Source organism: Stenotrophomonas sp. 220_Sma (assembly GCF_056487375.1).
On sequence record NZ_CM151348.1, the window covers coordinates 1,111,446 to 1,566,345 of the forward strand.

General features: G+C 66.3%; 397 protein-coding genes, 4 tRNA genes, 1 other RNA gene and 7 pseudogenes (2 of these 409 only partly in view). 194 read left to right on the forward strand and 215 right to left on the reverse strand.

All coding sequences use genetic code 11. The features are described from left to right. The 3 genes in view from ACZLIB_RS05350 to ACZLIB_RS05360 are tightly spaced (at most 15 nt apart) and all read left to right on the forward strand, a layout consistent with a single transcriptional unit that may run on beyond the window. Positions 1 to 78, forward strand: partial view of a YqgE/AlgH family protein gene (locus ACZLIB_RS05350; protein ID WP_478469300.1) — the 3' portion only. The gene continues 489 nt to the left of window position 1, outside the view; only the last 78 of its 567 coding nucleotides appear in the window; the start codon falls outside the window, past its left edge; its stop codon occupies positions 76 to 78. After that, positions 71 to 565, forward strand: coding sequence for a Holliday junction resolvase RuvX (gene ruvX, locus ACZLIB_RS05355; protein WP_121504005.1), 495 nt, complete (start codon positions 71 to 73; stop codon positions 563 to 565). The genes ACZLIB_RS05350 and ruvX overlap by 8 nt, the downstream gene beginning before the upstream one ends. A gap of 15 nt (positions 566 to 580) precedes the next feature. After that, positions 581 to 1,531, forward strand: coding sequence for an aspartate carbamoyltransferase catalytic subunit (locus tag ACZLIB_RS05360; RefSeq protein WP_032130186.1), 951 nt, complete (start codon positions 581 to 583; stop codon positions 1,529 to 1,531). A 122-nt stretch (positions 1,532 to 1,653) separates the two neighbouring features. Here ACZLIB_RS05360 and ACZLIB_RS05365 read toward each other — a convergent pair whose 3' ends face one another. The 17 genes from ACZLIB_RS05365 to ACZLIB_RS05445 all read right to left on the reverse strand — a co-directional run bounded on the left by ACZLIB_RS05365 (position 1,654) and on the right by ACZLIB_RS05445 (position 15,753). Further along, positions 1,654 to 2,145 carry an REP-associated tyrosine transposase gene (locus ACZLIB_RS05365; RefSeq protein ID WP_032130187.1) on the reverse strand — a complete coding sequence of 164 codons (492 nt, stop codon included), beginning with the start codon at positions 2,143 to 2,145 and terminating at the stop codon, positions 1,654 to 1,656. A 277-nt stretch (positions 2,146 to 2,422) separates the two neighbouring features. Then, positions 2,423 to 3,241 carry a carboxylesterase family protein gene (locus ACZLIB_RS05370; protein WP_478469301.1) on the reverse strand — a complete coding sequence of 273 codons (819 nt, stop codon included), beginning with the start codon at positions 3,239 to 3,241 and terminating at the stop codon, positions 2,423 to 2,425. A gap of 70 nt (positions 3,242 to 3,311) precedes the next feature. Next, on the reverse strand, positions 3,312 to 3,578 hold the full coding sequence (locus tag ACZLIB_RS05375; protein WP_010483664.1) for a hypothetical protein: 267 nt from the start codon (positions 3,576 to 3,578) through the stop codon (positions 3,312 to 3,314). 61 nt (positions 3,579 to 3,639) lie between these two features. Then, entirely contained in the window at positions 3,640 to 5,001 is a 1,362-nt protein-coding gene (gene mgtE, locus ACZLIB_RS05380) for a magnesium transporter (RefSeq protein WP_010483662.1), read from the reverse strand. Positions 5,002 to 5,195: 194 nt separating this feature from the next. Continuing rightward, on the reverse strand, positions 5,196 to 6,965 hold the full coding sequence (ptsP, locus tag ACZLIB_RS05385; RefSeq protein ID WP_478469302.1) for a phosphoenolpyruvate--protein phosphotransferase: 1,770 nt from the start codon (positions 6,963 to 6,965) through the stop codon (positions 5,196 to 5,198). Positions 6,966 to 6,967: 2 nt separating this feature from the next. Continuing rightward, the gene (locus ACZLIB_RS05390) at positions 6,968 to 7,237 is read right to left on the reverse strand and encodes an HPr family phosphocarrier protein (protein WP_005408385.1); all 270 of its coding nucleotides are present in this window, start codon (positions 7,235 to 7,237) and stop codon (positions 6,968 to 6,970) included. Continuing rightward, positions 7,230 to 7,622: a PTS sugar transporter subunit IIA gene (locus ACZLIB_RS05395; RefSeq protein ID WP_049462131.1), complete on the reverse strand. Its 393-nt coding sequence runs from the start codon at positions 7,620 to 7,622 to the stop codon at positions 7,230 to 7,232. Before ACZLIB_RS05395 ends, ACZLIB_RS05390 begins: the two co-directional genes overlap by 8 nt. A 393-nt stretch (positions 7,623 to 8,015) precedes the next feature. After that, positions 8,016 to 8,900, reverse strand: coding sequence for an RNase adapter RapZ (rapZ, locus tag ACZLIB_RS05400; RefSeq protein WP_049400686.1), 885 nt, complete (start codon positions 8,898 to 8,900; stop codon positions 8,016 to 8,018). Between the two features lie 27 nt (positions 8,901 to 8,927). Then, positions 8,928 to 9,878, reverse strand: coding sequence for an HPr(Ser) kinase/phosphatase (gene hprK / locus ACZLIB_RS05405; RefSeq protein ID WP_005408388.1), 951 nt, complete (start codon positions 9,876 to 9,878; stop codon positions 8,928 to 8,930). After that, on the reverse strand, positions 9,875 to 10,327 hold the full coding sequence (locus ACZLIB_RS05410) for a PTS sugar transporter subunit IIA (protein WP_032130191.1): 453 nt from the start codon (positions 10,325 to 10,327) through the stop codon (positions 9,875 to 9,877). The genes hprK and ACZLIB_RS05410 overlap by 4 nt, the downstream gene beginning before the upstream one ends. 21 nt (positions 10,328 to 10,348) lie before the next feature. Further along, positions 10,349 to 10,666, reverse strand: coding sequence for a ribosome hibernation-promoting factor, HPF/YfiA family (gene hpf, locus ACZLIB_RS05415; protein WP_004147311.1), 318 nt, complete (start codon positions 10,664 to 10,666; stop codon positions 10,349 to 10,351). A 58-nt stretch (positions 10,667 to 10,724) separates the two neighbouring features. Then, positions 10,725 to 12,149 (reverse strand): RNA polymerase factor sigma-54, encoded by a 1,425-nt coding sequence (locus ACZLIB_RS05420; RefSeq protein ID WP_478469303.1) that lies wholly within the window; start codon positions 12,147 to 12,149, stop codon positions 10,725 to 10,727. 40 nt (positions 12,150 to 12,189) lie between these two features. Continuing rightward, the gene (gene lptB, locus ACZLIB_RS05425) at positions 12,190 to 12,909 is read right to left on the reverse strand and encodes an LPS export ABC transporter ATP-binding protein (RefSeq protein ID WP_049400688.1); all 720 of its coding nucleotides are present in this window, start codon (positions 12,907 to 12,909) and stop codon (positions 12,190 to 12,192) included. Next, positions 12,909 to 13,460, reverse strand: a complete 552-nt coding sequence (lptA, locus tag ACZLIB_RS05430; protein WP_032130194.1) for a lipopolysaccharide transport periplasmic protein LptA — start codon at positions 13,458 to 13,460, stop codon at positions 12,909 to 12,911. The genes lptB and lptA overlap by 1 nt, the downstream gene beginning before the upstream one ends. 104 nt (positions 13,461 to 13,564) lie before the next feature. Further along, positions 13,565 to 14,140, reverse strand: a complete 576-nt coding sequence (gene lptC / locus ACZLIB_RS05435; RefSeq protein ID WP_049462883.1) for an LPS export ABC transporter periplasmic protein LptC — start codon at positions 14,138 to 14,140, stop codon at positions 13,565 to 13,567. Further along, positions 14,137 to 14,685, reverse strand: coding sequence for a KdsC family phosphatase (locus tag ACZLIB_RS05440; protein WP_049398160.1), 549 nt, complete (start codon positions 14,683 to 14,685; stop codon positions 14,137 to 14,139). The genes lptC and ACZLIB_RS05440 overlap by 4 nt, the downstream gene beginning before the upstream one ends. A 66-nt stretch (positions 14,686 to 14,751) precedes the next feature. Then, positions 14,752 to 15,753, reverse strand: coding sequence for a KpsF/GutQ family sugar-phosphate isomerase (locus ACZLIB_RS05445; RefSeq protein WP_032130370.1), 1,002 nt, complete (start codon positions 15,751 to 15,753; stop codon positions 14,752 to 14,754). Positions 15,754 to 15,807: 54 nt separating this feature from the next. On the opposite strand from ACZLIB_RS05445, the gene ACZLIB_RS05450 reads away from it, so the two are divergent. From ACZLIB_RS05450 to ACZLIB_RS05460, 3 genes are read left to right on the forward strand one after another with little or no spacing between them, the layout of a single operon-like run. Next, a complete protein-coding gene (locus tag ACZLIB_RS05450; RefSeq protein ID WP_005408396.1) occupies positions 15,808 to 16,038 on the forward strand; it encodes a BolA family protein in 231 nt (76 codons plus the stop codon). A gap of 21 nt (positions 16,039 to 16,059) precedes the next feature. After that, entirely contained in the window at positions 16,060 to 17,331 is a 1,272-nt protein-coding gene (murA, locus tag ACZLIB_RS05455) for a UDP-N-acetylglucosamine 1-carboxyvinyltransferase (protein ID WP_049462885.1), read from the forward strand. Then, positions 17,328 to 17,657: a hypothetical protein gene (locus ACZLIB_RS05460; RefSeq protein ID WP_032130368.1), complete on the forward strand. Its 330-nt coding sequence runs from the start codon at positions 17,328 to 17,330 to the stop codon at positions 17,655 to 17,657. The genes murA and ACZLIB_RS05460 overlap by 4 nt, the downstream gene beginning before the upstream one ends. 113 nt (positions 17,658 to 17,770) lie before the next feature. On the opposite strand, the gene ACZLIB_RS05465 is transcribed toward ACZLIB_RS05460, so the two are convergent. The 7 genes from ACZLIB_RS05465 to purM all read right to left on the reverse strand — a co-directional run bounded on the left by ACZLIB_RS05465 (position 17,771) and on the right by purM (position 22,697). Beyond that, complete coding sequence (locus ACZLIB_RS05465; RefSeq protein ID WP_010483632.1) at positions 17,771 to 18,454, reverse strand: DUF3108 domain-containing protein; 684 nt, start codon at positions 18,452 to 18,454, stop codon at positions 17,771 to 17,773. Positions 18,455 to 18,456: 2 nt separating this feature from the next. Continuing rightward, the gene (locus tag ACZLIB_RS05470; RefSeq protein ID WP_049398164.1) at positions 18,457 to 19,281 is read right to left on the reverse strand and encodes a DUF3108 domain-containing protein; all 825 of its coding nucleotides are present in this window, start codon (positions 19,279 to 19,281) and stop codon (positions 18,457 to 18,459) included. Between the two features lie 67 nt (positions 19,282 to 19,348). Then, complete coding sequence (gene purN, locus ACZLIB_RS05475; protein WP_049398165.1) at positions 19,349 to 20,008, reverse strand: phosphoribosylglycinamide formyltransferase; 660 nt, start codon at positions 20,006 to 20,008, stop codon at positions 19,349 to 19,351. Further along, positions 20,005 to 20,667: a DUF2238 domain-containing protein gene (locus ACZLIB_RS05480; RefSeq protein ID WP_049398166.1), complete on the reverse strand. Its 663-nt coding sequence runs from the start codon at positions 20,665 to 20,667 to the stop codon at positions 20,005 to 20,007. Before ACZLIB_RS05480 ends, purN begins: the two co-directional genes overlap by 4 nt. A gap of 41 nt (positions 20,668 to 20,708) precedes the next feature. Further along, complete coding sequence (locus tag ACZLIB_RS05485) at positions 20,709 to 21,131, reverse strand: hypothetical protein (protein WP_032130364.1); 423 nt, start codon at positions 21,129 to 21,131, stop codon at positions 20,709 to 20,711. Next, complete coding sequence (locus tag ACZLIB_RS05490; RefSeq protein ID WP_478469304.1) at positions 21,128 to 21,616, reverse strand: hypothetical protein; 489 nt, start codon at positions 21,614 to 21,616, stop codon at positions 21,128 to 21,130. Before ACZLIB_RS05490 ends, ACZLIB_RS05485 begins: the two co-directional genes overlap by 4 nt. A gap of 22 nt (positions 21,617 to 21,638) precedes the next feature. Then, complete coding sequence (gene purM, locus ACZLIB_RS05495) at positions 21,639 to 22,697, reverse strand: phosphoribosylformylglycinamidine cyclo-ligase (protein ID WP_100437458.1); 1,059 nt, start codon at positions 22,695 to 22,697, stop codon at positions 21,639 to 21,641. Between the two features lie 99 nt (positions 22,698 to 22,796). Between purM and ACZLIB_RS05500 the strand changes: the two genes are divergently transcribed. From ACZLIB_RS05500 to hda, 3 genes are read left to right on the forward strand one after another with little or no spacing between them, the layout of a single operon-like run. Then, entirely contained in the window at positions 22,797 to 23,936 is a 1,140-nt protein-coding gene (locus ACZLIB_RS05500) for a DUF2066 domain-containing protein (protein WP_329891433.1), read from the forward strand. Beyond that, a complete protein-coding gene (locus tag ACZLIB_RS05505; protein ID WP_032130360.1) occupies positions 23,933 to 25,102 on the forward strand; it encodes an AI-2E family transporter in 1,170 nt (389 codons plus the stop codon). Before ACZLIB_RS05500 ends, ACZLIB_RS05505 begins: the two co-directional genes overlap by 4 nt. Continuing rightward, complete coding sequence (gene hda, locus ACZLIB_RS05510) at positions 25,102 to 25,809, forward strand: DnaA regulatory inactivator Hda (protein WP_032130359.1); 708 nt, start codon at positions 25,102 to 25,104, stop codon at positions 25,807 to 25,809. The genes ACZLIB_RS05505 and hda overlap by 1 nt, the downstream gene beginning before the upstream one ends. A gap of 482 nt (positions 25,810 to 26,291) precedes the next feature. Here the strand turns inward: hda and ACZLIB_RS05515 are convergent. The 5 genes from ACZLIB_RS05515 to ACZLIB_RS05535 form a co-directional block, all read right to left on the reverse strand. Beyond that, positions 26,292 to 27,643 (reverse strand): IS3-like element ISStma2 family transposase gene (locus ACZLIB_RS05515; protein ID WP_132810585.1). Its coding sequence is split into 2 segments (ribosomal slippage): positions 26,292 to 27,196 and positions 27,196 to 27,643, totalling 1,353 coding nucleotides; the frame shifts between segments, so codons are not numbered across the junction. Between the two features lie 131 nt (positions 27,644 to 27,774). Then, on the reverse strand, positions 27,775 to 28,485 hold the full coding sequence (murU, locus tag ACZLIB_RS05520; RefSeq protein ID WP_478469306.1) for an N-acetylmuramate alpha-1-phosphate uridylyltransferase MurU: 711 nt from the start codon (positions 28,483 to 28,485) through the stop codon (positions 27,775 to 27,777). Next, complete coding sequence (locus ACZLIB_RS05525; protein WP_478469307.1) at positions 28,482 to 29,507, reverse strand: aminoglycoside phosphotransferase family protein; 1,026 nt, start codon at positions 29,505 to 29,507, stop codon at positions 28,482 to 28,484. The genes murU and ACZLIB_RS05525 overlap by 4 nt, the downstream gene beginning before the upstream one ends. 64 nt (positions 29,508 to 29,571) lie before the next feature. Beyond that, positions 29,572 to 29,841, reverse strand: a complete 270-nt coding sequence (locus ACZLIB_RS05530; RefSeq protein ID WP_049398791.1) for a GlsB/YeaQ/YmgE family stress response membrane protein — start codon at positions 29,839 to 29,841, stop codon at positions 29,572 to 29,574. Between the two features lie 70 nt (positions 29,842 to 29,911). After that, the gene (locus tag ACZLIB_RS05535; RefSeq protein ID WP_010483606.1) at positions 29,912 to 31,405 is read right to left on the reverse strand and encodes a M20 family metallopeptidase; all 1,494 of its coding nucleotides are present in this window, start codon (positions 31,403 to 31,405) and stop codon (positions 29,912 to 29,914) included. A 199-nt stretch (positions 31,406 to 31,604) separates the two neighbouring features. Between ACZLIB_RS05535 and ACZLIB_RS05540 the strand changes: the two genes are divergently transcribed. The 4 genes from ACZLIB_RS05540 to ACZLIB_RS05555 all read left to right on the forward strand — a co-directional run bounded on the left by ACZLIB_RS05540 (position 31,605) and on the right by ACZLIB_RS05555 (position 34,755). Then, positions 31,605 to 31,931: a ComEA family DNA-binding protein gene (locus tag ACZLIB_RS05540; protein WP_012510302.1), complete on the forward strand. Its 327-nt coding sequence runs from the start codon at positions 31,605 to 31,607 to the stop codon at positions 31,929 to 31,931. A 352-nt stretch (positions 31,932 to 32,283) separates the two neighbouring features. Beyond that, entirely contained in the window at positions 32,284 to 33,369 is a 1,086-nt protein-coding gene (locus tag ACZLIB_RS05545; protein ID WP_478469308.1) for a L,D-transpeptidase, read from the forward strand. Between the two features lie 17 nt (positions 33,370 to 33,386). Beyond that, the gene (locus ACZLIB_RS05550) at positions 33,387 to 34,112 is read left to right on the forward strand and encodes a murein L,D-transpeptidase catalytic domain family protein (protein ID WP_004147404.1); all 726 of its coding nucleotides are present in this window, start codon (positions 33,387 to 33,389) and stop codon (positions 34,110 to 34,112) included. Between the two features lie 34 nt (positions 34,113 to 34,146). After that, positions 34,147 to 34,755, forward strand: a complete 609-nt coding sequence (locus ACZLIB_RS05555; protein ID WP_478469309.1) for a HutD/Ves family protein — start codon at positions 34,147 to 34,149, stop codon at positions 34,753 to 34,755. Positions 34,756 to 34,944: 189 nt separating this feature from the next. Here ACZLIB_RS05555 and ACZLIB_RS05560 read toward each other — a convergent pair whose 3' ends face one another. From ACZLIB_RS05560 to ACZLIB_RS05620, 13 genes are all read right to left on the reverse strand, one after another. After that, a complete protein-coding gene (locus tag ACZLIB_RS05560) occupies positions 34,945 to 36,549 on the reverse strand; it encodes a sulfite reductase subunit alpha (RefSeq protein ID WP_478469311.1) in 1,605 nt (534 codons plus the stop codon). Next, entirely contained in the window at positions 36,546 to 37,517 is a 972-nt protein-coding gene (locus tag ACZLIB_RS05565; protein ID WP_478469312.1) for an FAD:protein FMN transferase, read from the reverse strand. The genes ACZLIB_RS05560 and ACZLIB_RS05565 overlap by 4 nt, the downstream gene beginning before the upstream one ends. Positions 37,518 to 37,572: 55 nt before the next feature. Further along, positions 37,573 to 38,376, reverse strand: a complete 804-nt coding sequence (locus tag ACZLIB_RS05570) for a DUF4198 domain-containing protein (RefSeq protein WP_478469314.1) — start codon at positions 38,374 to 38,376, stop codon at positions 37,573 to 37,575. Between the two features lie 76 nt (positions 38,377 to 38,452). After that, a complete protein-coding gene (locus tag ACZLIB_RS05575) occupies positions 38,453 to 38,971 on the reverse strand; it encodes a DUF2271 domain-containing protein (protein WP_478469316.1) in 519 nt (172 codons plus the stop codon). A 26-nt stretch (positions 38,972 to 38,997) separates the two neighbouring features. Beyond that, positions 38,998 to 39,636: a PepSY-associated TM helix domain-containing protein gene (locus ACZLIB_RS05580; RefSeq protein WP_071228079.1), complete on the reverse strand. Its 639-nt coding sequence runs from the start codon at positions 39,634 to 39,636 to the stop codon at positions 38,998 to 39,000. Positions 39,637 to 39,809: 173 nt separating this feature from the next. Further along, a complete protein-coding gene (locus tag ACZLIB_RS05585; RefSeq protein ID WP_478469318.1) occupies positions 39,810 to 42,236 on the reverse strand; it encodes a TonB-dependent receptor domain-containing protein in 2,427 nt (808 codons plus the stop codon). Positions 42,237 to 42,382: 146 nt separating this feature from the next. Then, complete coding sequence (locus ACZLIB_RS05590; protein ID WP_049398800.1) at positions 42,383 to 42,784, reverse strand: hypothetical protein; 402 nt, start codon at positions 42,782 to 42,784, stop codon at positions 42,383 to 42,385. A gap of 164 nt (positions 42,785 to 42,948) precedes the next feature. After that, complete coding sequence (locus tag ACZLIB_RS05595; RefSeq protein WP_478469319.1) at positions 42,949 to 43,626, reverse strand: Fe2+-dependent dioxygenase; 678 nt, start codon at positions 43,624 to 43,626, stop codon at positions 42,949 to 42,951. 10 nt (positions 43,627 to 43,636) lie between these two features. After that, on the reverse strand, positions 43,637 to 44,356 hold the full coding sequence (locus ACZLIB_RS05600; protein WP_478469321.1) for a tetratricopeptide repeat protein: 720 nt from the start codon (positions 44,354 to 44,356) through the stop codon (positions 43,637 to 43,639). 68 nt (positions 44,357 to 44,424) lie between these two features. Continuing rightward, positions 44,425 to 46,725 carry a TonB-dependent receptor gene (locus ACZLIB_RS05605; protein ID WP_478469323.1) on the reverse strand — a complete coding sequence of 767 codons (2,301 nt, stop codon included), beginning with the start codon at positions 46,723 to 46,725 and terminating at the stop codon, positions 44,425 to 44,427. A 154-nt stretch (positions 46,726 to 46,879) separates the two neighbouring features. After that, positions 46,880 to 47,284: a hypothetical protein gene (locus tag ACZLIB_RS05610; protein ID WP_100437469.1), complete on the reverse strand. Its 405-nt coding sequence runs from the start codon at positions 47,282 to 47,284 to the stop codon at positions 46,880 to 46,882. 202 nt (positions 47,285 to 47,486) lie between these two features. Then, positions 47,487 to 47,819 carry a non-heme iron oxygenase ferredoxin subunit gene (locus ACZLIB_RS05615; protein ID WP_100437470.1) on the reverse strand — a complete coding sequence of 111 codons (333 nt, stop codon included), beginning with the start codon at positions 47,817 to 47,819 and terminating at the stop codon, positions 47,487 to 47,489. Further along, on the reverse strand, positions 47,816 to 48,355 hold the full coding sequence (locus tag ACZLIB_RS05620; protein WP_478469325.1) for a GNAT family N-acetyltransferase: 540 nt from the start codon (positions 48,353 to 48,355) through the stop codon (positions 47,816 to 47,818). Before ACZLIB_RS05620 ends, ACZLIB_RS05615 begins: the two co-directional genes overlap by 4 nt. 241 nt (positions 48,356 to 48,596) lie before the next feature. Between ACZLIB_RS05620 and ACZLIB_RS05625 the strand changes: the two genes are divergently transcribed. The 6 genes from ACZLIB_RS05625 to ACZLIB_RS05650 all read left to right on the forward strand — a co-directional run bounded on the left by ACZLIB_RS05625 (position 48,597) and on the right by ACZLIB_RS05650 (position 59,027). After that, positions 48,597 to 53,915 carry a wall-associated protein gene (locus ACZLIB_RS05625; RefSeq protein ID WP_478469327.1) on the forward strand — a complete coding sequence of 1,773 codons (5,319 nt, stop codon included), beginning with the start codon at positions 48,597 to 48,599 and terminating at the stop codon, positions 53,913 to 53,915. Positions 53,916 to 53,918: 3 nt separating this feature from the next. Further along, entirely contained in the window at positions 53,919 to 54,932 is a 1,014-nt protein-coding gene (locus ACZLIB_RS05630) for an RHS repeat domain-containing protein (RefSeq protein WP_478469329.1), read from the forward strand. Positions 54,933 to 55,075: 143 nt separating this feature from the next. Then, positions 55,076 to 55,411 carry a hypothetical protein gene (locus ACZLIB_RS05635; RefSeq protein ID WP_197616834.1) on the forward strand — a complete coding sequence of 112 codons (336 nt, stop codon included), beginning with the start codon at positions 55,076 to 55,078 and terminating at the stop codon, positions 55,409 to 55,411. A gap of 607 nt (positions 55,412 to 56,018) precedes the next feature. Beyond that, positions 56,019 to 56,579, forward strand: a complete 561-nt coding sequence (locus ACZLIB_RS05640; protein WP_478469331.1) for a hypothetical protein — start codon at positions 56,019 to 56,021, stop codon at positions 56,577 to 56,579. Between the two features lie 3 nt (positions 56,580 to 56,582). Beyond that, complete coding sequence (locus ACZLIB_RS05645) at positions 56,583 to 57,098, forward strand: RHS repeat domain-containing protein (RefSeq protein WP_478469332.1); 516 nt, start codon at positions 56,583 to 56,585, stop codon at positions 57,096 to 57,098. Between the two features lie 1,395 nt (positions 57,099 to 58,493). Next, positions 58,494 to 59,027: a hypothetical protein gene (locus ACZLIB_RS05650; RefSeq protein ID WP_232528267.1), complete on the forward strand. Its 534-nt coding sequence runs from the start codon at positions 58,494 to 58,496 to the stop codon at positions 59,025 to 59,027. Between the two features lie 549 nt (positions 59,028 to 59,576). Here ACZLIB_RS05650 and ACZLIB_RS05655 read toward each other — a convergent pair. The 5 genes from ACZLIB_RS05655 to ACZLIB_RS05675 all read right to left on the reverse strand — a co-directional run bounded on the left by ACZLIB_RS05655 (position 59,577) and on the right by ACZLIB_RS05675 (position 64,879). After that, a complete protein-coding gene (locus ACZLIB_RS05655; protein WP_005408431.1) occupies positions 59,577 to 60,833 on the reverse strand; it encodes a cysteine desulfurase in 1,257 nt (418 codons plus the stop codon). Beyond that, positions 60,830 to 62,092, reverse strand: a complete 1,263-nt coding sequence (gene sufD / locus ACZLIB_RS05660; protein ID WP_478469334.1) for a Fe-S cluster assembly protein SufD — start codon at positions 62,090 to 62,092, stop codon at positions 60,830 to 60,832. The genes ACZLIB_RS05655 and sufD overlap by 4 nt, the downstream gene beginning before the upstream one ends. Continuing rightward, positions 62,092 to 62,856 (reverse strand): Fe-S cluster assembly ATPase SufC, encoded by a 765-nt coding sequence (gene sufC, locus ACZLIB_RS05665; RefSeq protein ID WP_110711472.1) that lies wholly within the window; start codon positions 62,854 to 62,856, stop codon positions 62,092 to 62,094. The genes sufD and sufC overlap by 1 nt, the downstream gene beginning before the upstream one ends. A 74-nt stretch (positions 62,857 to 62,930) precedes the next feature. Then, on the reverse strand, positions 62,931 to 64,406 hold the full coding sequence (gene sufB, locus ACZLIB_RS05670; RefSeq protein WP_043396952.1) for a Fe-S cluster assembly protein SufB: 1,476 nt from the start codon (positions 64,404 to 64,406) through the stop codon (positions 62,931 to 62,933). 17 nt (positions 64,407 to 64,423) lie between these two features. Continuing rightward, the gene (locus ACZLIB_RS05675) at positions 64,424 to 64,879 is read right to left on the reverse strand and encodes an SUF system Fe-S cluster assembly regulator (RefSeq protein WP_005408436.1); all 456 of its coding nucleotides are present in this window, start codon (positions 64,877 to 64,879) and stop codon (positions 64,424 to 64,426) included. 209 nt (positions 64,880 to 65,088) lie between these two features. On the opposite strand from ACZLIB_RS05675, the gene ACZLIB_RS05680 reads away from it, so the two are divergent. Continuing rightward, positions 65,089 to 65,556: an SET domain-containing protein gene (locus ACZLIB_RS05680; RefSeq protein WP_012479369.1), complete on the forward strand. Its 468-nt coding sequence runs from the start codon at positions 65,089 to 65,091 to the stop codon at positions 65,554 to 65,556. A gap of 72 nt (positions 65,557 to 65,628) precedes the next feature. On the opposite strand, the gene ACZLIB_RS05685 is transcribed toward ACZLIB_RS05680, so the two are convergent. The 4 genes from ACZLIB_RS05685 to ACZLIB_RS05700 form a co-directional block, all read right to left on the reverse strand. Further along, positions 65,629 to 66,225, reverse strand: coding sequence for a YceB family lipoprotein (locus ACZLIB_RS05685; protein WP_012510326.1), 597 nt, complete (start codon positions 66,223 to 66,225; stop codon positions 65,629 to 65,631). Between the two features lie 81 nt (positions 66,226 to 66,306). Beyond that, the gene (locus ACZLIB_RS05690) at positions 66,307 to 66,855 is read right to left on the reverse strand and encodes a hypothetical protein (protein ID WP_049398821.1); all 549 of its coding nucleotides are present in this window, start codon (positions 66,853 to 66,855) and stop codon (positions 66,307 to 66,309) included. 55 nt (positions 66,856 to 66,910) lie between these two features. Beyond that, positions 66,911 to 67,219: a DUF3861 family protein gene (locus ACZLIB_RS05695; protein ID WP_049398822.1), complete on the reverse strand. Its 309-nt coding sequence runs from the start codon at positions 67,217 to 67,219 to the stop codon at positions 66,911 to 66,913. 254 nt (positions 67,220 to 67,473) lie between these two features. Beyond that, a complete protein-coding gene (locus ACZLIB_RS05700; RefSeq protein WP_010483539.1) occupies positions 67,474 to 67,872 on the reverse strand; it encodes an HU family DNA-binding protein in 399 nt (132 codons plus the stop codon). 371 nt (positions 67,873 to 68,243) lie between these two features. On the opposite strand from ACZLIB_RS05700, the gene ACZLIB_RS05705 reads away from it, so the two are divergent. Next, a complete protein-coding gene (locus tag ACZLIB_RS05705) occupies positions 68,244 to 68,675 on the forward strand; it encodes an OsmC family protein (RefSeq protein ID WP_005408443.1) in 432 nt (143 codons plus the stop codon). A 158-nt stretch (positions 68,676 to 68,833) separates the two neighbouring features. On the opposite strand, the gene ACZLIB_RS05710 is transcribed toward ACZLIB_RS05705, so the two are convergent. Further along, positions 68,834 to 69,712 carry a PhzF family phenazine biosynthesis protein gene (locus ACZLIB_RS05710; protein WP_478469336.1) on the reverse strand — a complete coding sequence of 293 codons (879 nt, stop codon included), beginning with the start codon at positions 69,710 to 69,712 and terminating at the stop codon, positions 68,834 to 68,836. Between the two features lie 131 nt (positions 69,713 to 69,843). Next, entirely contained in the window at positions 69,844 to 70,716 is an 873-nt protein-coding gene (locus ACZLIB_RS05715; protein ID WP_478469337.1) for a PhzF family phenazine biosynthesis protein, read from the reverse strand. A gap of 75 nt (positions 70,717 to 70,791) precedes the next feature. On the opposite strand from ACZLIB_RS05715, the gene ACZLIB_RS05720 reads away from it, so the two are divergent. The 3 genes from ACZLIB_RS05720 to murD all read left to right on the forward strand — a co-directional run bounded on the left by ACZLIB_RS05720 (position 70,792) and on the right by murD (position 76,205). Next, entirely contained in the window at positions 70,792 to 73,386 is a 2,595-nt protein-coding gene (locus ACZLIB_RS05720) for a bifunctional aspartate kinase/diaminopimelate decarboxylase (RefSeq protein ID WP_414576646.1), read from the forward strand. Positions 73,387 to 73,462: 76 nt separating this feature from the next. Then, positions 73,463 to 74,815: a UDP-N-acetyl-alpha-D-muramoyl-L-alanyl-L-glutamate epimerase gene (murL, locus tag ACZLIB_RS05725; RefSeq protein ID WP_049398826.1), complete on the forward strand. Its 1,353-nt coding sequence runs from the start codon at positions 73,463 to 73,465 to the stop codon at positions 74,813 to 74,815. Further along, positions 74,796 to 76,205 carry a UDP-N-acetylmuramoyl-L-alanine--D-glutamate ligase gene (gene murD / locus ACZLIB_RS05730; RefSeq protein WP_478469338.1) on the forward strand — a complete coding sequence of 470 codons (1,410 nt, stop codon included), beginning with the start codon at positions 74,796 to 74,798 and terminating at the stop codon, positions 76,203 to 76,205. Before murL ends, murD begins: the two co-directional genes overlap by 20 nt. A 123-nt stretch (positions 76,206 to 76,328) precedes the next feature. Here the strand turns inward: murD and ACZLIB_RS05735 are convergent, their stop codons facing one another. Next, positions 76,329 to 76,922 carry an SMI1/KNR4 family protein gene (locus ACZLIB_RS05735; RefSeq protein ID WP_164079605.1) on the reverse strand — a complete coding sequence of 198 codons (594 nt, stop codon included), beginning with the start codon at positions 76,920 to 76,922 and terminating at the stop codon, positions 76,329 to 76,331. A 129-nt stretch (positions 76,923 to 77,051) separates the two neighbouring features. Between ACZLIB_RS05735 and ACZLIB_RS05740 the strand changes: the two genes are divergently transcribed. Further along, positions 77,052 to 77,843, forward strand: coding sequence for a dienelactone hydrolase family protein (locus ACZLIB_RS05740; RefSeq protein WP_478469340.1), 792 nt, complete (start codon positions 77,052 to 77,054; stop codon positions 77,841 to 77,843). 96 nt (positions 77,844 to 77,939) lie between these two features. Here ACZLIB_RS05740 and ACZLIB_RS05745 read toward each other — a convergent pair whose 3' ends face one another. Continuing rightward, positions 77,940 to 78,938, reverse strand: a complete 999-nt coding sequence (locus tag ACZLIB_RS05745) for a polyprenyl synthetase family protein (protein WP_336685023.1) — start codon at positions 78,936 to 78,938, stop codon at positions 77,940 to 77,942. Positions 78,939 to 79,152: 214 nt separating this feature from the next. On the opposite strand from ACZLIB_RS05745, the gene ACZLIB_RS05750 reads away from it, so the two are divergent. Beyond that, on the forward strand, positions 79,153 to 80,766 hold the full coding sequence (locus ACZLIB_RS05750; RefSeq protein ID WP_478469342.1) for an alpha-glucosidase family protein: 1,614 nt from the start codon (positions 79,153 to 79,155) through the stop codon (positions 80,764 to 80,766). A 257-nt stretch (positions 80,767 to 81,023) separates the two neighbouring features. On the opposite strand, the gene ACZLIB_RS05755 is transcribed toward ACZLIB_RS05750, so the two are convergent. Next, entirely contained in the window at positions 81,024 to 83,792 is a 2,769-nt protein-coding gene (locus tag ACZLIB_RS05755; RefSeq protein WP_478469343.1) for a TonB-dependent receptor, read from the reverse strand. A 251-nt stretch (positions 83,793 to 84,043) separates the two neighbouring features. Then, a complete protein-coding gene (locus tag ACZLIB_RS05760; RefSeq protein WP_478469344.1) occupies positions 84,044 to 86,095 on the reverse strand; it encodes a glycoside hydrolase family 97 protein in 2,052 nt (683 codons plus the stop codon). A 237-nt stretch (positions 86,096 to 86,332) separates the two neighbouring features. On the opposite strand from ACZLIB_RS05760, the gene ACZLIB_RS05765 reads away from it, so the two are divergent. The 5 genes from ACZLIB_RS05765 (at position 86,333) to ACZLIB_RS05785 (ending at position 92,826) form a co-directional block, all read left to right on the forward strand. Next, complete coding sequence (locus ACZLIB_RS05765) at positions 86,333 to 88,525, forward strand: glucosidase family protein (protein ID WP_478469345.1); 2,193 nt, start codon at positions 86,333 to 86,335, stop codon at positions 88,523 to 88,525. Beyond that, positions 88,522 to 90,009, forward strand: a complete 1,488-nt coding sequence (locus ACZLIB_RS05770; protein WP_478469346.1) for an MFS transporter — start codon at positions 88,522 to 88,524, stop codon at positions 90,007 to 90,009. Before ACZLIB_RS05765 ends, ACZLIB_RS05770 begins: the two co-directional genes overlap by 4 nt. After that, positions 90,009 to 91,724 carry an alpha-amylase family glycosyl hydrolase gene (locus ACZLIB_RS05775; protein ID WP_478469347.1) on the forward strand — a complete coding sequence of 572 codons (1,716 nt, stop codon included), beginning with the start codon at positions 90,009 to 90,011 and terminating at the stop codon, positions 91,722 to 91,724. Before ACZLIB_RS05770 ends, ACZLIB_RS05775 begins: the two co-directional genes overlap by 1 nt. Before the next feature lie 141 nt (positions 91,725 to 91,865). Further along, positions 91,866 to 92,252: an SseB family protein gene (locus ACZLIB_RS05780; RefSeq protein WP_071227802.1), complete on the forward strand. Its 387-nt coding sequence runs from the start codon at positions 91,866 to 91,868 to the stop codon at positions 92,250 to 92,252. A 115-nt stretch (positions 92,253 to 92,367) separates the two neighbouring features. Beyond that, positions 92,368 to 92,826, forward strand: a complete 459-nt coding sequence (locus ACZLIB_RS05785; RefSeq protein WP_478469349.1) for a GNAT family N-acetyltransferase — start codon at positions 92,368 to 92,370, stop codon at positions 92,824 to 92,826. Between the two features lie 128 nt (positions 92,827 to 92,954). Here the strand turns inward: ACZLIB_RS05785 and ACZLIB_RS05790 are convergent, their stop codons facing one another. Both ACZLIB_RS05790 and ACZLIB_RS05795 read right to left on the reverse strand, forming a co-directional pair. Continuing rightward, entirely contained in the window at positions 92,955 to 93,329 is a 375-nt protein-coding gene (locus tag ACZLIB_RS05790; RefSeq protein WP_049422733.1) for a hypothetical protein, read from the reverse strand. Positions 93,330 to 93,339: 10 nt separating this feature from the next. Next, positions 93,340 to 94,239 carry a hypothetical protein gene (locus ACZLIB_RS05795; RefSeq protein ID WP_152905240.1) on the reverse strand — a complete coding sequence of 300 codons (900 nt, stop codon included), beginning with the start codon at positions 94,237 to 94,239 and terminating at the stop codon, positions 93,340 to 93,342. A gap of 236 nt (positions 94,240 to 94,475) precedes the next feature. Here ACZLIB_RS05795 and ACZLIB_RS05800 point away from each other — a divergent pair, with 236 nt between their 5' ends. Continuing rightward, positions 94,476 to 94,763, forward strand: coding sequence for a hypothetical protein (locus tag ACZLIB_RS05800; protein WP_197615753.1), 288 nt, complete (start codon positions 94,476 to 94,478; stop codon positions 94,761 to 94,763). A gap of 115 nt (positions 94,764 to 94,878) precedes the next feature. Here the strand turns inward: ACZLIB_RS05800 and ACZLIB_RS05805 are convergent, their stop codons facing one another. From ACZLIB_RS05805 to ACZLIB_RS05815, 3 genes are all read right to left on the reverse strand, one after another. Continuing rightward, positions 94,879 to 98,463, reverse strand: a complete 3,585-nt coding sequence (locus ACZLIB_RS05805; RefSeq protein ID WP_478469351.1) for an ABC transporter permease/M1 family aminopeptidase — start codon at positions 98,461 to 98,463, stop codon at positions 94,879 to 94,881. Positions 98,464 to 98,475: 12 nt separating this feature from the next. Next, the gene (locus ACZLIB_RS05810; protein WP_057499784.1) at positions 98,476 to 99,378 is read right to left on the reverse strand and encodes an ABC transporter ATP-binding protein; all 903 of its coding nucleotides are present in this window, start codon (positions 99,376 to 99,378) and stop codon (positions 98,476 to 98,478) included. Positions 99,379 to 99,510: 132 nt separating this feature from the next. After that, entirely contained in the window at positions 99,511 to 100,542 is a 1,032-nt protein-coding gene (locus tag ACZLIB_RS05815) for a LacI family DNA-binding transcriptional regulator (RefSeq protein WP_478469352.1), read from the reverse strand. 258 nt (positions 100,543 to 100,800) lie between these two features. Here ACZLIB_RS05815 and ACZLIB_RS05820 point away from each other — a divergent pair, with 258 nt between their 5' ends. The 10 genes from ACZLIB_RS05820 (at position 100,801) to ACZLIB_RS05865 (ending at position 124,275) form a co-directional block, all read left to right on the forward strand. Beyond that, the gene (locus ACZLIB_RS05820) at positions 100,801 to 102,939 is read left to right on the forward strand and encodes a type I secretion system permease/ATPase (RefSeq protein ID WP_235202901.1); all 2,139 of its coding nucleotides are present in this window, start codon (positions 100,801 to 100,803) and stop codon (positions 102,937 to 102,939) included. Between the two features lie 30 nt (positions 102,940 to 102,969). After that, positions 102,970 to 104,364, forward strand: a complete 1,395-nt coding sequence (locus ACZLIB_RS05825) for an HlyD family type I secretion periplasmic adaptor subunit (protein WP_049422738.1) — start codon at positions 102,970 to 102,972, stop codon at positions 104,362 to 104,364. Between the two features lie 119 nt (positions 104,365 to 104,483). Next, positions 104,484 to 104,933 carry a hypothetical protein gene (locus ACZLIB_RS05830; protein ID WP_138927384.1) on the forward strand — a complete coding sequence of 150 codons (450 nt, stop codon included), beginning with the start codon at positions 104,484 to 104,486 and terminating at the stop codon, positions 104,931 to 104,933. A gap of 2 nt (positions 104,934 to 104,935) precedes the next feature. Next, complete coding sequence (locus ACZLIB_RS05835; protein WP_478469353.1) at positions 104,936 to 117,472, forward strand: cadherin domain-containing protein; 12,537 nt, start codon at positions 104,936 to 104,938, stop codon at positions 117,470 to 117,472. Further along, positions 117,469 to 118,023 (forward strand): toxin-activating lysine-acyltransferase, encoded by a 555-nt coding sequence (locus ACZLIB_RS05840; protein WP_132809494.1) that lies wholly within the window; start codon positions 117,469 to 117,471, stop codon positions 118,021 to 118,023. Before ACZLIB_RS05835 ends, ACZLIB_RS05840 begins: the two co-directional genes overlap by 4 nt. Positions 118,024 to 118,215: 192 nt before the next feature. Beyond that, on the forward strand, positions 118,216 to 118,785 hold the full coding sequence (locus ACZLIB_RS05845; RefSeq protein ID WP_369353423.1) for a single-stranded DNA-binding protein: 570 nt from the start codon (positions 118,216 to 118,218) through the stop codon (positions 118,783 to 118,785). Positions 118,786 to 118,923: 138 nt separating this feature from the next. After that, positions 118,924 to 120,237 (forward strand): site-specific integrase, encoded by a 1,314-nt coding sequence (locus ACZLIB_RS05850; protein ID WP_149500782.1) that lies wholly within the window; start codon positions 118,924 to 118,926, stop codon positions 120,235 to 120,237. Next, the gene (locus tag ACZLIB_RS05855; protein ID WP_232092444.1) at positions 120,221 to 121,810 is read left to right on the forward strand and encodes a site-specific integrase; all 1,590 of its coding nucleotides are present in this window, start codon (positions 120,221 to 120,223) and stop codon (positions 121,808 to 121,810) included. Before ACZLIB_RS05850 ends, ACZLIB_RS05855 begins: the two co-directional genes overlap by 17 nt. Then, positions 121,803 to 123,836 (forward strand): hypothetical protein, encoded by a 2,034-nt coding sequence (locus tag ACZLIB_RS05860; RefSeq protein ID WP_232092445.1) that lies wholly within the window; start codon positions 121,803 to 121,805, stop codon positions 123,834 to 123,836. The genes ACZLIB_RS05855 and ACZLIB_RS05860 overlap by 8 nt, the downstream gene beginning before the upstream one ends. A gap of 4 nt (positions 123,837 to 123,840) precedes the next feature. Next, positions 123,841 to 124,275: a hypothetical protein gene (locus ACZLIB_RS05865; protein ID WP_080114903.1), complete on the forward strand. Its 435-nt coding sequence runs from the start codon at positions 123,841 to 123,843 to the stop codon at positions 124,273 to 124,275. A 344-nt stretch (positions 124,276 to 124,619) separates the two neighbouring features. On the opposite strand, the gene istB is transcribed toward ACZLIB_RS05865, so the two are convergent. Further along, a complete protein-coding gene (istB, locus tag ACZLIB_RS05870) occupies positions 124,620 to 125,411 on the reverse strand; it encodes an IS21-like element ISPa36 family helper ATPase IstB (protein ID WP_003097544.1) in 792 nt (263 codons plus the stop codon). Beyond that, on the reverse strand, positions 125,398 to 126,897 hold the full coding sequence (gene istA / locus ACZLIB_RS05875; RefSeq protein WP_003097546.1) for an IS21-like element ISPa36 family transposase: 1,500 nt from the start codon (positions 126,895 to 126,897) through the stop codon (positions 125,398 to 125,400). The genes istB and istA overlap by 14 nt, the downstream gene beginning before the upstream one ends. Here istA and ACZLIB_RS05880 point away from each other — a divergent pair. Beyond that, positions 126,890 to 127,678 carry an IS1595 family transposase gene (locus ACZLIB_RS05880; protein ID WP_164145999.1) on the forward strand — a complete coding sequence of 263 codons (789 nt, stop codon included), beginning with the start codon at positions 126,890 to 126,892 and terminating at the stop codon, positions 127,676 to 127,678. The two genes, istA and ACZLIB_RS05880, sit on opposite strands and share 8 nt — an antisense overlap. Before the next feature lie 49 nt (positions 127,679 to 127,727). Here the strand turns inward: ACZLIB_RS05880 and ACZLIB_RS05885 are convergent, their stop codons facing one another. Beyond that, positions 127,728 to 129,551, reverse strand: coding sequence for an SLC13 family permease (locus ACZLIB_RS05885; protein WP_478469355.1), 1,824 nt, complete (start codon positions 129,549 to 129,551; stop codon positions 127,728 to 127,730). Between the two features lie 86 nt (positions 129,552 to 129,637). Continuing rightward, positions 129,638 to 129,952, reverse strand: a complete 315-nt coding sequence (locus ACZLIB_RS05890; RefSeq protein WP_478469357.1) for a PilZ domain-containing protein — start codon at positions 129,950 to 129,952, stop codon at positions 129,638 to 129,640. On the opposite strand from ACZLIB_RS05890, the gene ACZLIB_RS05895 reads away from it, so the two are divergent. Further along, a complete protein-coding gene (locus tag ACZLIB_RS05895) occupies positions 129,855 to 131,384 on the forward strand; it encodes an ISCR element clade Ia family transposase (protein WP_478469358.1) in 1,530 nt (509 codons plus the stop codon). The two genes, ACZLIB_RS05890 and ACZLIB_RS05895, sit on opposite strands and share 98 nt — an antisense overlap. 518 nt (positions 131,385 to 131,902) lie before the next feature. Continuing rightward, positions 131,903 to 133,096, forward strand: coding sequence for a CmlA/FloR family chloramphenicol efflux MFS transporter (gene cml / locus ACZLIB_RS05900; RefSeq protein WP_478469360.1), 1,194 nt, complete (start codon positions 131,903 to 131,905; stop codon positions 133,094 to 133,096). 92 nt (positions 133,097 to 133,188) lie between these two features. On the opposite strand, the gene ACZLIB_RS05905 is transcribed toward cml, so the two are convergent. Further along, complete coding sequence (locus tag ACZLIB_RS05905; protein ID WP_478469907.1) at positions 133,189 to 133,848, reverse strand: hypothetical protein; 660 nt, start codon at positions 133,846 to 133,848, stop codon at positions 133,189 to 133,191. Between the two features lie 146 nt (positions 133,849 to 133,994). Continuing rightward, on the reverse strand, positions 133,995 to 134,189 hold the full coding sequence (locus tag ACZLIB_RS05910) for a hypothetical protein (protein ID WP_052156759.1): 195 nt from the start codon (positions 134,187 to 134,189) through the stop codon (positions 133,995 to 133,997). Positions 134,190 to 134,250: 61 nt separating this feature from the next. On the opposite strand from ACZLIB_RS05910, the gene ACZLIB_RS05915 reads away from it, so the two are divergent. The 3 genes and pseudogenes from ACZLIB_RS05915 (at position 134,251) to ACZLIB_RS05925 (ending at position 136,921) form a co-directional block, all read left to right on the forward strand. Continuing rightward, positions 134,251 to 135,774 carry an IS91-like element ISCR5 family transposase gene (locus tag ACZLIB_RS05915; protein WP_478469362.1) on the forward strand — a complete coding sequence of 508 codons (1,524 nt, stop codon included), beginning with the start codon at positions 134,251 to 134,253 and terminating at the stop codon, positions 135,772 to 135,774. A 260-nt stretch (positions 135,775 to 136,034) separates the two neighbouring features. Further along, a pseudogene (locus tag ACZLIB_RS05920) lies at positions 136,035 to 136,388 on the forward strand (DM13 domain-containing protein); the annotation flags it as partial. 53 nt (positions 136,389 to 136,441) lie between these two features. Further along, on the forward strand, positions 136,442 to 136,921 hold the full coding sequence (locus ACZLIB_RS05925) for a DM13 domain-containing protein (RefSeq protein WP_478469363.1): 480 nt from the start codon (positions 136,442 to 136,444) through the stop codon (positions 136,919 to 136,921). Positions 136,922 to 136,999: 78 nt separating this feature from the next. Here ACZLIB_RS05925 and rnpB read toward each other — a convergent pair. Together rnpB and ACZLIB_RS05935 are read right to left on the reverse strand one after the other, a co-directional pair. Next, positions 137,000 to 137,351: RNase P RNA component class A (gene rnpB, locus ACZLIB_RS05930), an RNA gene on the reverse strand. 115 nt (positions 137,352 to 137,466) lie between these two features. Then, positions 137,467 to 138,096, reverse strand: a complete 630-nt coding sequence (locus tag ACZLIB_RS05935; protein ID WP_478469364.1) for a PDZ domain-containing protein — start codon at positions 138,094 to 138,096, stop codon at positions 137,467 to 137,469. A 95-nt stretch (positions 138,097 to 138,191) separates the two neighbouring features. Here ACZLIB_RS05935 and ACZLIB_RS05940 point away from each other — a divergent pair, with 95 nt between their 5' ends. The 6 genes from ACZLIB_RS05940 (at position 138,192) to ACZLIB_RS05965 (ending at position 144,044) form a co-directional block, all read left to right on the forward strand. Next, the gene (locus ACZLIB_RS05940) at positions 138,192 to 139,058 is read left to right on the forward strand and encodes a UDP-N-acetylmuramate--L-alanine ligase (RefSeq protein ID WP_478469909.1); all 867 of its coding nucleotides are present in this window, start codon (positions 138,192 to 138,194) and stop codon (positions 139,056 to 139,058) included. A 150-nt stretch (positions 139,059 to 139,208) separates the two neighbouring features. Further along, positions 139,209 to 140,129: a UDP-N-acetylmuramate dehydrogenase gene (murB, locus tag ACZLIB_RS05945; RefSeq protein WP_128115330.1), complete on the forward strand. Its 921-nt coding sequence runs from the start codon at positions 139,209 to 139,211 to the stop codon at positions 140,127 to 140,129. Between the two features lie 249 nt (positions 140,130 to 140,378). Continuing rightward, positions 140,379 to 141,317 carry a D-alanine--D-alanine ligase gene (locus ACZLIB_RS05950; protein WP_128115331.1) on the forward strand — a complete coding sequence of 313 codons (939 nt, stop codon included), beginning with the start codon at positions 140,379 to 140,381 and terminating at the stop codon, positions 141,315 to 141,317. An 82-nt stretch (positions 141,318 to 141,399) separates the two neighbouring features. Next, complete coding sequence (locus ACZLIB_RS05955) at positions 141,400 to 141,573, forward strand: hypothetical protein (protein ID WP_478469366.1); 174 nt, start codon at positions 141,400 to 141,402, stop codon at positions 141,571 to 141,573. Between the two features lie 235 nt (positions 141,574 to 141,808). Continuing rightward, positions 141,809 to 143,344 carry an ISCR element clade Ia family transposase gene (locus ACZLIB_RS05960; RefSeq protein WP_478469368.1) on the forward strand — a complete coding sequence of 512 codons (1,536 nt, stop codon included), beginning with the start codon at positions 141,809 to 141,811 and terminating at the stop codon, positions 143,342 to 143,344. 310 nt (positions 143,345 to 143,654) lie between these two features. Continuing rightward, positions 143,655 to 144,044, forward strand: coding sequence for a hypothetical protein (locus tag ACZLIB_RS05965; protein WP_478469369.1), 390 nt, complete (start codon positions 143,655 to 143,657; stop codon positions 144,042 to 144,044). An 11-nt stretch (positions 144,045 to 144,055) separates the two neighbouring features. On the opposite strand, the gene ACZLIB_RS05970 is transcribed toward ACZLIB_RS05965, so the two are convergent. Further along, positions 144,056 to 144,889: an aminoglycoside phosphotransferase family protein gene (locus tag ACZLIB_RS05970; protein WP_478469371.1), complete on the reverse strand. Its 834-nt coding sequence runs from the start codon at positions 144,887 to 144,889 to the stop codon at positions 144,056 to 144,058. A 90-nt stretch (positions 144,890 to 144,979) separates the two neighbouring features. Between ACZLIB_RS05970 and ACZLIB_RS05975 the strand changes: the two genes are divergently transcribed. From ACZLIB_RS05975 to ACZLIB_RS06005, 7 genes and pseudogenes are all read left to right on the forward strand, one after another. Next, a complete protein-coding gene (locus tag ACZLIB_RS05975) occupies positions 144,980 to 145,543 on the forward strand; it encodes an NADPH-dependent FMN reductase (RefSeq protein ID WP_478469373.1) in 564 nt (187 codons plus the stop codon). Between the two features lie 87 nt (positions 145,544 to 145,630). Beyond that, positions 145,631 to 146,086, forward strand: coding sequence for a RidA family protein (locus ACZLIB_RS05980; RefSeq protein ID WP_478469375.1), 456 nt, complete (start codon positions 145,631 to 145,633; stop codon positions 146,084 to 146,086). Continuing rightward, positions 146,086 to 146,832, forward strand: a complete 747-nt coding sequence (locus ACZLIB_RS05985; protein ID WP_478469376.1) for a glycerophosphodiester phosphodiesterase family protein — start codon at positions 146,086 to 146,088, stop codon at positions 146,830 to 146,832. The genes ACZLIB_RS05980 and ACZLIB_RS05985 overlap by 1 nt, the downstream gene beginning before the upstream one ends. Continuing rightward, a pseudogene (gene zapE, locus ACZLIB_RS05990) lies at positions 146,832 to 147,089 on the forward strand (AFG1/ZapE family ATPase); the annotation flags it as partial. The gene ACZLIB_RS05985 and the pseudogene zapE, both read left to right, overlap by 1 nt. A gap of 188 nt (positions 147,090 to 147,277) precedes the next feature. Then, positions 147,278 to 148,819 carry an ISCR element clade Ia family transposase gene (locus tag ACZLIB_RS05995; RefSeq protein ID WP_478469377.1) on the forward strand — a complete coding sequence of 514 codons (1,542 nt, stop codon included), beginning with the start codon at positions 147,278 to 147,280 and terminating at the stop codon, positions 148,817 to 148,819. 239 nt (positions 148,820 to 149,058) lie between these two features. Then, positions 149,059 to 149,286: an SDR family NAD(P)-dependent oxidoreductase gene (locus tag ACZLIB_RS06000; protein WP_478469378.1), complete on the forward strand. Its 228-nt coding sequence runs from the start codon at positions 149,059 to 149,061 to the stop codon at positions 149,284 to 149,286. Positions 149,287 to 149,385: 99 nt separating this feature from the next. Continuing rightward, positions 149,386 to 149,562, forward strand: coding sequence for a hypothetical protein (locus ACZLIB_RS06005; protein ID WP_478469379.1), 177 nt, complete (start codon positions 149,386 to 149,388; stop codon positions 149,560 to 149,562). Between the two features lie 7 nt (positions 149,563 to 149,569). On the opposite strand, the pseudogene ACZLIB_RS06010 reads toward ACZLIB_RS06005, so the two are convergent. Continuing rightward, a pseudogene (locus ACZLIB_RS06010) lies at positions 149,570 to 150,100 on the reverse strand (3'-5' exonuclease); the annotation flags it as partial. Positions 150,101 to 150,181: 81 nt separating this feature from the next. Between ACZLIB_RS06010 and ACZLIB_RS06015 the strand changes: the two are divergent. From ACZLIB_RS06015 to ACZLIB_RS06025, 3 genes and pseudogenes are all read left to right on the forward strand, one after another. Continuing rightward, a pseudogene (locus ACZLIB_RS06015) lies at positions 150,182 to 150,766 on the forward strand (phosphoribosylanthranilate isomerase); the annotation flags it as partial. 65 nt (positions 150,767 to 150,831) lie between these two features. Continuing rightward, positions 150,832 to 151,941: a patatin-like phospholipase family protein gene (locus tag ACZLIB_RS06020; protein ID WP_478469380.1), complete on the forward strand. Its 1,110-nt coding sequence runs from the start codon at positions 150,832 to 150,834 to the stop codon at positions 151,939 to 151,941. 2 nt (positions 151,942 to 151,943) lie between these two features. Continuing rightward, a complete protein-coding gene (locus ACZLIB_RS06025) occupies positions 151,944 to 153,398 on the forward strand; it encodes a GntP family permease (RefSeq protein ID WP_019186275.1) in 1,455 nt (484 codons plus the stop codon). Between the two features lie 40 nt (positions 153,399 to 153,438). Here the strand turns inward: ACZLIB_RS06025 and ACZLIB_RS06030 are convergent, their stop codons facing one another. Together ACZLIB_RS06030 and ACZLIB_RS06035 are read right to left on the reverse strand one after the other, a co-directional pair. Then, positions 153,439 to 153,648: a hypothetical protein gene (locus ACZLIB_RS06030; protein ID WP_019186274.1), complete on the reverse strand. Its 210-nt coding sequence runs from the start codon at positions 153,646 to 153,648 to the stop codon at positions 153,439 to 153,441. A gap of 23 nt (positions 153,649 to 153,671) precedes the next feature. Further along, positions 153,672 to 155,153 (reverse strand): annotated as a pseudogene (locus ACZLIB_RS06035) (ISCR element clade Ia family transposase); the annotation flags it as partial. A gap of 70 nt (positions 155,154 to 155,223) precedes the next feature. Here ACZLIB_RS06035 and ACZLIB_RS06040 point away from each other — a divergent pair. The 3 genes and pseudogenes from ACZLIB_RS06040 to ACZLIB_RS06050 form a co-directional block, all read left to right on the forward strand. Further along, positions 155,224 to 155,787 (forward strand): annotated as a pseudogene (locus ACZLIB_RS06040) (transposase); the annotation flags it as partial. Between the two features lie 431 nt (positions 155,788 to 156,218). Next, positions 156,219 to 156,677: pseudogene (locus tag ACZLIB_RS06045) on the forward strand (alpha/beta-hydrolase N-terminal domain-containing protein); the annotation flags it as partial. Between the two features lie 85 nt (positions 156,678 to 156,762). Continuing rightward, entirely contained in the window at positions 156,763 to 157,779 is a 1,017-nt protein-coding gene (locus tag ACZLIB_RS06050) for an alpha/beta-hydrolase family protein (RefSeq protein ID WP_478469381.1), read from the forward strand. A 30-nt stretch (positions 157,780 to 157,809) separates the two neighbouring features. On the opposite strand, the gene ACZLIB_RS06055 is transcribed toward ACZLIB_RS06050, so the two are convergent. After that, the gene (locus ACZLIB_RS06055; protein ID WP_047290313.1) at positions 157,810 to 158,253 is read right to left on the reverse strand and encodes a hypothetical protein; all 444 of its coding nucleotides are present in this window, start codon (positions 158,251 to 158,253) and stop codon (positions 157,810 to 157,812) included. A gap of 605 nt (positions 158,254 to 158,858) precedes the next feature. On the opposite strand from ACZLIB_RS06055, the gene ACZLIB_RS06060 reads away from it, so the two are divergent. The 5 genes from ACZLIB_RS06060 to ACZLIB_RS06080 all read left to right on the forward strand — a co-directional run bounded on the left by ACZLIB_RS06060 (position 158,859) and on the right by ACZLIB_RS06080 (position 164,595). Further along, positions 158,859 to 159,949 (forward strand): IS3 family transposase gene (locus ACZLIB_RS06060; RefSeq protein WP_149500787.1). Its coding sequence is split into 2 segments (ribosomal slippage): positions 158,859 to 159,117 and positions 159,117 to 159,949, totalling 1,092 coding nucleotides; the frame shifts between segments, so codons are not numbered across the junction. 703 nt (positions 159,950 to 160,652) lie between these two features. Then, entirely contained in the window at positions 160,653 to 161,549 is an 897-nt protein-coding gene (locus ACZLIB_RS06065) for a hydroxypyruvate isomerase family protein (protein ID WP_478469382.1), read from the forward strand. 27 nt (positions 161,550 to 161,576) lie between these two features. Continuing rightward, entirely contained in the window at positions 161,577 to 163,262 is a 1,686-nt protein-coding gene (locus ACZLIB_RS06070; RefSeq protein WP_368851219.1) for a GMC oxidoreductase, read from the forward strand. Continuing rightward, a complete protein-coding gene (locus ACZLIB_RS06075; protein WP_032127647.1) occupies positions 163,262 to 163,837 on the forward strand; it encodes a gluconate 2-dehydrogenase subunit 3 family protein in 576 nt (191 codons plus the stop codon). The genes ACZLIB_RS06070 and ACZLIB_RS06075 overlap by 1 nt, the downstream gene beginning before the upstream one ends. Positions 163,838 to 163,851: 14 nt before the next feature. Beyond that, positions 163,852 to 164,595, forward strand: a complete 744-nt coding sequence (locus tag ACZLIB_RS06080) for a 3-keto-disaccharide hydrolase (protein WP_478469384.1) — start codon at positions 163,852 to 163,854, stop codon at positions 164,593 to 164,595. A 30-nt stretch (positions 164,596 to 164,625) separates the two neighbouring features. On the opposite strand, the gene ACZLIB_RS06085 is transcribed toward ACZLIB_RS06080, so the two are convergent. Genes ACZLIB_RS06085 through ACZLIB_RS06105 form a run of 5 tightly spaced genes read right to left on the reverse strand, consistent with a single transcriptional unit; the run spans position 164,626 to position 169,258 of the window. Next, the gene (locus ACZLIB_RS06085) at positions 164,626 to 164,922 is read right to left on the reverse strand and encodes a c-type cytochrome (RefSeq protein WP_478469386.1); all 297 of its coding nucleotides are present in this window, start codon (positions 164,920 to 164,922) and stop codon (positions 164,626 to 164,628) included. A gap of 18 nt (positions 164,923 to 164,940) precedes the next feature. Further along, positions 164,941 to 165,804, reverse strand: a complete 864-nt coding sequence (locus tag ACZLIB_RS06090; protein ID WP_478469387.1) for a sugar phosphate isomerase/epimerase family protein — start codon at positions 165,802 to 165,804, stop codon at positions 164,941 to 164,943. Between the two features lie 19 nt (positions 165,805 to 165,823). After that, positions 165,824 to 166,948 (reverse strand): Gfo/Idh/MocA family protein, encoded by a 1,125-nt coding sequence (locus ACZLIB_RS06095; protein WP_478469389.1) that lies wholly within the window; start codon positions 166,946 to 166,948, stop codon positions 165,824 to 165,826. Positions 166,949 to 166,960: 12 nt separating this feature from the next. Next, the gene (locus ACZLIB_RS06100) at positions 166,961 to 168,178 is read right to left on the reverse strand and encodes a nucleoside permease (protein WP_478469390.1); all 1,218 of its coding nucleotides are present in this window, start codon (positions 168,176 to 168,178) and stop codon (positions 166,961 to 166,963) included. Between the two features lie 27 nt (positions 168,179 to 168,205). Beyond that, positions 168,206 to 169,258, reverse strand: coding sequence for a sugar phosphate isomerase/epimerase family protein (locus ACZLIB_RS06105; protein ID WP_049422750.1), 1,053 nt, complete (start codon positions 169,256 to 169,258; stop codon positions 168,206 to 168,208). A gap of 95 nt (positions 169,259 to 169,353) precedes the next feature. On the opposite strand from ACZLIB_RS06105, the gene ACZLIB_RS06110 reads away from it, so the two are divergent. After that, complete coding sequence (locus tag ACZLIB_RS06110) at positions 169,354 to 170,361, forward strand: LacI family DNA-binding transcriptional regulator (protein WP_478469911.1); 1,008 nt, start codon at positions 169,354 to 169,356, stop codon at positions 170,359 to 170,361. A gap of 104 nt (positions 170,362 to 170,465) precedes the next feature. Next, positions 170,466 to 171,518, forward strand: a complete 1,053-nt coding sequence (locus ACZLIB_RS06115; RefSeq protein WP_478469391.1) for a sensor domain-containing diguanylate cyclase — start codon at positions 170,466 to 170,468, stop codon at positions 171,516 to 171,518. Here the strand turns inward: ACZLIB_RS06115 and ACZLIB_RS06120 are convergent. Then, positions 171,506 to 172,402, reverse strand: a complete 897-nt coding sequence (locus ACZLIB_RS06120; protein ID WP_478469392.1) for a LysR family transcriptional regulator — start codon at positions 172,400 to 172,402, stop codon at positions 171,506 to 171,508. The two genes, ACZLIB_RS06115 and ACZLIB_RS06120, sit on opposite strands and share 13 nt — an antisense overlap. 108 nt (positions 172,403 to 172,510) lie before the next feature. On the opposite strand from ACZLIB_RS06120, the gene ACZLIB_RS06125 reads away from it, so the two are divergent. The 13 genes from ACZLIB_RS06125 (at position 172,511) to ACZLIB_RS06185 (ending at position 184,776) form a co-directional block, all read left to right on the forward strand. Next, positions 172,511 to 173,359, forward strand: coding sequence for an isocitrate lyase/PEP mutase family protein (locus ACZLIB_RS06125; RefSeq protein ID WP_478469393.1), 849 nt, complete (start codon positions 172,511 to 172,513; stop codon positions 173,357 to 173,359). 135 nt (positions 173,360 to 173,494) lie between these two features. Then, entirely contained in the window at positions 173,495 to 174,520 is a 1,026-nt protein-coding gene (locus tag ACZLIB_RS06130) for an AI-2E family transporter (RefSeq protein ID WP_012510371.1), read from the forward strand. Between the two features lie 162 nt (positions 174,521 to 174,682). After that, entirely contained in the window at positions 174,683 to 176,425 is a 1,743-nt protein-coding gene (locus ACZLIB_RS06135; RefSeq protein ID WP_032127635.1) for a GGDEF domain-containing protein, read from the forward strand. A 72-nt stretch (positions 176,426 to 176,497) separates the two neighbouring features. Next, positions 176,498 to 176,935 carry a hypothetical protein gene (locus ACZLIB_RS06140; protein WP_125893731.1) on the forward strand — a complete coding sequence of 146 codons (438 nt, stop codon included), beginning with the start codon at positions 176,498 to 176,500 and terminating at the stop codon, positions 176,933 to 176,935. A 14-nt stretch (positions 176,936 to 176,949) separates the two neighbouring features. Beyond that, on the forward strand, positions 176,950 to 177,453 hold the full coding sequence (locus ACZLIB_RS06145; protein WP_478450564.1) for a GNAT family N-acetyltransferase: 504 nt from the start codon (positions 176,950 to 176,952) through the stop codon (positions 177,451 to 177,453). A gap of 128 nt (positions 177,454 to 177,581) precedes the next feature. Further along, positions 177,582 to 178,163 (forward strand): NMCC_0638 family (lipo)protein, encoded by a 582-nt coding sequence (locus tag ACZLIB_RS06150; RefSeq protein ID WP_478469394.1) that lies wholly within the window; start codon positions 177,582 to 177,584, stop codon positions 178,161 to 178,163. Positions 178,164 to 178,345: 182 nt separating this feature from the next. Continuing rightward, entirely contained in the window at positions 178,346 to 178,813 is a 468-nt protein-coding gene (locus ACZLIB_RS06155) for a DUF2975 domain-containing protein (protein ID WP_032127655.1), read from the forward strand. Next, positions 178,813 to 179,037, forward strand: coding sequence for a helix-turn-helix domain-containing protein (locus ACZLIB_RS06160; RefSeq protein WP_032127628.1), 225 nt, complete (start codon positions 178,813 to 178,815; stop codon positions 179,035 to 179,037). Before ACZLIB_RS06155 ends, ACZLIB_RS06160 begins: the two co-directional genes overlap by 1 nt. A 43-nt stretch (positions 179,038 to 179,080) precedes the next feature. Further along, the gene (locus tag ACZLIB_RS06165) at positions 179,081 to 180,619 is read left to right on the forward strand and encodes a TerC family protein (protein WP_478469395.1); all 1,539 of its coding nucleotides are present in this window, start codon (positions 179,081 to 179,083) and stop codon (positions 180,617 to 180,619) included. Positions 180,620 to 180,753: 134 nt separating this feature from the next. Then, positions 180,754 to 181,890, forward strand: coding sequence for a metallophosphoesterase (locus tag ACZLIB_RS06170; protein WP_478469396.1), 1,137 nt, complete (start codon positions 180,754 to 180,756; stop codon positions 181,888 to 181,890). A 27-nt stretch (positions 181,891 to 181,917) separates the two neighbouring features. Then, on the forward strand, positions 181,918 to 182,328 hold the full coding sequence (locus tag ACZLIB_RS06175) for a hypothetical protein (RefSeq protein WP_478469398.1): 411 nt from the start codon (positions 181,918 to 181,920) through the stop codon (positions 182,326 to 182,328). A gap of 97 nt (positions 182,329 to 182,425) precedes the next feature. Then, on the forward strand, positions 182,426 to 183,439 hold the full coding sequence (locus tag ACZLIB_RS06180; protein WP_478469399.1) for a hypothetical protein: 1,014 nt from the start codon (positions 182,426 to 182,428) through the stop codon (positions 183,437 to 183,439). 77 nt (positions 183,440 to 183,516) lie between these two features. Continuing rightward, on the forward strand, positions 183,517 to 184,776 hold the full coding sequence (locus ACZLIB_RS06185) for an MFS transporter (RefSeq protein WP_478469400.1): 1,260 nt from the start codon (positions 183,517 to 183,519) through the stop codon (positions 184,774 to 184,776). 4 nt (positions 184,777 to 184,780) lie between these two features. On the opposite strand, the gene ACZLIB_RS06190 is transcribed toward ACZLIB_RS06185, so the two are convergent. Then, positions 184,781 to 185,728, reverse strand: a complete 948-nt coding sequence (locus ACZLIB_RS06190; protein WP_478469401.1) for a nucleoside hydrolase — start codon at positions 185,726 to 185,728, stop codon at positions 184,781 to 184,783. 151 nt (positions 185,729 to 185,879) lie between these two features. Here ACZLIB_RS06190 and ACZLIB_RS06195 point away from each other — a divergent pair, with 151 nt between their 5' ends. Beyond that, complete coding sequence (locus tag ACZLIB_RS06195) at positions 185,880 to 186,212, forward strand: hypothetical protein (RefSeq protein WP_478469402.1); 333 nt, start codon at positions 185,880 to 185,882, stop codon at positions 186,210 to 186,212. A 148-nt stretch (positions 186,213 to 186,360) separates the two neighbouring features. Here ACZLIB_RS06195 and ACZLIB_RS06200 read toward each other — a convergent pair whose 3' ends face one another. The 13 genes from ACZLIB_RS06200 to ACZLIB_RS06260 all read right to left on the reverse strand — a co-directional run bounded on the left by ACZLIB_RS06200 (position 186,361) and on the right by ACZLIB_RS06260 (position 200,766). After that, on the reverse strand, positions 186,361 to 187,080 hold the full coding sequence (locus ACZLIB_RS06200) for a GntR family transcriptional regulator (protein WP_012510388.1): 720 nt from the start codon (positions 187,078 to 187,080) through the stop codon (positions 186,361 to 186,363). A gap of 105 nt (positions 187,081 to 187,185) precedes the next feature. After that, positions 187,186 to 188,553 carry an SLC13 family permease gene (locus tag ACZLIB_RS06205; RefSeq protein ID WP_032127621.1) on the reverse strand — a complete coding sequence of 456 codons (1,368 nt, stop codon included), beginning with the start codon at positions 188,551 to 188,553 and terminating at the stop codon, positions 187,186 to 187,188. 104 nt (positions 188,554 to 188,657) lie between these two features. Next, on the reverse strand, positions 188,658 to 189,578 hold the full coding sequence (gene mdcH, locus ACZLIB_RS06210; RefSeq protein WP_125893749.1) for a malonate decarboxylase subunit epsilon: 921 nt from the start codon (positions 189,576 to 189,578) through the stop codon (positions 188,658 to 188,660). Next, complete coding sequence (gene mdcB, locus ACZLIB_RS06215; protein ID WP_049422771.1) at positions 189,575 to 190,432, reverse strand: triphosphoribosyl-dephospho-CoA synthase MdcB; 858 nt, start codon at positions 190,430 to 190,432, stop codon at positions 189,575 to 189,577. The genes mdcH and mdcB overlap by 4 nt, the downstream gene beginning before the upstream one ends. Next, the gene (mdcG, locus tag ACZLIB_RS06220) at positions 190,429 to 191,070 is read right to left on the reverse strand and encodes a malonate decarboxylase holo-[acyl-carrier-protein] synthase (RefSeq protein WP_049398881.1); all 642 of its coding nucleotides are present in this window, start codon (positions 191,068 to 191,070) and stop codon (positions 190,429 to 190,431) included. The genes mdcB and mdcG overlap by 4 nt, the downstream gene beginning before the upstream one ends. After that, the gene (gene mdcE / locus ACZLIB_RS06225; protein WP_478469912.1) at positions 191,063 to 191,767 is read right to left on the reverse strand and encodes a biotin-independent malonate decarboxylase subunit gamma; all 705 of its coding nucleotides are present in this window, start codon (positions 191,765 to 191,767) and stop codon (positions 191,063 to 191,065) included. Before mdcE ends, mdcG begins: the two co-directional genes overlap by 8 nt. A 2-nt stretch (positions 191,768 to 191,769) precedes the next feature. Continuing rightward, positions 191,770 to 192,678, reverse strand: a complete 909-nt coding sequence (locus ACZLIB_RS06230; protein ID WP_121503934.1) for a biotin-independent malonate decarboxylase subunit beta — start codon at positions 192,676 to 192,678, stop codon at positions 191,770 to 191,772. Next, complete coding sequence (mdcC, locus tag ACZLIB_RS06235; protein ID WP_049398883.1) at positions 192,675 to 192,995, reverse strand: malonate decarboxylase acyl carrier protein; 321 nt, start codon at positions 192,993 to 192,995, stop codon at positions 192,675 to 192,677. Before mdcC ends, ACZLIB_RS06230 begins: the two co-directional genes overlap by 4 nt. 10 nt (positions 192,996 to 193,005) lie before the next feature. Then, positions 193,006 to 194,649: a malonate decarboxylase subunit alpha gene (mdcA, locus tag ACZLIB_RS06240; RefSeq protein WP_478469404.1), complete on the reverse strand. Its 1,644-nt coding sequence runs from the start codon at positions 194,647 to 194,649 to the stop codon at positions 193,006 to 193,008. Between the two features lie 190 nt (positions 194,650 to 194,839). After that, positions 194,840 to 197,032, reverse strand: coding sequence for a TonB-dependent siderophore receptor (locus ACZLIB_RS06245; RefSeq protein WP_478469406.1), 2,193 nt, complete (start codon positions 197,030 to 197,032; stop codon positions 194,840 to 194,842). A gap of 268 nt (positions 197,033 to 197,300) precedes the next feature. After that, positions 197,301 to 199,001: a malate dehydrogenase (quinone) gene (gene mqo / locus ACZLIB_RS06250; RefSeq protein WP_121503932.1), complete on the reverse strand. Its 1,701-nt coding sequence runs from the start codon at positions 198,999 to 199,001 to the stop codon at positions 197,301 to 197,303. Positions 199,002 to 199,229: 228 nt separating this feature from the next. Then, the gene (locus tag ACZLIB_RS06255; protein WP_049398889.1) at positions 199,230 to 199,676 is read right to left on the reverse strand and encodes a GNAT family N-acetyltransferase; all 447 of its coding nucleotides are present in this window, start codon (positions 199,674 to 199,676) and stop codon (positions 199,230 to 199,232) included. A gap of 184 nt (positions 199,677 to 199,860) precedes the next feature. After that, positions 199,861 to 200,766 (reverse strand): LysR family transcriptional regulator ArgP, encoded by a 906-nt coding sequence (locus ACZLIB_RS06260; RefSeq protein WP_478469408.1) that lies wholly within the window; start codon positions 200,764 to 200,766, stop codon positions 199,861 to 199,863. 138 nt (positions 200,767 to 200,904) lie between these two features. Here ACZLIB_RS06260 and ACZLIB_RS06265 point away from each other — a divergent pair, with 138 nt between their 5' ends. Next, positions 200,905 to 201,540 carry a LysE/ArgO family amino acid transporter gene (locus ACZLIB_RS06265; protein ID WP_005408523.1) on the forward strand — a complete coding sequence of 212 codons (636 nt, stop codon included), beginning with the start codon at positions 200,905 to 200,907 and terminating at the stop codon, positions 201,538 to 201,540. 167 nt (positions 201,541 to 201,707) lie between these two features. Beyond that, a complete protein-coding gene (locus ACZLIB_RS06270; protein WP_478469409.1) occupies positions 201,708 to 203,690 on the forward strand; it encodes an alpha/beta hydrolase family protein in 1,983 nt (660 codons plus the stop codon). A 58-nt stretch (positions 203,691 to 203,748) separates the two neighbouring features. Here the strand turns inward: ACZLIB_RS06270 and ACZLIB_RS06275 are convergent, their stop codons facing one another. The 3 genes from ACZLIB_RS06275 to ACZLIB_RS06285 all read right to left on the reverse strand — a co-directional run bounded on the left by ACZLIB_RS06275 (position 203,749) and on the right by ACZLIB_RS06285 (position 207,300). Continuing rightward, complete coding sequence (locus tag ACZLIB_RS06275) at positions 203,749 to 205,503, reverse strand: peptide MFS transporter (RefSeq protein WP_049398893.1); 1,755 nt, start codon at positions 205,501 to 205,503, stop codon at positions 203,749 to 203,751. Between the two features lie 79 nt (positions 205,504 to 205,582). Continuing rightward, positions 205,583 to 206,674, reverse strand: coding sequence for an acetyltransferase domain-containing protein (locus ACZLIB_RS06280; RefSeq protein WP_478469913.1), 1,092 nt, complete (start codon positions 206,672 to 206,674; stop codon positions 205,583 to 205,585). Between the two features lie 110 nt (positions 206,675 to 206,784). Continuing rightward, positions 206,785 to 207,300 (reverse strand): hypothetical protein, encoded by a 516-nt coding sequence (locus ACZLIB_RS06285; protein ID WP_478465658.1) that lies wholly within the window; start codon positions 207,298 to 207,300, stop codon positions 206,785 to 206,787. Between the two features lie 308 nt (positions 207,301 to 207,608). Between ACZLIB_RS06285 and ACZLIB_RS06290 the strand changes: the two genes are divergently transcribed. The 3 genes from ACZLIB_RS06290 (at position 207,609) to ACZLIB_RS06300 (ending at position 213,252) form a co-directional block, all read left to right on the forward strand. Then, positions 207,609 to 209,573 carry an OPT family oligopeptide transporter gene (locus tag ACZLIB_RS06290; protein WP_032127608.1) on the forward strand — a complete coding sequence of 655 codons (1,965 nt, stop codon included), beginning with the start codon at positions 207,609 to 207,611 and terminating at the stop codon, positions 209,571 to 209,573. A 214-nt stretch (positions 209,574 to 209,787) separates the two neighbouring features. After that, positions 209,788 to 211,866: a S9 family peptidase gene (locus ACZLIB_RS06295; protein ID WP_478469411.1), complete on the forward strand. Its 2,079-nt coding sequence runs from the start codon at positions 209,788 to 209,790 to the stop codon at positions 211,864 to 211,866. Positions 211,867 to 212,007: 141 nt separating this feature from the next. Next, a complete protein-coding gene (locus ACZLIB_RS06300) occupies positions 212,008 to 213,252 on the forward strand; it encodes a DUF819 family protein (RefSeq protein WP_049461777.1) in 1,245 nt (414 codons plus the stop codon). Between the two features lie 226 nt (positions 213,253 to 213,478). On the opposite strand, the gene ACZLIB_RS06305 is transcribed toward ACZLIB_RS06300, so the two are convergent. Genes ACZLIB_RS06305 through ACZLIB_RS06325 form a run of 5 tightly spaced genes read right to left on the reverse strand, consistent with a single transcriptional unit; the run spans position 213,479 to position 216,503 of the window. Further along, complete coding sequence (locus ACZLIB_RS06305; protein WP_049398895.1) at positions 213,479 to 213,958, reverse strand: hypothetical protein; 480 nt, start codon at positions 213,956 to 213,958, stop codon at positions 213,479 to 213,481. Positions 213,959 to 214,004: 46 nt separating this feature from the next. Beyond that, positions 214,005 to 214,265, reverse strand: coding sequence for a cell division topological specificity factor MinE (gene minE, locus ACZLIB_RS06310; protein WP_004148073.1), 261 nt, complete (start codon positions 214,263 to 214,265; stop codon positions 214,005 to 214,007). A gap of 2 nt (positions 214,266 to 214,267) precedes the next feature. Then, positions 214,268 to 215,077: a septum site-determining protein MinD gene (gene minD, locus ACZLIB_RS06315; RefSeq protein WP_010483375.1), complete on the reverse strand. Its 810-nt coding sequence runs from the start codon at positions 215,075 to 215,077 to the stop codon at positions 214,268 to 214,270. A 35-nt stretch (positions 215,078 to 215,112) separates the two neighbouring features. Then, positions 215,113 to 215,961: a septum site-determining protein MinC gene (gene minC / locus ACZLIB_RS06320; RefSeq protein WP_050509775.1), complete on the reverse strand. Its 849-nt coding sequence runs from the start codon at positions 215,959 to 215,961 to the stop codon at positions 215,113 to 215,115. Next, positions 215,907 to 216,503 (reverse strand): GNAT family N-acetyltransferase, encoded by a 597-nt coding sequence (locus tag ACZLIB_RS06325; RefSeq protein WP_032127604.1) that lies wholly within the window; start codon positions 216,501 to 216,503, stop codon positions 215,907 to 215,909. The genes minC and ACZLIB_RS06325 overlap by 55 nt, the downstream gene beginning before the upstream one ends. A 151-nt stretch (positions 216,504 to 216,654) precedes the next feature. Here ACZLIB_RS06325 and ACZLIB_RS06330 point away from each other — a divergent pair, with 151 nt between their 5' ends. The 4 genes from ACZLIB_RS06330 to ACZLIB_RS06345 all read left to right on the forward strand — a co-directional run bounded on the left by ACZLIB_RS06330 (position 216,655) and on the right by ACZLIB_RS06345 (position 220,287). After that, a complete protein-coding gene (locus ACZLIB_RS06330; protein WP_132809551.1) occupies positions 216,655 to 217,863 on the forward strand; it encodes a sensor histidine kinase in 1,209 nt (402 codons plus the stop codon). After that, positions 217,863 to 218,504: a response regulator gene (locus tag ACZLIB_RS06335; protein ID WP_006424175.1), complete on the forward strand. Its 642-nt coding sequence runs from the start codon at positions 217,863 to 217,865 to the stop codon at positions 218,502 to 218,504. Before ACZLIB_RS06330 ends, ACZLIB_RS06335 begins: the two co-directional genes overlap by 1 nt. A 234-nt stretch (positions 218,505 to 218,738) precedes the next feature. Next, positions 218,739 to 219,812, forward strand: a complete 1,074-nt coding sequence (locus ACZLIB_RS06340; protein WP_032127602.1) for a polyketide cyclase — start codon at positions 218,739 to 218,741, stop codon at positions 219,810 to 219,812. 103 nt (positions 219,813 to 219,915) lie between these two features. Continuing rightward, the gene (locus ACZLIB_RS06345) at positions 219,916 to 220,287 is read left to right on the forward strand and encodes a DUF423 domain-containing protein (protein WP_019659313.1); all 372 of its coding nucleotides are present in this window, start codon (positions 219,916 to 219,918) and stop codon (positions 220,285 to 220,287) included. 57 nt (positions 220,288 to 220,344) lie between these two features. Here ACZLIB_RS06345 and ACZLIB_RS06350 read toward each other — a convergent pair whose 3' ends face one another. Genes ACZLIB_RS06350 through ACZLIB_RS06375 form a run of 6 tightly spaced genes read right to left on the reverse strand, consistent with a single transcriptional unit; the run spans position 220,345 to position 223,367 of the window. Beyond that, entirely contained in the window at positions 220,345 to 220,638 is a 294-nt protein-coding gene (locus ACZLIB_RS06350) for a hypothetical protein (protein WP_132809553.1), read from the reverse strand. Between the two features lie 30 nt (positions 220,639 to 220,668). Further along, positions 220,669 to 221,478: a M15 family metallopeptidase gene (locus ACZLIB_RS06355; RefSeq protein WP_032127600.1), complete on the reverse strand. Its 810-nt coding sequence runs from the start codon at positions 221,476 to 221,478 to the stop codon at positions 220,669 to 220,671. A 9-nt stretch (positions 221,479 to 221,487) separates the two neighbouring features. Next, the gene (locus tag ACZLIB_RS06360; protein WP_032127599.1) at positions 221,488 to 222,081 is read right to left on the reverse strand and encodes a PH domain-containing protein; all 594 of its coding nucleotides are present in this window, start codon (positions 222,079 to 222,081) and stop codon (positions 221,488 to 221,490) included. A gap of 3 nt (positions 222,082 to 222,084) precedes the next feature. Further along, a complete protein-coding gene (locus ACZLIB_RS06365) occupies positions 222,085 to 222,264 on the reverse strand; it encodes a DUF4177 domain-containing protein (RefSeq protein WP_032127598.1) in 180 nt (59 codons plus the stop codon). Then, positions 222,261 to 222,440 carry a type II toxin-antitoxin system antitoxin gene (locus ACZLIB_RS06370; protein ID WP_049398902.1) on the reverse strand — a complete coding sequence of 60 codons (180 nt, stop codon included), beginning with the start codon at positions 222,438 to 222,440 and terminating at the stop codon, positions 222,261 to 222,263. The genes ACZLIB_RS06365 and ACZLIB_RS06370 overlap by 4 nt, the downstream gene beginning before the upstream one ends. Before the next feature lie 45 nt (positions 222,441 to 222,485). Further along, a complete protein-coding gene (locus tag ACZLIB_RS06375; RefSeq protein ID WP_478469413.1) occupies positions 222,486 to 223,367 on the reverse strand; it encodes an SPFH domain-containing protein in 882 nt (293 codons plus the stop codon). Positions 223,368 to 223,504: 137 nt separating this feature from the next. On the opposite strand from ACZLIB_RS06375, the gene purT reads away from it, so the two are divergent. Then, the gene (purT, locus tag ACZLIB_RS06380) at positions 223,505 to 224,692 is read left to right on the forward strand and encodes a formate-dependent phosphoribosylglycinamide formyltransferase (protein WP_032127596.1); all 1,188 of its coding nucleotides are present in this window, start codon (positions 223,505 to 223,507) and stop codon (positions 224,690 to 224,692) included. Positions 224,693 to 224,763: 71 nt separating this feature from the next. Here the strand turns inward: purT and ACZLIB_RS06385 are convergent, their stop codons facing one another. Beyond that, positions 224,764 to 225,969 carry an endonuclease/exonuclease/phosphatase family protein gene (locus ACZLIB_RS06385; protein WP_164081499.1) on the reverse strand — a complete coding sequence of 402 codons (1,206 nt, stop codon included), beginning with the start codon at positions 225,967 to 225,969 and terminating at the stop codon, positions 224,764 to 224,766. A gap of 38 nt (positions 225,970 to 226,007) precedes the next feature. Beyond that, on the reverse strand, positions 226,008 to 226,763 hold the full coding sequence (locus tag ACZLIB_RS06390) for an arginyltransferase (protein ID WP_032127594.1): 756 nt from the start codon (positions 226,761 to 226,763) through the stop codon (positions 226,008 to 226,010). Between the two features lie 156 nt (positions 226,764 to 226,919). Here ACZLIB_RS06390 and ACZLIB_RS06395 point away from each other — a divergent pair, with 156 nt between their 5' ends. Continuing rightward, entirely contained in the window at positions 226,920 to 227,498 is a 579-nt protein-coding gene (locus tag ACZLIB_RS06395) for an EF-hand domain-containing protein (RefSeq protein WP_478469414.1), read from the forward strand. A 36-nt stretch (positions 227,499 to 227,534) separates the two neighbouring features. Here ACZLIB_RS06395 and ACZLIB_RS06400 read toward each other — a convergent pair whose 3' ends face one another. The 4 genes from ACZLIB_RS06400 to ACZLIB_RS06415 all read right to left on the reverse strand — a co-directional run bounded on the left by ACZLIB_RS06400 (position 227,535) and on the right by ACZLIB_RS06415 (position 231,299). Next, positions 227,535 to 228,752, reverse strand: coding sequence for an RNA polymerase sigma factor (locus tag ACZLIB_RS06400; protein ID WP_478469415.1), 1,218 nt, complete (start codon positions 228,750 to 228,752; stop codon positions 227,535 to 227,537). A gap of 208 nt (positions 228,753 to 228,960) precedes the next feature. Further along, entirely contained in the window at positions 228,961 to 229,470 is a 510-nt protein-coding gene (locus ACZLIB_RS06405; RefSeq protein ID WP_478469416.1) for a pathogenicity-like protein, read from the reverse strand. Positions 229,471 to 229,474: 4 nt separating this feature from the next. Then, a complete protein-coding gene (gene tesB, locus ACZLIB_RS06410) occupies positions 229,475 to 230,395 on the reverse strand; it encodes an acyl-CoA thioesterase II (RefSeq protein ID WP_478469418.1) in 921 nt (306 codons plus the stop codon). Positions 230,396 to 230,522: 127 nt separating this feature from the next. Next, positions 230,523 to 231,299, reverse strand: coding sequence for an enoyl-CoA hydratase/isomerase family protein (locus tag ACZLIB_RS06415; protein ID WP_032127589.1), 777 nt, complete (start codon positions 231,297 to 231,299; stop codon positions 230,523 to 230,525). Positions 231,300 to 231,333: 34 nt separating this feature from the next. Between ACZLIB_RS06415 and ACZLIB_RS06420 the strand changes: the two genes are divergently transcribed. Beyond that, positions 231,334 to 231,780 (forward strand): copper chaperone PCu(A)C, encoded by a 447-nt coding sequence (locus tag ACZLIB_RS06420; RefSeq protein ID WP_478469419.1) that lies wholly within the window; start codon positions 231,334 to 231,336, stop codon positions 231,778 to 231,780. Positions 231,781 to 232,021: 241 nt separating this feature from the next. Here ACZLIB_RS06420 and ACZLIB_RS06425 read toward each other — a convergent pair whose 3' ends face one another. From ACZLIB_RS06425 to uvrA, 3 genes are all read right to left on the reverse strand, one after another. Continuing rightward, positions 232,022 to 232,747 (reverse strand): enolase, encoded by a 726-nt coding sequence (locus ACZLIB_RS06425; RefSeq protein WP_478469420.1) that lies wholly within the window; start codon positions 232,745 to 232,747, stop codon positions 232,022 to 232,024. Positions 232,748 to 232,880: 133 nt separating this feature from the next. Beyond that, positions 232,881 to 233,288 carry an acyl-CoA thioesterase gene (locus ACZLIB_RS06430; RefSeq protein ID WP_032127586.1) on the reverse strand — a complete coding sequence of 136 codons (408 nt, stop codon included), beginning with the start codon at positions 233,286 to 233,288 and terminating at the stop codon, positions 232,881 to 232,883. Then, positions 233,288 to 236,290, reverse strand: coding sequence for an excinuclease ABC subunit UvrA (gene uvrA, locus ACZLIB_RS06435; protein WP_478469421.1), 3,003 nt, complete (start codon positions 236,288 to 236,290; stop codon positions 233,288 to 233,290). Before uvrA ends, ACZLIB_RS06430 begins: the two co-directional genes overlap by 1 nt. Before the next feature lie 316 nt (positions 236,291 to 236,606). Here uvrA and rplU point away from each other — a divergent pair, with 316 nt between their 5' ends. From rplU to cgtA, 3 genes are all read left to right on the forward strand, one after another. After that, positions 236,607 to 236,915, forward strand: coding sequence for a 50S ribosomal protein L21 (rplU, locus tag ACZLIB_RS06440; protein WP_005408557.1), 309 nt, complete (start codon positions 236,607 to 236,609; stop codon positions 236,913 to 236,915). Between the two features lie 18 nt (positions 236,916 to 236,933). After that, on the forward strand, positions 236,934 to 237,197 hold the full coding sequence (gene rpmA, locus ACZLIB_RS06445) for a 50S ribosomal protein L27 (RefSeq protein WP_005415704.1): 264 nt from the start codon (positions 236,934 to 236,936) through the stop codon (positions 237,195 to 237,197). Between the two features lie 177 nt (positions 237,198 to 237,374). Continuing rightward, positions 237,375 to 238,427, forward strand: coding sequence for an Obg family GTPase CgtA (gene cgtA, locus ACZLIB_RS06450; protein ID WP_049398916.1), 1,053 nt, complete (start codon positions 237,375 to 237,377; stop codon positions 238,425 to 238,427). 206 nt (positions 238,428 to 238,633) lie between these two features. Here cgtA and rpsT read toward each other — a convergent pair whose 3' ends face one another. Then, positions 238,634 to 238,903, reverse strand: a complete 270-nt coding sequence (rpsT, locus tag ACZLIB_RS06455; protein ID WP_005408560.1) for a 30S ribosomal protein S20 — start codon at positions 238,901 to 238,903, stop codon at positions 238,634 to 238,636. A gap of 117 nt (positions 238,904 to 239,020) precedes the next feature. Between rpsT and murJ the strand changes: the two genes are divergently transcribed. The 7 genes from murJ (at position 239,021) to ACZLIB_RS06490 (ending at position 248,746) form a co-directional block, all read left to right on the forward strand. Then, on the forward strand, positions 239,021 to 240,625 hold the full coding sequence (gene murJ / locus ACZLIB_RS06460; protein ID WP_125895443.1) for a murein biosynthesis integral membrane protein MurJ: 1,605 nt from the start codon (positions 239,021 to 239,023) through the stop codon (positions 240,623 to 240,625). A gap of 75 nt (positions 240,626 to 240,700) precedes the next feature. Continuing rightward, positions 240,701 to 241,648: a bifunctional riboflavin kinase/FAD synthetase gene (locus tag ACZLIB_RS06465; protein WP_032127582.1), complete on the forward strand. Its 948-nt coding sequence runs from the start codon at positions 240,701 to 240,703 to the stop codon at positions 241,646 to 241,648. Next, complete coding sequence (gene ileS / locus ACZLIB_RS06470) at positions 241,645 to 244,476, forward strand: isoleucine--tRNA ligase (RefSeq protein WP_197610257.1); 2,832 nt, start codon at positions 241,645 to 241,647, stop codon at positions 244,474 to 244,476. The genes ACZLIB_RS06465 and ileS overlap by 4 nt, the downstream gene beginning before the upstream one ends. Next, the gene (gene lspA / locus ACZLIB_RS06475) at positions 244,476 to 245,000 is read left to right on the forward strand and encodes a signal peptidase II (protein WP_153856385.1); all 525 of its coding nucleotides are present in this window, start codon (positions 244,476 to 244,478) and stop codon (positions 244,998 to 245,000) included. Before ileS ends, lspA begins: the two co-directional genes overlap by 1 nt. A 27-nt stretch (positions 245,001 to 245,027) precedes the next feature. After that, positions 245,028 to 245,978, forward strand: a complete 951-nt coding sequence (gene ispH, locus ACZLIB_RS06480) for a 4-hydroxy-3-methylbut-2-enyl diphosphate reductase (protein ID WP_019337505.1) — start codon at positions 245,028 to 245,030, stop codon at positions 245,976 to 245,978. Positions 245,979 to 246,200: 222 nt separating this feature from the next. Then, positions 246,201 to 248,084: a M61 family metallopeptidase gene (locus tag ACZLIB_RS06485; RefSeq protein WP_478469422.1), complete on the forward strand. Its 1,884-nt coding sequence runs from the start codon at positions 246,201 to 246,203 to the stop codon at positions 248,082 to 248,084. Further along, the gene (locus tag ACZLIB_RS06490) at positions 248,081 to 248,746 is read left to right on the forward strand and encodes a lysoplasmalogenase (RefSeq protein WP_478469424.1); all 666 of its coding nucleotides are present in this window, start codon (positions 248,081 to 248,083) and stop codon (positions 248,744 to 248,746) included. Before ACZLIB_RS06485 ends, ACZLIB_RS06490 begins: the two co-directional genes overlap by 4 nt. A gap of 83 nt (positions 248,747 to 248,829) precedes the next feature. On the opposite strand, the gene ACZLIB_RS06495 is transcribed toward ACZLIB_RS06490, so the two are convergent. Genes ACZLIB_RS06495 through ACZLIB_RS06515 form a run of 5 tightly spaced genes read right to left on the reverse strand, consistent with a single transcriptional unit; the run spans position 248,830 to position 254,803 of the window. Further along, on the reverse strand, positions 248,830 to 249,549 hold the full coding sequence (locus tag ACZLIB_RS06495) for a hypothetical protein (protein WP_032127576.1): 720 nt from the start codon (positions 249,547 to 249,549) through the stop codon (positions 248,830 to 248,832). Beyond that, positions 249,546 to 250,502 carry a hypothetical protein gene (locus ACZLIB_RS06500; RefSeq protein WP_478469425.1) on the reverse strand — a complete coding sequence of 319 codons (957 nt, stop codon included), beginning with the start codon at positions 250,500 to 250,502 and terminating at the stop codon, positions 249,546 to 249,548. Before ACZLIB_RS06500 ends, ACZLIB_RS06495 begins: the two co-directional genes overlap by 4 nt. Before the next feature lie 46 nt (positions 250,503 to 250,548). Next, positions 250,549 to 253,347 (reverse strand): TonB-dependent receptor plug domain-containing protein, encoded by a 2,799-nt coding sequence (locus tag ACZLIB_RS06505; protein ID WP_071227738.1) that lies wholly within the window; start codon positions 253,345 to 253,347, stop codon positions 250,549 to 250,551. Positions 253,348 to 253,358: 11 nt separating this feature from the next. After that, complete coding sequence (locus ACZLIB_RS06510; protein ID WP_032127573.1) at positions 253,359 to 254,327, reverse strand: FecR family protein; 969 nt, start codon at positions 254,325 to 254,327, stop codon at positions 253,359 to 253,361. Further along, complete coding sequence (locus tag ACZLIB_RS06515) at positions 254,324 to 254,803, reverse strand: RNA polymerase sigma factor (protein ID WP_229301228.1); 480 nt, start codon at positions 254,801 to 254,803, stop codon at positions 254,324 to 254,326. Before ACZLIB_RS06515 ends, ACZLIB_RS06510 begins: the two co-directional genes overlap by 4 nt. A 286-nt stretch (positions 254,804 to 255,089) precedes the next feature. Between ACZLIB_RS06515 and ACZLIB_RS06520 the strand changes: the two genes are divergently transcribed. The 6 genes from ACZLIB_RS06520 to ACZLIB_RS06545 all read left to right on the forward strand — a co-directional run bounded on the left by ACZLIB_RS06520 (position 255,090) and on the right by ACZLIB_RS06545 (position 266,079). Next, positions 255,090 to 257,963, forward strand: a complete 2,874-nt coding sequence (locus ACZLIB_RS06520) for an autotransporter domain-containing protein (protein ID WP_182267445.1) — start codon at positions 255,090 to 255,092, stop codon at positions 257,961 to 257,963. A gap of 97 nt (positions 257,964 to 258,060) precedes the next feature. Next, complete coding sequence (locus ACZLIB_RS06525) at positions 258,061 to 259,065, forward strand: 2-hydroxyacid dehydrogenase (RefSeq protein ID WP_478469427.1); 1,005 nt, start codon at positions 258,061 to 258,063, stop codon at positions 259,063 to 259,065. Between the two features lie 50 nt (positions 259,066 to 259,115). After that, positions 259,116 to 259,191 (forward strand) — tRNA-Thr (locus ACZLIB_RS06530). Positions 259,192 to 260,144: 953 nt separating this feature from the next. Beyond that, positions 260,145 to 264,803 (forward strand): RHS repeat protein, encoded by a 4,659-nt coding sequence (locus ACZLIB_RS06535; protein ID WP_182267447.1) that lies wholly within the window; start codon positions 260,145 to 260,147, stop codon positions 264,801 to 264,803. Position 264,804: 1 nt separating this feature from the next. Continuing rightward, positions 264,805 to 265,698 carry an RHS repeat-associated core domain-containing protein gene (locus ACZLIB_RS06540; RefSeq protein ID WP_478469428.1) on the forward strand — a complete coding sequence of 298 codons (894 nt, stop codon included), beginning with the start codon at positions 264,805 to 264,807 and terminating at the stop codon, positions 265,696 to 265,698. 18 nt (positions 265,699 to 265,716) lie between these two features. After that, the gene (locus ACZLIB_RS06545; RefSeq protein ID WP_197616661.1) at positions 265,717 to 266,079 is read left to right on the forward strand and encodes a hypothetical protein; all 363 of its coding nucleotides are present in this window, start codon (positions 265,717 to 265,719) and stop codon (positions 266,077 to 266,079) included. Positions 266,080 to 266,083: 4 nt separating this feature from the next. Here the strand turns inward: ACZLIB_RS06545 and ACZLIB_RS06550 are convergent, their stop codons facing one another. Together ACZLIB_RS06550 and ACZLIB_RS06555 are read right to left on the reverse strand one after the other, a co-directional pair. Beyond that, positions 266,084 to 266,233 carry a hypothetical protein gene (locus ACZLIB_RS06550; protein WP_478469430.1) on the reverse strand — a complete coding sequence of 50 codons (150 nt, stop codon included), beginning with the start codon at positions 266,231 to 266,233 and terminating at the stop codon, positions 266,084 to 266,086. A 627-nt stretch (positions 266,234 to 266,860) separates the two neighbouring features. Further along, complete coding sequence (locus tag ACZLIB_RS06555) at positions 266,861 to 267,496, reverse strand: GyrI-like domain-containing protein (protein ID WP_478469431.1); 636 nt, start codon at positions 267,494 to 267,496, stop codon at positions 266,861 to 266,863. A 350-nt stretch (positions 267,497 to 267,846) separates the two neighbouring features. On the opposite strand from ACZLIB_RS06555, the gene cyoA reads away from it, so the two are divergent. From cyoA to cyoD, 4 genes are read left to right on the forward strand one after another with little or no spacing between them, the layout of a single operon-like run. Further along, complete coding sequence (gene cyoA, locus ACZLIB_RS06560; RefSeq protein ID WP_478469432.1) at positions 267,847 to 268,887, forward strand: ubiquinol oxidase subunit II; 1,041 nt, start codon at positions 267,847 to 267,849, stop codon at positions 268,885 to 268,887. Positions 268,888 to 268,889: 2 nt separating this feature from the next. Continuing rightward, complete coding sequence (cyoB, locus tag ACZLIB_RS06565) at positions 268,890 to 270,887, forward strand: cytochrome o ubiquinol oxidase subunit I (RefSeq protein WP_049462341.1); 1,998 nt, start codon at positions 268,890 to 268,892, stop codon at positions 270,885 to 270,887. Further along, entirely contained in the window at positions 270,884 to 271,522 is a 639-nt protein-coding gene (gene cyoC / locus ACZLIB_RS06570) for a cytochrome o ubiquinol oxidase subunit III (protein WP_005408583.1), read from the forward strand. Before cyoB ends, cyoC begins: the two co-directional genes overlap by 4 nt. Further along, entirely contained in the window at positions 271,522 to 271,863 is a 342-nt protein-coding gene (gene cyoD / locus ACZLIB_RS06575; protein ID WP_005408584.1) for a cytochrome o ubiquinol oxidase subunit IV, read from the forward strand. The genes cyoC and cyoD overlap by 1 nt, the downstream gene beginning before the upstream one ends. Before the next feature lie 112 nt (positions 271,864 to 271,975). Here the strand turns inward: cyoD and ACZLIB_RS06580 are convergent, their stop codons facing one another. Further along, positions 271,976 to 274,036 (reverse strand): putative bifunctional diguanylate cyclase/phosphodiesterase, encoded by a 2,061-nt coding sequence (locus ACZLIB_RS06580; protein ID WP_478469433.1) that lies wholly within the window; start codon positions 274,034 to 274,036, stop codon positions 271,976 to 271,978. 149 nt (positions 274,037 to 274,185) lie between these two features. On the opposite strand from ACZLIB_RS06580, the gene radA reads away from it, so the two are divergent. From radA to ACZLIB_RS06600, 4 genes are all read left to right on the forward strand, one after another. Beyond that, complete coding sequence (gene radA, locus ACZLIB_RS06585) at positions 274,186 to 275,562, forward strand: DNA repair protein RadA (RefSeq protein ID WP_149909388.1); 1,377 nt, start codon at positions 274,186 to 274,188, stop codon at positions 275,560 to 275,562. 244 nt (positions 275,563 to 275,806) lie between these two features. Next, positions 275,807 to 277,663 (forward strand): ATP-binding protein, encoded by a 1,857-nt coding sequence (locus tag ACZLIB_RS06590; RefSeq protein ID WP_478469434.1) that lies wholly within the window; start codon positions 275,807 to 275,809, stop codon positions 277,661 to 277,663. Positions 277,664 to 277,711: 48 nt separating this feature from the next. Further along, complete coding sequence (locus ACZLIB_RS06595; protein ID WP_478469435.1) at positions 277,712 to 280,018, forward strand: tetratricopeptide repeat protein; 2,307 nt, start codon at positions 277,712 to 277,714, stop codon at positions 280,016 to 280,018. A 92-nt stretch (positions 280,019 to 280,110) separates the two neighbouring features. Then, positions 280,111 to 280,575: a YqhG/Tai3 family protein gene (locus ACZLIB_RS06600; RefSeq protein ID WP_121503901.1), complete on the forward strand. Its 465-nt coding sequence runs from the start codon at positions 280,111 to 280,113 to the stop codon at positions 280,573 to 280,575. Positions 280,576 to 280,665: 90 nt separating this feature from the next. On the opposite strand, the gene ACZLIB_RS06605 is transcribed toward ACZLIB_RS06600, so the two are convergent. Then, positions 280,666 to 281,460: a cytochrome C assembly family protein gene (locus ACZLIB_RS06605; RefSeq protein ID WP_032127560.1), complete on the reverse strand. Its 795-nt coding sequence runs from the start codon at positions 281,458 to 281,460 to the stop codon at positions 280,666 to 280,668. Between the two features lie 122 nt (positions 281,461 to 281,582). Between ACZLIB_RS06605 and ffh the strand changes: the two genes are divergently transcribed. The 10 genes from ffh (at position 281,583) to ACZLIB_RS06655 (ending at position 288,660) form a co-directional block, all read left to right on the forward strand. After that, positions 281,583 to 282,959 carry a signal recognition particle protein gene (gene ffh, locus ACZLIB_RS06610; RefSeq protein ID WP_478469436.1) on the forward strand — a complete coding sequence of 459 codons (1,377 nt, stop codon included), beginning with the start codon at positions 281,583 to 281,585 and terminating at the stop codon, positions 282,957 to 282,959. 147 nt (positions 282,960 to 283,106) lie between these two features. Next, a complete protein-coding gene (locus ACZLIB_RS06615; protein ID WP_478469438.1) occupies positions 283,107 to 284,183 on the forward strand; it encodes an NAD(P)H-dependent flavin oxidoreductase in 1,077 nt (358 codons plus the stop codon). Continuing rightward, on the forward strand, positions 284,180 to 284,962 hold the full coding sequence (locus ACZLIB_RS06620; protein WP_478469440.1) for an aminotransferase class IV family protein: 783 nt from the start codon (positions 284,180 to 284,182) through the stop codon (positions 284,960 to 284,962). Before ACZLIB_RS06615 ends, ACZLIB_RS06620 begins: the two co-directional genes overlap by 4 nt. 131 nt (positions 284,963 to 285,093) lie before the next feature. After that, positions 285,094 to 285,354: a 30S ribosomal protein S16 gene (gene rpsP / locus ACZLIB_RS06625; RefSeq protein ID WP_005415733.1), complete on the forward strand. Its 261-nt coding sequence runs from the start codon at positions 285,094 to 285,096 to the stop codon at positions 285,352 to 285,354. 44 nt (positions 285,355 to 285,398) lie between these two features. Continuing rightward, a complete protein-coding gene (gene rimM / locus ACZLIB_RS06630; RefSeq protein ID WP_010483256.1) occupies positions 285,399 to 285,911 on the forward strand; it encodes a ribosome maturation factor RimM in 513 nt (170 codons plus the stop codon). Positions 285,912 to 285,919: 8 nt separating this feature from the next. Then, positions 285,920 to 286,678 (forward strand): tRNA (guanosine(37)-N1)-methyltransferase TrmD, encoded by a 759-nt coding sequence (gene trmD / locus ACZLIB_RS06635; protein WP_125894523.1) that lies wholly within the window; start codon positions 285,920 to 285,922, stop codon positions 286,676 to 286,678. A gap of 154 nt (positions 286,679 to 286,832) precedes the next feature. Then, a complete protein-coding gene (gene rplS, locus ACZLIB_RS06640) occupies positions 286,833 to 287,234 on the forward strand; it encodes a 50S ribosomal protein L19 (RefSeq protein WP_005408597.1) in 402 nt (133 codons plus the stop codon). An 82-nt stretch (positions 287,235 to 287,316) separates the two neighbouring features. After that, positions 287,317 to 287,697, forward strand: coding sequence for a DUF6404 family protein (locus tag ACZLIB_RS06645; RefSeq protein ID WP_032127554.1), 381 nt, complete (start codon positions 287,317 to 287,319; stop codon positions 287,695 to 287,697). 79 nt (positions 287,698 to 287,776) lie between these two features. After that, entirely contained in the window at positions 287,777 to 288,211 is a 435-nt protein-coding gene (locus tag ACZLIB_RS06650) for a DUF1801 domain-containing protein (protein ID WP_478469442.1), read from the forward strand. 38 nt (positions 288,212 to 288,249) lie between these two features. Further along, positions 288,250 to 288,660, forward strand: a complete 411-nt coding sequence (locus tag ACZLIB_RS06655; protein WP_154352128.1) for a DUF1801 domain-containing protein — start codon at positions 288,250 to 288,252, stop codon at positions 288,658 to 288,660. A 177-nt stretch (positions 288,661 to 288,837) separates the two neighbouring features. Here ACZLIB_RS06655 and ACZLIB_RS06660 read toward each other — a convergent pair whose 3' ends face one another. Further along, positions 288,838 to 290,298, reverse strand: a complete 1,461-nt coding sequence (locus tag ACZLIB_RS06660) for an MATE family efflux transporter (protein WP_478469444.1) — start codon at positions 290,296 to 290,298, stop codon at positions 288,838 to 288,840. Positions 290,299 to 290,360: 62 nt separating this feature from the next. On the opposite strand from ACZLIB_RS06660, the gene ACZLIB_RS06665 reads away from it, so the two are divergent. The 3 genes from ACZLIB_RS06665 to ACZLIB_RS06675 all read left to right on the forward strand — a co-directional run bounded on the left by ACZLIB_RS06665 (position 290,361) and on the right by ACZLIB_RS06675 (position 292,318). Then, positions 290,361 to 290,600, forward strand: coding sequence for a hypothetical protein (locus ACZLIB_RS06665; protein WP_032127550.1), 240 nt, complete (start codon positions 290,361 to 290,363; stop codon positions 290,598 to 290,600). Positions 290,601 to 290,609: 9 nt separating this feature from the next. Beyond that, positions 290,610 to 291,017 (forward strand): RNA-binding S4 domain-containing protein, encoded by a 408-nt coding sequence (locus ACZLIB_RS06670; RefSeq protein WP_121503894.1) that lies wholly within the window; start codon positions 290,610 to 290,612, stop codon positions 291,015 to 291,017. Positions 291,018 to 291,130: 113 nt separating this feature from the next. Further along, the gene (locus ACZLIB_RS06675; RefSeq protein ID WP_032127549.1) at positions 291,131 to 292,318 is read left to right on the forward strand and encodes a glycoside hydrolase family 5 protein; all 1,188 of its coding nucleotides are present in this window, start codon (positions 291,131 to 291,133) and stop codon (positions 292,316 to 292,318) included. 72 nt (positions 292,319 to 292,390) lie between these two features. On the opposite strand, the gene ACZLIB_RS06680 is transcribed toward ACZLIB_RS06675, so the two are convergent. The 3 genes from ACZLIB_RS06680 to mutS all read right to left on the reverse strand — a co-directional run bounded on the left by ACZLIB_RS06680 (position 292,391) and on the right by mutS (position 297,502). Beyond that, the gene (locus tag ACZLIB_RS06680) at positions 292,391 to 292,999 is read right to left on the reverse strand and encodes a DUF937 domain-containing protein (protein ID WP_478469445.1); all 609 of its coding nucleotides are present in this window, start codon (positions 292,997 to 292,999) and stop codon (positions 292,391 to 292,393) included. 108 nt (positions 293,000 to 293,107) lie between these two features. Next, positions 293,108 to 294,751 (reverse strand): catalase, encoded by a 1,644-nt coding sequence (locus tag ACZLIB_RS06685; RefSeq protein ID WP_049399631.1) that lies wholly within the window; start codon positions 294,749 to 294,751, stop codon positions 293,108 to 293,110. Positions 294,752 to 294,946: 195 nt separating this feature from the next. Next, on the reverse strand, positions 294,947 to 297,502 hold the full coding sequence (gene mutS, locus ACZLIB_RS06690) for a DNA mismatch repair protein MutS (RefSeq protein ID WP_049399630.1): 2,556 nt from the start codon (positions 297,500 to 297,502) through the stop codon (positions 294,947 to 294,949). Positions 297,503 to 297,842: 340 nt separating this feature from the next. Here mutS and ACZLIB_RS06695 point away from each other — a divergent pair, with 340 nt between their 5' ends. Further along, on the forward strand, positions 297,843 to 299,120 hold the full coding sequence (locus ACZLIB_RS06695; RefSeq protein ID WP_032127545.1) for an O-antigen ligase family protein: 1,278 nt from the start codon (positions 297,843 to 297,845) through the stop codon (positions 299,118 to 299,120). After that, entirely contained in the window at positions 299,120 to 300,112 is a 993-nt protein-coding gene (locus ACZLIB_RS06700) for a glycosyltransferase (protein ID WP_049424491.1), read from the forward strand. Before ACZLIB_RS06695 ends, ACZLIB_RS06700 begins: the two co-directional genes overlap by 1 nt. Before the next feature lie 28 nt (positions 300,113 to 300,140). Here the strand turns inward: ACZLIB_RS06700 and ACZLIB_RS06705 are convergent, their stop codons facing one another. After that, complete coding sequence (locus ACZLIB_RS06705; protein ID WP_049462356.1) at positions 300,141 to 300,533, reverse strand: barstar family protein; 393 nt, start codon at positions 300,531 to 300,533, stop codon at positions 300,141 to 300,143. Between the two features lie 279 nt (positions 300,534 to 300,812). On the opposite strand from ACZLIB_RS06705, the gene ACZLIB_RS06710 reads away from it, so the two are divergent. Next, the gene (locus ACZLIB_RS06710) at positions 300,813 to 303,035 is read left to right on the forward strand and encodes a methyl-accepting chemotaxis protein (RefSeq protein WP_478469447.1); all 2,223 of its coding nucleotides are present in this window, start codon (positions 300,813 to 300,815) and stop codon (positions 303,033 to 303,035) included. 166 nt (positions 303,036 to 303,201) lie between these two features. Beyond that, positions 303,202 to 303,570 (forward strand): glycine zipper 2TM domain-containing protein, encoded by a 369-nt coding sequence (locus ACZLIB_RS06715; RefSeq protein ID WP_032127541.1) that lies wholly within the window; start codon positions 303,202 to 303,204, stop codon positions 303,568 to 303,570. A 102-nt stretch (positions 303,571 to 303,672) separates the two neighbouring features. Here ACZLIB_RS06715 and ACZLIB_RS06720 read toward each other — a convergent pair whose 3' ends face one another. From ACZLIB_RS06720 to ACZLIB_RS06740, 5 genes are all read right to left on the reverse strand, one after another. Continuing rightward, the gene (locus tag ACZLIB_RS06720; protein WP_478469448.1) at positions 303,673 to 304,800 is read right to left on the reverse strand and encodes an ABC transporter permease; all 1,128 of its coding nucleotides are present in this window, start codon (positions 304,798 to 304,800) and stop codon (positions 303,673 to 303,675) included. Then, positions 304,797 to 305,984 carry an ABC transporter permease gene (locus ACZLIB_RS06725; RefSeq protein ID WP_478469449.1) on the reverse strand — a complete coding sequence of 396 codons (1,188 nt, stop codon included), beginning with the start codon at positions 305,982 to 305,984 and terminating at the stop codon, positions 304,797 to 304,799. Before ACZLIB_RS06725 ends, ACZLIB_RS06720 begins: the two co-directional genes overlap by 4 nt. Next, positions 305,969 to 306,982 (reverse strand): HlyD family secretion protein, encoded by a 1,014-nt coding sequence (locus ACZLIB_RS06730; protein WP_032127538.1) that lies wholly within the window; start codon positions 306,980 to 306,982, stop codon positions 305,969 to 305,971. Before ACZLIB_RS06730 ends, ACZLIB_RS06725 begins: the two co-directional genes overlap by 16 nt. Next, positions 306,975 to 308,375 carry a TolC family protein gene (locus ACZLIB_RS06735; protein WP_189720740.1) on the reverse strand — a complete coding sequence of 467 codons (1,401 nt, stop codon included), beginning with the start codon at positions 308,373 to 308,375 and terminating at the stop codon, positions 306,975 to 306,977. Before ACZLIB_RS06735 ends, ACZLIB_RS06730 begins: the two co-directional genes overlap by 8 nt. A 78-nt stretch (positions 308,376 to 308,453) precedes the next feature. Then, positions 308,454 to 309,347 (reverse strand): LysR family transcriptional regulator ArgP, encoded by an 894-nt coding sequence (locus ACZLIB_RS06740; protein WP_164079487.1) that lies wholly within the window; start codon positions 309,345 to 309,347, stop codon positions 308,454 to 308,456. Between the two features lie 106 nt (positions 309,348 to 309,453). On the opposite strand from ACZLIB_RS06740, the gene ACZLIB_RS06745 reads away from it, so the two are divergent. Next, on the forward strand, positions 309,454 to 310,074 hold the full coding sequence (locus tag ACZLIB_RS06745) for a LysE/ArgO family amino acid transporter (protein ID WP_032127535.1): 621 nt from the start codon (positions 309,454 to 309,456) through the stop codon (positions 310,072 to 310,074). Between the two features lie 175 nt (positions 310,075 to 310,249). Further along, a complete protein-coding gene (locus tag ACZLIB_RS06750) occupies positions 310,250 to 310,918 on the forward strand; it encodes a hypothetical protein (RefSeq protein WP_032127534.1) in 669 nt (222 codons plus the stop codon). Here ACZLIB_RS06750 and map (ACZLIB_RS06755) read toward each other — a convergent pair. The 15 genes from map (ACZLIB_RS06755) to ACZLIB_RS06825 all read right to left on the reverse strand — a co-directional run bounded on the left by map (ACZLIB_RS06755) (position 310,915) and on the right by ACZLIB_RS06825 (position 323,620). Then, the gene (map, locus tag ACZLIB_RS06755) at positions 310,915 to 311,697 is read right to left on the reverse strand and encodes a type I methionyl aminopeptidase (RefSeq protein ID WP_180837980.1); all 783 of its coding nucleotides are present in this window, start codon (positions 311,695 to 311,697) and stop codon (positions 310,915 to 310,917) included. The genes ACZLIB_RS06750 and map (ACZLIB_RS06755) overlap by 4 nt on opposite strands. A gap of 10 nt (positions 311,698 to 311,707) precedes the next feature. Next, positions 311,708 to 311,920, reverse strand: a complete 213-nt coding sequence (locus ACZLIB_RS06760; protein ID WP_005412680.1) for a ParD-like family protein — start codon at positions 311,918 to 311,920, stop codon at positions 311,708 to 311,710. Between the two features lie 68 nt (positions 311,921 to 311,988). Beyond that, positions 311,989 to 312,348 (reverse strand): bleomycin resistance protein, encoded by a 360-nt coding sequence (locus ACZLIB_RS06765; protein ID WP_049462370.1) that lies wholly within the window; start codon positions 312,346 to 312,348, stop codon positions 311,989 to 311,991. A 206-nt stretch (positions 312,349 to 312,554) separates the two neighbouring features. Further along, positions 312,555 to 313,439, reverse strand: a complete 885-nt coding sequence (locus ACZLIB_RS06770; protein ID WP_478469451.1) for an arginase family protein — start codon at positions 313,437 to 313,439, stop codon at positions 312,555 to 312,557. A gap of 3 nt (positions 313,440 to 313,442) precedes the next feature. Then, entirely contained in the window at positions 313,443 to 314,507 is a 1,065-nt protein-coding gene (locus tag ACZLIB_RS06775) for a GNAT family N-acetyltransferase (protein WP_478469452.1), read from the reverse strand. Positions 314,508 to 314,536: 29 nt separating this feature from the next. Then, positions 314,537 to 315,937, reverse strand: coding sequence for an aspartate aminotransferase family protein (locus tag ACZLIB_RS06780; RefSeq protein WP_478469453.1), 1,401 nt, complete (start codon positions 315,935 to 315,937; stop codon positions 314,537 to 314,539). 62 nt (positions 315,938 to 315,999) lie between these two features. Next, a complete protein-coding gene (locus tag ACZLIB_RS06785) occupies positions 316,000 to 316,716 on the reverse strand; it encodes an MtnX-like HAD-IB family phosphatase (RefSeq protein ID WP_478469455.1) in 717 nt (238 codons plus the stop codon). A gap of 174 nt (positions 316,717 to 316,890) precedes the next feature. Continuing rightward, on the reverse strand, positions 316,891 to 318,093 hold the full coding sequence (locus tag ACZLIB_RS06790) for a DegT/DnrJ/EryC1/StrS family aminotransferase (RefSeq protein ID WP_032127527.1): 1,203 nt from the start codon (positions 318,091 to 318,093) through the stop codon (positions 316,891 to 316,893). Between the two features lie 10 nt (positions 318,094 to 318,103). Then, on the reverse strand, positions 318,104 to 318,502 hold the full coding sequence (locus tag ACZLIB_RS06795; RefSeq protein WP_478469457.1) for a DMT family transporter: 399 nt from the start codon (positions 318,500 to 318,502) through the stop codon (positions 318,104 to 318,106). After that, positions 318,499 to 318,858, reverse strand: a complete 360-nt coding sequence (locus ACZLIB_RS06800; protein WP_478469458.1) for an EamA family transporter — start codon at positions 318,856 to 318,858, stop codon at positions 318,499 to 318,501. The genes ACZLIB_RS06795 and ACZLIB_RS06800 overlap by 4 nt, the downstream gene beginning before the upstream one ends. 1 nt (position 318,859) lies before the next feature. Next, positions 318,860 to 319,696: an alpha/beta hydrolase gene (locus tag ACZLIB_RS06805; RefSeq protein ID WP_010483180.1), complete on the reverse strand. Its 837-nt coding sequence runs from the start codon at positions 319,694 to 319,696 to the stop codon at positions 318,860 to 318,862. 79 nt (positions 319,697 to 319,775) lie between these two features. After that, positions 319,776 to 321,155 (reverse strand): sensor histidine kinase, encoded by a 1,380-nt coding sequence (locus ACZLIB_RS06810; protein WP_478469459.1) that lies wholly within the window; start codon positions 321,153 to 321,155, stop codon positions 319,776 to 319,778. After that, the gene (locus ACZLIB_RS06815; protein WP_014646433.1) at positions 321,152 to 321,835 is read right to left on the reverse strand and encodes a response regulator; all 684 of its coding nucleotides are present in this window, start codon (positions 321,833 to 321,835) and stop codon (positions 321,152 to 321,154) included. The genes ACZLIB_RS06810 and ACZLIB_RS06815 overlap by 4 nt, the downstream gene beginning before the upstream one ends. A gap of 134 nt (positions 321,836 to 321,969) precedes the next feature. Next, positions 321,970 to 323,097, reverse strand: coding sequence for a metallophosphoesterase (locus tag ACZLIB_RS06820; protein WP_329810591.1), 1,128 nt, complete (start codon positions 323,095 to 323,097; stop codon positions 321,970 to 321,972). A 73-nt stretch (positions 323,098 to 323,170) separates the two neighbouring features. Then, entirely contained in the window at positions 323,171 to 323,620 is a 450-nt protein-coding gene (locus ACZLIB_RS06825) for a winged helix-turn-helix transcriptional regulator (protein WP_478469461.1), read from the reverse strand. A 77-nt stretch (positions 323,621 to 323,697) separates the two neighbouring features. Between ACZLIB_RS06825 and ACZLIB_RS06830 the strand changes: the two genes are divergently transcribed. Continuing rightward, positions 323,698 to 324,915: an MFS transporter gene (locus tag ACZLIB_RS06830; protein ID WP_049399610.1), complete on the forward strand. Its 1,218-nt coding sequence runs from the start codon at positions 323,698 to 323,700 to the stop codon at positions 324,913 to 324,915. Between the two features lie 95 nt (positions 324,916 to 325,010). Here ACZLIB_RS06830 and ACZLIB_RS06835 read toward each other — a convergent pair whose 3' ends face one another. Then, positions 325,011 to 326,426, reverse strand: coding sequence for a GGDEF domain-containing protein (locus tag ACZLIB_RS06835; RefSeq protein WP_049399641.1), 1,416 nt, complete (start codon positions 326,424 to 326,426; stop codon positions 325,011 to 325,013). Positions 326,427 to 326,715: 289 nt separating this feature from the next. On the opposite strand from ACZLIB_RS06835, the gene ACZLIB_RS06840 reads away from it, so the two are divergent. Together ACZLIB_RS06840 and ACZLIB_RS06845 are read left to right on the forward strand one after the other, a co-directional pair. Then, a complete protein-coding gene (locus tag ACZLIB_RS06840; RefSeq protein WP_121503876.1) occupies positions 326,716 to 328,965 on the forward strand; it encodes a TonB-dependent siderophore receptor in 2,250 nt (749 codons plus the stop codon). 180 nt (positions 328,966 to 329,145) lie between these two features. After that, complete coding sequence (locus tag ACZLIB_RS06845) at positions 329,146 to 330,126, forward strand: cation diffusion facilitator family transporter (protein ID WP_107432646.1); 981 nt, start codon at positions 329,146 to 329,148, stop codon at positions 330,124 to 330,126. A gap of 38 nt (positions 330,127 to 330,164) precedes the next feature. Here the strand turns inward: ACZLIB_RS06845 and nfi are convergent, their stop codons facing one another. Then, positions 330,165 to 330,839 carry a deoxyribonuclease V gene (gene nfi / locus ACZLIB_RS06850; RefSeq protein WP_189720748.1) on the reverse strand — a complete coding sequence of 225 codons (675 nt, stop codon included), beginning with the start codon at positions 330,837 to 330,839 and terminating at the stop codon, positions 330,165 to 330,167. 94 nt (positions 330,840 to 330,933) lie between these two features. On the opposite strand from nfi, the gene gpmA reads away from it, so the two are divergent. Together gpmA and ACZLIB_RS06860 are read left to right on the forward strand one after the other, a co-directional pair. Further along, positions 330,934 to 331,683: a 2,3-diphosphoglycerate-dependent phosphoglycerate mutase gene (gpmA, locus tag ACZLIB_RS06855; protein WP_478469462.1), complete on the forward strand. Its 750-nt coding sequence runs from the start codon at positions 330,934 to 330,936 to the stop codon at positions 331,681 to 331,683. Positions 331,684 to 331,891: 208 nt separating this feature from the next. Continuing rightward, positions 331,892 to 333,985, forward strand: a complete 2,094-nt coding sequence (locus ACZLIB_RS06860) for a M13 family metallopeptidase (protein WP_478469463.1) — start codon at positions 331,892 to 331,894, stop codon at positions 333,983 to 333,985. Positions 333,986 to 334,077: 92 nt separating this feature from the next. Here the strand turns inward: ACZLIB_RS06860 and ACZLIB_RS06865 are convergent, their stop codons facing one another. From ACZLIB_RS06865 to ACZLIB_RS06880, 4 genes are all read right to left on the reverse strand, one after another. Beyond that, positions 334,078 to 334,695 (reverse strand): HD-GYP domain-containing protein, encoded by a 618-nt coding sequence (locus tag ACZLIB_RS06865; RefSeq protein ID WP_032127517.1) that lies wholly within the window; start codon positions 334,693 to 334,695, stop codon positions 334,078 to 334,080. 44 nt (positions 334,696 to 334,739) lie between these two features. Further along, positions 334,740 to 338,204 carry a transcription-repair coupling factor gene (mfd, locus tag ACZLIB_RS06870; RefSeq protein ID WP_478469464.1) on the reverse strand — a complete coding sequence of 1,155 codons (3,465 nt, stop codon included), beginning with the start codon at positions 338,202 to 338,204 and terminating at the stop codon, positions 334,740 to 334,742. A gap of 209 nt (positions 338,205 to 338,413) precedes the next feature. Beyond that, complete coding sequence (locus ACZLIB_RS06875) at positions 338,414 to 338,959, reverse strand: GNAT family N-acetyltransferase (RefSeq protein WP_004150340.1); 546 nt, start codon at positions 338,957 to 338,959, stop codon at positions 338,414 to 338,416. 95 nt (positions 338,960 to 339,054) lie between these two features. After that, positions 339,055 to 339,912: a 23S rRNA (adenine(2030)-N(6))-methyltransferase RlmJ gene (locus tag ACZLIB_RS06880; RefSeq protein WP_024958156.1), complete on the reverse strand. Its 858-nt coding sequence runs from the start codon at positions 339,910 to 339,912 to the stop codon at positions 339,055 to 339,057. A gap of 35 nt (positions 339,913 to 339,947) precedes the next feature. Between ACZLIB_RS06880 and creB the strand changes: the two genes are divergently transcribed. The 7 genes from creB (at position 339,948) to ACZLIB_RS06915 (ending at position 347,790) form a co-directional block, all read left to right on the forward strand. Beyond that, complete coding sequence (gene creB / locus ACZLIB_RS06885; protein ID WP_478469465.1) at positions 339,948 to 340,673, forward strand: two-component system response regulator CreB; 726 nt, start codon at positions 339,948 to 339,950, stop codon at positions 340,671 to 340,673. 3 nt (positions 340,674 to 340,676) lie between these two features. Further along, positions 340,677 to 342,137 (forward strand): two-component system sensor histidine kinase CreC, encoded by a 1,461-nt coding sequence (creC, locus tag ACZLIB_RS06890; RefSeq protein WP_423174412.1) that lies wholly within the window; start codon positions 340,677 to 340,679, stop codon positions 342,135 to 342,137. A gap of 81 nt (positions 342,138 to 342,218) precedes the next feature. Continuing rightward, complete coding sequence (gene creD / locus ACZLIB_RS06895) at positions 342,219 to 343,538, forward strand: cell envelope integrity protein CreD (RefSeq protein ID WP_478469466.1); 1,320 nt, start codon at positions 342,219 to 342,221, stop codon at positions 343,536 to 343,538. A 10-nt stretch (positions 343,539 to 343,548) separates the two neighbouring features. Next, positions 343,549 to 343,959 (forward strand): hypothetical protein, encoded by a 411-nt coding sequence (locus ACZLIB_RS06900; RefSeq protein ID WP_049399601.1) that lies wholly within the window; start codon positions 343,549 to 343,551, stop codon positions 343,957 to 343,959. 170 nt (positions 343,960 to 344,129) lie between these two features. Further along, positions 344,130 to 345,707 (forward strand): M20/M25/M40 family metallo-hydrolase, encoded by a 1,578-nt coding sequence (locus ACZLIB_RS06905; RefSeq protein ID WP_049399600.1) that lies wholly within the window; start codon positions 344,130 to 344,132, stop codon positions 345,705 to 345,707. A gap of 153 nt (positions 345,708 to 345,860) precedes the next feature. Further along, positions 345,861 to 347,264, forward strand: a complete 1,404-nt coding sequence (gene gltX / locus ACZLIB_RS06910; protein ID WP_125895779.1) for a glutamate--tRNA ligase — start codon at positions 345,861 to 345,863, stop codon at positions 347,262 to 347,264. Positions 347,265 to 347,298: 34 nt separating this feature from the next. Continuing rightward, positions 347,299 to 347,790 carry a Fur family transcriptional regulator gene (locus ACZLIB_RS06915; RefSeq protein ID WP_004150412.1) on the forward strand — a complete coding sequence of 164 codons (492 nt, stop codon included), beginning with the start codon at positions 347,299 to 347,301 and terminating at the stop codon, positions 347,788 to 347,790. A gap of 32 nt (positions 347,791 to 347,822) precedes the next feature. On the opposite strand, the gene ACZLIB_RS06920 is transcribed toward ACZLIB_RS06915, so the two are convergent. The 5 genes from ACZLIB_RS06920 to ACZLIB_RS06940 form a co-directional block, all read right to left on the reverse strand. Continuing rightward, positions 347,823 to 348,476 carry a hypothetical protein gene (locus tag ACZLIB_RS06920; RefSeq protein WP_478469468.1) on the reverse strand — a complete coding sequence of 218 codons (654 nt, stop codon included), beginning with the start codon at positions 348,474 to 348,476 and terminating at the stop codon, positions 347,823 to 347,825. A 75-nt stretch (positions 348,477 to 348,551) separates the two neighbouring features. After that, a complete protein-coding gene (locus ACZLIB_RS06925) occupies positions 348,552 to 349,712 on the reverse strand; it encodes an HlyD family secretion protein (RefSeq protein WP_180854201.1) in 1,161 nt (386 codons plus the stop codon). Positions 349,713 to 349,722: 10 nt separating this feature from the next. Then, positions 349,723 to 351,396 (reverse strand): MFS transporter, encoded by a 1,674-nt coding sequence (locus ACZLIB_RS06930; protein WP_478469470.1) that lies wholly within the window; start codon positions 351,394 to 351,396, stop codon positions 349,723 to 349,725. Continuing rightward, positions 351,396 to 351,962 carry a TetR/AcrR family transcriptional regulator gene (locus ACZLIB_RS06935; protein ID WP_010483118.1) on the reverse strand — a complete coding sequence of 189 codons (567 nt, stop codon included), beginning with the start codon at positions 351,960 to 351,962 and terminating at the stop codon, positions 351,396 to 351,398. Before ACZLIB_RS06935 ends, ACZLIB_RS06930 begins: the two co-directional genes overlap by 1 nt. 229 nt (positions 351,963 to 352,191) lie before the next feature. After that, entirely contained in the window at positions 352,192 to 354,396 is a 2,205-nt protein-coding gene (locus ACZLIB_RS06940; protein ID WP_478469471.1) for a TonB-dependent receptor, read from the reverse strand. Between the two features lie 136 nt (positions 354,397 to 354,532). Between ACZLIB_RS06940 and ACZLIB_RS06945 the strand changes: the two genes are divergently transcribed. After that, the gene (locus tag ACZLIB_RS06945) at positions 354,533 to 354,946 is read left to right on the forward strand and encodes a MerC domain-containing protein (protein ID WP_008264835.1); all 414 of its coding nucleotides are present in this window, start codon (positions 354,533 to 354,535) and stop codon (positions 354,944 to 354,946) included. Between the two features lie 110 nt (positions 354,947 to 355,056). Then, positions 355,057 to 355,236, forward strand: a complete 180-nt coding sequence (locus tag ACZLIB_RS06950; protein ID WP_004150462.1) for a 30S ribosomal protein THX — start codon at positions 355,057 to 355,059, stop codon at positions 355,234 to 355,236. A 98-nt stretch (positions 355,237 to 355,334) separates the two neighbouring features. On the opposite strand, the gene ACZLIB_RS06955 is transcribed toward ACZLIB_RS06950, so the two are convergent. From ACZLIB_RS06955 to ACZLIB_RS06965, 3 genes are all read right to left on the reverse strand, one after another. Then, positions 355,335 to 356,585, reverse strand: coding sequence for an alkaline phosphatase family protein (locus tag ACZLIB_RS06955; RefSeq protein ID WP_478469472.1), 1,251 nt, complete (start codon positions 356,583 to 356,585; stop codon positions 355,335 to 355,337). Between the two features lie 422 nt (positions 356,586 to 357,007). After that, the gene (locus tag ACZLIB_RS06960) at positions 357,008 to 357,499 is read right to left on the reverse strand and encodes a methylated-DNA--[protein]-cysteine S-methyltransferase (RefSeq protein WP_012510484.1); all 492 of its coding nucleotides are present in this window, start codon (positions 357,497 to 357,499) and stop codon (positions 357,008 to 357,010) included. Beyond that, complete coding sequence (locus ACZLIB_RS06965; protein ID WP_478469474.1) at positions 357,496 to 358,974, reverse strand: AlkA N-terminal domain-containing protein; 1,479 nt, start codon at positions 358,972 to 358,974, stop codon at positions 357,496 to 357,498. Before ACZLIB_RS06965 ends, ACZLIB_RS06960 begins: the two co-directional genes overlap by 4 nt. A 431-nt stretch (positions 358,975 to 359,405) precedes the next feature. Here ACZLIB_RS06965 and ACZLIB_RS06970 point away from each other — a divergent pair, with 431 nt between their 5' ends. From ACZLIB_RS06970 to ACZLIB_RS06980, 3 genes are read left to right on the forward strand one after another with little or no spacing between them, the layout of a single operon-like run. Next, positions 359,406 to 360,569 carry a COG3904 family protein gene (locus ACZLIB_RS06970; protein WP_478469476.1) on the forward strand — a complete coding sequence of 388 codons (1,164 nt, stop codon included), beginning with the start codon at positions 359,406 to 359,408 and terminating at the stop codon, positions 360,567 to 360,569. A 58-nt stretch (positions 360,570 to 360,627) separates the two neighbouring features. After that, positions 360,628 to 361,173, forward strand: coding sequence for a DUF4019 domain-containing protein (locus ACZLIB_RS06975; RefSeq protein ID WP_032128358.1), 546 nt, complete (start codon positions 360,628 to 360,630; stop codon positions 361,171 to 361,173). A gap of 11 nt (positions 361,174 to 361,184) precedes the next feature. After that, positions 361,185 to 361,574, forward strand: coding sequence for an MAPEG family protein (locus ACZLIB_RS06980; RefSeq protein ID WP_478469477.1), 390 nt, complete (start codon positions 361,185 to 361,187; stop codon positions 361,572 to 361,574). A 243-nt stretch (positions 361,575 to 361,817) separates the two neighbouring features. On the opposite strand, the gene ACZLIB_RS06985 is transcribed toward ACZLIB_RS06980, so the two are convergent. Then, positions 361,818 to 362,318, reverse strand: a complete 501-nt coding sequence (locus ACZLIB_RS06985; RefSeq protein WP_141137962.1) for a DUF1436 domain-containing protein — start codon at positions 362,316 to 362,318, stop codon at positions 361,818 to 361,820. Between the two features lie 277 nt (positions 362,319 to 362,595). Here ACZLIB_RS06985 and ubiM point away from each other — a divergent pair, with 277 nt between their 5' ends. Continuing rightward, on the forward strand, positions 362,596 to 363,774 hold the full coding sequence (gene ubiM, locus ACZLIB_RS06990; protein ID WP_180860181.1) for a 5-demethoxyubiquinol-8 5-hydroxylase UbiM: 1,179 nt from the start codon (positions 362,596 to 362,598) through the stop codon (positions 363,772 to 363,774). 25 nt (positions 363,775 to 363,799) lie between these two features. Here ubiM and ACZLIB_RS06995 read toward each other — a convergent pair whose 3' ends face one another. Beyond that, positions 363,800 to 364,021 carry an RNA-binding S4 domain-containing protein gene (locus ACZLIB_RS06995; protein WP_010486399.1) on the reverse strand — a complete coding sequence of 74 codons (222 nt, stop codon included), beginning with the start codon at positions 364,019 to 364,021 and terminating at the stop codon, positions 363,800 to 363,802. A 267-nt stretch (positions 364,022 to 364,288) separates the two neighbouring features. On the opposite strand from ACZLIB_RS06995, the gene ACZLIB_RS07000 reads away from it, so the two are divergent. The 6 genes from ACZLIB_RS07000 (at position 364,289) to ACZLIB_RS07025 (ending at position 373,931) form a co-directional block, all read left to right on the forward strand. Continuing rightward, complete coding sequence (locus ACZLIB_RS07000; protein ID WP_032128355.1) at positions 364,289 to 366,235, forward strand: DEAD/DEAH box helicase; 1,947 nt, start codon at positions 364,289 to 364,291, stop codon at positions 366,233 to 366,235. A gap of 227 nt (positions 366,236 to 366,462) precedes the next feature. Continuing rightward, positions 366,463 to 368,886 (forward strand): putative bifunctional diguanylate cyclase/phosphodiesterase, encoded by a 2,424-nt coding sequence (locus ACZLIB_RS07005; protein WP_478469478.1) that lies wholly within the window; start codon positions 366,463 to 366,465, stop codon positions 368,884 to 368,886. A gap of 110 nt (positions 368,887 to 368,996) precedes the next feature. Then, positions 368,997 to 370,661 carry a sensor domain-containing diguanylate cyclase gene (locus ACZLIB_RS07010; RefSeq protein ID WP_164162537.1) on the forward strand — a complete coding sequence of 555 codons (1,665 nt, stop codon included), beginning with the start codon at positions 368,997 to 368,999 and terminating at the stop codon, positions 370,659 to 370,661. A 34-nt stretch (positions 370,662 to 370,695) separates the two neighbouring features. Beyond that, positions 370,696 to 371,418 (forward strand): pseudouridine synthase, encoded by a 723-nt coding sequence (locus tag ACZLIB_RS07015; protein ID WP_049424580.1) that lies wholly within the window; start codon positions 370,696 to 370,698, stop codon positions 371,416 to 371,418. Between the two features lie 117 nt (positions 371,419 to 371,535). Beyond that, positions 371,536 to 372,606 (forward strand): sensor domain-containing diguanylate cyclase, encoded by a 1,071-nt coding sequence (locus tag ACZLIB_RS07020; RefSeq protein ID WP_110711684.1) that lies wholly within the window; start codon positions 371,536 to 371,538, stop codon positions 372,604 to 372,606. Positions 372,607 to 372,770: 164 nt separating this feature from the next. Continuing rightward, positions 372,771 to 373,931: an AAA family ATPase gene (locus tag ACZLIB_RS07025; RefSeq protein ID WP_478469480.1), complete on the forward strand. Its 1,161-nt coding sequence runs from the start codon at positions 372,771 to 372,773 to the stop codon at positions 373,929 to 373,931. A 30-nt stretch (positions 373,932 to 373,961) separates the two neighbouring features. Here the strand turns inward: ACZLIB_RS07025 and ACZLIB_RS07030 are convergent, their stop codons facing one another. From ACZLIB_RS07030 to ACZLIB_RS07040, 3 genes are read right to left on the reverse strand one after another with little or no spacing between them, the layout of a single operon-like run. Further along, complete coding sequence (locus ACZLIB_RS07030) at positions 373,962 to 374,909, reverse strand: DMT family transporter (protein WP_032128349.1); 948 nt, start codon at positions 374,907 to 374,909, stop codon at positions 373,962 to 373,964. A gap of 34 nt (positions 374,910 to 374,943) precedes the next feature. After that, a complete protein-coding gene (locus ACZLIB_RS07035) occupies positions 374,944 to 375,774 on the reverse strand; it encodes a DUF72 domain-containing protein (RefSeq protein WP_478469481.1) in 831 nt (276 codons plus the stop codon). Continuing rightward, positions 375,771 to 376,214 carry a VOC family protein gene (locus tag ACZLIB_RS07040; protein WP_180854207.1) on the reverse strand — a complete coding sequence of 148 codons (444 nt, stop codon included), beginning with the start codon at positions 376,212 to 376,214 and terminating at the stop codon, positions 375,771 to 375,773. The genes ACZLIB_RS07035 and ACZLIB_RS07040 overlap by 4 nt, the downstream gene beginning before the upstream one ends. Positions 376,215 to 376,324: 110 nt before the next feature. On the opposite strand from ACZLIB_RS07040, the gene ACZLIB_RS07045 reads away from it, so the two are divergent. From ACZLIB_RS07045 to agp, 3 genes are all read left to right on the forward strand, one after another. Then, entirely contained in the window at positions 376,325 to 377,884 is a 1,560-nt protein-coding gene (locus ACZLIB_RS07045; RefSeq protein WP_478469483.1) for a serine hydrolase, read from the forward strand. A 199-nt stretch (positions 377,885 to 378,083) separates the two neighbouring features. Continuing rightward, positions 378,084 to 379,916 carry a multidrug efflux ABC transporter SmrA gene (smrA, locus tag ACZLIB_RS07050; RefSeq protein WP_110711689.1) on the forward strand — a complete coding sequence of 611 codons (1,833 nt, stop codon included), beginning with the start codon at positions 378,084 to 378,086 and terminating at the stop codon, positions 379,914 to 379,916. Between the two features lie 67 nt (positions 379,917 to 379,983). After that, a complete protein-coding gene (agp, locus tag ACZLIB_RS07055; protein ID WP_478469485.1) occupies positions 379,984 to 381,225 on the forward strand; it encodes a bifunctional glucose-1-phosphatase/inositol phosphatase in 1,242 nt (413 codons plus the stop codon). Between the two features lie 9 nt (positions 381,226 to 381,234). On the opposite strand, the gene ACZLIB_RS07060 is transcribed toward agp, so the two are convergent. Then, positions 381,235 to 382,233, reverse strand: a complete 999-nt coding sequence (locus tag ACZLIB_RS07060; RefSeq protein ID WP_153856882.1) for a polysaccharide lyase — start codon at positions 382,231 to 382,233, stop codon at positions 381,235 to 381,237. Positions 382,234 to 382,397: 164 nt separating this feature from the next. Between ACZLIB_RS07060 and ACZLIB_RS07065 the strand changes: the two genes are divergently transcribed. After that, on the forward strand, positions 382,398 to 382,634 hold the full coding sequence (locus tag ACZLIB_RS07065) for a hypothetical protein (RefSeq protein WP_049399572.1): 237 nt from the start codon (positions 382,398 to 382,400) through the stop codon (positions 382,632 to 382,634). Positions 382,635 to 382,718: 84 nt separating this feature from the next. On the opposite strand, the gene ACZLIB_RS07070 is transcribed toward ACZLIB_RS07065, so the two are convergent. Further along, on the reverse strand, positions 382,719 to 384,527 hold the full coding sequence (locus tag ACZLIB_RS07070) for a DUF885 domain-containing protein (RefSeq protein WP_014036483.1): 1,809 nt from the start codon (positions 384,525 to 384,527) through the stop codon (positions 382,719 to 382,721). Between the two features lie 112 nt (positions 384,528 to 384,639). Between ACZLIB_RS07070 and ACZLIB_RS07075 the strand changes: the two genes are divergently transcribed. Together ACZLIB_RS07075 and ACZLIB_RS07080 are read left to right on the forward strand one after the other, a co-directional pair. After that, complete coding sequence (locus ACZLIB_RS07075; protein ID WP_110711692.1) at positions 384,640 to 384,996, forward strand: GFA family protein; 357 nt, start codon at positions 384,640 to 384,642, stop codon at positions 384,994 to 384,996. A 32-nt stretch (positions 384,997 to 385,028) separates the two neighbouring features. Then, positions 385,029 to 385,808 (forward strand): DUF4349 domain-containing protein, encoded by a 780-nt coding sequence (locus ACZLIB_RS07080; RefSeq protein WP_153856900.1) that lies wholly within the window; start codon positions 385,029 to 385,031, stop codon positions 385,806 to 385,808. A gap of 31 nt (positions 385,809 to 385,839) precedes the next feature. On the opposite strand, the gene ACZLIB_RS07085 is transcribed toward ACZLIB_RS07080, so the two are convergent. Both ACZLIB_RS07085 and ACZLIB_RS07090 read right to left on the reverse strand, forming a co-directional pair. Next, positions 385,840 to 386,133: a hypothetical protein gene (locus tag ACZLIB_RS07085; protein WP_005408721.1), complete on the reverse strand. Its 294-nt coding sequence runs from the start codon at positions 386,131 to 386,133 to the stop codon at positions 385,840 to 385,842. A gap of 68 nt (positions 386,134 to 386,201) precedes the next feature. After that, on the reverse strand, positions 386,202 to 387,146 hold the full coding sequence (locus tag ACZLIB_RS07090) for a LysR substrate-binding domain-containing protein (RefSeq protein ID WP_110711693.1): 945 nt from the start codon (positions 387,144 to 387,146) through the stop codon (positions 386,202 to 386,204). Positions 387,147 to 387,261: 115 nt separating this feature from the next. Here ACZLIB_RS07090 and ACZLIB_RS07095 point away from each other — a divergent pair, with 115 nt between their 5' ends. Further along, complete coding sequence (locus tag ACZLIB_RS07095; protein WP_049461770.1) at positions 387,262 to 388,134, forward strand: DMT family transporter; 873 nt, start codon at positions 387,262 to 387,264, stop codon at positions 388,132 to 388,134. Here ACZLIB_RS07095 and ACZLIB_RS07100 read toward each other — a convergent pair. From ACZLIB_RS07100 to ACZLIB_RS07110, 3 genes are all read right to left on the reverse strand, one after another. Then, positions 388,122 to 388,412 (reverse strand): hypothetical protein, encoded by a 291-nt coding sequence (locus ACZLIB_RS07100; RefSeq protein WP_153856883.1) that lies wholly within the window; start codon positions 388,410 to 388,412, stop codon positions 388,122 to 388,124. The two genes, ACZLIB_RS07095 and ACZLIB_RS07100, sit on opposite strands and share 13 nt — an antisense overlap. A 277-nt stretch (positions 388,413 to 388,689) precedes the next feature. Beyond that, positions 388,690 to 389,592 (reverse strand): peptidylprolyl isomerase, encoded by a 903-nt coding sequence (locus ACZLIB_RS07105; RefSeq protein WP_478469487.1) that lies wholly within the window; start codon positions 389,590 to 389,592, stop codon positions 388,690 to 388,692. 130 nt (positions 389,593 to 389,722) lie between these two features. Beyond that, the gene (locus ACZLIB_RS07110; protein WP_478469489.1) at positions 389,723 to 390,190 is read right to left on the reverse strand and encodes a hypothetical protein; all 468 of its coding nucleotides are present in this window, start codon (positions 390,188 to 390,190) and stop codon (positions 389,723 to 389,725) included. Between the two features lie 220 nt (positions 390,191 to 390,410). On the opposite strand from ACZLIB_RS07110, the gene ACZLIB_RS07115 reads away from it, so the two are divergent. Beyond that, a complete protein-coding gene (locus ACZLIB_RS07115; RefSeq protein WP_032128337.1) occupies positions 390,411 to 390,776 on the forward strand; it encodes a PadR family transcriptional regulator in 366 nt (121 codons plus the stop codon). Then, positions 390,773 to 391,762, forward strand: a complete 990-nt coding sequence (locus tag ACZLIB_RS07120; protein WP_478469490.1) for a sensor domain-containing protein — start codon at positions 390,773 to 390,775, stop codon at positions 391,760 to 391,762. The genes ACZLIB_RS07115 and ACZLIB_RS07120 overlap by 4 nt, the downstream gene beginning before the upstream one ends. 136 nt (positions 391,763 to 391,898) lie before the next feature. Here the strand turns inward: ACZLIB_RS07120 and ACZLIB_RS07125 are convergent, their stop codons facing one another. Continuing rightward, on the reverse strand, positions 391,899 to 393,206 hold the full coding sequence (locus tag ACZLIB_RS07125; protein ID WP_478469491.1) for a polyhydroxyalkanoate depolymerase: 1,308 nt from the start codon (positions 393,204 to 393,206) through the stop codon (positions 391,899 to 391,901). A gap of 93 nt (positions 393,207 to 393,299) precedes the next feature. Continuing rightward, a complete protein-coding gene (locus ACZLIB_RS07130; protein ID WP_032128334.1) occupies positions 393,300 to 393,890 on the reverse strand; it encodes a class I SAM-dependent DNA methyltransferase in 591 nt (196 codons plus the stop codon). A gap of 149 nt (positions 393,891 to 394,039) precedes the next feature. Between ACZLIB_RS07130 and ACZLIB_RS07135 the strand changes: the two genes are divergently transcribed. Then, positions 394,040 to 394,495, forward strand: coding sequence for a CopD family protein (locus ACZLIB_RS07135; protein WP_032128333.1), 456 nt, complete (start codon positions 394,040 to 394,042; stop codon positions 394,493 to 394,495). A gap of 140 nt (positions 394,496 to 394,635) precedes the next feature. On the opposite strand, the gene ACZLIB_RS07140 is transcribed toward ACZLIB_RS07135, so the two are convergent. The 24 genes from ACZLIB_RS07140 to ACZLIB_RS07255 all read right to left on the reverse strand — a co-directional run bounded on the left by ACZLIB_RS07140 (position 394,636) and on the right by ACZLIB_RS07255 (position 422,980). Then, positions 394,636 to 395,595 (reverse strand): acetyl-CoA carboxylase carboxyltransferase subunit alpha, encoded by a 960-nt coding sequence (locus ACZLIB_RS07140; protein ID WP_032128332.1) that lies wholly within the window; start codon positions 395,593 to 395,595, stop codon positions 394,636 to 394,638. 113 nt (positions 395,596 to 395,708) lie between these two features. Then, the gene (locus tag ACZLIB_RS07145; protein WP_478469492.1) at positions 395,709 to 396,578 is read right to left on the reverse strand and encodes a hypothetical protein; all 870 of its coding nucleotides are present in this window, start codon (positions 396,576 to 396,578) and stop codon (positions 395,709 to 395,711) included. Between the two features lie 64 nt (positions 396,579 to 396,642). After that, positions 396,643 to 400,233 carry a DNA polymerase III subunit alpha gene (gene dnaE / locus ACZLIB_RS07150; protein ID WP_478469493.1) on the reverse strand — a complete coding sequence of 1,197 codons (3,591 nt, stop codon included), beginning with the start codon at positions 400,231 to 400,233 and terminating at the stop codon, positions 396,643 to 396,645. A gap of 218 nt (positions 400,234 to 400,451) precedes the next feature. After that, the gene (locus ACZLIB_RS07155) at positions 400,452 to 401,120 is read right to left on the reverse strand and encodes a ribonuclease HII (RefSeq protein ID WP_032128329.1); all 669 of its coding nucleotides are present in this window, start codon (positions 401,118 to 401,120) and stop codon (positions 400,452 to 400,454) included. Next, a complete protein-coding gene (gene lpxB, locus ACZLIB_RS07160) occupies positions 401,117 to 402,319 on the reverse strand; it encodes a lipid-A-disaccharide synthase (protein ID WP_100437555.1) in 1,203 nt (400 codons plus the stop codon). The genes ACZLIB_RS07155 and lpxB overlap by 4 nt, the downstream gene beginning before the upstream one ends. A 53-nt stretch (positions 402,320 to 402,372) precedes the next feature. Next, entirely contained in the window at positions 402,373 to 403,164 is a 792-nt protein-coding gene (gene lpxA, locus ACZLIB_RS07165; RefSeq protein WP_032128327.1) for an acyl-ACP--UDP-N-acetylglucosamine O-acyltransferase, read from the reverse strand. A 16-nt stretch (positions 403,165 to 403,180) separates the two neighbouring features. Next, positions 403,181 to 403,639 carry a 3-hydroxyacyl-ACP dehydratase FabZ gene (gene fabZ / locus ACZLIB_RS07170; protein ID WP_005408737.1) on the reverse strand — a complete coding sequence of 153 codons (459 nt, stop codon included), beginning with the start codon at positions 403,637 to 403,639 and terminating at the stop codon, positions 403,181 to 403,183. Then, positions 403,636 to 404,658 carry a UDP-3-O-(3-hydroxymyristoyl)glucosamine N-acyltransferase gene (lpxD, locus tag ACZLIB_RS07175; protein ID WP_010486339.1) on the reverse strand — a complete coding sequence of 341 codons (1,023 nt, stop codon included), beginning with the start codon at positions 404,656 to 404,658 and terminating at the stop codon, positions 403,636 to 403,638. The genes fabZ and lpxD overlap by 4 nt, the downstream gene beginning before the upstream one ends. Before the next feature lie 433 nt (positions 404,659 to 405,091). After that, entirely contained in the window at positions 405,092 to 407,455 is a 2,364-nt protein-coding gene (gene bamA, locus ACZLIB_RS07180; protein WP_049399545.1) for an outer membrane protein assembly factor BamA, read from the reverse strand. Positions 407,456 to 407,529: 74 nt separating this feature from the next. Continuing rightward, positions 407,530 to 408,888: an RIP metalloprotease RseP gene (gene rseP / locus ACZLIB_RS07185; RefSeq protein WP_032127946.1), complete on the reverse strand. Its 1,359-nt coding sequence runs from the start codon at positions 408,886 to 408,888 to the stop codon at positions 407,530 to 407,532. A gap of 55 nt (positions 408,889 to 408,943) precedes the next feature. Beyond that, positions 408,944 to 410,134 carry a 1-deoxy-D-xylulose-5-phosphate reductoisomerase gene (locus tag ACZLIB_RS07190; RefSeq protein WP_049399539.1) on the reverse strand — a complete coding sequence of 397 codons (1,191 nt, stop codon included), beginning with the start codon at positions 410,132 to 410,134 and terminating at the stop codon, positions 408,944 to 408,946. Positions 410,135 to 410,136: 2 nt separating this feature from the next. Further along, entirely contained in the window at positions 410,137 to 410,973 is an 837-nt protein-coding gene (locus tag ACZLIB_RS07195) for a phosphatidate cytidylyltransferase (protein ID WP_478469495.1), read from the reverse strand. Beyond that, entirely contained in the window at positions 410,970 to 411,737 is a 768-nt protein-coding gene (gene uppS / locus ACZLIB_RS07200) for a polyprenyl diphosphate synthase (protein WP_032127943.1), read from the reverse strand. Before uppS ends, ACZLIB_RS07195 begins: the two co-directional genes overlap by 4 nt. 5 nt (positions 411,738 to 411,742) lie before the next feature. Further along, positions 411,743 to 412,297 (reverse strand): ribosome recycling factor, encoded by a 555-nt coding sequence (frr, locus tag ACZLIB_RS07205; RefSeq protein WP_032127942.1) that lies wholly within the window; start codon positions 412,295 to 412,297, stop codon positions 411,743 to 411,745. A 96-nt stretch (positions 412,298 to 412,393) separates the two neighbouring features. Continuing rightward, entirely contained in the window at positions 412,394 to 413,122 is a 729-nt protein-coding gene (gene pyrH, locus ACZLIB_RS07210; RefSeq protein WP_010486325.1) for a UMP kinase, read from the reverse strand. Positions 413,123 to 413,243: 121 nt separating this feature from the next. Next, on the reverse strand, positions 413,244 to 414,782 hold the full coding sequence (locus ACZLIB_RS07215; protein WP_049399536.1) for a GGDEF domain-containing protein: 1,539 nt from the start codon (positions 414,780 to 414,782) through the stop codon (positions 413,244 to 413,246). Positions 414,783 to 415,040: 258 nt separating this feature from the next. After that, complete coding sequence (gene tsf / locus ACZLIB_RS07220) at positions 415,041 to 415,916, reverse strand: translation elongation factor Ts (protein WP_032127939.1); 876 nt, start codon at positions 415,914 to 415,916, stop codon at positions 415,041 to 415,043. Positions 415,917 to 416,042: 126 nt separating this feature from the next. After that, positions 416,043 to 416,849 (reverse strand): 30S ribosomal protein S2, encoded by an 807-nt coding sequence (gene rpsB, locus ACZLIB_RS07225; protein WP_005408748.1) that lies wholly within the window; start codon positions 416,847 to 416,849, stop codon positions 416,043 to 416,045. A 219-nt stretch (positions 416,850 to 417,068) separates the two neighbouring features. Then, positions 417,069 to 417,767 (reverse strand): fimbrial biogenesis chaperone, encoded by a 699-nt coding sequence (locus ACZLIB_RS07230; RefSeq protein ID WP_180844858.1) that lies wholly within the window; start codon positions 417,765 to 417,767, stop codon positions 417,069 to 417,071. After that, positions 417,767 to 417,985, reverse strand: a complete 219-nt coding sequence (locus ACZLIB_RS07235; protein ID WP_049399532.1) for a hypothetical protein — start codon at positions 417,983 to 417,985, stop codon at positions 417,767 to 417,769. Before ACZLIB_RS07235 ends, ACZLIB_RS07230 begins: the two co-directional genes overlap by 1 nt. Positions 417,986 to 418,274: 289 nt before the next feature. Beyond that, positions 418,275 to 419,312, reverse strand: a complete 1,038-nt coding sequence (locus ACZLIB_RS07240) for a Csu type fimbrial protein (protein WP_478469496.1) — start codon at positions 419,310 to 419,312, stop codon at positions 418,275 to 418,277. Next, complete coding sequence (locus ACZLIB_RS07245; RefSeq protein WP_478469497.1) at positions 419,309 to 421,687, reverse strand: fimbria/pilus outer membrane usher protein; 2,379 nt, start codon at positions 421,685 to 421,687, stop codon at positions 419,309 to 419,311. Before ACZLIB_RS07245 ends, ACZLIB_RS07240 begins: the two co-directional genes overlap by 4 nt. A 7-nt stretch (positions 421,688 to 421,694) precedes the next feature. Continuing rightward, a complete protein-coding gene (locus tag ACZLIB_RS07250) occupies positions 421,695 to 422,444 on the reverse strand; it encodes a fimbrial biogenesis chaperone (protein ID WP_110711715.1) in 750 nt (249 codons plus the stop codon). Beyond that, a complete protein-coding gene (locus tag ACZLIB_RS07255) occupies positions 422,444 to 422,980 on the reverse strand; it encodes a Csu type fimbrial protein (protein ID WP_110711716.1) in 537 nt (178 codons plus the stop codon). The genes ACZLIB_RS07250 and ACZLIB_RS07255 overlap by 1 nt, the downstream gene beginning before the upstream one ends. 172 nt (positions 422,981 to 423,152) lie before the next feature. On the opposite strand from ACZLIB_RS07255, the gene map (ACZLIB_RS07260) reads away from it, so the two are divergent. From map (ACZLIB_RS07260) to dapE, 6 genes are read left to right on the forward strand one after another with little or no spacing between them, the layout of a single operon-like run. After that, a complete protein-coding gene (gene map / locus ACZLIB_RS07260; protein WP_107433358.1) occupies positions 423,153 to 423,995 on the forward strand; it encodes a type I methionyl aminopeptidase in 843 nt (280 codons plus the stop codon). A gap of 20 nt (positions 423,996 to 424,015) precedes the next feature. Continuing rightward, entirely contained in the window at positions 424,016 to 426,625 is a 2,610-nt protein-coding gene (locus ACZLIB_RS07265) for a [protein-PII] uridylyltransferase (RefSeq protein WP_478469914.1), read from the forward strand. Beyond that, positions 426,625 to 427,713 carry a 2,3,4,5-tetrahydropyridine-2,6-dicarboxylate N-succinyltransferase gene (gene dapD / locus ACZLIB_RS07270; protein ID WP_478469499.1) on the forward strand — a complete coding sequence of 363 codons (1,089 nt, stop codon included), beginning with the start codon at positions 426,625 to 426,627 and terminating at the stop codon, positions 427,711 to 427,713. The genes ACZLIB_RS07265 and dapD overlap by 1 nt, the downstream gene beginning before the upstream one ends. Positions 427,714 to 427,715: 2 nt before the next feature. Continuing rightward, positions 427,716 to 428,585, forward strand: coding sequence for a hypothetical protein (locus ACZLIB_RS07275; protein WP_248859843.1), 870 nt, complete (start codon positions 427,716 to 427,718; stop codon positions 428,583 to 428,585). 31 nt (positions 428,586 to 428,616) lie between these two features. Then, positions 428,617 to 428,988 carry an arsenate reductase gene (locus tag ACZLIB_RS07280; protein ID WP_180847611.1) on the forward strand — a complete coding sequence of 124 codons (372 nt, stop codon included), beginning with the start codon at positions 428,617 to 428,619 and terminating at the stop codon, positions 428,986 to 428,988. Next, a complete protein-coding gene (dapE, locus tag ACZLIB_RS07285) occupies positions 428,985 to 430,121 on the forward strand; it encodes a succinyl-diaminopimelate desuccinylase (RefSeq protein WP_478469501.1) in 1,137 nt (378 codons plus the stop codon). The genes ACZLIB_RS07280 and dapE overlap by 4 nt, the downstream gene beginning before the upstream one ends. Before the next feature lie 66 nt (positions 430,122 to 430,187). Here the strand turns inward: dapE and ACZLIB_RS07290 are convergent, their stop codons facing one another. After that, complete coding sequence (locus ACZLIB_RS07290) at positions 430,188 to 431,066, reverse strand: tetratricopeptide repeat protein (RefSeq protein ID WP_180838125.1); 879 nt, start codon at positions 431,064 to 431,066, stop codon at positions 430,188 to 430,190. Between the two features lie 339 nt (positions 431,067 to 431,405). On the opposite strand from ACZLIB_RS07290, the gene asnB reads away from it, so the two are divergent. Further along, positions 431,406 to 433,097 carry an asparagine synthase B gene (gene asnB, locus ACZLIB_RS07295; RefSeq protein ID WP_049399515.1) on the forward strand — a complete coding sequence of 564 codons (1,692 nt, stop codon included), beginning with the start codon at positions 431,406 to 431,408 and terminating at the stop codon, positions 433,095 to 433,097. A 101-nt stretch (positions 433,098 to 433,198) separates the two neighbouring features. Beyond that, entirely contained in the window at positions 433,199 to 434,584 is a 1,386-nt protein-coding gene (locus tag ACZLIB_RS07300; protein ID WP_478469502.1) for a cation:proton antiporter domain-containing protein, read from the forward strand. A 39-nt stretch (positions 434,585 to 434,623) separates the two neighbouring features. Here the strand turns inward: ACZLIB_RS07300 and ACZLIB_RS07305 are convergent, their stop codons facing one another. Continuing rightward, positions 434,624 to 436,951: a penicillin acylase family protein gene (locus ACZLIB_RS07305; protein ID WP_478469503.1), complete on the reverse strand. Its 2,328-nt coding sequence runs from the start codon at positions 436,949 to 436,951 to the stop codon at positions 434,624 to 434,626. Between the two features lie 124 nt (positions 436,952 to 437,075). Between ACZLIB_RS07305 and bfr the strand changes: the two genes are divergently transcribed. Next, positions 437,076 to 437,564 (forward strand): bacterioferritin, encoded by a 489-nt coding sequence (bfr, locus tag ACZLIB_RS07310; protein ID WP_004151115.1) that lies wholly within the window; start codon positions 437,076 to 437,078, stop codon positions 437,562 to 437,564. Between the two features lie 267 nt (positions 437,565 to 437,831). Here bfr and parC read toward each other — a convergent pair whose 3' ends face one another. Next, positions 437,832 to 440,075 (reverse strand): DNA topoisomerase IV subunit A, encoded by a 2,244-nt coding sequence (parC, locus tag ACZLIB_RS07315; protein ID WP_182267510.1) that lies wholly within the window; start codon positions 440,073 to 440,075, stop codon positions 437,832 to 437,834. 60 nt (positions 440,076 to 440,135) lie between these two features. Then, entirely contained in the window at positions 440,136 to 441,017 is an 882-nt protein-coding gene (locus ACZLIB_RS07320) for a helix-turn-helix domain-containing protein (RefSeq protein WP_049399506.1), read from the reverse strand. Between the two features lie 171 nt (positions 441,018 to 441,188). Between ACZLIB_RS07320 and emrR the strand changes: the two genes are divergently transcribed. From emrR to emrB, 4 genes are read left to right on the forward strand one after another with little or no spacing between them, the layout of a single operon-like run. Beyond that, positions 441,189 to 441,632, forward strand: coding sequence for a multidrug efflux system transcriptional regulator EmrR (emrR, locus tag ACZLIB_RS07325; RefSeq protein WP_032127923.1), 444 nt, complete (start codon positions 441,189 to 441,191; stop codon positions 441,630 to 441,632). Further along, positions 441,629 to 443,122, forward strand: coding sequence for a multidrug efflux transporter outer membrane subunit EmrC (gene emrC / locus ACZLIB_RS07330; RefSeq protein WP_478469504.1), 1,494 nt, complete (start codon positions 441,629 to 441,631; stop codon positions 443,120 to 443,122). Before emrR ends, emrC begins: the two co-directional genes overlap by 4 nt. A gap of 11 nt (positions 443,123 to 443,133) precedes the next feature. Further along, positions 443,134 to 444,312 carry a multidrug efflux MFS transporter periplasmic adaptor subunit EmrA gene (gene emrA, locus ACZLIB_RS07335; protein ID WP_049399501.1) on the forward strand — a complete coding sequence of 393 codons (1,179 nt, stop codon included), beginning with the start codon at positions 443,134 to 443,136 and terminating at the stop codon, positions 444,310 to 444,312. Between the two features lie 7 nt (positions 444,313 to 444,319). Then, positions 444,320 to 445,906, forward strand: coding sequence for a multidrug efflux MFS transporter permease subunit EmrB (gene emrB, locus ACZLIB_RS07340; protein ID WP_032127920.1), 1,587 nt, complete (start codon positions 444,320 to 444,322; stop codon positions 445,904 to 445,906). Positions 445,907 to 446,080: 174 nt separating this feature from the next. On the opposite strand, the gene ACZLIB_RS07345 is transcribed toward emrB, so the two are convergent. Beyond that, a tRNA-Leu gene (locus ACZLIB_RS07345) sits at positions 446,081 to 446,165 on the reverse strand. A 50-nt stretch (positions 446,166 to 446,215) separates the two neighbouring features. Next, entirely contained in the window at positions 446,216 to 447,115 is a 900-nt protein-coding gene (locus ACZLIB_RS07350) for a LysR family transcriptional regulator (protein ID WP_478469506.1), read from the reverse strand. A 99-nt stretch (positions 447,116 to 447,214) separates the two neighbouring features. On the opposite strand from ACZLIB_RS07350, the gene ACZLIB_RS07355 reads away from it, so the two are divergent. Continuing rightward, a complete protein-coding gene (locus tag ACZLIB_RS07355) occupies positions 447,215 to 447,961 on the forward strand; it encodes a sulfite exporter TauE/SafE family protein (protein WP_107433349.1) in 747 nt (248 codons plus the stop codon). A 78-nt stretch (positions 447,962 to 448,039) separates the two neighbouring features. Here the strand turns inward: ACZLIB_RS07355 and ACZLIB_RS07360 are convergent. From ACZLIB_RS07360 to ACZLIB_RS07370, 3 genes are all read right to left on the reverse strand, one after another. Further along, positions 448,040 to 448,124 (reverse strand) — tRNA-Leu (locus ACZLIB_RS07360). 112 nt (positions 448,125 to 448,236) lie between these two features. Beyond that, on the reverse strand, positions 448,237 to 449,484 hold the full coding sequence (locus ACZLIB_RS07365) for a hypothetical protein (RefSeq protein WP_478469507.1): 1,248 nt from the start codon (positions 449,482 to 449,484) through the stop codon (positions 448,237 to 448,239). Positions 449,485 to 449,764: 280 nt separating this feature from the next. Next, a tRNA-Leu gene (locus ACZLIB_RS07370) sits at positions 449,765 to 449,849 on the reverse strand. Positions 449,850 to 449,977: 128 nt separating this feature from the next. Between ACZLIB_RS07370 and rnr the strand changes: the two genes are divergently transcribed. The 3 genes from rnr (at position 449,978) to rlmB (ending at position 453,899) form a co-directional block, all read left to right on the forward strand. Beyond that, positions 449,978 to 452,443, forward strand: a complete 2,466-nt coding sequence (gene rnr / locus ACZLIB_RS07375; protein ID WP_032127913.1) for a ribonuclease R — start codon at positions 449,978 to 449,980, stop codon at positions 452,441 to 452,443. Positions 452,444 to 452,567: 124 nt separating this feature from the next. Then, positions 452,568 to 453,062: a GFA family protein gene (locus ACZLIB_RS07380; RefSeq protein WP_478469508.1), complete on the forward strand. Its 495-nt coding sequence runs from the start codon at positions 452,568 to 452,570 to the stop codon at positions 453,060 to 453,062. Positions 453,063 to 453,155: 93 nt separating this feature from the next. After that, the gene (gene rlmB, locus ACZLIB_RS07385; RefSeq protein WP_005408775.1) at positions 453,156 to 453,899 is read left to right on the forward strand and encodes a 23S rRNA (guanosine(2251)-2'-O)-methyltransferase RlmB; all 744 of its coding nucleotides are present in this window, start codon (positions 453,156 to 453,158) and stop codon (positions 453,897 to 453,899) included. A gap of 75 nt (positions 453,900 to 453,974) precedes the next feature. Here the strand turns inward: rlmB and ACZLIB_RS07390 are convergent, their stop codons facing one another. Next, positions 453,975 to 454,900: the 3' portion of an efflux transporter outer membrane subunit gene (locus ACZLIB_RS07390; protein WP_414577574.1), read on the reverse strand. The gene runs 514 nt beyond the window's last position; the window shows 926 of its 1,440 coding nt (coding positions 515–1,440); its start codon lies beyond the right edge, outside the window — the gene reads right to left on this strand; its stop codon occupies positions 453,975 to 453,977.

Sequence of the window (454,900 nt, forward strand, 5' to 3'; positions counted from 1 at the left end):
GAGCAGCGTTGGCAGGGCGCGGCTTCGCGCATCGGCGTGGACCTGTTCCGGCTGACCGACTACAGCGGCCATGTCTGAGCCCATCACGCCCGCGCCGGATTCTGCTGCCCCGGCCATCCGCCGTGATGGCACCGTTCTGGGGTTCGATGTCGGCTCGCGCCGCATCGGCGTGGCCATCGGCAGTGCCTTCGCTGCGCATGCGCGCGCGGTGGCGGTGGTCGATGTGCACGGCAACGGCCCGGACTGGACCGCGATCGAACGCCTGATCAAGGAATGGAAGCCCGATGGCCTGGTGGTCGGCGACCCGCTGACCCTGGACGGCCAGGACCAGCCCAACCGCAAGCGCGCGCAGGGCTTTGCCCGCCAGCTGCGGGAACGTTTCAAGCTGCCGGTGGTGATGATCGACGAGCGTTCCAGCTCGGTCGAGGCCGCCCGCCGCTTCGCTGTCGAGCGCGCCGAAGGGCGCAAGCGCCGCCGTGATGCGGCCGCCCTCGATGCCGTTGCCGCGGCGGTGATCATCGACCGTTGGCTGTCGTCGCCGGACGACGCCACCCCCATTCCCTGACTGCCCGACACCGCCATGACCGCCCAGCAACTCGATGCCTCCGGCCGCCTGCGCCACCTGCTGACCCTCGAAGGCCTTCCGCGCGACACCCTGCTGCAGCTGCTTGACCGGGCAGGGCAGATTCGCGACGCCGCGGTCGGTCGTGTCGGCAACAAGCGCCACGTGCTGGCCGGTTCGGCGGTGTGCACGCTGTTCTTCGAACCGTCCACGCGCACCCGCAGCTCGTTCCAGCTGGCCGCGCAGCGCCTGGGCGCCGACGTACTGAACTTCGATGCATCGACCTCGTCCACGCGCAAGGGCGAAACCGCCTGCGACACGCTGCGCAACCTGGAGGCGATGGGCGTGCGCGGCTTCGTGGTGCGCCACCCGGATGATGGCGCCGTGGCCGCACTGGCCGAGGCAGCGGGTGAGGGCACTGCACTGATCAACGCCGGTGACGGGCGCAGCGCGCACCCGACCCAGGGCCTGCTGGACATGCTGACCCTGCGCCAGGCCAAGGGCCCGGATTTCTCGAAGATGAAAGTGGTGATCGTCGGCGACGTGAAGCACTCGCGCGTGGCCCGCACCGACCTGCATGCGCTGCGTACGCTCGGCGTGGGCGAGATCCGCGTGTGCGGCCCGCAGTCGCTGCTGCCCGACGACGAGACCCTGAAGGGCTGCGTGGTCGGTGATGATTTCGACGCGATGCTGGAAGGCGTCGACGCGCTGATGATGCTGCGCCTGCAGCGCGAGCGCATGGAAGAAGGCCTGGTGCCGTCGCTGGAGCAGTACCACGCGCAGTACGGCCTGACCAACGAACGCCTGGCCCGCGCCGGCAAGGATGCCGCGGTGCTGCATCCAGGCCCGATCAACCGCGGCGTGGAAGTGACCGACGAGGTGGCCGACGGCCCGCAGTCGTGGGTGCTGCGCCAGGTCGCCAACGGCGTCGCCGTGCGCATGGCCGTGCTGGAAACGCTGCTGGGCTGACCACTTTGGTGGGTGCCAACCTTGGTTGGTACTGCTGTTGTGGTGGGTGCCAACCTTGGTTGGCACACTCACCGCTCCGCTTGTCCGCGCACCGCTTTGGTAGATGCCAACCTTGGTTGGCACTATCCACCGGAGCTCATGTCATCGGGTAGATCACATGATGCCCCAAGCTCCCATTCGCACCATGCATGGGGATATTGCCCCAACCGCGACGTCAGCCCGGCCCTGATCGGATTTCCCATCAGGTACATCGCATGTCGGTGCAACGATTCGTCCGAGCGGATCGCATGATCGTGATAGCAGGCCTGCCAGAAGCGCCCGACTCGCCCCAGCAGCCGGTTTGCCTGCTGGGCTGTGCGCGACTTGAAACGCTTCATGACGGTTTCCAGTGACCCGGCGCGCAGTTCGACCAGCCAGTGAATGTGGTCGGGCATGACCACGTAGGCAATCGAGCGGGTGAAGCCTTCCTGATCAAGTCGCTGGAATTCGCGCACTGCCAAGGCGGCCACTGCGGCGTTGGTGAAGAGCGGTGCGCGGTCATGGACGACTGTGGTGAGGATATAGCTGAGGCCGACGCTGGAGCGACGACCGAGCAGGAGACGTGTGTTCTGCATGGAGCAAGCATGGATGGGCCTGCTTCCAGTGAACATCGGGGAATGGCTTGGTTTCAGGTAGGCCAGTGCCAACCAAGGTTGGCAACTACCAGAGCAGTCAATGCCAACCAAGGTTGGCAACTACCGGAGCAGTCAATGCCAACCAAGGTTGGCAACTACCGGAGCAGTCAATGCCAACCAAGGTTGGCAACTACCGGAGCAGTCAATGCCAACCAAGGTTGGCAACTACCAGAGCAGTCAGTGCCAACCAAGGTTGGCAGCTACGAGAAACTGCGGTTCAGCGCTTCTGCGCGAATAGCCACGCCCACATGGCCGGGTCGGCGTAGGTAGCGTCCCAGGCATTGTGATTGCCTTCCGGGTACTCGGTGTAGCGCACATCGCGTGCGTTGGCGCTCTGGAATGCGGCATGCAGCCTGCGGTCGTCATCCGGAGGCACCACGTCGTCCAGCGCGCCGTGGAAGATCCAGATCGGCGTGTGCCGCAGGCGCTGCGCGATCACGGCATACGGATCGGTTTCCTGGACGACCTGCTCGACGAACAGGGTCGGACGCTTTGCGCGTGGTGCAAGTACTGCGCCGCACACGGGGACGATCGCAGCAAAACGGCGCGGGTCGTCCAGGGCGATGTTCCAGCTGCCGTAGCCGCCCATCGACATGCCGGTCAGGTACTGCCGTGCCGGGTCGGCGCCGAATTCGGCGATCGTCGCGTCCAGCGCGGCAACGGCCGCACGGTTGTTGCGGCCGCTCCATTCCTCATGGCCCGGTACCTGTGGGAACACCACCAGGGCAGGGAAGTCGGGATGCTCGCGCAGATAAGGCCCCAGCCCGGCGTGGGTCTGCTTGATGCCATCGGCGCCGCGCTCGCCCGAACCGTGCAGGAACAGGATGACCGGGACGTTGGAGGTTGCGGGCGTCTGCCCACCAGGGCTGTGGGCCTGCAGGCCCGCGGGAATGAACACCTGGTAGTAAGCCGTGTGTCCATCCACCTTCACCGCACGTGCTTCGAAGCGACCGCGCGCGCTGTCCGGCAGCGAAGTGCAACCGCTCATCATCAGAAGGGCCAGCAGTGGCAGCCAGCGCGACAGCAGACGGACCATGGGGTTTTCCGAAGCGGCGAGAACGCCTGCATCGTAGTCCGCCAACGTCGGCCCGGCATCGTGCGCCGCGTCACTGCGGGCGCGGGAAGCTGGCGATGATGTCCAGCTGCTCCTGTGCCTCGGCATTGCCTTCGGCGGCCGCAGCCTGCACCTGCGCCATATCCGGGTGCAGCACCACCAGCAGCGGGTTCTCGCAGACCGGGCAGTCGTACTCGGTGGCGTCCTCGTCCAGCTCCATCTCCATGGCACGCGAGCTGCCCTTCCATTCGCAGGCCGGGCAGGTGTGCTGCTGGTCGCGCCAGCCGGGCTGGAAGTAATTTTCGATCGTCGTTGCCATGGGTGTTCCAGTTGGGATCGGGTCAGCGCCCCGCGCGGTGCGGATCCGACCCTTGATACGGTCAGTGCAGCAGCACCAGGGTGGCCAGGCCGAGGAAGGTGAAGAAGCCCATCGAGTCGGTCACGGCCGTCAGGAAGATGCCACTGGCCAACGCCGGATCGAAGCCGAAGCGTTTCAGGGTGAGTGGCACCAGCACGCCGGCCAGCGCGGCGAACAGCAGGTTGCAGGTCAGCGCGATGGCGATCACCGCCGACAGTCCGGGTGAATGGAACCAAGCGAGTACGATCAGGCCCAGCACCGAACCCAGCATCACGCCGTTCAACAAGGCGACCCGCACTTCCTTCCACAGCAGCGTGCGCGCGTTGGAGGCGCCCACCTGGCCCAGCGCCAGGCCGCGCACCATCAGCGCCAGCACCTGGGTGCCGGCATTGCCTCCGAGGCCGGCGACGATCGGCATCAGCACCGCCAGCGCTACCAGCTTGTCGATGGTGCCCTCGAAGTGGCCGACCACGCTGGACGCCAGGAATGCCGTGCACAGATTGACCGACAGCCACATCAGGCGGCGGCGCATGGCGCGCCAGACCGGGCTGAACAGATCCTCGTCCTCGTCCAGGCCGGCGGCGCCAAGCGCCTGGTGCTCGGCCTGTCCACGGATGATGTCGACCACGTCATCGATGGTGATGCGGCCGACCAGGATGTTGTTGTCGTCCACCACCGGCGCGGAGATCCAGTCATGGTCGGAGAACTGGCGGGCGACTTCCTGGTCGCTTTCGCCGACATCGATCGCCGGTTGCTCGTCGTCGATCAGGCGGTTGATCGGGGTGGTGTCCTCGTGGGTCACCAGTGCCGCCAGCGACACCCGGCCGAGGTATTGATGGCGACGGCTGACCACGAACAGATGATCGGTGTGGTCGGGCAGTTCGCCACGCAGGCGCAGGTAGCGCAGCACCACGTCAACGTTGACGTCGGCGCGCACGGTCACCACGTCCGGGTTCATCAGGCGGCCGGCGCTGTCCTCGGGGTAGGACAGCACCTGCTCCAGGCGCTCGCGGTTCTCGCGGTCCATCGACTTGAGGACTTCGTCGATGACCGTGTCCGGCAGATCTTCGACCAGGTCGGCCAGATCGTCGATGTCCAGGTCTTCGACCGCGGCGATGATCTCGTCCGGGTCCATGTCGGCGAGCAGGCTCTCGCGCACGTCGTCGCCGACGTGGACCAGCACCTCACCGTCATCTTCCGGATCGACCAGGCCCCAGACCACCTCGCGCTTGCCCGGCGGCAGCGATTCGAGCAGGTTGCCGATCTCGGCCGGGGCCAGGGTGTTGACCAGGCGGCGCACCGGGCCCAGCCGACCGCTGTCCAGTGCGTCGGACAGCATCCGCAGTTGGCGCGCAGTCTTGTCGTGGCGTACAGCTTCAGCCATCGCAGCTCCCGCGGGATAAGAAAAGCCGCGATCCCGGCAAGGATGCGGCAACAGGGGTGTTCAGCGCGTCATTATCGCAAGGGGATGTTTCAACGCATAGCCGCCGGGCGGTGGTAGTGCCGGCCGCTGGCCGGCAAGCGGCCCCATCGAAGGCCATGAGGTTGCCGGCCAGCGGCCGGCACTACCCTTGGCGCTCAGGGCGTATCCGCCACCAGCGCCAGCCAGCGTTCGATGGCGCGGCGGTCGCGCGCGGACAGCAGCTTCGGCGCACGGGCGCGCAGTGTCCCCAGGTCGGCTTCGCGGATCGCACGGCGTACCTCCAGCAGTGTGCCGGGGTGCAGGCTGAATTCGCTCAGGCCCAGCGCCAGCAGCAGCGGAGTCATCCGTGCATCACCGGCCATCTCACCGCAGACCGCCACCGGAATGCGATGCCGCGCGCCGGTCTCGATCACCATCTGCAGCAACCGCAGCACGGCCGGATGCAGCGGCGAATACAGCTCGCCCAGTGCCTCGTTGTTGCGGTCGGCGGCCAGCAGGTACTGCACCAGGTCGTTGGTGCCGATCGACAGGAAGTCGACCAGGTCGATGAAGCTCTCCAGCGCCAACGCCGCAGCGGGCACCTCGATCATCGCCCCCAGCGGCACATGGTCGGACACCATGTGGCCTTCGCTGCGCAGCTGTTCGGTCAGCTTGAGCATGCGCCGGCGCACCGCCAGCAGTTCCTCGCGGGTACTGACCATCGGCACCAGCACGCGCAGCTTGCCGTAGGCCGAGGCGCGCAGGATCGCGCGCAGCTGGGTGTCGGCCACCTTGGGCCGTGCCAGCGACAGGCGTACGCCGCGCAGTCCCAGGGCCGGGTTTTCTTCGTTGCTCAGGGTCAGGCCGGTGCGGTCGGCCTTGTCCGCGCCCAGATCGAGCGTGCGGATGGTGACCGGTCGCCCGCTCATGCCCAACGCGGCATCGCGGTAGGTCTGGAACTGTTCTTCTTCGTCCGGCAGCTCGTTGCGCTGCAGGAACAGGAATTCGGTGCGGTACAGGCCCAGCCCCTGCGCGCCCAGCGCATGCGCCTGGGTGACGTCCTCCAGCGATTCGGCATTGGCCAGCAGGGCGATGTCGACCTGGTCGCGGGTACGGCTGGGTTTGCTGCGCAGGCGGCCGAGCTCGCGCTGCTCGCGCGCATGTTCTTTCAGGCGCGCGCGGTAGTCGCGCAGGTTGTCGGCCTGCGGGTTGGCGGTGATGCTGCCGTCGGCGCCATCGATGATCAGCACGTCGCCATCGGCGATGCGGCTGAGCAGCTGCGGCACGTTGACGATCAAGGGCAGGTGCAGGCTGCGCGCCAGGATCGCACTGTGCGACAGCGCGCTGCCGGCGGCGGTGACGATGCCGACCACCCCCTGCGCCTGCAACTGGGCAAGCTCGGAGGGCGCGATGTTGTCGCAGACCAGGATTTCACCGGCCAGGCCTTTCATCACCGGCGGCCGTTCGGGCTGCAGGAAGGCGTGGATGCGGCCGATCACATGGTCGAGGTCGTCCATGCGGCTCTTCAGATAGGCATCGTCCATGCCATCGAAGACCTTGGCCAGGCGGTCACGCTGCAGGCGCAACGCATAGCCGGCGCTGTAGGGGCCGCTGCGGATCAGTTCGTCCAGCCCGAACAACAGCTCGGGGTCGTCCAGCAGCAGGGCATGCAGGTCGAGGAACTCGCCCACCTCCTGGTTCAGGGCGCCATGCAGGCGCTGCCGCAGTTCGTGCATTTCCGTGCGCGCGGCATCCACCGCGCGGTGCAGGCGGGCCAGCTCGGCCTCGACCTGATGGGCGGCGACGCGCTGCTCGGCCACTTCCAGCGCATGTGGCAGGCGCACCCGCGCCCGGCCCATCGCCGCGCCACGGGCAGCACCGTGCCCGGCCAGCAGCTGTACCGGCCGCTGGCCGGAGGGGACCTGGCCGGCGCGCGCGCGTGGCACGCTCAGCTGTCCTCGTCGAAGCGGCGTTCGAACAGGCCGACCACCGCTTCCATCGCGGCGGCTTCGTCCTCGCCGTTGATGCGCACTGTGACCGGGGTGCCCTGGCCGGCGGCCAGCAGCATCACGCCCATGATGCTCTTGGCGTTGATCTCACGGCCCTTGGCGGCCATGGTCACGTTGCAGCGGAACGGCGCCAGGGTCTGCACCAGCTTGGCGGTGGCCCGGGCATGCAGGCCCAGGCGGTTGCTGACGGTGAGTTCTCGTTCAAGCATCGTCGACTATCGCTCCATTACGGGTACCCGCCGCGGCTGTGGCGGGCAGTTGATCCAGTCCCTGTTCCGGATAATTCATCACCCGCAGCAACATCGGCAGGCTCAGCGCCGACACCCGGCGAACCGGGGTCCCCAGCCGGGCCAGCTGCCCGGCAAGGTTGGCGGGGCTGGCGCCGTACAGGTCGGTCAGGATCAGCACGCCTTCACCATTGTCGACCCGCCGCAGAGCGGCCGAGGCGAGCGGGAGCAGGGCGTCCAGGTCTGCGTCGAACGGTACTTCGAAAGCTTCGGTTTTCAGCGGCAATTGCCGCAGGAGCCGGGTCGCCACGTCTAGCAGGGCGGTCCCGACCCCGGGATGTGTTACGAGGAGAATGCCACAGGTCATTACTGCACGTTAACAGGTCAAGGTGAATTGGCGATAGCAGCAGATGAGGGGCACTGTGTCCCGTATTCAGCGTTACCGGGGTCAGAGCCCTTTTCCCCTGGAAAAGGGATCCGACCCCATGCGTTTTTCGATGCCTGACCGGGATTCATCCACGCATGGCGTGGATCTACTGTGTCGACCAAGGTCGACACCTACCAACAGCACACGGAATCTGTCAGAGGTGGGGCGGTGTGGGTCTGCAGGACCGTTGGCGCCATGGATGGCGCCATCGAGCCCCCATGGACGGGTTTACGGCGTGTCCTGCAGACCCACACCGCCCCGCCATCCCACGTAATCCCGCTCTTGCCGTTGACGTGGCCTCTGCGGGTGCCGGGCGCAGCCCGGCCGACCCCCTCAATCCTGTTCGCGGTGGTAGGTCGCCACGTCTTCCCAGCCCATCTCGCGGGCATGCCGCGCCATGCGCTCGGCCAGGAACACCGAACGGTGCTTGCCGCCGGTGCAGCCGAAGGCCACGGTCACATAGCTGCGGGTGCCATCCCCCAGCTTCGGCAGCCAGGTATCGAGGAAATCCATCAGCTGGGTCAGGTAGCGCTGCACGTCCGGCTGCGCTTCCAGGTAGTCGCGCACGCCCGGTTCGCGGCCACTCAGCGCACGCAGATCCGGGTCCCAGTGTGGATTGGGCAGCACCCGCGCATCGAACACGAAGTCAGCCTCGGCCGGCACGCCGCGCTTGTAGGCGAACGATTCGAACAGCAGCGACAGGCCGGTGGCATGGTCCATCGTGAACTCGGTGATGATCCGCCGCCGCAGCTGATGCACGTTGAGATTGCTGGTATCGATCACCGCATCGGCCTCGCGGCGCAGCGGCGCGGTCAATTCACGCTCACGCGCGATCGCTTCGGGCAGCGACAGGCCCAGCTGGCTCAGTGGATGGCGGCGGCGGGTGTCGGCGTAGCGTTTGAGCACGGCCTCGTCGCTGGCCTCGAAGAACAGCACCTTCACTTCCACGCCGGCATCGGTGGCCAGCTGCCGCCAGTCGCCCAGCTGGCTCAGGTCGGCCTGGCCGCGCACGTCGATGCCTACGGCCAGGCGGCGTGGTGCGCTGCCGTCGTGGTTGGCCAGCAGGCTGCGCACGAAGTCGGGCAGCAGATTGATCGGCAGGTTGTCCGAGCAGTAGTAGTCCTGGTCCTCGAAGGTCTTCAGGGCGACGGATTTACCCGAGCCGGACAGGCCGCTGACGATGATCAGGGTCGGGGCGGAGGGGGTGACGGTGCTCATGGACAGGCTCTTCGAAGGACAGGGGAATCAGGGTGTTCGCCGTTCCAGCAGGTTGCTGTGGCGGGCGATGAACATGGCCGCCGGGTCGATGCCCTTGGTGCGCAGGATGTGCAGGCGGGTCGCGGCCTCGGTCAGCACGGCCAGGTTGCGGCCGGGCATCACCGGCAGGGTGATCAGCGGTACATCCAGGTCCAGCACATGGCGGGTGCCCGAGTCGCCGGTCAGGCGCTCGTAGCCATGCGGGGTGGGTTCGGTCATCGGCTTGGTCAGGTGGACGATCAGCCGAAGGTACTTGTTCTTCTTTACAGCCGTGTCGCCGAACATCTCGCGCACGTTCAGCACGCCCAGGCCGCGCACTTCCAGCAGGTCCTGCAGCAGTTCGGGGCAGGTGCCATCGAGCACGTCGGGCGCGATCTGGGTGAATTCGGGCGCATCATCGGCGACCAGGCGGTGGCCGCGGCTGAGCAGTTCCAGCGCCAGCTCGCTCTTGCCCGATCCGGCCTCTCCGGTGATCAGCACGCCGATGGAGTAGATCTCCATGAACACGCCATGCAGGATCACCCGCGGCGCCAGCGTGCGGGCCAAGTGGTAGGACAGGTGGTTGAGCAGTTCGTGGCCGCGCTTGGGTGACAGCCACAGCGGCGTGCCGGATTCATCAGCGGCGGCACGCAGGTCTTCCGGGCAGGCCTGGTTGCGGGTCAGCACCAGCGCCAGCGGGTGCGACTGCATGATCTTTTCGATGGTCTCCCAACGCTGGCGCGGTTCCAGTGCATCCAGCCAGGACAGTTCCTCGGTACCCAGGATCTGCACCTTGTTGGGGTAGATCGCATTGAGATAACCAGCCAGCGATGGACGCCGCGAGACCGTGTTGCCGGCCTCCAGCTCGCGCTTCTCGCCGGACTTGCCGGCAGCCCAGCGCAGCCCCAGCCGCTCGCGCTGCTGTTCGAACAGTTCACGGGCGGTGATGCTGGTATTCATGCGGCACTCGCAGGTGGGGTCATGTCCAGCGCCTCGCGCAGCGCCCGGGCATCGCCCGCTTCGCGCAGGGCCTGGCGGATGTCGGGCGCCGAAAACAGCTCGGCCAGCTCGGACAGCAGCATCAGGTGCTGGTGGGTGTAGTGGGCGGGGACGGCCATGGCGAACACCAGGTCCACCGGCTCGTCGCCACCGAAGTCGACCGGGGTGGCCAACCGCAGCAGGGCGCCGCGGGGGCGGTCCAGGGTTGGCGCGCGGCCGTGGGGAATGGCGATGCCGTGACCGATCGCGGTGCTGCCCAGCGCTTCGCGCTGGCACAGGTTCAGATAGATCTGTTCGGCGTTGGCCTGGCGGCAGGCCAGCAACCCGGCGGCGGCCTGCAGGACGCTGTCGCGGTCGGTGGCCGTGCAGAGCTGGGTCTGCACGGCCGCCAGGAGGTCAGTCAGGGGCATGTCTGCGGGGAACGGTGGCGATCAGCCACCATTGTCGCCCACCGGCAGCGGTGCGTGCTGCTGTTTTTTCTCCTTGTGCTTGATCACCAGACGGTCAAGCTTGTCCGCAAGCAGGTCGATCGCGGCATACATGGTCTGGGCATTGGCCTCGGCGTGCAGGGTCTGGCCGGGAATGTTGAGGCTGGCGTCGACGTGGTGTTCGGTCTTCTGCAGCTTGAGGGTCACCCGCGCTTCGCAGTGCTGGTCGAAGTGTTTGCCGATCCGGGCCAGCTTCTCCTCTACATAGGACTGCAGGGCCGGGGTGACTTCGACATCTTTGCCAAACGTTTCGATGCGCATCGGGTTTCTCCTGTGTTCGGATGTGCCAATGAACCTCTCCGCCGGGCGCGGCGGCGCGTCAAGCGATTCTGACCCTTTCGTGCGAGGCGGAAATGTTCATGGCTTCACGATACTTCGCCACGGTGCGTCGCGCTACTGGAATTCCCGACGATTTGAGCAGGTCAGCCAGCTTGGCGTCAGAAAGCGGCTTGCGCGGGTTCTCGTCGTCGATCAGGCGCCGGATCATCGCCTGGATGGCCGTGCTGGACGCCTCGCCACCGCCCTCGGTATCGATGCCCGAGGCGAAGAAGGCGCGCAGCGGCAGGGTGCCGCGCGGGGTACGCACGTGCTTGCGGGCGATCGCACGCGAGACCGTGGATTCGTGCAGGCCGAGCTCGGTGGCGATCTCGCGCAGGGTCAGTGGACGCAGCGCCTGCTCGCCGAATTCGAGGAAGCCGGCCTGCTGCAGGATCAGGCTGCGTACCACCCGCAGCAGGGTTTCGCCACGCTGCTGCAGCCCTTTCAGCAGCCAGCGCGCTTCCTGCAGCTGGGCACGCAGGTAGCCGGCATCGGCGTCGCCACAACGTCGGATCAGCTGTTCGTAGCCGCGGTGGATCACCACCTTCGGCCCGGCATGCGCGGCCAGCGCTGCGCGCCATACGCCGTTCTGCCGCCACACCACCACATCCGGCACTACGTAGGTGTCCTGCGACAGCGGTGCGATCTGCGTGCCCGGGCGCGGGTCCAGCGAGCGCAGCAGGGTGACTGCCGTCTCGACCTCGTCCAGGGGCTGTTTCAGTTCATGGGCCAGCCCGGCGACGCCGCTGCGCGGCAGCCGTTCCAGCGGGCCTGCGGCAATCTGTCGCGCCAGCACCAGGCCGGGCGTGTCACCGGCCAGCACATCCAGCTGCAGCAGCAGGCATTCGCCCAGCGTGCGTGCAGCCACACCGACCGGATCGAAACGCTGGATGCGATGCAGCACGGCGAGGATCTCGTCCTCGTCGGCGTGGATCGCCGGCAACAGGGTTTCGGCGATGGTGGCCAGCGGCTCGCGCAGGTAACCGTCGTCGTCCAGCGCATCGATCAGTGCGGCACCGATACTGCGATCACGCGAGGACAGATGCGACAGATGCAGCTGCCACAGCAGATGGTCGGCCAGTGTTTCGGTTTCGGCTACGCGCTCGGCGGCGCTGCCGGTGTCGTCGTCATCGTCGAAGCTGCCGCCGCTGCCGGCCGCGCTCCAGTCCAGTTCGGCCGGTGCCCAGTCGTCGCCGCTGTCGGCACGTTCGGCCGCTGCATCGCCGTCGGGGTTGTCACTGGTTTCGTTGGCGGCGCTGCTGCTGTCACTGCTGTCGGCCCAGTCCAGCAGCGGATTGCTTTCCACCGCCTGGGCGATCTCCAGCTCCAGCTCGGTGGTGGACATCTGCAGCAGCTTGATCGCCTGCTGCAACTGGGGCGTGAGCACCAGCTGCTGTCCCAACGATGTCTGCAGCCGAGTCTTCATGCCTGTGCCGAAAGGAAGGAGAGGGACCCGGCGCTTGCCGTCACAGCTTGAAGGAATCCCCAAGGTAGACGCGACGCACGTCGGCATTGTCCAGGATCGCTTCCGGCGAGCCCTGGGCCAGCACGCTGCCCTCAGCGAGAATATACGCGCGGTCGCAGATACCCAAGGTCTCGCGCACGTTGTGGTCGGTGATCAGCACGCCGATGCCACGCTGCTTGAGATGGGTGACGATGCGCTGGATCTCGCCGACGGAAATCGGGTCGACGCCGGCGAACGGTTCGTCGAGCAGGATCAGGCGCGGCTGCGCGGCCAGGGCACGGGCGATCTCGCAGCGGCGACGTTCGCCACCGGACAGGCTGGCGCCGAGCTGGTCGGCGACGTGGCCCAGCTGCAGTTCGTCGAGCAGGCTGTTCAATTCACGCTCGCGGCCAGCCGAATCCAGGCCCTCGCGCAGCTCCAGCACCAGGCGGATGTTGTCGGCCACGGTCAGCTTGCGGAACACCGACGGCTCCTGCGGCAGGTAACCCACGCCCTGCTTGGCCCGGGTATACATCGGGTCGCCGGTGATGTCCTTGCCGTCGAGCACGATGCTGCCAGCATCGGCGGCAACCAGGCCGACGATCATGTAGAAGCAGGTGGTCTTGCCGGCGCCGTTGGGGCCGAGCAGGCCGACCACTTCACCGGCGTCGAGGGTCAGCCCGAAGTCCTTGACGACTTCGCGTTGCTTGTACTTCTTGCGCAGGCCCTTGGCGACGAGCATTACTTCCTGCTCCCGGCCGGCTGTGCCGGCGTGGTGGCCTTGGGCTGTGCCGCAGGTGCGGCCGGGGTCTTGTTCTTCGGCGGGATGACAGTGCGCACGCGGCTGCCGTCGCCACCGGAGTTCATTTCGCCGGTGCGGGTGTTGTAGACCATGCGCTGGCCGGCATTGGTGCCGCGCGCGCTGGTGACCTTGTAGTTGCCGGTCAGGGTGATGATCTCGGTCTTGATGTCGTAGTCGATGCGGTCGGCCAGCGCGTCCATCCAGGTGCCATCATCGAGCTGCTGCTTCATCTTGGCCTGCTTGCCGGTGAACACCGCACGTACGGGCTCGCCGTCCTTGAGGTAGATCTCGGCCTCGGACGAGCGCAGGTCCAGCGTGCCCTGGGTGATGATCACGCCCTGCGACAGCACGGTCTTGCCGTCGCCGGTGAGCGTGCCCGACTGGGCGCCGGAATCGATGTGCATGTCTTCGTTGCGGTCGGTGGACTTGGCGAAGGCGGCGCTGGGGACAAGAAGACCAAGCGCGAGTACGGCGGCAAAGGGAATCTTCATCGGGGTCCGTTCTACCGGTGGGGGCCTCCCGGGTGGACCGGGGGCGGGCGGGTGGGGCTGCCGGCCTTGCGCCTGTCCGGAGACGTCGCAGGCTGGCGGCGGAATCAGCGTTTGGGCGTGTAGCGGCCCTTGGACTGGCTGAGGAAATGATACGTGTTGTTCTTCGAATCCACTTCGAAGCCGACGCCGGACTGTTCCATGCCCGGGCGGGTCATGGTCACCAGGGCGTCGGTGCGGGCGCGGTTTTCCTTCGGGAACACGTCCAGATGGTCGGTGCGGAAGGTGGTCGGCACCGTGCCCGGGCCGACCGGGCTGTCGCCGGCGACGTTGCCGCGCAGCTTCATCTCGTCGCCCTTGGCGCTGAGCCAGCCGGTTTCGGCACGCAGGGTCCAGTGCCTGCCATCCTTGTCCGGCATCTCGAACAACGGCGTGGCGATGTTGATGGTCTGGTCACCGCGCTGGCGTTCCAGCAACGGTGCGCGGAGAGTGGTCGATTCCTTGCCGTGCTCATCCAGGGCGACGATCTGGAAGTCGTGCAGGATGTAATCCACGCCCACTTCCTGGCCGCCACTGGCTGGCCCCTTGTCGCGGTTGCGCAGCGCCGCCCAGCTGCTCAGCAGGGCGGCCAGCAGCAGGCCGATGCCGAGCAGGGTGCGCCAGTTCACGGTCGGCAGGTTCATGCGCCGAACCTCGCCAGCACCGCATCCACATGCCCCTGCGCGGCCAGCAGGATGTCGCACAGCTCGCGCGCGGCGCCACGCCCGCCATCGGCACGGGTCTGCCAGTGCACGCGCTCGGCGATCCACGGATGGGCGTTGGCCGGCGCCACCGCCAGGCCGACCGCGCCCAGCGGCGCCAGGTCCGGCAGGTCATCGCCCATGAAGGCCACCTGTTCCAGGCCGATGCCATGCTGCGCGCACAGCGCCTGCACGCTGGCCAGCTTGTCGCCCACGGCGATCTGGGTGTCGATGCCGAGGTCGGCGCCGCGCTTGAGCGCGGACTGGCTGTTGCGCGCGGTGATCAGCACGGGATGGATGCCGTGCTGCTGCAGCAGTTTCAGGCCCAGGCCATCCTGCACGAAGTACGCCTTGCTCTCGTTGCCGTCCTTGTCGTAGTACAGCCGACCGTCGGTGAGGGTGCCGTCCACGTCGAAGCAGGCCAGGCGGATACGGGCCGCGGCGGCATGCAGGTGGGCAGGGAAGGCGGGCAGGGGGGACCAGGGCATCAGGGCGGCAGGCTCGGTGGGTTCGGGTGGGGCAGTACAGACTGAATGGGGTCTACGGACTGTCGGTTAAACCACCCGGGCCCGCAACAGGTCATGAATGTTCAGGGCGCCGACTGCACGGCCCTGGTCATCGACCACGATCAGGCCGGTGATCTTGTGGGTCTCCATCAGCCGGGCCGCCTCCACCGCCAGCTGGTCGGCGCCGATGGTGCGTGGGTTGCGCGTCATCACATCGGCGATCTTGGCGGTGCGCACGTCCAGCGCGCTGTCCAGCGCGCGGCGCAGGTCGCCGTCGGTGAACAGGCCGATCAGCACGCCGCCGGCATCGACCACGGCGGTCATGCCCAGCCGTTTGCGGCTCATCTCCATCAGCGCTTCACTGAGACTGGCGTCGGCGCCCACGCTGGGCAGGTCGTCGCCGGTGTGCATCACGTCGGTGATGTGCAGCAGCAGGCGGCGGCCGAGGCTGCCGGCCGGGTGTGAACGGGCGAAATCGTCGGCGGTGAAGCCGCGCGCATCGAGCAGGGCCACCGCCAGCGCGTCGCCCATCGCCAGCGAGGCGGTGGTGCTGGAGGTCGGCGCCAGCGCCAGCGGACAGGCCTCGGCCGGCACGCTCACGTCCAGGTGGATGTCGGCGGCGGTGGCCAGGCTGGACTGTGGGCGCCCGGTCATGGAAATCAGCACGTTGCCCTGGCGCTTGAGCACCGGCAGCAGCATCAGCACTTCGTCCGACTCGCCCGAATAGGACAGCGCCAGCACCACGTCGTCCTCGGTGATCATGCCCAGGTCGCCGTGGCCGGCTTCACCCGGGTGCACGTAGAACGCCGGCGTACCGGTGGACGCCAGGGTGGCGGCGATCTTGCGAGCGATGTGCCCGGACTTGCCCATGCCGGTGGCGACCACCCGGCCGCGGCTGGCCAGGATCGCCTGGCAGGCCTGCTGGAACGCCTCGCCAAGGCGGTCGGCCACGGCGTCCAGCGCCTGCCGCTCGATCTCGAACACGCGGCGGCCGCTGGCGACCAGGCCGGCAGGGTCGACGGAACGGGGGGGCAACAGGGATTCGGCCATGCGGACGCCACGCAGCGGAAGTAGAATGGAGGCACATTTTATTAGGAAAGCCCGTTGGACGCCGACACCATCCGCAATCTGATCGAAACCGGCCTGCCCGGCGCCCGCGCCGACGTGCAGGGCGACGATGGCGTGCATTTCGAAGCGACCGTGGTCTGCGAGGCCTTCGCCGGCAAGATGCCGCTGGCCCGCCACCGCATGGTGTATGCCACGCTGGGCGACCTGATGGGCGGCGCGATCCACGCGCTGGCGCTGAAAACCGTGACCCCGGCCGAAGCCGGCTGAACCGCAGAAGATCCCGAATACATGGCCAAGATCGTTGTGACCGGCGGCGCTGCGCTGCACGGTGAAGTGAGCATCTCCGGCGCCAAGAACGCCGTCCTCCCCATTCTCTGCGCGACCCTGCTGGCCGATGCGCCGGTGGAGATCACCAACGTGCCGCACCTGCACGACGTGGTCACCACGGTGAAGCTGCTGGGCGAGCTGGGCGCCAAGGTCACCATCGACCAGGGCACGCTGTCGCGCGGCAGTGCGATCGTGGTCGACCCGCGTTCGGTCAACCAGCACGTGGCACCGTACGAGCTGGTCAAGACCATGCGTGCCTCGATCCTGGTGCTGGGCCCGCTGCTGGCCCGCTTCGGCGCGGCCGAAGTATCGCTGCCGGGCGGCTGCGCGATCGGTTCGCGTCCGGTCGACCAGCACATCAAGGGCCTGCAGGCGCTGGGTGCCGAGATCGTGGTCGAGAACGGCTTCATCAAGGCCACCGCGAAGCGGCTGAAGGGGGGGCACTTCACCTTCGACATGGTCAGCGTCACCGGCACCGAGAACGTGCTGATGGGCGCGGTGCTGGCCGAAGGCACCACCATCCTCGACAACTGCGCGATGGAACCGGAAGTGACCGATCTGGCGCACTGCCTGATCGCGCTGGGCGCGAAGATCGAAGGCCTGGGCACTGCCCGGCTGGTGATCGAAGGCGTCGAGCGCCTGTCCGGCGGCCGCCATGAAGTGCTGCCCGACCGCATCGAGACCGGCACCTTCCTGGTGGCCGCAGCGATGACCGGTGGCAAGGTCACGGTCAACCGTGCGCGCCCGAACACCATGGACGCGGTGCTGTCCAAGCTGGTCGAAGCCGGTGCGAAGATCGAGACCACCGACGACAGCATCACCCTGGACATGCAGGGCAAGCGGCCGAAGGCGGTCAACCTGACCACCGCGCCGTACCCGGCATTCCCGACCGACATGCAGGCGCAGTTCATGGCGCTCAACTGCGTGGCCGACGGCGTGGGTGTGATCAACGAAACGATCTTCGAGAACCGTTTCATGCACGTCAACGAACTGCTGCGCCTGGGCGCGGATATCCAGGTTGAAGGGCATACCGCCATCGTGCGTGGCAACGAACACCTGAGCGGCGCGCCGGTGATGGCCACCGACCTGCGCGCCTCGGCCTCGCTGATCCTGGCCGGCCTGATGGCCAGCGGCGATACCACCATCGACCGCATCTACCACCTTGATCGTGGCTACGAGAACATCGAAGAGAAGCTGTCTTCGCTCGGCGCCACCATCCGGCGCGTGCCATGATCCTGCGCGGCAAGTTCAGCCCGCGTCGCAAGGCGCTGCTGGCGCTGGTGCTGATCGTGCTGGCGTGGCTGGGCTATGCCTGGTACGCCAACATCGCCATCACCCAGGGCATCGAGCAGAAGGACATGGACTGGAACGGCGATGGCACGGTCTCGCGTGATGAAATCATCGAGTCGTTCTATGCGGTCGCAGTGAACGACAGCCAGGACGGCAACCGTCATTGCCGCACCTTCGTCTGGCGCAGCACCGGTGAGCAGATCCGCGTGGACTGCCGGACCGAGTTCAAGCCGGCCGAGGAACAGAAACCGGCTGAAGCGAAGAAATAAGAAAACGCCCGCGAAAGCGGGCGTTTCTTTGGGATACACCCATCCACGCATGGCGTGGATCTACTGGAACGTGAAGTAGATCCACGCCATGCGTGGATGACGTGGATCTCCGGTCAGTTCATCGCCTTGATGGTCAGGTCCAGCGCATCGCGGCCGCTCTCACGCTGCAGCATGCGCGCCGGCACCGGGAATTCCGGCACGATCCAGGCGATCAGCTCCTTGTTGCCGTCGGCGCGCGAGACCTTGGTGGCCTCGTAGCTCTTGCCGCCCACGGTGATCGATTCCTTGCCGATCACACGGTACGTCATGTTCTTGATGCGGCCTTCGTCGACCATGCGATAGGTCAGCGGCTTGCCTGCCGCCAGGTCACGGGCGATCGCCAGGTTGATCAGCAGCGCATCCATGTCACCGGCTTTCAGCGCAATCGGGCCAGCGCGATCCGGCTTGATGTCACCGGTCCAGGTGGCCTGGTTGCTGGTCCAGTTGTAGTTGGCCTGCACGTTGCGCTTCTTCACCAGCAGCGCCGAACGGTCCTGGCTGCTGAGCGGGCGCAGCTGGCCACGCACTTCCTCGAACACCGTGCTCTGGCTGAGGTCGGCCAGCTGGTTCTTCACCTGCAGGCTGTAGCGCCACTTGTTGCTGCCTTCACTGGCCAGGGTCATGGTGCCGTTGGCCTGCATGCCCATGTAGCTGGCCAGGTAATCGGCCTTGAACGGTTCCAGCGCCATGGCCGGCAGGCTGGCCACGGTCAGGGCAGCGGCTGCGATCCAGGTGAGGGGGCGGGTCAGGGTGTTCATGCTCAGACTCCTTGGTATTCGATCAGGCGCAGATCGACGCGGTCTTCGCCGTCTTCGCGTTGCAGGATGCGCACCGGGGTGGGGACACCGTTGGCGATCCAGAGAATGGTTTCGTTTCTGCCACCGTTGGTCCGGTAGACCCGCAGTGCGTTGTAGGACAGGTCGCCGACCTCGACGTTCTCGGTCTGCGGCGCGGCCTGGTAGTCGTGTTCGCGGACCTTGCCCATGTCCACGTAGCGGTAATGCATGGAGGCGCCTGGACGCGCATCGCGCATGATCGCCAGGTTGATCAGCAGCGCGCTCTGGTCGCCTGCCTGCAGCGGGATCGGCTGCGCGCGTTCCTTCTTGACGTCACCGGTCCATTGCGCGGTGCCGGCCTGCCAGTTGTAGGTGCCGACCGCCTTCTTGCCCAGGAACAGGCCCTTGCGCACCGTGCTCTGGCTGAGCGGCGCATACACGCCGCTGCGCTCCTCGAACACTGTGCTCTGTTCGATGTTCAGGCCCAGCACGCTGGCAAAGCCGCGGCGGCCGACCACCTGCATGTCCACCCGCCACTGGCTGCCGCCGGTGTGGGTGACCTGCATGCTGGCATCGCCCGCTTCCTTGCCCTTGTAGAAGGCCTGGTAGGTGGCGCTGAACGGTTGCAGCGGCGGTGGCTCCCAGGCCAGTGCCGGTGGCATCGGTACGGCCGGCGCATCGGCTGGCGGCTGCGCTGCGGGCACCGGTGCCGGCGGGGGGGCGGGCGCCTGTGCCTGGCCCCAGCCCACGCCGGGGAACACGGCAAGCGACAACAGCAATGGAGTGGACAGCAGGGTCGTGGTCTTCATGGAGGACAGGGACCGCAGGAGGGGGCAGGATGCCAGCCCCGCAGTCAGCGGGGCGTGTGCATGGGGACTACCGGTTCAGGTTCCCGGCGGAATCTAGGGCCAACGGGCTAAACAGGGGGTGACCGTCCAGTTGCGGCTGGCCCTCCCGTTCAGCCAGGCGGCCGGCGCACAACAGCTGCAGGGTGGCGATCAGCAGCGGATGCTCCACCGCCAGCACGCGCGCGGCCAGGCTGTCGGCGTCATCGCCGGGCAGCACCGGCACCCGCACCTGCGCCAGCACGGCGCCCGCATCCAGCTCGGGCACGACCAGATGCACGCTGGCACCGTGCTCGGCGTCGCCCGCCTGCAGCGCCCGTGCGTGGGTGTCCAGGCCCTTGTGCAGCGGCAGCAGCGATGGATGGATGTTGACCAGCCGGCCATTGAAGCGCTGTACGAAGGCCGCGCCGAGGATGCGCATGTAGCCGGCGCAGACGATCCAGTCCGGTTGTACTGCGGCCAGCGCATCGCCGAGCGCCTGCTCGTAGCTGGCGCGGTCGCTGAAGGACTTCGGTGCATGCGCCCAGCGCAGGTTCGGTGCGACGCGCTGCAGGGCCTCTGCGGCGGGGCGGTCGGAAAACACGCCGACCACCTCGGCGGGCAGTCGGCCGTCGGCAATGGCATCGAGGATGGCCTGCAGGTTGCTGCCGCGGCCGGAGGCGAGCACGGCAATGCGGGTGGTCGCGGTCACTGCTGGGCGCTCCGGCGGATCAGCGGCCAGATCAGCAGGCTGCCGAGGGTGGCCATCAGCATGTCGGCGTGTGCGTCCCACATGTCGCCCTGCTGCCCGTTGTAGGCCTCGGCAGCATCCGGCGACAGCGCCAGCGCGATGGCCCACTCGAACCATTCGTAGACCAGGCTGGCACACATCACCGTCATCACCGCCAGGGTGAAGGCCTGGCCCAGGCGCAGCGCCGGCCACGCATGACGGGCAAGCTGCAGCAGCGCAGGAGTGAAGCAGACGCCGAACAGGAAGTGGATGAGGCGATCGAAATGGTTGCGCTGCCAGCCGAAGGCCGCATTCGGCGACCAGCCGCTCAGCGTCTGCGCCCAGGCGTCGTAGGGCACGTTGGAATACAGCCAGCGCGCGGCCACGCAGTGCAGGGCGATGAAGCCGCAGATCGCGATGAAGGCACCGTTGCCCAGCCAGCCGCCGCGACGGTCGACCCACAGCAGCGCGGCCAGCCCGATCACGGTCAGGGTGCTGTGCAGGGCCTGTTCGGTAGGCCACAGCGGGTGGACCCAGCTGATTGCGAACACCGCCAGCACGGCGGCAAAGGCCAGCTTCTTGGGGCCCGAGAAACGGTGGGTGGTGGGCGAAGCGGACGTGGGGAGGGCAGGCGCGGACATGGGAAATCGATCAGGAAAGGACGGGGCGTCTGCCGGCAGGTTCAGACACTGAGGTGGTCGCCGCGGTCGAACAGCGCGGCCATGTCAGGTTTGGACAGGAACACCCAGGCATAGGCGGCCAAGGCCATGCCCAGCGGGCCGGCCAGTACGCCCAGCCACGCCGCGCGCCGGCACCAGGCCAGCCCGGTGCGATGTGACAGCTGGCGCGCGGTATACAACTGCACGAACCCCAGCACGGCCGCCAGCACGGCGATGGACGCATAGACCGTGGTCAGCATCCAGGCATCGTCCAGCCCGCGCGAGTGGGCCACCCATCCGCTGAGGCCAAGGAACGCCACTGTGGCGAACCAATGGAAGCCGGCCAACGCGTAGAACAGCACTTTCAGCGTCTGCAGATGGCTGGTCAGCTGCAGCTGCGCCAGGGTCTGATGCGGCAGCGGCGGCGGATTGCCGGAGGCGGTCATGCGGGCGTGGCGGGAAGGTCGAAGGCGGCCTTCACCTGCGGGCGCAGCAGGGTGATCAGGCTGAACACCCCCAGCACCGTGCCGATGGGGGTGAACAGGCAGGCCAAGCCGGCCGCGATCAGGCACAGCAGGTAGCGGCGTCTCTGGGCCAGGCAGCGGCCGGCATAGGCAACGAACGCGCCCAGGCTGACGCCACCGAATACGGCGATGCAACCGATGAGGGTGAACATCCAGCCGAACAGGCGCTGCTCGGCCGGCGACGACGGCTGGCCGCCGGAATTCATCGGCAGGTTGCCGGTGAGCGCGGTGATGCCCAGCACGATGTGGATGATGAAGATCAGCGAGAACAGCACGATCAGGCCGCCGACCACGTAGTGCGCGATGGCCAGCATGCGCAGGTGGTCGGCATCCTGCGCGTTGAACACCGGTACCGTCGCCAGCGGCGGCGGCACGGGGGCGGGCGACAAGGGGGGCGTTGCGTCCATGCGGGCTCCTGGGTTGTCGGGATCAGGCGATGTGGACGCGCTCGGCGCCTTCGGCGGTGACCACCTGGCCGATGGTCCAGTGCTCCAGGCCCTGCGCCTTGACCGCATCGGATACCGCGGCCACCTGGTCCGGCGCCACGATCAGCACGAAGCCGATACCGCAGTTGAAGGTACGCCACATTTCGCTGTCGGCGACCGCGCCTTCCTTCTGCAGCCACTGGAACACCGGCGGCAGGGTCCAGGACGAGGCCTGGATGTCCAGGCCGAGGCCTTCGGGCACCACGCGGATGATGTTCTCGGTCAGGCCGCCACCGGTGATGTGGGCCATGCCGTGGATGGCCGCGCCGTGCGACTTCAGCAGCGACAGGATCGGCTTCACGTACAGGCGGGTCGGCGCCATCAGCGCATCGACCAGCTTCACGCCGCCTTCCAGCTCCAGCTCGGCCGGGCGGCCGGCGCGGTCGTAGATGCGGCGCACCAGCGAGTAGCCGTTGGAATGCGGGCCGGACGAAGCGATGCCGATCAGCACATCGCCGGCAGCCACGCTGGCGCCATCCTTCAGCTCGCTCTTCTCGACGGCGGCGACGGTGAAGCCGGCCAGGTCGTACTCGCCCGGGGCATACATGTCGGGCATTTCAGCGGTTTCGCCGCCGATCAGCGCGCAGCCGGCCTCGGTGCAGCCGTTGGCGATGCCGCCCACGACCGCCGCGGCGGTGTCGATGTCCAGCTTGCCGGTGGCGAAGTAGTCCAGGAAGAACAGCGGTTCGGCACCCTGCACCAGCACGTCGTTCACGCACATGGCGACCAGATCGATGCCGATCGTATCGTGGCGGTTCAGCTGGTGGGCCAGCTTCAGCTTGGTGCCCACGCCGTCGGTGCCCGACACCAGCACCGGCTCGCGGTACTTGTTGGACAGGTCGAACAGGGCGCCGAAGCCGCCCAGGCCGCCCATCACTTCCGGGCGGAAGCTGCGCTTGACCAGGGGCTTGATCCGCTCGACCAGTTCGTTGCCGGCGTCGATGTCGACACCCGCGTCACGGTAGGTGAGGGGGGAGGGGGCGGAAGACGGGGTGTTGGTCACGGGCGTCGGCGCTGGCAGGGGTTGAACGGGCGATTTTAACAGGCCGCATTGGCGCAAAGGCCGTATTCGGGCAACAATTCCCCCGGATACGTCGAGCCAATGGATGTCCTGATGCGCCGCAGCCTGATTCTGACCCTGCTCCTTGCGCTGAGCCTGCCGGTGGCCACGATGGCCCAGAGCGGCCTGCGCACCGAGGGTGATGTTGCCACCGCCACTGGCGCGTACGAGGCCGAAGTGCCCGTCAACAGCCAGGCCGAAGCCGACCGCAACGGTGCGCTGGCCCGCGCCTTGAGCGTTGTACTGGGCAAGTTGTCCGGCGATCGCAGCGTGATGTCGCGCCCTGGCGTGGCCCAGGCGCTGCGCAATGCCAAGGATTACGTGGCCAGCTACGACTACAAGCAGGACCAGAGCGTGAGCGCCAGTGGCGCCCCCAGCTTCCGCACCCTGCTGGTGGCCCGCTTCCGCGAGGACGATGTCGATTCGCTGGTGTCGGCGCTGGGCCTGCCGCTGTGGCCGCAGCCGCGGCCGAAGCCGGTGCTGTGGCTGGCCGTCGATGACGGCAGCGGTCCGCGCCTGGTCAGCGTGCAGCAGGCCAACGCCGCCCGCCCGTTGCTGAACCGCGCCATTGAACGCGGCTACAAGCTGGGCCTGCCCAGCGGTGGTGCCGCCGAACAGGCGCTGGCCGGTGCCATCTGGCGCCAGGACAGTGCCGCCGTGGCCCGTGCCTCTTCGCGCTACTCGCCGCCGATGCAGCTGATCGGCAAGCTGTACCGCGCCAACGGCGGCTGGCAGGCGGACTGGGTGTTCGTCGACAACGGCCGTGAGCTGAACAAGTGGACCAGCAAGGACGCCAACGCCATGCGCGCGATGGCCGCCGGTGCCGATGGTGCCGCCGATGCGCTGGTCAAGCGCTATGCCAAGGCCGGCGCGGCCGTCGGCCAGGCCGGCACCTATCGGGTGGTGGTCACCGGCATCAACAGTGCCGACGACTACCTGCGCCTGGCTGCCGGCCTGCGTGAGGTGCCGGTGGTGCGCAACGTCACCCCGCTGCACGCTTCGGCCGGCCAGCTGGAGCTGAGCCTGGAGATGACCACCGGCCTGGCCGGCTTCAACCGCATGCTGGGCGACAACGGCGTGCTGGTGCCGAGCGCACCGCTGCCGGCCCTGCCGGCGCCGATCGACGACACCACCGGTGCCCCGGTCGCTGCGCCGGTCAGCAACGAGTACCGCCTGCGATGAACCTGACCCCGGAAGCGGAAATCGCGCAGTTCCTGCGCCGCCTGAAGTACATCCTGTTCGCCGGCCTGATCGGCTGGGTGGTGTGGTTGCTGGCGCCGATCCTGACCCCGTTCGTGCTGGCGCTGGCGCTGGCCTGGCTGGGCGATCCGCTGGTGGACCGCATCGAGGCCACCGGCCGTTCGCGCATGACCGGCGTGGTGCTGGTGTTCGCGGCGATGGTGCTGGTGATCGTGGCGCTGCTGCTGGTGCTGGTGCCGATGATCGAGCGCCAGATCACCACCCTGATTGCGGTCGCGCCGCAGGCACAGGCGTGGCTGATGGAAAAGGGCATTCCCTGGTTCGAGCAGAAGACCGGCCTGGAAGTGATGCAGTGGCTGGACCCGGACCGCCTGATCGAATGGGTGCGCAGCCACTGGCAGCAGGCCGGCGGCTTTGCCACCACGTTCATGGGCTACGTCTCGCGTTCGGGCTTTGCGATGGTGACCTGGGTGGTCAACATCCTGCTGCTGCCGATCCTGGCGTTCTACTTCCTGCGTGACTGGGACAAGCTGGTCGAGCGCGTGGCGTCGGTGATTCCGCGCAACCAGATCGGCACCATCAGCGCATTGGCGCGTGAGTCCAACGAGGTGCTGGGCGCCTTCATCCGCGGTCAGTTCCTGGTGATGCTGGCGCTGGGTGTGATCTATGCCGGCGGCCTGTCGCTGGTCGGCCTCAAGCTGGGTCTGCTGATCGGCCTGATTGCCGGCCTGATCAGCTTCATTCCCTACCTGGGCGCGACCACCGGCATCCTGATGGCGGTGGTCGCCGCACTGGTGCAGGCACAGGGCTTCGACCTGAAGCTGCTGATCCTGGTCGGCGTGGTGTTCACCGTGGGCCAGCTGCTGGAAAGCTACGTACTGACCCCGCGCATCGTCGGCGACAAGATCGGCCTGCACCCGGTGGCAGTGATCTTCGCGGTGATGGCCGGCGGCCAGCTGTTCGGCTTCCTCGGCATGCTGCTGGCGCTGCCGGTGGCAGCGGTGACCAACGTGCTGCTGCGCTACGCGCACCAGCGTTATCGCCAGAGCGAGCTGTACGTGGGTGAGAAGCCGGCGATCGTGCTTGATGGCGTGGTCGATGCCCCCCATATCATCATTCCGAACGACAAGGGCCCCGACCTGAAGTGATGGGTGTGCCGCAACTGCCGCTGGCCCTGCATTACCCGCGGGACCAGCGCCTGGAGACCTTCATCGGCGCGCCGGACGGCGCGCTGGCGCAGCTGCGCGCGATCGCGGTGGGTGCCAGCCACGATTGGGTCTATCTGGAAGGTGCGGCGGGCACGGGCAAGACCCACCAGGCACTGGCGATGTGCTCCAGCGCCGAGCAGGCCGGGCGACTGCCGACCTACGTACCGCTGGCCAGCGCCGCCGGCCGCGTACGCGCGGCGTTGGATGGGCTGGAGGCGCGCGAGCTGGTGGCGCTGGACGGCCTGGACGAGGTGGCCGGCAACCGCGAGGACGAGATCGCGCTGTTCGATTTCCACAACCGCGCGCGCGCTGCGGGCGTGACCGTGCTGTACACGGCGCAGAAGGCGCCCGAAGAACTGGGCCTGGTACTGCCCGATCTGCGTTCGCGGCTGGGCCAGTGCGTGCGTGTGCTGCTGCAGCCGCTGGATGAGGAAGGACGGGCAGCGGTGCTGCGTGAGCGCGCGCTGCGGCGTGGGCTGGCGATCGACGAGGCCTCCATCGAGTGGCTGCTGTCGCATACCGGGCGCGAGCTGGGTGGCTTGATCACGCTGTTGGACTGGCTGGACCGCGAGTCGCTGGCGGCGAAGCGGCGGATCACCGTGCCGTTCCTGCGCCAGGTGCTGGAAGAAGGCCGGCCGCGTTACTGAGGGTGGGGTTTGCTTTGCAGGGCTGCGCCCTGCACCCGCAGAAGCAACGTCAACGTCAGAAGCTGGCTTCCTGAGGGGAGGCGGGGTGGCTCAGGTTGCGGGGGACGGCGCAAGTACGTCCATGTAGCCTCGGTCGCGCCATCCATGGCGCTCACGCCCCCGCAACCTGAGCCACCCCGCCTTCGACAGGTTCCCGCGATCTGCCGGGATTGCGTACTGCACTGCTGTTGGTGGGTGTCGACCTTGGTCGACACGTGTCTTGCTTGTGGTAGGTGACTCTTGCTTGTGGTGGGTGACGACCGTTGGTCGTCATCAGAGCAAGCGCAGCGAAGCGACCCGCTTTTGCTTTTCTTTTTCTTTTCCGTGGCTGGACGCCCACGGAAACTGTCATAGGCCGGGCGGGGTGGGTTCGCGGGGGTGTCCGCGGCATGGATGCCGCGGCCAAGCCCCCGGGTGAGGTGACCCCCGAGACTTGGACGGGGTCAGGCGGCCGATTGGGCCTGCTCCCGGTACTTTATCGGGCTCAGACCTTTCAGTTTCAGTTTGATGCGTTCTTCGTTGTAGTACTGGATGTATTCCACCAGCCCAGCCTCCAGACTCTCGAGGCTGTCAAAGCTGTTCAGGTAGAAGAACTCCGACTTCAGCGTTCCAAAGAAGCTCTCCATCGCCGCATTGTCCAGGCAGTTGCCGCGCCGGGACATGCTTTGCTTCAACGAGTGCTTTTCCAGCATGTGCCGGTAGTTTTCATGCTGGTACTGCCAGCCCTGGTCGGAGTGGATCATGGGGCGCTCATCCGGGGAAAGCTTCTTGATGGCCTCCTCCAGCATTTGACCCACCAGATCAAATACGGGCCGACGCTTGATCTGATAAGCCACGATTTCGCCGTTGTAGAGGTCCATGATCGGCGACAGGTACAGCTTCATACCCTGCACCTTGAACTCGGTCACGTCAGTCACCCACTTCTGGTTGGGCCGCTCGGCATGGAACTGGCGATTGAGGTCATTGCCAACCACAACATTGGCCGCCCCCTTGAAGGCCTGGTAGCGCTTCACACGCACCCGCGATTTCAGTCCCATCTCCCCCATCAGGCGCTGAACCCGCTTGTGATTGGTCCGATGACCCTGATTGGCTAATTCCAGCGTCACCGTGCGATAGCCATAGCGCCCTTGGCTTTGATCGTAGATTGCACGGATGCGCTCGCACAGGGCTGCCTCATCCTGATCCGGATGGGCCAGGACATGGTTCTGGTAATAGAACGTACTGCGTGACAGCTCAGCTGCTTCAAGCAGAAGCGACAGCGTATGAACCTGCCTCAATCCTTGGACGGCTTGCGCTTTGCGTCCTGCGCCGCCTGCTCTTCCCGGATCAAGGCATCGAGTTTTTTTAGGTAGTCGGTCTCCGCACGCAGATAGGCGACTTCCTTGAGCAGCTCATCGCGGCTCATATCTTCAGGCGGCTTGGACGAACGGGTCTTTTTCATCGGCTTTCGGGGCGGCGGCGGAGGGGGTGCCAACGCTTGGGCACCACCTTGAGCATACAGGCGCCGCCATCGTCCCACCGCGCCGGCATCGCCAATTTGAAAGTAGGTGGTGGCCTCCCGCCCGGACAAGCCGTCCTGGCTCATCTTCTCCAGGACAGCCAGTTTGAACGGGAGGTCATAGGACCGGGCCTGGCGATGAAATCCCCGCCTACCATGCAGCCGATAGGTCGCCACCCAGCGCCTGACCGTGGAGAACTCCAGGCCGTGGCGACGGGCAATGGCTTTGACCGATGTGGAGGTCTTGCAGGCCTCTTTGGCGACCTGCAGTTTGAAACGCGCGTCGTATTTGTTCATGTATCCCTCGGGGTTGGATCTGGTGTCCAACTCCCGGGGGTCACTTCAGGGACGGGTTCACGGCGTCCCCCGCGAACCCACCCCGCCCGGCCAAGCAGGGCTTTTGATTTGCGCGACCAACCACGAGGGGCTCAGCCGTTCGCGGCCAACTCAGCATCCAGCGCGCGCAGGCGATCTACCGTCCCGACATCGGTCCAGCGCCCGCGATGGTGCTGCCCCGTCATCAATCCCTGCGCCATGAAGTGCTTCTGCAGCGGCACCACCGAGAACTTCGGTGGGAGCCGCTCGCTGCCCGGTGCATCACCGATCACCGTGTGCCAGTCGGCCACGATGGAAGGGCGATACACGCCGATGCCGGCATAGGTCAGGCACGGTCCTTCGCGGTCGTGGTGCAGCAACCCCTGCGCATCGAGGCGGTAGTCACCGTTCGGGTGCTGAACCGGATTGTCGACCAGCACCAGATGCGCCTGGCCCTGCGGCTCGCGCGGCAGCGTGGCGAAATCGAAATCGGTCCAGATGTCGCCGTTCACGACCAGAAACGGGGCGTCGCCCAGCACCGGCAACGCGTTGAGGATGCCGCCGCCGGTTTCCAGCGGGGTCGGCCCTTCGTACAGGAAATGCAGTTGCAAGCCCCATTGGCTGCCATCGCCCAGCGTCGCTGGAAACTGTTCGGCCAGCCATGCGGTGTTGACCACTACCTCGCGCACGCCGAGTGCGGCCAGGCGTTCCAGGTGCCAGACGATCAGCGGTTTGCCGGCCACGTCCAGCAGCGGCTTGGGCGTGTGCAGGGTCAGCGGGCGCATGCGTTCGCCGAGGCCGGCAGCAAAGACCAGCGCCTTCATCGGGCCACGCGCATCGGTGCGGCCAGGTCGGTCAGCGCCGGCTTGATGCGGTGTTCCAGCAGCTGCTGCAGCGGTGCCAGCTCGCGGTAGCGCGGCAGCACTTCGTCCAGATAGTTGATGAAGCGCGGCGCGTCGTCGAGGTAATGGCCCTTGTTGTCGCGATAGCGCAGGCGGCAGAACAGGCCGAGGATCTTCACGTGGCGCTGGATGCCCATCCAGTCGGCATCGCGCAGGAAGGTGGCACGGTCGGGCACCGGCAGGCCGGCGTTGCGGGCGCGCTCGTGATACTGCGCCAGCCACTCGTCCACACGCTGCAGCGGCCAGCTCAGGAACGCGTCCTTGAACAAGCTCATCGCATCGTAGGCGATCGGGCCGCGCACCAGGTCCTGGAAATCCAGCACCGCGGGGCCGTCGTCGACCGGCATCAGGTTGCGCGGCATGTAGTCGCGATGGGTCATCAGCTGGGCCTGGCCCAGCGCGTTGTCCATCAAGCGGCGGTGCACCAGCTGCAGCCCTTCAATCTCGCCGCAGTCCAGTTCCAGGTTCAGGTGGCGCTGCAGGAACCATTCGTCGAACAGGCCGGCATCGCGCTGCAGCAGTGCTTCGCCGAACTGGCCGAAGTCGGCCGGCACCGGGATCGCCTGCAGGCGCAGCAGCTGTTCGATCGAACGGCCGAACCATTCATCGGCGTTGCGCTGGTCGAGGATCTTCGCCAGGGTCGGGCCGCCGAGATCTTCCAGCAGCAGGAAGCCGGCATCCAGATCCTGTGCCAGCAGCGCGGGCACACGCAGGCCGTTGTCATCCAGCAGGCCGCGCATGCGCAGCCACGGGCGCGGATCTTCCAGCCCCGGCGGGGCATCCATCACGATGTGGCTGCCGCGCGTGCTGGTGGTGCGCCAGTAGCTGCGCATGCCGGCATCGACCGAGGCGCGTTCGACCACCGCACTGGAATCATCGAGCTGGGTACGGGCCCACTGCAGGCGCTGCGCGCTGCGCTGGGGATCGGAGGCGGGTTCGGTCATGCAGGCATATCCGGGCGCGCCGGGCGCGCCTACGTCGGGAACAGGAAGGGAAGAGGGTGCGGGATCAGCGGCGACCGCTGAACAGACGCAGGACGGCCAGCACGGCCACCGCGCCCAGCACCGCACCGAGGAAGCCGGCCGGCTCACCGGGGGCGTACCAGCCCATGTACTGGCCGAACCACCCGGCCAGCAGCGCGCCGATGATGCCCAGCACGATGGTCAGCAGGCAGCCCATGCGGTTGTTGCCGGGCATGAAGAATCGCCCGAGCAGGCCGACGAAGAAGCCGACCAGGATGATGTAGAGCCAGCTGCTGCTGCCGAACAGACCATTCATGCGCGCGATTTCCACCAAGGGTGGACGCAGCCTAGCAAGGCCAGGCTGCGTCCGTCACGGTGTGCCGGATTCAGCAGCAGCCGTGGTCGCCGTGGCGGGTGCCACTGTCGGCAGCCACCGGCGAACCGCTGGTCTCGCCGCGCAGGCTGGCGGCGTAGTGCTCGCTGATCACCTTGGACACGCAGGCGGTGACCTTCTTGCCCATCGGAATGTGCAGGAACTCGTTCGGGCCGTGTGCATTGGAGTGCGGACCGAGCACGCCGGTGATCATGAACTGGGCGCCCGGGAACTTCTCACCCAGCATGCCCATGAACGGGATCGAGCCACCTTCGCCCATGTACATCGCCGGCTTGCCGAAGAAGGCCTGGCTGGCGTCGTCGATGGCCTGGGTCAGCCACGGCGCCATGGCCGGGGCGTTCCAGCCGGTGGAGGCCTTTTCCAGATCCAGAGTGACCTGCGCGCCGTTCGGCGGATCGCGCAGCAGCGCTTCCTTCAGCAGCTCGCCACAGGTCTTGCCATCGGCGGTCGGCGGCAGGCGCAGCGACAGCTTCACCGAGGTCTGCGGGCGCAGCACGTTGCCGGCCGATTCCAGCGCCGGCATGCCACCGACGCCGGTGACCGACAGTGCCGGGCGCCAGGTGCGGTTGAGCACCAGCTCGGTCAGGTCCTCGTTCATCGGACGCAGACCGTCGACCATCGGGAACTTCTCGAAGATCTCGGTATCGACCACTTCGGCGGCGCGCTTGGCCTGTTCCTGGCGCTCGGCCGGGATCTCAACGTTCATGCCGTCGATCAGGATGCGGCCGGTGTCCTGGTCCTCGATGCGCGACAGCAGCTGGCGCAGCAGGCGGAAGCTGGACGGCACCACGCCGGAGGCATCGCCGGAGTGCACGCCTTCGTTGAGCACCTTCACGGTGAAGTTGCCGCCGGTCAGGCCGCGCAGCGAGGTGGTGCACCACAGCTGGTCGTAGTTGGCGCAGCCCGAATCCAGGCAGACCACCAGCGACGGCTTGCCGATGCGGTCGGCGAGGTGGTCGACGTAGGCCGGCAGGTCATAGCTGCCCGACTCTTCACAGGCTTCGATCAGCACCACGCAGCGGGCGTGCGGCAGGCCCTGGGCCTGCAGCGCCAGCACGGCGGCCAGCGAGCCGAAGATGGCGTAGCCGTCGTCCGCACCGCCGCGGCCATACAGCTTGTCGCCGCGAAGGACCGGGGTCCACGGGCCGAGGTCGTCGTCCCAGCCGGTCATTTCCGGCTGCTTGTCGAGGTGGCCGTAGAGCAGGATGGTGTCGTCGCCGGTTTCGGCGCCGGTAGCCGGAATTTCCAGGAAGATCAGCGGGGTACGGCCTTCCAGGCGCACCACTTCAACCTTCAGGCCGGGCAGCTGCTGGGCCTTGGCCCAGTTCTCCATCAGGGTGACCGCCTGTTCCATGTAGCCGTTCTGCACCCAATTGGCGTCGAACATCGGCGACTTGTTGGGAATGCGGATGTAGTCGACCAACTGCGGGACGATCTCGCTGTCCCACTTGTCATTGACGAATTGGCCGAGCTTGGCGCTGTCCATCTGAAACTCCGGTTGCATGGGCTGATCCGGCCATTCTACGCCTGTGCCGCGGGTAGGGTTTTTCCTACATCACGTCGGGTATTTGGCTGGCTTTTAGAAATCCAGGAAACCGATAGGCTGTGTGCATGTGGTGACGGACACTGTTCCTACCGACGGGATTGCCGGTCGGGACGGCCAGAATCACAAGGAGATACACGTCGTGCCTTGGAGTGTCGTGTTGAGGGCACTGGTGCTGGTCGTGTGGATCGCTGGGGCGCATGCCGCCGAACCGATCGACATCAACCGCGCCGATGCCCAGGCGCTGCAGCAGGGATTGACGATGGTCGGAGCCGCCAAGGCCGAGGCGATCGTCGAGCACCGGCGCAGACACGGCCCGTTTCATCGCGTCGAGGACCTGACGCAGGTGAAGGGGATAGGGAAAGCAATCGTCGAACGGAATCGACAGCGGATCACCGTAGGCAACAGGTTGTTGCCGGCGGATCCGGTACCCGGATCGGTACCGGTGCGAACCGTACCCAGGCGCTGACAGCAGGAATCGTCGGAACCGGCAGGAGGCTGGTTCACCGGACACGGACAGGAAGGCCGTGACCACCGACCGCCGCAGGACGCGGCACCAATCACCAGGATGGTGGCATCACAGACCTGTGGAAGGGGCTGAGATACAAACAGGACAGACGCGGCCGCGTGCAGGATGCAACGCTACCCCCACAGCGCAGGATGCGAGGGGGCGGCAGCAGGCCGACAAGGACGTAACGATTGCCCGGTACGACACATGGCTGTGTCGCCGGGCAGTTTCATTTCCGGCACCTGGTTTTGCCGCGGCCACCACGGGTCGATGGTGTACGGTGGCCGCACCGCATGGAAAGGACCCCCGCTGGATGCTTCTGCACCGCCCCACTACCCTGATGCTCGCCCTTGCACTGGCCCTGCCGCTGCTGGGCCATGCCGCTGCGCCGACGCCGGCCGCCAAGCCTGCCGCTGCCGCAGCCAGCACCGCCGAAGTGCGCGGACCGACCGACCTCAAGCCGGGCGAATACCTGTGGCATCCGGAAATCTCGCCGACCGGCCCGATCGTGCTGGTGGTCAGCCTCGATGAACAGCGCGCCTATGTGTACCGCAACGGCATTGCCATCGGACTGACCACGATCAGCTCGGGCAAGGCTGGGCATGAGACGCCGACCGGCGTGTTCACCATCCTGCAGAAGGACAAGGACCACAAGTCCAACCTCTACAACAGCGCGCCGATGCCCTACATGCAGCGGCTGACCTGGGACGGCATCGCCCTGCATGGCGGCAGCCTGCCTGGTCATCCGGCCTCGCATGGCTGCGTGCGCCTGCCGCAGGCCTTCGCGCAGAAGCTGTTCAGTGAAACCCAGCGTGGGGACACCGTGGTCGTGGCCGATGCCAAGAGCTCGCCGATGACGCTGGCCTATCCGTCGGTGCTGGCACCGGTCAACGCGCGCGGCCAGGCCCTTCCGGAAACCGGGGATGGGGCCCCGGCGCAGGCCTGGTGGGATGACGCCGCAGCGCCGGCCGGGCAGGTCGGCATCCTGGTCAGCCTGCACGACCAGCGCCTGTACGTGCTGCGCGATGGCGTGATGATCGGCGAGTCGCCGCTGAAGGCCGACGCCCTGCCGGCGTTCCAGGGCACCACCCTGTTCGTGATGGGGCAGGGCTACAGCGATACGCCCAGCCCGCTGGACGCGAACCAGCGCCTGCACCAGTGGACGGCCTATCCGCTGCTGGGCCAGGACCGTGCCCAGGCCACGTCGGACCTGCTGGCCACGCCCTCGCTGCCGATGGCGTTGCCGGCCGATTTCGCCCGTCAGCTGTACCAGGTGCTGGTACCGGGCACGACCCTGCTGGTGACCTCGCTGCCGGCGGTCCGCCCAAGCCCGGCTGAATCCGGAATGCAGCCGGTCTTGGAATCCGAGCCGCCAGGGTCCACCCTCAAGGGCAACTGAGTCCCCTCGTTGTGCCCATGACTGCATCCCGCCTGTGCCGGCTGGCCGCGTTCGGCCTGCTGGCGACCTCGGCCAGCGCCCCGGCGCTGGCACAGACGCCCGCCCTCGCCACCAGTGCCGATGATCTGGCTGCCCTGCTGTCGCGCAGTGCGCCCAAGGCCGACCGCCACGTGTTGCAGCTGGCGGCGCACGCCATGCGCTGCGCGCTGCAGCGGCCGGAGCTGGGCATCAATGGTGATCGCCTCAGCGTGATCGATTATTCGCGGCCGTCCACCGAGCCGCGTCTGTGGGTGTTCGACCTGGCCCACCAGCGCCTGCTGTTCGAGGAATGGGTGGCGCATGGCCGCAACAGCGGTGAGAACCGCACCGAACACTTCTCCAACCGCGATGGCAGTTTCATGTCCAGCCTCGGCGCGTTCACCGCGCAGGAGACCTACATGGGCGGCAACGGCTATTCGCTGCGCCTGGCCGGGCTGGAACCGGGCTTCAACGACCGCGCGCGCGAACGCGCCATCGTCATCCACGGCGCGCCCTATGTGAATCCGGCGACTGCGCAGCTGCAGGGGCGGCTCGGCCGCAGCCTGGGCTGTCCGGCAGTGCGCTTGTCGGTGGCCAAGCCACTGATCGATGCATTGCGTGGCGGCACGATGGTGTTCGCCTACTACCCCGACCAGGATTGGCTGAAGCACTCGCAGCTGCTGGGCGGCGAGTGCGGTGGCCAGGGCACGCTCGCCACGCGGTGATGCACGACGGCGCGCGGCATGATGCAATGCGCCGATGAACATCGACTCCCTGCTGCACACTCCGAGCCAGGTAATCTCCCGCCTGGACTATCGCCGCGAACGTTGGCGCAACGGCTTGGGTTGGACCCGCGAGATTCTGCGCCTGCCCGCGCAGGGTGATGACTGGGCGCTACGCCTGTCGGTGGCCGAGATCGAGCAGGATGCCGCGTTCTCCGCCTTCCCCGGTGTGGAGCGCGAACTGGTGCTGCTGCAGGGCAATGGTGTGCGTCTTCGCTTCGACGATGGCCGCGTGGCCGAGGTACTGCCACCGCACGGACGCGTGCGCTTTGCCGGCGAGGAAGCGCTGCACGGCGAATTGGTGGACGGCACCACCCACGACTTCAACCTGATGTGGAAGCGCGAGCTCCTGCAGGCCGAACTGCTGCACCGGCCGCTGGTGGGCACGATGTTCTTCTTCTGCGAACCGGGTGTGGCCTGGGCGCTGCATCTGCTGGCCGGTCGGGCGGAGTTCGGTGCCGACAGCGGCCTGCCGGCGTTGCAGGCGGGAGACACTGCGTGGCTGTCGGCCGGTGAACGGCAGCGTCATGCAGTGCAGGGCGGTGGCGAGTTGCTGGCGATCCGGATCAGTGCGGCGGCGGGATGATTCCTGGGCGCCGGTTGGCACTATCCACGCATGGCGTGGATCTACTGCAAATGCGGTTGCCACCATGTCTGGACACACCGTTGTAGATCCACGCCATGCGTGGATAGCTGCCGCCGACACCGTGTCATGGTGCGAACCAAGGTTCGCACCCACCAGAAAGCGGTTCGCACCCACCAGGATGCGGTGGCCTCAATACACATCGCGCCGGTAACGACCGGCCAGCAACAGCGCTTCCTTGCCCGCGGTACCCAGCACCTGCTCGATCACTGCATCCACCGCCGGGGCCATGCCCTGCAGGCTGCCGCAGACCAGGATCGTGGCGCCTTCATCCACCCACTGGCGCAGCGTTGCCGCTTCGGCCAGCAGCCGGTCCTGCACATAGCGGTGCGCACCGCCATCGCGGCTGAACACTGCATCCAACCGCGCCAGCGTGCCGTCGGCCAGCATCGCCTGCAGTTCTTCACCGAAGTGGAAGTCGTGCGCGGCGGTGCGCTCACCGAACAGCAGCCAGGTGCGCCGTGCGCCACTGCGTACGCGTTCGTGCAGATGCGCGCGCAGGCCGGCGATGCCGGTGCCGTTGCCGATCAGCAGCAGCGGCACATCGGCGGGCGCGCCATGGAAATTGTCGTTGCGGCGCAGACGCAGCTGTACCGGTTCGCCGATGGCAGCGTGGTCGCACAGCCAGCCGCTGCCGATGCCGGGTGTACCGTCAGCGCGCAGCTGGCGGCGCAGCAGCAGCTCAACCGCACCGTCGGCCATGACCGAGGCGATCGAGTACTCGCGATGCGGCAGCGATTGCAAGGTCGCCAGCAGCGCAGGCAGATCACCCGGGGGAACCAATGAGGGCAGGTGCGAGCGCGCGACGCGTGCCAGCAACGTTTGCCCGTCATCCAGCACGGTGTCCGCGTCGAAGCGTTGTGCATCCAGCCAGGCACGCACGGTGTGCGATGCGTGCTGCGGGCCGATCTCGGCGATGTCACCGGCCTGCCACTGCGCATTTGCATCGGCCGGGGGCTGCAGGCGCAACCAGTACACCGGACCACCGGGGCTGCCCGGGTTCAGATGCTCGCGTTGCAGCAGCGTCCACGGCTGGTACTCGGCAGGGCTCCAGTCGGGCAGTTCGCTGGCGTTACCGCCGAGTTGTCCCAGCAACTGTTGCCAATGACGCAGCGCTGCCGGATCGGCGTTGTCGACCTCGATGGCGTCGAACAGCGGATGCGCGCCGTGTTGGCGCAGCCAAGTGTCCAGCTGGTGGCCGAATCCGCAGAAGTGGCCATAGCTGCGGTCGCCCAGCGCGAGCACCCCGTAGTGCAGGTGCTGCAGCGGGGGCGGGGTGGCCATCACCCCGCGCAGGAACGGCAGGGCGTGGTCGGGTGGATCGCCTTCGCCGGTGGTGCTGGCAATAAACAGCGCGCGCTGGCTGGAAGCCAGCAGTGCTGCATCCACCTCATGCAGTCCGCGCACGCGCACTGGCACGCTGGCACCGCGCAGGGCCTCGGCGCTGCGTTCGGCCAGTTCGCGGGCGAAGCCGGTCTGGCTGGACCAGACCAGCAGGATGGGCGCGGTGTCTCCGGTTGCGGCGTCGTCGCGCGGGCGCCCACGCCACCACAGTGTCGCGCAGGCCAGCGCATACAGCACCGTGGCGAGCACCGCGATCTGCGACTGCCGCGCCGGTGGTGCGCCCCGCCACCACGCTTCGCCGAGATGCAGGCGAAGCAGTGCCCAGCCGATCGCTGCCAGCAGGAGCAGAACCAGTGCGTTGCCGAGCCAGGCGCGCGATGGACGTGCGCTCATGCGTCCTGCTCGTCGAGCAGGCGCTGGAAGGCGCTGCTGAGAAATTCCTGCGGGCCTTCTGCGGTGCGTTGCAGGTAGCGTGCAGCCAATCCTTCGCGTTCGGCCAGCGCCATGCCCTGTTCGCGACCCAGCACGGTCAGTGCGGTGGCCCAGGCATCAGCGTGCATGGCGTCGTCGGCCACCACGGTTACTGCCGCGGCAACCTGCCGCACCGGCCTGCCCGTACGCGGGTCGAGACTGTGGCTGTAGGCCTCGCCACCGGCCTGGTACTGGTGCCAGCGATCGCCGGAAGTCGCCACCGCCTTGCCGTCCAGCGCCAGCACCCGTGGCGGGGTATCGGTGTGCACGTCTTCTTCGGGTGCGGATTCCACCAGCACGCGCCACGGCTGGCCGTCCGGTTTGCGGCCGTAGCCGGCCAGTTCGCCGCCGACTTCGATCAGCGCGGCAGTGATGCCTTGTCCACGCAACCAGGCGGCCACGTGATCGACGCCGAAGCCCTTGGCGATCGCAGAGAGATCCAGTTCCAGTCCCCCCGGTTGCAGCAGCGCAACGTCCTGCCACTGCAGGCGCTGCCAACCGCAGCGATCACGCGTGGCCTGCAGGGTAGCGTCGTCGGGCTGGCGGCGTTCACCGGCATGTGCCCCGAAGCCCCACAGTGCAACCAGCGGACCGATGGTGGGATCGAAGGCGCCGCCACTGGCGGAAGCGATGACCTGTGCGCAGGCCAGAACGTGGCGGGTCTCGGCCGGCAACGCGCACCATTGGCCGGCGTCGGCGCGGTTGTAGCGGCTCAGATCCGAGCCGGGTTCCCAGGTGCTCATCTGCGCGACCACCTCGTCCAGCCGCGCCTGGATGCCAGCATGCAGCGGGTGCAGGTCGCGCTGGCGCGACGCGACCAGCGACACGCTCCAGGTGGTGCCCATGGTGGTGCCACCGAGGCGGGCGATGTCGAGCAGGGGATCGGTCATGGTGGTGTGCTGCAGGCGCGATGCCGGGGCGTGCCCGGCATCGCGGTCCACGTCATTACTGCGGCAGCACTTCCAGCGTGGCGACGTAGCTCAGGCGGCGCTTGGCGGCCTGCTTCACCGAGGTCTTGTTGTCTTCGGTGCCGGTCTCCAGCCAGTACATGCCAGCTTCCGGCCAGGTCACCTTGATCTCGCCCTTGGCGTCGCTGGTGACCTTCAGCTCGTCCTGCGCGTTGCGGTAGCGGGTGCCGCCGCGCACGATCTCGAATTCCAGTCCGGCGGTCGGCTTGCCATCGACCAGCACGCGGAAGGTCGCTTCCTCGCCGGCGAACAGATCGTTCGGATGGCCCACGGCCACCAGTTCGATGCCGCGGTTGGTCGGCTTCAGCGCAGTGTCGTTCGGGGCGCCGTTGGTGACGAAGGTCTCCACGCGGCTGACCGACTGGCTCACTTCCAGCTTCTTCGCATCCTTGGGCAGTTCGCCGAAGGTGGCGACGCTGCCGCGCCAGCGCTTGCGCTCGCCGTTCTGCTCGTAGGTGGCGAACAGGCCGTCATTGACCGACGCGATGCGGTAGGTGCCCGGCTGCTTCAGCTCGACATCGAACACGCTGCGGTACTTGCCGGTGGCCGCGTTCTGCGCCTGCACGGTGCTGCCGTCCGGCGCGGTGATCACCACCGACTCCAGGCGCAGCGGCACGTGGTTGAAATAGAACAGGTCGTTGGAGACCGCACCGTCGACGGTGATCCACGGCGCGTTGCCGGCGATCACGGTCTGCGAGGGCAGCAGCCAGGCCTTGTGGGCCAGGGCGGAGAAGGGAAGGGCAGCGGCCAGAGCGGCGGCGAGGACAAGCGTGCGCTTCATGCGGAAGACTCCAGGTGGATGCAGGGTGGTGCGGCGAGGGGAGGGGAATTACGACTTAATCCCCTCCGTCCCCTTTTCAGGGTTTGACGGCGAGGGTGACCTGGCCCAGTTCGGTGGCGCCCTGCGCCTTGCCGTTCTGCGTGGCGGTGGCCGGCCAGGTGAAGGGGATCTTCAGCAGCTCGCGGCCGCCGACTTCGCGCACCGCTTCCACCACCAGGGTGTAGTTGCCCGGGGCCAGCTGCTTCAGCGCCGGCTGCTTGTCGTTGAACGACAGCGCGTGCTTGCCGGCCGGGCGGGTCGGGCCGGTCACGCCGTCCACCGGCACCTGCAGGGTGCGGCCGCTCTTGCGCCACCACTGGCGCAGGTCCGGCAGCCACTTGGTGCCGTGGCCTTCGCTGTTGCTGGTCTGCTGGTACCAGACCGACAGGTTGGCCGCGACCTTCTGGTCGGCGCCTTCCAGCCACACCGCCACGTACGGGCGGTGGTACTCGGCCACGTTGAGCTTGGGCACTTCGACGTTGATGTCGAGGGTGGTGGCATAGGCCGGCGAGGTGGCCAGCAGGCCGCTGAGGGCGATGGTCAGGGTGACGCGCATGGGGCGGCTCCGGAAACGAAGGAAAGTCAGTGGATCAGCAGCAGGGCGATCAGCAGCGGGATCATCAGGCCGAGGCCGACCAGCGGCCAGGTCATGCGCCGCTGCCGTGCATGCAGGTGAAGCAGGAACAGGCCGGTGATGCAGAACACCAGGCAGGCCACGGCGAACAGGTCCAGGAACCAGCCCCACGCCGGGCCCGCGTTGCGGCCCTTGTGCAGGTCGTTGAGGTAGGACACCGCGCCGCGCGAGGTTGATTCGTACTCCACCGCGCCGGTCGCGCGATCGATGCTCAGCCAGGCGTCGCCACCCGGGCGCGGCAGCGACAGGTAGATCTCCTCGGCCGACCACTCGGCCGGGCGCCCGCCGATGGCGATGCCCAGCTGCGTGTCCAGCCATTGCCGGGCCGGGCGCGGGATCGGCGCGTTGCCATCCTCGCGCGTGCCCAGCTGGCCCAGCAGCGCGGCCGGCAGTTCCAGATGCTGGTTCTGCACCTCGGGCTTGGCCTCGATCTTCGCGGCATGGTTGAGGGTCAGGCCGGTCACCGCAAACAGCAGCATGCCGATCAGGCAGACCGCCGAGCTGATCCAGTGCCACTGGTGCAGCGTCCGCAGCCAGAAGCCACGGTTCTGTTGCTGCTGCACGGTGGAAGAGGCAGGACGGCTCACGGCACGGTTCGAGGCGGACGGGGACTGCCCATTACATCATTGATGAGAATAGCTCGCAATTGCGTGTCGTTCTGTATCCCAGGGGGATTGCCGGCCAGCGGCCGGCACTACCGACTGGCCGGCAATCCCGCAGATCAGTAGATCCACGCCATGCGTGGATGGAGCGCTAACGATCAGAACTTGAAGTTCAGGCTCACCCAGACGCTGCGGGCCTTGTCCTTGTTGTTGTAGTCGTCTTCGAACAGCACTTCATTGCTCGAATCGCCATATACCCCACTGCCGTCCAGGTCGGTGAAGCTGGCTTGGTAGGTGGTGAAATCGCGGTCCAGCAGGTTGTTGATACGTGCATTGACCGTCAGCCACTGCGTCGCTTCGAACGAAGCACCCAGATGCAGAGTGGTGTAGTCCTTGTAGTAGAGCTTCTCGCGCGTAGTGGCGTTGAGCCCACGGAAGCGCTTGGAGCGCGCCTCTGCAGTCAGAAACATATTGAAGCGCTCGCTGACCTGCCAGTCGAAGGTCGCATTGGCCATGTGCCGCGCGCTGTTGCCCAGCGGGAGGCCCTTCTCCGCGCCGCTCTTCTGCTCACTGTCCGTGTAGGTGTAGTTCGCACGCAGGCCGAAACGCTCGCCGATGTTCCATCGACCAGCTACTTCGGCGCCCTGAATGATCACTTCATCGATGTTCACCGTTTTGCTGCTGTTGGCGTAGCCCAGCTCGGCGTAGTCGCCCGTTGAGGTGCAGGCCAGAGCGAAGCGGCCGCCGCAGGGTTGTGAGGCGATCTTGTCGTCGAAGCGGTTGTGGAACACCGTGGCATTGAAGTTGTGCCCGTCTGGATGCTGCCAGTAGACCGCCAGTTCGGTGCTGGTGCTGGTTTCGGGCTTCAGGTTCGGATTGCCGAACATCGGTAGCGTGCCTTGCGCGCCGAAGCCGGTGACGCCGTCGTACAGCTGAGTGGTCTTGGGTGTCTTGAAGCCCGTGCTGACACCACCCTTCACCGTCCACTGTTCATTGACGGTGTACACACCGTACAGGCGCGGGCTCAAGTGGTCGCCGAATACCTCGTGGTCGTCGTAGCGCAGGCCATAGGTGATTCCCAGCGGCGCGATGACGGTCCAGGTGTCCTCAGCGAACAGCGAGTACATGTTGTGCTCCTGCTTCTGGCCGGGCATTCCGCGCTCGGTGCCGAACACGCCGTCGGTCAGTTCACCACGGATGACCTGCGCACCGACAACAGCGACATGCTGGCCTGCGGCCTGGAAGGGAATGTCCAACTTTGCATCGAAGGTGTACTGGGCGCTTTCGAGCGTGCGTCGAGGCCGTGGCAGGAAGGTCGATTCAGCCAGCGCGCGGCGTTCAGCCGTTGAGCGGCCGCTATAGGCACCGGTGCCGTCGATCATCTGCAGCAGCAACTCGCGTTCCGCGACAGTGAATGGCATCGTCCGGCCATCGTTGTTGGTTGATACGTGCGAGAGGGACACCAGGCTGTTACCAAAGCCCCACTTGCCCTCGTGGGTCAACGCCCATGCATCGCGGGTGAATTCCTGGGTCGGTCCATAGCCCACGCGCGGGTCGGCCCGGCGTGTCCACGTACCACCACTGGTCCGGCACGCGTTGGCATTGGCACCGCTGCCGTTGCGGCAGAAATTGGCCGTGCGCCAGATGCTGTTGATGTTGTCTACCGTACCAACCGGGTACTCCTCGACACCGGCATCATTGATCTTGATCGAGTTGTCGTATTCCTGGCGCGAAGTGTCGTAGTCAAGCGTCAGGCGTTGATCTTCGTTGATGTTCCATTCAAGGCTCAGACCACCTGCTTTATTCGTGTTGTCGACTGTTTTACCACCGCCGCCAAAGCCCAGCGTGCGCGCATGGGGGGTGCCGTTGGGGTCGATCGCCGGCGAGTAGACGGGATTGGAAGCATCGCGGTCATACCAACTGGCGCGTGCGCTGAGGTTCAGTACACCGGGAACGATTGGGCCGGTCACATACAGGTCTGCAGTGCGGTCGTCACCGAAATCGTCATCGGTCTCGAAGGTGCCTGCAAGGGTGGCCGAGCCACTCCAGCGGTCCAGCGATCGCTTGGTAATGATGTTGATGACGCCACCCATGGCGTCGGCGCCGTACAGTGTGGAAGCCGGGCCGCGGATGACTTCGATGCGCTCGATCGCGTCCAGCGGTGGGATGTGGTTGAACTGGTTGCCGCCGAAGTTGTTCGGGTAGATGTCGCCGTGATTGTTCTGGCGGCGGCCATTGATCAGGATCAGCGTGTAGTCCGAGCCCATGCCGCGCATGGAAATGGTGCCTTGGCCCGTCTTGTCGCGGGTCTCGCCAACGTCCACGCCTTCCAGATCGCGGACTGCATCCAACAGGGTCATGTATGGGCGCTTGGTCAGCTCTTCCTGGGTGATGACTGAAATGCTGGCCGGCGCGTCAGTAATTTTCTGCTCGAAGCCGGAGGCGGTGACCACCACCTTGTCCAGCGTCTGTGGCGCGCCGGAAGCGTCACCGTGGGCGAAGGCAGGGGCGGTCATGGCCGCCAGCACGGCGCTGGTCAGCAGGGTACGGGACAGGGACGAACGGACACGATGGCGCTGGGCCATGGCAGTAACCTCGAAGGATGCAGGGTGGTGCAATGCCAGGCGCGAACGGCGCGGCATGCACGGGGAGGCCCGGTCAGGGGCGGCAGGGATGAAGCAGGCAGCGGCGTACGGGCACGACCGCGCAGGCGGTCACGCGGGGCCGTGATTCAGGCGAGCGGCGGCGCCTGGCCGCGTTGCTGGCGGCGCCCGGGCGCGTCGGCCCAGGGCGTGTCCGGAGCGGCCAGCGGCCAGTCCGGGCGCACGCCGGGCATGGCCGGCGTGGTGGGTACGAGTTCAAGCTCGGTGCGCAGCCATTGGCTGGCCAGCAGCAACGGCGGGCGTGCCTTCTCGGCCGATTTCACCGGGGCGGCAGCACAGCGGCGCAGTTTGGCCGGTGCTTCTTCCTGCGGGGACGCTTCGCCACCGCGCTCTTCCAGCGGCATCTGCACGGCCATTCCGGCCTGGCCGTGTGGCAGCAGCGGCAGGGTGCCCAGCAGCAAAGCCAGCATCGCCACCCACGCCAGCAGACTGGCCAGCGCAGGACGCTGACCGCGCATGGCAGTGCCCATCTTTCGATGGATGAGTGGGCGAGGGCGAAGCGGGCGCAGCAAGCAGGGGTCCCCAGGGGTCTGCCGGCAGCGGCCGGCATCAACGGGGCGTGATTGTAATGAGAGCTGTTAGCTGTTGCAAATGAGAATGATTGCCAAATTGTCGCGGGTCGGCCGGATGGGGCTCAGACTTCGCTCCAGCGTCGCAGCAGGTTGTGGTACACGCCGGTCAGCTGCAGCACCGCCTCGGCGTCACCGCCGGTCTGCCGCAGGCGCTCGATCGAGCCATCCATTTCCCACAGCAGGCGGCGCTGCACATCGTCGCGGATCATGCTCTGCACCCAGAAGAACGAGGCCACGCGCGCGCCGGCAGTAACCGGGCGCACCTGATGCAGGCTGCTGGACGGGTACACGATCAGGTCGCCGGCCGGCAGCTTTACCTCGTGCTCGCCGTAGGTATCGCTGATGATCAGCTCGCCGCCTTCGTATTCGTCCGGATCGGACAGGAACAGGGTGCAGGAGATGTCCGAGCGCAGCTGTTCGCCGTTGGCCAGGTTCATCACCGCGCCATCGACATGGAAGCCATAGGTGCCGCCCCCGCTGTAGCGGTTGAAACGCGGCGGCAGGTACTTCAGCGGCAGCGCTGCGCTGAAGAACAGCGGGTGCCGGGCCAGCGCGACGAGGATGATCTCGCCCAGTTCGCGGCGCAGCGGCGAGGCCTCGGGCAGCTGCTGGTTGTGCTTGGCCTGTGCGCCCAGGTGGCCCACGGTTTCGCGGCCATCGGTCCAGTCGGCGGCGTCGAGGCGGCGACGGAAATCGGCCACCTGGTCGGCGCTGAGAATGTCGGGGATGTGCAGCAGCATGCGGGACTCCTCAGAGGGACGGCGGTGCGACCAGGGCGCGCACCTGCGGATGCGGCGACGCGGCCAGTTCCGGCACGATGTGCGCCATGAACGCCGGGCTGCCGTGCGCCAGTGCGAGCCGCAGCCAATGCACGGCCTGCTCGACCTGGCCGGCCTGCAGCAGGATCGAGGCGTAGTTGGCCTGGCCGCGGAAATCACCGGCTTCGGCCGCGCGCTTGTACAAGGCGAGCGCCGCCTGCGGATCGGGCGTGGTGTCCAGCCCGTCTTCGAGGTGGCGGGCCAGCAGGTTCATCGATTTGGCGTGGCCCAGGTGCGCGGCGCGGGTGTACAGGGCCAGCGCCTGCGCGCGGTCCTGCGGTACACCGCGGCCGGTGGCCAGCAGGTTGGCCAGGTTGTACAGGCCCCAGTCCAGCCCGGTGTCGGCCGCGCGCCGGTACCAGACCGCGGCCAGCGTCGGGTCGGCGACGGTGCCCTGGCCCAGCTCATGGCAGCGGCCGAGCATGTTCATCGCCATCGGCGCGCCGTTGTTGGCGGCGGTTTCGTACCAGAGCAGCGCGGCCGAGGCGTCCTGCGCGGTGCCTTTGCCTTCCATGTGCATCTGCGCGAGCAGCAGTTGTGCATCGACCTGTCCAGCCTGCGCGGCGTCGCGCACGCATGCGAACGCGGCCTGCGGATCGTGCTGCAGCAGCTCGGCCAGGGCGTCGCTGTCGATGGGAGTGCGGGTAACCATGGGGTGAGTATCGCCGGAAACAAAAACGGCGGCAGGAGAGCCTGCCGCCGTGGTGGAGCGGAGTTACATCAGAACTTCACGTTCAGTGCCAGGGTGGCCGAGCGACCCGGGGCGATGCTCGCGTAGTGCGAGGCATAGGCCTTGGTGAAGTAGGTCTTGTCGGTCAGGTTCTGCACGTTGAGCTGCAGGCTGATGTTGTCCTGGATCGCGTAGCTGGCCATCGCGTCGAAGCGGGTGTAGCTCGGGATCCACTTGGTGTTGGCAACGTCACCGTACTGCTTGTCCGAGTAGAACGCACCGGCGCCGACGGTCAGACCGATCGGAAAGCGGTAGGTCGTCCACAGGTTGGCGCTGTGCTTGGCGGTGTTGGGGAACACGTTGCCGTTGTTCGGCGACGGCACGTAGATGCCGCTCGGGCAGGTGCGGCCCGATACGGCGCAGACAAAGCCGTTGTCCTTCAGTTCCGAATCCAGGTAGGTGTAGCCGCCGTACAGGCTCCAGGCATCGGTCAACTGGCCATTGAAGCCCAGCTCGAAGCCGTTGATTTCCTTCTTGCCGGCGTTCTGGCTGGTGCCGTTGTCGATGGTCACACGTGCGTTGTTCATCACGGTGTGGAAGATCGCGGCAGTCAGGTTCAGGCGGTTGTCCAGCAGGTCCCACTTGGTGCCGAGTTCGAGGTTCCTGGTGTCCTGCGGCTTGAGGTCGGCGACGCCGGCATTCAGGCCGTCCGAACCGTCGCCACCGTCCATGCCCGGCGGGGTCGAGGAGGTGCCCCAGGACAGGTAGATGCTGCCGTTGGCCGCCGGCTTGAACACGACGCCGGCCTGGTAGTTCACGAAGTCGTTGTCGTTGTGCAGGCGCGGAGTGGCGCTGCCCGGGGTGAGCAGGGTGGTGGAGTAGTCGTCGTAGCGCAGGCCGACGTTGACGCTCCACTGCGCGTTGAGCTCGATGGTGTCGAACAGGTAAGCGGACTTGGTCTTGGTGCGCTGTTCAACGTCCAGCGCTTTGTTGCTGCGATAGACGATCTGACCGGCCGCCCACGGATCGTTCGGATTCGGATTATTGAAGTCGGTGCAGTTGTAGTTGGTGGCAGCGCCGGACACCCGGCACACCGAGCTGTTGGCCGCGAGGGGTTCCAGCGGGTTGGCGGTACCCGGCGTCATCTGGTAGCTGCCACGGGTCATCTTCTCGTCGCTGTATTCCACGCCGGCGCTGTAGCTGTGCTTCAGTGCGCCGGTCTGGAACGCGCCGGTCAGGCCCAGCTGGTCCGCGAAGCTCTTGACGTCGACGGCGCGGCTGTTGGTGCGGCGCCACAAGGTGCCGTAATTGTTTGGGTTGCCCTTGCTGTCGTCGGGCTGGGTCCACAGGTAGTCGTTGCTGGTGTTGCCCAGGCGCGCGATGTTGCGCAGCTTGTGGCCGCCGAAGTCGTAGCTGGCGTCCAGGGTGCTGATATCGGCACGGGTGCGCTGGAAGTCACGATCGACCAGGCCGTAGTAGTTGTTGCGGTCCGGTACCATCGGGCGGCCATCGCCGTTCTTGGCCACGTTCGGGCCGCTGGAGAACGGGTTGTTGTACGGGAAGCCACCCGCGTCCGGCAGGTCATCGCTCTGCATGTGGTAGTGGCTGGCGATCAGCTGCGCCGGCCCGTTCAGGCCGAACGCGATCGACGGCGCGATGCCCCAGCGGCTGACATTGGCGGCGTCGCGGCCGGCGATGTCCGACTCGTGCTTCATCAGGTTCAGGCGGGCGGCGATGCCATCGCCCAGCACGTAGTTGGCGTCCACGGTGCCGCGTGCGTAGCTGTCGGTGCCGATGCCCATGCTGGCGCTGGTTTCGTTCTTCAGCTTCGGCGTCTTGCTTACCAGGTTCAGGCTGCCACCACCGGAGTCACGGCCGCCGTAGGCCGAGCTCGGGCCCTTGACCACTTCCACCTGCTCCAGGTCGAAGATCTCGCGCGTCTGCGAGCCGACGTCGCGCAGGCCGTCGACGAAGACGTTGCTCTGCGAATCGAAGCCACGGATGAAGGGGCGGTCACCGGTCGGGTTACCGCCTTCGCCGGCACCGAAGGTGATACCCGGGACCATGCGCAATGCGTCCTGCAGGTTGGTTGCACCGGTTTCGGCGATCAGCTTCTCCGAGACGATCGACACCGACTTCGGGGTGTCCAGCAGCTCGGCGGTGAACTTCGGCGAGGACGGATTGAACCAGCTGCCGCGCACCTGCACCTTGTCCAGGTCGGTGGCCTTGCGGGAGCTGGCATCGGCGCTGTCGGCGGCCTGTGCGGCCAGCGGTGCGAAGCCGGCGGCCAGGGTGGCGGTAGCGAGCAGGGAAACGCGCGGAGCGTGCTTGCGGGACGTGATGTGGGTCATGGTCTGGGTGGCGGTGGCTTGGATCGGGAAAGGGCGAGCGCGAGCCGGCGCAGATGGACGTGCGGCGACAGGCGGGAGGTGGGTTCTATAGAGCCGAGCCATGCTCGGCTGGCGGGAAACGCAATCAGGCGCACGGCAACGGCCGCAGGGCGCCTCAGCTGGCGTGCGGTGCGGGCGGAGCGTGGCCGGGGTTCAACCGCAGTGCGGGATCGCGCAGCTGCCAGCGCAGGGCGTCGGAACGCCACAGCGGAACATGCGCGACCAGGGCGGCGCGCGGGGGAGCCAGTCCGGTACAGGGCGTGGCGCCCTCGCCATCCAGCGGCGGCTCGGGTGCTGGCGCGGCATGGTGCGGGCACTCGTCGGCCGGCGGGGCCGGCACCGGCATGACCTGCTGCAGATCTTCAGCGTGTGCCTGCCAGCCGTGGGTAGCCGGGTTGTTGCCGCGTCCTTCGTGCAGTGCCGACCAGCCCAACACCAGCGTCAGCAGCACGGCCACGAGCAGCGGCCACCCTTGGCGGGCGAGCTGGCACAGCGTGGCGGTGGGCGCGGGCGAAGCCATGGCGCGGGGGCGGAGTCGTTACGAAGATGTTACGTAGAATAACATCAACGATAATGATTCGCATGTACGGGCCGTGCCGGGCCCTCGAGGCGACCCGGGGGCGCCCTGGGGAGGCTCTAATGGCCTTGCGATGGATCCACCCCATGGGTGGATGCTCTCCCGCGGGGCGCCCTCTGGGGGGCTCTCTGGGCCGAGCGCCGCCTCAATCCCGGTCGTCGCGGGTCCAGACAGCGTCGTGCTCGCGCTTCACCGGAAACTTGGGCACAGGGCTGTAGGCCGGGGCGCACAGGGCGCGGCCGTCACGCACGTCGAAGCGCGCGCCGTGCAGCACGCACTCCACACTGCCCTCGGTGGTGTTGAACTCGCCCGAGGACAGCTCGAACTCTTCATGTGTGCACTGGTCTTCCAGCGCGTACAACTCACCGTCGAGGTTGAACACCACGATCGGCGTGCCGGTTACCTCGTCGAACACGCTCTTCATTTCACCCGGCAGCAGCTCGGTGCCGGCACAGACGAAGGTCCAGGTATCGCTCACGCGGCGGCTCCGGCCAGCGGCTTTTCCAGGATCTCGAAGCGCAGGTCGTCGCGCTTGGGAATGCCGAAGCGTTCGTCGCCGTACGGGAACGGCTTCTTGATGCCGGTGCGCAGATAGCCGCGGCGCTCGTAGAAGGCGATCAGCTCGTCGCGCACGTCGATCACCGTCATCTGCATCACCGGCACCTTCCATTCGCGTGCGGCGTGCGCTTCGGCGGCGTCCATCAGCTGCTTGCCGACGCCGCCACCCTGCTGGGCCGGGTCGACCGAGAACATGCCGAAGTAGCCCTTGCCGTCGACATCGGCGACGTGGGCGCAGGCCACCAGCTGGCCGTCGCGTTCGGCCAGCAGGATGGTGGAGCGCGGGCGGTCCAGGTCGGCCTGGATGCCCTCGGCATCGATGCGGGCGCCGTCCAGCAGGTCGGCTTCGGTGGTCCAGCCAACGCGGCTGGCGTCACCACGGTAGGCCGAGGTGACCAGGGCGATCAGGGCGGGGATGTCGGCCGGCGTGGCGGCGCGGAAGGTCAGGGTGGTCATGGGCACATTCTAGGTGGAGCGGGGAAGGGCGCGGGAGGCTGTCGATTGGGCCAACTTTGCCGAATGTGGCCAATACGCGGGGTTGACGCCATCTTCATTATTCGTTCATATCCATGGTCAGCACCCGCCCACCGTGAAGCAACGCGTGGCTGTCTGCCGGAGTGGGTGCCGCCTGGTCGAAGGCCAACTGCCGTTCGGCGCAGGTGGGGCACACAGGGACGTCGATCCAGGGAGGATCTTCATGCAGTCTGGCCTCATTTCTCATCCGCGCGCCGCAATGGCTGCCAAGGGTCTGTTTCTCGGTGTCATTGCCCTGTGTGTGCTGGCACCGGTCGGCGTTTCAGCCCAGATCGTTCCCACCTGGCGCCAGGAGTACGACAAGCGACTGAAGTACGGGGACCTTGTCGAACCGCTGAAGGGCGAGATCTTCGGCGAGCAGGTCAACCTCTATGACGGCTCGATCAGCTTCAAGGCCACGGATATTTCGATTCCAGGCAATGGCGGTCTGACGATGACCTTGGGCCGCAGCTACAGCGATGACGATGGCGGCGGAGAGAACTCATTCTCGAATTGGGGCCTGGATATCCCGTCCATGTCCGGCGTCTATGGTGATCTGCCGGAGACCGCGTCTGTCGGCTATTGGGCGCCTGCCGCGCGCTGCAGTACGGTGGCGGCGCCTCCGTCATTAGAGGTCTGGAACCGTCGCAAAACCCAGACCGTCAATTTCAGTCCCACTACATTCTGGGATGGCGTGCGACTCTCTCTACCGGGTGGTGGCAGTGAGCCGGTGCTGGGAGGCAGCGGAGATGCGCGCCAGCCGCAGCCACAGTTTGGCGAACCGGCGCCTTGGAATACCAAGGGCGGCTGGACGTTCAGTTGCCTGACCGCCCTGAAGAGCGGACAGCCGGGACAAGGCTTCCTTGGTCATGCGCCGGACGGTACCAAGTACTACTTCGACTGGATGGTCGCCAAGCACCACAACGGTGCAACGCTGCAACCCTACGGGCCAGAAAGCAATGCACTGCTGAATCGAAAGCGTGTGTTCCTGTACCCATCGCAGGTTGTGGATCGCTTCGGCAACTGGGTGCGCTACGAGTGGAGTGGCGACCGGCTGTTGCGCATGGTTGCCAACGATGGTCGCGAGATCAGCCTGGGCTACAACGCGAAAGGACTGATCGCATCCGCAACCGCTGCTGGGCGTACCTGGACTTACGGGTACACGGAGGCCGATATCCTGCGGACAGTGACGCTGCCGGACGGAACCCAATGGGTCTACAACCTGCCGCCGCTGTCAGTCACCCACAAGTACGCCGACTATAACGGGCAGAGCATCTGGGAGTACATGGACTACCCGGCCACATGTTCGCGCGTCAACAAGATCGTGCCCAGCGAGATCACCCTGAGCATCCAGCATCCGTCGGGTGCGCTGGGGACGTTCCTGTTCCGGCCGTTCCGCCATGGGCGCAAGAATGTGAAGCTGGATTGCCAGACCTCTGGCGACAATCACCTGTTTGCCGATGGCTGGAACTACACGCCGGTCTACCGTGACGCAATGTCGCTGGTGACCAAGACCATCAGCGGTCCGGGCATGCCCACTGCACAGTGGACCTATCAATACACCAATCTCAATGGTGCTTTCGCCCAGGACCTGGGCGGTCCAGTAATCCCCGTAGGCCAGGCAGAGCCGAAGATCACCACCGAGACGTTGCCCGATGGTGTCGTTCGCGTCTACGAGTTCGGCAAGGAAGTTGCCTACAACGACGGCCTGTTGCTGTCCACGACAACGCGATCGGGCGGCTCGGTCGTGCGCGTTGACCGCAATAACTACTATCCAGATGCCCAGCTGGATGCGGCGCCCTTCCCGAAAGAGGCCGGCAAGGACTTCAAGTACGGTGCGAGCGATCTCAAGGCCCATTACAATCGCCCCGTCCAATCCACTGTGGTGGAACAGGATGGCGTGCAGTTCACCCGCACCGTGCAGGCCTTTGATGCATTTGCGCGCGAAGTCACCGTCGTTGAAGCGAATTCCGCAGGCCAGAGTCGCACCACCAGCACCAGCTACTACGACAATCCCGCGCTATGGGTGAACGGCCAGACAGCGCGCAGTGTGCTCAATGGCATCGAACAGTCCCGCACCGAATTCGATACGGCCAAAGCACTGCCGCTGCGCGCCTACGCATTTGGCCGCCTGGCGCAGCAGGTGACCTATGCAGCCGATGGCACGGTTGCCTCGGTGGCCGATGGCCGTGGAAATACCAGCCATCTGTCGGGATGGAAGCGTGGTGTTCCGCAGCAGCTCCGCATGCCGGCCACGCCCGAAGCGCCCAATGGTGCGGTGCGCACGGTTGCCGTGGACGACAACGGTTGGATCACCTCGCTGACCGACGAAACCGGCGCAACCACCAGCTTCAGCTACGACAGCATGGGCAGGCTGCGCAGCCAGCAGTTCCCCGGCGGCGACAGCGTGAACTGGAATGGCGTAACCATGGACCTGCAGCGACTGGGTGGCGCGCAGTTGGGGGTGCCCGCCGGTGCGTGGAAGCACTCGCGCACGCAGGGCGGGCGGCGCACGGATACCTACCTGGATGCGATGTTCCGCCCGGTGCTGGTGACCGAAAACGCCAACAACGTGCTGGACAGCGCCGTGGTGACCCGCTACGACACCAGCGGCAAGACCGTGTTTGCCTCGTATCCCACGCGGCAGCTCTCCGATATCAATGCCGCCCTGACCGGCACCACGACGCAGTACGACGCGTTGGGCCGCCCCACCGTGGTCAGTCAATCGTCCGAGCTTGGGGCACTGGTTACCCGCACCGAGTACGTGGGCAACCTGTCGGTGAAGGTGACCAACCCCCGCGGCCAGGCCACGACGACCCGTCACCTTGCCTACGACCAGCCCAGCTACGAGATGCCGCTGACGCTGCAGCACCCGGAAGGCGTGGTGACCGAGATCCAGCGCGACACGCTGGGCAAGCCGCTGGCGATCACCCGCCGCAATGCAGACGGCAGCCAGTCGCTCACCCGCCGCTACGTCTATGACGGCTACCAGCAGCTGTGCAAGACCATCGAGCCGGAAACCGGTGCGACCGTGCAGGACTACGACGCGGCAGGCAACGTGCTGTGGTCGGCGGCCGGCACGGGTTTGACCAGCACCACCGACTGCAACCGCAGTGAAGCCCTGGCCAGCGGACGTGCGGTGAAGCGCAGTTATGACGCCGCCAACCGCCTGTCGACCCTGATCTTCCCGGATGGGCGCGGAAATCAGAACTGGTCCTACGCGCCTGATGGTCTGCCGGCCGAGATCAGTACGCAGAACGATCCGGCCCGGCCGATGGTCGTCAACCGCTACCAGTACAACCGCCGCCGCCTGCTCAGCGGCGAAACCCTGCAGCATCCGGATCTGGGAAGCCTGAGCCTGGCCTATGGCTACGATGCCAACGGCACACTGGCCAGCAATACCTACCCGGGTGGGCGTGTCGTCAGCTATACGCCGGATGCATTGGGTCGGGCGACGACGGTCGGCGGCTATGCGAAGGAGGCCAGTTACTTCGCCAACGGCGCGTTGGCCCGCTTCGTATATGGCAATGGGATCGTGCACACGTTGACCCAGAATGCCCGCGGGCTGCCCGACCGCAGCCGCGATGCCACTGCAGCGGCCGCAGTGCTGGATGACAGCTATGACTACGATGCTGGCGGCAACGTGATGGCCATTTCCGATGGTCTGCCCGGGGCGCCCGGCAACCGGGACATGACCTATGACGGCCTGGACCGGTTGCGGACGGTCACTGCGCCGGGCTTCGGCAACGCCTTGTATGAGTATGACGCGCTGGACAACCTGCGCCGTGCCAAGGTCGGCAGCCGCGATCGTACGCACTACTTCGATCCGACCAATCGGCTGGTCAACGTGATCGAAACCGGAACCGGGGCAACCGTGACCGGTCTTGGCTATGACGTGCAGGGCAATCTTTCGGTGCGCAATGGCCAGGCTTTCACGTTTGACTACGGCAACCGGCTGCGTGCGGCGGGTACAGCAGAGAGCTACGAGTACGACGCCCACGGTCGCCGGGTGAAGGCCAGCGCCAGTGGCAAGGGGGCAATCTACTCGTTCTACGACAACGGCGGCGTGCTGCGATTCCAGCGCAACGAACGTACCGGCAAGCAGACCGACTATCTCTACCTGTCAGGCAGCCTGGTTTCCCAGGTGCATGGTGAAGCGGCACCCAGCGTTCCCGCGCTGAGTGCGCCGGGCTACATCACCCAGGGCAGCGTGAACCTGACCTGGAGCCCGGCCGGCGGTGCCAACCGCTATGAGTTGCAGCGTGCCCTTGCGGGCAACTGGAGCACGGTCTTCGATGGCGCGGCGCAATCGTTCACCAGCACCGGCCTGGTCACGGGGACCTATCAATTCCGGGTGCGCGGCTGCCGGGTGGTGTGCGGCGGATGGAGCAATGTCGCGTCAGTGGCCGTGGCATTGGCGCCATCCACCGTGCCGACCCTGAACGTGCCTGCCACAGCCTTCAACGGCAGCTACAACGTAGCTTGGTCTGCGGCTTCCGGTGCCGAGCGCTATGAGCTGGAGGAAAGCGCCAATGGTGGCGCTTGGGCCCAGGTGCACAACGCCATCGGTCAGTCCAAGGCCTTCAGTGGCAAGGCAGCGGGAAGCTACAACTACCGGGTTCGCGCATGTAACCCGGTAGGGTGCACGGGATACAGCGCCACGGCTGCGGTGACGGTCGTATATCCGCCTGCCACTGCGCCCGGACTCTCTGCGCCGGCACGCGCTGCGCCGGGCAGTATTGGTATTGGCTGGAACGGGGTGGCTGGTGCCACGCGTTACACCTTGCAGGAGAGTAGCAATGGTGGCGGATGGGTCACGCTGTTCGACGGCAACGCGGGTTCCTATGCCACCGCTGTGCGTGGTGTGGGCAGCTATGGTTATCGGGTTGCCGCCTGCAATGGCGCAGGCTGCGGGCCGTGGTCGGCCACGTCGACGGTAGCGGTGATCGGGCCGCCGACGATCGAGCCGGTGATCAGCGCACCGGGCCTGGTGAACGTGCCGCAGTACAGCCTGAGCTGGTCGGTGCCGGCCAACAGCGAGAGCTTCGTGCTGGAGGAGAGTGCCAACGGTGGTGGCTGGACGGTGGTGCATAACGGCGGCGGGAACAGCTTTGGTGCCAGCCGTGGTAATGGCAGCTATGCCTATCGCGTGAGGGCGTGCAATTTCGCGGGGTGCAGCCCCTACTCGGGCATCGCCAGTGTCTCCGTCGTGCTTCCTCCCGCGGCCACTCAGATCTACGTGGCGGAGTGGCTAAGCACGCGCAAGGCGCCCTATCAGGTGCAGTGCAGCGTCGGCTGGCGTGCGGTTCCGGGGGCAACGGAATATCAGCTGGAGCCTTCCGGAGCTGGACGGCGCCTGTACACCGGCCCCAAGACCTATGTGCAGTCGAGCGGCGGGACCTACTGCGCCAGTCTCTACATTGTCAGGGCCTGCAACGCCGGTGGTTGTTCGGCATGGTCCGCAGACTTCCCCGTCACCCGTGGCGTATTGAACTGGGACTAAGCCATGAATGGACTCTCTTTGCTATTGATTCGGGCGGTACTCGCGGTGGGGGTGCTGGTGGCCTGTGTGGCGCCGGCAGTTGCCCAGGAAGTGGTCGAGTACATCCACACTGATGCACTGGGTTCACCGGTGGCGATCACCGATGCCAGCGGAAACGTCATCGAGCGTACGGTGTATGAGCCGTATGGGGCGGTGGTGAATCGGCCGTTGAAGGATGGGCCGGGGTATACGGGGCATGTGACGGACTCGGGCACGGGGCTGAGTTACATGCAGCAGCGGTACTATGATTCGACGACTTCATCGTTCCTGAGCGTTGATCCGGTTTCGGCTTTCCAGAGCTCGGTGAATGCTTTTGGCCGGTATCGGTATGCAAATGCAAACCCATATAGCCTAATCGACCCGGATGGACGGCGAGCGTGCGGGAAGGACTGGGACTGCAGAATGACCGAGCATGCAGGCGGAAAAAGTCTATCTCGCGGGCAGCTGGCGGCAATCAAGAGGGATCCGCAAGCGTACATTGACAGGGCGAACAGTATTCCCAATCGACAAAGTTCGGAGGCGGGATCTGCCAGATATTTTTCGGAAGTTGCCCGGCCTGTAACGATTGCGACCAACTTGGAAGTAGGGGCTGATATCGCGCAACTTTCTGATCAGTCTTACACAGCAGTCAATTTTGCTTTGGGCGATGCGACTGCGGGCGCTGGAGCAGGTAGCGTCGTTCAAGGGCAAAACAACTACGCAGGCCCAGGTGTCAGGGTAGCCATTGCTCATACACACCCAGTGAATACAGCATTCAGCTACTGGAAGGGATCCTGTTTCTGCGGTGGTCGATGGGAGGGGAGTCTCTACCGAGGTGATCTGGAGAGAGCAAGATCTGCAGGTGTTAACAGCTATGTGGCCACTCCTAGCGGTTCCGTCATGGGATTCGACTTCAGGGGTATGAATGGAGCGGTCAATGCTAGAACGAACCCTGGCGCGTACATCGCGGCCGAAGACTACTTCTTTAAGGTGAAATGATGGATCCCGGACGTCGGTGGTTTGCAGTTGTTACGCTGGTTTTCACCCTTGGCGCTTGTTCTTCATCCAGTCAGGAAGGGGGCGCGGCGGGGGCTCCAAGCGTCTGTAAATTTCGAGGCAATGAATTAGGGTATGAAACGTGCATGACCACGATGTCTGCGCTGTTGTCTCAGCCAGAAAAATTTGACGGGCGATTGGTTTCTTTCTATGCATGGATAGATCAGGTCAACGGTGTGATCTTGCTCTTTCCCTCGCGTGATGAACTGGACGCAAGGAACTCATTCAGTTCATTGGTGGCCTATCCAGAATCAAGCCCGGAGGCCTTTCGAGAGATTCCTTCGGTTGAGAGTGGGGAGGAGAAATTCCTGCGGGTGACCGGCACGTTTCGCTGGAATCGCGATGGTGCCCCCAGGCCCCCAAGTGCTCCAGTGGATGTAGATCGAATGGGGGTGATGGAAGGCGTTCATTTGGGTTTATAGCGAATGAGTCGAGTGGGTTGGTGACAGGCGCTTGGCGAGCGTTGTCGGCACAGCTTGTCGTTGCTCGTTTGGTGCATGATGGAAGTGCTCGCCTCGTGGGCGTTCTATGCAGAGTTGCATTGGTTGGCGCTTGCGTTCTTTCCTACGCAAGTCGACGTTTATGCTCGACATCCAGGGGGTCGATCTGGGCAATTGTTAGGAACGGAAAGGCCGCAGTCTCCCGCGGCATTCTCGTCTTGCTCGCTGCTACTCAAAACACACCCCAGTAACTTCCGCGCCGTCGCCAACGCCGTCATGAACGGTTCGATCTTGGCGTGCGCCATGTAGGACGCTAGGAGGTACGGCAGGTGGCCGCGACGCTGAAGTGCTGCATCAGCGGGCGGGCGTAGTGCGGGCCCTATCGCACTTTCATTCTTTCAGATTGTGCAGGATCACCAGTTGTTCATGGACATGCTCGCCGCTGATCACGGGCGAGACCGCGGCGGCCTTCCCTGCACCTCCCCGATAATCCGCAGGCCGGCGAGTCGGCGCAGCTCTTCGGTGAAGTGCGCCAGTAGTTCCACCTCGCGTGCTTCCGCGTTTTCCTGGCCTGGCTGCTACAGGAGGGATGATCGGGCCGCCGACGATCGAGCCGGTGATCAGCGCGCCGGGCCTGGTGAACGTGCCGCAGTACAGCCTGAGCTGGTCGGTGCCGGCCAACAGCGAGAGCTTCGTGCTGGAGGAGAGTGCCAACGGTGGTGGCTGGACGGTGGTGCATAACGGCGGCGGGAACAGCTTTGGTGCCAGCCGTGGCAATGGCAGCTATGCCTACCGGGTGAGGGCATGCAATTTCGCGGGGTGCAGCCCCTACTCGGGTATCGCCAGTGTCTCCGTCGTGCTTCCTCCTGCAGCCACTCAGATCTACGCGGCGGAGTGGCTCAGCACGCGCAAGGCGCCCTATCAGGTGCAGTGCAGCGTTGGCTGGCGCGCGGTTCCGGGGGCAACGGAATATCAGCTGGAGCCTTCCGGAGCTGGACGGCGCCTGTACACCGGCCCCAATACCTACGTGCAGTCGAACGGCGGGACCTACTGCGCCAGTCTCTACATTGTCAGGGCCTGCAACGCCGGCGGCTGTTCGGCATGGTCTGCAGACTTCCCCGTCACCCGCGGCGTACTGAGCTGGGACTAAGCCATGAATGGACTCTCTTTGCTGTTGATTCGGGCGGTACTCGCGGTGGGGGTGCTGGTGGCCTGTGTGGCTCCGGCGGTTGCCCAGGAAGTGGTCGAGTACATCCACACTGATGCACTGGGTTCACCGGTGGCGATCACCGATGCCAGCGGAAACGTCATCGAGCGTACGGTGTATGAACCGTATGGGGCGGTGGTGAATCGGCCGTTGAAGGATGGGCCGGGGTATACGGGGCATGTGACGGACTCCGGGACCGGGCTGAGTTACATGCAGCAGCGGTACATGGATCCGGCGTTAGGGGCTTTCCTGAGTGTTGATCCGGTAACGGCTGAAGGGGGCGATATGCGCCATCTAAACCGCTACGCCTATGCTTACAACAGCCCGTACAAGTTCAAAGATCCGGATGGGCGCTGCCCCCAGTGCTTGTGGGGCGCGCCAATAGGCGCAGTTGTGAACATCGGTGTTCAGATGGCTATGGCTGAAGGGTCGATGGGCGAAAGATTCTCCCAAGTAAAATGAGGGTAAGTTGCTGTCGCAACAGCGGCTGGCGCGCTAAGTGGTGGAGTAAGTGCCGTTGCAGGCACTGCTGCCACTGCCGGTGGAACCATTGCTGCAAACGTGGTTGGAAATGCAGCCGTCGGCGCAGTTTCAGTCCAAGCAAATGCACAACTTGAAGGCAAGACCGCTTCTGTATCCGAGGTTGCGAAGGGCGCAGCCTTGAGCGGAGGAACGGCTGGCTTAGGGGCAGCTGTTTCTGCTGCGCCTGGCGTAGCCGCTAGAAGTGCGAGTGCTGGGATGACACAGACTGAGCGAGCTGCGACAGGAAATCTGATGCAGGGTATAAAGGAAGCCACTCCTGGGTTTAAATACTCCAATCCCACCCAAACAGCGGCCAATGCCGTCGGTACGGCGGTCAGTTCATCAGGCGATCTGGAACCACTTGTGAACGATAAGTTGAAGTAGGATATGAAGGCCAAATTGATCCTGAAGGGCGTCGCCCTGTATTACGCGAAAGCTGCTGTTTTCACGATCGCAAGCTATGGATTGTTGCGTCTCGTGTACGGGCATACAGGGATTTCATTCATTGAATGGGCGCTCATACTTCTGGCGGCGTTCACGGTGGGTTACATACCTCTTTTCGTTGGCTTGCTACGCGGGAAGAGTTCGTAGCAGTCTTGTGCAGACACGATACGTCCGCCGAATGGGGCCTCTTCTTTAGCGTAGCTATCTGGCAGGCTACTGAAGCGCCAGCTGCAACGGGAGACGGCGCCATCGGCATTTTTTCGCCGCAATGCTTATGTGCAGTCGAGTGGCGGGACCTATTGCGCGCATGAGTATCGCGCGCGTGCCTGCAATGCAGGAGATTGCTTGCCGTGGTCGAGCAACCATCCTGTCGCCCAGAGTATGCCGAGCTGGGACTAAGCCATGAATGGGCTCTCTTTGTTGTTGATTCGAGTGGTGCTTGCGATAGTGGTGCTGGTGGCCTGTATGGCGCCTGGGTTGCGGTATGAACGGGTCGGGATTGCGCCTTGCGGGGTAGGGTTGCCCAACTGGTGTGTCATTGCGAACTGATCGATCACGTCGATAGGCTTTGGGGGAATTTCCTCTTGGTTTATGAATATGAGGTTTCGCATTGAGCGCTATCGATGAAAAGAATCTCGTTTTAGCCTGTCTGCGGAGACTGTTGGAATCCGAGCCTGCTTCCGTGGAACAGGCGTCTGGTTGGTACCAGAGGGCGGAATTTATCAAGGACGTGCTTCGGTCAATTTCGTATGAAATCGGGGTTCCTCACGTGATATGGCACTATCTTGATGACGCCGATATCCGTATTTGCGATCCCCGCTATGCCGAAGCACAGGTGTTGGCCGTTAGGCAGAGTATTGATGAGTGGGCTTGAGTGCAGTCAGAGAAGCCATGAACAATAAATGTTGCTTGCCAGACTTCATTGCGGCATCCCTCTCGGATGCTACCCCTCCGGATCTCCCTCTTCTCCGGGAAGACTGGGCGGGGATGGCGTTTGATCGCAACCTGTATGAGGATTTTGCTCCGAATGATGTTTGGGTGGCGTGGCTGAAAGTACTTTCGGAGCACTTTGCAGATATCGCGATGTGCGCGGTTCGATGTTCAGAGTGCTCCGACGGGGGAAGCCCCGTGGAAATTGAGCGAGGTCTGGATGGCCTGCGCTCCTACTGGCTCGAAGATGGGAACTTCATGCGTGATCATTATTTGTATTCGCATGATGGTCGCTGGGTTGTAAAGCTGGATCAGGACGTGACGTTGTTTGCGGGAGATGTCACTTTCCTTGCGGATGTTGTCGCGCGACTTGGTGGTGTAGAGCATGTCGAGAAGATGATGCGACGGGACCTGATTGGTACAGCTGAGGACGTTGTTGGCCTCGGTGGGTACGTCAAGGGGCTTCTTGCGCCCTTGAACGCATCGACTCCATAGCTGATTGCTGCGTAGAAGATTGGGTGTGCAGGTGCTATGTGATGGAGTAGCATCAAAAGGAGGAGCTGAGTGCCAGGGTTTGTTGAAAGCTTCCCCATTTGGGCTTCCATCATTCTAGGCGCCATGTGGATAAACGCATTTGCGGCTCACAGGATGTTGCTTAAAATCGAGCGTGAACGGCCGGAAGTACTCGCTGCAGTGGGAATCATCAAGGTTGATTGGTGGCTTAGGTGCTTGCGCGGTATTGCAGTGCTTGCCCTTACTTCCAAAGGGCAGACGCTCCATCAGGGGGAACGGTGGGTGTTGAGGGGCGTCGTGATGATGTACGTCTTCCTGATTGCCTCCGGGGTATCCATGCTTGTTGGCATGTAGGGGACGGTGCCTCAAGGTCGTTGATGGTGGATGGATCGGCGTTACGGTGAGATTGCCCGTTCCTGGCATCACTCGGTGTTTCCCGGTCACGCCTCTGCTTGCTTGCGTCCAGCGCGCAATAAAAAAACGCCGCAGTTTCCTGCGGCGTTCTCATACTTCCCCGATTCTGGCGAATCCTCAGCCCAGCAGCTTGCGTACCTTGGTCAGCGCGGTCATGAACCGCTCGATCTCGGCATGCGTGTTGTAGAACGCCAGCGAAGCTCGGCAGGTAGCCGCGACGCCGAAGTACTGAAGCAGCGGGTGTGCGCAGTGCTGGCCCGAGCGCACGGCCACGCCTTCCAGGTCGAGCAGGGTCGCAAGGTCGTGCGCATGCGCGCCGTCGATCAGGAACGAGACCACGGCGGCTTTTTCCGGCGCTTCGCCGATGATGCGCAGGCCGTCGACGCGGCGCAGCTCTTCGGTGAAGTGCGCCAGCAGTTCGGCTTCGCGGGCTTCCACGTTCTCCTGGCCAAGCTGCTGCAGGTAGTCGGCAGCCACGCCCAGGCCGATGAAACCGGCGATGTTCGGGGTGCCGGCTTCGAACTTGTGCGGGGCATCGTTGAACACGGTGCCGTCGAAGCTGACTTCCTTGATCATCTCGCCGCCGCCGAGGAACGGCGGCATCGCGTCCAGGTGCTCGCGGCGCGCCCACAGTGCGCCGGTGCCGGTCGGGCCGCACATCTTGTGGCCGGTGATGGCGTAGAAATCGCAGCCGATCGCGGCGACGTCGACCTTGCGGTGCGGCACGGCCTGCGAGCCATCGACCACGGTGATGATGCCGCGCTTGCGCGCTTCGCGGCAGATCTCGCGCACCGGATTGACCGTGCCCAGCACGTTGGAGACATGAGTAACCGCCAGCAGCTTGACCTCCGGGGTCATCGCCGCGCGCAGCGCATCCAGATCGAGTGCGCCATCGGGGGTGATCTCGGCCACGCGGATGGTGGCGCCGGTACGCTGCGCGACCAGCTGCCACGGCACGATGTTGGCGTGGTGCTCCATGCGCGTGATCAGGATCACGTCACCGGCCTTCAGCCGCGGCAGCGCCCACGAATAGGCCACCAGGTTGATGGCGAAGGTGGTGCCACTGCACAGCACCAGGTCGCTGGGCCGCACGTTGAGGAAGCGCGCCAGCTTGTTGCGTGCGCCTTCGTAGGCATCGGTGGCTTCGCTGCCCAGTGCATGCACTGCACGGCTGACGTTGGCGTTGTAGCGGCGGTAGAACTCGTCCACCGCGCCGATCACCTGCACCGGCTTCTGGCCGGTGTTGGCGTTGTCGAAATAGACCAGCGGCTTGCCGTGCACTTCACGCATCAACAGCGGGAAGTCGAGACGGACGCGGTCCCAGTCGGGGGCGCCGGTGCGTTCTTCGATCGGTCGCGGCGTGGACAGGTTCATGCCACACCCGCCTCGGCGAGGGCCTTGTCCAGGCGACGTGCCAGCTGCGCACGCAGTGCGTCGGGCAGGATCTTCAGCGGCTCGTGGCAGAACGCGGCGCTCAGCAGTGCCTGCGCCTGTGCCTGCGGCAGGCCGCGCGAGCGCAGGTAGAACAGCGCATTGGCGTCGAGCTGGCCGACAGTCGCGCCGTGCGCGGCCTTCACTTCATCGGCATCGATCACCAGCGTCGGCTGGGTGTCGATCTCGGCATCGGCCGACAGCAGCAGGTTCTTGTTGGACAGGTTCGCGTCGGTGCCATCGGCGCCTTCGCGGATCTGGATGCCACCATGGAACACCACGCGGCTGCGGTTGGCGGCGACGCCGCGCCACAGCAGTTCGCAGGCGGTATCGCGTGCGATGTGGTCGATGCCCAGGCGGGTTTCGACGTGGCGGCGGCCATTGCCGAGCAGCACGCCGTTGGCGGTCAGCTGGGCATTGTCGCCTTCCAGGCGCACGTTCAGTTCATGGCGGCTGAGCGCGGCGCCCAGTTCCAGGTCGACGCGGTGGTACTGCGCGTCGCGGGCCAGCACCGCGTCGGTGCGCAGGAAGCTGGTCTGGCGCGCGCTGCCGGCCTGCACGCGGGCGTGCTTGAGCACGGCATCACGGGCGACGTGGGCATGCAGCACGGTGTTGTCCAGGTGGGCGGAGTCACCCACGCTGAAGCGGTGCTCGACCACGCCCAGGCTGGCGCCGGCACGCAGTTCGATCAGGTGACGGTGGTGCCAAGCCAGGTCGGTGTCGCCGGCGACGCTGGCGAATACCAGCTGCAGCGGCGTTTCGACCTGCACGCCTTCATCCACGCGCAACACCACACCTTCATCGGCCAGCGCGGCATTCAGGCGGGCGAAGATCTCTTCGCTGCGTTCGTAGCGGCGGCCAAGGAAACGCACGGCGTCTTCGCCGGAGGCCAGTGCGGCCGACAGCGGCTGCAGCTGCACGCCGGCCGGCAGCGCCTGCACGTCGCTCAGCGCGGCATCCAGGCGACCGTTGACGAACACCAGGCGCGGCGCCGGGATGTCGTCCAGCAGCGTGGCGTCCAGCGCCGGGCCCTGCAGCGGTGCCGCAGCGAACGCACGGCGTTCCAGCTGGCGCAGCGAGGTGTACTTCCAGGCTTCGTTGCGGGCGGCCGGCAGGCCGTCGCGCAGGGCCGCATCCAGCACTTCGCGGCGCGCATCGCTGCCGCAGAAGGCCTGGGCCATCGAATCGAGCAGCGCGCTCATCAGACCGCCGCCTCGCGCACCACGCGATCCTTGAGGAAATCGTAGCCGTGCGCTTCCAGTTCCAGTGCCAGTTCCGGGCCACCGGTCTTGACGATGCGGCCATCGGCCAGCACGTGCACCACGTCCGGCTTGATGTAGTCCAGCAGGCGCTGGTAATGGGTAATGACCAGGAACGAACGGTCGGCGGCGCGCAGTGCGTTGACGCCGTCGGCCACGCTCTTCAGCGCATCGATGTCCAGGCCCGAATCGGTTTCGTCCAGGATCGCCAGCTTCGGTTCCAGCACGGCCAGCTGGAAGATCTCGTTGCGCTTCTTCTCGCCACCGGAGAAGCCTTCGTTGACGCCACGGTGCAGCAGTTCATCCTTCAGGTGCAGCACGGCCAGCTTCTGGCGCACCAGCTTGAGGAACTGCATGGAATCGAGTTCGTCCTCACCGCGCGCCTTGCGCTGGGCGTTCAGTGCCGCGCGCAGGAAGTAGGTGTTGTTCACGCCCGGGATTTCCACCGGGTACTGGAACGCCAGGAACAGGCCGGCGGCGGCGCGCGCTTCCGGGTCCTGCTCGAGCAGGTCGGTGCCTTCAAACTGCACGCTGCCTTCGGTCACTTCGTAGCCGTCGCGGCCGGCCAGGACGTTGCCCAGGGTGGACTTGCCGGCGCCGTTCGGGCCCATGATGGCGTGCACCTGGCCGGGCTTCACATCCAGCGACAGGCCCTTGAGGATTTCCTTGTCGCCGATGCGGGCGTGGAGGTTTTCGATCTTCAGCATGGTGGGGGTTTCCGTGGGGCGGGCCGCGGCCCGCCGGTAAAGAGAATGCGTTTGCGAGGGGCAGGGGCGGGCGGTCAGCCCACCGAACCTTCCAGCGAGACTTCCAGCAGCTTCTTGGCTTCCACCGCGAACTCCATCGGCAGTTCGCGGAACACCTGCTTGCAGAAGCCGTCGACGATCATCGACACCGCGTCTTCCTGGCTGATGCCACGGGCGCGGCAGTAGAACAGCTGGTCGTCGGAAATCTTGGAGGTGGTGGCCTCGTGCTCGACGGTGGCGCCCGGGTTCTTCACCTCGATGTAGGGGAAGGTGTGCGCGCCGCACTGCTTGCCGATCAGCAGCGAATCGCACTGGGTGTAGTTGCGCGCGCCATCGGCATTGCGGTCCACACGCACCAGGCCGCGGTAGGTGTTCTGGCCGCGGCCGGCGCTGATGCCCTTGCTGACGATCTTGCTCTTGGTGCGCTTGCCGACGTGGATCATCTTGGTGCCGGTGTCGGCCTGCTGGCGGTGATGGGTCAGCGCCACGGAGTGGAACTCACCGACCGAGTCGTCGCCCAGCAGCACGCAGGACGGGTACTTCCAGGTGATCGCCGAGCCGGTTTCGACCTGGGTCCAGGTGACCTTGCTGCGCGCACCACGGCACTCGGCACGCTTGGTGACGAAGTTGTAGATGCCGCCGACGCCGTTCTCGTCGCCCGGGTACCAGTTCTGCACGGTGGAGTACTTGATCTCCGCGTCTTCCAGCGCGACCAGCTCGACCACCGCAGCGTGCAGCTGGTTCTCGTCGCGCATCGGCGCGGTGCAGCCTTCCAGGTAGGACACGTAGGCCTTGTCCTCGCACACGATGAGGGTGCGCTCGAACTGGCCGGTGTGGCCGGCATTGATGCGGAAGTAGGTGCTCAGTTCCATCGGGCAGCGAACGCCTTTGGGAATGAACACGAAGCTGCCATCGGAGAACACCGCCGAGTTGAGCGCGGCGAAGTAGTTGTCGCCCACCGGCACCACGGTGCCCAGGTACTGGCGGACCAGTTCCGGGTGTTCCTTGATGGCCTCGGACATCGAGCAGAAGATGATGCCCTTCTCGGCCAGTTCCTTGCGGAACGTGGTGCCGACGGACACCGAGTCGAACACCGCGTCCACCGCCACGCCGGCCAGCTTGGCACGCTCGTGCAGCGGCACGCCCAGCTTGTCGTAGGTGTCCAGAAGTTCCTTCGGCACGTCATCCAGCGAGGCGTACTTCGGGCCCTTCGGCGCGGAGTAGTAGCTGAGCGCCTGCAGGTCGATCGGCGCGATCTCCAGCTTGGCCCAGTCCGGCATCGGCATGGTCAGGAAGTGGCGGTAGGCGTCCAGGCGCCACTGCGTCATCCACTCCGGCTCTTCCTTCTTGGCCGACAGGGCACGGATGGTGTCCTCGTCCAGGCCCGGCGGCAGGGAGTCCGATTCGATCTCGGTGATGAAGCCGGCCGAATACTTGCGGCCGAGCTGCTCGTGGATCTCGCGGTTGGGGGTGTCGTCGTGGGCGACGTTTTCGATGGTTTCGGTGGCCATGGGGGGCTGCCTACGGATCAGGAGACGACGTCGACAGCGATGGTGCGGCGCTGTTCGTCATCGGCAAGGGGGAGAGGGGGCAGGATCTGCGCAAGGGTGACATCGCGCAGGGCCTCGGAGACCACGTCGTTGATCAACCGCCAGCTGCTGCGCGCGCCGCACTTGGGCGCCATGCCGCACTGGTGGTGGTCGTGGCTGCATTCGGTCAGGGCCAGTGGCCCTTCCATCGCTTCGACCACTTCGAACAGCGAGATCTCGATGGCCGGGCGGGTCAGGCGGTAGCCGCCACGCACGCCGCGCAGGCCTTCAACCAGGCCGGCCTGGGCCAGCGGCTTGAGCACCTTGCTGACGGTGGGCGGCTCCAGACCGGTGAATTCGGCCAGCTCGGTGGCACTGAGCACCTCGCCCGGACGGGCGGCGAGCACGGTCAGCACGACGGTGGCGTAATCGGTGAGTTTGGTGACGCGCAACATGGGGATGCGAGTGGTTCTTAAAGCGGACTGAAATTGTACGCTTTTATTCGCCGCCATCCAACCCGGGCATTCAGCCGGCGCTGGGGCCGGGCCGGGAGGACACACCGGGGCCGTTGCCAGGGCGCAATGCTGCGCCAACGGGGTGATTTTCGCAATCACCCGGAATGGGCGAGAATCCCTGTTCCATTCGCTGCAAACAGCCCGTGCCGATGCCGAAGAAGATCCAAGCCCGCAAGTCCGCCATCCATGGCAACGGCGTGTTCGCCGTGGCCCCGATCAAGCAGGGCGAGCGCGTGATCCAGTACAAGGGCCTGCTGCGCAGCCACGGCGACGTTGATGCCGATGACAGCGGCGACGTCGAAAGTGGCCATACCTTCCTGTTCACCCTCAACGACGACTGGGTGATCGATGCCAACTACAAGGGCAATGACGCGCGCTGGATCAACCACAGCTGCGACCCGAACTGCGAGGCGGTGATCGAGGAAGACGAGGACGGCGACAGCCGCGGCGACAAGGTGTTCATCGAGGCGCTGCGTGACATCAAGGCCGGCGAAGAGCTGACCTACAACTACGGCATCACCCTGGCCGAGCGCCACACCGCCAAGCTGAAGAAGATCTGGGAATGCCGCTGCGGCTCGCCCAAGTGCACCGGCACCATGCTGCAGCCCAAGCGCTGACCCGCAGCGGGTAGTGCCGGCCGCTGGCCGGCACACATGTGAAAAGCGTGCCGGCCAGCGGCCGGCACTACCTTACTTACCCAGCACGCCTGCGGGCACCAGGTTGCCCAGGTTCTGGTTGAAGGTGACCACCAGCTTGCCGTTCTTCACCTGCGCCGACTGCACCTGCAGCGCGCCGAGCAGGCCGGCCACGGCCGGGTCCAGCTTGTAGATCGGTTCGCGCTGGGCGTAGTCGCTCAGCCAGGCATTGAGCAGGCCGCGGGTGCGCGAATCGAGGCGACCGCCCTGGTTGGCCGGGGTGAAGTCATCCACGCTGGGCTGCTGCAGGTGGAAGCCCTGGGTCTGCGCGTCATAGCGCAGGCCGCTGCTGAGCTTCACCGTACCCAGTTTGGCAGGGTTGCCGCCGGCGGTGGCCAGAGCAACATCCATGCCCAGGTTCAACCGTTCGCCGGCAGGAAGGCTCAGCTGTGGATGGCTCATGGTCAGCGCGATCAGGCCGCCGAGGGCGTCCTGGGTGCGTGGGAAGCTGCCATCGAGGTACTGCTGCACGTCACTGGCGCCGACCGACAGTTCGCGGCCGGAAATGGAAGGGGCGGCCTGGGCGCCGATCGCAGCGGCGATCAGCACGGTGGAGGCCGCGAGGCGGGTCATCAGGGAACGCAGGCGCATGGCGGTGACCGGTGGATATGAATGGACGAATCAAAGAGTAGCCGTGCCGGCTGAATCGCGCGTGCATGCCGCTGCAACGGTTCAGTCCAGCGTTGGCCGCAGTTGCGCCGACTGGATCTGCCAGGCGCGGCCATCGGCACGGGGTTGCACCCGGTACCAGCCGCCGAAGCGGAAGGTGCCCTCAGGGGTCACTGCGCGGATCTGTACCGGAACCTCCAGCAGCTGCGGCGGCTGGTGACCGTCGCGCGCGATCGGTAGTTCGCTGGTCAGGCGCAGGCTGCGCACGTCCGTGAGCTGGCGCAATGCGGCATCGTCGGCGCGTCGTGCATCGCTGGGCGGGAAGGTCCACGCGGCGTCGACGGCCTTGCGATCGCGATTGAGCAGGGCCATGACATAGGCATTGAGCATTCCCGCCGGCAGCTCGGCCTCGGCCGCGACGGCGGCAAACAGGGGATCGACATCGATGGCCTGCACGGCCGGTGCATCGCCTTCTGCGGCGGTCTGTGACTTCGTGCGGGCAGCCGCCTCGGCCGTGGCCGACGGTGTGGCATCCGCTGGATCGGATTGCGATGGCGGCCGGGAACAGGCCAGCATCACCAGCGGTGCGAGCAGTATCAGGAACCTGCGCATGTCTGCCTCCTCCCCGAGGCGAACGGAAGGAGGCAGTGTATCGGCTGTGCCGCGATCAGCGGGAGGAGGGCAGCTGTTCCAGTGCATCCAGCGCCGGCAGCACCTGCGCGGCGATGGCGGCCAGGGCATGGCCTTCGGTGTCGGCGTGGCGCTGCACGATGTCGCGCAGCAGCTGGGTGGCGATCACCAGGGTCGCGCGCTCGTCGCCGCTGATACCAGCGGTGCGCGGTGCCGCTTCCAGCAGGCGCATCAGGTCGCGGCTTGCGCGATGTTCCAGTTCGATGGTGCAGCGCCCGGTGCACTGCAACCCGTCCTTTTCGATGGGGGTCACCGAGATCCGGTAGCGGGTGGAGGGGCTGGCCATGAGGGTGTGCTCGCCGTAGCTGTGGAGGATGTGCCCACCTTAGGCAAGGCCGTGCCCGGCGGCGATGGCCGGGGCTGCACGCAGTGTTCCACCCGGTACGTTCCGGGGCCGCAACGGACCACGCCCAGCCAATGGCGACGGGCCTGTACGCGCATTCCCGGGGATGCGGCAACGCTGTGTTGCGGGCTGTGGTTGGGACAAAAAAAACGGGACGGCCAGAGCCGTCCCGTCGGAATCCGCGTTGGGGCGCGCGCTTACAGCGCGGCGTCCTTCAGCTTCTTCAGCGGACGCACCTTCAGCTTGGTGGTGGCCGGCTTGGCGGCGAACCACTGCTCTTCCTTGGTGAACGGGTTGATGCCCTTGCGCTTCGGCTTGGCCGGCACATTGACGGTGGTGATCTTCAGCAGGCCCGGCAGGGTGAAGGAGCCAGCGCCCTTCTTGTGCACCGAGGAGGCGACGGCGCTTTCAAGCGAGGCCAGCACAGCGCGGACGTCCTTGGCGATGACGCCGGAGGCTTCAGCGATGTGTGCAACCAGGCCGGACTTGGTCAGCACTTCCTTGATCGGCTTCGGAGCGGCCGGCTTGGCGGCTGCCTTCGTCGCGACTTTCTTCACTGCCTTCTTCGGGGCAGCCTTCTTAGCGGTCTTTGCCATGGTTTCCTGTTCCGTGAACGGTTGGTTGTTTGGTCGGCGCCGAACCCCGTCGGCAAGCGCAATGTAGGGCAACTCTCGGGCGCCGCCAATAGCCCGAAGCGTGGAAAGTGCATGTTTTTTCATATCCAGGCCGATTCAGTACATGGCCGGCAGTGGGGGAAGGGGGTGTGGCAGCGCGCGCGATGGTCCGCGCCCGCCCATCGGAGGAATGCGCGAAACCACTGAAAACAAGGGAAAAATGCGCGCCGGTCTGGCGAAGAAGTGACCAGTTGTCCGGTTTCCGGCGGACCTGTGGCGTGTGGCGGAGCGACGCAGGGCTAACGCCTCCCGTGCGAGGGTGACCGTTCATCACCGTCACGCAGGAGCAGCACATGGGAATCTCGCGACACGCCACCGCGCACTGGGAGGGCGATCTGAAGTCGGGCAAGGGGCAGCTGAGCACGCCGCAGAGCGGGCTGCTGGACAAGACACGCTACGGCTTCAACAGCCGTTTCGGCGACGAAAAGGGCACCAATCCGGAAGAGCTCATCGCTGCTGCGCACGCCGGTTGCTTCACCATGGCGCTGTCGGCCAAGCTCGGCGAAGCCGGCTTTACCCCGACCTCGCTGGATACCGAAGCCAAGGTCGATCTGTCATTGGAGGGCGGCCCGCAGCTGTCGCAGATCCGGCTGAAGGTGAAGGCAGTGGTGCCGGGTATCGACGCGACGCAGTTCCGTGCGATTGCCGATGACGCCAAGCAGAACTGCCCGGTGTCCAAGGCGCTGAGCGCGGTGCCGATCAGCCTGGAAGCCGAGCTGGGCTGAGGGTAGTGCCGGCCGCTGGCCGGCAACCGCATGATGTCGAGGTCCAGGTAACAGCCGGCCAGCGTTATGGCGGCCTTCCTGGCCGCCACCCTCCGGGCCGTCGCGTCCGACGTTGGCAGCGGCTCCTGCCGCTGCCTTCGGCTTCACCTCGATGGTGTTTACCAATCGATGGTGCCGCTGATCACCGTCTGCACCTGCCCGCCAGACCAGACCTCGCCGTCCTGGTCGACCAGCAGGGTCAGGCGCGCGTCATGGCCGACTTCGCGGCCCTGGCTGACTTCAAACGGCGTCCGTCCACGCGGCAGCGCGTCACGCAGGTCCAGCCACGCGGCCAGCACCGCATTGGCCGCACCCGAGGCGGCGTCCTCGAAGCGGCGTCCATTGCCGACGAAGGCACGTACGGCCAGGTCGAAACCCTCGCTGCCATCGCTGAAGGCATAGGCGAACACGCCCATGCTGTCGGTGGATTCAGCCAGTGCGGCCACTGCATCCCAGTCTGGCTGCAGCGCGCGCAATGCGGCCTCGTCGGCCACCTGCACCACCCACCAGCTGCGGCCACCCTGCATGCGTGCCGGCGGCAGTGTGCCCAGCGGCCAGTCCTTCAGCGCGGCCTGCAGGCGAGGATCGGTCGCCTCGGCACTCTCGGCCAGCTGCGCGCGCGGGGTGCGGATGGCGATGCGCTGCTGCGTACCCTCACCGCTGACGCGCAGCGGCAGCGTGCCGGCAATGCCGTCCTGCACCAGCACGCCGTCGACCGCTGCGGCCAGGCCCGCCTGCAGCACCGCGTGCGCGGTACCGACGCTGGGGTGGCCGGCGAACGGTACTTCCTTCTGCGGGCTGAACATGCGCAATCGATAGCTGGCGCCCGGCACCTGCGGCGGGAACACGAAGGTGGTTTCGGGCAGGCGCGTCCAGCGCGCGATGGCCTGCATGCTGGCGTCGTCCAGGCCCTCGGCATCGAGTACCACGGCCAGCGGATTGCCAGCGCCGGCGCGCGGGGAGAACACGTCCAGCTGCAGGAAACGGCGGGTGGACATCAGGCGGCACTCCAGTAAACAGGCCGCATAGCGTAGCGCGGGGCACCAAAAAGGGGACGGAGGGAATTAAGTCGCTTTTGCCTCATGTGCCATAAGCGACTTAATTCCCTCCGTCCCCTTTTTCCCGTGGGCTACCAGCGGATGCTGCCGTCGATCACGCACTGCACCTGGCCGCCGATCCACACCGTGCCCTGCGCATCAACCTCGACCTGTACGCGACCATCGCGGCCGACTTCGCGGCCCTGGCTGGCGACGTAGCGGCCCTCGCGGCCGGGCAGGGCATTGCGCTGGCGCAGCCAGGCACCGATCAGCGCATTGGCGCTGCCGGTCACTGGATCCTCGGGCACGGCGGCTGCATCAGCGGGGCAGAAGGCGCGCACCACCCGGGTGTGGTCGTCGCCGGCCTCGTCGGCGAACACGGCCACACCGGTCGCGTCGGTGGCGAGGCTCCAGTCGGCCAGCGTGGCCATGTCCGGCACAAGGCTGCGTACGGCGGCGGCGTCGCGCAGCGGCAACAGCCACCAGCGTGCGCCGTTGTCCCACAATTCGGGCACGTGCCCGCTGTCGGCCAGCCCCAGCAGCGCTTCGGGCGCTCCGTCGGCCGCGGTGTCCAGTTGCCGCGCCGGTGGGCTGGCCAGCTGGAGCTTCAGTGCCTCGGCCGGGCCGCTCACCCGTACCGGCAGCAACCCCGCCGCACATTGCTGCAGCAGGGCACCGTTGCGCGGTTGCGCCAGGCCGCAGGTCACCGCCGCCCAGGCGGCGCCGACGCTGGGGTGGCCGGCGAAGGCCAGCTCGCGGGTCGGGGTGAAGATGCGGATGTGGTAGTCGGCGCCCGGCGTGCTGGGGCGCAGGAAGAACACCGTCTCGGACAGGTTCAGCCAGGCGGCCAGGGCCTGCATCTGGCTGCTGGAGAGCTCGTCGGCGTCCAGGATGGCGCCCAGTGGGTTGCCGGTGCCGGGGCGGGGGGCAAAGACATCGAGCTGCAGGTAACGGAGGACGGCCATCTACGAGGATATTGCGCTTAGAATCAAAGGTTCCGCCCCCGAGGGCGGCTTCCCCACATTCTACATAGCCAATCCATGTCAGCTTCCCCCCTTGTCGATCGTTGGATCGTACTGAAGTTCGGCGGCACCTCGGTGTCGCGTCGTCATCGCTGGGACACGATCGGGAAGCTGGCGAAAAAACGTGCGGAAGAGACCGGCTCGCGCGTGCTGGTAGTGGTTTCGGCGCTGTCCGGGGTCACCAACGAACTGACCGCGATCGCCGATGGCGCGCCCGACAGCCGGGACCGCGTGGCGGCGCTGGTCGAACGCCACGAGGCCTTCCTGGTTGAACTCGGCCTGGGCCGCGAGGTGCTGGCCGATCGCCTGGCCGCGCTGCAGGGGCTGCTCGACGACGCGCGGGCGGCCACCCGTCCGCTCGACTGGCAGGCCGAAGTGCTGGGCCAGGGCGAGCTGCTGTCCTCCACCCTGGGTGCGGCCTACCTGCGCGCGTCGGGCCTGGACATGGGCTGGATGGATGCCCGCCAGTGGCTGGACGCGATGCCGCCGCAGCCGAACCAGAGCGACTGGTCGCAGCGCCTGTCGGTGAACTGCCAGTGGCGCGCCGACGCGGAATGGGTGCAGCGCTTCCGCGCGCAGCCGACCCGCCTGCTGATCACCCAGGGCTTCATCTCGCGGCACGCCGATGGCGGTACCGCCATCCTCGGCCGCGGTGGCTCGGATACCTCGGCGGCGTACTTCGGTGCGCTGCTCGGTGCCAGCCGCGTGGAGATCTGGACCGATGTGCCGGGCATGTTCAGTGCCAACCCGAAGGATGTGCCGGACGCGCGCCTGCTGACCCGCCTGGACTATTACGAGGCGCAGGAAATCGCCACCACCGGCGCCAAGGTGCTGCACCCGCGCTCGATCAAGCCGTGCCGCGATGCCGGCGTACCGATGGCCATCCTCGATACCGAGCGCCCGGAACTGCCGGGCACCAGCATCGACGGCAGCGCCGCGCCGGTACCAGGGGTGAAGGCGATCAGCCGCCGCAACGGCATCGTGCTGGTGTCGATGGAAGGCATCGGCATGTGGCAGCAGGTCGGCTTCCTGGCCGATGTGTTCAATCTGTTCAAGAAGCACGGCCTGTCGGTGGACCTGATCGGTTCGGCCGAAACCAACGTCACCGTATCGCTGGATCCGTCCGAGAACCTGGTCAACACCGATGTGCTGGCCGCGCTGTCGGCCGACCTGTCGCAGATCTGCAAGGTGAAGGTGATCGTGCCGTGCGCGGCGATCACCCTGGTTGGTCGCGGCATGCGCTCGCTGCTGCACAAGCTGTCGGACGTGTGGGCCACGTTCGGCCGTGAGCGCGTGCACATGATCTCGCAGTCGTCCAACGACCTGAACCTGACCTTCGTCATCGACGAAGCCGATGCCGATGGCCTGCTGCCGATCCTGCACGCCGAGCTGATCGACAGCGGTGCGATGCCGGTGGAAGAGACCGAAGTGTTCGGCCCACGCTGGCGCGAGATCGCCGGCACCGTGCGCCCGCGTGGCACGCCGTGGTGGCGGGGCCAGCGGGCGCACCTGCTGCAGCTGGCCGACGCCGGTACGCCGCGCTATGTCTACCACCTGCCGACCGTGCGCGCCCGTGCCCGCGCGCTGGCCGCGATCAAGCCGATCGACCAGCGCTACTACGCGATCAAGGCCAACAGCCACCCGGCCATCCTGCAGCTGCTGGAAGCCGAGGGCTTCGGCCTTGAGTGTGTATCGCACGGCGAACTGAAGCACGTGTTCCAGCACCTGCCGGAACTGTCGCCCAAGCGTGTGCTGTTCACCCCCAGCTTCTGCCCGCGCAGCGAGTACGAAGCCGCGTTCGCGCTGGGCGTGACCGTTACCGTCGACAACGTCGAAGCGCTGCAGCGCTGGCCGGACCTGTTCCGCAACCGTGAGCTGTGGCTGCGCGTCGATCTGGGCCGTGGCGAAGGCCACCATGCCAAGGTCCGCACCGGCGGCAAGGACTCCAAGTTCGGCCTCCCGATCGCCCGCGTCGATGAGTTCGTGCGCGCGGCCACCGATCTGGGCAGCCGCGTGGTCGGCCTGCATGCGCATCTGGGCAGCGGCGTGGAAACCGCACAGCACTGGCGCCTGATGTGCGATGAGCTGGCCGGTTTCGCCCGTCGCATCGGCAGCGTACACACCATCGATATCGGCGGTGGCCTGCCGATTCCGTACAGCGACGAAGACGAGCCGTTCGACCTGGACGCCTGGGCCGAGGGTCTGGCCGAGGTCAAGGCGCTGCATCCGGCATTCCGCCTGGCGATCGAGCCGGGCCGCTACCTGGTGGCCGAGTCCGGCGTGCTGCTGACCCATGTCACCCAGGTGGTGGAGAAGGACGGCGTGCGCCGTGTTGGCCTGGATGCCGGCATGAACGCACTGATGCGCCCGGCCCTGTACGACGCCTGGCACGACATCGAGAACCTCAGCCGCCAGGGCGGTTATGCCGAAGCGGCATTCGACGTGGTCGGCCCGATCTGCGAATCCAGCGATGTGTTCGGCAAGCGCCGCAAGCTGCCGGTGTCGACCGCACCGGACGACGTGATGCTGATCGCCGATGCCGGCGCCTACGGCTATTCGATGGCCAACACCTACAACCAGCGGATGCTGCCGCGCGAAGACGTGATCGAATGACCACCGCGCGCGCCCTGCACCCGCCCACCGACACGCCCCGCGCCATCGCGCGGGCCCGTGCCTGACCGGATACACCATGACTGCTTTCGACAAACACCAGGTTTCCCGCTTCCGCTTCGTCCGCTGCGAATTCGCCGCGGACACCGGCGTGGCCAAGCTGGTCTACGCCTTTGATGACGGCCCGGAGATGGTGGAAACCATCACCGTGCCGGGCGCCCCGTTCGTGCTGGACGAAGCGCGTACCGCCGCTGTGCAGCGCGCGCTGCAGCTGCTGCACCTGATCGCCGGTGTCAGCTACTACAAGGCGGGCGTGCCGGAGACGGTCAGCATCGACAGCTACGCCATCGATGCCGATACCGCTGCGCTGGTGGAGACGGTCTACCTCAATGGCCTGGGTGAATTTGCCTACCGCAACGGCCTGAACCTGCGCGGGCGCTTCCGCCTGCCGGTGCAGGGCGAGGCAGTGCAGGCGCCGGTGCTGGGCCTGCAGCCGCACGCGCTGGTGGCGATCGGTGGCGGCAAGGATTCGCTGGTCAGCATCGAAGCGCTGCGCCGTGCCGGCGTGGACGAGACGGTGACCTGGATCGGTGGCTCGCAGCTGATCCGTGCCTGCGCTGAACGCACCGGCCTGCCGACGCTGAACCTGGGCCGCGCGCTGGCGCCGGAACTGTTCGAGCTCAACCGCCAGGGTGCGTGGAACGGGCATATCCCGGTCACTGCGGTGAACTCGGCGATCATGGTGCTGGCCGCGCTGCTGCAGGGCGTGGACCAGGTGGTGTTCTCCAACGAACGTTCGGCCAGCTACGGCAGCCAGATTCCGGGCACCGGCGAAGTGAACCACCAGTGGTCCAAGGGCTGGGCATTCGAGCAGGCGTTCGGCAGCCATGTGCAGACGCACGTAGCGGCGGACCTGCAGTACTACTCGCTGCTGCGCCCGATGTCGGAGCTGGCAGTGGCCCGCCAGTTCGCCAAGACCGATTTCTACGACGCGCATTTCTCCAGCTGCAACCGTAACTTCCACATCCTCGGCGAGCGCCCGGTGAACCGCTGGTGCGGTGTCTGCCCGAAGTGCCATTTCGTGTTCCTGGCGCTGGCTCCGTTCATGCCCAAGACGCGCCTGGTGCGCATCTTCGGCCGCAACCTGCTGGACGATGCCGAGCAGGCCGGCGGCTTCGATGCACTGCTGGAATTCCAGGACCACAAGCCGTTCGAGTGCGTGGGCGAAGGCCGCGAATCGCGTGCGGCGATGGCGACCCTGGCGCAGCGCCCGGAGTGGAAGGAAGACGTGCTGGTGAAGCGCTTCTGCAATGAGATCCAGCCGCAGCTGGATGCCGCCGAACTGGAACTGGCACCGCTGCTGCAGCTGCAGGGCGAGCATCGCGTTCCGGCTGCGCTGTGGGAACGGGTGCGTGAAGATTTCGAAGCTTGAAGGAAAGCGCGTTGCGCTGTGGGGCTGGGGCCGTGAGGGCCGCGCCGCGTTTGCGGTGCTGCGCGAGCGCCTGCCCACGCTTGGCCTGAGCCTGTTCTGCCCGGCGGCCGAAGTGGAGGCCGCGCGTGCGGAAACACAGGGCGTGCTGGATGTGCGTGGCGAGCCTTCTGCTGAAGCGCTGGCCGCGTTCGACGTGGTGATCAAGTCGCCCGGCATCAGCCCCTACCAGCCGGTCGCGCTGGCCGCGGCGGGGCAGGGCACCACCTTCATCGGTGGCACCGCGCTGTGGTTCGCCGAACATGCAGGTGCCGATGGCATCGTGCACGACACCGTGTGCGTGACCGGCACCAAGGGCAAGAGCACCACCACCGCGCTGGTCGCGCACCTGCTGCGTGCCGCCGGCCACCGCACCGGCCTGGTCGGCAACATCGGCCTGCCGCTGCTGGAAGTGCTGGACCCGCAGCCCGCACCCGCGTACTGGGCGGTGGAACTGTCCAGCTACCAGACCGGCGAAGTGGCGCGCAGTGGCGCCCATCCGCAGGTGGCGGTGGTGCTGAACCTGTTCCCGGAGCACCTGGACTGGCACGGCAGCGAGCAGCGTTACATCGAGGACAAGCTGCGGCTGGTGACTGAAGCCGCACCGCGCATCGCCGTGCTCAATGCCACCGATCCGCATCTTGCTGCGCTGTCGCTGCCCGACAGCGAAGTGGTCTGGTTCAACCAGCCGCAGGGCTGGCATATGCGCGGTGACATCGTGCATCGAGGCGAGCAGCCCGTGTTCGATACCCGCAACACGCCGCTGCCGGGTCGCCACAACCGCGGCAACCTTTGTGCGGTACTGGCGGCGCTGGAAGCGCTGGGGCTGGACGCCGTGGCGCTGGCACCGGCGGTGCAGGATTTCCGTCCGCTGCCGAATCGCCTGCAGCGCATCGGCGCGGCCGATGGCCTGACCTACGTCAACGATTCGATCAGCACCACGCCGCATGCCAGCCTGGCCGCGCTGGAGTGCTTCGCCGGCCAGCGCATCGCGCTGCTGGTGGGCGGGCATGACCGTGGCCTGGACTGGACCGATTTCATGCAGCACATGGCGCACGACGTGCCGCCGGTGGAGATCGTGACGATGGGCAGCAACGGCCCGCGCATCCACGCGATGCTGCAGCCGCTGGCCGATGCCGGTCGCTTCGGCCTGCATGCCGCCGGCGATCTGCCGGAGGCGATGGCCTTGGCGCGTTCTGCGCTGGGTTCCGAGGGTGGGGTGATATTGCTGTCGCCCGGCGCACCGAGTTTCGGTGCGTACCGTGACTACGTGGCGCGTGGCCGCCACTTCGCCGAACTGGCCGGCTTCGACCCGGACAGCATCAGCGCGATTCCGGGCCTGGGCATCGCCTGATCTGCCGGATCGGGGTCGGATCCCTTTCCGCAGGAAAGGGCTCTGACCCCAGCGGGATCCTGTGCATCCCATCCACGCATGGCGTGGATCTACTGTCGAGCCGAGCCCATGCTCGGCTGGATTTCAGTCGTCGTGCCGGATGAACGCGTAGTCGCGATCGATCAGCTGCTGAAGATAGGCATCGAAGCTGGGCGCGATGACTACGTAGCTGTCCGGATCATGCAGGTAGCGCACCACCTGGCCGACGGTGCCGCCGGGTGCCGGGTTGAAATCCAGGTACAGCTTTGAGGTGCCGCCATTGTTCGCGCATTGCGAGAAGCACAGGCGGCGATCCATCGGCAGATCGGCGTCAATGCCATCACCAAGAATCTCCGGCTCGTCGTCCAGCCATTCTTCATAGATGGATCGGATGCTGTCGTCCCATTCGTCCTGTTCCTCGAAGATGTCCGAGGCCGAGCTCAGGTAGTACGGATAGCCGCCGTCCCCAACATCCGAACCAAGCATCAGCACGTACACCTGTCCACCGGGATACTCGCGGAAGTGCGTGCCATCCACCCGCGACAGCAATTCCAGCAGGCTGTCCGGCACCTTAGGCCACTGTGCGCGCAGGCCCTGCAGATCATCGGCGCTGGCGCCCTGGACATGCACCCACTGCGCAGCGTCTTTGGCGGGCAGGCGCGGAATCAGGCCGGAGAGGAAGCGATCAACAAGGCTCATGCAGAAATGGGGTCGAAAAGAGTTGAGTCGTATCCCACCACACCTGCGTCACGTCGCCAAGGCAGAATGCGACACGGGAGGGTGTTCTGCGACTTAATCCCCTCCGTCCCTTTTTTACGGAGCAGGCGCATGAATCGTTGGCGATGCGGTGTGGCGGTGGTTCTGGGGCTGGCGGCGATGCCGGCGTGGGCGGCGATGAAGACGCAGCCGGTGGAGTGGAAGCACCAGGGCACGACTTTCAGCGGCGTGCTGGTCTATGACGACGGCGACAACGATAAGCGCCCCGGGCTGGTGATGGTGCCGAACTGGAAAGGCGTGAACGAATCGGCGGTCGAGAAGGCCAAGCAGCTGGCTGGCGATGACTATGTGGTGCTGGTGGCCGATGTCTACGGCAAGGGCGTGCGGCCGAAGACCGATGCCGAGGCCGGCCCGATCGCCAGCAAGCTGCGCAACGACCGGCCGCTGCTGCGCGCACGTGCGCTGGAGGCGGTGAACGTGCTCAAGGCGCAGGCCGGCAAGGTGCCGCTCGATACCCGTTGGATCGGTGCGGTGGGCTTCTGTTTCGGTGGCACCACGGTGCTGGAACTGGCCCGTGCCGGCGCGCCGCTGGCCGGTGTGGTCAGCCTGCACGGCGGGCTGGGCTCGCCGCTGCCGGCGCAGGCCGGTGGCACGCACCCGTCGGTGCTGGTGCTCAATGGCGCCGACGACACCAGCGTGACCGCCGAGGACATCGCCGGTTTCCAGAAGGAAATGAACGCGGCCAAGGTCGACTGGGAATTCACCAACTACAGCGGCGCGGTGCACTGCTTCGCCGAGCGCGATGCCAACAGTCCGCCAGGCTGCCAGTACAACGAACGGGCAGCCAAGCGCGCCTGGAAAGCGCTGGATGAGTTCTTTGAGGAGCGTTTCGAGAAACGTTGATCCGTGCAGCGGTAGTGCCGGCCGCTGGCCGGCAACCTCATGATGCTGCGGATGTCATCGGGAATGCCGGCCAGCGGCCGGCACTACCGAAGGCGGTCAATGCGAACGCTGCACCGCGTAGCGGGCCAGGCCGCGCAGGGCGGCGACGGCGTCGTTGTCGGCCAGACCATCGAGCGCACGTTCGGCGGCTTCGGCGTATTCCTCGGCGCGACGGCGGCTGTACTCGAGCCCGCCGGTGGCACGGATCGCGGCCAGCACTTCCGGCATCGCCGAGGCATCACCGTCCTGCACGATGGTGCGCAGGCGTTCGCGGGTGGCGGCGTCCGAATGGGCCATGGCATGGATCAGGGGCAGCGTGGCCTTGCCCTCGGCGAGGTCGTCACCCAGGTTCTTGCCCAGCTCCTCGGCATTGGCCGAATAATCCAGCACGTCGTCGGCAATCTGGAACGCGTAGCCCAGGTGCATGCCGTAGTCGAACAGGGCCTGCTGGGTGGCTTCATCCACGCCGCTGGCCAGCGCGCCCAGGCGGGTGCCGGCGGCGAACAGCACCGCGGTCTTGCGCTCGATCACGCGCAGGTAGGCGGCTTCGTCGGTATCCGGGTTGTGCACGTGCAGCAGCTGCAGCACTTCACCCTCGGCGATGCGGTTGGTGGCATCGGCCAGGATCTGCATCACCGACATGCGTTCCAGTTCGACCATCAGCTGGAAGCTGCGCGAGTACAGGAAGTCGCCGACCAGCACGCTGGGCGCGTTGCCCCACAGGGCGTTGGCGGTGCTGCGGCCACGGCGCAGGCTGGATTCGTCCACCACGTCGTCGTGCAGCAGGGTGGAGGTATGGATGAACTCGATGATCGCCGCCAGCTGGTGGTGGTCCGGACCGGCCTGGCCGACCGCATGGCCGGCCAGCATCACCAGCATCGGGCGCAGGCGCTTGCCGCCGGCGGAAATGATGTGGTCGGCGATCTGGTTGATCAGCACGACGTCCGAGGACAGGCGGCGCCGGATCAGGGCGTCGACGGCGGCCATGTCGGCCGCGGCAAGCGACTGGATCTGGGGCAGGCCCAGGGCGGGACGGGTGTCTTCGGTGATGGTCATGCGATCAGGCTTTCAGGCTCATCGCTGATTATAGGCGTTGCCTGTGAATTCGGGCGCAAACCGGGCAGGCCGGCGTCCGCGGCCCGGCCACGGATGCCGCCTGCGTGAATACGTATGCAGGTTGCGCCATGCCCGTGAGGCCACCGCTAAGCTTGCGGCATCAGGATTTCGGCCCGCTCCCGGCGGGTCCCGCACGCCCGGAGGGGGGCTGTCGATGTCGCACTATCCATGGTGGCGCGGAGCCGTCATCTACCAGATCTACCCGCGCAGTTTCCTTGACGCCAACGGCGACGGGGTAGGCGACCTGCCGGGCATCATCCAGCGCCTGGACCACATCGCAACGCTGGGCGTGGACGCGATCTGGATCTCGCCGTTCTTCAAATCGCCGATGGCCGACTTCGGCTACGACATCGCCGACTACCGCGACGTCGACCCGCTGTTCGGCAGCCTGGACGACTTCGACCGCCTGCTGGCCAAGGCGCACGGTCTGGGCCTGAAGGTGATGATCGACCAGGTGCTGAGCCATACCTCGATCGAGCACGCCTGGTTCCGCGAGAGCCGCCAGGACCGGACCAACCCCAAGGCCGACTGGTACGTGTGGGCGGACCCGCGCGAGGACGGCACGCCGCCCAATAACTGGCTGTCGCTGTTCGGCGGCGGCGCCTGGCAGTGGGAGCCGCGCCGAGAGCAGTACTACCTGCACAACTTCCTGGTCGACCAGCCGGACCTGAACTTCCATCACCCGGACGTGCAGCAGGCCACCCTGGACAACGTGCGCTTCTGGCTGGACCGCGGCGTGGATGGCTTCCGCCTGGATGCGATCAACTTCTGCTTCCATGACGCGCAGCTGCGCGACAACCCGGCCAAGCCGGCGGAGAAGCGCTTCGGTCGCGGCTTCAGCCCGGACAACCCGTACGCCTACCAGTACCACTATTACAACAACACCCAGCCGGAGAACCTGCCGTTCCTGGAGAGGCTGCGCGCGCTGCTGGACGAGTATCCGGGGGCGGTCAGCCTGGGTGAGATCTCCTCGGAGGACTCGCTGGCCACCACCGCCGAGTACACCCGCGATGGTCGCCTGCACATGGGCTACAGCTTCGAGCTGCTGGTGGACGACTACAGCGCGGCCTACATCCGCGATACGGTCTCGCGGCTGGAAGCCGTGATGACCGAAGGCTGGCCGTGCTGGGCGGTTTCGAATCACGACGTGGAGCGGGCCGTCAGCCGCTGGGGCGGCCACCCGGCTGACCCGCGCCTAGCGAGGATGCTGGTGGCGATGCTGTGCTCGCTGCGCGGCTCGGTCTGCCTGTACCAGGGCGAGGAACTGGGCCTGGCCGAGGCCGAGGTGCCGTTCGAGGCCCTGCAGGACCCCTATGGCATCACCTTCTGGCCCAACTTCAAGGGCCGCGATGGCTGCCGGACCCCACTGCCGTGGACCGACGCGCCGCTGGCCGGTTTCACCGCCGGCCAGCCGTGGCTGCCGATTCCGCCCGAGCACCGCGCCGCGGCCGTGGCGGTGCAGGAGCGCGACCCGGACTCGGTCCTGGCTGCGTTCCGCGGGTTCCTGGCCTGGCGGCATAGCCAGCCGGCACTCCTGCATGGCAGCATCCGATTCATCGAAAGCGCCGAGCCAGTGCTGATGTTCGAGCGTATGCTTGCAGATGAAACCCTCCTGCTGGCCTTCAACCTGTCGGCCGAGGCGGTGAGCCATCCGCTGCCGCCGGGCAACTGGCAGCAGGTGGCGGTGCCAGGCCCGGATGCGGGCACGGTGCAGGGCAATGAACTCCAGCTGCCGCCGCGCGCGGTGTATTGCGCCCGACGCAGCTGACCGTTTTCTCCGGTGGCGGTACTTGCGGGGACGGGGCCGAAGCGCCCCGTCCCTTTTTTGTGGGTGGGCTTCCGGTGAAGGGCATCCACGCATGGCGTGGATCTACTGGGGATGGCCCTTATCCACGCCATGCGTGGATGGGCCTTGCCGACCAACGGCCGGCATCCGCGCAAAAGAAAACCCGCTGCCTGCGCAGCGGGTTTCCGGTCCCGCTCCCCTTGTGTTGCCGGCCAGCGGCCGGCACTACCCGGTCGTGGTCAGAACTTGTAGTTCACGCCCAGCATGTAGGTGCGGCCCCACTCGATGTATTCCAGCGGGCGGTCCTTGCTGCCGGCGTAGGTGCGGTACGGCTCGTTGGTCAGGTTGCTGCCCTGCAGCAGCAGGGTCAGCCCGCGCAGGCTGCTGCTGTCGCTGAAGGTGTAGCTGACCTGCGCATCGGTCACGTTCTCGCCCACCACGTAACGCAGGGTGCGATTGCCGTTGAAGTTGCCGATCTCACCGATGAAGTCCGAACGGCGGCGCTGGCTCACGCGTGCTTCAAAGCCGCTGCGTTCGTAGTAGGCGGTGAAGTTGTACACGCGCTTGGACAGTCCCGGCAGGCTGATCGGGTCGGTGCCCACACTGGAGGCGCTCTCCGGATCCAGGATGGTGATGTCGCTCTTGTTGAAGGTCGCGCTGGCCTGCACGCCGAAGCCGCGCAGGCTGTCGGTCAGCATCTCCAGCGGGAACGACCCGGTCAGCTCCAGACCCTTCAAGGTGCCGCCCTTGCCGTTCTGCGGCGTGGAGAAGGTGCCGGTGGTCAGCACCGGTGCGGTCATGCCCGGCGGTGGCACGTAGTTGCCGAGCAGGCCGCTGAAGTCGTAGTTGTCCACCGATTGCGTGTATACGTAGCTCTTCAGGTCCTTGTAGAAGATCGCCGCAGCCACGTAGGCCTTCTCGCCGAAGTACTTCTCATAGGACAGATCCAGCGCGGTGGCGCGCCACGGATCGAGCAGCGGATTGCCACCGCTGCCACCGGGGCGGCCGTTGTTGGTATCCACGCCGAATTCCAGGCCGGCACGCATCTGGTCCACGCGCGGGCGCGCGACCTGCTTGGCGGCGGCGAAGCGCAGCGTCTGCTGGTGCGGGAACATGAACACCAGGTTCAAGCTTGGCAGCCAATCCTTGTAGGTCTTGCCGGCAGAGAAGGGCTGGATGTTGCTGCCCGCCGGCTGCGAGCTGTCCCAGTAGCGCGAATCCGAGCTCTGGTCGGTGTGCTGCATCTGCACGCCGATGTTGCCGCGCACGCCGACCACGCCGATGTCGGTATTGATGTTCAGGCGTGCCCACGCCGTGGTGATCTTCTCCTCGACCGTCCAGGATTTCGGAATCAGGTAGTCCAGGTTGTCGACCGGGTTGAAGGTCATGTAACGACCGACGGCTGCCGGCACATTCCACGACGGGATGTAGCCAATGCCGGCGAAACCGAGGTTGACCGGGCGGTACTGCAGGTCCGGTGCGATGGTGGATTCGCCTTGGGCGCCGAGCAGGATGTTGCCTTCGGCCTGGGCCTTCTGCTTGCGACGGTCGGCATAGTTCACGCCCACGTCCACATCCGAGAACCAGCTGGACATGGCCTCGGGAACCGGCAGCGTCGCCGCCAGCTTGGCGCCCTTCAAGCGGTCTTCGACCTCTGGCACCTTGCCATAGCCGGAACCATAGATCGTGTTGGTCAGGAACAGGCTGTCCGGATTGGAGTAGTCGCGCCCCGGCGTGATCTGCGAGAAGATGTTGTTGTTCACCACCAGCCCGATCGTGTCGAACTGCGGGCGCGGCACCAGCTGCAGGTTGTTTTCCAGGTTGATCTCGCGGCGGGTCGCCTTGGAGTAGTTCAGGTCGGCGACCAGCTTCACGCCACCGACGTTGAACTCGTTGTTCCAGCCGAACGCATCGATCTTGTCCTTGCGCTTGTTGTACATGCCGCGCACCAGCGGGTACGCATTGTTGATCGTGCCACCGGTGAAGCTGCCATCGGCATTGCGACCGACATTGCTGAACACCGGCAGGATCGCGTTGGGATTGTTGCTGTCCTCGCCGTTGCCGCTGAGGCTCAGCTCGAACTGGTTGGCGGTGTCGATCTGCTCGGCTTCGGTGTGGAACGCATCGAAGGTGCTGGTCCAGCTGTTGCTGGGGCGGAACTGGATCGTTGCCATCACGCCGTCGCGCTTGTTGTTGCCGGTGCGGCGCAGGGCCTTGATGCCATCGGTGAAGTAGGTGCCAGGTGCGATTCCGCGACGCTCGCCCTTGTCGGTGTGTTCGGTGGTCCAGGGCTCGTACAGGCCGACCTGGTTCTCCTGGATCGGCATGTCGCTGTGCGCATAACCAATGGCGATGCCCAGGGTGTTGTCGAAGAACTGGTCGATGTAGCTGGCGCTGAAACGGTTGCCATACGGGTCGATGTTGGCGGCGCGGCCCAGGGAGCTCTTCTGGTAGCGGCCGCTGACTGCGATCACGCGCTCGCCGAAGCTGAGCGGGCGTGCGGTCTGCATGTCGATGGTGCCCGACAGGCCCTGGCCGACCAGCGCCGCGTCCGGGGTCTTGTACACGGTCACGCCGTTGACCAGCTCGGACGGGTACTGGTCGAATTCGACGCCGCGGTTGTCGCCGGTGCTGACCACTTCACGGCCATTGAGCAGGGTGGTGGCGAAGTCGGGCGACAGGCCACGCACACTGATCACCTGCGCACGGCCGGCCACGCGCTGGGCAGCCAGGCCGGGCAGGCGCGAGATGGATTCGGCGATGCTGACGTCAGGCAGTTTGCCGATGTCTTCGGCGGAGATCGCTTCGACCACCGAGGTGGCGTCCTGCTTGATCGCGATTGCGTTCTCGATGCCGCGGCGGATGCCGGTGACCTGCACCGTATCCAGGTTGGTGGCGGCGGTGGCGGCCGGCGTGGTGGTGCTCTGCGTGGACTGTGCCGACGCCAGCGTCGGCGCCAGGACAACGGCCAGCGCGATGCTCAGCGCGCTGCGCTTGTGGTTCAACATTTTCCCCTCCCAGGCAATGTTGCAGATCGATTCGTGAACGTCCCGGAGTGACCGTGGACGTGCGACGCGGTGGCCGCTGTCGTCGCCGCTATGGTAGGCAGCGCGTTCTTCGCGGGAATCACCCTGCATACGTATTCAATGGCGTTTGCAGGGATGTAATCGCTTTCAGGTTCTGTTTGCGGTAGTGCCGGCCGCTGGCCAGCAATCGCGTTCACCGGGTTGCCGTCCAGCGGCCGGCACTACCGCGGCATTCAAAGCGGCGTGAAACGAATGGCCTGCCCACCACCCGGTGCCAGCACCAGCGTCAGTGCATCGGCGCTGGTCACCTCGCGGGTTTCACGTATGAACGCGAACGGATTGCTGCGGAAATCCGCGCCCTCGCCATCGCGGTAGATCTCGGCGCGGTAGCGCACGCCCGGTTCCAGGAAGCCCAGCGACACCGGCAGCACACGGCCGTGCTCGTCGGTGATGCTGCCGAGGAACCAGTCGCGGCTGTTGCGGTCGCGGCGCACGATCGTCACGTAGTCGCCCACTTCGCCATCAAGCACGCGGCTCTGCTCCCAGTCCACCGCGACGTCTTCGATGAAACGGAATGCCTGGCGATGCTGCAGGTAGTGCTCGGGCAGGTCGGCGGCCATCTGGATCGGGCTGTACAGCACCACGTACAGCGCCAGCTGGCGTGCCAGCGTGCTGGGAATAGCCTGGCCGTGGCGGCCCTTCAGGCTGAGGATGCCGGGCGTGTAATCCATCGGCCCGGCCAGCATGCGGGTGAACACCAGGTTGACCTCGTGTTCTGGTGGATTCGGTGGCTGGCCCCAGGCGTTGTACTCCATGCCGCGCGCGCCTTCGCGCGAGATCCAGTTGGGATAGGTGCGGCGCAGGCCGGTGTCCTTGATCGGCTCATGCGGGTTCACCGACAGGTGCCGGCGTGCCGCTTCCTGGACCACCTTCAGGTGGTGGCGCGCCATGAACTGACCGTCGTGCCACTCGCGCCACAGCGAGCCGCCCGAGGGATTGCGGCGGTCGACCTGGCCGTCGTCACAGACGTAGCCGGTCTTGAACTGGTCCACGCCCAGCCGCGCGTACAGGTCCAGCGCAGCGCCCAGCTGCTCCTCGTAGTGCTCGATGGCGCAGCCGGTTTCATGGTGGCCGATCAGGTGCACGCCCTTGTTCAGGCCATACGCCGACAGCGCTTCAATGTCGAAATCGGGCGTGGCACGGGTGAAATCGAAGTCGTAGCCATTGCCCACCCACATGCCGTCCCAGCCCGGATTCCAGCCTTCCACCAGCACGCCACGGAAGCCGTGCGCGGCGGCGAAGTCGATCACCTTCTTCGTCTTCGCGGTGGTGGCCGCATGCTTCGGCCCGGTCGCCCAGCTCTCGTTGTCCAGGTGCATCGACCACCACACGCCCAGGTACTTGGCCGGCTTCACCCAGCTCACGTCGCCCAGCGCATTGGGCTCGTTGAGGTTGAGAATCAGGTCCGATTCGACCAGGCCCCCGGCACGGTCGGCGATCTGCAGCGTGCGCCACGGCGTGGCGAAGGGCAGGGTGCGGCGCACCTTCCAGCCTTCGGCCGAAGGCGACAGCTGCGCACGCAGGCGTTGGCCTTCGGTGCGGCGCAGCCACATGCCGGCGTAGTCCACCAGTGCGGCCTCATGGATCGCCACGTGCAGGCCGTCGCGGCTGCGCAGGGTCATCGGTGTATGCACCAGCGGCACCTCATTCAGCGGCGTGCGCTGGTACAGATACTCGTAGTGGATCGGTTCGCCGGCAGGGATCCACCACGCGGTGGAATCCTGTGCAATGGCGAACTCGGTTAGCTCGTCATCGATGATCGCTTCGCGCAGGTTCGGCTGCCCGGGGAATACGTAGCGGAAGCCGATGCCATCGTCGTAGACGCGGAACACCACATCCAGCCGGCGCTTGCTGCCGGTGGTCTCGGCCAGATGAACGGTCAGCTCATTGAAACGGTTGCGGGTAATCCGGCGCTCGCCCCAGGGCTGTTCCCAGCTGTCATCGACGCTGCGTTGCTGTTGGCCGAGCAGGGCGAAATCGCGGTCCAGGCGGCCATCGCGTAAAGCAAAGCCCAGCTTCGAATCCTCCACCACGGTCTCGCCGAAACGCTCGACGCGGTAGCGCGCCGTGCCGCCGTCCAGCACCATGCTGGCCTTGAGCATCCTGCCAGGCGATTCGACAGTGAGGACCTGCGGCGCAGCCTGCGACAGCGTGGTCATTCCCAGCAACGCCAGGCCGAACACGTGCGCGAGCACAGTGCGTACAGCAGTGGACGACATCGGCATTTCCCCTCCCAAGGCGCCGTTGGCAGACCCGGACCATAAGCCAGCGCGGCAGGCCCGCTACCGCGCAACGCCATGAATACGTATGCAGCTGGACGCAGCCGACAGCCCCGCGTCTACCATGGGGCCAAGGCACCTTGAGGGAGGGGCCGCGCCCGCCCGCCGACAACGACGGTGCGGACCTACAACGCGTGCAGAGAGGGAGGGAGGCCGACGGGCGCAAGCCGGTCCGCCGCTTCGATGCTGAAGATCATTTGCCTGACCGCTGCCCTGGGGGCAGCGCTGGGATCGACCGCGCAGGCGGCCGACCTGCAATTCGACGGCCGCCATGCGCGTGCCGAAGCCGCTGCCAACGGCAGCTTCGTGCTGCATGCGCCGAAGGGAGAGGTACGTATCGCGCCCATGCCGATGCGCAGCCAGACCGGCAGCGTGATGTTCGATGCACTGTTCGCGCTGGCCCAGCAGGAGATGGACCAGGACCGCGTGGATGCGATCCGTGATCCCGCCTTCGACGAAGGCCGGCCGGTGCCGTGCGAGTGCTTCCAGACCGGCGCGCGCTGGCCCTACGTGTGGACCCGCGATGTCAGCTTCGCCGCCGACCTGGCGCTGGCGCGGCTGGATCCGCAGCGCACCCGGCAGTCGCTGCAGTTCAAGCTCTCGGCAGCGCGCGATGGCCATACGCCCGGCCTGTTCGTCGCGCAGGACACCGGTTCCGGCGGCAGCTGGCCGATCAGCAGCGACCGGGTGGTGTGGTTCCTGGCGGCACGCCACCTGCTGGACGATCGCGCGTTTGCCGACCAGGTCTGGCAGGCGCTGCAGGGCACGCTGGCGCAGGACCGCGCGATGGTGTTCGACGCGCAGGTGGGCCTGTACCGTGGTGAGACCTCGTTCCTGGATTGGCGTGAGCAGACCTATCCGGACTGGACCCGCGAGGACGTGCGCTTCATCGGCGATTCCTATGCGCTGTCCACCAACGTGCTGCACTACCAGGCGCTGCGCCTGGCCGAACGCCTGGCTGGCCAACATGGTGATGCCCGCGCGGCTGACTACAAGGCGTGGGCCGATGCGTTGGCGCAGCAGATCGACGCGCGCTTCTGGCGCGAGGACATGGGCCAGTACATGAGCTACATCGGCGAAGCCGCGCACCCGGTGCCGTACGTCAAGGTCGATCTGCTCGGGCTGTCGCTGGGCATCCTCGCCGAGGTGCTGCCGCCCGAGCGCGCGCGCCGTGCACTGGCTGCCTACCCGATGGGGCCAGCCGGCAGCCCGGTGGTCTGGCCGCAGGAATCGCAGCAGCCGATCTACCACAACCGCGCGATCTGGCCGTTTGTCAGCGCGTACTCTCTGCGTGCGGCGCGGCAGCTGGACGATGCGCCGCGCATCGCCGCTGAGATCCGTTCGCTGATGCAGGGCGCGGCGCTGGCCGGTTCCAACATGGAAAACTACGAACTGGTCAGCCAGGCCGTGCATGTCGAGGAAGGTGCGCTGAGCGGCCCGGTGGTCAACTCCGAACGCCAGTTGTGGTCGGTGGCCGGCTACCTGTCGATGGTGCTTGAAGGTGTGTTCGGTGTGCAGGACGATGGCCGCGTGCAGCCCAAGCTGCCGGCCGTGCTGGTGCCGGAGCTGTTCGGCACGCACCCCCGCATCACGCTGGAAGCCAACGGCAGGCGCTATGTGCTGGAGCGCCCGCAGAACGTGGGCGATGGCCTGCTGGTGGCCGGCAGCACCATCACACGTGGCACGACTACCACGGTGCAGCTGGTCGCTGCCCCGGCAGCAACCGGTTTCGCTGCCACGACTGCGGATGCCAACGCGCGTGCGCCCGCAACACCGGCGGCACCGCAGGCCCTGCGCATGGGCACGGGCTGGAACGTTCCGGTGCAAGCCGAGCAGGTTCTGTGGAAGGACGGCAGGGCCGTCGCCGCCAGCAATGGCCCGGTGCACATCAGCGACGATGGCCTGCAGCACTGCCTCAGCCTGACCCGGCGCGAGGGTGCATTGGAATCACTGCACAGCCCGACGCTCTGCGTCGGTCCGCAGCAGGTGCTGAAGGGCGAGGAACGCTGGCAGTTCACCGCGGCCCAGGCCGGGCAGGTGCGCCTGCGCCTGCAGTACCGCAACCCGAACGGGCCGATCAACACCGGCGTCACCGCTGCGGTCAAGCAGCTGGTGCTGCAGTGCCCGGGCCAGCCATTGCAGCGGCATACGGTCACTCTGCCACACAGCGTGGCGATGCAGGACTCGACCTCGGCGACATTCACGGTGCCAAAGGGGCAGTGCACGGTCGCGCTTGAAGAGGGCTTCAACATGAGCGCGCTGCAGCACTTCGCGCACTACACCGGCGGCAAGGGGGGACGCGATGGCGTGCTCAACCAGGCCCAGGTGCAGGCGCTGAAGGTGGCGCCGGTGGCGATGGAAGAGGGCGCACGATGAGTCGTCCCGCCAAACCGCAGCTGTCGTTCTGGCAGATCTGGAACATGTGTTTCGGCTTCCTCGGCATCCAGTTCGGATTCGCCCTGCAGAACGCCAACGCCAGCCGCATCTTCGAGACACTGGGCGCGGACATGGACGCGGTGCCCGGGCTGTGGATCGCGGCGCCACTGACTGGCCTGCTGGTGCAGCCGGTGATCGGTTACCTGTCCGATCGCACCTGGACGCGCTGGGGCCGTCGCCGCCCGTTCTTCATGATCGGTGCGGTACTGACTACGCTGGCGCTGCTGGTGATGCCGAATTCGCCGACGCTGTGGATCGCCGCCGGTACCTTGTGGGTGCTGGACGCCTCGATCAACGTGTCGATGGAACCGTTCCGCGCCTTCGTCGGCGATCAGCTGGCGCCGCGCCAGCGGCCGGCCGGCTATGCCATGCAGAGCTTCTTCATCGGCGTGGGCGCCATCGTCGCCAGCTTCCTGCCCTTCATCCTCGCCCACTTCGGTGTTGCCAATACCGCAGCTGCCGGCGAAGTGCCCGATACCGTGCGCTATGCGTTCTACTTTGGCGCGATGGTGCTGCTGGCGGCGATCACCTGGACGGTGGTCAGCACCCGCGAATACTCACCGACGGAGCTGGCTGGCTTCGATGATGCCGAGCCGCCGGCGCACCACGCAGGGGCTGCGATCAGTGGCCCCGCGCCGTGGACGCAGGTGGCGCTGTGGCTGGGGCTCGGCGTGGTGCTGGCGCTGTTGATCGCCTGGCGGCAGGGCGACAGGATGCTGTACGTGCTGGCCGGCCTGTGTGCCGGCTATGGCCTGCTGCTGGCGGCCGCGCGTGCGTTGCCGGCCACGCATATGCTGGCCGCCATCGTCGGTGACCTGCGCGCGATGCCGGTGACCATGCGTCGTTTGGCGTGGGTGCAGTTCTTCTCGTGGTTCGCGCTGTTTGCGATGTGGATCTACACCACCGCCGCGGTGGCGGGTACCCACTTCGGCTCGACCGATCCGCAGTCACCGGCCTACAACGAGGGCGCCAACTGGGTGGGCGTGCTGTTTGGTGCCTACAACGGCTTCGCCGCGCTGGCCGCAGTACTGATCCCGCCGATGGTGCGTGCGATCGGCCTGCGCTGGAGCCACCTGGTCAACCTCTGGTTGGGCGGTGCAGGTCTGGTCTCGCTGATGTTCATCCGCGACCCGCACTGGCTGCTGCTGTCGATGGTCGGCGTCGGCTTCGCCTGGGCGTCCATTCTTTCGCTGCCATACGCACTGCTGTCCGACAGCGTGCCGGCATCGAAGATGGGCGTGTACATGGGCATCTTCAATTTCTTCATCGTGATCCCGCAGCTGGTTGCGGCCAGCGCGCTCGGCTTTGCCCTGCGCGCCTGGCTGGGTGGCCAGCCGATGCATGTGCTGGTGCTGGGCGGCTGCAGCCTGTTCGTCGCCGGCCTGTGCGTGCTGCGGGCTCCGTCCCGTCCGGAGGTGGTGTGATGCGTGGTGCGCTGTCTGTTGCTGTTTCCCTGGTACTGCTGGCCGGCCATGCGACGGCCGCGCCACGCCCGGACTATGTGGGCACCACCGAGCCGTTCGCCAGCGATGCGGTGTACTTCGTGGTCACCGACCGCTTCGTCAACGGCGACCCGTCCAACGATCATCGCGACCAGGGCGGAACGCATCGCACCTTCGATATCCCGGTGCCGTGCCAGGACAAGGTGGACGGCAATATCGGCTACCTCGGTGGCGACTTCCGCGGCGTGCTCGACAATGCGCAGTACATCCGCAACCTCGGCTTCGGCGCGGTATGGATCACGCCAATCATCGACAACCCGGACGAGGCGTTCACCGGCAGCAAGGCGATCAGCTGTACCAGCACGCTGACCGATCGCGGCAAGACCGGCTACCACGGCTACTGGGGCATCAACTTCTACAAGCTCGATGAGCACCTGCCCAGCAAGGACCTGGACTTCGCGGGGTTGACCAAGGGCCTGCATGGCGCAGGCCTGAAGGTGGTGCTGGACATCGTCGGCAACCACGGCTCGCCGGCCTGGACCATGCCGACACGGCAGCCGCAGTTCGGCCAGATCTTCGACAAGGACGGAACGCTGATCGCCGACCACCAGAACCTGCCACCGCAGAAGCTGGATCCGAAGCACAACCCGCTGCACGCGTTCTACAACAACATCGGTCCGGTCGACGGCAAGAACGGATCGATCTTCGACGGCAACCTTGCCGAGCTGTCCGACTTCAACCAGGACAATCCGGCGGTGATGGATTATCTGGTGGGTGCTTACCTGCAGTGGACCGCGCAGGGCGTGGATGCGCTGCGCATCGATACCATCGGCTGGCTGCCGCACCCGTGGTGGCATGCCTTCGTCAAGCGCATCCGTGCTGAACATCCGGGCATGTTCATGTTCGGCGAAGCGTTCGATTACAACGCGGCGAGCATCGCCGAACACACCTGGCCGGCCAACGCCAATGTCAGCGTGCTCGACTTCCCGCTGCGCGGCGCACTGGAGCAGACCTTCGGCACCGCTGGAAAGGGCTTTGAAACCCTGGGCGAGCCGCTGCACCTGACCGGCGGCCCGTACGCCAATCCGTACGAGCTGATGAGCTTCTACGACAACCACGACATGCCGCGCCTGCAGGCCAGTGACAGCGGCTTCATCGATGCGCACAACTGGCTGTTCACCGCACGCGGCATTCCGGTGGTCTATTACGGCTCGGAAACCGGCTTCATGCGCGGCCGCGCCGAGCATGCCGGCAATCGTGCCTACTTTGGCCAGCCGCGTGTGGATGCCGCACCGGAGAGTCCGATCTTCGCGCCGCTGCAGCGTATCGCGCGATTGCGCGAAGCCACGCCGGCGCTGCAGCGTGGCCTGCAGGTGAACGAGCGCCTGCAGGGTGATGAGGCGGTGTTCTTCCGCGTGCTGCAGCATGGCGAAGTGGCGCAGACCGCGCTGGTGCTGCTGAACAAGGGCGACCGGACCAGGACCCTCACTGTGTCGCGTTACGTGCAGGCGGGCCGCTGGCGCGATGCACTGGACGGCGGTTCGTTGCAGGTGGATGCCTCCCTGAAGGCCGACGTGCCCGCGCACGGCGTGAAGGTCTACGTGCTGGACGCCGCCGTGCAGCAGCCGGCATTGCAGGCTGAGCTGGACAAGGCGATGGCCGACCAGAAGGCGCGGGATCAGCGGCTGGGGCGGTAGTGCCGGCCGCTGGCTGGCAACCCCGGATTCCTGGCTCCTGCCTACCGCTCTGGTGGGTGCCAACCTTGGTTGGCACGCTTTTCGAGCAGTCGAGCAAGCTCGACTCTACAATAGGCACCCCTCACGCCCCGCCGTACCGCCATGACCGACCTCGCCCCGCAGACCCCGATCGAAACCCTGCTGAAGGCGGCGATGGACGGGGCGGTGCCGATCCGCGCCTTCATGGAGGCCTTCGTCGCCTCCGAAGTGGTGCTGCTGACCGGCAGCCTGGTCACTCCCGACGGCAGCGGCTTCGACCCGCTGCTGTTCGACAAGCAGGGCACCTTGCACGTGGCCGTGTTCACCGACCCGTCGCGGGTGGGCATCTACAGCCAGCAGGCCGATCACCAGATCCGCTGGCTGATGCTGGACGTGCTGCGCCGCGTGCCGGGTGGCTATGGCGTGGTGATCAATCCGGGCACTTCGCTGGGCTTTGAGATTTCGCCGAGCGGCGTGGGCGAGATCCTGAAGGACTTCGCCCAGGGCTGAACCGCCACCGCGCTATATTTGTAAAGTCGAGCCATGCTCGACTGCCTTTCGCACAGTGCCAGATCAGTCGAGCATGGCTCGACTCTACAGAACGCTTCCCCATCGAGGCATTGCCATGGAATTCAGGGTATTACCCGCCGATGCACCGGAACGGCAGCAGTTGGCCCGGTGGTACCACGCCGAATGGGGCCGCGACGCCGGCCTGTCGCTGGAACAGGAACTGCAGCGGCTGAACACACCTCAGGACGCCGAGGGTTTCCCGCACCAGATCGCCGCCTTCGATGGCGACCAGGTGGTCGGTGCCGTGCAGCTCAAGCGCCGGGAAATGCAGGCCTTCCCGCAGTACGAGCATTGGCTGGGCAGCGTGTTCGTGGCCGATAGTCATCGCGGGCGTGGGCTGGCTGGCGCGCTGGTCGAACAGGCCGCGGCGCAGGCGGTGCGGATGGGCGTTTCCGAACTGTACCTGCAGACCGAATCGTTGGATGGCGGCCTGTACGCGCGGCTGGGCTGGAAGCCGCTGCAGGAAGCCGACAACCGCAGCCACCGTGTGCTGGTGATGGTGCGTTCGCTGTAGGAGAAGTGCCCTGGTGCTTCGTCCAGGCGGTGAGCTGGATGTGCCGGTTGAATGAGCTTGGGAGCTCCGGCTCACTGCTGTCGGAAAAGGGGCGACCTCAGGGCTTGGAGACTTCGGACATCGCATGCTCAATCGGCAGCCAGGTTGCCCGCGACGAGGACAGCGTTGTGTCGTACATCGTCACGCTCGATGTATCGCAGGAGGTCCTGTGCGAGAACGCGTTTGCTGATTGTTGCCAAACGCTCATTGTCCGCATCCGATTTTGCCGATGAGCTGGCTGAGAGCAACAGCATGTTAACGATGTGGGATGAGATTCTGGACTGCAGTTCAGCCTGGGATCTTGCTTCACCATCCTCGTCGAAAAGCATGTGGATGGACATCGCAAGATCATCGCTGTACTGCTGCTTCAGACTGGGTAGTCCATGGGTGATGTGAAAGGCTCCCAGAAGCGAGAACGCAATGGCGACCAGGGAATGCGATCCCAACTGCAACCATATCTTCATGACGGAACTCCTAGCGGGGACGGACCCATTCGCAGCGGTCCAGCTTTCCGTTTATCGATCCGCATCGGTAATAGCCGCCACTAAAGTTGTAGCGGATCTCACGTGGCCAATCCCCCTTGTCGATATCAATATCAATCTGTCCCCCATTCCTGATGGTGTCTGATTCAGGCAATGCCTGGCCAAAAACATCCCTGGCGGTGTCTTTGATCAGTCGAGCCGCCCCTCTTGCCATTGGATTGATCTGCCAGCAAGCGGTGTCGCCGTTGTCCATCAGCAGGCAGCCGCCAACGCCTCTCCCGAAGAAGTACTCGAGCGACCGGAAGAGTGAGCCAATGAGGTTTCCATTGATCTGCCCGTGTTGCCAGGCTGGATTGTTTGCGGTGTGCGCGATTCGGATAGCATCGTCCACTGCGGGGATGAACTGGTTTGCGACATGCAGGCTTGAGAAGTAGCCGCTGTCGTTTACGGGTTTTATGAACACCCATTCTTTCGACATGCGGACGATCGCTTCAAGCTGAAGTCGTTCGCCGTCTGCCAGGCCCTGTGAACTGCTATCGAAGTCACCTTGCCCATACCGGGTCAGCACCGGTTGGCTCGGTAGGCGCCAGCTTGGAACGTTGATGTCGGCAGCGACTCCCAGATCGCCCTGGGAAGGGGCCTGGTGGAGGCGTCTGGGAACCTCGCCAGGAGGAATGTAGTTGACGGTGACGTAAAGCGCTTGGGCGGTGTTGGGGTTGACCACGAGGTAGGCCTCCCAGCCACGACGGAACCCATGAGCCATCTCGCCAGCGGATTCGTATTGCCAGGATTGAGTGCAGTTGCCACAGGTGACTACCTGGACCGCGTGTGCCTCGAACGGGGAAAGCACGGAGCCTGCGAGAATCAAGGTGGCTGCAGAGATCATTTTCACAAAGTGGCTCCTTGGACGAGTGGGTGTACCTGCGGGTACACCTTCCTGATCCACGGTGTTCCCACGCATTCACCTTGCGCTTCGTGGCGACTGCCGCGTATCGGTATCCGCCGTGCGGTTCGTCAGAGATCCGAGGATCTTGATGTCAGGCATCCAATCTGACCCCTGCTGCACCCAATGTCAGTCAGCGTTATTCTGGAAGCGGACTTCATCTTCTGATGGCTGATAACGTGACCATGGCTGTACCCCGCCATTCCCGCTCCGCCCTGATCTTCCTGATCGCGGCGATCGTTGCCGCGTTGGTCTCCATGCCCCTGCTGCGCGCCCTGGGCATGGTGCTGTGGCCGGTGTTCGTCATTGCCTGGCTGATCAATCTGGGCGCGGCCTGGCATCTGGCCCAGTGGGCGTGCCAGCAGGGCCGTTCGGCGTGGGCATTCGGGTTGCCGGCGGCGCTCGGCACCGTCGCCTCGATCGTGGTCTTCGTGCTGCTGGCGTTGCTGGGGCCGAAGGCGACGGTGCGCTGAAGCTTTGCGGTCACCGTGGGCAGTATGCCGAGCATGGCTCGGCACTACAGTAAGGCCGAGCCAAGCCCGCAGCTGTTGCGTGGAGCGCCGGCGGACAGGCCGGCGCCCCGTTGCCTCACATCGTCACCTTGCGCCGGTTGTCATCGCTTACCCGGTCGATCAGCTTGTTGTAGGGATCGAAGCCTGCTTCATCCGGCTTTTCATCCACCGTCACCGTGATCTTCGGCGCGGCGCTGGTGATGTGGTGGCGCTGCAGGTACAGCACCTTCTGGTCGCGTTCCTTGCCCGAAGGCCCATTGGCGAACACGCCGATCTCAACCCAGTCATCCATCGTGCCGTCGCTCTCCTTGCCCTTGCCATCGGCGTACTGCTTGGCCGCGTGCAGGTCCAGGGTCACGTCGTAGCGACCGTCATCGCGCTTGCGGGTGCTGGCGGCCATCACCCGGTTGTCGTAGAAGCTGATTTTCTCGAACAGGTCGGTGACCAGCTGCTGGCGGTCGGCCGGGGTCTCCGCCCGGATGTAGTCCAGCAGTTCGCGTGAGGTGGTGTACGGCGGTTGCTGATAGCCCTTGTCCTGCAGGAAGCGCTTCAACGCGCGGTTCAGCGCCTGCTCGCCGATTTCCTCGCGCAGCCGGTAGAACACCAGCGAACCCTTCTGGTAGTGGATGTACTGCTGGTTCTCCACGCGCTCCAGCGGCTGCTCCTCGATGGCCTCGCCACCGCGTCCAGACAGGTAGCCATCCAGCTCGCGCTTGAGGAACTGGCGCATGTGCTGGCGGCCGTACTCCTGCTCCATCACCATCAGCGCAGAGTACTGCGACAACGATTCGGAGAGCACCGTCGCGCCCTGCACGTTGGCACCGATCACCTGGTGCGCCCACCACTGGTGTGCGATCTCGTGCGCGGTCACGTAGAACACGTAGTCCACCTTGTCCGGATCGCGCAGGTCGGCGATGAAGCCGATGGCCTCGGAGTAGGGGATGGTATTGGCGAACGACTGCGCGAAGCGCGCATAGCCCGGGAACTCGATGATGCGTACCTGGCGGTGCTGGTAGGGCGTGAAGTTCGCTTCGTAGTAGGCCAGCGACTTCTGCACCGCTTCGATCATCCGGTCCACGTTGTAGCCGTGCGCCGGGTCGAAGTAGACCTCCACCGGGATGTCCTTGTACTTCGCCCTGCGCACCTCCCAGCGTGCCGACAGGTAGGCGTAGAAGTTCAGCATCGGCCGGTCCATGGCGTAGCTGAAGCAGCGGCGGCCATTCACCGTGGTCTCCTTCTGCAGGTAGCCCGGCGCCAACGCCACCTGGTCCGGTGCGGTGCAGACCGTGGTGCGGAAATCGAGCCAGTCGGCGTCGTTGGAAATGTAGGTGTTGGCGCGCGCGGCTTCGTCTTCCAGCTTGGGCATGCGCCGCGGCTCGCCGAGGCCGCGCTTGCGGCGTTCGTTGCGGTCGCTGATCTCGGCGCCTTCGTTGTAGCCGAAGGAAGGCAGTACGCGGCTGTTGAAGAACGTGCCGTTGTCGACGATGTTGCTCGGCGCCTGGCCGGCGGTGATGCCATTGGGTTTCTGCACCACCCGGAAGTGGACGTTGCGGCTTTCACCCGGTTGCAGTGGCGCGGCCAGGCGGTAGATGCGGTAGCCAAGGTCGGCGTCGTGCATCGACAAGGTCTGCCCACCCAGGTCAGCCGCGACCAGCTGCTTGTCGTCGCCCATCGAGACATGCACGTCCTGGATCGGCACGGCATGCGTGTTGCGCACCGTCCAGTTCGCATCGATCACCATCGACTGCGATTCGGGGAACAGGTCCACGCGGTTGTCCACCGCCACGATGCGAGGCTGCGGCAGAGTGCGGTACTTCGACAGTTCACGCTCGTAGCGCGCCTGCAGGTCCAGCTGCTGGTCGGGCGAGATGAACTCGTTGCGGATGTTGGTGCTCCAGTACAGCCAGCCGCCCACGCCGATGAAGGCCAAGGCCGCTACGCCAGCGAAGACGCCGGTCGGACCGCGCAGGCGGCGGCCGGCCAGGGCCAGGCGCTGGCGCAGCCCTTGGCTGACGCCGCGCACCCAGAATGCCGACGCCAGGCACATCAACGTCAGCAGGAACAACGCCCAGTAGCCCTGGAACGCCAGTTGCCCGGTCAGGAAGTGGCCGTAGCCGTTCATGTCCGAATAGGGCGCGTTGGGCCAGCTGCCGAAGTTGTACAGGTTCTGCGTGTAGTCGAGCAGGCCGAGCACGCCCTGGCCGATCATCACCACGATCAGCAGCGCATAACCGACGAACTTGTTGTTGGTGAGCACCTGCAGCACCAGCGCCAGGCCCCCCATCAGGATGTAGACCACCGAATCCAGCGCCAGGCTCCGCAGGTACAGCAGCGGCTCAAGATGCGTGTAGCCCTTGGCCAGCTGCACACCCATCGCCGCCAGCGCGCCGGCGGCCTGGAAGCAGACGATCACCGCCAGCAGTGCAGTGAACTTGGCCAGCAGCGGCACCCAGTTCGGCACCGGCATGGCATCGGTCACTTCATTGATGCGCGCGCTGCGTTCCTTCCAGACCAGCTCACCGGCGAAGAACAGCACGATGATCACCAGCAGCCAGCTGAAGGCGCCCTGCAGGCCCATGATCATCTGCGAGGTGACCGGCCAGATCGAGGTGCCGTACAGTGTCTGCCGGAACAGCGCGCTGGGCAGGAAGTTGGCCAGGCCGAGCACCAGCAGCACGATGAACGGCACGCTGCGCAGGACGCCGCGTGTATCGAAGCGGACCTGGCGCAGGAACTGCTGCCACGCCGTGGTGGTAGTGAACGCCGGTACCACGCGCGGCAGCGTCGCGCGGGTGGGACGGACCACGCTGGCATCGGCAACCGGTTGCGCCTGCCTGCGGCCCCAGCGCCGACGGCCACTGCCGCTGCGTTCGGTGCGGAACAGCGCGAAGGTGGCGGCGAACAGCGCGGCGGCTACGCCCAACCACAGGGCGCGATTGGCCAGCAGGTAACCGGCCAGCTCGGGAATCCCGTTGTTGCGTTCGGCGGTGGACCAGTAGCGGATCGTGCGGCCCAGTGCGCGCATGCCCAACGGTTCGCTCAGCACCGCGATCCACGTGTTGTCGATGTCGCGCAGCAGGGCCGCGCTGGCGCCGTACAGCACCAGGTAGGCCACCAGGCCGATGTAGACCCACAGGATCGAGCGGGTCAGCGCCGCCAGCAGCGACAGCAGCGCGGTGGTGAACAGCAGGTTCGGAATGACGATGACCGCGAACGTCCACGCATAGCCCTGCCAGCTGATCGGGCCCATGCGCTCGGGATCGACCCACGGCATGAACGGCGCCAGCCACAGGCCGAAGGCGATCAGGACGTAGACCAGCAGCCCGGCCGCCAGGGCGGCAGCGATGCGCCCGGCCAGGTAATCGCGGCGCTTCACCGGGCTGGCGAAGATCAGTTCGGCGGTGCCGAGTTCGAAGTCACGCAACAGCGCGTTGCTGACGAACAATGCGGTGACCAGCATGCCAAGCAGGGTGAAGATGCCCAGCATCTGCGCGATCACGGTGGGCGCGTTGCTGTGCACGTTGCCAGTGCCGCCACCGATCTGCACGGCGTCGCTGGAGGCAGCGGCGAAGGCGAGCAGGGCGAACAGCCCGGCCAGCAGCCACAGCAGCGGGGAACGCAGCTGCTCGCGCAGCTCGAAGCGGAAGAAGTTGAGGATCATGGCGTGCTCCGCTCAGGCTGCCGCGCGGGCACGGGCCTGCAGGCGCAGGCGCTGGAAGTACACGTCCTCGAGGTCGGGAGCTACGGCCGCAAAGCCGTCACCGGGGTCGTTGGCGCTGTGCACGTGGATCACCGGGCGGCCACCGACCAGGCGGGTCGACAGCACCACATAGCGCGCTTCGTGGTCGGCCAGTTCCGAAGGATCAACCTGCTTGCGCCAGACCTGGTGCTGCAGGGCGTCGATGGCTTCGGCAGGACGGCCGGTCAGCAGCACCTGGCCCTTGTTCATGATCGCCATCGTCGGGCACAGATCGGTTACGTCCTCGACGATGTGGGTGGACAGGATCACCGCCACGTTCTCGCCGATGGCGGCCAGCAGGTTGAGGAAGCGGTTGCGTTCTTCCGGGTCGAGGCCGGCGGTGGGTTCATCGACGATCACCAGCCGCGGGTCACCCAGCAACGCCTGGGCAATACCGAAGCGCTGGCGCATGCCGCCGGAGTAGGTGCCCAGCTTGCGCTTGCGGGCGTCCCACAGGTTCACCTGCTGCAGCAGCCCATCGACCACCTCGCGGCGCTGCGCGCGCTGGGTCAGGCCCTTGAGCACCGCGAAATGCTCCAGCAGGTCCAGCGCGCTGACTTTCGGGTACACGCCGAAATCCTGCGGCAGGTAGCCGAGCCGGCGGCGCACCGCGTCCTTGTCGCGCAGCACGTCGATCGGCGCCTCGCCTGGAATGCTGAGCGTGGCCGTGCCGCTGTCGGCCTCCTGCAGGGTGGACAGCGTGCGCATCAGCGACGATTTGCCGGCGCCGTTCGGGCCGAGCAGGCCGAACATGCCGCGCGGGATGTCCAGGGTGACGTTGTTGAGGGCATGCACGCCGTTGGCGTACGTCTTGGACAGCGAATCGATCTTCAGCATGCGACGTACACCTTTCAATGGGCGATGTCTGCGCGTTATCCGCGCATCAGCCTCCGTGCGCATCCGCCGTTGGTCATGGGGGGAGAATCCGGCCGTCGTGCGTTGGGGCGTGGGGCGGTGGCCTGGCAGCGCTTACCCGCGCAGCGAAGATTCTCGCACCACCAGCTTCACCGGGATGCTCTGGCTCTCCACCAGTTGCCGGCCGATCAGTGCCAGCAGGCGCTCCACCAGCAGCTGTCCGGCCTGCTTGGTGTCCTGCTGCACGGTGGTCAGCGCCGGGGATACCGAGGCCGCCAGCGGGATGTCGTCGAAGCCGGTCACCGCCACGTCCTGTGGCACCCGCAGGCCGGTCTCGCGCAGGGCGCGCATCGCGCCGATGGCGATCAGGTCGCTGGCGGCGCAGATCGCATCGATCGGTTCACCGCGTGCCAGCAGCACCTGGCAGGCCTCCTGGCCGGAGGCCTCGGTGGTGATCGCATCGTGCTGCAGCGCCGGTTCGGCGGCCAGGCCGTGGTCCTGCAGGGCCGCGACATGGCCGCGGTAGCGCTCCTGGAATTCGGGGTAATGGCTGGAGGCATGACCGAGGAAGGCAATGCGGCGGCAGCCCTGCTGCAGCAGGTGGGTGGTGATGTCGTGCCCACCCTGGAAGTTGTCGCTGCCGATCGAGACGCCGGGTTGGCCGGGCAGGGCGGCGCCCCAGCGCACGAAGTGCGTGCCCTGTTCGACCAGCCGCTGCAGGCGGTCGCGCGATTCGTGGTAGTCGCCGTAGCCGAGCAGGATGATGCCGTCGGCCTTGTTGCTGTCCTCGTAATCGGCCTGCCAGTCGGTGGACAGCTGCTGGAACGAGACCAGCAGGTCCTGCCCATGCAGGGCGCAGGCACGGGTGATCGAGCCCAGCATCGAGTGGAAGAACGGGTTGATCAGCGAGTCGTCGTTGGTCGGGTCCTCGAAGAACAGCAGGGCCAGGGTGCCGGCGTTGCGCAGGCGCAGGCTGGAGGCGTTCTTGTCGACCTTGTAGTTCAGTTCGCGGGCGATGCGCAGGATGCGCTCGCGGGTCTCGGCATTGACCATCGGGCTGCCTCGCAGGGCCCGCGACACGGTCGGCTGGGAGACCCCGGCCAGGTGGGCGATGTCCAGGGAGGTGGCTTTGCCTTTGATCGTCATGGGAACGGATAGGGAACGTGCAGCGATCATGATGCCATGAGGCTGGCCCTCCGCTCGCAGGTGCGCTCCTGTCTGGATGAACGGGATTGATGTTGAAAAATGTGACCAATTTATCACTTTGACCTGATTTGCACAAAAGCGCATTCAGCAGATGGACAGCTGCCATGGCATGGCCCTAGAGTCCGCGCACCAGGGGACAACAAGGCAGTTGACGTGGGCAGTAACGGATCAGGGATCGATCTGCAGGAGTCACTGTGCGTGGACGATGGAGGCGCGCTGGCGTGCTTCGTCGCCCTGTTGGGGTTTCTGGATCGGCCTGCCGACCCCGACCAGCTCCGGCACCAGCTGGGCCACCCCGAAGGCCGTATCGATACACAGGATCTGTTGCGCCTGGCCAAGCGGATGGACGTCAAAGCACGCGTGGTACAGGCGCGGGTAACCGCGCTGCGCGACCATCCGCTGCCCGCCATCGCCTGCCTGGCCGACGGGCGCTATACGCTCGTGCTCAAGGCCGACGCCGAGAACGTGTTGTGCTTCGACGCGGCGGCCGACGGACGCCCGGTCACGCTGTCCCTTGGCGAGTTCTCGCAGGAGTTCGATGGCCGCCTGTTGCTGATGACCACGCGTGAAAGCGTGGCCGGCGCCGTGAGGCGCTTCGATGTCGGTTGGTTCATTCCTGCCCTGGTGAAGTATCGCCGCCTGCTGCGTGACGTGTTGGTAGCCTCGTTCTTCCTGCAGTTGATGGCACTGATCACGCCGCTGTTCTTCCAGGTGGTGATCGACAAGGTACTGGTGCACAAAGGCATCACCACGCTGGAAGTGCTTGCCCTCGGCCTGCTGGTGGTTTCGGTGTTCGAAGTGCTGATGGGCGGACTGCGCACCTACCTGTTTTCGCACACCACCAGCCGCGTTGATGCCGAACTTGGCTCGAAGCTCTTCTCCCACCTCACGCATCTGCCATTGGCCTATTTCCAGGCGCGCCGGGTGGGCGATTCGGTGGCGCGCGTGCGCGAACTGGAAACCATCCGCGAGTTCCTCACCTCCTCGGCGCAGACGGTCGTGCTGGACCTGTTCTTCGCCATCGTGTTCCTGGCCGTGATGTGGCTGTACAGCCCTGCATTGCTGCTGATCGTACTGATCACGCTGCCGCTGTACGCGGTGGTGGTCATGGTGGTCGGGCCGATGCTGCGGCGCCGCCTGGATGAAAAGTTCGTGCGCGGTGCCGAAAACCAGTCGTTCCTGGTCGAAGCAGTGACCGGTGTGGAGACCATCAAGGCGCTGGCGGTCGAGCCGCAGGCACAGAACCGCTGGGACAAGCAGCTGGCGGGTTACATCCAGGCCAGCTTCCGCGCCAGCATGCTGGCCAACTGGGGCTCGCAGGCGGTGCAGCTGATCCACAAGCTGGCCACCGTGGCACTCCTGTTCTTCGGCGCGCGGCTGGTGATTGACGGCAAGCTGACCGTGGGCGAACTGGTGGCGTTCAACATGCTTGCCGGGCAGGTTGCCGGGCCGGTGCTGCGCCTGGCGCAGTTGGCGCAGGACTTCCAGCAGGCGCGCATTGCCGTGGAGCGGCTGGGCGACATCCTCAACTCCCCTACCGAACCGGCCAGCTCACCCTCGCGTGCCAGCCTGCCGGCAGTGGATGGCCGCATCGCGCTGGAGCACGTGTCGTTCCGCTATCGGCCTGAGGGGCAGGAAGTGTTGTCGTCGGTCAGTCTGGAGATTGCTCCGGGTGAGATCCTCGGCGTGGTCGGGCCCTCGGGATCCGGCAAGTCGACCCTGACCAAGCTGATCCAGCGCTTGCACACCCCGGAGCGCGGCCGTGTGCTGGTGGATGGTGTCGATCTGTCCATGGTGGATCCGGCGTGGCTGCGGCGACAGGTGGGTGTGGTGCTGCAGGAAAACCTGCTGTTCAACCGCAGTGTGCGCGAGAACATCGCCATGGCCGACCCGGCGATGCCGATGAGCCGGGTGGTGGAAGTGGCCAAGCTGGCTGGCGCGCACGATTTCATCCTGGAGCTGCCCGAGGCCTACGACACGCGCATCGACGAGCGCGGGGGCAATCTCTCCGGCGGCCAACGGCAGCGCCTGGCGATCGCGCGTGCATTGGCGATCGATCCGAAGATCCTTATCTTCGATGAGGCGACTTCGGCGCTGGATGCGGAGAGCGAAGAGGTCATCCAGGACAACCTCAAGCGGATGTCCGCCGGCCGCACCGTGATCATCATCGCGCATCGTCTGTCGGCGGTACGCCAGGCCAACCGCATCGTGACCCTCGAACGTGGCCGCATCACCGAGACCGGCACGCACGAGGATCTGCTCCGCGCGGGAGGCCGTTACTCACTGCTCTACACCAAACAGATGGGCCTGCCCGCCGTGGCGGCCCCGCTGAACTGACCACTGCGGGCCCAGCCAAGGACAGCACGCATGTTGAAGGGACTGAGACATCACCTGGGCATCCTGCGCGAGAGCCTGCGCGCAGAGCGTGCGCAGCCGGATCAACGGGATTCGGCCGCGCCGGACTTCCTGCCGGCGGCGCTGGAAATTCTGGAAAAGCCCCCGAACCCTATCGGCCGCACCGTTCTCTGGTTGCTGATCGCCTTCCTGGCCATCGCATTGGTCTGGTCGTGCCTTGGCCGCCTGGACATGGTTGCCGTGGCCGAAGGCAAGGTCATTCCGCGCGGCAACGTGAAGGTGATCCAGGCGGCGGATCAGGGCGTGGTCCGTGCGATCCATGTGGTCGAAGGGCAGTCGGTGAAGGCTGGCACGCCGCTGCTCGAACTGGATCCGACGGTCAGCCATGCCGAGGTCGAGCAGGCGCGCCAGGCGTTGCTGACCGCGCAGATCGATGTGGCACGGGCGCAGGCCGTGGTTGACCACGTTGCCGGCCGGGCCGGTCGGTTCATCGCACCGGAGGGAGCATCTGACAGCATCGTTGCCATCCAGCAGGCACTGGTGGCCGCCAAACAGCGCGAGTTCGATTCCACCGTGGGCGGCTTGCAGCAGGAGCGCAGCCAGCGCGATGGCGAGCACGGCATGATCCTGGCCGAGATCGCCAAGCTGGAAGAGCAGCTGCCGCTGGCTACAGACCAGCTGAACAAGCTGGAGGAGCTGAGCCGCGACAACTATGTGCCGCGACTGCAGGTGGCCGAAGTGAAGGAGCGTGTTGTCGGCATGCGCCAGGACCTGGCGATCCGACGCGAAGAGCAGCGCAAAGCGACCGCAGCGCAACTGGCGGCCAGCCAGCAGATGAGCAAGAGCCGCAGCGAGTTCGCACGTGAAGCACTGGACGCCCTGACCGAGGCCGAAGCGGCGCGCGCGCTGCGTGGCGAAGAATTGAAGAAGGCCCATGACAAGGCCGGGCACATGGTACTGCGCGCGCCGGTGACCGGCGTGGTGCAGCAGCTGCAGGTGCACACCATCGGCGGCGTGGTGAAGCCGGCAGATCCGCTGATGGTGCTGGTGCCGCACGACGGCGAACTGGTGGTCGATGCGATGCTGCCCAATCGTGATGCCGGCTTCGTCCGCGACGGCCAGTCGGTGGAGGTGAAGTTGGAGGCCTACCCGTTCACCCGCTACGGCGTGGTCGACGGAATCGTGGAGACCGTGGGCCATGATGCGGTGCAGACCGAGAAGGAAGGGCTACGCTACCCGGCGCGCGTGCGCCTGCTGAAGCCCTGGATCGAAGTGGATGGCCGGCGCCGCGCGCTGGCGCCAGGCTTGGCTGCCACGGCGGAGATCAAGACCGGTGATCGCCGCATCATTGAATACCTGCTGTCACCGCTGTCGCGGCGTGTTCAGGAGGCGGGGAGGGAGCGATGAAAAGCGGAGTTCGAGCCTCAAACGGCAACCCTGTACCTATGCGGGCTCTTGGTCTGATTCTCGCGCTGGTACTCCTCCCTTGGCATCTACAGGCACGAGATCACGCCTCCTTGAGGTCGGTGGACCTGCAGGAACGCCTGGTTGGACTGCTGGCCCGACAGGGCGGGGACCACTGGAAGGGCATCCCGCCGAGCACTCTGGAACAGGCGATGCGGGTCAGTTGGCGGCGTGGAGCAGGTTTGCCTTCTTCCGGCAGAGGGGAGGGGGTCACGGTCGAAGGCTGGTCTTTCTGGATGCACACCGAGTTTCGCAACGGTGGCTATCAAACGCGCCTCGACACCTACGTTGCCACGCCAGGGAGCACCTGCACCTTCAATGCCGATCAGTTTGCCCGGAGGCTCAAGGCCATCGGGATGGAGGGTGGGCCAGTCAGATCAACGCTGCTTCCCGAGACCTGGTACCTCGGTGCCAGAAACGTGGAGGTTGCGGTCAGGACATACACAAGCACTACCAATGGTCAGCGCCATCAGTGCGTTGAAACGATCAGCATCGGTCCCCGGGAGTTCTGAACATGCCATCGATCAACAACGAGCTTGAAGCCGTTCTGCAGAGCCTCCGTCAGAAGGGAGGGCAGTTCTCCAAGGCCGAGCAGACCATTAGGCGGACAATCGAGAGTTCACCCGAACTCATGATTCGCTTGAACGTATCCGCCAAGAATGGAACGCTGAAGGGAATCGAACTGCTTCCCTCCGGTGCGACAGAGGGAGGGCACTACAGCGCCGGGTCCGGAGTCATCCGTATAAGTCGCGATCGGTTCGTTGCTGGAGGTGAAGCTGCGTTGGACGCGCTGGCATTCGTGCTCGGCCATGAAACCGCGCATAGCATCTATCAAGTCGAGAACGCCAAAGCGCTCGAAACTTTCCGCCAGCAGGTATACGCACTCTCGGTCGTGAAGGGTGTCAGAGACTACACGCCCATCCTGGCTGCCTACCTCAAGGCTACTCGCGAAAACGAAGCGGTTGCGATGATCGGCGGATGGAACGCAGTCTGGGGACGAGCCGTACTCAATTCCAGCAATGGCATTGACCAGCAGTCGTTCTTGGCCAGGATGTATCAGGCGATGCCACCGGGATGCGTCATCAAGGAGCCCAATGGTAGTTACAAGCTCGCACAGGGCATCACCATGCGCGGCAACTACTCCATTGAGTCCAGCAGGAATTCGCCGAACATCGAGGGATTCGGAATCTGCTACTACGACGGTACCGGTGCGGGGCTCGGCCAATCCGGGGGGCTCGATTACCGGAACTACTACTTGGGTCCCCAATTGGAGTACATCATCGAAGCCGAGCTGCAGATGCAGCGGCTGATGCCGGCGGGAAACCAGCCTGGCGACGTTCGGATTGATCTTGAGGCGATAGGTGGCAACGAGGCGGTCCTTGAAGCAGACGGCCTGTACTTCAGCGGAAGAGATAGCCAGTTCATATTCTCTGATGGCCGAGGGCCATTGCGGGTCTTCAATAGAAAGGGTGATGCTTCGCAGAAGCCGCGAAGCCCTTCACAGATACAGCTCCCCGTTGACAGTGAAACCTTGCAACGAATCACCATGTCTGGGGGTTTGGGCGGGGCCATTGGCGGGGCAATAGCCTCTGCGCTGAAGATCAACGATCCACTGTGGAAGGTGCTCGCTTCAGCCACGTTGAAGACGGTAGGCAAAAATCTGGGCGAGATTGCAGCCGCCGGTGGAACGAAGGTCGTGACCCGGGCGGGCGTCTTGGATCTGCTCTCTGATGTTCCGGACGAATTTCGAGTAAGCCTTCAGGGCGCCGCTGCTGGCACGGTTTCTGCCTATTTGACGGCTGAGCTGATCAGCTCGCTTGGCATCAAGGGCACGCTGGGAGAGGTCGGACAGAGCGTTGCCGCAAGCTCACTCAGCCAGATCATTGAGAATGCGATCAAGATTGCTGATGGCGCCACGATCGGCATCACAGATGGCTTGTCAAAGGGGCAGGTCTTTACCGCGATCGGTGGGTACATCGGCGCGCGCCTGGGCGCCAGCCTCGTCCAGTTCGAAACAGTGGGTGGACAGTTGGGCGCTCAGATCGGCTCTGCTGTGGGCGCCTATGTTGGTGCCACGATGGCACAGACGTGGAGTGCCTTGCTGCAGGCCGTTGGCACGACCTATGCCGGACCCATCGGCGCGGCTATTGGCGCGTTGGTTGGGTACATATTCGGAGGATTGATCGGAAGTTTGTTCTCCAGTGGGAAGCCGCGCTCTTGGGCATCTGTCACCTGGGACGAGGCGAACTCGACCTTCACCGTTTCTGGCGTTCGTGCCCGCTCGGGCGGCGTGAGTATCGGAGCGACGCTACTGGCCAATCAGGTCGCTGGCACAATGAATGCGGTACTGGAGGTGTCGGGGAGCCGGGTGGCAACGGGTGCGACAGTGGATGGCGGTACCTATGGAACGTACGGCAAGAAGTATCGCTATTGGTCGGAGCCTTCATTCACCACCTCCAAGGCCGAGGATGTAATTTCCTACGGTACGGTGCGGGCGTTGTCCAATCTACTCGATCGGATGATTGGTGGAGACATCTACATCAAGCGTGCCATCGGAAAGAATCTTGTCAGCCTAGATGCGCCGACAGGTTTCAGTGCGACCAATCTGTTTGGCGATATAGCCGTTGCTTCCGACTACGCTCGATATGTTGCGTCTCCATGGGAAATCAATACTCTGATTGCGGGAGCGCCTGAGAGTGGGTTCGCCGCACAGTGGGCCATTACGCTCGTCCGTGTCGAAGAGCTCGGACTCAACCGCCGTGCAGCGTCTGATTGGACGGGGGGATTTGCTGCATGGCTTGATCAACTGGCAGACGGCGCTGTAGACGGTGTCGGTCTGGTCGCCTCCAACATGACGTTGGCGCTCGATCCTGATGGAGGACGAAAGCGTACCTTGGTCAGCTGGACCGGAGACGAAGTTCACTCGTTGGGCGACACCATCGTCACCGCAGATAAAGACAGGATCCTCGGCGGAACCGGCAGCGACAGCATCATCGTCAATGGTGCATTGCTGTCCAGCACCACCGGCCTGCTGGTCAACGGCAACGCACCTTCGGCCACGCATCGCATCGAAATCGCGGCTGTCATCGATGCCGGTGCAGGTGACGATCTGGTCCGGGGTGGAGACCTCGGCAACGATCTGCTCGGCGGCAGCGGCAACGATACCCTGGTGGGCGGCCTGCTCGATGACTGGCTGTTTGGCGGGGACGGCAATGACGTGCTGTTCGCCGGCAATATCACCAATGTGAACTTCGCCATCGGTGATGCCAGCGCACAGGCGCTGGCGATCGCTGCGCGTGGTGGCAACGGCAACTACCTCGACGGCGGTGCCGGCGATGATCGCCTGTATGGCAGCACCGGTTCGGACTGGCTGGAAGGTGGCGCTGGCAACGACCTGCTGGTGGGTGGCGAAGGGGGGGACATCATCGCCGGTGGCGCTGGCGATGATCGGGGTGCCAATGGCGAAGCACGCCTGTTCGGTGGGGGCGGCGCGGACCAGTACCTGTTCCGGCTTGGTGACGGCCGCGATGTGGTCTACGACGAAGAGGGCGCAGACGCCATCCGTGGCAGCGGCGACAGCTTGAATGACCGCCTCGCAAAGATCGCCAATGGACAGTTGGCGCGCAACTGGGCCGGTGGTGGCGAGTACGAGGTCAACGGCTCGGTGAAGGGTGGTGAGGACGCGATCGTGTTCGGCACCGGCCTGTCGCTGCAGAACATCCAGATGCGCCGCTCCTCGGCCAGCGGCGCCGGCAACGACCTGATCATTGCCTTGGTCAGCTATGACGCCGCCGGCAACGCGACCCTCACCGGCGATGAGCTGACCATCAAGGACTGGTTCGAATCCTCGCATCGCGTGGAGTGGCTGCGGTTTGCCGATGGCGAGGACATCCGCATCGGCGACATGACCTCGTACATCATCGGCACCGGTGGCTCGGATGTGATCCTGGGCACCTACGGCGCTGACTTCCTGTATGGCGGCGCCGGCAATGACGAGATCCGAGGCCTGGCCGGCAATGACTTCGGCAATGGTGGCTCGGGCGACGATTTCGTTGCTGGCGATGGCGACCAGGACTGGGTGATGGGCGGCTCCGGCAACGACCAGGTGCTGGGCGGCGCAGGCAATGACACGGTGTTTGGCGATGATGGCAATGACCGTGTGTATGGCGGTACGGGTTCGGACCTGGTGGTCGGCGGCCGTGGCAACGACGAAGTGGTGGGCGGTGAAGGCGATGACGTCTTCCGCTACCAGCGCGGCGATGGCGACGACATTGTCATGGACGACTATGTCGACAACTGGGATCTGGTCTGGGAGAAGGGCGCCTACGTCAATGGCTATGTACGCAATGCCGATGGCACCGTCAGCAAGGACGGCGTGGTCTATTTCGACGGTTCCACCTGGATCAGCCACAACGACTGGAACGACGAGGCGCAGGTGCTGCGCCGGCACAAGGGAGCGCTCAATGGCCTGATTGCGCGCAATGCGGGTGTTGATTCGCTGGAGTTTGGCGTCGGCATCGACATCCAGGATGTGATGCTGCAGCGAGATGGCAATGACCTGCGCCTGGTGATCGGCCGCGATGGCGAGAAGGAGCGCCTCTCGGCGTCCAGTGACCGGATCACGATCAAGGACTGGTACGCACTCGGTGGATCGATCGAGAACATGGTGTTTGCCGCGACCGGCCGCCATGCGCTCACCGACATGACCCTGCTCGGGGGCGGCGATGGCAATGACACGATTGCTGGAACGGCTGGCAAGGACTGGTTGACCGGCAACGGTGGCGATGACGTCATCGACGGCGGCGCGGGCAATGACCTGCTGATGGGCAACGAAGGCGACGATACGCTGCGTGGCGGTGCGGGTGACGACATCCTGTACGGCGGCCAGGGTGACGATCTGCTGCACGGCGGTGCCGGCGCGGACACCCTGTTCGGTGGCGGTGGCGTGGACATCGCGTCCTACGCGGGCAGCGCGGCGGTGCGCGTCTACCTGGAAGGCACGTTCGCCAATACCGGCGATGCCAAGGGCGATGCCTACAGCAGCATCGAAGGCATCGAGGGCGGCGCCGGCGCCGACCGTCTCGGCGGCAGTATCGGTGCGGATGTGCTGCGTGGTGGAGGTGGTGCGGATGCGCTGTACGGCGGTGAGGGCGACGATGCCTATGAGTACAACATCGGCGACGGTAGTGATGTCATCTATGAAGGCGCTTTCTATCTGGATGAGGTGATGTCCAGCTCAGGGACGTTGGGATCAGCCTACACGGCGTCCTGGGAGTATCTGGGCCTTGGCGAGACAACTGCGGGCAACAAGCATCAGTATCGGTTGACGGTCAAGGAGATCGCATCCGGCACTGTTGTCTACCAGAGCGTGGACAAGGTGGACTTCCTGTTTGACGCCCCAGTGGCGAACGCGCCAGCCTCCACCACGTGGCCATCGGCGCAGGGGCAGTTCCGTTCGTCGACCTGGCGAAACGGGCCAAATGGGCAACAGATCGTGCGCGAAGTGTTCCAGGCCACCGACGGGGGCCAGGATACGCTGGTACTGGGAGCAGGGCTAAGCCTCTCCAATCTTCGGTTGGCGCTGAGCGGGGCGACGCTCCAGGTGGATGTCTTCGCCGCACAGAACGGTACGATCAAGCTCGCAAATCACACGAATGCCGAGCGTCGCGTCGAGTTCATGCAGTTGAAGGACGGACTGGTGCTGGATCTGCGCCAGTTCCGCCAGCTTTCCCAAGGCGGTAGCGCGAATGACGATGTACTGTTCGGGTCCGAGGGCGCGGACACGCTTACGGGTCTTGCAGGTCACGACGTGCTGGCCGGTGGTGATGGCAATGACACGCTGCGGGGCGGCGACGGCGACGACACGCTGGAGGGCGGCGCCGGTGCCGATATCCTCGACGGTGGCAGCGACCGCATCAGCCTTGGCCAGGCGGCGGTGGCGGGTGAAGCCTATGGCGATACCGTCCGCTATGTGACGTCCACCGCGTCGCTGGTGCTGGACCTCGCCGCAGGCACGCTGTCGGGCGGGCATGCCGATGGCGATACCCTGGTTGCAGTCAACGGCGTCAGCACGTTGGAGAACGTGGTGGGCAGCGACGGCTTCGCCGATACCGTCAGTGGTGATTCACGCGCCAATCGCCTGATCGGGCTGGGTGGCAACGACTGGCTGGATGGGCGGGGCGGCGACGACGTGCTCATCGGTGGTGATGGCAACGACACCCTGATGGGCGGCGACGGCAACGATGCGCTGTCTGGTGATGCCGGTGACGATCGCCTTGAAGGTGGCGCTGGCAACGACGTGCTGGCTGGCGGTGCCGGTGCCGACGAGCTTTACGGTGGGCTGGGCGAGGACCAGATCAGCGGTGATACAGGCAACGACAAGGCCTGGGGCGGCGAAGGCAATGACACGCTGGGGGGCCAGGACGGAGACGACCAGCTCTACGGCGAGGCTGGCAACGATACCCTGGTAGGCGGCGCGGGCGACGACCTGCTGGACGGCGGGACCGGCAACGACACCCTGGCCGGTGAAGCCGGCAACGACCTGCTGCGGGGCGGTGATGGCAATGACACCTACCTGTTCGATCGGGACGGCGGCAACGACCGCATCGAAGACGCACTGGGCGTCAATCGCATCGTGCTGCAGAACGTGGCCAACCACGAGGTCTGGCTGCAGAAGGTGGGCAACGATCTGCTGGTCAGCGTGATCGGAGGCAGCACCCGGATCACCATCGCGGGCTACTACACCGGCGCCAGCCGGATCACCGAGATCGCGACCGGTGCAGGCTCGCTGTTCCTCGCCCACGCGGAGCCACTGCTCGCGGCAATGGCGGCAGAGTCGGCATCCTTGCCGGCCGGGATGTCCTCCAGCTTGCAGGGCCTGCTCGGCAGCTACTGGCAGAACTCGAGCAAGCCGGCACCGCTGGTCGAAACGCAGTACCTGGCCACCGATGAGGACGTGCCGCTCAGTGGCAGCGTCAATGCCGTCGACCATGACGGGAACATCACCGGATACACGGTGATCACCGCACCCGGTATGGGGACCGTTGCTCTCAATGCGGCCACGGGTGCCTGGGTCTACACGCCGGCGGCGGACCGCCACGGCAATGACCGTTTCGTGGTCCGGGTCACCGATGCCGACGGCAATACCGCCGACCAGATCGTCGATCTGGTGGTGCGCTCGGTCAACGACGCGCCCAGCGACATCCTCGCACCCGGACCGCTGGCCGTGGACGAGAACGCCGCCAATAACCTGTCGCTGGGCCGCTTCGGCCATGTCGATCGCGACGGCGCGGAAGATACGGCCAGCTTCACCCTGATCAATGATGGCGGCGGCCGCTTCAAGCTCACCGCCGATGGCACGCTCAGCGTTCGTGTTGGCACCAAGCTGGACTATGAGACCGCCACCGCGCACACCATCCGGGTGCGCGTGACCGACGGTGCCGGCGCGTGGTTCGAGAAGGACTTCAAGATCGACGTGCGCAACGTCAACGAGGCGCCGTTCACGCCGACGCGGCCACCGAACACCGCGCCCGTACTGGCCGGTGAAAAGACGGGCGCCGGTACGGTGGTGGGCACCTTCGTGATCGGGGACCCCGACAAGAGCACGCCGACCCTGCAGCTGGTGACCAACCCGGGCGGTCTGCTGGAGGTGGTGGGTAACCAGGTACGCGTGCGTGCGGGCGTTGCGATCGACTTCGAGACGCTGGCCGCCGCCCAGGGCGCAACCTTGGTCGATCTGGATGGCGACGGCATCAAGGAGGTGTTGCTGACCGCCAGCGTGAGGGCGTACGACGGCAGCCTTGCATCTGCATCGACGCTCAGCTTCACCTATGCCATCGAAGACGAGAATGAAGCGCCGACAGCGGTGGTGTTCGCGGCCACCACCACCAGCTTCAGCGAAACCGATCGGGTTCCCACCGGAACTGCGCTGCCGGCGATCCTGCTCGGTACGCTGTCGGCCACCGATCCAGACACCACGGCAGGCAGTGATTTCGCCACGATGGTGTACAGCGTGTCCGACAGCCGCTTCGAGATCATCAACGGCAACCAGCTGCGCCTGAAGGCCGGTGCGATCGTTGACTATGAGGCGGGAAGCAACGTCACCGTGACGGTCACCGCGACCGATCGCGGCGGCGCCGGGTTGAGCGTCAGCAAGCAGCTGGTCTTCACCGTGGTCAACCGCGATGACTACCTGTACGGCACTGCCGCTGGAGAAACGCTGGTCGGCCAGGCCAACCGGGACGTGATCCAGGGGCTCGGCGGCAACGACATCATCAACGGCGGCGGTGGCAACGACGACCTGTACGGCGGCGATGGCGATGACAATCTGCGCGGTGAGGCTGGCGACGACAAACTGTGGGGCGAGCTGGGTCGCGACACGCTGTACGGTGGCGCAGGCGTCGACGAACTGCGTGGCGGTGATGGCGATGACAACTTGTATGGCGAAGACGGTGATGATCGTCTGTACGGCGACGCCGGCAATGACATCCTCGATGGCGGTGCCGGCAATGACCTGCTGGAAGGGGGCATCGGCAATGACACGCTGCGCGGCGGCGTCGGCAACGACATCCTGCGCGGTGGTGATGGCGACGATATCCTCGATGGCGGTGCCGGTGCCGACACCCTGTCCGGAGGCGCCGGTGTCGATACGTTGACCTACGCCTCGGCGACGGCGGGCATCGTGCTGAACCTGGCTACCGGAACACATGGCGGCGCGGCCGCCGGCGATGTGCTGGAAGATGCGTTCGAGCGCGTGATCGGCAGTGGGTTCGACGACGTCATCACTGGTGGCGCGGGGGATGATTACATCGAGGGTGGCGCAGGCAACGACAAGCTCTACGGCGGCGCTGGCAACGACACGCTGTATGGCGGTGATGGTGACGACCTGCTCGATGCGCAGGCCGGCAATGACACCCTGTATGGCGGCGCCGGTAACGACATCCTGATTGGTGGCGATGATAGCGACGTCTACTTGATCGACCGCAACTCCGGTGCCGACGAAATCCGTAACTACGACTCCAGTGGCGACGATATCGACGTCATCGGCTATCGCGACATCAGCCGCAATGACCTGTGGTTCAGCCGTACCGGCGATGACCTGGTGATCTCGGTGATCGGCACCAGCGTGGTGACCACGATCAAGGGCTGGTACACGACCACCAATGCCAATGATCGCGCCAACTACAAGATTGATTTCTTCCTGGCCGGCGAGCACGCCAGCAGCACGATCAATGCAGAGGCACTGGTCGCGCTGATGGCCGGCCGCACCAAGCCCGCCACGGTCGCGGCCTATCAGGCATTGCATGCCGACGGCACGTTCGAGAACCAGTGGCGGCACTACTGGGATGGCAACGGCCTGCCGTCGATCAGCATCGTGCCGGATCAGTCGATCAACGAGGATGGCCAGGTCGCCCTGCAGTTCACCGTCGGTGATGACCTGACCCCGGCGTCCGGGGTCACCGTACGTGCCGTGGCGGTGGATGCAACTGACCTTACGACGGTGGTGGCCTGGATGAATACTCCGACCATCACTGCGGGGGCCAACGGCGAGCGCACGGTGACGCTGGTGCCCAAGAGCAACGCCAGCGGACGCGTTGCGATCAAGCTGATCGCAACCGATGCCGGTGGGCTGGTGACCGAGCGCGTGTTCTTCATGAATGTGGCGCCGGTAGTGGACGCGCCGGTGATTACCCGTGCCGTGCAGGTCGGCAAGACACTTGATAGTGGCACGCTGACGCTGGATGTGCAGGCGGCGCTGTCCGATGCCGATGGTTCGGAGACCCTGGAGATCCGCATCTCGAACCTGCCGACCGGGCTGACCCTGAACAAGGGCACGAACCTGGGCAACGGCGTGTGGTCGCTGACGCCGGCGCAGCTGGCCGGTCTAGCGCTGGTCGGTCCGGCCACGTGGTCGGCCGACCTGACCGGCACTGCGGCGCTGACGGTGACTGCCATCGCCAAGGAGACCGCGACGGGCAAGACCAGCAGCAAGACGCAGACGCTGTCGGTCACCATCAATGCGCGTCCGACCGACATCACTGTCGACCGCGCGTTGAGTACGGTCGAGTCAACCGCGGATGCACCGGTGGCCAATGGCACGGTGCTCGGCAATTTCGCCCGCGTCGATGCGGACAACGATGGCTTCACCTTCAGCCTGACCAACAACGCGGGCGGCCGCTTTGCGATTTCCGCAGCCGGTGTGCTGACCGTGGCCAATGCCAGCCTGCTCGACTACGAGGCCAACACCTCGCACCAGATCGTGGTGCGGGTGACCGATTCGGGCGGGTTGACCCGCGACAAGACCTTCACCGTCGCGGTGACCAACGTCGATGAAGCCCCGGCCACGCCGACCGTCTCCAGCCAGCCGGTGGCGATTGCTGCGGAGAATGCAGCATTGGGTGGTGTGGTGATTGCCAACTTGGCTTCCAGCGGTGGCAATGGCACCTACAGCTATGTGCTGGAGGGCGACGCGCGCGGCTGGTTCACCCTGGTCGGCAACCAGCTGAAGTTCCGTGATGGCCTGGTACTGGATTTCGAGGCGCTGAAGGCCGCCGGCATGACCCTGAGCGATGCTGACAGCGATGGCCGCCAGGAAGTGGTGTACTCGGTGTCGGTGAAGGCGGTATCCGGTGGATTGACCTCGGCAGGTGCGCGCACCATTACCGTACGCCTGGAGGACGTCAATGACGCGCCTCATGGCATCACTGCCGACCGCTCGCTCAGCATTGCCGAGAACTCGGGCAACGGCACCGAGGTCGGCAGGTTCAGCGGCCAGGACCAGGACGTTACCGACGGTCTGACCTTCACCCTGGTCAACAACGCTGGCGGCCGCTTTGCCATCACCGCGGCTGGTGTACTGAGCGTTGCCAATGGCGGGCTGCTGGACTACGAGGCCGCCACTTCGCATGCAATCACGGTGAGGGTGACCGACACCCACGGCGCGACCCGCGACCAGGTGTTCCAAGTGGGCGTGTCCAACGTCAACGAAGCACCACGAACGCCGGACGTCGTACAGCACGTGGCGCTCACCTCCGAGAACACCGGCGTGGCCGGGCAAGTGGTGGCTACGTTGTCCTCATCTGATCCGGATGGCACCGCGCCCTCTTATCAGATCATCAACGATCCTTTCGCCTGGTTCGTCATTTCCGGAAACCAGCTCAAGTACAACGTCAGCAGCTTCGATTTCGAAGCGGTTGCACCGTACCTGCAGCTGATCGACGGCGACGGCGACGGCCAGCTGGAGGCTTACTACAACGTCACGGTCCGTGCCACGGATGGTGCGCTGGTGTCGGGCAATCGCGAGATCACGGTACGCATCGAAGACGTCAACGAGGCACCGACGACCTGGGGCCAGAGTCTGACGCTGGCCGAATCGGCGCCGGGCGCGGGCCAGACCGTGTTCCAGTTCACCAACTGGTCCGACCCCGACAGCCAGTGGTACAACCGCGACCACCGGTTTGCCATCACAGGTGGTGCCAGCAACCTGTTCGGCATCAACGCCACCACGGGTCAGATCGCGCTGCACGGGCAGCTGGACTATGAAACCGCGCAGAGCCACCAGATACAGGTGACGGTCACCGATCGTGGTGGCTTGTCCAGCAGCACCTGGGTGACGATCAATGTGCAGAACGTCAATGAGCGGCCGACGGTCGTCCAGACGCTGGATAGCAACTACGTGTACGTGCTCTGGGGAAGTGACCAGGAGGACATCTTCAGCCGTCTGGTGATCACCAGTGCGGTGGAGCTGGTGAGTACTACCGGCCAGTACTGGGACACCTACACCAACGAGACATCGTTCTTTGACTATGGGACCACGTCGAGGGCCATTTCCGGTGATGGCTTCCTGAACGGCTATTACTACAACGGCACGCTTGCCACGCGGATCGTGAATCGTGGAAACCGGCGCCAGGTGAATGACGGAAACTGGGGCGATCCGCGCGGAAGCGGCGCGGGCTACTACCAGGAGACCTACTACGACACCTACTATGAAATCGTCATCCAGAGCGTGGACAGCTCTGGTCTCTGGAGTGATCCGCTGAAGTTTGTCGTCAACGAGTTCGGTGCACGCCTCGGTCCGGTCGTGCTTGACCTGGATGGCGACGGCGTGGAGACCGTGGGCTGGGCGCAGAGCGCCACGCGCTTTGACATGGACGGTGATGGCGTGCGTGATCTGACCGGTTGGGTCGGGCCGCACGACGGTCTACTGGTGCTCGACCGCAACCGCAACGGCACGATTGATTCCGGCGCCGAAATCTCGTTCACGATGGATCTGGAGGGGGCCCATTCCGACCTCGAAGGTCTGGCTGCCTATGACAGCAATGGTGATCGGCGTCTGGATGCCAATGATGCCCGCTTCGGAGAGTTCCAGGTCTGGCGTGACGCCAACCGCGATGGCATCAGCCAGGCGGGTGAGCTGTTGACGTTGCAGCAGGCCGGCGTGGCGTCGATCAACCTCGATGCGCGCCGTACCGGGCAGATGCCGGGTACATCGGTGGACAACACTACCTATGCCAACGGTCAGTACACCCGTACCGATGGCACCCAGGCGGCCCTGTCGGACATGTTCTTCGCTTTCGGCGAGCGCGATGAGGAGGGCAACGGTGACGGCCTGAATCTGAATGCTGGCGCCGGCAAGGGCGGACGCGACCTGGGCAGCGGTGATGCCGCCTCCGGCCGGGTCAACCGTCGAGGCGGCGATCCACGCTTCGCGCCTGCAGCTGACCTGCCGCAGGCCCCGGTGGCGCAAGCAGTGACGGAACCGGGGGATCGTTTCGGTGGCGTTGAGCCCACAGCCGCCGAGCGGATGCAGCAATCGGCTCGTTCGGAACATCGTGCTCCCATCGACGAAAGCATTCCCTCCGGCCAGGCATCACAGCGCTCAGCCTTGCATGACAATCTGGCGCTGGCACAGAAGAAGCGGTTCCAGATGATCGAAGCGATGTCCACGTTCGACGCCCAGCCCTATGCCCAGGGCATCAGCACAGCGGCGCGCGATCCGGCCACCATGGAACTGTTGACCGCCATTCCCGACTACAGGATTTCCCGTTCATGATCACTTCCACGACCGCCACCGCCACCACCACCACCGACGGGGCGCCGCGTACCGTTGCCGAGGCCCTCGGCCAGATCGTCTGGCTGCTTTCACAGTCGCCGCTGCACCGTGAGATGCAGTTGAAGGACCTCGAATGGTCATTCATGCCGCCGCTGCTGAAGGAGCAGTTCCGGGTGTTCCGTTTCGGCACCCTGCCGCCGTTGCCGGGCATGCAGGAGGCCGGTGCGGCCTTCGCCGGGGTGACCCAGCAGGCGCTGGAACAGTTGCCGCTTGGCGTTGCAATCTGGGCCAATTTGTCAGAGGAGGCCGAGCGCAAGCTGGAAGCCGGCGAGCGGCTGGAACTGGACGACTGGAACAGCGGCGATCGCCTGTGGCTGATCGAGTTCATCACCCCCTTCGCCCAGCCCGGCAACGGCCTGGCCGAGGCCATGCTGGGCGATCTGCTGACCGGGCCGTTCGCGGGGCGCAGTCTGTCCATGCACCGGACCGATCCGGCCACCGGCCGGCGTGACAAGGTGACCCTGGGCGGCGTGCCGTCGCAGGCGGCCTGATCCGGGAGAGGTGAACGTCCGCCCCGGTCGCCACGCTGGCGGTCGGGGGAGTAGAGGCAAGCCCGGTGGGCCGGGGCTCGATGATAGAATGCCGGGTTTCTGGCAGTGCCCACCCATGGGCGGCCGGGTATCGGCAACTCCGGCTGTGTGCTATGACAGGCACCAGCCCCCGGACAATGGAATCACTTACCTATGGCGCGCGGCATCAACAAAGTCATCCTGGTCGGCAACCTCGGCAACGACCCGGACGTGAAGTACACCCAGAGCGGCATGGCGATCACCCGCATCAGCCTGGCCACCACCAGCGTCCGCAAGGACAAGGATGGCAACCAGCAGGAACGTACCGAATGGCACCGCGTGGTGTTCTTCGGCAAGCTCGGCGAGATCGCCGGCGAGTACCTGCGCAAGGGGAGCTCGGTCTACGTCGAAGGCAGCCTGCGCTACGACAAGTACACCGGCCAGGACGGCGTGGAGAAGTACTCCACCGACATCGTTGCCGATGAAATGCAGATGCTGGGCGGCCGTGGTGAAGGCGGCGGTGGCGGCAACTACGGCGGCGATCGCCCGCAGCGCCAGCAGGCGCCGCGCCAGGAGTACGGCGGCGGCGGTGGCGGTGGCCAGCGCGGCGGCCAGGGCGGTGGCTATGGCAACCAGGGCGGCAATCAGGGCGGCGGTTACGGCAACCAGGGTGGCAACCAGCGCCCGCAGCCGCAGCAGGCGCCGCCGATGGACGACTTCGCTGACGACGATATTCCGTTCTAGGACACCTATCCTCACGCTTTGTAGCTAATGGATCCAGGAAGCCCCTTCTACTAAGGGGCTTTTCTATTTTTTGCTCACTACTTTTGTAAAATAAAATGGTATAGTCATTCATATGTAGTAAATGTAGAAAAAGACCTTATGTCCTCGCTTGCGATGCGCGTGATGAATCAAGGTGAGCGCGTGCCACTTCTGCTGGACGATCAGGGGCTTCCTGTGTTCTACCCGACGCTCTTTGCGACGGCGCAGTTGCGCAACGCCGGAGCGGCCGTCAATACGATTCGAAACGCTCTCACGCACATCCAGGTGCTCCTTCGATGGGAGATGCAGGAAGGACGCAACCTCGTTGACGAGTTCACGGGTGGGACGTTCCTTTCGTTGCCAGACATCGTGTCGCTGCGCGATTTCGCGAAGCTGGACATGCGATATGTGGGCGCTAGAGAAGACACCGAAGTGCGCTCGGGCAACGTGGTGGCCTTTTCTGATGCACGGGTAGGCCCGACGGTGGCGCGTCCCTCGGTGACCCAGCGAGTGGCCTACAACCGCATGACGACGATCGCGGACTACCTGGAGTTCCTCGGCGGCGTCATCATCCAGCATCGCAACTCTGCGGAGTTTGCGCACGATTTGGCTGAGATGGGCAAGCGCATTCGAAAGCACCGCCCACGAGGGTCCAAGCACGGACTCATTCAGACGCCGGTCGAGAAGTCGCCTGATCCAGGGGTGGTCAAGCGGCTGCGGGAAGTCATCGCCATCGGGAGCGACGAGAACCCGTTCAGCGATCCGACGATCCAGCTGCGGAATGCGATCATCATCGAGTTGTATCGAGTCACCGGCATGCGAACGGGCGAACTGCTCAGCCTTTGGGTGGAGCAGTTTCATCTTGGGCACGAGCCAAGCGTCAGCGTTCGACGCAATCACGATGACGTGCACGATCCTCGCGCTTATCAGCCGACCAGCAAAACGAAAGAGCGCATTCTGCCGATCTCGGACGAGCTCGCAAAGCTGGTCCAGCACTACATCCTTGAAGTGCGTGCACGCATTCCTGGAGCGCGACGACATCCCTACGTTTTCGTATCGCACAAGGCCGGGAAGACCTTTGGGAGGCCGCTGTCGAAGAATGGCCTGTACCGAGTCATCGAGCGAGTCAGCGCGGTCTCGCCAGAACTGGCGGGCATACATCCTCATGCACTGCGCCATCACATGAATTACGCGCTGTCGCTAGCGATTGATCAACACAATGCAGCGTCGCGTTCCAATGACGCCGAGCAGATCATTAGGGAGGGTCGCGAGCAGGACATTCGTGCACACCTCAATGGACATCGCAACAAGGAGTCGGGCAAGGTCTATAACGAGCGTCATATCCGTGAACAGGCCGACAAGGCCATGCGACTGCTTGGCAGCGCACTTGCTCGCAATAACGATAAGAAGGTGGGTGATGAAGGCAAGCGCTAAGGCGAATGCAGCCGTACCAGAGACTGCTTCGCCGCGTATGGCTATATCGAAGGATGGCTATTCATTCGATCCGAAGGACATGCAGTGGAAGCTCAATAAGGATGTTCAAATCTCGCTTGGTGTCATAGATGACCTTGAGCCGGATTGTAGGCAGGGTGCCCGCCTCACCCTTCAGCGCTACGCAGAGGAGCAATCCGCCTCACATACCTACAACATGGCTGAGCGCATGAAGCGGTTCATTCGTGAAACGGGGTCTGCTGAAGTGTCTCCGGCTTCGCTCATGAACTGGAGAGCCTCACTCGGATTGGATGGGGAGTGGAATCTGGGGGGGCTCAAGGGGTTCTTGCTGGCATGGCATGACTATGGGTTCGCTGGGATCTCCAAGGATGTGGTTGAACTACTTGAAGGTTGGCGTATCACCGGCAATGAAAAAGGCGCAGCTGTGGCAAACGGCTGCCCAGAAACGGGACCTTTCACGGATATTGAGCTGCAGTCCCTATTGGATTGGGCGAATCTCGCGGTGGTCCAGAAAACGATTGATTTCGAGGATTACGCCTATCTGTTGATGCTGGCAATGACTGCTCGGCGACCCATCCAGATCGCTGCGCTCAGAGGCAAGGATCTGGCTTTGCCGAAGGCAGGCGATAGCTTCTATACGCTAAATGTTCCACGCTCCAAGCAGCGAGGTGGCTCCTTCCGCGGTGAGTTTCGTTCACTTCCAATCCCGAACGATCTTGGCGTTGTGTTGCAGCAACAGCACAGGGGCTCAGTCAAACTTGTCGAGAGTCGAGTGGGATATACGTTGCACGCATCGCTGCGGGATGAAATTCCGATCTTCATCAATGCATCCAAGGCGTACACACTTCGACGCAACACCGATGGTTTCGCGCTTAAAGAGTTGCTTCTTGGAGGTACGCCTGATCTTTTGCACGCGACGACGACATCATTTAGTCAGGCGCTACAGCGCGTCGCACAAGCGTGCACAGCGCGCTCGGAGCGGACTGGCGAATATCTCCGCCTCACAGCCACGAGATTCCGCTACACACGAGGTACGAAACTTCGGAGGGAAGGATTCGGGGCATACGTGATCGCAGAGTTGTTGGACCAATCCGACATCCAGCAGGTCAAGGTCTATACCGAGAATACGGCCCAAGAGGCGGTGTTCATCGACCGGATAGTGGGCCCCGCCCTTGCGCCATTTGCACAAGCTTGTCTAGGAACGCTGGTTCGCAGCGAACGTGACGCGATACGCGGCGACGACCCTACCAGTCGTGTGTCGAATGATCGGCAGAACGCCGTGGGGACATGCGGAAACTTTGGCTTCTGCGCCAGTGGATATCGCGCTTGCTATACATGCGTGCACTTCCAGCCCTGGCTCGACGCTCCACATTCGGAAGTGCTCGAGGATCTTTACGCTGAGAAACTCAGGGTGAAGGAGGCTGGATGTGCGGAGGTGGTGGTCAACGCCAATGATCTCCTGATACTTGCTGTGGAAGACTGCGTCTCGAAGTGCGCTGCCATGCGTCAACAACTGGCTGGCGCATCGTGCCTCGCTGAGGTGGCCGATGGCTGATGTCGTCCTCTTTGTACCGCGTGACGCACGATTTGCCAGCGAAAATTTGGCTGAGTTCATACGGCTTGCACGTGAAGATCTAACCGCATTCGGTGGGCGAGACGGTTGGGAAGAGCACAAGTGGAGGCTTGGAAAGACATCAGTTGTATTTGCCACGAAGACGAAGGAATTAACGAGCCATCGTTTCACCCCGATGGCAGAGCCGTTCATCCAATTCGCCAAGGCATACGTTCGTTATACGTACAGTCACAAGCCCGTTAAGAACATTGACTATCCGCTTCGAGCATTGCGTTGCATTGAAGCGGCTCTTCTTGAGTCCCGCGGAGGTGCCGACGTCAGCGGCCTGAACGGGGCTGTGATGGATGTGGCGGCTGCCAAGTGTCGGGAGTTCTACAAGAGCGACGACGAGAGATGCCAGACGGGGCGTCAGATGGCTCGCATTGTCGAATTCCTTCGGGAGAAAAAGATTGTCCCTTCCTTGCAGCAGTGGAAGTCGCCGTTCCCGAAGCCGAAGATACTGACCGAAGACATCGGAGGCGCGGGGAAAGCACACCGTGCAGCGAAGCTGCCGTCCAACGAGGCAATGTTCGCTTTGGCTGAAATGTTTGCAGCCGCCGATGATGTCGAGACTCAATATTTTTCCTCTATCGCCACGCTTTTGATGGTTGCACCGTCGCGAATTTCTGAGGTGCTCGCGCTTCCAGTTGACTGCATTCAGTGGGATACCGACGAATATGGAGCGCCGCAAATGTGCCTGCGATGGCGGGCAGCGAAGGGCAAGGGAGCCACGAAGAAGTGGGTGCCTTCGGTGATGCAGGATGTTGTCATCGAAGCCGTGCGTCGGCTGACCCAAATCGGCGCTCCCGCTCGTGCGGCTGCCCGCTTCGCTCATGATCACCCTGGAAGATTTATGGATCATCCGGGCTGTGTGGTGACGGTGGGCGATGCCGCCGATCGTCTGCTGATGCCGAATGAAGTGGCAGCTGCTCTAGGGCTTCGGGTTCACAGAAAAACGTACCGTACTGACGGCACGCCCACTTGGTCGCAGGTGGTTGGGGACAAGCGGTTGAAAAAGCTCCTTGATCGGGGTGACATCTCCTACAAGGATCTGGCCGCCTACGTTTTTGAAGGGTGCGCCGGGCCGGATTGGCCATTCATTGATGACAGCAGGACAGTGAAGATCTGGGATGCCCTCTGCCTGCACCGCGTGAACGAGTTCCATCGCGAACATGAAGTCAAGCGGTTCTCATGGGCAATCGCCACATCAACGATGGTGAATGATCGCCTGGGCGGGAGTTCGGATCTCTCGCTCTTCGAGAAGAAGGGCTATCGGAACTCAGATGGAAGTCCAATCAAGCTCACGACTCATCAGCCCCGTCATTGGCTCAATACCCTGAGTCAGCGGGGCGGTATGGACGAGATGACGTTGGCTCAGTGGTCGGGCCGCGCCCGTGTTGCCGACAACGCGCACTACGATCATCGTTCGCCAGAGGAGCGCATGAGAGAGGTGCGAGACATCCTCAAGGTGGAACATAAGTCGCTACTTGAACGATTCCAGAGCCGTCAACCGGTCACTTATCAAGAGCTTGGGGTAGATCGCCTGGGGACCGCCAAAGCTACGCTCTACGGGATGTGCGTTCACGATTACGCGATGAGTCCCTGCCAAAAACAGCGTGAATGCATGACTTGCAAGGAGCATGTATGCATCAAGGGGGATCACGTGACATTGGATCGAATCCTGCTTCTGGAGGCGCAAACCAAAGCGCTTCTTGATCGGGCCCTCGAGGCTCGCGAAGCTGGGGACTTCGGCGCAGACCGATGGGTGGACAACCATAAATGGAAGTTGGCACATGTGCAGGCGATGCGCATGACGTTGGAGCATGATGGCGTGCCCGATGGCACTGTCTTGCGCATTCCAGATGGTCACGATCCTTCGCCAGTGCGGCGAGCGCTGATTGAACTAGGCGTAGTCCTGCCCGATGCTCTGGCTCTGCATCCTCGCGTAATTCCCTTGGCACTCGCATAAAGCCATGCCGAAGAAGATTGTCACGAAATCGACCCTACCCAAGATCCTGCGGGTATTGGATCAATGGGAAGGCAAGTTGACCTGGGATGCTTACTGCGATCGAGTTGCCCAAGCGCTTGGCATCGATTCCGTGAGCCGCCATGCGTTGCTCAATTATCCTGCAATCAAGGAACACTACCGGCGTCGGCAGCAGGAGCTGAGAGAGGTTAGGGATCAACGGCCAAGAGACTTCACGATGGAAGTTGCAAATCGGCGGATCGCGGATCTTGAGGCGCAGGTGAGCCGGCTTGAAGCCACCAACACGTTGCTGCTTGATCAATTTCGGCGGTGGCAATACAACGCGTACGCCAACAACGTGCGGATGGATAGCTTGAATTTGGATAAACCACTGCCTGCGGTTGATCGGTCAGGACATGGGGCGAAAGGGAAGAGTAGGTAGATTTTCGAATTGCATCGAGCATCGGCAAGCGGTCGAACAGTTGGCAGATCTTGATGCAGCAGGGAGCGAGGATGTCTCACTTGAGCGTTGTTGTCTCAGTTTTTGAGACTCACGTGGAGTAGCTTCGGGTCACTGGAGTGTGGGATGCGATGGATGAACCTGATTCAAGCTTACTGGCCGGCTATCGCTGCAATGGCGTTCTCGTTGCTGGCCGTAGGAGTGATATCTACCTTGCGGCACAGTTCATTTGGTACGGAGTTGATGGCTAGTTGTTGGCGCGCACTTAAAACTGACCCAGGCTGCGCGTTGAACTTTGACCCACCCGGTGTACGGGGCTGAGGGTATCAGTTGGTGGTCTGGGTGGTGGCCTCCTTTGCCCTGATTCTGGCTTTGGTCTTGTTGGCGGCGGTGCTGTTGCGCAGCCGCCAGGAGTCGTTGCCGGTCTCCAGGATGTGGCAGTGGTGGGTGATGCGATCCAGCAGCGCGGTGGTCATCTTGGCGTCGCCGAACACCTGACCCCATTCGGAGAAGGCCAAGTTGGTGGTGATGGCGAGGCTGGTGCGCTCGTAGAGCTTGCTGATCAGGTGGAACAGCAGCGCGCCGCCTGAGGGGGTGAACGGCAGGTAGCCCAGTTCATCGAGGATGACCAGGTCGGCATAGGTCAGGCGCAGGGCGATCTGCCCGGCCTTGCCCTGGGCCTGTTCCTTCTCCAGCGCATTGACCAGTTCGATGGTGGAGAAGAAGCGCACGCGCAGGCGATGCTGGCGCACGGCCTGGATGCCGATGGCGGTGGCCAGGTGGGTCTTGCCGGTGCCCGGTCCACCGACAAGGACGACGTTCTCGGGGGTGTGGATGAAGTCACCCTGGTGGAGTCGTTCGACCAGTGCGCGATCAACGGGACTGGCCGCGAAGTCGAACCCGAGCAGGTCACGATGGACGGGGAAACGTGCGGCCTTCATCTGGTTGGCCTGGGCACGAACCTGCCGTTCGGCGGACTCGGCCTGCAGCAGTTCGGCCATCCAGTGTTCGGGCTCCATGGTGTGCAGGCGCATCTTGGCCAGCAGTTCGGGCCACTGGCTGGCCATGCCGTGCAGCTTGAGCTGCTGCATGCGCAGCGGCAGGTCAGGCGTCGACATGATCTGCCTCCCGCAGGGCGTCGTAGCGGGCCGGATCGGACACCGGCGGATGACGCAGCGTCACTCGCGAGGCGACCGTCTCGATCGTGCGGTCCGGATGCTGCAATCGCCCCAGCACGTTGAGCACGTGGTCGGCGCGCACCAGGCCGGACTCGAGTGCCAGTTCCACCGCCACCAGTACCGCTTCGAGCCCGTGCACGGGTACGGCGGCCAGCACCTGGGCCATGGCGCGGTCGCCGTGAGGCTGGCGCAGCAACACCTGCTGCAGCTTGCGCAGCGGATCGGGCATGGACAGGAACGGCGCGCCGTCACGCAGTGCCCCCGGCTTGCGCTGGACCAGGGCGATGTAGTGCTGCCAGTCGTAGTGGACCCGATCACGCTCGAAGCTGCGCCGGTGGCGGGCGACCTCGGCCTCGCCGACCACCACGGCCAGTTCGAAGGGATACACGCGCAGGCTGGCGACGGCGTGGGCGTGTTCGCACGGCACGCTGTAGCGGTTGCGCTGGAAGCTGACCAGCGCGGTCGAACTGACCCGCACCGGCCGCTCGATGTAGCCGTCGAAGGGCGCGGGCATCGGCATCAGGTGGGGCTGTTCGTCCTCCAGAGCTTCGGCCACGGTGATGTCGGAGGCATCCGGATGCGCCTGCATCGGCCAAGCGGCGCGGCACTCGCTGGCGAGCCAGGCGTTGAGGGTGTCCAGATCTGGCCAGTGGCGGGCCCCGGCCTCGATCCAGATCTGTCGGCGCCGGTCCTGCACGTTCTTCTCGACCCGCCCCTTCTCCCAACCCGCGGCGCGGTTGCAGAACTCCGCGGCGAACAGGTAGTGGCTGGTCATGGCGTGGAAGCGGGCGTTGACCCGCCGTTCCCGGTGCTGGCCGATCCCGTCCACCGCCGTCTTCATGTTGTCGTAGATGCCGCGGCGCGGCACGCCACCGAAGGCGGTAAACGCCTGGGTATGAGCATCGAACAGCATCTCGTGGCTCTGGGTGGGATAGGCCACCAACCAGAAGGCGCGGCTGCAGGCCAGCTTCACGTGGGCGAGATCCAGCGGCATCTTGGCGTGGCTGCCGACGAAGGCGTACTCGCGGCTCCAGTCGAACTGGAAGGCTTCACCCGGAGGAAAGTGCAACGGCACGAAGGCCGGGCGGCGGCTGGCGCCGCCGGCCGCCTTCCACTGGCGGATGAAGGCCGTCACCCGGGTGTAGGTGCCCGGATAGCCGATCGCCTGCAACTGCGAGAACAGCACCTTGGCGGTGCGTTGTTCCCGCCGGGGACGATGGCTGTCGGCACGCAGCCACGTCTCCAACTGGGACCGGTAGGGATCGAGCCGGGAGGGCGAGGCTCGCCTGGGATAGACCGGCTCGGACTGGCCGCTGCGCAGCCATCGCCGGATGGTATTGCGGGATAGGCCCGTGCGCTTGGCGATCTCGCGCAGCGGCAGGCCATCGCGGAAATGCATCCGCCGGATCTTGGCCAACATGACCATGGTGATCACTCCTGAAATCCCCCGAGCAAAAGATGCTCAGGATGTGGGCTTCAGGTGGGTCAGTTTTACCCGCGCATCACCGCCGAAAGTGGGTCAGTTCTGGATGCGCGCCAACACCAAGACGGGCCGATCGGCTCTGGCACTGTCGCGGGAGCTGGGGATCGGCTACGACGCGGCCTGGCTGCTCAAGCACAAGCTGATGCAGGCCATGGTCGAGCGTGAAGGCAGGCGCCAGTTGGCCGGCTGGGTCCAACTGGACGATGCCTATTTCGGCGGCGAGCGCCGGGGTGGGCCACGTGGCCGCGGTGCCGACGGGAAGCAGGCGTTCGTGGCCGCCGTGCAGTGCTCCGAGGAGGGCCATCCGGAAGTGATGCGGCTGGATGTCGTCAAGGGATTCAGCGCCGATGAGATCGGCGCCTGGGCCACGCGCCACCTGGCCCCCGATACCGTCGTCGTATCCGATGCCCTGGCAGGGTTCAATGCGGTGGGCGAGGTGGCCGGCACCAGCCATCGCCGGCTGCGGACGGGCAGCGGTGGGCACAAGTGCGACCATCCGGCACTGCGCTGGGTCAACGTCATGCTGGGCAACGTGAAGACCGCTCTGCGCGGCACCTACCATGGACCCCGGCGCAAGTACGCCCAACGCTACCTGGGCGAGTTCTGCTATCGGTTCAACCGACGGTTCGAACTGCATCGGCTGGTTGCACGATTGACCTACGTGCTGCTCCGTACGCCGCCGCTGCCCTATCGGATGGCAACCGTGGATGCGATAGCCGGGTAATCAGGAACAAAAAAGCCACGTTGAATCCAGACTCCAAGGCATTGCCGCATCATAGCGGCAGCAGAACCGGCACGAGAAGGACCGTCACCACCAGGGCGATCATCGCCAGCGGCACGCCGATCTTCACGAAATCGACGAAGCGATAGTTTCCCGGCCCCACGACCAGCATGTTCACCGGCGATGAAACGGGAGTCATGAAGGCCGTCGACGCGGCAAGCGCCACGGTCATGGCGAAGGGATAGGGCGAAGCCTCCAGCCCCGCCGCAAGGGCAAGCGCGACCGGCGCCATCAGCACGGCGGTCGCGGTGTTGGAGATGAACATGCCCAGAAGGGCGGTGACGAAGAACAGAACAGCCAACACGGCACGCGGAGAACCGGACCCTACCGTCGATAACAGCCAATCGGCCGCCAGATCGATCCCGCCCACTTCCTGCAGCGCAATCGAGAAGGGCAGCATGCCGACGATCAGAACCAGCGTCTGCCAATGGATCGAACGGTAGGCGCCGTTCATGCCGACGCAGCCGGCAAGGCCGAAAAGCAGGCAGCCGATCAGCGCCGCCAGAACATTGGGCACGATGCCGCTGGCCATCATGAAGACCGTCAGGAGCAGGATCGCCACCGCAAATGGCGCGCGCGACCGGACGGGCGCTACATCGTCGCTCTCGACAGGCAGGTTCAGCAGGATCAGCCGGTCCGGCGAGCGCGGCAGACGCTCTATCGCGCGCCAGGGGCCGATGACAAGGAGTATATCCCCGGCGCGGAACCTCACTTCCCTCACCGGCTCTTCCAGCGCCTTGCGTTCGCGCCTGACCCCGACGACCGTCACATCGTGAAGCGATCGGACATCGGCCTCCGCCACGGTTTTGCCCACCAGCCTCGAATCCGGAGAAAGCAGCACTTCGGCCATGCCGATCTCCTGACTGCGATCCCCGAAATAATTGGCGGCCAGTTCCATCGGGTGCAGCCTGAAGCTGCGAGCCACTTTCCCGATATCGAGATCGCGCCCGCACGCATCGATCATCAATATGTCCCCGGCCTCCAGCTGGCTGTGGGCGTGCGGGCGCAGAAGCTGGCGGGAAAAGCGCCTCTCACGCTCGATGGCGATGATATTGATCCCGGCGCTGCCGCGCAGGTCGAGCGTGGCGAGCGGCCGTCCGATCAGGGAAGAATAGGGATCCACCGCAAAGCGGTATTCGCGGCCCTCCAGTCCGTATTTCTCTATGAAATCGCGAAGGGTGGGGCGTTCCGGCCCCTGCTCCGCTTCCGGCACGCCGGCGAGGAAACGGCGCGCGGCGAGCATATAGATGATGGCCAGGACAAGCAGCGGAAGGCCGAAAGGCGTGAAGGCGAAGAAGCTGAATCCCTCATAGCCATGCCGCTCGAGCTCGGCATGGACCACGAGATTGGGCGCCGTGGCGACCAGTGTCGTCATGCCGCTGAGCAATGCCGCGACCGACAGCGGCATCATCAGCCGGCTGGCGGGAATGCGGGCGTTGCGCGCGATCCGCAGGACTATGGGGATGAAAATGGCGACCACGCCGGTCGAGCTCATGAACGAGCCGATGCCCGCCACGACGATCATCAGCAGCACGATCAGCCGGGCCTCGCTGCGGCCGGCCTTGCTGACAAGCCAGTCCCCCAGCATCTGCGCCACGCCCGTCCGGACCAGCGCCTCGCCCACAACGAAAAGCGCGGCGATGAGGATGATGTTGGGATCCGCGAAGCCGGCGAATGCCTGCTCGACGGTGATGACCCCGGAAAGCGGCAGCGCCACGATCATCATCAACGCAACGGCATCCATTCGCGGACGGCCGATCGCGAACATGACAATGGCGGAAATCAGCAGGGCGAGGACAAGGGCCAGGTCGGACATCGTCCCAGCCTAGTGCATTTTTTGCAGTCAGGGGAATCCGCGCGCCGCAAAGAGGTCCGGCGGCCGCCTGTTCGGGGGTGACTTGCCTACTCCGGTTTCCGGCTGGCGGGCTGCCGCAGGCGCAGGCGCAGGATATTATCCAATACGGAAGGATGCAGCGGCCGGGCGAACTGGCAGCCGACCACGAATTCATCCACCCACACGACCTTCGCCTGCTGGGGCTCCAGCTGCGGCAACCTTATCCAGCAGGTGTCCCCGATACGGAGCGCCTGGATCGCGGCAATACGCACGCCATGCGTGGAAATGTCGAGGATCTGGACATTGGTGCGGACGTTCCCCTTGCGGAACTGCGCAGTCGCATTCAGCGGCCGCCGCTCGGCAAGGCGAGAAATCTTGCCCAACCTCCTGCTTCCAGACCTGCTGCAGGCGCATTGGCCGGACTTTCTCGCGCGCCGTGAGGTAGAAGACCGCCCGCTGCCCGAGTATGTGCGCGAGGAGTTCGAGACCTACCTGCGCTGCGGCGTGCTCGAGCACGGTTTCCTGCGCGTGGTGTGCGAGCAGTGCCGGGCCGAGAGGCTGGTGGCCTTCTCCTGCAAGAAGCGCGGCTTCTGCCCCAGCTGCGGGGCGCGGCGCATGGCCGAGAGCGCGCGGCACCTGGTGGAGGAGGTGTTTGGCCCGCGGCCGGTGCGGCAATGGGTGCTGAGTTTTCCGTACCCGCTGCGCTTCCTGTTCGCCAGCAAGCCGGAGGCCATCGGCCCGGTGCTGGGCATCGTGCATCGTGTGATCGCCGGTTGGCTTGCCGATCAGGCCTGCGTGCCGCGGGATACGGCGCAATGCGGTGCGGTGACCCTGATCCAGCGCTTCGGCAGCGCGCTGAACCTGAATGTTCACTTCCACATGCTGTGGCTCGACGGCGTGTACGAGGACACCACCGAGCGTCCGCAGCGCAAGCCGCGCCTGCACCGCACCCGTGCGCCCACATCGGCGCAACTGACGGAACTGGCCGGCACCATCGCGCATCGCGTGTGCCGGCACCTGTCGCGCCGCGGCTGGCTCGAAGGCGAAGACGAATCCGTGTTCCTGTCCGACAGCGCGGGTAGCGACGACGGCATGGATGGGCTGCGGATGAGTTCGATGACCTACCGCATCGCCACCGGTCGCGACGCTGGCCGCAAGGTCGTCACGCTGCAAACATTGCCCGGTGACGCAGGCTCGCTGGAGGGCGATGCCGGCAAGGTCGGCGGCTTCTCGCTGCATGCCGGCGTGGCCGCGGAAGCACACGAAAGCCACAAGCTCGAAAAGCTGTGCCGCTACATCACGCGCCCGGCGATCAGCGAGCAGCGGCTGTCGATCTCACCGCAGGGTAGGGTGCGGTATCAGCTCAAGACGCCGTGGCGCAATGGCACCACGCATGTCGAATGGGATGCGGTGGACTTCATCGCCAAGCTGGCGGCACTGGTCCCGCCACCTCGCGCGCATCTCACCCGCTTCCACGGCGTATTCGCCCCGAATGCAAACCTGCGTGCGCAGCTGACGCCCTCGGGGCGCGGCAAGCGGCCTGCGGGCGATGCGGCGCCAGTGGACGTCAGCGCCCACGACGAGCCGCGCAGCCCCGAGCAGAAGCGCCGTGCGATGAGCTGGGCGCAACGGCTCAAGCGGGTCTTTTCCATCGACATCACCACCTGCGCCCACTGCGGCGGCGCGGTACGGATCGTCGCCAGCATCGAGGAACCCACCGCCATCCGCGCCATCCTCGCCCACTTCGAGAAGCACGGCGCGCTGGAGCAAGCGCACTACCGGCCCGCAGCGCGCGCGCCGCCGCCGGCCGCGTGACGAGGTGCCGGCCACACAGCCGGCAGCCAAGCCAGAGTCCGATCCGATGCGGCCACGACCCCGCAGGGCTGCGCTCGGCCCTGTGCCGGGATTCGGTGAGAAATGGCTACGCACTGAGCCGCTGCGCGGCCCCGCGATGTCGAAAACCCACGCATGAACCCCCGATCTGTGCCCGATCTGTGCCCAAAGCGGCGCTTGCGCGGCCGCTTCCTACCCGCCAGACTCGCCAAAAAGGCGGTTGAACTTCCTATACCCCCAGGATGCTTATCGACCCTCGTTGCGGCAATGTGTCCTGGTCGCGCGCAATTTGATGCAGGCCAGCGCGCTGCGCTGGTGATATCCTCGCCACCAGCGCGTGGCCCGTATCGGGCCACGGAGCTTGATGACTGATGGACGCATGAAGACTTCAGACCACTAGGCCGCAGCAACTTGTGACTCGTTGCTGCGGCGTCGTGTTGGATCCCTTGTGGAGTGTTGACGGACGCCGTTGATCTTTCCGATCCGAACGGAGTTCTGTCATGCGTGAAGAATTGCCCCGATGGGCCTATCCGCTTCCCGTGGCGCTGCTGTTGATGGCGCCTTTCGATCTCATCGCGTCGCTGGCGATGGATATCTATCTTCCGGCCATCCCGGCCATGCCCGCCGCACTCCACACCAGTCCGGGCGTCGTGCAGCTCACGCTGAGTCTCTACCTGCTGGGGCTGGGACTTGGCCAGGTCCTGTTCGGTCCGCTCTCGGATCGGGTTGGCCGGCGCCCCGTCCTCCTTGGCGGCGCATTGTTGTTCGCGGCGTCCTCGGTGCTGCTCGCGTTGGCCACGTCGGCCGCCGGCTTTGTGACCCTTCGGCTGTTCCAGGCCCTGGGTGCTTCGGCGGCGCTGGTTGCCACGTTCGCCACCGTGCGCGATGTGTATGCGGACCGTCCCGAGAGCGTCGTCATCTACGGCCTCTTCAGCTCGATGCTTGCCTTCGTGCCCGCGCTTGCGCCGATTCTGGGAGCCCTTGTCATGAATGCCTTCGGCTGGCGCGCGATCTTCTGGCTCCTCGCGCTCCTGTCTCTGCCGATGATCGGGCACGCATATGCCCGGTGGCATGAAACGCGGCTCATTGGCGGCATGCGTGCCCGTTCGCCCGGTCCAGTGCTGGCAAGCAGGCCATTCCGGCTGTACACGCTTGCTTTCGGTGCGGCGATGGGGACGTTTTTCGTCTTCTTTTCCATTGCGCCGCGGATATTGATTGCGGGCGCAGGCTATTCGGAACTCGGGTTCAGTCTTGCGTTCGCGACAGCTGCGCTCGTGATGGTCTGCACCGCCCGGTTTGCACGGCGCTTCGTCGCGCGATGGGGCATAGATGGCAGCGTGCGCCGGGGCATGGGCCTGCTGCTCGTGGGCGCGTGCATCCTCGCCACCACATGGACGCTGGCAGGGCCGGGCTTCGTGGGTTTCGTCCTGCCGATGTGGGTCATGGCGGTGGGAATCGTGCTCACGGTGTCGGTCACGGCGAACGGGGCGCTTGAGGCGTTCGGTGATCGCGCGGGCCTGGCCGTCGCACTCTACTTCGCTGGGCAAAGCCTGATCGTCGGCATCCTCGGAACGACTGCGGTATGGCTTCTCGATGGAGACACGGCATGGCCCCTTGTTGGCTATGCCGCCACACTGGCGCTGGCCGTGCTCATCGCCATGCGTGGTCGAGACAAACGGGGCCATCCCGCGTAGGTCCGGTTGTTGAAACCCGCCCTATGCAATTCGGTTTTGCGCCGACGCACCGGAGACGCCGCGTCATCCGCCGCGCGGCCACGCACCGGCGCTCAGTCGCCGGCGGTCTTCCGGGTGCCGGCGCCCGCGAACTCCGGAAACGCCTCCTCCAGCGAGCCTTCGTCCGGCAGCACGTAGAACACGCCGCCGCGCGCGAAGGTGGGGCTGACGACCTGCTCGTAGAACGCCGGAGACACGTTGATGCAGCCGTGGGTGACCCGGTTGTCATCCGGCGTTGGCGAGGCCAGGCGCTCGGGGCGCTTTTCCTCCGGCACGCCGGTCGCGGTCGGGTGGATCGAGACCGCGGACTCGTAGTCGACCCACAGCACGCGGGCATCGATGGACGGACCGTAGCCGCCGACGAAGCGGCCCGCCGGGGTGGTGCGGTCGCGGCCGGGGATCTCGCGCAGGGCGAGGCCCGCGATGCCGGGGGCGGTGTGGTCGCCCACGGCGGAGCCGAACAGGCCGGGCGCGGCGCCGCGCAGGCGGCCATCGCCGCCGAACACGAGGATCTGGGCGGCGGCCTTGTCCATGATCGCGAAGGGATAGCCCTGGCTGTCGCCGGAGGCGACGACCCAGCCGGCCAGTTCGATCACCGTGTCGGAGACGTCCTGGCCGCGGGGCAGTTCGTCCAGTGACGTCACCGGCGGGGTGCCGTCGTCGCGCGCGCTGGCGGGGGCGCCCACGCTGGCCAGCGCCAGCGCCCGGGCCAGCGCAACCGCGCGCCGGCCCGGGTGGGAGAGGGAGTGGGGGAAAGTACGGATGGGAAGCTCCTCGGGGGCGGAACACCATCCAACGCGGGGATCCGCGCCGCGCAGGCGACGGATCCCCGCGCCGGTCGGTCAAGCGGAGTGCGTGCTCACCCGCGCGGCACGCGGCGCGGCGACGACTCCAGCCGCTGCACGCGGCCTTCGATCTGGTCGAGGCGCTGGTTGGCGCGCTGGGCGCCCTGATTGGCGGATTCGGCGCTCTGGGCCGCCCCCTGCACCTGGGTGTCGAGGCGGTCGAGGCGGGAGTCGCCGCGGCAATGTCTGACGCGAAGATCAGAACGCACCGATACGAACGTGCGAACACAGGCGCAACACTGAGCAGCCGTCCCCGCACCGGAGCGCTGCGTGCCGCGCCTCGCCACATCCCGGCGGCAAGCCGCGGGATGCGCGCCACTGCCGTCCGCCCACACCGGTTCGCGGTACGCGCGCCACGCGCCCGAGCGCACGCTGCTGTACGCGTTGGTAGAGGCGCACTACCCGGACTTCATTGTACGGATCGAAGCGGAGGGCCGCTCGCTGCCCGGATATGTCCGCGAGGCGTTCGATGCCTACCTGCGTTGCGGCGTGCTCGAGCACGGCTTCCTGCGGGTGGTGTGCGAGCACTGCCGTGCAGAGAGGCTGGTGGCCTTCTCCTGCAAGAAGCGCGGGTTCTGCCCGAGTTGCGGCGCGCGACGCATGGCCGAGAGTGCGCGGCACCTGGTCGAGGAGGTGTTCGGCCCGCGGCCTGTGCGGCAATGGGTGCTGAGCTTTCCGTACCCCTTGCGTTTCCTGTTCGCCAGCAAGCCAGAAGCCATTGGCCCGGTGCTGGGCATCGTGCAGCGCGTGATCGCCGGCTGGTTGGCCGATCAAGCCGGCATCGACCGCGCCAGCGCCCAGTGCGGTGCGGTGACCCTGATCCAGCGCTTCGGCAGCGCGCTGAACCTGAATGTTCACTTCCACATGCTGTGGCTCGACGGCGTGTACGACGCGAACGTCGAGCCCCCGCGGCGCAAGCCGCGCCTGCGCCGCGCCCCCACCTCTGCGCAACTGACGCAGCTCGCCAACACCATCGCGCATCGCGTGTGCCGGCACCTGTCGCGCCGCGGCTGGCTCGAAGGCGAAGACGAATCCGTGTTCCTGTCCGACAGCGCGGGTAGCGACGACGGCATGGATGGGCTGCGGATGAGTTCGATGACCTACCGCATCGCCACCGGTCGCGACGCTGGCCGCAAGGTCGTCACGCTGCAAACATTGCCCGGTGACGCAGGCTCGCTGGAGGGCGACGCCGGCAAGGTCGGCGGCTTCTCGCTGCATGCCGGCGTGGCCGCGGAAGCACACGAGAGCCACAAGCTCGAAAAGCTGTGCCGCTACATCACGCGCCCGGCGATCAGCGAGCAGCGGCTATCGATCTCACCGCAGGGAAGGGTGCGGTATCAGCTCAAGACGCCATGGCGCAATGGCACCACCCATGTCGAATGGGATGCGGTCGACTTCATCGCGAAACTGGCCGCACTGGTCCCGCCACCTCGCGCCCACCTGACCCGTTTCCACGGTGTGTTTGCCCCGAATGCAAACCTGCGTGCGCAGCTGACGCCCTCGGGGCGCGGCAAGCGGCCTGCGGGCGATGCAGTGCCGGTGGACGTCAGCGCCCACGACGAGCCGCGCAGCCCCGAGCAGAAGCGCCGTGCGATGAGCTGGGCGCAACGGCTCAAGCGGGTCTTTTCCATCGACGTCACCACCTGCGCCCACTGCGGCGGCGCGGTGCGGATCGTCGCCAGCATCGAGGAACCCACCGCCATCCGCGCCATCCTCGCCCACTTCGAGAAGCACGGCGCGCTGGAGCAAGCGCACTACCGGCCCGCAGCGCGCGCCCCGCCGCCGGCCGCGTGACGAGGTGCCGGCCACTCAACCGGAAGCGAAAGCAGAATCCGATCCGATGCGGCCACGACCCCGCAGGGCTGCGCTCGGCCCTGTGCCGGGATTCGGTGAGAAATGGCTACGCACTGAGCCGTTGCGCGGCCCCGCGATGTCGAAAACCCACGCATGAACCCCCGATCTGTGCCCGATCTGTGCCCAAAGCGGCGCTTGCGCGGCCGCTTCCTACCCGCCAGACTCGCAAAAAAGGGCGGTTGAACTTCCTATACCCCGTGTATTTCCTGCCCATCCTGATCGCCCCCGATGATCCGCCGGTCGAGCAGGTACAGACCGCGATGGCCGACGCGACTTACCGCACCACCTTCCGCCGCGACCTCAAAGGCAGTGACGCGGTGCATTGGGCCGAAGGCAAGGTCAGCGTCAGCGCCCGCCAGGTCGCCTTCGACGGCAAGATGGGCCCGGGCCCGGACTACAAGGTCTACCTGGTCCGCGACTTCGTCGACAACAAGGCCGACTTCCTGAAAATCAAGGACAAGGCCCAGCGCATCGGCGAGGTCAAGACCTTCAACCGCTTCCTGGTGGATGTGCCGGCCAACGTGGACGTGGATGAGTTCACCACCGTGGTGGTAAGGTGGTCCTGCCCGGCGCCATGCCGCGCGATCCACACCCACAAGGAGGCCCCATGCGCCGCATCCTCATCCTGCTCGCCACCCACGTACTCACCCTCGGCCTTGGCTTCGGCCTGGGCGTGTATTTCCTGCCCATCCTGATCGCCCCCGATGATCCGCCGGTCGAGCAGGTACAGACCGCGATGGCCGACGCGACTTACCGCACCACCTTCCGCCGCGACCTCAAAGGCAGTGACGCGGTGCATTGGGCCGAAGGCAAGGTCAGCGTCAGCGCCCGCCAGGTCGCCTTCGACGGCAAGATGGGCCCGGGCCCGGACTACAAGGTCTACCTGGTCCGCGACTTCGTCGACAACAAGGCCGACTTCCTGAAAATCAAGGACAAGGCCCAGCGCATCGGCGAGGTCAAGACCTTCAACCGCTTCCTGGTGGATGTGCCGGCCAACGTGGACGTGGATGAGTTCACCACCGTGGTGGTGTGGTGCGAGCGCTTCTCGCAGTTCATTTCCGCCGGGCAGTACCGGAAGCCGGGCTGAGGCCGGCAGGTGATCCCGGGTGCCGGCCAGCGGCCGGCACTACCTGGTAGATCCACGCCATGCGTGGATGGAATGAAGGGGCGGAGCCGGCCGATAAGCCGGGTTCTGTCGTGGACAGTCATTCCTCTAGGCGTTACGTCGCCGCAACGCTCAAGCAACCTACCCGGATCCAACGCGGGCCGCGCCAATGGATCCCTATTTGGTCTTGCTCCAGGTGGGGTTTGCCGTACCGGTCTGTTGCCAGACTCGCGGTGCGCTCTTACCGCACCATTTCACCCTTACCGGCCTTCCGAAGAAGACGTAGGCGGTATCTTTCTGTTGCACTTTCCGTCGGCTTGCGCCGCCCAGGCGTTACCTGGCACCTTGCCCTATGGAGCCCGGACTTTCCTCGGCACCCCCGAAGGGATGACGCGACTGTCTGGCCGACTCCGCCGCGCGCATTCTACCGCACGTGGACCTGCCCTGCCGGGTTGATTACGGCACGCGATTCATTCATCCACGCAGTAGAGCCACGCCATGCGTGGCTGCACAGGGCACCTGCAGGCTCAACGCTCCTGCACGGGCGTCAGCAACGCCGCCCGTGATTCCAGCACCAGCGCGATCTCCAGCGCCTGCGACGAGGCACCGGTTGCCAGATCCAGCACCGTGCGGCGCACCTTCAGCTGTACGCGGTCACCAGGCGCGTATGCGCGAAGGACCTGTTCAATGCCATAGGTCGTCGCCACGGCGGTGCCCTGCACCGACAGCACCACGTCATTGGCGCGCAGGCCGGCCCGCTCGGCGTTGCTGCCGCTGAGCACGTGATTGACCAGCGTTCCTCCCGCCATTCCCAGCCCCAACGCCGGACGCAAGGCGTCGGCACGATCATCGACGACACCGTTGGCCGAGCGCGACATCTCGGTGTGGGCGAGCAGGCGCCCCTCCAGCCGTTCATCAAAATGCGGCGCCTGCAAGGCAAAGGCGCCACATTCCAGCACGCCACGCAGCGGCGGTTGTTTGTAGCTGCCGTGCAGCGCTCGACGCAACTGCGTCCACTGGCGCGCACTGACATACCTGTGCTGGCCGGCCGCCATCTGCTGGTAGGCCTGCTCGATCTCTTCGCGCGCGGCGGGATCCACCCGCGGGCAGCCCTCGGCCAGGTCCACTACTTCGCGCGCCGCGGTGTAGATGACCATCGCGTGGTTGCCTTCCACATACGGCCCCTGCTGCAGCTGTACCAGGCCAGGATCGAACAGCTCTGGCGATCATCACCAACATCGACCCGGAACACCTGGACCACTACGGCGACTTCGACGCGGTGAAGAAGGCGTTCGGCGACTTCATCGAAGACATTCCCTTCTACGGCTTCGGCGTGGTCTGTCTGGATCACCCCGAGGTGCAGAAGCTGGCGGCCCAGATCGACAACCGCCGCCTGGTCACCTACGGCCTCAATCCTCAGGCCATGGTCCGCGCCGACAATGTGCGGATGGACCCGGACGGCTCGCGCTTCGACGTGGTGATCCAGGGGCAGGGCATGGCCGCCTTGGGCGAGCCTGCGCGCATCGAGAACCTGCACCTGCCGATGGCGGGCTGGCACAACGTCTCCAACGCCCTGGCCGCCATCGCCGTGGCGCGTGAGATCGGGGTGGACGACGACGCCATCCGCACGGGCCTGGCCGGGTTCGGCGGGGTCAAGCGCCGCTTCACCACCACGGGCGTGGCCCACGGGGTGCGCGTCATCGACGACTACGGCCATCACCCGGTCGAGATCGCCGCCGTGCTGAAGGCCGCGCGCCAGGTGGTGCAGAACGCCGACAACACCGGCCGCGTCATCGCCGTGGTCCAGCCGCACCGCTACACCCGCCTGCGCGATCTGATGGAGGACTTCTCCACCTGCTTCTCGGACGCCGACAGCGTTCTGGTCGCCGACGTCTATCCGGCGGGCGAGCAGCCGATCGAAGGCGTCGACAAGCACGCCCTGGTCGAGGGCGTCCGCCGCTACGGCCATCGCCACGTCGCGGCGCTGGAGAATGCCGCCGTCCTGCCGCGCGTCATCAAGGATGAGGCCAAGCCGGGCGATCTGGTCGTCCTTCTGGGCGCCGGCGACATCACCAGCTGGGCCTACGCCCTGCCGGCGCAGCTGGAGGCGTTGGCTTAATTTCATGCTCCCGCTCATCCCGGCGGACGCCGGGATCTAGTGAGAGCTTCACGACGAAGCCTTGCCGCCCTACATCGGATCAACGTCAAACGGCTGAATGCAGCCAAAGCACTGGATCCCGGCGTCCGCCGGGATGAGCGGATTTATCGGATGGCCTGGACTGAGAACCTCCCCGCCGTGCGCGGCAAGCTGCTGCTGAACGAGCCGCTGGGGCCCTACACCTGGTTCCGCGTGGGCGGGGCGGCGGACGCCCTGTTCATTCCGGCGGACGCCGATGATCTGGCCGACTTCCTCAAGACCCTGCCCGAGGACGTGCCGGTGACGGCCATCGGCGTCGGCTCCAACCTGATCGTGCGCGACGGCGGGGTCGAGGGCGTGGTGATCCGTCTGGCGGGCCGCGCCTGGGGGCAGGTGACGACCGACGGCGTCACGGTCACGGCGGGCGCAGGCGCGCTGGACAGCATGGTGGCGCGCGCCTCGGCCAAGGCGGGCATCGCCGGGCTGGAGTTCTATGCGGGCATCCCCGGCTCGATCGGCGGCGCCCTGACGATGAATGCGGGCTGCTATGGCTCCGAGACGAAAGACGTGCTGGTGTCCGCCTGGGGCCTGAACCGCAAGGGCGAGCGGGTCGAACTGGCCCTGGCCGACTTCGGCTATACCTACCGTCACTCGAACGCTCCGGCCGACATCATCTGGGTCGAGGCGACCTATCGCGGGACGCCCGACGCGCCCGAGGCTGTCGCCGCCCGGATCAACGAGATCACCGAGCGCCGCGAGAAGACCCAGCCGATCCGCGAGAAGACCGGCGGCTCGACCTTCAAGAATCCCGACGGTCATTCCTCGTGGAAGCTGGTCGACGAGGCGGGTTGGCGCGGCAAGTTGCACGCCGCGCCTGCACCGCATGGGGGCGGCGGCGCCAAGTTCAGCGAGCTGCACTCCAACTTCATGATCAACCCCGGCGAGGCCACGGCGGCTGACATCGAGGGGCTGGGCGAAGCCGTGCGCGCGGATGTGCTGGAAAAGACGGGCGTGCAGCTGAACTGGGAAATCAAGCGGATCGGGCGTCCGTAATCCTTCTCCCCTTGTGGGAGAAGGCGGCCCGTCAGGGCCGGATGAGGGGTGTCGACGCGACGTTCCCTAATCCTAATCCCAGCCGCTTGCCCGTATCCTCGCACCCCTCATCCGTCTTGCTCCGCAAGCCACCTTCTCCCTCAAAGGGAGAAGGAAGAGGGTGACGAATTTCCTTCCACGACCCCGGATCGTTTCCAACCGGTTAACCGTATTCAGGGCATAGGGGTGGGCTAGTCTTCGGATGTCGCCATGCGTACGCCCCTGAACACCCTCCATGTCGCTGTCCTGATGGGCGGCCTGTCGTCGGAACGCGAGGTCTCGCTGTCCTCGGGGCGCGGCTGCGCGGACGCTCTGGAGGGACAGGTCGCCAAGGTCACGCGCGTCGACGCCGGTCGCGATCTGGCTCAGGTGCTGACGGCGCTGAAGCCCGACGTCGTCTTCAACGCTCTGCACGGCAAATGGGGCGAGGACGGCTGCGTCCAGGGCATCCTGGAGACGCTGAAGATCCCATACACCCACTCCGGGGTCCTGGCCTCGGCCCTGGCGATGGACAAGGACAAGTCCAAGGCAGTGCTGCACGCGGCGGGCGTCATCGTGCCCGGCGGCGGCCTGTTCGACCGGCATGAAGTGGCGTCGCGCCACGTCATCGACCCGCCCTATGTGGTCAAGCCGAACGCCGAGGGCTCCTCGGTCGGCGTCTTCCTAGTGCGCGAGGGCGACAACCGTCCGGTGGCCGAGGTCGGCACCGCCGACTGGGCCTATGGCGATCAGGTCATGGTCGAGCCCTTCATCCCCGGCAAGGAACTGGCGGTCAGCGTGATCGGCGAGACCACCGGCCCGCGCGCCCTGACCATCACCGACATCACCCCGACCAAGGGTTTCTACGACTACGAAGCCAAATACGCGCCCGGCGGCTCGCGCCACGTCCTGCCCGCCGAGTTGCCGCCGCACGTCTTTGACAAGGCTTTACGTCAGGCCGAGCTGGCCCACGCGGCCATGGGGTGCCGAGGCGTCTCCCGCGCCGACTTCCGTTATGACGATGTTAACGACGTTCTCGTTCTGTTGGAGGTGAACACCCAGCCCGGCATGACCCCGACCTCGCTCGTCCCCGAGCAGGCGGCCTTCGTCGGTATGGATTATCGCGAACTGGTTCGTTGGATGGTGGAGGACGCCTCATGCCCGCGGTAGTGCGCGGCGGTCGGCGACAGTCTTCGGGCAAGGGCGGCGCGCGCGGCGCTCCGTCCGGCCGCGCGGCCGAGATCGGCCCGACGTGCGCTACATCCAGGCGCGCGACCTGCTGCGGTTCGACCTTGAACCGGCCGCCTTCACCCTTCGCCCCGACGGGCAGTGGGAAGCGGTGCTGGTGCTGAGCACGCCCGACGTGCAGCCTGAACCCGAGGCGGACGCACCAGCCGAAACGGCCACTGCCAACGCCAGCCGCTGACGGCAGACGCTGAAGGGCTGACTGGCGCCGTCGCCATCAGCCCGCCGGCGGCACCAGTACCTCGCCGCGCATCAGCACGCGTGCGGAGCGCGACATCACTGCTTTCTGGCCTCCGACGTGGGAAACGCCCTGTCTTAAGCGCGGCGATGTCCGATACGAAAACCGGAAAAGGCCGATATGAACCGGCCGGGGCGGGCGCAAGCCTGAGCAGCCATTCCCTGCACCGGAGTGTTTCGTGCCGCGCCTCGCCGCGACCGTGTCGCAGCTGCAGGATGCCGTGGCGCACGCAACGTCGCCGGCAGCGCATCTGCCCACGGCTCGCTATGCGCCTCACCGTCCCGAGCGCACGCTGCTGTATTCGCTGGTGCAGGCGCATTGGCCGGACTTTCTCGCGCGCCGTGAGGTAGAAGACCGCCCGCTGCCCGAGTATGTGCGCGAGGAGTTCGAGACCTACCTGCGCTGCGGCGTGCTCGAGCACGGTTTCCTGCGCGTGGTGTGCGAGCAGTGCCGGGCCGAGAGGCTGGTGGCCTTCTCCTGCAAGAAGCGCGGGTTCTGCCCGAGTTGCGGCGCGCGACGCATGGCCGAGAGTGCGCGGCACCTGGTCGAGGAGGTGTTCGGCCCGCGGCCTGTGCGGCAATGGGTGCTGAGCTTTCCGTACCCCTTGCGTTTCCTGTTCGCCAGCAAGCCAGAAGCCATTGGCCCGGTGCTGGGCATCGTGCAGCGCGTGATCGCCGGCTGGTTGGCCGATCAAGCCGGCATCGACCGCGCCAGCGCCCAGTGCGGTGCGGTGACCCTGATCCAGCGCTTCGGCAGCGCGCTGAACCTGAATGTTCACTTCCACATGCTGTGGCTCGACGGCGTGTACGACGCGAACGTCGAGCCGCCGCGGCGCAAGCCGCGCCTGCGCCGCGCCCCCACCTCTGCGCAACTGACGCAGCTCGCCAACACCATCGCGCATCGCGTGTGCCGGCACCTGTCGCGCCGCGGCTGGCTCGAAGGCGAAGACGAATCCGTGTTCCTGTCCGACAGCGCGGGTAGCGACGACGGCATGGATGGGCTGCGGATGAGTTCGATGACCTACCGCATCGCCACCGGTCGCGACGCTGGCCGCAAGGTCGTCACGCTGCAAACATTGCCCGGTGACGCAGGCTCGCTGGAGGGCGACGCCGGCAAGGTCGGCGGCTTCTCGCTGCATGCCGGCGTGGCCGCGGAAGCACACGAGAGCCACAAGCTCGAAAAGCTGTGCCGCTACATCACGCGCCCGGCGATCAGCGAGCAGCGGCTATCGATCTCACCGCAGGGAAGGGTGCGGTATCAGCTCAAGACGCCATGGCGCAATGGCACCACCCATGTCGAATGGGATGCGGTCGACTTCATCGCGAAACTGGCCGCACTGGTCCCGCCACCTCGCGCCCACCTGACCCGTTTCCACGGTGTGTTTGCCCCGAATGCAAACCTGCGTGCGCAGCTGACGCCCTCGGGGCGCGGCAAGCGGCCTGCGGGCGATGCAGTGCCGGTGGACGTCAGCGCCCACGACGAGCCGCGCAGCCCCGAGCAGAAGCGCCGTGCGATGAGCTGGGCGCAACGGCTCAAGCGGGTCTTTTCCATCGACGTCACCACCTGCGCCCACTGCGGCGGCGCGGTGCGGATCGTCGCCAGCATCGAGGAACCCACCGCCATCCGCGCCATCCTCGCCCACTTCGAGAAGCACGGCGCGCTGGAGCAAGCGCACTACCGGCCCGCAGCGCGCGCCCCGCCGCCGGCCGCGTGACGAGGTGCCGGCCACTCAACCGGAAGCGAAAGCAGAATCCGATCCGATGCGGCCACGACCCCGCAGGGCTGCGCTCGGCCCTGTGCCGGGATTCGGTGAGAAATGGCTACGCACTGAGCCGTTGCGCGGCCCCGCGATGTCGAAAACCCACGCATGAACCCCCGATCTGTGCCCGATCTGTGCCCAAAGCGGCGCTTGCGCGGCCGCTTCCTACCCGCCAGACTCGCAAAAAAGGGCGGTTGAACTTCCTATACCCAGCAATTTCACCACGCTCTTTACCCATCTGTTCGGTGGAGGCGAGGCGCGGCTGGTGCTGGTCGAATCCGATGATCCGCTGGATGCGGGACTAGAGATCATGTGCCAGCCGCCGGGCAAAAAGCTGGCCACGCTGTCGCTTTTGTCGGGCGGCGAACAGACGCTGACGGCGCTGGCGCTGATCTTCGCGGTGTTTCTGGCCAATCCCGCCCCGATCTGTGTGCTGGACGAGGTGGATGCGCCGCTGGATGACGCCAATGTCAGCCGCTTCTGCGACCTGCTGGACGAGATGACGCGCCGCACCCAGACGCGCTTTCTGATTATCACGCACCACGCCGTCACCATGGCGCGGATGGACCGGCTGTTCGGCGTGACCATGGTCGAACAGGGCGTCAGCCAGTTGGTCAGTGTGGATCTGAAACGGGCCGAACAACTGGTGGCGTGATCGCGCCGGGCCTAGGACGTGGCGGCAAGTTCGGCTGCGGTGGCCATGGCGATGTGCAGGTCGATCCGCGCCAGCGGATCATCATCGGCGATGAACCATGCCGCTGACAGCCCGGCCCAGGCCAATATCCATTGCAGCAGCCGCTTGCGGTCCAGCCGGGCCGCACGGGCCACCACCTCGACCCGGCGCTGAAAGACGCCGGGCCGCATCGCCACCGGGCGCGAGGGATCGGACAGGTCGGGATTTGTGAAAATATTGGCAAAATCGAAGCCGCGCTCGCCCCACAGGCCCTGCGGGTCGATGGCCAGCCAGCCATCCTGACCGAAATCCAGAATATTGTCGTGATGCAGATCGCCATGCAGAACCACGGGGTCTTGCGGCGCGGCCAGCAGCGCCGATGCGGTCTTCCATGCGGTTGCCAGAAGGTCGCCCTGACCTGCCGCCTGTTCCAGTGCGCGAAACCAGACCGTCAGCGGCACCAGATCGGGCGGGTCGGGGCGGGCCAGATGCAATGCGCGGGCGGTCTTGCAGATGATCTGGCAGGCGCGATCGTCCTGATCGCCGCGCGCCATGTCCGATAAGGACCGCCTGCCTTCGGCACGGGCCAGAAGAAGCGCGCCGCCCTTTCGCGCAAGGACCGGCGCGGCACCGTGGCCCGCCCACCATTCCATGACCGCCGCCCCCCGGATCTCGTCCGGTTGCGCGGTCAGTTTCAGCATGGCCGGACGCCCCGCCTGCCGGACCGGCATCAGATGCGCATGATGGGTGGTGAAGGCCGGCCCGTCCGGGTCCAGCCGCCAGCGTGACAGCCACGGCGCCAGCGGCAAGGTCTGTGTTTCGCTCATCCGTCCCCCTTTCATATGTCGCGATTCCGAGACTTGCGGGTCCGGTCCTCAGCGCATAGGTCAAATCCGACAATTTCCAAAGGATATACCATGAAACTGAACGTCATCATCACCTCGACCCGCCCCGGCCGCAACGGAGAGCCTGTGGGCCATTGGTTTTATGACCATGCCAAGGCCAATCCCGGTGCCTTTGACGAGGTGATCCTGTCCGACCTGCTGGAGATCGACCTGCCGCTTCTGGACGAGCCGAACCACCCGCGCGCGCAGAAATATACCAAGGACCATACGAAGAAATGGGCCGGGATCGTCGACGGCTCGGACGCGTTTGTGTTCGTGCTGCCGGAATATAACTACGCCCCGCCGCCGGCCTTCTTCAACGCGCTGGATTATCTGGCGCTGGAATGGAATTACAAACCGGCGGGCTTTGTGTCCTATGGCGGGATCTCGGGCGGGATGCGCTCGACACAGGGGGCCAAGGAAATTCTGACCACCGTCAAGGTGATGCCGCTGCCCGAACAAGTCGCGGTGCCGATGGTGTTCGATCACCTCAAGGATGGCCGTTTCGATGCGCCCAAGGTCGTTCAGGACAGCGCCGATGTGATGATCGCCGAACTGGGCCGTTGGGCCGCCGCGCTCAGGCCGCTGCGCGGTTGAACGGGGCGAGGCGTCCGCCCAGATTGGGCTTCCACTTCCGGGCCGATCCGTCCTAGGATCGGCCCGATTTCATGACGGAGCTGACAAATGTCCCATGATGCCAGGCTGGCCGAACTCAAGATTGACCTGCCCGAGGCACTGGCCCCGGTTGCCAATTATGTGCCCTGGCAGGTCTCGGGCAATCTGCTGTTCGTCTCGGGCCAGATCTCGAACGGGCCGGACGGGCTGATCCGGGGCAGGCTGGGCGCGGATATGGATGTCGCGGCGGGTGCGCTTGCGGCGCGAGCCTGCGGGCTGGCCTTGCTGGCGCAGGCGCGCGCCGCACTTGGCACGCTGGACCGGGTGGTGCGGGTTGTGAAGCTGACGGCTTTTGTCAGTTCGACCCCCGATTTCGGCGACCAGCCCGAGGTCGTGAACGGCTGTTCCAACCTGATGGTCGAGGTGTTCGGCGATGCGGGCCGCCACGCCCGCTCTGCCGTGTCCGCCACCGCCCTGCCGCGCGGCGTCGCGGTCGAGATCGAAGCCATTTTCGAGGTGTCTTGATGGCGCTGCACCCCGATTTCATCCGCATCCCGATTGCCCATCGCGGGGTGCATTCCGACGGCGTGCCGGAAAATTCGCTGGCGGCGTTTCGCGCGGCGATCGCTGCGGGCTATGGGATCGAGCTGGACATTCAGCCCGCCGCCGACGGCACGCCCATGGTGTTTCACGATTACGACCTGACGCGGATGTGCGAGGATGAGGGCTATATCACCGATATGAGCCTTGAGGACCTGGCCAGAGAACGGCTGGCGGGCACTGATGAGCCGATCCCCACGCTGGCCGAAACCCTGCGCGAGATCGCGGGCCGGGTGCCCCTGCTGATCGAGATCAAGGATCAGGACGGGCGGCTGGGAACCGCCATCGGCGAGGTGCATCAGCGCGTGGCCGCCCTGCTGGAGGCCTATGACGGCCCGGTGGCGGTGATGTCGTTCAACCCCAATACCATGGCCGCCTTTGCCGAGGCCGCGCCCGCCGTCACGCGCGGGCTGACCACATGCGCCTTCGACAAGGATGAATGGCCGATGCTGGCCGATGCCACGCGAAAGAAGCTGGCCGCGCTGTCGGATTATGACCGGGTGGGGGGCGAATTCATCTCTCATGATCGGGTGGATCTGGGCAATCCGGCGGTTGCTGCGTTGAAATCGCGCGGCGTGCCGGTGCTGTGCTGGACCATCCGCAGCGCCGAAGAAGCGGCAGCGGCGCGGCGCGTCGCCGATGGCATCACATTCGAGAATTTCAGGCCCTGATGGTTTCGGTCACGGCGCTATATGATGCCGGTGTGAAAGCCGGGCAGCTCAAGGATGATGCGGCGCAGCGCGCGGTTCTGCCTGCGCTTGACCGGATCGCGGCCGCGCTGACCGACGCGCCGCCGCCAGCCGCACGGCCCGGCTGGCGCGGCTGGTTCGGGGGCGGCGCGCAACCGGCGGCGGCGCCGGTGCGGGGGCTGTATCTGTGGGGCGGCGTCGGGCGCGGCAAATCCATGCTGATGGACCTGCTGACCGAGGCCGCACCCATCGCCGCCAAGCGGCGCGTGCATTTCCACGAATTCATGCAAGAGGTTCAGGCCCTCCGACGTGGGAAACGCCCTGTCTTAAGCGCGGCGATGTCCGATACGAAAACCGGAAAAGGCCGATATGAACCGGCCGGGGCGGGCGCAAGCCTGAGCAGCCATTCCCTGCACCGGAGTGTTTCGTGCCGCGCCTCGCCGCGACCGTGTCGCAGCTGCAGGATGCCGTGGCGCACGCAACGTCGCCGGCAGCGCATCTGCCCACGGCTCGCTATGCGCCTCACCGTCCCGAGCGCACGCTGCTGTATTCGCTGGTGCAGGCGCATTGGCCGGACTTTCTCGCGCGCCGTGAGGTAGAAGACCGCCCGCTGCCCGAGTATGTGCGCGAGGAGTTCGAGACCTACCTGCGCTGCGGCGTGCTCGAGCACGGTTTCCTGCGCGTGGTGTGCGAGCAGTGCCGGGCCGAGAGGCTGGTGGCCTTCTCCTGCAAGAAGCGCGGCTTCTGCCCCAGCTGCGGGGCGCGGCGCATGGCCGAGAGCGCGCGGCACCTGGTGGAGGAGGTGTTTGGCCCGCGGCCGGTGCGGCAATGGGTGCTGAGTTTTCCGTACCCGCTGCGCTTCCTGTTCGCCAGCAAGCCGGAGGCCATCGGCCCGGTGCTGGTGATCGTGCAGCGCGTCATCGCCGGCTGGTTGGCCGATCAAGTCGGCGTCGACCACGCCAGCGCGCAATGCGGCGCGGTGACCCTGATCCAGCGCTTCGGCAGCGCGCTGAACCTGAATGTTCACTTCCACATGCTGTGGCTCGACGGCGTGTACGAGGAAACCACCGGGCCAGCGCAGCGCAAGCCGCGCCTGCACCGCACCCGTGCGCCCACATCGGCGCAACTGACGGAACTGGCCGGCACCATCGCGCATCGCGTGTGCCGGCACCTGTCGCGCCGCGGCTGGCTCGAAGGCGAAGACGAATCCGTGTTCCTGTCCGACAGCGCGGGTAGCGACGACGGCATGGATGGGCTGCGGATGAGTTCGATGACCTACCGCATCGCCACCGGTCGCGACGCTGGCCGCAAGGTCGTCACGCTGCAAACATTGCCCGGTGACGCAGGCTCGCTGGAGGGCGACGCCGGCAAGGTCGGCGGCTTCTCGCTGCATGCCGGCGTGGCCGCGGAAGCACACGAGAGCCACAAGCTCGAAAAGCTGTGCCGCTACATCACGCGCCCGGCGATCAGCGAGCAGCGGCTATCGATCTCACCGCAGGGAAGGGTGCGGTATCAGCTCAAGACGCCATGGCGCAATGGCACCACCCATGTCGAATGGGATGCGGTCGACTTCATCGCGAAACTGGCCGCACTGGTCCCGCCACCTCGCGCCCACCTGACCCGTTTCCACGGTGTGTTTGCCCCGAATGCAAACCTGCGTGCGCAGCTGACGCCCTCGGGGCGCGGCAAGCGGCCTGCGGGCGATGCAGTGCCGGTGGACGTCAGCGCCCACGACGAGCCGCGCAGCCCCGAGCAGAAGCGCCGTGCGATGAGCTGGGCGCAACGGCTCAAGCGGGTCTTTTCCATCGACGTCACCACCTGCGCCCACTGCGGCGGCGCGGTGCGGATCGTCGCCAGCATCGAGGAACCCACCGCCATCCGCGCCATCCTCGCCCACTTCGAGAAGCACGGCGCGCTGGAGCAAGCGCACTACCGGCCCGCAGCGCGCGCCCCGCCGCCGGCCGCGTGACGAGGTGCCGGCCACTCAACCGGAAGCGAAAGCAGAATCCGATCCGATGCGGCCACGACCCCGCAGGGCTGCGCTCGGCCCTGTGCCGGGATTCGGTGAGAAATGGCTACGCACTGAGCCGTTGCGCGGCCCCGCGATGTCGAAAACCCACGCATGAACCCCCGATCTGTGCCCGATCTGTGCCCAAAGCGGCGCTTGCGCGGCCGCTTCCTACCCGCCAGACTCGCAAAAAAGGGCGGTTGAACTTCCTATACCCCCGCGTCAACTCGGTGCATCCCGGCTTCATCGACACGCCGATGCTCGCCGCCAACCCGGCCGAAGCCAACGCTGCCGGCGTCGAAGCGACCCCGCTCAAGCGGGTCGGCCAGCCCGACGACATCGCCGCGGCGGTGGCCTACCTCGCAGGCGATGGAGCGTCCTTCGTGACCGGGACCGAGCTGCTGGTGGACGGCGGCTACGTGCTGTAGCCACCGCCAGGGTCCCGGGCACGGACGTCGACGCGGGCTCCACGCCGCTGCATTCAGCATGCGCGCCACCCTCGCGCCCATCGCGGGCAGGAGTCGCACATGTCCTCGTTCGCCATCTATCTCGCCGGAATGCTCGTCCTGATCATCGGCCTGGCTACCGGCGCATACTTCGCAGGCCTCGCCATGCAGTGGATCATCGTCGGCGCCGTCGTGCTGCTGGGCATCGGCATGGTCACCGCGGTGTCGCGCACGCGGCAGAAGGATCCCGCCGCCTGAGCCGGTGCTACGCCGGCTGCAGGTTGGCGTAGGCCAGCACCAGCCACTTGCTGCCGGCCTCGTCGAAATTCACCTGCACCCGTGCGTGCGCGCCGTTGCCTTCGATGTCGGTGACCACGCCGCTGCCGAACTTCGCGTGGGCGACATTCTGTCCCAGGCGAAAGCCCGGCGCGGCGTCGTCGACGATGGCATGGCCGGCGCGTCGCGGCATCGCGTACGAGGGCCGTGAGGCAGGGGTGCGCGGGCGCACCTCGTTCAGCAGCTGCGGGGGGATCTCGCGCAGGAAGCGCGACGGCAGGCCCAGCATGTCCTGGCCATGCAGCCGACGTGACTCAGCGTAGCTCAGCACCAGCTTCTGCCGCGCGCGGGTGATGCCGACATAGGCCAGCCTGCGCTCTTCCTCGAGGCGGCCGCTCTCGTCGATCGAGCGCTGGTTCGGAAACAGCCCCTCCTCGACGCCGGCCAGGAACACCAGCGGGAATTCCAGGCCCTTGGCGCTGTGCAGGGTCATCAGTTGCACGCCGTCCTCGCCGGCCTGCCCGATCTGTGCCCAAAGCGGCGCTTGCGCGGCCGCTTCCTACCCGCCAGACTCGCAAAAAAGGGCGGTTGAACTTCCTATACCCAACTGGGCGTGGACGCGGTCGGTTTCGTGTTCGCCGAAGGCAGTCCGCGCCGGGTCAGCGCGGCCGAGGCGCGGCAACTGCGCCTGGCGCTGGCGCCGATGGTCGGCGCGGTGGCGCTGTTCCGCGACAACACCGTGGCCGAGGTGCGTGAAGTGGTGCGCATGGTGCGACCGGCGTTGCTGCAGTTCCACGGCGACGAAGAGGATGCGTTCTGCAGCGCCTTCCGCATGCCCTGGCTGAAGGCGGTGCCGATGGGCGGGGGCGAGCGTTGGGATGCGGCCGCGCTGCAAGAGCGCTGGCCGAACGCCGACGGTTTCCTGTTCGACAGCCACGGCAAGGGCGCAGCCGGCGGTACCGGCCACACGTTCGACTGGAGCGCGATCCCCGGCGGACTGCACCGGCCGTTCGTGCTGGCCGGCGGGATCACGCCGGACAACGTGCACGACGCGATCCGCGCCACCTCGCCGTGGGCGGTGGACGTGGCCAGCGGGATCTAAGTCGCGCCGGGAGTCAAGGACGGCGAGAAGATGCGCCGCTTCGTGGCGGAAGTGCGACGTGCCGACGGTACCGGTCCCGATTGAACGGCGTTTTCCTTTACGCGCTGCGTGTGTCCCTGTAGTTTTCCCCCGTCCCTACGGATCCACCCATGAGCACTCCGGCCCGCACCCGCAAGGCCACCCCGGCCAGGAAGACCGCTGCGTCCAAGCCGGCGCCGCGCCGCAAGAGCCGTGCGGCGCCGCCGCCCGAACTCCTGTCCATCGACCTGGCCTTGCAGGGCGGCGGCTCGCACGGCGCCTTCACCTGGGGCGTGCTCGACCGCTTGCTGGAAGAGGAGTGGCTGCGGATCGATGGCGTGTCCGGTACTTCCGCAGGCGCGATGAACGCGGCCGTGCTGGTCGATGGCTTCGAACGTGGCAGTCGCCAGGGCGCGCGCGAGGCGCTGGCCCGGTTCTGGCGCGCGGTGTCCGACGCAGCGCGCTTCAGTCCGCTGCAGCGCGGGCCGCTGGACGTGCTGATGGGACGCTGGAGCCTGGAGGGCTCGCCGGCGTTCCTGGCCATGGACCTGGTGTCGCGGCTGTGGTCGCCCTACGACCTCAATCCGTTCGGCGTCAATCCGCTGCGCGACATCCTGGAGCGCTCACTCGATTTCGACGCGCTGTCGAAGTCGGACATCAAGCTGTTCATCACCGCCACCAACGTGCGTACCGGCCGCGGCAAGGTGTTCCGCAACGCCGAACTGAGCCCGGACGTGCTGCTGGCCTCGGCCTGCCTGCCGAACATGTTCCAGGCGGTGGAGGTGGACGGCGAGTACTACTGGGACGGCGGCTACTCCGGCAACCCGACCATGACCCCGCTGGTGCGCGACTGCAATTCGGACGACGTGCTCCTGGTCGCGGTCAACCCGGTCGAGCGTCCCGACCGGCCGACCGGCGCGCGCGAGATCCTCAACCGGATCAACGAGATTTCCTTCAACGCCGGCCTGCTCAAGGAACTGCGCATGATCGCGCTGCTGCGCCAGGTGGCCGACGTGGGCAACTGCGAGGGCGCGCGCTGGGCGAGCAAGCGCATCCACCTGGTGCGCAACGACCTGGCCACCGTGCTGGATTCCTCGTCGAAGATGAGCGCCGAGTGGGCGTTCCTGGAGATGTTGCACAAGGAGGGGCGGCGCGTGGCCGAGTCCTTCCTGGCGCAGGACGGCGCCAACCTGGGCAAGCGCTCATCGATCGACCTGAACGTGCTGCTGGAAGGAGTGTGAGCATGGGACTGCTGGGCATGCTGGTCGGCCTCGGCCTGTTGATGTACCTGTCCTACCGGGGCTGGAGCGTGCTGCTGCTGGCGCCGGCCGCGGCGTTGGTGGTGGCGGCGTTCTCCGGCGAGCCGCTGCTGGCGCACTGGACCTTGACCTTCATGTCGGCCGCCGCCGGATTCATCTCCCAGTTCTTCCCGCTGTTCCTGCTCGGCGCGCTGTTCGGAAAGCTGATGGAGGACAGCGGCTCGGTCGAGGCCATCGCCGCGTTCATGACCGCCAAGCTCGGCACCCGGCGGGCGATGCTGGCGGTGGTGCTGTCCGGCGCGCTGGTGACCTACGGCGGGGTGAGCCTGTTCGTGGCGATCTTCGTGCTGGTGCCGATGGCCGCGGTGCTGTTCCGCGGCGCCGGCATCCCGCGTCGGCTGATGCCGCCGGCGCTGGCGCTGGGCACGATGACCTTCACCATGTCGGCCATGCCCGGCACGCCCTCGATCCAGAACGCGATCCCGATGCCGTTCTTCGGCACCACGCCGTTCGCCGCGCCCGGGCTGGGCCTGATCGCCTCGGCGATCATGCTGGCGTTCGGCCTGTGGTGGCTGGCCCGCGCCGAACGTCGCGCGCGGCTGGCGGGCGAAGGCTTCGGCGAGTTGGCCACGCCCGACGCCGGCATGGTGGCCGAGGACGAGATCGTGCGCGAACGCGCGGCGGTGGCGCAGCCCTTCGATCCGGCCGAGGCGGCGCATGGCGTCCAGGGCAGCGGCCTGCCGTCGGCGCTGGTTGCGTTCGCGCCGCTGGCGGTGGTGATCGGGGTGAACCTGCTGATGTCGCTGCTGATCCTGCCGCGGATGGACGTGTCCTACCTGCAGTACGCGCGCTTCGGCGAAACCTCGCTGTCCGAGGTGGCGGGCGTGTGGTCGGTGTCGGTGGCGCTGGCCGCGGCGATCGCCACCACCATCGCGCTGAACCTGCGCCGCTTCCCCTCGCTGCGTTCGAGCATGGACTCCGGCGCCAACGCCTCGGTGCTGCCGATCCTGGCGGTGGGCAGCCTGGTCGGTTTCGGCGCGGTGGTCGCGGCGATGCCGGCCTTCGAGATCGTGCGCGACTGGGTACTGGGCATCGGCGGCGGTCCGCTGGTGTCGCTGGCGGTGGCGACCAACATCCTCGCCGGCCTCACCGGCTCGGCGTCCGGCGGCCTGACCATCGCCCTGGATGCGCTGGGTCCGACTTTCATGGCCATCGCCTACGAGACCGGACTGTCGCCGGAGCTGATGCATCGGGTGGCGGTGATCGGCGCCGGCACCCTGGACAGCCTGCCGCACAACGGCGCGGTGGTGACTCTGCTGGCGGTGTGCGGCTGCACCCACCGCGACAGCTACGGCGACATCGCGGTGACCGCGGTGCTCGGCTCGATCGTGGCGCTGGTGGTGGTGATCGTGCTGGGGACGATGTTCGGGTCGTTCTGAGCGCACGTGCGCGGCGTGACGGCGCCGCCCGGCACGATGCTCAGGCGCGGCGCGGCTGGATCGAGGCCAGCTGCGCGTCGGCCAGTCCCAGCAGCAGGCGCCGCGTTTCGCGGCCGCCGCAGCGGAACGCCTGCAGCAGGCGTCGCTCGAGCGGGTCGTGGACCAGTTCGGCGTCGAGTGCCGGAATGTCGTCCGGATCCGCCTCCCAGGCCAGCGGGCCACGGCCGGTGGCCAGCCACTCGAAACGCACGCGGGTGACATGCGCCAGGCGGGCGCGCCGTGCTTCTCGAAGTGGGCGAGGATGGCGCGGATGGCGGTGGGTTCCTCGATGCTGGCGACGATCCGTACCGCGCCGCCGCAGTGGGCGCAGGTGGTGATGTCGATGGAAAAGACCCGCTTGAGCCGTTGCGCCCAGCTCATCGCACGGCGCTTCTGCTCGGGGCTGCGCGGCTCGTCGTGGGCGCTTGCGTCAACCGGCGCCGCATCGCCCGCAGGCCGCCTGCCGCGCCCCGAGGGCGTCAGCTGCGCGCGCAGATTCGCGTTCGGGGCGAATACGCCGTGGAAGCGGGTGAGATGCGCGCGTGGCGGCGGGACCAGTGCCGCCAGCTTGGCGATGAAGTCCACCGCATCCCATTCGACATGCGTGGTGCCATTGCGCCACGGCGTCTTGAGCTGATACCGCACCCTTCCCTGCGGTGAGATCGATAGCCGCTGCTCGCTGATCGCCGGGCGCGTGATGTAGCGGCACAGCTTTTCGAGCTTGTGGCTCTCGTGTGCTTCCGCGGCCACGCCGGCATGCAGCGAGAAGCCGCCGACCTTGCCGGCATCGCCCTCCAGCGAGCCTGCGTCACCGGGCAATGTTTGCAGCGTGACGACCTTGCGGCCAGCGTCGCGACCGGTGGCGATGCGGTAGGTCATCGAACTCATCCGCAGCCCATCCATGCCGTCGTCGCTACCCGCGCTGTCGGACAGGAACACGGATTCGTCTTCGCCTTCGAGCCAGCCGCGGCGCGACAGGTGCCGGCACACGCGATGCGCGATGGTGTTGGCGAGCTGCGTCAGTTGCGCAGAGGTGGGGGCGCGGCGCAGGCGCGGCTTGCGCCGCGGGGGCTCGACGTTCGCGTCGTACACGCCGTCGAGCCACAGCATGTGGAAGTGAACATTCAGGTTCAGCGCGCTGCCGAAGCGCTGGATCAGGGTCACCGCACCGCACTGGGCGCTGGCGCGGTCGATGCCGGCTTGATCGGCCAACCAGCCGGCGATCACGCGCTGCACGATGCCCAGCACCGGGCCAATGGCTTCTGGCTTGCTGGCGAACAGGAAACGCAAGGGGTACGGAAAGCTCAGCACCCATTGCCGCACAGGCCGCGGGCCGAACACCTCCTCGACCAGGTGCCGCGCCGACTCGGCCATGCGTCGCGCGCCGCAACTCGGGCAGAAGCCGCGCTTCTTGCAGGAATACGCCACTAGCCTCTCGGCACGACAGTGCTCGCAGACCACGCGCAGGAAGCCGTGCTCGAGCACGCCGCAGCGCAGGTAGGTCTCGAACTCCTCGCGCACATGCTCGGGCAGCGGGCGGTCTTCTACCTCACGGCGCGCGAGAAAGTCCGGCCAATGCGCCTGCACCAGCGAATACAGCAGCGTGCGCTCGGGACGGTGAGGCGCATAGCGAGCCGTGGGCAGATGCGCTGCCGGCGACGTTGCGTGCGCCACGGCATCCTGCAGCTGCGACACGGTCGCGGCGAGGCGCGGCACGAAACACTCCGGTGCAGGGAATGGCTGCTCAGGCTTGCGCCCGCCCCGGCCGGTTCATATCGGCCTTTATGAGCTGCACCTCACACCGCTGGAGCTGATCGACCGCATTGCCGCGCTGGTTCCCCCGCCACGCACCCACCGGCACCGCTATTTTGGCGTGTTGGCACCCAACTCGCCGCTCAGGGCTGCGGTGACGGCGCTGGCGACACCGGCGCGAGCCGCTCCCGTGCTGGGCGCGTCGATCAGCACGGGGGAGTGCGCGCCTGGTGTGGTACCGATGAGCAGCGCGCTGCCATCCCAGAGCGAGCCGGTGCTGCCCAAGCGTGCAGCGCACTACCTGTGGGCGGTGCTGATCGCCCGCATCTACGAGGTGTTCCCCCTCTTGTGTCCGCTGTGTGGCGGGCATATGCGCATCATCGCGTTCATTACGCACAGCGCTGACATCCGGCACATCCTGGACCACATCGGGGCAGATTCAGAGCCACCCCGCATCTCCCCGGCGCGCGGGCCACCGCTGTGGGATGACTGTAGTGATGCGCAGATGGATGACGGGGCGCAAACCGAGCCAGCAGACTGGGACCTAGCGGCGCAACCGGCACCGGACTTTGAGGTCGATCAGCGCATCAGTTGGTGAATGAACAAAGCGGCGATTTTGACTTGCCGCGAACTGGCTCTGCGCCCGGTACACGCCGAGCGCCGCAAATCACTCTCCTGAACGCCAAACCCTGGTGGTGAACCTGACACCTGGGCGGGAAAATCGAGTGTCTCAGCCGGCTTGATGGCGCTTCCGCGGTGCGATACTTGGCCTCATGCGGTTAAAACGCCTATCCGTGTCCGGTACATTGGCCCAAGGGGACCACTCGCAGGGGATACTTGATGCGACAGGACGACGACGCTGCACTCGCTTCCGGTACTACATCCGATGGCTGGTTCACCCGGCTCCGGCGTTCGCTGCTGGCGCGCCTTGGCAATACCGGGCTCGTGCTGGGGACGTTGTTCTTCGCCGCCTCGCTCACGCCCAGCCTCACGCCACGGATCACGGTCGCGCAGGCGGTGCTGTCGGGCATGTGCCTGGCCGCCGGCTACGGCCTGGGCGTGCTGCTGCGCTGGCTGTGGGGATACCTGGAGCTGCCGCTCCCCGGGCCGGCGGGACAGCCGCGTCGCCGCCGTATCGCGGTCGTCGCCTGCGCGGTCATCGCCGCGCTCGCGCTTTGGCGCAGCCAGCATTGGGAAAACATCGTCCGCGAACTGATGCACCTGGCTCCCGCCGGTCCATCGCGCATCCTGGGCGTACTCGCGGGTGCGGCGGTCGTGGCGCTGCTGCTGGTCGTGCTGGGCCGCATCGCGCTGATGATCATCAAGGCGGTGATGCGCCTGGTCACCCACAAGGTGCCGCGACGGATCGCGCACGTGGTCGGTGCGATCGCCGGCGTGCTGCTGCTGGTGGGCCTGGTCAACGGCGTGATCCTGTCCTCGTTGCTGGACACCCTGGACGCCTCCTATCGCCAGGCCGATGCACTGATCCCGCCCGACATGCCGCCGCCGACCGAATGGGACAGCCCCGGCAGCGCGCAGTCGCTAGCTAGTGGCCTGGAACCAGCTCGGGCGCATGGGCCGGCGCTACGTCGATGCCCGCCCCACCGCCGACGAACTCACCGCCTACGCCGGTCCCGGCGCCAAGGCGCCGCTGCGCGTGTACGCGGGCCTGCCCACCGGCGACACGCCCGAAGAGCGCGCCCAGCTGGCGCTGGAAGAACTCAAGCGCGTCGGCGGCTTCGAGCGCAAGGCGCTGATCATCATCACTCCGACCGGCACCGGTTGGGTCGACCCGTCCGGCATCGACGGCATCGAATATCTCTACCGCGGCGATGTGGCCAGCGTCGCGGTGCAGTACTCGTACCTGTCCAGTCCGCTGACGCTGTTCCTGGATCCGGACACAGGCGGGGTCACCGCGCGCGCACTGTTCCGCGAGGTCTACGGCTACTGGCGCACGCTGCCGCCCGAGCGGCGGCCGAAGCTGTACCTGCACGGCCTGAGCCTGGGCGCGCTCAATTCGGAACGCTCGTTCGAGATGTTCGAGCTGCTCGGCGAACCATTCGATGGCGCGGTCTGGAGCGGACCTCCGTTCGCCGCCAGCAAGTGGGCCGGGCTGACCCGCTCGCGCAATCCCGGTTCGCCGGTGTGGCTGCCGCAGTTCCAGGACGGCTCGTTCGTCCGCTTCATGAACCAGGACGGCAGCTCCACCCCGCCCGGCACGCCGTGGGGCCCGATGCGCGTGGTCTACCTGCAGTACGGCAGCGACGCGGTGACGTTCTTCGACCGTCACGGCTTCTTCCGCGAACCGGAACTGCTCGATGCCCCGCGCCCGCCGGACGTATCCCCGGCGATGCGCTGGTATCCGGTCGTGACGATGATGCAGATGGCAATGGATACTTCGCTGTCGATGAGCGCACCAATGGGTTTCGGCCACGTCTACGCGCCATCGCACTACATCAACGCCTGGCTGGAAGTCACCGGCATCGACGACTGGTCGCCCGAAGACGTGGCCCGCCTGCAGCGCCACCTGGATGAGCGCCGGGCCGAAGAGCTGTCCAAGGATGGCGGCGAGGAGACCGTGGACGGCTGAACGTCGACGGTCTTGCGTGGACCGGCACCCTCAGTACATCCCGACCATGTTGAGGAACCAGCCCTCGTGGTCGTAGTCGAAGTCGGTCAGGTCGTCGCTGAACTCGGTGAAGTTGTAGCCGGCGCCGATGCGGAAGTTCTTGCCGATGTCGCGGTCCAGTCCGACCAGCCAGCCCTGCCGCGTGCCGCCGGCCTGCACGTCCAGCCAGCGGTATTCGGCCAGCGCGTGCCAGGCGTAGACCACCTCGTAGCGCAGCTGTAGCGCGGCGAAGTCGGTGGCCGAGTCGAACCACGGCCCGCTGCCGCGTCCGTAGCGCACCTCGCCCTCGCGCCGGGCGAGCTTGCCGGCCACTTCCCAATGCTGGTCGTGGCGGTAGACGCCTTCCACCGACAGCACCTGGGTTTTCTGGTCGTAGTCCTGCTCGCGCTGGCCCAGGCTGGAGAGGTCGTACAGGTAGGTGTAGCGGCCGAACATTTCCCAGCGCGCGCTATCCCACGGCCGCCAGGCGAAGCCGGCATTGCCTTCGATGAAGCGCGCGTTCGCCAGGCGGTCGCGATGGTCGTCGGTGTCGGCGTAGTTCGGCCGGCCGGCGATGCGGAGGCGGGTATAGGAAGTTCAACCGCCCTTTTTTGCGAGTCTGGCGGGTAGGAAGCGGCCGCGCAAGCGCCGCTTTGGGCACAGATCGGGCACAGATCGGGGGTTCATGCGTGGGTTTTCGACATCGCGGGGCCGCGCAGCGGCTCAGTGCGTAGCCATTTCTCACCGAATCCCTAGGTAGCTGAAGCGATCGCCAGGCCGCTGAGCCTGAGGGAGCTTTTAGCGGCAGCAAGTCCTTCAGCGCGTGCTGGCTCAGCTTTGCTCCGCCCTCAGCATGCTACCTTTAGCGCCAGTCCCTTATGGGACGCCTATCTAAAACAGGCGGTGACTATGCCTCTAATGTTGCTGGACCCAGAACGCGGTGTGATGCTCGAGCTTCCGCTGGAAGCTGGTCTGCTGGAGTCGCTTCAGGAGCGACGCCCCCCCTCAATTGAGTAGCAAGCTGCTTTGGAGTCCAATCCCCAACGAGAAGGAGATTGGACGTGAAAAAGCGTTTCAGCGAAGAGCAGATCATCGGCTTCTTGCGTGAGGCCGAGGCCGGGCTGCCGGTCAAGGAGCTGTGCCGTCGGCACGGCTTCAGCGAGGCGTCGTACTACCTGTGGCGCAGCAAGTTCGGCGGCATGAATGTGTCGGAGGCCAAGCGCCTGAAGGAACTGGAGACCGAGAACGCGCGGTTGAAGAAGCTGTTGGCCGAGCAGGTCCTCGAGAACGAGGTGATCAAGGACGTGCTGCGAAAAAAATGGTGAGCGCACCCGCCCGACGCGAGCAGGTGCGCTACATGGCAAGAAAAGGACTCAGCGAGCGGCGCGCTCTGCGCGTGGTCGGCATGAGTGCCAGCGCACTGCGCTACACGCCTCGTCCGGACCGCAATGTAGAACTGCGGGCGCAGATCCAGGCCTTGGCGCATCGGCACAAGCGCTACGGGGTGGGCATGATCTACCTCAAGCTGCGGCAAGGCGGCCAGGTCGTGAACTACAAGCGCGTCGAGCGGCTGTATCAGCAGGCGAAACTGCAGGTGCGGCGGCGCAAGCGCAAGAAGGTGCCCCTGGGCGAACGGCAACCACTGATTCGTCCGGTTGCGGCCAACGAGGTGTGGTCGATGGACTTTATCTTCGATCGCACAGCCGACGGCCGTGTCATCAAGTGTCTGGTGATTGTGGATGACGCCAGCCACGAGGCGGTGGCAATCGAGGTCGAGCGTGCGATTTCGGGCCACGGCGTCAGCCGCGTGCTGGACCGCCTGGCACTCAGCCGTGGCCTGCCGAAGGTGATCCGGACCGATAACGGCAAGGAATTCTGCGGCAAGGCAATGGTGGCCTGGGCGCACGAACGTGGCGTGTCGCTGCGTCTGATCCAGCCGGGCAAGCCGAATCAGAACGCTTACGTTGAATCGTTCAACGGACGCCTGCGCGACGAATGCCTCAACGAACACTGGTTCCCGACACTGCTGCACGCGCGCACCGAGATCGAGCGCTGGCGGCGGGAGTACAACGAAGAGCGGCCGAAGAAATCGCTCGGCGGGCTAACGCCTGCCGCCTATGCCCAACAGCTGGCGGTGAAACCGCTACGATAAAGCCGGGCTCCAAACAGCTCCGCTACTGAAAGCGGGGAGACGTCGGGAGCAGTGTTCGAGAGCGGATCCGGTCAAGCTTCAGCGACTCGCCAATCGGGTTGCGCAGGCTGTCGGTCCGGTCGTTGACATGTACTTGGACTATGACTTGAGGCCACCGTCCCAGGCGCAGATCCAGTACGCGGTTGCCATTGCGCGACGAGAGGGGCTCGAGATCCCGGCCGACGTGCTGAAGAAAAAGGTTGCGATGGGCAAGTTCCTTGACCAGCACGCCAAAGGTGGTGCCCGAAGCGGTAAGTAAGCGCTTGCCTCTGCGCGCTGCTAGGATTGCTACCTATGTAGAAAAAGGCGGTCGCTTTCGGCTCGAAATCCGTCTTTTACAACAAAAACCTCTCTCAATGTATAAATGCGAGTTTCAATGATCAAGAAAAAGCCTTTAGATACAGGAACTTGCGATGGTTTCGCGTTGAGAGCGCTGCGATCTGTGGGTTCACAACCGTTCTGATCGAACGCTCGTTCGCAGCAGAAAAGAAAGCCCCGCTCATGCGGGGCTTTTCTTTATCCGGAATCCCTTCGGAGTTGTGCCCCGCAGCATCGGTTTTCGTGCACCGCGACTTGCAAACAGACAATTTCCTCCCCTATGGTGCAATCGATTGCATTGCTGTGAATCGTTGCGTTTGATACCGGTTGGGAGGCCGGCAGGTGGATGTCCATCCATTCGATCAGACCGGCCCCGGCGACGGGCCTCACGCGGCGCGATGCGTTGCGCATGGCGGTTGCTGGAGGCGTAGCTCTGGGTACTGCGGGTACGCTGCCCGCATTCGCCGCCATGGCGCCGCTCAAGGGCAACCTGAAGCATTCCGTCGCCCGCTGGACCTTCCCGCAGCTGTCCGTCGCCCAGCTTTGCGCGACGGTGAAGGACATCGGCTTTGCCGCGATCGACCTGGTCGGCCCGGAAGACTGGCCGACGCTGAAGGCCAATGGCGTGTACAGCTCGATGTGCAACGGCGCGGAGCTGGGCCTGACCAAGGGCTTTGCCGGCCGCCAGTTCCATGACCAGCTGGTGGAGCGCTACACGCGGCACATCGATCTGGTCGCCGATGCCGGCTATCGCAACCTGATCTGCTTCTCCGGCAACCGCAACGGTATGGACCCCGCCGAAGGCATCGCGAATGCCGAGGCCGGCCTCAAGCGCATCCTCGGGCACGCCGAGAAGCGCGGGGTGGTGCTGGTGATGGAACTGCTGAATTCCAAGGTCGACCATCGCGACTACCTGTGCGACCACTCCGCCTGGGGCGTGGAGCTGTGCCAGCGGCTCGGCTCGGACAACTTCGGCCTGCTCTACGACATCTACCACATGCAGATCATGGAGGGCGACATCATCGCCACCATCGGCAAGCATCACGCCTGCTTCAAGCATTACCACACCGCAGGCGTGCCTGGCCGGAACGAGATTGGAGACCAGCAGGAGCTCCACTATCCGGCCATCTGTCGCGCGATCCGCGACACCGGTTTCAAGGGGTATCTGGCGCAGGAGTTCACGCCTGCAGCGCCCGATCCCGTTGGCTCATTGCGCGAGGCGATCCGCCTCTGCGACGTCTGAAACGATATCCACCCAGGTGAGAAACCCATGGCAGATAATCACTACGACGCCATTGTTGTTGGCTCGGGAATCAGTGGCGGTTGGGCGGCGAAGGAGCTGACCGAAAAGGGCCTTAAGGTCCTGATGCTGGAACGCGGGCGCAACATCGAGCACGTCAAGGACTACGTCAATGCGATGAAGGAAGCGTGGGACTTCCCGCACCGCAACCGGCCAACGCAGGCGATGAAGGCCGAGTTCCCGGTGCTGATGCGCGACTACGGACTGGCCGAGAACCTGGAAGGGATGTGGGCCAACGAACAGGACTCGCCCTACATCGAGACCAAGCGCTTCGACTGGTTCCGCGGCTACCACGTCGGTGGTCGCTCATTGTTGTGGGGCCGGCAGAGCTATCGCTTCTCCGACCTGGATTTCGAGGCGAACCTCAAGGACGGTATCGCCGCTGACTGGCCGATCCGCTACGCCGACATCGCGCCGTGGTACGACCATGTGGAAAAGTTCGCCGGCATCGCTGGTACGCGTGAAGGCCTGGACGTGTTGCCGGACGGCGAGTTCCTGCCGCCGATCCCGTTGAATATCGTCGAGAAGGACGTAGCTGCACGGATCAAGAAGGCCTTCGGCGGAACGCGCCATATGATCCACTCGCGCACTGCCAACATCACCAAGCCGATGCCCGAGCAGGGGCGCGTCAACTGCCAGTACCGCAACAAGTGCATCCTGGGCTGCCCCTTCGGTGCCTACTTCTCGACCCAGGCGGCGACGCTGCCAGCGGCGATGAAAACCGGAAACCTGACGTTGCGGCCGTTCTCGATCGTCAAGGAAGTGCTCTACGACAAGGACCGCAAGCGTGCGCGTGGCGTAGAGGTCATCGATGCCGAGACCGGCCAGACCTACCAGTACACCGCCAAGGTGATCTTCCTCAACGCGTCGTCCTTCAACTCGACCTGGCTGCTGATGAACTCGGCCACCGATGTGTGGGAGGGCGGGCTGGGGTCATCGTCGGGCGAGCTCGGGCACAACGTGATGGACCATCATTTCGGAGCGGGCGCCTCCGGCCGGGTCGAGGGCTATGAAGACAAGTACTACTTCGGCCGTCGTCCCTGCGGCTTCTACATTCCGCGTTTCCGCAACGTTGCGGCCGACAAGCGCGGCTATCTGCGTGGGTTCGGCTACCAGGGCGGTGCCAGCCGCACCGGCTGGTCGCGCGAGATCGCCGAACTGAACATCGGTGCCGACCTGAAGGAGGCGCTGACCGTGCCGGGTGACTGGCGTATCGGCATGACCGGCTTCGGTGAAATGCTGCCGCACCACGACAATACGATCCGCCTGGACCGCGACCGCAAGGACAAGTGGGGGCTGCCAGTGCTGGCGATGGACGTTGCCATGCGTGCCAACGAACTGGCGATGCGAAAGGACATGGCCGCCGATGCCGCCGAGATGCTGGAGGCGGCCGGCGTCAAGGACGTGAAGATGCACGACAACGATTACGCCCCGGGCAAGGGCATCCACGAAATGGGGACCGCGCGCATGGGACGTGATCGGAAGAGCTCGGTGCTGAACCAGCACAATCAGGTCTGGGATGCGCCCAATGTCTATGTGACCGACGGTGCCTGCATGACCTCCAGCGCCTGCGTGAATCCTTCGCTGACCTACATGGCGCTGACCGCGCGCGCGGCCGACCACGCGGTACGCGAACTGAAAGCGGGGAACCTGTGATGGATCGCCGCGAGCTGTTGAAGATGATCGTCGCCGCCACCGGTGCGGCCATGGTTGGGTTGCCTGCCCTTGTGCAGGGTCAGGCACCGGCGGGCGCCACCAAGATTCATTTCTCCGATACCGACGTCGCTACGCTGGACGAGATCGCCGAGACCATCCTGCCTCGGACCCGGACACCAGGGGCGAAGGATGCCGGCGCCGGCCTGTTCATGGCGACGTTCGTCAGCGACTGCTATACCGCCCGGCAGCAGGCGACCTTCCGCGCAGGGCTGGCCGACATCGACAAACGCGCCGGCGGCCGCTTCGCGTCGCTCACGCCGGAAGCCCGAACCGAATTGCTGCGCACGCTGGACGCCGAAGCCAAGGCACGCCATGCCGATGTGACCGAAACCGGTACGCCTGAAGAGGGCGAGGCGATGCCGCATTACTTCACGATGCTCAAGCAGCTGGCCATCTTCGGCTTCTTCACCTCCAAGGTCGGCGCCACCGGAGTGCTGCAGTACGTTGCGGTGCCGGGGCGCTACGACGGCGATCTCGCCTATGTTCCCGGCACGCCCGCCTGGGGGACCAGCTGATGGAGCGCAACAGGATGATCAAGCCGCTGCTGATCGCGGCCACCGCGCTGGCCGCCGCACCCGTGTTCGCGCAGAACGGTGCCGACGCCGCGCGCGATCCGAAGAAGACCGAGGTGTGGACGCCGGTGCCTGCGACCGTTGCCACGCCGCCAGGCAGGGCCCCGTCCGACGCAATCGTGCTGTTCGATGGCAAGGATGTCTCCGCGTGGGAGTCGGAGCAGGGCGGAGGCGTGCCCTGGAAGGTTGCCGATGGCGCCATGACCGTCGTGCCCGGCAGCAAGGGCATTCGCACCAGGCAACGCTTCTGCGACGTCCAGCTGCATGTCGAGTGGCGTACGCCCACCGACACGAAGGGCTTCGACGGACAGAACCGCGGCAACAGCGGCATCTTCCTGCAGGAGCTGTATGAGCTGCAGGTGCTCGACAGCTACAACAACCCGACCTATGCCAATGGCCAGGCGGGCTCGATCTACAAGCAGGCCATGCCGTTGGTGAACGCCTCGCGCGCACCGGGACAGTGGCAGGCCTACGACATCCTCTGGAAAGCACCCCGCTTCTCGGCGGGCGGCGGGCTTGTGTCGCCCGCGCGCATCACGGTGCTGCACAACGGCGTGCTGGTGCAGGACGACACTGTGCTGGCGGGCAAGACCGAGTACATCGGCGCGCCTTCCTACGCGCCGCATGCGTGTGCGCCGCTCTATCTGCAGGAACATGACTCCAGGGTCAGCTACCGCAACATCTGGGTGCGCGAGCTGTAGGGGCACGCGGCCAGCGTGGTCGCCGGCCGCTTACTTCGCCAGGTAGCTGGCGATGTCGTTGATCTCCTGCTGTGTCAGCTGGGAGAAGGGCGGCATCAGCCCGCCGCCCTTGCTGATCTTTTCCTTGATCTGTGCGGGTGCCATGCGCTTGCCGATGTCGGTGAGCGCCGGGAACGCGCCCGGCATGCCCGCACGATCGGCGCCGTGGCAGGCCACGCAGTTCGCGGTGTAGAGCTTTGCACCCGCAGCCGGATCGTCCTTGCACCAGGCGGCCGTCGCAACGCTCATGCCACCCAGGGCCACCGCCGTTGCCAGGATCATTTTCATGTGGGGCTCCTTGATGCGTCAGCGCCGCGCACGGGCGGGCACGTTGGTGGTCAGGTGTTCACGCAGATAGTCCGCACCGGTCTGGATGATCCTGGCCGGATCGCGTGGCTGGTCGTGCTCGATGATGTACCAATGCACGCCGGCGGCTGCCGCAGCAGGCAGGATCGCGTTCCAGTCCAGCACGCCCCGGCCAACCGCGGCGAATCCGCCTTCGTCCTGGGCCTGGCCCTTCGGTGCATTGTCCTTGGCGTGCACCGCGAATACGTGGCCGCGGAACTTTGCCAGCATCACGGCCGGGTCCAGGCCTGCACGCGCGACCCAGGCCAGGTCCAGCTCGGTCTGCAGGTCTGGACCGGCGGCGGCGAACAGCAGCTCCAGTCCGGTCCTGCCATCGAAGTCCACCAGCTCGAAATCGTGGTTGTGATAGGCCAGGCGCATGCCCTTGCCGCGCACCTGCTTCGCGATACTGCCCAGTTCCTGGCCCAGCGCAGTCCAGCCCGCGGCATCGCCCGGGCGATCCTTCTTGTCCAGGTACGGCACCACCAGTGTCGTGTTGCCGATCGACCGGTTGAAGGTCACCACCCCATCCAGGTTGCTGCGAAGCTCGGCCAGCGGCACATGCGATGAAACTGCCTTGATCGAATACCGGTCCAGCAGCTGCTTGAGCTCGGCGGCGCTGGTGTTCTGCGTGCCGACCGTTTCCACCGCATGGACGCCAGCGTCGTGGACGATCTTCAGCTGCTGCTCGAGCGAGCCGGCATCGCGCAGGGTGTACATCTGTACCGCGATCGGCTTCTGCGTGCTGGCGGCTTCGACTGCGAAAGCGGGCAGGGCAGCGAGCAGCAGAATGAGGCTTGCAGTTCCATGGACAAGGGCTTTCATCAACAGATCCTCCCGGGTTTCAACCGATGGTGGTCCAGGCACGCGACCTGGCTGATGCAATGACACGATCGACGATCTGCGCCGAGCGCAGGCCGTCCTCGAAGGTGGGAAGGGCCTGCGGCCGCTCGCCCTCGATGGCGCGATAGCTGTCGGCGACAAACGCTTCGAAGCACTGGGCGTAGCCCTGCGCGTGGCCGGCCGGCAACACCGACAGCCGGCGTTGTTCGGCTCCGCCGGCGCCCGGTCCGCGCACGAAGATCTCCTCGCGTTGGTCGGGCAGGCCGATCCACAGCCGCTCGGCGTCTTCCTGGTTGAAAGCCACGCTGGCCTTGGCACCGTCGATCTCGAACCAGAGGCGGTTGTGGCGTCCGGCCGAGACCTGGCTGACGGTCAGAGATGCCAGCGTACCGGCACCGGTCCTGAACATCGCCGCAGCCACGTCCTCGCTCGTTACCTCCTGCATTGCGCTGGCTGCGGTTGGCGTGCTGAAGCTCTGTCCGCTGACGGCGCCGCGCTCGGCGATGACCGTAGAGAACGCCGCGCTGACCTCGGCGAAGCGTTCGCCGCTGACCCATTCCACCAGGTCGCACCAGTGCGAGCCGATGTCGGCGAATACGCGCGATGCGCCACCCAGCGCCGGGTCCACGCGCCAGTTGTTGCTGGCCGGGTCCAGCAGCCAGTCCTGCAGGTAGCTGCCGTGGATCAGGTGCAGCGGCCCCAGATCACCCTGTGCTATGCGTGCGCGCGCCTCGCGCACCACCGGGTGGTAGCGGTAGACGAAGGGGACCGTGGCAACCAGGCCGGTCGAGGCGGCCAACGCCGCCAGCGCCTGCGCATCGTCCAGCGTGGTCGCCAGCGGTTTCTCGCAGATCACGTGCTTGCCGGCTTCCAGCGCGGCCTGCGCCATTGCGCGGTGCAGATGGTTGGGCGTGCAGACGTGCACGACCTGCACCTGCGGATCGGCGATCACCTCCTCGATGTCCCGATAGGCGCGCGGGACATTCCACAGCTGCGCCATCTCACGCGCGCGCTGCGCTGACGAAGCGGCAACGCCGCGTACCTCGGCACCGGCGAGCAAGGCCGCACGGCGGTGCACGGCGCCGATCATGCCGGCGCCGACGATGGCGATTCCAAGCGTTGGCATCGGCTCGAATCCTCAGGTTGTGGAAGATGCGGCGGCCACGGCGGGCCGGTCGCGGAACAGCAGCAGGAAGGCGATCAGCACCACCAGCGCGACAGCGGCCGGGAACAGCCATATCTGCTGCCAGTCGGGGCCGGCCTCGGTGGTGAAGTGCTCCACCACCGCGCCGGACAGGAAGGTGCCGATCAGCATGCCCACGCCGTACGTGGCCAGGGTGATGAAGCCCTGCGCGCTGCTGCGCACGGCGGGGCCGGCATGGGCATCGGTGTAGATCTGGCCGGTGACGAAGAAGAAGTCGTAGCAGATGCCGTGCAGCACGATGCCGATCACCAGCAGCGGGAAGCCGCTGCCCGCATCGCCGAAGGCGAACAGGACATAGCGCACCACCCACGCCGCCATGCCGACCGCCAGCATGGTCTTCACCCCCAGCCGCACGAACAGGAACGGCATGGCCAGCATCAGCAGCACCTCGGAAACCTGGCCCAGCGACTGCAGGCCTGCGGCGCCGCGCACGCCCAGGTCGTTGAGATACGGATTGGTGAAGTTGTAGTAGAACGACAGCGGGATGCAGATGGCGATGGACGCCAGGAAGAACACCAGGTAGGCACGCGACTTCAGCAGCCGCAATGAATCCAGCCCGAGGATCTGCCCCAGCCCGGCATCGCGCTGCTGTGCCAGTGGCGGCGTGTGCGGCAGGGTGAACGCATACAGGCCCAACACCAGCGATGCCAGCGCCGCCATGCGGAACGTCAGTTCAAGCCGATGGGCCTGCTCCCACCCCAGCCAGCCGATCAGCACGCCTGCGACGATCCAGCCGATGCTGCCGGCCACGCGTACCAGCGGGAACTGTTTCTCGGGCGACTGCATGTGCCGCATCGCCACGCTGTTGGCCAGCGCCAGCGTCGGCATGAACAGCAGCATGTAGCCCATCACGCAGGCCGAGAACACACTGAAGCTGGTGGCGGTGGACGCCAGCCACATCAGTACCGCGCCGGCCAGGTGCAGCACCGCGAGGATGCGCTGCGCGGCGAAGTAGCGATCGGCGATCAGGCCGACCAGGAACGGCGCCACGATCGCGCCGATCGACTGGCTGAGGAAGGCGGTGGCCACCTGGCTGGCGCTGGCCTGCAGCGGGCCCTGCACCAGGTACGTCCCGAGGGTCACGAACCACGCTCCCCAGATGAAGAACTGCAGAAACATCATCGCGCCCAGGCGCGACATGGCGTGCGACATGGCTTGCCCTCCCGGGGCGGTAATGGCTCAGATTCCCAGCATGTGGTGCAGTGATGCGGCGTCCGTGCCGCTGTCGGCGAAGTCATCGAAGGCGCGTTCGGTCACCCGGATGATGTGGTCGCGGATGAAGGCGGCACCCTCGCGTGCGCCGTCCTCCGGGTGCTTCAGGCAGCACTCCCATTCCAGTACCGCCCATCCGGGGAAGTCGTACTGGGCGAACTTGGAGAAGATCGCCTTGAAGTCGATCTGGCCGTCACCGGGCGAACGGAACCGGCCCGGACGATCGATCCAGTCCTGGTAGCCGCCATACACGCCGCTGCTCGCGCTGGCGCGATACTCCGCGTCCTTGACGTGGAAGATGCCGATGCGCGCGTGGTAGCGGTCGATGAAACCCAGGTAGTCCATCTGCTGCAGCAGCAGGTGGCTGGGGTCGTACAGGATCTTGGCGCGGGGGTGATGGTCCACCACGTCGAGGAAGCGCTCGAAGGTCGCGCCGTCGTGCAGGTCCTCACCCGGGTGGATCTCGAAGCACAGGTCCACGCCACAGGCGTCGAACGCATCCAGGATCGGGCGCCAGCGGCGGCCGAGTTCGGCGAAGGCTTCTTCCACCAGCCCCGGCGGGCGCTGCGGCCAGGGATAGAAATAGGGCCAGGCCAATGCGCCGGAGAACGTGGCATGCGCGGTCAGCCCCAGGCGCTGGCTGGCTTTGGCGGCCAGCAGAAGCTGCTCGACTGCCCAAGCCTGGCGGGCAGCCGGATCGCCGCGCTTGTCCGCCGGCGCGAATCCGTCGAACAGGCTGTCGTAGGCCGGATGCACCGCGACCAGCTGCCCCTGCAGATGGGTGGACAGCTCGGTGATCTGCACGCCATGACCGGCCAGCATGCCGGCGACGTCGTCGCAGTACGCCTGGCTGCGCGCGGCCTCGGCCAGATCGAACAGGTGGGGCGCGCCGGTGGGGACTTGTACGCCAGAATAGCCCAGACCCGCGGCCCATCCGGCCAGCGTGTCCAGCCGATCAAAAGGAGCTGTGTCGCCGATGAACTGCGCCAGGAACAGCGCTGGACCCTTGAGCGTCTTCAACGTGATTCGCCCTCGATGCAATCGATTGCATTATCCTAGCAGGGGCTCACGCAGGACCTGTTGTGCACTGCACAGCAGACAGGAGAACTAACGCCATGGCCACCATCTACGACATCGCGAAGCACGTCGGCGTCTCCGCAGGCACGTTGTCGCGGGCGCTTTCCCGGCCGGACAAAGTGCTGCCGGCTACCCGCGCGCGCATCGAGCAGGCCGCCGCCGCACTGGGCTATGTGCCCAACACGGTGGCCCGCACGCTCAAGACCCAGCGCAGCGGCAAGATCCTGGTCACCGTCCCGGACATCGCCAATCCATTCTTCGCGCAGATCCTGCAGGGGGCGGAGGACGCCGCACAGGCGGTCGGCTATGCGGTTCTGCTCGGCGATACCCAGCATCAACCCGACCGCGAGGAGCGCTATGCGCAGATGCTCCGGCGCAACGAGGCCGACGGCATGATCGTGCTGGGGCACCGGCTGCCGCCGACGGCGCGCGAGATCGTCCAGCAGCGCGGTGCCGCCGCGCCGGTGATCAACGGCTGCGAGTTCGACCCCGCGCTGGGCATTCCCAGCGTCCATATCGATAACGCCGCGGCCGCGCGTGTGGTGATGGAACATCTGTATGGGCTGGGACACGAGCGGATCGCCGTGGTCGGCGGACCGCCGGACAATCCGCTGCACCAGCAACGGCTGGAAGGGGTGCGGGCGGCTGGCAAGGCGCGTGGACGCCTGCGCCAGCTGAACATCGTGCCGGGTGACTTTTCGGTGGAATCCGGCCATGCGGCTGCCATGGCGCTGCTGGACGGCATGTCTGCGCCAACGGCGATCTTCTGTTTCAGCGATCAGATGGCGCTGGGCACCCTGGCGGCCTGCCGCGATCTGGGCATCCGCGTGCCGGAGGATCTGTCGATCGTCGGCTTCGATGATCTGGCATCTTCCCGCTACCTCACGCCGCCGTTGACCACCATCCGGCAACCGATGCGGGAGATCGGTGAGCGCGCGGTCAACCTGCTGCTTGCCATCATCGAGCACATGGATGTGCCGCTGCAGCAGACGCTGGATTTCAGCCTGATGCTGCGGGGTTCAACGGCGCCACCCAGGCGTGGGTGAGGCAGGGTAACCGCCGTGAATCCTTGATCCCGAATTGACGCAGAGCTGTCAGACTCACCAGAGGCCGCCCGGCAAGGGCGTGCGATCGCGCAAGGGGGTCGGCAATGCCGTTCTTGACGGAATCGACGGAAGTCGCGGTCGAAGGCATCGGCGCGGCACGTCGCATCGGCTGGATGCGCTTCGTGGGCAATGGGCTGGGCGCGATTCCCATCGCCTCGATCATTCTTGAACGTCAGGACGGCCCGTGGGCCTGGGTGTTGCTGCTGCTCAACGCGCTGGCCTGGCCGGCGCTCGCGCTGGTGCTGACCCAGCGCTCACGGCAGCCTGCGGTGGTCCAGTTCCGTTGCATGGTGGTTGATTCCTTCTTTGGCGGTGGCTGGATCGCCTTCATGGGGCTCAGCGTGGTACCCAGTGCGTTGTTCGCCGCGCTGCTGGTCGCCGACAAGATCGCCGCCGGTGGGGTGAAGCTGGCGGTACGGGCCACACTGGCACTGGTGGTGGGGTTCGCGCTCACCTGGTGGGGGCTCGGGTTTCCTTACCAGCCGGTGTCATCGCAGCGCACGATCGTGCTCAGCGTGCCGTTCCTGTTCGTCTACGGCATCGGCCTCAGCATCCTCAGCTGGCAGCTGGCGCGGCGGGTGAAATCGCAGAACCGCCAGTTGAAGCGGCTGAGCCGCATGGACCCGCTGGTGGAGCTGGCCAACCGCGGCTTCCTGATCGTCCGTGCGCAGCAGGCACTGGACAAGGCGCAGGGGCAGGGTGGTTTTGCCTGCCTGCTGATGCTTGATGTGGATGACTTCAAGCGCATCAATGACTCGCACGGTCATCGCGCCGGGGACGAAGTGCTGCGCCATATCGCCTCCACCTTGCGCGCCTTCGCCCGGCCTGGCGATACCCCTGCGCGGCTGGGAGGCGACGAGTTCGTCGTGCTGCTGCAGGACTGTGCGCCCGTCGATGCGATGCATGTGGCAGAGCGGGTTCGGCTGCAACTTCTGGAGGCAGCACGGCAGGCAACCCCGGGCATCGAGTTCAGCGTCAGCATCGGAATCGCGGCGACGCCGCGCGGCGGCAGCGTCGAGGACTGGCTGGCACTGGCCGACCGCGCGCTGTACCACGCCAAGCGCCAGGGCAAGAACAACGCCAGCTATGGCGAATGAGGTGTTGCCAGGTCTCTGGCGCAGGCCAGCAGCTGGGCGGCCGTTGCCGGAGGCTTGCAGTGCACCGCCAACTGCAGCGTGGTGGTCGGCATGCCCAGTTCCAGCGCAACAAAAGCCAGGCCGCTGCGGTGCATGCTCTGCATCGAGGCCGGCACGATGGCGATACCCAGGCCGGCAGCCGCAAGGTTGATCGCTGAAGCCACCTGCGGCGCTTCCTGCTGGATGGTAGGCGCGAAGCCCTGGCTGCGGCAGGCAGCGACGACGTCTGCACTCAGGCCCTGACCCGATTTCCGCGAGAACAGGATGAAGCGCTCGTCGCGCAGCTCGGCCAGCGCGATGCTTGTCCGGCACGCCAACGGGTGATAGGCCGGCAGTACTGCCACCAGTGGCTCGGCACTGAGTTGCTGTGTCATCCGTTCACCGGTATCGGAAAACGGCGGGCGCACGATCACTGCATCGAGCTCGCCATCATCGAGGCGCCGGACCAGCGATTCACTGCCATCTTCGACCAGCTGCACCTGCACCGCCGGATGTGCCCGCTGGAAGCTGCGCATCAGCGCGGTGACCGCCTCGTTGTAGGTCGCCGATTCGGTCAGCCCCAATGTCAACGTACCGACCTCGCCGCGTGCGGCGCGCAACGCCTCCTCCTTGGCCTGGTCGACGCGCGCGAGGATGTCCTCCGCGGCTTTCCAGAATACCTGGCCAGCATCGCTGAGCACGATGCCGCGTCCCTGCCGGTGGAACAGCGGTGTGCCGATCTCTTCCTCCAGGGCGCGGATCTGCTGCCCGAGCGGCGGCTGGGCGATATGCAGGGCCTCGGCGGCCTTGGTGAAGCTCTGCAGCTGGGCAGTCATGACGAAGTAGCGCAGGTGCCGCAGTTCCATTGGAACCTCAAACGTTCTGGTGCTGTACGAACACGGTATTGGACGGTCGCCGCTGGCGGCAACATCATCGGTATCCCACTGCAGATGTCCAACGACAAGGGAGACCCCATGAAAAAGACACGTCGGCTGCGCGATCTGCTCCGCCAGGGCAGCGTGATTGCGCCAGGTGCATTCGATGGATTGTCGGCACGGCTGGTGGAGCTGGCCGGCTTCGATGCGGTCTATGCCAGCGGCGGCGCCATCGCACGTTCGGCCGGCGTGCCGGACATCGGCCTGCTCGGCCTCAGCGAAGTGCTTGCGCAGGTTGAACGGATCGTCGATGCCTGCGATCTGCCGGTGATCGCCGACGCTGACACCGGCTTCGGCGGCACCGCGAATGTTGAACGCACGGTGCGCGCGTTCGAAAGGGCAGGCGTTGCCGCCCTGCATATCGAGGACCAGGCCTTCCCCAAGCGCTGCGGACACCTGGATGACAAGACGCTGGTCGACGCGGGCGAGATGTGCACGAAGATCCGTGTCGCCTGCCAGTCGCGGATCGACCCGGAGCTGATGATCATCGCGCGTACCGATGCCATCGCCTGCGAAGGCCTGGATGCGGCGATAGAACGGGCGCAGGCCTATGTGGACGCGGGCGCGGACATGATCTTCGTCGAGGCACCGGAAACGCTGGAGCAGATCGAGGTGATTTCGCAGCAGGTTCCCGGGCCGACGCTGATCAACATGTTCCACAGCGGCAAGACGCCGCTGGTGCCGGTGGCGCGGCTGGCCGAACTCGATTACCGGCTTGTGATCATTCCCTCTGACCTGCAGCGCGCTGCGATCCGGGCCATGCAGCGCACCCTGCAGGAGATCGCAGCGACTGGCGACAGCGGGCGTGTTGCCGGCGAGCTGGCCAGCTTCGGCGAGCGTGAGACGATCGTGCGCACGGCGCGGTATCTGGCACTGGACCGGGTGTGATCCGGGCGTGATTGCGGACGTGCCGAGGGACGGAGAAGGGGCGGCGGAATCCGCGTGTGTTGCCTGTTCATCCTGCACCCGGAATCATCGCCGCCAATCCTCTACCATGGGCCACCCTGCCCGGACGTGCCGCCCATGCAAGACGCCCTCGTTGCCCAGCCCAAGCCCCCCGTCCCGAGGATCGCGGCCTGGCTGATGATGCTGCTGGGCATGTGGCTGGCGTTGAAGCTGGGCCTGGTGGTGACCCTGCTGTCGGGCCTGCTGGTGTTCCAGCTGACCCACCTGCTGGCCTCCACCGTGGAGGGCAAGCTGCCGCCAGGCCGGGCGCGGGCGATCGCGGTGATCGTGCTGTCAGCGGTGATCATCAGTGCGCTTGTACTGGCCGGGATCGGCGTGGCGTCATTTTTCCGCAACGAGACCGGTGGACCGGACGCATTGCTGGCGCGGCTGATGGAGATCCTCAATTCGTCGCGGCACCAGGTGCCGGCGCTGCTGCAGCCGTACATCCCCGAGGACATGCCGGCGCTGCGCACGGCACTGAACGACTGGGCCGCCGAGCATCAGCGCCAGCTGGGCGTGGCCGGTACCTCGGTGGTGCAGGTGGGCGTACGCGTACTGATCGGTATGGTGCTGGGCGCGATGATCGCGCTGTATGACGAACTGCCGCTGCCGAAGATGGGCCCGCTGGCGCAGGAGCTGATCGGCCGCACCAGCCGCCTGGCCACCGCGTTCCGCCAGGTGGTGTTCGCGCAGGTGAAGATCTCGCTGCTCAACACCGTGTTCACCGCCATCTTCCTGCTGGGCGTGCTGCCGTTGTTCGGCGTGCACCTGCCACTGTCCAAGACCCTGGTACTGATCACCTTCATCGCCGGCCTGCTGCCGGTGGTGGGCAACATCATTTCCAACACCATCATCACCATCGTCGCGCTGTCGGTCTCGTTCTACGTGGCCGTGGCGGCGCTGCTGTACCTGATCGTGATCCACAAGCTGGAGTACTTCCTCAATGCGCGCATCGTTGGCGGCGAAATCCAGGCCCGCGCCTGGGAGCTGCTGTTGGCGATGCTGGTGATGGAAGCGGCGTTCGGCCTGCCCGGCCTGGTGGCGGCGCCGGTGTTCTACGCCTACGTGAAGCGCGAACTGGTCGACCAGCGCTGGATCTAGTACGGCAGGGTGTGACGCATTCGCCTCAGCCCGGCGCGGGGTGAGACCTTGCCGGCGCGTTCGCGGTGGCTGCGGTATACCCATGGTCACGGTTCGCGCGGCACTGGCTTGGCGCTGCCGGGACCGGCGGCTACAGTGATCCGCACTTCAGGGGAAATTTGCATGGCCGGCAAGGCATCGCCCATCGGACTGCGGACCTGGGTCTGGATCCTGGCGGGGTCGTTCGTGGTCTGTACGCTGCCGTTGATGGCCATCGCGCTGGTCCAGGGCACGCTGCGCTACAGCGCTGCCGAGGACAACCTGGTCAGCCTGCGCCAGCTGCGCCAGACCTTCGACCTGGCCAACCTGGTCTCGGCCGAACGCGGCCCGGCCAACAGCCTGCTCGGTGCCGACCCGGCCGATGCCAGCGAGCATGCGCGGCTTACGCTGCAGCTGGCGGTGGTGCGCAGGCGTGTGGACACCGCGCTGCAGCAGCTGGATGCCGTGTTCACGGCTGATCCGGGCGTGGTGGATGAGCATGGGATGCTGGCAGACGCGCAACGTCGCCTGCAGTCGGCACGCGCGGGCGTGGACCGGGTGGCAGCGCAGCCGCGCGACGCACGACGTGTCGAAGACGTGGAGCGCGCGATCAGCGGCATGTTTGCCGTGGTCGACCGCCTGCACCTGCTGACCTCGGCACAGATCAACGTACTGGTCCGGGCCGACCGCGAAGCGGCGATTCCAGCCATGCAGGGGCAGGTGCTGATCGACCTGCGCGAGCACGGCGGGCGTCTGGCCTCCAACGTGATGGCGCCGGTGGCGGTACCCGGTGCCTGGCGCAACGAACAGGTGCGCGCGGCGCTGCAGACCGAGGGCCGCCTGCTGGAACTGTGGCGGCTGGCCGGCAGCCACGAATCGGTGTTCCGCAGTGATCCGACGCTGTCCTGGCATTGGGATATGGCGCGCCGGCAGTTCTTCGGCGAGTCACTGCCGATGATCGAACAGCTGATCGACGACGGACGGCGTGGCCTGCCGCCGCCGTGGACCGCTGCCGAGTTCACCACGCGCTACGTGCCGACCCTGCAGTCGCTTGAGGCGCTGCGTGACGGTTACCTGAGTGTGTCCATCGCCAGGTTCGAGCACACCCGCAACCGGGAGGCCACGCGGCTGGCGGTACTTCTGGCCACCGCGCTGGGAACCCTGGTGGTACTGGGTGTGGCGCTGCGTATCGCGCATCTGCAGATCCTGCGGCCTCTGCTGCAGGCACAACGGCAGGTGATCCAGATTGCCTCCGAAGCGCCGGGGCCCGAGCAGCATGTCACCCATCCGCTGGCCGAGATGCAGCGCCTGTTCGATGCGATTGAAGTGCTGCGCGAGAAGTCGCGCGAACGCTCGGCGCTGACCAGCGAGCTGCGCCAGCTGGCCGGCACCGATGAGCTGACCGGACTGCTGAACCGTCGCGCGCTGGAGGAACTGGTGCAGCAGCGCCACGACGAGGGGCGGATGAGCGCAGTGGTGATCCTGCTGGACGTTGATCGCTTCAAATCGATCAATGATGGTCATGGCCACGATGCGGGTGATGAAGTGCTGGTACAGGTGGCGCAACTGCTGCAGCGCCATCTTCGCCGCAGCGACAGCATTTCCCGCTATGGTGGCGAGGAGTTCCTGGTGCTGCTGGCCGACGGTGACCTGGCCGCTGGCCGACAGCTGGCCGAATCGCTGCGGCTTGCGCTGCAGCAGCTGGACATCGTGGTGGCCGGCGGTACCGTGCTGCGGGTGACCGCCAGCTTCGGCGTGGCCCGCGGTGCTACCGACGCCTTGGGCTGGCGGACCCTGCTGCGTGCCGCCGATGCGGCCATGTACCAGGCCAAGGCGCAGGGCCGCGACCGCGTGCGGGTCGCCGGTGGTGGGCGCATTCCACGCTGAAACATCATGTTCATCGCTGGCGCACGCATGGCTGCCTAGACTGGACCTTCGACCATCTGGCAGGAGCGCATCATGACCGTTCGCCCCGTCGTTGCTGCAGCGCTGCTGGCCGGGATGCTGGCCGGCTGTACCTCCACTTCGTCGCAGACCGCTGCGGATGCGCCACGCCACCCCTCGGTTGCCGCCGACCTGAGTCCGGTGCCGGCTTTCACCGGCGGCGGTGCGGGTTGGAGCATTGAGATCGCCTCCACCGGCCAGGGCAACCACGATGCCAGCCTCAGCGCTGACGGCCGTACCCTCAAGGGCACGCTGCGCTATCCGGGGCAGCCGGCCGATGCACCGAGCTCGCTGATCGTGCTCAACGGCGAGCTTGGCCAGCAGCCCGCCATCGTCGAGATCAAGCGTGAGTCGTGCCGCACTGCCGAAGGTGTGGACACCCTGGCCAGCGTGCAGGTGACGATGGAAGGGCAGCCACAGCGCCGCGGTTGTGGCCACCTGGCGGTGTACTGATCCTGTGCGCCGTCGTGCTTGAGATTCCAACCCTGCACACCGTGCGCCTGCGGCTGCGTCCACAGCAGCTGGATGACTTCGGCGTCTATGCCGCGTTCCTGGCCTCGCCGCGTGCGCGGGGCATGGGCGGGCCGTTCGGTGAGGTGGCGGCGTGGGGGCAGTTCTGCCATGACCTCGCCAGCTGGCATCTGTTCGGCCATGGCGCGTTGATGATCGAGCGTGCCGATACGGGAGCCTGCATCGGCCAGGTCGGGATCAATCATGGCCCGCTGTTTCCTGAAAAGGAGCTGGGCTGGTTGCTGTACAACGGCCATGAAGGGCAGGGCTTTGCCACTGAAGCGGCCGGTGCACTACGCGATTGGGCGTTCGTGGTGGTGCGGCTGCCGACGCTGGTCAGCTACATGGCGCCGGACAACCTGGCATCGCAGGCCGTCGCGCGGCGCCTGGGCGGGGTGCTGGATGCGAACGCCGTGCGCAGCGATGCGGATGATCTGGTCTACCGCTACAGCACCCGGTAGTGCCGGCCGCTGGCCGGCATCATCGGTGCACCCGGGGGCGTCATCTACGCATGTCAAGCCATGACCCATTGCGCGTGGCGCCCGGGCTTTGCCATCCTCCCTGCTGTTTTCCGTAGCGTGGAATCCCGATGCGTCCTGCGTTCTGGCTGGCTTTGGCCCTGCTGCCCACCCTGGCGGTGGCGCAACCCGCGCGTATTGCCAAGACCAAGGCTCCGGCGCAGGATCCCTTCAGCGAGCTGTTCGACACCGCCTGCATGCAGCACATCGGTGCCCCGGCACGGTTGCAGTCGCTGATGGAATCCAATGGGCTGTCGCCGTTGCAGCCCGCCGAAGCCGCGACGCTGTTGCAGGGGCAATCGGGCGTGGCCTGGATGGTGCCTCTGGCCAGTGGCCGTTATGCGGTGAGCTGGGCTGACGATGGCACGTGTACTGTCTACGCCGAAAAGGCCGACGCGGCGGTCGTGCAGAAGGGATTCGCCCGGTTGGTGCAGGCCGCACCGAAGCCGTTGCAGGTGCGGTCGCTGCCAGGGCGTGGGCCGCTGTCGGCCGATCAGGTGGCCATCCAGTACGGCTGGGCCACGCCGGGGCAGGGCAAGCTGCAGGTGCGATTCCGCCTGGTCACACGGGAGGCGGCAGAAGCCGGCGTGCAGGCGATGGCCTCGGCGGCCCCGGGCGAAGCGATGCTGGCGCAGGGCGCGCCTGGGCCCTGAAGGGCCCACGCTCGCGATTCAGCCTTTCACGCGGCAAGTGGTATATCGTTTATCGATAAATTCACCCGGGGCGGCGAGGCCACCCCAATGCCGGAGGCCGCTTGACCGCTCGTCCCGCCCGCGCCAGACCCGCGCGAGGCTTGTTCACCCTGGCCCAGGCCGCCGTACAGGCGGTGCGGGCGATGTGCTGGCTGGGCATCCTGGCCGCACTGCTGGCCGTGCCGCTGGTCGCCCACGACCGCAGCTGGCTGCTCGACAGCATCCACGATGCTGATGCCGCTGCCGTGCATGGCAGCGACCTGTTCCTGCATTTCTGCCTGGGCCTGGGCGCGATCGTCGCGCTGCTGGTGCTGTGCCTGATGTTCCTGCGCCACCTGCTGCGGCTGTTGAAGTCGGCGGCGCGCGAGCGGCCGTTCACCCACGCCAATGCACAGCGCCTGCAGCGCATGGCCTGGCTGATGCTGTCGATGGAGGTGCTGTCGATCCTGATCGGCGCCTACGCCGCCTGGATGGGCCCGGACTTCACCTGGATGGAGGTGGGCGGCGGCATGTCGATCACCGGCCTGGTCGCGGTACTGATGCTGTTCGTGCTGGCACGCGTGTTTGCCGTGGGTGCGGCAATGCGCGATGACCTCGACGGTGTCATCTGATGGCGATCGTCATCACCCTGGACCGCATGCTGCAGGAACGGGGCATGACCCTGTCCGAGCTGGCCGGGCGCATCGACATCACCCTGGCCAACCTGTCGATCCTGAAAACCGGCAAGGCGCGCGCCATCCGCTTTTCCACACTTGATGCGATCTGCCGTGAGCTGCAGTGCACGCCCGGTGACCTGCTCGGGCATGACCCGGCGCAGGCGCAGGAGGCTGACTGAGTGTTTCCCCTTTTCCCTTACCTACTGACGAAACGGACCTGAAATGGAATGGTTGGCTGACCCCTCGATATGGATGGGCCTTGCAACCCTGGTCGTGCTGGAGATCGTTCTCGGCATCGACAACCTGGTGTTCATCGCGATCCTGGCCGACAAACTGCCGCCGCACCAGCGTGACCGCGCGCGGGTGATCGGCCTGGCGCTGGCCCTGCTGATGCGGCTGGTGCTGCTGGCCGCGCTGGCATGGATCATGAAGTTGACCGAACCGCTGCTCACGCTGTTCGACCACAGCTTCTCCGGGCGTGACCTGATCCTGCTGGGCGGTGGTCTGTTCCTGCTGTTCAAGGGCACGATGGAACTGCACGAGCGATTGGAGGGCCGCGAGCATCACGAGGATGGCAAGAAGGTCTACGCCAGCTTCGCGATGGTGGTGGCTCAGATCGTGGTGCTCGACGCGGTGTTCTCGCTGGACTCGGTGATCACCGCAGTTGGTATGGTCGACAACCTGGGCGTGATGTATGCCGCGGTGACCACCGCGATGGTGCTGATGCTGGTGGCCAGCAAGCCACTGACCCGTTTCGTCAACAAGCATCCTACGGTGGTGGTGCTGTGCCTGGGCTTCCTGTTGATGATCGGTTTCAGCCTGGTGGCCGAAGGCCTGGGCTACAAGATCCCGAAGGGTTATCTGTACGCGGCGATCGCCTTCTCGATCCTGGTTGAAGCCTTCAACCAGTGGGTGCGCTTCAATCGCGAGCGCAACGAGCGCCGCCAGCCGTTCCGCCAGCGTACCGCCGACGCCGTGCTGCGCATGCTGGGCGCGCGCCCGGCCAATGGCCACGACGACGAAAACGCTGACGAACACGTCGATGCCGAAGAGCGGTTGCAGCCGGCCGAGCACGAGATGATCCGCAGCGTGCTGGGCCTGGCTGATCGGCCGGTGTCGAGCGTGATGACCGTGCGTGCCGACGTGCAGTGGATCGACCTGGCACGTGGGCAGGAGGATGTGGTGGCACGCCTGGTGGCATCGCCGCACACCCGCCTGCTGGTGGGTGATGGCGACCTGGACAGCCTGCGCGGCGTGGTGCAGAGCCGCGACCTTCTGGCCGACCTGCTGCAGGGCAGGCCGCTGCAGCTGGAGGGCAACCTGCGCGAGCCGCAGTACGTGCTGTCCAGCGCCAGCGCACTGCAGGCGCTGGAGCTGATCCGCCAGCACCCGGTGCCGCTTGCGGTGGCGGTGGACGAGTACGGCAGTGTGGAAGGCCTGGTGACCGCCAACGATCTGCTGGCGGCCATTGCCGGTGACCTGGTCGACACCCAGGACGAGCGCTATGGCGTGGAGGCGCAGGGCGAGAACCAGTGGGAGGCCGACGGTGCGCTGACCCTGGACGACCTGCAGCGCCTGGCCGGCGTCTCGCTGCCGCGCAGTGCCGACTACATGACCATCTCCGGTCTGGTGCTGGAGCGTCTGGGGCGCCTGCCGGACATCGGTGACACGGTGGAGATTGCGGATGTACGCATCACCGTACTGGCAATGGAGAAGCGTCGCATCGCCCGCCTGCGGGTGGAACGCATCGGGCTTTCGTAGAGTCGAGCCATGCTCGACTGGCCCTCTGTAGAGTCGAGCCATGCTCGACTGCTTCCTGAGCAGCCGGGTACGGGCCCGGCTCTACACAACACTGCCGGCAACCGTCACCATGGCGGGCCCGCTTTCTTTCCCGGATGGTTGCAGTGCTGAGTACGATCGGTTTGTTGATGGGCCTGTACGTGGCCTGGCGCCTGTTCTGGCCACTGCGCATGCCCATCTGGATGAAGGTCGTGCTGTCGCTGCTGCTGGTGAGCGTTGCCGTGCAGCTGCGCATCGTCGCCATGTTCTGGGGCACGATGGCCTCGCCGGAAATCCCGAAGCTGGCCATCGCCTCGTTGGCCACGGGTTCGACTGCCGTACTGCTGCTGGCGCTGTTCCTGCTGGTGCTGGACGCGGGCCTGTTGGTGTCGCGCATCCTGCGCAGGCTACGTGCTGTATCGGCGTTGCGCGCGCCGAAGCTGCGCCCGGCGGCAGGTCTGCTGGCGCTGCTGGTCAGCGCCTATGGCGTCAGCCAGGGAATGGCGGTGCCCAAGCCCAGGCAGATCGAGGTGAGCATCGCCGGGTTGCCGGCCGGGTTCGACGGCTATCGCGTGCTGCAGCTGACCGACATCCATGCCAGCCGCCTGCTGACCGGCGACTGGGTGCGCAGGGTGGTGGAGGAGAGCAATGCGCTGAAGCCGGACCTGATCGTGATCACTGGCGATCTGATCGACGGCAGCGTCGAGGCTCGCCGCGACGACGCGCGGCCACTGGCCGACCTGCATGCACCGGATGGTGTCATCGCCATCACCGGCAACCACGAGTACTACGCGCAGTACCAGGAGTGGATGCAGGCGTTTCGCGCGCTGCACATGCAGGTGCTGGAGAACAGCCACCTGCAGGTACGACGGGGCGATGCGGCGCTGACCATTGCCGGCGTCACCGACCCGGTGGCGGCGCGCTATGGCCTGCCTCTGCCGGATCTGGAGGCCGCGCTTGCCGGTGCTGATCCGGGCGCGCCGGTGATCCTGCTCGACCATCGCCCGCGCAATGCGCGCGAGGCTGCCGCACGCGGGGTGAAGCTGCAGCTGTCCGGGCATACACATGGCGGCCAGATCATTGGCATGGACCAGTTGGTGAAGCGCGCCAATGGCGGTTATGTGTCCGGGCGTTACGAGGTGGATGGCATGACACTGTACGTGAGCAATGGTGCTGGCCTGTGGGCCGGTTTCCCGGCACGCATCGGCGTTCCTTCGGAGATCACCCTGATCACCCTGCGCCGCGCCCCGTGACCCCTGACAAACCACAGGGAAGGAACCATGTCCCATCCCCGCGCACCCATGGAACGTCTGATCCGCGCCAATGCGGACGAGATCAATCGGCTGCGCCAAGCCATCCGCGAAGCCGCTGGCGCGCGCTGGCGTGGCCCGGAAGAAATGCAGCAGCACGCGGCAGCCTGCGCGGAATACAACCAGCGCTATGAACAGCTTGCGTTCCCGGGTGGCTACGCCAATGCACTGAAGCAACTGGCTGAGCAGGATCCGAATACGGTGGATGTCGTGCTGACTTTCCTTGAGGTGCGGCCTTACTTCTTCCGTTCCGGATATATGTGGAAGACGCTGCTGAAGCGTGTGCAACGGGCACCGATGAGTGTGAAGCAGCAGGCCAGGATGCAGAAGATCCTCGATGCCTACGCCGCTTACAGGGCGGCAAGCCAGCACACCGGGTAGCTCCACGCCATGCGTGGAGGTCGCGCAGCACCCAGCGTCCCAGCCGGCCCCGGATCGGCGATCATCTGCACTGGGTTCTGAAACCAGGAAACACGCAATGCAGGGAGCGCATCATTCAATCCGGCGTCCGCGCCACGTCGCGCTGCTGGTTGGTCTGCTCGCGCTGGCGGCATGCCAGCGCACAACCGATGCGCCGACCGGAGCACCCGCAGCGGGCACACCGCTTGCCGCCCCGGCCATGGCAGAAGACCTCTCTCCGCTGCTCGATGCCCTGCCGACCTGTGCGCTGGACGGTTGGTACATCGATCAGCAGACCGAGCGTCCGGCACATCCCTGGCTGGCCACGAATGCGCCGAAGCCCTGCAAGGTGGACGAAGAGAGCGAGATCGCCACGTTCTGCGTGCAGGGGCAGTGGAAGGGACTGCCGGTGGAGGAGGTGATCCTGCCGACGATGACCTTCGTCTCGTTCCGTGGCGTGAAGATCGGCCTGCCGCTGGAGAAGGCACGTCCCATCGTCCGCCAGCGCTTCGGGCAGGAATTTCCGGGCGGCGCGTCTTACGAGCAGGGCCGCGAACCGAAGCTGATGGCCGACCCGGAGGATGCGCAGCGCTCGTGGCTGCTGTGCAGCACGCCGGAGCTGGGAGATGACGCGAGCAGCCAGGCAGGCGTGAGCTATTCCGGCATGAACCTGCCCTACGACCACGACGGTTGCAGCTACCGCTACAGCCCGGTCGACTTCTGCGATGCGCGGCACCGCGCAGCCATTGAAGAAGCTCTCCAGCATCAGAAGCCCAATTTCAACCAGCACTATCTGCTGGTACAGGTCGATGATCGTCCCGAGTACTTCCAGCGCACGCTGGTGCTGGTCGACACCCGCACCGGACGCGCCACGCCATTGCCGATCGATGCCTTCACCGGCCCGGCGGGGAAGGGCGGAGACGCCACCGGCTACGGGACCCTGGAAACGGGTGTGGACCAGCAACAGTTCTGCCTTGATGGTGCGTTGCTGGTCTACCGCGTGTTCGAGGAAGGACGCTTCTGCTTCGGCTTTGACGGTGAGCGATTCACCGGCCATGAAACCCAGTACATGCAGGCGACGGATAGCCGATGACCGGTATTTCACCCCGGCCGTGACATCCTCCCCGAACCTGCGCAACCGGGATCGAGGCTGTTGAAGGCGAACACGCAATGACTGCCGAGCGGCAGCGCTCGATGTGGGTGGCCGGCCTGTCCACGGTGGTGGAGTGGTACGACTTCACCTTGTATCTGTACTTCGCCACGGTGCTGTCGCGGGTGTTCTTCGGTGGTGGCGAGCAGGCGCTGCTGGTCACCCTGGCCGGCTTTGCGGTGTCCTACCTGATGCGCCCGCTGGGCGCACTGTGCTTCGGCCACCTGGGGGATCGCCTGGGCCGGCGCTGGATGCTGCTGGCATCGATGGCCTTGATGGCAGCGGCGATGCTGGCCACCGCGCTGCTGCCGACAGCGGCCACGGCGGGCACTACGGCGGGCGTGCTGCTGTTGGTACTGCGCTGCGTGATGGCGTTTTCGGTGGGCGGTGAGTACACCGGCGTGGTGGCGTATCTACTGGAAAGCGCGCCGGTGCGGCGACGTGGCCTGGTGACCTCGCTGGCATCGGCGGCCAGTGAAGTGGGCGCGCTACTGGCGGTAGCGATCTCCGCGCTGACCGTGGCGCTGTTGCCCACCGCGCAGCTGGACAGCTGGGGCTGGCGCATTCCGTTCTTCTTCGGTGCCGCGCTGGCACTGGTGATCCTGGTCGCGCGCTCGGGCATGCACGAATCGCCGGAGTTCGAACGCCAGCGTCGCGAGGGCAGTATTCCGGCTACGCCGCTTCGCCACGTATTGCGTAACCACCCGCTGGCGGTAGCGCGCACGTTTGCGATCTCGGCGCTGGGATCGATCACTTATTACGTCGGCATCACCTATGTGCCGGCATTCCTGCATGCGCAGGGTCATGACGAAGGTGATGCACTGTGGCTGTCGACGATTGCGGCAGTGGCGGTCATTGCGATCACGCCGCTGTGCGGCGCATTGTCCGACCGCGTCGGGCGACGCCCGATGCTGCTGGGTCTGACTCTGCTGGCGGCGCTGCTGCCACTGTCCCTGTTCGCGTGGATGGCGGAGGCGACGGCGCTGGGCATCGCGCTGGCGGCGGTGCTGCTGGCCTGCGTGGCCGGTGGCGTGAGCGCGGTCGCGGCCCCTGCCACGGCTGAACAGTTCCCCGGCGAAGGCCGGGTCAGCGGGCTGGCACTGGGGGTGACCATGGCCACCGCCTTCTTCGGCGGCGCAACACCCTGGCTGGCGCAATGGTGGGTGGAGCGCAGCGGCTGGGCAGCGGCGCCGGGCGCGATGATCGCGCTGGTGGCGGTGCTGGTGCTGCCGGTGCTGTGGACCCTGCCCGAGACGGTCCCGGGCAGGGCCAAGCGCTAGCGGGTCAGACCTTCAGGGTCTGCTCGATGTCGGCCAGTACCGCGGCCGCATCCACGCCGATGGCAATCGACTGCACCACGTGGCCATCCCACACGCTGGGACCGAACGCCAGGCCTTCCGGCTTGGGAATGGTCATGCCGCGGGCGACACCGTCGGTGGCCACGCGCACGCTGGCGCGCTCGAACTGGAACAGCTCCGGGCGGGTCAGCGCGATGCACGCGCAGCAGTCGTGCACGACCATGCCCTTGTGGCCGGCCTGCAGGTAGAAGTCCACGTAGTCCTGCGACAGCGCACGGACCAGCTCGGCGTCGGCACCGCCGATGGCAGCCAGCGTGTCCAGGCCGTCACGGTCCATTTCCACGCGGGTGGTCACGTCCAGACCGATCGCGGTGACCGGCCAGCTGGCAGTGAACACCACGTCGGCGGCTTCGGCATCGCCCCAGATGTTGGCCTCGGCGGCCGGGGTGATGTTGCCGTTGACGTGGAAAGCGCCACCCATGATCACCACGCCGCGCACCAGGCCGGCGATGTCCGGGGCCTGCTGCAGGGCCAGGGCCAGGTTGGTCATGCGGCCGACCGCGACCAGGGTCACCTCGCCCGGATGGGCGCGGACCAGGTCGATGATCAGCTGGTGGGCCGGGCGCGCATCGGCGGCCACGTCCAGGTTGGCGGGCACCGGGTGGTTTCCCAACCCGTTGTGGCCATGGATGTGCACCGGCCAGGCTTCCGGGGTGGCTTCCGGCTGCAGCGGGCCACCGGCACCGCGCGCGACCGGAGCGGCAAAGCCCCAGGCCTGCTTCAGGTACAGCGCATTGTGCGTGGTCGACTCCACCGAGGCATTGCCGAAGGTGGTGGTGACGCCGATCAGGTCGATCTGGGCGTGCTTGTGCAGGTACAGCAGGGCCAGGGCGTCGTCGACGCCCGGGTCGGTATCGAAAATGACTTTCAGCATGTTGTTGTTCTTCTTCTTCCGTGTGGTGCGGGGGGCGCCGGCGGCCACGGGGCAGGCCGGCGCGCCCTACATTGTCCCATCTTCATGACAGGCAGGGCCATTGCCGGGGTGGCAGGCCATAATGCCCCCAGTCCAGGCACGGAGTCGCCGAATGCTGATCGTTGCCCTTCTGCTGGTCCTGCTGGTGCTGGGCCTGAACGTGGTGGCTACCGTGGTGATCGTCAGGCGTGATGGCCTGTCGGCGGGCGGCCGGACGGTGCAGTTGCTGCTGATCTGGCTGCTGCCGCTGGTCGGTGCGATCCTGTGCATGACGGTGGCCACGGCCGATGGCTCACCCGCGCGGAGCGATGGCAGTGGCGGTGGGCCCGCCGATTTCTCCGGCGGCTATTCCGGGGACAGCCACAGTCATCACAGCTACAGCAGCTCCGACTGTGGAAGCGACGGCGGCAGCAGTGACGGTGGTGCTGGCAGCTGCAGCGATTGAGGTCTCTGTAGAGTCGAGCCATGCTCGACTGCACTTCGCTCCAACGCCTCGGTGCCTGATCGAAAGGCAGTCGAGCATGGCTCGACTCTACAGAACAGCGGTTGGCTGCGGCCGGTAGTGCCGGCCGCTGGCCGGCAACCTCAACAGCTCAGCCGCCGCCTTCGGTCGGCAACGGCGCCGGTACGTTCAGCAGCCCGCCTGCCGCCACATAGGCGGCCAGCGCCTGGCCCTGGCTCAGCAGATGGCGTTCCATGGTGCGTTCGGCAGCCTGCGCGTCGCGGCGGCGGAAGCACTCCATCAACTCGCGGTGTTCGGCCAACGACTGCGCGGTGCGGCCCGGCGTCAACAGCTGGCGGCCACGGTGCATTTTCAGGATGCGGTGCAGGTCGTGGGTGATGCGGATCAGCCACGGGTTGCCCGCGTAGTGCTGCACGGTTTCGTGGATCAGGTAGTTGTTGCGGTAGTACTCGGCGATGTTGCCCTCGGCCGCCGCTGCTTCCATCGCTGCATGCAGGTCTTCCAGCTGCTGCACGCCGGCGTCGTCGATGTGCTTCACCGCCTCATGCGCGCAGCGGCCTTCCAGCATCGCCATCACCGGGAACAGCTGGTTGAGGTCTTCCAGCGTCAGTCGCGTGACCCGGCTGCCACGACCCGCATCGATCTGCACCAGGCCTTCGGCGGCCAGCAGCTTCAGCGCCTCGCGCAGGGGTGTGCGGCTGATGCCCAGTTCTTCGCACAGCGCGGGCTCGTCGATCCACTCGCCCGGCGGCAGCCGGTAATCGTAGATGCGCTCGCGCACGTGTTCGGCCACCTCTTCGTACAGGGGTGCGCGCTTCTTCGGTGACCGCGGGGCAGGGGCAATGGCCATGGTGGAAGTGTACCGCCAGGTAGTGCCGGCCGCTGGCCGGCAACCCATGATTGCTGGATGGCTTCATGAGAGTGCCGGCCAGCGGCCGGCACTAACGTTGGGTGGTTACATCCAGCCTGGCACCACGAACACCAGCCAGGCCAGCAACGGCCCCAGGGCCACCACCAGGCCGCTGTACACCAGGAAGCGGCGGAACAGGGTCTCGCGCTCTTCCTTCGCTGCCGAGGCCACCACCAGTGCGCCATTGGTCGAGAACGGGCTGACATCGACGATGGTGGATGACACCGCCAGCGCGCAGATCACGCCGGCGGCGCTGAGGTGGCCCTGCATCAGGAACGGCACCGCCAATGGAATCGTCGCGCCGAGTACCGCCGCCGACGAAGCGAATGCGGAGACGATGCCGCCGACGTAGCAGACCAGCAGCGCACCGAGCAGCGGGATGCCGATGTCGGACACACCGTTGCCGATGAAGTCCACCGCGCCGGCATGTTCCAGCACGCCGATGTAGGTCACCACGCCGCAGATCAGCAGCACGGTGGACCAGCTGATGCCATCGACCGCACCCTTCTGGCTTTGTGGCGACAGCAGCGCCAGCGCCACCGCCACGGTGATCGAGACCAGGCCGACGTTGAGGTTGTAGATCAGCGCGGCCACGCCCAGGCCGAGCAGGCCGATCAGGGTGAACAACCGCTCGCGGGTCAGGTTCACCGCATCCAGTGCCACCGGATCATTGCTGAGCGTGCCGCCGCCTGCCGCGACCAGCGCGCCATGACCTTCGATCGCGAACTGGCGCGACGACGCCTGCGGGCCACCGGCCATCGCCAGCTCGGCATTGCCGAGCGTTCCTGCTGCGGTGATCGAGCCACGGCGCAGCAGGGCGATGCCACCAAAGGCGAAGAAGCAGATCGTCGCCATCATGAAGTTGAAGCCCAGACTGGTCAGGAACACCGCCATCTCGGTCACTTCCAGCCCGGCTTTCTGCACCACGCCATTGGTGATGCTGCCGTACACGCTGATCGGCGAGAAGCCGCCCGCCTGCGCACCATGGATGACCAGCAGGCCCATCATCAGTGGATTGATGTTGTACTGCTTGGCAAAGCGCAGCGCGACCGGGCCGATGATCGCGACCGCCGCCGGGCCCAGTGCACCGAACGCAGTGAGGACCGCGGTGATCACGAACATCACCCACGGAATGGCCACGATATGGCCGCGCACGGCTTTCACTGCCCAGTGCACCAGCAGGTCGATGGTGCCGTTCTTCTGCGCGATGGCGAACAGATAGGTAATGCCGACCAGGGTCAGGAACAGATCGCCGGGAAAGCCGGCCAGGACCTCCTTGCCGCCCATGTCGACCCACAGCCCGCCGATGATGAAGGCCAGCGCGAAGGCGACGGCACCCATGTTGATCGGCATCGCGGTGGCGACGATGAACATGATCACCAGACCGATGATCGTTGCGATTTGTGGACTCATGCGCCCTCCCAGACACGTGACTCACGTACAGCGCGGATGGAGACCCGCCATCCCGGGGTAAGGCGACGTACTGCGTGTTGCGTGATACGTACTGCTCGAACCCGTTACTGCAGTCGCTCCAGCGCGCTGCGGACCCACGCCGCGGCGCCTTCAAGGCTCTGGAACTCTTCCACCGCGCGCACCTCGCAGCACGGATAGGCCGGCGCGACCATGCGCGCCAATGCGTTGCCCGGGCCCAGCTGCAGGAATACCCGCGCGCCACGCTCGAAGGCCTGGCGCATCACCTGCGCCCATTCGATGGTCTGCACGAGCTGCGCCGACAGCGTGTGGACTGCCGTTGCGCGATCCCGCACCGGTCGCGCATCGATGCCGGCCAGCAGCGGCAGGCGTGGGGCCTGCAGTGGCGAGGCGTCGAGTGCGGCAGCGAACGGTGCGACCGCCGCTGTCAGCAACGGTGTGTGTGCAGGCACGTGCACCGGCAGTGGACGGATGTCCGCACCCTGCGGCCGCGCGGCATCGGCCAGCCGCTGCAATGAGGCGTGCGTGCCGCCCACGATGAAATGGTCCTGCCCGTTGGCGATGGCCACGTGCGCTCCGTGCAGATCGCACAGCGGCTGCAGTACATGGCGTTCCAGGCCAAGCACTGCCTGCAGGCCTGCATCGGCGGGGCTGGCACTGTCCATCAACAGCGCGCGCTGCGCAGCCAGGGCAAGGCAGGTGGCCGCATCGACGCCGCCGGCGATGGCATGTGCGGCCAGCTCGCCGATGCTGTAACCCGCGATCACCGTCGGCGTTGGCAATACCTCGCGCAGGCCCTGCCAATGCGCCAGGCTTGCTGCGCACAGCAGTGGTTGCGCCCGCACATTGTCGAAGCGGTCGTCGGCCGCCGCAGCGGCGAATACATCGCGGCCGAGCAGTTCGCTCGTGGCATCGAGCACCGGCCGCGCGGCAGCCAGATCGCGCACGCGATCGAACATCGCCGCGTGCTGCGCGCCTTGGCCAGGGCAGAGCAGGGCCAGGCTCATGCCTGCTCCTGCTGCAGCAGGAACACGCTGCAGGCCAACAGGTCTGCGCTGCCGCCCGGGCTCAGCCGGCGCATGACGAAGCCGTCACCGATGCGACGCAGATGTACCTGCCAGTCCGGCGCGAAGGTGCCACCGGCGTCCAGGAAGGTGCGTGCCTGCCGCTGGGCCCAGCGCAGGCCGTCGGCGCCGCCGCGGTGCAGCAGGTTGAGGTCATCCACGCACGCGATCAGCTGCATCAGGGTCTGGCACATCGCGGCCCCGCGTGGCAGGCCGCTGGCCAGTGCGTGGCGCAGGGCAGGCAGTGCCACTTCGCGCAGCAGCGGGTAGCCGGCGGCCGCTTGTTCGCGCACACCTTGCACGCCGTGCCGTGCACGCGCGCGCTGGCCAGGGCTGTTCGCATCCAGAGGCGCGTCGGCGAGCTCGGCCGCCCAACGGCGCACTTCCTGGCAGACCTGCTCGGCTGCGGCGACACGGCCCGCGCGGCCCCAGCAGGCAGCGGACGCGGCCACCAGCAGGCCAAGGCTGAAGATCGCACCGCGATGGGTGTTGATGCCCGCAGTGGCGTGCAGCATCGATATCTCGGCGGCGATGCCATGCCGGCGCAGCGTCTGGAACGGCGCCGCGCTGGCACCGGCGTCGGCCACGGCGATGAAATAGTGGCGCAACGCGAACAGGCTGCGCAGGAAGGTGCCGGCATCCATGTCGTGGTGGCTGCCGCGATCGAACGGTGTAACCAGTCCCGGTTTGGGGGCAAGGGCCAGTTCGGCGTGCAGGCTGGCGATGGCAAGGCGCCCCAGGCGCGCGCTGTCCACCGCCGGGGTGGACCGGGCGACGCGCTTCACGACGGCGTTCATGCGACAACTCCAGTGGCGTTGAACAAGGCCTCGCGCAGTTCCAGAGCGGCACCATCAATGCGTTTGACCAGTACTTCGCGGCTGCGACCGGCGTATTCGCGCCAGTTCACCGCGCCACCATCCACCAGGCACAGTTCGCCATCCACGCGATGCCCATAGGCGCTTTCCCAGTGCTGCAGGCGTTCGACCAGCAGGTCGGCCTGGCGCGCGTCATCCACCTGCCACAGCAGGTCGATGTCCGAGCGCGGGTGCACATAGGGCAGTCCGGTGAGGTGCTGCCATGCGAAGGCGCCGAATACGCGGGCTGGTGCAAGCCGCAGCATTGCCTGCAACGCCGCCTGCCAATCCGCCGGAACGCCGCCGGCGAGAACGTGATCCAAGGCAGGGGGAGGCTGCAGCTGCTGGACCTCCTGCAGGGCCACGCGCAGCGCCAGCCGTTGCTTGCCTTCGCTTGGCGGTAGCGGTACCCCCAGGCGCAGCCGAGGGTCGGGGTCGTCCGCCGCACAGCGCGCCACCATGGCCGGCAGGCCCTGCGCGAACCACGCTGCCAGGCGTGGTTCCTGTGCAGTCACGTCAGCCCGCCAGTCGGCATCGGCCGACAGCCAGGCCAGCGTGTGGCGGGCGGGCCGCTCAGGCATCGCCGTGGGCCACCGCAGATGAAACCCCTGCCGCCAGGGCACGGCCGCCGCGCTGTGCGCCGCGTGCGGCACGCAGGTCGCCTTCGGCGGGCGTGCGCAGCGCCTGCAGCAGGTGCTGGGCAAGATCGCCCTCCCACAGCGATTCCACCGCACCCATCGCCACGTAGTTCTCCACGCCCGGCGCGAACACCGGCGAGGTCTGGCTGAGTGCCTGCAGTTTCTCCAGCGGTTGCTTGGTCACCCGCGCCATCGCGCGCAGGTCCATCACCCGCACCTGTGCATCGGGCAGGGCGTGGATGTGGTCGGCCATCAGGCCGAATGAGAGGAAGCCGCCACTGACGGATTCACCATAGACCAGCGTGACAAGCCGCGCGCCACGTCGACGCGCGAGATCCAGCGTCTGTGCCAGATGCGCGAAGCAGCCGTTGATGCCAAGCAGTTCGTCGCGCCGCGCCAGGCGCTGGCCAGCGGTGTCCACCAGCATCACGATCGGTCGCTGTGGAAGCGCGGCGGTACTGGCAAGCACGGTTTCGGCCAGTGCCAATGCGTGGTCCACGCCGACTTCGAGCTTGTCGGCGGTGCCGATCACGGTCACCTCGCCGTCGTCGGTGATGGCGGTTCCGGTCAGTACCGAATCGTTCACGGCAATGGCATGCCCATGCGGGAACAGGGCATCGAGCAGGGTCTGCAGCGGCATGCTCATGGCAGGCTCCGGTCGGCGGTGGCGATGAGGAACGCATCGGTGTCGAGCAGCGGCAGTCGCTCGGGGGTAGTGATACCCAGCCGCGCCCAGATCTCCAGGCCATCGCGGCAATCGCCCCAGGCCTGCACGCGCGCCTTCAGTGCCGCATGGCGTTCCTGCAGCGCGGCCAGTGCAGTATCTGGATCGGTGCTGCTGGTATCGGGCTGCAGCGCATTGCTGGCAGCCTGCGCGAACGCCTCGATGGCATCGGGCACCAGCACCTGTGCCTGGTCGATCAGGTAGCGGTGCTTGCCTCCCGTTACGCGCCAGACCAGCGCACGATCGCGGGAATCGAACTCTTCCACACCACGCACGGTCTCGATTACTTCCGGCCCGGACAGTGACAGCCGGCCTTCCTCGGACATGACCACCGTGCTGCAGCAGCGGGCGACGATGCCCATGCCACCGAATGCGCCGTTGCCGCTGCCGATCAGCGCCACCACAGGGACGCCTGCAGCGCGCGCATCCAGCGTGGCGCGCATGATCTCGGAAATGGCGATCAACCCCGCGTTGGCTTCGTGCAGGCGCACGCCGCCGGTATCGAGCAGCAGCAGCACACCGTCAGGTCGGGTTTCCGCTGCACGGTGCAGCAGCCCGGTCAACTTGGCGCCGTGCACCTCGCCCACGCCGCCGCCCATGAATTCACCCTGCTGTGCGGCCAGCAGCACGCGTCGGCCGCGCAGTGTGGCTTCGCCGACAACGATGCCGTCGTCGAACGCCGCGGGCTGGTCGAGCTGTGCCAGGTGCGGGCTCATCATCCGCCGCGCCGGGCCGAGGAATTCACGGAACGAGCCGGCGTCGGCCAGGCCGGCGATGCGCTCGCGTGCATCGGCTTCGTAGTAACTGTGGCGCTGCGTCCGGCTCATCGTGGATCTCCAGCAAGCAGGGTTTCCACTGCCTGGTCCAGGCGCAGGCTGACCACCGCCGGGGTCGCACCGGCATCGTTGATCGAGACGCGTACATCGCGCAGTGGATGGCGCTGTGCGAAATCACCGATCACCGCCTCCCAGACGCGGCCAAAGCCCTGCGCGGCGGTGATGATGCGCACCGTCATCGCGCCGTCCAGTGCGGCCGGTTCCAGCAGGATTTCCAGATTGCCCGAGGCCAGTACGCCGACCAGCACTGCATCGCGCGGAAACTGCACCGCCGTGTGTCCTTCGAATCGATAGTCGAGGGTTTCCATGCTCAGCCCCTTACCAGTTGCGGAAGCGCTTGGGCGGGTCGTACAGGCCGCCGGACCAGCGCACCAGGTCCTTCACCGAACGCGCCGCAAGCAGGTCACGGCTGGCATCGCGCACGGAGATGCCGAGGTCATCGGGACGGCGGATCACGCCGCGGTCGCGCAGGTTCTCCACCATCGCGCGGTCGCGCCCCATGCCCACGGCGGTATAGCCGGACACGCCGCGGATCGCCTGTTCGCGCTCTTCAGGGGTGCGGCACAGCAGCAGGTTGGCGATGCCTTCTTCGGTCAGTACATGGCTGACGTCGTCGCCATAGATCATCACCGGTGGCAGCGGCATGTCCGCGCGCTCGGCCAGCTCCCAGGCGTCCAGCCGATCGACGAAGGCCGGTGCCATGTGTTCGCGGAAGGTTTCCACCATCTGCACCACCAGCTTGCGGCCACGCGGCATCTCACCGGGGCGTGCGGCCTGCTGGCCGGCCTTGACCCAGGCCTCGCTGGCATGGCGGCGGCCACGTGCATCGGAGCCCATGTTCGGTGCGCCACCGAAGCCGGCGATGCGGTCGCGCGTGGCGGTGGAGCTGTTGCCCTGCAGGTCGATCTGCAGGGTGGAACCGATGAACATGTCGCAGGCATACAGGCCGGCGGTCTGAGAGAACGCGCGGTTGGAGCGCATCGAGCCATCGGCACCGGTGAAGAACACATCGCTGCGTGCGGCGATGTACTTCTCCATGCCCAGTTCGGAACCGAACGAATGCACCGATTTGACGAAGCCCGATTCGATCGCCGGAATCAGTGCGGGGTGTGGATTGAGCGCCCAGTGCTGGCAGATCTTTCCCTTCAGCCCGAGCGATTCGGCGTAGGTCGGCAGCAGCAGCTCGATGGCCGCGGTGTCGAAGCCGATGCCATGGTTGAGGCGGTTGACGCCGTACTCGGCGTAGATGCCCTTGATCGCCATCATCGCCATCAGCACCTGGATCTCGGAGATCTGCGCCGGGTCGCGGGTGAACAGCGGCTCGATGTGGTTCGGCTTCGGCGCCTGCACTACGAAGTTGACCCAGTCAGCAGGGATATCGACGCGGGGCAGGGTGTCGACGATCTCGTTGACCTGGGCGATGACGATGCCGCCACCGAACGCGGTTGCTTCGACGATCACCGGGGTGTCTTCGGTGTTGGGGCCGGTATAGAGGTTGCCGTGGCGGTCGGCCGCCTGCGCGGCGACCATCGCTACGCGGGGCGTGAGGTCGATGAAGTAGCGGCCGAACAGTTCCAGGTAGGTGTGGATGGCACCGATCTGGATGCGCCCTTCGGCCACCAGGTTGGCCAGCCGCACCGATTGCGGGCCGGAGAACGAGAAGTCCAGCTTCGAGGCGATGCCGCGTTCGAACACATCCAGGTGCGAGGGCAGTGACAGCACCGACTGCACCATGTGCAGGTCATGCACCCGCGCGGGATCGAGGTCAGCCAGGCACTGGGCGAGGAAGTCGGCCTGCTTCTGGTTGTTGCCTTCCAGGCAGACCTTGTCGCCCGGCTCCAGCAGCGCGTGCAGCAGTTCGCCCACGTCGGTGGCGGCCACCTCACGTCCCCGGGCCCACGGCGCGGCACGTTCCAGGCGGGCCTGGCGGCTGCGTTCCAACGTATCCCAGCTCGGGTTCATCGACCGGCTTCCGATTGGTGTCGATGTAATTACGGCATAATTACAGTCGGGCATGCAACCCGCACTGCAGCAAAAAGCAGGGCCCGCGCGAATGCGGGCCCATTCAGGTAGGTCACGACCGTGGGTCGTGGCGGAGTGGGTGCCGACCAACGGTCGGCACCCACCAGGCACCCACCGGTTCGCGGGCCCCTCAGAACTTCCAGCGCAGGCTGGCCGACACGAAGCGCGGTTCGCCGTAGTTGTTGTAGTCCAGATTCGCCCAGTAGGTCTTGTCCAGTGCGTTGCGCACGCTCAGGGTTGCCGTCCAGTTGTCGCTGATGCGGTAGTTGGCGTTGAACTGCACCAGCATGTAGGCCGGCTGGTTCACCGTCACCGTGCCGCCCAGCGGGTAGGCGATGTTGTAGCCCTGCACCTTGCTCTGCCACTGCACGCCACCGCCAACGCTCAGGCGTTCCAGCGCACCGCGCAGCTGCAGCTGGGTGTTGAGCTGCAACAGATCCTCCGGCGGGTTGGCGTACAGCAGATCGGTGGCGGCGCGGGTGACCTTGACGTGGGTATAGCCGGCATTGACCGTCCAGCCCGGCAGGATCTCGCCATTGACGTCCATCTCCCAACCGCGCGCCTTGGTGCCGTTGACGCCGACGTAGGCGGAGGTGCCATCGCTCAGCGAACCCTCCGGCACGCCCATGTCACGCACCGCGTAGTTGTCCTGCTTGGCTTCGAACACGGCGGCATTGGCGGTCAGGCGGCCATCGAACCACTGCGTCTTGATGCCCGCTTCCAGGTTCGAGCCCTGTACTGGCGCCAGCAGGTTCTCGTTGCGGTCCTTGAAGTTCTGCGGGTTGAAGATCTCGGTGTAGCTGGCGTACGCCGAGACGTTCGGCGTGATGTCGTAGACCAGGCCCACGTACGGGGTGACTTCATCACTCACCTTGTATGCACCGCTGGTGCCGGTGTAGGCGCCTGCGGCGTTGTAGGAGCGGCTGAGGGTTTCCCAGCGGCTCAGGCGTGCGCCGGCAATCAGCGACAGCGGATCGGCCAGGCGCAGGCGGGTGGCCAGATAGACGCCACTCTGTGTGGTCTTGGCCACGCGGCGCGCGCCGGTACGGCGGTAGGTGACCTCGGAGATGTCGCCGTTCCAGCTGTACACGTTGGGAATGTAGTAGCAGCGTTCGCCGCCGCAGCGTGCCCAATCGTTCGGGAAGTTCAGCGCCAGGGTGTTGGTGGTGCCTTCCAGGTCCGACCACTGTGCGCCGAGGGTCACATCGTGGTCGCGGCCGAACAGATCGAAGCTGCCGGTCAGGTAGGCATCGACGTTGCGCCGGGTGTCTTTCGAATCACCGGCGGCCGCGCGCAGGAAGATGCCCGAGCCGGTCACCGGGTCCGGGTTGCCGGTGCCGTACAGGCGCACATTCTGAACGTTGCCGCGGGTGTAGGCGGTGTTGATCTTCAACAGCCAGTTGTCGCCGAAGCGCTGTTCAAGGTTGGCGAAGGCAGTGTTGCTCTCGCGCTTCCAGTAGCTCCACTTCGGCGACAGGTTGGTCGAGCGCGGCAGGTGCGCGAAATTGCCCTGGTTGTCGAAGAACGGCACGGTGCCCCAGGTCGAGCCGGTCGGATTGTTGTCCTGGCTCTGGTAACCGAGGGTGATCGTGGTGCTGTCGGTGACGTCGCCTTCCAGCACCGCCATGCCGGCCATCTTGTTCTCGTCGTAGCGGTCGTAATACAGGCCACGATCGGTATAGGCGGCGACCACGCGGCTGCGGAAACGGCCGTCATCGGTCAGCGGCGCGGTCACGTCCGCCTCCATGCGCCGATAGTCCCAGCTGCCGGCGCTGACCGCGAACGAGGCATCGAACTCCTTGCCCGGCCGCTTGCGCAGCAGATTCACCGTGGCCGACGGCACGCCGGCGCCGCTGAGCAGGCCGTTGGCACCGCGGATCACTTCGATGCGGTCGTAGAAGGCGGTGTCGTATTCCTGGTTGGTGGAACCGCTGTAGGTCGGGATGCCATCGACCTGGAAGTCGGTGATGGCGAAGCCGCGTGCGTAGTACAGCGGGCGCTGGGTGTCATAGAAGGACACGCTGACGCCGGTGACGTTGCGCATCACGTCGTTGATGCTGAACAGCGATTCGTCCTGCAGGCGCTTCAGGCTGATCGCAGTGGCCGACTGCGGGGTTTCCTGCAGCGTGATCGGCAGGCGGGTGGTGCTGGATGGCGGAGCGGACTGCTCGGCACGGACGCTGACCCGGTCCAGGGTCTTGGCGTCGGATGCATCGGCGGCGGCCTCGGCGAACGCCGGAGACGCGACCAGCGCGAGCGAAGAGAGCAGGGCAGCCGGCAGCAGCGCACGGCGGGGCAGGCGGTTACGGAACGTCAGGGACATGGTGGGTTCGAAGCTCGGAGACGGGAAGGGGGCGGCAACAGTCGTCCAGCACCCGGGGCGGCGGCTTCGGGCACATCAGGTCCATCTGGGAGGGGCGCGGTCACTGCGCAGGGCGCAAATGTAAATAATTCTTAACAACATTACAATTCGCGTCATTGTGCATAGGATTCCCGGCGCCGGGCATCGCTTTCTGCAGCAGGGAGCGGCCCAAACGCGAACGGCCACCCGAAGGTGGCCGTCCGTGTCTGCTGCAGGGAATCTGCCAGGCTTACAGCGCCTGCAGTTCCTCGTTGGCGTTGCGCTTTTCCTTGGCTGGTGCCGGAACCGCTGCCGGCACCACCGCAGGAGCGGGCGATGCCGCGTCCGCATCCACCGGCACCTCCAGGTACGGCAGGCGCAGGGTCTGGCTGGTCAGCGTGCGGATCTCGTTGACCAGCGCGGCGTTGTCGTTGAGCTTGCGCCCGTACGACGGCACGATCTCGCGCAGGCGGGTTTCCCAGCCGGCCTTCATCTGGTCCGGGAAGGCCTTGGCCATCAGGTCCAGCATGATCGGCGGCGAGGTCGATGCACCCGGCGAGGCACCGAGCAGGGCGGCGATGGTGTGGTCCTTGTCGGTCACGATCTCGGTACCGAACTGCAGCACCGGGCCCTTCAGCGGATCACGCTTGATGATCTGCACGCGCTGGCCGGCGGTGACCAGCTTCCAGTCGCCCGGCTTGGCATTGGGGAAGTACTTGACCAGTTCGGCCTGGCGATCGGCATCGTTCAGGCGTGCCTGGGCCATCAGGTACTGCACCAGGTCCAGGTTGTCCTTGCCCACTTCCAGCATCGGGCCAACGTTGTTGTGGGTGACCGAGGAGTACAGGTCCCACCACGAGCCGTGCTTGAGGAACTTGGTGCTGTACAGCGCGAACGGCCCGAACAGGACCACCGGCTTGCCGTCCAGCTTGCGCGCATCCAGGTGCGGCACCGACATCGGCGGCGAACCGGTTTCGGCCATGCCGTAGGCCTTCACACCGTGGCGCGAGGTCACGTCCTGGCCCTGGAAGGCGAGGAACTGGCCACCGACCGGGAAGCCGGCGTAGTCCTTCGATTCCGGAATGCCGGACATCTGCAGCAGCTTCAGCGCGGCGCCACCGGCACCGATGAACACGAAGCGGGCGTGGGTGGTGGACTCGGTTCCGGCCTTGAGGTCCTTCACGGTCACGTTCCAGCTCTTGTCAGCGTTCTGCCGCAGCGCGCTCACTTCGTGGTTCAGGTGCAGGCTGAAGTTCGGGCTGCGCTGCAGGCCGGTGGTCAGCTGGCGGGTGATCACACCGAAGTTGACGTCGGTGCCCAGCGGCATCCAGGTCGCGGCGACCTTCTGCTTCGGGTCACGGCCTTCCATCAGCAGCGGTGCCCACTGCTTGATCTGTGCCGGATCCTCGGAGTACTGCATGCCGTAGAACAGCGGATTCTTCACCAGGGCCTGCTGGCGCTTGTGCAGGTAGGCGATGTTGTCATCGCCCCAGACGAAGCTCATGTGCGGGGTCGGGTTGATGAAGTCGCTGGGCTGGCTCAGCCGGCCTTCCTTCACCTGGTGCGACCAGAACTGGCGCGAGACCTCGAACGATTCGGCGATGCCGACCGCGCGCTTGGTCTCGATGCTGCCGTCGGGCAGTTCGGGGGTGTAGTTCAGTTCGGCGAAGGCCGAGTGGCCCGTGCCGGCGTTGTTCCAGCCGTCGGAGCTTTCACCGGCGACGCCGTCGAGGCGTTCGTAGACCTGGATGTTCCAGTCCGGCTGCAGTTCCTGCAGGTAGGTGGCCAGGGTGATGCTCATGATGCCGGCGCCGACCAGCACAACGTCGACGGGCTTGTCGTTGCTGGCGGCGGGCACCGAGCGCTGGGTCAGCGGCCAGTACAGGAACAGCGCGGCGGCCAGCAACAGCAGCACGAGCAGGGCGAGCAGGGCCTTGCCAAATTTCTTCATGGGGGCGGGATCGTTGGCGGAGGGGAAGGGGTCAGGATGCGCGTGGGGCAGGGAAAGGGCGTGAAGAAACAACGCCTTGCGCCATCCATCCGCGATTCTAACCGGATCCGGTCCGTTTTTGATGCAACGCAGCATCCGACGTTTCGCGGCCCCGTCACGTGAGCGGCGGGCCCAAGCTTGGCGATCGTAGCCCCAGTAGCGCCAGGCCATGCCTGGCGACGCCTTCAATCAGACCAGCTCCAGAATCTCGTCACCGGCCTCATCGATCTCCCCGGTCGGGCGCCAGCCCAGGCGCCGGTAGAAGCCATGCGAGCGCGAACGCGGGTCGGCCGAGCAGGCCAGGAACAGCCGGGTATGGCCGGCATCGCGGGTCAGGCTCACTACCTCCTGCAGCAGCTGGCGGCCGATGCCACGGCCTTCGTAGTCCGGCAGCAGGGCCAGCACCAGCACCTCGCCACTGTCGCGGTCGGCGAAGCAGTAACCGGCCATGCGCTCCCCTTCCCAGGCGACGCGGCCGATCGAATCGCCCTGGGCGATGCCGGCCGCCCAGCTTTCCGGCGTGATGCCCAGCTCCGCCAACTGCGCGGCACTGAAGGCGTTCTCGCGGGTGCGCCCGCGCAGGTCGATGCAGGCGGCGGCATCTTCGGGGCGCGCATCGCGGACGAATACAGGCATGCAGGGCATCCTTGCAGTGATCGGCCGACCAGTATCCGCATCACGCATGGACCCGGTGTGGAGACTTCGTGGAGATTGGATGGAGCAAAAAGGGGACGGAGGGGATTAAGTCGTCTTTGCCCAGAATGTCGTATGGGCCTTAAACGACTTAATCCCCTCCGTCCCCTTTTTTTGCAGGGCTGCCTCAGCGCTTGCGCCGCACCAGCGCTGAGGAGGCGTCCAGCACGGCGCGGGTCAGCAGGGCCATGGTCTGGACGTCACCCTTCCAGTGCTGCCAGTACAGCGGCACGTCTTCCCACGCGCGCTGGCGTACGTAGACCAGGCGGCCGGCGTCCAGGTGCCGTTTGACCAGCGGCAATGGGTTCATGGTCCAGCCCATGCCGCCCAGATTGGCCTGCACGAAGGCACGTGTGGACGGAATCCACCAGGTCGGTGCGGTGCTGGGCAGGTCGTCGCCGACCATGCGCCGGGCAAAGCGCGACTGCATTTCGTCCTTGCGGTTGAACACCAGCACCGGCGCCTGCGCCAGCGCCTGCGCGGTCACGCCCTTGGCAAAATGGCGTTCGCGGAATTCGGGGGTACAGGTGGCGGCGTAACGGATGCTGCCCAGCGCGTGGATCTGGCAGCCCTGCACCGGCTCGTCCAGCGTGGTCACCGCACCCAGCACCGTGCCCTGGCGCAGCAGTTCGACGGTGTGGTCCTGGTCCTCCACGCGCAGGTCCAGGGTGGTGCCGGTGCTCTGTGCGAACTGCGAGGCGGCCTGCGGGAACCAGGTTTCCAGGCTGTCGTGGTTCACCGCCACCGGGATGCTGGCCTGCGGCAGGTCTTCGTCAGCCAGGCCCATCCGGTGCAGGGCGTCGTGCTCGAGCAGGGCGGTCTGCTCGGCCAGCTGCACCAGCACCTGGCCCTCGGCGGTGGCGGTGGCCGGGGTGCCGCGCTTGACCAGCAGGCGACCGACCCGATCCTCCAGTGCCTTGACCCGCTGCGAGATGGCCGAGGGCGTGACATTCAGCGACTGCGCGGCGCGGTCGAAGCTGCCTTCGCGGATCACTGCGGCCAGGGCGCGCAGCTGGGCATGGTCGATACGCATCGAATTAAGTTCCGCTAATGTTGGTTTAGGAAGTTTAGCTCGTCTTTTTCATGTTGCGGCGCGACAATGGCGCCCGTTCCGGTGCTGTCCGCCTTCGCGAGGCACCGTCCCCCCAAGCAAGTAAAGGCAGTGAATCCCATGTTCTCGGTCATCTCCGCCAGCACCGGCCTCGGTGCCTGGTTCTCTGGTGCAGCTACCGGCATCGGCCTGTTCGCCGTGGTCGGGGCCCAGAGCGCCTTCATTCTGCGCCAGGGCATCCTGCGCAAGCACATCGTGCCGGTGGTTGCCACCTGTGCGGCCATCGATGCGATCTTCATCTTTGCCAGCGTGGCTGGCCTGCGCACGCTCACTTCGGCGCTGCCGTGGCTGACCACCGCCGTGCTGTGGACCGGTGTCGCGTTCCTGGCCTGGTACGCCATGAAGTCGGCACGCCGTGCGATTGCCGGTGGCGGCGGCATGGGCGAGGCTGACAGCGACGACGGCAGCCGCCGCGCGGTGCTCATGGCCGCGGTCGGCTTCTCGCTGATCAACCCGCACTTCTGGCTGGACATGATGGTGATCGGCTCGATCGCCGAGAACTTCGGCAACGCCCGCATGGCCTTCGCCGCCGGTGTGGTGACTGCCAGCTGCCTGTGGCTGACCGCGCAGGGCCTGGGCGCGCGCCTGCTGGCGCCGCTGTTCACCAAGCCCAGTACCTGGCGCGTGCTCGACGGCACCATCGCCGTGATCCTCAGCATCCTGGCCCTTACGTTGGCGGTGCGCGGGGTCCACTGACCCGGCGCACGCCCCCCGAACCCACGTCCTGACTCTCTCTCCAAGGTAGTGGTAACGACGGCACCGGCAACGGTGCCGTCGTTTTTTCTGCCGATGTGGCGCGGCAAACGGTCACGTGCCTAGAATCGTGCATCCGGACAGGGTGTCCGGTTTTCCATGGGGGAAGGATGCGCAGGATTGTGCTGGCTGTACTGTTGAGCTCGGTTGTGGGTGGGGCATCGGCCGCAACGCTGGACCTGGATCGCTATCTGCGGCAGGAGTCGTTTACCGACATCAAGATTTCACCAGGGGGCGAGTACATCGCCGCGACGGTTCCGCTGGAGGCGGGAACCGCATTGGCGATCTACCGCATTGCCGACATGAAGATGGTCGGCAGCTTCCGCCCGCCCCGCAACGATCACGCCCACACCTTCGACTGGGTCAGCAACGAGCGGCTGCTGGTGGGCATGGCACAGAAGTTCGGCGTGCTGGACCGGCCGACGCCGACCGGCGAACTGTTCGGTATCAATGCCAACGGCAAGGGCGGCGAGCTGCTGGTGGGGTACCGGGTTGCCGACCAGAGCCTGGGCACCAACATCAAGGTCAAGCCGGCAGGCCTGGTGGCCGCCTACCTCAGTGATGAGCTCAAGGACGATGACCGCAACGCGCTGGTGACGGTGATCCCGCTGGTCGGCAGTTCGCATGCGCAGGTCGAGCGCATGGACGTGATCACCGGTCGCCGCAACGCCGTGGCGCGCGCTCCCATTCCCGATGCGGACTTCACGACCGATGAGCAGGGCGAGGTGCGTTTCGCACGCGCTGTCGTTACCGATGGCACGCAGAAGCTCTACTACCGCACGGGCAGCAACAGCGACTGGGTCCTGCTCAATGATGAATCCCTGAGCAAGCGCATCGAGGCGCCGCTCGGCTTCTCGGCCGATGGTCGCCTGGCGTACCTGCAGGTCGAGCAGGCAGATGGACCTGATGCCATTGTCAGCTGGGACCCCCAGAGCAATGAACGACGCACCGTGCTGCGCGATGGGAGTACCGACCCGGCGCGCATCATCCGGCGCCCCGGCAGCCGCGTGCCGGTCGGGGCCCTGTTCCTTGGCAGTGCGCCGCGAACGGCATTCTTCGATGACGCCTCGGACGACGCTCGCCTGTACCGCAGCCTCGAAGCCGGCCTGGGCGGAGCGGTCTACATCACCTCCAGCACGCGCGATGGCAAGACGGTGCTGGTGGAAACCTGGTCAGGCAGCAATCCGGGCGATTTCTATCTCTATGACACGGTTGGCAAGAGTGCACGGCACCTGATCAGCCGCAGCGACTGGATCGACCCCGCGCTGGCGGCGGAGGTGCGTCCGATCAGCCTGACGGCGCGTGATGGGCGTCCGCTGCATGGCTTCCTAACCGTTCCGCATGGCCGCGAGGCCCGTGCGCTGCCGATGGTGGTGGTGCCGCACGGAGGTCCGATCGGTGTCGCCGACCAGGGCACCTATGACACCGAGACACAGATGCTGGCGGCGGCGGGTTACGCGGTACTGCAGGTGAATTTCCGCGGCTCTTCCGGCTATGGCCGGGCCCACATGCAGGCCGCGCGAAAGCAATGGGGGCTGTCGATGCAGGATGACGTCACCGATGCTACGCGCTGGGCGATCGAACAGGGCGTGGCCGACAAGAACCGCATCTGCATCTATGGGGCCAGTTACGGTGCCTATGCGGCGATGATGGGGGCGGTGCGCGAACCGGACCTGTACCAGTGCGCGGCCGGCTACGTCGGCATCTACGACCTGCCGTTGATGTACGCCCGCGGAGACATCCAGAGCGATGAGTCAGGCCTGGCCTACCTGCGGAACTGGCTGGGATCGCCCAAGGATCTGGCAGAGCGTTCCCCGGTGAATCTGGCCGCGCAGGTGCGGGTGCCGGTATTCCTGGCCGCGGGTGGCCAGGATCAACGTGCGCCGATCGTGCACAGCGAACGCATGGAAGCTGCGTTGAAGAAGGCCGGCACGCCGGTGGAAACCCTGTACGTCAAGAATGAAGGGCATGGTTTCTATTCCCCTGCCAACCAACGTGCGTACTACAGCAGGTTGCTGGCCTTCCTCTCGCGCAGCCTGGGGGGCCAGGTGGCCGGGCAGGCCGCACCTGCGGAGAAGAGCAGCGCGCCCTGAACAAGCCGGGGGCGGCGGATGATCGATCCGCCGCCCCCGGAGTTCGCCTGCATCGGGCTTACTTGACCCCGTGCATCATCTTCTTCAGCAGCGGCGCGGCGATGAAAGCGGCCAGCGCACAGCCCAGGCCGATCCACATCAGCAGCCAGAACAGGTGCGCATAGGCACCGGCCGCGGCCACCATGTCCAGCGATTCGCCTTCCGGTACCTCGATCGCGGCCAGCTTGCCGAACAGCGCGGCCAGCGTTTCCGAGAACGCGGTGGCCAGGAACCAGGTGCCCATCATCAGGCTCATCACCCGCGGCACGGCCAGCTGGGTCACCGCCGACAGGCCGACCGGCGACAGGCACATCTCACCGCTGGCCAGCAGGAAGTAGGCCAGCACCAGCCACCACACGCTGGCCATCTCGCCAGTGGCGCCAACCTGTTGCGCGGCCAGCGCCAGCGGCACGAACGAGAGCGCGCCGATCACCAGGCCCCAGGCCGATTTGACCGGCTTGCCCGGTTCCCAGCCGCGGCGGTCCATCCACGTCCACAGTGCGGCGAAGGCCGGCGCCAGCAGCACCAGGAACAGGCCGCCGAGGTAGGTCAGCGAGCCGGCGGTCTGCGGAATCACCAGGCAGTCGCGCACCAGCAGCACCAGCATCAGCACGACGATGGCGGCGAAGAACGTTCGCGGCGCAGATGAGCCCGGACGGCGCTCGGACAGCCGCGCGCTGACCACGAAGCCCAGCGGCGCCAGCAGCAGCGAGATGATCGACCAGGGCAGCGGGGTACCGCCGGTGATCACCAGCGAGGGCACGATGTCCTTGGTCAGCAGGCGGTCGGTGAAGGTCACCCAGGAGCCATACGACTGCTCGTACATCGTGAAGAACACCAGTGCCATGAAGATCAGCACCATCAGCGCGACCATCTGCTGGCGCTGCACCGGCGTGCACTTGCTGCCGGTGAACCAGGCGAACCAGACCAGCACGCCGCCCAGCACCACCAGCATCAGCATCAGCGCCAGGCTGATTTCACCGCCCAGCGCGAACGCGCCGTTGCCGGCCGCCCACATCAGCCACGCCACCGGCAGCACACCGAGCACCGCGCACAGATAGATGAGCCATTCGCGCGGCAGGCCCAGCACCTTCTGCTTCAGCGCGGCCGGCTGTGGCGGCTCGGCGTGGCCCTGCAGGTACTTCTGGCCCCACAGGAACATCGCCAGGCCGGCCAGCATGCCGATGCCGGCCGCACCGAAACCGTACTTCCAGCCATAGGCCTCGCCGAGGAAGCCGCACACCAGCGAAGAGAACAGCGCGCCGAGGTTGATGCCGGCGTAGAACAGCGAGAAGCCCGAATCGCGGCGCGGGTCGTCCTTGGCGTACAGCTTGCCGACGATGGTGGAGATGTTCGGCTTGAGGAAGCCGACGCCCATGATGATCAGCGCCAGCGACAGGTAGGTCACCGCCAGTGCCGAGGTGTCGCGCACCACTTCGCCGTTCACCCGATACGCGGCGTGGCCTTCGAAGGCCATGCCGAGGTGGCCGAGCACCAGCAGGATGCCGCCGAACAGCACCGCCCGGCGCATGCCCAGCCAGCGGTCGGCCAGCATGCCGCCGAACACCGGGATGCAGTACACCAGGCCGCCATAGGCACCGAGCAGGTCCAGGCCGGCCTTGTCGCCGAACAGGTGGTACTTGGTCAGGTACAGCAGCAGCAGCGCCTTCATGCCATAGAAGGAGAAGCGCTCCCACATTTCGGTGAAGAAGCAGACGTAGACGCCCTTGGGATGGCCCAGGAAATCGTCGGAAGCGATAGCGGTGGAATTCATCGCGGAATTATAGGCCTGTGGCCCGATCCGCTTTCAGTAGATCCACGCCATGCGTGGATTGCCGGACTGGCCTGGGCGATCACAGGTACCGCAACCACGCCAGATCGCGCCGTCGCGCCTTGAACCGCGCGAACGCCCGCGTCGGCGGGTACAGCACCACCGCCAGCGCACAGGCCACCAGCAGCAGGCCGGCCACAGAATCCAGTGCGTACAGATCACCGTGTGTCGGCCCCCAGATCGCCAGCGCGGCCAGGTACAGCCCCTTCAGCACATACAGGTGCAGCAGGTAGAAGAACATCGGCGCGGCGCCGACATCGGCCAGCGGGCGCAGCGCACGCGCCAGTGGCGGCCATTCGTACAGGCGCAGCAGCAACAATCCCACGCCCAGCGTCAACAGCAGGAACTGCAGCGACGGCGGGTACTTGGTGATGTTGAACACGCTCATCCAGGTGCGCAGCGTGCTGGTCTGGTATTGCCACGGTGCATCCCCGTACTGGTTGGCGAACCGCAGCAGGGCGAACAGGGCCAGCGCGCCGACGCCTGCGCACAGCAGCCAGCGCTGGCGTTGCGCGGGGTCGCGGTCGCGGGCGAACCACGGCCCCATCAGGTAGCCCAGCGCGATTACCCCGATCCACGGCAGCACCGGGTAGGAAGTGCGCAGGCGCAGCGCGCCGGTCTCGATCCAGTCGCGCTGGTGCAGCACTTTCCACAGCATCGCCAGCAGACCGTGGCCTTCCACTCGCACGCCGTCCAACAGGTTGTGCCCGGCCACCACCGCGACTGCCAGCACCAGCAGGGCCAGGCGCGGCAGCCACAGAAGGCCGGCCAGCGCGATCATGCTCAGCCCGATGGCCCAGATCACCTGCAGGTACAGCGTTTCCGGCGGCAGCTGGAAGGTCCAGGCGAAGTTCACCAGGGTCAGTTCCAGCACGACCAGGAACAGCCCGCGCTTGAGCAGGAAGGCGGCCGTGGCCCGGCGCGGATCCGCCTGGCGCTGGCCGTACAGCCAGGCCGACAGACCAGTGAGCAGCACGAATACCGGGGCGCACAGATGCGCCAGCAGACGGCAGGCGAACAGGCCGGGAGAGACCGTGGACGCATCCATCGGGTCGCTGACCTGATATTGCAGGAAGAAGGTCTCGCGGACGTGGTCGAGCAGCATCAGCAGCATCACGGTGCCGCGCAGCTGGTCGATGGAGATCAGGCGGGGGGAGGCTGCAGCCACGCAAAGCCCAAGGGTGGCGTGACAGGATATAACATAACGTTATTGCCTGCAGCTCCTCAGGGCTTACAGACCTCTGCGGTCCATCCTTTGCGTTCGTCATAGCGGACAGGGATCACGCGGGTAGATCCGTCGGGTAAGGTCTTCAGGCAGAACTTCGCGTAGTAGCCTCTGATCAGGCCACTGGTGGGAGCGTTGAGGTAGACCTCATACAGCGCTCCAGGAACCAGCGGCTGCGGAGCGGCGGGCGACGTAGCCGAGACAGGAAGCTCCCCGTACACAATGCATTGCCCCGGCCTGAGAAGTACTGCTGGGCTCGGGTGATAGCTGAACGACCAGGCCTCATCGTTGACGTTGCGATGCACTGTCAGCGCCTGCAGCGGACGAGGCGAGCGGAGCGATTCGAATGTCCTGGTCGGCAGGCCGAAGCACGGCTTCCCATCCCTGTCCTCGACAACGGCGGTGCCGAATCCGCTGAAGGCGCTGGCGTCACTGATCCCCACCAGCGCACACAGCGCTGCGGCTTTGGCAATGGCGGGCGCCCGCTTCATCCGGGTCAATGGGAGTGCTGTCATTGAGTCGCTTCCTCGCTGGTGACTGCGCACGGTGGGGGATACTGCGTGTCCACTCAAGCCAGTGCCGAGCTGGAAATCCGCTCAGACGCAGCGCAGGGCACGGGGGCTGGGAGTTGCTGGGCGAAAGGCCCAATCCTGTGCGGCTTGTTCGCTGTGCCGATCATGGTCAAACACGACGCATCTGAAGGGGCGAAGGGGTCAGGTGCGGGGCGGAGCTGGAAAAGGCCCGTCGGCCGGGACCAACCGCACTGGACTTGCCGCCCCCTGAACGCTAGCGTGGCAGGGATTTTTTGCCAGCAGGGGCTTCCATGAACCACGACGCTGCGCCCAAGCAGCTCACCTTCCGCGCAGTGGCCCTGGCCATCGTGCTGGCGGTGGTGCTGTCGGCCGCAAACGCCTACCTCGGTCTGTTCGCAGGCCTGACCATCGCCACCGCCATTCCCGCCGCGGTGATTTCCATGGGCGTGCTGCGCCTGCTGGGCGGTGGCTCCATCCTTGAAAACAACATCGTGCAGACCGGTGCCTCGGCCGGTTCGTCGATCGCCGCCGGTGTGATCTTCACCATCCCGGCGCTGGTGATCATGGGCTACTGGCCGGACTTCAAGTACTGGTGGGTGCTGGGCATCGCCGGCCTCGGTGGCCTGCTGGGCGTGCTGTTCTCGGTGCCGCTGCGCCGTTCGATGATCGTTGAAGACCCGCTTCCGTTCCCGGAAGGCAAGGCCGCGGCCGAAGTGCTCAAGGCCGGTGAGAACCCGGGCCCGGGCCTGAAGATCCTCGGCCTGTCGGCAGTCATCGGTGCCTTCGTCAAGCTGGCCGCGGAAAGCGGCATGCGCCTGATTCCCGATGCCTGGGCCACCTCGGCCTATGTCGGCAGTTCCAAGGTCACCGCCTTCATCGGTACCAACCTGTCGCCGGCACTGCTGGGCGTGGGCTACATCGTCGGCCTCAACGTCGGCATCGTGGTCGTGTCCGGCTCGATCCTGACCTGGCACATCGCCATCCCGATCTACCAAGCGTTCTTCATGAACACCGATCCGGCACTGGCCGCGTCGGTCGCCACGGCATCCTCCACCGAAGCGGCGTTCGCCATCTGGGGCGCGAAGATGCGTTACCTGGGTGTCGGCGCAATGCTGATCGGCGGCATCTGGACCCTGATCTCGCTGCGCAAGTCGCTGCTCAATGGCGTCAAGAGCGGCTTTGCCGCCGCCCGCAAGAGCGGTGGCCCGGTGCTGGCGCACACCGAGCGCGACCTGCCGATGAAGTGGATGCTGGTGGCCCTGGTGGTCTTCGTGCTGCCGCTGCTGGCCCTGTACCAGGCCATCGTCGGCCAGTGGCACGTGTCGATCCCGATGACCATCATCATGATCGTTGCCGGCTTCCTGTTCGTGTCGGTCTCGGCCTACCTGGCCGGCTTGATCGGTTCGTCCAACAACCCGGTGTCGGGCATCACCATCTCCACCATCCTGTTCGCCTCGGCCGTGCTGGTGGTGCTGCTGGGCGCCGATGGCCTCAAGCCGGTCGGTGCCGGCGGTGCGCCGCTGGGCGCGGTGGCGGCGATCATGATCGGCGCGGTGGTGTGCTGCGCCGCAGCGGTCGGTGGTGACAACCTGCAGGACCTCAAGGCCGGCTATATCGTAGGTGCCACCCCGTGGAAGCAGCAGCTGATGCTGGGCATCGGTGCCTTCTCGTGCGCGCTGATCATGGCCCCGGTGCTGAACCTGCTGGCCACCGCCTACGGCATCGGCGTGAAGTCCGAGCTGCACCCGAACGCGCTGGCTGCGCCGCAGGCAAACCTGATGGCCTCGGTGGCCAAGGGCCTGTTCGGTGGCGAACTGCCGTGGACCTTCATCGGCATCGGTGCCGTGGTCGGTGCCGCCATCATTGCCTTCGACAGCTGGCTGAAGTCGCGCAACGCACGCTTCCGCGTGCCGGTGCTGGCCGCCGCCATCGGCATCTACCTGCCGCTGGAGCTGATGGTGCCGATCTTCCTCGGCGGCCTGATCGCCCACCTGGTCGAGCGCTTCCACAAGGTGCGAGCCGATGACGAAGAAGGCCGCGACCGCGTGCACAAGCCGGGTGTGCTGTTCGCTGCGGGCCTGATCACCGGTGAGGCACTGATGGGCATCGCCATCGCGATTCCGATCGTGGTCAGCAGCCGCGCCGACGTGCTGGCCGTGCCGTTCCACCTGCCGGGCGCGCAGTGGATCGGCCTGGCCGTGCTGTTCCTGGTGGGCTGGCTGATCTACCGCACCGGCAAGTACACCAAGGCGTAAGGGATGGGTAGTGCCGGCCGCTGGCCGGCAATCCCGGAATCCCGTGATACCCCTGGTTGCCGGCCAGCGGTCGGCACTACCGCAAACCGCGCTACGGCGCGGTTTGCTTTTTCTGGCGGCGGGGCCAACCCCGCGGGCAGCCATGACCGATGGCCTTGGCAGCCCCGGCCGCACGGGCCTACCATCGGTTTTTTGCCGTCCTGCGGAGACCCCGATGAAACTGCGTCATGCCCTGCTGCCACTGAGCCTGCTGGCTGCCCTGCCCAGCGTTGCCGCTGCCCGTGGCCTGGAAGTCCGCGACATGGTGGCCATGGACCGCGTCTCCGCGCCGGTACTGACCACGGACGGTGGCACTGTGGTGTTCGCCAAGCGCAGCGTGGACGCCAACCTGAAGGCCTCCACCGCGCTGTTCGCGCGCAACCTGCGCACGCGTGACGCCGCTCCGCCGAAGCAGATCACCCCGGCTGGCTGGAGCGTCAATTCCGCGTCGCTGTCGGCCGATGGCCAGACCGTCTACTTCCTCAGCGCCAAGAACGGCAGCCAGCAGCTGTACGCGCAGCCGATCAACGGCGGCACCCCGCGCCAGCTGACCGACTTCCCGGTGGACGTTGACAGCTACCACGTGTCACCGCAGGACGACCGCGTGCTGTTCAGTGCCGGCGTGTTCCAGGCCTGTGCCTCGGATCTGGCATGCACCGAGAAGAAGCTGAAGGAAAAGAAGGACGCCAAGGCCAGCGGCCAGGTGTGGGATTCGCTGTTCGTGCGCCACTGGGATACCTGGAACGACGGCCGCCGCAACACCCTGTTCGTGGCACCGCTGCCGGCAGGCAAGGCCGGGGCGGTCAAGGGCGCCTCGGCGCTGAGCGCGACCATCGACGGCGATGCACCGTCCAAGCCGTTCGGTGGCAATGACGATTTCGCGTGGTCGCCGGATGGCGCCAGCGTGGTGGCCAGCATCCGCGTGGCCGGCAAGCAGGAGCCGTGGTCGACCAACTTCGACCTGTACCGCTTCGACGCTGCGGGCAAGCAGGCGCCGGTCAACCTGACCGCCTCCAATCCGGCCTGGGATGCCGGCCCGGTGTTCAGTGCCGACGGCAAGACCCTGTTCTACCGTGCGATGAAGCGCCCGGGCTTCGAGGCCGACCGTTTCGGCCTGATGGCGATGGACCTGGCCAGCGGCAAGAGCCGTGAGATCGCGCCGCAATGGGATCGTTCGGCGGGCGGCATCACCCTGTCCGCGGATGGCAGCAGCATCTACACCACTGCCGATGACCTCGGCGAGCACCCGCTGTTCCAGATCGACGTGGCCAGCGGCAAGGCCACCAAGCTGATCGGCGACGGCAGCGTGACCTCGGTGGACGTGGCCGGCACCAGCGTGGCGATCACCCGCAACAGCCTGAAGAGCAACGACCAGGTGCTGGTCGGCCTGCTGCCGGCCGCCGGCGAAGCCATCGGCGAGCTGCGCGCGCTGACCCCGGCCGCTGGCGACGTGCTCAAGGACGTCAGCTTCGGTGACTACGAACAGTTCGAGTTCAAGGGCTGGAACAACGACACCGTGCACGGCTATGTGGTCAAGCCGCACAACTACCAGGAAGGCAAGTCGTACCCGGTCGCGTTCCTGATCCACGGCGGCCCGCAGGGCAGCTTCGGCAATGGCTGGAGCTACCGCTGGAATCCGCAGACCTATGCGGGCCAGGGCTACGCCGTGGTGATGATCGACTTCCACGGCTCCACCGGCTATGGCCAGGCCTTCACCGATGCGATCAGCCAGCACTGGGGCGACCGCCCGCTGGAAGACCTGCAGAAGGGATGGGATGCGGCGCTGAAGAAGTATTCCTTCCTCAACGGTGACAAGGCCTGTGCGCTGGGCGCCAGCTACGGCGGCTTCATGGTCAACTGGATCGCCGGCAACTGGAACGGCCCGTTCAAGTGCCTGGTCAACCATGACGGTGTGTTCGACCAGCGCATGATGGGCTACGCCACCGAAGAACTGTGGTTCACCGAGTGGGAGCAGGGCGGTACGCCGTACCAGAAGGCGGCGAACTACGAGAAGTTCAACCCGGTCAACCACGTGGCGGACTGGAAGAAGCCGATCCTGGTCATCCACGGCCAGCAGGACTTCCGTATTCCGGTCGAGCAGGGCCTGGCCGCGTTCACTGCTGCCCAGCGCCAGGGCATCGAATCGAAGTTCCTGTACTTCCCGGATGAAAACCACTGGGTGCTGAAGCCGAACAACAGCATCCTGTGGCATGACACCGTCAATGCCTGGCTGAAGCAGCACATCGGCAACTGATGACGGCAGCGCCGCCCTTCGGGGCGGCGCTTTTGTTTCGCCATCTGCTGTACCGGTGGGTGCCGACCGTTGGTCGGCACACCTTCCTGATCTGCCGCCAACAGCAGCCGGCCAGCGGCCGGCTCTACCCAGAGCGCCTGCATGCCCTCGACCGCCCTGATCCAGAACGACATCGTCGTCTTCGGTTTGATCGCCGCCACCCTGGGCGCCGTGTTCTGGACCGCCTCGCGCGAGCAGGGCCTGTGGAAACGCTTCTACACCTTCGTGCCGGCACTGCTGCTGTGCTACCTGATTCCCGGCATCTACAACACCGTCGGCCTGATCGACGGCCAGAACACCAAGCTCTACAACCCGATCGCACGCGACATCCTGCTGCCGGCAGCGCTGATCCTGCTGACCCTGGCGGTGGACATCAAGGGCATCCTGCGGCTCGGCCCGAAGCTGGTGCTGATGTACCTGGGTGCGTCCGCCAGCATCATGCTGGGTGCGGTGGTGGCTTTCCTGGTGATGCGCGCGCTGCATCCGGAAACGGTGGCCGGTGACACCTGGGCCGGCATGGCCGCACTGGCCGGCAGCTGGATCGGCGGCGGTGCCAACATGCTGGCGATGCGCGAGGTCTTCGACGTCAACGCCACCACGTTCGGCCAGTTCGCCGTGGTCGATGTCGGTGTCGGTTACGTGTGGATGGCCGCGCTGATCTTCCTGGCCGGGCGCGCAGCGAAGATCGACGCGCGCAGCGGTGCCGACACGTCGGCCATCGATGAGCTGAAGGAGCGCATCGCGCGTTTCCAGGCCGAGCACGAGCGCGTTCCCAGCCTCACCGACCTGATGCTGATCGTGGCAGTGGCCTTCGGCGGCGTGGGTCTGTCACACGCGATCGGTGCGCCGCTGGCAGCATGGTTCAAGGCCAATGTCAGCTGGGCCCCGCAGTTCAGCCTGGATGCGCCGTTCGTGTGGGTGGTGGTGCTGTCGACCACGCTGGGCCTGAGCCTGAGCTTCACCCGTGCACGCACGCTGGAAGGTGCGGGCGCCTCGCGGCTGGGTTCGCTGCTGCTGTACTTCCTGATTGCCTGCATCGGCATGCAGATGGATCTGCTGGCGCTGCTGGACCGCCCGTGGCTGTTCCTGCTCGGCCTGATCTGGATTGCCGTGCACATCGCGCTGCTGTGGTGCCTGGGCAAGCTGCTGAAGGTGCCGTTCTTCTACTTCGCGATCGGTTCGCAGTCGAACATCGGTGGCCCGGCTTCGGCGCCGGTGGTGGCTGCAGCGTTCCATCCGGCCCTGGCGCCGGTGGGCGTGTTGCTGGGCACGATGGGCTACGCCACCGGCACCTACCTGGCCTACATCGTCGGCATTACCCTGCGCGCGCTGGCAGGGCAGGGCTGATGGGGTAGTGCCGGCCGCTGGCCGGCAACCAGGTAATGCTGCACGGGTTCATGAGGTTGCCGGCCAACGGCCGGCACTACCGATGCGTTACGCCACCGGCAATCCGCGTTCGATCAACCACGCCTTCGCGTCTTCGGCGTCCTGCTCGAACCGCGCCGAGTGAAAAGAGGGGCGCCGCAAGGTCCGGCGCGTCGCCACGCGCCCGTGGCCAACCGCGCCCGCGGCTTTACGCCACCGGCAACCCGCGTTCGACCAGCCACGCTTTCGCGTCTTCGGCGTCCTCTTCAAACCACGCTTTCGTAGACCCCAGCCGATACGTATACCCCCAGGCATCCATGTCGGCCATCAACCGCGCACTGCCAACGCCAGGCAGCTGCCCGGCCAGCACGATCTGCAGGTAGCAGGTGGCATCTTCCTCGGCCACCGAGTCGGTGGCGTCGGTATGCACCTGCGCACGCCGCTCCGGCGGCAGCACGATCAGATGGCAGGCTTCGTGCAGCATCGAGTGCACGGGCGTGTCATCGCGCACGTACACGTTGCTGGCGATGATGCCGGCCTCGGGCTCGCCCCAGTAGCTGCCGGGAATCGGTTCACCGGCCGCGACGTGGTGCAGCTGCAGGCCATGCGCGGCGAGCAGGCACTGCGCATCAGCGAAGGCGATGTCGCCCACGCAGGTGATGTCCACGGCGGTTGTTGTATCGGTCATGCGGGTCAGGCAGCCCCGCCCGTGCAGGCACGGGCGGGGCAGAGCTTCAGGGTTTGTCCGGGCCTTCAGGGAGCGCCACGGAGATGTCCAGCACATCGTGCTGGCCATCCTTCACCAGGTCGACCTTCACTGCATCGACGTCGATGTTCACGTACTTCTTGATCACTTCCAGCAGCTCGCGCTGCAGCAGCGGCAGGTAATCGGGGCCGCCGCGGTTGCTGCGCTCCTGCGCGATGATGATCTGCAGGCGGTTCTTGGCGGTTTCGGCGGTGGTCTTCTTCGCTTTGAGGAAATCAAACAGGCCCATGCTTACCCTCCGAACAGCTTGCTGAAGAAGCCCTTCTTCTCGACGTTGGTGAAGCGCATCGGGCGTTCTTCGCCGAGGATGCGCGCGACGGCGTCGTCGTAGGCCTGGCCGGCTGCGGACTCGACATCCAGGATGACCGGCTCGCCCTTGTTGGAGGCGTTGAGCACGTCACCCGACTCGGGGATCACGCCGATCGCCTTCAGGCCGAGCACTTCCTCGACGTCGGCGATGCTGAGCATCTCGCCGCTTTCCACGCGCAGCGGGGTGTAGCGGGTCAGCAGCAGGAAGGCCGGCACGTCCTGGCCGGACTCGGCCTTGTGGGTCTTCGAGTCGAGCAGGCCGATGATGCGGTCCGAGTCGCGCACCGACGACACTTCCGGGTTCACCACCACCACCGCACGGTCGGCGAAGTACATCGCCAGGAAGGCGCCCTTCTCGATGCCGGCCGGGGAGTCGCAGATGATGTAGTCGAAGCCGTCGGCGGCCAGGTCCTTCAGGACCTTGCCCACGCCTTCCTGGGTCAGTGCGTCCTTGTCGCGGGTCTGCGAGGCGGCCAGCACGTACAGGTTCTCGAAGCGCTTGTCCTTGATCAGGGCCTGCTTGAGGGTCGCTTCGCCGTGCACGACGTTGACGAAGTCGTACACCACGCGGCGTTCGCAGCCCATGATCAGGTCGAGGTTGCGCAGGCCGACGTCGAAGTCGATCACCGCCACCTTCTTGCCGCGCCGTGCCAGGCCGCAGGCCAGGCTCGCGCTGGAAGTGGTCTTGCCGACGCCGCCCTTGCCGGAGGTGACTACGATGATTTCAGCCAAAGGACTTCTCCTGATGATTCTGTTTGGGTGCTGCGTCAGTCCAGCGCAGCGATCTTGATCTGGTCCTGTTCCAGCCACACCTGCACGGCCTTGCCGCGCAGGGAGTCCGGGACATCGTCCAGTACCTTGTAGTGGCCTGCAATGGCGACCAGTTCCGCATGGAAATCACGGCAGAAGATGCGTGCCGCGGTGTTGCCCTGTGCCCCTGCCAGCGCGCGGCCGCGCAGGGTGCCGTAGATGTGGATGCTGCCATCGGCGATGACCTCGGCGCCGGCGCCGACGGTGGCCATCACGGTCAGGTCGCAGTTTTCAGCGTACAGCTGCTGGCCCGAACGCACGTTGCCCAGCTGCATGCGGCCCGGCTGCGGTGCGGCGGCGTCGGCAACCTTGGCCACCGGCGTGGCCGGTGCCGGCTTCGGTTCGGCACGGGCTGCGCGACGCGGTTCCGGCGCGGGCGGCGGCGGCGGGGCCGGCTCGGCCTCGGCACGCTCGTACTGGGCGCGGAACTTGGCCAGCAGTGGCAGCCCGAGCTGCTGCGAGAGCAGGTCGACCGCGCTGGTGCCATAGGCCAGCGCCACCGGCAGCACGCCGGCACTGCGCAGGCCATCGACCAGCGCCTGCGCGGTGGCCACGTCCGGCACCTGGCTCAGGCCGCCGAAGTCGAGGATCACCGCGGCGCGGCCGAACAGTTTCGGCGCACGGGTGACGCGTTCGCGCATTTCCTGCACGAGGCGTTCGACATCAAGGGTACGGATGCGCAGGTTGGCGATGCCCACCTGGCCGATCTTCAGTTCACCGGCCTGTTCGTAATCGAAATTCACCGCCACGCTCAGGTCCCCGTCGGCCGCTGTGCCTGCGCCGGCAGATGCCGGGCACGTGTCCATGCCACATCCGGCAGCTTGCCGCCGTAGGTCTCCTGGACCCACGGGTAGCTGCACAGTTCCTTGGCCAGCATGCTGGCGCGCACGTCGACCTGCGGCATGGTGTTCTGACCCAGCTCGCGGAAGCCGAAGCTGCCGTGGAAGAGCAGGGCGGCATCGGCGCCATGGTCGAGGAAGACTTCGCAAGTCATCTGCGGGTAGCGCAGCTCGGCGAAGCTCTGCGCGTCGGCATAGAACGCACGGCCGACGCCACCGCCACGACGGCGGCTGGCGACCACGATGCGGTCGATGTAGAAGAACGGGGTGTCCAGCTGCTGCTTGAACCAGGCGAAATTGCTGCTGTCGTGCTGGCTGTCGCTGCCGAAGCCGATCAGGAAGCCGGCCAGGTTGCCGTCGCGCTCGGCGACGCGGAAATACTCAGCGGTTTCATAGAACAGGCGCAGGCGGGCCGCATCCAGGGGAAGGATGGCCAGGCCAGCGTTGTTGTTCAAAGCCAGGACGGAATCGAGCTCGTGCTCGCGCACGTCGCGGATGACAATCGACATTGTGACTCCGTGGGGTAACGCGGTTGGTCCGTCAAATTGGACCCTGCGCACGATTATTGCATGCCCGGGGTGGGCTGCGGCATGAACAGGGGATATGCCCGAGCATGACTTTCGGCGCTTGGGAGCGGCCGTGCACGGGCTACGATGAGGGATGCTGGCCCGACTGAACCACAATGCGATGCTGCGCTACTCCGGGTTGTTCACCTGGGGCACCGTCGGCCTTTGGCTCGCGATCTACCTGATCGATCCTGTCTCGCTGACGCTGGAGACGCTGGACGGCGAAGCCGGCTTCCGCATCATTCCTTGGGCCTCGGCCTACCTGGCTTTCGGCATCGTGTACTGGGCGCTGACCCGCTCGCTGGGCGAGGGCCGTCCGGGCTTCTTCGACCACGCGGCGCTGATCCTGCTGACCGCCTGCGCGATCGGCGTGAGCTATTTTTCCGGTACCGCGCTGGGCAGCATCCTGCTGATGGTGGTGGCCGGCCTGCTGCCATGGCTGCTGGGGCCGCGCATCGGCGTGGTCTGGCTGGTGGCCAGCAACCTGGCGGTGTTGCCGGTCTACATCCAGCCGCTGGGCTTCCCGCCGTTCATCGCCGTGCTGCAGGCGGTGGGCTACATGGGCTTCTCCAGCTTCGTGTTCGTGATCGCGCTGGTGGCCCGTCGCCAGGCCGAGGCCCGCGACGAACAGCGCCGGCTCAACTCGGAACTGCGTGCCACCCGCGCCCTGCTGGCCGAGAGCGCCCGGGTCAATGAGCGCACGCGCATCTCGCGCGAGCTGCATGACCTGCTGGGCCACCAGCTGACCGCGCTGACCCTGAACCTGGAAGTGGCCGGCCACCTGGCCGACGGCCAGGCGCTGGAGCATGTGAAGCGTTCCCACGCATTGGCCAAGCTGCTGCTGGGCAACGTGCGCGAGGTGGTCAGCCAGCTGCGCGAGACCGGTGCCATCGACCTGGCCGCAGCGCTGCGCCCGCTGACCGAGAACGTGCCCTCGCTGGACATCCAGCTGGAGATCGAGGATCCGCTGAACGTGGAGGACCCGCAACGGGCCCACGTGCTGCTGCGCTGTACCCAGGAGATCATCACCAACGCGGTGCGCCATGCCGGCGCCCGCCACCTGTGGATCAAGGTGTACCGTGAAGCCCCCGACCGGGTGGTGGTGGAGGCCCGCGACGACGGCGTCGGCGCGGATATGGTCAATGTGGGCAATGGCTTGCGCGGCATGCGCGAGCGCCTGCAACAATGTGGTGGCCAGCTGCAGGTCGAAACCCGTCCCGGTGAAGGCTTCCGGCTGCGGGCGACGGTGCCGGCAACGGTGCTGGTGGCCGCCCTTACCAAGGTTCCTGAAGGAGTGCGTTGATGATTCGCGTCTGCCTGGTCGACGACCAAACCCTGGTGCGGCAGGGAATCCGCTCCCTGCTGGCGCTCGACGACGGTATCGAGGTGGTGGCCGAGGCCGGCGATGGCCGGCAGGCGGTCGAACTGATACCGCAGGTGCGCCCCGACGTGGTGCTGATGGACATGCGCATGCCGGTGATGTCCGGGCTGGAGGCGCTGCAGGTGCTGTCGCGCCAGGAGCAGCTGCCGCCGACCATCATCCTCACCACCTTCGACGACGACCAGCTGGTGCTGGCCGGGCTCAAGGCCGGAGCCAAGGGCTACCTGCTCAAGGACGTGACCCTGGCGCAGCTGGTCGGTGCCATCCGCACCGTGGCCGACGGCGGTTCGCTGGTGCAGCCGGCCGTGACCCAGCGCCTGCTGTCCGGCCTGGAGCACATGCGCAACGAGTTCGTCAGCCTGGACCGCCCGGACCCGTTGACCGACCGCGAGACCGAGATCCTGCGCCTGATGGCCAGTGGCTTCTCCAACAAGGAGATCGCCAACTCGCTGGGTGTGGCCGAAGGCACCATCAAGAACCATGTGTCCAACATCCTGTCCAAGCTGGGCGTGCGCGACCGTACGCGCGCCGTACTGAAGGCGTTCGAACTCCAGCTGGTCTGAGGAAAACCTTTTCAGGACAATGACTTGAGGTCCAGTGATGGCCCTCGGGTGGGGTTGCCCCCTACTTCACGGGTATCGGTATGCGGTACCCTTCGAATTCTTTGTCCATACAAATACGCAGCCGGCAGGGAAACCGGTGCGCCAATCCCGATAAACAATGCCCGCGAAGCCTGCTAGGATTGGCGCTTCGCTTCAATCAACCCGGCCGTGGGATCGGCCCCGGAGACTCTCTGAATGACCCGTATTATCGAGTTCCTGATCGCCTTGGGGATCGTGGCTGGCCTGTTCGTCATCATTGGCGTATGTCTGCCGGGCGAGCGTCACATCACCGAAAGCATCGAGACCAACCGCAAGATGACGATCGTGTACGACACGGTCAGCAGCCTGCGCCGCTTCAAGGACTGGAACCCGCTGGTACTGCGCGATCCCGCCGTTGAACTGAAGCTGTCCGGCCCGGCCTCCGGCGTCGGTGCCACCCTCGACTTCACCTCCAAGGACCTGGGCACCGGTTCCTGGAAGATCACCGAAGCCGAAGAGAACAAGCGTGTTGCGATCGCCATCGATGACGCCACCAAGGGTCACGACAAGATCACCACCTTCACGCTGGAGCCGACCGGCAAGGGTGGCCGCAACGTCAAGATCACCCAGGACTACTCGGTGAAGTACGGCTTCGACCTGTTCGGCCGTTATGCCGGCCTGTATGTCAGCCGCCAGATCGGCGACGACATCAAGATGGGTCTGTCGCGTATGGCCAACATGCTGGCCAGCGTCCCGAACGTGGACTACCGCACCCCGGAAGCCCCGCTGACCGATCTGGCCATCGTCAATGTGCCGGCTGAAGACCTGCTGGTCGTCAACGCCGGTAACGTGGACCGCGGTCAGGACACGATCACCAAGTCCATCAAGGACAACCAGGAGTGGATCAAGCGCGTGATGGAGGCCAACGGCCTTGAAGCCGCCGGTCCGTTCCGCATCATCACCACCGATTTCGGTCAGGAGAAGTACGCCTTCGACATCGCCCAGCCGGTGAAGAAGAAGGGTGCTGAAGGTGCCACTGCTGAAGAGCTGACCGTCAAGATCGACGGCGGCGCTCCAGTCAAGTACGTGCACGTGGCCCCGCACCGTTCGGCGCATGCCGCCTACACCGGCCACATGGCGGGTCTGGACGTGGCCCGCAACGGCCTGCGTGCCTGGGCTGTGACCAACGGTTCGGAAGTGGTCGATCGCCCGTACGAAACCTGGAAGGACGGTCTGGACAAGTCGTTCACCCCGGAAGCGACCTACGACATCTACTGGGCCGTCAAGTAAGCCTCGGCTGACCCATGTAGTGTTGGACACGAAAACGCGCCGCTCATTGCGGCGCGTTTTTTTTCATCTGGCGCCCGGCAAGGGCGCTGCGCAAGGAGCCCACATGTTCAATCTCGAACGTCGCGCACGTAAGCCATCACTGCTGGCCTGCCTGGGGGCGCTGCTGGCCGCCGCCTCTATCGGCCTGTCGGCCTATGCCTCGCACGGTGTGGCCGACCCGCTGGCGCAGCAGCATCTGAACATGGCGGCGCTCTATGCGTTCGCGCATGGCGCGGTACTGGTGGCGCTCGGGCCGCGCGCGCAGGGCGCGATCGCGCACCTGGCGTTGTACGTGCTGCTGCTGGGCGTGCTGCTGTTTTCCGGCAGCCTGGTGGGCGGTGCGTTGTGGCAGTGGCCGACGCGGATGGCACCGATCGGTGGCACCAGCATGATGGCTGGATGGGTGTTGCTGGCGATCAATGCGTTGAGGCGGTGACGGTCGCAGGGCTGTCGCTTCGATCCATGCCGATGCGATCCTAAGGGTTCATGGGCGTTACTTTTCTTTTCGCGCGAAAAGAAAAGTAACCAAAAGAAACGCGCCGCCGGCCGCGAGCCGGTGCTGCGCACCGGTCCCCTGTGCTCCTCGGCCCGTCGAGGGACGGTGCGGGAACTCGCTGCGCTCAGACACCCGCACCTCTTCGCCCTCGCCGGACCTGCGGTGCTCGGCTCGCTTGAAGGCGGACCCAACAGCTGCGCGCTGATCCGTTACAGGGGCTTCGAGCTTTGCCTTTGCCTTCTTGTCCCATTTCGTGGCGGGCACACGCGGAATCCGCCCGGACAGCTCCATGAAGTTCGCCGTGCAGCCGCCACGAGGGGCTCAGCCGTTGGCCGGTCTCCAGCACCAGTGCCAAGGTTCGTAGACGATCCCATGCGGGTTGTCGCGCGGGTAGCTCAGCTGGAAGCCATGCCCACCGGCATTCGCCTGCAGCCACGCAAACGCGTCGGTGGCTTCGAACGATTCTTCAGCCGGGGCGTCGCCCGGTGTACCGATGTCCAGCGCATGGCCGCTGTGGTGTTCACTGAAACCCGGTGCGGCATTCACCTTCAGGATCTCCGCCACGCTCAGGCCGCGCGCCAGCTTCCGTTCGAAGATGCCCAACTGGTAGGCATGGCTGCGGAAGCCGGAGATGGCGTCCAGCGCAATGCCATCCTGTGCCGCATGCAGTCGCATCCGTCGCCAGCCCTGCGCGGCGCCACGGCGCAGCCATAGCGGGCGGGCGAAGCGATCGCGGCCGGCAAAATGCAGCAGGCAGGGTTCGGGTTCCAGCGGCAGGCCGCTGTCGTCGGCGTAGCGCTGCGGGTCCAGGCCAAGCTGCTGCAGGCGCTGCTGCAACCCGGCCAGCGGCAGCCACTGATCTTCCAGTCCGGCGCCGAAGGGCCGTGCAGCCGCGGTGTCCAGCAGCGCCAGTGCATCCTCGACCCCGGGCTCGCGCGGCAGGCGCGGCACCATCGAATGCACGCCGTGCGGCAGTACCGCCGCCAGATAGCGGCCATCACGCTTGCGCCGCAGCACCCACTGCGCCTGCGACAGCAGGCGTGCATCCAGGTTGCTGCGTGCGCGCAACAGGTGGGCGGGCCACAGCTCGATGGCCTCGGTGTTGATCAGCAGGGGCGGGCGTCGTTGCATCGCCTCAGCTTACTGCCGTGGTGCCGACGCGGCCACCTTGCGCAGCGCATCGAGCAGCGCCTGCGGCCGGTCCACGCTGAGCAGCAGCGTGCTGCCATCACTGACCGGCAGGGCGAGGACACGCGCACGGTCGGTGACCAGGGCGAAGCCCTTGCCGCCTCCCTGCAGGCGGAAGTGGCCCGAGTAGAAGCCCGGCATTGAATAGCCATTGGTTTTGACACGGATGCCATAGCGGCGGTCACGCTGCAGGTCGACCACCTCGGCCTGGTCCAGCCGCAGCTGCGCCACCGGCACGCGCCGCCGGTACATCGTCGAGCGCACGTCCAGCACGTTGCCGGCCAGCTCCACCCGGCGGCGGAAGAATGCGGCCCCCAGCCCGACAGCGAGTACAGCGATGACGATCAGGCTCCATGCCGCACTGCCGCCCATCCGGAACCAGGGCGGCGACAGCGTTACTTCGATCCAGGGTGCGTTCGCCGGTGCCTTGTACAGCTGCGCATACAGGCAGGCCACGAAGGCAGCCAGCAGCGGCAGCACGATCCACAGCACGCGCAGCGGCGAACTCTCGGCCACGTCAAAGGGTTTCGGGTCACTGCCGCCCATGGTTCAGGCCTCCTTCTTGAACACCAGCATCGCCGGGCGCATCGGCGCCGGGATGATGATGTTGACCAGCTCCCAGCCCAGCTGGCCCTGCCGGCTCAGCTCGGCCTGGACATCCTCGGCCTTGAGTACGCCCATCATGGAGGTCTTGACCTCGATGGTCTGGTAGCTCCAGCGCTTGCTCATTCCTTGTCCTCCGGCGATGCCTTGGGTTTGGGCAGGCGTCCTGCCTTGCGCAGCGCGTCGCGCAGCACGTACTCGATCTGCGCGTTGAGGCTGCGCAGCTCGTCATCAGCCCAGCGCTGCGCCGCAGCCAGGACGTCGGCGTTGATGCGCAGCGGGTAGGCTTTCTTCTCACTCATGGGGGCTCCTGGCGGGGCGGTGGGGCGCCCCGTTGCGAGTGTGGCTCAATACAGCGAGCCTGCATTGACGATCGGCTGGGTGCCGCGGTCCGAGCACAGCACGGTCAGCAGGTTGCTGACCATGTGCGCCTTGCGTTCCTCGTCCAGCTGCACCACGCCGTTCTTCTGCAGTTCGGCCAGGGCCATCTCGACCATGCCGACCGCACCGGCAACGATGCGCGTGCGTGCGGCGATCACCGCGTTGGCCTGCTGCCGCTGCAGCATCGCCTGGGCGATTTCGGCGGCGTAGGCGAGGTGGCTGATGCGTGCGTCGATGACCTGCACGCCGGCGTCGGCCAGGCGCTCGGCCAGTTCGTTCTTCAGGTGCTGGGAAATCTCGCTGGCATGACTGCGCAGGGCCAGCTGGCCATCCTCATGCTGGTCGTAGGGGTAGCTGGTGGCCATCGCGCGCAGCGCCGATTCGGACTGGATGTGCACGAAGCTCTCGTAGTCGTCCACGTTGTAGACCGCCTCGGAGGCATCGACCACCTGCCAGACGATGACCGCGGCGATCTCGATCGGGCTGCCGTCCAGCTCGTTGACCTTCAGCTTGCCGCTCTCGAAGTTGCGCACGCGCTGGCTGACCCGGCGCTTGGCGTAGAAGGGGTTGTTCCAGCGCAGGCCGTTGTCCTTCACGGTGCCCACGTATTTGCCGAACAGGCTCAGCACCGCCGCCTGGTTGGGCTGGACCGTGTACAGGCCGGCCAGGGCGAAGACCGCCAGCGCCGCCACCAGGATGCCGGCCAGCATCAGCAGCAGGTTGGGCGAGCCGGTGCTGGCCTTGGCTGCTACCCCCAGTACGAACAGGGCGGCGCCGGCGAGGGCGACAAGCAGGGCGCCGGCCAGCGTGCCGAGGCCGTTGAGCGAAGACAGCGACTTCTCTTTCATGGCGGTACGTCCTTGAGGGTTCGGAATGAAGATATCAAAGTGATATCACTTGTCGACTACCGTTCGTCGGATGCCATGGCCGGGGTGCCCGGCCAGCTAGAATGCCCACCCGCCTTCACATCGCTGCTGGAACCGCCATGGCCAAGCTTGGAACTCCGTTGTCCCCCTCCGCCACCCGCGTGCTGCTGCTCGGCTCGGGCGAACTCGGCAAGGAGGTGGCCATCGAGCTGCAGCGGCTGGGCGTGGAAGTGATCGCCGCCGACCGCTATGCCGATGCCCCGGCCATGCAGGTCGCGCACCGCTCGCACGTGATCGACATGCTCGATGCGATGGCCCTGCGTGCGCTGATCGCCCAGGAGCAGCCGCACCTGGTGGTGCCGGAGATCGAGGCCATTCACACCGAAACCCTGGTCCAGCTGGAACAGGAGCAGGGCCTGCGGGTGATCCCGACCGCGCGCGCCGCGCGCCTGACCATGGACCGCGAAGGCATCCGCCGCCTGGCCGCCGAGACCCTGGGCCTGCCGACCTCGCCGTACCGCTTCGTCGATACCGAAGCCGAGTACCGCGCCGCCGTGGCCGCCATCGGCCTGCCGTGCGTGGTCAAGCCGGTGATGTCATCCTCGGGCAAGGGCCAGAGCACCCTGCGCAGCGAGGCGGACATCGCACCCGCCTGGGACTATGCGCAGACCGGTGGCCGTGCCGGTGCCGGCCGCTGCATCGTCGAAGGTTTCATCGATTTCGATTACGAGATCACCCTGCTGACCGTGCGCCATGCCGGCGGCACCTCGTTCTGCGCGCCGATCGGCCATCTGCAGAAGGACGGCGACTACCGCGAGAGCTGGCAGCCGCAGCCGATGTCGAGCGCGGCACTGGCGCGTGCCGAAGAGATTTCGCGCGTGATCACCGATGACCTCGGTGGCTGGGGCCTGTTCGGTGTCGAGCTGTTCGTGAAGGGCGACGAGGTGTGGTTCAGCGAAGTGTCGCCGCGCCCGCACGACACCGGCCTGGTGACGCTGGTCTCGCAGGAGCTGAGCGAGTTCGCGCTGCATGCGCGCGCCATCCTCGGCCTGCCGATCCCGGTGATCCGCCAGAGCGGCCCGTCGGCCTCGTGCGCGCTGCTGGCGCATGGCGAGGGCGTGCCGTACTTCAACAACGTCGCCGCCGCCCTGCAGGTGCCGGACACCGCCGTGCGCCTGTTCGGCAAGCCGAGCGTGCATGGCCACCGCCGCGTGGGCGTGACCCTGGCGCGCGCGGAAACCATCGACGAAGCGCGCGCCATCGCGCGTGATGCCGCCGAAGCGATCGGCGTCGAACTGCGCCCGTAAAGCAAAAAGGGGACGGAGGGGATTAAGTCGTTTGTGGCACAAACGACTTAATCCCCTCCGTCCCCTTTTTGTTATTTCACATCCACCCACACCAGGTGATGGTCGCTGCCATCGGCGATCTTCGCTTCCGGGCTTTCATTGGCCGGCCAGAACACGCCGCTGCCGATGTACTCGAAACCGGTCGAGGGCAGCACGTAGTCCAGGCGCATGGTGCCGGACTTCGGGCCGAAATCGCCGGTGGCATGGAACGGTGCGCCCTTGCGCTCGATGCCCTTGGCCGCATAGGCCAGGCTGGTCTGCTCGCCGCCGACGCTGCGCGGGGTGGGGTAGCGCAGCACGCGGGCGTTCTCGATCAGTTCGACGATCGCCTCATGGCGGCCATCGCCGTCGACCGGGTCGTTGTTGAGGTCGCCGAGGATCACGAAGCGCGCGTCCTGCGCCAGGCCGCCGCACTGGCCCTTGTCGTCGCACAGCCACGGCTTGTCACCCTTGGACAGGTATTCCTGCCACAGGCGCAGTTCGTCGTGGTTGCGCGCGGCGTTGCGCTTTTCCGGGCCGTCGAACACCGGCGGGGTCGGGTGCGAGACCAGCGCGTGCACCACGCCGGCCGGGGTCTTCACCGGCACGTCCCAGTGCGACTTCGACGACAGCCGCAGCTGCGACCACACGTGGTCGTTGTAGAAGCTCTTGCCGGTGCGCGGGTCGACCGGACGGATCGCGCCCGGCATCGCGCTCCACTTCAGCAGCTGGAAGCTGCGCACCTTGGCTTCATCGATCGGGTAGCGCGACAGCACCAGCATGCCGTACTGGCCCGGGTGCAGGCCGTAGCCCCAGGCATCGTTGCCGCGGCTGCGGCCTTCGCCGCCGACCACGCCGTTGTTGTCCAGGTCCAGGCCGCTGGGCACGCCGGTGTTGACCGGGGCCAGGTAGCGGTAGGCGAAGTGCAGCGGCTTGCCGCCGCCGGGCTGGGCCACTTCCAGGTAGCGTTTCTGGAACAGGTCGGCGGCGCGGTGGGCGTCGTCGAAATCGAATTCGTTCAGCAGCACCAGGTCCGGGCGCGCCTGCTGCAGCACCGCGGCGATCTTGCGCGCGTGCTCGCTGTCGCCTTCCAGTTCCTTGATCAGGCCACCGGTCTCATCGGAGTACAGCGAGGTGTTGTAGGTGGCCAGGCGCAGCGCAGCGGACGGCTTTTCGGTCATCGCAGGGGAAGTGGCGAAGGCGGGGGCGGTGGCGCCGCAGAGCAGGGCCAGGGCGAGGATCTGGGGTCGGAGGTTCATGCGCCGTATTGTGCACCCGGCCCGGTGTCAGTGGTTTGTCAGCGTCCGTCCAGTTCGTCGTCGAAATCGTGCCAGCGGCGGCCGTCGTAGGCTTCCAGCGGTCGATAGCGACGCTTGTAGTCCATCTTCTGATGCCCGCGGATCCAGTAACCCAGGTACACGTGCGGCAGGCCCTCGCGGCGCGCCCATTCAATCTGCTGCAGGATCGCGAAGGTGCCCAGCCCGCGCGCGGCATGGTCCGGGTCGAAAAAGGTGTAGACCGCCGACAGGCCATGCTCGGTGACGTCGGTCACCGCCACCCCCAGCAGCTGGCTGGGCTGGCCATCGTGGCCGGGCAGGCGCATCTCCATGAAGCGGGTGTGTGACCAGCTGCCGATCAGGAACTGCTCGAACTCGTGCGGGCCGTGGTCATCCATGCCGCCGTTGGCATGGCGGTGGGTCAGGTAGCGGTGATACAGCGCGAACAGGTCGTCGCGGGCGGTGGCGGCGGTGATCCGCACCTCCAGGTCGTCATTGCGGGCGGCACAGCGGCGCTGGCTGCGGTCCGGGGCGAAGCGGGCCACCGGAATACGCACCGCCACGCAGGCCTGGCAGTGTGCGCAGTGCGGCCGGTAGACCAGGTCGCCGCTGCGGCGGAAGCCCCAGCTCAGTGCCAGCGGGTACAGGCCGCCAAGGCGGCGATCGTGCGGGTCCAGCACCAGGTCGCGCGCCACCCGGTCCGACCAATACCCGCAGGGGTGCTCGCCGGTCTGGAAAAGTCGCAGTTCGTCGTCTCTGTCGCCGTGTATCGCCATGGGCACAGCATAGCCCCAGGCTGTCGCAGTGGCGGCGACTGTCCGCCGGATGAATGGAACCGGCAGCGGCGTCAACCGATGTCGCGCCCGGGCGTTGTTGTCCCCCGAGGGTGAAGTGATCACCCCGACGCAATCCCCATCCCCAGGAGTGACCTCATGATCCGTACCCCCCTGCTGCTGGCCCTGCTGCTCGGCACTTCCGCTACCGGTATCGCGCTGGCCGCCGATGCCCCGACTGCGCCGGCGCAGCGCCCGGCCAAGCTGGACACCAACGGCGACGGCCTCATCGACCGCAGCGAAGCCGCTGCCAACCCGCGCCTGGCCGCGAAGTTCGACGAGCTGGACAAGAACAAGGACGGCAAGCTCTCGCGCGATGAGCTGCCGCGCTGGCAGCACGGTCGCCGTGGTGGCCACGGCGGTGAGCGCTGGGCCAAGCTGGATGTCAACAAGGACGGCCGCATCAGCCGCGAGGAAGCCAAGGCCGATCAGCGCCTGGCCGCGCGCTTCGACGAGCTCGACCTCAACAAGGACGGTTACCTGGACAAGGCCGACCGCGAGCTGCGCATGAAGCAGCGTCGTGATGCCTGGTTCGCCGCCGCCGACACCAACAAGGATGGCCAGCTGAGCAAGGCCGAGTTCGATGCGGCCAAGGGCCCGATGCACGGTGGCCCGCGCCACGGCGGTCCGCGCGATGGCGCCGCGCCGAAGCCGCAGCGCTCAGGTTCAACGCAGTGAATGATGACAACGCCGGCGCACTGCCGGCGTTGTCCGTTACAGGCGGCCGCTGCGCATCAGTGAGTACACCACCAGCGCGATGACCATCAGGTTCATGGCGATGATGCCGGTGCGGCCATACATGGACTCGTATTTCCAGTTGGTCCCGCTGCGGCCGCGCCGCGCCGAATCGCGCGCGATCATCGGCGCCATTACCCGCTGCAGCGGCACCAGGCACTGGTAGTTGACCACGACCAGCCCGACCGCCAGCACCGTCAGCTGCGCCCAGACCGGCGCCTGCAGCATCACAGCCAGCAGGATCGCCAGGCACCAGAACATGCCGGTGATGATGTTGAGGTAGAGGAACCGGCGCACATCGGCGCGCTCGGACGCCGTTTCGGTGTATGACATCAGGAAGCGTCCGCCCAGATAGCTGCCGATCGCTCCACCGACCACACCGCCGATCACCGCCCCCCAGCTTTCGGCCGGCAGCACGTGCAGCTGGCCCAGCGTGGCAGTCAGCGAGCCCATCGCGGTGCCGCCCGCAGCGCTGGCACCGCCGAGGCCAAGCTTGCTGCCGCCGATGCCGACACCGGTGCCGAGCAGCACCGCAGCACTGGCCGTGCCGGGCGCAGCCACCAGTACCATCGAAACCACCGCCGTAGCGAACGCGGCACTGGGTGCGCTGCTGCGCGCGAATTCACCGAAGCGCTGCAGCAGGCCGTCGCGCACCAGGGCGCGGGCACGCGACAGGCGCTTGCGCACGGCGGCGTCACTGAGCCCGAGCAGGTCAGCCACCTGCTGCGAACGCTGGCCTTCGCGGTAGTACAGCAGCAGCACTTCGCGGCTGTCGGCCGGCAACGCGGAGATGATGTCCTCGGCGGCGATCTCTTCTTCCACCCGTTGCAGGCGGTCGGCCGCGCCCGGGGCCGGGTCGGCCGCCATGCCCATCGCCACCTCGGCGGCCTCGCCGGTCAGCGGCCGGCCGCGCTGAGTGCGCAGCCAGTCGCGGGCCAGGTTGCGGGTGATCTGCCGCAGCCACGGCAGGAAACTGGTCGAGCTGCGCAGCTGGTGCAGCTGCTGCCAGCCCTTCACGAAGGCCTCCTGGGCGATGTCCTCGCTGGCCTGACGATCGCGGGTAATGGCCAGCGCGATGGCGGTAACCGTGTTCTGGCAGGCCAGCACGATGCGGCCATAGGCGTGCTGGCAACCGCTGGCAGCGGCAGGCAGTTCGCGTTCCAGGGTCTGGTCGATCGATGCGGCGAACGTCGTCATGGCGGCGGCTCTCCTGCTGGGATTGTGTCCCAAGACGGAGCCGCGCGCCCAATGTGACCGACTTTCTGTGCGGTAGTGCCGGCCGCTGGCCGGCATCCTCATGACAAAAAAGGGGACGGAGGGGATCAAGTCGTTTGAGGCACAAACGACTTAATCCCCTCCGTCCCCTTTTTGCGGCTACCGGCCAGCGGCCGGCACTACCCGTGCGTCATTTCGAGGGCTGGATGCGGACCCGGACTTCTTCCTCTTCCGGTGCGGCCTGCGGGGCCGGTTGCGCCTGCTGCGGCTGGGCCTGCGGGGCAGGGGCCGGTGCGACCGGCGCCGGGGCGCCGCGATGGCGCAGGCCGATCACCAGCGCCACGCCGGCGATCACCACCAGCAGGGCGATGCGGATGCGCCAGGCCCAGCCACGGCCGCCGCCGGTCGTCTCTGCGGTGTCGCGGAAGGCGAATTCGGCGGTCGGATGGTCGCGGCGAGTGGTGTCGAGCAGCCGCGCCTCGCGCAGGATTTCACGCGCGCGCGGCTGGTCGTCGGCGCGCACGATCCACACCGCTGGGTAGGCGTTGGCGTTGCCCAGGTCGGTATAGCTGAACTGGCCGCGGCGACGGGTCTTGTACGAGCGCCCATTGGTCACCTTGACGTCGATGCCATGCCCGCGCAGGAGCTCGGCGACGCCTTCAACGGTTTCCACACGCTGGCTGCTGAAGATCTGGCGCATCGGATCAGTCCTTGGCCGGCACGGCGGCGGCCGCGGCCTGGTCGGGAACCACGCGGATCAGGCCTTCCTGCGCGGTGCTGGCCACCAGTACGCCATTGCGGGTGAAGAACTGGCCGCGGGCCAGGCCGCGCGAATCCTGCGCGCTGGGGCTGTCCAGCGAGTACAGCAGCCAGTCGTCGGCACGGAACGAGCGGTGGAACCAGATCGCGTGGTCGAGCGAGGCCATCTGCACGTGCGGGTGGTAGTAGCTGATGCCGTGCGGGAACGTGGCGGTGCCCAGCAGGTGGAAGTCGGAGGCATAGGCCAGCAGCGCCTGGTGCAGCTCCGGGGCATCGCCGACCGGCTCGCTCAGGCGCAGCCACACCTGGTGGTAGGGCGGGCGCTTGGGCGGGTTGAGTTCGTCACGCGGGTAGACGTGGCGGAACTCGAACGGGCCGCCGCGTGACAGCCAGCGCTGCACCTTGATTGGCAGCCGCTCCAGCACTTCGGCCGGCAGCGGGCGGTTCGGTTCGATGTCTTCCGGCTGCGGCACTTCGGGCATCTTGTGCTGGTGCTCGGCGCCGGTCTCGGCCTGCTGGAACGAGGCCGCGCAGAAGAAGATCACCTTGCCGTGCTGGATCGCAGTGACGCGGCGCACCGAGAAACTGCCGCCGTCGCGGGTACGGTCCACGTCGTAGACGATGGGGTGGTCGATGTTGCCGGCGCGCAGGAAGTAGGCGTGCAGCGAGTGCACGTGGCGCCCGTTGTCGACCGTGGCCTGCGCCGCAGCCAGCGCCTGGCCCAGCACCTGGCCGCCGAACACGTACTTGGTGCCGATGTCGCGGCTCTGCCCGCGGAACAGGTTGTCCTCCAGCCGCTCCAGCGTGAGCAGGTCGATCAGCTCGGAGACGACGGGTTCGGGCGTGTCGTTCAAGGGGGCGGCCACAGCAATGAAGAGGCCCCGATTATACCGTTGCAGGCCAGTCCATCATTGGTAGTGCCGGCCGCTGGCCGGCAACCTCATGATCCTCCTGGGGCACCTGCGGTTGCCGGCCAGCGGCCGGCACTACCGGTTACTTGCCCAGCCGGGCGACCAGCGCCTGCAGGGCATTCTGCGCATCCGGGGCGAACCAGGCCTCGACGAAGCGGTCGAGCTGGATCAGGTCCGGGTGCAGGGCTTCGTGCAGGTCGGCACGGGCAATGGCGCGGGTCAGCAGCATCGGCTGGCGCGGCTGCTTGAGCAGGTTCTGCAGCCAAGCGATGGCGCGCGCCACCACCAGGTCGCCTTCGGCCAGTTCGTCGACCAGGCCGATCTGCAGCGCCTGTTCGGCCGGCACCAGCGAGCCGGTGGTCAGCAGGACGCCGGCGCGGTGCACGCCCACCGCACGGCGCAGCAGGCGCTGGATGCCCTCCGGCGCGATCAGGCCCACCTGCACTTCGTTCAGGCCGATGGCATACGGCCGCGACGGATCGGCGCTGCGCGCCATCACCCGGTAGTCGCAGCACAGGGCCAGCACGCAGCCACCCGCCGGTGCGTGGCCGGTGATCGCCGCGACCACCGGGATACGGCTCTCGGCCAGCGTGCGCACGGCGCCAAAGAAGGCGTTCCAGGTGTCCAACAACTTGTGCTTGTCATCACCATGCGAGAGCAGGTGCGGCACGTCCATGCCACCGGTGAAGATGCGCTCGCTGCCCGACAGCACGATGCCGTGCGCGTCTTCGGCCATGGCCAGTTCAATGGCGTGGATCAACTGCCGGCACAGTTCGGTGTCCAGCGCGTTGACCGGCGGCCGCGCCAGGCGCAGTTCGCGGATGGGGCCATGGTTGATCACCTCGATGAGCGTCGTCATGCTGCGGTCTCGTTGCGAAGAAGGAACCTGGGCGATGATAACCAAACCATTCGTTGGCGTACTGTTGGTTCTGTGTGCGGCCGCAGCATCGGTCTCGGCGGCGGAACCGGACTGCGTCACGGTGGAGCAGGGCTGGGCGCGGTTGCCACCGAATCCGGCGATGCCGATGACCGCCGGCTACGGCGTGATCCACAACGGCTGCAGCAAGGCGGTGGCGATCACTGGCGCGACCAGCAGCAGCTTCAATGATGTGTCGCTGCACGAAACCACGATCACGGATGGGGTCAGCCGGATGCGCGCGATCGAGCGTCTGCCGCTGGCGCCGGGCGCGCGCGCCGAGCTCAAGCCCGGTGGCCTGCACCTGATGCTGATGCAGGGCAAGGGCGCGTTGAAGGAAGGGCAGGCGCTGCCGTTGCGGCTGCAGCTGGAAGGCGGTGGCGAAGCGAGCGCGACGTTGGTGGTGCGCAAGGCCGCGCCGTAAGCGCGCGGGGAAACGGCACGCTGCTGCTGACGCAAGGGGTTGGGATGGCCGTCGTAGCGTCGAGCTTGCTCGACGGCCCCGGCCAGCAGCAGTCGAGCAAGCTCGACTCTACGGATGAAGCGACGATTGGGATGGTTGCCGTAGCGTTGAGGGCGCTGGGGGCGAACGGAGTATCCGGTAGTGCCGGCCGCTGGCCGGCAGGACGCGAAATGCCGGCCAGCGGCCGGCACTACCAGGGGGCTTACGACCAGTCGTACGAGAACAGCACCGTGCGGCTTTCCGGCTCGTACAGCATCACGATCGCATCGGCGCCGGTGGCGCACCAGTTGTAGCCGGCCACGTCGGCCACGGCGAAGAATTTGTTGCCATTGCGGGTGATGATCACTGTTTCGGCATCGTCCGCAGCGTTGGGGTCATCGGCAGCTTCGGTGAAACCCAGCTCGAATGCCGCGGGAATCTCTGCGGTTTCGGTCCAGTTGCCGAAACTGATCGGGCCACCCAGCGTATCCAGATAATCGCGCTCGCTGGCCTCACCCTTGCCATAGCGCGAGTAGCAGGCGAGGCGGCCATGCGTGGCATGGTAATCGCGGGCCTTGGCGTAGCTCTCGCGCATCTGCGCGATGTGTTCCTGCGCATCCTTGTCCTGCACCGCATCACCGATGAAATAGCCCGCGTTGCCGAGGAAGCGCATCTCGTTGCCGGCGGTCAGTTCGAAGGCGATCCAGTTGGTGCCGGTGAAATCGTTGTGGTGTTCTTCTGTGGTCTCGCCGATGCAGCCGTCATACGGCTCGATCGGGCACAGCATCGTTGCCACCTGGCCGGCCAGTTCCGGGCGCAGCACGCCGAGGTCGATCTTCAGCAGCGGCAGTAGGTGCTGGCCGAGCCAAGCTTGGTCGGCGGGAAAGACGTCGGTGGGGAAGGCGACCATGCCGGGCAGCAGGTCGCTCAGTTCAGTCTGGTGGATCATGTCAGTCCTTTGATCAGGGTGGGTAGAGTCGAGCTTGCTCGACTGATCCCGTGAACAGCAGTCGAGCAAGCTCGACTCTACGAGGCGCGGCAACAGGCAGTGCCGACCAAGGTCGGCATCTACCGAGGAGGCGTCAGGTCGACGCGCTGCGGATCGCGTCCGGCAGCGGCGCGCTCTTGCCGGTCTGGGTGTCCATCCAGACCACCACCACGTTGCCGTCCGAATAGAGCTTCGATTCGTCCTGCTGGTCGACGATGCGGTGGCCGATGGTCACGCTGCTGTTGCCCAGGCGCTCGACGAACAGTTCGACCAGGATGTCGTTGGGCCACACGATCGGCAGCCGGTAGTTGACGTTGGTCGCGGCCACCACGGGTGCGATGCGGTCGGTCATCGACACACCGTCCACACCCAGCATCCAGCGCACGCGCGCTTCTTCCAGGTAGGAGATGTACTTGGCGTTGTTCACATGGCCCATGCTGTCCATGTCACGCCAGCGCACGCTGATCGGGATGCGGGCCAGGATCTTGTGTTCGCTGCTCATCAGGCGTCCTTTTTCTTCTTGCTGGCAGTGGCGGTCTTGCTGGTCTTGCCGGTGCTCTTGGCTGCCACGGCCTTCTTCGCCGGCTTCTCGGCCTTTTCAGGCTTCACCTTGCGCGGCGGGCGGGCGTCGGGCTTGTTCGCCACGGCGGCCGGCTGCTCCGGGCGCGCGTGGGTGGACGGCAGCATGCGCGCAAGGAACTGGCCGGTGTACGACTGCGGGCAGGCCGCCACGTCTTCCGGCGTGCCGGTGACCAGGATGGTGCCGCCGCGATGGCCGCCTTCCGGACCCAGATCAACGATCCAGTCGGCGGTCTTGATCACGTCCAGGTTGTGCTCGATCACCACCACCGTGTTGCCTTCGTCGCGCAGTTTGTGCAGCACGCCCAGCAGCGCTTCGATGTCGTGGAAGTGCAGGCCGGTGGTCGGCTCGTCGAGGATGTACAGGGTGCGGCCGGTATCGCGGCGCGACAGTTCCTTGGACAGCTTCACGCGCTGCGCTTCACCACCAGACAGCGTGGTCGCGCTCTGGCCCAGCTTGATGTAGCTCAGGCCGACGTCGACCAGCGTTTCCAGCTTGCGCGCAATCGACGGCACCGGTTCGAACAGCTTCAGCGCATCCTCGACGGTCATTTCCAGCACGTCGTTGATGTTGAAGCCCTTGTACAGGATCTCCAGCGTCTCGCGGTTGTAGCGCTTGCCATGGCAGACGTCGCAGGGCACGTACACGTCCGGCAGGAAGTGCATCTCGACCTTGATCAGGCCGTCACCCTGGCAGGCTTCGCAGCGGCCGCCGCGCACGTTGAAGCTGAAGCGGCCCGGCGAATAGCCGCGTGCACGCGCTTCGGGCACCTGTGCGAACAGTTCGCGCAGCGGTGTGAACAGGCCGGTGTAGGTGGCCGGGTTCGAGCGCGGGGTGCGGCCGATCGGCGACTGGTCGATGTCCACCACCTTGTCGAACAGGTCCAGGCCATCGATCTCCTTGTACGGAGCGATCGGGTGCGAGGCGCCGTTGATCTCATTGGCGGCCAGCGAGAACAGGGTGTCGTTGATCAGGGTCGACTTTCCCGAGCCGGATACACCGGTCACGCAGGTCAGCAGGCCCGACGGAATCGCCAGGTCCACGCCCTTCAGGTTGTTGCCGGTCGCCCCGCGCAGGTGCAGGGTCATCTTCGGGTTCGGCGCGTGCCGGCGCGCCGGAATCTCGATCGCGCGCTTGCCCGACAGGTACTGGCCGGTCAGCGAGCGCGGTGCCTCCAGGATGTCCTGCAGGGTGCCCTGGCCGACGATCTCGCCGCCGTGCACGCCCGCGCCCGGGCCGATGTCCAGCACGTAGTCGGCCAGCCGGATCGCATCCTCGTCATGTTCGACCACGATCACCGTATTGCCCAGGTCACGCAGGCGGGTGAGCGTACCGAGCAGGCGTTCGTTGTCGCGCTGGTGCAGGCCGATCGACGGCTCGTCGAGCACGTACATCACGCCGACCAGGCCGGCACCGATCTGGCTGGCCAGGCGGATGCGCTGTGCCTCGCCACCGGACAGGGTGTCGGCCTTGCGCTCCAGGGTCAGGTAATCCAGGCCGACATCGACCAGGAAGCCGAGGCGTTCGCCGATCTCCTTGACGATCTTCGCGGCGATCTCGCCACGCCAGCCCGGCAGGCTCAGTTCACTGAAGAACTTCAGTGCCTCGTCGATCGGCAGCACCACCAGCTCCGGCAGCGGGCGATCGGCCACGAACACGTTGCGCGCCGCCTTGTTCAGGCGCGCACCATTGCATTCCGGGCACGGCTGTTCGCTGATGTACTTGGACAGCTCCTCGCGCACCGCCGGCGACTCGGTTTCCTTGTAGCGGCGTTCGAGGTTGGGAATGATGCCCTCGAAGCGGTGCTTGCGCTGGGTGCGGCCGCCAGCTTCGGTGAAGTAGGTGAAGGTGATCGTTTCGTCGCCGCTGCCGTACAGCACGGCCTGCTGCACCTTGGCCGGCAGCGAGTTCCAGGCGGCGTCCACGTCGAACTTGTAGTGCTTGGCCAGCGAGGCGATCAGCTGGAAATAGTAGGCGTTGCGGCGGTCCCAGCCGCGCACCGCACCGGCGGCCAGCGACAGCTCCGGATGCACCACCACGCGCGAGGGATCGAAGAACTCGGCGATGCCCAGGCCATCGCAGCCGGGGCAGGCGCCCATCGGTGCGTTGAACGAGAACAGGCGCGGTTCCAGCTCCGGCAGCGAGTAGTCGCACACCGGGCAGGAGTACTTGGAGGAGAACAGCGCCGGCGTGGCGTCGGCGGTGTCCAGGCTCTGCACCGAGGCCATGCCATCGCCCAGCTTCAGTGCGGTCTCGAAGCTCTCGGCCAGGCGCTGCTTGATGTCCTCGCGCGGGCGGAAGCGGTCGATCACCGCCTCGATGGTGTGCTTCTGGCGCAGCGCCAGCGGCGGCACCGCATCGATTTCATACAGCTCGCCGTCCACGCGCACACGCACGAAGCCCTGCGCACGCAGCTGGTCGAACACCTGTGCGTGTTCGCCCTTGCGGTCGCGGATGACCGGCGCCAGCAGCATGTAGCGCTGTTCCGGGTCCAGCGTCAGCACCTGGTCGACCATCTGGCTGACCGTCTGCGCTTCCAGCGGGTAGCCGTGGTCCGGGCAGCGCGGGGTGCCGACGCGGGCGTACAGCAGGCGCAGGTAGTCGTAGATCTCGGTGATGGTGCCGACCGTCGAGCGCGGGTTGTGCGAGGTCGACTTCTGCTCGATCGAGATGGCCGGGGACAGGCCTTCGATGTGGTCCAGGTCCGGCTTTTCCATCACGCTCAGGAACTGGCGCGCATAGGCCGACAGCGACTCGACGTAGCGGCGCTGGCCTTCTGCATAGATGGTGTCGAACGCCAGCGAGGACTTGCCCGAACCGGACAGGCCGGTGATCACGATCAGCTTGTCGCGGGGCAGGTCGAGGTCGAGGTTCTTCAGATTGTGCGTCCGCGCGCCGCGGATGCGGATGAAATCCATCGCCATGGGGGATCCGGTTGTGGGGGCGTTGGCTGGGTGCCGGGCCAGCAGGGAACGGCAATCGGTCAGCCTACCGAGGTGACCAGATGGGGGCAATGGGCGACAATGCCAGCCCGATGTCTCACCTGATGAGACAGGCCGACAGGCAGGGGTCAGATCCCTTTTCACGACGTGAAAAGGGATCTGACCCCGTTCCAGCCGGGCCCCCGGGCCGTTCAGGGGTTGACTTGACCCGCGCCCGCTGATCTGCGTACAATTCCGCTCCTGTCCGCCCTCGATGGCGGCAGCTCAGACCACAATAACTACAGAGGAAGGCCTGGTCATGTACGCAGTACTGGTCACCGGCGGTAAGCAATACCGCGTGGCGCAGGGCGAAAAGCTCCGCATTGAAAAGCTCGAAGTCGAAGTCGGCAGCGAGATCAAGTTTGACAACATCCTGATGCTGGGTGACAGCGACGGCGTGAAGCTGGGCGATGCGCTGAAGGGCGCTGCCGTCACCGCCAAGGTCCTGTCCCAGGGTCGTGCTGACAAGGTCCGGATCATCAAGTTCCGTCGCCGCAAGCACCACATGAAGCGTCAGGGTCACCGTCAGTACTACACCGAAATCGAGATCACCGGCATCGCCGGCTAAGCATCAGGAGAAGCAGTCATGGCACATAAAAAGGGCGTAGGCTCCTCGCGCAACGGTCGCGACTCCAACCCGAAGTACCTGGGCGTCAAGATCTTCGGCGGCCAGGCCATCGAAGCCGGCAACATCATCGTGCGTCAGCGCGGCACCCAGTTCCACCCGGGTTCGGGCGTTGGCCTGGGCCGTGACCACACCCTGTTCGCCCTCGTGGACGGCAAGGTGGAGTTCTCGGTCAAGGGCGCCAAGAAGCGCCGCACCGTCAGCATCGTCTCGGCCGACGCCTGATCCAGGCATCGCCGGCACCCGTGCCTCGGCATGGGGGTGCTGCATGAAGAGCCCCGCTTCGGCGGGGCTTTTCGTTAGAGTGAAAGCAAGACCGGCCAGGCCGGGTTGCCGGCCAGCGGCTGGCATAACATTCAAGGCGACGGCAGGCAGGCCGCGCCCATCGCAGGCATCGAAACAATGAAACTGGTAGACGAAGCAGAAATCGAAGTGTTCGCCGGCAACGGCGGCAACGGCTGCATTGGCTTCCGTCGCGAGAAGTTCATTCCGCTCGGCGGCCCGGACGGCGGCGACGGCGGTGCGGGCGGCAGCGTGTACATCCGCGCCGACGAAAACCTGAACACCCTGGTCGACTTCCGCCATGACCGCATCTTCAAGGCGCAGCGTGGCGAGAACGGCATGGGCCGCCAGGCCTATGGCAAGGGCGGCGAAGACCTGACCATCACCGTGCCGGTCGGCACCGTGGTGATCAACGTCGCCACCGATGAAATCATCGGCGACCTGACCCGGCATGGTGATCGCCTGCTGGTGGCGCAGGGCGGTCGTGGTGGCCTCGGCAACATGCACTTCAAGAGCTCGACCAACCGCTCGCCGCGCCAGGCGCTGCCGGGCGAGCCGGGCGAAGAGCGCACGCTGAAGCTGGAGCTGAAGCTGCTGGCCGACGTCGGCCTGCTGGGCTTCCCCAACGCTGGCAAGAGCACCCTGATCCGTGCCGTTTCGGCGGCGACGCCGAAGGTGGCCGATTACCCGTTCACCACGCTGTACCCGAACCTGGGTGTGGTGAAGGTGGAGAACTACCGCAGCTTCGTGATTGCCGACATTCCCGGCCTGATCGAAGGCGCTGCCGACGGTGCCGGCCTGGGTGCGCAGTTCCTGCGCCACCTGCAGCGCACCCGCCTGCTGCTGCACCTGGTGGACATCTCGCCGATGGAAGGCGGTGTGGAAGGCATTTCCCCGGTCGAGCAGGTGCGCGCGATCGAGCGCGAACTGGAAAAGCATGATCCGGAGCTGCTGCAGAAGCCGCGCTGGCTGGTGCTGAACAAGGCCGACCTGATGTTCGAAGACGAAGCGAAGGCTGCGGCCGAACAGATCGTCGCCGAGCTGGGCTGGAAGGAGCCGTGGTTCCTGGTCTCCGCGCTGGGCCGCGAAGGTACTTTCCCGATCATGAGCCGGATCATGGCCTTCTTCGATCGCCAGAAGGAAGACGAGCTGGAAGCCCGCAACGCGCAGTAATGCTGTTGTGGTTCCATGCGAAAAACCCGGCTTCGGCCGGGTTTTTTTGTTGTGGTAGTGCCGGCCGCTGGCCGGCAACGTCGATGGGTTGCCGGCCAGCGGCCGGCACTACCGGATCGCGTGGATCGCAGGCAACAAAAAACCCGGCCGGGGCCGGGTTCTTTTGTCTGCTGCCCTGCCCGAAGGGGCAGGGCGGCAACGCCGGATCAGGCGGCCTTGAGGGCCTTGATGCGGTCGTTCAGGCGGCTCTTGTGGCGAGCAGCCTTGTTCTTGTGGATCAGGCCACGCGCGCTGAAGCGATCCAGGATCGGCTGGGCAACGGCGAAGGCGGCTTCGGCGCCGGCGGCATCGTTGGCGTCCAGCGCCTTGATCACTTTCTTGACAGCGGTGCGCAGCATCGAGCGCTGAGCCACGTTGCGCGCGTTGCGCACGACGGTCTGCTTGGCGCGCTTCTTGGCGGACTTGATATTGGCCACGGTGGTGGTTTCCTGAAAAAATCGGTGTTATGGGAACAGCAAGCTAGCTAGTATGATGGCCCGAGAAATGCACGTCAAGTCGATTGTCAAGAGGGACGCTGAGTGAGTTCACCGAAGATGTTGCGAGGCCTGCTGTCGTTCAGCAGCATGACCATGGTCTCGCGGGTGCTCGGACTTGTCCGTGACCAGGTGATCACCACCACGTTCGGCACCAATGCGGTTACCGATGCGTTCTGGGTTGCCTTCAGGGTACCCAATTTCCTGCGCCGGTTGTTCGCCGAAGGCTCCTTCGCCACCGCTTTCGTGCCGGTGTTCACGGAAGTGAAGGAAACCCGCAGTCATGCCGAGCTGCGTGAACTGATGGCCCGCACCGCCGGCACCCTGGGTGGGGTGCTGATGCTGGTTACCGCGCTGGCGCTGATCTTCGCGCCGCAGCTGGCGGTCGCATTCTCGAGTGGTGCTGATACCGACCCGGTCAAGCAGACCCTGCTGGTCGACCTGTTCCGCCTGACCTTCCCGTTCCTGTTGTTCGTCTCGTTGACCGCGCTGGCCGGTGGCGCGCTGAACAGCTTCCAGCGTTTCGCGATGCCGGCGCTGACCCCGGTCATCCTCAACCTGTGCATGATCGCCGGTGCGCTATGGCTGGCGCCGCAGCTGGGCGGCACCCCGGAAAAACAGATCCTGGCGCTGGGCTGGGCGGTACTCGCCGCCGGCATCCTGCAGCTGCTGTTCCAGCTGCCCTCGCTGAAGGGCATCAACCTGCTGACCCTGCCGCGCTGGGGCTGGCGCCATCCGGGCGTGCGCAAGGTGCTGACGCTGATGGTGCCGACCCTGTTCGGTTCGTCGGTGGCGCAGATCAACCTGCTGCTGGATACCCTCATCGCGGCCAAGCTGACCGACGGCTCGCAGTCGTGGCTGTCGCTGGCCGATCGCTTCCTGGAGCTGCCGCTGGGTGTGTTCGGCGTGGCGCTGGGCACGGTGATCCTGCCGGCGCTGGCCCGCCATCACGTCAGCACCGACCGCGAGGGTTTCTCGCGCTCGCTGGACTGGGGCCTGCGGATGACCCTGCTGATCTCGGTGCCGGCCATGCTGGGCCTGCTGCTGCTGGCCGAGCCGCTGATCGCCACTCTGTTCCAGTACCGCCAGTTCACCGCCTTCGATACCCGCATGACCGCGCTGTCGGTGTACGGCCTGAGTTTCGGCCTGCCGGCGTTCGCCCTGCTGAAGGTGGTGCTGCCGGCGTTCTATGCCCGCCAGGACACCAAGACCCCGGTCCGTGCCGGTGTGGCCGCGCTGGTGGCCAACATGGTGTTCAACTTCGCCCTGCTGGCCGTGCTCTACCAGGTCATGGTGCCGGACGAGCTGAAGGCGCAGGGCGTGATGGCGGCCATCGGCAAGCAGCCGGGCCTGCACCTGGCGCTGGGCATCGCCAGCGCACTGTCCAGTTACCTGAACCTGGGCCTGCTCTGGTACTGGCTGGGCAAGACCGATGTCTACCAGCGCCGGCCGGGCTGGGGCGGCTATCTGGTGCGGCTGCTGCTGGCCTGTGCGGCCATGGTCGGCGTGCTGTTGGCCCTGCTGCATTGGGTTCCCGACTTCACCGTCATGGACAAATGGCACCGTATCGGTGGCCTGATGCTGCTGGTCGGCGGCGGTGGCGCGACCTATGCGGTGGCCATGCTGGCGATGGGCTTCCGCCCGCGCGACCTGCGTGGGCATTGATCGCGGCCCGTGGCGGCTATACTTCAGGGTTACACCATTGAAGCGGCGGCCCCGGTCGGGCCGGAACGAGAGTTGATGAGCAGGCTGTTCAGAAGCGTCGAGGGCGGGGAGCTGTTCCCCAACGGAAGCGTGGTCTGTATCGGCGCATTCGACGGCCTCCATCTGGGCCATCGTGCGCTGGTGCGCCATGCGGTTGCCCGCGCGCGCGCCTTGGGCGTGGCCGCCGTGGCCGTGGCGTTCGAGCCGCTGCCACGTGAATTCTTCGCCCAGGGCACGCCGCCGCCGCGGCTGACCCTGGCGCGCAGCAAGGTCGAGATCCTGCGCGAGCTCGGCGTCGATGCGATCGGCCTGCTGCGTTTCGACGCAGCGATGGCGGCGATGCCGGCCGAGACCTTCGTGCGCCAGCTGCTGGTCAATCGCCTGAGTGCGCGTGAGGTCTGGATCGGGCCGGAGTTCTGCTTCGGCAACCGCCGCCGCGGCGACCTGGCCCTGCTGCAGCAGCTCGGCGCCGAGCTCGGCTTCAGCGCCGGCGAGATCGAAGCGGTCGATCTGCACGGCGAGCGCATCTCCAGCACCCGCATCCGCCAGCTGCTGCAGGACGGCGACTTTGCCCGTGCCGGCGACCTGCTCGGCCGCCCGTATGCGATCAGCGGCCGGGTGGTGCGTGGGCGCCAGCTCGGCCGCACGCTGGGCTTCCCCACCGCCAACCTGCGGTTCCCGAAGACCCCGGCGCTGTCGGGCATCTACGCGACCTGGGTGCACGGCGTGTTCGACCAGCCGTGGCCGTCGGTGTCCAGCTTCGGCACGCGGCCGACGGTGGACGGCGTGGAGCCGCTGCTGGAAGCGCACCTGTTTGATTTCCAGGGCGACCTGTACGGGCGCCACATTGACGTGGAGTTCGTCGCCAAGCTGCGCGACGAAGAGAAATTCAATGATCTGGCGGCACTGACCGACCAGATGCACCGCGACGCCGAACAGGCGCGCGCCATCCTTTCCGAACATAGATTGCGAGCCACTGCGTGAGCCAGGACTACAAGACCACCCTGAACCTGCCAGCCACCGAATTCCCGATGCGCGGCGATCTGCCCAAGCGCGAGCCGGGCATTCTGGCGCGGTGGGAAGAACAGGGGCTCTACCAGCAGCTGCGCGACAACGCCGCCGGCCGCCCGCTGTTCGTGCTGCACGACGGCCCGCCGTACGCCAACGGCCGCATCCATCTCGGCCACGCGGTCAACAAGATCCTGAAGGACATCATCGTCAAGTCGCGCTACCTGGCTGGCTTCGATGCGCCCTACGTGCCGGGCTGGGACTGCCACGGCCTGCCGATCGAGATCGCGGTCGAGAAGAAGTGGGGCAAGGTCGGCACCAAGCTCGACGCCGTCGAATTCCGCCAGAAGTGCCGCGAGTTCGCCGAAGAGCAGATCAACATCCAGCGCGTGGACTTCAAGCGCCTGGGCGTGACCGGTGACTGGGACAACCCGTACAAGACCTTGAGCTTCGACTTCGAAGCCAACGAGATCCGTGCGCTGGCCAAGGTCGTGGCCAACGGCCACCTGGTGCGTGGCGCCAAGCCGGTGTACTGGTGCTTCGACTGTGGCTCGGCGCTGGCCGAGGCCGAGATCGAATACCAGGAAAAGGAATCGCCGGCGATCGACGTGGCCTACGCCGCGCGCGATGCGCAGGCCATCGGCCAGGCGTTCGGCGTGAGCGTGCCGGCCGATGTGGAAGTGGCCGTGCCGATCTGGACCACCACCCCGTGGACGCTGCCGGCTTCGCTGGCGGTGTCGCTGGGCGCGGAGATCAACTACGTGCTGGCCGAAGGCCCGGCGCACAACGGCAAGCGCCGTTGGCTGGTGCTGGCCGCGGCCCTGGCCGAGCGCGCGCTGCAGCGCTATGGCGTCGAAAACGTGGTGCTGCACGGTGAAACCACCGGTGCCGCGCTGGAGAACCAGCTGCTGGCGCACCCGTTCTACCCGGAGCGCGAGATCCTGGTGCTCAACGGCGACCACGTCTCCGACGAGGACGGTACCGGTGCGGTGCACACCGCCCCCGGCCACGGCCAGGAAGACTTCGTGGTCAGCCAGAAGTACGGCCTGCTGGACAAGTACAACGCTGGCCAGGTGACCCCGATCGACGGCCGTGGCGTGTACCTGGAATCGACCCCGCCGGCCGGTGACGTGGTGCTGGCTGGCCAGCACCTGTGGAAGGCGCAGGAGGCCATCGTCGGCGTGCTGCGCGACAACGGTTCGCTGCTGGCCTTCCACCCGATCCGCCACAGCTACCCGCACTGCTGGCGCCACAAGACGCCGGTGGTGTTCCGCGCCACCCCGCAGTGGTTCATCTCGATGGACAAGGCCAACCTGCGCAACGATGCGCTGGCCGCCATCGACACCGTCGGCTGGTTCCCGACCTGGGGCAAGGCGCGCATCCAGAGCATGGTCGACGGTCGTCCGGACTGGACCATCTCGCGCCAGCGCACCTGGGGCGTGCCGATCGCACTGTTCACCCATCGCCAGACCGGCGAGATCCACCCGCGTTCGGTGGAGCTGATGCAGCAGGTCGCCGACCGCGTCGAGGCTGAGGGCATCGACGTGTGGTATTCGCTGGATGCTGCTGAACTGCTGGGCGCCGAAGCGGCCGACTACGAGAAGGTCACCGACATCCTCGACGTCTGGTTCGACTCGGGCGTGACCCATGAAGGCGTGCTTGCGGCGCGTGGCTTCGGCAAGCCGGCCGACCTGTACCTGGAAGGTTCCGACCAGCACCGCGGCTGGTTCCAGTCCTCGCTGCTGACCGGCGTGGCGATCGACAAGCGCGCGCCGTACAAGCAGTGCCTGACCCACGGCTTCACCGTGGACGAGCACGGCCGCAAGATGTCCAAGTCGCTGGGCAACGGCATCGAGCCGCAGGACATCATGAACAAGCTGGGCGCGGATATCCTGCGCCTGTGGATCGCCTCGGCCGACTACAGCAACGAGATGTCGCTGTCGCAGGAGATCCTCAAGCGCAACGCCGACGCCTATCGTCGCCTGCGCAACACCGCACGCTTCCTGCTCGGCAACCTGGACGGTTTCGATCCGGCCCAGCACCTGCAGCCGCTCGACCAGATGGTCGCGCTGGACCGCTGGATCGTGCATCGCGCGTGGGAGCTGCAGGAGAAGATCAAGGCGGCCTACGACGGCTACAACATGGCCGAGATCGTGCAGCTGCTGCTGAACTTCTGCAGCGTGGACCTGGGCTCGCTGTACCTGGACGTGACCAAGGACCGCCTGTACACGATGCCGACCGATTCGCACGGTCGCCGTTCGGCGCAGAGCGCGATGTACCACATCGCCGAAGCGTTCACCCGCTGGGTGGCGCCGATCCTGACCTTCACCGCCGACGAGCTGTGGGGCTACCTGCCGGGCGAGCATGCCGGACACGTGCTGTTCACCACCTGGTACGACGGCCTGGCGCCGCTGCCGGCCGATGCCCAGCTCAACGCCGCCGACTTCGACCAGCTGCTGGCCGTGCGCGAGCAGGTGGCCAAGGTGCTGGAACCGATGCGTGCCAACGGCGCGATCGGTGCTGCGCTGGAAGCGGAAATCACCATCGCCGCCAGCGAAGAGCAGGCCGCGCGCTGGCAGCCGCTGGCCGATGAACTGCGTTTCCTGTTCATCAGTGGCGACGTGCAGGTGCGCCCGGCGACCACCGACGAGGTGTTCGTCAGCGCCCAGCCGACCACCAAGGCCAAGTGCGTGCGCTGCTGGCACCACCGCGCCGACGTCGGCAGCAACGCCGACCATCCGGAACTGTGCGGCCGCTGCGTGAGCAACATCACCGGTGCCGGCGAACTGCGGAGCTGGTTCTGATGAGCGCCGCACGTCCGCATCCGAACGCCCTGGTCTGGCTGCTGCTGTCGGCCGCCATCATCGGCCTGGACCAGTGGTCCAAGGCCTGGGTGTTGTCGAGCCTGCCGGAGTTCCAGCCGGTGGTGGTCATCGACGGCTTCTGGAACTGGTACCGCACCTACAACACCGGTGCCGCGTTCAGTTTCCTGAGCGACGCCGGTGGCTGGCAGAAGTACTTCTTCACGGCGCTCGCGATCGCCATCAGCGGCCTGATGGCCTGGTGGCTGCGTAGCACTGCGCGCGGCAACTGGAAGGCGGCGGTGCCGTACGCGCTGATCATCGGCGGCGCGATCGGCAACGTGATCGACCGCCAGGTGCATGGCCATGTGGTCGATTTCATCCAGTGGTACGTGGGCAGCTACACCTGGCCTTCGTTCAACATCGCCGATTCGGCCATCGTGGTGGGTGCCATCGGCATCGCCCTGTTTGGCCTGTTCGACGGCAAGTCCGCCAAAAAGGCGGATAATGCCAATCCGAAACCGTAAGCCGGCCGCTGCCGGGAGATTGAACTGATGGATGTGCTGCTCGCCAACCCGCGTGGTTTCTGTGCCGGTGTCGATCGTGCGATCGAGATCGTCAAGCGCGCGATCGAAACGCTGGGCGCGCCCATCTACGTCCGCCATGAAGTGGTGCACAACCGCTTCGTGGTCGATGACCTGAAGCAGCGCGGCGCGATCTTCGTTGAAGAACTCGACGAAGTGCCGGACAACAACACGGTGATCTTCAGCGCGCATGGCGTGTCCCAGGCCGTGCGCCAGGAAGCCGAGCGTCGTGGCCTGAAGGTGTTCGATGCCACCTGCCCACTGGTGACCAAGGTCCACTTCGAGGTTGCCCGCCACTGCCGTGCCGGCCGTGACGTGGTGCTGATCGGCCACGCCGGTCACCCGGAAGTGGAAGGCACCATGGGCCAGTGGAACCGCGAAGCCGGCACCGGCCAGATCTATCTGGTCGAGGATGTCGAGCAGGTTGCCACGCTGCACATCAACCAGCCGGAAAACTTCGCCTACACCACCCAGACCACGCTGTCGGTGGATGACACGCGCGGCATCATCGATGCATTGCGCGAGCGTTTCCCGGCGATGCAGGGCCCGAAGAACGACGACATCTGCTATGCCACGCAGAACCGCCAGGACGCCGTGCGCGACCTCGCCAAGCGCTGCGATCTGGTGCTGGTGGTCGGTTCGCCGAACAGCTCGAACTCCAACCGTTTGAGCGAGCTGGCCCGTCGTGAAGGCGTGGAGTCGTACCTGATCGACGGCGCGCACGAGATCGACCCGGCGTGGGTGGCAGGCAAGCAGCATATCGGCGTGACCGCCGGTGCCTCGGCGCCGCAGGTGCTGGTCGATGGCGTGCTGGCGCGCCTGGCCGAGCTGGGCGCCAGCGGCGTGGGCGAGCTGGACGGCGAACCGGAATCGATGGTGTTCGCGCTGCCGAAGGAACTGCGCCTGCGCCTGGTCGACTGACCGGGAAGCGCCTCATCCACGCATGGCGTGGATCTACTGAAACTGCTCTGGTGGGTGCGAACCAGCACAAGGTGGCTGCAAATCAGCACAAGGTGGGTGCGAACCTTGGTTCGCACCCTTCTGGGCATGCACGGATGGGCGCGCGCCCATGACCTTTGGCCATGGGGCGGGGCACTTTACAGGCCTAGCATCGGAAGATTCTCCGTTGTTGGAAGCTGTCCGATGAAGACCCGAGCCTTGGCGATGTCGTTGCTGTTCGCGCTGGCGGCCACGCCTGCACTGGCGCAGACCTCGCCACCGGCGAACGCGGCGGCTCCCGGCCTGCTGCGCATCGACGTGGACGCGCGCGATCTGGCCCGGCGCATCTTCAAGGTGACCGCCACCGTGCCGGCCAAGCCTGGCCCGATGACCTTGCTGTACCCGCAGTGGATTCCCGGCAACCATTCGCCCACCGGCCCGATCGACAAGCTGGCCGGCCTGCGCGTGACGGCCAACGGCAAGCCGCTGGCCTGGCAGCGTGACCAGTTCAACGTCTATGCGTTCAAGGTGAACGTGCCCGAGGGCGTGAGCGAGATCGTCGCCCACTTCGATTTCCTGTCCTCGCAGGGCGGCAGCCAGGGCCGGGTGGTGATGACCCCGGAAATGCTCAACCTGCAGTGGAACGCCAACTCGCTGTATCCGGCCGGTGTCGACGCTCGCCAGCTGCAGGCGCAGGCCAGCGTGACCCTGCCCAAGGGCTGGTCGTTCGCCACTGCGCTTGAAACCGCGCGACGCGATGGCGATACCGTCGTCTTCAAGCCGATCTCGTATGACCATCTGGTCGATTCGCCGTTGTTCGCCGGCGAGCACTACCAGCGCATCGATCTCGATCCGGGCGCGAAGGTGCCGGTGCACCTCAATGTGTTTGCCGACGACGCCAAGTCGCTGAAGCCGAGCGAGGCGCAGATCACCATGCACCGCGCGCTGGTGCAGCAGGCCGACAAGCTCTATGGTGCGCGCCACTACAACCACTACGAGTTCCTGCTGGCGTTGACCGACCGCCTCGGTGGCATCGGCCTGGAGCATCACCGCTCCAGCGAGAACAGCGCCGACCCGGGTTACTTCACCGAGTGGGACAGCAACGCGTGGATGCGCGACCTGCTGCCGCATGAGTACACCCATTCGTGGAACGGGAAGTACCGTCGCGGCGCCGATCTGGCCACCGCCAACTTCAACGTGCCGATGGGCGACAGCCTGCTGTGGGTGTACGAGGGCCAGACCCAGTTCTGGGGCCAGGTGCTGGCGGCGCGTTCGGGGCTGTGGTCGACCGCGCAGGCGCGCGACATGCTGGCCAACGTGGCCGCGACCTATGACCGTGGTCGCCCGGGCCTGGCCTGGCGGCCGCTGCAGGACACCACCAACGACCCGACCATCGCCCAGCGCCGCACGTTGCCCTACCGCAACTACCAGATGAGCGAGGACTACTACTCCGGCGGCCAGATGCTGTGGCTGGAAGTGGAGGGCAAGCTGCGCGAACTGAGCGGCAATCGCCGCAGCCTGGACGACTTCGCACGCGCCTTCTTCGGGGTCGGTAATGGCGATTGGGACGTCAACCCGTACACCTTCGATGATGTGGTCGCGACCTTGAACGGCATCGCGCCGTACGACTGGGCGACGTTCCTGCGCGGGCGCCTGGACGGACATGGTTCGTTGACCGGCGGCCTGGAACTGGCGGGCTGGAAGCTGGTTTACCGCGATACCCCGAACGACGCCTACAAGGCGCAGGAAAAGCGCGCGAAGGCGGCGCTGCTGGCGTACTCGCTGGGCGCGACCGTGCTCGACAGCGGCGTGGTCGGCGACGTGATCTGGGACAGCCCGGCGTTCAATGCCGGCCTGGCGCCGGGCATGAAGGTGATTGCCGTTGGCGGCCGCGAGTACAGCAGCCAGCGCTTGAAGGACGCCGTCGCCGGCGCGGCGAAGGACAAGGCGCCGATCGTGTTGCTGGTGAAGCAGTTCGATCGCATCGAAACGATGAGCATCGCCTACCACGGTGGCCTGCAGTACCCGGTGCTGGAGCGCATCGCCGGCAAGCCTGACCGCCTGGCGGACCTGTGGAAGGCGCGATGAAACCGCGCGCCCGCGATGGCGTGATCCTGCTGATGGCGGTCCTCGCCATCATCGGCGCGTTCCTGCATGGTGACGGGCGTTGGCTGCACTGGCTGGCCAAGCCGACGACCACGCTGCTGATCGCTGCCATCGTCTGGCGCGTGCACGATCCCGCGCAGCCGTTCTACCGCCGCGCGGTGCTGGCCGGCATGCTGCTCTCGTGCGTGGGTGACATCGCGCTGATGTTGCCAATGGATGCGTTCGTACCGGGGCTGGTCGCATTCCTGCTGGCGCATGTCTGCTACATCATCGCCTTCCGCGGAGGCCTGCGTGCCGGGCGTGGGCTGGTCGGCGCCAGCGTCCTGCTCGGTGCGTTTGCCGTGCTCAACGTGCTGGGCCTGTGGTCACACCTGCCCGCACCGATGCGTATTCCGGTGCTGGCGTACGTGGTGGTGCTGGCATCGATGGCGGTGCTGGCCCTGGCACGGCAGTGGCGCCGCCCGCAGCCTGACGCCATGGAGGCCGCCAGTGCCCGTTGGGCCGCCGCCGGTGCGTTGCTGTTCGTCGCCAGCGATTCACTGCTGGCCTGGGACCGCTTCGCCGGCGGCCTGCCGCTGGCCAGCCTGCTGGTGCTGTCCACGTACTACGCCGCGCAGTACGCCATCGCGCGCTCGGTGAAATAGAAAAAGGGGACGGAGGGGATTAAGTCGCAAACCGCACCAAGGCACATACGACTTAATCCCCTCCGTCCCCTTTTTTGTGTGGCCTACCGGCGGCTCACGCCGCGCAGGGCGCCCTGCGCATCGAACTGCAGGCGCACGGATTCGCGGTCACCGGCGACTTCGTCCGGCAGCCATACCAGCTTGCCGGCTTTGCGCACGATCACGTAGACGTGGCCGACTTCAGATGCGGGGTTCTGCAGCGCATTGCGCTGTTCCTGCAGCGCCTGCGCCACGCGCGGAACAGCCTCGAAATCGATGCTGGCCAGGGATGTGCTGCTGCGCTGCAGGCTGATGGTCGGCGCAAACTGCTGCGGGTTCACCGGATTGCCCTTGCGCCATTGGCCACGTTCAAAGTGATAGCTGTCGACGTGGCCCGGCTGTTGCGGATCGACCAGATCGAGGTTGATGCGGCCATCGTCGTAGAAGTGGATGCTGTGGAAGACCGTCAGCCGCTGGCCGGCCAGCGCTGGCATCTGCTCCAGTGCCTGACGGGCAGCCAGCAGGTAGTCCGCATCGAACAGGCGGTTGTTGCGCTCGGGCGCTCCAGCGGTGCTCGCGGCGGGGAAGGGCGCCGGGGACGGCACAAGCGATGCGGATTGCTCGCGCGGCGACTGGGACGAGACGGAGGCAGGCAACCGGTCCGGCTGTACCGAATGCCCCAGCGTTTCGCTGATGGTCTGCAGGGCGCCTCCGGCAACGGCCACGCCCGCCAGAACCAGCAACAGTACCAGGAACACGGTGCGGGTTGAGGGCGGCTGTTTCATACTCCCTCCAGGCGCACGTTGCTGTGGTCATCCGGGTCGTACAGCAGCGTCACATGCTCGCGCGGGATGTTGGCCAGTTCAATCAGCGGGATGAAGCGGCGCACGCGAGCCTGCTGCACGTTGCCTTCGCGGTCGATGTATTCCAGCTGGAACTCCACCTGCGGCTGTTCGTTGAGGTAGGTGCCGGTCTGACGCACCTTCAACACCCTGGCCTCCACGCCGATGCCGCGATACTTCAGCGCATCGCCGCGGGCATCGGCGTGCAGCAGGCGGCCGAGCAGGCGCAGGCCCAGCGCATAGCCACACAGCACCAGCGGGCACACCAGCAGCGGGTGACCGAACGACAGGAAGGTCCAGCCCAGCCCCTCGCTCTGCAGCTGGTAGGCCCACACATAGGCAGCGGCAACGATGGCGATGCCGAGTGCTGCACCGATGCCGCGCCGCCACAGGCTGGCGACATTCAGTTCGGGCTGGGCACCGTCCAGCACGATGTTGGGGAATGCTCCGGGTGTCCGGCCCAGGCGTGCATCAATGTGCCTGCCGGCCTCGAAGCGATGCAGCTGGGGTTTGCTGTCGACCACCAGCATCTGTTCGCGGACCGGCGTACCGGACAGGTTCTTGAAGGACAACTGCAGTTTCCATTGCGCGAACCCACGTACCTGCACGCCGGTCTGTTCGGCCTGCTCGATCAGCGCACTGCGCGGTTCACCGTCGGCAAGGATCGACTGCACCCGGTGCAGTGCGCGTGGCGGCCCCAGCAACAGGTAGTGCAGGAAGGCGAACAGCAGCATCAGCCACAGGACCATCGACAGTGCGAGCAGCAACAGTGCCAGCCACGGTGCGCTGCGGTCGACCAGCGCTACCGGCCACGAAGTGCCGAAATAGAGAATGCAGGGAAAAGGCAACGCGAAGAACAGCAGGAACGCGCCCCAGAACCAGAGATAGGCTTTCATGGGGGAAGGGGACCGCGGTGGAACAGGGCGCGTAGATTACTACGCTTCAGCGGAACTGCAGGGTAAGCAGGTAGTAGCGGCCGAGCGGATCGTCCAGCCCGGGCATCTGCCCGCCATTGCCGACCAGATAGTTCACCGGTTGCGTGTCCAGCACGTTGTGCACGTCCAGTGCTGCAACGATGCGCGGCCCCAGCCGGCGTGCGAGGTGCAGGTTCCAGCGCAGCTGCCGTGGGTTCATGCAGTGGTTCCGGTCGACCTGCTTCTGCGGGCACTCCGCCCCCGGCAGCCAGGCACGCGTGCGCCCGATCTGGTTGCCGCGTAGCGCGATGTCCCAGTTGCTGTTCTGCCATTGCACGTTCAACACCGCAGCCAGCTCGGGTGTCACATGGCCACGCAGGTCCACGGCGGCCTCATGGTCACGGCGGCGAAGCAGTTCCTGCTGCTTCAGCGCATCGAGCGAAAACAACCATTGGCCGTTGCTGCCGCTGTCGATGCGGTACTCGCCACGCAGCACCCAGTTGCGGGAGGTGGTGCGGCCGATGTTGTCGAACGACAGGCGCAGGCTGCCCAGGTGGCCGTCTTCATCCAGTTCCCACGTGCTGCGGTTCCACACCGCATCGCTCGGCTGCAGGGCGAGGATCTCGTTGCGCAGTTCCACGATGTTGTGGGTCAGCGACAGCGAGAATGTGTCGTTGGGCGTCCACGTGGCTGCCAGCGAATGGCTGCGTGATCGTTCGGCCTTCAGTGCATCGTTCTCAACCACGTTGGCCGTGACGCTGCAGCCGCCACCACGCGTGGCGATCGCACATTCCGGAAGGGCACTGGACACCGGAAGCGTGATCGAGCCGAAGTAGCCGGGAGGCCGCCGTTGCTCGAACAGGCTCGGTGCACGATAGCCGCGCCCGCTGGCCAGCAGGAACGACCAGTGCGGCGTCGGGCTCCAGCGCAGCCCGGCACGAGGCGAGAACGCCATGAAGCCGCCGTCGCGGTCCCAGCGTGCAGCCAGGTCCGCGCGCAGCGTGGGGGCCAGCGGCAGGCCCAGCTCGGCGTAGACGCCACTGCTTTGTCGCGACAGGCGGCGTCGCTGCTGTGGCAGGCCCAGCGCAAGGTCGCCCTGGCTCAGCAGTGCGTCCGGGCGCGAGGTCCAGCGTTCATGGCGCAGGTCGATGCCGGTGGCCAGCTGCGCATTGCCGCCGGGCATTGCCATCAGCTCACGCTGCACGCCCCACCAGCCCTGCCATTGTGCGGTGCTGCCGCGGTTGCGGATGGACGGAAACAGCGTGTCCGCCTCGGCCGCCGGCGGCGCGTCGAAACCGGGAGTGAACCTGCGCGCCTGCGTTGCTTCAAGCAGGCGTGTCGTGCGCACGGTGCCTGCAGTGGACAAGGTCACGTCGCTGCGCTGCGCGCTGATGCCCGCCTCCCAGCTGCGCCGGCCCTGGTCGCGGCCGATGCCGAAGGTAAGGTCGGCATCGGTGGCGCGGACGCTGGGGCGCACGTTGCCGGCCTCACGCAGCACACTGTTGAAGGTGATTCCGCGCGAGACCACCGCAACGGCGGTCGGGCCCAGATCGAAGCGCTGGCGGTTGTGACTGGCCCGCGCCTCGACATAGGCATAGCGTCCCTCACCACGTTCATGCCGGTAGTGCAGGAAGGCCGACGCGGTATCCGAGGCGGGCTGCAGCGACCGCGGCCGCGCGCTGTCAAACCAGCAGCCATCCTCGCGCCGCTTCAGGGGCGGCTCGCAGCGCCGGGCGGGCACGTACCAGTTGCCGAAGATTGCGCCGATCGGATACAGCGAGGTTTCCGCGTGCCAGTCACGCTGGTCACCGGCGACATGTTCAACACGGTGCAGATCGAGTCCGGCAAACCAGCGGTCCCCGTTGCCACGCGCGCCGCCCGTGGCGGCCTGCAGGCGGTACTGGCCCGCATCGCCGCGGCTGCTGAGCCCGGTCTGCAGCATGGCTTCGGGCCCATCGGCCTGGTCGCGCAGGATGATGTTGACCACGCCGGACATGGCGTCGGCCCCATAGATGGCCGAGGCACCACCGCGTACCAGTTCGATGCGGTCGACGAAGCTCAGCGGAATGCCGCCGAGGTCGGTGAGCCCACCCTGTTCCAGCGACACCATCGGATAGCGCGGCAGGCGCCGGCCGTTGACCAGGAACAGCGTCGCCCGCGGGCCCATGCCGTCGAGACTGGTGGTGGCCGCTGCGCCCACCGGCAGGTACTGCGAATCGCCGCCGCGCGAGGTGCTCATGGCCGGATGGCCGTTCATGCCGGGCAGGTGCCGCAGCAGGTCGAACAGATTGCCGTAGCCGCTGCGCAGGATATCGTCGCGATCGATGGTGGTGACCGGCAGTGTGGTCTGCACCGAAGAGCGCGGCAGCCGGCTGCCGGTGACATGGATGGGCGCCAGTTCCACCTGGTGTGGCGTGTCGGCGGACTTGGGAGCCGGGCGCGGCAGGCGCGGGGCTGCGACCGCTTTCGGCGGCGTGGCAGGGGGCTCGGGATGGACGCGCCGCACGACAAAGGCACCGGATGAAGTGCGCAGGATGTTCACCGGCAGGCCGGCGACCAACTGCTTCAGGGAGGCCCCGGTATCGCGTTGGTCACGGCTGCCGCCGGTGCGCAGATCATCCAGTTCACGTGCGTCGAACAGCAGGGCGGTGCCACTCTGCCGGGCCCATTGCTGCAGTGCCGGCACCAGTGGGCCAGCGCCCACGTCGATCTCCAGCGTGCCGGCGGGCTCGCCGGCATCGGCCATCGGTAGTGCGGCAACACCCAGTGCAAGGCATAGCAGGGCGCGGAGCAGCCCCCACTGCAGCGCACCCGGACCTGCCTTCACTGCCGGTCTCCTCAGTAGGTGCGGCGCAGTTCCAGCGCGCCATCCGGACGCGTCTGGCCAGCCACGGACCAACCCAGTTCCAGCGCCGACAGCAGCTCCTGTGCATCACCGGCGCGGAAGGTGCCGCTTACAGCCAGGTCGGTGATCTCCGGATCGACGATAACCAGTGGCGTGCGGCCATAACGGTTCATGCGCTCGACCACGATCGACAGTGGCGTGGCATCGAACACCAGTTGCCCACGCAGCCAGCCTTCAGCGGCTGCGTTGGACGAGAGGGCAGGGCCCGGCTGGATACGGCCGGAGGGCAATACCTGCAGCTGTTGGCCGGGTGCCAGCGTGTGCTGCGCTGCGCCGTTGCTGACTTCCACGGCACCTTCCAGCAGTGCGACCTCGACCAGGCCGTCGCGCAGGCGTTCCACCTGGAAGGTCGTGCCGATGTCGCGGATCGTACTGCCGCCGGCGTGCAGCTGCAGCGCCTTGTTCGACGGAGCGACCTGCAGTTGCAGCCGACCCCGCTCCAGCACCAGATCACGATGGCGCCAGCCGAAGCGGGCGCGGAGGGTGGTGCCGGCATCCAGCATGGCGACGCTGCCATCGGCCAGCGTCTGCTGCTGTGCCTGGTGCGAATCATTGGCGTAGACCTGTGGCGTCGGGTTGCCGTCGACGGCAACCATCCAGCCGATGCCGATCGCCATGCAGACACCGGCGGCAGCGGCCACACCCGGCAACCAGCGCCGGCGCGGCGGACGCGCCGCCCGTGCCGCGGCGGTGCGCAGCCAGGGGTCAGCCGCAAGCTCCGCACCCTGCTGGAACAGGGTTTCGGCCTGCACCCAGGCTTTGACGTGGGCCGGATCTTCGGCCAGCCAGTCCTCGAACGTTTCGCGTTCGGCCGATGTGCAGTCCGGGGCTTCCAGGCGGGCTACCCAGGCGCTGGCGCGTTCAAACAGCTGTGCATCATCCCTGTGCGGGGTGCCACTCATTGGCCGTCCCTGTCGTTGTGCAGCGGATCCGATCCCAACTCCTGACGCAGGCCCTGCAGGGCCCGGGCGATATGTTTTTCCACGGTCTTGGCAGTAATTCCACAATGCCGCGCGATCTGGGTGTAGCTCATGCCGGTGATGCGGTTGAGCAGATAGACCTCGCGTGCGCGTTCGGGCAGCTTGAACAGGGCCTGCCGCAGCAGGGACAGCATCTGCCCTGACTCGGCCTGGCGCAATGGATCGGGCGAGGAACTGGACGGTTCGTCGCTGCCATCGTGTTCGGCCAGCGGCAGATGCGGCCGCGACTGCGGCGAGCGGCCGCGGTCTGCCAGGCGGTTGCGGGCGATACGATACAGCAGCAGGCGCAGTTCGTCCGGGCCCTGTGCGCGATAGCGGATCAGCCGTTCCATGCAGTCCTGCGCGATATCCTCCGCATCCTCAGGCCCGACCCCCCGCGTGCGCAGGAACGCGCACAGCGGTGCGCGCTCTTCGCGTACGAACGCGATGAAGGCATCCGCAGGTGCGAGCGGCTCCGGCGCGCGATGGATCAGGGGAGACGGGGTGGACAGGGCTGGCCTCGACTGTCGGTGGCGAATGCGTCATCGAGTTTTACGCGACGATGACCGGATGGGGAAGAGTGTGCATCGATCAGATTCTCATTGTGAATGTATTCATTTTTCAGGATCCGTTCCACTGGGGGAGATCGCCCCGCTGCGGCGTTGATCGTTCTACCCGCGTGTTGCGGGTGGAGAGAGAGAACGCATGAAGTATTCGAAGTTGAGCCTGGCCCTGGCCGGGCTGATGGGCGTTGGCGCCATCGCGGCAGCTGATGACGTCATGGCAATGAGTTATCACGTGCAGGACGATCGCGTCTTCCTCAGCGGCGGCGTCACCGTCGCCGATGTGGTGGCGCTGCCCGCACTGCTGGCCAAGGCGCAGGCTGAAGGCCGTCCGATCCGCGAAGTCGTGCTGCGAACGTCCAACGGTGGCGCGCTGATCGCCGGCGAGTGGCTGCAGGCGGTGATCCGTACCCAGGGCCTGGACACCATCGTGTCCGGCCACTGCATTTCGTCCTGCTCGATCATGCAGTCCGGTGGCGTCAACCGTTACCTCGGCGGCGATCTGCCGCTGGTCGACTCGGTGCAGATCCATGCCGCCAGCAGTGGTGGCAGGATCACCTATGCGCCGTCGCCGCGCATGACCCAGATCTACACAGGCAACTACGGCGGTGGCATGGATGCGGGCCTGTTGCACAAGGCCATGTATGAAGTGGTGCAGCCCAATGGCCTGCTGGTATTCCGCGACCCGGCGCGTACCACGGGTACGTCGGTTACCTTCGATCCGGATGGCAGTGGCAGCAAGCTGGAGTCATTCCCGGGCCAGGATATCCGCAGCAACAGCATCATCAACACGGCGGGCTATCGCGATCCGGGCGACACCCTTCGTGTCACCAGCAACGTCAGCGGCGACATCAACCCGGGCTACCTGCGTACCGCGCGCCAGCTGCAGGCCTTCGTCGACGACGATTTCGCGCGCTGGAATACCGACTGGGCCAGCACCTACATCAACTATGCGGTGAGCCTGTACAACTTCTCCACGCGGGGGGCGAACGGTATCGGCGCGCAGTCGTTGCAGCAGCTGCTCGCCGACCCCGACCTCCAGGATGAACTGCGCGGCCAGCTGCGGCTGGCCGATCTGGATGCCTCGACCCTGGCCAACTCCGCCGGCGTGATCCGTGTCAGCAATGGCGCCACCTGGCGCACCGCTGAAACCACCGGCGCCGATTTCATTCTGGTGGACAACGGCACCATCGCACTGGAGGGTGGTGCGCTGCGCACCCCCGAGCTGCGGGTGATGCCGGGCAGCATCGTGGTTGGCCACGGTGATATCGCATCGGTCGGCACCGACAGCGATGCGCTGCTGGATGGCACCGGCCCGTCCTACCGCGAAGATGGCTTCAACCGCCTGCGCGTGTTCGGCACGCTGATGCCGCGCGGTGGGGATCTGGTGACCCACGGCTACGTCAACATCATGCCCGGCGGCCAGGTGCTGTTTGATGTTACCGAAGCCGGTGGTACCGGCAGTGGCCGCCTGCGCGTCGGCAGCTTCTACGACGGCGGCACCGAGGAGGGCGCGCTGGTGATCGCGCGGGGCGCACACCTTGCGTTGAATGTGGCCCAGGGCTTCTATGCCGGTGCCTACCGCCGCGATCTGGTGGAAGGGCCGATCTACCAGGGGGGCTTCCAGGATGTCGTGCGGCTGGGGGACGCCGGATACAGTGCCAGCATCACTGCCGGTGAAGTGTTCCGCCCGCGCCACAATTCACTGCTCAGCTTCAACGTGAAGCAGACGGCCGATGGCCTGTGGCTGACCGCCAACCCGGGCTTTGACCAGCTGGGCCTGTTCGCCAATGGCACGTCCGGCGACGGCCTGGGCCGCGCGCTGGCGACCGCCTCCGATCGCCAGGACAAGGGACTGAGATCGCTGCTGGGCGCACTGCAGTTCGCCGACCGCGATGTGATCGCACAACAGGCCGGTGCCCTGCGCGGTGATGCGCACGCCAGCCTGCGACTGGCCGACACCGCGCTGGTGGGCAGTATCGGCAACGTCGTGCAGCAGCACCAGTCGGCCATGCGCAGCGGCGGTGATGCCGATGGCCTGGCCTCGCAGGTGGCGCAGTCGGTCTCCTCCCAGCCGGGCATGCGCCATGGCAGCCTGTTCAACCAGCTGGCGATGCACCTGGTCGAGCCGGCGTCGGGCAGCGTTGCGGGCAGCGGTGATGCTGGACGCAGCCACGGCATCTGGGCACGTGGTTTCGCCAGCCATGGTCGCATCGATGCTGACGGTGGCGTGGCCGGCCTGAGCCACACCATCGGTGGCATCGTGGTCGGTGCCGATACCCGCGTGGCCGATGACCGCGTGACCCTGGGCGTCAGCGTGGCCGCGGCGGACATGTCGACCAAGGCCAGCGATGGCTCTGGTTTCACTGGTGACGTGCGTGCGCTGGACGTGGGCGGCTACCTCGATGCGACGTACGCGCGCGGCTATCTGTCGGCGGCCGTGCGCTACACCGATCTGCGCCACGATACGCGTCGCAGCATCAACGGCATCGATGGCCTGCAGCAGCCACTGCGCGCCAAGTACAGCAACGATGCGATCTCCGCACGGGTGGAACATGCGTTCTCCTTCACCACCGCCAAGGGCCTGGTGATCCAGCCGTTGCTGCCGGTGGTGGACTACGCGCGCACCTCGGCCACCCGCTTCAACGAAGGGCAGGGCGCCGGTGCGCTGGTTGGCCGCAGCGGCAGCCTGGAGAGCATCCGCGTGGGTGCGGGTCTGCAGCTGTTCAAGACCTTCGAGGGCAACAACGGCGAGCGCATCACCCCGCGTGCCCGCGTGGTCTGGCAGAAGGAGCTGGGCGATTCACAGGCGCGCTACAGCACGGGTTTCGCTGCGGCCCCGGACCTGGTGTTCGGTGCCAGCAGCCAGGCGGTGGGCGAGCAGGTGCTGGCCTGGAACTTGGGTGTGACCAGCCGTGCCAGCGAGCGGCTGTCGATCATGGCCGATTACGTGGGTGAGCGCCGCGACGGGCAGATCCAGAACGGCGTGATGCTGGGCCTGGGCTACAAGTTCTAAGTGGCACCCGGCACCGGCGATGAAGGCATCGCCGGTGCCATCCCAACGCGGGTGCTGCTGCGGTATGGTCGGTCTGCCATTCCACCCAGGCCCGTCCATGCAGATCGCCGTCTTCAGTGCCCGTCCCTACGACCGTCGTTTCCTTGATGAGGCGAACCAGCGCGATGCGGCTGGGGACGGCTTTGCGTTCGTGTACTTCGATGTGGCGCTGGACGTGCACACGGCCGCGCTGGCGCAGGATTGCGCAGCCGTATGCGTGTTCGTCAACGACCGCCTGGATGCGCCGGTGCTGCACGCCCTGCATGCGATGGGCGTGCGGGCCGTACTGCTGCGCTGTGCCGGTTTCAACAATGTGGACCTGGCAGCCGCGAAAGCGCTGGATCTGTTCGTCGCACGCGTACCGGCCTATTCCCCGGAGGCGGTGGCCGAGCATGCGTTGGCGCTGGTGATGACCCTCAACCGGCAGACCCATCGCGCCTACAACCGCGTGCGCGAGGGCAACTTCATGCTCGATGGCCTGCTCGGGCGCACTTTGCATGGCCGCACGGTCGGCATTGTGGGTACCGGCAAGATCGGGCTGGCCACCGCGCGCATCTTCAACGGCATGGGCTGCACCGTGCTGGGGCACGATCCTTATCCGTCACCCGCGTTCGGCGGTATCGGCGAAATGGCCGGGCTGGATGAACTGCTGGCGCGTGCCGACATCGTGTCGCTGCATTGCCCGCTGACGCCTGAGACCCATCACCTGATCAATGATGCATCACTGGCGCGGATGAAGCCGGGCGCGATGCTGGTCAACACCTCGCGTGGCGGGCTGGTCGATACCCATGCGGTGATCCGCGCGCTGAAGTCACGCCGGCTGGGTCATCTGGCCATCGACGTGTACGAGCAGGAAAGCGCGCTGTTCTTCCAGGACCTGTCTGGCGAGATCATCGACGACGAGGCCTTCCAGCGCCTGATGACCTTCCCGAATGTGCTGGTGACCGGCCACCAGGGCTTCTTCACCGTGGAGGCGCTGCAGGAGATCTCGGCGATCACGCTGGGGAACCTGCAGGATTTCGTGGCCGGGCGGGTGTGCGCCAACCGGGTAGAGGCGGGCTGAGCCGGATGGATTGACCGCCGGGGCGCCCAGCCCGTAAAATCGCGGGCTCCGCCGGAATAGCTCAGTTGGTAGAGCGGCGCATTCGTAATGCGTAGGTCGCAGGTTCGACTCCTGTTTCCGGCACCAGTTGCATGAAAAGCCCCGGCCTTGGTCGGGGCTTTTTTTGTGCTCTGGTAGTGCCGGCCGCTGGCCGGCAGCTCCAGTAGTGCCAGCCCATGGCTGGCCGCCCAGGATTTCCGAGACTCGCGGTCTACTCGCCCCTCCGGCTTCCCAGGCGCTTCGCTCCTCGCATAGTTCCTGACCTGGCAACCGCAGCCGGTCATTCCTGCGCTATGAATACCCGGCCTTGCTCCAAGGCTCTTTCAGGGATTGGAAGGATGCGCAGGTTCGGCCTTTGTCCACGAGCTGTAGCCGACGTAGTTGCAGTATGCGAGCCAGTGGTAGCGCCTTGTTTGTTCAGTTAACAAAGTGCATATCGCAGGTTTGATATCTATTTCCATCACGCGTTGCAATGACAAGCTTCGGCCTTGGTCGGGGTCTCCCGTCTGTGCGGCATTGCCAGAGGTAGTGGCGGGCCCTGGCCGGCTGCGTCAGTAGTGCCAGCCCATGGCTGGCAACATTCAGAGCCTAGCCTTGCTGATCGGTCATGAGGCATCCACCACCTCCCAAGCGCTTGTCCCTCCCACTGAGTTCGGTCCGTTCGCTCTCCTGCCAGCAACCGCTATGTGCTGAGAGGGGGGGGGGCTGGGGGTGTTTGCCTCCTGGGCCCGTTAGCTGTGGTCGAATGCGCAGAGCACACATGGCAGAGTTGCTCAATCTTCTAGGCTTCTGCTCAGGTCTTTCTGCTTGCTTCGATCATGACGGATCCAGAGTGGCAGGCTGCTCATTCCCGGAGCCGCCCAAGCGAGGTTGCCAATCCGGAGCTGAGCTGTGTTGCGAGGTGATCTTTGCACGGCACTGACCAGCTGCGGGGATCTGTCAAATGTGTTTGAGATGAAGCAACTTGGTAATTGACGGTTCCCGGCTCGCCGTGGAAGAGTCTCACATAACAATCAGGGGCGGGGATGCGGATCGATACCATGGAAGTTACGATCAACTCATGCTGGCGCGCAGCCGCAACGATTGCGCTCGCGGCAGGGATCATATGCACCGCACAGGCGCAGCAGGCTGTTCAGCAGCCCTATCAAGAGTATGACAAGAAGCTCCGCTCGGCTGAGCAGGTCGGTCCACTGACATCAGAACTCTTCGGTGACTCGGTCAATGTGTACGACCAGAGCGGATACTTCAAGCAAACCGATATCGACTTGGCAGGCAATAATGCATTACCGGTCCGACTCGAGCGCCGGTTGAATGTGAGGCCCATTCCCGAATACGGTTTGCCGCCGTTGATCTATGGGGGTGCCGGTGACTGGAGCATCGATGTTCCCTTCATCTCCGGCGTATTTGATTCCCAGTATGGGTGGACCTATCGAGGTTCCCGGAAAGATCCACGCTGCAGCACCAACTTCATTCCCTACACGCAACCTCCATTCCGGATTGAAGACATCTGGTCTGGCTATACCGTCAACCTACCCGGGGAGAGCGCGCGATCGCTAATGGGTGAGCCACCTGCTGGCCTCAAGCCGACAAGCCGTCAGGGCGAGAACTGGAGCTGGACCACCAGCGCAATGGACACCGTCAGTTGCACGCCGATGATTACCGGCCTGGAGGGCGAGGGCTTCATTCTGCAGACCACATCGGGCATCAAGTACACCTTTAATGTTGGCACCCAGCGCGTTGTGGGTCTGATGGGATCCATCGGCGCCAGCGCTGCCCAGGCGCGTGTAGAGATCTATCTGTTGGCAAGTCGAATCGAGGATCGCTTCGGCAATAGTGTCAGCATCAGTTATAACGGGAACGGATATCCGACCAACATCACGTCCAGCGATGGGCGCTCGATCTCGTTGAACTATGTAGGAAATCGCCTGCAGAGTGCCTCGGCAAATGGCCGCACCTGGACATACGGATATGCAGGCAACTCGCTGCAGCGGGTTACCCAGCCGGACGGTGCCTGGTGGGAGATCAACCATCTCTCCGACATGCGTATCGCCTATGAGAACTGGCCGGAAGACCCCTCCCAGGGATGTGGAAGTCCACCTCTCAGGGACAAGATCTATACACTTCAGATGAAGCATCCATCTGGCGCGATAGGCACATTCTCCTTCCGGAACGGGCGAGGCTATCGGGCGGGAGTTCCTGCGAGTTACTGCATCGAAGAGGCGCGCGATGGCCAGATGATTCAGTATCTCGCGGTTGCCAATTACTTTGAGAACTTCGGTCTGGTGGAAAAAACCATTGAGGGCCCAGGCATTGCTCCCATGCGCTGGACGTATACGGACAAGGGGGATTATCAGGATTACTGGGCGGGGAACGATCCCTATTGCAGCACCTGCACCCAGTCCAAGGCGGTGAGAATCACGCAGCCTGACGGAAGCTGGATTGAAGAGATCTACGGAATTGTCTTCCGGTTCAATGATGGGAAGCTTCTCGGTCGGCGTGTCGGCAACGCAGCAGGAGCGGTGCTCGAGACCGAAGACCTGACGTATGTTTCAGATGCGCAGATGCCTTCGATGCCCTTCCCGGATCGCTATGGCTGGACGTGGGGAGGTAACGACGGCAGCTCGGCACTGCTCAGGCCGCTGCAACGGCGTCAGGTCACGCGCGATGGTGTGACGATGACCTGGCAGGCCAACTCCTTTGACAGCTATGGCCGCCCGGCAAGTGTGACCCGCAGCAGCTCGCAAGGTGCCAGTCGTACCGATACCACTGGTTACTATAACGATACCAATGCGTGGCTCCTCGGCCAGGTTTCCAGCCAGACCAACAACAACACTGGTCTGATCGAACTACAGACCTCCTACAACGCCAAGGCGATGCCGACTGAGCAGCGGCGCTTCGGCAAGCTGCTGCAGACGTTGAGCTACCATGCAGACGGTAACGTCGCCAGCTTTGCCGATGGTCGCGGCAACAGCACGACACTCAACAACTGGAAGAGGGGCATCCCGCAGTCGATAGGTTTTGCGGATGGTTCATCGATGTCGGCCAGCGTGGACGACAATGGCTGGATCCGCTCGGTGACCAATGAGCTGGGTTACCAGACAAGCTTTGACTATGACGCGATGGGCCGGCAGACCCGCAAGGCATTCGCTCTAGGCGACACGGTGGCCTGGAACCCGACGACGCAGATTTTCGAACGCGTGGATGCCGTGGAATATGGGTTGGGTGCTGGCCACTGGCGGTTGACGACCAATACTGGAAATCGGAACAAAGTGACCTGGTTCGACGCGATGTGGCGGCCGGCGTTGACCCGTGAGCAGGATGCGAGCAATCCGGCAGCGACCCAGCGCTACCAGCGATTTACCTACGATCATGCCGGCCGTGCGACGTTCCAATCGTACCCGGACTCGGCCAGCAACCCGAGCGCGGGACAGTGGTCAGAGTTCGACGCACTGGGCCGTGCCACCTCCAGTTCGTCCGACAGTGAGTTGGGTCTGCTGACGACAGTCACCAGCTATCTTCCCGGCATGCGGGTGAGGACAACTGACCCCCGTGGACAATCGACTACGACCCTGCACCGGGTGTATGACACGCCGGCCTACGATATGCCGGTTGCCATCGAACATCCGGGCGGCGCGTTCACGGACATTGGCCGTGATGTGTTCGGCAAGATCACCTCAATCAAGCGGCGCGACGCCAGTGGCGGTACCGCCCTCACCCGATCCTATGTGTACAACCCGCAGCAGGAGCTGTGCAAAAGCATCGAACCGGAAACCGGAGCCATGGTCATGGGCTACGATGCTTCCGGAAATCTTGCTTGGTCGGCGGCGGGGCTTACGCAGGGAGCGGTCGATAACTGCGACACTTCTGCAGCACAGGCATCAGGGCGCCGGGTGGATCGGACGTACGATGCCAGGAACCGCCTGAAGCAATTGGTTTTTGCTGATGCCAGCGGCGATCAGGCGTGGCAGTACAACAGCTCAGGGCTGCCCACCCAGGTGACCACCAGCAATCCGTCTGGCAAGGCAGTCACCAACACCTATGCCTACAGCAAGCGGGGTCTGATCATCGGGGAGACGATGCAGCAGCCAGGCGGCGTCAGCTGGTCCATGGGATATGGATACGACGCCAATGGAGCACTTGCCAGTCTGCAGTATCCCAGTGGCCTGCAGCTCGCGCTGGCTCCCAACGCATTGGGTCAGCCCACTCGCATCGGATCCTATGCCATGGGCGTCGGCTATTACCCGAACGGTGCGCTGCGTACATTCACCTATGGCAATGGCATCGCGCACAGCATGACCCAGAACGGCCGTGGCCTGCCGGCGAGGGCGGTAGATGTTGGCGTCCTTGATAGCAACATTGTCTACGACAGGAACGGCAACGTAGCCAGCATTACCGACGCGATTGCTCCGGCCAAGTCAAAGCAGATGCAGTACGACGCGCTGGATCGCCTGACACAGGCAACCTCAGCATCCTTTGGCGGCGACACGATCTACCGCTATACCTACGACGTGCTGGACAACCTGCGCAGTGCCAAGCTGGGCGGCGTGAAGCAGCACAATTACTGGTATGACGCCCGTAATCGGATGACCAACGTGAGCCGCGATGATGGCAGTGCGATCATCGGCCTGGACTACGACGTCCAGGGAAATCTGGCCAAGAAGAATGGTGAGGCATTCCGGTTTGACCTGGGCAATCGTCTGCGCGATGCGGCCGGTCGGGAGACCTATGCCTACGATGCGCATGGTCGCCGAGTCGGTAGCTATAGCAGTCAAGAGGGCGACATTCTCTCCTTCTACGGAAATGACGGCGTGCTGCGCAGGCAGGACAACAAGCGCACGATGAAAGAGATTGAGTACATCAGCTTGGGGACTCACTTGATTGCCCAGGTTGAGAAGAGCACCGGTCTTGCCGTGCCTCGCCTCTCCGGACCAACGACCGTGGAAACCGGCAGCTACACCCTGTCGTGGGGTGCTGTTGTGCAGGCCTCACGCTATGAGCTTCGTATGACGGCCAATGGCGGGCTGAGTTGGAGCACCCTGTATGCCGGGAGTGCCCTGTCCCATGCACTTACGGGTGTGCCAAAGGGCGTAAGGCAGTATCAGGTCCGATCCTGTGATGCGAGCCGATGCAGCGCGTGGAGTTTGTCCATGTTCGTTCGGCACCTTCCCATTCCAGTCCCTGGTGCTGCGCCGGTGCTGTCGGGACCTGCAGAGTCATTCGGCAACTATCAGTTGAGCTGGAGTGCGGTAGCTGATGCCACGTCGTATCGCTTGGAAGAGCAGGTTCAGGGAGAAAGTTGGGGGCTGATCAACAACGATGCAGCGACTTCTCATTCGTTCGGTGCGCGTCCAAAGAATCAATATCAGTATCGTGTCAGTGGCTGCAGTGAGGGCGGGTGTGGGCCGTGGAGTAATACTGTTTCTCACGAAGTTCGTGTTCCTCCGCCCCCGAATCCGCAAAATGTGAAGAGGCGTAGGATTAGGCTGGATTGGGATTGGGGAGTAGAGATTTCGTGGTCCGCCTCTTCCGGTGCTACGTACTACGAGGTGCGCGCCGGAAAGATCTATAATGTTGGATCGAGCCTTAGTAAGGACTGGAACGAAAGGACGGAAGGGATTTTCTTGGGGGATTACTCTGTAAGGGCCTGTAACAGCTCGACCTGTTCAGAGTGGGTGATAGCCACAATGGAGAATCGCTGAAATGCGTTCCAGATCGTTGAGTTTTCCGCTTCGTTTTCTAGTGATGATCTTGGTTGCGAGCGTTTTCCCTCCAGGAACGGTTGCTGCCCAAACTGTTACCTATATCCACACCGATGCCCTTGGCTCGGTGGTCGCGGAGACTGACGCTAACGGTAAAGTCATCAAGCGCTATGACTACGAACCCTATGGCGCCGTGGTGGGTGGGCAAGTCACCGATGGGCCGGGCTACACCGGACACGTCAGCGATTCCGCGACTGGCCTGAGCTACATGCAACAGCGGTATATGGATCCGCAGCTGGGTGTGTTCCTGTCCGTGGACCCGGTGACGGCGTATGACCAGCCGGTTGGGCAGTTCAACCGGTATCGGTATGCGAACGGGAATCCGTACAAGTTCACGGATCCTGATGGGCGGAATGCCTTACTTGCTGCGCCGCTGGTGGTTGTACCGATCGTTATTGGCCTGACCTACTATGCAACCACGACAGCCGAGCAGCGAACGGATATCGGCAACAAGCTGGACGGGGCAGTAGAAGGCCTACTTCAGAAGTCCGAGGAATCGCCGAGACTACCTGCACTGCAAGGTGATGGGTCAATTGCCAGAGACAAACAGTCTCCGAAAATTGAATCGAGCGCCGGAGAAAAGAAGGAAACCGGCACGATCTATGTCGATTCCAAGGGGAACGCGATTCCGACACCGCCGGGTGGCAAAATTGAAGGATCACCCGATGGTCGATTTGTTCAGGCGAAAGGGCCTGACGGCCAGCCAACTGGGGTTCGAATAGATGGCGGACACAAGCCATCAACTCATCCTGATCCTCGCGCCCAGCAACCGCATGGTCACGTTCCCGGTGTAACCAATGCCGACGGAACCCCATGGCTTCCGATCAAACAATGAGTTGGAGTGACGTAAATCATGGAAACTGAAGCTGCGATCATCGAGATGACGAAGCTTGTGAGAGAGTTCGCGTTGGGTTCCATTGATGCCCAAGTTTTCATTGAGAAATACTCGAATTTCTACTACTACGAAGCGCTGGACGGACATGAAGCTTCAAGTGCGCTGCATCCCGAGAGCAAAATGAAGCTCGGGCCCGCTATCGAGCTGCATCGCCGCGTTCAGGAAAATGTGGTGAACAAGATCTCGTTCGATGCGGGGCTGTCAGCTGAAGCGATGAGGATGGCTGGGCGACTCTCCCCGACGGAGGCGCGGGAGCAGGCGCTGAGGATATGTGCAGATGTTGGGATTGAAGTCGTTCTGTCGGCGATCAATGCCACATGAAACCCTACACATTGAGTGACGCTTCGAGCGCATTAGAGCAAAGATCATGCAAATGCTCTACCGGCAACTTCTGACGAACAGTTGCAGCGGCTGGCTGGATTGAACTGCTGTTGTTGAGGTTGTCGCGCGACATCTCAGTTGTTTTCTCTTCCATGTGGGTCCATCCATTTCTTTGGTGAAAATGTTACCAGTACAGGAGGCGCGCGAGTCGAGTCGGATCAAGTCAAGTACCGGACCTCCGCTGCCGCGCCTCAGGGCCTCGAGTTCCACGTTGCACGGCTTAGTCGGAACTTTCCAGGCTCGGGCGGTGGCCTAAATATCTGTTTGTGCAGGGGCTGACGTGCTTTGTGCGACGCATGCATAGTGCGACGCTCCTCGGTATGGGCTTCAGCGAAAGAGAGCTCGTATAGGTAAGGAGTGTCCTCATCCCCGTCCGCATCTGGGACTGGTGGGGTGGAGCTGCCCTCCGGCCAAGGTTTAGTTGGCGCTTAACGTCAGTCGGGCCAGTTCCGGTGAGTCTCCGGAACACCCCAGCGGGCACTTGCCAGGCGAGTGCTAGAGTGCCTGCCGATGGCAACGGTCCATGCCGGTCCGCTCGGCCGGAGTGGGGCTCATTCGCTGAGCTGCGAGTCGCTTGGATCCCTAGTCGGGGGCACTAGGCTGGGTTCGTAATGCGTAGGTCGCAGGTTCGACTCCTGTTTCCGGCACCAGTTGTAATGAAAAGCCCCGGCCTTGGTTGGGGCTTTTTGTTTTGGCATTTGAAGCAATCACTGGCCTTGTGTCATGAGCGCGAACCCTTATCAGGCCCAAGCGCCCGCACCGGCTGCCGAAGCACGGTCTTCAACCGCGCAGCGTCGGTCCTGCGTGGGTCGCTCAGGTAGATCTCATGATGGGGGCCGGCGAAGGCGTAGCCCAGCGAAGGCATCAGTTCGTCGTGCAGATGGGCCAGGGCCGGACCCTCGTCATCGTAAGCGCCTACATGCAGGGTCTGCAGGCAGAGGCCTTCTTCAAGAACTTCGTGGCGAAGGCTGGCCGGAAGGTCGCCCAGTTTTTTCGCCGCCTTGGCGATGGCAGCCTCCAGTTGCTCTGGACTGATCCCGTCCGGCGTGCGGATCATCACCGTCCACCTCCACTCATCCTTGCGGCGAGCCACAAAGCTCGACGGATCCTCGGCGGTCCACAGGGCTTCCAGCGGTGGCACCACGTAGTCCTGGCCCCCGGCCTTCAGTGCGAACTTCAGTGCATAGCTCACCGCGTACAGCCACTGCACGGACTGCAGGTAGGCGGGGGCGATATTCGGATCACCGTGGCCGTCGACCATCACGTAGGGCAGGGGCGGTACGTCCACTGTCACGAACTGGCCCACCGGGGGCTGGTACAACGCGCGATCGCGCTTCTTGAAATCGATCTTGTCCATGGGGCTCCTCCGGCACCGAGCATCCCATGCATTGCCGCGCGGGCATGCCTGAACATGTTCAGGTGACTTTGCCGAACACGGACGGAGCAGCCGCCATCGCCCGATGCTAGGATGCCGCCCCCGGGTGTTCTGCCCGCCGCGGTTGCGCGGTGCGACAACGTGTCGCAGCCAGAAACGGGCCTTTCCTGCGCTCGATCATTGTCAATGCCTTTCTTAAATGGTGGGTGACGGCCTAAAATTGAAAGGCTGACTCGACCCCACCTCCCTGCCTGTCTTCCGGACCGGTGGGACCGGCTTTGGCCGGAACAGGCAGGACGGGGAACGGCATTCCCTCGCAATTGGATCGACCGATGATTCCGTTGAAAACCCTTGGGCGCTGGTTGCGCCCGGGCCTGCTGCTGTCGTTGCTGGTGATGCTCACCGGCTGCGATGCGGTGGCCATCCTCAGTCCGAAGGGCCAGATCGGCCAGGATGAGAAGACCCTGCTGATCACGGCCACCGTGCTCATGCTGCTGGTCGTCATCCCGGTCATCATCATGACCCTGACCTTCGCGTGGAAGTATCGCGCCTCCAACACCAAGGCCCGCTACGAGCCGAAGTGGTCCCACTCGACGGCGATCGAGGTGGTGGTGTGGTCCATTCCCTGCATGATCGTGCTGGTGCTGGCGGTCCTGACCTGGCGCTCGTCGCACGCACTGGACCCGTACAAGCCGCTGGATTCGGACGTCAAGCCGGTCACCATCGAGGCGATCTCGCTGGACTGGAAGTGGCTGTTCATCTATCCGGAAGAGAAGGTGGCGGTCGTCAACGAAATCAAGTTCCCGGTCAACACGCCGCTGAACTTCAAGATCACGTCCGATTCGGTGATGAATGCGTTCTTCATCCCGCACCTGGGCAGCATGATCTACTCGATGGCTGCGATGGAGACCAAGCTCCATCTGATCGCCAACGAGACCGGTGAATTCCCGGGCATGTCCTCGCACTACAGCGGCGCGGGCTTCGCCAAGATGCACTTCACCGCCTACTCGGTCACCGATGCCGAATACCGCCAGTGGCTGGACCAGGTCCGCGCCGGCGAGCAGACCCTGGACAAGGCCTCGTTCAAGGCGCTGGGTGAAGCACGCAACGCCGAGTGGTATCCGGTCACCTACTTCGGCAAGACCGAAGAAGGCCTGTTCGACTGGGTCATCGCCAAGCACATGGGCGACAACAAGCATTACGGCATGAAGCACGAACACGCCGGTGCCGCCGCTGCCGATGCCGCCAGCCATGAAGCGCACGAGGGCCATGCCCCCAGTGACGCGCATGATTCCAAGGAATCGGGTGAAAACCTGGATGCCAACGAACACGAACACCCAGGCCACGCCGGCCATGCGGGCTCGGGAGAATGAACATGTTGGGTAAACTCTCAATTGAGTCGATCCCCCACGATCCGATCGTGCTGACCACCCTGGTCGGCGCGGTGCTGGGTGGCCTGGGCGTCATGGCCCTGATCACCAAGTTCAAGCTGTGGGGCTATCTGTGGAAGGAGTGGTTCACCTCGGTGGATCACAAGAAGATCGGCGTGATGTACCTCATCGTCGCCTTCGTCATGCTGCTGCGCGGTTTCTCCGACGCCATCATGATGCGTACCCAGCAGGCGCTCGCCGTCGGCGGGTCCGAGGGTTACCTGCCGCCGCACCACTACGACCAGATCTTCACCGCCCACGGCGTGATCATGATCTTCTTCGTGGCGATGCCGCTGATCACCGGCCTGATGAACCTGGCCGTGCCGCTGCAGATCGGTGCGCGCGACGTCGCGTTCCCGTTCGTCAACTCGCTCAGCTTCTGGCTGTTCGTTTCCGGTGCGGTGCTGATCATGCTGTCGCTGTGGATCGGTGAGTTCGCTGCCACCGGCTGGCTGGCGTTCCCGCCGTTGTCAGGCATCGAATACAGTCCAAGCGTAGGCATGGACTACTACATCTGGGGTCTACAGGTCGCAGGCCTGGGTACCACGCTGAGCGGTATCAACTTCTTCATCACCATCCTGAAGATGCGTACCCCCAGCATGAAGCTGATGCAGATGCCGGTGTTCACCTGGACCGCCCTGGTGACCAACGTGCTGATCGTCGCGGCCTTCCCGGTGCTGACCATCACCCTGGTGCTGCTGACCCTGGACCGTTACCTGGGTACGCACTTCTTCACCAATGACGGTGGCGGCAACGCCATGCTGTACATCAACCTGATCTGGATCTGGGGTCACCCGGAGGTGTACATCCTGGTCCTGCCGGCGTTCGGTGTGTTCTCCGAAGTCATCGCGACCTTCTCGCGCAAGGCGCTGTTCGGCTACAAGGGCATGGTCTACGCCACCGCCTGCATCGGCGTGCTGTCGTTCATCGTGTGGCTGCACCACTTCTTCACCATGGGCTCGGGTGCCAACGTCAATGCCTTCTTCGGCATCACGACGATGATCATCTCGATCCCGACCGGCGTGAAGATCTTCAACTGGCTGTTCACCATGTTCCGCGGTCGCGTGCAGTTCACCACGCCCGTGCTGTGGACCATCGGCTTCATGGTCACCTTCACCATCGGCGGCATGACCGGCGTGATGCTGGCGATCCCGGCCATCGACTTCGTGCTGCACAACAGCCTGTTCCTGATCGCCCACTTCCACAACGTCATCATCGGCGGCGTGGTGTTCGGCATGTTCGCCGGCATCACCTACTGGTGGCCGAAGATGTTCGGCTTCCGCCTCAATGAGTTCTGGGGCAAGTGCGCGTTCTGGTGCTGGTTCATCGGCTTCTACGTGACCTTCATGCCGATGTACGTGCTGGGCTTCATGGGCATGACCCGTCGTCTGCAGAGCACCGTCAACCCGGCCTACGAGCCGCTGCTGCTGGTCGCTGCCGCAGGTGCCTTCATCGTGGGTGCCGGCATCCTGTGCCAGATCATCCAGGTGGCCGTGTCGATCCGCGACCGCAAGAAGACCGCCGACCTGACCGGCGACCCGTGGGATGCCCGTACGCTGGAGTGGGAAACCTCTTCGCCGCCGGCCTTCTACAACTTCGGCAGCCTGCCGGAAGTCACCGAGCTGGACGATTTCTGGGAGCGCAAGCAGCGTGGTGAAGCCTGGCCGAAGCCGGCCAAGTACACCGACATCCACATGCCGCGCAACACCGGCACGGGCGTTGTCATCGGTGCCTTCAGCCTGGTGTTCGGCTTCGCGATGATCTGGCACATCTGGTGGCTGGCCATCGTCGGCTTCGTCGGCATGATCGCCACGTTCATCTACCGCACCTTCGACCAGGACGTGGACTACTGGGTCCCGGCCGCCGAGGTGGAACGCATCGAGAACGAACACCGCAAGCACCTGGAAAACCAGGGCCTGGTGAAGTCGGAGCTGAAGGCATGAGCACCAATACCTCGACCCTGAGCCACGGGCACGCCGCGCATGCGGCGGCCCATGGCCATGACGACCACGAGCACCACGACACCGGCGGCAACACCGTCTTCGGTTTCTGGGTGTACCTGATGAGCGACTGCCTCATCTTCGCCTCGCTGTTCGCCACCTACGTGGTGCTGGCCGGCGGTACCGATGGTGGCCCGACCGCGAAGGACCTGTTCGAACTGCCGTTCGTTGCATGGGAAACCGCGCTGCTGCTGACCTCCTCGCTGACCTTCGGCCTGGGCATGATTGCCATGCACCGCAAGCAGATGGGCCAGATGTACCTGTGGCTGGGCATCACCTGGCTGCTGGGCTTCGGCTTCATGTGCATGGAAGTGTGGGAGTTCCAGCACCTGATCCATCAGGGCTACGGTCCGGACCGCAGTGCCTTCCTGTCGGCGTTCTTCGCCCTGGTCGGTACCCACGGCCTGCACGTCAGCGCCGGCCTGCTGTGGCTGCTGGTGATGTTCGTGCAGCTGAAGAAGTACGGCCTGACCCCGACCAACAAGACCCGCATGGCGTGCCTGAGCCTGTTCTGGCACTTCCTGGACCTGATCTGGATCGGCGTGTTCTCCGTCGTCTACCTCAATGGAGCCCTGTAATGGCACATGACAACCATGCACACGACCACGGCACCGGCGGCGAAAGCCATGGCACCGTGAAGTCGTACCTGATCGGCTTCGTGCTGGCGGTGGTGCTGACCGTCATCCCGTTCTGGATGGTGATGTCGGGCGACTTCTCGCGCACCGTCAACGGTGTGGTGATCGCGATCACCGCGGTGCTGCAGATGCTGGTCCACCTGGTGTTCTTCCTGCACCTGGACCGCTCTTCGGAAAGCCGCTGGAACGTCAACGCTGCGGCCTTCACCGTGGTGGTGATCGGCATCATCGTGGTCGGTACCCTGTGGGTCATGCACAACATGAACGTGCACATGATGCACTGACGTCCTCGCGACGTTGCCACGCAGAAAGGCCGCCCTCGGGCGGCCTTTTTGTTTGTCTGCGGATATGGGTAGTGCCGGCCGCTGGCCGGCAATCGCGGGAAGCCGGCCGGCTCTACCCCGCCACCCGGCGCAGGAACTCTTCGGCATCCATAGGCCGGCCCAGGTGATAACCCTGCAGCTGGTCGCAGCCCAGTTCGCTCAGGTATTCGCGCTGCGCCTGCGTCTCCACGCCTTCGGCCACCACCTGCAGCTGCAGGGTGCGTCCCAGCGCAATGATCGACGACACGATGGCGGCGTCTTCGTCGTTGCGTTCCAGGTCATGCACGAACGCACGGTCGATCTTCAGTTCGGTGGCCGGCATCCGCTTCAGGTACAGCAGGCTGGAGTAGCCGGTGCCGAAATCGTCGATGGCGATATGCACGCCCATCGCGGTCAGGTCGTTGAGAATCGCCAGGCTGGCGTCGACGTCCTTCATCGCCGTGGTCTCGGTGATCTCCAGGGTCAACCGCGCCGGCTCGATCCGGTGCCGCTGCAGCACCTCGCGCACGCTGTCCAGCAGGGCCGGCGAGGAGAACTGCAAGGGCGACAGGTTCACCGCCATCGACCATCCGGTATGCCCGGCCTCGTGCCATGCACGCAGCTGTGCACAGGCACGGTCCAGTACCCAGTCACCGATCGGCAGGATCAGGCCACTGCGCTCGGCGATGGGAATGAACACATCCGGCGCCAGCAGGCCCAGTTCCGGGTGCTGCCAGCGCAGCAGGGCCTCGGCGCCGGTAGCTGGTGCGCCAGCGGCCGGGAACTTCGGCTGGTAGTGCAGCAGCAGCTCGTCACGCGCGATCGCCTTGCGCAGGTCCTGCAGCAGGCGCAGCTGGCGGTTGGCACTGAGCTGCATCGACGGGGTGAAGAAGGTATAGCCGTTCCGGCCGGTTTCCTTGGTGTGGTACATCGCCGCATCGGCGTGCGCCATCAGTTCGCGCTCGTTGCTGGCGTCATCCGGGTACAGGGCGATGCCGAGACTGGCGCTGACCTGCAGTTCGGCGGCATCCAGGGTGAATGGTTCGCCGGCGGCGGCGATGATGCGTTCGGCCACCACCACCGCATCGTCCGGGGTGTCGATGGCCAGCACGATCACGAACTCGTCGCCGCCGAGGCGCGCGAACGTGTCCTGCGGCCGCAGCAGGCCGCCGATGCGCTGTGCCACCGCCACCAGCAGGCGGTCGCCCAATTGGTGGCCGTAGGCATCGTTGACCGCCTTGAAGCCGTCCAGGTCGCAGAACATCACCGCCACTGCGCGGCCGCGGCGGCGCGCTTTTTCGATGGCCTGCTCGATGCGGTCCTGCAGCAGCATGCGGTTGGGCAGCTGGGTCAGCGGGTCATGCAGGGCGGCCTGGATCAGCTTGTCGTTGGCGTGTGCCAGTGAATCGGCCAGCAACCCGGTACGCACGCGCATCTGCCGATCGAACAGCGAGGCGACCAGGGCGATGCCCAGGGTGGCTACAGTGGTGACGATCACCAGCACTGCCAGCCAGCGCGTGTCGATGCCGCCGCTGCCGACCGCGCCGCAGATGCTGCCTTCGGGGAAGCGTGCGGCGGCCATGCCGGTGTAATGCATGCCGACGATGGCCAGGCCCATCACCAGCGAGGCCAGTGCGCGCAGGCGCATGGTGTGGCGCTGCTCGGAACGCAGGCGGAAGGCGATCCACAGCGCCGCGCCGGCGGCACCGATGGCTACTGCAATGGAGGCGGCGAACCAGCCCGGGTGATAGTCGATACCCGGCTGCATGCGCATCGCGGCCATGCCGAGGTAGTGCATGGTGGCAATGCCCAGGCCCATCAGCACGGCGCCGGCCAGCAGTCGTCGCCAGGGCAGGCTGGGTCGTGACACCAGCCACAGCGCATAGGCCGAAGCGCCGATCGACACTGCAAGCGAGTACAGGGTGATGCCGAGGTCGTAGCCGACCGGGATCGGCAGGTCGAAGGCCAGCATGCCGATGAAATGCATCGACCAGATACCCAGGCCCATCGCCGCCGCGCCGCCGGCCAGCCACCAGCGGGCCACGCCGCCCTCGGCCGTGGCCAGGCGGCCGGCCATGTCCAGCGCCGTGTACGAAGCAAGAATGGCCACCAGCAGGGAGATGGCGACCAGGCTCTGACTGTAACTGCCAGTCATGTTGAATCCAGAGGGGGAGGGAGGGGCGCCCGCAAGGCGCACGCCCGCGACAGCTATCGGCGCGGGTGGGCGGGACTTGAGCGGTCGCAGCACCTGCGACCCGGCTCGGCTATCCTGCCACGCCTGTTCCCGTTGCTGGAAATCATCCGATGGCAAAAGCCCGCACCGCCTACGTCTGCAGTGAATGCGGCGCCGAATTCAGCAAGTGGCAGGGCCAGTGCACCGAGTGCAACGCCTGGAACTCGCTGTCGGAAATCGTGCTGGAGAGCGCGGCGGCGGCCAAGGCGCCCGCGTCGCGCCGGGCCGGCTGGGCCGGCAAGATCGACCCGCCGAAGATCACCGCCCTGAAGGACGTGGAGCAGACCGAGCATCGCCGTGTCTCGACCGGTATCGGCGAGTTCGATCGCGTGCTGGGCGGTGGCCTGGTCGAGGGCGCGGTGGTACTGGTTGGTGGCGACCCGGGCATCGGCAAGTCGACCCTGCTGCTGCAGGCGGTGGCGAAGATGGCGGCCGAGCTGCCGGTGCTGTACGTCACCGGCGAGGAGTCGCTGGCCCAGGTGGCCGGCCGCGCACACCGGCTGGAATTGCCGCTGGATGGTGTCAACGCGCTGGCCGAGACCGGCGTCGAGTCGATCCTGCAGCATGCGTCCAAGGCCGGCCCGCGGCTGATCGTGGCCGACTCCGTGCAGACCCTGTGGACCGAGAGCCTGACCGCCGCGCCCGGCTCGGTCAGCCAGGTGCGCGAGAGCGCGGCGCGGCTGGTGCGTTTCGCCAAGGAGACCGGCACCGCCGTGTTCCTGGTCGGCCACGTGACCAAGGAGGGCGGTATCGCCGGCCCGCGCGTGCTCGAACACATGGTCGATGCGGTGCTGTACTTCGAAGGCGAGAGTGGCAGCCGCTTCCGCCTGCTGCGCGCGTTCAAGAACCGCTTCGGTGCGGTCAACGAGCTGGGCGTGTTCGCGATGGGCGACAAGGGCCTGAAGGAAGTCTCCAATCCGTCGGCGATCTTCCTGTCCGGTGGCAGTACCCACCAACCCGGCAGCTGCGTGATGGTCACCCGCGAGGGCACCCGGCCGCTGCTGGTTGAAGTGCAGGCGCTGGTGGATGCCTCGCCGCTGTCGAACCCGCGCCGTGTCGCGGTCGGCCTGGAGCAGAACCGCTTGGCCATGCTGCTGGCGGTGCTGCATCGCCACGGCGGCGTGCTGGTCGGCGACCAGGACGTGTTCGTCAATGTCGTCGGCGGCATCCGCGTGCAGGAGACCGCTGCCGACCTGCCGGTGCTGCTGGCGGTGCTGTCCTCGCTGCAGGACCGGCCGCTGGCGGAAAAGACGATTGCGTTTGGCGAGGTTGGCCTGTCCGGCGAGATCCGACCGGTACCCAATGGCGAAGACCGCCTGCGCGAGGCCGCCACCCATGGTTTCAAGCGCGCCATCGTGCCCAAGGCCAATGCTCCCAAGGGCGGCTCGGTGAAGGGCATGGAAGTGATCGCGGTGGAGCGCCTGTCCGAGGCCATCGACGCGGCGTGATACCGGTCCGGTAATTGTAGAGCCGAGCCCACGCTCGGCTGTTTTTGTAGAGTCGAGCCATGCTCGACTGGCGGTTGAACAGCAGTCGAGCATGGCTCGACTCTACAAAGAGCGAAGGGCAGCCGAGCATGGGCTCGGCTCTACAAACCTCAAACACGGCAACGGTCAGCCTCCCTGTGCTAGTTTTTCCCGCTCGACGAAGACGCCCTCTGGCGTCTTTCCGTGCCCAGGAGTAAACGATTACATGCAGGACGCCGCGCTCACCGCCCCCAACGCCGAAATCCGTCGTGCCGGGGTCGATCTCAATGGACTGATGACGGTGCTGGGCAAGCACCTCTATTCCACCCCGGTGGTGGCGCTGCGTGAGCTGGTGCAGAACGCGCACGACTCGATCATCCGCCGTCGCATCGAACAACCCGGCGTCGAGGTGCCTTCGCGCATTTCGGTGCAGGTCGATGCCGGTGCCGGCGTGCTGCGCATCATCGATACCGGCGCCGGCCTGACCCGCCAGGAGATCCATGACTACCTGGCGACCGTCGGCGTCGGCTACACCCGCGGCCTGCGCCAGGGCGGCGAGGACGATGAGGGCCTGATCGGCATGTTCGGCCTCGGCTTCCTGTCGGCCTTCGTGCTGGCGCGCCGGGTCAGCGTGCGCACCACCTCGTACCAGACGCCGGAACTGGGCCATCTGTACGTGTCCAGCAACGCCGAGCAGTACACCGTCAGCGAAGTGCCGGCACGCGCGGTCGGCACTGAGGTGGAACTGGAGCTGCATCCGGACTTCCTGCCGCTGGCCAACGAGGCGCGCCTGCACGAAGTGCTGGGTCGCTATTGCGCGCTGCTGTCCGAGCCGATCTTCATCGGTGCTGCAGGCGAGGCGCTCAACCCCGAGCCGCCGCCGTGGCGCGGCCAGAGCGATGTGGCCCTGCATCCGGTGCAGGCGCGTCGCCAGGCGCTGCAGTTCGCGGCGCGTTTCGAACATGATTTCGAGCCGATCGTCACCGTGCCGTTGCGCGCTGATGGCAGCAGTGATGCCACCGGCCTGCTGTGGGTGCAGGACGGTGCCACCTACGGCACCAGTGACAACCGCAACCTGTCGGTGTTCGTGCGCGGCATGCTGCTGGACGACGATGCGCGTGACCTGCTGCCGCCGTGGGCGGGCTTCATCGGCGGGGTGATCGAATCCTCGCGGCTCACGCCCACCGCCAGCCGCGAAGACCTGCAGCGCGATGACCAGTACCGCGCCGTGCAGCATGCGTTGCTGGAGGCGCTGATTGATGGCCTGGCCGACGTCGCGCGGCAGCAGCCGGAAGCGTGGCGACGTGTATTGAGCCGCCACAACGAGGCGCTGCTGGGCGCGGCGCTGTGCGATGACCGCCTGTTCGACCTGTTGCTGGAGCACGTGCGCGTGCCGACCTCGCAGGGCGATCTGCCTGCCAGTGCGCTGCCCGCACGCGGTGCCGTGCATGTGATCCTCGACAACGGTGGCGGCTTCGAGGAAATGCTGTTCCGTGCGATGGGCGTGCCGGTCGCGCATGGTCATCGCTATGCAGTAGTGCCGTTCCTGCGGCGCTGGGCCCAGGCCAAGGGCCTGCGCTTGGTTGAACTGGGCACCGAACAGGGCAACCGTGCGCTGTTCCGCAGCGATGACAGCCTCGACGAGGCGCAGCTGGCATGGCTGCGCGAGCAGCTGGGTGACGGCGAACAATTGCTGCCGGCACGCTTCAGTCCCGAGTCGCTGCCGGTGGTGGTGGTGCCCGACCGCGAAGCCGAGCTGAAGCAGCGCCTGGAAGACGATGAGAACGACAAGCGCGTTTCAATGGCGGCGCTGCGGCTGGCGCGTCAGTTCACCGCGCGCATCGAATCGCGTGCGCCATCGCGGCTGTACCTCAACCTCGACAACCCCGCGGTGCAGGCGCTGCTGCGCGCCCAGCGCGAGGGCCACCCGCAGGCCGAAGCCGCAGCGCGCCTGCTGCGCTCACTGAAAATCATCGTCGCCGCGCAGGGCCGTCCACTGGCCCGCGCGACCGCCACGCCCGGCCCGGATCTCAACGGCGCCTTCACCGATATCGCCGGTGCCCTGCAGCAGATGCTGCGCTGAGCACCGCATCCTCTCATCCAGCCTTCGCTAGACAGGAGTACTTACCCCATGGACATCTGGAACTGGGTCGAAAAACTGCAGGGTGACCTGCGCCAGGCCGGCCAGGCGCAGAATGCGCACCTGCTGAATCGCCTCGCCGACGAGGTGAGCGAACTGCGTGTCGACCGCGTTGACGCGCTGCTGCCCGAAGCGCGAGCGCTGGGCAAGGCGCTGGACAACCCGTGGGTCGACGTCTACGTCGGCCACTGGGCGCTGCGCAACCGCGTCGGCAACCGCGTCGAAGGCGAGAGCGCGCTGGGCGAAGCCGTGGCGCTGTTCGAGCGTGCGCATCGCGAGGACACCCTGGAATGCCCGCAGTCGATCTGCGTGACCCAGGATCTTGCCGCCTGCTACGGCAACATCGATGGCCCCGGCTGGGTGCCGGAGCGCATCGAGGTGTGCGACGAGACGCTGGGCCGCATTGACCCGAGCTGGGCCTGCTTCCAGTGCCTGAGCTGCGAGAAGGCCGATGCACTGCTTGATGATGGCCGCGGCCAGGAGGCACTGGATTACCTGCAGGTGCAGTCCGATGCGATCGAGGCCTGCGGCAAGGAAGTGTTCGACAGCTTCCCGGAGATGCAGATCAAGATCCTGCTGGGCATGGGCCGCGCCGAAGAAGCGCTGCTGCTGATCGAGAAGCGCGAGGCCGAAGTGGCGGCGTCCGGCGAGTACGAGCCGGCCAACTGCACGGTGCCGCGCCGCCTGTCCAAGGCGTGGGCGCTGGCGCAGCTGGACCGCGACGAAGAGGCCCTGCAGCAGCTGGTGCCGTGGAGCGAGCTGACGCCTACCTACTGGCGGCTGTGGGCGAACACCGCCGCAGCGCTGTGCCGGCGTGATCCCGCACGCAATACCTGGGACCTGGGTACGCGCTTCAACACCATCATCGAACACTTTGCCGAGGTTGGCTCGCACCGCCTGCTGATCGAAGTCGCTGCGCTGAGCCTGGAGCTGGCCCTGCAGCGTGGCGCACGCTGGGTGGCGCTGCGCCAGCTGGAACTGGCGCGTACCCATCTGGCACAGCTGCGCCAGGACCGGGGTGCGGCTGCGCTGGTGGCCGGCCTGGCGGCACGCATCGATGCATTGCCGGATGTGGCGCCGCTGCCGGTGCCAGCCGCTGAACTACTGGTTTGGCTGAACGAACAGGGAGAGCAGAATCAGTCGCGCGATCCCGAACGTGAGGCGCAGTGGCTGCTGCAGGCACAGGCGCAGCTGCCAGATGACGAGGCGCTGGCCGAGATGGCTGCCTCCGCGCTGAGCGCCTGTGGGGCGCAGACGGAAGCGCGCGCATTGCTGTGGCGCTTCGTGCGCGCACACACGCAGGATGATGGCCCGGCCGCCTACACGCTGATGCGCTGGCTGACCGAGCAGGGCGACGACGAAGGCCTGCGCCAGCTGGCTGATGCCTATCGCGGCAGCGTGCCGGTGTTCGCGCACTGGTGCGAGGTGCAGCGCGCCCGTCGCGTGTCCGACTGGCCGGCACTGGAGCAGGCCGCGCAGGCGCTGCTGGCGGCCTCGCCGGGCTCGCATGGCGCACGCGGTACGCTGGCGCGGATGTACATGGAAACCGGTCGCTTCAGCGAGGCGCAGGCCTGCTATGCGCAGCTGGTGGAGCTGCTGGAAGAACCCAACGCCGCACACTGGGACCACATGAGCGCGGCCAGCGCGGCACGCGACTGGGATGCGGTGCGCCGCTCGGCGGCGGCGATCGGCATGGAGCTGTCCAGCCAGGACGGCGTGGTCGAGGAGCCGTGGGGCTGGGTGATCATCCGCAGCGAAGAGAACGGCGAGCCGATGGAGTACTACGCGCGCCGCAGTGGCCCGGTCACCGCACGTATCGTCGAGAACGCACCGGCCAACCGTGCCCAGCAGGTAGGCGACTGGGTGGTGTTCGATGCTGCGCTGGTGCACCCGGCGCCGGAGGAGGAGGAAGCGCGCGAGCATTTCATCCCGACCTATGCGCAGGTGCATGTGCTGGAGCGCGGCGGCTTCGCCCGCAGCTGGCTGATCGACGGCGCGCACCCGGGCGAAGATGCGTGGGATGCCTTTGTCGCAGCGGCCGAGGCGCAGGGCTGGCAGGTGTGGTCGCACAGCCGCCCGGACTACACCGTGACCGATCCGGACGAGGAGGAGGGCACGCTGCCGGGCCTGCTGTTCACCGTCGCCCAGCCGCAGGACCATGCACCGCTGGCGCTGCACCGCTTCCTGCAGCAGGAAACCGCGAAGTGGCAGCATCCGCATTGCTGGCTGCGGCTGGCCGAAGCCTGCGACCAGGATCGCCAGCCGCACCTGGACGTGATCGAGCGTTACGGCTTGTAAGCCGGGTATCGGGTAGTGCCGGCCGCTGGCCGGCAGCGCCGGGATATCCTGTGTTGCCGGCCAGCGGCCGGCACTACCTCAAGGAGAAATACATGCGGAAGACAGGGATGTTCATGATCGCCGGGCTGCTGCTGGCTCCCGCCGTGCAGGCCGCACCGGCCTGCCAGGAACCAGTGGCTGTCGCCCGTGCCTTCTACGAAGCAACCACCGGCAATGGCGATCTGCTGGAATCGCCGCCGGCGCTGGTCAGCCCGGCCTTCGGCAAGGCCCTGCGTGGCGAGCGCGCCTGCCAGACGCGCGAGGAAGGCATCTGCACCATCGATTCGGACCCGTGGCTGGATGCGCAGGATGGCGACATCGAGAGTCCGGTGCGCTACATCTGGAAAGAGGTCTCGGCGACGTCCGGCCAGGTCGAGATGCGCTATTCGGTATGGAAGAAGGCCTACGTGACCCGGTTGCCGATGGTGCGCCAGGGGCAGGGCTGCTGGCAGGTGGATGACATCCTCACCAACAGCGGTCGCTCGGTACGGAAGATCCTGGCCCAGCCGCTGCCTTGACCGTCTGCGGCATCCACGCAGGGTGCGGTCCTGTTGCCGGCCAGCGGCCGGCACTACCCGGGTGGGTGCCGACCGTTGGCCGGCACACCGCTATCGCGAATGCCCGAACACCAGTTCGATCACGAACTGGCTGCCGAAGAAGGCCAGCAGCAGCAACAGCATTGCCGCCAGCGTCCAGTGCACCGCCTTCATGCCGCGCCAGCCGTAGCGGCGACGGCCGATCAGCAGCACGCCGAACACGATCCACGACAGCACGCTCAGCACGGTCTTGTGCACCAGCTTCTGCGCCAGCAGGTCGTCGACGAACAGCACGCCGGTGACCAGGGTCAAGGTCAGCAGCGCGAAGCCGACGGTGATCACCCGGAACAGCAGCGATTCCAGATCGGCCAGCGGCGGCAGGGCGCGCAGCCACGGCCGGAACTCGCGGCGGCGCAGGGCGCGTTCCTGCAGCCACAGCATGATCGCCAGCAGCGCGGCGATGCTCAGCGTGGCGTAGGCCAGCAGCGCCAGCCAGGCGTGGCTGGCCAGGCGCCAGCCCAGCACCTTGCTCGGTTCGTGGCCGTAGCCGTGGTAGGCCAGCAGCAGTACCGCGGCCAGCGGGAACACCACCACGCCCAGCGCCGACATGCGCCCGCGCGCGCCGACCAGCGAGGTCAGCCAGGCCATGCCCAGGCCGACCAGCGACAGCGCGGCGAAGAAGTGCATGTCCGGCCCGCCGTTGGTGCGCATGGCCACCATCACGTGGTAGCCGCCGTGCAGCAGCATCGCCGGCAGGGCGGGCCACAGCCAGGCGGGGGAGCCGGTGCTTTCATCGCGGCCAAGCGCACGCACCAGCAGGGCGCTGGCGGCCAGGTAGAGCAGGGCGGCGATGAGAACGATTAACATCGTTGCAGTTTCGCATACCCCTGCGGTGGTGGCGACGGCCCTGTGGTCGCAGTCCGGGGAGGGGGGCGGACCCGTTATACTGTCTGCCTTATTGTCCCCCGCTTTCAGACAGGTTGCGCCGCATGTTCGAGTCACTGACCCAGCGCCTTTCCGGCACCATCGAGCGCCTGCGTGGCCGCGGCCGCCTGACCGAGGAGAACATCCGCGAGGCCACCCGTGAGGTCCGCATCGCGCTGCTCGAAGCCGACGTTGCGCTGCCGGTGGTGCAGGCCCTGATCGAGGGCATCAAGGTGCGCGCGGTCGGCCAGGAAGTGCTGAAGTCGCTGACCCCGGGCCAGGCCCTGATCAAGGTCGTGCGCGACGAGCTGACCGCGGTGATGGGCGCCGAAGCCAGCGACCTGAACCTCAATGTGCCCGCTCCGGCCATCATCCTGATGGCGGGCCTGCAGGGCGCCGGCAAGACCACCACGGTGGGCAAGCTGGCCAAGCACCTGAAGGAAAAGCGCAAGAAGAAGGTGATGGTGGTCTCGGCCGACGTCTACCGTCCGGCCGCGATCGAGCAGCTGAAGACCCTGGCCGAGCAGGTCGGCGTGCTGTTCTTCCCGTCCAGCGCCGACCAGAAGCCGGAAGCCATCGTCCGCGCCGCCATCGACGATGCGCGCAAGTCGTTCGTCGACGTGCTGCTGGTCGATACCGCCGGCCGCCTGGCCATCGACGAAGCAATGATGGCCGAGATCAAGGCCCTGCACGCGGCGGTGAACCCGGCCGAAACCCTGTTCGTGGTCGACGCCATGACCGGCCAGGACGCGGCCAACACCGCCAAGGCCTTCGGCGACGCCCTGCCGCTGACCGGCGTGGTGCTGACCAAGACCGACGGTGACGCCCGTGGCGGTGCCGCGCTGAGCGTGCGCTACATCACCGGCAAGCCGATCAAGTTTGTCGGTGTCAGCGAGAAGCCGGAAGGCCTGGACGTATTCCACCCGGATCGTATCGCCAGCCGCATCCTCGACATGGGCGACGTGCTGTCGCTGGTCGAGCAGGTCGAGCAGCAGGTCGACAAGGACAAGGCCGCCAAGCTGGCCGAGAAGGTCGCCAAGGGCAAGAAGTTCGACCTGAACGACATGCGTGACCAGCTGGAGCAGATGCAGAACATGGGCGGCATCGGCGGCCTGATGGACAAGCTGCCGGGCCTGGGCAACATCCCCGACCATCTGAAGCAGCAGGTCAGCCAGGGCAAGGAGGTGCCGCGCATGATCGCCATCATCAGCTCGATGACCAAGAAGGAACGGCGCAACCCGAACCTGCTCAACGGCTCGCGCCGCGCGCGCATCGCCAAGGGCTCGGGCGTGACCCCGGCCGACGTCAACAAGCTGATGAAGCAGTACATGCAGATGGAAAAGATGATGAGCAAGATGGCCGGCGGCGGCATGAAGGGCATGTTGCGCAGCATGAAGGGCATGATGGGCGCCATGGGCGGCCGCGGCATGCCGTTCCGTTGATGCATTGAACACCGGCTTTTTTTTGTAGAGTCGAGCCATGCTCGACTGCTTTTCTGCCGGTGCCCCGGTCGAGGTAGAGTCGAGCAAGCTCGACGCCACCCCCATCCTGCGCGCACCATGGGGGCCTGTCCGAAACGATGGGCCGTCATGCAGAGTTCCGCTGTATCTTCCCGCGTCGAGGCGTTCTGCCGACGCTTCGGCGTTTCCGTTCCGATCCTGCTGGCCCCGATGGCCGGCGCCTGCCCGGTGCCGTTGTCGGCTGCGCTGGCCAATGCCGGCAGCATGGGGGCGATGGGCGCAGTGCTGTCGTCATCGGCCGATATCGGCCACTGGATGGATGACTTCCGCGCTGCCTCGACGGGCCCCGCACAGGTGAACCTGTGGGTGCCGGATCCTGTACCGGCCCGTGATGTGGCCGCCGAGGCCGCCAGCCGCGCCTTCCTCGCGCAGTGGGGTCCGGACGTGCCGGCCAGCGCCGCCGATGCCACGCCCGCCGACTTCGAAGAACAGTTCGCCGCACTGCTGGCCGCGCGCCCGACGGTGGCCTCGACCATCATGGGCGTGCTGCTGCCGCGCCACGTACAGCAGTTGAAGGATGCCGGCATTGCCTGGATCGCCTGTGCGACCACCTTGTCCGAAGCGCGTGCGGCACAGGACGCCGGTGCCGACGCGGTGGTGGCACAGGGCGTGGAAGCCGGTGGCCATCGCGGTGCGTTCGATCCGGCGATGGCCGAGCGCCAGCTGGTCGGCCTGTTTGCGTTGTTGCCACGCCTGGCCGACCACCTGCAGATTCCGGTGATTGCTGCCGGTGGCATCGCCGACGGTCGCGGCATTGCCGCCGCGCTCACCCTGGGGGCCAGCGCCGTGCAGATCGGCACTGCCTTCCTGCGCACGCCCGAAGCGGCGATTGCTTCGGCGTGGGCCGATGGATTGGCGGCCAGCGAACCCGAAGATACCTGGCCGACCCGTGCCTTCAGCGGCCGCCTGGGGCGTGGCCTGGCGACCCCCTATGTGCGCGCCGCCGCTGCAGAAGGCGCACCGGCGCCACGCCCGTACCCGGTGCAGCGTGGCCTGACCGCGCCGATGCGCAAGCAGGCCGTGCAGGAAAACCGCCTGGCCGCGATGCAGGCCTGGGCCGGGCAGTCGGCGTGGATGGCCCCGGCACAGCCGGCCGCCGAGGTGTTGCGCGGGATGTGGGAACAGGTGCAGGCGCTGCTGCGATGACCGTGACCTGCAACGGCCAACCGGCGCAGGTGGAGGATCTGCTGCCTGCGCTGGTCAACTATGGCCACTTCACCTCGCTGCAGGTGCGAGGCCACGCCGTGCAGGGACTGGACCTGCATCTGGCGCGGCTGTCGCAGGCCACGCGCGAACTGTTCGGCAGCGAGCTGGATGCCGCGCAGGTGCAGGCGTGGATGGCGCACGCCCTGCAGCAGGCCGGCCTGGCCGATGCCTCGCTGCGGGTGACGGTGTACTCGCGCCGCTTCGATTTCCGCAATCCGCTGGCAGCCGTACCGGTGGACGTGCTGGTGGCGGTGTCCGCGCCGGTGGCGCTGAGCGCACCGAAGCGGGTGCGCAGCGTGATGTGGCAGCGCGAGCTGCCGCAGATCAAGCACGTCGGCACCTTCGGCCTGTTTGCCGAGCGCCGTGCGGCGATGGCGGAAGGGTTCGACGATGTGCTGTTCGTGACCGCCGATGGCGAGATGAGTGAAGGCAGCACCTGGAACCTGGCCGTGCACGATGGTGAGCGCCTGCTCTGGCCACAGGCGCCGGCCCTGCGCGGTACCGCCGAGGCGCTGCTGAAGCAGCATTGGCCGGGGCCTCTGCAGACGCGGCCGCTGGCACTGGCTGAACTGGACAGTGTGAAGGCCGCTTTTGCCTGCAATGCCAGTGGCTTGTGGGCGTTGGAAGCCATCGACGGGCATGTCCTGCCGGGTTCGCAGGCACTGGCTGAACAGGGCAGGGCAGTGCTGGCGGCGGTGGCTTGGGACAGATTGGGGTGAAAACCCCCGCCGGGCATGGCCCGGCGCTGCCGTGAAGGCGGATTCACCCCGGGGTTGGCTCGGCCGGGCTCTGCCGCTATAATCGCCCGCTTACCTCGCCATCCTGGCGACTGGGCAATAGGAAAAACACCATGGTCAAGATTCGACTGACCCGCGGCGGCGCCAAGAAGCGTCCGTTCTACCACATCATCGTCACCGACGTGCGCAGCGCGCGCGACGGCCGCAACATCGAGCGCGTTGGCTTCTACAACCCGGTCGCCCAGGGCGCCGAGAAGCGCATCGAGCTGGACCTGGCCCGCGTTGACCATTGGGTCAAGAACGGCGCCCAGCCGACCGACAAGGTCCGCAACCTGATCAAGGAAGCGACCAAGTCCCAGGCCGCTGCGGCCTGATCCTGACGGGCCACGCTTCGGCGTGGCCCTCTTGGTTGAAGCAGATGAAAGATATCGAGCGCCGCATCCTGCTGGGCAGGGTTGTCGGCGCTTTTGGTGTGCGCGGCGAGATCAAGCTCGAGTCCTGGACCGAGCCACGTTCCGCCATTTTCCGTTACCAGCCGTGGATCGTGCGCAGCCCGTCCGGCGTGGAAACCACGATTGAAGGTGTACGCGGCCGCGACAGCGGCAAGCACCTGGTCGCCCGTTTCCCCGGCGTCGAGGACCGCGATACTGTTGAAGCGATGCACGGCACCGAGATCTACGTGGCCCGCAGTGCGTTGCCGCCGCCGAAGCCCGATGAGTATTACTGGGTGGACCTGGAAGGCCTGGACGTGAAGACCACCGAGGGCGTTGCCCTGGGCCAGGTCTCGCACCTGTTCAGCACCGGCGCCAACGACGTGGTGGTGGTCCGTGGTGACCGCGAACGGATGATTCCGTTCGTGCAGCCGGACTTCGTCAAGTCGGTCGACTTCGAGGCCAACCTGGTCGTGGTCGACTGGGATCCCGAGTTCTGACTGTGAGCATGCGTTTCGACGTCATCACCCTGTTCCCCGAGTTCCTCGCCCAGTCCGCTGGACTGGGCGTGGTCGGGCGCGCGCAGGAGAAGGGCCTGTTCAGCCTGCATGGCTGGAATCCCCGTGATTACGCCGAAGGCAACTACCGCCGGGTGGACGACCGTCCGTTCGGTGGTGGCCCCGGCATGGTGATGCTGATCGAGCCACTGCAGGCCTGCCTGCAGGCGATCCGTGATGCTGATCCGACCCCGGCGCGGGTGATCTACCTCAGCCCGCAGGGAGCGCCGTTGACCCAGGCCAAGGTGCGGGAACTGGCGGCGCTGCCGCGCATGGTCCTGCTCTGTGGCCGCTACGAAGGCATCGACGAGCGTTTCCTGGAGGCCAATGTCGACGAGGAGATTTCCCTCGGCGACTACGTGCTGTCCGGTGGCGAGCTGGGCGCGGCGGTGATCATCGACGCCGTGGCCCGCCTGCAGGACGGTGCCCTGAACGACGCGGAATCGGCGGCGCAGGACAGCTTCGAGGGCGACCTCGGCCTGCTCGACTGCCCGCATTACAGCCAGCCGGCCCAGCACCCGCTGGGTGACGTGCCGGACGTGCTGCGCTCGGGCAACCACGCGGCCATCGCGGCCTGGCGCCGCCAGCAGTCGCTGGTCCGTACCGCCCAGCGGCGCCCGGACCTGCTGGATGAACAGGCGCTGGGCAAGTCCGACCGCAAGCTGCTGGAGCAGGGCCGTCAGGCCCAGAAACACAAGGCCAGCCCCTAGCGCAGGGCTGGCGTTATCGGCTATCATGGCCAATTCCCGTCGGCCCCGGCCGGCGCGCGCAGTACCCAAAACAAACGTGCAGCACAGTCCGGTGACTGCATGAGCCTACGTTGTCGATACGACACGCCCACCCGAACAAGAATCGGTGTAACCCATGAGCAAGCTGAACAAGTCCATCGTCGCGGAATTCGAATCCGCCCAGATCACCCGTGAACTGCCGAAGTTCAGCCAGGGCGACACCGTTGTCGTCAACGTGAAGGTGAAGGAAGGCAGCCGCGAGCGCGTGCAGGCCTACGAAGGCGTTGTCATCGCCACCAAGAACGCCGGCCTGAACTCCTCGTTCACCGTCCGCAAGATCTCGCACGGCTACGGCGTCGAGCGCGTTTTCCAGACCCACAGCGCCATCATCGACTCGGTCGAAGTGAAGCGTCGTGGTAAGGTCCGCGCCGGCAAGCTGTACTACCTGCGTGGCCTGGAAGGCAAGGCTGCCCGCATCAAGGAAGACCTGGCTGCCGCTGCTGCCGCCAAGGCTGCCCGTCTGGCCGAAAAGGCCTGATAAACAACTTCGGTTGTTGCCGCGACGGCCACCTTCGGGTGGCCGTTTGCGTTTCCGGCATCGCTTCGGCCACGATCAGGGGATGAACGACATCAACCCGCGCTATCCCGCCGTGATCCAGTCGGCGCTGCGCTTCCTCGACGGCAAGGGGCTGGCGCGCGTGCAGTCGGCACCGCTGCTGCATCGCCTTCTGTGGCGCATGGGCATCGCACTGCCACCGCCGATCCTGGCCGGCTTCGGCACCAATGCGCTGGTGCAGGGTCTGCTGTTCGGGCTGTTCTGGACCGCGCTGATGTGGCTGATGCTGTGGCAGGGCAGTGAACGCCCGCTGGCCCTGCTGCTGGCGGCCGGCCTGGTGGCCGGTGCGCTGTTCGGCGTGGTGATGGCGGCCTTGATGCGCTCGCTGCGCCGCCACCGCAAGCTGCCGGACTGGCAGCAGTTCCGGGCGCGGCAAGCGGACTGAGCCGATGGCGCACTGCGCCGTGACCGTTGGGGACAGGCCGCGCTAGGCTGCGGTTTCATCCCGATGGACGTGCTGTGCGATGCCTGCCAAGCGAACCGCACCTTCCACCGCGCCCGCGCTGTTGTCAGGCGGCAACCCGCAGATCGCCAAGGGCGAAGGCGATGCGCCGGTGCAGGCCTATATCGCGGCGATGCCGGACTGGAAGCGGCCGATCGGAGCACAGCTGGACGCGCTGATCGAACAGGCTGTACCCGGTGTGCACAAGGCAGTGAAGTGGAATTCGCCGATGTATGCGGTTGCGCCCGGCGAAGGCTGGTTCCTCAGCTTCCACTGCTTCACCCGCTACATCAAGGTGGCGTTCTTCCGCGGCGCTGCGCTGAAGCCGGTGCCGCCGGGGCCGTCGAAGAGTGCCGATACGCGCTACCTGCACATCCAGCAGGAGGGTGCGTTGGATGAGGCGCAGTTCCTCGATTGGGTGCGCCAGGCCGCGGCATTGCCCGGCGAGCGCATGTAAGTGCATCGTTCCGATCTCCCTGCCGACGAGAACCGCTGATGGCCACGCATGCACCGAACCCTGCCGATGCCGGAACCCCGGCCGCTGAACTGATCGATGCACGCATCGCCGAGCTGGGCGACTGGCGTGGCGAGGCGCTGGCACGCGTGCGTGCCTTGATCCATGAGGCGCTGCCGGACGTGCAGGAAACCTGGAAGTGGCGCGGCACGCCGGTGTGGGAGCGCGACGGCATCCTGTGCACCGGCGAGACCTACAAGCAGGCGGTGAAGCTGACCTTTGCCAACGGTGCGGCGTTGGCCGATCCGAAGGGCCTGTTCAACGCCAGCCTGGACGGCAACACGCGACGTGCGATCGACATCCATGAAGGCGCGATGCCGGATGCCGCGGCGTTGAAGGCACTGCTGCGCGCGGCGGCCACGTTCAACGCTGCCAAAAAGAAGAAGCGGTAGAGCCGGCCGCTGGCCGGCTGTTGCACGATGCTTCCGGAGGGGCTTGAGGTTGCCGGCCAGCGGCCGGCACTACCGTGGTAATGACCGGCGACGAAGAAGAAGCGGTAGAGCCGGCCGCTGGCCGGCTGTTGCGCGATGCTTCCGGAGGGCTTTGAGGTTGCCGGCCAGCGGCCGGCACTACCGCAGTGGCGCGGCATCCGGGTCGGCCACTGGCGACGGCGGGCAGGCCGGAATCTCCGACGGCGTGGCCAGTTCCTCGGCGTGCGAGGGCTTGCCCATCATCTTCGCCTTGCGCCAGCCGCCCCAGCGGTAATAGGCCAGCGACAGCAGCATCGACACCAGCGAGCTGACCGGGAAGCTCCACCAGATCGCGTCGGCGCCCCAGTACGGCTGCAGCAGTTCGGCGAATGGCACGCGCACGCCCCACAGTGAGCCGGCCAGGATCAGCAATGGCGGAATCACCGCGCCGGTCGAGCGCACCACGCCGGAGATCACGAAGCTGACGCCGAAGAACAGGAACGAGCCGATCACCACGTGGTTGAGGTGGCGGGCGATGTCCAGCGCCTGGCTGGCCGGCGGCAGGAACAGCGCCAGCAGCTGGCGGTCGAACAGCACCAGCGGCAGGATCAGCGCGCCGGTCAGCAGGAAGTTGAACAGCACGCCCTGGCGCGCAGTGCCACGCACGCGATCCCAGCGCTGCGCACCGACGTTCTGCGCGGCCATCGACGAGCACGCCGCACCGATCGCCATCGCCGGCATCTGCAGGTAGTTCCACAGCTGCAGGGCAGCGCCGTAACCGGCGCCGGTGTCGGTGCCGTACTGGTTGACCATGGTCATCAGCAGGATCACCGACAGCGAGATCAGCACCATCTGCAGGCCCATCGGCACACCCTTGATCACCAGCGCCTTGAGGATGGTCAGGTCGAACTTGAACAGGCGCATGTCGGCGCGGCCCAGCCACAGGGTGTGGCGCTTGTGCCGCATGTACAGCAGCAGGCCGGCCAGCGACAGCGTCTGCGCGACCAGCGTGGCCCAGGCCGAACCGGCAATGCCCAGCGCCGGGAACGGCCCCATGCCGAAGATCAGCACCGGGTTCAGCACGATGTCCAGCGCCACCGACACCATCAGGAAACGGAACGGCGTGCGTGAATCACCGGCACCGCGCAGCGCGGCGGTGAGGAAGGCGAACGCGTACAGCGTCGGCATCGCCAGGAAGATGATCTGCAGGTAGGCCTCGGCCAGCGGCAGCGAGGCGGCCGGCGTGCCCATCGCCGCCAGCAGCGGATGGGCCATGAACCAGCCGGCGATGGCGATGATCACCGACAGGCCAATGAAGAAGGTAGCGCTGGTGCCAACCACGCGCCGCGCCTGCGCGATGTCGCGCGCGCCGATCGCCTGGCCGATCAGGATGGTCGAGGCCATGCCGAAGCCGAACACCGAGCCGATCAGGAAGAACATGATGTTGTTGGCGTTCGCGGTGGCGGTCAATGCCGCCTCGCCGAGGAAGCGCCCCACCCAGACCGCATTCACCGAACCGTTCAGCGACTGCGCGATGTTGCCCGCCAGGATCGGCAGGGAGAACAGCAGAAGGTTGCGGCCGATCGGGCCGGAGGTCAGGTCAAGCGGCGCTTTGGCCATGGAGTGGTGATCGATTCCCGGGAGGCGCACACTAGCACCAAGCCGGTTTGCAGGATGTGGCAATGCATCAACGACTGCAGGTGAAATGGAGCCTGGCGATGGCCTTGATCGGCACCGCACTGGCCGCATGTTCGACAGGTGACCGGCTGGGCGATACCCAGGTGCGGCCGACCGACCGACCCGAGTGCCTGGTCGGCAGCCAGCGCCAGGACCTGTCCGCTGGTGTACCCACGTTGATTGGGGGCAGCGGCTGCCGCACCGACCCCGACCATCCGCGTCCTCTGAACAAGCCACCGGAGTAGTCCGCACCGATGCCTGAGCTTTCCCCGTTGTCGCCCAGTGTCCGCCTGGACATCTGGTTGTGGGCGGCCCGTTTCTTCAAGACCCGCAGCCTGGCCAAGCAGGCCATCGAGACCGGCAAGGTCAGCGTGGCCGGGCAGCGCCCGAAGTCCTCGCGCGCGGTGCGCGTGGGTGAGCAGCTGCAGGTCGACCGCGGCGAGGAGCATTTCGAGATCCGGGTGCTGGGCCTGAGCGACCAGCGCGGGCCGGCGCCAACGGCACAGCAGCTGTATGCCGAGAGCGAGGCTTCGAAGGCGCGCCGTGCCGAACAGCGTGCACTGCGCATTGCCGCACGCGATGGTTTCCAGCCGCCGGAACACAAGCCGGACAAGCGCGCGCGGCGTTTGATCCGGGCCTTGGGTGACATCGACGCGCTCTAGCGAAATCCTGATTCCAACGGATTGTTCCTATCGCGGTGCGAAACAAAGCGCCGGTCACGGTGCGTTCGGATTGCGCTGGGCAGGCTGGTTTTTCACCTATCGAAGGCCTGCCCATGCGTCGTCTGCTGTTATGCCTGTCCCTGCTTGCTGCTGCGCCACTGCACGCTGCCGACATCACCTTCTGGGACGTTCCGCAACGCGGTGGCAACAGCATGAACATGTCGCCTCCGGACCGGAAATACTTCGAGGCGCTGCGTGCGACCGGTGCGACCTGGGTGCGGCTGGTGCCGGACAAGTGGAAGGGGCAGGGCGGTCGTGACTTCCTGATCGGCAACGCCGATGACTATCGCGGACTGGTTCCGGCCGACCTGGCCACGCTGCGGCGGGTGCTGGATGACGCCGATGCGGCCGGGCTGAAAGTGGTGCTGACGCCGCTGTCGCTGCCGTTGCTGCGCTGGAAGCAGCACAACGGCGATGTGGTCGACCAGCGCCTGTGGCAGTCCTTCGACAACCATGTGCCGGCCCGTCGCTTCTGGCATGACCTGGCCACGGCGCTGAAGGGTCATCCTGCCTTGGCCGCCTACAACCTCATCAATGAGCCGGTGCCCGAGTACGGTGCAGGCCTGGCCGAGCATGCGTCCACTGAGGCGATGCAGCGGTGGTATGCCGGTGTGCAGGACGGCCCACGCGATCTGCGCCGCTTCTACTCGGAGCTGATCGCCAGCATCCGCGAGGTCGACACCGCGATGCCGCTGATGCTGGATGCGGGCTGGTATGCCGCCGCCGACGGTTTCAACTACTGGCCGGCACCGCTGGCGGATTCGAAGCTGCTGTACAGCGTGCACATGTACGAGCCGTATGCAGCAACCAGTGCACCGAACCAGACGCGTGCCAAACCCTGGCGCTATCCGGCGCAGGTGCCGTTCGGTGCAGGCAGCGAGCATTGGGATGCGGCGCGTGTACGCCGTTACCTGCAGCAGCCGATGACGTGGGCCGCCTCGCATGGCGTCGGTGCCAACCGCATGGTGGTGGCCGAATTCGGCTGCATGCGGCGGTGGCCGGACTGCAGCCGCTACCTGCAGGATGTGCTGCAGGTGCTGGAGCAGGACAAGGTGCACTGGGCCTTCTACGCCTTCCGCGAGGATGGCTGGGACGGCATGGACTACGAACTGGGCGACAAGCCGCTGCCGTGGTCGTACTGGCAGGCGCAGGAAAAGGGCGGCCATGTCGAGCCGCCGCGCTCGATGCAGGCGCCCTTGTTCGCACCGATCCTGCAGCGTTTGAAGGCGGGCAACCGGTAAGCCGCCGGGCCTGGCCCGGCGCTACCCATGGCGATGCCGGTAGCGCCGGCCCATGTCCGGCCAGGCTTTCCCTCAGCGCTTGCCGCCGAGCAGATTGCCGCCCAGCTTGAGCAGATCGCCCACGCCCAGCTGACCATCACCATCCTGGTCCAGCAGGCTGCCGAGCAGGCCACCGGCAAGACCGCCCTGTTGTTGCACCTGCTGCTTTTCCTGGCCGAGGGCCTGGCTGAGCGAGCCGGCATCGGCCTGGCCGCCACCCAGGCGCTGGGCGAGGAAGGCCATCACGATCGGCGCGAGGATCTGCAGCAGCTGGCTGGTGCGGCCGCTGTCGAGTTGGGTGGCCTGGGCCAGGCCGGTCTCCACCTTCTGCTGGCTGCCGCCGAAGATGTGGCCGAGGATGCCGGCGCCATCGCTGGCAGCGCCACCGCTGGCGCCACCGCCGCCCAGCACCGAGCCGAGCACGCTGCCCAGGTCCAGGCCGCTGTGGTTGTTCTGCAAGGCGCCGAGCAGGGCCTGCGCGCCCTGCGGCTGCGAGGCGTTGTTGCCCAGCGCGCCCATCAGCACTGGCAGCGCGGCACTGATCGCGCCGGAAGCCTGGGTATCGCTGATGCCGAGCTGCTGCGACACCTGCTGCAGCGGGGCGCCCTGCAATTTGGCGAGAAGTTCATCGGTCAGGCTCATCTGCGGAATCCTTGATTGGGGTTGGGCGTGCAGAAGGTACGACGCGGACCGTTAAAACGGCGACGCCGCCTCACGGGGAGGCGGCGTGCCGTTCACGGGGGAGGGCGATCAGAGCTCGATGTCTTCGGCGCCCGGGGTGGCGGTGGGGAAGTCCGCTTCCGGCTGCGCCGGCTTGAACGGATCCGACGGCTGGCTGGCCAGCGCCTTCAGCGCCGCGGCAACACCGGCACCGTAGGCCGGGTCGGCCTTGCTGCAGTTGTCGATGTGGCGCTGCTTGATGAAGTCCGGCGCATCGCCCAGGGCACGGGCGGTGTTGGCGAACAGGCGGTCCTTCTGTGCCTGGTTGTAGCTGCGGAACAGCGCACCGGGCTGGCTGAAATAGTCGGCGTCGTCCTCGCGGAAATTCCAGAAGTCGGCGTCGCCCCGGATCTTCATCGGCGGCTCGCGGTACTGCGGCTGCTCCTGCCACTGGCCGTAGCTGTTCGGCTCGTAGTGCGGCAGGCCGCCGTAGTTGCCGTCCACGCGCATCGCACCATCGCGGTGGTTGCTGTGCACCGGGCAGCGCGCGGCGTTCACCGGAATCTGGTGGTGGTTCACGCCCAGGCGGTAGCGCTGCGCATCGGAATAGGCGAACAGGCGTGCCTGCAGCATCTTGTCTGGCGACGGGCCGATGCCCGGCACCAGGTTGCTCGGCGCGAACGCCGACTGCTCCACGTCCTGGTACCAGTTGACCGGGTTGCGGTTCAGTTCGAACTGGCCCACTTCGATCAGCGGGTAGTCGCTCTTCGGCCACACCTTGGTCAGGTCGAACGGATGCACGCGGTAGGTTTCCGCGTCCAGCTCCGGCATGACCTGGATGAACAGCTTCCACTTCGGGAAGTCGCCCTTCTCGATCGCGGCGAACAGGTCGCGGCCGTGGCTTTCGCGGTCATGGCCGACCAGGATCTGCGCCTGCGCGTCGGTCAGCGATTCGATGCCCTGCTGGCTGACGAAGTGGAACTTGACCCAGAAGCGTTCGCTGTCGGCATTGGTGAAGCTGTAGGTATGCGAGCCGAAGCCGTGCATGTGGCGGAAGCTGCGCGGAATGCCGCGGTCGCTCATCACCACGGTCACCTGCAGCAGGGCTTCGGGCAGCAGCGTCCAGAAATCCCAGTTGTTGCGCGCGCTGCGCAGGTTGGTGTGCGGGTCGCGCTTCACGGCCTTGTTGAGGTCGGCGAACTTGCGCGGGTCGCGCAGGAAGAACACCGGGGTGTTGTTGCCGACCAGGTCCCAGTTGCCTTCTTCGGTGTAGAACTTCAGCGCGAAGCCGCGGATGTCACGTTCGGCGTCGGCGGCGCCACGCTCGCCGGCCACCGTGGTGAAGCGGGCGAACATCTCGGTCTGCTTGCCGACCTTCTCGAACAGCTTGGCGCGGGTGTACTTGCTGATGTCGTGGGTGACGGTGAAGGTGCCGAACGCGCCCGAGCCCTTGGCATGCATGCGGCGCTCGGGAATGATCTCGCGGTTGAGGTTGGCCAGCTTTTCCAGCAGCCACACGTCTTCCATCAGCAGCGGGCCACGCGGGCCGGCGGTCTTGCTGTTCTGGTTGTCCACCACCGGTGCGCCGAAGGCCGTGGTCATCGGCGTGACCGGATCATCGCCGTGCTTCTGCTTGGGCGTGGTGCTCAGCTCGCGCTGCTGCTCGGCGCCCTGCTCCGGCGACGGGGCGGTGTGATACGGGCACTTGGCGTTGTTGTTGTCGGACTGGCTCATCGGCTGGCTCCTGGTGGCGGTGAAGACGTGGGAGAAACATCTTCACTCGACTTTAGCTATGGCCAGATGAAATGAATAATCGAATGATCCATTCAGGTTGATAGATTCTGTCAATTGAAACGCAGAATCGGATTTGCACGGTCTTTCAACAGGCCTCCCGCAAGGCGAGCGGGAGGCCATGGGCGTGCGCCGCGGCTACAGCAGTGCCTTCAACCGGTACAGGGCTTCCAGCGCCTGCTTCGGCGTCAGTTCGTCCGGGTCGATCGCCGCCAGCGCGTCCTGCGCCTTGCTCGACGGTGCCGCGAACAGGCCGAACTGCTGCGGTGCATCCAACGCCTGCGGCGCCAACTCGGCGGCATGGCTTTCACCACCGCGCTGTTCCAACTCGGCCAGGCGACGCCGTGCCTGTGCCACGGTGGCGCGCGGCAGGCCGGCCAGTGCCGCCACCTGCAGGCCGAAGCTGCGGTTCGCCGGGCCATCCTTTACCGCGTGCATGAACACCAGCGCCTCACCGTGCTCGACGGCATCCAGGTGCACGTTGGCGATGCCGCTGCGGCCACCCTCGTGCTGCTCGTCGGCCAGCGCGGTCAGCTCGAAGTAGTGGGTGGCGAACAGCGTGTAGCAGCGGTTCTGGTAGGCCAGGTGACGGGCCACCGCGTCGGCCAGCGCCAGGCCATCGTAGGTGGACGTGCCACGGCCGATCTCGTCCATCAGCACCAGCGAATGGGCGGTGGCGTGATGCAGGATGTAGCTGGTCTCGGCCATCTCGACCATGAAGGTCGACTGCCCGCGGGCAAGGTCGTCACCGGCGCCGATGCGGGTCAGGATGCGGTCGATCGGGCCGATCAGCGCACGGCTGGCCGGCACGAAGCTGCCGATGTGGGCCAGCAGTACGATCAGCGCGTTCTGCCGCATGTAGGTCGATTTACCGCCCATGTTCGGGCCGGTGATGACCAGCATGCGACGGTCCGGATGCAGATCCAGATCATTGGGTTCGAACGGCTGCTCGCGCACCGCCTCGACCACCGGGTGGCGGCCACGCTCGATCTTCAGGCACGGCTCGGCCTGCAGCTCCGGGCGCGCCCAGTCCAGCGCCTGCGCGCGTTCGGCGAAGGCCGCCAGTACGTCCAGTTCGCTCAGCGCGGCGGCGCATTGCTTCAGCGGTTCCAGTTGGCCGCCGAGGGTGTCCAGCAGCTGCTCGTACAGGTACTTCTCGCGCGACAGCGAGCGGTCACGCGCGGACAGCACCTTGTCTTCGAACGCCTTCAGTTCTTCGGTGATGTAGCGCTCGGCATTGGTCAGCGTCTGGCGGCGGGTGTAGTGCACCGGCGCGCGGTCGGACTGGCCCTTGCTGATCTCGATGTAGTAGCCGTGCACGCGGTTGTAGCCCACCTTCAGGGTGGGAATGCCGCTGCTTTCGCGCTCGCGCTGTTCCAGGTCGACCAGGAACTGGTCGGCGTGAGTGGACAGGCGGCGCAGTTCGTCCAGCTCTTCATCGAAGCCATCGGCCAGCACGCCGCCGTCGCTCAGTTTCAGCGGCGGCATTTCGGCGATGGCGCTGGCCAGCAGCTGCGCGCACTCGTCGTGTTCGCCCAGCGCGGCGTGCAGCGTCTGCAGGCGTGGTGAATCCAGCGGCGCCAGCACCTCGCGCACCGCCGGCAGCAGGCCCAGGCCGTCGCGCAGGGTGGAGAAATCGCGCGGCCGCGCCGAACGCAGCGCGACGCGGGTGAGAATGCGTTCCAGGTCGCCGAGGCGGCGGAACTGTTCGCGGATGTCGGCGTCGCTGCCGCGATCGATCAGGGTTTCCACCGCATGGTGGCGCTGTACCAGCACCTCGCGCAGGCGCAGCGGGCGGTGCAGCCAGCGCCGCAGCAGGCGCCCCCCCATCGGCGTAACCGTGCTGTCGAGCACACCCAGCAGCGTATTGCGGGTGTCGCCATCAACACGCGTATCCAGTTCCAGATGGCGGCGGGTAGCGGCGTTCATCGCGATCGCCTCGCCGGCGGTTTCCATCGCGATCGAGGTCAGGTGCGGCAGGCGCTGCTTCTGGGTTTCCTCGACATAGCCAAGCAGGGCACCGGCCGCAGCGGTGGCGCGCGGCTTGTCGTCGATGCCGAAGCCGCTCAGGTCATGCAGCTTGAAGAAATTCAGCAGCTGGCGGCGGCCGCTGTCGGCATCGAACAGCCACGGCGCGCGGCGACGCACGCCGGTGCGCTGGCGCAGGAACTCCGGCCAGTTCTCTTCATCGGGCACCAGCAGCTCGGCCGGTTCCAGCCGTGCCAGTTCGGCTTCCAGCGCGTCGTCGGTTTCCACCTCGTTGACCAGGAAGCGGCCGCCGGCCAGGTCGGCCCAGGCCAGGCCGTAGCCCTGCTTGCTGCGCGACAGGGCCATCAGCAGGGTGTCGCGGCGTTCATCCAGCAGCGCCTCGTCGGTGACCGTGCCGGGGGTGACGATGCGCACCACCTTGCGCTCGACCAGGCCCTTGGCCAGCGCCGGGTCGCCGATCTGCTCGCAGATCGCCACCGACTCGCCCAGCGCCACCAGCCGTGCCAGGTAGCCTTCATAGGCATGTACCGGCACGCCGGCCATCGGGATCGGTGCGCCGCCGGAGCTGCCGCGCTGGGTCAGGGTGATGTCGAGCAGGCGCGCCGCCTTGCGGGCGTCGTCATAGAACAGTTCGTAGAAGTCACCCATGCGGAAGAACAGCAGCAGGTCCGGGTAATCGGACTTGGCCGCGAAGAACTGCTTCATCAGCGGGGTGTGTTCCTTGGACGCCTTGGCGTTGCTGGTGTTGTCTTTCGTATCAGTCACTTGGGGCGTTTCGCGTCTTGGCAGGGCGTCGGGGCGTGGCCACGCGCAGGCATGGCCGGAGAGGCCATTAGTGTAGCGACCTGGGGCGGTCGATGATCCGCGGCACCCGCGCTGGGCCCGGGGGCTGTCCGTGTGCCAACGCCTGCGCCCCTGCGCCGGCACTTTGGTTGATTTCCCCAGGGGCCCACGGTAGTGTCAGCCCCGGCGATTTCCGCCAAGCGGCCTCCATGGAAACCGGGGCGACTTATCCCCCGGGCGGGCGTTGATGGAAAGAACAAGCATGACTGCAGCCTGCATGGCCGCCGAACCTCGTTACACCTGGCGTACCGTCCTGCTGAGCATCCTGGTCGCCATCGTTCCGCTTGCCGGCTCCGCACCCTACACCTTGCTGAAGGCGGTGCTGCTGCTGGCCCTGCTGGTCACCGGCGTGGTCCTGATCCGCCGCCAGCCCGATGTCCGCCTGCGCTACCGCATCGCCCGGTTCATCGTGATCGTCTGCTTCCTGCGCCTGGCCTATGCCTTCTACAGCATCCTCTGGCACGGGCTGCGCTGGAACGAGCTGGATCTGCCGGCGCAGACACTGCTCTACCTGGGTACCGCTGCCGTGTTCGCCACTGCGCTGGACTGGCGCCTGATCTGGAAGATCTTCGCCGTGTCCACCCTGGTCTTCGGCGGGTCGTGCATCGTGCAGCACCACGTGATGGGCCTTGAACGCGCGCACGGTTTCAGTGGCGGCGAATGGACGGCCATCGAGTTCACCATGGTGACGCTGTGCATGGCGTTGTTCTCGGTCATCCGGTTGATCCAGCCCAATGTGCATCCGGCCGAACGCTGGCTGCACGGCGTGGCCATCGCCGTTGGCGTCTACGGTTCGATCCTGGCGCAGAGCCGCGGGCCGATCCTGGCGTTCATTCCCGCCATGCTGATGGTGATTGCGGTGCACGTCCGGCGCACCCGGCGCTGGCGGGGGGCACTGGCCTTCGTCGGTGCCCTGGTCATTGGCGTGGTCGGTGCCACCTCGGTGCTGAACCATGAGGTGATCCAGCGCTTCGGTGAGGTCAGTGGCGAGATCTCCGGTTTCAACCAGGAAAACGAGGTCGGCTCGGTCCGTGAGCGCATCGCCATGTGGGGCGTGGCGGTCGACGCCTTCGCCGAGCATCCCGTGGCGGGGGTGGGCCTGAACCAGTTCGGTACCTATGCACGTGAGGGCATCGCCCGCGGCGAGGTGTCCGAGTCGATCTTCCGCTACAACCACCCGCACAACGAGTACCTGGAAGCGGCGGTGACCGGTGGCGTGCCGTTGCTGCTGATCATGCTGCTGGTCTTCATCCTGCCCGGCATTCATTTCGTGCGGCGCCTCGGCCACGCCGACGACATCACCGCGATGATCGCCACCGCCGGACTTGCCGTGGTCATCGTCTATGCGCTGTCGGCGTTCACGGACAACGTGTTCTACCGGGCGATGCCGCATTCGTTCTATTTCTACCTGGTGCTGGGCTTCATGCTGGCGACCGCCTTGCCTGCGCGCGACCTGCGCCGGCCAGGGAGTCCCTCCTGATGGCGCATATCCACCTGCTGGCCGCCGACAACCAGCGTGGCCTGTCCCATGACATCCAGGTGATCGAGCGCTCGTTGCAGCAGCTCGGGCACACGGTGACGGTCAGCCGTCTGGACGCGGTGCGCAATGGGGGGGCCTGGAAGCTCCGCGGGATGCGCCTGCGCAGGCTGCTGGCCTCGTGGCTGAGCCTGGGGCGCACGCCGGCCCGGTTCGACATCAACATCTCGCTGGAGCATGTCCGGCCGGCAAGCTTCGGACTGGCCGAGGTCAATCTGTTGATTCCGAATCCGGAATGGGTGTCCGCACGCAGCCTGCGGATCCTGCCGCGGTTCGATGCGTTGTTGACCAAGACCGAAGACGCTACGCGCATCTTCAATGCGCTGGGCATGCGCGCGCTGGAAGTCGGTTTCTGCAGCCGTGACCGCTACGACCCGGCGGTGCCGCGCAGACCGCGCAGCTTCCTGCATGCAGCTGGTACCAGTCGCATGAAGGGCACGGCAACGCTGGTCGAGGTCTGGAAGCGCCATCCGGAGTGGCCCTTGCTGACCATCCTGCGCGGCGGCCCTTCGGACGAAGATGAGGGCGGGGCCGCGAACCTGCGGATCGTCCGCGAGCGCCTGCCCGACCAGGAGGTGCAGCGCCTGCAGAACGAACATGCGTTCCACCTGTGCCTGTCGCAGACCGAAGGCTGGGGCCATTACCTGGTGGAAGCGATGAGCTGCGGGGCGGTGGTGATCACCTGCGATGGCGCGCCGATGAACCAGATGATCGACGACAGCCGCGGCATCCTGGTTGCCGCGCACGAGGGCGCGCCCTGCCATCTGTCCAGGACCTGGCATGTGGATGAGAAGGCGCTGGAACAGGCCGTCGAGCGTGCGCTGGCGATGGACGAGGCCGAGTGGACCCGGCTGGGCGCCAATGCACGCGCATGGCACCTGGCCAGCGAAGTGGCGTTCCCACGCCGGCTGGGCGAGGCCCTGGCCAAGCTTTGAGTTGATGCGGCTGGTTGCTGCAGAGTGCTCAGCCTGGCACCAGGGTGATCTGCGGATGGCTGCCGAAGATCTCCATGACGATCTCGAAGTAGGTCTGTCCCTGGCCAAGTGACAGTGCCGTCAACTGAGCGTGGATGGCCGGACCGTTGAACCTGCCGCCCTGATCGAGTTTCGACTGCAGCCAGGCGCGCGTGGTCTCGCGGCCCAGTGCCTCGCGGCTGTGGGCGATGTCGCGCCACACCACCGTGGCGGTGGCATGACCGGCGAGCGCGCCGTAGCCCCCGTGCAGCAGGTCATCAAGCGCGTCCAGGCTTGCGCCCAGCTGCCAGTCTTCGTCGGCCATGAATACACGATTGATTTCCACGTAGAGGCTGGCGATGTCGTTGATGGACGCGCCTTCGATGTGCAGGATCCGTGTCATCTGCAGACTGTAGCCCTCCGGGGCGACGGTTGTGTCCGGCGCAGATAATCCGGGCCGCCCTGGATGGGGGGCGTTATTATGGTGTTAATCCTGCGTGATTTTCATCGGGCGCTGGCGTGTCAGCGGTATTCGATAAGGATATGGCGCCATTATCGGTCGCCGCATTTTCTGACTGCCTGCACAGTTCCATATATTTGGATCGGTCCATATATAAAGTCCCGTAAAGTTTCCCTCCGCTGCGCCGCCATCGAACGTACGGCCACGATCAAGGGAATTGAGATGCTTGCCTTACGTAATCTCCGTGTGGGATCCCGGCTTGGCGCCGGCTTCGGTCTGCTGCTGCTGTTCATCATGGCCATCGTCGGCCTGGTGCTGTATGGGAATCAGCTGAAATCCGCCCAGTTCGAGAAAGTGGTGGACGTCAACATGGTGAAGATGCGCCTGTTGAATGACATGCTTGATACCAACAACGCGGTGCTGATGCATCGTCGCCTGATGGTGATCAAGCGGGGTGACGAGTTCGACAAGGATTACCAGCGTGCCCAGGAGTTGTCGCGGACCTATGACGGTATCTGGGCCAAGTACATCAAGATTCCGCGTGACGCTACCGGCGATACCCTGGTCGCGCGCATCGAGGCGGCCCGCAAGGCCACCGATGCATCAACCCAGCAATTGCATGAGCGCATGAAGGCGGGGGATTTCGATGGTGCAGCGAAGGAGCTGCTGGCCGAGCACGGATTGGCAACGGCCTGGAATGAATCCATTTCGGCCCTGCTGCGCCACCAGGAAGCACTGACCGAACGCAGCCGCGAAGAGTACCGCGCAACCGAATCGTGGACCGGCACGCTGTCGATCGCGTTCGGGGCACTGAGCCTGTTGCTGGGGACGTTGGCGGCCTGGGCGATCACCCGCAGCCTGACCCGCCCGCTGGAAGGAGCGGTGAAGCTGGCCGACGGCATCGCCAGTGGCCGCCTGGACAGCAGCATCGACGCCACCGGCAACGACGAGGTGACCCAGCTGCTGAAGTCGATGCAGCGCATGCAGGCACAGCTGCAGTCGGTGATGGCGGCACAGGGGGAGCTGGCCCGCCAGCACGATGCCGGCAGCCTCAGCTACCGCATGGACGAGAGCGCGTTCCCCGGTGACTACGGGCGCATGGTGCATGAGACCAATGCGCTGGTTGGATCGCACGTGCAGGTACAGAACCGGCTGATCGAGGTGATGAAACACTACGCACGCGGCGATCTGTCGGTGGACATGGACCCGCTGCCGGGCGAGAAGGCGGCGATCACCCAGGCGATGGACGAAACCAAGTCCAGCCTGTCGGCGATCAACAGCGAGATCCGCCGGTTGGCAACCGCTGCAGCGGCCGGTGACTTCAGCCTGCGCGGCGATGAAGACCGCTTCGCCTACGATTTCCGCGACATGGTGGCCGGGCTCAATCGCCTGATGCAGACCACCGACGAGAACCTGGTGCAGGTGTCGACCCTGCTGCAGGCGATCTCGCGCGGCGACCTGACCGTGCGCATGCAGGGCGACTTCCATGGGGTGTTCGCGCGCATGCGTGATGACTGCAACGCCACGGTCGACCAGCTCAAGCAGATCGTCGGTCGCATCCAGGCCAGCGCCTCCAGCATCAATCTGGCCGCAGGTGAAATCGCTTCGGGCAACACCGACCTGTCGCGGCGTACCGAACAGCAGGCGGCGAACCTGGAAGAAACGGCAGCATCGATGGAGGAACTGACCTCCACCGTGAAGCAGAATGCCGAGCATGCACGGCAGGCCAACCAATTGGCCATCGGCGCGCATGGTGTCGCCTCGCAGGGCGGTGAAGTGGTGGGCCAGGTGGTCACCACGATGTCGGCCATCGAGGCATCGTCGAAGAAGATCGCCGAAATCATCTCGGTCATCGATGGCATCGCCTTCCAGACCAATATCCTCGCGCTGAACGCGGCGGTCGAAGCTGCGCGTGCCGGGGAACAGGGCAGGGGCTTTGCAGTGGTGGCCAGCGAAGTGCGTACGCTGGCGCAGCGCTCGGCGGGTGCGGCCAAGGAGATCAAGGGGCTGATCGAGGATTCGGTCGGCAAGGTCGCCGATGGCTCGGCGCTGGTCCGCCAGGCGGGCACCACGATGGGCGAGATCGTGGCCTCGGTGCAGCGCGTGACTGACATCATGGCCGACATCTCCGCCGCTTCGCAGGAACAGAGTTCGGGTATCGAGCAGGTCAACCAGGCGGTGGTGCAGATGGACGAGACCACGCAGCAGAATGCGGCGCTGGTCGAAGAAGCCAGTGCTGCAGCGCGCTCGATGGAGGAGCAGGCCAACCTGCTGGCCGAGGCGGTTTCGGTGTTCCGCACGGGGGCGGTGACCGCTGCTGCCGCGGTGCGCCCGGCGCTGGCAGCCGTGGCGGCATCGGTTGCGCCGGTACGCCGGCCCGCGGTGCTGTCGCCGCGGATCGAGCCGACGCTGGCTGCCAATGCGGGTGGCTGGGAAGAGTTCTAGCAAGGCAGCACGCCGGCAGGGAGACGGCGCCCATCGCGACGGCTGGTCGCGATGGGCGCGGATTTTCTTCCTGAACGTGCCATGGCCGATGAAGTGGCGGACACGCGCATTTCACTTCCGGTTGCCAACCGCGGGAGGACACTGGCGCCATACCGGAACTCAGGAGATGGCCATGAAGACCTCGACCCGATTGCTTGTGCTGGGCACCCTGCTGGCAGCTTCGTCGGTGGCCGGCGCGCAGACCTATGGCCCGCGCGATGAGGGACGCAAGTTCAACGACGGCAGCCGCGTGGTCTGCAAGAACGTGGAAGTGCAGCGCAACTCGCGCGATCCGAACCGCATCACGGGTACCGCTACCGGCGCCGTGATCGGTGGCCTGCTCGGCAACCAGGTAGGTGGCGGCAACGGCAAGAAGCTGGCCACCGTGGCAGGCGCCGTTGCAGGTGGTGCAGCCGGTCGCCAGATCCAGGGCAACAGCCAGCAGAAGAACGGCGACCGCGTGGTGGAACGCCGCTGCGAACGCGTCTACCGCTGATCGATCGCAGCCAGACCCCGCTTCCCCTTCCACGCCGCAGTACTCGAACGTTACGGAAAAAGGGGACGGAGGGGATTAAGTCGTAATCCCCCAATCTGCCGTTTACGACTTAATCCCCTCCGTCCCCTTTTTTGCGAGGAGGCGCCAGCTGGCGAGGCTGCCGTAGAGCAGCAGCAGGACGGTGAGGGTGATCAGTTCGTGGCTGACTTCGGCCAGGCGGGCGTCCATCTGGTTCAGGCGCACCATCAGGTTGATGCCCGAGGTGGTCGGCAGAAGCTGCGCCAGCCAGACCAGCGGTGGTGGCGTCATCACCGCCGGCCACGACAGGTTGGCCAGGAAGAACAGCGGGATCGAGGTGGCGATGATGTACTGGAAGGCGCGTTCGCGGGTGCGGAAGAAGCTGCCGACGAACAGGCCGAAGGCCACGGTGGCGGCGATGAACAAGGTGCCGCCCAGCAGCTGGCCCAATGGGTTGCCGCCGCGCGGATAGTCCTGCACCCAAGCGGTGAAGCCGGCGTAATAGAACAGGCCGAACAGGCCGATCAGGCCGAAGCCCAGTGCCATGCCGGCCAACGTCGGCAGGTCGAAGCGCAGGCGGCGGCCGAGCGCGAGACGACGGCCGCCGAGCAGGACGCCGATGCCCATCAGCAGGGTCTGGTGCACGATCAGCTCGGCCACGCCCGGCACGATGGCGCTGCCATAGCCTTCCTGGGTGTTGTACAGCGGGCGCTGCACCAGGGTCACCGGTGGTGCCTGCGGCGCGCCCATGAAGGCGGCCTGGCCGACCACGGCGTCACGACCGAAGGCACCCAGTGCATCGGCCACGCTGCCCAGCACCCAGCTGGCACGGCCCAGGTAGGCACCGTTGCCGAGCAGCACCAGCTTGGCCGGATGGCCGCGCAGGATGTCGCGCTCCAGGTTGGCCGGGATCAGCACGATGCCTTCGGCATGACCGGCTTCCAGCTGCTGGCGCGCGCTGTCGATGTCCGCCGGTTGCCCGACCACGCGTGCGACCCGCAACGCGTCGAGCTTTCGCAGCAGCTCGCGGCTGGTGGCACTGTGGTCTTCATCCACCACCAGTACCGGCAGGTTGCCGGCCACCTGGTGGCGATACGCGGCCGGGTAGAAGAACGAGTACAGGATCACCGCGCCGACCATCACTACGATCGCATAGCGGTCGCACAGTACCGCCATCAGGGTCTGCCGCAGGCTGCGCCACAGTGCGCTCATGCGTCGGCCCCCGCCGGTTGCGCGGCTTCGGGCGTACGCGCGAAGGCGATCAGGCGCAGCCCACCGATGCCGCCAGCCACCACTGACATCAGCAGCAACGTGGCCATCGGCCATACCGAAACCTGCAGCGGCGAACCGATGAACTGTTGCTGGGTCTGCAGCTTGATATAGGCGCTGAGCGGCAGCAGCTGATGCCAGACGCGGGTGAATAACGGCCCGTCCAGCACCGGGAAGGTGGCGCTGGAAAATGCCAGTGCAGTACCGATGCTGAGGCCGACCGCGGACAGCGCGGTACCCATGTCGCGGGTGACGCCGACGAAGAACAACGCGTAGGCGGCAGTAGCCAGGTAGAACAGGGGTTGTGCGAGCAGCAGCAGGAGCACGCTGCCGGCCACACCGTCGCCGCGCAGCCAGGCCAGGTAACCGATGCCGAGCGCGCCATACAGCGAGAACAGCAGGACGTACGGCGCGATCTTGCCGGCAATCGCCGGCCACGGTGTGCGGCCGAGCCAGGCGGGCAGGCTGCCGTCGCGGATCTCGCGGCCGAGGCTGCCGGCCACCGCAAGTGCCAGCACCAGCGACAACACCGCCGGGAAGATCAGCGGCAGCAGGAACAGCTCGTAGCTGCGCGCCGGGTTGTACAGGATGTCCGACTGCACCGCGATCGGTGCCGCACGCAGCTTGCCCGGGCCGGCCTGTAGGCCGATGCGCTCGCGCAGCAGGCGTGCGTTCCAGGCCGAGACCGCGTCGCCGATATCGCGCGCCGCGGACTGGCCGGTGGTCATGTAGGTGGCGTTGTAGTAGGCGAACACCGTGCCCTGGCGTCCACGCAACGCCTGCCGGGTGACATCGCGCGGCACCAGTACGATGGCGAATACATCCAGCCGACGCAGCTGCGAACGTGCATCTTGCATGTCCGCAGGCTGGCTGGCGATGCGCACGCCGGGGCTGGCATCGAGCATGCGCAGCAGCAGGCGGCTGTCGCTGCTGTGGTCGAGGTCGACCACGGCGATCGGGATGTCGCGCATCACCGAGGGCGTGAACATCCACGCCATCACGGCCAGCATCAGCAGCGGCAGCAGGGTGACCAGCAGCAGGTCGGCGCGGTTGCCGCGCAGCGACCGCAGCTCGCGCCGCCAGCTGGCGGCGAAGCCGCTGCTGTCGGGGCTCAGTGCTGGGGCCATGCGAACAGCACGCTCATGCCGGGGCGGAAGCCCTCGATGCGGCGTACCGGGCGCACCCGCACCTCGAAGCTGCGGACGTCGTAGCCGGACGACTGGCGGGTGGTCCGCCAGGTCGCATAGTCACCGGCCGGATTGATGAAATAAACCTCGAACTCGCCGTCCTGGCCAAGCGCCGGCACGCTGCCCTGCAGCTTGCTGCCGACCTTCAGGCCCTGCATCTGCGATTCGCGCAGGTTCATCGCCACCCACATGCGGTCGATGTCGACCAGGGTGAACACCGGATAGCCCGCTGGCACCAGTTCGCCCGGGTCGGCCATACGCTTGTTGATCTCGCCGGCCACCGGCGCGCGCCCTTCCACTTCGACGCGCGCGGCGTTGACTTCGGCCACCGCGCCCTGTGCCTGTTGCACCTGGCCCTGCGCGGCACGCTTGTCCTGCTCGCGTGCGCCGGCCAAGGCCATGTCGTACTGCGCGCGGGCGGCACGCGCCAGTTCGCGCGAGCTGGTGGCCTGGGCATGCGCTTCATCGCGCTTCTGCCGGGTCATCACCCCTTCGTTGAACAGGTTCTGCACGCGCTGGTAGGTGGCTTCAGCCAGCGTCGCACCGGCTTCAGCCCGCTTCCAGTTGGCTTCGGCGGCGCGGATGTCCTCGCTGCGCGCACCTTCGTCGGCCTTGTCGGCCACCGCCTGTGCGGCGGCCAATGCGCCGTGCGCCTGCTGTTCCTTGGCGGCCACTTCGGGGCTGTCGAGCAGGAACAGCACCTGCCCGGGCTGCACGCGGTCGCCCTCGCGCACCTTCAGTTCGGCCACGCGCGCGGTGATCTTGGCGGCCACGTTGATGGTGTCGGCATCGGCCATGCCCTGGATCTGGTCGGCCGGGCTGCGCCAGGCCAGCCACAGGCCGAGCACCACCACGACCAGCAGCACCACTATCAGGATCGGGCCCAGGCGGCGCTTGGCCGGGGGCGTCGTTGCATCGTCGTGCAGCACATCACTCATGGTCGATCACCTCGTCCGCACGCCGCCGGAACTCTTCGAAACGGTCCATCTGCCCACTGACCTCCAGCAACTGTGCCAGCGCAATATCGTATTGGTAGGCGGCCTGTGCGCGCTCGACACGGGCGCCGCCGAGGCCGAGCCGCGCGTCGATCACATCCAGCGAGGTGGCCTGGCCTTCGCGGAACGCCAGCTCCTGCAGGCGCAGGTTTTCCTGTGCCTGGGCGATGCTGCTGTCGAGCAGCACGTACTGCTGGCGCGCGGTTTCCAGCTCGTTCCAGGCCTTGCGCACGCCCAGTGCGACCTGGTTCTCGGCCTCGCGCAGGCCCGCTTCGGCCTGGTCCTGCTGCGCACGCGCGGCGCTGATCTGCGCCGGCCGCGAGTTCGGCGACAGGAAGGTGTACTTCAGGCCGATGCCGAATGCCCAGTCCGGATCGGTCAACATCTCGTCACGGCGGCGGAAGTCGTACTGGCCGAAGGCAAAGATCTGCGGTTTCAGCTTGGCCTGCTGCACGCGCACGCCCTGTTCGGCCTGCGCCACCATCGCCCGCAGGCGTGCGATCTGCGGCTGGCGCGCCTGCGCCGTGCGCTCGAAGCTGGCCACCGGTTCCAGCGGCACGCGCTGCACGAACAGCGGCGACACCGGCTGCACCTCGCCACCACTGCGCAGCAGCGTGGCCAGCGCGGCCTTCAGCGTGGCCAGGTCGTTCACCGTCTTCTGGTATTCGCGCTCGGCCTTGTCGCGGGCCACGGTGGCCTGCAGGCGCTGGGCGCGGGTGGCGAAGCCCTCGCGTTCCAGCTTCTCTGCGTCGGACAGGTGGCGGTTCAGGCCATCGCGTACGTCGCGCCGCACATCCACTGCCTGCTCGGCCAGGCGCTGGCCGAAATAGGCCTGGGCCAGCTGCACGGTCAGCGATTGACGCTGAGCCTCGCGCTCGGCGCTGGCCTGCTCGTGGGCAGCGCTGGCGGCACGTTGCGCGGCCGGAATCACGCCGCCGGTGTACAACGGCAGCACCGCGGTAACCACGGGCCGGGTACGCCAGTCGCGTTCGGTGAATGACAGCGGTGAGTCGATGCCATAGGCCTCGGCGACAGGTGCCAGCGAACCCAGTGGCAGGGTGAGGGTCTTCTGGAACTGCAGCCGGCGCACTTCGCCGGTGATCTCCGGCAGGCGCAGCAGGCGGGTGGCGTCCTGCAGGTCCTGCTTGTTGCGCACCGCTGCATCAGCGGCGGCCAGTGCATCGGAGACCTGCTCCAGGCGCTGGCGTGCCTGTTCCCAGTCCAATGCGGGTGCATCGGTGAGGCTCTGCGCCGGCACAGCCAGGGGCAGGCAGGCTGCCAGCGCCAGCGCGGCCTTCGCGCCGTGCATCCTTGTACGTCGGCCGATCACGCCCATGCCGTCCCAATGGTGAAGAAGTGCGCAAACGGTAGTGCGCGCGGCGTGAAGCCCGGGTCTGCGGTCATTGGATTGTCCTCAACGAAGGGTGCCGCTGGCTGCAGTGCGCAGCGCCTGGGTGATGTGCTGCAGCGTGCTTGAACGCACGGCAGCATGCTGCCAGTACAGCGGCACATCGAGCCAGCGGCGGGGTTCCAGTACCACCACGCGGCCGGCGCGCACGGCGGGCGCGACCAGGGTTTCCGGGGCCATGCCCCAGCCGAGTCCGCACGCGGCGGCTTCGACGAAACCGGTGGAGGAGGGCAGGTAGTGTAGCGGCGGCTGCAGTCGCGCGCGGGTCAGGCGCCGCACGAAGCGCCACTGCAGTTCATCCTTGCGGTTGAACACCAGCATCGGTGCGCGCGCCAGGGCCGTGGCCTGCATGCCGTCGCGGAAGTACTGGCGGGCGAAGCCGGGCGAGGCGATGGCGTGGTAACGCATGGCGCCGAGCGGATGCACGTTGCAGCCCTTCACCGGTTGGCTTTCGGCAGTGACCGCGCCGAGCACGCTGCCATCGCGCAGCAACTGCAGGGTATGGTCCTGGTCATCCATGCGCAGGTCGAACAGGTAGCCATGGCGCTGGTGCAGTTCGGCGATGGCCGGTACGAACCAGGTATCGAGCGAGTCATCGTTGACCGCCAACGGGATCGGCGTGCGCGCGGCATCGCTGCCGCGTTCGGGCAGCAGTTCGGCCAATGCCTCGGCCTCCAGCGCCTGCATCGGCCGGACCCGGCGCAGCAGCGCTTCGCCTGCGGCGGTGGGCCGGCACGGTGCCTGACGTACCACCAGTACCTGGCCGAGCCTGTCCTCCAGCGCCTTGATCCGTTGCGACAGGGCCGACGGGCTGATCGACAGGCGGCGTGCCGCGGCGTCGAAGCTGCCTTCTTCCAGCACCGCAGCAAACGCGGCCAGTTGCGGATGTACCAGATCCATGCCGGTGCCTCTTCAGTTTTCCTGCACAGGATAAAGAAAAATCAGATTGTCTAAACAGGGTCAGCGGCCGCACCCTGCGCGTCCCCTCGCTGCCTGGCCTGTCCTGATGTGGATCGCCGCTACCGCCGCCGGCCTGTTCGCAGGTGCCGGCCTGATCATCGCCATCGGTGCGCAGAACGCCTTCGTGCTGCGCCAGGGCCTGCAGCAGCGCCATGTAGGCAGGGTGGTGCTGGCCTGTGCCGGCGCGGACATCGTGCTGATCCTGGCCGGCGTCGGCGGCATGGGCGCGCTGGTGCTGCAGTGGCCGCTGCTGCTGCAGGTGCTGCGCTTCGGTGGTGCGGGCTTCCTGCTCTGGTATGGCCTGCAGGCGGGGCTGCGCGCATGGCGCGGTGGCAGTGCGCTGGCCGCCGCCGAGGCGCAGGGCGGCAGCGGACGGCAGGTACTGCTGACCTGCCTGGCCTTCACCCTGCTCAACCCGCACGTCTATCTGGATACCGTGGTGCTGCTGGGCAGCCTGTCCACGCGCTACCCGGGCGATCTGCGCTGGGCCTTCGCCGCCGGTGCCTGCATTGCCAGTGTGGTCTGGTTCTGCACGCTGGGCTATGGCGCGCGCCTGTTGCAGCCGGTGTTCCGCAGGCCGGGCGCCTGGCGTGTGCTGGATGCAGGCGTGGCGATCTTCATGTTCTGCCTGGCGACGTTGTTGCTGCTGCGTCCTTTATCGCCATGAGTGCGTGACGTACGCCGGTGTTGCGTATGTGTTCCACCGGTACGGTTCACGTGGCCGGATACAGCGCGGATAATGCGCGCCTGGTCGCGACCCCGCCGCGCATGCCGTCGTTCGGCAGCCCCCCGGTCGCCTGTGTTCTCGTTGTACGACCGCCACGGCGCGGCATCGGTGTTGCATGAAAGACAATCTACAGCTGCTCCTGTCCCACCTGGGGCGCACCTTCCTGTTCGGCCTGATGATGGCGCTTCCGCCTGCGTTGGCCTGGCTCGACATCCATTGGCTGGGCAATGCAGTCGGCGAGTGGTCGCTGGTCGAACTGACCCAGGAAGGCTTCCTGGTCGCCAGCGTGGCTGCCTTCGTCCGGCTTGCATTGCGACGTGCCGATGATCGGGCCTTTGCCGTTCTGGCGGCCGCGCTGTTCGCCTGCATGCTCCTGCGTGAAATGGATGAGGCGCTGGACCTGATCGCACACGGCTTCTGGAAGTACCCGGTGGCCGTGCTGATCATCGGTTCACTGGCCTGGGCCAGCCGCGACTGGCGCCGGGCCATGCCGGCGCTGGTGCGTTTTCTCGTATCCCGGCCGGGTACCGTGATGACGATCGGCCTGGTTCTGCTGCTGTTCTATTCGCGTCTGATCGGCATGACGTCGTTGTGGACCGGACTGCTGGGTGACCAGTACATCCGCGTGTTCAAGAACACCATCGAGGAGACCACCGAACTCCTTGGTTACACCTTCATTCTCGCAGCCAGCGTCGGCTATGTGGCACAGCGGGTACGCGAACCGCTGACGGCACGGAAGCGCGCCGTGCACGAGGGTGCCGGGATGCAGCAACGGCCACTCTAGGCGGCATCCACCGCGCACAACGGCGTCTCGCCGGGGCGCAGGGTCAGTACCCGCACGCCGGTGCGGGTGACCGCCACCGTATGCTCGAACTGCGCCGACAGCTTGCCGTCGCGGGTGTACACCGGCCATTCGTCCGGCTGCTGGCGGATGGCCGGCTTGCCCTGGTTGAGCATCGGTTCGATGGTGAACACCATGCCTTCTTCCAGCACCATGCCGGTGTTGGGATGGCCGTAGTGCAGGATCTGCGGTTCCTCGTGCATCTCCTGGCCGATGCCGTGGCCACAGTATTCCTTCACCACGCTGTAGCCGTGGCTGCGCGCGTGGCGGGCGATGGCGTGGCCGATGTCGCCCAGGCGCGCACCAGGACGCACGGCGGCAATGCCTTTCCACATCGCCTGGTAGGTGGTCTGCACCAGCCTGCGCGCGGCGTAGTCGACCTCACCGACCCGGTAGGTGGTGCTGGAGTCGGCGATGTAGCCGTTCTTCTCCAGGGTGATGTCGAGGTTGACGATCTGGCCGTTGCGCAGCACGTCGGTGGTGCTGGGTACGCCGTGGCAGACAACGTTGTCGATCGAGGTGTTGAGCACGTACGGGAAGCCGTACTGGCCCTTGCTGGCCGGCCTCGCCTGCAGCTCATCAACGATCATGCGTTCGACGAAATCGTTGATCTCCATGGTGCTTCGGCCCTGCAGCGGCAGCTGGTCGAGTGCGGCGAACACCTCCGCCAGCAGGCGGCCGGATTCGGCCATCAGCGCGATCTCGTCGGGGCGCTTGATGATGCCCATCGGCTCAGACCTGTCCCGGCGGCAGCAACGGGGGCTGCACGCCGGCGGCGCGCAGCTCGCTGGCGACGATGTCCTGGAAGCTCAGCGTGGGGTTCAGCTCGCACAGCATGCCGACCCGGATCCAGAAGTTGGCCTGGGCGTTGATCGAGCGGCTGGAGACGGTACAGGCACGGCGCAGCTGGTCGTGCAGGGTGTCATCGATGTTGACGATGCCCATGGGCGGTCCTGAAGGAGGGGGTATACGAAGCGTATATGTTTCGTATATCCGGCTCAAGGCCGCCCGGTTCAGCTCGCGTCGGTGGCGAAGCGCAGGCGGTTGCCGTCGGGGTCGACCAGCAGCATCTCGCGGCTGCCCCATTCGGTGTCATGCGGCGGCTGTTCGATGGGGACGCCTGCGGCGCTGAAGGCGCGGTGCAGGGCGTCGACGTCCTCTACGATGAAGTACACCGCGCCGCCGACCTCGCAGTCGCCGCTGTGTTCGGTGAGGAAGATCGTCTGGCCATCGCGGGTGAGCTGGGCGAACAGCGGGAAGCCGGGTTCGAAGCGGTGTTCCCAGTCAACCACGAAGCCTAGTCCCTGCACGTAGAACGGCAGGGTGGAGTCGGCGTGGCGCATGCGCAGCTGGGGGATGACGGTCTGGGCCATGGCGAGGGCTCCTGGGGCAGGCGTCCAGTGTAGTGCCGGCCGCTGGCCGGCATCCCCGTGAGCCCGGGAACAATGAGGTTGCCGGCCAGCGGCCGGCACGACCGACGCTGCCTGGGTCTGGTAGTTGCCAACCTTGGTTGGCATTGCCGGCCAGCGGCCGGCTCTACCGAAGCCACGCCGGCCAACGGCCGGCATGACCGACGCGGTCAGCAGGCGGTCGGCACCGCAGCCATCGCCGCCAGCAGTTCGCGGTTCACCTGCTGGTGCCGCGCCTGCCACACAGGTAGATCCTCGGCGCTGACGTCAGGCTGGCCATCCAGCGACGACAGCCAGCGCTTGAAGCGGCTCTGGTAGTTGGCCAGCGACACTTCGCCGGTGATGTCACTGCCGACCAGGCCGCCGGCGCGCAGCGCTTCGATCACCACCAGTGCGTGTTCCAGCTGGAAGCGGCCCTGGTCCCAGTTGCTGCGGGCGACGTCCTCGGCGAACACATCCTTGTCGATCGACAGGTAGGTCGGTTGCGGCGACTTGGCCTGCTCGGCGGCGAACGCGGCGACCAGTGCCTCCGGGTGCTCGAACCGGCGGAAGGCGTGGCCCATGCCGAGACGATGCCCCCAGCCCACGTCCACGTCCATGCACCAGTACGTCAGCCGGCCGCTCATCAGCGGGCGCCAGTGGTTCTCCCAGGCATGGCCGAGGCCGATGTCGCTGGAGGTGATGCCGAGCACGTGGATGTGCGAGATCTGCGGCAGCTTGCTGGCGGCGTTCACCCACGACCCGCAGTGCATGCCGAACGGGAAGCGCATGTTGTCCGGATGGTTGTCCAGCACCACCAGCTGGAACGGCGCCTGCGTGCGCATGCGCTGCAGCAGCGGCAGGCTGAGGTGGTGGAAGTCGCCACTGCCGAGCATTACCGTGCCGAGCTGGGCCGGCAACGGCGCCAGCACTTCAGTGGCGAAACGCTCCAGGGTGGTATTGCTGCAGGCGAAGCGCAGTGGATCGTGCCATTGCGGCAGGGCCAGGGTCTGCGCCTCTGGTAGCGGCAGCACGCCACCGTCCAGGTCCAGGATCAGCGGGGAACGCAACGGCATCGCTCAGCCACCTCCGTCCGGTTCGCCCTGCAGGTACGGGGCCAGCCTGCGCAGGGCGGCGCGCAGCAGCGGGGAACGGGCGTGGATCGCGTGCCGGGTGGAGGTGAAGCGGGCGCCCAGTTCGGCCTTGATCCGCGAGTCGGTCCAGCCGGCCACGTAGTGGCTCAGGCCGTGCTGCAGCGCGTATTCGAGGTTGTGCATCCAGCTGACCGCGTACAGGTTGTGCTCGCGCGACTGCGGGTAGGCCAGGCCGATGTACTTGTCCACCAGCTTGCCCGCATGCACGTAACACAGGTTCCAGCCGATCAGCTGGCCCTGGTGGCGGTACAGGAACATCCGTCCCTGGCCCTGGCTGTCGGCCAGAAGATGCTGGAAGTAGGGCAGGTCGAGCTGGTCGAAATGCACCGCGCTCTGCGCGTACACGCCCAGGTACAAGGCATACAGTTCGGCCTGGAGCTGCGGGTCGGCCAGGGCCGGATCGCCGGTGGCGATGCAGTCGATCTGCAGGTCGTCGCGCGAGCGTAGCTTGCGCCGGATGTTCTTGCGGCGCGAAGACGACAGGCGGCCGAGATAGCCATCGATCGAATCGAAATCGATCGCCACCCAGGCCAGCGGCATGCCTTCCAGTTCGACGAAGCCGCGTGCCAGCAATGCCTGCAGGAAGGCACCGCTGTGTGCGTTGGCGGCGTCGTCCAGCAGCGGCGAATCGATCGCCAGGTCCTTGACCACCAGAAGGCGCGTATCGCCGATCGCGTGACGCGTCACGTCCTCGGCCAATGCCTCTGGTGCGACGTGCGCGGGCAGCGGGGTGTACTCGGTGCTGGTGGCGCCGACGAAGCGGGTCTTCCAGGTGATCCATGGCCGCCACAGGCGCGACAGTGGCAGGCCAAGCAGCTTGCCGCGCAGGTCGTCATCCATCGTGGTGGTCAGGTCCAGCGGCGCACGGAAGGTCGGCAGGCCGCTGGGAAGGCGGCCTGCCTCGAACCCGAGCGGCGGGTGGGCCAGGAAGCCCTCCAGCAGCGCGGCCGGTTCCAGCGCGGTGCTGGATGCGCGTGACGTCATTTCCATCGGCACGGGAACCGGCAGCGCATCGGACCTCAGCCCTTGGCCTTGGTCAGCGCCTGGTCAAGCAGGGTGATCGCCAGGTCGATCTCTTCGTAGCTGATGTCCAGCGACGGCGCGAAGGTGATCACGTTCTTGTACCAGCCACCCACGTCGAGCACGAGGCCCATGCGCTTGCCGTCGTGCAGCAGGTCACCGGCCAGGCCGATGTCGACCATGCGGTCCAGCAGTTCCTTGTTCGGCGTGTAGCCGTCGGTCTGGCAGATTTCCGCGCGCAGGGCCAGGCCCAGGCCGTCGACGTCGCCGATTTCCGGGTGGCGCTTCTGCAGGCCACGCAGGCCATCGAGGAAGTACGCGCCCTTTTCCGGCACGGTGCGCTCGTAATCCATTTCCTTGCCCAGCTTCAGCACTTCCAGGCCCAGGCGGGTGCCCAGCGGGTTGGAGTTGAAGGTGGAGTGGGTGGAGCCCGGCGGGAACACGGTCGGGTTGATCAGCTCTTCGCGCGCCCACAGGCCCGACAGCGGGTTCAGGCCGTTGGTCAGCGCCTTGCCGAACACCAGCACGTCCGGGGTCACGCCGAAGTGCTCGATCGACCACAGCTTGCCGGTGCGCCAGAAGCCCATCTGGATTTCATCGACCACCATCAGGATGCCGTACTTGTCCAGCACGCGCTTGAGGCCGGTGAAGAAGTTGCGCGGCGGGATGACGTAGCCGCCGGTGCCCTGGATCGGCTCGACATAGAACGCGGCGTACTCGGCCCGGCCGACCTTGGGATCCCACACGCCGTTGTACTCGCTTTCGAACAGGCGCTCGAACTGCCACACGCAGTGGTCGGAGTACTCGTCCGGGGTCATGCCCTTCGGGCGACGGAAGGGGTACGGGAACGGAATGAACATCGCGCGCTCGCCGAAGTGGCCGTAGCGGCGGCGGTAGCGGTAGCTGGAGGTGATCGACGACGCACCCAGGGTACGGCCGTGGTAGCCGCCTTCGAAGGCAAACATCAGGCTCTTGCCGCCGCGCGCGTTGCGCACGATCTTCAGCGAGTCTTCAATGGCCTGCGCGCCGCCGACGTTGAAGTGCACGCGGCCGTCGAGGCCGAACTTCTCGTGCATGTCCACGGCAATGGTCTTGGCCAGCTGCACGCGGGTCGGGTGCAGGTACTGGCTGGCGACCTGCGGCAGGGTGTCGATCTGGTCCTTCAGCGCGTCGTTCAGGCGCTTGTTGCTGTAGCCGAAGTTGCAGGCCGAGTACCACATCTGCAGGTCGAGGTAGGGCACGCCCGCACCGTCGAACATGTAGCTGCCTTCGCCGCGCTGGAAGATCTTCGGCGGGTCGACGTAGTGGACGGTATCGCCGAAGGAGCTGTAACGGGCTTCGTCGGCCAGCAGCTGCGCGTCGGAGGCAGCGGCGTCGGCGTTCTTGTCAAAAATGTTCATGCAGTTCGGTTCCGTGAAGGACGTTCGAAAGAGGTAGCGGGGGCGTGCTTGGAAGGGAGTGCTCAGGCGGTGGCCAGCAGCAGGGGCAGTACGGCGGGCTGCGGGCTGGCGTCGATACGACGTGGCTGCAGCAGGCTGCCATCGAGCAAGCGCGGCAGCAGTGCGATTGCATCGTGGAAGGTATCGATGGCGGCATGCTCGATGTCGGCATGGGTGCAATGGGTGATCAGGCGACGCTTGGCGAACACGAAGTCGACATCTTCGGAGACGCAGAAATCCGAACTGCCATCGCCGATCATCAGCACACGCGGTGCTTCGTTGGCGCGCGCCTGCGCAGCGCAGGTGCACTTGCAGGTGCCGCTGCGGCAGCCTTCGGCCTGGTAGGGCGATTCCAGTTCCCAGTGGTCATCGCACCAGCGCAGGTGGTTGGCCACCACCGGCAGTCGCGACAGGCCGTGGTTGGCGAGGATGCGGTGGATCGCATGGTCCAGGCCGTCGCTGACGATGCGCAGCGGCACGCCCAGCTGTTCGGCACGGCTGACAAAGGCGGCAAAGCCCGGATCGATCTGCACCTGGTCCAGGTGGGCGTCGAGCGTGGCCGGGTCCAGCTTCAGCAGCCTGACCTGGCCCTGCATGCATTCGCGCGAGCCGATCTTTCCCGCTTTCCACTGGTCTTCCAGTTCCTGCCAGCCCGGCTGGCCGTATTTCTCCAGCAGCGAGTCGATGACATCTTCGAGGCTGATGGTGCCGTCGAAGTCACACAGGATGCTCCAGTGCATGGGCAGGTCCGTCGATGAAAGGAACGTCCGGCGCGATGCCGGGCCAGGCTCAATGTAGGCAGGCAGCCTTTCTCGTTCCTTTCCTGTTGAAAGCCTGCATTGCAGGGCGCGGAAAGCGTTCAGGAAGGTGCATGGATGAATGCGTGGGGCGCACTCCATCCGTGCGTCCTGGGGTCACGCGCGGGCCAGTGCCCGCAGTATTTCGGCGGTCTCTTCACGGGTCTGCCAGGCGCTGTTGCCGAGGGTCAGCATGCGTGCGGCGAAGTCGCGTGCGTTGGGCATGTCGTCCTGCGGCACGATGCCGCGCAGGTAGGCATAGCCGGGCAGGGCATGGATGAACATGCGGCTGGCGCCAAGCCCGCGTGGCCACAAGTCCTTCAGTACTGCATCGCGGGCGCGTTGGCTGGGCAGCAGCAGCATCAACAGTGGCCAGGTGCCACCGCTACCGGCCAGCCCATCGACCACCTCAACGGCAGGCAGCTGTGCCAGCTGCACCCGCAGCTGCAACGCACGCAGCCGACCGGCCTGAAGGAATGCCGGCAAGCGCCGCGCGGCATGCGCGCCGATGTTCTGCCGCCACTGGCTGACCCGGTGCTGCGGGATATCCAGCGGGAAAATGTCACCGACCGCATCTTCCAGATCGCCACGCTGAAGCGCATTGCGCAGTGGATTGCCATACACCAGTGACAGCAGCGAAGGGCGATAGCAGGCAGCAAGGCCCAGCAACTGCACGCTCCGCAGCAGCTCCCAGCGCAGGCTGGAGCGAACGTGCTGGACGGCATGTTCGGCCAGCGCAGCACGCAGTTCGTCATCGCGGCTGACCAGCAGGCCGCCTTCATGCAGGCTCAGGCCCTTGCCGGCGGCCAGGCTGAAGAATCCGATATCGCCGCGCATGCCGACACTGCTGTTGCCGACCCGTGCGCCGAGTGCCTGCGCGGCATCTTCGATCACCCAGGTGCCGGCGTTGCGGGCGACTTCGCAGGCCAGCTCGACATCGGCAATGCGCCCGCCCAGGTGGGTGGGCAGGATCGCCAGCGTGCGCGCATCGGCCAGCCGCTTGAGCTGGCCGGGGTCGAAGTCGAAATGACCGCGCCGGGTATCGCACAACTGCACGCGCAGGCCCAGGCTGTGCACCGCGATCGGCACCAGCGGGCAGGTATAGGCCGGCATGATCACGGTGTCGCGCTTTGGCGCACGCTTGCGCAGCGTGCGCAGGGCGATCAGCAGCGCGTGCGTGCCGGAACAGGTCAGCTGCAGCGGCGGTGTGCCGAGCTGGCTGGCCAGGATGTCACGCAGGTCGCCGCCACCGGGAAGGAAATCGCTGGCCTGCATCGGCAGGCCGGCGGTTGGTGGCAGTTCGCGCGCGAACAGGCTCATCGCAGCGCGCTCACGGGGTGCTTTCGGCAGGGCTGTGCGGGTCGTCCGCCTCGGCGCGGCCGAGGCAGACGATGCCGGCCACGATCAGTACCGCACCGAGCAGATGGTGGAGGGTCAGCGGCTCGTTCAACAGCCACGCCGACAGCAGCAGCACGCTGATCACTTCCAGGTGCGAGGCAGCAAAGGCGGGACCGATCGGCGCATGGCGCAGCAGGCTCATCCAGGTGAAGAATGCACCCACGTAGCCGAGGATGGCGCCGTAAACCCACGGCTGCGACAGCATGCGCAGCAGCCAGGCGGTGTTGGCCTCGACCGGCAACGCGGCGTCACCGGCGTACTTGAAGCACAGCTGGGCCAGCGTGTCGAAAGCCATCAGCAGCGGGAAGCCGATCACATACAGGCGCCTCATGAGCCGGCCCCCACCACGGCTACGCCGGCGGTGACCAGCAGCATGCCGGTCACCCGCAGCGGCGTGAGTCTCTCGCGGAACAGGAAACGGCCGGCGATCATCAGCGCGACGATGTTGATCGAGCCCAGCAGCACGCCCTTGGACAGCGGCACCAGCGACAGGAACGCGATCCAGGCGACGAACTCAAGCACGTAGCAGGCGATGCCGATCCACAGCCAGGGACGGCTGAGCATGTGTTTCCAGCGCTGCAGTCCTTCGCCCTCCTGCGGGTCGCTGGCGGCGGCCTTGAAGGCGAGCTGGCCACCGGTATCGAGCACGACATTGGCCAGCCACAGCAGCGTGGCAAGTGCCCCCATGTCAGGCCACCGCCTTGAGCACGCCAGTGCGTTCACCGATTTCGGTGAAGAAGCGCGCGCTGCGGCGGATCACATCGCGGCGTTCGCGGTCGATGGTGATCATGTGGTAACTGTCTTCCAGCACCACCAGTTCCTTCGGGCCGCTGACCCGCGACATCACCAGCTCGGCGTTGCCCATGCTGGCCACGTCGTCCTCGCGGGCGTGCATCACCAGGCACGGCGCGGTGACCTGGTGCAGGTGGCGGCGGGTCCAGTTGCTCAGGGCGCGCATTTCGGCCAGGGCGTGCCAGGGGTTGCCCGGCAGGCCGGCGGCGGCGCTGTCGCCGGACAGCATGGCGGCGCTGACCTGCGCACGCAGGCGCTCGTCACGCAGGCCGTACGGCGGTTCTTCCATGAACATGCGGTCGCGGCCGATGTTGAAGCGCTTGAACCACGGCAGCAGGAACGAGAAGCGGGCCACGGCGGGGATGTTCCAGCCGTCATAGCGGAAGGTGGCGCCGTACACGCCAACCCCGGACACCCACTCGGGGCGACGTGCAGCCAGTGCCAGCGACAGCACCGCGCCCATCGACAGGCCGCCGACGAACAGCTGGTCGACCTTGCCGCGCAGGGTTGCCGCCGCATCTTCCACGCCCTGGTACCACTGTTCCCAGGTGGTCGCCAGCAGGTCATCCACGCTGCCGCAATGGCCGGGCAGCTGCACACCGTGCACGGTGAAACCGGCGTTGTTCAGCCCTTTGCCCAGCATGCGCATTTCCGCCGGGGTGCCGGTCAGGCCATGGACCAGCAGCACGCCCTGTGGGCCACCGGGGAGGAAGAAGTCGTGCGATTCGGTCACCTGGCGGCTCCGGGACGGCAGTGGGGATGGCAGGATCGCAAGCGCGATTTTCGCCAGCCTTTCAGCGCCCCGGGCCGGGTCAGGGCGCCTTCAGCAGCGGCAGCGTGATGGCGACCTTCAGTCCGCCACCTGGGCGGTTCAGGAAGCTCAGGCGGCCGCCGAAGTGCTCCACCGCCTCGTGCGCGATAGCCAGGCCGAGGCCGGTGCCGCTGGCAGCGGTGCCCGGCGCCCGGAAGAAGCGCTCGCCCAGCCGTGGCATCACGTCGTCGGGCACGCCAGGGCCGTTGTCTTCCACATACAGTTCGACATCATTGTCGTCCAGCGCGTGCACGCCCACCGTGACGGTTGCATTGCGGCCGGCATAACGCAGGGCGTTGTCGATCAGGTTGTCCAGCGCTTCCTGCAGCATGGCGCCGTTGCCGAGTACACGCAGCGGATGGGGACTGCCGCGGTAGCCCAGATCGATGCCATCGCGGATCGCCTCCGGTACGCGCATGCCGACCCACTGCGGTACCAGCTCGCACAGGTCCAGTGACTCCACGGTATCGGGCACGGTCTGCGCCCGGCTCAGTGCCAGCAGCTGGGTGCTGACCCGGGCGGTGCGCTGGTTGAGCCGGCGGATGTGCTGCAGCGCCTCGCGCACTGTATCGGGGTCGCCATGTGCCAGTGCCTGGTCCACATGCAGGGCCATGCCCGCCAGCGGCGAACGCAGCTGGTGCGCGGCATCGGCGATGAAACGGTTCTGCAGGGTGATCATTTCCGCCTGGCGGGCAAACAGATCATCGATGGTGCTGATCAGTGGCTGGATCTCCTCGGGCACGTCGGCATCGGAGATCGGCGCCAGTTCGCCGCGGCGCTGGGCCAGGCGGGTCCTCAGCGGGGTCAGGATGCGCAGGCCATAGGTCACGCCGAACCAGACCAGCGCTGCGGTACCCAGCGCCAGCATGGTCATCAGCGGGATGATGATCATCAGGATCTCGCGCGCACGCTGCCGGCGGTCGGCCATGCTCTCGGCCACGGTCACCGCCAGCTGGTCCTGCGGATCGTTCATCGCCTGCGTGCAGACGGTGGCCATGCGCACCTGCTGGCCATTGAGGTTGCCGTCGTACAGCGCCGGATGCACGCCGGTGCAGTCCTGCGAAGGGGCGTACGGGCTGAAGTCTGCATTGCCGCTGAGCGTACCCATGCGGCTGCTGTCGACGTTGAAGTAGCGATGGCCGTCGGGGTCGTACTCGATCAGGAAGCGCGCCTGCGGAGACAGGTCGCTGGTCACCGGCATGGTGCTCAGCATCTGCGCGAACGAATGCGTGTCGTCGATCAGGTTGCGGTCGTGGATGCGGTTGGAATAGTCCAGCGCAACGTAGTAGGCCAGGATCGTGTTGAACGTGAGCAGGCCCAGCATCGGCAACGCCAGGAAGGCGAGCAGGCGCCGACGCAGGCTGGGTGGTCCACTGATCACGGGGCGCTGTCGTCCTGCGCGTCTTCCAGCATGTAGCCCAGCCCGCGCACGGTGCGGATGCCCATGCCGCCGGGCTGCAGCTTGCGGCGCAGGCGGTGCAGGGCGATGTCCAGGCCGTTGTCTGTGAGGTCCTGGCCCCAGTCGCACAGCGCCTCCACCAGTTGCGCGCGCGACACGATGCGCTCGGCGCGTACCGCCAGTGCCGACAGCAGGCCGAACTCGCGCGCGGTCAGTTCCAGCGACTGGTCGTCGATCCACACCCGGTGCCCGGCCAGATCGATACGCAGGCGGCCGATGCGCAGGTCCGGGTTGCCATTGCTGGTGACCCGCCGCAGCTGCGCACGCACGCGTGCTTCGAACTCGTCCAGCGCGAACGGCTTGACCAGGTAGTCATCGGCGCCCAGGTCGAGCACGCGCACGCGCTCGGCCAGGCCGTCGCGGGCGGTCACCACCAGCACCGCCAGGCCATCGCCGCGCTGACGCAGGCGCTGCAGCACATCGCGGCCATCCAGCTGAGGCAGGCCCAGGTCCAGCACCAGCAATGCGTACTGGGTCGAGCCCAGTGCCGCGTCGGCGTGCGCGCCGTTGTCGACGTGGTCAACCACGTGCCCCTGCCGGCGCAGCGAGGCGCACAGGCCGGAGGCGATATCCGGGTCGTCTTCAGCAATCAGAACGCGCATGCGCGGGGGCTCCTGTAACGGTCAGGCCCACCGGATGGACGGGGTGGGCCTCTCTCGGCTGCCGAGGGTAGCCGCAAACCGGGTGAAGGTGGAGCGCGCCGCCGCCGCCCGGTGCCGTCGCGCTGTCCCTTCATTCAGTCCTGCAGGCCCGGCTCACCCGGCGCCAACGGCACCCGCGAGCCGTCCAGCAGGCCACGGCTGAGCCTGCCATCCTCGATGAACAGCAGTTCGCCGTTCTCGCCGTTCTTGATGCTGCTGTCGATGGCGATCACGCGGTCGCCATGGAAGCTGCTGACGTGTGGCATCGAGGTGTGGCCGACCACGATGCGTTTGAGCTGCAGGCGGTCGAGTACGGTCTGCACCCCCGCGGTGTCGAGGCGGCCATCGAAGTAGCCGCGGTACCAGATCGGGCTGGTCTTGCCGTCATACAGCGGTGCGGTGGCCGGGTCGGCCTTTACTTCGGCCTTTGGCAGGCCCAGTGACGCCTGGTAGGCCGCATTGGTGCGCGCCGGGTCCAGCGCCAGCTGCACTGCCTCGGGCGAAATACCGCCGTGCAGGAACAGGGTGTCGCCGATCTTCAGCAGCACCGGGCGGGTGCGCAGCCACTGCCCGATCACCGAATCGGCACCGTACAGCTGCGGGTAGCTGCGGCCGAGCAGCTGCGCGCTGCGCAGGTACTTCGGGTTGACGTAGCGCAGGTCGTCGTACAGCACCATGGTTTCGTGGTTGCCGAGCACGAAGTGCACCGCGCCGCCGGCGGCGGCCGCCTGCTGCTGCAGGCCATACAGCAGCCAGAAGGCCTCGGTCACCTGCGGGCCGCGGTCGAACACATCGCCGGCGATGACCAGCGTGTCCTTGCCCAGCGCCCAGCGATCCTGGGCATCGATGACCTGGTGGGCGCGCAGCAGGCGCACCAGCAACCCGTACTGGCCATGGATGTCGGACAGCGCAACGATGCGCGGCACGGCCGGCAGCACGGAAACCGAAGGCGCATTCGGGGCAGCCACGTGCACCGTGTGCTCGTAGCCGCAGCGCGGGGCGATGTCGGTACCTGCGGCCTGCGTGGCAAGCGTGTGCGACTCGACCTTGTCGTCGCAGATCCACTTGGCCTGCAGCTGGTCGCCCTGGCGGAACACATAGGGGCCATCGGCCTGCACGTGGTCGGCGGGCGCGGCAACCTCGCGGGCCTGCGTGGTTGCTGTGGCGCAGGCCAGCAGCGGCAACAGCAGGGCGGTCAGCAGGGAAGGGCGATCACGCGACATCGGCGGCATCCAGTGGCGGAAAGACCCGATGCTAACCGGCGCGGGTGTTCGTCGGTGTGCGCGAATGGGCGGATCAGGTGTCGCGCCCGCCGTCCCTGAGCTTGCGCACGCGGGTGGCGGTGGGCTGAAGTGGCTGGCCGTCGCGCCCGCGCGGCTGCATGTAGGGCAGCGGCCGCCGCGTCGCCGATTCGATCAGCTGTGAATGGGCTTCACCGGCCTCGAAGCGATGGCGTTCACCCCATTGGCGCAGCGCGACCAGCAGCGGGAACAGTTCCTGGCCAGCGGCGGTGAGCACGTATTCCTGGTAGGCCGATCCATCGGAGGCCGGCTGCAGCTGCAGGACGCCGGCCTCTACCAGCCGGCGCAGGCGGTCGCTGAGGATGTTGCGGGCCGCGCCGAGGCTGCGCTGGAAATCACCGAAACGGGTGACGCCATCGAAGGCATCACGGATGACCAGCAGCGCCCAACGATCACCGAGCAGATCGGTGCTGCGGGCGACGGGGCAGGGGCTGTCGGCGTGCATGGTGGACCTCTCTGATGTGGTTGCAGTTTAAAACCAATGGCAGTAGCCTGCATCAAGTTTCAAATTGCAACCACATCATGAGTGCCATATCGCTTCCCCGCCCGCTGCTGGTCCTGCTCGCGGTTGCCGCAGGTGCCAGCGTTGCCAACGTCTATTACGCGCAGCCGCTGCTGGATCAGCTTGCACGCGCCTTTGCGCTGGACCGGGCCGTGGCTGGCGCGGTGCTGGCTGCTACCCAGGCCGGTAGCGTGCTGGCGTTGCTTGGCCTGCTGCCGCTGGCGGACCGTGGTGACCGGCGACGCCTGCTGCGGCTGCAGTTGATCGCATTGGTGCTGGCGCTGCTGTGGCTGGCAGCGTCACGCACGGCGGGCTGGCTGTTGTCGGGCATGCTGCTGGCCGGCTTGCTGGGCACGGCGCTGACCCAGGGCCTGATCGCCTATACCGCCATGCTGGCACCGCCCGAGCAGCGCGGTCGCGTGGTCGGTGTGGTGCAGGGCGGCGTGTTCATCGGCCTGCTGCTGGCGCGCGTGGTGTCCGGTACGGTGGCGGCGGCCTTTGGCTGGCAGATGGTCTACCTGTTGTCAGCGATGGTGATGGCGGGGTTGGCGGCGCTGCTGTGGCGGCGCCTGCCCGCAGTACCGGTGCCGTCGGTTCCCCCACGCTGGCGCGAGCTGCTGGGCTCGATGCTGGGCATGCTGCGCCGCGATCGAACGCTGCGCGAGCGTGGGCCGCTGGCACTGCTGCTGTTTGCCGGCCTCAATGTGTTCTGGGCGGCGGCACCCTTGCCGCTCTCGGCGCCACCGCTGCATTGGTCGACCGCCGCCATCGGTGCACTGGGCCTGGCCGGGGTGATCGGTGCGCTGCTGGCGGCGCGGGTAGGGCACTGGATGGACCGTGGTTTCGCGCATCCGGTCAGCGTCGGTGCGCTGTTGTTGATGCTGGTTGCGTGGTGGCCCTTGCTGGGCCTGCCGCAGTCGCTGTCGTTGCTGCTGTTGGGCGTGATTGTGCTCGACCTGGGTGGGCAGGCACTGCACGTATCTAACCAGGCATTGCTGCTGCGCGCGCCGGCTGAACAGCATGGACGCCTGGTGGCTTTGTACATGCTGTTCTATGCGGTGGGCAGTGGTGCCGGTGCAGCGGCCGGGCCCTGGATGCAGGCGCGCCATGGCTGGCCGGCGGTATGCCTGTTGGGGGCGGGCATCGCGTTGCTGGCACTGCTCTGGTGGGCAGCGTGGCGGGTGGTGGCGGTGAAAGCAGCGGCCGGCGGCCGTATCGGTAGTGCCGGCTGTCAGTAGAGTCGACTGTCAGTCGACTGCTCTTCGCCCTGCGTGCGAAAAACCCCGCGGTGCGCGCGATAGTCGACCCGCGGTCGACTCTACCTGTCCTGCCGTCATCGCTGCAGTGCGCGCCGTCCCGGGGCTTCCTGCAGGTCCGCACTGGCCACCACCACGCGGTTGCGGCCGCTGCGCTTGGCCTCGTACATTGCCGCGTCGGCACGGGCCATCAGCCGCTCGTAGTCCGGATGGCCGTCGTGGCCGGCCACGCCGATGCTGGCGGTCAGTGCCAGCACCTGGCCGTTGGCCAGTGCCACCGGCGACTGTGCGATCTGCCGCCGCAGGCTCTCGGCGATCACGGTCGCCTGCGATTCGCTGGCAGCCACCAGTACCACCACGAATTCTTCGCCGCCATAGCGGAACAGGTAGTCGCTGCCGCGCGTGAGCTGGCCGAGCAGGCCGGCGACGTGCTGCAACGCGCGGTCGCCGGCATCGTGGCCGTGGCCGTCGTTGATTGCCTTGAAGTGATCCAGGTCGAGCAGCAGCAGCGAGAATGGTGTGCGGTTGCGTGTGGCCAGCTCGATTTCCCGGCGCAGCACGGTGGGCAGGAAGCGACGGTTGAGCAGGTTGGTCAGCGCGTCGCTGCCGGCATCCAGTTCGCCGATGCGCTCGAACAGCAGTGTCATCAGGGTGCGGATGGCGGCCAGGTCCTCGCGGATGGCCGGCAGCACCGCCAGTCGCTGCGCCGGAGCATCGCCGCTCGCGCGCTGCAGGTGGCCATCAATGCGGGCCATCAACTGGCCCACCTGCTGCGTTTCGCTGCTTTCGCCGAAGCTGGGGATGCCCTTGTGGGTGAACCACAGGCCGAACTCCGAGGTGGCCAGGCTGGCGTTGTCGCTGGCCTGCACGTGGCCGGCCAACGCGTAGAGCAGGGCGTTTTCCCAGTCCAGCAGCAGTGCGCGCTGGCGCTCGCGTTCGGTACCGACGTTCTGTACCAGCGAGAACAGCCGGTAGGCGGCGTCGGCACGGGTGGAGCGCTCGCGCGCGTGGGTGTAGGCCAGGGTCATGCCTTCCATGGCGATATCCATGATCGCGCTGAGGCAGTCGATGGCGGCGAATGCGGTGTCGCTGTCAGGCGCATCGTCGCGCAGGCGCACGAACAGTTCGTGCTTGAGCACGCGCGCACCGCGGGTAACCAGGTCGACCGGAATGCCGACGCGGGCGTGCACGTCGCCGATGATCCGCTGCGAGGCCACGGTGTTGGCGATGCCGCTGGCATCAGTGGTCAGCAGCTGCGCCAGCCAGCGCTGCATGGCCGGCTGCAGGCGCTGCTTGACCTGGTCGTGGGACAGGAAACGGCGCGCACGGGTGTCCTGCAGCAGTACTTCGTAAAAGCGCTGGGCCAGCGCGGGTGGGGCATCGGTAGCAGCGGCCTTGAGCAGCGCGGTGGCGGCAGGGCCGGCCTGCAGCAGGCACTGCTGCCAAGCCTCGGCCAGCGGCTGGCTGGCATCGTCCAATTGGGGTGGTTCCACGTCGATCTCTGACTGCGTACGGCAAACCACGGGTATCGGCCGCGGCGGCATACGGTTGATGGCGGGTTAGCCGGCCAGTTTACGCGCGGTGCAGGGTTGTACGGTGCGCAAACCACATCGGCGCCGCTGCGGCAATGAGTGAACGCATTTGAGAATCAATCGCATTGATGGGGGAATGCGCGCACGGAACGGGCTGCAGGTGCCTGCTGCAGGACTGCTCCGCCTCCCCCTCGTCGTTGCCTCAAGCCCTTTGCCAGAGGCCCCGTAGCCCTGCCAGAAGGTCCTGATCATGTCCCCTGCCGTTGTCCTTTCGCCGCGCCCGCTGGCGCTTGCCGTTGCCGCCCTGCTGGCCGGCAGCGCTCTGACCGCCCACGCCGAAACCGACGCCACCGATATCGACACGGTGCACGTCACCGCCTCGCAGATCGCGCGCCAGGCCCTGGGTACCTCGACCATCACCGCAGAGGACATCGCCAGGCGCCCGCCGGCCAACGACATCGCCGAGCTGCTGCGGACCATGCCCGGCGTCAACCTGACCGGCAACAGTGCGTCGGGCCAGTACGGCAACAACCGCCAGATCGATCTGCGTGGCATGGGCCCGGAAAACACCCTGATCCTGGTCGACGGCAAGCGCATCGGTGCGCGTGATGCCGTGCGCATGGGCCGCAGCGGTGAGCGCAATACCCGCGGCGATACCAACTGGGTGCCGGCGGAAATGATCGAGCGCATCGAAGTGCTGCGCGGCCCTGCAGCGGCACGTTATGGCTCGGGTGCTTCCGGTGGCGTGGTCAACATCATCACCAAGCGCCCGACCGGCGACCTGACCGGCGCGGTCGACCTGTATGGCCTGGTGCCCGAGCACAGCGCCGAAGGCGGCAGCGAGCGCGTCGGACTGCAGCTGAGCGGGCCGATGACCGACACCCTGTCGTTCCGCCTGTACGGCAATCTCAACAAGACCGACGCCGATTCGCTGGAACTCAACCGTGACTTCGCGGCGAATCCGAACGCGGTGCCGCCGGCCGGTCGCGAGGGCGTCAAGAACCGCGATGTCAACGCGCTGCTGCGCTGGGACGTGACCGCCAACCAGGTGGTCGAATTCGAAGCCGGCACCAGTCGCCAGGGCAACATCTATGCTGGCGACCGCGCGGTCAGCACCACCGGTACCTCGACACCGATCGATCTGGGGGCGTTGGCCGAGCAGCAGGCCGAGACCAACCGCATGTACCGCAACACCGGCGCGATCACCCATCGCGGCCGCTGGGGTGATGTGACCTCGCGGGTAACGGCTGCAGTGGAGGCGGTGAACAACTCACGCATCAACGAAGGCCTGGCCGGTGGCCCGGAGGGCAGCTTCAACGGCACCGACTGGTCGACCTCGCGCCTGCGCAACTACCAGCTGGACGGCGAAGTCAGTTTCCCGACCACGCTGGGTGGTGCCGAGAACATCTGGACGCTGGGCTTTGAATACCTGGACAGCCGCCTGACCGACCCGTACTCGATGAGCCAGTCCAGCAGCAGCGGCGGCGGCATCCCGGGGCTGTCGGCCGATCGCGCACGCGGCAAGTCCGACGCGCAGACCACCGCCGTGTTCGTGGAAGACAACATCTACCTGGGCGAGCGCTGGATCGTCACCCCGGGCCTGCGCTTCGACCACCACAGCCAGTTCGGCAACAACACCAGCCCCAGCCTCAACGCGCAGTTCCGCATCAACAGCGACTGGGTGGTGAAGGGCGGTATCGCCCGTGCATTCAAGGCGCCGAACCTGTACCAGTCGAATCCGGACTATCTGTATTACACCCGGGGCAATGGCTGCCCGAATGCACTGCCGAGCCTGGGCGCCGGCTGCTACATGCGCGGCAACTCGGACCTGAAGGCGGAAACCAGCCTGAACAAGGAACTGGGTATCGAGTGGGCACCGCAGAGCGGCTGGCAAGCGTCGTTGACCTACTTCCACAACGACTACAAGGACAAGATCCAGGCCGGGTACAACCAGATCGGGCTGACCGCCGACACCAAGGGCCGCATCTTCCGCTGGGAGAACGCACCCAAGGCGATCGTGCAGGGTCTGGAAGGCAACCTGGTGGTCCCGCTGCTGGGCGAGCAGGGCAACCGCCTGAAGTGGAGCAACAACTTCACCTACATGGTGGAGAACGAGAACAAGAGCACCGGCCAGCCGCTGTCGGTAATTCCGAAGTACACCGTCAACACGATGCTGGACTGGCAGGCCACCGACAAGCTGTCGCTGCTGCTGACCGGCACCTTCTACGGCAAGCAGAAGCCGGCCACCACCAACATCAACAATGATCCGCGCTGCACCGGCACCTGCGATCCGTCGATCGCGCTGCAGGACCGTGGTGCGTACAACATCTGGGGCGTGAGCGCGCGCTACAAGGTGACCGAGACGGTCAGCTTCGGTTTCGGCGTCAACAACCTGGCCGACAAGCGCCTGTTCCGCGAGGCCAACAGCAGCGATGCCGGCGCGGCGACCTACAACGAGCCGGGCCGCGCGTACTGGGCCAGCCTGCGCTTCGGGTTCTGACCGCAGGCGGACGTCGGTCCGCTGCGTCCGCCAGGCGTGGCCTGGCGTTGCCGGCCGCGCTCCGGTAGCGCCGGGCCATGCCCGGTGAGGGACCGCGTGGCCTGCAATGTTATAAACACCGTGATAGTTTCCCAACGCCCTCCGGCGTAGCCTGCCTCCCATCGCAAAGGAGCTGTTGCCATGGGCCACGACCACGATCACCTGCCATCCGAGATCCGCCACGAGAAACCCTTGTGGTGGGCGCTCGGCCTGACCTCCACCTTCCTCGTCGTCGAGGTGGTGGGCGCGTTCTGGACCAACAGCCTGGCGCTGCTGTCCGACGCGGCGCACATGGCTACCGACGCTTTAGCGCTGATGATCGCGCTGGTCGCGGTGCGGCTGAGCCGGCGCCCGCCGGACGCGCGCCGCACCTACGGCTATGCACGCCTGGAAGCGCTGGGCGCGATGATCAATGGCGCGATGCTGTTCGTGGTCGCCGGCTATATCCTGTGGGAGGCCATTGGACGTTTCCGCGAGCCGCAGGAGATTGCCTCGTCGGGCATGCTGGTGATTGCCGCGGCGGGCCTGGTCATCAACCTGATCTCGATGCGCCTGCTGCAGGCCGGCAGCGGCGAGAGCCTCAACGTGAAGGGTGCCTACCTGGAAGTGTGGGCAGACATGCTCGGCTCGGTGGCCGTGATTGCTGGCGCGCTGTTGATCAAGTGGACCGGCTGGAAGCCGATCGACCCGATCCTGGCGGTGCTGATCGGCCTGTGGGTACTGCCGCGCACCTATGTGCTGATGCGCGAAGCGATCAACGTGCTGCTGGAAGGCGTGCCCAAGGGCATGGACGTGGCCAAGGTGCGCGACAGCCTGTCCGGCCACGCTGCGGTACTGGACGTGCATGACCTGCATGTGTGGGCGCTGGCCTCCAGCACCCCGGCGCTGACCGCGCACATCGTGATGCGCGACGGCACCGATGCCGATGCGCTGCGTCGTGATCTGGGCGGGCGCCTGCACGATGACTTCGGCATCGAGCACGTGACGCTGCAGATCGAAGCGGACCATTGCGGCGAAGCCTGTGGTGAGCCGGCGCCGGCCAAGGCCGGCGAGCACGAGGGCCATGAAGGCCATGACCACGGCGAGGACGCGCAGGGCCACCGCGGCCACGTGCATCGTTGATCGAGGATGACGACCGCGCCGGGCGGTGCCCGGTGTGGTCATTCGTCCCGTCGCGAGGCCAGCCGGTCCGCCAGCCGGGTCGGCTCCGGCAGCCGGTACCCGCGCAGGGTGCGCTGTACCCAGTCCAGCGCGGTATCCGCACTGACCCGATGGCCGCCGGCCACGAACAGTGGCTTGCAGCGCAGCTTGCTGCGCAGCACCCAGCCCAACTGTTCATCGCCATCCAGCAGCGGCGTATGCGCACCGGCCTCGGCGCCCGGTTCGACGAACCTGCCCACCAGCTTCGACTTGGCCACGCCGATGCTCGGCAGGTCGGTGACCACGCCCAGATGCGCGGCCACGCCCAATCGTCGCGGGTGGCTGATGCCATGGCCATCGACGAACACCAGGTCCGGCGTGCGCGGCAGCAGCGCCAGCGCGGCCAGCAGTGCCGGCAGCTCGCGGAAGCTGAGCAGGCCGGGGATATAGGGCATCACCGTGGGGATGCGCGCGATCTCCTGCGCCACGGGCTGCAGCGTCTCTGCGTCCAGCAGTACCGCCGCGGCGCGGGTGATGGCGCCATCGTCCTCGAAGCCGACATCCAGCCCGGCCAGCCAGCGCACGTTGCGTGGCAGGCGGTCCTGGCGCTCCACGCGGCCAGCCAGCTGGAGCTGCTGCTTGCGTGCCGCGGCGACGCTGCCTTCCCAGCGCCCGGGGTCGATCACCGTATTCATTGGTCACAGCATCGCATGCGCGGCGGCACGGCCCGGTGAGCGGCGCCCGGGGCTACAATGGCGGCCTGCCTTTCCTCGCGTTGGAGACCCTGCAGTGACCCGTAAACTCGTACTGTTGCGCCATGGCCAGAGCCAGTGGAACCTGGACAACCGCTTCACCGGCTGGGTCGATGTCGACCTGACCGAGCAGGGGCGCCGGGAAGCGGCCGCCGCGGGTCGCCTGATGCGCGAGGAAGGCCTGCAGTTCGACGTTGCCCACACCTCCATGCTCAAGCGTGCCATCCACACCCTGCAGGGTGCACTGGCCGAGCTGGAACAGGACTGGCTGCCGGTGAACAAGTCCTGGCGCCTCAACGAACGCCATTACGGCGGCCTGCAGGGCCTGGACAAGGCCGAGACCGCCGCCAAGCACGGCGAGGACCAGGTCAAGGTGTGGCGTCGTTCGTACGACATCCCGCCGCCGGCCATGGACCTGGAAGATCCGGGCCACCCGATCCATGACCGCCGCTACGCTGGCCTGGACCGCAACGCGCTGCCGGGCACCGAATCGCTGGCCACCACGCTGGACCGCGTGCTGCCGTACTGGCACGACGCCATCGCGCCGCAGCTGAAGGACGGCAAGGCCGTGCTGGTCACCGCCCACGGCAACTCGCTGCGCGCGCTGTACAAGTACCTCAACAACGTCTCGCGCGAGGAAATCCTCGAGCTGAACATCCCGACCGGCATCCCGCTGCTGTTCGAGTTGAACGACGACCTGACGGTGAAGTCGTTCCGCTATCTGGGCGACCCGGAAGCAGCGCGCAAGGCCGCTGAAGCCGTGGCCAACCAGGGCAAGGCGAAATAAAACAGAAGGCCGGCGCAAGCCGGCCTTCGCTTTTTGTAGAGTCGAGCCATGCTCGACTGCTGTTGGCCTCTTGCCGCAAGGACAATAAACCCGGAACGGAGAGCAGTCGAGCATGGCTCGACTCTACATAAGCGCGTCCTGTGACCTTTGGCCGGTCCCACCGCAGGGCTCCCCGGCTACCCTGTGAAATTACCCGCAGGAGAGCCTCATGAACGTCCGCAACCTGGTCCCGCTGGGCCTGACCATCGCCATCGCTGCCTCGCTGGCGGCCTGTGGCAAGAATGAAACCGCGCCGGCGGCCAGCGCCGACGCCAAGCCGGCCTTCGACCTGTCGCAGATCAAGACGCCGCTGATCTCGCTCAACAGCGCCGACCTGGATCCGTCCATCTCGGCCTGTACCGACCTCAATGGCTTCGTCAACAGCAAGTGGCTGAAGGCCAACCCGGTGCCGGGCGACCAGACCACCTGGGGCAGCTTCGAGATCCTGCGCGAGCGCTCGTTGGAAGTGCAGCACGCACTGGTGCAGCAGGCCGCGGCCAGCCAGGCCAAGGCCGGCTCGGTGGAAGCCAAGATCGGCGACATCTGGAAGACCGGCAACGATGAAGCCAAGATCGAAGCCGCCGGCCTGGCGCCGCTGCAGCCGCAGCTGGACAAGATCACCGCGCTGAACGATACCGCCGCCATCACCCAGTACCTGCGCGACAGCCAGGCCGAGGGCAAGGGCGTGCTGTTCTCGCTGTTCGCCAATGCCGACTACAAGGATTCGGCCAACGTCATCGCCTTTGTCGGCCAGGGCGGCCTGGGCCTGCCGGAGAAGGGCTACTACTTCGATGACGCGCAGGCCAAGATCCGCGACGCCTACGTGGCCTACATCGCGCAGGTGCTGACGCTGTCTGGCGTGGACGCGGCGCAGGCTGCCGAGCAGGCCAAGGCCGTGATGGCCTTCGAAACCCGTCTGGCCAAGGCCTCGATGTCGCGCATCGAAATGCGTGACCCGGCCAAGCGCTACAACCCGCTCAGCGCGGCTGACGCCGACAAGCTGACCCCGAACTTCAGCTGGACCGCGCTGTTCGACACCCTGAAGGTGCCGGCCGCGCAGAAGTTCTCGCTGGCGCAGCCGGGCTTCTTCGGTGAAATGGACAAGATGCTGGCCGACGTGCCGGCCAGCACCTGGCAGGCCTACCTGCGCTTCCACACCATCGACGACGCCTCGCCGTACCTGAGCAGCCAGTTCGAGAAGGCCAACTTCGATTTCTATGGCACCACCCTGCGTGGCCAGAAGGAAATGCAGCCGCGCTGGAAGCGCGTGCTGGAGTCGGTCAACGGCGGCATGGGTGAAGCCTTGGGCCAGCTGTACGTCGACGCAGTGTTCCCGGTCGAGTCCAAGGTGGCCATGCAGCATCTGGTGGAGAACCTCTCGGTGGCGCTGAAGGCGCGCCTGGAGCAGCTGCCGTGGATGGGCGAAGAGACCAGGAAGAAGGCGCTGGAGAAGTGGGCCAGCTTCACCCCGAAGATCGGCTACCCGGACAAGTGGCGTGAGTGGACGGGCCTGCAGACCAACGGTGACAGCTACCTGGGCAACATGCAGGCTGCGCGCGCGTTCAACTATCGCTACATGCTGGACAAGATCGGCAAGCCGGTGGACAAGACCGAGTGGGGCATGACCCCGCAGACCGTCAACGCCTACTACAACGCCACCAAGAACGAGATCGTGTTCCCGGCCGCCATCCTGCAGGCGCCGTTCTTCGACGCCAAGGCCGATCCGGCGCTGAACTACGGCGGCATCGGTGCGGTCATCGGCCACGAGATGATGCACGGCTACGACGACTCGGGCAGCCAGTTCGCTGCCAACGGCAACTTCGACAACTGGTGGACCGACGCCGACCGCAAGGCCTTCACCGAACGTACCGACCAGCTGGTCGCGCAGTTCGATGGCTATGAATCGGTGCCGGGCGTGTTCGTGAAGGGCAAGCTGACCCTGGGCGAGAACATCGGCGACCTGGGCGGCTTGACCGTGGCCTACGACGCGTTGCAGATGGCGCTGAAGGAAGATCCGAAGGCGAATGTCGAAGTCGATGGTCACAGCCAGGACCAGCGTTTCTTCATGAACTGGGCCACCGTGTGGCGCCGCAACTTCACCGACGGTGAGCTGCGCGTCCGCCTGAACACCGACCCGCACGCGCCGGCCAACTTCCGTGCCAACGGCGCGCCGTCGAACATGCCGTCGTATGCCGCTGCGTTCCAGTGCAAGGCCGGCGACGCGATGGTGCGTGCCGACGACAAGCGCGTGGTGATCTGGTAATCGATCGCACGTGATGCGTGATGCAGAAGGCCCGGCGAATGCCGGGCCTTTTGTTTGTCTGATCGGTAGCGCCGGGCCATGCCCGGCGGATCTCAGGCCAGCGCTGGTTCCTGCGCCAGCATGCGATGGAAGCGCTGCAGCACATAGGGATCGATCAGGCCGCCGGACTGCTCGTCGATGATGCGCAACGCAGTCTCACGTTCCATCGCCGCGCGGTAGGGGCGCACGCTGGTCATGGCATCGTAGGCATCAGCAACGGTGACGATGCGTGAGCCCAGCGGAATGCTCTCGCCACGCAGGCCGTCGGGATAGCCGCTGCCATCGAAGGCTTCGTGATGGGCGCGGATCAGCCGCGCGACCGGTGCTGCATCGCTGCGGCCGGTGGCCAGGAAGATGTGTTCGCCGCGCACCGGATGCTCGCGCATGATCGCGCGTTCCTCGTCGGTGTGCCGGCGCGGTGTCAGCAGTACATCGTCGGGAATGCCGATCTTGCCGATGTCATGGAAGCGCGCGGCCAGGCCGATCTGCGAACAGGCATCGTCGTCGAGATCGCAGTGCGTGGCCAGGCGCTGCGCGAGCAGGCCAACGCGGTCGCAATGGTGGCGGGTGTAGGCGTCGCGCATCTGCAGCGACATCGAGAGGGCATCGATCAGGCAGGCCTGCGCGTGCAGCAGGTCGGGGGCGGGTACGGCGTCAGGAAACATGGTCATCCGCCCGCACCGGGTGGGGACCGGTGCGGGGTATTCGGGGGCGATCAACCCGGGGCGAGGGTGGTCAGAAGGGCGCGGGCCGCATTGAAGCGGTCTTCCGGCAACGGCAGCGGGTGCTTGATGCGCAGCTTGTCAGGCCCTTCCATGGCGTAGAGATTGGGTTGTTTCTGGATCAGCTGGATCACCGCCATCGGGTCGATGTTCGGCTTGGACTCAAACACGATGCGGCCACCGTTCTCGCCCAGGTCCAGCTTGCGGATGCCGAGGGTGTTGGCCTTCAGCTTCAGCTCGGCGATGGCGAACAGGTGCTTGGCCGCATCCGGCAGCAGGCCGAAGCGGTCGATCATCTCCACCTGCAGTTCGCGCAGCGCATCACTGTCGCGCGCGCTGGAAATGCGCTTGTACAGGGTCAGGCGGGTGTGCACGTCCGGCAGGTAGTCTTCCGGAATCAGCGCCGGCACATGCAGCTCGACTTCGGCACCGCGCACTTCCTCGCCGGCATCCAGGTCGGGCAGCTTGCCCTGCTTGATGCTGCGCACCGCGCGCTCCAGCAGCTCGGTGTAGAGGCTGAAGCCGACCTCGGCCATCTGCCCGCTCTGGTCCTCGCCCAGCAGTTCACCGGCACCGCGGATTTCCAGATCGTGCGTGGCCAGGGTGAAGCCGGCACCGAGCTCGTCCATCGACGCGATCGCTTCCAGGCGCTTTTCCGCATCCGGGGTGATCGAGCGGCGGTCGGGCGCCACCAGGTAGGCGTAGGCGCGGTGGTGCGAACGACCGACGCGGCCACGCAGCTGGTGCAGCTGGGCCAGGCCGAAGCGATCGGCGCGGTTGATGATGATGGTGTTGGCGTTGGGGATGTCGATGCCCGATTCGATGATCGTGGTCGACAGCAGCACGTTGAAGCGCTGCTTCTGGAAATCAAGCATCACCTTTTCCAGCTCGCGCTCGGGCATCTGCCCGTGGGCGATGCCGATGCGCGCCTCCGGCACCAGCTCGGACAGCTCGCGCTGCATGCGGCCGATGCTTTCCACGTCGTTGTGCAGGAAGTACAGCTGGCCACCACGCGCCAGCTCGCGCTGGAAGGCTTCGCGCAGCAGCGCATTGTCCCACTGGGTGATGAAGGTCTGCACCGCCAGCCGGTTCGGCGGCGGCGTGGCGATGATCGACAGGTCGCGCAGGCCGGCCATGGCCATGTTGAGCGTGCGCGGAATCGGCGTGGCGGTCAGGGTCAGCAGGTGCACGTTGGCGCGAAGCGCCTTCAGCGCTTCCTTCTGGCGTACGCCGAAACGCTGCTCCTCGTCGACGATGACCATGCCCAGGTCCTTGAACTTCACGTCCGGCTGCAGCAGGCGATGGGTACCGACGATGACGTCGATGGTGCCGGCGGCGACCTTTTCCAGCTCGGCCTTGATTTCCTTGGTGGTCTTGAAGCGCGACAGCACCTCGACCTTCAGCGGGTAATCGGCGAAGCGATCGCGGAAGTTGCGGTAATGCTGTTCGGCCAGCAGCGTGGTCGGCACCAGCACGGCCACCTGCTTGCCGGCACTGGCGGCGGCGAACGCGGCACGCACCGCCACCTCGGTCTTGCCGAAGCCGACGTCGCCGCAGACCACGCGGTCCATTGGCTGGCTGCTGGCCAGGTCGCGCAGGGTGGCGTCGATCGCGGCCAGCTGGTCCGGCGTTTCCTCGAACGGGAAACCGGCGGCGAACGGCTCGTACATCGCGCGGTCCACCTGCAGTGCCAGGCCGGCACGCGCCTGGCGGCGGGCCTGGATCTCCAGCAGCTCTGCAGCGACGTCGCGCACCTTCTCGGCGGCCTTGCGCTTGGCCTTGCTCCACTGTTCGCCGCCCAGCGAATGCAGCGGCGCGGTTTCCGCCGAAGCACCGGAGTAGCGGCTGATCAGGTGCAGCTGGGCGACCGGCACATACAGGCGGTCGCCCTTGGCGTATTCGATTTCCAGGAACTCGCCGGGCATGCCGCCGACGTCCATCGCAATCAGGCCGCGGTAGCGGCCGACGCCATGGTCCTCGTGCACGATCGGCGCACCCTCGGTCAGTTCACCGAGGTCGCGGATGATCGCTTCCGGCTCGCGGCCGGCACGGCGCGTGCGGCGGGTGCTGCCGGCGCGCTCGGGGAACAGCTGGCGCTCGGTCAGCACCGCGATGCGCGGATCGTCCAGTGCGAAGCCATCCTCCAGCGGCGCCACCGCGATCGCGAAGCGCGCATCGTCGGCGAGGAAGCTGGGCAGGTCGGCCACCACCGGCGGCTTCAGCTCGGCGGCCTGCAACACTTCCAGCAGCGCCTCGCGACGCCCGGGCGAATCGGCGGCAATCAGCACCCGGCCCGGATAATGGCCGAGGAAGGATTTCAGCGCGTCGCCAGCGGGGGCCTCGCGCGCGGCCACCGGCAGCGGCGGCAGCGGCTGGTCGCCCAACGCATGGGCATCGGCGATGCGCGCGTGGTCAGCCGACCACACTTCGATGCGCGGGGCATCGTTCAGACGCTCGCGCAGTAGTTCCGGCGACAGATACAGCGCCGACGGCGGCAGCAGCGGCCGTTCCACATCGTGGCGGCGCTGCTCGTAACGCTCGCCGGTCTGCGCCCAGAACGCCTCGGCGGCTTCGCCGGCACCGGCGCAGACCACCGGCAGGCTGCCGTCGGGCAGGTAGTCGAACAGGGTCGCGGTGCGTTCGAAGAACAGCGGCAGGTAGTACTCGACGCCGGCCGGGGCCAGCCCGGACTTCAGATCCTGGTACAGCGCGCTGCGCCGGGTATCGACATCGAAGCGTTCGCGCAGCGTGGCCAGCACGCGGGCGATGCTGGCTTCGTCCATCGGTACTTCGCGGCCCGGCAGCATGTGCACCGCCTCGACCTTGTCCAGCGAGCGCTGGCTTTCCGGGTCGAAGGCACGGATCGAGTCGATGTCCTCGTCCAGCAGCTCCACCCGCAGCGGCTCCTCGGCGCCCATCGGGAACACATCGAGCAGGCCGCCGCGCACGGCGAAGTCGCCCGGGTCCATCACCTGCGGTACGTTGCGGTAGCCGGCGCTTTCCAGGCGGCGCTTCTCGGCCTCCAGATCCAGGCGCTGGCCGACCTTCAGGTCGAAGCTGCCACCGATCACGTAGCTGCGCGGGGCCAGCTGCTGCAGCAGGGTCTGCACCGGCACGATCACCAGGCCGCGCTTCAGCGTGGGCAGGCGGTGCAGGGCGGACAGTCGCTGCGAAATGATGTCCGGATGCGGGCTGAAGCGGTCGTAGGGCAGGGTTTCCCAGTCCGGGAAGGCCACCACCGGCAGGGCCGGGTCACCGCCGAGCAGGGTCTGCAGGTCGGCTTCGAGCTGGTTGGCACCGTGGTTGTCACGGGCGATCACCAGCAGCGGGGCGTCGTGCGCACGCGCGGCCTGGGCCAGGTACCAGGCCAGGGCGGTCGGCGATGCGGGGGCGCGCCACCAGGCGCGGAGCTGGCCGGCGCGCGGCAGCGGCGGGGCGGGGTATGAGGTACGCGACATGGACCCCGGATTTTAGCAGAAGCCCGATCGAAGCCCGGCGAGTCGTGCCGGCCGTTGGCCGGCCGCCTCATGTGCCGTTGGGGTATCGGAATGTCGGCCAGCGGCCGGCACTACCGGGAGGCGTCGCCGGGCAGAGCCCGGCGCATCCCGTAGAGTCGAGCTTGCTCGACTGTCGAAACATGCGTCGCCGGGCACGCCCGGCGAATCCTTCAGTTGTCCAGTTCCAGCACCATCCGCACCAGGCCTTCGGCACCGGTGGGGTGCGGGACCGGCTTGAAGCCCAGCGAGGCGGCCAGCTGCTTCATCGGCTCGTTCTCGGCGGCGACGTCGCCGTACAGGCGGTCCAGGTACTTGCCGCGGCCCCACTTCACCAGCTTGCGCATCAGCTGCCGGCCGAGGCCCTGGCCGATCAGGAAGCGGCTGATCAGGATCGCGTACTCGGCTTCACGGGTACCGGGGATGATCGAGGCCCGGGCGACCGCGCCGACCACCGCTTCGCCAGCGGGCAGGGATTCGGCAGCGACCAGGGTGATCTCGGTCTTGGGATTCGGGTGGGTCAGGCGCTGGGTGGTTTCCGGCGACAGCTCGGTCACCGCCTGCAGGAAACGATCACGGATTTCTTCCGGCCCGAACAAGCTGAACGCCGCTTGCAGCGGTGCGCCATCTTCCGGGCGGATGGGGCGGATCAGCAGCTCGTGGCCGCTGGGAGCCTTGAAGATCTCATGCCAGGGCGGCATGCGGTTGCGAGTGGCCATACCGGGTGATTCCTTGGTGGTCCATCGATTGTGGCATCACCGGGGCTGCATTCCGTGAACGAAAGGCTCACGACGGTACAGCCTCGTGAAGGCCGTTATTCGGGTGCTTTGAGCCAATCCAGGCGGGTGCTGGCCCCGGGTTCACCCAGGTGCTGGCGCAGCGCCGGCAGGGCCGGGCCGACCACCCGGTCGAACTGCCAGGGCGGGTTGAGCAGCAGCATGCCGCTGCCGTTGAGGCGCAGCGGTGAGTCGTCCGGGCGCACCAGGAACTCGATCGTCATCGCCGATTTCACCGGCAGGGCGGTGGCCTTGCGCAGGAAGTGCAGGATGGTGCGGCGCTGCTTGATCGGGAACCAGACGGCACACGTGGCCTGCGGCCAGCGCGCCAGGGTTTCGGCCAGGGCGGCCAGAACGGCCTGGTATTCGGCGTCCTGGGCCTCGTAGGGCGGGTCGATCAGCACCAGGCCACGGCCGATCTTGCTGCCGTTGAACTTCGGCGGCAGCAGCGAGCGCAGCAGCGCATAGCCATCGCCCGCCCGCACGTCGACGCGGCTGTCATGGGCGAACAGGGCCTTCAGCGTGGCCGTTTCGGCTTCCTGCAGCTCACAGACCGCCATGCGGTCCTGCGCGCGCATCGCCTGCGCGCTCAGCAGCGGCGATCCCGGGTAGTTGGTCAGGGCGCCCACCGGATTATCGGCCTGCACCGCCTTCAGATAGCGCTCGACCACCTCGGGCAGCTTGGGCTGGGCCATCAGCCGCATGATCCCCGATTCAGCCTCGAGGGTCTTGCGGCTCTCTTCGCTGGCCAGCAGGTAGCGGCCGGCGCCGCCGTGGGTGTCGAGCACGAAGAACGGGCTGTCCTTGCGCTTGAAGCTGTCGATCAGGGCCAGCTGCACGATGTGCTTGAGCACATCGGCGTGGTTGCCGGCATGGAAGGCGTGGCGATAGTTCATGGGCGGCAGTGTACGGGGCGGCGGCCGCAGCGGCTATGCTGCGCGCCATGACAGCTCCTGTTGCCCATGTCCTGGTGGTCGAGGACGAAGCCGCCATCGCCGAAACCGTGCTCTATGCGCTGCGCAGCGAGGGCTATGCCGCCAGCCACTGCCTGCTGGGCGGCGAGGCCCTGCAACGGCTGCAGGACGGCGATATCGATGTGCTGGTGCTGGACGTGGGCCTGCCGGACCTGGGCGGTTTCGAGGTCTGCCGGCGGCTGCGTGCGCAGGCCGGGCCGGCGGCGCAGCTGCCGGTGATCTTCCTGACCGCGCGCAACGACGAAGTGGACCGCGTGCTCGGCCTGGAACTGGGCGCCGACGACTACATGACCAAGCCGTTCTCGCCGCGCGAGCTGGTGGCGCGGGTGCGTGCACGCCTGCGCCGTGCGGCGCCGGTCGTCGCAGCGCCCAGCGCCGATGCGGGCTGGCAGGAGCATGGCGCGTTCGCCATCGACCGCGAGGGCCGGCGCATCCGTTTCCGTGGCCAGGCATTGGACCTGACCCGCTACGAATATGCGCTGCTGGAGGCGCTGCTGCAGCGTCCCGGCGCCATCCTCAGCCGCGCCCAGCTGATGGACCGGGGCTGGGACAGCAGTGCCGACAGTGCCGACCGCACCGTCGATACCCACGTCAAGACGCTGCGCGCCAAGCTGCGTGCGGCCGGTGCCAGCGACGATCCGATCCGTACCCACCGTGGCCTCGGCTACGCGCTGGAGGTCTAGCCGATGCGCCTGGTGCTGAAGCTGTTCCTCGGCTTCTTCCTGATCACCGGCATCGCCGCGTTCTTCGTGATGCGCGTGTTCGTCAACGAGGTGAAGCCCGGTGTGCGCCAGGCGATGGAATCGACCCTGGTCGATGCGGCCAACGTGCTGGCCGAGATGGCCGCCGCCGACGTCAAGGACGGCACCATCCGCAGCGGCAGCTTCACCCGCAACCTGGCCAAGGCGCGGCAGCGCGACCTGAAGGCGATGGTCTGGCGTTTCCCCAAGCGCTCGCTGGATTACCGGGTGACCATCACCGACGCCAAGGGCATCGTCATCTACGATTCGCTGGGCCGTGACCTGGGCCGCGACAACTCGCGCTGGAATGATGTCTACCGCACCCTGCGCGGTGAGTACGGCGCACGTTCCAGCCCCGAGATTCCGGGCGAGGAAGGCGATACGGTGATGCATGTGGCGGCGCCGGTGTACGACCCGGCCGACGGCCGCACGCTGATCGGCGTGCTCAGCCTGGCCCAGCCCAACCGCAGCATCGATCCGTTCATCGCCGCCAGCCAGCGCGCCATCATCGAGCGCGGTGCGTGGCTGATCGGGCTGTCGGCGCTGGTCGGCGTGCTGGTGACGATGTGGCTGACCACGGGCCTCGGTCAGCTCAGCCGCTATGCACGCGCGGTCAGCGCGGGCGAACCGGTGCCACCACCACGGCGCCGTCGCGACGAGATCGGCGATCTCGGCCAGGCGCTGGAAACGATGCGCCGCAAGCTGGAGGGCAAGGCCTACGTCGAGCAGTACGTGCAGTCGCTGACGCACGAGATGAAGAGCCCGCTGGCGGCGATCCGCGGTGCCGCCGAACTGCTGCAGGAGCCGCTGCCGGAAGCCGATCGCGTGCATTTCGCGCGCAGCATCGTCGACCAGCAGGAGCGGCTGACCGAGACCATCGACAAGCTGCTGGCGCTGGCCGAAGTGGAACAGCACGGCTGGCTGCAGACCCGCGATCCGATCGCGCTGCCGGCATTGCTGGCCGATGCAGCGGCCGCCGCGCAGGTGCGTGCGCAGGCGGCCGGCGTGCAGGTCCGCATCGGCAACGTGCCCGACCTGCGGGTGCAGGGCGACGGCTACCTGCTGCGGCAGGCACTGCACAACCTGATCGACAACGCGATTGCCTTCTCGCCAGCCGGCGCGGAGGTCGCGCTGCAGGCCGAGGTGGACGGGCAGGGCGTGCGCCTGCAGGTGGCCGATCGTGGCGCCGGCATTCCCGACTACGCGCGTGAGCGGGTGTTCGAGCGCTTCTATTCGCTGGCCCGCCCCGGCAGCGGGCGTCGCAGCTCCGGCCTGGGCCTGCCCTTCGTGCAGGAGGTCGCGCGCCTGCATGATGGGCGCGCCAGCGTGGATATCCGCGAGGGCGGCGGCACCGTGGCCAGCCTGTGGCTGCCTTTGGGTGTGCCAGGCCAGCGCCCGCGCCGCTGACTTCACACTCGCTTCAAACTCGCCACAAACCCTGCTCACCGCGGCGGTCCATCCTGCAGCCCTCTCCAACGAGGATGGACCATGAAATCCCTGAAGATGCTGCTGCGGTTCGCCATTGTCGGCGGGCTGATCCTGCTGCTGCTGGTGCCGCTGACGATGATCCGCGGGGTCATCAACGAACGTAGCGCGTACCGCGACGAGGCCTTCTCACGGGTGGCCGACAGCCGCGCCGGTGCACAGCAGCTGGTGGGCCCGGTGCGGGTGGTGCCGTGGGTGGAACGCAAGCAGGTTGAACTGGTCGACCCGCTGGGCGTCAAGAAGACCGAGGTGCAGGTCACCGAGGGGCACTGGCTGCAGATGCCGGCGTCGCTGGAGGTGGGCGGCGAGATGCTGCCGAGCCAGCGTGAGGTCGGCCTGTTCAAGGTGCCGGTGTACAGCTGGAACGGCCAGATGAAGGCGACGTTCGCTGCAGACGACTATCCGGTGAAGGCCGGCCGCAGCTACGGCCAGCCGTATGTGGCGGTGGGCATTTCCGATGTGCGTGGCCTGGTCGGTACGCCGAACCTGCGCGTGGATGGCAAGCAGCTGCGCCTGCTGCCGGGGGTTGGTGCGGCCAGCGAGGTGGGGCGAGGCCTGCATGCGCCGGTGGCCGGTTTCGCCGCGGAACAGGGCGGTACGCTGGCTGCCAGCACCGTCGAACTCGAGCTGCGCCTGGATGGCAGCCGCATGCTGTCGGTGGTGCCGGTGGGCGATGACACCAAGATCGCACTGCGTTCGAGCTGGCCGCATCCGTCGTTCAGCGGTGCGTTCCTGCCCAACGAGCGTCGCGTCGACGCACAGGGCTTCGATGCGCGCTGGGCGGTGTCTTCGCTGGCCTCCGATGCACAGCGACAGCTGCGCAGTGATGGTTCGGTCGACTCGCAGGCGGTGACGGTTTCGCTGGTTGATCCGGTCGATGCCTACACCCAGGCCGACCGTGCCTCGAAATACGGCGTGCTGTTCGTGCTGCTCACCTTCGTTGGCTTCATCCTGTTCGAGCTGATCAGGTCGCTGCGCATCCACCCGCTGCAGTACCTCATGGTGGGCCTGGCGCTGGCGATCTTCTTCCTGCTGCTGATCAGCCTGTCCGAGCACATCGCGTTCTGGAAGGCCTACCTGGTTTCGGCGGTGGCCTGTATCGGCCTGCAGGCGGTGTACCTGGCCAACGTGCTGGGCCACTGGAAGCGCGGCCTCGGCTTCGCTGCGCTGCTGACCGTGTTGTATGGCGCGCTGTATGGCCTGCTGGTGTCGGAGAACAACGCACTGCTGATGGGTTCGCTGCTGCTGTTCGTGATCCTGGCGCTGGCGATGTGGGTGACCCGCCGGGTGGACTGGTACGCGCTTGGCGCGGAACTGAAGTAAGGAGTACGCCATGAGCTGGCGCCAGGGATTGCGGCAACGGGCACGGCAGGGCATTCCGGCCCTGCTGGAAGTGGATGCACTGCTGCAGGCACATGGCGTGCTGGCGGCCCTGCCGGGGGCACGGATCGCCCCCGGCCTGGTCCGCTTCCAGTTGGCAGCGGTGACCTGCGAGGGATTGCAGGGCCAGGGACTGGCCTGGCTGCACGGCGCGCGGCAGGGACGCGGCGCGCTGGCTGGCCGGGTGCCGCGCTACCGGCCATGGAAGGCCGGGGCGGAGGCGCTGGCCGAGATCGGCATCGGCGGCCTGCCCGAGGACTGGCCCGCGCATGCGGCGGTGTACGGCTGCAGCAGCATCGACCGGCGGCACTGGTTGCTGCTGCTGCCGGAACGGGCGCAGTTGTGGCTGGGATGGAGTGGATGAGGTGGCGTGGCAGGTGCGAACCAACCACTCTCCTGTGGCTGCGAACCTTGGTTCGCACGCTTCCGCGCTGTCCATGACCGATGGGACGGTATCGGCGCGCCCCTGCTGGCTAGACTCGATGGGTTGATGATCGAGCCGAAGGGCAGGGGTGCGATGTGTTGAAGTGGGGCATGCTGGCCGCAGCGCTGGCGATGGGTGGCAATGCAGGCGCGCAGCAGCGCGAGCCGGTGGACCTGGACATGGTCAGCCGCATCCGCCAGGAGGCCTTCCACCGTTCGCAGGTGATGGACACCTTCAGCTACCTCACCGAACGCATCGGCCCGCGACTGACCAACTCGCCGGCGATGGGCCGCGCCAATGCCTGGACCCGCGGCAAGTTCAACGAATGGAAGCTGGACAACGTCCACGACGAAGCCTTCGACGACTTCGGGCGCGGCTGGGAGTTCACCTCGGCCAGCGTGGAGATGCTGGGGGACCGTGTACAGCCGCTGCATGCACTGCCGAAGGCGTGGACGCCGGGCACCAAGGGACCGGTTGAAGGCGAACTGGTGCAGGTCGAGATCAAGAAGCCCGAGGACATCGAGAAGTACCGCGGCAAGCTGCGCGGCAAGATCCTGCTGCTGGGCGAGGCGCGCGAGTACAAGCGCGGCACCGAGGCGGATTCGCACCGCCACGACGCCACCTCGCTGGAGGGCCTGCAGGAGTTCACCCTGCCCAAGGACAAGGACGCCACCGCCGAGCGTGCGAAGCGGGTCAAGGAATACCAGGAACGCCAGCAGCTGGCGACCAAGGTCAATGCGTTCTTCGTGGAAGAAGGCGCGCTGGCCTCGATCAGCATCAGCAGCTGGGACAACGGCATCATCCGCGTTGCCGGTGGCGGCTCGCGCAAGGCCGGTGAATCGGTGGGCATCCCCGAACTGGCGATGATCAGCGAACACTTCAATCCGCTGGTGCGCGCGCTGGAGGCCAAGCAGACCGTGCGCCTGCGCGTGGATGTGGCCGCGCGCTTCACCGACGAGGCCGACCAGCCGGGTTACAACACGCTGGCCGAGATCCGCGGCAGCAGCAGGCCCGATGAAGTGGTGATGATCGGCGCGCACCTGGATTCCTGGCACAGTGGTACCGGTGCGGCCGACAACGCGGCCGGCGTGGCGGTGATGATGGAAGCGATGCGCATCCTCAAGGCCACCGGCGCCAAGCCCAGGCGCACCATCCGGGTGGCGCTGTGGAGCGGCGAGGAGCAGGGCCTGATCGGCTCGCAGGCCTATGTGGCCAAGCACTTCGGCCGTTTCCCGGAACCCACCGACCCGGCGCAGAAGGCGCTGCCGGCCTCGCTGCGCGAGCCGACCGGCGCGCTGCAGAAGACCCGCGACTACGGCAAGTTCCAGGTCTACTTCAACATGGACAACGGCTCGGGCCGCTTCCGTGGCATCTATGCACAGGAAAACCTGGCGGCGATGCCGATCTTCGAAGCCTGGCTGGCGCCGTTCCATGACGTCGGCGCCACCACCGTGGCCACCCGCAACACCGGCAGCACCGACCACATCAGCTTCGACCGCATCGGCCTGCCGGGCTTCCAGTTCATCCAGGACCGGCTGGACTACTTCACCAATGTCCACCACAGTCACCTGGACACCTGGGACCACGCCGAACCGGAAGACCTGAAGCAGGCCGCGGCCATCGTCGCCTCGTTCGCCTACAACGCCGCGATGCGCGAGCAGTCCTTCCCGCGCAAGGTAGAACCGTAAAAGGGGACGGAGGGGATTAAGTCGTTTCTCCCCTCCGTTTCCCGGTTGCAGGCCCAGCGGCTGGGCAATCGCGACTTAATCCCCTCCGTCCCCTTTTTCCGTCGGGGGCGGCGGGCTGGTAAAATCGGGGGATTCCCGTTCCTCGAGCCGTCCATGACCTGCCGCACCCGCTTCGCCCCCAGCCCCACCGGTTACCTGCATATCGGCGGTGCCCGCACCGCGCTGTACTGCTGGCTGGAGGCCCGCCACCGTGGCGGCGAGTTCGTGCTGCGCATCGAGGACACAGACCGTGAACGCAGCACCCAGGGCGCGATCGACGCGATCCTGGAGGCGATGGAGTGGCTGGGCCTGGACTATGACGAAGGCCCGATCTACCAGACCGACCGCGTCGCCCGTTACCTGGAAGTGGCCGAGCAGCTGGTGGCCGACGGCAAGGCGTACTACGCCTATGAGACCCGCGAAGAGCTGGACGCGATGCGCGAGGCCGCCATGGCCAGGCAGGAGAAGCCGCGCTACAACGGCGCTGCACGCGAACTGGGCCTGCCGCGCAAGGACGACCCGAACCGCGTCATCCGCTTCAAGAACCCGCTGCAAGGCACGGTGGTGTTCGACGACCTGATCAAGGGCCGCATCGAGATCGCCAACAGCGAGCTGGATGACATGGTCATCTTCCGCCCGGACGGCTACCCCACCTACAACTTCGCGGTGGTGGTGGACGACTGGGACATGGGCATCACCGAGGTCATCCGCGGCGACGACCACATCAACAACACCCCGCGCCAGATCAACCTGTACGAAGGCATCGGTGCGCCGGTGCCGAAGTTCGGCCACATGCCGATGATCCTCGACGAGCAGGGCGCCAAGCTGTCCAAGCGCACCGGTGCGGCCGACGTGATGCAGTACAAGGACGCCGGCTACCTGCCCGATGCGCTGCTGAGCTACCTGGCCCGCCTGGGCTGGTCGCACGGCGACCAGGAGCTGTTCAGCCGCCAGGAGCTGATCGACCTGTTCGACGTGAAGGACTGCAACTCCAAGGCCTCGCGCCTGGACATGGCCAAGCTGGGCTGGGTCAACCAGCACTTCCTGAAGACCGAGGATGTGGCCGCGATCGTGCCGCACCTGGTCTACCAGCTGCAGAAGCTGGGCCTGGACGTGGCCGCCGGCCCCGCCCCGGAGGACGTGGTGATCGCCCTGCGTGAACGCGTGCAGACCCTGAAGGAAATGGCCGAGAAGGCCGTGGTCTGGTACCAGCCGCTGACCGAGTACGACGAAGCGGCGGTGGCCAAGCACTTCAAGGCCGGTGCCGAAGTGGCGCTGGGCAAGGCCCGCGAGCTGCTGGCCGCCCTGCCGGAATGGACCGCCGAGTCGGTGGGCGTCGCCCTGCACGACGCGGCCGCAGCGTTGGAAATCGGCATGGGCAAGGTGGCCCAGCCGCTGCGCGTGGCCATCACCGGCACCCAGGTCAGTCCTGACATTTCCCATACCGTGTACCTGGCCGGCCGCGAGCAGGCCTTGAAACGCATTGATGTGGCCATCACCAAGGTAGCAACGGCCTGAGGCATCCTTGCCAGGCCCGAACCGGAGAACACGCATGCCCGCCAAGACCGCCACTGCCTGTACCGCCCCGCACCACCACGTCCACGACGCATCGGATTTCGTGGCGGTGGTCGAGCGCGTCTCGCGCGAACGCGGGCTGCGCCTGACCCCGATCCGCGCCAATGTGCTGAAGCTGATCGCCGAGGCCGGCAAGCCGGTCAAGGCCTACGAGCTGCTGGAATGGGTGCGTAACGGCAAGGGCGTGGGCGCTGATGCCCCGCCCACCGTGTACCGCGCGCTGGACTTCCTGATGGCCAATGGCTTCGTGCACAAGCTGGAGTCGGTCAATGCCTTCGTGGCCTGCCACCATCCCAGCAGTGCCGCGCATTCGGTGCCGTTCCTGATCTGCAACAGCTGCCACAGCGCGGTGGAACTGGAAGACCGCGAGATCGTCACCCAGCTGGAGAAGCGTGCCAAGGAGCTGGGCTTCCAGCCGCAGGCACAGACCCTGGAAGTGCACGGCCTCTGCGCGCGCTGCGCGGGCTGAGTCGCGGCGCGTACCCGGACTGAGCCGTACGCTCAGTCCCGGGTGGCGTGCTCTTTCAGACGCTTCAGGACGCTGCGCTGTGCGTCGACCAGCACAGGGTCGTCCACCCGCAACTGCTCGACCCAGGCGAGCGCTGGTACCGGGTCGGCACGGCGCACGAAATACAGTGCCTGCGCCAGGAAATGCACATTGGGCACCCTGGCGTCCCAGATGAGCTTGGCGATACGCAGCATCGACGCCTGCATGCCGGGTGTAACCTCAACGCCGGTCTTCCCCGAAAGCGCGGTATTGAGGCAGTAAAGCGCCTGGCAGGGCAGATCACGCGGTGTGCCCGCACGCGACCAGTCAGCGCGTTCGGCAAAGTCCAGCAGGATGGCAATGGCGGCGGGGCCACCCACATCGGCCAGTGTGCCGAGCGCGAACACTGCCAGCTGGGGGTCACCCAGCATATCGCGCAGGCCTTCCACGCCCTGGCGTCCCCAGGCGGTGCAGGCCTTGGCCCAGCCGCCGAACGGTACGACCCGGCTACCATCGCCCAGCAGGCCATCATCCGGCCAACCGTGCAGTATCCGCAGCCGCTCAATTTCCTCGCCACCTTCGGCGCCGTGCTCCTGCACGAAGGCGATCAGATCTTCCGCTTCCAGCGTGTCCTTGGCCGCCCGCCTGGCCAGTGTCGTGAATTTCATCGTCTTCCAGCGATCCTGATCCAGATCCGCAACGGTAGCGGATCAATGGGGTGAAGGCAGTCAGCAGCCTGCACCCTAGTCCATCGGCTTGGACCGGGTATCTACCCGCACGATCACCGACATGCCGGGCCGCAGCTGTGCGGCCAGCGTCTGACCTTCATTGATCGATATCCGCACCGGCAGCCGCTGCACCACCTTGGTGAAGTTGCCGCTGGCGTTGTCCGGGCGCAGCACGCTGAACTCCGAACCTGTGGCGGGTGCGATCTCCTGCACGCGGCCGCGCAGCACCTGGCCCTGGAACGCGTCCACCGAGAACGTGGCCGGCTGACCGATCGCCATGCCCCAGGTCTGGCCTTCCTTGTAGTTGGCCACCACCCATAGCGTGTCAGGCACCAGGAACAGCAGCTGCGAACCGGCGGCGACGTACTGGCCCACGCGCACGCTGGCTTCGCTGATCTGGCCGTCGCGCGGTGCGTGAATCACCGTGTTGGCCAGGTCGATGCGCGCCAGCTCCAGCTGCGCCTGCGCGCTTTCCACCTGGGCCTCCAGGCTCTTGCGCGCCACCTGGGTCGAGACCAGCGTTTCCTCGGCGATGCGGATCTGCGCCTGCGACTGCTGCACGCTGGCCTGTGCCGAGGCCTGGGTGGTGCGGAACTTGTCGCGGTCGTTGACCGACACCAGTTGCTGCGCGGCCAGTTCCTCGTAGCGCTTCAGCTCGTTGCGCGAGCGTTGCAGCTCAGCCTGGCCGGCCGACAATGTGGCGTGTGCGGAGGCGATCTGCGCACGATTCTGTGCCTGCGACTGGTCCGAGTTGGCCAGTGCCGCACGTGCGCTGTCCAGCGTTGCCTGCGCCTGGGCGACACGCTGCGTGTAGATGCGGTCATCGATGCGCAGCAGCGGCTCGCCCTCCCTCACGTGCTGGAAGTCCTTCACCAGCACTTCGGTCACGTAGCCGTTCACCTGTGGCGCCATCACTGTGATCTGCCCGCGCACATAGGCGTTGTCGGTCACCATCACGCTGCTGGTGAACGGCCACAGGTGCCAGGCGCGCAGGATCAGCGCAATGCCCAGCAAGGCCACCACCACCATCACCACCACGCTGCGCGCGCTGGGCTTGAGGTACTTCGGCGCGGCAGCCGGTGCCGCGGGCGTGGGCGCAGGCGCCGCATCGGTCGGCGGCGGTGGAGTGACGTTGTCGGCGTCGATGTCGTCGGGGCGAGGCGGGACGGGAGGCATGGAGGAGGACTCAGCGGGGCGCGGCCGGCGTGGCCGCAGCGGGGGAAGTGGGGTGGCGCTTGCGCCATTGCTTGAGCACGGCGGTGCGCAGCGACAGCAGCAGCAACCAGCCCAGGAAGCCGATCGCCAGCCAGCCGCTCAGCGTGAACACATCATTGAAGCCACGCACGTTGGCTTCGCGGCGCGTGGTCTGCGCCAGCTGCGCGCTGCCCTGCGCGCTGCGCAGCACCGGGTCGGTGATCTGTGCGCTGTACAGCTGCTGCTGGAGGCGCAGGCGTTGTGCCACCACCGGGTCGGCCGGGTCGAGCTGGCTGGTCAATGCACTGGAGTACAGCTGCTCGCGGTGCAGCTGGAAGGTACCCAGCACCGCCGAACCGGCCAGGCCGCCCAGCGTCTGTGTGATCGACAGCGTCACCAGGAAGGTGATCATGTGGTCCACACCCTGCTTCAGCGCGGCGGAAATGCCGAGCATGATCAGAGGGCCCATGAACATTCCGGCACCCACCGAAGCCAGGAACTGGCTGACGTAGAAGTCGTGCGGCCGATCCATGCTGGTGCGGTGCTGATCGAAGAAGGCGGCAGCGCCGAGCAGCAGGATCGCCATCAGCAGCTGCGGAATCAGCCGCTTCGGGCCGAAGGTCAGCGAGGCACCGGCGATGCCGGTGACCACACCTGCGAGTATCACCACGAACAGCGGGCGCATCTGGTCCGGGCCCATGCCCAGTGTGCGCATCAGGTTGACCACGCCATAGGACTGTTCGGTGGTCAGGAAGCGGATCAGGAACGCGCCGACGATGAAGTGCAGCACCGGCAACTTCGACAGCCAGCGGATCTGCAGCAGCGGATTGCGCCGGTAGTGTTCGATGATGAAGGCAGTGGTGGAGAGCACGATCGAGGCGACCAGCGCCCAGCCCAGCCACGGTGTGTTGAGCCACCAGCGGGTGTAGCCCTGCGCCAGTACGATCACCAGCAGCGCGACAGCCGGCGCAAGCAGGGCGAAGGTGAGGAAGTCCAGCGGCTCGAAGGCTTTCACCTGGATACCGGGCGGCAGCTTCAGCACCACCACTGCCGCGAACGCGCACAGGGCCAGCCCGGCTTCAAACGAGTAGAGCTGGTGCCACTGGCCGGTATCGACCAGGCCCGGCGAGACGATCCAGGCAATCGGCACCGCCAGCTGCGAGAGGCCCACGCCAACCACCAGCAGGTTGCCGGTGAAGCGGCGTGGCAGCGCCTGCAGCATGTACAGCGTGCCCAGTGTCGAACAGGCGGCGCCAGCGAAGCCGCTGGCGGCACGGGTCAGCATCGTGGTCTCGAAGCTGCCAACGAACAGGTGCAGCACCGCCAGCGCCGCGTACAGGCCCAGGCCGATCTCGGCGAACAGGCGGATGCCGTACTGCTGGCGGAACTTGAAGGCCAGCAGGTTGGCCGTGACGTTGACCATTGCATAGGCCGCCACCAGCCAGCTGCCCTGGGTCGGAGTCAATGCCAGCTGGCCCTGCAGGAAGGGCAGGTTGGCGGTGACCAGCGCATTGCCGAGACCGCCGGTGATCGCCACCAGCAGCGACACCAGTGCATAGGCCGCGCGTCGATAGGGGGGATGCCAGGGCATCGAAGCCGAACCCGGCATGGTCGGCTTCTCGTGCTCCTCCCAATCCGGAACCGGCTTCAGATACGGCTGGACCATCAGCGGGCCTCGCTGGTTGCTCCCTGGAGACCCCCGCGCAGCAGCTGCAGGGCGCGCCCGGCCAGGTGGGCGCGCTCGTCGCGGGTCTTGCCGCGCAGGGCTGCGCCCAGCATGCCCGAGATCAGTGAAATATCCGTCTTTTCCAGGTCGGCCCGGCACAGGCCAGCGGCCTTGGCACGGGCGATCGGCGCTTCCAGCAGGTCGCGCACGGTCTCGCGCGCGGTGCGCATGGCCGGCACGTCCGAATCCACCGCGCGCCAGTAATCGGCGAGGGCAGGCGAATCGATGATGCGCTGGGCCATGCCCTCGAACACTTCGAACAGAGCGTCGTCGCGGTCGCCGAGCTGTTCGACCTGGCGTCGGATGCGGTCGACCGTACGTTGCAGCAGCGCCTGGATCAGCGCGGTGCGGTCGGGGAAGTTGCGGTACAGGGTCGCGCGGCCCACCTGGGCGCGTTCGACCACCAGATCCAGCGGGGCGGTGACACCGTGTTGGCCGAACACATGATCGGCGGCGTCGAGGATGAGGGCACGGCGGGCAGCAGCATCGGCACGTTGGGCGGTCATGGAATTATTGTCGGACAAAAGTGTCCGTTTGGCGAGACTTTGAGTGACGGGATTGTCCGGTTGTTGTGGTACGCACATCTTTGTGACGAATGCGTGATGGATGCTGCACAAAGAGATGGGGGCCAGAAGGCCCCCATCGGATCTGCTTGCATTGGATCCACGCCATGCGTGGGCTGAGGCTGGGGTCAGAACCCATTCCTCTGGAATGGGATCCGACTCCACTACGCGATCAGAAGAACGCGCGGATGCCGAATGCGACGCCGCGGCCCGGCAGCGGCGAGTAGTCGCGCAGCAGCGAGGTATGCGGGCGCACTTCGCGGTTGGTCAGGTTGCTGCCATCCAGGAACACCTCGTAGCTGTTGCTGGCGTTGCGGTCCCAGCGGTAGGCCAGATGCGCATCGACCAGGGTGTAGCCGTTGCTCGGTTCTTCGTTCTGGGCGACGTCCTTCTGGCGGCTGTAACGCACCGCACCGACCGAGGCGCGCCAGCCGTCCTTCGACCAGCGCAGGTCGGCGCCGACGCGGGCCGGGGCGATGCGCGGCAGGTAGCCGGTGTTGGCCAGCTCCACCGAGTAGTTGTGGTTGTGGTCGCCATGCGGCACGGCAATGTCGAGGTTGCGGCTGCCGCTGCCATCCAGCTTGGCCTTCACGTAGTCGCCGAACAGGCGCAGATCCCAGTCACCGGCGCCGCCTTCGAACAGGTGCACCAGCGCTTCGGCTTCGGCACCGCGGAACACCGCATCCTGCTGGGTCCACGCACGAACCGGCAGGCCCTCGGTGACGCCGGTGTCGGCCAGGTAGATGAAGTCCTTGAACCTGGTCTGGTAGACCGACGCGGAGAAGTCCAGGCGTTCGCTGTGGGTGTGGATACCCAGTTCCACGCGCTGGCCGCGCTCGGTCTTCAGGTTGGCGTCGCCGATTTCCAGCGAGCGGGTGGCGATGTGTGCGCCGGCGGCATACAGCTCTTCGTTGGTCGGTGCACGCTCGGAGCTGTCCACGCCGATGCGAAGGTCAACGGCATCGTTGAGCTTCCAGATGCCGGCCGCAGACAGGTTGGTGGCGCCGAAGGTGCGGCGGCGATAGTCACCGGTCGGGTCCAGCTTGACCTGGTCGTGGCGGCCGCCCAGTTCCAGCTTGAACGGGCCGAACTGCTTTTCCTGCAGTACGAACAGGCCGATGTTCTTGGTGCCGGTATCCGGAACGAACGCCTCTTCGCCCTTGGCACCGAAATCACTGTTGCCGAACTGCAGGCCGAAGGCGCCGTCCCAGCCGCCGATCTGCTGCTGCACGGCTTCCAGGCGCGCCTCGATGCCACGGTTGGTGAAGCGGGTGGACGGCGTGCCGGCTTCCAGCTCCACGTGTTCGTAGTCGGTGTAGGCCACGCGTGCATTGATGTTCTTCAGGAACGAGACCGGGTTGTAGATGCCGGCCTTGGTCTCGAAGCGGTTCTGCACCATGTCGATGCGCACGTCATGCTCGTCGCCGCCTTCCTCTTCATCGCCATGGTCGTGGCCGTGGTCATGGCCATGATCATCGCCATCGGCGTGCACGTGCGCACCATTGGGAATGCCGTAGTTGGTGCGATAGGTGCTGGCCGATACGCCGAAGTAGCCGCCGTCGCCCAGCCAGGTCGCGCCGACGCCGCCGGCGCGGGTGCGGATCGAGCTGTTGTCGAGGCGGCCGCGGCGCGGCTCTTCGCCTTCCTCGCCCGCGTGCTCATGGTCGTGATCGTGATGGTCTTCAAGGCTGTCGATCACTGCATAGCCGGGAATGCGGTAGTCGTCGCCATTGCGCACCAGGCCGTCCACATGCAGCACGACATTGCCGCTGACGCCATCGAGGCGGAACATGCCGCTGCGCTCGTTGTTCACCGAATTGCCGCGCAGCTCGGCGCGGCCGCTGAGCGGGCGCTCCGGCAGCTCGCGGGCGATGCGGCCATCCACCACATTGACCGCGCCACCGATGGCGCCACTGCCGAACAGCAGCGTGGCCGGGCCCTTCAGCACTTCGATCTGGTCGGCCAGGAACGGCTCGATGCTGGTGGCATGGTCGGCACTGACCGTGGACGCATCCATGTTGCCCATGCCGTTGGACAGCACGGCCACGCGCGGGCCTTCCTGGCCGCGGATGATCGGGCGGCCGACGCCCGGGCCGAAGAAGGTGCTCTGCACGCCGGGCAGCTTGGCCACGGTATCGCCGAGGGTGCCGGCCTTCTGCTCGTCCAGGCGTTCGCCGGCCAGCACCTCGACCGGGCGCGCCAGCGATTCGGCATCGCCCTGCAGCGGCGAGGCAGTCACCTGCACCGACGACAGTTCGGTCAGGTGGCGGTCACGATGAGCGCTGTCATCGCCGGCGGCAAAGGCAACCGAAGGCAGCAGGGCGGCGAGGGCCAGAGCAAGGGAATGCGGCTTCAACCGCGGGGTGTGGGCGGGCATGGAGCGGGTCCTTTGTTACAGTGTATCAATCGCTGGGCGCACGTATCCCGTCAGCGGGACAGGGGGAGGGAAACCGTGCGGGTCGGGAACAGATGTTATATTATTCCATAACGATTCGCCGACCCTGCTGGAAGTCATGTCCCTGTCCTCACGCCTGCGCCACCTGCTAGACCGTTTCGGCGCCACCGGTTCGATGCTGTGCGCGGTGCACTGCGCGGTGATCCCCGTGCTGCTGGCCGCGGCGCCGTCGCTGGGCCTGTCGTTCTGGCTGAGCGATGGGGTGGAACAGGCGCTGGTGGTGTTCGTCACCCTGCTCGGATTGTTCAGCCTGGTCTGGGGCTACCGCCGGCACGGTGCGCTGCGTGCGCTGGGCTTCCTGATTCCCGGCCTGGTCGCGTTGTGGGCCGGCGTGCTGTACGACCCGCTGCACCACAATGCGGTGCCACACGCGGTGGTGATGACCATCGGCGGCCTGCTGGTGGGGGTCGCCCATCTGGTCAACCTGCGCCTCAACCACGGTCACGTGCACGACGCCAGCTGCGCGCACTAGGCGCTCCGTGATAGGATTTTCGATCGTGCGCGGGGGCGCCCAGCAAGGCGGCCCCGCCGAACCCGTGTCAGTACGGGGTAACCAGATTTCACATTTGAGGAGTTGAAGACATGGGTAAGGGTGACCGCAAGACCGCCAAGGGCAAGCGCTACAACGCCAGCTACGGCAACGCCCGTTCGCACACCGCGAGCAAGGTCGCCGTAGGCGCCGCTGCTCCGGTTGCCAAGAAGACCGTGGCCAAGGCTCCGGCGAAGAAGGCTGTGGCGAAGAAGGCCGTCGCCAAGGCCTGATCCGGCCCAGGCCGGTTCAACGAAAAACGCGGCGCCTGGCGCCGCGTTTTTTTATGCCTGTCCGGCGAGCCGAGCGTGGGCTCGGCTCTACAACAGGATCAGCGCAGGGTTTTCTTCAGCGTTTCCGGATTGCCGTCGTTCGGTGCGGCCGGCACCTGCAGCAGGTCGGCCAGCAGCGGGTAGACGTCGACATTGTCGAAGCCATCGATCACCAGGCCCTGGCGGAACGACGGGCCGCTGGCCACGAATACCGCGCGCATGGAGGGCAGGGCATTGTCGTAGCCATGCGAGCCACGATCCTGATGGTCTCGCTTGGCGATCTTCTCCTGGTGCAGGGCATCCCAGCCTTCATCCATCATGCAGACAATGGCGGGAATGCGCGGGTGGGTGCCGTAGTGCAGGCGCGGCGGCAGGTTCTCTTTCTTCCAGCACTCGTAGTGCGCGTGACGACCGAGCAGGGCGCGCTCGGCGGCGGCCTCATGGCCAGCTACCGGCGCGAAGCCCACCGACTGGCCCTGGCTGACATTGCGCGCGATGGCCGGGGCGGCCATTGATTCGGCGGAGATCACCTGGCCGACCGGGACGCTGGCCATGCCATGGTCGGAGACCACGATCACGTTGGTGGTCGCGGCCAGGCCGCGCTGCTGCAGGCCGTCGAGTACCTGGCCGATGATCTGGTCGGCGCGCACGATGGCGTCGGCGTACTGCTTCGATTCGGGGCCGTAGTTGTGGCCGGCCTTGTCCACGTGCTCCATGTACAGCGTGGTCAGGCGGGGGGCATCGGCGTCGGTCTGTGCAAGCCAGTCCAGCACGATGCCCGCGCGCTGCTCCAGCGGCTCCTTGCCGTCGTAGACGCGCCATTGGCTTGGGCGCACACCACGGATTTCCGATTCACTGCCCGGCCACGAGGTGGTGGCCGAACGCACCCCGGCGTTCTCGGCGCCGACCCAGATCGGTTCGCCGCCCCACCAGCCGCTGGTGGTGACCGCCTCACGGTTGCTCAGCTCGAACCGGCCTAGGGCTTCATCGTCCATGCTGTTGTTGACGATGCCGTGGTGGTCCGGGCGCAGGCCGGTGACGATGGTGTAGTGGTTGGGGAAGGTCAGCGACGGATAGGACGGGGTCATCCAGCGTGCACGCACGCCGCCGTCGATCAGGCGCTGCAGGTTCGGGGTCAGGCCGCGGTCCAGCGCATCGGCGCGCAGGCCGTCGATGGAGATCAGCAGCAGCTTCGGCGGCGCAGCCGCAGCGACAGCGGTGGGAGCGGAGGCGGAAGGGGCGGGCGCGGTGGTGCAGGCGGCCAATGGCAGCAGCAGCGCCAGCGCGCAGGTCAGGCGTACGGAAGTCATCCGCCCATGATAAGCCGGTGCAATGACGCGCCCAAGACACGCTGCGCCGAAGGGCGCAGCGTGTCCGCGCATTTTTCCTTATCCCCGCGCCTGTCGGTGCGCCCCCTTCAACAAGAAGGGGGTTTTTGTCCAGACATATTCCTGATGCTTCCATCCATGCATGGCGTGGATCTACCGTGTCGACCAAGGTCGACACCTACCAGCAGCCGTGTAGTGCGCCGTCCCGACAGATCGCAGGAACCTGTCGAAGGCGGGGTGGGTCCGGTTGCAGGGGCGTGAGCGCCATGGATGGCGCGACCGAGCTTACAGGGACGTACTTGCAGCGTCCCCTGCAACCGGACCCACCCTGCCTCCGCGCAGGAAGCCCGCTGTTGCTGTTGCTCTAGCCTCTGCGGGTGCCGGGCGCAGCCCGGCCAGCCCTCTCAGGCGAACAGCGGGGCCTGGCGTTGTTCCAGTCGCAGCAGTGCGGCTTTGGTTTCCAGTCCGCCACCAAAGCCGGTCAGCGCGCCGTTGCTGCCGATTACACGATGGCAGGGCAGGATGATCGGCAGCGGATTGCGCCCATTGGCAGCGCCGACGGCGCGGGTCGCACTGGGTTGGCCCAGATGCTGCGCCAGCTGCAGGTAGCTCCAGGTCTGGCCGAACGGGATCAACGCCAGCGCCTGCCACACACGCAGCTGGAACGGCGTGCCGCGTGGCGCCAGCTCCAGGTCGAAGCTGCTGCGTTCACCGTGCAGGAACTGCAGCAGCTGCTCGCGTGCTTCCGGCAGCGCATCCGGCGCGTAGTGCCAGTCGTCGCGGCCGCGTGCCGGGTGGCGGTTTTCCGGGAACAGCACGTGGGACAGGCCACGTTCGTCACCGGCGATGGTCAGCACGCCGATCGGGCTGTCGAAACGATCGAACAACAGGGTCATGTCGGTTCTCCAACGAAAGTGCCGGACAGATGCCAAAGATGCAGCACGGCATAGGCGCGCCAAGGGCGCCACGGTTGCGAGCGTGCTTCGGTGGCGCGTTCGCTCAGGCGCTGGCCCTGCGCGTGGCCGAGCACCTGCTGCAGTACCAGGTCACCGGCGGGGAAGGCATCGGGCTGGCCGAGCCCGCGCAGGGCGATGTACTGCGCAGTCCACGGGCCGATGCCGGGTAGTGCCACGCAGCGCGCAACGAACTCTTCCAGTGCTTGACCGGGCCCGAAGTCGAGCGCGCCGCTGGCACAGGCGGCGGCAAGCGCACGCACGGTGGCGGCGCGGCTGCGCGGCAGGCCGATTGATTCCAGTGGCGCCTCGGCCAGTAGCTCGGGGGCCGGGAACTGGCGATCGAACTCCGGCGGCATGCCCGGCAGGTGCGCGCCATAGGCATCCACCAGCCGCCGCGCGAAGGTGGTGGCCGCGGCCACGCTGACCTGTTGGCCGAGCACCGCGCGCACGCCCACTTCGAAGCCATCCCAGCCGCCCGGTACGCGCAGCCCGGGACGTTCGGCAATGCAGCGCGCCAGCAGCGGCTCTTCGCCGAGCGCGGCGTGTACCTGCTGCAGGTCGGCGTCCAGATCGAACACGCGACGTACGCGGCGCACGATGTCCGGGATCAGGCGCGGATCCACCGCACCCAGCTGCAGGCGCAGCTCCGGGCGCTTGGGGTCGGCAGTGACGCGCAGCAGGGTGGGGCGCTCCGGTGTGCCGAGTACGCGCTGGTAGCTGTCCTCGCCGATCAGCTCGATGCCGGGCAGGCTGCGCTTGCGCAGGAAGGCCAGCATGCGTGGGAAATCCAGTGGTGGCCGGTATGCCAGACGCAGTACCAGGCAGCCATCGTCGGCGGCCGGCGGCTGGTGCTGGCGACGCAGTGCCGTCGGTGCCATGCCACAGCCCTGCAGGAAGGCGGTATTGAAACGGCGCAGGCTGTTGTAGCCGGCGGCCAGCGCGACGTCGGTCACCGGCAGCGTGGTCTCGGTCAGCAGCTGCTTGGCCAGCAGCAGGCGATGGGTGGCGTGGATCTGCCCTGGCGTTGCGCCCAGATGTTCGACGAACAGGCGCTGCAGCTGGCGCGCGCTGAGTCCGATCTTCTCTGCGAGGTCGGCTACCGGCTGCTCCTGCAGGAAGCCGCCATGGATCAGGGCCAGTGCGCGCTGCACGGTCTGCCCGGCCAGTGCCTGCTGCGCCTGTGGTGCCAGCTCGGGGCGGCAGCGCAGGCACGGGCGGTAACCGGCTGCCGCAGCAGCGGCCGCAGTCGGGTAGTAGGTGATGTTGCGTGGCTTCGGTGGCGGTGCCGGGCACACGGGGCGGCAATAGATGCCGGTGCTGCGCACGGCGGTGTAGAACACGCCGTCGAAGCGTGCGTCGCGGGCCAGACGGGCGCGGTCGCAGGCGGCGGTGTCGAGGGCAAGGGCGGTGTCCATGGCGCCAGTCTAGGCGTGTGCGGGCGGGGATACTCGCCGGATTCGGACATGGATGCTGGAGGGGGTTCTGGCAGGGCTTGCAGCCCTGCACCCGCAACGTCAACGTCAACGTCTCAATCAAAAGCTGGCAGTCCGTGGGATGGCGGGGCGGTGTGGGCTGTCAGGACACGCCGTAAACCCGTCCATGGGGGCTCGATGGCGCCATCCATGGCGCCAACGGTCCTGTCAGCCCACACCGCCCCACCTCTGACAGTTGGTCGCTGCAGTTGGTGGGTGCCGACCGTTGGTCGGCACGCTTTTGCTGTTGGTAGGTGTCGACCTTGGTCGACACGTTTTTTCCCAAGGGTCAGAGGGGGTTCAGTGCCACGCGCTGAATGCGCGGCCTGGGCGGGTAGACTGTGGCTCTTGCTCCCATGAATCCCGGTTGCCCGATGTCCGCCAAATTCCGCTGGTTGCCCCTGTTGTGCCTGGCCCTGGCGGGCTGCAGTCAGCTGGAGAATCCGGGCAATGTGACCGCTGCCGACAAGGCGGCGCGGGCACAGGCCAGCGATGGCGAGAACATGGTGTCGATCAATGCGGCTGACGCACCGCCACCGCCGGCGCCGCCGCGCAGCCGGGCGGATCGGCCGTGGCCGCAGGCGCAGTTGGAGAATGGCCGCGCCTGGGTCAGCTGCAGTACCGAGTACGCCGGTGAGGCGGGCGATGGCGTCGAGCTGGATGGCCTGCAGCGCGAGCAGATTTCCCAGGCCCTGGCGCCGTGTGCCGAGCGTGGCCTGATGCGTGTGCGTTACGCCGGCAAGATCAATCCGGGCTTCGCCGAAATGATGTGGCGACTTGCCGTGGTCGCTGACGAGCAGAAGATCCACAAGCGCATCCTCGATCTGGACTCCAGCGGCGGCCAGGTGGAATCGGCGATCGTCGCCGGTGACAGCATCGGTGAATCGGGCTGGACCATCTGGGTGCGCGAAGGCTCGATCTGCCACAGCGCCTGCGTGTTCGTGCTGGCCGCTGGTGACAACCGGCTGCTGTCGGGAAAGGTCGGCATCCACCGCATGATGCGCATCAGTTCCAAGGCCACCTCGCGCGCCGAGCTCAACCGCGAGCTGCACGAGGTCTACGACAACGTAAAGGATTACCTGCAGCGCAACGGCGTGGCGGTGGGCGTGGCCGATCTGATGATGACGGTGCCCAACCGCAGCCTGCGCCTGCTGACGCCGGACGAGCTGCGTCAGTACGGCCTGGATGGCACCAACGCGGTGCAGGACGATCTGGAACGGATCAAGCAGATGCGCGCCTGCGGCGATGACTTCGTGCAGCGCAAGGATGCGTTCCTGATCGCTTTCGACCAGCAGTGCAAGCGCGAAGGCGCCGACATGGAATCGATCAACAGCTGCGGCCAGGCGTTGAAGCAGCGCTTCGGCTTCCCCGATGCGGTGTGCCCGGAAGAAAGCCCGCTGTCGGAAATCGATGTGGCAACGTTGCCACCGGCACCGTCGGAGCCGCCGCCGGTGGCCGAACAGGCGCCAGCAGACACCGGCACGCCTGCCGCGCAGGCCGATGCCGCAGCGGTGGAAGGCAGCGCCCACGCGCGCTGACGAACAGCTCACCGCGCTGGCGTAGACTGCGGTTCTTTCCCGAGAACCGGCGGTGTCCATGAAGCGCGTGCTCCTGCTGCTGTCCCTGCTGCCCCTGACCGCATTGGCGCAGGCACCCGCGCCGGCCACGCCTGCACCGGCACCCGCGCGCCCCGCACCGGCATCGCCGGCGGCTGCGAAACCGGCCACGGCCGGCGCTCCGGCGTTGACTGCCGCGCAGCAGGCGCAGGTGCAGAAGCAGGATGCGGAAATGGGCGCGGCCGCAGTGAAGGCGGCGCAGCTGGTCGATGCCAACCGCGCAGGCGAGTTGTGGGATGGCGCTTCGGCCGTCGCGCGCCGTGCAGTACCGAAGGCCGCCTTCGTCAGCCAGTTGACTGCCGAGCGCACGCGCCTGGGCGCGCTGGCCGGGCGTGGCCAGCCGACCATCACCCGGGTCAAGTACAGCGCCGGTGCCGCGGTGCCGGAGGGGCTGTACATCAACGTCAGCTTCCCGACCCGTTTCGCCAACAGCGCGCAGCCGGTACGCGAGCTCGTCTCGTTCCGTTTCGACGAGGACCAGGTGTGGCGCCTGGCCGGTTACAGCCTGCGTGCGTCGGCACCCTGAGGAGATGATCGATGGCAACTGAACTGACGATGCTGGCCTGGTCGGTGCTGCTGGGCTTTGTCTACATCTTCGCTACCTCCACCGTGGTCACCCGCGAGCGTGGGATGAAGTGGAATGCCTCGGCGCGTGATGGCGAAGCCAGGCCACTCAGCCCGCTGGCCGGGCGCCTGCAGCGTGCGCAGGCCAACTTCCTGGAGACGTTCCCGTTCTTCGCCGCTGCCGCGATCTCGGTGGTGCTGGCCGGGCGCGGCAACGACACCACGGCGCTGGCCGCACAGGCCTACTTCTGGGCGCGGGTGGCCTATCTGCCGCTGTATGCGGCGGGCGTGCCGTATGTGCGCAGCCTGGTCTGGGCGGTGTCGCTGCTGTCGATCCTGGCGCTGGTGTTCGCGCTGCTGTGATTCATCGTTGAGACAGATCTACACCTTTCGGTCCGAACTTTTCACGATAGTGGGGTGCAGATGGCGACATTCAGCGCCGCAGATCGGACGGGATCGAGTCCGCCGGAATTCAGCCAGGAATGATTGCAGGAACGGTTAGCCGGGAGCGATCTGCGGGTGCGGCCACTCCGTGCTTGATGGGCCTTGGACTTTCTTATGTATCTCGCTTGGAATGTGGAGAAGGCAAAGTCTGCTTGATTGGCTCTATGTCCAATGCGGATGTTTTCGATCTGGATGATAAGTTGTGTGGCCAAATACTTTGATGAAATGCGCCCCCAAGGCTCTGGCTTCTATATCTATTGGTAGTTCAGCGATTTTGTCGACCAGCATGGTCTCCCAGGGATTCATGTTGGAGTTGTCGAATGGGATCAGCTGAATCGTGCCGCGGCTAGTGTCCGTCATGGCAATGACTATTCTGCTATTTTTTTGAAGATCTGCGTAGGATTTTGCTCCGGTCCACGTGCAGAGTTTCCTTCTTAGTTTGCCAAGCTCCCAGATCGGGAACTCAGGGCGAATTTCTCCGTATCTCCTCATGGCTTCGAGTGTTGCAGCGCCGAGTTCATCGGGTGTAGCTCGTACGGGCATACGGGCGCTAAGTCCTACGTTTTCGCTGGGGCAGTCCTCCACGGATTCGTACTGGGGAGAGCGATGGATGAACGAAAGATAATTATTGTATTCGTAGATTATTGAGTCTTGAATTGTCATTTTGGTCGCTCGTGGCGTATGGGGCGTCTTCGCCTGATAGAGATGATCCGATTTGGGGGGCTGCGGATGAAGAGGATTCTCCCGCGGGGCTTCTGTCAAGCTGATGGCGTGGGCATTAGCCGAGCCTCATTCCAGGACGCGCCTTATATGCGTTGCCTGCTCTGGCATTGCCGAAGACAAAGTTCGCGACTCTGTGACCCGGGCCTGATCCAGATCAAGGCCGGTCAGGTGCGCGGCGCTATGCTGGCCCGGACTGAATCAACGGCAGGAGGCGCGCATGCGCAGGATGGACGTGGTGGTGGTCGGCGCTGGACCGGCGGGTCTGTGCTTCGCACGCGCGCTGGCCGGCAGTGGCCTGCAGGTCGGGCTGGTCGAAGTTCAACCGCGCCAGGCCCTGGCCGAAGCCGCTTTCGATGGCCGTGAGATCGCGCTGACCCATGCCTCGCGGCAGAGCATGGAGCAGCTGGGGCTGTGGCAGCGCCTGCCGCAGGCCGAAGTCGCTGAACTGCGCGATGCCAAGGTGATGAACGGCGGCTCGCCGTTCGCGCTGACCTTCGCCAGCAGCCAGGTCGACGGCCAGCCGCTGGGCTGGCTGGTGCCCAACCATCTGATCCGCCGCGCTGCGTGGGATGCCGTGCAGGGGCAGGACGGCCTGGAACTGTTCGATGGGCGCAAGGTGCTGGGCGTGCAGGCCGATGCGCAGGGCCACGTGGTCACACTCGATGACGGCAGCCAACTGCACGCGCGCCTGCTGGTCGCCGCTGACAGCCGCTTCTCCGCCACCCGCCGCATGCTCGGCATCGGTGCGCAGATGCGCGACTTCGGCAAGTCGATGCTGGTGTGCCGCATGCAGGTCGAGCGCGACCATCACCACACTGCCTGGGAATGGTTCGGCTACGGCCGCACCATGGCGCTGCTGCCACTCAACGAGGGCCAGGCATCGGCGGTGATCACGCTGCCGCCGCGGCAGATCGAGGAGCTGCTGGCGATGGATGAGGTGGCCTTCGGTGAGGCCATCAGCGGTTGCTTTGAGCACCGCCTGGGCCGGATGCAGCCGGTGGCCACGCCGCAGGCGTATCCGCTGGTGGGGGTGTACGCGCACCGTTTCGTCGGCGAGCGTTCGGCGCTGATCGGCGATGCCGCGGTCGGCATGCACCCGGTCACCGCGCATGGCTTCAACCTGGGACTGGCCAGCGCACAGCGGCTCGCACAGGGCATCGTCGCGCAGCAGCGACGTGGTGCCGACATTGCCGCCGTCGGCATGCTGGCCAGCTACCAGCGTGGTCACCGGCTGGCGTCGCGGCCGCTGTACGAGGCCACCAATGCAATCGCCAGCCTGTATACCGACGATCGTCGCCCGGCGCGGCTGCTGCGCGCGGCGGGCCTGCGTCTGGCACAAGGCGTGGCACCGTTCAGGCAGCTGATCGCCTCACACCTGACCCAGCGCGTGGCCTGAACCGGTTCAGATCAGCCCGTTCAGATCATCCGGCGGCCAGCACCCGGATCTGGCTGTCGGCGAATTCGACCACCTGGCCTGCGCGGATCTTGCAGGCCTTGCGCAGTTCGACTTCGCCATCGACCCGCACCTGGCCATCGCCGATGACCATCTTGGCCTCGCCGCCGCTGGTGACCAGGTCGGCCAGCTTGAGCAGCTGCTTGAGTTCGACGTAGTCACCGTCGAGGTCGAATTCGAGAATCTGCATGGAGCGGGGTTCCTGGGAAGAGGGCGCAGGCCAGTGGCCGGGCCGGGGAAGAGGGCGCGTATTGTGCGCCAGCGCGGGGCATGACGGCACGCGCACGGAAAGCTGTACGCGTTGTTCAGGATCAATGCGGTATCATTCCGCTCTGAGCGAGTGAAATCTCCTCCGACCGAGCAGCGCCAGGGCACGCGATAAGAAGGGCGCCCAAAGCGCGGACCATCCCTTTTTTATCGCACTGCCAGGAAGACGGCAGTGCCTTCGGAGTTCCCCATGTCCCAAGATTCCCAAGCGCCGCTGCAGTTTGCGCAGCTCGGCCTGTCCGAGCCCGTGATGCAGGCAGTCACTGCCATCGGCTACGAAACCCCGTCGCCGATCCAGGCCGCCACCATCCCGGCGATGCTGGAAGGCCGCGACGTGCTGGGCCAGGCCCAGACCGGCACCGGCAAGACCGCTGCCTTCGCGCTGCCGGTACTGTCCAACATCGACCTGCAGCAGATCAAGCCGCAGGCCCTGATCCTGGCACCGACCCGCGAACTGGCCATCCAGGTTGCCGAGGCGTTCCAGTCCTATTCGTCGAAGATCCCGGGCTTCCGCGTGCTGCCGGTGTACGGCGGCCAGCCGTACGGCCAGCAGCTGTCGGCGCTGCGTCGCGGTGTGCACATCGTGGTCGGTACCCCCGGCCGCGTGATCGACCACCTGGACCGCAGCACCCTGGACCTGTCCGAGCTGAAGACGCTGGTGCTGGACGAAGCCGATGAAATGCTGCGCATGGGCTTCATCGACGACGTCGAAGCCGTGCTGAAGAAGCTGCCGGAGCAGCGCCAGGTGGCCCTGTTCTCGGCCACCATGCCGCCGCAGATCCGCCGCATCGCGCAGACCTACCTGCAGGACCCGGTGGAAGTGACCATCGCGGCCAAGACCACCACCTCGGCCAACATCCGCCAGCGTTACTGGTGGGTGAGCGGCATGCACAAGCTGGACGCGCTGACCCGCATCCTGGAAGTCGAGCCGTTCGACGCGATGATCATCTTCGCGCGCACCAAGGCCGGCACTGAAGAACTGGCCAGCAAGCTGCAGGCCCGTGGCCTGGCCGCTGCCGCGATCAACGGTGACATGCAGCAGGCCCAGCGTGAGCGCACCATCGCCATGCTGAAGGAAGGCAAGCTGGACATCCTGGTCGCCACCGACGTGGCTGCCCGCGGTCTGGACGTGGAGCGCATCAGCCACGTGCTGAACTACGACATCCCGTACGACACCGAAAGCTACGTGCACCGCATCGGCCGTACCGGTCGTGCCGGCCGCAGCGGCGAGGCGATCCTGTTCGCCACCCCGCGCGAGAAGGGCATGCTGCGCCAGATCGAGCGCGCCACCCGCCAGCCGATTGAAGAAATGCAGCTGCCGAGCGTGGAAGCGGTCAACGACACCCGCATCAACAAGTTCACCTCGCGCATCAGCGAAACCCTCGGCGCCGGTGGCCTGGACTTCTACCGCCAGCTGCTGGAGCGTTTCGAGAACGAGCAGAACGTGCCGGCCATTGAAGTGGCTGCCGCGCTGGCCAAGATGCTGCAGGGTGACACCCCGTTCCTGCTGCAGCCGCCGGTGCGTGCCCCGCGTGAAGAGCGCGCACCGCGCGAACGCTTCGACCGTGGTGACCGCCCGGAACGCGGTGATCGCTTCGACCGCAACGAGCGTGGTCCGCGCTTCGAGCGTGGCCCGCGCCGTGACGACGCCGAAGGTGGTTTCGAGCAGCGCCCGCGCCGCGAGGTTCCGCCGCGTGGTGCGCCGGAGCAGGGCATGGAGACCTACCGCATTTCGGTCGGCCACCAGCACGGCGTGAAGCCGGCCAACATCGTTGGCGCCATTGCCAACGAAGCTGGCCTGGAAAGCCGCTTCATCGGCCGCATCGACATCCACGACGACTTCTCGCTGCTGGACCTGCCGGCACAGATGCCGCCGGACGTGCTGTCGCACCTGCAGAAGGTGTGGGTGTCCGGCCAGCAGCTGCAGATGCGTGCGCTGGCCCCGGGTGAAGACACCAACCCGGCCCCGCGTCCGTTCAAGCCGCGCTTCGACAAGCGTGGTCCGGGCGGCCCGGGTGGCCCGCGTCGCGGTGGCCCGGGCGGTCCGGGTGGCCACGGTGGCGACCGCGGCGGTGACCGCGACAGCCGCCCGCCGCGTCGTGACGGCTTCAAGCCGCGCGGCCCGCGCAGCTTCTAAGCCGCACCTGCGGTCCTGAACAACGCCAGCCTCCGGGCTGGCGTTGTCCGTTATGGGCCTGGAAAAGGGGACGGAGGGGATTAAGTCGTTTATGCCCGGCAGTGCGCTTATGCCGAAAACGACTTAATCCCCTCCGTCCCCTTTTCGCATGGCAAACACATTGCCGGTCATAGGCTGGGCCGGTTCCAAGGGAGGTTGTCACCGCAGCACATTCGGGGGGATCCGGGATGGGTAGAAGTGGCACGGACCAGCAGAGCCGGCGGGTGCCGATGACCCGTGGCCTGGGATTGCGCTTTGCGTTGTTGACGGGCATGGCGATCGGGTTGGTCGCGCTGTCCGCGTTGATCCAGGAACTGCAGGCGGCCTCGACGGCCTGGATTGCCGGCCAGGGCTACTGGTCGCGAGGGCAGCAGGATGCGACCGCTGCGCTGAGCCGCTACCTGGCGCGTGGCGATGCGCAGGACCTGGATGACGCGCGCCAGGCCCTGCGGATTCCGTTGGGGGATCTGCAGGCCCGGCTGGCGCTGGAACAGGCGGTACCGGACGAGGAGAAGGCCCGGCAGGGTTTCCTGCAGGGCGGCAACGCGCGCGCCGATATTCCGCGCCTGGTGTTCTCGTTCCGCTACGCCCGTGACCTGGGAGCATTCCGCGAAGCCACTGCACTGTGGCGGCAGACCGATGGTGATCTGGAGGCTGTGCAGGCCCTGGTCGCCGAGCTGCAACGGAGGCATGCGGCAGGTGAACTGCCCGTGGCCGACCGCAATCGCTATCTGCAGCAGCTGCGGGATCTCGACCGCCGCCTGCAGGTGCAGGCCCAGGCGTTCTCGCAGGCGCTGCTGAGGATGGCCACCATGGTCCGGATCGCCACGCTGATGGTTGGTGGCCTGTCGGTGCTGGTGATCAGCCTGATGGCAGTGGCGTTGGCGCGTCGTGTCGGCAAGGACCTGACCGAGCACGAGAGCCGCTTCCGCGCGGCGTTCTACCAGGCCAATGTCGGCATGCTGAAGCTCGACACCGATGGCCGCGTGGTCGAGGCCAACCAGGCGATGGCGGATATCCTCGACTATCGGCGCGATGTGCTGCTGCAGATGCTGCTGGGTGACCTGCTGATGGAGGGGGAACTGGTCCTCGATGGTGTCGGCCGCATCGACTGGGACCGGCAGCTGCGGCCGAGCGAGCTGCGTTTCCGCCGGCGCGATGGCAGCCTCGTCTGGGGACGCTGGAGCGGTACCGCGGTTCGCAGCTCGGGCGGTGGATTGTCGGTGTTCGCGATCATCGAGGATGTCAGCCAGAACCATGCACTGGCGCGCGAGATCGAGCATCACGCCAGCCACGATCCGCTGACCGGCCTGATCAACCGCCGCGAGATCGAACGCCTGCTGGAACGCGCGCTGCTGCAGGTCCGGACCGACGGTGGTACGCATGCGCTGTGCTACATCAACCTGGACCACTTCAAGCTGGTCAACGACAGCTTCGGTCATGCCGCCGGCGACCAGATGCTGCGCGGTTTCGCCGACTATCTGGTGGCGGCGGTGCGTGATGGCGACTGGGTCGGCCGGCTGGGTGCCGACGAGTTCGCGGTGTTTCTCGCCCATGCCGGCCAGGACGAAGCCAAGCGCGTGCTGCAACGGGTGATCCGCAACCTGGGGCAGGCGACCTTCCCGATCAGCGAGGGCAGTCCGCAGCTGAGCTGCAGCATCGGCGTGGTCGAGGTCAGTGCCGATGCGCCGGACGTGAACTGGTTGATGAGTGCCGCCGACAGCGCCTGCTATGCGGCCAAGCAGGCCGGGCGCAACCGCGTGCACTGCTTCAATGAGAACCGCATGGCGCTGGAGGAGCGGCGGCAGGAGGCCGAGCGCCTGCAGGGCGTCAGCCTGGCGATGGCCGAAAACCGCATGCTGCTGTATGCACAGCGCATCGCCCGCGTGGGCGATCCGTCCTACCTGCACTACGAGGTGCTGGTGCGCATGCGTGGTACCGATGGCAGCCTGCATCTGCCCGGCCAGTTCATGCCGGCGGTGGAGCGATACGGCATGGCGGTGGCGCTGGACCGGCACGTGCTCGGGCTGCTGTTCCGCCACCTGCAGGTATGCCCGGCGCACGTGCGCCAGCTGGGCCTGTGCAACGTCAATGTGTCCGCGCAGTCGATCGCCGAACCGGGGTTCCTTGCCTTCGTCTGCGACCTGCTCGAGCGCAACCGCGCATTGGCCTCCAAGCTGTGCTTCGAGATCACCGAGACCGCAGCGATCAGCAATCTCAGTCAGGCCCGGGCGTTCATCGACGCCGTGAAGGCGCGCGGCTGCCGGATGGCGCTGGATGACTTCGGCTCCGGCCTGTCCTCGTTCGGCTACCTGCGCCAGCTGCCGGCCGACATCCTGAAGATCGATGGTGCGTTCGTGCGCGACATGGATACCGACCCGGTCAGCCACGCCACCGTGCGCGCGATCAGCGAGCTGGGACGTGAGCTGCAGATGGAGGTGGTGGCCGAATGGGTGGAGACCGCCGAAGTGGCGGGTGCGCTGACCCGGCTCGGTGTGCAGGGCCTGCAGGGCTACGCGATCGAGCGGCCGCAGCCGCTGGAACGGATGACCCTGGCCGATCTGCGCCCGGTGCGGCTGGTCGCGATGAAAGGGCCGCAGGGGGCTGGCTGAATGGCTTGGCGGCGACTTTGGTCTACACGTGCGACGCACGTCCGGCTGCGATAATGCGCGCCAGGGGCGACGCGCAGTGGGCGCGGACGTAAGCAGGAACAGGATGTGGCGTGGGCGTCAGGCAGTGGCGGTACGGAACAGGAGCGGTGCTGGTCGTACTGCTGGTGTGGTTGGCGATGCCGTGGCCGCTTCAGGCCGCCGTGGCCGTGTCGGGCCGCGATTATCTGCTGGTGGGGGGCGCCACCGACGAACCGACCCCACATCGAGCATGCACGCCGCAGATGCTGTCCGGCTCCCGCCAGCAGGTGCTGGTACCGGCTCCGCTGGAAGGCTGGTCGGGCCAGCCACAGGCGCTGGATGTATTCAATGTCTTTGCCGGCGAAGTGCGGGTCCAGTACGGCGACCGCGAAATCTGCGGCAACATGCACGACGCCCGCACCCGCGACTCGCGCTTCCGCGCAGGCATCGGCCTGGTTGCGGTGCCGCCGGCGGGCAGCCACGCGCCGTTCCTGGTCTCCTGGCAGACGCCGCTGAAGGCGCGCTGGGTACCGACCCTGCGGCTGGGCGCGCCCAGCCCGGTACAGCAGAACGATACCGCCCGCCTGCTGATGCGTGCCGCCTGCATCGCTGTGGCGATCGCATTGGCGCTGTCGGCATTGATGGCCTTCCTGACCACGCGCGATCGCAGTTTCCTGGTCTACGTTGCCGGCACCACGGTGCTGGTGCTGTGGCAGGCCATCCTCGGCGGCCTCAGTGGCTACCCGGAGCCGTGGCTGCCGGTGGGGGAGCGCGGGGCCTGGTGGCTGCTCTCGCTGACCGCCGCCACCCAGGCGCTGGTACTGCCGGCACTGTGGCGGCTGAACGGCGGTGACCGCGTATGGCCACGATCGCGGCCACTGCAGGCGACCGTGCTGTGGGGCCTGCTGGCGCTGGCCGTACTGGTGCCGTGGCTGCGCTGGGAACAGCTGGCCTGGGTCGCGCAGGGCCTGCAGGTGTCCTATCTGCTGGGGTGTGGCCTGGCATTGCTGATGGGCGTATGGGCCCGTTGGCGCGGCGACCGTTGGGCGCAGGCTGGACTGGCCGCATTGGCACCGATGCTGGTCCTGATCATCGCCGATGCCTGCCGTGCGGAATGGCTGCTGGAGTACCGGGTCGAAGCATTGCAGCTGTCGGTGACCTGGCTGCTGATGATGGCCGCCTATGCCATGAACCAGCGGCTGGGCCGGCTGCGCCAGCAGCGCGATGAACTGCGCCAGCTGGCCGAAACCGACGGCCTGACCGGACTGCCGAATCGCCGCGCCGGCCTGCAGCAGCTGGCCCGTCACCTGGCACAGGTTGACCGTGAGCGCGGCCCGCTGGTGATCGGCTTCCTCGATATCGATCTGTTCAAGGACATCAACGACCGTCACGGCCATGCCGTGGGTGATCAGGTACTGGTGGCGGTGGCACGCGCGCTGCGCGCTGCGGTGCGCAGCCAGGACGAAGTGGTGCGGATGGGCGGCGAGGAGTTCCTGCTGCTGATGCCCGGCATGCCGCGCGAGGCGGCGTCGGCGCGGCTGGACCGCCTGCGCCAGCGCATCACCGAGGCCGGGCGGGCGCTGCAGGTGCCGGGGCTGGAGGTGACCGCCAGCATCGGACTGGCGCAGTGGCGGCCGGGCGAGGACGACCTGGCCGGGCTGCTGCGGCGGGCCGACCATGCCATGTACGTGGCCAAGCGCGCCGGTCGCAACCGGGTGTTCGACGGCGAAGAGCTCGATCCGCCGGCCCCGGCATGAAGCGCAGCGGGCGGCGATGCCGGATAATAGGGCGATGACCACCCGACTCAACAAACATATCGCCGACACCGGCTTCTGCTCCCGCCGCGAGGCCGATCGCCTGATCGCCGCCCGCCGCGTCACCGTCAACGGCCACGCGGCCGGCACCGGTGCGGTGGTGGGCGAGGAAGACCAGGTGCTGGTCGACGGCCAGCCGCTGCGCGCGCGCGTCGCACGCAAGCCCGGCGCCCGCCGCCACGTCTACATCGCGCTGAACAAGCCGGTGGGCGTCACCTGCACCACCGAAACCTCGGTCAAGGGCAACATCGTCGACTTCGTCGGCCATGAACAGCGCATCTTCCCGATCGGCCGCCTGGACAAGGAGTCCGAAGGCCTGATCCTGATGACCAGCAACGGCGACATCGTCAACCAGATCCTGCGTGCCGAGAACGGCCACCAGAAGGAGTACCTGGTGGCGGTGAACAAGCCGGTTACCGACGAGTTCCTGCGTGGCATGGCGCGCGGCGTGCGCATCCACGACCAGATGACGCTGCCGTGCAAGACCTCGCGCATCGCCAAGTTCGGATTCCGCATCACCCTGCAGCAGGGACTGAACCGGCAGATCCGCCTGATGGCCGCCGAGTTCGGCTATCGGGTGACCCAGCTGCGCCGCGTGCGCATCGACAACATCAAGATCGGTGCGCTGAAGCCGGGTCAGTGGCGCAACCTGACCGAACAGGAGCTGCAGGGCCTGCTGCCCAAGCAGCTGGACTGGTAAACGGCTTCTGTAGAGCCGAGCCCATGCTCGGCTGCTCTTCTGTCCGGGTGCAGCCGAGCATGGGCTCGGCTCTACATCGGCTAGACTCCGCAGTGACCTGCCGGAATGTGACGCTGCATGATCAAGCCCGACAAGCCTGCCAACGAAGCCCTTCGGCTCGAGGCGCTGTACCGCTACCGGATCCTTGATTCGCAGCGCGAGAAGTCATTCGACGACCTGGTGGCGATCGCCAAGGCGGTCTGCGGTACCTCGATGGCGGCGGTGACCCTCATCGACGTCGAACGGCAGTGGTTCAAGTCGATCCAGGGCATCGACGCGGCGGAGAACCTGCGCAGCGAATCGATGTGTGGCCACGCCATCCTGCAGCCGCAGGAAATCATGGTGGTCGAGGACGCGTTGCAGGACATCCGCTTCCACGACAACCCGGTAGTGACCGGCGACCCGCACATCCGCTTCTACGCCGGTGCGCCATTGATCAGTTCCGATGGACTGCCTCTGGGCACGCTGTGCGTGTTCGATGCACATCCGCAGCACCTGCCCAGCGACAAGGCCGAGGCACTGGCCGCACTGTCACGGCAGGTGATGCTGGTGATGGAGCTGCGCCGTTTCGCGCTCGACATCCAGAAGCACATGCTGGAACGCGATGACTACGAGCGCCTGCTGTCGGAGTACCAGGACGTGCTGCTGGCGCAGAATGCCGACCTGGCCGAGCAGAGCCGCACCGATGCGTTGACCGGCCTGCCCAACCGCCGCGCGATGGCGGCGGCACTGGAAGAGGCGGTGGTGGAGATCGATGGGCAACCGGGCGTGGCCTGCGTGGCGCTGCTCGACATCGACCATTTCAAGCACATCAACGATTTCCAGGGGCATGCCACCGGCGACCGGGTGCTGGCCGAGCTCGGCGTGCTGCTGCGCTCGCATTTCGCTGGCCGTGGCATGGCGGCGCGCTATGGCGGCGAAGAGTTCGTGGCGGTGATGCCGGGCACCGATCTGCGCACGGCCGAACTGCAATGCGAATTCCTGCGCCTGGCCGTGGCGGATCTTCCGCTGGGTTTCCCGGTCACGATCAGCATCGGCGTTGCCCAGCATCACGCCGGTGAAAGCGTGGACGCGATGCTGGCCCGTGCCGACAAGGCGCTGTACCGCGCCAAGGGCAATGGCCGCAACCGGGTGGAGCTGGCGGGCTGAAACACCGGCGACTCGCGCGCTGAACGCATGCGACGTGCGGATGATTCGATGCCGTTCCAGTAGATCCACGCCATGCGTGGATGCTCTTCCCGATTCACGTCGCGTCGCAGCTCCTGCGATCAGAACCGGCCAGCATGACGTCCCTGTTTCCACGGACACCAGCCATGCTGCAGACCCTGGCCATCGCCCACTATCGCTCGCTGCACGGGCTGGTACTGCCGTTGCAGCAGTTGAACGTGGTGACCGGTGACAACGGTAGTGGCAAGTCCAGCCTGTACCGCGCGCTGCGCCTGCTGGCGGAGACCGCGCAGGGCGGCGTCGCGGCGGTGCTGGCCCGTGAAGGTGGGCTCGGTTCGGCGCTGTGGGCCGGTCCCGAATCCATCGATCGTCGGGTCGCGGCCGGCGAGATCCCGCTGCAGGAGGGGCCCCGGCAGTCATCGGTGGGGCTGAAGCTGGGCTTCACCACCGACGAGTTCGGCTATGCCATCGACCTGGGCTACCCGCCACCCAGCCGTTCGGCGTTTGCGCTGGATCCGCAGATCAAGGCCGAGGCGATCTGGGCCGGGCCGTTCCTGCGCAGCGCCAATCTGCTGGTCGATCGTCGCGGGGCGATGGTACGGCAACGCCATGCGCGCGGCTGGGATCTCGTGGATGACCGGTTGTCGCTGTTCGACAGCCTGTTCACCCAGGTCGGCGATCCGCAGCGCATGCCGGAAACCATCGCCTTGCGTGAGTACATCCGCCGCTGGCGCTTCTACGACCATTTCCGCAGTGATGCCGATGCCCCGGCGCGGCAGCCGGCGATGGCTACGCGCACGCCGGTACTGCACCACGACGGGCGGGATCTGGCGGCGGCCTGGGTGACCATTCTCGAGGTCGGAGATCCGGTCGCGTTGGCACGCAGCGTTGATGATGCCTTCCCCGGCGCCACGGTCGGCTTCGGGGAACTGGACGGTCGATTGGCCCTGCGCTTCCACCAGCCGGGGCTGCTGCGGCCGCTGTCGATGGCCGAACTGTCCGACGGCACGCTGCGCTTCCTGCTGCTGGCCGCTGCGTTGCACACGCCACGCCCGCCACCGCTGCTGGTGCTCAACGAGCCGGAGACCAGCCTGCATCCGGACCTGCTGCCAGCGCTGGCGCGACTGATCATCGCTGCAAGTGCACGCAGCCAGGTGTGGGTGGTCTCACACGCCAGCCGCCTGATCGCAGCACTGGAGCAGGCGCCCGGCTGTCATTCGCTGCATCTGCACAAGGAACAGGGGCGCACGCTGTTGAGCGGGCAGGGCCTGCTGGATGCCCCTGCATGGCACTGGCCGCAGCGTTGATACGGCCATCCACGCCCGGCGCGGAGGCACTCAATCGGCGATGTTGCGTGCTTCGGCGGTACCAAGAATTTCCGGATGCTGCACCGGCTTGCGGCGGTTCAACAACGGATGCAGGAATACCGCGCCGACGATGATCGCCACGCCCAGGTAGAACCACGGGGTGACTTCGTGCTGCTCGCGCAGCAGCACCACCGCCAGCACCACCGCATAGACCGGCTCCAGGTTGGTCACCAGCTGCACCGTATAGGCGCTCAGGTGGCGCAGTGCGACCAGGGCCAGGGCGAACGGCAGCAGCGTGCAGAACCCGGCCAGCACCAGCAGCAGGATGCCGTCGTGCAGGTCCGGGACCACCCACAGTGGGCTGGCCAGCGCCGGCAGCAGGTAGGGCATCAGCGGTGCCAGCAGGGTCAGGGTGAGGGTGCCCGCACCCAGCTCCAGCGCGGTGACCGTGAGCGGATCGGCGTGGCTGACCATGCGCTTGTTGAGCGAGCCGAACACCGCCACCAGCAGCGCCGATATCGCGCCGATCAACACGCCCAGGCGCATGCCATCGGGCACGCCACCGACCACCAGTGCCACGCCCGGCAGCACCGCCAGGCCGAACGCCAGTTCACGCAGCTGGAACGGCCGCTTGGCCACCCAGGGTTCGATGATCGAGGTGAACACCGGGGCCAGTGCAATGCAGGTGGCGGCCACCGAGGCATTGGCCAGTTTCACCGCGCCGTAGAAGGTCAGCCAGTGCAGGGCGACCAGCGCGCCGATGCCGGCATAACCGGCCACCAGTCGCAGTGGCAGGGTACGCAACCCGCGCCAGACCCGCGGCAGCAGGGCCAGCATCGCCGTCACCAGCAGCATGCGCCACCACACCAGCGGCAGCGCCGGCAGGGTGATCAGCTTGCCGAGGATAGCGGTGACGCCCCACAGCAGGACACAGAAGTGGATCTGCCACAGCGCTTTGCGGGTGTCGGGTGTGCTCATCCGCCTATTGTGAGGCAAGGCGATGACCGCAGCGCTATCCGCGTGAGGAATTGCTGGCCCCATCTACCCGCCGCTGCAGGGCCATCGCCGCCGCCGGGTTGCGTGCCTTGCCAGCACCGATGCACAGCAGGTAGACCTCGCGCGGAGTTTCCGGAGCCGGCGCGGCCAGGCAGGGCAGGTCCTCCACCGGCTCGCCCTGTGACCAGCGCGTTGCGCGTTCCACCCAACGCTGCTGCACCGGCGCCGGCAGGCCCTCGTTCAAGCGGGCCTGGCTGCGCTTGATCCGTGCGTAGACGAAACCGGCACTGACGTCACCGTGCAGGGGGGCCTCGTCGCTGTCCTCGATCACCAGCGCCACGCCGTGTCGACGGGCGGCGGCGACCAGTGCCGGGCCATGTGCCTCGGCGTTGCGGACCTCCAGCGCATGCTGCAGCGACACCCCTTCCAGCTGTTTCGGCAGCTGCGCCATCAGCGCGCACAATGCATCGGCATCGGCCGGATGGCGCGGATCGAACTGCCACAGCAACGGGCCGAGCCGGTCACCGAGCGCCAACGCCGCCTCAAGGAACGGTGCGGCCGCCTCCACGGTGCTGGACAGGTCACGGCGCTGTACCAGGTAGCGTGGCGCCTTCATCGAAAACCGGAAGCCTTCCGGCGTCTGCGCGGCCCAGTGCGCACACTGCGCCGCAGTGGGCGTGCGGTAGAAGGTGCCGTTGATTTCGATGCAGCGCAGGGCGCGGCTGGCATGGGCCAGCTCTTCGCGCTGCGGCAGGCCTGGCGGATAGAACATGCCGCCACGCCATTCGGGAAACACCCAGCCACCGATGCCGCAGCGGATCTCCGCCGGACGGGCGGTCGTGGTCACTGACCGTGGTCCGCGCGCCACGGGTCGTAGCTGCCGAACCACCACAGATAGCCTTCCGGGTCGGCGCAGGCGTAGCCGCGTCCGCCGTAGTCCTGGTCAGCAATGTCGATGACGATGCGTGCCCCGGCGGCCTTGGCCCGGGCGTAGTGCGCATCGGCATCGGTGACGATCACGCAGGCGCTCTGGGTCTGGCGGCCGCCGACCTCGTCAGGCATCGCCGCATGCTGGTTCCACTCGCTTTCCTTGTCGGCCGAGCCGAGCATGATCATGCCGTGGCCGAAGGTGAGCTGCGCATGGAACACCGTATCGCCCTCCGCGTAGACGGCCTGGGCATGGAAGCCGAAGGCGCGCTGCAGCCAGTCGATGGCCGCCTGCGCGTCGCGATAGCGCAGGCATGGAATGATGGTGGATCCGTTGTCTGGTTGGCCGTTCCCGCCCATGGCACCCCTCCTATGGCACAGGGCAGGCTGCGCCGCAGACCGTTACCATCCTGCGAAACCCTGGTGACGGCCTGCACATGGCCGCTACCCCTGTTCGGAGATGGTGCTGGATGAAAACCTGGATTGGAGGAGCCGTGCTGCTGGCATGCACGACCATGGCAAGCGCGGCGACCCCGGCGCAGCTGCAGGACCTGGATGCGACCGTCGAGCGCGTGCGCACGCAGTTCGACGTGCCCGGCGTCGCCGTGGCCGTGGTCAAGGACGGCCAGGTGGTGCTGGAACGCGGCTGGGGCGTGCGCGAGCAGGGCAAGCCGGAACCGGTGCAGGCCGATACGCTGTTCGCCATTGCTTCCAACACCAAGGCGTTCACCGCCACTTCGCTGAACCTGCTGGCCGAGGACGGCAAACTGAAGATGGACGACAAGGTGATCGACCACCTGCCGTCGTTCCGCATGTCCGACCCGTTCGTGACCGGGCAGATGACGATCCGCGACCTGCTGTCGCATCGCAGCGGGCTGAGCCTGGGTGCCGGTGACCTGCTGTTCTGGCCGACCACCTCGTACAGCAATGCCGAAGTGGTGGAGCGGCTGGGCCAGGTGCCGCTGAAGGGTGGTTTCCGCGAGAACTATGCCTACGACAACATCCTGTACGCGGTCGCCCAGCAGGTGATCGAGCACGTTTCCGGCATGAGCTACCAGCAGTTCCTGCAGACCCGCATCTTTGACAAGGTGGGCATGGTTGGCACGCGCTACAACGCCGACCACCTGAAGCCGGGCGACAAGGCGGCGGTCGGCCACGCCAAGTACGATTTCGAGGACCTGCGCACTGTCGCGCCGCTGACCTGGTCGAACAATGCCGGTGCCGGTGGCATCTATTCCAGTGCGCACGACATGGCGCGCTGGATGCAGGTGCAGTTGGCCGAAGGCAAGCTCGCCGATGGCACTGCGCTGTTCAGCGACAAGAGCCAGCAGCAGATGTGGCGGATGATCACCCCGCAGTCGATCCCGGCGCCGAGCGTGCCGGAGCTGGCACCGGCGCGGGCCAACTTCGCCGGCTATGGCGAAGGCTGGAGCCTGAGCGACTACCGCGGGCAGAAGCTGGTCTGGCACACCGGTGGCTGGCCGGGCATGGTCTCGCGGCTGACCCTGGTACCGGGCGAGAAACTGGGCGTGGTGGTGCTGACCAATCAGGAAGTGGGCGCGGCGTTCAATGCGATCACCCTGAGTGTGCTCGATGCCTACCTGGGCGGTGAAAAGCATGACTGGGTGGACGCCTATGCCAAGGCCGTGGCCAAGGGACAGGACAAGGCCGACGAGGCGTGGGCCAAGCACCAGAGCGCGCGCGACAAGGGCAGCAGGCCGTCGCTGGCGCTGGCCGGCTACACAGGCACGTTCCGCGACCGCTGGTATGGCGACATGCAGGTCAGTGCCGAGGGCAAGGGACTGCGCCTGCGCTTTGCCAAGACCGCGCAGTTGAGCGGTCGCCTGGAGCACTGGCAGCACGACACCTTCATCGTGCGCTGGGACGACCGTTCGCTCAACGCCGACGCGTTCGTGAACTTCAGCCTGGACCCGGACGGCAAGGTGCGCGAGGTGCGCATGCAGCCGATTTCCGACCTGACCGATTTCAGTTTCGATTTCCAGGACCTGCTGTTCACCCCAGTGAAATGACGCCGCCGGGCGTGGCCCGGCGCTGACGTTTGACGAATCCGATGGGTAGTGCCGGCCGCTGGCCGGCAACCTCATGATCCCCGGATGCGTCACAAGGTTGCCGGCCAGCGGCCGGCACGACCGCAGCCGCAGCGATCGTCGGCCGGCGTACACATGCGGCATGGGATACTCCGCCAGCTAAAGATGGCGAGGGAATGCGATGTTCCGTTGGTTTGAATCCCTGATTCCGGTGTTCCCGCCCGTGGACGGGCGGATGCCTCCGCGCAAGGTGCTGCCGTTCTACCTGCACTACCTGCGCCCGGTGTGGCCGGTGCTGCTGGCCACGCTCATCGCCGGCCTGCTGCTGGCGCTGGTGGAAGTGGCGATGTTCGATTACCTGGGCCGCATCGTCGACATGGTCGCCGAGCAGCCCGGTGCCGACTTCTTCAAGCGCCATGCCAACGACCTGGGCTGGATGCTGTTCATCACGGTCATCGCGCGGCCGATCCTGGTCGGCCTGCACAACCTGCTGGTCAACCAGGCCATCGTGCCCGGCCTGAGCAACCGCTCGCGCTGGCTGATGCACAACTACGTGGTGCGGCAGAGCCTGAGCTTCTTCCAGAACGACTTTGCCGGCAGCGTCGCCAACCGGGTGATGCAGACCGGTACCTCGCTGCGCGAATCGGCGGTGCAGATGGTCGATTCGCTCTGGTACATCGTGGTCTACACCGGCACCGCGCTGTACCTGTTCGCGCAGGCCGACTGGCGGCTGATGGTGCCGCTGATCCTGTGGCTGCTGGCCTATGCGGTGATCCTGGTCTACTTCGTGCCGCGCGCGAAGGAACGGGCCTGGATTGCGTCCGAAGCGCGTTCCAAGGCGATGGGCCGCATCGTCGATGGCTACACCAACATTCCCACGTTGAAGCTGTTCGCCCATGGCGGGCGCGAGCAGGCCTACGTGGCCGAGTCGATCCAGGAACTGGCGGTCAAGCACCGCGCGCAGACCCGGGTGACCACCGGCATGGACCTGACCATCGCCATCGTCAACGGTTTCCTGATCGCCGGTACCTGCGGGCTGGCGCTGTGGCTGTGGAATGGCGGCCACATCACCGTCGGTGCGATCACCCTGGCGACCGGTCTGGTGATCCGCATCCACAACATGTCCGGCTGGATCATGTGGACCATCAACGGCATCTTCGAGGACATCGGCACGGTGCAGGACGGCATCACCACCATCGCGCAGCCGCTGACGGTGCAGGATCGCGAGGATGCGGTCCCGTTGCAGGTGACCCGTGGTGGCGTGCACTTCCAGGACATCCATTTCCACTACGGCAAGAAGGGCGGCGTGATCGCCGGCCTCGACCTGGTGGTGAAGCCGGGCGAGAAGATCGGCCTGGTCGGTCCCTCGGGTGCCGGCAAGTCGACCCTGGTCAATGTGCTGCTGCGCCTGTACGACCTGGAAAGCGGCCGCATCCTGATCGACGGCCAGGACATTGCCTACGTCACCCAGGAAAGCCTGCGCCAGCAGATCGGCGTGGTTACCCAGGACACGTCGCTGCTGCATCGCTCGATCCGCGACAACCTGCTGTACGGTCGCCCCGACGCGACCGATGCGCAGTTGCGCGCAGCCGTGGCCAAGGCGCGTGCCGAAGCCTTCATCGATACGCTGGTGGACGGGCAGGGGCGTCGTGGCTACGACGCACATGTCGGCGAGCGCGGCGTGAAGCTGTCCGGTGGCCAGCGCCAACGCATCGCCATTGCCCGCGTGCTGCTGAAGGACGCACCGATCCTGGTGCTGGACGAAGCAACCTCGGCACTGGACTCGGAAGTGGAAGCGGCGATCCAGGACAGCCTGGATGAGCTGATGGGCGGCAAGACGGTGATCGCGATCGCGCACCGGCTGTCGACCATCGCGCGCATGGACCGGTTGGTGGTGATGGACCAGGGACGCATCGTCGAGACCGGCACCCATGCCGAGCTGATTGCAGCCGGTGGCCTGTACGCACGGTTGTGGGCGCGGCAGACCGGTGGATTTGTTGCTGCCGATCAATGATCGCTTCGGGGTCGGATCCCTTTCCGCAGGAAAGGGCTCTGACCCCAGCGTGTTTCCGGAGACCTGCATGATCCGCCCCCTGCGCTCCCTGTTGCTGGCACTCAGCCTGGTTGCCACGGTTGCCACGGTTGCCACGGTTGCCACGGCTGCGCCGGCACCCATGGACGGCGACCAGCTCAAGCAGGTCGTCCTGCTCAGCCGTCACAACCTGCGCGCGCCGGTGGTAGCCTCCGGCGCGCTGGCCAATGCGACGCCCGAGGCCTGGCCGCGCTGGGAGGTGGCACCGGGCGAGCTGACTACCAAGGGAGGCGTGCTGGAGGTCTACATGGGCCGCTACATCGCCCAGTGGCTGCGCCAGGCGCAGCTGTTGCCGGTGTCGGGTTGCCCGCAGGAGGATGACTTCCACGCGTACGCCAACAGCCTGCAGCGCACCCAGGCCACCGCGCAGTTCTTCGTTGCCGGTGCCTTCCCGGGCTGCCATGTTGCGGTCGAGCAACGCATGCCGCTGGGCACGATGGACCCGCTGTTCAATCCGGTGATCCACCGCGATGACGCGGCGTTCCGCGCACGTGCGGCATCGGCGATGCAGCAGGCGCTGTCCGCATCCGATCTGGCACCGGCACTGTCCGTGGTGGAGGAGATCACCCGCTATCCGCAGTCGGCGGCATGCAAGGGGCACAACGACTGCCATCTGGCGCTGTCCGACACCACCTTCAGCGCGGAACCGGGAAAGGAGCCACGCGTCTCCGGATCACTGGCTCTGGCCAGCGGGCTGGTCGATGCCTTGTTGATGGAGCACTACCAGGGCAGTGGCATCCCCCGCGAAGGCTGGGGCCGGTTGACCACCGAGGCGCAATGGCAGGCGCTGGCGCAGATCCGCAACCGCTACCAGGACATCCTGTTCGGAACGCCCGAGGTGGCGCGGGATGTGGCCGGACCGTTGCTGGCACGCGTGGATGCGTTGCTGGAAGATCCCGCATCGCCGAAAGTGAGCCTGCTGGTCGGTCACGATTCCAATATCGGTTCGGTGCTGGCGGCGTTGGGAATCAGCGACTACAGCCTGCCGGGCCAGTACGAGAAGACGCCGATCGGCGGCCTGCTGCAGTTCGAGCGCTGGCGTGATCGCCACAGCGGGCTGGAACGGATCCGCCTGGCCTACGTCTACCCGACCACCGCGCAGCTGCGCGATGCGCTGTCGCTGACCAACGCGCAGCCGCCGGGCCGCGTCGCGCTTCGTGTGCCGGGGTGCGCGGCTCAGGGGTGCACCGTCGCCGAGTTCCAACGCCTGCTGCATCCGGCATCGCGCTGAGGCACGCTGCTAACGCAGCGGCGTGCGCACGATGCCATGCGTGGCCATCAGCGTAAGGTCGCCGCCGAGCCGTGGCGAGTGGAACGGGCCGCGTGCATGCGCGGCATTGAACAGGCCGCCATCCGGTGATCGCAACCGGTAGAACTCGACCCAGCCGCTGGCCTGCAGGGGCAGCTGTGCAACGCCGGTGTGTTCGTTGAACCATGCAGGGTCCTTGCTGCCTTCGATGACGCGGCGGGCAAGGCGGTCGATGGCGTGATCCCCGCTGGCGTACCCGTCCTGGCCGTGCAGCCGCGCCAGCTCAGCCATCATCACCAGCGGCGCCAATGCGTAGTCGTGGTAGTGCAGGGCACGCTGTCCACGGGTCATCTCCAGCGGCAGGCTGCCATCGTCCTGGATGTCATCGATGCCCTTCTGGAAGGCGGCGTGGCCGGCCTGCCACAAGGCCTCGTCGTCGGTGGCCAGGCCGGTGGCCAGTACGCCCAGACCGCCCCAGTAGTAGTGGTTGTTGCGGCGCCGTTTCGGGTTGTCCCAGTACGCCAGGTTGGCCCGTGCCAGCTTCTGCAGCCACGGATCGATACGCGCGCGCTGCTGCGGGTTGGCCTGGTCATGCACCTTCAGGTAAGCCATGGCTACCGCATCGAGCATCCACTGCCGCATGTAGAACGACTGATCGTTGTTGACCCGGATCATCTGCCCGAGCATGGCGCCATCATCGGCCCACGCACCCAGCCAGCTCAGCGTGCACTGTGCCGCTGCCGGGTCACCGGTGCGCAGGTAGTCATCGCTCATGCGCGCCACGTCGGCGGCATAGCGGTCCAGCGGCGCAGTGGCGTCCTTGTTCTGCTGGTGCAGTACCGGGTCGATCACCGATCCAGCCTTGTCGGTGTAGTAGCCCAGGGCGCGGATGTCGGGGTATCCAGCCGGTGGCGGGGGGCAGGCGGCGTAGGCAGGGGCGGCCGCCAAGGCAGCGGAGAGGAGGCCAAGGCGTAGCACCAGGGAGGGCATGGGAACCTGCAGGGACGGGGAGGCGATGCGAACGATGCGCCCGGAGTCGTTTGCCAGTTGTGAGGCCGCACAGGCCCGGTTTGCAGGTGTTCAGGACCGGAGTGGCGCCTGAAGCTCAAGAGTCGGCTAGTCTGTCGTCATCAATTCAGCCGGAGGGAGTGGCGATGAGAATCACTGATTTTCTCGTGATGGACGGTGAGGGTGACGAGATCCCTGCTGATCCGCATGGCAACCATGTGGCTTTCAACTGTTTCGAGTGCGGATACCCGGTAGTGGCTGGCTCATTGGAAAACGAGCGGGGCAGCGATGAGGATTGCCCTGCAGCCTGTCGTGGCTGTGGTGCCGAGTACTTCGTGGATCTGCGGCTGGGCTCAAAGAAAATGTACATCCATCTGCTCTGACCCGGCAGTAGCCCAAGCAGGGGCGAATAAAAAAAGCGGCCCGGGTTTCCCCGGGCCGCTCCGCTTCATCTCACACCGTCCCGATCACTCGATCGGCTGGTCCAGCATCAGCTGGCGTGCGAAACGCACCGGCGGGGCGCCGTAGGACAGCACCTGGTCGTGGTAGGCCTTCAGGTTGAACTTGTCGCCCAGCTTCTCCTGCACCGCCTTGCGGGTGTCGAAGTGTTCCTGCGCACCGACGAAGTAGGTCGGCAGCTGCGCCGACGTCAGCTGCGCGCGCACCCACTTGCCGGCGGCTTCGCTTTCCTGCTGGAACGCGTCGTGGGTCATCAGGTGCATCGCCTTTTCGCGATCCCAGTTGTCCACGTGCACGCCCTGGTCGAGGATCGCGTTGGAGATCGTGCGCAGGTAGAACTTCAGCTGTACCAGGTGGAACAGCGGGTCGTTGTTGAGGTAACCCTGCTCCTGCATCATGCGCTCGGTGTAGACCGCCCAGCCTTCGGCGAACAGGCCCGAACGCAGCACCGCACGCAGGGTCGAGGGGAACTTGGCCGAGTGCCAGCCTTCCAGGTAGTGGCCCGGGGTGCCTTCGTGGATGCTCAGCAGGTGGATCATGCGCGAGTTGTATTCACGCAGGAACGAGTCGACCTGCTTCTCGTTCCAGTCGTCCGGAATCGGCGACACGGCGTAGAAGGTCTTCAGGTTCTTGTCCAGCGGGCCCGGCGAATCGCAGTAGGCCACGGCCACGCCACGCTGGAATTCCGGCATCAGGATGATGTCCACCGGCGCATCGGGCAGGGTCACCAGGTCGTGCTCGCGCACGAACGCGGTGGACTGCTCCAGCGCGGCCTTCGCATCGTCGACCACCTTGTCGCGCGCTGGCTTGTCGGCGTAGGCCAGTTCCAGTGCCGCCTCGATCGCCTTCTGCTGCTGCTCGTCGGTCGGCTGGGCCGGCATTTCCGGCGCACCCGGCTTGTCCTTCAGCACGGTCTGCGCGATGCCGTACATGTCTTCGCGCACGCGCTTGAGTTCGGCGCGTGCACGCTCACCGATCTCCTGGCGCGACAGCGAGGAGCTCAGCGCGAACTTCAGCTTCTGGTCGTACTTTTCCGCACCGATGCGGAAGTCGCCCTTGGCATTCGGCACCAGGGTCTTGTCCAGCCAGGTCTGCTGTTCGTCCACGGCCTTCTTCAGGCCGTCGATGGCGGCCTGCAGGCGCTGCTGGTCGGCCTGCGGCAGTTCACCGATGTGCGGGGTGATGAAGGTATCGACGATGCTGAGGATGCCCTTGTTCTGCTTGGCCACCGTCTCGGCATGGATCTTCGGCACGCGGGCCGGATCCAGGTTCTCGCGGGCCTGGGCGAAGATCGCCGGCAGCTTTTCCATGCGTGCGGTGGCCGACTTCAGGCGCTCCGGCAGCGGCGCGAACTCGCGCGCCATCAGGCCGTAGATCGCGCTGCCGGCGATGCCGTTGTACAGCTGCGGGTCCCACTTGCCGGACTGCAGCACTTCGGCGTTCCAGATTTCCGACTGCAGCTGGTTGCGCAGGATCGCTGCGTCCACCTGGTTCTCGCGGCCCAGCTTGGCCACCTCGATCTTGTCCAGCTCGCCCAGCAATGCCTTGTAGGCGGCCACGGTCTTCTGCTGGCCGGCGGCGCTCAGGTCGTCCAGCTCGCTGTCGTAGCGGTGGTCACCGATCTGGGTGGCGCTGACCGGCGAAAGCTGCATCCAGGTGTCCAGGGCGCGCTTGGACAGGTCGGCGAAGGCGGCATCGACCGCCGCGTCACCGGCCTGCTGGCTGGCGGCCGGGGTGGAACCGTTGGTCGGGGCGTCGGCCGGCTGGCAACCGGCCAGGGCGGCGACCAGGGCGAGGGCAAGGAGATGCGGGCGCATCGGCGTTCCTGTACAGGGTCAAACCCCGAGCATAGGGCCCCGGGGCTGCTTTGTCCCCGTGCCATAGGATTACCATGGGCGCAGACAGGGACTCTCCAGCGGAGCGCAGGACATGGAATACCAGGGAAGCTGCCATTGCGGCAGGATCGCATTCACCGTACAGGCCGAGGCGCCAATCAGCGATGTCATCGACTGCAACTGCTCGATGTGCCGCCGCCGCGGCAGCCTGCTGTGGTTCGCCCCGCGCGAGGCGTTCCAGCTGACCACCGATCCGGCGGACGTGGCCACCTATCATTTCAACAAGGCGCATATCGATCACCACCACTGCCGCGAGTGTGGCGTCGCGCCGTACAGTGAAGCGGTGGATCCGCGCACCGGCACGCCGATGGTGGCGGTGAACGTGCGCTGCGTACCGCAGGTGGATCTGGCCACATTGGCCGTCATGTCCTACGACGGAGCGGCACTGTGAGGCCGCTGCACGCGTGGACGCGCGTGGTGGCGATGCCGGTGCTGCTGCTTGCATTGGCAGCCTGCGCCAAACACGGCGATGTGGCGGCCGATGCAGGCGCTACTGCCGCCGAAGCGGCCGTTGCTTCACCGGAGGGCGCATTCCTCGCCTACGAACACGACGTGCAGGTGCAGCTGGAAGCGGCGCAGATCGCACCCCGCATCCAGCAGGTGGCACAGGCCTGCCAGAGCGCGAAGTTCGGTGACTGCGCGGTGCTGCAGGTCGACCAGCGCAGTGGCGAGCAGCCCAGCGGCGAGGTCAAGGTACGCATCGCGCCGAAGGGCGCCGAGCCGTTGATCGCGATGGCCGGTGAAGGTGGCAAACTGCAGTCGCGCAACACGCGTGCCGAGGACCTCGCGCAGGCGGTGGCCGATACGGCACTGACCAAGGCGCGGCTGGAGAAGGAACACGCGCGGCTGCTGTCCTACCAGGACCGCAAGGACCTGAAGATCGAAGACCTGATGGCGATCACCACGCGGCTGTCGGAGATCGAGGCGGGTGTCGAGCAGGCCAACAAGGATGCCGCGCAGCAGCGCCGGCGCATCGATACACAGCTGGTCACGATGCACTTCGACACCACCTCGGGCCAGCGCAGTCGCAGCGAGATCGGTGAGGCGCTGAGCGAGTCGGGCAGCATCCTCAGCACCAGCGTTGCGTTCCTGATCCGCGCGGTCGCAGCGTTGCTGCCGGTGGGCGTGCTGGCCCTGGTCGTGGCCTGGGGTATCCGGGCGTGGTGGCGTCGCCGCCGTCGCACGCTGCCGCCCACCCTTTGAGGAAAAGGTCGATGCCGGCAGCCCGCCGGCATCAGCCCTCGTCGGTCTCGTACTCGACGAACACATCCAGCTCCAGCGCCAGTTCCTGCACCGCATCGCGCACCTTCTGCGCGGTACTTTCGTTGCCGACTTCCACTTCCAGTTCGTGGATGCCCGGGCCGATGTCATCGGACAGCCCGGCCGAACTGGAATCGTCGTCGTCCATGTGCGGCATCAGGTCGTCGGTTTCCTCGACATGTTCGATGCCCTCCAGGCCGAGCAGCAGGTCGCTGATCGCGCGGGCGTCGTCTTCGGTTCCGGTGATGCGCAGTCGCAGCATGGCCATGGCGTTGATACGGTGTGGGGTTGCCTGCAGCCTAGCCAGCGTGAAGCAAAGAGCGGGTGAGGGCGCAGTCAGCCGTGCGTGGCCGGGCGCCCGAGCAGGCTTTCCGGCAACGCGGGAATCGGCGTGCGTTCGTCCTGCGCCTGCTCCAGCAACCAGTCGATGAACAGGCGCGCGGCGTGGCTCGGCGGTTGCCCTTCGGCGTGCACTACGTGATACGCATAGCGCGCTTTCAGTGCCGGGCCGGGCAGGCGTACCACTTCGTAGCGCTGCAGGTAGGGCTGCGCGATGTGGGTGCGTGCCAGCACCGCGCCCATGCCGTACACCGCAGCACGCATCGCATCGGTACTGTCGGCGAAGGTGTGCATCGGCGGCAGTGGCGACGGCGGGCGCACGCCGGCATGGCGGAACCAGTCACGCCAGCCCTGCGGCGACAGATCGGTCAGCAGCGGCAGGTCGGCGATGCGCGCCGGATCGACCAGCGCTTCGACTCCGGCCAGTGCCGGTGAGGCCACCGGGAACAGGTAGTCGTCCATCAGGTGCTGCGCACGCAGGCCCGGCCATTGGCCCAGGCCATAGCGGATACCGACTTCCGGACCGTTGTCGTCGTAGCGGTCCAGCCCGCTGCCGGTGTGCAGTTCGATTCGGATGTGCGGATAGGCCTGGGTGAAGCGTGGCAGCCGTGGCAGCAACCAGCAGTAGGACAGCGAGCGCAGCGTGGTGATCCGCAACGGCACGCTGTCGGCATCCGGTTGCAGGTGATGGGCGACGGCCGCGACATCGGAGAAGGCGGCGCTGGCGGCGTCGGCCAGCTGCCGGCCCTCGGCAGTCAGGCGCACGCCACGGGCGTGGCGCAGGAACAGCCGGGTCTCCAGCACCTCCTCCAGGCGGCGCACATGGTGGCTGACCGCGCTGGCGGTCAGGTGCAGTTCCTGCGCGGCCTGGGCGAAGTTCTGGTGGCGCGCGGCGACCGCGAACACGGCCAGTGCGGGGAGCAGGGAAGGGCGTAGCTGCATGTCGAGCCTCAAACCATATTTGTGGCTGGCAGCGATACTACGCGCTTGTGCGGCGGGCGTCTGCGCCCGATCCTGTCTGCCTTGGCGAGGAACAGACGATGGACGGAGGCAGGGCATGAATGCGGTCCCACAGGTGGCCGAGCGCGACTGGCGCACGCCGCTGGAATTGACCCTGCTGGGCGCCATCTGGGGCTGCTCGTTCCTGTTCATGCGGGTGGCGGTGCCGTCATTCGGCCCGTTCGCGCTGGTCGAGGTGCGGCTGGTGCTGGGTGCGCTGGTGCTGCTGCCGTTCCTGTGGCGGGCGCGTGCGCAGTTTCCGCCGCGGCGCTGGCTGTGGCTGGCACCGATCGGCTTGATCAACTCGGCGCTGCCGTTCGTGCTGTTCGCCTATGCCGCCGAACAGGCACCGGCCGCGATCGGTGCGATCTGCAATGCGATGACGGTGCTGTTCGCCGCGCTGATCGCCTTCCTGTTCTTCGGTGAGAAGATCGGCATGCGCCGTGCTGGCGCGTTGCTGGTCGGATTCGCCGGCGTGGTGGTACTGGCCACGGCCAAGGTCTCTGGCCTGAGTATCGGCACCGCGGTGCTGGCCGGTGCGGCGGCCTCGCTGCTGTACGGTCTGGGCGTGAACCTGGTGAAGCGGCACATGACCGGGCTGCCGTCGGCGGCTGCTGCGGCGGCAACGCTGTCCTGTGCTTCGCTGTGGATGCTGCCGATGGCGGTCAGCCACTGGCCGCAGGCGGCGATTCCGGCCAAGGCGTGGGGCGCGGCGATTGCCCTGGGCGTGGCCTGTACCGGCCTGGCGTTCCTGATGTTCTATCGTTTGATCGGCCGTATCGGCCCGTCGCGTGCGTCGACCGTGACCTATCTGATTCCGCTGTTCGGCGCGGCGTTCGCGTGGTTGTTCCTGGGGGAAGCGGTGACGGTGCAGATGTTGATTGCCGGTGCGTTGATCCTGGGTAGTGTGGCGGTGAGTCAGAAGGGTTGAGGTGTTTTGCACGTGGCGCGTGCTGAAGGCGCTTCATTGTTCATGGGCGTTACTTTTCTTTGTACGCAAAGAAAAGTAACCAAAAGAAACGTTCCGCCGGTCACGAGCCGATGCTGCGCATCGGTGCCCTGCGCTCCTCGGCCCGTCGAGGGACGGCGCGGGAACTCGCTGCGCTCAGACACCCGCGCTTCTTCGCCCTCGCCGGACCTGCGGTGCTCGGCTCGCTCAAGGCGGACCCAGATCAAAGGCCACAGCTGCACCCAGTAGATCCACGCCATGCGTGGATGCTTTTGCGGTTGATCTTGACCTTCCAGTCCGCCTTGAGCGAGCCGAGCATCGCAGGGGAATCAGGGGCGAAGAGGTGCCGATGTCTGAGCGCAGCGAGTTCGGCACCGCCCCCTGATTCACCGAGAAGCGCAGGGGATCGGCGTGCGAAGCACGGCGGCTCGCGACCTGGCGGCGCGTTTCTTTTGGTTACTTTTCTTTTCGCGCGAAAAGAAAAGTAACGCCCATGAACGATGAAGCGCCTTCAGCACGCGTAACGTGCGGAAACCATCACCGCACCGGCACCGGAATATTGCAAAGATCGATATGCCCCGCCGGGCGCTTGTAGAAATCGTCCACACGATTGCGTCGCGCTTCGACCGTATCGGCGAACGTCTTTGAATCAGTGCGCAGCACCTGGATCGGCGTGCGCTCGGCCGCCGGCACATCGCTGGCGCGGCGGATCGACACGATCGGCGTGCGCAGCTTCGGATCGGTGTAGAAGCCCATCGGCGCCGGGCCGCGCGGGGTCGCGCTGAGCAGTTCCATGCCCTTCAGCACGCGGCCGACCAGGGTGATGTTGCGGTCCAGCTGGCGCGGCGACTGGCCGGTTACCACATAGAGTTCGGCGCCGATGCTGCTGTCTTCCTCGTTGCTGCGGCCGGCGCCCAGCATGCCGTAGCAGTGCGCCAGCCAGGCCTTGCCGGCCTGCGGGTCCTGGCCTACCGGGAAACCGTCGACGAATCCGGTCTGCGCGGCCCAGCCATCGCGATCCGGCAGCACGCTCACCTTCAGTCCGGTGCTGGCGCGTTCGAACTCGGCCGGCAGCTTGCGCGCGGCGCTGCCGAACGGCTTGGCCTTGGCCGCGTCATCGGCGTCGGCATCGCCGAACTGCACCACGAAGTTGTCCTGCGAACGGTAGATGCTGGTGCCGTCCCAGAAGTGCTCGTGGGCGAACGTCTGGATGTTGGCGACATGACGCGGGGCGAACTGCGGTGCCAGCTCGATGATCACCCGCCCGGCCGGCAGGTCCATGTACAGCAGGTTGGCCGGGTCGGGCGTGCGCCAGTCGCTGGCCGCCGAAGCATCGAGGATCTGCTGCGGGCTGCGGTACGGCGTGGCCGCACTGGCCAGGGCGGGCAGCAGGCAGGACAGGGCGAGGGCGGTCAGGGCAAGGCGACGACGGTGCGGCATGGGAACCCCGGAACATGAACGAGGCTTCGATTCTGCGCGACTAGAGACCACATCGCCAAGCGATATGTAGGGCAATCGCGTCAGCCTGCGCGCCGCCTCTTGGACGATTCAATCGGTCTGGCATCAACGTCTATCTTTCTTCTGCAATTAGAGCGGAGTAATGGCCGAAGACAGGAACAGGCTCGTAGTTGCCTATTGGGTCGTGCGTAGTTGAACACTCTTCCACATGATGGGGCGAGAAATTCTCTATGGTGAGCCGACCATCTTCGTTGAAGATATAGCAGGTTCCTTCAGCAACGTTGTCGCTCGTTTCAGCGAACTCCCGGTACACGGCCATGCTCAGGAAGAGCATTCCTGGTTTTACCTCGTGGAACTGGTAGGTCAGGCGTTTCCTTAGATGTTCATCAAGAAAGTCGACGCCAATCATTTCTTTGTCCAACAGCACATCGATAATCGCTGATGGCGTGGTGGGGGAGCCAACGAGAACCGTGTAGCGGGTCCGGCTCTCATGTCTCGCTTTGGCCTCGGATTCACTGATTATGTTTCGGGCGGACTTCTTTACGCCAAACCAGAAGTCGCAATAATAAAACTCAGTCATAAGTGGATATTCCCGGGATCGTCGTGCTCGCAGGAGCTGGATCAGCCGCTGCGCTGTTGGAAGGCGACGGTATGCCGCGGCTCGCAGAGGGACAAGCAAGCCAATGGGCCTGCCGGCCAGGTGGTCAGCCGATCCACGCCAACCGGCAGAGTGACTAACGACACATTCGCTATACCGAACTTCGCACTACTGTGGACTTCAACGTAGTGGAGGGCCGGTCATGTCCGAGGACGATGTCCAGCTGAAGAAGTTCCAGAAGGAGCTCAGCGCCGGGACGGTGTCGCTGGCCCTGCTGGCGGTGCTGGCCCGGGCCGGGGAGCCGCTGTACGGCTACCTCATTGCCAAGGAGCTGGAGCGGGTGGGCGAGGGCGTGCTGAGCGGCAAGCAGAGCGCGCTGTACCCGGTGCTGCGCAATCTGGAGGGCGCCGGCCTGCTGGAAAGCCATGTGGAGCCGTCCAGCAGCGGGCCGCCGCGGCGCTACTACCGCATCAATGAACGTGGCCGCGAGGTGCTGGCGCAATGGCGCCAAGCCTGGCAGGCCACACGCGATTCCGTCGATTCCGTGTTGGAGGGGGTACCGCAATGAACGACCCGAGCCTGGCAGGCCGAGCCCTGCCCACGACCATCCCGCAGTACCTGGCGCAGCTGCGCGCGTCATTGGAAGGCGCCGACCCGGCGATGGTGCAGGACGCGCTGTACGACGCCGAGGAATACCTGCGCTCGGAGCTGGCGGCGCAGCCCGGCCGCAGCGAGGCCGAGGTGATCGCCGACGTTGCCGGCAGCTACGGTGCGCCGGACGAGGTAGCCGAAATCTACCGCGAGACCGAAGTGACGGTGAACCGTGCGTTGCGCTCACCGCGTGCGGATACCGCGCCGATGCTGCGTGCGGCCGCGCAAGCGAGTGGCGTTGAGCCTGCCGCGCCGCCGCCGACGCCGGTGCAGCGCTCGCTGCTGGCGCGTTTCTTCGGCGTGGTGGCCGATCCGCATACCTATGGTGCGCTGTTCTACATGTTGCTGTCGCTGGCGACTGGCACCTTCTTCTTCACCTGGGTGGTCACCGGGCTGTCGCTGTCGCTGGGCCTGCTGATCCTGATCATCGGCATCCCGCTGACCGTGCTGTTCTTCGGTTCGGTGCGCGGGCTGGCGCTGCTGGAAGGGCGGCTGGTGGAAGCGCTGCTGGGCGAGCGCATGCCACGTCGTCCGCGTTACACCGACCGCAGCCGCACCTGGCTGCAGCGCATCGGCGACATGTTCACCGATGGCCGCACCTGGCTGACGCTGCTGTACTTCGTGCTGATGCTGCCGCTGGGCGTCATCTACTTCACCATCGCGGTGACGCTGCTGTCGCTGTCGCTGAGCCTGATCTGGGCGCCGGTCGCGGCGATCTTCAGTGGCGACATCCCCGGCGTGTACATCAACGACGTGAACGTACTGCCGATGGCGGCCTCGCCGCTGGTGGCGATCGCGGTTGCCGCGGCGGGCGCGCTGCTGCTGCTGCTGACGATGCACCTGGCACGCGGCATCGGCAAGCTGCATGGGCTGATCGCCAAGAACCTGCTCGTGCGGCTGTAAGCGGGAATCCACGCTTCGGTAGGTGCCAACCTTGGTTGGCACAATCCATCAGATACCGGGATTCATGGTAGAGCGCCAACCAAGGTTGGCATCTACCAGGGCGTACCGACCAAGGTCGGTGCCCACCAGGGCCGAGTTACCCCGCCTTTCGCCGCAACGGGGTGACGTTGCTCTTCTTCTTCGTGACCTTCGCCGCCGGTGCTTCGGCATGCGCGGCGAAGAAATCGCGCACCTTCGGGTACACCACTTCGCGCCAGCGACGGCCGCTGAAGATGCCGTAGTGGCCGGCACCTTCGACAATGAAATGCTCACGGCGGCCAGCGTCGATGCCGGTGCACAGCGCCTGCGCGGCTTCGGTCTGGCCGAGGCCGGCGATGTCGTCCAGCTCGCCTTCGATGCTCAGCAGCGCGGTGTCGCGGATCGCCGACGGATCGACCTTCTCGCCGTTGACCACCCACTCGCCACGCGGCAGCAGGAAGTCCTGGAACACCACGCGGATGGTATCGAGGTAGTACTTGGCCGGCATGTCCAGCACCGCGTTGTACTCGTCGTAGAAACGACGGTGCGCGTCGGCGTCTTCCAGGTCGCCCTTGACCAGGTCGGTGTAGAAGTCCCAGTGCGAGCTGAAGTGGCGGCTCGGGTTCATCGACAGGAAACCGGCGTGCTGCAGGAAGCCCGGGTACACGCGACGGCCGGCGCCGGGATAGCTGGCCGGCACGGTGTGGATGACGTTGTTCTCGAACCACGACAGCGGGTTCTGCGTGGCCAGGTTGTTCACTGCGGTCGGGCTGCAGCGTGCATCGATCGGGCCACCCATCATCACCAGCGTGCGCGGCGTCGGCTCGCCACGGCTGGCCATCAGCGAAACCGCGGCCAGCACCGGTACGGTCGGCTGGCACACACTCACCACGTGCAGGCGCTCCACGCCGAGGTGGCGGATGAACTCCTGGATGTAGGCGATGTATTCGTCCAGGCCGAACTCGCCTTCGCTGGCCGGCACCATGCGCGCGTCGACCCAGTCGGTCACATACACGCGGTGGTCGCGCAGCAGCGTGCGCACGGTATCGCGCAGCAGCGTGGCGTGGTGGCCGGACAGCGGCGCCACCACCAGCACGAACGGCTGGTTGAGCATGGTGTGCAGCTGGTCGGCTTCATTGCTGTGGCGCTTGAAGCGCAGCAGCTTGCAGAACGGCTTGCTCACTTCCTCGTGCACGACGATCGGCACGCGCTCGCCATCGACGTCGATTTCGTTGATGCCCCACTCGGGCTTCTCGTAATCCTTGCCGATGCGATGGAAGAGTTCATTGACCGCCGCCAGGCGATCAGCGCCGGGCATCTGCGACCACCAGTGGCCCTGGTTGGCGAAGAACCTGGCGTTGGCCTGGGCCTGGTGCACCCAGGGGGCGAGCAGGTTGCGGGTCAGTTCGTGCAGTTGATAGAGCATGACGACCGAATATGTATGGTCATATGTTGCCGCGCAGCATATCCCATCCGGGTGTCCCGCAGGTTAAGTTGGCTGAAAATAATGAATCCGGATTCACATCCGTTCCAGCGCGGCCGCATCGCCTGCCAGGGCGGGGCCGAGCCAGCAATGCGACCCTACCGGCTGCAGACCGTGCCGGGCCAGCGTCCGCCGGTACCAGCGCGCCGGGCGGGCCTGGAAACCCTCGTGGTCGCCCTCGAACGCGTCCTCGGCGGCGAAGGTCTCCAGGAAGGCCACGCCGCCGGTCAGCTCCGCCACGCCGGCCAGTCCGGCACGCAGCTCACGGTCGGGCACGTAGTGCATCACGTCCGAGCAGATCAGCAGGTCGACCGGGGCGCAGGGCCGCAGCCAGGCGAAATCACCGAAGCGGGCCAGGTGCAGGTTGCGGGTGCGGCCGTAGCGGCGCACAGCGTACTCGCTGCTGTCGAAGCCGAGGTATTCGACCTTCGGACGCAGCTTCAGCAGCGGCGCGCGCCAGGCGCCTTCGCCGCAGCCGATATCCAGCACGCTGCGGATCGGTCGCTCCAGGTAGTACTCGGCGCTGGCCACAGCCAATGCCACCTTGCGTGCCAGGCGGGCGCTGCCACCGATGTCGGCACGTCGGTACCAGCGTTGGAAGTAGGCGGCGTCGTAGGTCTTGTCCATGGGGCGGTGCACGATCGGGGAAAACGGCGCTTATCGTACGGCGTTGCGGCGTGCCATGCGTCGATGTGTCGCGGCGTGCGTGCCTGCGGCGGCCTTGCCACGGCATGCGAGAATGGCCGCCAACCTACGCCAGCCGCCGGAGCGAGCGCATGCAGAGCTATTACTGGGTCAAGACCTTCCACATCGTGTTCGTGGTGGCGTGGATGGCCACGGTGTTCTACCTGCCGCGCATCCTGGTGAATCTGGCCGAGACCGCAGGCCAGCCGGCGGTGACCGAGCGCCTGCAGCTGATGGGCCTGCGCCTGTACCGTTTCGGCCACTCGATGTTCGGGTTGGCATTCCTGCTGGGCCTGGTGCTGTGGCTGGGCTACAAGGTCATTCCGGATTTCCCGACGATGGTTGCCTCGGGCGGCGCCGGTTGGCTGCATGCCAAGCTGGGGCTGGTGGTGCTGCTGCTGGTGTACTTCAGCTGGATCGGGCGCCTGCTCAAGGGCGTGGCTAAGGGCAGGGCGCTGCCGTCGTCGCGCGCGCTGCGCTGGATCAACGAGATCCCGTTGCTGGCGTTCATTCCGATCGTGTGGCTGGTGCTGGCCAAGCCGTTCTGACGCGGGGTCATCTGCACCCGGTAGATCCACGCCATGCGTGGATGCCGCCAGGGCGCAAACGAAAGAGCCGGGCGATTGCCCGGCTCTTTCGTTTCTGCAATCACCTGCGTGTTGCCGGCCAGCGGCCGGCACTACCGGGCTTAGGCCGCTTCGTACGTGCCGTAGCTGCGCAGGCGGGCGTAGCGCTGTTCCAGCAGCTGCTCGGTGGACAGCTTGTCCAGCGCGTCCAGCTCGTTCAGCAGCACCGCCTTCAGGCGCTTGGCCATCTGCGTCGGGTTGCGGTGGGCGCCACCGGTCGGCTCGCGCACGACCTTGTCGACCAGGCCCAGGCTCTTCAGGCGCGGGGCGGTCAGGCCCAGCTGTTCGGCGGCATCCTTGGCCTTGCCGGCATCCTTCCACAGGATCGAGGCGCAGCCTTCCGGGGTGATGGTCGAGTACACCGAGTACTCCAGCATCACGGTGCGGTCGCCCACGCCCAGCGCCAGCGCGCCGCCGGAGCCGCCTTCACCGATCACGGTGCAGATGATCGGCACCTTCAGTTCGGCCATCTCGATCAGGTTGCGCGCGATCGCTTCGGACTGGCCGCGCGATTCGGCATCGATGCCCGGCCAGGCGCCGGCGGTGTCGATCAGGGTCAGCACCGGCAGGCCGAAGCGCTCGGCCATCTTCATCAGGCGCAGGGCCTTGCGGTAGCCCTCCGGCTTGGGCATGCCGAAGTTGCGCTTGATCTTTTCCTTGGTGTCACGGCCCTTCTGGTGGCCGATCACCATCACTGCACGGCCATTGATGCGTGCCAGGCCACCCATGATGGCCTTGTCGTCGGCGAAGGCACGGTCGCCGGCCAGCTCCTGGAACTCATCGAACATGACGCGGAGGTAGTCTGCGGTGTACGGGCGCGACGGATGACGGGCCAGCTGCAGCACCTGCCACGAGGTCAGGTTGCGGAAGATCTGCGCGGTGCGCATGCGCAGCTTGTCCTGCAGCGCGTGCACTTCCGCCTCGACATTGACCGCCGGCCCGGCACTGGCGTTGCGCAGTTCCTGGATCTTGGCTTCCAGGTCGGCGATGGGTTGCTCGAAGTCGAGGTAGTTCGGATTCATCGGAAGCCGTCGTGTAAAGAAGAGGGGAATTCTAGCCGAATGCGTGCAAACCACCCGTACGCCTTCGTCTGGAAGGCGACGGTAGCGCAGCCGGGCAGGGGGCGCCAGTCAGCTCAGGGCACCACCAGGGCGCTGCGGCCCATCAGCTGGCTGCGCTGGGAAACGAAGTCGTTGTAGGCCTCGTTGGCCTCCCGGCCCAGCCCGCTGCCCAGGGTGGCGGTGGCCGAGGTGAAGGCCATCTGCGCGGCGAAGTCCTGCTTGCGCAGGGCCTTCTGTTCATCGGCGGTGGTGGCCTTCAGCCAGCGCGCATAGACCTCACGCAGCGGCGCGGCATGCGCCTCGAAGGCCGGCACCAGCGCCGGCAGGCTGGCCGGGGCCGGTTCCAGGCTGAACGCCGGGGCCACGTAGCCGGCCGGCTGCTCGCGCTTGAACGCACCGGGCTCTCCCATGCCTTCTTCCACGTAAGCGATGAAGTCCGGCGCAGTGAACACCTTGGCCACGATCTGGCCACCGCTGGCGTCGACGTGGGCCACCACCTTTTCCTTCGGGAAGGGCTCGTGCACGCCGTAGGTCCAGGTCTTGTCGATGAACAGTTCGTGGCTCTTTTCGAACGGGCCTTCGAAGTCGACGCCGCCCAGCTCGATGCCGGCCTTGCCGGTGCCGAAGTTCTTCAGCTTGCTCTCGTCGGTGACATAGATCTCGCGGGCGATCACGTACTCGCTCAGGGTCGGGTTGATCAGGCCGCCACGACCGTCGACGTAGACGATGAAGCGCACGTCGCCGAGCTTTTCGGTGTGCAGGCGATGTTCGCCGACGGCCAGCGAAATCGGGCGCGAGCCCTGTGCGGCCACCGGCAGGTCCTTGCCATCGATGCTCAGTGCCAGCGGCGTGTCGGTCGGGTTGTCGATCTGGAACTCGACCTTCGAGGGCGAACAGGCGGCCAGGGCCAGAGCGGCGGCGAACGGGAACAGCAGGGTCTTCATCGGCAATCGTCCTTGATACATGGAACGGGAAAGCAGGGGTTTCAGCAAAACCAGGGAGCCAGCTTCAGCTGGCCCACGGCGGGCTGTAGCGCACCTTCAGGGTGCGCACGGCGGGGTCGGCGCGCAGCGCCTCCATCAGCTTGGAATCGATGCGTACCGCGCTCTGCCCGGACACATCGAGCATGCCGGCGACACCGCCCTGCGGACCCTTCAGCAGCAGATCCAGGCGCAGCGGCGTGCGGCCGGGGCGATGGCGGTCGAGCAGCGCATCAATGCGTTCCCAGACCGGGCGCTGCTGGCGCAGGTCCAGGCGCAGCGACAGCCGCGTGGCGTAGTTAGCGCAGACTTCGTCGAAGTCCCAGCACTGGCGGATGCGCAGCGCGAAGCCGCCGTTGAACTCGTCCTCGCGCAGGCCACCCTTGACCACCAGGATGCGGTCCTTGGTCATCAGGTGGCCGAACTCGGCCATCGCGTCGGAGAATGCGCTGCACTCGACGCGGCCGCGGCCATCCTCGAGCTGGATGAAGATCTGGCTCTCGCCCTTGCGGCGCACGCCGACCACCTGGCCGGCCAGCACGGTCTGTACTTCCGGGCGCCAGCGCTTCTCGCCGCCGCCGCCGCCGCCACTGTTGGCGCTCCAGATCTTCTCCACCGAGCCCAGGTCGTTGCCGACCAGGTCGCGCACATCGTCGCGCCAGGGATCGAACGGGTGGCCACTGAGATAGAAACCCAGCGTGTCGCGCTCGCCATTGAGGCGCTGCAGCAGCGGCCATTCCTCGGCTTCGGGCAGGTCCAGCTGGATCGTGGTCGCGCTCGGGTCGGGGCCGCCGAACAGCGAGTTCTGCCCGGACGCACGTTCGCGCGCCATCTGGTCGGTGGCCTTGATCACTTCCGGCAGCTGCAGCATCAGCGAGGCGCGGTTATGCCCGAGCTCATCCAGTGCGCCGCAGTTGATCATCGCTTCCAGCGTGCGCCGGTTGAGCTTGGCCGATCCGACGCGGGTGCAGAAGTCGAGCAGGTCCTTGTAGTCGCCACCCTTCAGGCGCTCGTCCACGACGGCCTCGCAGGCACCCTGGCCGACGCCCTTGATCGCGCCAAGCCCGTACTGGATGGTGTCCGGGGTCACGGCTTCGAACATGAAGGCGGAGTGGTTCACCTTCGGCGGCAGCACGGTCAGGCCGAGGTTGCGCACTTCGTCGAGGAAGCCGACCACTTTCTCGGTGTTGTCCAGGTCCGAGGACAGCGTGGCCGCCATGAACTCGGCCGGGTAATGGCGCTTCAGCCATGCGGTCTGGTAGCTGACCAGCGCGTAGGCAGCGGCGTGCGACTTGTTGAAGCCGTAGCCGGCGAACTTCTCCATCAGGTCGAAGATCGCGTCGGCCTTGGCCTCGTCCACGCCGTCCTTGGCCGCGCCTTCGCGGAAGATCTCGCGGTGCTTGGCCATTTCGGCCGGCACCTTCTTGCCCATCGCGCGGCGCAGCAGGTCGGCGCCGCCCAGCGAGTAGCCGCCGACGATCTGCGCCATCTGCATCACCTGCTCCTGGTACACCATGATGCCGTAGGTGTCCTTCAGGATCGCTTCGGTGCGCGGATCGGGGTAGATGATTTCTTCCTGGCCGTGCTTGCGCGCGTTGAACGACGGAATCAGGTCCATCGGGCCGGGGCGGTACAGCGACACCAGCGCGATCAGGTCTTCGAAACGGTCGGGGCGCGCGTCCTTCAGCAGGCGGCGCATGCCCGAGGATTCGAACTGGAACACCGCGCCGGTATTGCCGTTGGCAAAGATGTCCTTGTAGGTGGGCGTGTCGTCCAGCGGGATCGCGGCGATGTCCACCGGCGGAATGCCGGCGCGCTCATGGCGCTTGTTGATCGCCTTCACCGCCCAGTCGATGATGGTCAGCGTGCGCAGGCCGAGGAAGTCGAACTTCACCAGGCCCACTTCTTCCACGTCGTTCTTGTCGAACTGGGTGACCGGGTTCTTGCCCAGGCCGTTCTCGTCGTGTTCGGCGTACAGCGGGCAGAACTCGCTCAGCGGCTCGGGCCCGATCACCACGCCACCGGCGTGCTTGCCGGCGTTGCGGGTCAGGTCTTCCAGCTGCAGCGCCAGGTCGATCAGGTCGCGGACATCGTCCTCGGTCTCGTAGCGCTGGATCAGCTCCGGCGAGGCCATTTCCGAGCTGGGGCCTTCCTTGCCCTTGCCCAGCGCATCCTTCAGGTGGATGCCGAGGATGTTCGGGATCAGCTTGGAGACACCATCGACCAGGCCGTACGGGAAACCGAGCACGCGGCCGGAGTCGCGCACCACCGCCTTGGCGGCCATGGTGCCGTAGGTGATGATCTGGCTGACGCGCTCGCGCCCGTACTTGCGCGCAACGTAGTCGATCACCTCGTCGCGGCGGTCCATGCAGAAGTCGATGTCGAAGTCGGGCATCGACACGCGTTCGGGATTGAGGAATCGCTCGAACAGCAGGTTGTACGGCAGCGGGTCCAGATCGGTGATCTTCAGCGCCCACGCCACCAGCGAACCGGCACCCGAACCACGGCCCGGGCCGATCGGAATGCCCTGGTTTTTGCCCCACTGGATGAAGTCGGCCACGATCAGGAAGTAGCCCGGGAAGCCCATCTTGATGATGGTGTTGAGCTCGAACTCCAGGCGCTCGAAATACTCTTCGCGGGTCTTGCCCGGCGCCAGTGGATTCTTCTCCAGGCGCTCTTCCAGGCCATCGCGCGACATCTTCTGGATCCAGGTGTCCAGGGTCTCGTCGTCCGGCACCGGGTAGTTGGGCAGGAAGTAGGTGCCCAGCCGCATCTCGATGTTGCAGCGTTCGGCCAGCGCCAGCGTGTTGTCGATCGCATCGGGGATGTCGGCGAACAGCGCACACATCTCCTCGGCGGACTTCAGGTACTGCTGGTCGCTGTACTCGCGCGGGCGCTTGGGGTCGTCCAGCACGCGGCCGGTGGAAATGCACACGCGCGCTTCGTGCGCGCTGAAATCCGTCGGCGACAGGAAGCGCACGTCGTTGCTGGCCACCACCGGCAGGCCACGCTGGCCGGCGGCCATCAGCGCGAACTGGTTGAAGGTTTCTTCGCCCTCGCGGCCGGTGCGGGTCAGCTCCAGGTGCAGACCGTCGCCGAACACGCGTTGCCAGTCGGCCAGCTGCTGCTCGGCCAGTTCATGCTTGCCGTCCAACGCCAGGCGCCCGGCCAGGCTCTGCCGGCCAGCGAGTGCGAACAGGTTGGCGTTGCCGGCCTTCAGCCAGTCCGGGTGGATTGCCACGCCGCCTTCCGGGCGATGGCCTTCCATCCAGGCGCGGGTCAGCAGGCGCGACAGGCTCAGGTAGCCCTCACGGTCGCGGCACAGCAGGGTCATCCGCCACGGGTCCTGGCCTTCCTCGGCGATCAGTACGTCGGCGCCGGCGATCGGCTTGATGCCCACGCCTTCGGCGGCCTTGTAGAACTTGACCAGGGCGAACAGGTTGTTGAGGTCGGTCACCGCCAGCGCGGGCAGGCCGAGCTCGACCGAGCGCGACAGCAGGTTGGCCTGCTTGGCCTTCTTCGGGTCCGCCTGGTCGGGTTTGGCCGGCACGCGGATGGTCGAGTCCGCCAGCGAGAACTCGGTGTGGACGTGGAGATGTACGAAGCGGGAGTTGGACATGCCGGACCAGGTTGGAGCGCGCGGGCCCCGGGTGCTGACGGAAGATCGTCGCCGGGGTCGGGATGCGCTGGAGTGCCCGGTCAGGGTAGCGAGGGCAGGGGGAAGCGACAAGGACTTGACGGTGCGCCGATTGCGCGAATGTCGCCGGGCATGGCCCGGCGCCAGCGGAGGCGTTCACATTGCCGTGAAAGCGCCGGACGATACCCGGCAGCCGTTGTTCAAGCGATGGCTGTGATCGCGGGGGCTGGCGCTGTTTCCAGGCACTCGCGCACCGGGGCGAAGCTGCGCCGGTGCTCCACGCAGGGGCCGTGCTCGCGCAGGGCGGCCAGGTGGGCCGGGGTGCCATAGCCCTTGTGCTGCTCGAAGCCGTACTGTGGATGGCGGGCATGCACCGCCTGCATGTAGCGGTCGCGCGAGACCTTGGCCAGGATCGAGGCGGCCATGATCGCGCGGTCGATGCCATCGCCGCCGACCAGCGCCTGCGCCGGCAGTACCAGCCCCTTGGGCACCACGTTGCCATCGATGCGCGCGAAGCCGGCCACGTGGGCGACCGCTGCGACCACGTCGCGCATGCCCTGCAGGGTGGCCTGGTAGATGTTCAGACGGTCGATGGTGTCCACGTCCACCAGCACCACATGCCAGGCCAGGGCGCGCTCGATGATGCGGTCATGCAGCTGCTCGCGGCGCGCCGCGGTCAGCTGCTTGGAATCGTCCAGGCCGTTGATGCGCGGCCGTGCCGGGTCGAACACCACGGCCGCCACCGCGACCGGCCCGGCCAGCGGGCCACGACCGGCTTCGTCGACGCCGGCGACCAGGCGCTCCGGCTCGACCACCGCCGCGCCATCGAACAGGGTCAGGCTGGCCGCTGCGGCGTGGCGGCGGCTCATGCCTGGGCCTGGTCGCGCATCAGCAGCTCGCCGACGGCGTCGGCGGCACGTGCCGACGCATTGCGGCGCAGGCGCTCATGCAGGCGGGCATAGGTGTCCTGCAGGTCGGTCACCCGCTGCGGGTGGTCGAACCATTGCTGGATGGCCGCAGCCAGCTTGTCCGGCGTGCAGTCATGCTGCATCAGCTCCGGTGCCAGGTCCTGGCCGGCCAGGATGTTGGGCAGGGCGAAGCGGTCGACCTTGATCAGGCCGAATGCCTTGACCAGACGGTAGGTCAGCTCGTTGACACGGTAGCCGACCACCATCGGCCGCTTCACCAGCATCGCCTCCAGGGTCGCGGTACCGGACGCCAGCACCACCACGTCAGCCGCGATCATGGCGTTGCGCGCCTGGCCGTCGAGCACATGCGAGTACGCGACCGGCAGCGCCGAGCGCGACAGCTGCTCTTCGATCAGCCGCTTGCATGCGGGGTTGGCGGCAGGCACCACCACGTGCAGGCCGGGGATGCGCTCGGAGACCTGCCAGGCGGCTTCGAAGAAGGGTTCACCGAGGCGCGAGATTTCGCCCAGGCGGCTGCCTGGCAACACCGCCAGCACCTTGGCCGACGTCGGCAGGCCAAGCGCGGCGCGCGCTTCCTCGCGGTTGCCCTGCAGGGGGATGTCATCGGCCATCGGATGGCCAACGAAACGCGCGTCGATGCCGTGCTTGGCATAGATGGGCGGTTCCATCGGGAACAGGCACAGCACCAGGTCGGCGCTGCTGCCGATCTTCTCGGCGCGCTTCTCGCGCCAGGCCCAGACCGAGGGGCTCACGTAATGCACGGTGCGCACGCCGCGCTGCTTCAGCCAGCGTTCGATGCCCAGGTTGAAATCGGGCGCGTCGATGCCGATGAACACGTCCGGCTGCCATTCCAGCGCACGCTGGCGGAACGCGGAACGCAGTTTGAGCAGACGTGGCAGATGGCGCAGTACTTCGGTCAGGCCCATCACCGCCAGCTCGCTGGCATCGTGCCAGGTCAGGCAGCCGGCGCTGCGCATGGCATCGCCACCGATGCCGGCGAACTCGGCATTCGGAAAGCGTGCCTTCAGTTCGCGCACCAGTCCCGCACCCAGCAGATCACCGGAGGCCTCACCGGCCACCAGCGCGATCCGCAAGGGGCGCTCGCTGAGCACCCGCTGCGCGGGGACGCTGCCGGCCATCGAGGCCAGCGGAATCACGGCGGCGCCGGCCGGCGCCTGGCCGGTCGTGCTGCTCATCGCAGCAAGGGCCTCTCGGCGTGCTCGATGAAGTCCAGCATGGCCTTCACGTCATCGCTGTCGCGCGCCTGTTCGGTCAGCTGCACCTTGGCTTCGGCCAGTGGCAGGCCCGCCACGTACAGCGTGCGGTAGGCACGCTTGATGGCGGAAATGCGCTCGGCGTCGAAGCCGCGGCGCTTCAGCCCTTCGCTGTTGATGCCGCGCGGGCGGCCCAACGAATCGGTGCCGACCATGGTGAACGGCGGAACATCGCCATTGGTCAGCGCGCCCATGCCGAGGAAGGCATGCGCACCGATGCGGCAGAACTGGTGGGCCCCGGCGAAGCCGCTGATGATCACGTAGTCACCCACGGTCACGTGGCCGGCCAGGGTGGTGTTGTTGGAGAACACGCAGAAGTTGCCGACATGGCAGTCATGCGCCACGTGCGTGTAGGCCAGCATCCAGTTGTCGTCGCCGATGGTGGTGATGCCGCCGCCGCCGCCGGTGCCACGGTTCAGCGTGACGAACTCGCGGAACACATTGCGGTCGCCGATCACCAGCTCGGTGCGCTCCCCTGCATACTTCTTGTCCTGCGGTTCGCCACCGACGGCTGCGTGGCCGATGAAGCGGTTGTCGCGGCCGATCTTCGTCGGGCCGTGGATGCTGCAGTGGGGGCCGATCACCGTGCCGGCACCGATTTCCACATCGGCCCCGATCAGGGTGAACGCGCCCACCTGGACGTCATCGGCCAGGCGCGCGGCCGGGTCGATGACGGCGGTCGGGTGGATCCGCGGTGCGTTGTCAGTCATTCCTGCCTCCAGTGGATCAGCCCTTGGCGCCGGCGCACATGACTTCGGCCGAGGCAACGACTTCACCGTTGACCTTGGCTTCGCCGTAGTACCAGCCCATGTTGCGGATCAGGCGCTTCATCTGCACATCCAGCATCAGCACGTCGCCGGGAACGACCTGCTTGTTGAAGCGGGCATTTTCCACCTTGACCATGTAGAACAGCTTGGACTGCGCATCGCGGCCGAGCGTCAGCTGGGTCATCACGCCACCGGCCTGCGCCAGCGCTTCGATGATCAGTACGCCGGGCATGATCGGGCGGCCCGGGAAGTGGCCCTGGAAGAACGGCTCGTTGATGCTGACGTTCTTCTGCGCAAGGATGCGCTTGGCGTCGATGTCGAGCTCAAGCACCCGGTCCACCAGCAGGAACGGGTAGCGGTGCGGGAGCAGTTCCTGGATCTGGCAGACGTCGATCGGAAGCTGCAGCGTGTCGTTCATTCTTTCTCCTTGCCAGCAGCCAGGACGCGGCGAGCCAATGCGTCCAGCTGCTTGAAGCGCGCGGCGTTCTTGCGCCACGTGCGGTTGTCGGTCAACGGGGTGCCGGACGAGTACTCGCCCGGCTCATGGATGGAATTGCGAACCACCGACTTGCCGGTGATCACGACCTTGTCGCAGATCTCGAGGTGGCCGACCACGCCAACGTGGCCGCCGAGCAGGCAGTAGCGGCCGATCTTGGCGCTGCCGGCGATGCCGGTGCAGCCGGCGATGGCCGAGTGCGCACCGATCTGCACGTTGTGCGCGATCTGCACCAGGTTGTCCAGGCGCACGTCTTCGTCCAGCACGGTGTCTTCCAGCGCACCGCGGTCGACGCAGGTGTTGGCGCCGATCTCGCAGTCATCGCCGATGCGCACGCCGCCCAGCTGCGGCACCTTGATCCATTTGCCGGCGTCCATGGCCAGGCCGAAGCCATCGGCGCCGAGCACGGCACCGGGATGCACACGAACCCGCTTGCCGAGCTTGACCCGGGTGACCAGGGTGACCCGCGCGATCAGTTCGCAGCCGTTGTCCAGGCTGCAGTCTTCGCCGATCACGCTGCCGGTGCCGATGATGCAGTTTTCGCCGACCACGCTGCGTGCGCCGACGGAGACGAACGGGCCGATATGCGCGCTGGCGGCGACCTGCGCGCTGGGATCGATGACGGCGCTGGGGTGGATGCCCGGCGGGCGCGTCGGCGCGATGTCGAACAGCGCGGCGATCTTGGCGAAGGTGGTGTACGGGTCCTTGGCCACAAGCGCGGCGCCGGGGGCGGCCTCGGCGTCGTCGGCACGCAGGACTACCAGCGAGGCCTGGCTGTCGGCCAGCTGGGCGCGGTAGCGCGGGTTGGCGAGGAAGGTCAGCTGGCCAGGACCGGCATGGGCGAGGGTGGCCACGCCATGGATGGCGGTGGCGGGGTCGCCATGGACCTGCAGGCCGAACTGCTCGGCGAGTTGCTGGGCGGTGTAGGTGGGAGTATTCACGGCGGGAGTTTAACGTGTGACGGCATTGCGGTCATGCGGGGCGGTCATGCAGCCAACGGCAGGGCCCCTCGCGGCCGGCAGAGCCAGTGTCATGGGCTGGGTCGGACGGGGCGGGGCTGCGGGGGGCGGCGCAAGTACGTCCATGTAGCCTTGGTCGCCGCATCCATGCGGCTCACACCCCCGCAGCCCCACCCCGTCCGACCTCCGAGGGCGTGGCGCGAGTGCCAGCCACGGAAAAACAGAAAAGATCAAAAGCAGAGCGGGCGCTTCCGGCATCCAGGCCAAACGAAAACGCCGGGCAATGCCCGGCGCTTCGCACCCCGTCTGGTGGAGAGCCCCCCTTTGTTAAGGGGGGCGCGCCAACGGCGCGGGGGATAGGTGAAATGCGCGGGCAATTCACCGGAGGTGGATCAGTTCTGAGGAACGACGTTCCTCAGAACTGGCCACCGAACGTGAATTGCAGACGTTCGATCTTGTCATCGTCTTCCTTCTTCAGCGGGAAGGCGTAGCTGATCGAGATCGGGCCGACCGGGGCGCGCCACAGCAGGGCCACACCGGTGGACACGCGCAGTTCGTTGGCCTTGAAGTTGTCCACGCCGGTGTAGACGTTGCCGAAGTCGACGAAGGCCGACACGCGTGCCGACGGGCTGTCGAACAGGCGCGGGAAGTAGGCTTCGACCGAACCGACGGTCTTCAGCGAACCACCCAGCGGCTGGCCTTCCGGATAACCGCGGGTCACTTCGCGCGGGCCGAGGGTGTTGTCCTCGAAGCCGCGCACCGAGTTGGTGCCACCGGCGTAGAAGTTCTCGTAGAACGGCAGGCCCTTGGCTGTGACCGAACGCAGGTTGCCGGCCTCGTCAGGCACCATCGCGGTCTTGTCGCTGCCATAGCTGTCGCCGTAACCCACTTCGGCGCGGGTATTGATGACCAGCGACGGCATGATCGGCCAGTACTTGCTGATCTGGTAGTTCAGCTTGTAGTACTCGATGGTCGAGCCCGGCAGCGTCGTTTCCAGGCCAACGCGCTGGTAGGTACCACGGGTCGGCATGAAGTAGTCGTTGCGCGAGTCGCGTGCCCAGCCCAGCTCCGTGCGCCATGCATGGAAGGTCTTGCTGCCCAGTACGTTGATGTAGTCGATGATCGACTGCGGCGTCGAGCCTGGGTAGGTGGTGATCTGGTTGCTGTCGATGCCGAACATCAGCGAGACGGTATCGGTCTCGGTGATCGGCACGCCGAACACCACCTGCGCCGAACCATTGGTGCTGTTGTACTGCGCGGTGTTGAAGTCGGAGTAGTCCAGTTCGCGCCAGGACAGGTTGTAGCCCAGCGACACGCCGTCATCGGTGAAGTACGGGTTGGTGTAGCTGAAGCCGTAGCGCTGCAGGTAGCTGCTGCGCGAGGCTTCGACCGACACGCGGTTGCCGCCGCCGAGGAAGTTGTTCTGCGACAGCTGCACCGAGGTGGTCATGCCGTAGGACTGCGAGTAGCCCAGGCCGAACACGAAGCTGCCGGACGTGGTTTCCTTGACGTTGTAGACGACGTCGACCTGGTCGTTGCTGCCGCTCACGGCCGGGGTTTCAACGTCCACCGACTCGAAGTAGCCCAGGCGCTGCAGGCGGATCTTGGAGCGGTCGATCGCGGCCTGCGAGTACCAGCTGTTCTCGAACTGGCGCATTTCGCGACGCATCACTTCGTCGGACGTACGCGTGTTGCCACGGAACAGGATGCGACGCACCGACACGCGCGGGCCGGGCACGACCTGCATGTTGATCGCCACGGTCTGGTCGGGGCGGTTGGTGGTCGGGATCGGGTTCACCTTGGCGAACGCGTAGCCGATGTTGGACAGCGAGTTGGTGATGGTGTCCGAGCTGAATTCCAGCAGCGCACGCGAGAACGTGTCGCCGGACTTCTGGATCACCATGCGCTCGACGTCCTCCTGCGGAAGGATCGTGTCGCCGCTGACCTTGATCTCGGAGATCTTGTACTGCGCACCTTCGGTCACGCCGGCGGTGAGGAACATGTCGCGCTTGTCGGGGCTGATCGACACCTGGGTCGAATCAATGCTGAAGTCGACATAGCCGCGGTCGAGGTACCAGGAATTGAGCTTTTCCAGGTCGCCGGACAGCTTTTCCTTGGAGTACTGGTCGTCACGGCGGTACCACGATGCCCAGTTGTGCTCCTTGGACTCCCAGGTCTCCAGGATGTCCTTGCTCTCGAACTTCTCGGTGCCGACCAGGTTGACGTGACGGATCTTGGCCGCCTTGCCTTCCTTGATGGCGATCGCGATGTCCACGCGGTTGCGGTCCAGCGGGCTCACCGTCGGGGTGATCTCGACGTTGTACTTGCCGCGGTCGTTGTACTGGCGGCGCAGTTCCTGGGTCACGCGATCCAGGCTCAGGCGATCGAAGGTGCCGCCCTCGGTCAGGCCGATGTCGGACAGGCCCTTGAGCAGCTGCTCGGACTTGATGTCCTTGTTGCCGGTCACGGTCAGCTTGTTGATCGCCGGGCGTTCCTTGACGGTCACCACCAGGATGCTGCCCTGGCGGTCCAGCTGCACGTCTTCGAAGAAGCCGGTCTTGTACAGGGCGCGGATGGTCTCGCCGACCTTGTTGTCGGTGACCGTCTCACCACGCTCCACCGGCAGGTAGGTGAATACCGTGCCCGAGCTGATGCGCTGCAGGCCATCCACGCGGATGTCGCTGACAGTGAAGGGCTCGGCTGCCTGGGCCAGGGCGGGAGCGCCGGTGACGGCGGCGAGGGCGAGGGCCAGCAGGCGGCGATTGGGGAGTCGCGTCATGTCACGTCCGGTAGGAAGGTCGATTTCATTGGTGCGGGATGCCGACGCTGTAGACGGCAACAACGTGGAAAAGTTCATCGCGGGACCAGGCCGAGGATGTCGTTGTAGAACGCCAACCCCATCAGCCCGGCCAGCAACGCCAGGCCGATGTACTGGCCGGCGGCGATGGCACGCTCGCTCAGCGGGCTGCCCTTGACCAACTCGATAAGGTAATACAGCAGGTGGCCGCCGTCCAAGATCGGGATCGGCAACAGGTTGATGATGCACAGGCTGAGTGACAGCAGGGCAAGGAACTGCAGGAACCAGTCCAGGCCGCGTTTGGCCGAGATGTTGGCTACCCGGGCGATGGTGACGGGCCCGGAAACGTTCTGCAGCGAGGCTTTGCCGGTGACGATGCGGCCCATCATGCCCAGCGAATCGGCCGCCAGGCGGCCGGTTTCGCGCACGGCCACGGTGACCGCGTCGAGCGGGCCATAGCGCAGCAGGGTGTCGTAGGGAGGGCTGAACGAGGTCGGGAACTGCACGCCTATCTGCCAGATCGGCTCGCCCTTTGAATCCTTGCCCTGGCGCGGGGTGACTTCCAGCGCCAGGCGCTCGCCGCCCCGCAGGACCTCGATCATGCCCGGGCCGCCGGCGCGGCCCAGCGTCTGGATCTCGCCGATGACCTGGTCGGCGCCGTCGATGCGCTGGCCGTCGATCGCTACGATCAGATCGCCCGGCTGCAGCTGCCCGGCCACCACGGAGTCCGCGGTGAGCGACTCGACCAGCGCCGGTTGCAGCCACGACTGCCAGTACAGGCCAGCCAGGATCGGCACGCGCCGTTCATCGAAGCCGGGGGGCAGCTGCGACAGCGGCAGGCTGCGCACGCGCACCTGGTCGGCCGGGTCCAGCACTTCCAGCTTCACGTCGCGGCGGTCCATCGCGGCGGCGGTCAGCGCCATGCTGGCCTCGCCGAGGGTGACCACCGGGCGCTCGTCCACGCGCAGCACGCGGTCGCCGCTGGTCAGGCCGGCGCTGGCGGCGATGCCGCTGACACGGCCGATGGTCGGCGAATAATCCTGCTTGCCGATCACGAACATCGCCCACAGCAGCAGGATGCACAGCAGCAGGTTGGCGATCGGTCCGGCAGCGACGATGGCGATGCGCTGCCAGACGGTCTTGTGGTTGAAGGCCTGGCCGCGCTCGTGCGGGTGCACTTCGACCTCGCGCTCGTCCAGGAACTTCACATAGCCACCCAGCGGGATGGCGGCGATGGCGAACTCGGTGCCGTGCCTGTCCCGGCGCGACCACAGCGGCCGGCCGAAGCCGACCGAGAAGCGCAGGATCTTGACCCCGCACAGGCGCCCGACCCAGTAATGCCCGAACTCGTGGAACGTGACCAGCAGCCCGAGGCTGACAATCATCCACCAGACCGATCCGATGAAGTCAGTCATGCAGGCTCACAGTGGCGGGCAGGGGCGGCGTCGTCATGCTGGGCGAGGCGGTCGTTCAGGCGGCGTCGATGGCGTTCAGGGTCAGCTGGCGTGCCCGCTGGTCGGCGGACAACAGGACCTCCAGTGTATCGGCTGGCTGGGTCGGCAGTGTTGAAAGAGCGTTAGCAACCAGCTCCGGGATGGTCAGGAAACCGATCCGGCCCTGAAGAAACGCTGAAACCGCCTCTTCATTGGCAGCGTTCAGCACCGCCGGGGCGGTGCCGCCGGCCTGCATCGCCTGCCAGGCCAGGGCCAGGCAGGGGAAGGCGTCGGTGTCCGGGGCCTCGAAATCGAGCCGGCCCTGGGCCAGCAGATCCAGCCCGGATACGCCCGATTCAATGCGTTGTGGCCAGCCCAGGCCAACGGCCAGGGTGGTGCGCATGTCCGGCAGGCCCATCTGCGCCAGGGTCGAGCCGTCCACGAACTCGACCAGCGAGTGGACCAGGCTCTGCGGGTGCACCAGCACTTCGATGCGTTCACCGGGGATGCCGAACAGGTGGTGGGCCTCGATCACTTCCAGGCCCTTGTTCATCAACGTCGCCGAATCGACCGAGATCTTCGGCCCCATCGACCACTTCGGGTGGGCAACGGCCTGGGCCGGGGTGACCTGGGCCAGTTCGGCGCGGCTGCGGCCACGGAACGGGCCGCCGGAGGCGGTCAGCAGGATGCGGCGCACGCCGGCGCCATCGACGCTGGCATCGCGCGAGCGCAGGCACTGGAAGATCGCGCTGTGTTCGCTGTCGATCGGGATGATCTCGGCGCCGGCGCGTTCAGCGGTGCGGGTCAGCAGCTCACCGGCCAGCACCAGCGATTCCTTGTTGGCCAGCAGGATGCGCTTGCCCGCGGCGGCGGCGGCCAGGGTGGAAGACAGCCCGGCCGCACCGACGATGGCCGCGACCACGGTGTCGCAGGCATCGCTGGCGGCCAGCTGGTCCAGCGCGGCATGGCCGGCATGCGCCTCGGTGGCCAGTCCGGCATCGCGCAGGCCATCGCGCAGCTCAGCGAACAGCGATTCGTCGGCGATCACCGCGTGCGCGGGCCGGTGCTGGCGGCACAGTGCCAGCAACGCCTGCACCTGACGACCGGCGGCCAGCACGGTGGCCTGGTAGCGCTGCGGGTGGCGGGCGATCACGTCCAGCGTGGAGGCACCGATCGAGCCGGTGGCGCCGAATACGGCGACCCGGCGCAGGTCTGCGACAGCATTCATGGTCAGAACCCGAAGATTTCCTTGCCGAGTGCGAACACCGGCACTGCAGCCAGGACGCCGTCGACACGGTCGAGTACGCCACCATGGCCCGGAATCAGGTGGCCCGAGTCCTTGGCGCCGGCGTGGCGCTTGATCAGGCTTTCGAACAGATCACCCAGCACCGAGGCGAACACCGCCACCACCGAAGTGATCAGCAGGCCCAGCAGGTGTGCGGTATCGATGCCGGCCAGCCAGCCCAGGCCGACGGCCACAGCGACACCGGCCAGCAGGCCGCCGAACAGGCCTTCCCAGGTCTTGTTGGGGCTGATGCGCGGGGCCAGCTTGTGCTTGCCGAAGTGACGGCCGGCGAAATAGGCGCCCGAATCGGCCGCCCAGACCAGTGCCAGCGCAGCCAGCAGCCACAGGTGGCCCTGCTTGCCCGGCGGATCGCCGCCGGCATGGATCAGCACCAGCGCGGCCCAGGCCGGGACGATGGCCAGCGTACCGGCCAGCATCTTCACGATGCGCGAGGGTGCCGACGGCTGCGCGCCGAAATTGAAGAAGCGCAGCCAGACCAGCGCCGCCAGCCACCAGGCAACACCGGCCAATGTGGTGATCTGGAACAGCACCAGCGTGCTGCCATCGGCCCACACCAGCAGCACCATCAGCAGCAGGTTCAGTACCAGCAGCACGGTGCGCGCCAGAGTGTCTTCGATGCCGGCCAGCTTCAGCCACTCCCACAGGCCGATCAGCAGCACCGCAGCGGCCGCCGCTGCCAGCCATTGGGTCGGCAGCAGCAGGATCGCGGCAATGGCGACCGGCGCCATGATCAGCGCGGCAAGGACTCGGGTCTTGGTCATGGGCTGGAAGTCTCGGTGGCCAGTGCGGCGATCTGGGCGCTGGTCAGGCCGAAACGACGCTCACGGCTGCCGTAGGCGTCCAGCGCCTGCTGCAGCAGGGCGGGATCGAAGTCTGGCCACAGTGCCTCGGTGAACCACAGCTCGGTGTACGCCAGCTGCCACAGCAGGAAGTTGCTGATGCGGGTGTCGCCACCGGTGCGGATGAACAGGTCCGGTGGCGGCAGGTCGGCCAGGGCGACCTGGCTGCCCAGCAGCGATTCGTCGATCTGTTCGGGCAGCAGGCGGCCGGCGGCGACTTCAGCGGCCAGCGCGCGCGCGGCACGGGCGATGTCCTGGCGGCCACCGTAGCTGGCGGCGATCGACAGGGTCAGGGTGGTGTTGTCTGCGGTGCGCTGCTCGGCCAGCTGCATGCGGCTGACCAGCCCGGCACCGAAGCGTTCGCGCTCGCCGATGAAGCGCACGCGCACGCCACGCCGATGCAGCTCGTCCACTTCGCGGTCGAGCGCGCCGAGGAACAGCTTCATCAACGCATCGACTTCTTCCTGCGGCCGGCCCCAGTTCTCGCTGGAAAACGCGAACAGGGTCAGCGCCGGAATGCCCAGCTCAAGGCAGCGCTCGATGGTGCGGTTGACCGCACGCGCGCCGGCGCGGTGGCCGATCACGCGCGGACGACGGCGCTGCTGTGCCCAGCGTCCATTGCCATCCATGATGATGGCAATGTGGCGGGGCAGGGCGGCCGGCAACGGAGGCGGGACTGAAGGCATCGACTTCAGACCGACAGCAGTTCTTTTTCCTTGTCGGCAACGACCTTGTCGACGTCCTTGATGTTGGTGTCGGTCAACTTCTGGATGTCGTCCTCACCGCGCTTCTTCTCGTCTTCGCTGATCGCCTTGTCCTTGACCAGCTTGGCGATTTCCTTGTTCGCGTCCTGACGGATGTTGCGGATCGCGATCTTGGCGCCTTCGCCTTCCTTCTGCACCTGCTTGGCCAGCTCCTTGCGGCGCTCTTCGGTCGGCGGCGGCATGTTGATGCGGATCGCGGTGCCCAGGGTGTTCGGGGTGAACTCGGCGTTGTAGAGACCCTTTTCGATCTCCTTGATCATGCTCTTGTCGAACGGCGTGACCAGCAGCGAGTGGGCGTCGGCGTTGGAGATCGATGCGACCTGGTTCAGCGGGGTGCTGGCGTTGCCATAGGCGCTGACCGTGACGCGGTCCAGCAGGGCCGGGGTGGCGCGGCCGGTGCGGATCGAGGTGAGGGTGTGCTTCAGAGCGTCGATGCTCTTGGCCATGCGCGTCTGCGCGTTGTTCTTGATGTCGTTGAGCATCGCCCGGTCCTGGGTGTAACTGGAATCGGGCGATTATAGGCGAATACGGGACGCTGCCGGGCCAGAATCGGCCCGGAGCTCGCCTGGCGCTCAGGCTCAGGCCGGGTCGCGGCCCTGGACCAGGGTGCCGATGTTCTCGCCGCTGAGGATCTTCAGCAGCTCGCCCGGCTGGCCCATGTCGAACACGCGCATCGGCAGGTCGCTGTCGCGGGCCAGTGCGAAGGCCGCGGTATCCATCACTTCCAGGCCGCGGCGGATCACTTCGTCGTAGCTCAGGCTGTCGAAACGGACCGCGTCGCTGTGCTTGTTCGGGTCCTTGTCGTACACGCCATCGACCTTGGTGGCCTTCAGCAGCAGGTCGGCACCGATCTCGATCGCACGCAGCGCGGCGCCGGAGTCGGTGGTGAAGAACGGGCTGCCGACGCCGGCGGCGAAAATCACCAGGCGGCCCTTTTCCAGGTGGCGGATGGCGCGGCGGCGGATGTAGTCCTCGCACACGTCGTTGATCTTGATCGCGCTCATCACGCGGGCCTTGGCGCCCAGCTTTTCCAGAGCGTCCTGCATGGCCAGGGCATTGATGACCGTGGCCAGCATGCCCATCTGGTCGCCGGTGACCCGGTCCATGCCGCCAGCGGCCAGGCCGGCGCCGCGGAAGATGTTGCCGCCGCCGATCACCAGCGCCACTTCGGCACCGGCCTGCTGGGCTTCGATGACCTCACGGGCCAGGCGATTGATGATCTTCGGGTCGATGCCGTAGTCCTCATCTCCCATCAGCGCCTCCCCGGACAGTTTCAGAAGGATGCGGCGATAGGCGAGCTTGGACATAGGGACCTCGGGTGCGTGGAAATCGCGGGCGATTCTACGCGCATGCGGCGTTGGGCCAAAGTGTTTTGTGCACTGCGGCGCGAAATCCTGCCGTCCGCCCCGCTCACGCGGGGCGTCCCGTTCAGCCCAGCTCGGCGCCGGCGGTGGCTGAAAGCTCGTCGTGGCCGAGGGCGCCGGGGGAGCGGGCGATCACCCGGTTGCGGCCCAGGTTCTTCGAGCGGTACAGCACATCGTCGGCGGCGCGCAGCAGGTCCTGCACGTCGGCAAAGCGTTCGTAGCCGCCCTGGGTGGCCACGCCGGCGGAGAAGGTGACGAACAGCGGGCCTCCCTCCAGCTCGGCCATCGGCGTGGCGACGATGTTGGCCAGCACACGCCGGATCACGTCCAGCGCCACCGATTCACTGGTGTTGGGCAGCAGCGCGACGAATTCCTCGCCACCGAAGCGGGCCACGGTGTCGCTGTTGCGCAGCTGGCCCTGCAGCTTGCCGGCAAAGGCGCGCAGCACCTCGTCGCCGGTCAGGTGGCCGTGGGCATCATTGATCTTCTTGAAGTCGTCCAGGTCGATGAAGGCCACCGACAGCGGCCAGCCCTGGCGCCCGGCGCGCAGGAACTCCTGTTCCAGCACCGCCTCCAGCTGGCGGCGGTTGAGCACGCCAGTGAGGGCGTCGCGGTGGGCCTGGTCGGCCAGGCGCTTGGCCCGCGCCTCGAATTCGTCGGCGCGGCGGCGTGCCTGATCGGCATCCTGCAGCTCGCGCAGGTTGCGCAGGGTGGCCAGTTCCTGCGCGTGGTCGATCAGCTCACGGACCCGCGAGGGCGAGTTCAGGCCGGCCTCGAACAGGCTGGCGATATCCGGAAGGGCATCGCTGATGCGGGTCAGCACCTGATCGAAACGGGCGCTGTCGAGCTCCAGCCGGTCATGCACCTGGTGCAGAGCGCGTTCGCGGGCGGCATCGGCGTCTTCGTCCAGCCAGATGTCGGCGACAGCGCCGGACAGCTGCACGCATGCCTGGAACGGCGAATCGGCAGCGTCGTCGTCCTCGCTGTGGCTGATGCTCTCCACCAGGTAGCGCGGCAGGCCCCACTGTTCGGCCACCCAGGCGCCGACATCGGCGTGGCTGCAGCCCAGTTCCTCGCGCTCGCGTGCGACCAGATCGGTATTGTCACGGGCTTCGCGCAGCAGTGGCAGGTAGCGCTCCGATTCGGCCTGGGCCAGGCACAGCACGCCCAGGTCCTGCAGCAGCCCGGCCAGCATCAGTTCCTCCAGCCGGCGCAGGCCGCGCGCCTGGCCCAGCTGGCTGGCGGCCAGGGCGCTGAGAATGCTGCGCTTCCACGCGCGCTGGCGCAGGTCGTGGTCGGCACCGCCGCCACCGGTCAGGCCCTGGGTGACGGTGAAGCCGAGGGCGAGGCTGATCGTGGCATTCAGGCCGAGCATGGTCAGCGCCTGGCCGAGGTTCTCGATGCGGCGGCGGCTGGCGTACAGCGGTGAATTGGCGATGCGCAGCATGCGAGCGCTCAGCGCCATGTCGATGGCGATGATGTCGGCGGCGGTGGCGATGTCCGCTTCCGGGTCCTGGGCCAGCTCGATGATGCGCAGGGCAATACCGGGTGGCGAGGGCAGGTTGCGGCAGAGCGCCAGGGCAGCTGTCAGCTCGGGAGGCATGTCGGGTCGTTCAATTCCATTGGGACAAGAATACCTAGGAATGCATCACAGTCCGCGATTTTCGTTCCTGCTATGTGACTGTGGATTCCCTGCGCCGAGTATCGGCTTGATTCGCGCGCAACGCAAAGGTGCCGGTTGTGCGCACCAACGGTGCGCACCCGCCGATGGGGCATGGGTTCATCCCTTGGCCCATACATAAAAAAAGAGCCGCGGTTTCCCGCGGCTCCTTCTGGTCGCTTCACAGCCGGAAGGCTGGAATCAGACCTGCATCGCCTTGGCAACTTCAGCGGCGTAGTCTTCCACCACCTTCTCGATGCCTTCGCCGACGATCAGCAGCTTGAAGCCAGCCACGTCGGCGCCAGCGGCCTTGACCACCTGCTCGACGGTGGTGTCGCCCAGCACGTAGGTCTGGCCGTACAGGGTCACGTCGCTGACGATCTTGTTGATCTTGCCGCTGATGATCTTTTCCAGGATCTCGGCCGGCTTGGCCTTGTCCTTTTCGGACATCTTGGCCAGCTCGATTTCCTTTTCCTTCTCGACGAACTCGGCCGGGACGTCCGCAGCCTTGTTGTGCGGCGGCTTCAGGGCTGCCACGTGCATGGCCAGGCCACGGGCCAGCTCGACGTCGCCGCCGACCAGGTCGACCAGCACGCCAACCTTGCCGTTGGTGTGGACGTAGGCGCCGATGGTGTTGTTGCCATCAACCTTCACCATGCGACGGATCTGGATGTTCTCACCCAGGGTCTGCACGGCGGTGGCGCGGGCTTCTTCAACGGTGCGGCCATCGGCCAGCTTGGCAGCCTTCACGGCTTCGACGTCGTTGGCGCCCGATGCCAGGGCGGCAGCGGCGACGGCATTGACGAAGGACTTGAAGTTGTCATCGTTGGCGACGAAGTCGGTTTCCGAGTTGACTTCGACCAGCACGGCCTTGCCGCCATCCTGGGCCAGGCCCAGACGGCCTTCGGCGGCCACGCGGTCAGCCTTCTTGTCGGCCTTGGCAGCGCCGGACTTGCGCATGGCTTCAGCAGCAGCGTTGATGTCGCCGTTGGCTTCGGTGAGAGCCTTCTTGCATTCCATCATGCCGGCGCCGGTGCGCTCGCGCAGTTCCTTGACCAGGGAAGCAGTGATTTCCACGGGATTACCTCACGAAAGAAAGGGGTTGGGCCGGCATGGTGGCCGGCCCGTGTGACACGGTCCTGTCACGCGCCAAAGGCTGCGCGCAGGGAGGGTGGACGCCGGGCGTCCACCCCGGGGCCTGGATCAGGCCTGGGCGTCGTCGCCCTTCTTGGCAGCCTTCTTGGCCGGAGCGCGGCGGGCCGGCTTCTCTTCGCCTTCAGCAGCGGCTTCGGCGAACTCTTCCTCACGCACCGAAGCAGCGTGCGGAGCAGCAGCCTTGCCTTCCAGCACGGCGTCGGCAGCGGCGCGGGCGTACAGCTGCACAGCGCGGATGGCGTCGTCGTTGCCCGGGATGGCGTAGTCCACCAGCTCCGGGTTGTAGTTGGTGTCGACCACGGCGATGACCGGGATGCCCAGCTTCTTGGCTTCCTTGATCGCGATGTCTTCGTGGCCGATGTCGATCACGAAGATGGCGTCCGGCAGACGGTTCATGTCCTTGATGCCGCCCAGCGAGGCTTCCAGCTTGTCGCGCTCGCGACGCAGGCCCAGCACTTCGTGCTTGACCAGCTTCTCGAAGGTGCCGTCGGTTTCACCGGCTTCCAGTTCCTTCAGGCGGGCAACCGACTGCTTGACGGTACGGAAGTTGGTCAGGGTGCCGCCCAGCCAACGCTGGTTCATGAACGGCATGCCGCAACGCTCGGCTTCTTCCTTGATGGTTTCGCGGGCGCTGCGCTTGGTGCCCAGGAACAGGACGGTGCCGCGCTTCTGGGCAACCGACGAGATGAAGTTCATCGCATCGTTGAACAGCGGGACGGTCTTTTCCAGGTTGATGATGTGGATCTTGCCGCGGGCGCCGAAGATGTACGGAGCCATCTTCGGGTTCCAGTAGCGGGTCTGGTGGCCGAAGTGGACGCCGGCTTCCAGCATCTGACGCATGGTGACCTGGGGCATTGCAATACTCCTGATATGGAACCGGCGATTCCGCCCGCGGGATAGGTATGCGGGACGCGTGGAAGCGCGGATGGTTCCGGGGTTGGGCTTCCCTGTTGCCTCCGTGGCCGAACTCCTTGCGGAGCACCCCGGCACGGATGGGGGCAGCAGGTGTGGATTCACCGGTGACGTCCGGTGTGGACGGTCTCCCGCGCACGCAGGCGGCAGGAATCCGGTCGATTATAGCCCGCTGGGAGCGCTCGCTGCAATTGCCGGGTCCGGCGCGGTCAGATCGACCACGCGGCCGTCCTGCAGCCGGGCCTGGAAATGGCCACCGGCATAGCCGTCGGCATGGACGGGGAGGGCCCAGCGGCGTTCCCGGCCCGCCAGCAGGTAGCCGGCCAATCCCGGCAGCAGCAGGGTGCGGCGTCCATCGCCGGCGACGAACGCAAGATCGTGCAGGCGGGCGTGAACGGAACCTGCGTTGCGCAGTCGCAGAAGAGGCTGCGACGTTCCGGGCTCTATCCCGGCATGCAGGTCCGGCCGCGCCAGGGGCGCCGCATGCCCCCGGAACAAGGGCAGCGAGTAGCGTGGCAGGTCCGGTCCGCTGGGGCTCAGGATCACCCGGTAGGCCTGCTCGACGGCAACGGGCGACGTCTCCCGAGGCAGCAGCCAGATGCGTTGACGGGTGCCGGGCGGGAGGTCGAGCCGGGCGGGGCTGGCCAGGATCTGGTCGCTGGGCCGCAGCTTTTCCGCATCGACCTGCTGTTCCCAGGCCAGGATTCGAACCTCGCCCTGCCAGCGGCCGGGCCCGGGGTTGTACAGCCACAGCTCGCCGTGCCCCCCTTCGGCGGGCAGCTGCAGGGTGGTGGGCACCAGGTCCAGCGCCGCAGCGGGCAGTGCCAGCAGCAGTGCCAGCAGGCTCAGCAGGATGCGCATCAGTAGATGAGGGTCACGGCAGGCGCCGCGTCGTCGCTGTCGGCCGGCGGCGCGAGGTCGCGGATCTGTTGCGGAAGCTCGGGCGCGTCGCTGCGCCGGTGCGGTGCCGTGCATCGGGTGTTGCCGGCATCACTGCTGCAGCCCTCGACCACAGTCAGCCGGATCTGCAGGGAGGTGCTGCCGGGATCGGCCCACGCGGGCGTACTGGCGACCAGCATCGCCCCGATCAGAAGTGCGCGAACCACCTGCCATCCACCGTACTGTAGGACCCGTTGCGCGGTATCGGCCGGATCGGCCGAATCTGTAGGCTCGACTGCCAGTCGACTGGTCCTGCCGCAGGAGTGATGCGCGCATCCACGCACGGCGTGGATCTACCGAAACCCACCCCGGTGGGTGCCGACCATTCCAAACCCACCCCGGTGGGTGCCGACCATTCCAACCCATCCCGGTGGGTGCCGACCATTCCAACCCATCCCGGTGGATGCCGACCGTTGGTCGGAACACAGGTCAGTAAGTGATCGTCACCTGCACCAGATCGTTGTAGGTACCGGCCGGGGGCTGGCCGGTGACCGGCGGCACCCGGCCATGGATGGTCAGCTGCTGCGCGCTGCCACTTCCGGTGCCGCCAACGGTATCGACATTGAGGGTATTGCCCCAGCGCAGGCTGCGCGCGGCGTCGCGGTACAGCTCATAGGGGAGGTAGTAGGTGCCGCTGCCAATGGTGGTGGCCATGCGCCGGGTGGTGGAGGCGGCGGGGTTGTTCTGGCCGTTGTTGAGGCTGATCTGGTAGGCGGTGTTCTTCAGGCAGGTCAGCGTGAGCGTGGCGGTCCGGTCGATGTTGGCGGGAATGCTGCCGGTGACGTTGCCGAAGTCCATGTTGGTGGTGACGTAGCTGCCGCATTGCGGCAGCACGTTGGCAGTGGCAGTGAAGCTGAAGGCCGCACTGGCGCTGTTGGTGCCGGTTGCGCCGCCGTTGCAGGCGGCCGGCACGGTGGCGTTGCCGAGCAGGACTTCGTTCCAGGCCCAGGTGAGCACCACGTTGGCGCCACTGAAGGTGCTGCTGTAAGCACCCGAAGCGAGGATCTGGTTGGCGGGGATCTGCGCGAACAGCTGCACGGACTGCGCACCGCTGCCGCCGGTCAGCAGCGGCACGTTGTAGCTCATGGTCAGTTCCTGCGCCGGCGGCGTGCCGCGTGGCACCAGGCCGGTGACCTGGCCGTAGCTGGCGTTGTTGTAGAGCTGGAAATTCATGGTGTCGCTGGTGGAAGTGGACATCGTGCGGAAGGTGGAGCTGCTGCCGCCGCCACTGCCTGCGCCGACACCCACGCAGACGCGGACGCCGGTGGTGGCCAGCAGGCTCAGTGCGGCGGTGGTACAGGTCACCGTGATGTTCAGCGTCGCCGCCGTAGGGCCGGGAGCGTTGCTGTTGATGTTGCCGAACGGCAGGGTCGGGTTCGCGGTTGCCGTGCAGACCGCTGTCGCCTGGGCCGGTAGTGCCCCGAGCAGGCCGGCGAACAGCAGCATGCCGAGCAGCAGCACTCTCATGGCGCCACCTCCGGGATGCACGGCAGCGGTGCCGGCTTCGGCCGGGCGCCGGACGCCACTACCTTGGGCGGCTCGGGTACCTTCACCCGGCACTGGCCGCGGCTGGTGGTGATGTACAGCACGCTGCCGGCAGCGACGTCTTCCAGATACAGCAGGCCGTCATAGCCCACCGTGGCCTGGCGTCCGCCGGGCAACTGCACTTCGCTGCCCACTTCCAGCGGCTGCCCGTCCATGCTCTGCAGCGTCAGGCTCAGAGAGGGCCGCGAGCGCAACTGGAATGTCACGTGGGTCCCAGCGCGCTGGCGCGGCGTCACCCAGTCCTCGATGCGGTCGGCACGCATGTCCTCGGGCAGGTCCAGGGTGTCGATCGAGACCCGGTTGCGCTGCCAGGACAGCAGCGGGCTGACCAGCAACAGGCCACGATCATCGGTGACGCCGATCAGGCGGTTCTCCAGCCGCACCGGCACGCCACCGACACCATTGGTGCTGATCACCGCGAATGCATCGGAGACCTCGCGGGTGGCGAACGCGTGCCCGCCCATCCAGACCAGGCTGCCACTGGCGCTGCCGTAGGCATAGTTGAGCCCGCCCTGGCGCGAGGCGCCGAAGGAGTAGCGGCCGACGTCATTGAGGATGCCGACTTCGGCCAGGCCGCCACTGCCGTCCTCGCCGTGGCGCACCTGCGCGCGCCAACCGATGCCGCCTGCACTGCCATCGCCGGGCACCGGCTGGGTGACGTCGGCCACCCAGGTCTGGCTGTCGCCATTGCGCTGGCTGGACAGGCTGGCCTGGCGGTTGTTGCCCAGGCTGGCCGTCACCGACAGATAGATGCTGCGGTCATCACTCTGGTCCAGGTTCTGGTTCACCGAGAGGTAGGCTGACCAGCGCTGGCTCCAGGTACGCGACCAGAACAGGCTGGCGTAGCGGTTGTCTTCGCCATCGGGGTAGCGCAGGCGCAGGTAGCTGGCGCTGAGCGTGCCCAGCCGCAGCAGGTCGGCGCCGACCGTGGCCTGTTCGCTGATGCTGGGTGGCAGGTTGCCCTGCAGTGCGCCCAGGTCGCGGTAATCACCATGGCTGCGCACGGTGCGCAGATTGACGTTGAGTCGGCGGTTGTTCCAGCTGTAACCCAGCGCCCACTGGCCACCCTGCAGGCCCTGGTAGTTGCTGTGCGCATAGGCGGCGTTGAACACGCCCGCGCCGCCGAGCAGCCACCCGCCGCCGATGCCGGCCTGGGTCAGGCCACCGCCGCCTTCGGCATGCGCTTCACCGGTGAAGGTATCGCTGATGCCGCCGCGCCAGTTGGCACTGGCCACGGTGCGGTCGTCGTAGGCGAAGGAGCGCTGGCCGAAGTCCTCGCGCAGTTGGCCAACACCGACCGACCAGTCCGACAGGCCCTTGGCCAGCAGCTGCTGGGTGCCATAGAAACTGAAATCCAGTGTCTGCATGCGGCCGAATGCGTCGGTGACCACCACCTGTGCGCTGCCGGTGCCGCTGATCCCCGGCTGTGCGGCCAGCTGGAACGGGCCGACCGGGACCTGGCCGCTGTACTGGCGCAGGCCATCGACGTACAGCTCGACCGTGGACGGCACCACCGCCTGGCCGAGGAAACTGGGCGTGGGGGTCAGCACGCGATAGGGCTGCAGGCCGTAGTTGCGACCGATCTGCAGGCCACCCAGGCGCACCGGACGGGTCCAGTCGACGAAGCCGCTGTAGAAATCGCCGACCTCCAGCGTCATCGCCTGGTCGGGGAAATCCAGGCTCCAGCGCGTATCCAGGCGCACGCTTTCACCGCGCCAGCGACGATCACCGGGCTGCTGGTAGCGACGGCTGATCGCGGTGTTCTCGAAGGTGCCGTTGCCGATGCCGAACAGGCGCAGCTCCGAGCTCAGGCTGAGGTTGCCGAGCGTGTCCACCCGGCTGCCGTAGATGTCGTAGTTGAGCAGCACGCCGGGTGAGGCGCTGCCGGCAGGTGCACGCGTCTGTGGGCGGCTGAGTACGGTGGTCGGCAGGGTCAGCTGGTCCAGCGGCACGTCCAGCGCCAGGGTCTGCATGTGCGCGTCATAGCGCACCACCGCGCCGCTGATCTGGTCCAGGTAGACCGGTGCATCGCCGCTGGCATTGAAGCCGAGCTGGCGCAGGACGTCGGGGCTGGCCTGCAGGCGGCCACGGTTTTCGACGAACGGCAGCAGGCCGCGCGGCGTGCTGTTGAGCGATACGTCCAGATACAGCGTCTGGCTGGCGGTCAGCGGGGTGGGGGGCGGCAGGATCGCATCGGCGGAGATTCCTGATACGTCGGCGGCTCCCGTGGCCGCGGCACCGGACACATCGGCGGCTTCGGTCGCCGCAGGAGCCAGGGCAGCCAGCAGCGCGCCCATCAACGCCTCAGCGAGCCGGTGGTGGCGATAGCGGGGTCTGTTCCGACTCGCCATTGAGCTTGGCCGTGATCTGGTCGTTGTCGCGGTCGATCGCCATGCGCTCGATCGGCCAGCGCATCACCTGGCCGGGCAGCACATAGCCCAGCAGGCCGGGGTGCACGATGCGCGGGCGCTTGGCGCTACCGAGTGCGAGGTCGGCAATCTGTGCATAGCTGTTGCCCGAATTGGCCACCTCGACGCCGTTGCGGCCATCGCCCAGCGTCACCAGGCGCGCCTGCAGCTGCGGGGCGAGCTTGCCGGACGCGGGCTGCACGAATACCGGGATCGAGTAGCGCAGGACGAACTGCATGCCCTCGGCACGGGTGGCCAGGTCCGGCACCTCGTCCACGATCAGGCGGTAGTACTGCTGTGCCGCCGGGGGCTCCCGGGTCGGGCGCATCACCCGCACCAGCTGCTGCTGGCCCGCCGCCAGCTCCTGCATCGGCGGGGAGGCCATCAGTTCATCGGTGGGCAGCAGTTGCTCCTGGCCACCCTGCTGCACCCAGCGGAAGACGCGTACCTGCAGCTTCACCGGTGAGGTGCCGCTGTTGGTCAGCCACAGCTCGCCGGCACGCTGGCGGGCTTCCAGCTGCAGGCTGGTGGGGGCGACCTGCAGGCTGGTGGCGCCTGCCGTAGAGGTCGCCAGCAGGCACAGGGCGAGCAGCGCCACGCCGGTGGCGCGCCACGGGCGGGGTCCGGCCATGCGGGCGTGCTCCATCAATAGGTGATCGTGGCGGTGACCGTATCCAGGTAGTTACCGGTGGCCGGGTTGTTGGTGCTCAGGTTGAGGATCTGGCCGTAGACGATGTAAGGCACGGCCAGGCCGGTGCCGATGCCGGCCTGCGTGTTGGTGCCGGAGGTGGAACCCCAGACCAGGGTGTGCGCGGCATCCTGGTACAGCTGGTAGCCCACGAAGTTGTTGGCGGTCACCGCGGCGTTGGTGTTCTTCATCCGGCGGGTGGTGACGTCATTGGCAGTGCCTGCATTGGCACCCGCATTCAGTGAAATCGTGTACGGGGTCAGGGCCGAGCACTGCGCGGTGACCGTGCCCTGGCCCAGGGTGGGGGTCGCCGTGGTCGAGGCCGCAGTGCCGAAGTCGACGTTGGTTGCCGCAGCGGCGGTGATGGTGCAGGCCTTGGTGACCACCAGGGTGACGTTGAAGGTGGTGGTGTCGGCGGCCTGGGCCAGCGCTGGGCCAGCCATCAGCAGGGCCAACAGGCGCCACGCACGCAGGGAACGAAGCGGGAATCGCATGGACAACCTCCCTGACCCGAAGGTCCGTTGAACAAGGCGAAGGCGGCACGTTCGGCACCGCTTCGGCGACGGTAGCCTCAGCTTGTGCGGGTAAGTGTCTGTAATCCGTGATAAATAGGCGGGCGAAAGAGTGGAGGTCATCACGCTTTCACTTTCCTTGCCGGAACCGTGCATGGCCCGGATCGCCAGTTGGGTGGCGTTCGTTCAGATTGTGGCCGGATCGGCGATAATGGGGGCCATGAGCGTGAATCTGAAAACCCCGCAGGAAATCGAGATGATGCGAATCGCCGGCCGCCTGGCCAGCGAAGTGCTCGACATCGTCACCCCCCACGTCAAGCCCGGTGTCACCACCGAGGAACTGGACCGCATCTGCCACGACCACATCGTGAACGTGCAGGGCGCCGTTCCGGCCAACGTCGGCTACCGCGGCTTCCCGAAGACCGTGTGCACCTCGGTCAACAACGTCATCTGCCATGGCATCCCCAGCGAAGGGAAGGTGCTCAAGGATGGCGACATCATCAATATCGACGTCACCGTCATCAAGGATGGCTGGCACGGCGACACCAGCCGCATGTACTTCGTCGGCACGCCTTCGGTGATGGCCCGCCGCCTGGTGGAAACCACCTACGAAGCCATGTGGCGCGGCATCCGCGCGGTGCGTCCGGGCGCCACCCTGGGTGACATCGGCCATGCCATCCAGAGCTATGCCGAAGGCGAGCGTTTCAGCGTGGTGCGCGAGTACTGCGGCCACGGCATCGGCAAGGTCTACCACGATGAGCCGCAGGTGGTGCATTACGGCCGTCCGGGCCAGGGCCTGGTGCTGCAGCCGGGCATGACCTTCACCATCGAGCCGATGATCAACGAGGGCACCCGTTACAACAAGGTGCTGCCGGATGGCTGGACCGTGGTGACCAAGGACCGCAAGTTGTCGGCACAGTGGGAGCACATGATCGCGGTCACCGAAACCGGCGTTGACGTGCTGACGCTGTCGCCGGGCGAGTCACAGGTCTCCTGACGATGCTGCCGGCGGGTTCGCTGCTGGACACGCCGGCCGCGTCGCTCAACGACCCGGACTGGGCTGCTGCCGCGCGACAGGCGCTGCAGCAGGCCGACGCGCGGCTGTACCGCCGCTTCGACCAGGGCGACAACATCGAGCGCCTGCTGGCGCTGCGCGCGCGTGCCGCCGACCATCTGATCCGCCTGGCCTGGCAGCGTTGCCTGCCGGCCGACAGTGGCCTTTCACTGTTCGCGGTGGGTGGGTACGGACGCGGTGAACTGTTCCCGCGTTCGGACATCGACCTGCTGGTGTTCGGTGATCCTGCCGTGCAGCTTGCCCACGAGGCGGAACTGGCGCGTTTGTTCGCGCTGCTGTGGGATTGCGGGCTTGCAGTGAGCCATGCCGTGCGTTCGGCGGCGCAGTGCCGCGAGGCGGCGGCTGACCAGACCGTGCTGACCGCGCTGATCGAGGCGCGCCCGATCCTGGCCGATGATGCGGCACGCCGCGCGCTGCGCGAGGCCATCGACGACCGCGAGCTGTGGCCGGCACGTGCGTTCTTCCTGGCCAAGCTGGAGGAACTGCGCAACCGCCACCAGCGTTTCGGCGATACCGCCGACAACCTGGAGCCGGACCTGAAGGATGGCCCGGGCGGCCTGCGCGATCTCAATACGCTGGGCTGGATGGCGCTGCGCGCGTTCGGCGTGCGCGACCTGGAGGCGCTGGTCGGGCTCGGCCACCTGGGCGCCGACGAAGCGGCGGCGCTGAAGCGCGAACGTGCGGTGCTGGCGCGGCTGCGCTTCGGCCTGCACCTGGTGGCGCGGCGCCCGGAAGAGCGGCTGCGTTTCGATTACCAGAAGACCCTGGCCGCGCGCCTGGGCTTCGAAGACGATGCCGAGAACCTCGGCGTCGAGAAGATGATGCAGGGGTTCTACCGCGCCGCCCTGGTGGTGCGCCGGATCAGCGACCGCCTGCTGCAGCGCTTCGAGGAACAGTTCGATGGCGAGGCGCAGCCGGAGCCGCTGACCGTGGGTTTCTCCCTGCGCCGTGGTTACCTGGCGGCCAATGATTCGGATTGGCCGCGCGGCGACATCGGCCAGGTGTTCGCGCTGTTCGCCAGCTGGGCCAACAATCCGCAGGTGCGCGGCCTGCATTCGTTGACTGCGCGCGCGCTGGCCGAATCATTGCCGTTGCTGCCCGCCTATGACCAGGCCGACAGCGATGCGCGCGAGAATTTTCTGGCCCTTCTACGTGGCCAACGCCCGGTCGACACACTCTCGCGCATGGCGCGGCTGGGCGTGCTCGGGCAGTGGATTCCTGCCTTCGCCCAGGTCAGCGGGCGCATGCAGTTCGACCTGTTCCATGTCTACACCGTCGACCAGCACACGCTGATGGTCCTGCGCAACATCGGCCAGTTCGCCAGCAGCCGTGCCGACGAGCGCTTTTCGATCGCGCATGAAGTGTGGCCGCGCCTGCGCAAGCCGGAGCTGCTGCTGCTGGCCGGCCTGTTCCATGACATCGCCAAGGGCCGTGGCGGCGACCACTCGGAGCTGGGCGCGGTGGACGCGCGCGCGTTCTGCCAGGCGCATGCGCTGAGCACGTCCGATACCGAACTGGTGGCGTGGCTGGTCGAACAGCACCTGCGCATGTCGGTGACCGCGCAGAAGCAGGACATCGCCGACCCGGTGGTGATCCATCGCTTCGCCACCCTGGTGGGCAGCCGCGACCGCCTCGACTATCTGTACCTGCTGACCTGCGCTGATATCGCCGGCACCAGTCCGAAGCTGTGGAACGCGTGGAAGGACCGCCTGCTGGCCGATCTGTATTTCGCCACCCGGCGCGCGCTGCGCGAAGGGCTCGAGCATCCGGTACCCGCGGCCGAGCGCGTGGCCGAGGCGCGCGACAGCGTGCGCGCACTGGTGCGCGAACAGGGGTACGACGATGCCACCATCGACCGCCAGTTCGCAGTGATGCCCGACGAAGGCTTCATTCGCCTGCGTCCCGAGCAGCTGGCCTGGCAGACCGCCGCGCTGGTACCGGTGAAGCAGGGCCACACACTGGTGAAGGTGCGCCGGATCAGCGTCGACGACCCGGCGCTGGAGGTGTTCGTGCACTCCCCGGACCGTGATGGCCTGTTCGCAGCGATCGCCATGACCCTGGACCGCAAGGGCTATGGCATCCATCGCGCACGCGTGCTGGACGGCCCTGCCGACACCATCTTCGATACCTTCGAGGTGAACCCGGCCGACAGCTTTGCCGATGGCAGTAGCGCCAATCTGGAGGCGGCGCTGCGCGAAGCGCTCAGTGGCGACCTGACCCGCCTGCGGCCGTCGCGCCGGGTGGTGCCACGGCAGCTGCGCCATTTCCGTTTCGCCCCTCGCATCGAGTTCCGCGATGAACCCGGCGCGACCCGTTTTGCCCTGGTCGCTCCTGACCGCCCCGGCCTGCTGGCCGACGTGGCGTTCGTGCTGCGCAACCAGGGCCTGCGCGTGCATGATGCGCGCATTGCCACGTTCGGCGAACGCGCCGAAGACACCTTCGTGATCAGTGACGAACACGACCTCCCCCTGACTGAACCTGCCCGGCAGCAGCTGCATGACGCGATGCTGGCCTGCCTGGACCCTGATCGAAACGCCGGAGACCCCGCCTGATGGCCACCAAGCCTGTTAAGAAGACTGCTGCCACCGCCAAGAGCGCAGCGGCCAAGAAAGCTCCACAACAGCCGAAGGCTGGTCAAACTGCCGCCGTGCCGGCCGCGAAGAAGGCTGCCGCGCCGAAGAAAGCCGCAGCGGTGAAGGCCCCGGCGAAGAAGGTGGCGGCACCCAGGAAGGCCCCGGCCAAGAGTGCCGAAGCCGCACGCGCCGAAACCATCGCCCGCAAGTCGCTGCGCAAGCCGGCCGCGCCGGGCGTGGAAGAACTGAAGTTCGGCATCGAGAGCGCCTTCGAGCGCCGTGCGACGCTGACCCTGCACGAACTGGAAGGCTCGACCAAGCCGCTGGTCAACCGCGTGATCGACGGCCTGGAAAGCGGTGAATTCCGTGTCGCCGAACCGGACGGCCACGGTGGCTGGAAGGTCAACGAGTGGCTGAAGAAGGCGGTGCTGCTGTACTTCCGCGTCAACGACATGGCCGTGGTCGATGCGCGCCCGGCGCCGTTCTGGGACAAGGTCGAATCGCGCTTCGCCGGCTATGACGAAGCGAAGTTCCGCCGTGGCGGCGTGCGCGTGGTGCCGGGCGCGATCGCCCGCCGCGGCGCCTACTTCGGCAAGGACGTGGTGCTGATGCCGAGCTTCACCAACATCGGCGCCTACGTCGGCGAAGGCACCATGGTCGATACCTGGGCCACCGTCGGCTCCTGCGCGCAGATCGGCCAGCACTGCCACCTGTCCGGCGGCGCCGGCATCGGTGGCGTGCTGGAACCGCTGCAGGCCAGCCCGACCATCATCGAGGACCACTGCTTCATCGGTGCGCGCTCGGAAGTGGTGGAAGGCGTGGTGGTCGGCCACCACAGCGTGATCGGCATGGGCGTGTTCCTCAGCCAGAGCACCCGCATCTACAACCGCGCCACCGGCGAGATCAGCTACGGCTACATCCCGCCGTACAGCGTGGTGGTGTCCGGTTCGCTGCCGAGCAAGGACGGTACCCACTCGCTGTACTGCGCGGTGATCGTCAAGCAGGTCGATGCCAAGACCCGCAGCAAGACCAGCGTCAACGACCTGCTGCGCGGCCTGGCCGACTGAAGGTGGCTGCGCCGGAGGACCTGGCGCAGTCCGCGATCTACCGGCATCCGTCCGACACCCTGTTCGGGCGGATGCTGCCGCGCCTGCTGCACGCCCCGCGCTGGACCCGGCTGCGCCGCGCACTGTCGCGGCGCTGGCCGATGCCGGCGCTGGTCAGTGACGTGCGCGACGTGGTCTACGTGAGCTGGTGGGTCGACGTGCGCCACGCGCCGATGCCACCACCAGGCCATCACTATGTGGTCCATGCCGGACGCACGCCTTATACCATCCTCAGCTACCGTCACGGCCACTTCGGGCCCGCGCTGGCTGGGCCGCTGCGTTCCCTGATGCCGTCTCCGAGGCAGAGCAACTGGCGCTGGTACCTGCATCGTGACGACGATCCGGACGGGACACCGGTGGTGCTGTTCGACCGCAACGTAATGGATCAGCTGCCCTTCGTGGCCGGCGCGCGTGCCTTCAGCGATGCCATGCAGCCGCATCTGTCCACTCGCTTCGAGCATGTGGTGCGTGCCGATGGCGGAGGGTACACCCTGATCGAAGGCGGGCAGGGCAGTGCGCCGGCGCTGCACCTGCAGTGGCAGGCCGCTGCTGGCCGGGAGGATGCGGTGGCGTGGGCGGCGGCCTTCGGCGGCCACCAGGCCCTGCTGCGCTTCCTCTCCTGCCAGGACGAGGCCATCGCCCGTACCTGCGACCAGCGCTGGGCCAGCACCCGCATCGCGCTGCCGGTCGAGGTCGACAGCCTGCAGCCCCTGCGCCTGATCGGCGAACTGCAGTGTCCGCGGCTGCAGGCGATGGGCGTGGCGCTGCACGAGGGGCTGGCCTTCCGGCTGCCAAGGGTACCGTTCCGGGTCGTGTCCGAGCGCCTGTTGTGAGATTCTGGCCCTCTGTTTTCCAGCATCACAGATGGCCATGAGCACCACTGTCTACGGTTTGAAGAACTGCGATACCTGCAAGAAGGCGACCAAGTGGCTGGACCGCTTCGGCGTGCCTTACACCTTCGTCGACTACCGCGACAACAAACCCAGCCCGGAAATGCTGCTGGCATGGGCGGCGCAGCTGGGTGGCCTGGCCGCGATGGTGAACAAGTCGTCCACCACCTGGCGGCAGTTGCCGGACAACCGCAAGGCTGCCGATTCCGAGGCCGAATGGAAGCTGTTGCTGCGCGAGTATCCGCAGCTGATCAAGCGCCCGCTGGTGGTCACCGCCGACGGCGCGGTCAGCCAGGGTTTCAGTGACAACGGCTTCAAGGCACGCTTCGGCGTGGGCGACGCATGAGCGCTGTCCTCGACTTGACCTGTGAGCTGATCGCACGGCCTTCGGTGACACCGGACGATGCCGGTTGCCAGGCACTGCTGGCGGCACGCCTGAAGCAGGCCGGATTCCATTGCGATCACTTGCGCCTGGGTGACGTCGACAATCTGTGGGCGACCCACGGCCAGGGCGCACCGGTGCTGGTGCTGCTGGGCCATACCGACGTGGTGCCGACGGGCCCGCGCGAGGCCTGGGCCAGCGACCCGTTCACGCCGCAGATCCGTGACGGCGTGCTGTACGGCCGTGGCGCCGCCGACATGAAGGGCAGCGTGGCGGCGTTCGTGGTCGCCGCCGAGCAGTTCGTCGCCGCACATCCCGATCACCCCGGCACGCTGGCGGTACTGCTGACCAGCGACGAGGAAGGCGATGCCATCGATGGTGTGCGTCATGTTGCACGGCTGTTCGCCGAGCGCGGCCAACGCATCGACTGGTGCATTACCGGTGAACCGTCGTCGACCGCGATCCTGGGTGACCTGCTGCGCGTGGGGCGTCGTGGCAGCCTGTCGGCCAAGCTGCGCGTGCAGGGCGTACAGGGCCACGTGGCGTACCCGGATAAGGCGCGCAACCCGATTCACCAGGCTGCTCCGGCCCTGGCCGAACTGAGCGCGCGGCGCTGGGATGACGGCTACGAGAGTTTCCCGCCGACCAGCCTGCAGGTCTCCAACATCCATGCCGGCACCGGTGCCAACAACGTGATTCCCGGCGAGCTGGAGGTGGATTTCAACATCCGCTACAACCCGCACTGGGATGCCCCGAAGCTGGAGGCGGAGATCACCGCATTGCTGGGCCGCCATGGCCTGCAGTACACGCTGAAGTGGCACCGCAGCGGCGAGCCGTTCTACACCCCGGAAGGCACGCTGCGCGCCACCGCGCGTGCGGTGCTGGCCGAGCACATCGGCCGTGCGCCGGAAGAAAGCACCGGCGGCGGCACGTCAGATGCACGCTTCATCGCGCCACTGGGTGCGCAGTGCATCGAAGTGGGGCCGGTCAACGCCAGCATCCACCAGGTGGATGAGAACGTACGCGTGGACGATCTGGAAGCGTTGCCGGGGCTGTACCAGCGCCTGGTGGAACGGCTGCTGGTGGGAACCCCATGACGGAATGAATCCCGCGAGGGTGGGTGCCGACCGTTGGTCGGCACGCCTCCCGCCGGGGCCGCTTCTCTACTCGGAAAAGATGAAGAACGGCGGCTCGACCGCTTTCTTCCAGTAACTTGGCGCGGCCATGTAGAAGTGTTGCGCCTCGGCTCTGGCGAACCAGCGCGCCGCCGCGTCGGTGTCTTTCTCCACACCCGGCGCACTGCGGCCCAGCAGCAGACCGGCGAAGTACTGGCCGAACACATTGCCCTTCTCACCGGCGCGCTGGTACAGCTGCAGCGCACGCGCCGGATCGCGCGGCAGTCCCATGCCTTTCTCCAGCAGCGCGCCCAGGTCGACCTGCGCTTCGGCGTCGCCGTGCTCGGCACGACGCTGGATCTGCGCCACCAGCGGATGCACGGTGTCACCCTGTGCGGCCACCGCATCCGGCAGTCGCGACGACGAACTCGGGTAGCGCTCGTAGATCATTCCGCGCAGGTCCCAGCGCAGCGCCTGCTGCGCGTCGCCTCGCTGGCGGTAGGCCTTGGCGAGCCCGTAGAACGCATAGGGATTGCCGTGGTTGGCAGCCGCCAGATAGGCGCGTTCGCCACGTCGCCAGGACGCGCGCAGGACAGGTGCAGGGTTGATGTGGGGGCTGTCGGCATGCTGCAGCCTGCCGGAGATCCAGATCCGGCCCAGTGCTTCTTCCGCTTTGGTGTTGTGGAAGGTCCAGGGCGTGACCGCGGCAGCACGCTCGTAGTAGGCGACGGCGCGCGGATCGTTGAAACGTTCGAAGGTCTGCGCAGTGTCCCAGGCTCCGTCGAAGCTGCCGTCGGTGCCGCGTTGCTCCAGTGCCTGCTGCTGCGCCAGCGGCAGCGTGGAGGGCGGAGGCAGGGTCTGGCAGGCGGCCAGGCCCAGGCAGAGCAGGGCGGCCAGCGCCGCGTTGCGTCCAGTGCGGTGTTGCATTTCCATTACACGTTTCACGGCGGGCCATTATGCGCGCCGGGGAGTGGTTGCCAACGCAACGGTTGCGCCGTGCCGGAAACCGGGGTAGGGTCGATGCCATGTCGATCCGCCTGGCCACCGCCGTCAATAACAACAACCGCAATAATCTGCGCGCGAATAATCGTGCGCGGCCGATGCGGGACTGCGCCCTGGGTAGATAGACAGCAACACACGCCCGGACACCAGAAAACCCGCATCAGCCGATGCGGGTTTTTTTGTGCCCGGGCGCAGCCCCACCCGGGCCTGGATGGCCGGTCGAACACCCTCCCACCCGTGAAATCCCCCAACAGGAGCTCTCCCATGTGTTCGATCTTCGGAATCTTCGGCCTGCAGGCCGGTGACGATCTTCCCGCCCTGCGCCGCCATGCGCTGGAACTGTCGCAGCGCCAGCGCCACCGTGGCCCGGACTGGAGCGGCGTGTACCTCGACGAAGGTGCGCTGCTGGTCCATGAGCGGCTGGCCATCGTCGACCCGGCCGGTGGTTCGCAGCCGCTGCTGTCGGCCGATGGCCAGCTGGCGCTCGCGGTGAACGGCGAGATCTACAACCACCAGGCATTGAAGGCGGCGCTGACCACCGCCTACGACTTCCAGACCGGCTCGGACTGCGAGGTGATCAACGCGCTGTATCGCCAGGGCAGTTCGCCGGCGCAGTGGCTGGAACAGCTCAACGGCATCTTCGCCTTCGCGCTGTGGGACCGCGACAGCGGGCGCGTGCTGGTGGCGCGTGACCCGGTGGGCGTGGTGCCGCTGTACTGGGGCCACGATGCCCAGGGGCGCCTGCGGGTGGCCTCGGAAATGAAGGCGCTGGTCGATACCTGTGCCGACGTCGCACAGTTCCCGCCGGGTCACTACTTCGACAGTGCCAGCGGTGAGCTGGTGCGCTATTACCAGCAGCCGTGGCGCGACTACGCCGACGTGCAGGGCCGCCAGGCCGACCTGGCCGAACTGCGCCAGGCCTTCGAGCATGCGGTGGAGCGCCAGCTGATGAGCGACGTGCCGTATGGGGTGCTGCTGTCCGGTGGCCTGGACTCGTCGCTGGTGGCGGCCGTTGCCGCACGCTATGCGCGTCGCCGCATCGAGGATGGCGGGCAGACCGAAGCCTGGTGGCCGCGCCTGCATTCGTTCGCGATCGGCTTGAAGGGCTCGCCCGATCTGGCGGCCGCGGCGATCGCTGCCGAGGCACTTGGTACCGTGCATCACGGCTTCGAATACACCTTCGAGGAAGGCCTCGACGCGCTGCCGGAAGTGATCCGCCACATCGAAACCTACGACGTCACCACCATCCGCGCCTCGACGCCGATGTTCCTGCTGGCACGGCGGATCAAGGCGATGGGCGTGAAAATGGTGCTGTCCGGCGAGGGCAGCGATGAGATTTTTGGTGGCTACCTGTACTTCCACAAGGCGCCGGATGCACGTGAATTCCACGACGAGCTGGTGCGCAAGCTGGACGCGCTGCACAACTACGACTGCCTGCGCGCCAACAAGTCGATGATGGCCTGGGGCGTGGAGCCGCGCGTGCCGTTCCTTGATCGTGAGTTCCTTGATGTGGCGATGCGCTTCGATGCCGCGCACAAGATGGTCGGCGCCGGCTTTGGCGGGCGTCGCATCGAAAAGGCGGTGCTGCGCGAGGCGTTCGACGGCTACCTGCCGGACAGCATCCTGTGGCGGCAGAAGGAACAGTTCAGCGATGGCGTCGGCTACGGCTGGATCGACGGGCTGAAGGCGCATGCCGAAGCACAGGTGAGCGACCGTGTACTGGCGGCGGCCGACAAGCGCTTCCCGCACAACCCGCCACAGACCAAGGAGGCGTACTACTACCGCCACCTGTTCGAGCAGTTCTTCCCCAGCCGTGCGGCGGCCGAGACCGTGCCGGGCGGCAAGTCGATCGCCTGTTCGTCGCCGGCCGCCATTGCCTGGGACGCCAGCTTCGCCGCGGCAGCAGATCCGTCGGGCCGCGCGATCGCAGGCGTGCACGAACAGGCACTGGCCTAAGCCCTCAAAAAAGGGGACGGAGGGGATTAAGTCGTTTGTGCCACTAACGACTTAATCCCCTCCGTCCCCTTTTTGTATGATCGCCCCCTGCGCATTGGGGAATGTTCATGGACGTACAGGCAGGTGGCGACGTGCCGCCCACGAAATGGGGATGGCGTTATCTGGCCTGGGCCGGGGTGCCGTTGCTGGCTGGCGTACTGCTGGCGCGGTATGCCGGGCCGGCGGCGCCCGAGGCGGTTGCCCGCGCCACCGCCGCCGAAGGCAGCTGGGCGCAGCACCTTGCCTCACCGCTGGGCTTGTTCCTGCTGCAGCTGCTGGTGCTGCTGCTGGTGGCCAAGGGCGCGGGTGCGCTGCTCAAGCGCTTTGGACAACCGGCGGTGATCGGCGAGATGGCCGCTGGCCTGATGATGGGGCCGCTGGTGCTCGGCAGCCTGCTGCCGCAGCTGCATGGTGCGTTGTTCCCGGCCAGCTCGCTGGGTCCGCTGGGCATGCTCAGCCAGCTGGGCGTGCTGATGTTCCTGCTGGTAGCCGGTGCCGAGCTGGACCTGGCGGCGCTGCGTGGCCGCCGGCGCTTCGCCTTCACGGTCAGCCATGCCGGTATTGCAGTGCCGTTCGTGCTCGGCGTGGCGCTGGCGATCTGGCTGTATCCGCAGCACGGTCCGCAGGGTGTGGGCTTTACTGCATTCGCATTGTTCGTCGGCATCTCCATGAGCATCACCGCGTTCCCCGTGTTGCTGCGCATCCTTGCCGATCGTGGGATCACACAGACGCCATTGGGCCAGACCGCGATCGCCTGCGCGGCATTGGGCGATGCCACCGCCTGGTGCCTGCTGGCCTTGATCGTCGCCGCCGCCCAGGCCAGCGGCTGGTTGCCGGCCAGCCTCAACCTGCTGTGCGTGGTCGCGTTCGTAGCGCTGATGCTGGGGCTGGTGAAGCCATGGTTTGCCCGCCAGCAGATCGCGCCGGGCCGTGAGGGACGTTGGTTGCTGGGTATCCTGCTGCTGTCACTGGCGAGTGCGCTGGTCACCGAGATGCTGGGCATCCACGCGTTGTTCGGTGCATTCGCTGCGGGCGTCGCGGTATCGTCCAACGCGCAGCTGCGCGACCTGTTGATGGCCCGCGTCGAACCGTTCGCGGTGACCCTGCTGCTGCCACTGTTCTTCGCCATGACCGGCCTGCGCATGCGCGCCGATGCGCTGCAGGCCAGCGATATCGTGTTGTGCGTGGTGGTGATCGCGGTGGCCACGGCCGGCAAGCTGCTGGGCACCTTCAGTGCCGCGCGCAGTGCCGGCATGCCCACGCGCGAGGCATGGCGGCTGGGCGCATTGATGAACACCCGTGGCCTGATGGAGCTGATCGTGCTCAACCTGGGTTACGAGCTGGGCCTGCTCGGCGACCGGCTGTTCGCGGTGCTGGTGATCATGGCGCTGGTGACCACGGCGATGACCGGGCCGCTACTGAACCTGATCGAGCGGCGCCGGGGCTGAGCGCTGGACGGTCGTGCCGGCCAGCGGCCGGCACTACCGCTACCGCGCCGGTACCAGCGTCATCGTGTGCTGCGCCTTGCCGGGCAGGAACGGTGTCGGCCGCCCATGCACCCAGTCTTCGTGGCCGGCGCCCCAGTACGGCGAAAGCGGGTGCCCGCTCTGGCCGCCGGGCATGTGCACGATGCCGTCGGCCTCGTGGCCGGGCGAGACCACCATGCGTTCGGAGGCGCCGAAGTTCGGCGTCTGCACACGCGGCATGTCACGGTCACCGGGCAGGGGATCGGCGGGCATGCACAGCCAGCGCTTGGCGATATCCGGCAATGCACGCGCGATGGGATGGCAGAGCGCCGCGGTGTTGCGCTCTCCCCAGGTGCGCTGGGCCAGTGGGCCCTGCTTGGCCAGCTCGCTCTCGGTGCGGCGTGCGGCATCAAGCAGCAGCGCGTCCCAGCTGTCGTAGGCCGGTGGCAGCAGGTTGGCGGGGCGCTGCTGCAGCATCGGCCAGGCCACGCCTTCCAGTTGTGCCAGGCGCGGGTCCAGATAGTCATCGCCCAGCTGCGCGTTGGCCGGTGCCAGCAGTGCTTCGGACAGGGTATCCATCACCTGCGTGCGGAACGCGCGCACCACCCGGTAGCTGACCGAGCTGGCCGAGGCCCGGCCGCCCCATTGATGGCTGACCGCCTTCAAGCGCTTCAGTGCAGGGTCGTCACTGCGTTCGATGACGTCATGCAGCAACGCCCACCAGCGCTGCAGGAACACGGCGCGGTCGTCGAGCTGGATCGCCAGCAGGTCGTGTTCGTCGAAGCGGTCCTGGATGGCGAGCAGGTCGCGAATCTGCTGCGCACGCGCGCCGAGGTCATAGCCACCGTTGCCGACGCTGGCCAGCGCCTCGCCGTCGAGGACGCGTCCGTTGGCGGTCCACAGGCGATGGTTGGGAGGATCGATCAATGCAGGCGAGGCATCGCTGCGGATCGGCCACGGTGCGCAGTCCTGGTTGCTGGCGGCCGTGAAGCCGGCCGGCGCACAGCCGGGGCCTCGGTCGGGGCGGGCGCCGATCAGGCGCCAGGCGATGCGTCCGCTGCGGTCGCCGACCACCAGGTTCTGCGCGGGAATGCCGGCACGGTCGGCGAAGTGCAGTGCACCGTCCAGGTCACCGGCGCGGGCCAGATCAGCGAAATCCAGGCGTACGGCGCCGGGCAGGTGTGCGACCCAGCGCAGGGCATCGCCACTGCCATCGGCATGGGTGTGCAGGATCGGCCCCCAGGCGGTTTCGCGTACCGGGAACAGCACGTCGGCCTGGCCGGCCACTGCGATGCGCTCTTCATGCACCGTGACCGCGGCGTTGGCCGGTTCCGTGCGGTAGTCCGCCGTGTCGATGTAGCTGTTGGTGAAGCCCCAGGCGACGTGGCCGTTGCTGCCGACGATCACCGCCGGCAGGCCAGGGAGCGAGAAGCCAGTGACGTCGACCTGGCCGCCGGCAGCCTGCGGGTCGGGGTAACGCAGGCGCACCCGGAACCACAGGCCAGGCGCGCGCAGGCCCAGGTGCATGTCGTCGGCGACGATGGCGCGGCCGTCGGCGGTGAGTGCGCCGGCCACCGCGAAGTTGTTGCTGCCGATGACGTCCGCCTCCTCCTGCTCGGTGCCCGGCTTTCCTTTCAATGTGCGCAGATCGAGCTGGCTGGCATCGGGCAGAATCGCATTGCCGGTGGCTTCGCCAAACAGCGGTGCATCCCATTCGGTGCCGTCGTGGGCAATCAGCGCGTACAGCGCCGGCGGCACCACCGCACGGATGCGGCTGAGGGCAAGCTCGGTCTGGTTGTTCGGGTCTTGCAGGTCGGCGTACATGGCCAGCCCGGCCAGCACGCTGTCGCTGGCCTGCCACGGTTGCGGTGACTGCCGCAGCAGCAGGTAGGCCCATGGCCGCACGGAGAGATCGGTAAGGCCTTCGTTTACGCCATCCACATAGGCGCGCACGACCGCGCCGTTGTCGCCCAGCGCGGTATCCAGATGCGCCTCGGTGCGGGCGCGCAGGCGGTGCACGCGCATGCGCTTGTCAGCTTCAATGGCCTTCGGCCCGAACAATGCCGACAGCTCGCCGGCGGCACTGCGGCGCATCAGGTCCATCTCGAAATAGCGTTCCTGCGCATGCACATGGCCGAGTGCGCGCATCGCGTCGGCCTGACTGCCGGCAGTGATGGTGACCACCCCCAGCGCATCGCGCTCGATGGTGACCGGCTTGGCCAGGCCCGGCAGCGCATGCTCGCCGTCCAGGTCGGCCAGGCTTCCGCGCAGCAGCAGCCACAGGGCCAGTGCGGTGACCAGCACGATGGCGACCAACACACCCAGCACCCAACGCCATGTACGTCGCATCGCACGTCCTTTCCGAACTCGTGGGCCGATTGTAGCCGCAGGCGCAACTGCGACTGATTCCGATTAGATCACCGTATTTTGAAATGCGGCACCCTATGTCACATCGATTCACAGGAGCCCCCCCATGAAAGGCAACCCGGACGTCATCGCCTGCCTGAAGGAACTGCTGCGCGGCGAACTCGCTGCCCGCGACCAGTACTTCATCCATTCCCGCCGCTATGAGGACCAGGGCCTGTTCGCGCTGTACGAACGCTTGAACCACGAGATGGAAGAGGAAACCCAGCACGCCGACGCGCTGCTGCGCCGGATCCTGTTCCTCGGCGGCGACCCGGACATGCGCCCGCATGCCACCGAGCCGGGCAAGACCGTGGAAGAGATGCTGCAGAAGGATCTCGACACTGAATACGCGGTTCGGAACAATCTCGCCGCCGGCATGAAGCTGTGCGAAGAGAAGGGTGACTACGTGAGCCGCGACATGCTGCTGGCGCAGCTGAAGGACACCGAGGAAGACCACGCCTGGTGGCTGGAGCAGCAGCTGGGCCTGATCAAGCGCATCGGCCTGGAGCTGTACCAGCTGAGCAAGATCGACGGCAACGGCGCCCCGGCGCACTGAGCCGGCGCCCCGCTTTGGGTAGAGCCGACCGCTGGTCGGCTGCTCTTCAAAAGACAGCCGACCAGCGGTCGGCTCTACCAGAAGAAGCACAGCGTTCTGTCGCCCGCCAGCACCGGAGCATCGCCAGCCAGCTTTCGCCAGCCAGCCGCTCCACCGCCCGCCAGCCGACAACGAAAAAGCCGGGGAATGCCCCGGCTTTTTCGTGTCTGGTCTCCGGCAAGGCGTGTCAACCAAGGTTGACATCCACCAGGAGCAAGGCCCCAGCCTTTATTCCACCGACAGCCCTTCCACCTTCTGCCAGCCGCGCGGCAGCAGGTGGCCGCGGGTGGCGCGGGCGCCGAGGTAGGCGTCAAGCTCGTTGAACTTCAGGCCCATCGTGCGCTGCCCACTGCGCACCTGCAGGGTCTGCCCCGGGCTGATGGCCACGATGGCGACCACGCGCTCGGTGGCGAGCTTGGCCTTCGGGATCTCGATGATCTTGTTGCCCTTGCCCTTGTCCAGTTCCGGCAGGTCGTTGGCGGCGATCGCCAGCAGGTTGCCGGAGCTGGTCACCGCCACGATGCGATCGGTGGCGACGTTGGCGACCACCGACGGGGTCAGCACCGACGAACCGGCTGACAGGTTCAGCATCGCCTTGCCGGCCTTGTTGCGGCCGATCAGGTTCTCGAAGCGGGTGACGAAGCCGTAGCCGTGGGTGGAGGCCAGCACGAAGCGGGTGTCCGGCTCGGCGCTGGCCAGGGTCACGAAGCTGGTGCCCGCGGCCGGCGAGAAGCGGCCGGTCAGCGGTTCACCGTTGCCACGCGCGGAGGGCAGGGTGTGCACCGGCGTCGAGTAGGCGCGGCCCTCGCTGTCGAGGAACGCGACCTGCTGCGTACTGCGCGCACGCACCGCGCCCTGCAGGGCGTCACCATCACGGTAGGACAGGGCGGACGCATCGACGTCGTGGCCCTTGGCGGCGCGGATCCAGCCCTTCTCCGACAGCACGACGGTCATCGGCTCGCTCGGCACCAGCTCGGTCTCGTCGATGGCCTGCGCGGCCTGGCGCTGCACCAGCGGCGAACGGCGCGCGTCGCCGAATTTCTTGGCATCGGCGGTCAGTTCGTCGCGGATCAGCTTCTTCAGCTTGGCCTTGCTGTCGAGGATGCCGAGGATCTTCTCGCGCTCCTTGGCCAGCTCGTCCTGCTCGCCACGGATCTTCATCTCCTCCAGGCGGGCCAGCTGCTTCAGCTTGGTTTCCAGGATGTACTCGGCCTGGTCGTCGGACAGGCCGAAGCGCGCGATCAGCGCCGCCTTCGGTTCGTCCTCGGTACGGATGATGTGGATCACCTCGTCCAGGTTGAGGAACGCGACCAGCAGGCCTTCCAACAGGTGCAGGCGGCGCTCGACCTTCTGCAGGCGGTGCTGCAGGCGGCGGGTGACGGTGTTGCTGCGGAAGGTCAGCCATTCGCTGAGCAGCATCTTCAGGTTCTTCACCTGCGGACGGCCGTCCAGCCCGATCACGTTGAGGTTGACGCGGTAGCTGCGTTCCATGTCCGTGGTCGCGAACAGGTGGCCCATCAGCTGCTCGGCGTCGACGCGGTTGGAACGCGGTACCAGCACCACGCGCACCGGGTTGGCGTGGTCGGACTCATCGCGGATGTCTTCCAGCCATGGCAGCTTCTTGGCGCGCATCTGCGCGGCGATCTGCTCGATCACCTTCGACGGCGACACCTGGAACGGCAGCGCGGTGACCACGATGTTGTGTGCTTCCTTGGTGAAGGTCGCACGTGCGCGCACGCTGCCGTTGCCGGTTTCGTAGATGTTCCGCAGATCGTTGGCCGCGGTGATGATCTCGGCGCTGGACGGATAGTCCGGGCCCTGCACGTGCTCGCACAGGTCGCGCACGCTGGCATCGGGGTTGTCCAGCAGGTGCAGCAATGCGCTGACGATCTCGTTGAGATTGTGCGGCGGCACGTCGGTGGCCATGCCCACGGCGATGCCGGTGGTGCCGTTCAGCAGCAGGTGCGGCAGCCGTGCCGGCATCCAGGTCGGCTCCTGCAGGGTGCCGTCGAAGTTCGGTGCCCAGTCGGTGGTGCCCTGGCCCAGTTCGCCCAGCAGCACTTCGGCGATCGGAGTCAGCTTGGATTCGGTGTAACGCATCGCCGCGAACGACTTCGGGTCGTCGCTGGAGCCGAAGTTGCCCTGGCCCTCGATCAGCGGGTAGCGGTACGAGAACGGCTGTGCCATCAGTACCAGCGCCTCGTAGCACGCGCTGTCGCCATGCGGGTGGTACTTACCGATGACGTCACCGACGGTGCGCGCGGACTTCTTCGGCTTGGACGCGGCATTCAGGCCCAGCTCGCTCATCGAATAGATGATGCGGCGCTGCACCGGCTTCAGGCCGTCGCCGATGAACGGCAGGGCGCGGTCCAGGACCACGTACATCGAGTAGTCGAGGTAGGCGCGTTCGGCGTACTCGCGCAGCGGCAGTTGTTCGAATCCGTGGAACACGGGGCGGGCAAGTTCGGTCATGCGGCGTTGTTACCTGTTGTCGGGAGGCGGCGACGGCGGTCGCCGCTCGCAATCCTGTGATTATCCGGATGCGGCGGGGGATGCCAAGCCGCGCGCAGGGTCCAACCCGGTTTCCAGGCCGTGTCCGGCCCGTGCCAGGTAGCGCCCCGGTGGCAGCCCGAAGTGGCGGCGGAACACGGTGACGAAGGCGCTGGCGCTGCTGAAGCCCAGCGCGTGGGCGATATCGGCCACGCTGCGGCCGTCGGTCAGCTGGCGCAGGGCTTCGGACAGCCGGGCCTGCTGCCGCCACTGGGCGAAGCTGAGCGTGGTCTCGTCGCGGAAGTGGCGGGTCAGGCTGCGCGGCGACAGTCCGGCCCAGTGCGCCCATTCGGCCAGGCTGCGCTCGTCGGACGGGTCGGCCAGCAGCTGCGAGGCGATCTTCAGCAGGCGCCGGTCATGCGGCATCGGCAGGTGCATGCGCTGGCGCGGCGCGGTACGGATCTCGTCCAGCAGCACCTCGATGATGTGCTGGCGTTCGGGCGTGGTGTCGTAGCCCAGCGGCCATTCGCAGATGCGGTCGGCCAGCGCCTGCGCCAGCTTGGACAGGCCCAGTACGCAGGGATCGGCGGGCAGGGTGGCGCAGGCCGGTGCGGCCAGCGCCATGCCCCAGCCACGCAGCGGGCCGTCGAGGGTGACCGTGTGCGGCTCCAGCGGTGGCATCCAGCCGGCCGAGCCTGGCGCCAGTGACCACGTTCCGTGCGAGGTGCGGGTGGTCAACAGGCCGCGTTCGACGCAGATCAGCTGCGCGCGCTGATGGTGGTGCCAGTCCACTTCACGGACCAGGCCCAAGGGGCTGTCGAAGCGGAAGGCGACAACCGGTGGCCCGTCATTGCGCTCGAACCAGTCCAGTGCGTCATCACGCAGCAGGCGCTTGGGAGGGGGGATTTCTGCCTTGTTCATCATATCCGCTGGCTGAAATGTGTCATCCATTGGCTGAATTGTACTACCGGGCCACCTGACCAGATCATTAAGGTAGGCGCCTTCGTTGATCCAGCCCGCTGCTGCAACACAGCATTCGATGCCAGATCGAATATTTCCATTGAGAAATATTTTTTTTGAAGAGAATGCTCCCCCATGATCTGTCCTGCAACCACTCCCCCCAGCTTCGGCCTGCTGCTGCGCCAGGTGCGCGACGGCCTGGTCCGTCAACTCGACGCATCCATGGCTGAAGAAGACCTGGGTATCGGCTTCACCCATTACATCGGGTTGAAGGTGCTTTCCAACATGGCTCCGTGCACGGCCAACGAGCTGGCCCAGGCCATCGACCAGGTGCCCAGTGCGGTGACCCGCCTGCTGGACAAGCTGGAGTCGCTGGGCTGCGTCCGCCGCGAACCGCATGCCCAGGACCGGCGTGCGCTGCAGATCGTGCTGACCGATGAAGGCCGCGCACTGTGGGCGCGGCTGAAGCTGCGTGGCGACGCGGTGATGGATTACGCCCTGCGTGATCTTTCCGCCGACGAGCGCACGCAGCTGCTGTCCCTCCTCACCCGAATCCGCGATTCCCTGACGACCCCATGAACCCGATCCCGCAACCCACTCTCCGCCGGTCCGGGCGCGCGCTGCTGGTATCAGCGCTGGCCCTGGCCCTGGCCGCCTGCGCCAGCAGTCGTGGCCTCAACCCGCAGGGCCACGTGCTCGACGTGGACAGCCTGCACAGCGAACGCACCCTGGCCGACACCGACCTGAGCGCCACCGGCTTCCCGGCGCAGGACTGGTGGAAGGCACTGGGCGATGCGCAGCTGGACGCGCTGGTCGCCGAGGGCCTGGCTGGCCACCCGAGCCTGGACGCTGCCGATGCGCGCCTGCGCCAGGCGCAGTCGCAGGTCGGTACCGCGCGTGCCGATCGCCTGCCCAGCCTGTCGGTGTCCGGTGGTTACACCGGTCTGCGCCTGCCCGAGTCGATGGCCGGCAGCGAGATGGGTGGCCATTACGCTGGCAGCAGCCAGGTCGCGTTTGATTTCAGCTATGGCGTGGACCTGTGGGGTGGCAAGCGCGCTGCCTGGGAAGCGGCCGTGGACGGCGCCCATGCCGCCACTGTCGAAGCCCAGGCTGCACGCCTGAACCTGTCCACCGGCATCACCCAGGCCTATGCCGACCTGGCGTATGCATGGCAGCTCAATGACGTGGCCGAAGAAGAGCTGGGCCGCTCGCAGAAGTCGCTGGAACTGACCCGCCAACGCCGCAGCGCCGGCATCGACAGTGATCTGCAGGTGCGCCAGGCCGAGGCCCGCGTGCCCGCCGCGCAGCAGCAGGTGCAGGCCGCGCAGCAGCGCATCGATGCGGCCCGCACCGCGCTGGCCGCGCTGGTCGGCAAGGGTCCGGACCGTGGCCTGTCGATCCAGCGCCCGCAGGCGTTGAATCCGATGGCGCTGCAGCTGCCGGGCGTGCTGCCCAGCGAACTGTTGGGTCGTCGCCCGGACATCGTTGCCGCGCGCTGGCGCGTGGAAGCGGCCGACAAGCAGATCAAGGTCGCCAGGACCAAGTTCTACCCGAGCTTCAACCTGACCGCACTGGCTGGTGTCGTCGCACCGAACGTGGGCGATCTGCTGAAAAGCAGTTCGACCTTCGCCTACATCGGACCGGCGCTGAGCCTGCCGATCTTCGAAGGCGGCAAGCTGCGCGCCAACCTGGCCAACACCGATGCGCAGTACGACCTGGCGGTGGCCAACTACAACCAGACCGTGCTCGATGCACTGCGCGACGTGGCCGACCAGGTCAACGCGGTGCGTTCGCTGGCACAGCAGGCGCATTCGCAGCAGCAGGCGGTGGCTACCGCACGTTCGGCCTTCGACCTGGCCCAGCAGCGCTACCGCGCCGGCATCGGCAGCTACCTGGACGTGCTGACCGCGCAGTCCACCCTGCTGCAGTCACAGCAGCAGCTGGCCGGCCTGCAGTCGCAGCAGGTGCAGACCTCGGTGCGCCTGAGCAAGGCGCTGGGCGGTGGTTTCCAGCCATCTGACGCCGACCGCGCACCGATCGCCTCCCATTCCGATTCCTCGCATTCCTGAAGACTTCCGCCATGAGCCAGACCCAAGACACTGCGGCCCCGGCCGCCCCCAACCGCCGCGGCAACCTGCTGCGCGGCCTGTTCGTGATCGTCGTGCTGCTGCTTGCCGCACTGGCGCTGTGGTACTTCATGTTCGGCCGTTGGTTCGAAGAGACCGACGACGCCTACGTGCAGGGCAACCAGGTGCAGATCACCCCGCTGGTGGCCGGTACCGTGGTCGCCATCAACGCCGATGACGGCATGCGCGTGGAGCGCGGCCAGCTGCTGGTGCAGCTGGACCCGTCCGACACGTCGGTGGCGCTGCAGCAGGCCGAAGCCAACCTGGCCAAGACCGTGCGCCAGACCCGTGGCCTGTACCGCAGCGTGGAAGGCGCACAGGCGGATTTGAACGCCCGCCAGGTGACCCTGAAGCGCGTGCGCGACGATTTCGCCCGCCGCAAGGATCTGGCCGCCACCGGCGCCATTTCCAATGAAGAACTGGCCCATGCCCGTGACGAGCTGGCCGCTGCCGAAGCCGCCGTGGCCGGTTCGCGCGAGACCGTCGAGCGCAACCGCGCGCTGGTCGACGACACCGTGATCGCCACCCAGCCGGACGTGCAGGCGGCCGCCGCGCAGCTGCGCCAGGCCTTCCTCAACAATGCCCGCGCCGGCATCGTCGCGCCGGTCACCGGTTACGTCGCCCGTCGTTCGGTGCAGGTTGGCCAGCGCGTGCAGCCGGGCAATGCCCTGATGGCGGTGGTGCCGACCGAGCAGATGTGGGTCGAGGCCAACTTCAAGGAAACCCAGCTGCGCCACATGCGCCTGGGCCAGGAAGTTGAGCTGAAGTCGGACCTGTACGCCGGTGACGTGAAGTACAAGGGCCGCGTCCAGAGCCTGGGCCTGGGCACCGGCTCGGCGTTCTCGCTGCTGCCGGCGCAGAATGCCAGCGGCAACTGGATCAAGATCGTTCAGCGCGTGCCGGTACGCATCGCCATCGATGCCAAGCAGCTGGCCGAACACCCGCTGCGCATCGGCCTGTCGATGAAGGCCGAAGTGAGCCTGCGCGACCAGAAGGGCGAAGTGCTGCCGAGCACCCCGGCCAAGGGCACGGTGTTCGACACCGACGTGTATGCCAAGCAGCTGCATGATGCCGACGAGGTGATCCACACGATCATCCAGGGCAACCTGCCGCAGCAGGCGAAGGTGGGCTGAGGTCGCCATGTCCGCACAAGCTCCAGCCGCGCCCGGTGCTCCGGGCGCCCCGGCGGCGCCGGGTGCGGCCTCCGGGTTCCTGCCGCCCAGCGTCGCCCTGTGCACCGTGGGCCTGGCGATGGCGTCGTTCATGCAGGTGCTCGACACCACCATCGCCAACGTCTCGCTGCCGACCATCGCCGGTAACCTCGGCGCCAGTTCGCAGCAGGCGACCTGGGTCATCACCTCGTTCGCGGTCAGCACGGCCATCGCGCTGCCGCTGACCGGCTGGCTCAGCCGCCGCTTCGGCGAACGCAAGCTGTTCGTCTGGGCCACGCTGGCCTTCGTCATCACCTCGCTGCTGTGCGGCCTGGCGCAGAGCATGGGCATGCTGGTGCTGTCGCGTGCGCTGCAGGGTTTCGTGGCCGGCCCGATGTACCCGATCACGCAGTCGTTGCTGGTCTCGATCTATCCACGGGAGAAACGCGGGCAGGCACTGGCGCTGCTGGCGATGATCACGGTGGTGGCGCCGATCTGCGGCCCCATTCTCGGTGGCTGGATCACCGACAACTACAGCTGGGAATGGATCTTCCTGATCAACGTGCCGCTGGGCATCTTCGCCGCGCTGGTGGTGGGCAACCAGCTGAAGGGGCGCCCGGAGCACATCGAGAAGCCGAAGATGGACTACGTCGGCCTGGTCACCCTGGTGATCGGTGTCGGTGCGCTGCAGCTGGTGCTCGACCTGGGCAACGACGAGGACTGGTTCTCGTCGATGAAGATCGTGGTGCTGGCGTGCGTGGCCGTGGTTACGCTGACGGTGTTCCTGATCTGGGAACTGACCGACAAGGATCCGATCGTCGACCTGAAGCTGTTCCGGCATCGCAACTTCCGCGCCGGTACGCTGGCGATGGTGGTGGCCTACGCGGCGTTCTTCAGCGTGGCGTTGCTGATTCCGCAGTGGTTGCAGCGTGACATGGGCTACACCGCGATCTGGGCGGGCCTGGCGACAGCGCCGATCGGTATCCTGCCGGTGATCATGACCCCGTTCGTGGGCAAGTATGCATCGCGCTTCGACATGCGCATGCTGGCTACGATTGCGTTCATTGTGTTGTCGATGACCAGCTTCCTGCGTTCGAACTTCAACCTGCAGGTGGACTACAACCATGTGGCGGGCGTGCAGCTGATCATGGGCATCGGCGTCGCGCTGTTCTTCATGCCGGTGCTGCAGATCCTGCTGTCGGACCTGGATGGGCGCGAGATCGCGGCGGGCTCAGGCCTGGCCACCTTCCTGCGCACGCTGGGTGGCAGCTTCGCGGCGTCGCTGACGACGTGGCTGTGGGCGCGGCGCACCCAGGTGCACCACGCCGACCTGACCGAGCACATCTCGGTCTATCAGCCGGGCATGCAGGACCAGGTGACAGCGATGGGGCAGGGCGACCTGCAACATGGCGCAGCGGTACTGAACAACATGATCAACCACCAGGCATCGCAGATGGGCTTCAACGACATCTTCTTCCTGCTGGGCTGGATCTTCCTGGCGATCATCGCGTTCCTGTGGCTGGCCAAACCGCCGTTTGGCGCAGGCGCAGGTGCGGCCGCCGGTGGCGGACACTGAAACTCCCTGGAAACACGTGCTGTATTTTGACCCCGCCGCAAGGCGGGGTTTTTGTTTGTGCACTCAGGCGTCGACGGAGTGCATCCATGCGTGGATGGGCGTCACCATCGCGTTGACGCTGCAAACCCCGGAAACGAAAAAACCCGCTTTCGCGGGTTTGATCATCTTGAGTCGTGGTGCCCAGGAGAGGACTCGAACCTCCACGGTTTTACCCGCTAGTACCTGAAACTAGTGCGTCTACCAATTCCGCCACCTGGGCGACTCAGGAGATGAATTGTGCGGTACGGCAGGGGATGTGTCAACAACATTTCACACCTTTTTCTGCGGCTGCACGCCCAGGTGAAGCAGCAGGCTGCGCATTGCCGATGACAACTGCGCCCATTCGGCAAAACAGGCGCACAGGCGGCGCTGTGCCCACGCATCGGCGAGCGGTACGGCGACGGTGTGCGTACCGCGCCGATGCTGGCGGGCGATGGTCCGCGGCACGATGCCGACACCAATGCCGTGGCCGACCATGATGCACACACCTTCGAAGGTCTTCATGCGGATGCGCACGTCCAGGCGGCGCCCGATGTCGCGCGCCTGGTCTTCGATGTAGGTCTGCAGTGCATTGCCATCGGCCAGGGCAACGAAGGTCTCGCCGGCAACATCGGTGAAGGCCACGCTGCGCCGCGATGCGAAGCGGTGGTCTTCGGGCAGCAGCATCACCAGTGGATCTTCGGCGACCACATGCTGCTGCAGGCCGGCAGCGTCGACCGCATCGCTGATGATGCCGGCCTCGGCCTGGCCAGCGCTGATCGCGCGCACGACTTCGGGGCTGGTGCGCTCCAGCAGCTCCACGTGCAGGCGCGGGCGTTCGGCCAGCCACGGTGCGAGCCGCGAGGGCAGGTAGTTGGTCAGCGCTGCGGTGTTGGCATACAGATGCAGGGTGCCGCGCGCACCGTGCGCGAACGCCTGCAGTTCACCGCGCAGCTGCGCCTGCTGCTGCAGGATCAAACGTGCATGGTGGGCGAGCGCGGCACCGGCTTCGGTCAGGCTGACGCCGCGTGGGTGCCGGTTCAACAGCGGGGTACCGGCATCGGCTTCGATCGTGCGCAGGCGCTCACTGGCTGAGCCCAGTGCCAGGTTTGCCTGCGCGGCACCGGCCGTGATGCTGCCCGCCTCGGCAATGGCCAGGAACAGGCGCAGGTCGGCGATATCCATCCGCATGTGATGCCCTCATCGCAACGCCTGCGCCTTCGGATCAGCCGAAGGCGAGGCCGGGAAGACCGCATTGTGCGCCGAGCGGCCGGCCGATCCAATGAAGGCATGAATGAATCGATGTACTTCTACGTGCTGCTGGTGGTGGTGTTCGTGCTGGCCGGTGTGGTCAAGGGCGTGACCGGCATGGGGTTGCCGACGGTGGCGATGGGTCTGCTCGGTGGCGCGCTGTCGCCGGTGGCGGCGGCATCGATGCTGTTCATCCCCACCTTCGTCACCAATGCGTGGCAGCTGTTGTCCGGCCCCTCACTGGGCCACATCGTGCGGCGCCTGTGGCCGATGATGCTGGCCGTGGTGGTGGTGACGCTGGGTTCGGCAGCGCTGCTGGTGCGGGTCGATCGCACCTGGTCGCGTGTTGCGCTGGGCGTTGCGCTGGTGGTTTATGCGGCCTATGCCCTGCTTGCGCCGGTGTTCCGCGTGCCGCAGCGGCGCGAGCGATGGCTGGGGCCGCTGGTGGGGGCGTTGTCGGGTGTGGTGACCGGCGCCACCGGCGTGTTCGTGATGCCGGCGGTGCCGTACCTGCAGTCGCTGGGGTTGCAGCGCGAGGAGCTGGTGCAGGCGCTGGGGCTGGCGTTCACTGTGTCGACGATTTCGCTGACCACTGGCCTGGTGCTGCACGGCGCATTCGGCATCCAGCAGCTGGGGCTGAGTACGCTGGCGGTGCTGCCGGCATTGCTGGGCATGTGGCTGGGGCAGGTGATCCGGCAGCGCATCAGTGCGCGGGTGTTCCGCGCCTGTTTCCTGGGTTTCCTGCTGCTGCTGGGGCTGGAGCTGGTGCTGCGGCCGCTGTTGTGATGCCGGCCGCCGGTCGCGGCGATGCCGAGTCACGGGCATGAAAAAACCCGCTTTCGCGGGTTTTTCTCATTCTCGACGTGGTGCCCAGGAGAGGACTCGAACCTCCACGGTTTTACCCGCTAGTACCTGAAACTAGTGCGTCTACCAATTCCGCCACCTGGGCGTCGAGGAGGAGAATTATGCGGTGCGTTTCGTTCCTTGTCAACACCCCCCCCCCTTGGTTCTGGCTGTGACGGCGCATGGCCACCCGCGCTCTGGCTGAGGATGTGGTGGAATTAACTTGTTGGATCTCGATCTGGGGTGACAAACTTGAGCGCCAGCTTCAGGTAATCCATGTTCCTCTTGATGATGAACGGATCCGTTGGGAGATCGAGGAAGTTGTGCGCTTCTTCGAGGGAGCTGAATTTTTTCCCGAAGTGGGCATAGAAATGGATTGCTGTCCGAAAGAAGTACTGAAGCTGATAGCACTTGATTCTTGGGTCGCCTCGTGACTCGTCGCGATGCACCAAACTGTTGCGATGTTCTCGCAAGTGTTCAAGCACCTGTCTTGAGTACTCACCAGGGGCATGCATGAAACTGCATCGTCTGACAATGTCGGCGTAATTGGCTGGGCTGCCTGGGGTGGTGATTAGTTCTAGAGCAGACCAGAGTTTAATGAATGCCGTGCCTTGGTTGCTTTCGTCGAAGGCGTTCGCGTAAAGTGCAAGTGCATCTGAGAGTTGCTCCGAATAGTTTGAATTTTTTACTTTTCGAAGCGTGGATCTGCATGCCTTCTTCCAGGCTTTGACATCTTTGGGTTTGAATTGTTTGCTTTCCTTGAAATCCGGATCATACCAAAGTGTGTCAACTGCAGTTTCGCCGGATTTTTCGTGAATTGAGTGCAAGCCTCCTGTTCGAATTCTGTTGATAGGGCTATGATTGGTGGAGCCCCAGAACGACGACTCCATTTCAAAATTTGCGTAAGTTGCGAATATCCCTCGTACGAACGATAGTTCACGTAAGGCCTGTCGCATAGCTATTTCAGGCGACTTCCCTTTAATTTCGATTCGTGTCCAGCAATAGTGGGTAGGGGTCTGGGGAATGCTTGTGAGGTGGCGTTTTTCCAGTTTCGTCCTGGAGTTTTTGAACTTTGCAGGAATGCCATTTTTGTAGAAATGGATTGTTGCCAGATTCGTCTTTATTTTTCTTGGAAGCGATTGGCTTGATGTCGATATTGAAGTGATTATTGAATAAATTTTTGTCTTTCTTGAATTTATTCTGCTAATTTCTTCATTGAGCCCGATCAGGGTGTTTGTCGAGTCTAGGCTTTCATATTTTTTTGATATTGCGGACCAGATCAGCTCTGAGTGATCAAGGTGTTCTGTCACGGATGGGAATTCAATCATCGATATAAGGGTCTCGATGTCCTCTTGGATCCCCATCCCTCTGAACGAAACGGTACCGTCATTGCTTAAAGTGCGAGCGGCGTTGATCCTCGCAAGTTGCGGGATTGGGTTGTATCTCTTCTTCCATTTTGCGGGCATCGTTGCCCTCCCGTGATCAGGTCTCGAGAGGAGTCTACGTCCATATTGGGAGGCGATTGGGCGCTTTTTGGGGCGCCGCCGATATGGGTGGGGCGGGAGCCGAAGCGCAGGTTTGGCGCTCAACTGTCTGCTCGACAGGAGGGGGGGGGGCTTCGCCATAGAGGCATGCGTTTGGCAATACGGCGCGTACTGCCGGGTTGAACTGGAGGTGGCCCTGCTCGTAGTGAACTGCCGGATCGCAGGCAAAAAAAATCCCCGCCGAAGCGAGGAATTTTTTTGTTGGTGCCCAGGAGAGGACTCGAACCTCCACGGTTTTACCCGCTAGTACCTGAAACTAGTGCGTCTACCAATTCCGCCACCTGGGCGTTCCAGAGGCGCAATTGTGAAGATGAATCCGCAGGCTGTCAACGACTTCCTGAATATTTTTCATGCAAGGCCTTCAAGACAGCCGCTGACCCGTTCTGCACGCCGTCAGCGGCTACCATGTAGGGCGATGACTACCAAAAAACCAAGCAAGGGCGGGAGCACCTCCCGCAGCCAGGCCCCGAAGAAGGGCGCCAAGGCGGGCACGGCCCGCACCACCAAGCCGGGCAAGCCGTTGCCGGGCTGGTTCCCCGAATTGAATGAAGGCGGCGCACCACCGCGTGGTCGCAAGGTCCGCAGCGCCGATGCCGCCGCTCCGGGCCCGGCCCCGGGCCGCAAGCTGCCGCCGACCGGCAAGGTGATCGACGATCCCTATGCCGCCCGCGAAGCCGAGAAGTACGAACAGCCCATCGCCAGCCGCGAGGCCATCCTGGCCCTGCTGGAACGCTGCGAAGGGCCGCAGACCGCTGAAGAACTCGGCGCGCGCCTGGGCCTGACCGCGCCGGACCGCGCCGAGGCGCTGTCGCGCCGGCTCGGTGCCATGGTCCGCGACGGCCAGCTGGTGCAGAACCGTCGCGGCGGTTTCGCCCCGATCCAGACCCTGAACCTGGTCACCGGCGTGGTGATTGCCAACCCGGAAGGGTTCGGTTTCCTGCGCCCGGTCGAGGGCGGTGACGACCTGTTCCTGCCGCCGTATGAAATGCGCAAGGTCATGCACGGCGACAAGGTGCTGGCCCGTGTGACCGGCATCGACCATCGTGGCCGTCGCGAAGGCAGCATCGCCCGCGTGCTCGAGCGCGGCATGACCCGCCTGATCGGCCGCTTCAGCATCGAGATGGGCATCAACTACGTGGTGCCCGACGACAAGCGCGTGCAGCGCAACGTGCAGGTGCCGCCGGACCAGACCGGTGGTGCGCGCGATGGCCAGCTGGTGGTCTGTGAACTGACCCAGGCGCCGGACAGCCGCCGCCCGCCGATCGGCCGCATCATCGCCGTGCTCGGCGACAAGCTGACCGCCTCGCTGGTGGTGGAAACCGCCATCCACGGTCATGAGCTACCGTTTGAGTTCCCGCAGGAAGTGCTGGACGAAGCCGCCTCGGTACCGCTGGTGGTCGAACCGGCGATGATCGGCGACCGCGTCGACCTGCGCAGCACGCCGCTGGTCACCATCGATGGCGAGGATGCCAAGGACTTCGACGACGCGGTCTACTGCGAGCCGAATGCCGAGGGTTTCCGCCTGGTGGTGGCGATCGCCGATGTCTCGAACTACGTGCGCCCCGGCACGCCGCTGGATGAGGAGGCGCAGAAGCGCGCCACCTCGGTGTACTTCCCGGGCTTCGTGGTGCCGATGCTGCCGGAGACGCTGTCCAACGGCATCTGTTCGCTGATGCCGAAGGTCGACCGCATGTGCTTTGTCTGCGACATGCAGATCGACCGTGACGGCCTGGTCACGCATTCGCGCTTCTACGAAGCGGTGATGAACTCGCACGCGCGCCTGACCTACACCCAGGTGTGGAAGGCGGTGGGCGAGGACGATGCCGATACCAAGGCCTGGATGGGCGACCTGCTGCCGCAGGTGCAGCGCCTGCACCAGCTGTACAAGGTGCTGTCCAAGGCACGTGCCAAGCGCGGCGCCATCGAGTTCGAAAGCAGCGAAGTGCGCTTCGTGCTGGACAACCGCGGTGAAGTCACCCAGGCCGGCATGCTGGTGCGCAACGACGCACACAAGCTGATCGAGGAATGCATGATCGCGGCCAACGTCGAGGCGGCCAGGTACCTGCTGTCGCGCCACGTGCCGGCCCCGTACCGCATCCATGAGAAGCCGCCGGAAACCAAGTACGCCGACCTGCTGGAATTCCTCAAGGAGTTCAAGCTGAGCCTGCCGCCGTGGTCCAAGGTGCGTCCGGGCGATTACACCAAGCTGCTGAAGAAGATCCGCGACCGTCCTGATGCCACGTTGCTGGAATCGGTGCTGCTGCGCAGCCAGAGCCTGGCGATCTACAGCCCGGAGAATCACGGTCACTTCGGCCTGGCGCTGGAGGCGTACGCGCACTTCACCTCGCCGATCCGTCGCTACCCTGACCTGCTGGTGCACCGCGCGATCAAGCACGCGCTGTCCGGCAAGCCGCTGGACAAGTTCACCTACAACGCACGCGAAATGGCTGCGCTGGCGCTGCAGTGCTCCGAGCGTGAGCGCCGTGCCGATGAGGCCGAGCGCGAGGTCGACGAGCGCTACCGCGCCGCGTGGATGGAAAAGCACGTGGGCGGCCAGTTCGATGGCGTGATCAGCGGCGTGACCAGCTTCGGCCTGTTCGTGGAGCTGGACGAGTCGAAGGTGCAGGGCCTGGTCCATGTGACCCAGCTGCCGCAGGACTATTACAAGTTCGACGCGACCCGCAAGACGCTGACCGGCGAACGCCGTGGCAGCAGCTACCGGCTGGGTGATCGCGTGCGCATCCTGGTGCTGAAGGCCAGCATGGAAGAGCGCAAGATCGACTTCCGCCTGGTCGAGCACAAGGGTGAGGATGAAGGCGATGGCCTGCCGCCGCTGCCCGAGCGTGGCAAGCCGGCCAAGCGCACCAAGAAGCAGTATTGAAAGGTGTGCCGACCAACGGTCGGCACCCACCTCACCCGGTAGGTATCCACCTCACCCGGTCGGCACCCACCTCACCCGGTAGGTGCCAACCGTTGGTTGGCACGACGTTTCGGAGGAACTCACAATGCAGGGCCAACCCGAATACAGCGGCGGCTGCCAGTGCGGCGCGATCCGCTTCCAGGCGCGAGGCGAGCTGACCGACAGCTCGATCTGCCATTGCCGGATGTGCCAGAAGGCCTTCGGTGCCTATTACGCGCCGCTGGTGTCGGTGCGCGGCGTGCAGTTCAGCTGGACCCGCGGCCAGCCACGCTATTTCCAGTCGTCCAACGTGGTGCGGCGTGGCTTCTGCGCCGACTGCGGTACCCCGTTGACCTATGAAGCCCCCGACGGCGTGGCCGTGGCCGCTGGTGCCTTTGACCAACCCGAACGCCTGCCACCGACCGTCCAGTACGGAGTCGAACGCAAGCTGCCCTTCGTCGACAGCCTGGCCAGCCTGCCGGCGCGGCGCACCGAGGAGGACATCGCGGCGCTGGAGTTCCTGGCCACCATCGTGTCCCACCAGCACCCCGACCACGACACCCCGCACTGGCCGCCGCGCAGCCGCTCCGCCGAAGGCTGAGCGGCGGGTAGCGCCGGGCGGTGCCCGGCGAGCGCGCAGCGCGGTCGGCGCCGATGATCTACCATAGCCACCCCCTTTCCGGTCCCCGCCCGCATGAGCAAGAACAGCCAGTGGATTGTCGGCGTCAACGCCGTCGCCTCCTCCATCGAGAACGACGCCGAGAACGTCCGCGAAGTGCTGGTCGAGGCCGGTGCGAAGAACCCGCGCCTGACCGAGATCGAGGAAAACGCCCGCCGCAAGGGCATCGACGTGCGCAAGGTGAACAGCCAGGCGCTGGACGGTGTCGGCGGTTCGGTACGCCACCAGGGCGTGGCCGCGCGCTATGCCGCCGCCCGCACCTACAGCGAGAACGAGCTGGAAGGCCTGGTCACTGCAGCCGAGGGCAAGGCCCTGCTGCTGGTGCTGGACGAGGTGCAGGACCCGCACAACCTGGGCGCCTGCCTGCGCTCGGCCGCTGCCGCCGGCGCCACTGCAGTGATCATCCCCAAGGACAAGTCGGCCACGGTCAATGCCACCGTGCGCAAGACCTCGGCGGGTGCCGCCGATCTGATCCCGGTGGTGGCGGTGACCAACCTGTCGCGCTGCCTGAAGGACCTGCAGAAGCAGGGCGTGTGGATCTACGGCCTCGCCGGCGAAGCCACCGCCTCGCTGTACCAGCTGGACCTGAAGGGCAACATCGCGCTGGTGCTGGGCGGTGAAGCCGATGGCCTGCGCCGCCTGACCCGCGAGAACTGCGATGGCCTGGTCAAGATCCCGATGCCGGGCGAGATCGAGAGCCTGAACGTCTCCGTCGCGGCCGGTGTCAGCCTGTTCGAGGCCGTGCGCCAGCGCGGTTGATCGGCAGCAGCGGCCGTGTCGACCAAGGTCGACACCTACCGGTAGTCGCCAACCTTGGTTGGCGCTCTTGCCGCCTCACCCCGCGCTGCCGCCCAGTGCCTTGAACAAGGTCACATCGTTGTTCAGCTGGCCCTGGCGCACGCGCGCCAGCGACAGCTCGGCATCGCGCCGGGTCTGCTGCGCTTCCAGCCAGGTGCGCAGGTCGGTGGCACCCACGCGGTAGCGCACTTCCTGCGCCCGTTCCACTTCCACCGCTTCGTCGTACGAAGCCTGCGAGGCCGCCACCTGGCGCGCCAGCTGCTCGCGTGCCGACAGCGCGTTGTCCACTTCCGAGAGCGCGGTATACAGCGTCTTGCGGAAATTGGTCGCGGCGATCTGGTAGGCGGTGCCGGCGATATCGGTATCCAGCTGCGCGCGCTGCAGGTTGAGGAACGGAAGCGACAGGCCGGCGCCCAGCGTGGCCACCGGGTTGCGCAGCACGTCACCCAGTGACGTTGCACTGGAGCCGAGGCTGCCGGTCAGGCTCAGCGCCGGGTAGTACTGGGTAGCGGTCACCTTGATGGTCTTCAGGCTGTTGCGCAGGCGCAGTTCGGCCGCGCGCAGGTCGGGACGGCGACCGAGCAGGTCGGTCGGCAGGCCCTCCGCGATGCTGGGGCTGCTTGCGCCGAGCAGGTCCTGCGGTTCGTCCTGCTGCGGCCAGGGCGTGCCGTCCAGCAGCACGGTCAGTGCATTGCGGGCCTCCACCCGCTGCTGTTCCAGCGCACTCTGCGAGGAACGCTGCGACTGCAGGTTCTGCAGTGCCTGGCGTACTTCCAGGCGCGATACTGCACCGGCGTCGAAGCGGGCCTGGACCAGTTCGCGGGTACGTTCCAGCCGCTCCAGGTTGGCCTGGCCGGTGGCGATGGACTGGTTGAGATAGGCCAGGTTCCAGTATTGGTTGATGGTGTCGCTGATCACCAGCAGCGCGGTGTTCTGCCGGTCTTCCTCGCTGGCCTCGGCTT

Bases quoted from the DNA above. Each gene is read 5' to 3' on its own strand.
- ACZLIB_RS05690 (WP_049398821.1), bottom strand. From the start codon at position 66,855: ATGCGCAGGTTCCTGATACTGCTCGCACCGCTGGTGATGCTGGCCTGT.
- rpsB (WP_005408748.1), bottom strand. From the start codon at position 416,849: ATGCCCCAGGTCACCATGCGTCAGATGCTGGAAGCCGGCGTCCACTTC.
- ACZLIB_RS05530 (WP_049398791.1), bottom strand. From the start codon at position 29,841: ATGAATGGTCTGTTCGGCAGCAGCAGCTGGCTCTACATCATCCTGGTC.
- ACZLIB_RS06920 (WP_478469468.1), bottom strand. From the start codon at position 348,476: ATGAAATTCACGACACTGGCCAGGCGGGCGGCCAAGGACACGCTGGAA.
- ACZLIB_RS06385 (WP_164081499.1), bottom strand. From the start codon at position 225,969: ATGAACCTCCGACCCCAGATCCTCGCCCTGGCCCTGCTCTGCGGCGCC.
- ACZLIB_RS06120 (WP_478469392.1), bottom strand. From the start codon at position 172,402: ATGGAACTGCGGCACCTGCGCTACTTCGTCATGACTGCCCAGCTGCAG.
- ACZLIB_RS07015 (WP_049424580.1), top strand. From the start codon at position 370,696: ATGACCACCCGACTCAACAAACATATCGCCGACACCGGCTTCTGCTCC.
- ACZLIB_RS06520 (WP_182267445.1), top strand. From the start codon at position 255,090: ATGAAGTATTCGAAGTTGAGCCTGGCCCTGGCCGGGCTGATGGGCGTT.
- mfd (WP_478469464.1), bottom strand. From the start codon at position 338,204: ATGTCGCGTACCTCATACCCCGCCCCGCCGCTGCCGCGCGCCGGCCAG.
- ACZLIB_RS06230 (WP_121503934.1), bottom strand. From the start codon at position 192,678: ATGAGCCGGACGCAGCGCCACAGTTACTACGAAGCCGATGCACGCGAG.
- dnaE (WP_478469493.1), bottom strand. From the start codon at position 400,233: ATGTCCAACTCCCGCTTCGTACATCTCCACGTCCACACCGAGTTCTCG.
- ACZLIB_RS05785 (WP_478469349.1), top strand. From the start codon at position 92,368: ATGGAATTCAGGGTATTACCCGCCGATGCACCGGAACGGCAGCAGTTG.
- ACZLIB_RS05825 (WP_049422738.1), top strand. From the start codon at position 102,970: ATGTTGAAGGGACTGAGACATCACCTGGGCATCCTGCGCGAGAGCCTG.
- ACZLIB_RS06020 (WP_478469380.1), top strand. From the start codon at position 150,832: ATGAGCACTCCGGCCCGCACCCGCAAGGCCACCCCGGCCAGGAAGACC.
- mdcE (WP_478469912.1), bottom strand. From the start codon at position 191,767: ATGCCGCTGCAGACCCTGCTCGATGCCCTGTTCCCGCATGGGCATGCC.
- ACZLIB_RS06085 (WP_478469386.1), bottom strand. From the start codon at position 164,922: ATGAAAATGATCCTGGCAACGGCGGTGGCCCTGGGTGGCATGAGCGTT.
- uppS (WP_032127943.1), bottom strand. From the start codon at position 411,737: ATGCCTTCAGTCCCGCCTCCGTTGCCGGCCGCCCTGCCCCGCCACATT.
- ACZLIB_RS05420 (WP_478469303.1), bottom strand. From the start codon at position 12,149: ATGAAGACTCGGCTGCAGACATCGTTGGGACAGCAGCTGGTGCTCACG.
- ACZLIB_RS06770 (WP_478469451.1), bottom strand. From the start codon at position 313,439: ATGCCGTTGCGTTCCCCGCTGATCCTGGACCTGGACGGTGGCGTGCTG.
- ACZLIB_RS05810 (WP_057499784.1), bottom strand. From the start codon at position 99,378: ATGCTGAAGATCGATTCGCTGTCCAAGACGTACGCCAACGGCGTGCAT.
- ACZLIB_RS06390 (WP_032127594.1), bottom strand. From the start codon at position 226,763: ATGGCGATACACGGCGACAGAGACGACGAACTGCGACTTTTCCAGACC.
- ACZLIB_RS05740 (WP_478469340.1), top strand. From the start codon at position 77,052: ATGAATCGTTGGCGATGCGGTGTGGCGGTGGTTCTGGGGCTGGCGGCG.
- ACZLIB_RS05575 (WP_478469316.1), bottom strand. From the start codon at position 38,971: ATGCGCGTCACCCTGACCATCGCCCTCAGCGGCCTGCTGGCCACCTCG.
- ACZLIB_RS06005 (WP_478469379.1), top strand. From the start codon at position 149,386: ATGTCCTCGTTCGCCATCTATCTCGCCGGAATGCTCGTCCTGATCATC.
- ACZLIB_RS05545 (WP_478469308.1), top strand. From the start codon at position 32,284: ATGCTTCTGCACCGCCCCACTACCCTGATGCTCGCCCTTGCACTGGCC.
- ACZLIB_RS05440 (WP_049398160.1), bottom strand. From the start codon at position 14,685: ATGCCCTGGTCCCCCCTGCCCGCCTTCCCTGCCCACCTGCATGCCGCC.
- ACZLIB_RS06860 (WP_478469463.1), top strand. From the start codon at position 331,892: ATGAACGTCCGCAACCTGGTCCCGCTGGGCCTGACCATCGCCATCGCT.
- ACZLIB_RS05565 (WP_478469312.1), bottom strand. From the start codon at position 37,517: ATGACCGATCCCCTGCTCGACATCGCCCGCCTCGGTGGCACCACCATG.
- ACZLIB_RS06185 (WP_478469400.1), top strand. From the start codon at position 183,517: ATGACTGCCGAGCGGCAGCGCTCGATGTGGGTGGCCGGCCTGTCCACG.
- ACZLIB_RS06525 (WP_478469427.1), top strand. From the start codon at position 258,061: ATGCAGATCGCCGTCTTCAGTGCCCGTCCCTACGACCGTCGTTTCCTT.
- ACZLIB_RS06795 (WP_478469457.1), bottom strand. From the start codon at position 318,502: ATGAGGCGCCTGTATGTGATCGGCTTCCCGCTGCTGATGGCTTTCGAC.
- ACZLIB_RS06465 (WP_032127582.1), top strand. From the start codon at position 240,701: ATGAGCAGGCTGTTCAGAAGCGTCGAGGGCGGGGAGCTGTTCCCCAAC.
- ACZLIB_RS05720 (WP_414576646.1), top strand. From the start codon at position 70,792: ATGTCAGCTTCCCCCCTTGTCGATCGTTGGATCGTACTGAAGTTCGGC.
- ACZLIB_RS05680 (WP_012479369.1), top strand. From the start codon at position 65,089: ATGCCGAAGAAGATCCAAGCCCGCAAGTCCGCCATCCATGGCAACGGC.
- ACZLIB_RS07070 (WP_014036483.1), bottom strand. From the start codon at position 384,527: ATGCGCCCGCATCTCCTTGCCCTCGCCCTGGTCGCCGCCCTGGCCGGT.
- ACZLIB_RS06260 (WP_478469408.1), bottom strand. From the start codon at position 200,766: ATGCGTATCGACCATGCCCAGCTGCGCGCCCTGGCCGCAGTGATCCGC.
- cyoA (WP_478469432.1), top strand. From the start codon at position 267,847: ATGATTCCGTTGAAAACCCTTGGGCGCTGGTTGCGCCCGGGCCTGCTG.
- ACZLIB_RS05650 (WP_232528267.1), top strand. From the start codon at position 58,494: ATGAACAATAAATGTTGCTTGCCAGACTTCATTGCGGCATCCCTCTCG.
- ACZLIB_RS07005 (WP_478469478.1), top strand. From the start codon at position 366,463: ATGGGTAGAAGTGGCACGGACCAGCAGAGCCGGCGGGTGCCGATGACC.
- ACZLIB_RS06255 (WP_049398889.1), bottom strand. From the start codon at position 199,676: ATGCCTGTATTCGTCCGCGATGCGCGCCCCGAAGATGCCGCCGCCTGC.
- murU (WP_478469306.1), bottom strand. From the start codon at position 28,485: ATGAAGGCGCTGGTCTTTGCTGCCGGCCTCGGCGAACGCATGCGCCCG.
- ACZLIB_RS06365 (WP_032127598.1), bottom strand. From the start codon at position 222,264: ATGAGCAAGCGCTGGAGCTACCAGACCATCGAGGTCAAGACCTCCATG.
- ACZLIB_RS07380 (WP_478469508.1), top strand. From the start codon at position 452,568: ATGCAGGGCCAACCCGAATACAGCGGCGGCTGCCAGTGCGGCGCGATC.
- ACZLIB_RS07355 (WP_107433349.1), top strand. From the start codon at position 447,215: ATGAATGAATCGATGTACTTCTACGTGCTGCTGGTGGTGGTGTTCGTG.
- ACZLIB_RS06160 (WP_032127628.1), top strand. From the start codon at position 178,813: ATGGCGATCGTCATCACCCTGGACCGCATGCTGCAGGAACGGGGCATG.
- ACZLIB_RS05735 (WP_164079605.1), bottom strand. From the start codon at position 76,922: ATGAGCCTTGTTGATCGCTTCCTCTCCGGCCTGATTCCGCGCCTGCCC.
- ACZLIB_RS05765 (WP_478469345.1), top strand. From the start codon at position 86,333: ATGCTGAAGATCATTTGCCTGACCGCTGCCCTGGGGGCAGCGCTGGGA.
- ACZLIB_RS07155 (WP_032128329.1), bottom strand. From the start codon at position 401,120: ATGAGCCGCCGCCACGCCGCAGCGGCCAGCCTGACCCTGTTCGATGGC.
- ACZLIB_RS07115 (WP_032128337.1), top strand. From the start codon at position 390,411: ATGTCCGAGGACGATGTCCAGCTGAAGAAGTTCCAGAAGGAGCTCAGC.
- ACZLIB_RS07255 (WP_110711716.1), bottom strand. From the start codon at position 422,980: ATGCGATTCCCGCTTCGTTCCCTGCGTGCGTGGCGCCTGTTGGCCCTG.
- cyoB (WP_049462341.1), top strand. From the start codon at position 268,890: ATGTTGGGTAAACTCTCAATTGAGTCGATCCCCCACGATCCGATCGTG.
- ACZLIB_RS05480 (WP_049398166.1), bottom strand. From the start codon at position 20,667: ATGTCCGCGCCTGCCCTCCCCACGTCCGCTTCGCCCACCACCCACCGT.
- ACZLIB_RS06330 (WP_132809551.1), top strand. From the start codon at position 216,655: ATGCTGGCCCGACTGAACCACAATGCGATGCTGCGCTACTCCGGGTTG.
- ACZLIB_RS06620 (WP_478469440.1), top strand. From the start codon at position 284,180: ATGACCGTGACCTGCAACGGCCAACCGGCGCAGGTGGAGGATCTGCTG.
- frr (WP_032127942.1), bottom strand. From the start codon at position 412,297: ATGCTCAACGACATCAAGAACAACGCGCAGACGCGCATGGCCAAGAGC.
- ACZLIB_RS07095 (WP_049461770.1), top strand. From the start codon at position 387,262: ATGAATGCGGTCCCACAGGTGGCCGAGCGCGACTGGCGCACGCCGCTG.
- ACZLIB_RS06785 (WP_478469455.1), bottom strand. From the start codon at position 316,716: ATGCACTGGAGCATCCTGTGTGACTTCGACGGCACCATCAGCCTCGAA.
- ACZLIB_RS06285 (WP_478465658.1), bottom strand. From the start codon at position 207,300: ATGACAGCACTCCCATTGACCCGGATGAAGCGGGCGCCCGCCATTGCC.
- ACZLIB_RS07365 (WP_478469507.1), bottom strand. From the start codon at position 449,484: ATGCCCGCAAAATGGAAGAAGAGATACAACCCAATCCCGCAACTTGCG.
- ACZLIB_RS06800 (WP_478469458.1), bottom strand. From the start codon at position 318,858: ATGGGGGCACTTGCCACGCTGCTGTGGCTGGCCAATGTCGTGCTCGAT.
- ACZLIB_RS06985 (WP_141137962.1), bottom strand. From the start codon at position 362,318: ATGACAATTCAAGACTCAATAATCTACGAATACAATAATTATCTTTCG.
- ACZLIB_RS06875 (WP_004150340.1), bottom strand. From the start codon at position 338,959: ATGGCCACTCGCAACCGCATGCCGCCCTGGCATGAGATCTTCAAGGCT.
- ACZLIB_RS05570 (WP_478469314.1), bottom strand. From the start codon at position 38,376: ATGAAGCGCACGCTTGTCCTCGCCGCCGCTCTGGCCGCTGCCCTTCCC.
- ACZLIB_RS07020 (WP_110711684.1), top strand. From the start codon at position 371,536: ATGATCAAGCCCGACAAGCCTGCCAACGAAGCCCTTCGGCTCGAGGCG.
- ACZLIB_RS06780 (WP_478469453.1), bottom strand. From the start codon at position 315,937: ATGAACATTTTTGACAAGAACGCCGACGCCGCTGCCTCCGACGCGCAG.
- ACZLIB_RS06425 (WP_478469420.1), bottom strand. From the start codon at position 232,747: ATGATCCACCAGACTGAACTGAGCGACCTGCTGCCCGGCATGGTCGCC.
- ACZLIB_RS06580 (WP_478469433.1), bottom strand. From the start codon at position 274,036: ATGACTGGCAGTTACAGTCAGAGCCTGGTCGCCATCTCCCTGCTGGTG.
- ACZLIB_RS06955 (WP_478469472.1), bottom strand. From the start codon at position 356,585: ATGACTTCCGTACGCCTGACCTGCGCGCTGGCGCTGCTGCTGCCATTG.
- ACZLIB_RS06665 (WP_032127550.1), top strand. From the start codon at position 290,361: ATGCATCAACGACTGCAGGTGAAATGGAGCCTGGCGATGGCCTTGATC.
- ACZLIB_RS06760 (WP_005412680.1), bottom strand. From the start codon at position 311,920: ATGGGCATCGTCAACATCGATGACACCCTGCACGACCAGCTGCGCCGT.
- ACZLIB_RS06495 (WP_032127576.1), bottom strand. From the start codon at position 249,549: ATGAAACAGCCGCCCTCAACCCGCACCGTGTTCCTGGTACTGTTGCTG.
- rplS (WP_005408597.1), top strand. From the start codon at position 286,833: ATGAGCAAGCTGAACAAGTCCATCGTCGCGGAATTCGAATCCGCCCAG.
- ACZLIB_RS05535 (WP_010483606.1), bottom strand. From the start codon at position 31,405: ATGGACAGCGCCAAGCTCGGCCAATTCGTCAATGACAAGTGGGACAGC.
- agp (WP_478469485.1), top strand. From the start codon at position 379,984: ATGATCCGCCCCCTGCGCTCCCTGTTGCTGGCACTCAGCCTGGTTGCC.
- ACZLIB_RS05850 (WP_149500782.1), top strand. From the start codon at position 118,924: ATGTCCTCGCTTGCGATGCGCGTGATGAATCAAGGTGAGCGCGTGCCA.
- ACZLIB_RS06245 (WP_478469406.1), bottom strand. From the start codon at position 197,032: ATGTCCCTGACGTTCCGTAACCGCCTGCCCCGCCGTGCGCTGCTGCCG.
- ACZLIB_RS07320 (WP_049399506.1), bottom strand. From the start codon at position 441,017: ATGATGAACAAGGCAGAAATCCCCCCTCCCAAGCGCCTGCTGCGTGAT.
- ACZLIB_RS05695 (WP_049398822.1), bottom strand. From the start codon at position 67,219: ATGGCCAGCCCCTCCACCCGCTACCGGATCTCGGTGACCCCCATCGAA.
- ACZLIB_RS06485 (WP_478469422.1), top strand. From the start codon at position 246,201: ATGAAGACCCGAGCCTTGGCGATGTCGTTGCTGTTCGCGCTGGCGGCC.
- ACZLIB_RS07030 (WP_032128349.1), bottom strand. From the start codon at position 374,909: ATGAGCACACCCGACACCCGCAAAGCGCTGTGGCAGATCCACTTCTGT.
- ACZLIB_RS06750 (WP_032127534.1), top strand. From the start codon at position 310,250: ATGAAAGACAATCTACAGCTGCTCCTGTCCCACCTGGGGCGCACCTTC.
- ACZLIB_RS05555 (WP_478469309.1), top strand. From the start codon at position 34,147: ATGAACATCGACTCCCTGCTGCACACTCCGAGCCAGGTAATCTCCCGC.
- ACZLIB_RS06820 (WP_329810591.1), bottom strand. From the start codon at position 323,097: ATGTCGCGTGATCGCCCTTCCCTGCTGACCGCCCTGCTGTTGCCGCTG.
- lpxB (WP_100437555.1), bottom strand. From the start codon at position 402,319: ATGGCCGGCAGCGTCCCCGCGCAGCGGGTGCTCAGCGAGCGCCCCTTG.
- ACZLIB_RS06725 (WP_478469449.1), bottom strand. From the start codon at position 305,984: ATGGCCCCAGCACTGAGCCCCGACAGCAGCGGCTTCGCCGCCAGCTGG.
- ACZLIB_RS06950 (WP_004150462.1), top strand. From the start codon at position 355,057: ATGGGTAAGGGTGACCGCAAGACCGCCAAGGGCAAGCGCTACAACGCC.
- ACZLIB_RS05645 (WP_478469332.1), top strand. From the start codon at position 56,583: ATGAATGGACTCTCTTTGCTGTTGATTCGGGCGGTACTCGCGGTGGGG.
- ACZLIB_RS06535 (WP_182267447.1), top strand. From the start codon at position 260,145: ATGGAAGTTACGATCAACTCATGCTGGCGCGCAGCCGCAACGATTGCG.
- ACZLIB_RS06845 (WP_107432646.1), top strand. From the start codon at position 329,146: ATGGGCCACGACCACGATCACCTGCCATCCGAGATCCGCCACGAGAAA.
- rseP (WP_032127946.1), bottom strand. From the start codon at position 408,888: ATGACTGACTTCATCGGATCGGTCTGGTGGATGATTGTCAGCCTCGGG.
- ACZLIB_RS06110 (WP_478469911.1), top strand. From the start codon at position 169,354: ATGGCCACCATCTACGACATCGCGAAGCACGTCGGCGTCTCCGCAGGC.
- ACZLIB_RS07110 (WP_478469489.1), bottom strand. From the start codon at position 390,190: ATGACTGAGTTTTATTATTGCGACTTCTGGTTTGGCGTAAAGAAGTCC.
- ACZLIB_RS07190 (WP_049399539.1), bottom strand. From the start codon at position 410,134: ATGAATGCTGTCGCAGACCTGCGCCGGGTCGCCGTATTCGGCGCCACC.
- ACZLIB_RS06135 (WP_032127635.1), top strand. From the start codon at position 174,683: ATGGCCGGCAAGGCATCGCCCATCGGACTGCGGACCTGGGTCTGGATC.
- ACZLIB_RS06925 (WP_180854201.1), bottom strand. From the start codon at position 349,712: ATGCCTCCCGTCCCGCCTCGCCCCGACGACATCGACGCCGACAACGTC.
- ACZLIB_RS07120 (WP_478469490.1), top strand. From the start codon at position 390,773: ATGAACGACCCGAGCCTGGCAGGCCGAGCCCTGCCCACGACCATCCCG.
- ACZLIB_RS05485 (WP_032130364.1), bottom strand. From the start codon at position 21,131: ATGACCGCCTCCGGCAATCCGCCGCCGCTGCCGCATCAGACCCTGGCG.
- ACZLIB_RS05880 (WP_164145999.1), top strand. From the start codon at position 126,890: ATGACCATGGTGATCACTCCTGAAATCCCCCGAGCAAAAGATGCTCAG.
- ACZLIB_RS05700 (WP_010483539.1), bottom strand. From the start codon at position 67,872: ATGGCAAAGACCGCTAAGAAGGCTGCCCCGAAGAAGGCAGTGAAGAAA.
- ACZLIB_RS06975 (WP_032128358.1), top strand. From the start codon at position 360,628: ATGAAGCGCGTGCTCCTGCTGCTGTCCCTGCTGCCCCTGACCGCATTG.
- hprK (WP_005408388.1), bottom strand. From the start codon at position 9,878: ATGAATACCAGCATCACCGCCCGTGAACTGTTCGAACAGCAGCGCGAG.
- ACZLIB_RS06415 (WP_032127589.1), bottom strand. From the start codon at position 231,299: ATGACGACGCTCATCGAGGTGATCAACCATGGCCCCATCCGCGAACTG.
- ACZLIB_RS07040 (WP_180854207.1), bottom strand. From the start codon at position 376,214: ATGGGCGGGAACGGCCAACCAGACAACGGATCCACCATCATTCCATGC.
- rnr (WP_032127913.1), top strand. From the start codon at position 449,978: ATGACTACCAAAAAACCAAGCAAGGGCGGGAGCACCTCCCGCAGCCAG.
- parC (WP_182267510.1), bottom strand. From the start codon at position 440,075: ATGACCGAACTTGCCCGCCCCGTGTTCCACGGATTCGAACAACTGCCG.
- ACZLIB_RS05745 (WP_336685023.1), bottom strand. From the start codon at position 78,938: ATGACCATCACCGAAGACACCCGTCCCGCCCTGGGCCTGCCCCAGATC.
- ACZLIB_RS07250 (WP_110711715.1), bottom strand. From the start codon at position 422,444: ATGGAGCACGCCCGCATGGCCGGACCCCGCCCGTGGCGCGCCACCGGC.
- murJ (WP_125895443.1), top strand. From the start codon at position 239,021: ATGTTGCGAGGCCTGCTGTCGTTCAGCAGCATGACCATGGTCTCGCGG.
- ACZLIB_RS06960 (WP_012510484.1), bottom strand. From the start codon at position 357,499: ATGACCCTGTTGTTCGATCGTTTCGACAGCCCGATCGGCGTGCTGACC.
- ACZLIB_RS06100 (WP_478469390.1), bottom strand. From the start codon at position 168,178: ATGTCGCACGCCATGTCGCGCCTGGGCGCGATGATGTTTCTGCAGTTC.
- ACZLIB_RS05980 (WP_478469375.1), top strand. From the start codon at position 145,631: ATGTCCCATGATGCCAGGCTGGCCGAACTCAAGATTGACCTGCCCGAG.
- ACZLIB_RS05370 (WP_478469301.1), bottom strand. From the start codon at position 3,241: ATGGTCCGTCTGCTGTCGCGCTGGCTGCCACTGCTGGCCCTTCTGATG.
- ACZLIB_RS06270 (WP_478469409.1), top strand. From the start codon at position 201,708: ATGCGCAGGATTGTGCTGGCTGTACTGTTGAGCTCGGTTGTGGGTGGG.
- hpf (WP_004147311.1), bottom strand. From the start codon at position 10,666: ATGCGCATCGAAACGTTTGGCAAAGATGTCGAAGTCACCCCGGCCCTG.
- ACZLIB_RS05655 (WP_005408431.1), bottom strand. From the start codon at position 60,833: ATGAACCTGTCCACGCCGCGACCGATCGAAGAACGCACCGGCGCCCCC.
- emrA (WP_049399501.1), top strand. From the start codon at position 443,134: ATGAGCCAGACCCAAGACACTGCGGCCCCGGCCGCCCCCAACCGCCGC.
- ACZLIB_RS06930 (WP_478469470.1), bottom strand. From the start codon at position 351,396: ATGGTCCAGCCGTATCTGAAGCCGGTTCCGGATTGGGAGGAGCACGAG.
- ACZLIB_RS05445 (WP_032130370.1), bottom strand. From the start codon at position 15,753: ATGGCCGAATCCCTGTTGCCCCCCCGTTCCGTCGACCCTGCCGGCCTG.
- ACZLIB_RS06300 (WP_049461777.1), top strand. From the start codon at position 212,008: ATGCCCTCGACCGCCCTGATCCAGAACGACATCGTCGTCTTCGGTTTG.
- purT (WP_032127596.1), top strand. From the start codon at position 223,505: ATGGCCAAGCTTGGAACTCCGTTGTCCCCCTCCGCCACCCGCGTGCTG.
- ACZLIB_RS06600 (WP_121503901.1), top strand. From the start codon at position 280,111: ATGCGGAAGACAGGGATGTTCATGATCGCCGGGCTGCTGCTGGCTCCC.
- ACZLIB_RS05860 (WP_232092445.1), top strand. From the start codon at position 121,803: ATGGCTGATGTCGTCCTCTTTGTACCGCGTGACGCACGATTTGCCAGC.
- ACZLIB_RS07145 (WP_478469492.1), bottom strand. From the start codon at position 396,578: ATGAAGACCCTGCTGTTCCCGTTCGCCGCCGCTCTGGCCCTGGCCGCC.
- ACZLIB_RS05550 (WP_004147404.1), top strand. From the start codon at position 33,387: ATGACTGCATCCCGCCTGTGCCGGCTGGCCGCGTTCGGCCTGCTGGCG.
- lptC (WP_049462883.1), bottom strand. From the start codon at position 14,140: ATGAACCTGCCGACCGTGAACTGGCGCACCCTGCTCGGCATCGGCCTG.
- ACZLIB_RS06670 (WP_121503894.1), top strand. From the start codon at position 290,610: ATGCCTGAGCTTTCCCCGTTGTCGCCCAGTGTCCGCCTGGACATCTGG.
- bamA (WP_049399545.1), bottom strand. From the start codon at position 407,455: ATGACGCGACTCCCCAATCGCCGCCTGCTGGCCCTCGCCCTCGCCGCC.
- ACZLIB_RS06645 (WP_032127554.1), top strand. From the start codon at position 287,317: ATGAACGACATCAACCCGCGCTATCCCGCCGTGATCCAGTCGGCGCTG.
- ACZLIB_RS05620 (WP_478469325.1), bottom strand. From the start codon at position 48,355: ATGACCACCCTGACCTTCCGCGCCGCCACGCCGGCCGACATCCCCGCC.
- istA (WP_003097546.1), bottom strand. From the start codon at position 126,897: ATGGTCATGTTGGCCAAGATCCGGCGGATGCATTTCCGCGATGGCCTG.
- ACZLIB_RS06275 (WP_049398893.1), bottom strand. From the start codon at position 205,503: ATGAATTCCACCGCTATCGCTTCCGACGATTTCCTGGGCCATCCCAAG.
- ACZLIB_RS06540 (WP_478469428.1), top strand. From the start codon at position 264,805: ATGCGTTCCAGATCGTTGAGTTTTCCGCTTCGTTTTCTAGTGATGATC.
- ACZLIB_RS05715 (WP_478469337.1), bottom strand. From the start codon at position 70,716: ATGGCCGTCCTCCGTTACCTGCAGCTCGATGTCTTTGCCCCCCGCCCC.
- murL (WP_049398826.1), top strand. From the start codon at position 73,463: ATGACTGCTTTCGACAAACACCAGGTTTCCCGCTTCCGCTTCGTCCGC.
- ACZLIB_RS05935 (WP_478469364.1), bottom strand. From the start codon at position 138,096: ATGGTCATCTACACCGCGGCGCGCGAAGTAGTGGACCTGGCCGAGGGC.
- creC (WP_423174412.1), top strand. From the start codon at position 340,677: ATGCGCCTGGTGCTGAAGCTGTTCCTCGGCTTCTTCCTGATCACCGGC.
- ACZLIB_RS05845 (WP_369353423.1), top strand. From the start codon at position 118,216: ATGGCGCGCGGCATCAACAAAGTCATCCTGGTCGGCAACCTCGGCAAC.
- ACZLIB_RS06430 (WP_032127586.1), bottom strand. From the start codon at position 233,288: ATGAGCAGCGAACACAAGATCCTGGCCCGCATCCCGATCAGCGTGCGC.
- ACZLIB_RS05410 (WP_032130191.1), bottom strand. From the start codon at position 10,327: ATGCCCCTGACTGACCTCCTGGCGGCCGTGCAGACCCAGCTCTGCACG.
- ACZLIB_RS06155 (WP_032127655.1), top strand. From the start codon at position 178,346: ATGTGCTGGCTGGGCATCCTGGCCGCACTGCTGGCCGTGCCGCTGGTC.
- ACZLIB_RS05790 (WP_049422733.1), bottom strand. From the start codon at position 93,329: ATGAAGATATGGTTGCAGTTGGGATCGCATTCCCTGGTCGCCATTGCG.
- ffh (WP_478469436.1), top strand. From the start codon at position 281,583: ATGTTCGAGTCACTGACCCAGCGCCTTTCCGGCACCATCGAGCGCCTG.
- ACZLIB_RS06280 (WP_478469913.1), bottom strand. From the start codon at position 206,674: ATGCTGCTGATGCTGCTCGACCACGTCCGCGAGACCTTCTTCCTGCAA.
- ACZLIB_RS05635 (WP_197616834.1), top strand. From the start codon at position 55,076: ATGACCACGATGTCTGCGCTGTTGTCTCAGCCAGAAAAATTTGACGGG.
- ACZLIB_RS06165 (WP_478469395.1), top strand. From the start codon at position 179,081: ATGGAATGGTTGGCTGACCCCTCGATATGGATGGGCCTTGCAACCCTG.
- ispH (WP_019337505.1), top strand. From the start codon at position 245,028: ATGGATGTGCTGCTCGCCAACCCGCGTGGTTTCTGTGCCGGTGTCGAT.
- ACZLIB_RS06295 (WP_478469411.1), top strand. From the start codon at position 209,788: ATGAAACTGCGTCATGCCCTGCTGCCACTGAGCCTGCTGGCTGCCCTG.
- trmD (WP_125894523.1), top strand. From the start codon at position 285,920: ATGCGTTTCGACGTCATCACCCTGTTCCCCGAGTTCCTCGCCCAGTCC.
- ACZLIB_RS06190 (WP_478469401.1), bottom strand. From the start codon at position 185,728: ATGCTGAAAGTCATTTTCGATACCGACCCGGGCGTCGACGACGCCCTG.
- ACZLIB_RS06695 (WP_032127545.1), top strand. From the start codon at position 297,843: ATGACTGCAGCCTGCATGGCCGCCGAACCTCGTTACACCTGGCGTACC.
- ACZLIB_RS06305 (WP_049398895.1), bottom strand. From the start codon at position 213,958: ATGACCGATACAACAACCGCCGTGGACATCACCTGCGTGGGCGACATC.
- ACZLIB_RS06265 (WP_005408523.1), top strand. From the start codon at position 200,905: ATGTTCTCGGTCATCTCCGCCAGCACCGGCCTCGGTGCCTGGTTCTCT.
- istB (WP_003097544.1), bottom strand. From the start codon at position 125,411: ATGTCGACGCCTGACCTGCCGCTGCGCATGCAGCAGCTCAAGCTGCAC.
- ACZLIB_RS05970 (WP_478469371.1), bottom strand. From the start codon at position 144,889: ATGAGCGAAACACAGACCTTGCCGCTGGCGCCGTGGCTGTCACGCTGG.
- ACZLIB_RS06735 (WP_189720740.1), bottom strand. From the start codon at position 308,375: ATGGGCGTGATCGGCCGACGTACAAGGATGCACGGCGCGAAGGCCGCG.
- ACZLIB_RS06880 (WP_024958156.1), bottom strand. From the start codon at position 339,912: ATGAACTATCGCCACGCCTTCCATGCCGGCAACCACGCCGATGTGCTC.
- ACZLIB_RS05750 (WP_478469342.1), top strand. From the start codon at position 79,153: ATGTCGCACTATCCATGGTGGCGCGGAGCCGTCATCTACCAGATCTAC.
- ACZLIB_RS06175 (WP_478469398.1), top strand. From the start codon at position 181,918: ATGTCCCATCCCCGCGCACCCATGGAACGTCTGATCCGCGCCAATGCG.
- ACZLIB_RS07080 (WP_153856900.1), top strand. From the start codon at position 385,029: ATGCCGGTGCTGCTGCTTGCATTGGCAGCCTGCGCCAAACACGGCGAT.
- ACZLIB_RS07135 (WP_032128333.1), top strand. From the start codon at position 394,040: ATGCAGAGCTATTACTGGGTCAAGACCTTCCACATCGTGTTCGTGGTG.
- ACZLIB_RS05560 (WP_478469311.1), bottom strand. From the start codon at position 36,549: ATGAGCGCACGTCCATCGCGCGCCTGGCTCGGCAACGCACTGGTTCTG.
- ACZLIB_RS06375 (WP_478469413.1), bottom strand. From the start codon at position 223,367: ATGAAAGAGAAGTCGCTGTCTTCGCTCAACGGCCTCGGCACGCTGGCC.
- rapZ (WP_049400686.1), bottom strand. From the start codon at position 8,900: ATGAGCACCGTCACCCCCTCCGCCCCGACCCTGATCATCGTCAGCGGC.
- ACZLIB_RS06940 (WP_478469471.1), bottom strand. From the start codon at position 354,396: ATGCCCGCCCACACCCCGCGGTTGAAGCCGCATTCCCTTGCTCTGGCC.
- cyoC (WP_005408583.1), top strand. From the start codon at position 270,884: ATGAGCACCAATACCTCGACCCTGAGCCACGGGCACGCCGCGCATGCG.
- ACZLIB_RS05755 (WP_478469343.1), bottom strand. From the start codon at position 83,792: ATGTTGAACCACAAGCGCAGCGCGCTGAGCATCGCGCTGGCCGTTGTC.
- emrC (WP_478469504.1), top strand. From the start codon at position 441,629: ATGAACCCGATCCCGCAACCCACTCTCCGCCGGTCCGGGCGCGCGCTG.
- ACZLIB_RS06595 (WP_478469435.1), top strand. From the start codon at position 277,712: ATGGACATCTGGAACTGGGTCGAAAAACTGCAGGGTGACCTGCGCCAG.
- ACZLIB_RS05360 (WP_032130186.1), top strand. From the start codon at position 581: ATGACCGCCCAGCAACTCGATGCCTCCGGCCGCCTGCGCCACCTGCTG.
- ruvX (WP_121504005.1), top strand. From the start codon at position 71: ATGTCTGAGCCCATCACGCCCGCGCCGGATTCTGCTGCCCCGGCCATC.
- ACZLIB_RS06830 (WP_049399610.1), top strand. From the start codon at position 323,698: ATGAGTGCCATATCGCTTCCCCGCCCGCTGCTGGTCCTGCTCGCGGTT.
- ACZLIB_RS05895 (WP_478469358.1), top strand. From the start codon at position 129,855: ATGTCGAGGATCTGGACATTGGTGCGGACGTTCCCCTTGCGGAACTGC.
- ACZLIB_RS05685 (WP_012510326.1), bottom strand. From the start codon at position 66,225: ATGCGCCTGCGTTCCCTGATGACCCGCCTCGCGGCCTCCACCGTGCTG.
- ACZLIB_RS06815 (WP_014646433.1), bottom strand. From the start codon at position 321,835: ATGCGCGTTCTGATTGCTGAAGACGACCCGGATATCGCCTCCGGCCTG.
- sufB (WP_043396952.1), bottom strand. From the start codon at position 64,406: ATGGCCACCGAAACCATCGAAAACGTCGCCCACGACGACACCCCCAAC.
- cml (WP_478469360.1), top strand. From the start codon at position 131,903: ATGCGTGAAGAATTGCCCCGATGGGCCTATCCGCTTCCCGTGGCGCTG.
- ACZLIB_RS06935 (WP_010483118.1), bottom strand. From the start codon at position 351,962: ATGACCGCCCAACGTGCCGATGCTGCTGCCCGCCGTGCCCTCATCCTC.
- mqo (WP_121503932.1), bottom strand. From the start codon at position 199,001: ATGAAGAAATTTGGCAAGGCCCTGCTCGCCCTGCTCGTGCTGCTGTTG.
- ACZLIB_RS06680 (WP_478469445.1), bottom strand. From the start codon at position 292,999: ATGAGCCTGACCGATGAACTTCTCGCCAAATTGCAGGGCGCCCCGCTG.
- rpmA (WP_005415704.1), top strand. From the start codon at position 236,934: ATGGCACATAAAAAGGGCGTAGGCTCCTCGCGCAACGGTCGCGACTCC.
- ACZLIB_RS06550 (WP_478469430.1), bottom strand. From the start codon at position 266,233: ATGGAAGAGAAAACAACTGAGATGTCGCGCGACAACCTCAACAACAGC.
- rimM (WP_010483256.1), top strand. From the start codon at position 285,399: ATGAAAGATATCGAGCGCCGCATCCTGCTGGGCAGGGTTGTCGGCGCT.
- ACZLIB_RS06055 (WP_047290313.1), bottom strand. From the start codon at position 158,253: ATGTTCGGCCGCTACACCTACCTGTACGACCTCTCCAGCCTGGGCCAG.
- ACZLIB_RS05840 (WP_132809494.1), top strand. From the start codon at position 117,469: ATGATCACTTCCACGACCGCCACCGCCACCACCACCACCGACGGGGCG.
- nfi (WP_189720748.1), bottom strand. From the start codon at position 330,839: ATGAATACGGTGATCGACCCCGGGCGCTGGGAAGGCAGCGTCGCCGCG.
- ACZLIB_RS05595 (WP_478469319.1), bottom strand. From the start codon at position 43,626: ATGCTGCTGCACATCCCCGACATTCTCAGCGCCGACCAGGTGGCCGAT.
- ACZLIB_RS06900 (WP_049399601.1), top strand. From the start codon at position 343,549: ATGAGCTGGCGCCAGGGATTGCGGCAACGGGCACGGCAGGGCATTCCG.
- ACZLIB_RS05625 (WP_478469327.1), top strand. From the start codon at position 48,597: ATGCAGTCTGGCCTCATTTCTCATCCGCGCGCCGCAATGGCTGCCAAG.
- ACZLIB_RS06655 (WP_154352128.1), top strand. From the start codon at position 288,250: ATGGCCACGCATGCACCGAACCCTGCCGATGCCGGAACCCCGGCCGCT.
- ACZLIB_RS06150 (WP_478469394.1), top strand. From the start codon at position 177,582: ATGCGTCCTGCGTTCTGGCTGGCTTTGGCCCTGCTGCCCACCCTGGCG.
- ACZLIB_RS06405 (WP_478469416.1), bottom strand. From the start codon at position 229,470: ATGCGCCAGATCTTCAGCAGCCAGCGTGTGGAAACCGTTGAAGGCGTC.
- ACZLIB_RS07235 (WP_049399532.1), bottom strand. From the start codon at position 417,985: ATGCTGGTCGCCAGTACGCCCGCGTGGGCCGATCCCGGCAGCACCTCC.
- ACZLIB_RS06170 (WP_478469396.1), top strand. From the start codon at position 180,754: ATGGTTGCAGTGCTGAGTACGATCGGTTTGTTGATGGGCCTGTACGTG.
- ACZLIB_RS07060 (WP_153856882.1), bottom strand. From the start codon at position 382,233: ATGCCCTCCCTGGTGCTACGCCTTGGCCTCCTCTCCGCTGCCTTGGCG.
- ACZLIB_RS07075 (WP_110711692.1), top strand. From the start codon at position 384,640: ATGGAATACCAGGGAAGCTGCCATTGCGGCAGGATCGCATTCACCGTA.
- ACZLIB_RS06775 (WP_478469452.1), bottom strand. From the start codon at position 314,507: ATGGAAATGACGTCACGCGCATCCAGCACCGCGCTGGAACCGGCCGCG.
- ACZLIB_RS05865 (WP_080114903.1), top strand. From the start codon at position 123,841: ATGCCGAAGAAGATTGTCACGAAATCGACCCTACCCAAGATCCTGCGG.
- ACZLIB_RS05815 (WP_478469352.1), bottom strand. From the start codon at position 100,542: ATGACGATCAAAGGCAAAGCCACCTCCCTGGACATCGCCCACCTGGCC.
- ACZLIB_RS05805 (WP_478469351.1), bottom strand. From the start codon at position 98,463: ATGATCCTCAACTTCTTCCGCTTCGAGCTGCGCGAGCAGCTGCGTTCC.
- ACZLIB_RS06740 (WP_164079487.1), bottom strand. From the start codon at position 309,347: ATGGATCTGGTACATCCGCAACTGGCCGCGTTTGCTGCGGTGCTGGAA.
- ACZLIB_RS07195 (WP_478469495.1), bottom strand. From the start codon at position 410,973: ATGACCAAGACCCGAGTCCTTGCCGCGCTGATCATGGCGCCGGTCGCC.
- ubiM (WP_180860181.1), top strand. From the start codon at position 362,596: ATGCGCAGGATGGACGTGGTGGTGGTCGGCGCTGGACCGGCGGGTCTG.
- ACZLIB_RS05760 (WP_478469344.1), bottom strand. From the start codon at position 86,095: ATGCCGATGTCGTCCACTGCTGTACGCACTGTGCTCGCGCACGTGTTC.
- ACZLIB_RS06195 (WP_478469402.1), top strand. From the start codon at position 185,880: ATGCTGATCGTTGCCCTTCTGCTGGTCCTGCTGGTGCTGGGCCTGAAC.
- ACZLIB_RS06905 (WP_049399600.1), top strand. From the start codon at position 344,130: ATGCTGGCCGCAGCGCTGGCGATGGGTGGCAATGCAGGCGCGCAGCAG.
- ACZLIB_RS07125 (WP_478469491.1), bottom strand. From the start codon at position 393,206: ATGCTCTATCAACTGCACGAACTGACCCGCAACCTGCTCGCCCCCTGG.
- ACZLIB_RS06865 (WP_032127517.1), bottom strand. From the start codon at position 334,695: ATGACCATGTTTCCTGACGCCGTACCCGCCCCCGACCTGCTGCACGCG.
- ACZLIB_RS07000 (WP_032128355.1), top strand. From the start codon at position 364,289: ATGTCCCAAGATTCCCAAGCGCCGCTGCAGTTTGCGCAGCTCGGCCTG.
- ACZLIB_RS05465 (WP_010483632.1), bottom strand. From the start codon at position 18,454: ATGAACACCCTGACCCGCCCCCTCACCTGGATCGCAGCCGCTGCCCTG.
- ACZLIB_RS06675 (WP_032127549.1), top strand. From the start codon at position 291,131: ATGCGTCGTCTGCTGTTATGCCTGTCCCTGCTTGCTGCTGCGCCACTG.
- ACZLIB_RS06360 (WP_032127599.1), bottom strand. From the start codon at position 222,081: ATGGGCGGCAGTGACCCGAAACCCTTTGACGTGGCCGAGAGTTCGCCG.
- ACZLIB_RS05800 (WP_197615753.1), top strand. From the start codon at position 94,476: ATGGCTGTACCCCGCCATTCCCGCTCCGCCCTGATCTTCCTGATCGCG.
- ACZLIB_RS06075 (WP_032127647.1), top strand. From the start codon at position 163,262: ATGGATCGCCGCGAGCTGTTGAAGATGATCGTCGCCGCCACCGGTGCG.
- ACZLIB_RS06335 (WP_006424175.1), top strand. From the start codon at position 217,863: ATGATTCGCGTCTGCCTGGTCGACGACCAAACCCTGGTGCGGCAGGGA.
- ACZLIB_RS06350 (WP_132809553.1), bottom strand. From the start codon at position 220,638: ATGGAGCTGTCCGGGCGGATTCCGCGTGTGCCCGCCACGAAATGGGAC.
- ACZLIB_RS05925 (WP_478469363.1), top strand. From the start codon at position 136,442: ATGCGCCGCATCCTCATCCTGCTCGCCACCCACGTACTCACCCTCGGC.
- creB (WP_478469465.1), top strand. From the start codon at position 339,948: ATGCTGCGCGCCATGACAGCTCCTGTTGCCCATGTCCTGGTGGTCGAG.
- dapD (WP_478469499.1), top strand. From the start codon at position 426,625: ATGGCCACCAAGCCTGTTAAGAAGACTGCTGCCACCGCCAAGAGCGCA.
- ACZLIB_RS05710 (WP_478469336.1), bottom strand. From the start codon at position 69,712: ATGTCCACCCGCCGTTTCCTGCAGCTGGACGTGTTCTCCCCGCGCGCC.
- hda (WP_032130359.1), top strand. From the start codon at position 25,102: ATGGGTGTGCCGCAACTGCCGCTGGCCCTGCATTACCCGCGGGACCAG.
- ACZLIB_RS07215 (WP_049399536.1), bottom strand. From the start codon at position 414,782: ATGCCTCCCGAGCTGACAGCTGCCCTGGCGCTCTGCCGCAACCTGCCC.
- ACZLIB_RS06730 (WP_032127538.1), bottom strand. From the start codon at position 306,982: ATGAGTGATGTGCTGCACGACGATGCAACGACGCCCCCGGCCAAGCGC.
- murA (WP_049462885.1), top strand. From the start codon at position 16,060: ATGGCCAAGATCGTTGTGACCGGCGGCGCTGCGCTGCACGGTGAAGTG.
- ACZLIB_RS07045 (WP_478469483.1), top strand. From the start codon at position 376,325: ATGAAAACCTGGATTGGAGGAGCCGTGCTGCTGGCATGCACGACCATG.
- ACZLIB_RS06715 (WP_032127541.1), top strand. From the start codon at position 303,202: ATGGCCATGAAGACCTCGACCCGATTGCTTGTGCTGGGCACCCTGCTG.
- bfr (WP_004151115.1), top strand. From the start codon at position 437,076: ATGAAAGGCAACCCGGACGTCATCGCCTGCCTGAAGGAACTGCTGCGC.
- ACZLIB_RS06615 (WP_478469438.1), top strand. From the start codon at position 283,107: ATGCAGAGTTCCGCTGTATCTTCCCGCGTCGAGGCGTTCTGCCGACGC.
- ACZLIB_RS06070 (WP_368851219.1), top strand. From the start codon at position 161,577: ATGGCAGATAATCACTACGACGCCATTGTTGTTGGCTCGGGAATCAGT.
- ACZLIB_RS06395 (WP_478469414.1), top strand. From the start codon at position 226,920: ATGATCCGTACCCCCCTGCTGCTGGCCCTGCTGCTCGGCACTTCCGCT.
- cgtA (WP_049398916.1), top strand. From the start codon at position 237,375: ATGAAACTGGTAGACGAAGCAGAAATCGAAGTGTTCGCCGGCAACGGC.
- ACZLIB_RS05975 (WP_478469373.1), top strand. From the start codon at position 144,980: ATGAAACTGAACGTCATCATCACCTCGACCCGCCCCGGCCGCAACGGA.
- ACZLIB_RS07130 (WP_032128334.1), bottom strand. From the start codon at position 393,890: ATGGACAAGACCTACGACGCCGCCTACTTCCAACGCTGGTACCGACGT.
- ACZLIB_RS06745 (WP_032127535.1), top strand. From the start codon at position 309,454: ATGTGGATCGCCGCTACCGCCGCCGGCCTGTTCGCAGGTGCCGGCCTG.
- ACZLIB_RS05950 (WP_128115331.1), top strand. From the start codon at position 140,379: ATGCGTACGCCCCTGAACACCCTCCATGTCGCTGTCCTGATGGGCGGC.
- ACZLIB_RS05525 (WP_478469307.1), bottom strand. From the start codon at position 29,507: ATGACCGAACCCGCCTCCGATCCCCAGCGCAGCGCGCAGCGCCTGCAG.
- ACZLIB_RS05640 (WP_478469331.1), top strand. From the start codon at position 56,019: ATGATCGGGCCGCCGACGATCGAGCCGGTGATCAGCGCGCCGGGCCTG.
- ACZLIB_RS05705 (WP_005408443.1), top strand. From the start codon at position 68,244: ATGGGAATCTCGCGACACGCCACCGCGCACTGGGAGGGCGATCTGAAG.
- ACZLIB_RS05365 (WP_032130187.1), bottom strand. From the start codon at position 2,145: ATGCAGAACACACGTCTCCTGCTCGGTCGTCGCTCCAGCGTCGGCCTC.
- ACZLIB_RS06355 (WP_032127600.1), bottom strand. From the start codon at position 221,478: ATGCAACGACGCCCGCCCCTGCTGATCAACACCGAGGCCATCGAGCTG.
- ACZLIB_RS06980 (WP_478469477.1), top strand. From the start codon at position 361,185: ATGGCAACTGAACTGACGATGCTGGCCTGGTCGGTGCTGCTGGGCTTT.
- sufD (WP_478469334.1), bottom strand. From the start codon at position 62,092: ATGAGCGCGCTGCTCGATTCGATGGCCCAGGCCTTCTGCGGCAGCGAT.
- ACZLIB_RS06840 (WP_121503876.1), top strand. From the start codon at position 326,716: ATGTCCCCTGCCGTTGTCCTTTCGCCGCGCCCGCTGGCGCTTGCCGTT.
- ACZLIB_RS05490 (WP_478469304.1), bottom strand. From the start codon at position 21,616: ATGGACGCAACGCCCCCCTTGTCGCCCGCCCCCGTGCCGCCGCCGCTG.
- ACZLIB_RS06510 (WP_032127573.1), bottom strand. From the start codon at position 254,327: ATGAGTGGCACCCCGCACAGGGATGATGCACAGCTGTTTGAACGCGCC.
- rplU (WP_005408557.1), top strand. From the start codon at position 236,607: ATGTACGCAGTACTGGTCACCGGCGGTAAGCAATACCGCGTGGCGCAG.
- ACZLIB_RS07290 (WP_180838125.1), bottom strand. From the start codon at position 431,066: ATGCAACACCGCACTGGACGCAACGCGGCGCTGGCCGCCCTGCTCTGC.
- ACZLIB_RS05390 (WP_005408385.1), bottom strand. From the start codon at position 7,237: ATGCTTGAACGAGAACTCACCGTCAGCAACCGCCTGGGCCTGCATGCC.
- ACZLIB_RS06995 (WP_010486399.1), bottom strand. From the start codon at position 364,021: ATGCAGATTCTCGAATTCGACCTCGACGGTGACTACGTCGAACTCAAG.
- ACZLIB_RS06700 (WP_049424491.1), top strand. From the start codon at position 299,120: ATGGCGCATATCCACCTGCTGGCCGCCGACAACCAGCGTGGCCTGTCC.
- ACZLIB_RS07100 (WP_153856883.1), bottom strand. From the start codon at position 388,412: ATGGCGTGGATCTACTGGGTGCAGCTGTGGCCTTTGATCTGGGTCCGC.
- ACZLIB_RS06200 (WP_012510388.1), bottom strand. From the start codon at position 187,080: ATGGCCATTGCCCCTGCCCCGCGGTCACCGAAGAAGCGCGCACCCCTG.
- ACZLIB_RS07350 (WP_478469506.1), bottom strand. From the start codon at position 447,115: ATGCGGATGGATATCGCCGACCTGCGCCTGTTCCTGGCCATTGCCGAG.
- emrR (WP_032127923.1), top strand. From the start codon at position 441,189: ATGATCTGTCCTGCAACCACTCCCCCCAGCTTCGGCCTGCTGCTGCGC.
- radA (WP_149909388.1), top strand. From the start codon at position 274,186: ATGGCAAAAGCCCGCACCGCCTACGTCTGCAGTGAATGCGGCGCCGAA.
- ACZLIB_RS05470 (WP_049398164.1), bottom strand. From the start codon at position 19,281: ATGAAGACCACGACCCTGCTGTCCACTCCATTGCTGTTGTCGCTTGCC.
- dapE (WP_478469501.1), top strand. From the start codon at position 428,985: ATGAGCGCTGTCCTCGACTTGACCTGTGAGCTGATCGCACGGCCTTCG.
- ACZLIB_RS05675 (WP_005408436.1), bottom strand. From the start codon at position 64,879: ATGTTGCGCGTCACCAAACTCACCGATTACGCCACCGTCGTGCTGACC.
- creD (WP_478469466.1), top strand. From the start codon at position 342,219: ATGAAATCCCTGAAGATGCTGCTGCGGTTCGCCATTGTCGGCGGGCTG.
- ACZLIB_RS05630 (WP_478469329.1), top strand. From the start codon at position 53,919: ATGAATGGACTCTCTTTGCTATTGATTCGGGCGGTACTCGCGGTGGGG.
- ACZLIB_RS06115 (WP_478469391.1), top strand. From the start codon at position 170,466: ATGCCGTTCTTGACGGAATCGACGGAAGTCGCGGTCGAAGGCATCGGC.
- ACZLIB_RS07305 (WP_478469503.1), bottom strand. From the start codon at position 436,951: ATGCGACGTACATGGCGTTGGGTGCTGGGTGTGTTGGTCGCCATCGTG.
- ACZLIB_RS06705 (WP_049462356.1), bottom strand. From the start codon at position 300,533: ATGACACGGATCCTGCACATCGAAGGCGCGTCCATCAACGACATCGCC.
- sufC (WP_110711472.1), bottom strand. From the start codon at position 62,856: ATGCTGAAGATCGAAAACCTCCACGCCCGCATCGGCGACAAGGAAATC.
- ACZLIB_RS05505 (WP_032130360.1), top strand. From the start codon at position 23,933: ATGAACCTGACCCCGGAAGCGGAAATCGCGCAGTTCCTGCGCCGCCTG.
- ACZLIB_RS06130 (WP_012510371.1), top strand. From the start codon at position 173,495: ATGCAAGACGCCCTCGTTGCCCAGCCCAAGCCCCCCGTCCCGAGGATC.
- map (WP_107433358.1), top strand. From the start codon at position 423,153: ATGGCCCGGATCGCCAGTTGGGTGGCGTTCGTTCAGATTGTGGCCGGA.
- ACZLIB_RS06545 (WP_197616661.1), top strand. From the start codon at position 265,717: ATGGAAACTGAAGCTGCGATCATCGAGATGACGAAGCTTGTGAGAGAG.
- lpxA (WP_032128327.1), bottom strand. From the start codon at position 403,164: ATGACTGACAACGCACCGCGGATCCACCCGACCGCCGTCATCGACCCG.
- ACZLIB_RS06650 (WP_478469442.1), top strand. From the start codon at position 287,777: ATGCCTGCCAAGCGAACCGCACCTTCCACCGCGCCCGCGCTGTTGTCA.
- ACZLIB_RS05985 (WP_478469376.1), top strand. From the start codon at position 146,086: ATGGCGCTGCACCCCGATTTCATCCGCATCCCGATTGCCCATCGCGGG.
- ACZLIB_RS06660 (WP_478469444.1), bottom strand. From the start codon at position 290,298: ATGGCCAAAGCGCCGCTTGACCTGACCTCCGGCCCGATCGGCCGCAAC.
- asnB (WP_049399515.1), top strand. From the start codon at position 431,406: ATGTGTTCGATCTTCGGAATCTTCGGCCTGCAGGCCGGTGACGATCTT.
- emrB (WP_032127920.1), top strand. From the start codon at position 444,320: ATGTCCGCACAAGCTCCAGCCGCGCCCGGTGCTCCGGGCGCCCCGGCG.
- ACZLIB_RS06345 (WP_019659313.1), top strand. From the start codon at position 219,916: ATGTTCAATCTCGAACGTCGCGCACGTAAGCCATCACTGCTGGCCTGC.
- ACZLIB_RS06025 (WP_019186275.1), top strand. From the start codon at position 151,944: ATGGGACTGCTGGGCATGCTGGTCGGCCTCGGCCTGTTGATGTACCTG.
- ACZLIB_RS06290 (WP_032127608.1), top strand. From the start codon at position 207,609: ATGAACCACGACGCTGCGCCCAAGCAGCTCACCTTCCGCGCAGTGGCC.
- ACZLIB_RS07280 (WP_180847611.1), top strand. From the start codon at position 428,617: ATGGCCATGAGCACCACTGTCTACGGTTTGAAGAACTGCGATACCTGC.
- ACZLIB_RS06490 (WP_478469424.1), top strand. From the start codon at position 248,081: ATGAAACCGCGCGCCCGCGATGGCGTGATCCTGCTGATGGCGGTCCTC.
- ACZLIB_RS06500 (WP_478469425.1), bottom strand. From the start codon at position 250,502: ATGAAAGCCTATCTCTGGTTCTGGGGCGCGTTCCTGCTGTTCTTCGCG.
- ACZLIB_RS06180 (WP_478469399.1), top strand. From the start codon at position 182,426: ATGCAGGGAGCGCATCATTCAATCCGGCGTCCGCGCCACGTCGCGCTG.
- mutS (WP_049399630.1), bottom strand. From the start codon at position 297,502: ATGAAGCAGTTCTTCGCGGCCAAGTCCGATTACCCGGACCTGCTGCTG.
- pyrH (WP_010486325.1), bottom strand. From the start codon at position 413,122: ATGTCCAAGCTCGCCTATCGCCGCATCCTTCTGAAACTGTCCGGGGAG.
- ACZLIB_RS05780 (WP_071227802.1), top strand. From the start codon at position 91,866: ATGACCGACCTCGCCCCGCAGACCCCGATCGAAACCCTGCTGAAGGCG.
- mgtE (WP_010483662.1), bottom strand. From the start codon at position 5,001: ATGGCTGAAGCTGTACGCCACGACAAGACTGCGCGCCAACTGCGGATG.
- smrA (WP_110711689.1), top strand. From the start codon at position 378,084: ATGTTCCGTTGGTTTGAATCCCTGATTCCGGTGTTCCCGCCCGTGGAC.
- ACZLIB_RS05605 (WP_478469323.1), bottom strand. From the start codon at position 46,725: ATGACCCACATCACGTCCCGCAAGCACGCTCCGCGCGTTTCCCTGCTC.
- ACZLIB_RS06965 (WP_478469474.1), bottom strand. From the start codon at position 358,974: ATGGACACCGCCCTTGCCCTCGACACCGCCGCCTGCGACCGCGCCCGT.
- minE (WP_004148073.1), bottom strand. From the start codon at position 214,265: ATGGGCCTGTTTGATTTCCTCAAAGCGAAGAAGACCACCGCCGAAACC.
- ACZLIB_RS06945 (WP_008264835.1), top strand. From the start codon at position 354,533: ATGTCCCTGTCCTCACGCCTGCGCCACCTGCTAGACCGTTTCGGCGCC.
- ACZLIB_RS05775 (WP_478469347.1), top strand. From the start codon at position 90,009: ATGCGTGGTGCGCTGTCTGTTGCTGTTTCCCTGGTACTGCTGGCCGGC.
- ACZLIB_RS05375 (WP_010483664.1), bottom strand. From the start codon at position 3,578: ATGGCAACGACGATCGAAAATTACTTCCAGCCCGGCTGGCGCGACCAG.
- ACZLIB_RS05590 (WP_049398800.1), bottom strand. From the start codon at position 42,784: ATGGGCACTGCCATGCGCGGTCAGCGTCCTGCGCTGGCCAGTCTGCTG.
- mdcG (WP_049398881.1), bottom strand. From the start codon at position 191,070: ATGCCTGAGCGGCCCGCCCGCCACACGCTGGCCTGGCTGTCGGCCGAT.
- rpsP (WP_005415733.1), top strand. From the start codon at position 285,094: ATGGTCAAGATTCGACTGACCCGCGGCGGCGCCAAGAAGCGTCCGTTC.
- ACZLIB_RS06080 (WP_478469384.1), top strand. From the start codon at position 163,852: ATGATCAAGCCGCTGCTGATCGCGGCCACCGCGCTGGCCGCCGCACCC.
- ACZLIB_RS06050 (WP_478469381.1), top strand. From the start codon at position 156,763: ATGGGCCGGCGCTACGTCGATGCCCGCCCCACCGCCGACGAACTCACC.
- ACZLIB_RS07240 (WP_478469496.1), bottom strand. From the start codon at position 419,312: ATGAGAGTGCTGCTGCTCGGCATGCTGCTGTTCGCCGGCCTGCTCGGG.
- ACZLIB_RS07090 (WP_110711693.1), bottom strand. From the start codon at position 387,146: ATGCAGCTACGCCCTTCCCTGCTCCCCGCACTGGCCGTGTTCGCGGTC.
- ACZLIB_RS06915 (WP_004150412.1), top strand. From the start codon at position 347,299: ATGCCCGCCAAGACCGCCACTGCCTGTACCGCCCCGCACCACCACGTC.
- ACZLIB_RS05610 (WP_100437469.1), bottom strand. From the start codon at position 47,284: ATGGCTTCGCCCGCGCCCACCGCCACGCTGTGCCAGCTCGCCCGCCAA.
- cyoD (WP_005408584.1), top strand. From the start codon at position 271,522: ATGGCACATGACAACCATGCACACGACCACGGCACCGGCGGCGAAAGC.
- mdcC (WP_049398883.1), bottom strand. From the start codon at position 192,995: ATGGAAACCCTCGACTATCGATTCGAAGGACACACGGCGGTGCAGTTT.
- ACZLIB_RS05460 (WP_032130368.1), top strand. From the start codon at position 17,328: ATGATCCTGCGCGGCAAGTTCAGCCCGCGTCGCAAGGCGCTGCTGGCG.
- ACZLIB_RS05500 (WP_329891433.1), top strand. From the start codon at position 22,797: ATGGATGTCCTGATGCGCCGCAGCCTGATTCTGACCCTGCTCCTTGCG.
- minC (WP_050509775.1), bottom strand. From the start codon at position 215,961: ATGGACACGTGCCCGGCATCTGCCGGCGCAGGCACAGCGGCCGACGGG.
- ACZLIB_RS07230 (WP_180844858.1), bottom strand. From the start codon at position 417,767: ATGCGCATCCTGCTGAGCCTGCTGGCACTGCTGCTGGCACTGCCCGCT.
- ACZLIB_RS06095 (WP_478469389.1), bottom strand. From the start codon at position 166,948: ATGCCAACGCTTGGAATCGCCATCGTCGGCGCCGGCATGATCGGCGCC.
- lspA (WP_153856385.1), top strand. From the start codon at position 244,476: ATGAGCGCCGCACGTCCGCATCCGAACGCCCTGGTCTGGCTGCTGCTG.
- ACZLIB_RS07025 (WP_478469480.1), top strand. From the start codon at position 372,771: ATGCTGCAGACCCTGGCCATCGCCCACTATCGCTCGCTGCACGGGCTG.
- ACZLIB_RS06720 (WP_478469448.1), bottom strand. From the start codon at position 304,800: ATGAGCGCACTGTGGCGCAGCCTGCGGCAGACCCTGATGGCGGTACTG.
- ACZLIB_RS06685 (WP_049399631.1), bottom strand. From the start codon at position 294,751: ATGAGCCAGTCCGACAACAACAACGCCAAGTGCCCGTATCACACCGCC.
- uvrA (WP_478469421.1), bottom strand. From the start codon at position 236,290: ATGGCGATGGATTTCATCCGCATCCGCGGCGCGCGGACGCACAATCTG.
- mdcH (WP_125893749.1), bottom strand. From the start codon at position 189,578: ATGAGCCTGGCCCTGCTCTGCCCTGGCCAAGGCGCGCAGCACGCGGCG.
- mdcA (WP_478469404.1), bottom strand. From the start codon at position 194,649: ATGAACCCGAGCTGGGATACGTTGGAACGCAGCCGCCAGGCCCGCCTG.
- lptB (WP_049400688.1), bottom strand. From the start codon at position 12,909: ATGCTCGTCGCCAAGGGCCTGCGCAAGAAGTACAAGCAACGCGAAGTC.
- ACZLIB_RS07105 (WP_478469487.1), bottom strand. From the start codon at position 389,592: ATGCCGCACCGTCGTCGCCTTGCCCTGACCGCCCTCGCCCTGTCCTGC.
- ACZLIB_RS06325 (WP_032127604.1), bottom strand. From the start codon at position 216,503: ATGTCGATTGTCATCCGCGACGTGCGCGAGCACGAGCTCGATTCCGTC.
- ACZLIB_RS06555 (WP_478469431.1), bottom strand. From the start codon at position 267,496: ATGGACAAGATCGATTTCAAGAAGCGCGATCGCGCGTTGTACCAGCCC.
- ACZLIB_RS05395 (WP_049462131.1), bottom strand. From the start codon at position 7,622: ATGACCTGTGGCATTCTCCTCGTAACACATCCCGGGGTCGGGACCGCC.
- ACZLIB_RS06125 (WP_478469393.1), top strand. From the start codon at position 172,511: ATGAAAAAGACACGTCGGCTGCGCGATCTGCTCCGCCAGGGCAGCGTG.
- ACZLIB_RS06140 (WP_125893731.1), top strand. From the start codon at position 176,498: ATGACCGTTCGCCCCGTCGTTGCTGCAGCGCTGCTGGCCGGGATGCTG.
- ACZLIB_RS05835 (WP_478469353.1), top strand. From the start codon at position 104,936: ATGCCATCGATCAACAACGAGCTTGAAGCCGTTCTGCAGAGCCTCCGT.
- ACZLIB_RS06370 (WP_049398902.1), bottom strand. From the start codon at position 222,440: ATGAGTGAGAAGAAAGCCTACCCGCTGCGCATCAACGCCGACGTCCTG.
- ACZLIB_RS07300 (WP_478469502.1), top strand. From the start codon at position 433,199: ATGTTCATGGACGTACAGGCAGGTGGCGACGTGCCGCCCACGAAATGG.
- ACZLIB_RS06420 (WP_478469419.1), top strand. From the start codon at position 231,334: ATGATAACCAAACCATTCGTTGGCGTACTGTTGGTTCTGTGTGCGGCC.
- gltX (WP_125895779.1), top strand. From the start codon at position 345,861: ATGACCTGCCGCACCCGCTTCGCCCCCAGCCCCACCGGTTACCTGCAT.
- lptA (WP_032130194.1), bottom strand. From the start codon at position 13,460: ATGAAGATTCCCTTTGCCGCCGTACTCGCGCTTGGTCTTCTTGTCCCC.
- fabZ (WP_005408737.1), bottom strand. From the start codon at position 403,639: ATGAACGACACGCTGCAGCTTCCGATCGACGTCTGCCAGATCCAGGAA.
- ACZLIB_RS05600 (WP_478469321.1), bottom strand. From the start codon at position 44,356: ATGGTTACCCGCACTCCCATCGACAGCGACGCCCTGGCCGAGCTGCTG.
- ACZLIB_RS06825 (WP_478469461.1), bottom strand. From the start codon at position 323,620: ATGCACGCCGACAGCCCCTGCCCCGTCGCCCGCAGCACCGATCTGCTC.
- ACZLIB_RS05885 (WP_478469355.1), bottom strand. From the start codon at position 129,551: ATGTCCGACCTGGCCCTTGTCCTCGCCCTGCTGATTTCCGCCATTGTC.
- ACZLIB_RS06710 (WP_478469447.1), top strand. From the start codon at position 300,813: ATGCTTGCCTTACGTAATCTCCGTGTGGGATCCCGGCTTGGCGCCGGC.
- ACZLIB_RS07065 (WP_049399572.1), top strand. From the start codon at position 382,398: ATGAGAATCACTGATTTTCTCGTGATGGACGGTGAGGGTGACGAGATC.
- ACZLIB_RS06970 (WP_478469476.1), top strand. From the start codon at position 359,406: ATGTCCGCCAAATTCCGCTGGTTGCCCCTGTTGTGCCTGGCCCTGGCG.
- rlmB (WP_005408775.1), top strand. From the start codon at position 453,156: ATGAGCAAGAACAGCCAGTGGATTGTCGGCGTCAACGCCGTCGCCTCC.
- ACZLIB_RS07140 (WP_032128332.1), bottom strand. From the start codon at position 395,595: ATGAATCCGAACTACCTCGACTTCGAGCAACCCATCGCCGACCTGGAA.
- ACZLIB_RS05585 (WP_478469318.1), bottom strand. From the start codon at position 42,236: ATGGCCCAGCGCCATCGTGTCCGTTCGTCCCTGTCCCGTACCCTGCTG.
- mdcB (WP_049422771.1), bottom strand. From the start codon at position 190,432: ATGAACGCCGTCGTGAAGCGCGTCGCCCGGTCCACCCCGGCGGTGGAC.
- ACZLIB_RS06065 (WP_478469382.1), top strand. From the start codon at position 160,653: ATGTCCATCCATTCGATCAGACCGGCCCCGGCGACGGGCCTCACGCGG.
- ACZLIB_RS05855 (WP_232092444.1), top strand. From the start codon at position 120,221: ATGAAGGCAAGCGCTAAGGCGAATGCAGCCGTACCAGAGACTGCTTCG.
- ACZLIB_RS06205 (WP_032127621.1), bottom strand. From the start codon at position 188,553: ATGAGTCCACAAATCGCAACGATCATCGGTCTGGTGATCATGTTCATC.
- ACZLIB_RS06605 (WP_032127560.1), bottom strand. From the start codon at position 281,460: ATGTTAATCGTTCTCATCGCCGCCCTGCTCTACCTGGCCGCCAGCGCC.
- ACZLIB_RS06765 (WP_049462370.1), bottom strand. From the start codon at position 312,348: ATGGCCCAGACCGTCATCCCCCAGCTGCGCATGCGCCACGCCGACTCC.
- ACZLIB_RS06090 (WP_478469387.1), bottom strand. From the start codon at position 165,804: ATGAAAGCCCTTGTCCATGGAACTGCAAGCCTCATTCTGCTGCTCGCT.
- ACZLIB_RS07245 (WP_478469497.1), bottom strand. From the start codon at position 421,687: ATGGGCGCGCTGCTGGCTGCCCTGGCTCCTGCGGCGACCGAAGCCGCC.
- ACZLIB_RS06790 (WP_032127527.1), bottom strand. From the start codon at position 318,093: ATGAGCCTGTTCGCGCGCGAACTGCCACCAACCGCCGGCCTGCCGATG.
- ACZLIB_RS06590 (WP_478469434.1), top strand. From the start codon at position 275,807: ATGCAGGACGCCGCGCTCACCGCCCCCAACGCCGAAATCCGTCGTGCC.
- ACZLIB_RS06400 (WP_478469415.1), bottom strand. From the start codon at position 228,752: ATGACGACGTTCGCCGCATCGATCGACCAGACCCTGGAACGCGAACTG.
- murB (WP_128115330.1), top strand. From the start codon at position 139,209: ATGGCCTGGACTGAGAACCTCCCCGCCGTGCGCGGCAAGCTGCTGCTG.
- ACZLIB_RS06340 (WP_032127602.1), top strand. From the start codon at position 218,739: ATGACCCGTATTATCGAGTTCCTGATCGCCTTGGGGATCGTGGCTGGC.
- ACZLIB_RS07085 (WP_005408721.1), bottom strand. From the start codon at position 386,133: ATGGCCATGCTGCGACTGCGCATCACCGGAACCGAAGACGACGCCCGC.
- ACZLIB_RS05770 (WP_478469346.1), top strand. From the start codon at position 88,522: ATGAGTCGTCCCGCCAAACCGCAGCTGTCGTTCTGGCAGATCTGGAAC.